General features: G+C 59.2%; 407 protein-coding genes, 3 tRNA genes, 3 rRNA genes and 6 pseudogenes (2 of these 419 only partly in view). 228 read left to right on the forward strand and 191 right to left on the reverse strand.

Going from position 1 to position 452,290, the window contains the following annotated elements:
• From ACV8MC_RS14545 to csrA, 3 genes are all read left to right on the forward strand, one after another.
• On the forward strand, positions 1-156 hold the end of the coding sequence (locus ACV8MC_RS14545) for an SDR family oxidoreductase (RefSeq protein WP_122880400.1). It extends 660 nt beyond the left edge of the window; the window shows 156 of its 816 coding nt (coding positions 661-816); its start codon lies off the left edge, out of view; the stop codon is at positions 154-156.
• 64 nt (positions 157-220) lie between these two features.
• Positions 221-553, forward strand: a complete 333-nt coding sequence (locus tag ACV8MC_RS14550) for a YnfA family protein (protein WP_016770946.1) — start codon at positions 221-223, stop codon at positions 551-553.
• A gap of 133 nt (positions 554-686) precedes the next feature.
• Positions 687-872, forward strand: a complete 186-nt coding sequence (gene csrA / locus ACV8MC_RS14555) for a carbon storage regulator CsrA (protein WP_024013891.1) — start codon at positions 687-689, stop codon at positions 870-872.
• A 5-nt stretch (positions 873-877) separates the two neighbouring features.
• On the opposite strand, the gene ACV8MC_RS14560 is transcribed toward csrA, so the two are convergent.
• The 4 genes from ACV8MC_RS14560 to ACV8MC_RS14575 all read right to left on the reverse strand — a co-directional run bounded on the left by ACV8MC_RS14560 (position 878) and on the right by ACV8MC_RS14575 (position 6,152).
• Positions 878-1,105, reverse strand: a complete 228-nt coding sequence (locus ACV8MC_RS14560) for a YheU family protein (RefSeq protein ID WP_003172962.1) — start codon at positions 1,103-1,105, stop codon at positions 878-880.
• A 166-nt stretch (positions 1,106-1,271) separates the two neighbouring features.
• Positions 1,272-2,462, reverse strand: a complete 1,191-nt coding sequence (locus tag ACV8MC_RS14565; protein WP_024013890.1) for an osmoprotectant NAGGN system M42 family peptidase — start codon at positions 2,460-2,462, stop codon at positions 1,272-1,274.
• Positions 2,463-2,627: 165 nt separating this feature from the next.
• Positions 2,628-4,376, reverse strand: coding sequence for an N-acetylglutaminylglutamine synthetase (gene ngg, locus ACV8MC_RS14570; protein ID WP_457262388.1), 1,749 nt, complete (start codon positions 4,374-4,376; stop codon positions 2,628-2,630).
• A 3-nt stretch (positions 4,377-4,379) separates the two neighbouring features.
• Entirely contained in the window at positions 4,380-6,152 is a 1,773-nt protein-coding gene (locus ACV8MC_RS14575) for an N-acetylglutaminylglutamine amidotransferase (protein ID WP_353187731.1), read from the reverse strand.
• A gap of 364 nt (positions 6,153-6,516) precedes the next feature.
• Between ACV8MC_RS14575 and ACV8MC_RS14580 the strand changes: the two genes are divergently transcribed.
• The gene (locus ACV8MC_RS14580; protein ID WP_457262390.1) at positions 6,517-11,343 is read left to right on the forward strand and encodes an NEL-type E3 ubiquitin ligase domain-containing protein; all 4,827 of its coding nucleotides are present in this window, start codon (positions 6,517-6,519) and stop codon (positions 11,341-11,343) included.
• Positions 11,344-11,346: 3 nt separating this feature from the next.
• Here ACV8MC_RS14580 and mnmC read toward each other — a convergent pair whose 3' ends face one another.
• Complete coding sequence (gene mnmC, locus ACV8MC_RS14585) at positions 11,347-13,326, reverse strand: bifunctional tRNA (5-methylaminomethyl-2-thiouridine)(34)-methyltransferase MnmD/FAD-dependent 5-carboxymethylaminomethyl-2-thiouridine(34) oxidoreductase MnmC (RefSeq protein WP_457262392.1); 1,980 nt, start codon at positions 13,324-13,326, stop codon at positions 11,347-11,349.
• Positions 13,327-13,553: 227 nt separating this feature from the next.
• On the opposite strand from mnmC, the gene pap reads away from it, so the two are divergent.
• Positions 13,554-15,068 (forward strand): polyphosphate:AMP phosphotransferase, encoded by a 1,515-nt coding sequence (gene pap / locus ACV8MC_RS14590; RefSeq protein WP_457262394.1) that lies wholly within the window; start codon positions 13,554-13,556, stop codon positions 15,066-15,068.
• A gap of 103 nt (positions 15,069-15,171) precedes the next feature.
• Positions 15,172-16,356: a thiolase family protein gene (locus tag ACV8MC_RS14595; protein ID WP_457262396.1), complete on the forward strand. Its 1,185-nt coding sequence runs from the start codon at positions 15,172-15,174 to the stop codon at positions 16,354-16,356.
• 103 nt (positions 16,357-16,459) lie between these two features.
• On the opposite strand, the gene ACV8MC_RS14600 is transcribed toward ACV8MC_RS14595, so the two are convergent.
• On the reverse strand, positions 16,460-16,651 hold the full coding sequence (locus tag ACV8MC_RS14600) for a DUF6316 family protein (protein ID WP_130902159.1): 192 nt from the start codon (positions 16,649-16,651) through the stop codon (positions 16,460-16,462).
• 210 nt (positions 16,652-16,861) lie between these two features.
• Between ACV8MC_RS14600 and ACV8MC_RS14605 the strand changes: the two genes are divergently transcribed.
• A complete protein-coding gene (locus tag ACV8MC_RS14605; RefSeq protein WP_252878678.1) occupies positions 16,862-17,821 on the forward strand; it encodes a DMT family transporter in 960 nt (319 codons plus the stop codon).
• A 108-nt stretch (positions 17,822-17,929) separates the two neighbouring features.
• Here the strand turns inward: ACV8MC_RS14605 and ACV8MC_RS14610 are convergent, their stop codons facing one another.
• Positions 17,930-19,324, reverse strand: coding sequence for a class II fumarate hydratase (locus ACV8MC_RS14610; RefSeq protein WP_256809736.1), 1,395 nt, complete (start codon positions 19,322-19,324; stop codon positions 17,930-17,932).
• Between the two features lie 191 nt (positions 19,325-19,515).
• Here ACV8MC_RS14610 and ACV8MC_RS14615 point away from each other — a divergent pair, with 191 nt between their 5' ends.
• From ACV8MC_RS14615 to ACV8MC_RS14645, 7 genes are all read left to right on the forward strand, one after another.
• Positions 19,516-20,031, forward strand: coding sequence for a DUF2059 domain-containing protein (locus ACV8MC_RS14615; protein ID WP_016770936.1), 516 nt, complete (start codon positions 19,516-19,518; stop codon positions 20,029-20,031).
• A 12-nt stretch (positions 20,032-20,043) separates the two neighbouring features.
• Positions 20,044-20,343 carry a BolA family protein gene (locus ACV8MC_RS14620; RefSeq protein WP_016770935.1) on the forward strand — a complete coding sequence of 100 codons (300 nt, stop codon included), beginning with the start codon at positions 20,044-20,046 and terminating at the stop codon, positions 20,341-20,343.
• A 152-nt stretch (positions 20,344-20,495) separates the two neighbouring features.
• A complete protein-coding gene (trhO, locus tag ACV8MC_RS14625; protein ID WP_041478261.1) occupies positions 20,496-21,437 on the forward strand; it encodes an oxygen-dependent tRNA uridine(34) hydroxylase TrhO in 942 nt (313 codons plus the stop codon).
• A gap of 35 nt (positions 21,438-21,472) precedes the next feature.
• Positions 21,473-22,075: a DsbA family protein gene (locus tag ACV8MC_RS14630; protein WP_178372427.1), complete on the forward strand. Its 603-nt coding sequence runs from the start codon at positions 21,473-21,475 to the stop codon at positions 22,073-22,075.
• The gene (locus ACV8MC_RS14635; RefSeq protein ID WP_457262400.1) at positions 22,068-23,885 is read left to right on the forward strand and encodes an ABC transporter ATP-binding protein; all 1,818 of its coding nucleotides are present in this window, start codon (positions 22,068-22,070) and stop codon (positions 23,883-23,885) included. The genes ACV8MC_RS14630 and ACV8MC_RS14635 overlap by 8 nt, the downstream gene beginning before the upstream one ends.
• A 137-nt stretch (positions 23,886-24,022) precedes the next feature.
• The gene (locus tag ACV8MC_RS14640; protein ID WP_457262402.1) at positions 24,023-26,482 is read left to right on the forward strand and encodes an EAL domain-containing protein; all 2,460 of its coding nucleotides are present in this window, start codon (positions 24,023-24,025) and stop codon (positions 26,480-26,482) included.
• A 79-nt stretch (positions 26,483-26,561) separates the two neighbouring features.
• A complete protein-coding gene (locus ACV8MC_RS14645) occupies positions 26,562-27,323 on the forward strand; it encodes a TenA family transcriptional regulator (RefSeq protein WP_406226932.1) in 762 nt (253 codons plus the stop codon).
• A gap of 102 nt (positions 27,324-27,425) precedes the next feature.
• Here the strand turns inward: ACV8MC_RS14645 and ACV8MC_RS14650 are convergent, their stop codons facing one another.
• On the reverse strand, positions 27,426-28,352 hold the full coding sequence (locus ACV8MC_RS14650; RefSeq protein ID WP_151552915.1) for a GGDEF domain-containing protein: 927 nt from the start codon (positions 28,350-28,352) through the stop codon (positions 27,426-27,428).
• A gap of 157 nt (positions 28,353-28,509) precedes the next feature.
• On the opposite strand from ACV8MC_RS14650, the gene ACV8MC_RS14655 reads away from it, so the two are divergent.
• Positions 28,510-28,728, forward strand: a complete 219-nt coding sequence (locus tag ACV8MC_RS14655; RefSeq protein ID WP_143498035.1) for a hypothetical protein — start codon at positions 28,510-28,512, stop codon at positions 28,726-28,728.
• Here ACV8MC_RS14655 and ACV8MC_RS14660 read toward each other — a convergent pair.
• From ACV8MC_RS14660 to ACV8MC_RS14675, 4 genes are all read right to left on the reverse strand, one after another.
• Positions 28,715-29,455 (reverse strand): YciK family oxidoreductase, encoded by a 741-nt coding sequence (locus ACV8MC_RS14660; protein ID WP_024013876.1) that lies wholly within the window; start codon positions 29,453-29,455, stop codon positions 28,715-28,717. The genes ACV8MC_RS14655 and ACV8MC_RS14660 overlap by 14 nt on opposite strands.
• Before the next feature lie 182 nt (positions 29,456-29,637).
• Positions 29,638-30,309, reverse strand: coding sequence for an N-acetylmuramic acid 6-phosphate phosphatase MupP (mupP, locus tag ACV8MC_RS14665; protein WP_041478269.1), 672 nt, complete (start codon positions 30,307-30,309; stop codon positions 29,638-29,640).
• A gap of 4 nt (positions 30,310-30,313) precedes the next feature.
• Positions 30,314-31,012, reverse strand: coding sequence for a bifunctional 2-polyprenyl-6-hydroxyphenol methylase/3-demethylubiquinol 3-O-methyltransferase UbiG (gene ubiG, locus ACV8MC_RS14670; protein ID WP_024013875.1), 699 nt, complete (start codon positions 31,010-31,012; stop codon positions 30,314-30,316).
• 58 nt (positions 31,013-31,070) lie between these two features.
• Positions 31,071-32,405 (reverse strand): TRZ/ATZ family hydrolase, encoded by a 1,335-nt coding sequence (locus tag ACV8MC_RS14675; protein WP_095182244.1) that lies wholly within the window; start codon positions 32,403-32,405, stop codon positions 31,071-31,073.
• Positions 32,406-32,513: 108 nt separating this feature from the next.
• On the opposite strand from ACV8MC_RS14675, the gene mtnA reads away from it, so the two are divergent.
• Positions 32,514-33,590, forward strand: coding sequence for an S-methyl-5-thioribose-1-phosphate isomerase (mtnA, locus tag ACV8MC_RS14680; protein ID WP_236168428.1), 1,077 nt, complete (start codon positions 32,514-32,516; stop codon positions 33,588-33,590).
• 113 nt (positions 33,591-33,703) lie between these two features.
• On the opposite strand, the gene ACV8MC_RS14685 is transcribed toward mtnA, so the two are convergent.
• The 7 genes from ACV8MC_RS14685 to ACV8MC_RS14715 are packed head-to-tail and all read right to left on the reverse strand — an operon-like array spanning position 33,704 to position 41,778.
• Positions 33,704-34,105 carry a GtrA family protein gene (locus tag ACV8MC_RS14685; RefSeq protein WP_224787285.1) on the reverse strand — a complete coding sequence of 134 codons (402 nt, stop codon included), beginning with the start codon at positions 34,103-34,105 and terminating at the stop codon, positions 33,704-33,706.
• Positions 34,102-35,388, reverse strand: coding sequence for an NAD(P)/FAD-dependent oxidoreductase (locus tag ACV8MC_RS14690; RefSeq protein WP_150637697.1), 1,287 nt, complete (start codon positions 35,386-35,388; stop codon positions 34,102-34,104). Before ACV8MC_RS14690 ends, ACV8MC_RS14685 begins: the two co-directional genes overlap by 4 nt.
• A 2-nt stretch (positions 35,389-35,390) precedes the next feature.
• Positions 35,391-36,341 carry an NAD-dependent epimerase/dehydratase family protein gene (locus tag ACV8MC_RS14695; protein ID WP_150637699.1) on the reverse strand — a complete coding sequence of 317 codons (951 nt, stop codon included), beginning with the start codon at positions 36,339-36,341 and terminating at the stop codon, positions 35,391-35,393.
• Positions 36,338-38,269 carry a phospholipid carrier-dependent glycosyltransferase gene (locus ACV8MC_RS14700; RefSeq protein ID WP_150637701.1) on the reverse strand — a complete coding sequence of 644 codons (1,932 nt, stop codon included), beginning with the start codon at positions 38,267-38,269 and terminating at the stop codon, positions 36,338-36,340. Before ACV8MC_RS14700 ends, ACV8MC_RS14695 begins: the two co-directional genes overlap by 4 nt.
• 34 nt (positions 38,270-38,303) lie before the next feature.
• Positions 38,304-39,044, reverse strand: a complete 741-nt coding sequence (locus ACV8MC_RS14705) for an SDR family oxidoreductase (RefSeq protein ID WP_150637703.1) — start codon at positions 39,042-39,044, stop codon at positions 38,304-38,306.
• On the reverse strand, positions 39,041-40,351 hold the full coding sequence (locus ACV8MC_RS14710; RefSeq protein WP_150637705.1) for an FAD-binding oxidoreductase: 1,311 nt from the start codon (positions 40,349-40,351) through the stop codon (positions 39,041-39,043). The genes ACV8MC_RS14705 and ACV8MC_RS14710 overlap by 4 nt, the downstream gene beginning before the upstream one ends.
• Positions 40,348-41,778: a UbiA family prenyltransferase gene (locus ACV8MC_RS14715; protein WP_150637706.1), complete on the reverse strand. Its 1,431-nt coding sequence runs from the start codon at positions 41,776-41,778 to the stop codon at positions 40,348-40,350. Before ACV8MC_RS14715 ends, ACV8MC_RS14710 begins: the two co-directional genes overlap by 4 nt.
• A gap of 533 nt (positions 41,779-42,311) precedes the next feature.
• Here ACV8MC_RS14715 and gyrA point away from each other — a divergent pair.
• The 21 genes from gyrA to ACV8MC_RS14820 all read left to right on the forward strand — a co-directional run bounded on the left by gyrA (position 42,312) and on the right by ACV8MC_RS14820 (position 71,868).
• On the forward strand, positions 42,312-44,966 hold the full coding sequence (gene gyrA, locus ACV8MC_RS14720; RefSeq protein WP_130910404.1) for a DNA gyrase subunit A: 2,655 nt from the start codon (positions 42,312-42,314) through the stop codon (positions 44,964-44,966).
• A gap of 231 nt (positions 44,967-45,197) precedes the next feature.
• The gene (gene serC, locus ACV8MC_RS14725) at positions 45,198-46,283 is read left to right on the forward strand and encodes a 3-phosphoserine/phosphohydroxythreonine transaminase (protein ID WP_039760041.1); all 1,086 of its coding nucleotides are present in this window, start codon (positions 45,198-45,200) and stop codon (positions 46,281-46,283) included.
• Positions 46,283-47,377: a prephenate dehydratase gene (gene pheA, locus ACV8MC_RS14730; protein ID WP_016770924.1), complete on the forward strand. Its 1,095-nt coding sequence runs from the start codon at positions 46,283-46,285 to the stop codon at positions 47,375-47,377. Before serC ends, pheA begins: the two co-directional genes overlap by 1 nt.
• A gap of 13 nt (positions 47,378-47,390) precedes the next feature.
• Complete coding sequence (gene hisC, locus ACV8MC_RS14735) at positions 47,391-48,503, forward strand: histidinol-phosphate transaminase (RefSeq protein ID WP_056788348.1); 1,113 nt, start codon at positions 47,391-47,393, stop codon at positions 48,501-48,503.
• A 28-nt stretch (positions 48,504-48,531) separates the two neighbouring features.
• On the forward strand, positions 48,532-50,739 hold the full coding sequence (locus tag ACV8MC_RS14740) for a bifunctional prephenate dehydrogenase/3-phosphoshikimate 1-carboxyvinyltransferase (RefSeq protein ID WP_423664164.1): 2,208 nt from the start codon (positions 48,532-48,534) through the stop codon (positions 50,737-50,739).
• Entirely contained in the window at positions 50,736-51,425 is a 690-nt protein-coding gene (gene cmk, locus ACV8MC_RS14745) for a (d)CMP kinase (protein ID WP_056788351.1), read from the forward strand. The genes ACV8MC_RS14740 and cmk overlap by 4 nt, the downstream gene beginning before the upstream one ends.
• A gap of 119 nt (positions 51,426-51,544) precedes the next feature.
• A complete protein-coding gene (gene rpsA, locus ACV8MC_RS14750) occupies positions 51,545-53,230 on the forward strand; it encodes a 30S ribosomal protein S1 (RefSeq protein ID WP_016770920.1) in 1,686 nt (561 codons plus the stop codon).
• A gap of 192 nt (positions 53,231-53,422) precedes the next feature.
• A complete protein-coding gene (locus tag ACV8MC_RS14755) occupies positions 53,423-53,701 on the forward strand; it encodes a hypothetical protein (RefSeq protein WP_236168429.1) in 279 nt (92 codons plus the stop codon).
• A gap of 153 nt (positions 53,702-53,854) precedes the next feature.
• Positions 53,855-54,151, forward strand: coding sequence for an integration host factor subunit beta (gene ihfB / locus ACV8MC_RS14760; protein WP_007950920.1), 297 nt, complete (start codon positions 53,855-53,857; stop codon positions 54,149-54,151).
• 30 nt (positions 54,152-54,181) lie between these two features.
• Positions 54,182-54,421, forward strand: a complete 240-nt coding sequence (locus ACV8MC_RS14765) for a LapA family protein (protein ID WP_150742548.1) — start codon at positions 54,182-54,184, stop codon at positions 54,419-54,421.
• Between the two features lie 223 nt (positions 54,422-54,644).
• Entirely contained in the window at positions 54,645-55,721 is a 1,077-nt protein-coding gene (gene rfbB, locus ACV8MC_RS14770) for a dTDP-glucose 4,6-dehydratase (RefSeq protein WP_150742547.1), read from the forward strand.
• Positions 55,718-56,611, forward strand: a complete 894-nt coding sequence (rfbD, locus tag ACV8MC_RS14775) for a dTDP-4-dehydrorhamnose reductase (RefSeq protein WP_457262409.1) — start codon at positions 55,718-55,720, stop codon at positions 56,609-56,611. The genes rfbB and rfbD overlap by 4 nt, the downstream gene beginning before the upstream one ends.
• Complete coding sequence (rfbA, locus tag ACV8MC_RS14780) at positions 56,608-57,498, forward strand: glucose-1-phosphate thymidylyltransferase RfbA (protein ID WP_457262410.1); 891 nt, start codon at positions 56,608-56,610, stop codon at positions 57,496-57,498. Before rfbD ends, rfbA begins: the two co-directional genes overlap by 4 nt.
• Before the next feature lie 57 nt (positions 57,499-57,555).
• Positions 57,556-58,479 (forward strand): glycosyltransferase, encoded by a 924-nt coding sequence (locus ACV8MC_RS14785; RefSeq protein ID WP_457262411.1) that lies wholly within the window; start codon positions 57,556-57,558, stop codon positions 58,477-58,479.
• On the forward strand, positions 58,476-59,438 hold the full coding sequence (locus ACV8MC_RS14790; RefSeq protein ID WP_457262412.1) for an NAD-dependent epimerase/dehydratase family protein: 963 nt from the start codon (positions 58,476-58,478) through the stop codon (positions 59,436-59,438). Before ACV8MC_RS14785 ends, ACV8MC_RS14790 begins: the two co-directional genes overlap by 4 nt.
• Positions 59,435-60,454: an MraY family glycosyltransferase gene (locus ACV8MC_RS14795; RefSeq protein WP_457262413.1), complete on the forward strand. Its 1,020-nt coding sequence runs from the start codon at positions 59,435-59,437 to the stop codon at positions 60,452-60,454. Before ACV8MC_RS14790 ends, ACV8MC_RS14795 begins: the two co-directional genes overlap by 4 nt.
• A gap of 447 nt (positions 60,455-60,901) precedes the next feature.
• Positions 60,902-62,644, forward strand: coding sequence for a glycosyltransferase family 2 protein (locus ACV8MC_RS14800; RefSeq protein ID WP_457262414.1), 1,743 nt, complete (start codon positions 60,902-60,904; stop codon positions 62,642-62,644).
• A gap of 774 nt (positions 62,645-63,418) precedes the next feature.
• Positions 63,419-64,237, forward strand: a complete 819-nt coding sequence (locus ACV8MC_RS14805; protein ID WP_457262415.1) for an ABC transporter permease — start codon at positions 63,419-63,421, stop codon at positions 64,235-64,237.
• Positions 64,227-65,600, forward strand: coding sequence for an ABC transporter ATP-binding protein (locus ACV8MC_RS14810; protein WP_457262417.1), 1,374 nt, complete (start codon positions 64,227-64,229; stop codon positions 65,598-65,600). The genes ACV8MC_RS14805 and ACV8MC_RS14810 overlap by 11 nt, the downstream gene beginning before the upstream one ends.
• Before the next feature lie 144 nt (positions 65,601-65,744).
• Complete coding sequence (locus tag ACV8MC_RS14815) at positions 65,745-70,670, forward strand: glycoside hydrolase family 99-like domain-containing protein (protein WP_457262419.1); 4,926 nt, start codon at positions 65,745-65,747, stop codon at positions 70,668-70,670.
• Between the two features lie 214 nt (positions 70,671-70,884).
• On the forward strand, positions 70,885-71,868 hold the full coding sequence (locus ACV8MC_RS14820; protein WP_457262421.1) for an NAD-dependent epimerase/dehydratase family protein: 984 nt from the start codon (positions 70,885-70,887) through the stop codon (positions 71,866-71,868).
• 68 nt (positions 71,869-71,936) lie between these two features.
• On the opposite strand, the gene ACV8MC_RS14825 is transcribed toward ACV8MC_RS14820, so the two are convergent.
• The 3 genes from ACV8MC_RS14825 to cysC form a co-directional block, all read right to left on the reverse strand.
• The gene (locus ACV8MC_RS14825) at positions 71,937-72,698 is read right to left on the reverse strand and encodes an SGNH/GDSL hydrolase family protein (RefSeq protein WP_457262422.1); all 762 of its coding nucleotides are present in this window, start codon (positions 72,696-72,698) and stop codon (positions 71,937-71,939) included.
• Positions 72,699-72,832: 134 nt separating this feature from the next.
• Positions 72,833-74,212: an FAD/NAD(P)-binding protein gene (locus tag ACV8MC_RS14830; protein ID WP_457262424.1), complete on the reverse strand. Its 1,380-nt coding sequence runs from the start codon at positions 74,210-74,212 to the stop codon at positions 72,833-72,835.
• Positions 74,212-74,802: an adenylyl-sulfate kinase gene (gene cysC / locus ACV8MC_RS14835; RefSeq protein ID WP_150637731.1), complete on the reverse strand. Its 591-nt coding sequence runs from the start codon at positions 74,800-74,802 to the stop codon at positions 74,212-74,214. Before cysC ends, ACV8MC_RS14830 begins: the two co-directional genes overlap by 1 nt.
• 351 nt (positions 74,803-75,153) lie before the next feature.
• On the opposite strand from cysC, the gene ACV8MC_RS14840 reads away from it, so the two are divergent.
• The 3 genes from ACV8MC_RS14840 to fabF all read left to right on the forward strand — a co-directional run bounded on the left by ACV8MC_RS14840 (position 75,154) and on the right by fabF (position 79,073).
• Positions 75,154-77,148, forward strand: a complete 1,995-nt coding sequence (locus ACV8MC_RS14840; protein WP_457262425.1) for a polysaccharide biosynthesis protein — start codon at positions 75,154-75,156, stop codon at positions 77,146-77,148.
• A gap of 110 nt (positions 77,149-77,258) precedes the next feature.
• Entirely contained in the window at positions 77,259-77,594 is a 336-nt protein-coding gene (locus tag ACV8MC_RS14845) for a ComEA family DNA-binding protein (RefSeq protein ID WP_457262427.1), read from the forward strand.
• A 204-nt stretch (positions 77,595-77,798) separates the two neighbouring features.
• Positions 77,799-79,073 (forward strand): beta-ketoacyl-ACP synthase II, encoded by a 1,275-nt coding sequence (gene fabF / locus ACV8MC_RS14850; protein WP_457262428.1) that lies wholly within the window; start codon positions 77,799-77,801, stop codon positions 79,071-79,073.
• Here fabF and ACV8MC_RS14855 read toward each other — a convergent pair.
• The 3 genes from ACV8MC_RS14855 to eat form a co-directional block, all read right to left on the reverse strand.
• On the reverse strand, positions 79,070-79,627 hold the full coding sequence (locus ACV8MC_RS14855; RefSeq protein WP_041478311.1) for a TetR/AcrR family transcriptional regulator: 558 nt from the start codon (positions 79,625-79,627) through the stop codon (positions 79,070-79,072). The genes fabF and ACV8MC_RS14855 overlap by 4 nt on opposite strands.
• A 137-nt stretch (positions 79,628-79,764) precedes the next feature.
• Positions 79,765-79,932, reverse strand: coding sequence for a DUF2897 family protein (locus tag ACV8MC_RS14860; protein WP_016770901.1), 168 nt, complete (start codon positions 79,930-79,932; stop codon positions 79,765-79,767).
• 129 nt (positions 79,933-80,061) lie between these two features.
• Positions 80,062-81,426, reverse strand: a complete 1,365-nt coding sequence (eat, locus tag ACV8MC_RS14865) for an ethanolamine permease (RefSeq protein WP_016770900.1) — start codon at positions 81,424-81,426, stop codon at positions 80,062-80,064.
• A gap of 398 nt (positions 81,427-81,824) precedes the next feature.
• On the opposite strand from eat, the gene kdpF reads away from it, so the two are divergent.
• The 6 genes from kdpF (at position 81,825) to ACV8MC_RS14895 (ending at position 90,004) form a co-directional block, all read left to right on the forward strand.
• Positions 81,825-81,914, forward strand: a complete 90-nt coding sequence (gene kdpF, locus ACV8MC_RS14870; RefSeq protein WP_007899818.1) for a K(+)-transporting ATPase subunit F — start codon at positions 81,825-81,827, stop codon at positions 81,912-81,914.
• Between the two features lie 8 nt (positions 81,915-81,922).
• The gene (kdpA, locus tag ACV8MC_RS14875; RefSeq protein WP_016770899.1) at positions 81,923-83,617 is read left to right on the forward strand and encodes a potassium-transporting ATPase subunit KdpA; all 1,695 of its coding nucleotides are present in this window, start codon (positions 81,923-81,925) and stop codon (positions 83,615-83,617) included.
• Between the two features lie 10 nt (positions 83,618-83,627).
• Complete coding sequence (gene kdpB / locus ACV8MC_RS14880) at positions 83,628-85,685, forward strand: potassium-transporting ATPase subunit KdpB (protein WP_252878661.1); 2,058 nt, start codon at positions 83,628-83,630, stop codon at positions 85,683-85,685.
• Between the two features lie 229 nt (positions 85,686-85,914).
• The gene (gene kdpC / locus ACV8MC_RS14885; protein WP_150742524.1) at positions 85,915-86,460 is read left to right on the forward strand and encodes a potassium-transporting ATPase subunit KdpC; all 546 of its coding nucleotides are present in this window, start codon (positions 85,915-85,917) and stop codon (positions 86,458-86,460) included.
• Positions 86,461-86,605: 145 nt separating this feature from the next.
• Positions 86,606-89,257, forward strand: coding sequence for a DUF4118 domain-containing protein (locus tag ACV8MC_RS14890; RefSeq protein ID WP_406226916.1), 2,652 nt, complete (start codon positions 86,606-86,608; stop codon positions 89,255-89,257).
• A 48-nt stretch (positions 89,258-89,305) separates the two neighbouring features.
• Positions 89,306-90,004, forward strand: a complete 699-nt coding sequence (locus tag ACV8MC_RS14895) for a response regulator (protein ID WP_457262432.1) — start codon at positions 89,306-89,308, stop codon at positions 90,002-90,004.
• A gap of 148 nt (positions 90,005-90,152) precedes the next feature.
• On the opposite strand, the gene ACV8MC_RS14900 is transcribed toward ACV8MC_RS14895, so the two are convergent.
• Positions 90,153-91,190 carry a patatin-like phospholipase family protein gene (locus ACV8MC_RS14900; protein ID WP_076563739.1) on the reverse strand — a complete coding sequence of 346 codons (1,038 nt, stop codon included), beginning with the start codon at positions 91,188-91,190 and terminating at the stop codon, positions 90,153-90,155.
• A 214-nt stretch (positions 91,191-91,404) separates the two neighbouring features.
• Between ACV8MC_RS14900 and ACV8MC_RS14905 the strand changes: the two genes are divergently transcribed.
• From ACV8MC_RS14905 to ACV8MC_RS14915, 3 genes are all read left to right on the forward strand, one after another.
• A complete protein-coding gene (locus ACV8MC_RS14905) occupies positions 91,405-91,683 on the forward strand; it encodes a hypothetical protein (RefSeq protein WP_016770894.1) in 279 nt (92 codons plus the stop codon).
• A gap of 103 nt (positions 91,684-91,786) precedes the next feature.
• Positions 91,787-92,548, forward strand: coding sequence for a CHAD domain-containing protein (locus tag ACV8MC_RS14910; RefSeq protein WP_457262434.1), 762 nt, complete (start codon positions 91,787-91,789; stop codon positions 92,546-92,548).
• A gap of 237 nt (positions 92,549-92,785) precedes the next feature.
• Complete coding sequence (locus ACV8MC_RS14915) at positions 92,786-93,580, forward strand: acyl-CoA thioesterase (protein ID WP_457262436.1); 795 nt, start codon at positions 92,786-92,788, stop codon at positions 93,578-93,580.
• Between the two features lies 1 nt (position 93,581).
• Here ACV8MC_RS14915 and ACV8MC_RS14920 read toward each other — a convergent pair whose 3' ends face one another.
• From ACV8MC_RS14920 to ACV8MC_RS14930, 3 genes are all read right to left on the reverse strand, one after another.
• The gene (locus ACV8MC_RS14920) at positions 93,582-93,947 is read right to left on the reverse strand and encodes a terminase (RefSeq protein ID WP_457262438.1); all 366 of its coding nucleotides are present in this window, start codon (positions 93,945-93,947) and stop codon (positions 93,582-93,584) included.
• A 203-nt stretch (positions 93,948-94,150) separates the two neighbouring features.
• The gene (locus ACV8MC_RS14925; RefSeq protein ID WP_457262440.1) at positions 94,151-95,632 is read right to left on the reverse strand and encodes a methyl-accepting chemotaxis protein; all 1,482 of its coding nucleotides are present in this window, start codon (positions 95,630-95,632) and stop codon (positions 94,151-94,153) included.
• Between the two features lie 207 nt (positions 95,633-95,839).
• The gene (locus tag ACV8MC_RS14930; protein ID WP_457262442.1) at positions 95,840-96,646 is read right to left on the reverse strand and encodes a TatD family hydrolase; all 807 of its coding nucleotides are present in this window, start codon (positions 96,644-96,646) and stop codon (positions 95,840-95,842) included.
• A 234-nt stretch (positions 96,647-96,880) separates the two neighbouring features.
• On the opposite strand from ACV8MC_RS14930, the gene ACV8MC_RS14935 reads away from it, so the two are divergent.
• From ACV8MC_RS14935 to ACV8MC_RS14945, 3 genes are all read left to right on the forward strand, one after another.
• Positions 96,881-98,302 (forward strand): transglycosylase SLT domain-containing protein, encoded by a 1,422-nt coding sequence (locus ACV8MC_RS14935; protein ID WP_457262443.1) that lies wholly within the window; start codon positions 96,881-96,883, stop codon positions 98,300-98,302.
• A gap of 113 nt (positions 98,303-98,415) precedes the next feature.
• Positions 98,416-98,850 (forward strand): DoxX family protein, encoded by a 435-nt coding sequence (locus ACV8MC_RS14940; RefSeq protein ID WP_016770887.1) that lies wholly within the window; start codon positions 98,416-98,418, stop codon positions 98,848-98,850.
• Between the two features lie 248 nt (positions 98,851-99,098).
• Positions 99,099-99,407: a hypothetical protein gene (locus tag ACV8MC_RS14945; protein WP_041478394.1), complete on the forward strand. Its 309-nt coding sequence runs from the start codon at positions 99,099-99,101 to the stop codon at positions 99,405-99,407.
• 6 nt (positions 99,408-99,413) lie between these two features.
• Here the strand turns inward: ACV8MC_RS14945 and greB are convergent, their stop codons facing one another.
• From greB to ACV8MC_RS14960, 3 genes are read right to left on the reverse strand one after another with little or no spacing between them, the layout of a single operon-like run.
• Positions 99,414-99,911, reverse strand: coding sequence for a transcription elongation factor GreB (greB, locus tag ACV8MC_RS14950; RefSeq protein ID WP_071173132.1), 498 nt, complete (start codon positions 99,909-99,911; stop codon positions 99,414-99,416).
• A 34-nt stretch (positions 99,912-99,945) separates the two neighbouring features.
• On the reverse strand, positions 99,946-102,450 hold the full coding sequence (locus ACV8MC_RS14955) for an ABC transporter permease (RefSeq protein WP_457262446.1): 2,505 nt from the start codon (positions 102,448-102,450) through the stop codon (positions 99,946-99,948).
• Complete coding sequence (locus ACV8MC_RS14960) at positions 102,450-103,133, reverse strand: ABC transporter ATP-binding protein (RefSeq protein WP_016770883.1); 684 nt, start codon at positions 103,131-103,133, stop codon at positions 102,450-102,452. Before ACV8MC_RS14960 ends, ACV8MC_RS14955 begins: the two co-directional genes overlap by 1 nt.
• Before the next feature lie 10 nt (positions 103,134-103,143).
• Here ACV8MC_RS14960 and ACV8MC_RS14965 point away from each other — a divergent pair, with 10 nt between their 5' ends.
• The 3 genes from ACV8MC_RS14965 (at position 103,144) to ACV8MC_RS14975 (ending at position 105,284) form a co-directional block, all read left to right on the forward strand.
• Positions 103,144-103,749 carry an arylesterase gene (locus tag ACV8MC_RS14965; RefSeq protein WP_161984070.1) on the forward strand — a complete coding sequence of 202 codons (606 nt, stop codon included), beginning with the start codon at positions 103,144-103,146 and terminating at the stop codon, positions 103,747-103,749.
• A gap of 57 nt (positions 103,750-103,806) precedes the next feature.
• Positions 103,807-104,100: a hypothetical protein gene (locus ACV8MC_RS14970; protein ID WP_016770881.1), complete on the forward strand. Its 294-nt coding sequence runs from the start codon at positions 103,807-103,809 to the stop codon at positions 104,098-104,100.
• A 212-nt stretch (positions 104,101-104,312) separates the two neighbouring features.
• A complete protein-coding gene (locus ACV8MC_RS14975; RefSeq protein WP_024013783.1) occupies positions 104,313-105,284 on the forward strand; it encodes a L,D-transpeptidase family protein in 972 nt (323 codons plus the stop codon).
• A 125-nt stretch (positions 105,285-105,409) separates the two neighbouring features.
• Here the strand turns inward: ACV8MC_RS14975 and oprI are convergent, their stop codons facing one another.
• Positions 105,410-105,661, reverse strand: coding sequence for an outer membrane lipoprotei OprI (gene oprI / locus ACV8MC_RS14980; protein ID WP_003183784.1), 252 nt, complete (start codon positions 105,659-105,661; stop codon positions 105,410-105,412).
• 639 nt (positions 105,662-106,300) lie between these two features.
• Between oprI and ACV8MC_RS14985 the strand changes: the two genes are divergently transcribed.
• Positions 106,301-106,582, forward strand: coding sequence for a GNAT family N-acetyltransferase (locus tag ACV8MC_RS14985; protein WP_016770879.1), 282 nt, complete (start codon positions 106,301-106,303; stop codon positions 106,580-106,582).
• 60 nt (positions 106,583-106,642) lie between these two features.
• Here the strand turns inward: ACV8MC_RS14985 and ACV8MC_RS14990 are convergent, their stop codons facing one another.
• Together ACV8MC_RS14990 and ACV8MC_RS14995 are read right to left on the reverse strand one after the other, a co-directional pair.
• Entirely contained in the window at positions 106,643-107,719 is a 1,077-nt protein-coding gene (locus tag ACV8MC_RS14990; protein WP_016770878.1) for a 3-deoxy-7-phosphoheptulonate synthase, read from the reverse strand.
• A gap of 129 nt (positions 107,720-107,848) precedes the next feature.
• On the reverse strand, positions 107,849-108,292 hold the full coding sequence (locus tag ACV8MC_RS14995) for a PilZ domain-containing protein (protein ID WP_056788469.1): 444 nt from the start codon (positions 108,290-108,292) through the stop codon (positions 107,849-107,851).
• On the opposite strand from ACV8MC_RS14995, the gene ACV8MC_RS15000 reads away from it, so the two are divergent.
• From ACV8MC_RS15000 to cysB, 5 genes are all read left to right on the forward strand, one after another.
• Positions 108,291-108,677 (forward strand): thioredoxin family protein, encoded by a 387-nt coding sequence (locus ACV8MC_RS15000; RefSeq protein WP_041478405.1) that lies wholly within the window; start codon positions 108,291-108,293, stop codon positions 108,675-108,677. The genes ACV8MC_RS14995 and ACV8MC_RS15000 overlap by 2 nt on opposite strands.
• Entirely contained in the window at positions 108,674-109,630 is a 957-nt protein-coding gene (locus tag ACV8MC_RS15005) for a putative 2-dehydropantoate 2-reductase (RefSeq protein WP_073472429.1), read from the forward strand. The genes ACV8MC_RS15000 and ACV8MC_RS15005 overlap by 4 nt, the downstream gene beginning before the upstream one ends.
• 22 nt (positions 109,631-109,652) lie before the next feature.
• Positions 109,653-110,558 carry a 5'-nucleotidase gene (locus ACV8MC_RS15010; RefSeq protein WP_348969942.1) on the forward strand — a complete coding sequence of 302 codons (906 nt, stop codon included), beginning with the start codon at positions 109,653-109,655 and terminating at the stop codon, positions 110,556-110,558.
• A gap of 97 nt (positions 110,559-110,655) precedes the next feature.
• Positions 110,656-111,159 carry a universal stress protein gene (locus ACV8MC_RS15015; protein WP_041478409.1) on the forward strand — a complete coding sequence of 168 codons (504 nt, stop codon included), beginning with the start codon at positions 110,656-110,658 and terminating at the stop codon, positions 111,157-111,159.
• A gap of 113 nt (positions 111,160-111,272) precedes the next feature.
• Positions 111,273-112,247 (forward strand): HTH-type transcriptional regulator CysB, encoded by a 975-nt coding sequence (gene cysB / locus ACV8MC_RS15020; protein ID WP_016770873.1) that lies wholly within the window; start codon positions 111,273-111,275, stop codon positions 112,245-112,247.
• A gap of 9 nt (positions 112,248-112,256) precedes the next feature.
• Here the strand turns inward: cysB and ACV8MC_RS15025 are convergent, their stop codons facing one another.
• Complete coding sequence (locus ACV8MC_RS15025; RefSeq protein ID WP_024013776.1) at positions 112,257-112,739, reverse strand: GreA/GreB family elongation factor; 483 nt, start codon at positions 112,737-112,739, stop codon at positions 112,257-112,259.
• 2 nt (positions 112,740-112,741) lie between these two features.
• The gene (locus ACV8MC_RS15030) at positions 112,742-113,155 is read right to left on the reverse strand and encodes a hypothetical protein (protein WP_457262450.1); all 414 of its coding nucleotides are present in this window, start codon (positions 113,153-113,155) and stop codon (positions 112,742-112,744) included.
• Positions 113,156-113,280: 125 nt separating this feature from the next.
• Between ACV8MC_RS15030 and earP the strand changes: the two genes are divergently transcribed.
• Positions 113,281-114,423 carry an elongation factor P maturation arginine rhamnosyltransferase EarP gene (gene earP / locus ACV8MC_RS15035; RefSeq protein WP_457262452.1) on the forward strand — a complete coding sequence of 381 codons (1,143 nt, stop codon included), beginning with the start codon at positions 113,281-113,283 and terminating at the stop codon, positions 114,421-114,423.
• 48 nt (positions 114,424-114,471) lie between these two features.
• Positions 114,472-115,041, forward strand: coding sequence for an elongation factor P (locus tag ACV8MC_RS15040; RefSeq protein WP_003226785.1), 570 nt, complete (start codon positions 114,472-114,474; stop codon positions 115,039-115,041).
• Between the two features lie 184 nt (positions 115,042-115,225).
• On the opposite strand, the gene ACV8MC_RS15045 is transcribed toward ACV8MC_RS15040, so the two are convergent.
• From ACV8MC_RS15045 to ACV8MC_RS15060, 4 genes are all read right to left on the reverse strand, one after another.
• Positions 115,226-116,236 carry an alpha/beta hydrolase gene (locus ACV8MC_RS15045; RefSeq protein WP_252878650.1) on the reverse strand — a complete coding sequence of 337 codons (1,011 nt, stop codon included), beginning with the start codon at positions 116,234-116,236 and terminating at the stop codon, positions 115,226-115,228.
• 36 nt (positions 116,237-116,272) lie between these two features.
• Positions 116,273-116,692 (reverse strand): organic hydroperoxide resistance protein, encoded by a 420-nt coding sequence (locus tag ACV8MC_RS15050; protein ID WP_007940002.1) that lies wholly within the window; start codon positions 116,690-116,692, stop codon positions 116,273-116,275.
• Between the two features lie 341 nt (positions 116,693-117,033).
• Positions 117,034-117,489: a MarR family winged helix-turn-helix transcriptional regulator gene (locus ACV8MC_RS15055; protein ID WP_129997308.1), complete on the reverse strand. Its 456-nt coding sequence runs from the start codon at positions 117,487-117,489 to the stop codon at positions 117,034-117,036.
• A 75-nt stretch (positions 117,490-117,564) separates the two neighbouring features.
• Positions 117,565-118,521 (reverse strand): LysR substrate-binding domain-containing protein, encoded by a 957-nt coding sequence (locus ACV8MC_RS15060; RefSeq protein WP_016770867.1) that lies wholly within the window; start codon positions 118,519-118,521, stop codon positions 117,565-117,567.
• Positions 118,522-118,632: 111 nt separating this feature from the next.
• On the opposite strand from ACV8MC_RS15060, the gene ACV8MC_RS15065 reads away from it, so the two are divergent.
• On the forward strand, positions 118,633-119,379 hold the full coding sequence (locus ACV8MC_RS15065; RefSeq protein ID WP_374046287.1) for a sulfite exporter TauE/SafE family protein: 747 nt from the start codon (positions 118,633-118,635) through the stop codon (positions 119,377-119,379).
• On the opposite strand, the gene ACV8MC_RS15070 is transcribed toward ACV8MC_RS15065, so the two are convergent.
• Complete coding sequence (locus ACV8MC_RS15070) at positions 119,369-120,223, reverse strand: LysR substrate-binding domain-containing protein (protein WP_174823892.1); 855 nt, start codon at positions 120,221-120,223, stop codon at positions 119,369-119,371. The genes ACV8MC_RS15065 and ACV8MC_RS15070 overlap by 11 nt on opposite strands.
• Positions 120,224-120,320: 97 nt before the next feature.
• On the opposite strand from ACV8MC_RS15070, the gene ACV8MC_RS15075 reads away from it, so the two are divergent.
• Both ACV8MC_RS15075 and ACV8MC_RS15080 read left to right on the forward strand, forming a co-directional pair.
• Positions 120,321-120,542: a DUF1127 domain-containing protein gene (locus tag ACV8MC_RS15075; RefSeq protein ID WP_016770864.1), complete on the forward strand. Its 222-nt coding sequence runs from the start codon at positions 120,321-120,323 to the stop codon at positions 120,540-120,542.
• 64 nt (positions 120,543-120,606) lie between these two features.
• The gene (locus ACV8MC_RS15080) at positions 120,607-121,833 is read left to right on the forward strand and encodes a winged helix-turn-helix domain-containing protein (RefSeq protein WP_457262456.1); all 1,227 of its coding nucleotides are present in this window, start codon (positions 120,607-120,609) and stop codon (positions 121,831-121,833) included.
• 89 nt (positions 121,834-121,922) lie between these two features.
• Here ACV8MC_RS15080 and ACV8MC_RS15085 read toward each other — a convergent pair whose 3' ends face one another.
• Positions 121,923-123,269, reverse strand: coding sequence for a class II 3-deoxy-7-phosphoheptulonate synthase (locus ACV8MC_RS15085; RefSeq protein ID WP_457262459.1), 1,347 nt, complete (start codon positions 123,267-123,269; stop codon positions 121,923-121,925).
• A 151-nt stretch (positions 123,270-123,420) separates the two neighbouring features.
• Here ACV8MC_RS15085 and ACV8MC_RS15090 point away from each other — a divergent pair, with 151 nt between their 5' ends.
• The gene (locus ACV8MC_RS15090) at positions 123,421-124,176 is read left to right on the forward strand and encodes a spermidine synthase (protein WP_056788491.1); all 756 of its coding nucleotides are present in this window, start codon (positions 123,421-123,423) and stop codon (positions 124,174-124,176) included.
• 109 nt (positions 124,177-124,285) lie between these two features.
• On the opposite strand, the gene ACV8MC_RS15095 is transcribed toward ACV8MC_RS15090, so the two are convergent.
• Positions 124,286-125,077 carry a crotonase/enoyl-CoA hydratase family protein gene (locus tag ACV8MC_RS15095; protein WP_056788494.1) on the reverse strand — a complete coding sequence of 264 codons (792 nt, stop codon included), beginning with the start codon at positions 125,075-125,077 and terminating at the stop codon, positions 124,286-124,288.
• A gap of 419 nt (positions 125,078-125,496) precedes the next feature.
• On the opposite strand from ACV8MC_RS15095, the gene ACV8MC_RS15100 reads away from it, so the two are divergent.
• Positions 125,497-127,170: a DEAD/DEAH box helicase gene (locus ACV8MC_RS15100; RefSeq protein ID WP_016770859.1), complete on the forward strand. Its 1,674-nt coding sequence runs from the start codon at positions 125,497-125,499 to the stop codon at positions 127,168-127,170.
• 106 nt (positions 127,171-127,276) lie between these two features.
• Here ACV8MC_RS15100 and ACV8MC_RS15105 read toward each other — a convergent pair whose 3' ends face one another.
• On the reverse strand, positions 127,277-128,044 hold the full coding sequence (locus ACV8MC_RS15105; protein ID WP_457262463.1) for a DODA-type extradiol aromatic ring-opening family dioxygenase: 768 nt from the start codon (positions 128,042-128,044) through the stop codon (positions 127,277-127,279).
• Positions 128,045-128,147: 103 nt separating this feature from the next.
• On the opposite strand from ACV8MC_RS15105, the gene ACV8MC_RS15110 reads away from it, so the two are divergent.
• Positions 128,148-128,801, forward strand: coding sequence for a thiopurine S-methyltransferase (locus ACV8MC_RS15110; protein WP_457262464.1), 654 nt, complete (start codon positions 128,148-128,150; stop codon positions 128,799-128,801).
• A gap of 175 nt (positions 128,802-128,976) precedes the next feature.
• On the opposite strand, the gene htpX is transcribed toward ACV8MC_RS15110, so the two are convergent.
• Positions 128,977-129,864: a protease HtpX gene (gene htpX, locus ACV8MC_RS15115; RefSeq protein WP_007908619.1), complete on the reverse strand. Its 888-nt coding sequence runs from the start codon at positions 129,862-129,864 to the stop codon at positions 128,977-128,979.
• 303 nt (positions 129,865-130,167) lie between these two features.
• Positions 130,168-131,379, reverse strand: a complete 1,212-nt coding sequence (locus tag ACV8MC_RS15120; protein ID WP_016770856.1) for a pyridoxal phosphate-dependent aminotransferase — start codon at positions 131,377-131,379, stop codon at positions 130,168-130,170.
• Positions 131,380-131,603: 224 nt separating this feature from the next.
• On the opposite strand from ACV8MC_RS15120, the gene msrB reads away from it, so the two are divergent.
• From msrB to ACV8MC_RS15135, 3 genes are all read left to right on the forward strand, one after another.
• The gene (gene msrB / locus ACV8MC_RS15125) at positions 131,604-131,999 is read left to right on the forward strand and encodes a peptide-methionine (R)-S-oxide reductase MsrB (protein WP_457262466.1); all 396 of its coding nucleotides are present in this window, start codon (positions 131,604-131,606) and stop codon (positions 131,997-131,999) included.
• Between the two features lie 104 nt (positions 132,000-132,103).
• Complete coding sequence (locus ACV8MC_RS15130; RefSeq protein ID WP_016770854.1) at positions 132,104-132,589, forward strand: glutathione peroxidase; 486 nt, start codon at positions 132,104-132,106, stop codon at positions 132,587-132,589.
• A complete protein-coding gene (locus tag ACV8MC_RS15135; RefSeq protein ID WP_095182197.1) occupies positions 132,586-133,044 on the forward strand; it encodes a MarR family winged helix-turn-helix transcriptional regulator in 459 nt (152 codons plus the stop codon). Before ACV8MC_RS15130 ends, ACV8MC_RS15135 begins: the two co-directional genes overlap by 4 nt.
• Here ACV8MC_RS15135 and ACV8MC_RS15140 read toward each other — a convergent pair.
• Complete coding sequence (locus tag ACV8MC_RS15140) at positions 133,028-135,349, reverse strand: response regulator (protein WP_457262469.1); 2,322 nt, start codon at positions 135,347-135,349, stop codon at positions 133,028-133,030. The two genes, ACV8MC_RS15135 and ACV8MC_RS15140, sit on opposite strands and share 17 nt — an antisense overlap.
• Before the next feature lie 165 nt (positions 135,350-135,514).
• On the opposite strand from ACV8MC_RS15140, the gene ACV8MC_RS15145 reads away from it, so the two are divergent.
• Positions 135,515-136,405, forward strand: a complete 891-nt coding sequence (locus ACV8MC_RS15145) for an ATP-binding protein (RefSeq protein WP_150742507.1) — start codon at positions 135,515-135,517, stop codon at positions 136,403-136,405.
• The gene (locus ACV8MC_RS15150) at positions 136,402-136,884 is read left to right on the forward strand and encodes a GAF domain-containing protein (protein ID WP_016770850.1); all 483 of its coding nucleotides are present in this window, start codon (positions 136,402-136,404) and stop codon (positions 136,882-136,884) included. The genes ACV8MC_RS15145 and ACV8MC_RS15150 overlap by 4 nt, the downstream gene beginning before the upstream one ends.
• Here the strand turns inward: ACV8MC_RS15150 and ACV8MC_RS15155 are convergent, their stop codons facing one another.
• From ACV8MC_RS15155 to ACV8MC_RS15190, 8 genes are all read right to left on the reverse strand, one after another.
• Positions 136,885-139,830 (reverse strand): HD domain-containing phosphohydrolase, encoded by a 2,946-nt coding sequence (locus ACV8MC_RS15155; protein WP_457262471.1) that lies wholly within the window; start codon positions 139,828-139,830, stop codon positions 136,885-136,887. It abuts the gene before it with no gap.
• A gap of 49 nt (positions 139,831-139,879) precedes the next feature.
• Positions 139,880-143,524 (reverse strand): transporter substrate-binding domain-containing protein, encoded by a 3,645-nt coding sequence (locus tag ACV8MC_RS15160; RefSeq protein ID WP_457262473.1) that lies wholly within the window; start codon positions 143,522-143,524, stop codon positions 139,880-139,882.
• Between the two features lie 8 nt (positions 143,525-143,532).
• Positions 143,533-144,159, reverse strand: a complete 627-nt coding sequence (locus tag ACV8MC_RS15165; protein ID WP_041478434.1) for a response regulator transcription factor — start codon at positions 144,157-144,159, stop codon at positions 143,533-143,535.
• Between the two features lie 380 nt (positions 144,160-144,539).
• Entirely contained in the window at positions 144,540-145,868 is a 1,329-nt protein-coding gene (locus ACV8MC_RS15170) for a deoxyguanosinetriphosphate triphosphohydrolase (RefSeq protein WP_016770846.1), read from the reverse strand.
• A gap of 69 nt (positions 145,869-145,937) precedes the next feature.
• On the reverse strand, positions 145,938-147,101 hold the full coding sequence (locus tag ACV8MC_RS15175) for an EAL domain-containing protein (RefSeq protein WP_041478435.1): 1,164 nt from the start codon (positions 147,099-147,101) through the stop codon (positions 145,938-145,940).
• Between the two features lie 121 nt (positions 147,102-147,222).
• Positions 147,223-147,561: a hypothetical protein gene (locus tag ACV8MC_RS15180; protein WP_016770844.1), complete on the reverse strand. Its 339-nt coding sequence runs from the start codon at positions 147,559-147,561 to the stop codon at positions 147,223-147,225.
• On the reverse strand, positions 147,558-147,944 hold the full coding sequence (locus ACV8MC_RS15185; RefSeq protein ID WP_008079909.1) for a phage holin family protein: 387 nt from the start codon (positions 147,942-147,944) through the stop codon (positions 147,558-147,560). The genes ACV8MC_RS15180 and ACV8MC_RS15185 overlap by 4 nt, the downstream gene beginning before the upstream one ends.
• A gap of 2 nt (positions 147,945-147,946) precedes the next feature.
• On the reverse strand, positions 147,947-148,261 hold the full coding sequence (locus ACV8MC_RS15190) for a DUF883 family protein (RefSeq protein ID WP_016770842.1): 315 nt from the start codon (positions 148,259-148,261) through the stop codon (positions 147,947-147,949).
• A 300-nt stretch (positions 148,262-148,561) separates the two neighbouring features.
• Here ACV8MC_RS15190 and ACV8MC_RS15195 point away from each other — a divergent pair, with 300 nt between their 5' ends.
• Entirely contained in the window at positions 148,562-149,770 is a 1,209-nt protein-coding gene (locus ACV8MC_RS15195; protein ID WP_457262477.1) for an ammonium transporter, read from the forward strand.
• Here the strand turns inward: ACV8MC_RS15195 and ACV8MC_RS15200 are convergent.
• Positions 149,767-151,479, reverse strand: a complete 1,713-nt coding sequence (locus ACV8MC_RS15200; protein WP_457262479.1) for a cation:proton antiporter — start codon at positions 151,477-151,479, stop codon at positions 149,767-149,769. The two genes, ACV8MC_RS15195 and ACV8MC_RS15200, sit on opposite strands and share 4 nt — an antisense overlap.
• 198 nt (positions 151,480-151,677) lie before the next feature.
• Between ACV8MC_RS15200 and ACV8MC_RS15205 the strand changes: the two genes are divergently transcribed.
• The 3 genes from ACV8MC_RS15205 to ACV8MC_RS15215 all read left to right on the forward strand — a co-directional run bounded on the left by ACV8MC_RS15205 (position 151,678) and on the right by ACV8MC_RS15215 (position 153,306).
• Entirely contained in the window at positions 151,678-151,914 is a 237-nt protein-coding gene (locus ACV8MC_RS15205) for a glutaredoxin family protein (protein ID WP_016770838.1), read from the forward strand.
• A gap of 113 nt (positions 151,915-152,027) precedes the next feature.
• Positions 152,028-152,345 (forward strand): hypothetical protein, encoded by a 318-nt coding sequence (locus tag ACV8MC_RS15210; protein ID WP_016770837.1) that lies wholly within the window; start codon positions 152,028-152,030, stop codon positions 152,343-152,345.
• A gap of 70 nt (positions 152,346-152,415) precedes the next feature.
• Positions 152,416-153,306 carry a pseudouridine synthase gene (locus ACV8MC_RS15215; protein WP_056788516.1) on the forward strand — a complete coding sequence of 297 codons (891 nt, stop codon included), beginning with the start codon at positions 152,416-152,418 and terminating at the stop codon, positions 153,304-153,306.
• Between the two features lie 82 nt (positions 153,307-153,388).
• Here ACV8MC_RS15215 and ACV8MC_RS15220 read toward each other — a convergent pair whose 3' ends face one another.
• Both ACV8MC_RS15220 and mobA read right to left on the reverse strand, forming a co-directional pair.
• On the reverse strand, positions 153,389-153,610 hold the full coding sequence (locus ACV8MC_RS15220) for a YgdI/YgdR family lipoprotein (protein ID WP_016770600.1): 222 nt from the start codon (positions 153,608-153,610) through the stop codon (positions 153,389-153,391).
• A 78-nt stretch (positions 153,611-153,688) separates the two neighbouring features.
• On the reverse strand, positions 153,689-154,291 hold the full coding sequence (mobA, locus tag ACV8MC_RS15225; RefSeq protein WP_457262483.1) for a molybdenum cofactor guanylyltransferase MobA: 603 nt from the start codon (positions 154,289-154,291) through the stop codon (positions 153,689-153,691).
• An 81-nt stretch (positions 154,292-154,372) separates the two neighbouring features.
• Here mobA and moaB point away from each other — a divergent pair, with 81 nt between their 5' ends.
• Both moaB and ACV8MC_RS15235 read left to right on the forward strand, forming a co-directional pair.
• The gene (moaB, locus tag ACV8MC_RS15230; protein WP_016770598.1) at positions 154,373-154,912 is read left to right on the forward strand and encodes a molybdenum cofactor biosynthesis protein B; all 540 of its coding nucleotides are present in this window, start codon (positions 154,373-154,375) and stop codon (positions 154,910-154,912) included.
• The gene (locus ACV8MC_RS15235; protein ID WP_457262484.1) at positions 154,896-156,122 is read left to right on the forward strand and encodes a molybdopterin molybdotransferase MoeA; all 1,227 of its coding nucleotides are present in this window, start codon (positions 154,896-154,898) and stop codon (positions 156,120-156,122) included. Before moaB ends, ACV8MC_RS15235 begins: the two co-directional genes overlap by 17 nt.
• Positions 156,123-156,181: 59 nt before the next feature.
• Here the strand turns inward: ACV8MC_RS15235 and ACV8MC_RS15240 are convergent, their stop codons facing one another.
• On the reverse strand, positions 156,182-156,490 hold the full coding sequence (locus ACV8MC_RS15240) for a hypothetical protein (RefSeq protein ID WP_172834003.1): 309 nt from the start codon (positions 156,488-156,490) through the stop codon (positions 156,182-156,184).
• Between the two features lie 314 nt (positions 156,491-156,804).
• Between ACV8MC_RS15240 and yegS the strand changes: the two genes are divergently transcribed.
• Entirely contained in the window at positions 156,805-157,722 is a 918-nt protein-coding gene (yegS, locus tag ACV8MC_RS15245) for a lipid kinase YegS (RefSeq protein ID WP_041478444.1), read from the forward strand.
• Here yegS and ACV8MC_RS15250 read toward each other — a convergent pair.
• The 3 genes from ACV8MC_RS15250 to ACV8MC_RS15260 form a co-directional block, all read right to left on the reverse strand.
• Positions 157,706-158,365: a response regulator gene (locus ACV8MC_RS15250; RefSeq protein ID WP_041478445.1), complete on the reverse strand. Its 660-nt coding sequence runs from the start codon at positions 158,363-158,365 to the stop codon at positions 157,706-157,708. The genes yegS and ACV8MC_RS15250 overlap by 17 nt on opposite strands.
• Complete coding sequence (locus tag ACV8MC_RS15255; protein WP_024013690.1) at positions 158,362-159,255, reverse strand: sensor histidine kinase; 894 nt, start codon at positions 159,253-159,255, stop codon at positions 158,362-158,364. Before ACV8MC_RS15255 ends, ACV8MC_RS15250 begins: the two co-directional genes overlap by 4 nt.
• Positions 159,256-159,718: 463 nt before the next feature.
• Entirely contained in the window at positions 159,719-160,189 is a 471-nt protein-coding gene (locus ACV8MC_RS15260; RefSeq protein WP_056788632.1) for a hypothetical protein, read from the reverse strand.
• Positions 160,190-160,643: 454 nt separating this feature from the next.
• Between ACV8MC_RS15260 and ACV8MC_RS15265 the strand changes: the two genes are divergently transcribed.
• On the forward strand, positions 160,644-161,579 hold the full coding sequence (locus ACV8MC_RS15265; RefSeq protein WP_016770829.1) for a chemotaxis protein CheV: 936 nt from the start codon (positions 160,644-160,646) through the stop codon (positions 161,577-161,579).
• Positions 161,580-161,769: 190 nt separating this feature from the next.
• On the forward strand, positions 161,770-162,576 hold the full coding sequence (locus ACV8MC_RS15270) for an MOSC domain-containing protein (RefSeq protein WP_310217441.1): 807 nt from the start codon (positions 161,770-161,772) through the stop codon (positions 162,574-162,576).
• A gap of 72 nt (positions 162,577-162,648) precedes the next feature.
• On the opposite strand, the gene ppnP is transcribed toward ACV8MC_RS15270, so the two are convergent.
• From ppnP to ACV8MC_RS15320, 10 genes and pseudogenes are all read right to left on the reverse strand, one after another.
• Complete coding sequence (gene ppnP, locus ACV8MC_RS15275) at positions 162,649-162,933, reverse strand: pyrimidine/purine nucleoside phosphorylase (RefSeq protein WP_024013687.1); 285 nt, start codon at positions 162,931-162,933, stop codon at positions 162,649-162,651.
• 71 nt (positions 162,934-163,004) lie between these two features.
• Entirely contained in the window at positions 163,005-163,547 is a 543-nt protein-coding gene (locus ACV8MC_RS15280; protein WP_150637787.1) for an exonuclease domain-containing protein, read from the reverse strand.
• Positions 163,548-163,617: 70 nt separating this feature from the next.
• Complete coding sequence (locus ACV8MC_RS15285; protein WP_457265563.1) at positions 163,618-163,809, reverse strand: biotin/lipoyl-containing protein; 192 nt, start codon at positions 163,807-163,809, stop codon at positions 163,618-163,620.
• Between the two features lie 117 nt (positions 163,810-163,926).
• Positions 163,927-164,082 (reverse strand): annotated as a pseudogene (locus ACV8MC_RS15290) (hypothetical protein); the annotation flags it as partial.
• Positions 164,064-165,579 (reverse strand): annotated as a pseudogene (locus ACV8MC_RS15295) (acetyl-CoA carboxylase biotin carboxylase subunit); the annotation flags it as partial. The pseudogenes ACV8MC_RS15295 and ACV8MC_RS15290, both read right to left, overlap by 19 nt.
• A 292-nt stretch (positions 165,580-165,871) precedes the next feature.
• Positions 165,872-166,669, reverse strand: a complete 798-nt coding sequence (locus ACV8MC_RS15300; RefSeq protein WP_457262488.1) for an enoyl-CoA hydratase/isomerase family protein — start codon at positions 166,667-166,669, stop codon at positions 165,872-165,874.
• Entirely contained in the window at positions 166,666-167,823 is a 1,158-nt protein-coding gene (gene atuD, locus ACV8MC_RS15305; protein ID WP_056788533.1) for a citronellyl-CoA dehydrogenase, read from the reverse strand. Before atuD ends, ACV8MC_RS15300 begins: the two co-directional genes overlap by 4 nt.
• Positions 167,824-167,853: 30 nt before the next feature.
• The gene (gene atuC, locus ACV8MC_RS15310; RefSeq protein WP_457262490.1) at positions 167,854-169,470 is read right to left on the reverse strand and encodes a geranyl-CoA carboxylase subunit beta; all 1,617 of its coding nucleotides are present in this window, start codon (positions 169,468-169,470) and stop codon (positions 167,854-167,856) included.
• Between the two features lie 3 nt (positions 169,471-169,473).
• Entirely contained in the window at positions 169,474-170,343 is an 870-nt protein-coding gene (locus ACV8MC_RS15315; protein WP_252884620.1) for an SDR family oxidoreductase, read from the reverse strand.
• A gap of 12 nt (positions 170,344-170,355) precedes the next feature.
• The gene (locus ACV8MC_RS15320) at positions 170,356-172,140 is read right to left on the reverse strand and encodes an acyclic terpene utilization AtuA family protein (RefSeq protein ID WP_457262493.1); all 1,785 of its coding nucleotides are present in this window, start codon (positions 172,138-172,140) and stop codon (positions 170,356-170,358) included.
• 184 nt (positions 172,141-172,324) lie between these two features.
• Between ACV8MC_RS15320 and ACV8MC_RS15325 the strand changes: the two genes are divergently transcribed.
• The 3 genes from ACV8MC_RS15325 to ACV8MC_RS15335 all read left to right on the forward strand — a co-directional run bounded on the left by ACV8MC_RS15325 (position 172,325) and on the right by ACV8MC_RS15335 (position 174,939).
• A complete protein-coding gene (locus ACV8MC_RS15325; RefSeq protein WP_041478455.1) occupies positions 172,325-172,948 on the forward strand; it encodes a TetR/AcrR family transcriptional regulator in 624 nt (207 codons plus the stop codon).
• 94 nt (positions 172,949-173,042) lie between these two features.
• On the forward strand, positions 173,043-173,840 hold the full coding sequence (locus ACV8MC_RS15330; protein ID WP_041478456.1) for a substrate-binding periplasmic protein: 798 nt from the start codon (positions 173,043-173,045) through the stop codon (positions 173,838-173,840).
• Positions 173,841-173,925: 85 nt separating this feature from the next.
• Entirely contained in the window at positions 173,926-174,939 is a 1,014-nt protein-coding gene (locus ACV8MC_RS15335) for a GNAT family N-acetyltransferase (protein ID WP_353187497.1), read from the forward strand.
• Positions 174,940-175,075: 136 nt separating this feature from the next.
• Here ACV8MC_RS15335 and ACV8MC_RS15340 read toward each other — a convergent pair whose 3' ends face one another.
• On the reverse strand, positions 175,076-175,630 hold the full coding sequence (locus ACV8MC_RS15340) for an RNA polymerase factor sigma-70 (RefSeq protein ID WP_008088195.1): 555 nt from the start codon (positions 175,628-175,630) through the stop codon (positions 175,076-175,078).
• Between the two features lie 370 nt (positions 175,631-176,000).
• Between ACV8MC_RS15340 and ACV8MC_RS15345 the strand changes: the two genes are divergently transcribed.
• The 3 genes from ACV8MC_RS15345 to ACV8MC_RS15355 all read left to right on the forward strand — a co-directional run bounded on the left by ACV8MC_RS15345 (position 176,001) and on the right by ACV8MC_RS15355 (position 191,186).
• Positions 176,001-188,999, forward strand: coding sequence for a non-ribosomal peptide synthetase (locus ACV8MC_RS15345; RefSeq protein WP_457262494.1), 12,999 nt, complete (start codon positions 176,001-176,003; stop codon positions 188,997-188,999).
• Positions 189,000-189,191: 192 nt separating this feature from the next.
• On the forward strand, positions 189,192-190,004 hold the full coding sequence (locus tag ACV8MC_RS15350) for an alpha/beta fold hydrolase (RefSeq protein WP_457262496.1): 813 nt from the start codon (positions 189,192-189,194) through the stop codon (positions 190,002-190,004).
• 153 nt (positions 190,005-190,157) lie between these two features.
• On the forward strand, positions 190,158-191,186 hold the full coding sequence (locus tag ACV8MC_RS15355; protein WP_457262498.1) for a ParB/Srx family N-terminal domain-containing protein: 1,029 nt from the start codon (positions 190,158-190,160) through the stop codon (positions 191,184-191,186).
• Positions 191,187-191,216: 30 nt separating this feature from the next.
• Here the strand turns inward: ACV8MC_RS15355 and dsbG are convergent, their stop codons facing one another.
• Genes dsbG through dsbD form a run of 3 tightly spaced genes read right to left on the reverse strand, consistent with a single transcriptional unit; the run spans position 191,217 to position 194,577 of the window.
• Positions 191,217-191,987 (reverse strand): thiol:disulfide interchange protein DsbG, encoded by a 771-nt coding sequence (dsbG, locus tag ACV8MC_RS15360; protein WP_095182173.1) that lies wholly within the window; start codon positions 191,985-191,987, stop codon positions 191,217-191,219.
• Positions 191,963-192,844: a prolipoprotein diacylglyceryl transferase family protein gene (locus ACV8MC_RS15365; protein ID WP_457262500.1), complete on the reverse strand. Its 882-nt coding sequence runs from the start codon at positions 192,842-192,844 to the stop codon at positions 191,963-191,965. Before ACV8MC_RS15365 ends, dsbG begins: the two co-directional genes overlap by 25 nt.
• Positions 192,844-194,577 carry a protein-disulfide reductase DsbD gene (gene dsbD / locus ACV8MC_RS15370; RefSeq protein WP_457262502.1) on the reverse strand — a complete coding sequence of 578 codons (1,734 nt, stop codon included), beginning with the start codon at positions 194,575-194,577 and terminating at the stop codon, positions 192,844-192,846. The genes ACV8MC_RS15365 and dsbD overlap by 1 nt, the downstream gene beginning before the upstream one ends.
• Positions 194,578-194,732: 155 nt before the next feature.
• Here dsbD and ACV8MC_RS15375 point away from each other — a divergent pair, with 155 nt between their 5' ends.
• Complete coding sequence (locus tag ACV8MC_RS15375; RefSeq protein WP_039759813.1) at positions 194,733-195,413, forward strand: response regulator; 681 nt, start codon at positions 194,733-194,735, stop codon at positions 195,411-195,413.
• Positions 195,413-196,735 (forward strand): ATP-binding protein, encoded by a 1,323-nt coding sequence (locus ACV8MC_RS15380; protein ID WP_423521560.1) that lies wholly within the window; start codon positions 195,413-195,415, stop codon positions 196,733-196,735. Before ACV8MC_RS15375 ends, ACV8MC_RS15380 begins: the two co-directional genes overlap by 1 nt.
• Positions 196,736-196,751: 16 nt before the next feature.
• On the opposite strand, the pseudogene ACV8MC_RS15385 reads toward ACV8MC_RS15380, so the two are convergent.
• A pseudogene (locus ACV8MC_RS15385) lies at positions 196,752-196,841 on the reverse strand (metal ABC transporter ATP-binding protein); the annotation flags it as partial.
• A gap of 110 nt (positions 196,842-196,951) precedes the next feature.
• Here ACV8MC_RS15385 and ACV8MC_RS15390 point away from each other — a divergent pair.
• The 3 genes from ACV8MC_RS15390 (at position 196,952) to ACV8MC_RS15400 (ending at position 199,299) form a co-directional block, all read left to right on the forward strand.
• Positions 196,952-197,437, forward strand: a complete 486-nt coding sequence (locus ACV8MC_RS15390; protein ID WP_150638849.1) for a GNAT family N-acetyltransferase — start codon at positions 196,952-196,954, stop codon at positions 197,435-197,437.
• A gap of 141 nt (positions 197,438-197,578) precedes the next feature.
• Positions 197,579-198,991, forward strand: a complete 1,413-nt coding sequence (locus ACV8MC_RS15395) for an aspartate aminotransferase family protein (protein WP_252876671.1) — start codon at positions 197,579-197,581, stop codon at positions 198,989-198,991.
• Between the two features lie 83 nt (positions 198,992-199,074).
• Positions 199,075-199,299 carry an MbtH family protein gene (locus ACV8MC_RS15400; protein WP_457262505.1) on the forward strand — a complete coding sequence of 75 codons (225 nt, stop codon included), beginning with the start codon at positions 199,075-199,077 and terminating at the stop codon, positions 199,297-199,299.
• A 176-nt stretch (positions 199,300-199,475) separates the two neighbouring features.
• Here ACV8MC_RS15400 and ACV8MC_RS15405 read toward each other — a convergent pair whose 3' ends face one another.
• The 10 genes from ACV8MC_RS15405 to soxR form a co-directional block, all read right to left on the reverse strand.
• The gene (locus tag ACV8MC_RS15405) at positions 199,476-200,381 is read right to left on the reverse strand and encodes a metal ABC transporter substrate-binding protein (protein ID WP_457262507.1); all 906 of its coding nucleotides are present in this window, start codon (positions 200,379-200,381) and stop codon (positions 199,476-199,478) included.
• A complete protein-coding gene (locus ACV8MC_RS15410; RefSeq protein ID WP_007917717.1) occupies positions 200,382-201,281 on the reverse strand; it encodes a metal ABC transporter permease in 900 nt (299 codons plus the stop codon).
• A complete protein-coding gene (locus tag ACV8MC_RS15415) occupies positions 201,281-202,132 on the reverse strand; it encodes a metal ABC transporter ATP-binding protein (RefSeq protein ID WP_457262509.1) in 852 nt (283 codons plus the stop codon). The genes ACV8MC_RS15410 and ACV8MC_RS15415 overlap by 1 nt, the downstream gene beginning before the upstream one ends.
• Positions 202,129-203,058 carry a metal ABC transporter substrate-binding protein gene (locus tag ACV8MC_RS15420; RefSeq protein ID WP_056788579.1) on the reverse strand — a complete coding sequence of 310 codons (930 nt, stop codon included), beginning with the start codon at positions 203,056-203,058 and terminating at the stop codon, positions 202,129-202,131. Before ACV8MC_RS15420 ends, ACV8MC_RS15415 begins: the two co-directional genes overlap by 4 nt.
• A gap of 35 nt (positions 203,059-203,093) precedes the next feature.
• Positions 203,094-203,669 carry a DUF6162 family protein gene (locus ACV8MC_RS15425; protein WP_150638857.1) on the reverse strand — a complete coding sequence of 192 codons (576 nt, stop codon included), beginning with the start codon at positions 203,667-203,669 and terminating at the stop codon, positions 203,094-203,096.
• Positions 203,666-204,004: a hypothetical protein gene (locus ACV8MC_RS15430; protein WP_101155631.1), complete on the reverse strand. Its 339-nt coding sequence runs from the start codon at positions 204,002-204,004 to the stop codon at positions 203,666-203,668. The genes ACV8MC_RS15425 and ACV8MC_RS15430 overlap by 4 nt, the downstream gene beginning before the upstream one ends.
• Positions 204,001-204,543, reverse strand: coding sequence for a hypothetical protein (locus ACV8MC_RS15435; protein WP_016770801.1), 543 nt, complete (start codon positions 204,541-204,543; stop codon positions 204,001-204,003). The genes ACV8MC_RS15430 and ACV8MC_RS15435 overlap by 4 nt, the downstream gene beginning before the upstream one ends.
• A complete protein-coding gene (locus ACV8MC_RS15440; protein WP_016770800.1) occupies positions 204,540-205,739 on the reverse strand; it encodes a PepSY-associated TM helix domain-containing protein in 1,200 nt (399 codons plus the stop codon). Before ACV8MC_RS15440 ends, ACV8MC_RS15435 begins: the two co-directional genes overlap by 4 nt.
• 215 nt (positions 205,740-205,954) lie before the next feature.
• Positions 205,955-206,413 (reverse strand): VOC family protein, encoded by a 459-nt coding sequence (locus ACV8MC_RS15445; RefSeq protein WP_056788589.1) that lies wholly within the window; start codon positions 206,411-206,413, stop codon positions 205,955-205,957.
• A 112-nt stretch (positions 206,414-206,525) separates the two neighbouring features.
• Positions 206,526-206,978, reverse strand: coding sequence for a redox-sensitive transcriptional activator SoxR (gene soxR / locus ACV8MC_RS15450; RefSeq protein ID WP_150638863.1), 453 nt, complete (start codon positions 206,976-206,978; stop codon positions 206,526-206,528).
• 93 nt (positions 206,979-207,071) lie between these two features.
• Between soxR and ACV8MC_RS15455 the strand changes: the two genes are divergently transcribed.
• From ACV8MC_RS15455 to ACV8MC_RS15475, 5 genes are all read left to right on the forward strand, one after another.
• Positions 207,072-207,434 (forward strand): antibiotic biosynthesis monooxygenase, encoded by a 363-nt coding sequence (locus tag ACV8MC_RS15455; protein WP_150638864.1) that lies wholly within the window; start codon positions 207,072-207,074, stop codon positions 207,432-207,434.
• 101 nt (positions 207,435-207,535) lie between these two features.
• Positions 207,536-207,805, forward strand: coding sequence for a hypothetical protein (locus ACV8MC_RS15460; protein WP_073472521.1), 270 nt, complete (start codon positions 207,536-207,538; stop codon positions 207,803-207,805).
• 101 nt (positions 207,806-207,906) lie between these two features.
• Complete coding sequence (locus ACV8MC_RS15465; protein WP_150638866.1) at positions 207,907-208,521, forward strand: LysE family translocator; 615 nt, start codon at positions 207,907-207,909, stop codon at positions 208,519-208,521.
• A 205-nt stretch (positions 208,522-208,726) separates the two neighbouring features.
• A complete protein-coding gene (locus ACV8MC_RS15470; RefSeq protein WP_457262513.1) occupies positions 208,727-209,893 on the forward strand; it encodes an aminotransferase class V-fold PLP-dependent enzyme in 1,167 nt (388 codons plus the stop codon).
• A gap of 68 nt (positions 209,894-209,961) precedes the next feature.
• A complete protein-coding gene (locus tag ACV8MC_RS15475) occupies positions 209,962-211,770 on the forward strand; it encodes an aminopeptidase P family protein (protein WP_457262514.1) in 1,809 nt (602 codons plus the stop codon).
• A 44-nt stretch (positions 211,771-211,814) separates the two neighbouring features.
• Here the strand turns inward: ACV8MC_RS15475 and ACV8MC_RS15480 are convergent, their stop codons facing one another.
• Together ACV8MC_RS15480 and ACV8MC_RS15485 are read right to left on the reverse strand one after the other, a co-directional pair.
• Positions 211,815-212,411 carry a 2-hydroxychromene-2-carboxylate isomerase gene (locus ACV8MC_RS15480; protein WP_056788602.1) on the reverse strand — a complete coding sequence of 199 codons (597 nt, stop codon included), beginning with the start codon at positions 212,409-212,411 and terminating at the stop codon, positions 211,815-211,817.
• A gap of 41 nt (positions 212,412-212,452) precedes the next feature.
• The gene (locus tag ACV8MC_RS15485) at positions 212,453-213,181 is read right to left on the reverse strand and encodes an SDR family oxidoreductase (protein WP_056788605.1); all 729 of its coding nucleotides are present in this window, start codon (positions 213,179-213,181) and stop codon (positions 212,453-212,455) included.
• Positions 213,182-213,273: 92 nt separating this feature from the next.
• Here ACV8MC_RS15485 and ACV8MC_RS15490 point away from each other — a divergent pair, with 92 nt between their 5' ends.
• Positions 213,274-213,843 carry a TetR/AcrR family transcriptional regulator gene (locus tag ACV8MC_RS15490; RefSeq protein WP_457262516.1) on the forward strand — a complete coding sequence of 190 codons (570 nt, stop codon included), beginning with the start codon at positions 213,274-213,276 and terminating at the stop codon, positions 213,841-213,843.
• Here the strand turns inward: ACV8MC_RS15490 and ACV8MC_RS15495 are convergent, their stop codons facing one another.
• Positions 213,844-214,125, reverse strand: a complete 282-nt coding sequence (locus ACV8MC_RS15495) for a hypothetical protein (protein WP_056788609.1) — start codon at positions 214,123-214,125, stop codon at positions 213,844-213,846.
• A gap of 167 nt (positions 214,126-214,292) precedes the next feature.
• Complete coding sequence (gene rhtA / locus ACV8MC_RS15500; protein ID WP_252886574.1) at positions 214,293-215,180, reverse strand: threonine/homoserine exporter RhtA; 888 nt, start codon at positions 215,178-215,180, stop codon at positions 214,293-214,295.
• A 667-nt stretch (positions 215,181-215,847) separates the two neighbouring features.
• Between rhtA and ACV8MC_RS15505 the strand changes: the two genes are divergently transcribed.
• The 6 genes from ACV8MC_RS15505 to mrdA all read left to right on the forward strand — a co-directional run bounded on the left by ACV8MC_RS15505 (position 215,848) and on the right by mrdA (position 223,156).
• Positions 215,848-217,384, forward strand: a 16S ribosomal RNA gene (locus ACV8MC_RS15505).
• A 123-nt stretch (positions 217,385-217,507) separates the two neighbouring features.
• Positions 217,508-217,584: transfer RNA gene (locus ACV8MC_RS15510), tRNA-Ile, on the forward strand.
• 10 nt (positions 217,585-217,594) lie between these two features.
• Positions 217,595-217,670: transfer RNA gene (locus ACV8MC_RS15515), tRNA-Ala, on the forward strand.
• Between the two features lie 238 nt (positions 217,671-217,908).
• Positions 217,909-220,802 (forward strand): 23S ribosomal RNA (locus ACV8MC_RS15520).
• A gap of 154 nt (positions 220,803-220,956) precedes the next feature.
• Positions 220,957-221,072, forward strand: a 5S ribosomal RNA gene (gene rrf, locus ACV8MC_RS15525).
• Together the 16S, 23S and 5S rRNA genes with 2 tRNA genes alongside form the textbook arrangement of a ribosomal RNA operon.
• A gap of 191 nt (positions 221,073-221,263) precedes the next feature.
• Positions 221,264-223,156 carry a penicillin-binding protein 2 gene (gene mrdA / locus ACV8MC_RS15530; protein ID WP_457262518.1) on the forward strand — a complete coding sequence of 631 codons (1,893 nt, stop codon included), beginning with the start codon at positions 221,264-221,266 and terminating at the stop codon, positions 223,154-223,156.
• 44 nt (positions 223,157-223,200) lie between these two features.
• On the opposite strand, the gene ACV8MC_RS15535 is transcribed toward mrdA, so the two are convergent.
• Both ACV8MC_RS15535 and ACV8MC_RS15540 read right to left on the reverse strand, forming a co-directional pair.
• Positions 223,201-223,605 (reverse strand): lysozyme inhibitor LprI family protein, encoded by a 405-nt coding sequence (locus ACV8MC_RS15535; protein WP_056791550.1) that lies wholly within the window; start codon positions 223,603-223,605, stop codon positions 223,201-223,203.
• Between the two features lie 40 nt (positions 223,606-223,645).
• Positions 223,646-224,560, reverse strand: a complete 915-nt coding sequence (locus tag ACV8MC_RS15540) for an ADP-ribosylglycohydrolase family protein (RefSeq protein WP_258706999.1) — start codon at positions 224,558-224,560, stop codon at positions 223,646-223,648.
• A 176-nt stretch (positions 224,561-224,736) separates the two neighbouring features.
• Here ACV8MC_RS15540 and ACV8MC_RS15545 point away from each other — a divergent pair, with 176 nt between their 5' ends.
• The gene (locus ACV8MC_RS15545; protein WP_016775506.1) at positions 224,737-225,225 is read left to right on the forward strand and encodes an SRPBCC family protein; all 489 of its coding nucleotides are present in this window, start codon (positions 224,737-224,739) and stop codon (positions 225,223-225,225) included.
• Positions 225,226-225,539: 314 nt separating this feature from the next.
• On the opposite strand, the gene acnA is transcribed toward ACV8MC_RS15545, so the two are convergent.
• Complete coding sequence (gene acnA / locus ACV8MC_RS15550) at positions 225,540-228,281, reverse strand: aconitate hydratase AcnA (protein ID WP_095182352.1); 2,742 nt, start codon at positions 228,279-228,281, stop codon at positions 225,540-225,542.
• A 222-nt stretch (positions 228,282-228,503) separates the two neighbouring features.
• Between acnA and rlmM the strand changes: the two genes are divergently transcribed.
• Complete coding sequence (gene rlmM / locus ACV8MC_RS15555; protein ID WP_041477361.1) at positions 228,504-229,577, forward strand: 23S rRNA (cytidine(2498)-2'-O)-methyltransferase RlmM; 1,074 nt, start codon at positions 228,504-228,506, stop codon at positions 229,575-229,577.
• Positions 229,578-229,739: 162 nt separating this feature from the next.
• Positions 229,740-229,988, forward strand: a complete 249-nt coding sequence (tusA, locus tag ACV8MC_RS15560; protein WP_016775503.1) for a sulfurtransferase TusA — start codon at positions 229,740-229,742, stop codon at positions 229,986-229,988.
• Between the two features lie 48 nt (positions 229,989-230,036).
• Here the strand turns inward: tusA and ACV8MC_RS15565 are convergent, their stop codons facing one another.
• Positions 230,037-231,446: an MATE family efflux transporter gene (locus ACV8MC_RS15565; protein ID WP_095182443.1), complete on the reverse strand. Its 1,410-nt coding sequence runs from the start codon at positions 231,444-231,446 to the stop codon at positions 230,037-230,039.
• A gap of 160 nt (positions 231,447-231,606) precedes the next feature.
• On the opposite strand from ACV8MC_RS15565, the gene pdxB reads away from it, so the two are divergent.
• Positions 231,607-232,749 (forward strand): 4-phosphoerythronate dehydrogenase PdxB, encoded by a 1,143-nt coding sequence (gene pdxB / locus ACV8MC_RS15570; protein WP_423665202.1) that lies wholly within the window; start codon positions 231,607-231,609, stop codon positions 232,747-232,749.
• A gap of 167 nt (positions 232,750-232,916) precedes the next feature.
• Here pdxB and ACV8MC_RS15575 read toward each other — a convergent pair whose 3' ends face one another.
• Positions 232,917-233,096 carry a PA1571 family protein gene (locus ACV8MC_RS15575; protein ID WP_024013646.1) on the reverse strand — a complete coding sequence of 60 codons (180 nt, stop codon included), beginning with the start codon at positions 233,094-233,096 and terminating at the stop codon, positions 232,917-232,919.
• Between the two features lie 258 nt (positions 233,097-233,354).
• Here ACV8MC_RS15575 and ACV8MC_RS15580 point away from each other — a divergent pair, with 258 nt between their 5' ends.
• On the forward strand, positions 233,355-235,136 hold the full coding sequence (locus ACV8MC_RS15580; RefSeq protein ID WP_191636942.1) for an ABC transporter transmembrane domain-containing protein: 1,782 nt from the start codon (positions 233,355-233,357) through the stop codon (positions 235,134-235,136).
• Positions 235,137-235,218: 82 nt separating this feature from the next.
• Here the strand turns inward: ACV8MC_RS15580 and ACV8MC_RS15585 are convergent, their stop codons facing one another.
• Positions 235,219-237,147 (reverse strand): transglycosylase SLT domain-containing protein, encoded by a 1,929-nt coding sequence (locus ACV8MC_RS15585; protein WP_095182358.1) that lies wholly within the window; start codon positions 237,145-237,147, stop codon positions 235,219-235,221.
• Between the two features lie 214 nt (positions 237,148-237,361).
• Here ACV8MC_RS15585 and ACV8MC_RS15590 point away from each other — a divergent pair, with 214 nt between their 5' ends.
• A complete protein-coding gene (locus tag ACV8MC_RS15590; RefSeq protein ID WP_039760799.1) occupies positions 237,362-239,284 on the forward strand; it encodes an ATP-binding cassette domain-containing protein in 1,923 nt (640 codons plus the stop codon).
• A gap of 192 nt (positions 239,285-239,476) precedes the next feature.
• On the opposite strand, the gene ACV8MC_RS15595 is transcribed toward ACV8MC_RS15590, so the two are convergent.
• On the reverse strand, positions 239,477-239,914 hold the full coding sequence (locus ACV8MC_RS15595; RefSeq protein WP_016775498.1) for a universal stress protein: 438 nt from the start codon (positions 239,912-239,914) through the stop codon (positions 239,477-239,479).
• 103 nt (positions 239,915-240,017) lie between these two features.
• On the opposite strand from ACV8MC_RS15595, the gene ACV8MC_RS15600 reads away from it, so the two are divergent.
• The 7 genes from ACV8MC_RS15600 (at position 240,018) to ACV8MC_RS15630 (ending at position 248,422) form a co-directional block, all read left to right on the forward strand.
• Positions 240,018-240,455, forward strand: a complete 438-nt coding sequence (locus ACV8MC_RS15600; RefSeq protein ID WP_457262523.1) for a hypothetical protein — start codon at positions 240,018-240,020, stop codon at positions 240,453-240,455.
• Between the two features lie 527 nt (positions 240,456-240,982).
• The gene (gene fadB, locus ACV8MC_RS15605; RefSeq protein WP_024013640.1) at positions 240,983-243,130 is read left to right on the forward strand and encodes a fatty acid oxidation complex subunit alpha FadB; all 2,148 of its coding nucleotides are present in this window, start codon (positions 240,983-240,985) and stop codon (positions 243,128-243,130) included.
• A 29-nt stretch (positions 243,131-243,159) separates the two neighbouring features.
• Entirely contained in the window at positions 243,160-244,335 is a 1,176-nt protein-coding gene (gene fadA / locus ACV8MC_RS15610; RefSeq protein WP_016775495.1) for an acetyl-CoA C-acyltransferase FadA, read from the forward strand.
• Positions 244,336-244,428: 93 nt separating this feature from the next.
• The gene (locus ACV8MC_RS15615) at positions 244,429-244,665 is read left to right on the forward strand and encodes a DUF1653 domain-containing protein (RefSeq protein WP_133340511.1); all 237 of its coding nucleotides are present in this window, start codon (positions 244,429-244,431) and stop codon (positions 244,663-244,665) included.
• Positions 244,666-244,779: 114 nt separating this feature from the next.
• Positions 244,780-247,413, forward strand: a complete 2,634-nt coding sequence (gene topA, locus ACV8MC_RS15620) for a type I DNA topoisomerase (RefSeq protein WP_457262525.1) — start codon at positions 244,780-244,782, stop codon at positions 247,411-247,413.
• Positions 247,414-247,557: 144 nt separating this feature from the next.
• Positions 247,558-248,082 carry a DUF6586 family protein gene (locus ACV8MC_RS15625; RefSeq protein WP_041477347.1) on the forward strand — a complete coding sequence of 175 codons (525 nt, stop codon included), beginning with the start codon at positions 247,558-247,560 and terminating at the stop codon, positions 248,080-248,082.
• A 106-nt stretch (positions 248,083-248,188) separates the two neighbouring features.
• A complete protein-coding gene (locus tag ACV8MC_RS15630; RefSeq protein WP_003226592.1) occupies positions 248,189-248,422 on the forward strand; it encodes a hypothetical protein in 234 nt (77 codons plus the stop codon).
• Between the two features lie 97 nt (positions 248,423-248,519).
• Here ACV8MC_RS15630 and sulA read toward each other — a convergent pair whose 3' ends face one another.
• Complete coding sequence (gene sulA / locus ACV8MC_RS15635) at positions 248,520-248,993, reverse strand: SOS-induced cell division inhibitor SulA (protein WP_041477346.1); 474 nt, start codon at positions 248,991-248,993, stop codon at positions 248,520-248,522.
• A 10-nt stretch (positions 248,994-249,003) separates the two neighbouring features.
• On the reverse strand, positions 249,004-249,612 hold the full coding sequence (gene lexA, locus ACV8MC_RS15640) for a transcriptional repressor LexA (protein ID WP_016775490.1): 609 nt from the start codon (positions 249,610-249,612) through the stop codon (positions 249,004-249,006).
• A 229-nt stretch (positions 249,613-249,841) separates the two neighbouring features.
• Between lexA and ACV8MC_RS15645 the strand changes: the two genes are divergently transcribed.
• The 4 genes from ACV8MC_RS15645 to ACV8MC_RS15660 all read left to right on the forward strand — a co-directional run bounded on the left by ACV8MC_RS15645 (position 249,842) and on the right by ACV8MC_RS15660 (position 255,772).
• Entirely contained in the window at positions 249,842-250,549 is a 708-nt protein-coding gene (locus tag ACV8MC_RS15645) for a TetR/AcrR family transcriptional regulator (RefSeq protein ID WP_056791523.1), read from the forward strand.
• Between the two features lie 170 nt (positions 250,550-250,719).
• Positions 250,720-251,718 (forward strand): beta-N-acetylhexosaminidase, encoded by a 999-nt coding sequence (gene nagZ / locus ACV8MC_RS15650; protein WP_177434164.1) that lies wholly within the window; start codon positions 250,720-250,722, stop codon positions 251,716-251,718.
• 13 nt (positions 251,719-251,731) lie between these two features.
• Positions 251,732-252,469, forward strand: coding sequence for an S-methyl-5'-thioinosine phosphorylase (locus tag ACV8MC_RS15655; protein ID WP_252886569.1), 738 nt, complete (start codon positions 251,732-251,734; stop codon positions 252,467-252,469).
• A 9-nt stretch (positions 252,470-252,478) separates the two neighbouring features.
• On the forward strand, positions 252,479-255,772 hold the full coding sequence (locus tag ACV8MC_RS15660) for a DEAD/DEAH box helicase (RefSeq protein WP_457262528.1): 3,294 nt from the start codon (positions 252,479-252,481) through the stop codon (positions 255,770-255,772).
• Between the two features lie 148 nt (positions 255,773-255,920).
• On the opposite strand, the gene ACV8MC_RS15665 is transcribed toward ACV8MC_RS15660, so the two are convergent.
• From ACV8MC_RS15665 to mfd, 3 genes are read right to left on the reverse strand one after another with little or no spacing between them, the layout of a single operon-like run.
• Entirely contained in the window at positions 255,921-258,611 is a 2,691-nt protein-coding gene (locus ACV8MC_RS15665; protein WP_122703556.1) for a DEAD/DEAH box helicase, read from the reverse strand.
• 11 nt (positions 258,612-258,622) lie between these two features.
• A complete protein-coding gene (locus ACV8MC_RS15670) occupies positions 258,623-259,189 on the reverse strand; it encodes a CsiV family protein (protein ID WP_457262530.1) in 567 nt (188 codons plus the stop codon).
• 10 nt (positions 259,190-259,199) lie between these two features.
• A complete protein-coding gene (mfd, locus tag ACV8MC_RS15675) occupies positions 259,200-262,649 on the reverse strand; it encodes a transcription-repair coupling factor (protein WP_150634827.1) in 3,450 nt (1,149 codons plus the stop codon).
• A gap of 354 nt (positions 262,650-263,003) precedes the next feature.
• Here mfd and ACV8MC_RS15680 point away from each other — a divergent pair, with 354 nt between their 5' ends.
• Positions 263,004-264,467: a glyceraldehyde-3-phosphate dehydrogenase gene (locus ACV8MC_RS15680; RefSeq protein ID WP_016775482.1), complete on the forward strand. Its 1,464-nt coding sequence runs from the start codon at positions 263,004-263,006 to the stop codon at positions 264,465-264,467.
• 107 nt (positions 264,468-264,574) lie between these two features.
• On the opposite strand, the gene tcuC is transcribed toward ACV8MC_RS15680, so the two are convergent.
• Entirely contained in the window at positions 264,575-265,876 is a 1,302-nt protein-coding gene (gene tcuC / locus ACV8MC_RS15685) for an MFS transporter (protein ID WP_024013631.1), read from the reverse strand.
• Between the two features lie 75 nt (positions 265,877-265,951).
• On the opposite strand from tcuC, the gene ACV8MC_RS15690 reads away from it, so the two are divergent.
• Positions 265,952-266,998, forward strand: coding sequence for an FAD:protein FMN transferase (locus ACV8MC_RS15690; RefSeq protein WP_457262533.1), 1,047 nt, complete (start codon positions 265,952-265,954; stop codon positions 266,996-266,998).
• Positions 266,999-267,200: 202 nt separating this feature from the next.
• Positions 267,201-268,595, forward strand: coding sequence for a Si-specific NAD(P)(+) transhydrogenase (sthA, locus tag ACV8MC_RS15695; RefSeq protein WP_016775479.1), 1,395 nt, complete (start codon positions 267,201-267,203; stop codon positions 268,593-268,595).
• Between the two features lie 42 nt (positions 268,596-268,637).
• Here the strand turns inward: sthA and ACV8MC_RS15700 are convergent, their stop codons facing one another.
• Entirely contained in the window at positions 268,638-269,360 is a 723-nt protein-coding gene (locus ACV8MC_RS15700; RefSeq protein WP_457262535.1) for a glycerophosphodiester phosphodiesterase, read from the reverse strand.
• A gap of 14 nt (positions 269,361-269,374) precedes the next feature.
• Positions 269,375-269,956 (reverse strand): PilZ domain-containing protein, encoded by a 582-nt coding sequence (locus tag ACV8MC_RS15705; RefSeq protein WP_016775478.1) that lies wholly within the window; start codon positions 269,954-269,956, stop codon positions 269,375-269,377.
• A 94-nt stretch (positions 269,957-270,050) separates the two neighbouring features.
• On the opposite strand from ACV8MC_RS15705, the gene ACV8MC_RS15710 reads away from it, so the two are divergent.
• The 3 genes from ACV8MC_RS15710 (at position 270,051) to ACV8MC_RS15720 (ending at position 273,300) form a co-directional block, all read left to right on the forward strand.
• Positions 270,051-271,301 carry a lipoprotein-releasing ABC transporter permease subunit gene (locus ACV8MC_RS15710; protein WP_024013629.1) on the forward strand — a complete coding sequence of 417 codons (1,251 nt, stop codon included), beginning with the start codon at positions 270,051-270,053 and terminating at the stop codon, positions 271,299-271,301.
• Positions 271,294-271,992, forward strand: coding sequence for a lipoprotein-releasing ABC transporter ATP-binding protein LolD (gene lolD, locus ACV8MC_RS15715; RefSeq protein WP_024013628.1), 699 nt, complete (start codon positions 271,294-271,296; stop codon positions 271,990-271,992). The genes ACV8MC_RS15710 and lolD overlap by 8 nt, the downstream gene beginning before the upstream one ends.
• Before the next feature lie 63 nt (positions 271,993-272,055).
• The gene (locus ACV8MC_RS15720; protein WP_024013627.1) at positions 272,056-273,300 is read left to right on the forward strand and encodes a lipoprotein-releasing ABC transporter permease subunit; all 1,245 of its coding nucleotides are present in this window, start codon (positions 272,056-272,058) and stop codon (positions 273,298-273,300) included.
• 119 nt (positions 273,301-273,419) lie between these two features.
• Here ACV8MC_RS15720 and ACV8MC_RS15725 read toward each other — a convergent pair whose 3' ends face one another.
• Positions 273,420-274,766 (reverse strand): heavy metal sensor histidine kinase, encoded by a 1,347-nt coding sequence (locus ACV8MC_RS15725; protein ID WP_353188870.1) that lies wholly within the window; start codon positions 274,764-274,766, stop codon positions 273,420-273,422.
• The gene (locus ACV8MC_RS15730; RefSeq protein ID WP_353188871.1) at positions 274,766-275,446 is read right to left on the reverse strand and encodes a heavy metal response regulator transcription factor; all 681 of its coding nucleotides are present in this window, start codon (positions 275,444-275,446) and stop codon (positions 274,766-274,768) included. The genes ACV8MC_RS15725 and ACV8MC_RS15730 overlap by 1 nt, the downstream gene beginning before the upstream one ends.
• 166 nt (positions 275,447-275,612) lie before the next feature.
• Between ACV8MC_RS15730 and copI the strand changes: the two genes are divergently transcribed.
• Both copI and queF read left to right on the forward strand, forming a co-directional pair.
• The gene (gene copI / locus ACV8MC_RS15735; RefSeq protein ID WP_256810619.1) at positions 275,613-276,146 is read left to right on the forward strand and encodes a copper-resistant cuproprotein CopI; all 534 of its coding nucleotides are present in this window, start codon (positions 275,613-275,615) and stop codon (positions 276,144-276,146) included.
• 61 nt (positions 276,147-276,207) lie between these two features.
• Entirely contained in the window at positions 276,208-277,038 is an 831-nt protein-coding gene (gene queF, locus ACV8MC_RS15740) for an NADPH-dependent 7-cyano-7-deazaguanine reductase QueF (protein WP_457262539.1), read from the forward strand.
• 187 nt (positions 277,039-277,225) lie between these two features.
• Here queF and ACV8MC_RS15745 read toward each other — a convergent pair whose 3' ends face one another.
• Positions 277,226-277,489, reverse strand: coding sequence for a DUF4404 family protein (locus ACV8MC_RS15745; protein WP_150741251.1), 264 nt, complete (start codon positions 277,487-277,489; stop codon positions 277,226-277,228).
• Positions 277,490-277,597: 108 nt separating this feature from the next.
• Positions 277,598-278,218, reverse strand: a complete 621-nt coding sequence (locus ACV8MC_RS15750; protein WP_457262541.1) for an HAD family phosphatase — start codon at positions 278,216-278,218, stop codon at positions 277,598-277,600.
• A 199-nt stretch (positions 278,219-278,417) separates the two neighbouring features.
• Between ACV8MC_RS15750 and ACV8MC_RS15755 the strand changes: the two genes are divergently transcribed.
• From ACV8MC_RS15755 to rssC, 3 genes are all read left to right on the forward strand, one after another.
• A complete protein-coding gene (locus tag ACV8MC_RS15755) occupies positions 278,418-279,107 on the forward strand; it encodes an MlaA family lipoprotein (protein ID WP_016775470.1) in 690 nt (229 codons plus the stop codon).
• 345 nt (positions 279,108-279,452) lie between these two features.
• Positions 279,453-280,634, forward strand: coding sequence for a two-component system response regulator RssB (gene rssB, locus ACV8MC_RS15760; protein WP_041477317.1), 1,182 nt, complete (start codon positions 279,453-279,455; stop codon positions 280,632-280,634).
• Entirely contained in the window at positions 280,634-281,116 is a 483-nt protein-coding gene (rssC, locus tag ACV8MC_RS15765) for an anti-sigma factor antagonist RssC (RefSeq protein WP_003226553.1), read from the forward strand. Before rssB ends, rssC begins: the two co-directional genes overlap by 1 nt.
• A 214-nt stretch (positions 281,117-281,330) precedes the next feature.
• Here the strand turns inward: rssC and tal are convergent, their stop codons facing one another.
• Both tal and ACV8MC_RS15775 read right to left on the reverse strand, forming a co-directional pair.
• A complete protein-coding gene (tal, locus tag ACV8MC_RS15770; RefSeq protein WP_016775468.1) occupies positions 281,331-282,257 on the reverse strand; it encodes a transaldolase in 927 nt (308 codons plus the stop codon).
• 202 nt (positions 282,258-282,459) lie between these two features.
• Positions 282,460-283,416 (reverse strand): glycosyl hydrolase family 5, encoded by a 957-nt coding sequence (locus ACV8MC_RS15775; protein WP_457262544.1) that lies wholly within the window; start codon positions 283,414-283,416, stop codon positions 282,460-282,462.
• A 289-nt stretch (positions 283,417-283,705) separates the two neighbouring features.
• Here ACV8MC_RS15775 and ACV8MC_RS15780 point away from each other — a divergent pair, with 289 nt between their 5' ends.
• The 8 genes from ACV8MC_RS15780 (at position 283,706) to ACV8MC_RS15815 (ending at position 293,286) form a co-directional block, all read left to right on the forward strand.
• A complete protein-coding gene (locus ACV8MC_RS15780; RefSeq protein ID WP_073471426.1) occupies positions 283,706-284,146 on the forward strand; it encodes a low molecular weight protein-tyrosine-phosphatase in 441 nt (146 codons plus the stop codon).
• Positions 284,147-284,185: 39 nt separating this feature from the next.
• A complete protein-coding gene (locus ACV8MC_RS15785) occupies positions 284,186-286,408 on the forward strand; it encodes a polysaccharide biosynthesis tyrosine autokinase (protein WP_457262546.1) in 2,223 nt (740 codons plus the stop codon).
• A gap of 40 nt (positions 286,409-286,448) precedes the next feature.
• Positions 286,449-287,531, forward strand: coding sequence for a glycosyltransferase (locus ACV8MC_RS15790; protein WP_150741246.1), 1,083 nt, complete (start codon positions 286,449-286,451; stop codon positions 287,529-287,531).
• A 15-nt stretch (positions 287,532-287,546) separates the two neighbouring features.
• Positions 287,547-288,659, forward strand: coding sequence for a polysaccharide pyruvyl transferase family protein (locus ACV8MC_RS15795; RefSeq protein ID WP_041477306.1), 1,113 nt, complete (start codon positions 287,547-287,549; stop codon positions 288,657-288,659).
• Complete coding sequence (locus ACV8MC_RS15800) at positions 288,656-289,888, forward strand: phosphoribosylaminoimidazole carboxylase (protein ID WP_457262549.1); 1,233 nt, start codon at positions 288,656-288,658, stop codon at positions 289,886-289,888. Before ACV8MC_RS15795 ends, ACV8MC_RS15800 begins: the two co-directional genes overlap by 4 nt.
• The gene (locus tag ACV8MC_RS15805; protein WP_016775461.1) at positions 289,879-290,982 is read left to right on the forward strand and encodes a hypothetical protein; all 1,104 of its coding nucleotides are present in this window, start codon (positions 289,879-289,881) and stop codon (positions 290,980-290,982) included. Before ACV8MC_RS15800 ends, ACV8MC_RS15805 begins: the two co-directional genes overlap by 10 nt.
• A gap of 12 nt (positions 290,983-290,994) precedes the next feature.
• Entirely contained in the window at positions 290,995-292,041 is a 1,047-nt protein-coding gene (locus ACV8MC_RS15810; protein ID WP_457262551.1) for an acyltransferase family protein, read from the forward strand.
• Positions 292,042-292,146: 105 nt separating this feature from the next.
• Complete coding sequence (locus tag ACV8MC_RS15815) at positions 292,147-293,286, forward strand: SGNH/GDSL hydrolase family protein (RefSeq protein ID WP_252884587.1); 1,140 nt, start codon at positions 292,147-292,149, stop codon at positions 293,284-293,286.
• A 99-nt stretch (positions 293,287-293,385) separates the two neighbouring features.
• Here ACV8MC_RS15815 and ACV8MC_RS15820 read toward each other — a convergent pair whose 3' ends face one another.
• Positions 293,386-293,799, reverse strand: coding sequence for a mannose-1-phosphate guanylyltransferase (locus ACV8MC_RS15820; protein WP_016770593.1), 414 nt, complete (start codon positions 293,797-293,799; stop codon positions 293,386-293,388).
• Between the two features lie 32 nt (positions 293,800-293,831).
• Positions 293,832-294,665, reverse strand: coding sequence for a UTP--glucose-1-phosphate uridylyltransferase GalU (galU, locus tag ACV8MC_RS15825; RefSeq protein ID WP_041477294.1), 834 nt, complete (start codon positions 294,663-294,665; stop codon positions 293,832-293,834).
• Positions 294,666-295,052: 387 nt separating this feature from the next.
• Here galU and galE point away from each other — a divergent pair, with 387 nt between their 5' ends.
• The 6 genes from galE (at position 295,053) to ACV8MC_RS15855 (ending at position 301,254) form a co-directional block, all read left to right on the forward strand.
• Positions 295,053-296,069: a UDP-glucose 4-epimerase GalE gene (galE, locus tag ACV8MC_RS15830; RefSeq protein WP_252876644.1), complete on the forward strand. Its 1,017-nt coding sequence runs from the start codon at positions 295,053-295,055 to the stop codon at positions 296,067-296,069.
• A 230-nt stretch (positions 296,070-296,299) separates the two neighbouring features.
• A complete protein-coding gene (locus ACV8MC_RS15835) occupies positions 296,300-296,536 on the forward strand; it encodes a hypothetical protein (RefSeq protein WP_016775457.1) in 237 nt (78 codons plus the stop codon).
• A gap of 91 nt (positions 296,537-296,627) precedes the next feature.
• Complete coding sequence (locus ACV8MC_RS15840) at positions 296,628-297,743, forward strand: polysaccharide biosynthesis/export family protein (RefSeq protein ID WP_177180896.1); 1,116 nt, start codon at positions 296,628-296,630, stop codon at positions 297,741-297,743.
• A gap of 12 nt (positions 297,744-297,755) precedes the next feature.
• Positions 297,756-298,421 carry a YjbF family lipoprotein gene (locus tag ACV8MC_RS15845; protein WP_252882399.1) on the forward strand — a complete coding sequence of 222 codons (666 nt, stop codon included), beginning with the start codon at positions 297,756-297,758 and terminating at the stop codon, positions 298,419-298,421.
• A complete protein-coding gene (locus ACV8MC_RS15850; protein WP_095182396.1) occupies positions 298,418-299,179 on the forward strand; it encodes a capsule biosynthesis GfcC family protein in 762 nt (253 codons plus the stop codon). Before ACV8MC_RS15845 ends, ACV8MC_RS15850 begins: the two co-directional genes overlap by 4 nt.
• Entirely contained in the window at positions 299,176-301,254 is a 2,079-nt protein-coding gene (locus tag ACV8MC_RS15855) for a YjbH domain-containing protein (protein ID WP_457262555.1), read from the forward strand. The genes ACV8MC_RS15850 and ACV8MC_RS15855 overlap by 4 nt, the downstream gene beginning before the upstream one ends.
• Before the next feature lie 323 nt (positions 301,255-301,577).
• On the opposite strand, the gene ACV8MC_RS15860 is transcribed toward ACV8MC_RS15855, so the two are convergent.
• The 3 genes from ACV8MC_RS15860 to ACV8MC_RS15870 form a co-directional block, all read right to left on the reverse strand.
• Positions 301,578-302,972, reverse strand: a complete 1,395-nt coding sequence (locus ACV8MC_RS15860) for an undecaprenyl-phosphate glucose phosphotransferase (protein ID WP_252867993.1) — start codon at positions 302,970-302,972, stop codon at positions 301,578-301,580.
• A gap of 390 nt (positions 302,973-303,362) precedes the next feature.
• Positions 303,363-304,022 (reverse strand): winged helix-turn-helix domain-containing protein, encoded by a 660-nt coding sequence (locus tag ACV8MC_RS15865; protein ID WP_041477289.1) that lies wholly within the window; start codon positions 304,020-304,022, stop codon positions 303,363-303,365.
• Between the two features lie 277 nt (positions 304,023-304,299).
• Positions 304,300-305,040, reverse strand: coding sequence for a winged helix-turn-helix domain-containing protein (locus ACV8MC_RS15870; RefSeq protein ID WP_095182403.1), 741 nt, complete (start codon positions 305,038-305,040; stop codon positions 304,300-304,302).
• Positions 305,041-305,528: 488 nt separating this feature from the next.
• On the opposite strand from ACV8MC_RS15870, the gene ACV8MC_RS15875 reads away from it, so the two are divergent.
• Positions 305,529-306,362, forward strand: a complete 834-nt coding sequence (locus ACV8MC_RS15875) for an undecaprenyl-diphosphate phosphatase (RefSeq protein ID WP_016775449.1) — start codon at positions 305,529-305,531, stop codon at positions 306,360-306,362.
• Here the strand turns inward: ACV8MC_RS15875 and ACV8MC_RS15880 are convergent, their stop codons facing one another.
• On the reverse strand, positions 306,363-306,734 hold the full coding sequence (locus tag ACV8MC_RS15880) for a DUF2388 domain-containing protein (RefSeq protein ID WP_457262558.1): 372 nt from the start codon (positions 306,732-306,734) through the stop codon (positions 306,363-306,365).
• Between the two features lie 75 nt (positions 306,735-306,809).
• A complete protein-coding gene (dusA, locus tag ACV8MC_RS15885) occupies positions 306,810-307,820 on the reverse strand; it encodes a tRNA dihydrouridine(20/20a) synthase DusA (protein ID WP_457262560.1) in 1,011 nt (336 codons plus the stop codon).
• A gap of 102 nt (positions 307,821-307,922) precedes the next feature.
• Between dusA and ACV8MC_RS15890 the strand changes: the two genes are divergently transcribed.
• Positions 307,923-309,047, forward strand: a complete 1,125-nt coding sequence (locus tag ACV8MC_RS15890) for a site-specific integrase (protein ID WP_201193149.1) — start codon at positions 307,923-307,925, stop codon at positions 309,045-309,047.
• A gap of 1 nt (position 309,048) precedes the next feature.
• Here the strand turns inward: ACV8MC_RS15890 and ACV8MC_RS15895 are convergent, their stop codons facing one another.
• The 9 genes from ACV8MC_RS15895 to ACV8MC_RS15935 form a co-directional block, all read right to left on the reverse strand.
• Positions 309,049-309,324 carry a pyocin activator PrtN family protein gene (locus ACV8MC_RS15895; RefSeq protein WP_134827544.1) on the reverse strand — a complete coding sequence of 92 codons (276 nt, stop codon included), beginning with the start codon at positions 309,322-309,324 and terminating at the stop codon, positions 309,049-309,051.
• Between the two features lie 6 nt (positions 309,325-309,330).
• Positions 309,331-310,092: a DNA cytosine methyltransferase gene (locus ACV8MC_RS15900; protein ID WP_457262563.1), complete on the reverse strand. Its 762-nt coding sequence runs from the start codon at positions 310,090-310,092 to the stop codon at positions 309,331-309,333.
• Positions 310,089-310,556 carry a hypothetical protein gene (locus tag ACV8MC_RS15905; protein WP_332769001.1) on the reverse strand — a complete coding sequence of 156 codons (468 nt, stop codon included), beginning with the start codon at positions 310,554-310,556 and terminating at the stop codon, positions 310,089-310,091. Before ACV8MC_RS15905 ends, ACV8MC_RS15900 begins: the two co-directional genes overlap by 4 nt.
• Entirely contained in the window at positions 310,553-310,933 is a 381-nt protein-coding gene (locus ACV8MC_RS15910) for a pyocin activator PrtN family protein (RefSeq protein WP_457262565.1), read from the reverse strand. Before ACV8MC_RS15910 ends, ACV8MC_RS15905 begins: the two co-directional genes overlap by 4 nt.
• Complete coding sequence (locus ACV8MC_RS15915) at positions 310,926-311,066, reverse strand: hypothetical protein (protein WP_457262567.1); 141 nt, start codon at positions 311,064-311,066, stop codon at positions 310,926-310,928. Before ACV8MC_RS15915 ends, ACV8MC_RS15910 begins: the two co-directional genes overlap by 8 nt.
• Positions 311,067-311,091: 25 nt before the next feature.
• Complete coding sequence (locus ACV8MC_RS15920; RefSeq protein WP_332769005.1) at positions 311,092-311,373, reverse strand: phage antirepressor KilAC domain-containing protein; 282 nt, start codon at positions 311,371-311,373, stop codon at positions 311,092-311,094.
• A 10-nt stretch (positions 311,374-311,383) separates the two neighbouring features.
• Entirely contained in the window at positions 311,384-311,974 is a 591-nt protein-coding gene (locus ACV8MC_RS15925; protein WP_457262569.1) for a hypothetical protein, read from the reverse strand.
• Positions 311,971-312,150, reverse strand: a complete 180-nt coding sequence (locus ACV8MC_RS15930; protein ID WP_457262571.1) for a hypothetical protein — start codon at positions 312,148-312,150, stop codon at positions 311,971-311,973. Before ACV8MC_RS15930 ends, ACV8MC_RS15925 begins: the two co-directional genes overlap by 4 nt.
• A gap of 77 nt (positions 312,151-312,227) precedes the next feature.
• Positions 312,228-312,977, reverse strand: a complete 750-nt coding sequence (locus ACV8MC_RS15935; protein WP_223027012.1) for an XRE family transcriptional regulator — start codon at positions 312,975-312,977, stop codon at positions 312,228-312,230.
• A 100-nt stretch (positions 312,978-313,077) separates the two neighbouring features.
• Between ACV8MC_RS15935 and ACV8MC_RS15940 the strand changes: the two genes are divergently transcribed.
• From ACV8MC_RS15940 to ACV8MC_RS15970, 7 genes are all read left to right on the forward strand, one after another.
• Entirely contained in the window at positions 313,078-313,302 is a 225-nt protein-coding gene (locus tag ACV8MC_RS15940; protein WP_159245523.1) for a helix-turn-helix transcriptional regulator, read from the forward strand.
• Between the two features lie 319 nt (positions 313,303-313,621).
• Entirely contained in the window at positions 313,622-314,140 is a 519-nt protein-coding gene (locus tag ACV8MC_RS15945; RefSeq protein ID WP_009049401.1) for a phage regulatory CII family protein, read from the forward strand.
• Positions 314,133-314,357 carry a TraR/DksA family transcriptional regulator gene (locus ACV8MC_RS15950; RefSeq protein ID WP_457262573.1) on the forward strand — a complete coding sequence of 75 codons (225 nt, stop codon included), beginning with the start codon at positions 314,133-314,135 and terminating at the stop codon, positions 314,355-314,357. The genes ACV8MC_RS15945 and ACV8MC_RS15950 overlap by 8 nt, the downstream gene beginning before the upstream one ends.
• Entirely contained in the window at positions 314,347-316,566 is a 2,220-nt protein-coding gene (locus ACV8MC_RS15955; protein WP_457262575.1) for a VapE domain-containing protein, read from the forward strand. The genes ACV8MC_RS15950 and ACV8MC_RS15955 overlap by 11 nt, the downstream gene beginning before the upstream one ends.
• Complete coding sequence (locus tag ACV8MC_RS15960; RefSeq protein ID WP_103366964.1) at positions 316,559-316,918, forward strand: PA0613 family protein; 360 nt, start codon at positions 316,559-316,561, stop codon at positions 316,916-316,918. Before ACV8MC_RS15955 ends, ACV8MC_RS15960 begins: the two co-directional genes overlap by 8 nt.
• A 527-nt stretch (positions 316,919-317,445) precedes the next feature.
• Positions 317,446-317,778, forward strand: a complete 333-nt coding sequence (locus ACV8MC_RS15965) for a phage holin family protein (RefSeq protein WP_093099977.1) — start codon at positions 317,446-317,448, stop codon at positions 317,776-317,778.
• A gap of 330 nt (positions 317,779-318,108) precedes the next feature.
• A complete protein-coding gene (locus ACV8MC_RS15970; RefSeq protein ID WP_150368116.1) occupies positions 318,109-318,711 on the forward strand; it encodes a terminase small subunit in 603 nt (200 codons plus the stop codon).
• A 191-nt stretch (positions 318,712-318,902) separates the two neighbouring features.
• Here the strand turns inward: ACV8MC_RS15970 and ACV8MC_RS15975 are convergent, their stop codons facing one another.
• From ACV8MC_RS15975 to ACV8MC_RS15990, 4 genes are all read right to left on the reverse strand, one after another.
• Positions 318,903-319,295 carry a RidA family protein gene (locus tag ACV8MC_RS15975; protein ID WP_122704611.1) on the reverse strand — a complete coding sequence of 131 codons (393 nt, stop codon included), beginning with the start codon at positions 319,293-319,295 and terminating at the stop codon, positions 318,903-318,905.
• A gap of 232 nt (positions 319,296-319,527) precedes the next feature.
• The gene (locus tag ACV8MC_RS15980) at positions 319,528-320,181 is read right to left on the reverse strand and encodes a hypothetical protein (RefSeq protein WP_110599395.1); all 654 of its coding nucleotides are present in this window, start codon (positions 320,179-320,181) and stop codon (positions 319,528-319,530) included.
• 46 nt (positions 320,182-320,227) lie between these two features.
• Positions 320,228-320,560 carry a chorismate mutase gene (locus ACV8MC_RS15985; RefSeq protein ID WP_042609810.1) on the reverse strand — a complete coding sequence of 111 codons (333 nt, stop codon included), beginning with the start codon at positions 320,558-320,560 and terminating at the stop codon, positions 320,228-320,230.
• A 34-nt stretch (positions 320,561-320,594) separates the two neighbouring features.
• Positions 320,595-321,446, reverse strand: a complete 852-nt coding sequence (locus ACV8MC_RS15990; RefSeq protein WP_042609811.1) for an NAD(P)-dependent oxidoreductase — start codon at positions 321,444-321,446, stop codon at positions 320,595-320,597.
• A 118-nt stretch (positions 321,447-321,564) separates the two neighbouring features.
• Here ACV8MC_RS15990 and ACV8MC_RS15995 point away from each other — a divergent pair, with 118 nt between their 5' ends.
• Entirely contained in the window at positions 321,565-322,425 is an 861-nt protein-coding gene (locus ACV8MC_RS15995) for a LysR family transcriptional regulator (RefSeq protein ID WP_122704478.1), read from the forward strand.
• Position 322,426: 1 nt separating this feature from the next.
• Here the strand turns inward: ACV8MC_RS15995 and ACV8MC_RS16000 are convergent, their stop codons facing one another.
• Positions 322,427-323,839 carry an MFS transporter gene (locus ACV8MC_RS16000; RefSeq protein WP_241669482.1) on the reverse strand — a complete coding sequence of 471 codons (1,413 nt, stop codon included), beginning with the start codon at positions 323,837-323,839 and terminating at the stop codon, positions 322,427-322,429.
• 267 nt (positions 323,840-324,106) lie between these two features.
• Here ACV8MC_RS16000 and ACV8MC_RS16005 point away from each other — a divergent pair, with 267 nt between their 5' ends.
• Together ACV8MC_RS16005 and ACV8MC_RS16010 are read left to right on the forward strand one after the other, a co-directional pair.
• Positions 324,107-324,865, forward strand: coding sequence for an SDR family oxidoreductase (locus ACV8MC_RS16005; protein WP_457262578.1), 759 nt, complete (start codon positions 324,107-324,109; stop codon positions 324,863-324,865).
• 78 nt (positions 324,866-324,943) lie between these two features.
• Positions 324,944-325,450: a nuclear transport factor 2 family protein gene (locus ACV8MC_RS16010; RefSeq protein WP_042609814.1), complete on the forward strand. Its 507-nt coding sequence runs from the start codon at positions 324,944-324,946 to the stop codon at positions 325,448-325,450.
• Here the strand turns inward: ACV8MC_RS16010 and ACV8MC_RS16015 are convergent.
• Positions 325,422-326,810, reverse strand: coding sequence for a heavy metal sensor histidine kinase (locus tag ACV8MC_RS16015; protein WP_039760264.1), 1,389 nt, complete (start codon positions 326,808-326,810; stop codon positions 325,422-325,424). The genes ACV8MC_RS16010 and ACV8MC_RS16015 overlap by 29 nt on opposite strands.
• Positions 326,783-327,478 (reverse strand): heavy metal response regulator transcription factor, encoded by a 696-nt coding sequence (locus ACV8MC_RS16020; protein ID WP_039760267.1) that lies wholly within the window; start codon positions 327,476-327,478, stop codon positions 326,783-326,785. Before ACV8MC_RS16020 ends, ACV8MC_RS16015 begins: the two co-directional genes overlap by 28 nt.
• 215 nt (positions 327,479-327,693) lie before the next feature.
• Here ACV8MC_RS16020 and ACV8MC_RS16025 point away from each other — a divergent pair, with 215 nt between their 5' ends.
• The 3 genes from ACV8MC_RS16025 (at position 327,694) to ACV8MC_RS16035 (ending at position 329,761) form a co-directional block, all read left to right on the forward strand.
• Positions 327,694-328,302 carry a hypothetical protein gene (locus ACV8MC_RS16025; protein WP_042609816.1) on the forward strand — a complete coding sequence of 203 codons (609 nt, stop codon included), beginning with the start codon at positions 327,694-327,696 and terminating at the stop codon, positions 328,300-328,302.
• Positions 328,303-328,436: 134 nt separating this feature from the next.
• Positions 328,437-328,994 carry a cytochrome b/b6 domain-containing protein gene (locus ACV8MC_RS16030; protein ID WP_431078550.1) on the forward strand — a complete coding sequence of 186 codons (558 nt, stop codon included), beginning with the start codon at positions 328,437-328,439 and terminating at the stop codon, positions 328,992-328,994.
• Positions 328,991-329,761: a molybdopterin-dependent oxidoreductase gene (locus ACV8MC_RS16035; protein WP_457262582.1), complete on the forward strand. Its 771-nt coding sequence runs from the start codon at positions 328,991-328,993 to the stop codon at positions 329,759-329,761. Before ACV8MC_RS16030 ends, ACV8MC_RS16035 begins: the two co-directional genes overlap by 4 nt.
• A gap of 919 nt (positions 329,762-330,680) precedes the next feature.
• Here the strand turns inward: ACV8MC_RS16035 and ACV8MC_RS16040 are convergent.
• Positions 330,681-331,073, reverse strand: coding sequence for a helix-turn-helix domain-containing protein (locus tag ACV8MC_RS16040; protein ID WP_042609818.1), 393 nt, complete (start codon positions 331,071-331,073; stop codon positions 330,681-330,683).
• Between the two features lie 215 nt (positions 331,074-331,288).
• On the opposite strand from ACV8MC_RS16040, the gene ACV8MC_RS16045 reads away from it, so the two are divergent.
• A complete protein-coding gene (locus ACV8MC_RS16045) occupies positions 331,289-331,750 on the forward strand; it encodes a RidA family protein (RefSeq protein WP_457262584.1) in 462 nt (153 codons plus the stop codon).
• Here the strand turns inward: ACV8MC_RS16045 and ACV8MC_RS16050 are convergent.
• Entirely contained in the window at positions 331,747-332,754 is a 1,008-nt protein-coding gene (locus tag ACV8MC_RS16050) for a LysR family transcriptional regulator (RefSeq protein ID WP_080902523.1), read from the reverse strand. The genes ACV8MC_RS16045 and ACV8MC_RS16050 overlap by 4 nt on opposite strands.
• A 526-nt stretch (positions 332,755-333,280) precedes the next feature.
• Positions 333,281-334,024, reverse strand: coding sequence for an SDR family NAD(P)-dependent oxidoreductase (locus tag ACV8MC_RS16055; RefSeq protein ID WP_122506018.1), 744 nt, complete (start codon positions 334,022-334,024; stop codon positions 333,281-333,283).
• 619 nt (positions 334,025-334,643) lie between these two features.
• Between ACV8MC_RS16055 and ACV8MC_RS16060 the strand changes: the two genes are divergently transcribed.
• Complete coding sequence (locus ACV8MC_RS16060; protein WP_122506017.1) at positions 334,644-335,123, forward strand: carboxymuconolactone decarboxylase family protein; 480 nt, start codon at positions 334,644-334,646, stop codon at positions 335,121-335,123.
• Here ACV8MC_RS16060 and pdxR read toward each other — a convergent pair.
• Complete coding sequence (pdxR, locus tag ACV8MC_RS16065; RefSeq protein ID WP_122506016.1) at positions 335,116-336,552, reverse strand: MocR-like pyridoxine biosynthesis transcription factor PdxR; 1,437 nt, start codon at positions 336,550-336,552, stop codon at positions 335,116-335,118. The genes ACV8MC_RS16060 and pdxR overlap by 8 nt on opposite strands.
• Before the next feature lie 89 nt (positions 336,553-336,641).
• On the opposite strand from pdxR, the gene ACV8MC_RS16070 reads away from it, so the two are divergent.
• From ACV8MC_RS16070 to ACV8MC_RS16090, 5 genes and pseudogenes are all read left to right on the forward strand, one after another.
• On the forward strand, positions 336,642-337,124 hold the full coding sequence (locus ACV8MC_RS16070) for a GNAT family N-acetyltransferase (protein ID WP_042609823.1): 483 nt from the start codon (positions 336,642-336,644) through the stop codon (positions 337,122-337,124).
• A gap of 28 nt (positions 337,125-337,152) precedes the next feature.
• Positions 337,153-337,827, forward strand: a complete 675-nt coding sequence (locus ACV8MC_RS16075; RefSeq protein ID WP_042609824.1) for an FMN-dependent NADH-azoreductase — start codon at positions 337,153-337,155, stop codon at positions 337,825-337,827.
• A 152-nt stretch (positions 337,828-337,979) separates the two neighbouring features.
• Entirely contained in the window at positions 337,980-338,147 is a 168-nt protein-coding gene (locus tag ACV8MC_RS16080; RefSeq protein ID WP_457262587.1) for a hypothetical protein, read from the forward strand.
• Between the two features lie 11 nt (positions 338,148-338,158).
• Positions 338,159-338,332, forward strand: a pseudogene (locus ACV8MC_RS16085) (DUF2625 family protein); the annotation flags it as partial.
• Between the two features lie 1,139 nt (positions 338,333-339,471).
• Complete coding sequence (locus tag ACV8MC_RS16090; RefSeq protein ID WP_042609825.1) at positions 339,472-340,392, forward strand: LysR substrate-binding domain-containing protein; 921 nt, start codon at positions 339,472-339,474, stop codon at positions 340,390-340,392.
• On the opposite strand, the gene ACV8MC_RS16095 is transcribed toward ACV8MC_RS16090, so the two are convergent.
• Both ACV8MC_RS16095 and ACV8MC_RS16100 read right to left on the reverse strand, forming a co-directional pair.
• Positions 340,313-340,906 (reverse strand): DinB family protein, encoded by a 594-nt coding sequence (locus ACV8MC_RS16095; RefSeq protein ID WP_064361695.1) that lies wholly within the window; start codon positions 340,904-340,906, stop codon positions 340,313-340,315. The genes ACV8MC_RS16090 and ACV8MC_RS16095 overlap by 80 nt on opposite strands.
• Before the next feature lie 485 nt (positions 340,907-341,391).
• Positions 341,392-341,502: transfer RNA gene (locus ACV8MC_RS16100), tRNA-OTHER, on the reverse strand.
• Between the two features lie 299 nt (positions 341,503-341,801).
• Between ACV8MC_RS16100 and ACV8MC_RS16105 the strand changes: the two genes are divergently transcribed.
• From ACV8MC_RS16105 to ACV8MC_RS16120, 4 genes are all read left to right on the forward strand, one after another.
• Positions 341,802-342,959 (forward strand): hypothetical protein, encoded by a 1,158-nt coding sequence (locus tag ACV8MC_RS16105; protein WP_457262589.1) that lies wholly within the window; start codon positions 341,802-341,804, stop codon positions 342,957-342,959.
• Between the two features lie 226 nt (positions 342,960-343,185).
• Complete coding sequence (locus ACV8MC_RS16110) at positions 343,186-344,079, forward strand: hypothetical protein (RefSeq protein ID WP_457262591.1); 894 nt, start codon at positions 343,186-343,188, stop codon at positions 344,077-344,079.
• Between the two features lie 476 nt (positions 344,080-344,555).
• Positions 344,556-345,662 (forward strand): AAA family ATPase, encoded by a 1,107-nt coding sequence (locus ACV8MC_RS16115; RefSeq protein WP_457262593.1) that lies wholly within the window; start codon positions 344,556-344,558, stop codon positions 345,660-345,662.
• Positions 345,663-346,424 (forward strand): DUF4435 domain-containing protein, encoded by a 762-nt coding sequence (locus ACV8MC_RS16120; protein WP_457262595.1) that lies wholly within the window; start codon positions 345,663-345,665, stop codon positions 346,422-346,424.
• 259 nt (positions 346,425-346,683) lie between these two features.
• Here the strand turns inward: ACV8MC_RS16120 and ACV8MC_RS16125 are convergent, their stop codons facing one another.
• On the reverse strand, positions 346,684-346,902 hold the full coding sequence (locus tag ACV8MC_RS16125) for a hypothetical protein (RefSeq protein ID WP_457262597.1): 219 nt from the start codon (positions 346,900-346,902) through the stop codon (positions 346,684-346,686).
• Positions 346,903-347,847: 945 nt separating this feature from the next.
• On the opposite strand from ACV8MC_RS16125, the gene ACV8MC_RS16130 reads away from it, so the two are divergent.
• The 4 genes and pseudogenes from ACV8MC_RS16130 to rimA all read left to right on the forward strand — a co-directional run bounded on the left by ACV8MC_RS16130 (position 347,848) and on the right by rimA (position 351,550).
• On the forward strand, positions 347,848-348,210 hold the full coding sequence (locus ACV8MC_RS16130; RefSeq protein WP_016775441.1) for a DUF6124 family protein: 363 nt from the start codon (positions 347,848-347,850) through the stop codon (positions 348,208-348,210).
• A gap of 454 nt (positions 348,211-348,664) precedes the next feature.
• Positions 348,665-349,693 (forward strand): annotated as a pseudogene (locus ACV8MC_RS16135) (methyl-accepting chemotaxis protein); the annotation flags it as partial.
• Between the two features lie 201 nt (positions 349,694-349,894).
• On the forward strand, positions 349,895-350,599 hold the full coding sequence (locus ACV8MC_RS16140) for a methyl-accepting chemotaxis protein (protein ID WP_370593522.1): 705 nt from the start codon (positions 349,895-349,897) through the stop codon (positions 350,597-350,599).
• A gap of 141 nt (positions 350,600-350,740) precedes the next feature.
• A complete protein-coding gene (gene rimA / locus ACV8MC_RS16145; protein WP_457262599.1) occupies positions 350,741-351,550 on the forward strand; it encodes a S6 modification regulatory phosphodiesterase RimA in 810 nt (269 codons plus the stop codon).
• A 58-nt stretch (positions 351,551-351,608) separates the two neighbouring features.
• Here rimA and ACV8MC_RS16150 read toward each other — a convergent pair whose 3' ends face one another.
• The 5 genes from ACV8MC_RS16150 to ACV8MC_RS16170 form a co-directional block, all read right to left on the reverse strand.
• The gene (locus tag ACV8MC_RS16150; protein ID WP_076563632.1) at positions 351,609-352,028 is read right to left on the reverse strand and encodes a DUF6691 family protein; all 420 of its coding nucleotides are present in this window, start codon (positions 352,026-352,028) and stop codon (positions 351,609-351,611) included.
• Positions 352,029-352,030: 2 nt separating this feature from the next.
• Positions 352,031-352,465, reverse strand: coding sequence for a YeeE/YedE family protein (locus ACV8MC_RS16155; protein ID WP_457262601.1), 435 nt, complete (start codon positions 352,463-352,465; stop codon positions 352,031-352,033).
• A gap of 177 nt (positions 352,466-352,642) precedes the next feature.
• Positions 352,643-353,428 (reverse strand): transporter substrate-binding domain-containing protein, encoded by a 786-nt coding sequence (locus ACV8MC_RS16160; RefSeq protein WP_457262603.1) that lies wholly within the window; start codon positions 353,426-353,428, stop codon positions 352,643-352,645.
• A 34-nt stretch (positions 353,429-353,462) separates the two neighbouring features.
• Positions 353,463-354,731 (reverse strand): hypothetical protein, encoded by a 1,269-nt coding sequence (locus ACV8MC_RS16165; RefSeq protein WP_252867941.1) that lies wholly within the window; start codon positions 354,729-354,731, stop codon positions 353,463-353,465.
• 108 nt (positions 354,732-354,839) lie between these two features.
• Positions 354,840-355,310 carry a hypothetical protein gene (locus ACV8MC_RS16170; RefSeq protein WP_252867940.1) on the reverse strand — a complete coding sequence of 157 codons (471 nt, stop codon included), beginning with the start codon at positions 355,308-355,310 and terminating at the stop codon, positions 354,840-354,842.
• 164 nt (positions 355,311-355,474) lie between these two features.
• Between ACV8MC_RS16170 and ACV8MC_RS16175 the strand changes: the two genes are divergently transcribed.
• The gene (locus tag ACV8MC_RS16175) at positions 355,475-356,143 is read left to right on the forward strand and encodes a ribonuclease T2 family protein (protein WP_150634854.1); all 669 of its coding nucleotides are present in this window, start codon (positions 355,475-355,477) and stop codon (positions 356,141-356,143) included.
• Between the two features lie 177 nt (positions 356,144-356,320).
• Here the strand turns inward: ACV8MC_RS16175 and ACV8MC_RS16180 are convergent, their stop codons facing one another.
• Positions 356,321-357,178 carry a LysR family transcriptional regulator gene (locus ACV8MC_RS16180; protein WP_457262605.1) on the reverse strand — a complete coding sequence of 286 codons (858 nt, stop codon included), beginning with the start codon at positions 357,176-357,178 and terminating at the stop codon, positions 356,321-356,323.
• Positions 357,179-357,287: 109 nt separating this feature from the next.
• Between ACV8MC_RS16180 and ACV8MC_RS16185 the strand changes: the two genes are divergently transcribed.
• The 3 genes from ACV8MC_RS16185 to ACV8MC_RS16195 all read left to right on the forward strand — a co-directional run bounded on the left by ACV8MC_RS16185 (position 357,288) and on the right by ACV8MC_RS16195 (position 360,523).
• Positions 357,288-357,995 (forward strand): haloacid dehalogenase type II, encoded by a 708-nt coding sequence (locus ACV8MC_RS16185; protein WP_457262607.1) that lies wholly within the window; start codon positions 357,288-357,290, stop codon positions 357,993-357,995.
• An 11-nt stretch (positions 357,996-358,006) separates the two neighbouring features.
• Positions 358,007-358,780, forward strand: a complete 774-nt coding sequence (locus tag ACV8MC_RS16190; RefSeq protein ID WP_457262609.1) for an aldolase — start codon at positions 358,007-358,009, stop codon at positions 358,778-358,780.
• A gap of 174 nt (positions 358,781-358,954) precedes the next feature.
• Complete coding sequence (locus ACV8MC_RS16195) at positions 358,955-360,523, forward strand: sensor domain-containing diguanylate cyclase (RefSeq protein WP_457262610.1); 1,569 nt, start codon at positions 358,955-358,957, stop codon at positions 360,521-360,523.
• Positions 360,524-360,682: 159 nt separating this feature from the next.
• Here the strand turns inward: ACV8MC_RS16195 and ACV8MC_RS16200 are convergent, their stop codons facing one another.
• Positions 360,683-361,018: a hypothetical protein gene (locus tag ACV8MC_RS16200; protein ID WP_457262612.1), complete on the reverse strand. Its 336-nt coding sequence runs from the start codon at positions 361,016-361,018 to the stop codon at positions 360,683-360,685.
• Positions 361,019-361,207: 189 nt separating this feature from the next.
• Between ACV8MC_RS16200 and ACV8MC_RS16205 the strand changes: the two genes are divergently transcribed.
• The 4 genes from ACV8MC_RS16205 (at position 361,208) to ACV8MC_RS16220 (ending at position 365,989) form a co-directional block, all read left to right on the forward strand.
• Entirely contained in the window at positions 361,208-361,648 is a 441-nt protein-coding gene (locus ACV8MC_RS16205; protein WP_024013585.1) for a carboxymuconolactone decarboxylase family protein, read from the forward strand.
• Positions 361,649-361,900: 252 nt separating this feature from the next.
• The gene (locus ACV8MC_RS16210; RefSeq protein WP_252878582.1) at positions 361,901-362,392 is read left to right on the forward strand and encodes a sigma-70 family RNA polymerase sigma factor; all 492 of its coding nucleotides are present in this window, start codon (positions 361,901-361,903) and stop codon (positions 362,390-362,392) included.
• 88 nt (positions 362,393-362,480) lie between these two features.
• Positions 362,481-363,464 (forward strand): FecR family protein, encoded by a 984-nt coding sequence (locus ACV8MC_RS16215; protein ID WP_457262614.1) that lies wholly within the window; start codon positions 362,481-362,483, stop codon positions 363,462-363,464.
• Between the two features lie 98 nt (positions 363,465-363,562).
• Positions 363,563-365,989: a TonB-dependent siderophore receptor gene (locus tag ACV8MC_RS16220; protein WP_457262616.1), complete on the forward strand. Its 2,427-nt coding sequence runs from the start codon at positions 363,563-363,565 to the stop codon at positions 365,987-365,989.
• Positions 365,990-366,074: 85 nt separating this feature from the next.
• Here ACV8MC_RS16220 and ACV8MC_RS16225 read toward each other — a convergent pair whose 3' ends face one another.
• On the reverse strand, positions 366,075-367,226 hold the full coding sequence (locus ACV8MC_RS16225; RefSeq protein WP_150634866.1) for an MFS transporter: 1,152 nt from the start codon (positions 367,224-367,226) through the stop codon (positions 366,075-366,077).
• 244 nt (positions 367,227-367,470) lie between these two features.
• Here ACV8MC_RS16225 and ACV8MC_RS16230 point away from each other — a divergent pair, with 244 nt between their 5' ends.
• Positions 367,471-368,451 carry a diaminopimelate epimerase gene (locus ACV8MC_RS16230; RefSeq protein WP_457262618.1) on the forward strand — a complete coding sequence of 327 codons (981 nt, stop codon included), beginning with the start codon at positions 367,471-367,473 and terminating at the stop codon, positions 368,449-368,451.
• A gap of 153 nt (positions 368,452-368,604) precedes the next feature.
• On the opposite strand, the gene codA is transcribed toward ACV8MC_RS16230, so the two are convergent.
• The 4 genes from codA to ACV8MC_RS16250 form a co-directional block, all read right to left on the reverse strand.
• A complete protein-coding gene (gene codA, locus ACV8MC_RS16235) occupies positions 368,605-369,840 on the reverse strand; it encodes a cytosine deaminase (protein ID WP_457262620.1) in 1,236 nt (411 codons plus the stop codon).
• Positions 369,841-369,854: 14 nt separating this feature from the next.
• Complete coding sequence (codB, locus tag ACV8MC_RS16240) at positions 369,855-371,126, reverse strand: cytosine permease (protein WP_457262622.1); 1,272 nt, start codon at positions 371,124-371,126, stop codon at positions 369,855-369,857.
• Between the two features lie 305 nt (positions 371,127-371,431).
• Positions 371,432-371,788, reverse strand: coding sequence for a 6-carboxytetrahydropterin synthase QueD (gene queD, locus ACV8MC_RS16245; RefSeq protein ID WP_007915588.1), 357 nt, complete (start codon positions 371,786-371,788; stop codon positions 371,432-371,434).
• Between the two features lie 85 nt (positions 371,789-371,873).
• The gene (locus tag ACV8MC_RS16250; protein WP_457262623.1) at positions 371,874-372,953 is read right to left on the reverse strand and encodes a patatin-like phospholipase family protein; all 1,080 of its coding nucleotides are present in this window, start codon (positions 372,951-372,953) and stop codon (positions 371,874-371,876) included.
• Between the two features lie 291 nt (positions 372,954-373,244).
• Here ACV8MC_RS16250 and ACV8MC_RS16255 point away from each other — a divergent pair, with 291 nt between their 5' ends.
• The 4 genes from ACV8MC_RS16255 to ACV8MC_RS16270 are packed head-to-tail and all read left to right on the forward strand — an operon-like array spanning position 373,245 to position 375,846.
• The gene (locus ACV8MC_RS16255) at positions 373,245-373,553 is read left to right on the forward strand and encodes a PepSY domain-containing protein (protein WP_016775414.1); all 309 of its coding nucleotides are present in this window, start codon (positions 373,245-373,247) and stop codon (positions 373,551-373,553) included.
• Positions 373,553-373,864 carry a PepSY domain-containing protein gene (locus tag ACV8MC_RS16260; RefSeq protein WP_016775413.1) on the forward strand — a complete coding sequence of 104 codons (312 nt, stop codon included), beginning with the start codon at positions 373,553-373,555 and terminating at the stop codon, positions 373,862-373,864. The genes ACV8MC_RS16255 and ACV8MC_RS16260 overlap by 1 nt, the downstream gene beginning before the upstream one ends.
• A 3-nt stretch (positions 373,865-373,867) precedes the next feature.
• Positions 373,868-374,536 (forward strand): response regulator transcription factor, encoded by a 669-nt coding sequence (locus ACV8MC_RS16265; protein ID WP_016775412.1) that lies wholly within the window; start codon positions 373,868-373,870, stop codon positions 374,534-374,536.
• The gene (locus tag ACV8MC_RS16270) at positions 374,533-375,846 is read left to right on the forward strand and encodes a sensor histidine kinase (protein WP_056791379.1); all 1,314 of its coding nucleotides are present in this window, start codon (positions 374,533-374,535) and stop codon (positions 375,844-375,846) included. Before ACV8MC_RS16265 ends, ACV8MC_RS16270 begins: the two co-directional genes overlap by 4 nt.
• Positions 375,847-376,050: 204 nt before the next feature.
• Here the strand turns inward: ACV8MC_RS16270 and ACV8MC_RS16275 are convergent, their stop codons facing one another.
• Both ACV8MC_RS16275 and ACV8MC_RS16280 read right to left on the reverse strand, forming a co-directional pair.
• Positions 376,051-376,806 (reverse strand): methyl-accepting chemotaxis protein, encoded by a 756-nt coding sequence (locus ACV8MC_RS16275; RefSeq protein ID WP_370593523.1) that lies wholly within the window; start codon positions 376,804-376,806, stop codon positions 376,051-376,053.
• 150 nt (positions 376,807-376,956) lie between these two features.
• A pseudogene (locus ACV8MC_RS16280) lies at positions 376,957-378,660 on the reverse strand (PDC sensor domain-containing protein); the annotation flags it as partial.
• Here ACV8MC_RS16280 and ACV8MC_RS16285 point away from each other — a divergent pair.
• Both ACV8MC_RS16285 and ACV8MC_RS16290 read left to right on the forward strand, forming a co-directional pair.
• The gene (locus tag ACV8MC_RS16285; RefSeq protein WP_206421852.1) at positions 378,601-379,917 is read left to right on the forward strand and encodes a Na+/H+ antiporter family protein; all 1,317 of its coding nucleotides are present in this window, start codon (positions 378,601-378,603) and stop codon (positions 379,915-379,917) included. The pseudogene ACV8MC_RS16280 and the gene ACV8MC_RS16285 overlap by 60 nt on opposite strands.
• Positions 379,918-380,119: 202 nt before the next feature.
• Positions 380,120-381,802, forward strand: coding sequence for a methyl-accepting chemotaxis protein (locus ACV8MC_RS16290; protein ID WP_016775408.1), 1,683 nt, complete (start codon positions 380,120-380,122; stop codon positions 381,800-381,802).
• Between the two features lie 201 nt (positions 381,803-382,003).
• Here ACV8MC_RS16290 and ACV8MC_RS16295 read toward each other — a convergent pair whose 3' ends face one another.
• On the reverse strand, positions 382,004-382,939 hold the full coding sequence (locus ACV8MC_RS16295) for a LysR family transcriptional regulator (protein WP_095182150.1): 936 nt from the start codon (positions 382,937-382,939) through the stop codon (positions 382,004-382,006).
• A gap of 113 nt (positions 382,940-383,052) precedes the next feature.
• On the opposite strand from ACV8MC_RS16295, the gene ACV8MC_RS16300 reads away from it, so the two are divergent.
• The 3 genes from ACV8MC_RS16300 to ACV8MC_RS16310 all read left to right on the forward strand — a co-directional run bounded on the left by ACV8MC_RS16300 (position 383,053) and on the right by ACV8MC_RS16310 (position 384,680).
• On the forward strand, positions 383,053-383,538 hold the full coding sequence (locus ACV8MC_RS16300; protein WP_457262626.1) for a DMT family transporter: 486 nt from the start codon (positions 383,053-383,055) through the stop codon (positions 383,536-383,538).
• A gap of 3 nt (positions 383,539-383,541) precedes the next feature.
• A complete protein-coding gene (locus ACV8MC_RS16305; RefSeq protein ID WP_041477232.1) occupies positions 383,542-383,994 on the forward strand; it encodes a DMT family transporter in 453 nt (150 codons plus the stop codon).
• Positions 383,995-384,512: 518 nt separating this feature from the next.
• Positions 384,513-384,680, forward strand: coding sequence for a metallothionein (locus tag ACV8MC_RS16310; RefSeq protein WP_016775405.1), 168 nt, complete (start codon positions 384,513-384,515; stop codon positions 384,678-384,680).
• 22 nt (positions 384,681-384,702) lie between these two features.
• On the opposite strand, the gene ACV8MC_RS16315 is transcribed toward ACV8MC_RS16310, so the two are convergent.
• Both ACV8MC_RS16315 and ACV8MC_RS16320 read right to left on the reverse strand, forming a co-directional pair.
• On the reverse strand, positions 384,703-384,975 hold the full coding sequence (locus tag ACV8MC_RS16315; RefSeq protein ID WP_457262629.1) for a hypothetical protein: 273 nt from the start codon (positions 384,973-384,975) through the stop codon (positions 384,703-384,705).
• A gap of 49 nt (positions 384,976-385,024) precedes the next feature.
• A complete protein-coding gene (locus ACV8MC_RS16320) occupies positions 385,025-385,252 on the reverse strand; it encodes a DUF6555 family protein (RefSeq protein WP_016775403.1) in 228 nt (75 codons plus the stop codon).
• A gap of 146 nt (positions 385,253-385,398) precedes the next feature.
• Here ACV8MC_RS16320 and ACV8MC_RS16325 point away from each other — a divergent pair, with 146 nt between their 5' ends.
• From ACV8MC_RS16325 to mnmH, 10 genes are all read left to right on the forward strand, one after another.
• The gene (locus tag ACV8MC_RS16325) at positions 385,399-386,166 is read left to right on the forward strand and encodes an AraC family transcriptional regulator (RefSeq protein ID WP_150634876.1); all 768 of its coding nucleotides are present in this window, start codon (positions 385,399-385,401) and stop codon (positions 386,164-386,166) included.
• Positions 386,167-386,377: 211 nt separating this feature from the next.
• A complete protein-coding gene (locus ACV8MC_RS16330) occupies positions 386,378-386,551 on the forward strand; it encodes a DUF1427 family protein (RefSeq protein WP_073471384.1) in 174 nt (57 codons plus the stop codon).
• A 31-nt stretch (positions 386,552-386,582) separates the two neighbouring features.
• Positions 386,583-387,539, forward strand: a complete 957-nt coding sequence (locus ACV8MC_RS16335) for a quinone oxidoreductase family protein (protein WP_150634877.1) — start codon at positions 386,583-386,585, stop codon at positions 387,537-387,539.
• A 269-nt stretch (positions 387,540-387,808) separates the two neighbouring features.
• The gene (tssI, locus tag ACV8MC_RS16340) at positions 387,809-389,812 is read left to right on the forward strand and encodes a type VI secretion system tip protein TssI/VgrG (RefSeq protein ID WP_457262632.1); all 2,004 of its coding nucleotides are present in this window, start codon (positions 387,809-387,811) and stop codon (positions 389,810-389,812) included.
• Entirely contained in the window at positions 389,809-390,675 is an 867-nt protein-coding gene (locus ACV8MC_RS16345) for a DUF4123 domain-containing protein (RefSeq protein ID WP_150634879.1), read from the forward strand. The genes tssI and ACV8MC_RS16345 overlap by 4 nt, the downstream gene beginning before the upstream one ends.
• A complete protein-coding gene (locus tag ACV8MC_RS16350) occupies positions 390,672-394,256 on the forward strand; it encodes a toxin VasX (protein ID WP_457262634.1) in 3,585 nt (1,194 codons plus the stop codon). Before ACV8MC_RS16345 ends, ACV8MC_RS16350 begins: the two co-directional genes overlap by 4 nt.
• Positions 394,246-395,358, forward strand: coding sequence for a hypothetical protein (locus tag ACV8MC_RS16355; protein WP_457262636.1), 1,113 nt, complete (start codon positions 394,246-394,248; stop codon positions 395,356-395,358). The genes ACV8MC_RS16350 and ACV8MC_RS16355 overlap by 11 nt, the downstream gene beginning before the upstream one ends.
• A 231-nt stretch (positions 395,359-395,589) precedes the next feature.
• Positions 395,590-396,699, forward strand: coding sequence for a hypothetical protein (locus ACV8MC_RS16360; RefSeq protein ID WP_457262638.1), 1,110 nt, complete (start codon positions 395,590-395,592; stop codon positions 396,697-396,699).
• Between the two features lie 172 nt (positions 396,700-396,871).
• Positions 396,872-397,906 carry a selenide, water dikinase SelD gene (selD, locus tag ACV8MC_RS16365; protein WP_076563594.1) on the forward strand — a complete coding sequence of 345 codons (1,035 nt, stop codon included), beginning with the start codon at positions 396,872-396,874 and terminating at the stop codon, positions 397,904-397,906.
• Entirely contained in the window at positions 397,906-399,012 is a 1,107-nt protein-coding gene (mnmH, locus tag ACV8MC_RS16370; RefSeq protein ID WP_236169570.1) for a tRNA 2-selenouridine(34) synthase MnmH, read from the forward strand. Before selD ends, mnmH begins: the two co-directional genes overlap by 1 nt.
• Before the next feature lie 109 nt (positions 399,013-399,121).
• On the opposite strand, the gene ACV8MC_RS16375 is transcribed toward mnmH, so the two are convergent.
• Positions 399,122-399,796 (reverse strand): hypothetical protein, encoded by a 675-nt coding sequence (locus tag ACV8MC_RS16375; RefSeq protein WP_024013504.1) that lies wholly within the window; start codon positions 399,794-399,796, stop codon positions 399,122-399,124.
• Positions 399,797-400,079: 283 nt separating this feature from the next.
• Here ACV8MC_RS16375 and ACV8MC_RS16380 point away from each other — a divergent pair, with 283 nt between their 5' ends.
• A complete protein-coding gene (locus ACV8MC_RS16380) occupies positions 400,080-400,778 on the forward strand; it encodes a glutathione binding-like protein (RefSeq protein WP_236169571.1) in 699 nt (232 codons plus the stop codon).
• Between the two features lie 251 nt (positions 400,779-401,029).
• Positions 401,030-402,004 (forward strand): porphobilinogen synthase, encoded by a 975-nt coding sequence (hemB, locus tag ACV8MC_RS16385; protein WP_016775388.1) that lies wholly within the window; start codon positions 401,030-401,032, stop codon positions 402,002-402,004.
• A gap of 96 nt (positions 402,005-402,100) precedes the next feature.
• Here the strand turns inward: hemB and ACV8MC_RS16390 are convergent, their stop codons facing one another.
• The 3 genes from ACV8MC_RS16390 to ACV8MC_RS16400 all read right to left on the reverse strand — a co-directional run bounded on the left by ACV8MC_RS16390 (position 402,101) and on the right by ACV8MC_RS16400 (position 406,600).
• Complete coding sequence (locus ACV8MC_RS16390) at positions 402,101-402,544, reverse strand: hypothetical protein (protein ID WP_252867917.1); 444 nt, start codon at positions 402,542-402,544, stop codon at positions 402,101-402,103.
• Between the two features lie 122 nt (positions 402,545-402,666).
• Positions 402,667-404,193, reverse strand: a complete 1,527-nt coding sequence (locus tag ACV8MC_RS16395) for an FAD-dependent oxidoreductase (protein ID WP_252867916.1) — start codon at positions 404,191-404,193, stop codon at positions 402,667-402,669.
• 202 nt (positions 404,194-404,395) lie between these two features.
• Positions 404,396-406,600 (reverse strand): TonB-dependent receptor, encoded by a 2,205-nt coding sequence (locus ACV8MC_RS16400; RefSeq protein WP_457262642.1) that lies wholly within the window; start codon positions 406,598-406,600, stop codon positions 404,396-404,398.
• A 268-nt stretch (positions 406,601-406,868) separates the two neighbouring features.
• On the opposite strand from ACV8MC_RS16400, the gene ACV8MC_RS16405 reads away from it, so the two are divergent.
• Positions 406,869-407,951, forward strand: a complete 1,083-nt coding sequence (locus ACV8MC_RS16405; RefSeq protein WP_315435410.1) for a DUF1615 domain-containing protein — start codon at positions 406,869-406,871, stop codon at positions 407,949-407,951.
• 70 nt (positions 407,952-408,021) lie between these two features.
• Here the strand turns inward: ACV8MC_RS16405 and ACV8MC_RS16410 are convergent, their stop codons facing one another.
• The 12 genes from ACV8MC_RS16410 to ACV8MC_RS16465 all read right to left on the reverse strand — a co-directional run bounded on the left by ACV8MC_RS16410 (position 408,022) and on the right by ACV8MC_RS16465 (position 421,420).
• Positions 408,022-408,501, reverse strand: coding sequence for a hypothetical protein (locus tag ACV8MC_RS16410; protein WP_024013496.1), 480 nt, complete (start codon positions 408,499-408,501; stop codon positions 408,022-408,024).
• 132 nt (positions 408,502-408,633) lie between these two features.
• Positions 408,634-409,326, reverse strand: coding sequence for an anti-sigma factor (locus tag ACV8MC_RS16415; RefSeq protein WP_150741205.1), 693 nt, complete (start codon positions 409,324-409,326; stop codon positions 408,634-408,636).
• On the reverse strand, positions 409,323-409,850 hold the full coding sequence (locus ACV8MC_RS16420) for a sigma-70 family RNA polymerase sigma factor (RefSeq protein WP_457262645.1): 528 nt from the start codon (positions 409,848-409,850) through the stop codon (positions 409,323-409,325). Before ACV8MC_RS16420 ends, ACV8MC_RS16415 begins: the two co-directional genes overlap by 4 nt.
• A gap of 161 nt (positions 409,851-410,011) precedes the next feature.
• Positions 410,012-410,533: a DUF3455 domain-containing protein gene (locus ACV8MC_RS16425; RefSeq protein WP_056788662.1), complete on the reverse strand. Its 522-nt coding sequence runs from the start codon at positions 410,531-410,533 to the stop codon at positions 410,012-410,014.
• A gap of 170 nt (positions 410,534-410,703) precedes the next feature.
• Positions 410,704-412,338, reverse strand: coding sequence for an ABC transporter ATP-binding protein (locus ACV8MC_RS16430; protein WP_457262647.1), 1,635 nt, complete (start codon positions 412,336-412,338; stop codon positions 410,704-410,706).
• 1 nt (position 412,339) lies between these two features.
• Positions 412,340-413,362, reverse strand: a complete 1,023-nt coding sequence (locus tag ACV8MC_RS16435) for an ABC transporter permease (RefSeq protein ID WP_457262649.1) — start codon at positions 413,360-413,362, stop codon at positions 412,340-412,342.
• A complete protein-coding gene (locus tag ACV8MC_RS16440) occupies positions 413,362-414,426 on the reverse strand; it encodes a microcin C ABC transporter permease YejB (RefSeq protein ID WP_056788670.1) in 1,065 nt (354 codons plus the stop codon). The genes ACV8MC_RS16435 and ACV8MC_RS16440 overlap by 1 nt, the downstream gene beginning before the upstream one ends.
• Position 414,427: 1 nt before the next feature.
• Positions 414,428-416,293, reverse strand: coding sequence for an extracellular solute-binding protein (locus ACV8MC_RS16445; protein ID WP_457262651.1), 1,866 nt, complete (start codon positions 416,291-416,293; stop codon positions 414,428-414,430).
• 225 nt (positions 416,294-416,518) lie between these two features.
• On the reverse strand, positions 416,519-419,230 hold the full coding sequence (locus ACV8MC_RS16450) for a TonB-dependent receptor (RefSeq protein WP_457262653.1): 2,712 nt from the start codon (positions 419,228-419,230) through the stop codon (positions 416,519-416,521).
• A gap of 211 nt (positions 419,231-419,441) precedes the next feature.
• Positions 419,442-419,843 carry an ExbD/TolR family protein gene (locus ACV8MC_RS16455; protein ID WP_095182129.1) on the reverse strand — a complete coding sequence of 134 codons (402 nt, stop codon included), beginning with the start codon at positions 419,841-419,843 and terminating at the stop codon, positions 419,442-419,444.
• A complete protein-coding gene (locus ACV8MC_RS16460) occupies positions 419,843-420,550 on the reverse strand; it encodes a MotA/TolQ/ExbB proton channel family protein (protein ID WP_041477200.1) in 708 nt (235 codons plus the stop codon). Before ACV8MC_RS16460 ends, ACV8MC_RS16455 begins: the two co-directional genes overlap by 1 nt.
• 45 nt (positions 420,551-420,595) lie before the next feature.
• Positions 420,596-421,420, reverse strand: a complete 825-nt coding sequence (locus tag ACV8MC_RS16465; protein WP_353188410.1) for a TonB family protein — start codon at positions 421,418-421,420, stop codon at positions 420,596-420,598.
• A 1,072-nt stretch (positions 421,421-422,492) separates the two neighbouring features.
• On the opposite strand from ACV8MC_RS16465, the gene ACV8MC_RS16470 reads away from it, so the two are divergent.
• Entirely contained in the window at positions 422,493-423,116 is a 624-nt protein-coding gene (locus tag ACV8MC_RS16470; protein ID WP_125918118.1) for a glutathione S-transferase N-terminal domain-containing protein, read from the forward strand.
• 177 nt (positions 423,117-423,293) lie between these two features.
• On the opposite strand, the gene ACV8MC_RS16475 is transcribed toward ACV8MC_RS16470, so the two are convergent.
• Positions 423,294-423,734 (reverse strand): CBS domain-containing protein, encoded by a 441-nt coding sequence (locus ACV8MC_RS16475; protein ID WP_041477195.1) that lies wholly within the window; start codon positions 423,732-423,734, stop codon positions 423,294-423,296.
• 22 nt (positions 423,735-423,756) lie between these two features.
• Between ACV8MC_RS16475 and ACV8MC_RS16480 the strand changes: the two genes are divergently transcribed.
• Together ACV8MC_RS16480 and ACV8MC_RS16485 are read left to right on the forward strand one after the other, a co-directional pair.
• Positions 423,757-424,050: a hypothetical protein gene (locus tag ACV8MC_RS16480; protein WP_457262657.1), complete on the forward strand. Its 294-nt coding sequence runs from the start codon at positions 423,757-423,759 to the stop codon at positions 424,048-424,050.
• A 61-nt stretch (positions 424,051-424,111) separates the two neighbouring features.
• Positions 424,112-426,472, forward strand: a complete 2,361-nt coding sequence (locus ACV8MC_RS16485; RefSeq protein WP_457262659.1) for a DNA polymerase II — start codon at positions 424,112-424,114, stop codon at positions 426,470-426,472.
• On the opposite strand, the gene ACV8MC_RS16490 is transcribed toward ACV8MC_RS16485, so the two are convergent.
• The 3 genes from ACV8MC_RS16490 to ACV8MC_RS16500 form a co-directional block, all read right to left on the reverse strand.
• Positions 426,437-426,907, reverse strand: coding sequence for a DUF1810 domain-containing protein (locus ACV8MC_RS16490; protein ID WP_457262660.1), 471 nt, complete (start codon positions 426,905-426,907; stop codon positions 426,437-426,439). The two genes, ACV8MC_RS16485 and ACV8MC_RS16490, sit on opposite strands and share 36 nt — an antisense overlap.
• A 24-nt stretch (positions 426,908-426,931) precedes the next feature.
• Entirely contained in the window at positions 426,932-427,753 is an 822-nt protein-coding gene (locus ACV8MC_RS16495) for an aldo/keto reductase (RefSeq protein WP_256809067.1), read from the reverse strand.
• 249 nt (positions 427,754-428,002) lie between these two features.
• Positions 428,003-429,151: an aldose epimerase family protein gene (locus ACV8MC_RS16500; RefSeq protein WP_056788705.1), complete on the reverse strand. Its 1,149-nt coding sequence runs from the start codon at positions 429,149-429,151 to the stop codon at positions 428,003-428,005.
• Between the two features lie 276 nt (positions 429,152-429,427).
• Between ACV8MC_RS16500 and ACV8MC_RS16505 the strand changes: the two genes are divergently transcribed.
• The 3 genes from ACV8MC_RS16505 (at position 429,428) to ACV8MC_RS16515 (ending at position 431,948) form a co-directional block, all read left to right on the forward strand.
• Positions 429,428-430,177, forward strand: coding sequence for a hypothetical protein (locus tag ACV8MC_RS16505; RefSeq protein ID WP_056788708.1), 750 nt, complete (start codon positions 429,428-429,430; stop codon positions 430,175-430,177).
• Positions 430,178-430,412: 235 nt separating this feature from the next.
• Positions 430,413-431,198: a sulfite exporter TauE/SafE family protein gene (locus tag ACV8MC_RS16510; RefSeq protein ID WP_041477188.1), complete on the forward strand. Its 786-nt coding sequence runs from the start codon at positions 430,413-430,415 to the stop codon at positions 431,196-431,198.
• 186 nt (positions 431,199-431,384) lie between these two features.
• Complete coding sequence (locus ACV8MC_RS16515; protein ID WP_016775365.1) at positions 431,385-431,948, forward strand: DUF4174 domain-containing protein; 564 nt, start codon at positions 431,385-431,387, stop codon at positions 431,946-431,948.
• Between the two features lie 282 nt (positions 431,949-432,230).
• On the opposite strand, the gene ampC is transcribed toward ACV8MC_RS16515, so the two are convergent.
• Entirely contained in the window at positions 432,231-433,397 is a 1,167-nt protein-coding gene (gene ampC, locus ACV8MC_RS16520; RefSeq protein ID WP_457262663.1) for a class C beta-lactamase, read from the reverse strand.
• Between the two features lie 160 nt (positions 433,398-433,557).
• Here ampC and ACV8MC_RS16525 point away from each other — a divergent pair, with 160 nt between their 5' ends.
• On the forward strand, positions 433,558-434,430 hold the full coding sequence (locus tag ACV8MC_RS16525) for a LysR family transcriptional regulator (protein ID WP_056788727.1): 873 nt from the start codon (positions 433,558-433,560) through the stop codon (positions 434,428-434,430).
• Between the two features lie 129 nt (positions 434,431-434,559).
• Here the strand turns inward: ACV8MC_RS16525 and gudD are convergent, their stop codons facing one another.
• Both gudD and ACV8MC_RS16535 read right to left on the reverse strand, forming a co-directional pair.
• Positions 434,560-435,903 carry a glucarate dehydratase gene (gene gudD / locus ACV8MC_RS16530; RefSeq protein ID WP_457262664.1) on the reverse strand — a complete coding sequence of 448 codons (1,344 nt, stop codon included), beginning with the start codon at positions 435,901-435,903 and terminating at the stop codon, positions 434,560-434,562.
• Between the two features lie 25 nt (positions 435,904-435,928).
• Complete coding sequence (locus ACV8MC_RS16535; protein ID WP_016775359.1) at positions 435,929-437,275, reverse strand: MFS transporter; 1,347 nt, start codon at positions 437,273-437,275, stop codon at positions 435,929-435,931.
• 353 nt (positions 437,276-437,628) lie between these two features.
• Here ACV8MC_RS16535 and ACV8MC_RS16540 point away from each other — a divergent pair, with 353 nt between their 5' ends.
• Both ACV8MC_RS16540 and ACV8MC_RS16545 read left to right on the forward strand, forming a co-directional pair.
• On the forward strand, positions 437,629-438,342 hold the full coding sequence (locus tag ACV8MC_RS16540; protein ID WP_016775357.1) for a FadR/GntR family transcriptional regulator: 714 nt from the start codon (positions 437,629-437,631) through the stop codon (positions 438,340-438,342).
• Between the two features lie 91 nt (positions 438,343-438,433).
• On the forward strand, positions 438,434-438,664 hold the full coding sequence (locus ACV8MC_RS16545; protein WP_457262666.1) for a hypothetical protein: 231 nt from the start codon (positions 438,434-438,436) through the stop codon (positions 438,662-438,664).
• 167 nt (positions 438,665-438,831) lie between these two features.
• Here ACV8MC_RS16545 and trhP read toward each other — a convergent pair whose 3' ends face one another.
• On the reverse strand, positions 438,832-440,160 hold the full coding sequence (gene trhP, locus ACV8MC_RS16550) for a prephenate-dependent tRNA uridine(34) hydroxylase TrhP (RefSeq protein ID WP_457262667.1): 1,329 nt from the start codon (positions 440,158-440,160) through the stop codon (positions 438,832-438,834).
• Between the two features lie 156 nt (positions 440,161-440,316).
• On the opposite strand from trhP, the gene ACV8MC_RS16555 reads away from it, so the two are divergent.
• Entirely contained in the window at positions 440,317-441,378 is a 1,062-nt protein-coding gene (locus tag ACV8MC_RS16555) for an AI-2E family transporter (protein ID WP_076563570.1), read from the forward strand.
• Here the strand turns inward: ACV8MC_RS16555 and ACV8MC_RS16560 are convergent.
• The 3 genes from ACV8MC_RS16560 to ACV8MC_RS16570 form a co-directional block, all read right to left on the reverse strand.
• The gene (locus tag ACV8MC_RS16560; protein WP_041477171.1) at positions 441,375-441,557 is read right to left on the reverse strand and encodes a hypothetical protein; all 183 of its coding nucleotides are present in this window, start codon (positions 441,555-441,557) and stop codon (positions 441,375-441,377) included. The two genes, ACV8MC_RS16555 and ACV8MC_RS16560, sit on opposite strands and share 4 nt — an antisense overlap.
• Positions 441,558-441,660: 103 nt before the next feature.
• Positions 441,661-441,855, reverse strand: a complete 195-nt coding sequence (locus tag ACV8MC_RS16565) for a hypothetical protein (RefSeq protein WP_016770691.1) — start codon at positions 441,853-441,855, stop codon at positions 441,661-441,663.
• A 230-nt stretch (positions 441,856-442,085) separates the two neighbouring features.
• Positions 442,086-442,466 carry a hypothetical protein gene (locus ACV8MC_RS16570; RefSeq protein ID WP_024013471.1) on the reverse strand — a complete coding sequence of 127 codons (381 nt, stop codon included), beginning with the start codon at positions 442,464-442,466 and terminating at the stop codon, positions 442,086-442,088.
• Positions 442,467-442,709: 243 nt separating this feature from the next.
• On the opposite strand from ACV8MC_RS16570, the gene ACV8MC_RS16575 reads away from it, so the two are divergent.
• On the forward strand, positions 442,710-443,528 hold the full coding sequence (locus tag ACV8MC_RS16575) for a shikimate 5-dehydrogenase (RefSeq protein WP_041477169.1): 819 nt from the start codon (positions 442,710-442,712) through the stop codon (positions 443,526-443,528).
• Positions 443,529-443,715: 187 nt separating this feature from the next.
• Complete coding sequence (locus tag ACV8MC_RS16580) at positions 443,716-444,234, forward strand: cupin domain-containing protein (protein WP_095182115.1); 519 nt, start codon at positions 443,716-443,718, stop codon at positions 444,232-444,234.
• A 132-nt stretch (positions 444,235-444,366) separates the two neighbouring features.
• Here the strand turns inward: ACV8MC_RS16580 and ACV8MC_RS16585 are convergent, their stop codons facing one another.
• Positions 444,367-445,011: a YceH family protein gene (locus tag ACV8MC_RS16585; protein WP_041477166.1), complete on the reverse strand. Its 645-nt coding sequence runs from the start codon at positions 445,009-445,011 to the stop codon at positions 444,367-444,369.
• A gap of 125 nt (positions 445,012-445,136) precedes the next feature.
• Between ACV8MC_RS16585 and ACV8MC_RS16590 the strand changes: the two genes are divergently transcribed.
• Positions 445,137-445,646 carry a DUF1993 domain-containing protein gene (locus ACV8MC_RS16590; protein WP_041477165.1) on the forward strand — a complete coding sequence of 170 codons (510 nt, stop codon included), beginning with the start codon at positions 445,137-445,139 and terminating at the stop codon, positions 445,644-445,646.
• 158 nt (positions 445,647-445,804) lie between these two features.
• On the opposite strand, the gene sstT is transcribed toward ACV8MC_RS16590, so the two are convergent.
• Positions 445,805-447,037, reverse strand: a complete 1,233-nt coding sequence (gene sstT / locus ACV8MC_RS16595) for a serine/threonine transporter SstT (protein WP_236169589.1) — start codon at positions 447,035-447,037, stop codon at positions 445,805-445,807.
• Between the two features lie 307 nt (positions 447,038-447,344).
• Here sstT and ACV8MC_RS16600 point away from each other — a divergent pair, with 307 nt between their 5' ends.
• On the forward strand, positions 447,345-448,502 hold the full coding sequence (locus tag ACV8MC_RS16600; RefSeq protein WP_024013467.1) for an MFS transporter: 1,158 nt from the start codon (positions 447,345-447,347) through the stop codon (positions 448,500-448,502).
• On the opposite strand, the gene nhaR is transcribed toward ACV8MC_RS16600, so the two are convergent.
• Positions 448,497-449,396 (reverse strand): transcriptional activator NhaR, encoded by a 900-nt coding sequence (gene nhaR, locus ACV8MC_RS16605; RefSeq protein WP_016775345.1) that lies wholly within the window; start codon positions 449,394-449,396, stop codon positions 448,497-448,499. The genes ACV8MC_RS16600 and nhaR overlap by 6 nt on opposite strands.
• A 133-nt stretch (positions 449,397-449,529) precedes the next feature.
• On the opposite strand from nhaR, the gene ACV8MC_RS16610 reads away from it, so the two are divergent.
• Both ACV8MC_RS16610 and ACV8MC_RS16615 read left to right on the forward strand, forming a co-directional pair.
• On the forward strand, positions 449,530-449,772 hold the full coding sequence (locus tag ACV8MC_RS16610; protein WP_024013465.1) for a hypothetical protein: 243 nt from the start codon (positions 449,530-449,532) through the stop codon (positions 449,770-449,772).
• 29 nt (positions 449,773-449,801) lie between these two features.
• Positions 449,802-450,551: a TerC family protein gene (locus ACV8MC_RS16615; RefSeq protein WP_056788748.1), complete on the forward strand. Its 750-nt coding sequence runs from the start codon at positions 449,802-449,804 to the stop codon at positions 450,549-450,551.
• A gap of 261 nt (positions 450,552-450,812) precedes the next feature.
• Here the strand turns inward: ACV8MC_RS16615 and ACV8MC_RS16620 are convergent, their stop codons facing one another.
• Positions 450,813-450,977, reverse strand: coding sequence for a hypothetical protein (locus ACV8MC_RS16620; protein ID WP_164488349.1), 165 nt, complete (start codon positions 450,975-450,977; stop codon positions 450,813-450,815).
• A gap of 234 nt (positions 450,978-451,211) precedes the next feature.
• Here ACV8MC_RS16620 and ACV8MC_RS16625 point away from each other — a divergent pair, with 234 nt between their 5' ends.
• From ACV8MC_RS16625 to ACV8MC_RS16635, 3 genes are all read left to right on the forward strand, one after another.
• On the forward strand, positions 451,212-451,883 hold the full coding sequence (locus ACV8MC_RS16625; protein WP_315435391.1) for a peptidase C39 family protein: 672 nt from the start codon (positions 451,212-451,214) through the stop codon (positions 451,881-451,883).
• Between the two features lie 90 nt (positions 451,884-451,973).
• Entirely contained in the window at positions 451,974-452,180 is a 207-nt protein-coding gene (locus tag ACV8MC_RS16630) for a DUF6021 family protein (protein ID WP_056788754.1), read from the forward strand.
• 12 nt (positions 452,181-452,192) lie between these two features.
• Positions 452,193-452,290: the 5' portion of a hypothetical protein gene (locus ACV8MC_RS16635; RefSeq protein WP_252876592.1), read on the forward strand. Its footprint extends 109 nt past the window's final position; only the first 98 of its 207 coding nucleotides appear in the window; it begins with the start codon at positions 452,193-452,195; the stop codon falls past the right edge of the window.

The following is a 452,290-nucleotide window of genomic DNA, read 5'->3' on the forward strand; positions in this document are numbered from 1 at the left end:
TATCAGCAAGTCGCCGCCGGTGAGTTCATGATCCTGCCCCACGAACAAGGGCGCATGGCCTGGGCAATCAAGCAAAAGAATCCGCAACTGCTCTACAACGAAATGACTTCCATGGCCGAGAAAATGCGCGCCAAGGCCAAACAAAACAACGCTTGATCTTGTTCGATGCCCGTCGCGTCGTTAGGGTGGCCGCCAATGGTCACCCTGTCGAGATGCGCTCATGCTCAATTACTTGTGGTTCTTCCTGGCGGCGCTGTTTGAAATCGCCGGCTGTTTTGCCTTCTACATGTGGCTGCGCCAGGGCAAGAGTGCGTTGTGGGTGATTCCCGCGTTGCTCAGCCTGACCCTGTTCGCGCTGTTGCTGACCCGTGTTGAAGCGGCCTACGCCGGGCGCGCCTATGCGGCGTATGGCGGGATCTACATCGTTGCTTCGATTGGCTGGCTGGCGGTGGTCGAGCGGGTGCGTCCGCTGGGCTCGGACTGGATTGGCATGGCGCTGTGCGTGGTCGGTGCCAGCATCATTCTGTTCGGGCCGCGCTTTTCCGCTGCCTGAGGCGTTTGTGCGAAGCGTCTGACAGCTGCGGGCGTGGGCAGCTGTAGGGCAAGACTGATTTGCTCGTCGTGGATTGTGAAGACGCTATAAGCCGCGCATCTTCAGGGTTTGCCAGTCCTGAAGGATGAATCCCATGCTTGTACTCAGCCGTGTGGTCGGTGAGTTGATTTCAATCGGAGACGACATCACCCTGCGTGTTCTGTCGGTCAACGGCTCCAGCGTGCGCTTCGGCGTCGAAGCGCCGAAAAAGGTCCATGTACACCGCGCCGAGGTCTATGACCGGATCAAGCGCAAGGAGGCCGCGGCGAAGGCTGGCTGACGGTTTCAGTCGAACAGATGCTTGGGTACGTCGTGCTTGAGCATCAGCTGGCACTGCTCGCTTTCCGGGTCGAACACGATCAATGCCTGGCCTTTGGTCAGTGCCTGACGCACGCGCAGGACGCGGGTTTCCAGCGGGGTGTCATCGCCGTTGTCGGTACCGTCGCGGGTGACGAAATCCTCAATCAGGCGGGTGAGGGTGTCGACTTCAAGCGCGTCGTGGGGAATGAGCATGGGCACCTCGGTCAAATCAATGTCGGGATGCTACGGGGATTGGGTTTTGTCTGCCAGTTCTGTATCGGTCTTGCCGGCCTATTTGCGAGCAGGCTCGCTCCCACCTTTGAAATGCGATCCCTGTGGGAGCGAGCCTGCTCGCGAAAGCGGTTATCTCACCGAAGGCTCAACTGTCAGAACGCTGCCCCACCAGACTGTCCACCGGCGGCACGCGGGTTTCGCTTTCCATCTGCGTGTCATGCTCAATCTGATGGCTGAAGCGATCCAGTGAAGCATTGGCCGGCGCCGCATCGCTGGCAAAGACCGGCGGGCTGAGAATGTACGCGCCGAGCAAACGGCTGAGCGCCGCCAGACTGTCGATGTGCGTGCGCTCGTAGCCGTGCGTGGCATCGCAGCCGAAAGCGAGCAGGGCAGTACGAATGTCGTGGCCGGCGGTGACCGCCGAGTGCGCATCGCTGAAGTAATAGCGGAACATGTCACGGCGCACCGGCAATTCGTGTTCATCGGCAAGACGCAACAGATGCCGCGACAGGTGATAGTCATACGGCCCGCCGGAGTCCTGCATCGCCACGCTCACCGCGTGTTCGCTTGAATGCTGGCCGGGGGCGACCGGTGCAATGTCGATGCCGACAAATTCGCTGACGTCCCACGGCAATGCCGCCGCTGCACCGCTGCCGGTTTCCTCGGTGATGGTGAACAGTGGATGGCAATCGATGTTCAGTTCCTGGCCACTGTCGACAATCGCCTTGAGCGCGGCGAGCAGCGCTGCGACGCCGGCCTTGTCGTCGAGGTGGCGGGCGCTGATATGGCCGCTTTCGGTGAACTCCGGCAGCGGATCGAAGGCCACCACGTCGCCGACATGAATGCCCAGCGACTCGCAATCGGCCTTGGTCGTGCAGTAGGCGTCCAGACGCAGCTCGACATGGTCCCAACTGATCGGCATTTCATCGACCTGGGTGTTGAAGGCGTGCCCGGACGCCATCAGCGGCAACACGCTGCCGCGAATCACCCCGGTGTCGGTAAACAGGCTGACCCGGCTACCCTCGGCAAAGCGGCTCGACCAGCAGCCGACCGGGGCGAGGGTCAGGCGACCGTTGTCTTTCACCGCACGCACAGCAGCGCCGATGGTGTCCAGGTGCGCAGACACCGCGCGGTCAGGGCTGCTCTTTTTGCCCTTCAACGTCGCGCGGATGGTCCCGCGCCGGGTCATTTCGAACGGAATGCCCAGCTCTTCGAGACGCTCGGCGACATAGCGCACGATGGTGTCGGTGAAACCGGTAGGGCTGGGAATGGCGAGCATTTCCAGCAGGACTTTTTGCAGGTAAGCCAGATCCGGTTCAGGGATTTGTGTGGTCATGGTCATGGAAACTCCTGATGGGTTGAGCACATCGATGGTTTCGATGAGGAAAATTGGTGGTGACGTTCAGGGCCTCTTCGCGAGCAGGCTCGCTCCCACATTTGGAATGCATTCCCCTGTGGGAGCGAGCCTGCTCGCGAAGGCGTCAGCCGGAACAACGATGGTTCAAGAGACAGCCGGCTGACTATGCGGAAACAACAGATCGACAAAGCGCTCCGCCGTCGGCTGCGGTTCGTGGTTGGCCAGGCCGGCGCGTTCGTTGGCTTCGATGAACACGTACTCGGGCTGATCCGCCGCCGGCACCATCAGATCGAGCCCGACCATCGGAATGTCCAGCGCACGCGCCGCACGCACTGCCGCGTCGATCAGGGTCGGATGAAGAATGTCGGTCACGTCTTCCAGCGTACCGCCGGTGTGCAGATTGGCCGTGCGCCGCACGAACAGATGCTCGCCGGCCGGCAGGATGCTGCTGTAGTCGTAACCGGCCGCATGCAGCGTGCGTTGGGTTTCGTGATCCAGCGGGATCTTGCTTTCGCCACTGGTGGCGGCTTGCCGGCGGCGGCTCTGCGCTTCGATCAGCGCACCGATCGAATGCTGACCATCGCCAACCACTTCCGCCGGACGGCGAATCGCCGCCGCAACCACTTCAAAGCCGATCACCACGATGCGCAGATCAAGGCCTTCGTGGAAGCTTTCCAGCAGCACGCGACTGTCAAACTGCTTGGCGGTTTCGATGGCCTTCTGCACTTCTTCGATGGTGCGCAGATCCACCGCGACGCCGTGGCCCTGTTCGCCATCGAGAGGCTTGACCACCACCCGTTGGTACTCATCGAGGAAGGCCAGGTTGTCGTCGGCGTTGCCCGCCAGTTGCTGCGCGGGCAGTTTCAGACCTGCGCCTTTCAGCACCTTGTGGGTCAGGCTTTTGTCCTGGCACAAGGTCATGCTGATCGCACTGGTCAGGTCGCTCAGCGACTCGCGGCAACGCACGCGACGGCCGCCGTGGCTGAGGGTGAACAGCCCGGCGTCGGCGTCATCCACTTGCACGTCGATACCGCGCCGATGGGCTTCTTCGACGATGATCCGCGCGTAAGGATTGAAATTCGCCTCCGGGCCCGGGCCGAGAAACAGCGGCTGGTTGATGCCGTTCTTGCGCTTGATAGCGAACGTCGGCAGGTTGCGGAAACCCAGTTTGGCGTAAAGGTTTTTTGCCTGACGGTTATCGTGCAGCACCGACAGATCCAGATAAGCCAGACCACGACTCATGAAGTGCTCGACCAGATGCCGCACCAGCACTTCGCCGACGCCGGGGCGCGAGCAATGCGGGTCGACCGCCAGGCACCACAGGCTGCTGCCGTGTTCCGGGTCGTTGAAGGCTTTTTCATGATTGAGACCCATGACACTGCCGATCACCGCGCCGCTGTCCTCGTCTTCCGCCAGCCAGTACACCGGGCCGCCCTGATGATGCGGGGTGAGCAACTCCTGATCGATCGGCAACATGCCGCGCGCCTGGTACAAACGGTTGATACCCTGCCAGTCGGTTTCGCTCTGCGCGCGACGAATGCGGAAGCCGCGAAACACCCGCGTGGCCTGCCGGTAATCGCTGAACCACAAACGCAGGGTGTCGGACGGATCGAGAAACAGCTGCGTCGGCTCGAGGCCGAGAATCTGCTGCGGTGCGGCGACGTACAGGGCGATGTCGCGCTCGCCGGGCTGCTCGTTGAGCAGCTCCTGCGCCAGTGACGCCGGGTCGGGAAAGGTGTGCCCGATCAGCAGCCGGCCCCAGCCGCAATGAACGGCAATCGGGGCGCTGGCAGGCTCGCTACCGTCTTCGGCCAGGCGCGCCTGCAAACGTTCATACGAGGGAGCCTGACCACGCAACAGGCGTTGGTTGATGGACGTGGCATGGGGTTTCATCAATCAGATTCCTTGTTCACTGAGCCACAGGTTCAGGGCCGCCAGTTGCCACAGTTTCGAACCGCGCAACGGGGTCAGTTGGCCTTGCGGATCAGTCAAAAGCTTGTCGAGCACGGTCGGGTTGAACAGGCCGCGATCCTGGCTCGGATCCAGCAGCAGTTCGCGCACCCAGTTGAGCGTGTCGCCCTGCAAGTGCTTGAGACCCGGCACCGGGAAATAGCCTTTCTTGCGGTCGATCACTTCGCTTGGAATAACCCGGCGCGCAGCTTCTTTCAGCACTTGCTTGCCGCCATCGGGCAGCTTGAATTGACCTGGTACACGAGCCGATAGCTCGACCAGTCGATAGTCGAGGAACGGCGTGCGCGCTTCCAGGCCCCAGGCCATGGTCATGTTATCGACGCGTTTGACCGGGTCATCGACCAGCATCACCGTGCTGTCCAGGCGCAGCGCCTTGTCCACGGCAGCATCGGCGCCGGGCTGGGCAAAGTGCTGTTTGACGAAATCACCGGCCGCATCGTGGTCGACCAGCCATTTCGGCTGCACAGTCGCTGCGTAGTCGTCGTAGCTGCGATCGAAGAACGCATCGCGGTAGGCCGCGTATGGGTCCGCCGCGCCGTCGACCTGCGGATACCAGTGGTAACCGGCAAACAGTTCGTCTGCGCCTTGGCCGCTTTGCACCACTTTGCAGTGCTTGGCCACTTCACGGGACAACAGATAAAAAGCGATGCAGTCATGGCTGACCATCGGTTCGCTCATCGCCCGGAAGGCGGCGGGCAGTTGCTCGATGATTTCTTTCTCGTCGATGCGCAACTGATGGTGGCGCGTGCCGTAGTGCTTGGCGATCAGGTCCGAGTACTGGAACTCATCGCCGCGCTCGCCGCCGGCATCCTGGAAACCGATGGAGAAGGTCGACAGATTCTCTACACCGACTTCGCGCAACAGGCCGACGAGCATGCTCGAGTCGACACCGCCGGACAGCAACACACCGACATCCACCGCCGCACGCTGACGAATCGCCACCGCTTCGCGGGTGCTGTCGAGGACGCGATCGACCCAGTCTTCGAGGTTGAGGTTTTTCTCGTCCTCATGCGGGCCGTAGGGCAGGGTCCACCAGGTTTTCTGCTCGGTGCGGCCATCAGCTTCAACGCGCATCCAGGTGGCGGGCGGCAGTTTTTCGATACCGGCCAGCAAGGTGCGCGGCGCGGGTACGACCGCGTGGAAATTCAGATAGTGATTGAGCGCCACCGGATCGAGGATCGGGTTGATGTCGCCGCCCTTGAGCAGCGCCGGCAGTGCTGAGGCAAAACGCAAGCGTTGGCCAGTGCGCGACAGGTACAACGGCTTTACGCCGAGACGGTCACGAGCGATGAACAGGCGCTGGGCATCACGCTCCCAGATAGCGAAAGCAAACATGCCATTGAGCTTCGGCAGCAGCGCCTCGCCCCAGGCGTGATAACCCTTGAGCAGCACTTCGGTGTCGCCACCCGAATAGAAGGCATAACCGAGTGCTTCGAGCTCTGCGCGCAATTCCGGGAAGTTGTAGATCGCACCGTTGAACGCCAGGGACAGGCCCAGTTGGCTGTCGATCATCGGCTGCGCAGAGCCGTCCGACAGGTCCATGATTTTCAGGCGTCGATGACCCAGGGCAATCGGCCCTTGGGCATGGAAGCCCCACGCGTCAGGGCCGCGAGGGGCCAGGTGATGGGTGATTCTCTCGATCGCTGCAAGGTCTGCAGGTTGTTGATCAAAACGTAACTCGCCAGCTAATCCGCACATAAAGTCCTTACCGGTTTTTCCGTTGGGGAAGGTCAAGCCGTACCGCGCGAAAAGTGCGGGTACTCAGAAACTGACCTGTCTCGGTAGGTGGAGTTTTAGATCGATAAGTTATAAGCCAGCCTGGCTGCCTTCTGCCGCAACGCTATCAGCGCGGATCGAGGATCGAGATTTGCCCACTTACCGTTACGCTTTTTTTGCATAAGCGCACAAGCGCGTGGACGTTCCGTGCGGGGTGGTGCAGGGCTATTTTTTCCATGCAAAAAAGCGTTTGGTCTACCTGGGTTTTGCGCAGCAATTTGAACTGTTATTGGCTGCCCGGCAGCGCTAGGGTCGAGTGTTCGAACCGCAATAAAGGACTATTGCCATGCCCACCCAAGACAAGACAAATCCACAGATTCAGGCCTCGGTCCTGAGCACCTTGTACGCCGCGACCGGTGACCTCGATACCGCTGAAAGCCTGGAAAAAAACCTGCCGGCGCATCTGCTCACGGCTTCTGCGGCCACGCTGAACAAGCTGGACGAAATCAATCGTGAACTGCACACCCTGCAAGTCAAAGTCGACAAGGATCTGACCCGGCTCAATCCCTTGCACAGCTTCTGCATCAGCGAACTCAACGCGGCGCTGAGCGAGAAATGGCCAGCGGTCTATGACGTGAGCGAGGATCTGCTCAGCCTGCCCGGCGTCGATTGTGGCTGCGATGTGAAGGCGACGGTTCAGGCCGATGTCGGCTTGGTCAGACACGCGACGCAAAGCCTGTTGCAGGCAGCCATGCAAAACTTCACCGCAGACGAGGAGCAGGCCGACGGTTTCCCCGCCGGCAGCCTGGTGCGCGTCAAGAGCGTGCCCGCTGGCGTGAAGGATCTGACGCCGGCAGCGTTCGCAGCGTTGTGCCGCAAGCTGGATCTGGGCAAGAAATACCAGGAGCATCTGCAGCAAGTGTTCGGTCTGCGTGAGGACTGCGGCAAAGTCGTGGCGACCAGTGCCATGACCCGCAATATCGCCGCATTGAAGCAATCGCTGCTGGAGCTGGACGCTCATCTTGCGGAGCTCAAGGGCGATATCACCGCAGCTGGTTTGCGCATGCTGCAGGATCTGATGCTGGCCGAAGGCGTCGCTTCGGCGCAGCACCTGCGCTACGGCAAAGACCCGATGATCATGCAGGGCATCAGAATTCTCGACAGCTGCGTTTGGGGCGTGGTGGTATTTTCCAAACGCTCCGTGGAACAACATCCTGAGGACGGATGCATGGTGTATATGCCCGGCGAGCCCGAGCGCGCCGTGTATGAGTACCCGAGTTTCAATGCGTTCAAGCGCTACCTCGCGCAACAACTCAAGAGCACGGAATATCAGGGGTATTTCGCCGGCAGCCTCGATGAAGATGACAAGGCTGACTTCTTCAAGGCGTTGGCTGAGAAACCCGATCTGGGCGTCGTCGAACAATGGCCGATCAATGTGGCGCTTTTTGATTTCATGGTGCAAAGCCATGTCGGCAAGTTGCAGATCGACGCGCGCAAACTGGCGGTGCCAACCGCTGATATCGATGAAGAGATCCGACAGAAACGCCTGTTGGATTTCGTTCAGCGCGGGGTGACCGTGGCGTCGGTGGCGGGGCTGTTCGTGCCGGTCCTGGGGCAATTGATGATGGGCGTCGCGGTCGGGCAATTGCTCAGTGAAGTGTATGACGGCGTCGCGGACTGGCGCCGCGGTGATCATCAGGAAGCACTGTCACATCTGCTCAGTGTGGTAGAGAACATCGCATTGATGGGCGTTTTCGCCGGCGGTCAGAAGGTGCTGGGAACTGTGGGCAAAAAACTGCTGCGCACGCATCCGGAGTTCTTCGCGCAGTTCACCGCGATACTCGATCGGGCCGGCAAGCCACGCCTGTGGAAGTCCGATTTGAGCCCGTACGAGCATGCTTTGCCGGCCGGATTCACCATCGGTGCCGGTTCAAAGGAGTTCTACCAGATCGGCAACAAGACCATCGCCCGCTTTGAGCACCGCCTGTTGGCTGGCAACTTTGATATCGACACTCAGCACTGGCGCCTGGAACACCCCGCACGCGCGCAAGCCTATGCTCCGGAACTGATCCGCCACGTCGAGGGCGGCTGGCGGTTCCCCGCTGAACAGCCCGAAGAATGGGGCAGCAGCGCCTATACGCTCAAGCGCATCGATCCGCAGTTGAGCGAATTTGCCGACAGCGACCTGGACATCCTTCGCCGGCTGAGCAACACCTCGCAGCAGACCTTGCTGGAGACCTTCAACGACAATCTGAGCCTGCCGGTACGCCTGCGCGATACCGTCGAGCGCGTGCGCATCGAGCGCCAGCTGCGTGAGTTGACCACGGAACTGGAAAACGGCGAGATCCACTCCGAGCAACCTCTTGAAGAACAGATGCACGCCTTGACGCAACTGCCGGGCTGGCCGACTGACCGATACCTTGAGGTCATCGGTCATGAAGGAGACGTCGAAACCACTTATCCTGCAAACAGCACGCTCGACGAAACCCTGGGAGTGCCGGTCACCCAAGGCCAGTTGGCACTCGGGCGCTTGCTGCAAACCGTCATCGATGGCCTCTACGAGCATGAAGTCGAGGCCTTGCTCGGCGGCAAAGTCGCGAAAAGCACGCAAGCCACCGGGCTGGCAAGAAAACTGGGTGCTGCGCTCAAATCCGATTACCGCGCGGCGTTCGAGCGGATGTACAAGCGCTATGACCACAGTGACGCGCAGGATCTGGGTAAATTACGCCAGGTCTTCGCCGACATTCCGGCGCGCCATGGTCAAAGGCTGATCGACCGCGCTTCGACTGTCGAGCGCCTGCACTTGCGCTCGACCGGGAGCGCGCCCTTGCGGTTGGGACAGCGGGCTCGGGCCGGCATTGCCGAGGTCCGGCTTGACCGGGCTTTGAGCGGGTTGCACTGGTCGTGGCTGGCCAATGCCGACACCGACAGGCTGGCCATGAAATTACTGCCGCGCCTGAGCGGCTGGAACGCGCAGCTGCGTCTGCAAGTACGCGACAAGGCCTTGACCGGACCGATACTCGAAGACATCGGCGATGGGTCGGCGACCTCGGAAAATACCGGCTATCTGGTGAAGTCCACGCAGGGCTATGAGGCGTTTGGCGGCGACAAAAAATCCTTGGGCAAGGTGGCATCCGGCCCCGACGCTTTGTACATGGCCATCCTCAAGGCATTGCCGCCACGTCAGCGGACCGCACTCGGGTTTGCCGATGCCGGACAGCTCAGTACGCAACAGTTACGCAAAAAGCTGCTCAACGTTGCCCTCGACGAACGCGAGGTCACTGCGCGGGCATTGCGCGGCGGCAGTACGGAATCACTTCCCGTCGAGCCGGCCTGTGTGCAAGGCGATCAGGTCCCCGCGACAGCTCATTCACGCACACTGCTGCGCAAAGCGCGCAGGCTTTATCCGCGTCTGAGCGAGCCGCAGCTCAGTCAATTGCTCGATGCACTGGGCGATGATCCGTTGAGCCGTGCGACCCGGATCAAAGCCCTGCGTCAGGATCTGCAAACCCTGCGTGACGCTCTGTTTGTCTGGAGTGAAGATGCCGCCGCCCTGCAAGCCATTGGGGGCGATCTGGCTGAAGCGCGGCACAGTCGGAAAATGGCCGCCGAGCTGATCGAAGAAGCGTTTCGACGCTTTCATTGGGCCACCAACGAAGAGGGAAAAAACCTCTGTACCCTTGACCTTGACGGCATGCGCATCGGTAAAGTGCCGACGTTACCGTCGTCGGTGAGCTTCGACCATGTCGAGCAATTGTCGATGCGGAACATGGCGCTGGGGGATGATGTGGCGTACTTCCTCAAGTCCTTCAAACAGCTCGACTCGCTGGAACTGGGCAGCAACGCGATCACCCGGCTACCTGAAATGTTGTCGCACATGCCGCGTCTGCAACGGCTGAGCCTGGCAAACAATCAGCTCAAGCTCACCGAGCAGACCCTGGCGAAGCTGAACAGGCTGAGCACTTTACGCTACCTGAATCTGGACAAGAATCCGTTGGGTGCCACCCCTGATTTCAGCCGAATGTCGCAACTGCGTCGCTTGTCGCTGAACGATACCGGCATCACCGAACTGCCAGAAGGCCTCGACCATTCTGCGCACATTGAACTGATGGATCTGACCGCCAACAGCATCACGGAGCTGCCCGAGTGGTTATTCGAGAAATCACGACGTTTCACCGGCGCACTCAAGCTTGGGCTGAACCCCTTTTCGGAAACGGCCAAAACGCATCTGGAGAACTATCGCGATAATTTCGGCGTTGGGATGGACTATGTCGCCGATGACATCGCACGGCTGAACGAGCAAACGGCGCGCTCGCTCTGGTTGACGAAGGTCAGTGGCGAAGAGTGGGCAGAGCAGTCGCGCATCTGGGCGGCATTGCGCAGCGAGCGGACGGCCGATGGCTTGTTCACTTTGCTGGCGCAACTGGGCGATACCGCAGACGGCAAACAGGGCAGCGCTGACATGCAGCGACGCGTCTGGGCGGTACTGAAGGCGGCGGAAGCTGACGAGCCGCTGGGCCGTCAACTGCTCGACATCGCGGCCGATCCGCTGCACTGCACCGATAACGCGGCGCTGGTTTTCAGTCGCCTTGAAGTCGCAGTGGAAGTCGAGCGGGTGAGCAGGGCTGCAAGCGGGAGCAGGGGTACTGCCAAGGCGTTGTTGGAACTGGGCCGCAGCCTGTTCAGGCTGGACAGGCTGGAAGAAATCGCCCGGGAGCATTCGCTCCGGGCGCCAAAGGTCGATGCGCTGGAAATGAACCTCGCTTACCGCATCGGTCTCACCGATGCGCTGGGACTGCGCGGTCAACCGAAAGATATGCTGTTCAGTGCCCAGAGTGGCGTGACGGCCGCTGATCTTGAGGTCGCAAAAAATCGCGTCTTCACCGCTGAACTCTCCCCGCAATGGCTGGAATACATGCAGGGGCGAACGTTCTGGCGTGACTATCTGCGACGCATATTTGTCCGCAAGTTTGCGCTGATCGATGACCTGTACGACCCGCAAATGAGCGCACTGTTCGACAAGAAGGACACGCTGCCCTCTGGCGATTATTTGAGTCAGAACCAGGCACTCAAGCTTGAAAAGGACCAGGCTGAAGACGTGCTGTTCAAGAGCCTGACGGAAGACGCGATACGGCTGATGGATCTGGGCATCTGCGAAATGCCCGATACGTGAAATTCACTTGCCGCGAATCAACTGCCGTAAGGCGAAACGATTGGGATGGCAGGCTTCGGCCACACTGCGTGGCAATGGCAGCGGCTCGTTGTCCAGCCACGCGGCAAGCAGCTCGCCGGACAGCGGCGCGGTGATCAGCCCGCGAGAACCGTGGCCGCTGTTGACGTACAGACCATCGAGCCACGGGCAGGCGAGGTCCGGCACTTGCCGGGCGTCTTTGCTCAACGCTGCGTAGGTCTGATTGAAGGTTTGCAGATCAGCGAGCGGGCCGACAATCGGCAGGTAATCGGGGCTGGTGCAGCGGAAAGCTGCCCGGCCCTCAAGGTTCGCAAGTGGCTGCTCGCTGATGTTGAGGCGTGTCAGCAGGTCGCTGGAAATTTCTTCGAGCATCGCCAGATTGCCTTGGTGCTCGGCAGTCGTGGGCGTCAGATCGTCATTGTTGAAGTCGAAACTGGCGCCCAAGGTGTGCTCGCCCAGACGCGCCGGGGCGACGTAGCCCTCGGCGCACACCACGGTGGCCAGCGCATGACTCTCTGCGTTTTCAGGCAGGCGCGTGATCTGCCCGCGAATGCGCTTGAGCGGCAATTCGGCGCTCTGGGCAAAACGTTTGATTTCGGCGGCTCCGGCCAGGATCACCACCGGCGCACTGGCGAGCAAACGTTCGCCGTCGAAGGCTTGCCACAGGTCTGCGACTTTGCGCAGTTCCAAAGCTTCGTGATGGCTGAGCAACTCAATGTTGGTGTGGGTCGCCTGGGCCTGACACAGCGCCGGCGGATGCACCCAGCCGCCTTCGGGGTAGAACAAGCCGCCGTGGGCCACGCCGACACCGGCGCGAGCCTGGGCTTCAGGTTGCTCCAGCCACTGCAAGAGATCTTCAGGAAACGCCGCCGCCAGTTGCGCGAGGCGCTCGGCTTCCTTGGCGTTGAACGCCAGTTGCAGCACGCCGCAGTCATCCCAGTCGCTGCCGCGTTGCAGGCTTTCCAGCAGGCGCCGGGTGTAACCGAAGCCGCTGACGATCAACTGCGACAACGCCGTGCCATGGGCGGACAGCTTGAGATAGAGCACGCCTTGCGGGTTGCCCGAGGCTTCTTGCGCGACGGCCGCGTGACGCTCCAGCAGACTCACCTGCCAGCCGCGCGCCGCCAGGCTCGACGCTGTCGCGCAGCCAGCCAGGCCGGCGCCGATCACGATCGCCCGGCGTTCACCGCATAACGGAGCAGGGCGGGCGAACCAGGGTTTCGCCGGTAGCGGCGCCGCCACCTCGGCGGGCCAGCCGAGAAACTCGCCACGCAGGATTTCCCATTTGTGGCCGATGCCCGGCGTGCGCTTCATCTTGAACCCGGCAGCATTGAGCAGACGGCGGACCCAACCGGTGCTGGTGAAAGTGCTGATGGTCGAGCCCGGCGCAGCCAGCCGCGCCAGTTCGACGAACAGTTCAGCAGTCCACATGTCCGGATTTTTCGCCGGGGCGAAACCGTCGAGAAACCACGCGTCGATCTGTGCATCGAGTTGCGGCAGTTGCTCCAGCGCATCGCCGATCAGCAAGGTCAGCGTCACGCGGCCGTTGGCCAGAGTGATGCGTTGAAAGCCTTGATGAATCGCCACGTAATGCCTGAGCAACTGATCCGCCAACGGCATGAGTTCTGGCCACAGTGCCAAGGCTCGGCGCAGATCCGCAGGCGCCAGCGGGTACTTCTCGACGCTGACAAAATGCAAGCGCGCGCCGGCCACCGCGTGCTGTTCGAACAACTGCCAGGCGCAGAGAAAATTCAACCCGGTGCCGAAACCGGTTTCGCCAATCACCAGACGTCCATCCGCCGGCAGCGCAGCGAAACGCTCGGCCAGACGGTTCTGTTCGAGAAACACGTAACGGGTTTCCTCCAGCCCCGACTGATCGGAAAAATACACGTCATCGAACACCCGCGAACGTGGGCGTCCCTGGTCGTCCCAGTCGAGTTGGGCGTGGGGCATTTCGGCTTTCATGGCAGGCTCGGCAAACACAAGGCGGCCATTCTAGCCGATCGCGCGCGAGCTGCCTGATCCAGCACAAGACGGGATTTGGGCGTGTCAGGGAAAATTTCAAAAGATCGCAGCCTTCGGCAGCTCCTACAGGGAAACGCATTGCAAATGTAGGAGCTGCCGAAGGCTGCGATCTGTTCAGGTGCTGTAATCATCCGCTAGTCTTGCTGAACCCTGGAAGGAGCCGTCCCATGTTTGAATCCGCTGAAATCGGTCACGCCATCGACAAAGACACTTACGAGGCGGCCGTCCCTGCGCTGCGTGAAGCCTTGCTGGAAGCGCAGTTCGAGTTGCAGCAGCAGAAGCGCTTTCCGGTGATCATCCTGATCAACGGCATCGAAGGGGCGGGCAAGGGCGAGACGGTCAAACTGCTCAATGAATGGATGGACCCGCGCCTGATCGAAGTGCGCACCTTCGACCAGCAGACCGATGAAGAACTCGCGCGGCCACCGGCTTGGCGCTACTGGCGGATGCTGCCGGCCAAGGGGCGGATGGGTGTTTTCTTCGGCAACTGGTACAGCCAGATGCTCCAGGGTCGGGTGCACGGACTGTTCAAGGATCCGCGTCTGGACCAGGCCATCGCCGGCGCAGAGCGTCTGGAAAAGATGCTCTGCGATGAAGGCGCGTTGATCTTCAAGTTCTGGTTTCACCTGTCCAAGAAGCAGATGAAAGCGCGGCTCAAATCACTGGCCGACGATCCGCTGCACAGTTGGCGCATCAGTCCGCTGGACTGGCAGCAATCGCAGACCTACGACAAGTTCGTCAAATACGGCGAGCGGGTGCTGCGCCGCACCAGCCGCGATTACGCGCCGTGGCATGTCATCGAAGGCGTCGATGCCAATTACCGCAGCCTGGCGGTGGGCAAGATTCTCCTCGAAGGTCTGCAAAACGCGCTCAAGCGTGCCGACGTCAATCCTCACGAAGTCAGTGCCGCGCCGCTGGGTACGCCGGTCGATCAGTTGAACCTGCTCGACAGCCTCGACCTGACGCAGCGTCTGGACAAGAAAGACTATGAAGAACAACTGATCACCGAGCAGGCGCGCCTGTCCGGGCTGATGCGCGACAAACGAATGCGTCGCCATGCGCTGATCGCGGTGTTCGAGGGTAACGACGCGGCGGGCAAGGGCGGGGCGATTCGCCGCGTGGCAGCGGCGCTCGATCCGCGTCAGTACAGCATCGTCCCGATTGCCGCACCGACCGAAGAAGAGCGCGCACAACCGTATCTGTGGCGGTTCTGGCGACACCTCCCGGCGCGGGGCAAATTCACCGTGTTCGACCGCTCCTGGTACGGACGGGTGCTGGTCGAGCGGATCGAGGGCTTCTGCACCCCGGCCGACTGGCTGCGCGCCTACGGCGAAATCAATGACTTCGAAGAGCAACTGGCCGATGCCGGCGTCATCGTGGTCAAGTTCTGGCTGGCGATCGACAAGGACACGCAGATGGAGCGCTTTCAGGAGCGCGAGGAGATTTCCTTCAAGCGTTTCAAGATCACCGAGGACGACTGGCGCAATCGGGAAAAGTGGGACGACTATCGCCGGGCGGTCGGCGACATGGTCGATCGCACCAGCACCGAGATCGCGCCATGGACGCTGATCGAAGCCAACGATAAACGCTGGGCACGGGTGAAAGTATTGCGCACGATCAACCGCGCGCTGGAAGACGCGTTCGAGAAATCCGACAAGAAGGCCAAAAAGCACAAGGACTGAAGCGATGGCCGCGCATACGCCGGGTGAATGATCCTCGCGGTCGGCAAGAAGGTGGACTTATGCTCAAGTCCACTTTCAACCGACAACAACAATGAGGTATGCCATGCGTGAAGTGGTGATCGTCGACAGCGTGCGGACCGGCCTGGCCAAATCCTTTCGCGGCAAGTTCAACCAGACCCGCCCCGATGACATGGCGGCCCACTGCGTCAATGCGCTGCTGACCCGCAACGATATCGACCCGGCCAGCGTCGAGGACTGCATCGTCGGCGCCGGCTCCAACGAGGGCGCGCAGGGCTACAACATCGGCCGCAACGTCGCGGTACTGTCGCGCCTGGGCACCGGCACTGCCGGCATGACCCTCAACCGTTTCTGCTCGTCGGGTTTGCAGGCGATCGCGATTGCCGCCAACCAGATCGCCTCCGGTTGCAGCGACATCATCGTCGCCGGCGGCGTCGAGTCGATCAGCCTGACCCTGAAGAGCGTCAACACCGATCACCTGATCAACCCGCTGCTCAAGCAACAGACTCCCGGCATCTACTACACCATGGGCCAGACCGCCGAAGTGGTGGCACGACGTTATGGTGTCAGTCGTGAGGCGCAGGATCGCTATGCGCTGCAAAGCCAGATCCGTACCGCTCAGGCCCAGGCTGCCGGTCTGTTCGACGATGAAATCGTGCCGATGGCGGTGAAATATCGGGTCGAGGACAAGAACAGCGGTGAAGTGCAGATTGTCGACGGCGTCGTCGAGCGCGACGACTGCAACCGCCCGGACACCACCTACGAAAGCCTTGCCGGACTGAAACCGGTGTTCGCCGACGACGGTTCGGTGACGGCGGGCAATTCCTCGCAGCTGTCCGACGGTGCCTCGATGACACTGGTGATGAGTCTGGACAAAGCGCTGGAGCTGGGGCTCAAGCCGAAGGCGTTTTTCCGTGGCTTTACCGTCGCCGGTTGCGAGCCGGACGAAATGGGCATCGGCCCGGTGTTCTCGGTGCCGAAACTGCTCAAGGCGAAGGGCTTGAAGGTAGCGGATATCGACCTGTGGGAATTGAACGAGGCGTTTGCTTCGCAGTGCCTGTACAGCCGCGACCGGCTGGAGATCGACAACGACAAATACAACGTCAATGGCGGCTCGATTTCCATCGGCCACCCGTTCGGCATGACCGGCTCGCGCCAGGTAGGGCATCTGATCCGGGAATTGCAGCGGCGCAATCTGCGCTACGGCATCGTCACCATGTGCGTGGGTGGCGGGATGGGGGCGAGTGGGTTGTTTGAGGCGGTGCGCTAAAGGATTGGTTGCCCGTTCAGGCCCCTTCGCGAGCAGGCTCGCTCCCACAGGTGATCGCATTCCCCTGTGGGAGCGAGCCTGCTCGCGAAGGCAGCGCCACGGTTCAGCGGCTGGAATCCCGCCGCTGCATCCGCGCTATATAAGCCTGAATCTCCCGCTCGATCACCTGACCGTCAAACGGCCCCTCAAGGGTATTTTCCCGGGTGCTGAAATACAGCTCGCCATTGACCCGGCACACGCGGTCGCTGCGAAAACGGGTGGCGGGGGCGCTGTCCTCGGCGCGCATGGCGTACATGTCGGTCTCCCTGATCAATGCGTTGAAAAGTCTGCAATCAGCTTATGCCTGAAGCACTTGGCGCGCCTGCCCGGCCGATCAACGGCGGCGCGCCGGTTTACTGCTGCGACCTGCACAGTTTCATTCGCGGCCTGGCGGCAACTGTCCCTGTGTTGTGCGCAGCCGGACGCCTAGAATGAGTGTCCTTGTCAGCAGGCTTCTGAGGTTCGCATGCACATTTCATCGGGGCGCTGGGTGTACGGACTGTTCCTGGCGCTGCTGACCGCGTTTCTGTGGGGCATCCTGCCGATCAAGCTCAAACAGGTGTTGCTGGTGATGGACCCGGTCACGGTGACCTGGTTTCGTCTGATGGTTTCCGGCGGCTGCCTTTTCATTTATCTGGCTTCGGTCAAGCGCCTGCCAAGTCGCAAGGTGCTCGGGCCGAAGGGCGGCTGGCTGGTGCTGATGGCGGTACTGGGGCTGGTCGGCAATTACGTGCTGTACCTGATGGGCCTCAACCTGCTCAGCCCCGGCACCGCGCAATTGGTGGTGCAAATGGGTCCGATCATGCTGCTGATCGCCAGTCTGTTCGTGTTCAAGGAGCGCTTCAGCATTGGCCAGGGCATCGGCTTGCTGGTGTTGCTGATCGGCTTCGGCCTGTTCTTCAATCAGCGCCTGGCCGAGCTGCTGACTTCGCTGTCCGATTACACCGCCGGCGTGTTGTTGGTGCTACTGGCGTCGACGGTGTGGACCTTTTATGCGCTGGGCCAGAAGCAATTGCTCACGGTGTGGAATTCGTTGCAGGTGATGATGGTGATCTACCTGTTCTGCGCGCTGTTGCTGACGCCGTGGGTACATCCGCTGGAAGCGCTCAACCTGAGCCCGTGGCAGGGCTGGCTGTTGCTGGCGTGCTGCATGAACACCTTGATCGCTTACGGCGCATTCGCCGAAGCGCTGGCGCACTGGGAAGCCTCGCGAGTCAGTGCGACGCTGGCGATCACGCCGCTGGTGACATTTGTTGCGGTGGCGATTGCGGCGCGGATCTGGCCGGACTACGTGCATGCCGAGCAGATCAATGCGCTGGGCTATGGCGGGGCGGTGCTGGTGGTGCTGGGTTCGGCGCTGGTGGCGTTGGGGCCATCGTTGATTGCCGGGCTCAGGGCGCGGCGGGCCAGGGTTGTGCCTGGCTGACGATCGGCGGCGCCTGAATTCGCGAGCAGGCTCGCTCCCACTTTGCAATGCAATTTTCCTGTGGGAGCGAGCCTGCTCGCGAAGACGGACTTTCAGGCGCTACATGACTCAGCCCTTGGCGCCAGCCTCGATCATGTTCTCCGGGCGCACCCAGGCATCGAACTCTTCATCAGTGAGATAACCCAGCTGCAACGCAGCCTCACGCAAAGTCAGCCCTTCGCTGTAAGCCTTCTTGGCGATCTCCGCCGACTTGTCATAACCGATGTGCGGGTTCAGCGCAGTCACCAGCATCAGCCCACGTTCCAGATGCTTGGCCATGACCTGCGCATCCGGCTCGAGCCCGGCGATGCAGTGCTGCTGGAAGTTGCTGCAGCCATCACCAAGCAAACGGATCGATTGCAGCAGGTTGTGGATGATCACCGGTTTGAACACGTTCAGCTGCAAGTGCCCCTGACTGGCGGCAAAACCGATCGCCACGTCATTGCCGAGCACCTGGCAGGCGAGCATCGACAGCGCTTCGCACTGGGTCGGGTTGACCTTGCCGGGCATGATCGAACTGCCCGGTTCGTTGGCCGGCAGCTTCACTTCAGCAAAACCTGCGCGAGGACCTGAGCCCAGCAGACGCAAGTCGTTGGCGATTTTCATCAAGGCCACGGCGAGGGTTTTCAGTGCGCCGGACAGGGTCACCAGCGGCTCATGGCCGGCCAGTGCAGCGAACTTGTTCGGCGCGGTGACGAACGGCAGACCGGACAGTGCTGCGAGTTCAGCGGCAATCGCCTCACCGAAGCCGTGCGGCGAATTCAGCCCGGTGCCGACCGCAGTGCCGCCCTGCGCCAGTTCGCAGACCGCCGGCAGCGCGGCGCGGATGGCGCGCTCGGCATAATCCAGTTGCGCGATGAAGCCGGACAATTCCTGACCGAAGGTGATCGGCGTCGCGTCCATCATGTGCGTGCGCCCGGTCTTCACCAGTTTCATGTGCCGTGCCGCCAGTTCAGCGAGGCCGCCGGACAGCTCGGCAATCGCCGGCAGCAGTTGTTCCTGCACCGCTTTGGCGGTGGCGATGCTCATGGCGGTGGGGAAGCAGTCGTTGGAACTTTGCGAGCGATTGACGTGATCGTTCGGGTGCACCGGCGACTTGCCGCCGCGCGGGTTGCCGGCCAGTTCGTTGGCGCGACCGGCGATCACTTCGTTGACGTTCATGTTGCTCTGGGTACCGCTGCCGGTCTGCCAGACCACCAGCGGGAACTGCTCGTCATGCTCGCCGGCGAGCACTTCATCGGCGGCCTGTTCGATCAGGCGAGCGATGTCGGCGGGCAGGTCGCCGTTGCGGTCGTTGACCCGTGCGGCGGCTTTCTTGATCAGCGCCAGGGCGTGCAGCACCGGTAGCGGCATGCGTTCCTGACCGATTGCGAAGTTGATCAGCGAGCGTTGCGTCTGAGCACCCCAGTAAGCGTCGTCCGGGACCTCGATCTGGCCCAGGCTGTCGGTTTCGATACGGCTCATCGTGCACACTCCTGTTGGTCTGTTGGCGCAATTTAGGCCGGCATCGGCCCGGGTGGTTCCATCGGCTCGATTGTTGACCGCAAAACCCCGCCAATCAAGCGCGGCAAGGGCCGGGGGTTGAGCCATAGCGATTGTTAGGCGCAGAATGGTCGCCCTTGGGGTTCGACCTCGCTTTGCTTAAAGGAAACTCGATGACTCGTCTTCGCGCCATCTGTACCGCGGTTGCACTGGTTTGCGCCAGCGGCCAGGTGCTTGCCGATACCGCCAGCCACAACGCCAGTGCCGAAGCTTTCCTGACGCTGGCTCACGCTGACAAGCTGGGTACCCCGGTGTACATGCAAGTGCAGCAAATGTTCGCCCAGCGCTTTGAACAGACCAAAGCCCCTGAGTCGAAGAAAGCCGTGCTCGAAACCTACCAGGCCAAGGCCAACGCCGCGCTGGACCAGGCCATCGGCTGGAACAAGCTCAAGCCCGACATGGTCAAGCTCTACACCAGCAACTTCAGCGAATCCGAGCTGAAAGATCTGGTTGCCTTCTACCAGTCGCCACTGGGCAAGAAAGTCCTGGAAAAAATGCCGCAGCTGACCCAGCAGTCGGCGCAGATGACCCAGGGCAAACTGGAAAGCGCGGTGCCAGTGGTCAACAAGCTGCTCGACGACATGACCAAAGAGCTGACCCCGGCCGCGGCGCCAGCCAAGAAGAAGTAAGCGGAGTTCGTGATGACCATGCAACAACGCATCGAATCGACGCTGGCTCTGTTACAGCCTGAGCACCTGCAAGTGCTGGACGAAAGCCACATGCACAGTCGCGGGTCACAGACCCACTACAAGGCGGTGGTGGTCAGCGCGCAGTTCGAAGGCCTGAACCGGGTCAAGCGCCACCAGAAAGTCTACGGCACGCTCGGCGAGCTGATGGGCGAGTTCCATGCGTTGGCGCTGCACACCTACACCCCGCAGGAATGGGCAGAGATCGACGGCGCTCCGGCGTCGCCGACCTGTGCCGGCGGTAGCAAACATTAAGATCAAAAGATCGCAGCCTTCGGCAGCTCCTACAGGGCACAGCCGCAGGCGGTGATGTTTTTTGCTAGAATCCGCAACGCGCCGCTTAGCCGGCGCGTTTTTTATTGAATCCGGTTCACCCTTTGCGAGGGTAGCCACCTGGAGAAATACCCATGACACAACCGATTGTCGTGGCGGCACTGTATAAGTTCGTCACCCTCGAAGATTACGTTGACCTGCGCGAGCCACTGCTGCAAGCGATGGTCGACAACGGCATCAAAGGCACTCTGCTGATCGCCGAAGAAGGCATCAACGGTACGGTTTCCGGCAGCCGCGAAGGCATTGACGGTCTGCTCGCCTGGCTCAAGAACGATCCGCGCATGGTCGACATTGACCACAAGGAATCGTACTGCGACGAACAGCCGTTCTATCGCACCAAGGTCAAGCTGAAGAAAGAGATCGTCACCCTCGGTGTCGAAGGCGTTGACCCGAACAAAAAGGTCGGCACTTACGTCGAGCCGCAAGACTGGAACGCGCTGATCAGCGACCCGGAAGTGCTGCTGATCGACACGCGCAACGACTACGAAGTGTCGATCGGTACCTTCGAAGGCGCCATCGATCCGAAAACCACCAGTTTTCGCGAGTTTCCCGACTACATCAAAGAACACTTCGACCCGGCCGTGCACAAGAAGGTCGCGATGTTCTGCACCGGCGGCATTCGCTGCGAGAAAGCCTCGAGCTACATGCTCGGCGAAGGCTTCGAAGAGGTCTACCACCTCAAGGGCGGCATCCTGAAGTACCTCGAAGAGGTGCCGCAGGAAGAAACCAAATGGCGCGGCGACTGCTTCGTCTTCGACAACCGCGTCACCGTGCGTCACGACCTGACGGAAGGCGACTACGATCAATGTCATGCCTGCCGCACGCCGGTCAGCGTTGAAGATCGCGCCTCCGAGCACTACGTCGCCGGCATCAGTTGCCCGCATTGCTGGGACAAGCTCAGCGAGAAAACCCGGCGCAGCGCCATCGATCGGCAAAAGCAGATCGAACTGGCCAAGGCACGCAATCAGCCGCACCCGATCGGCTACAACTATAAGCAAGCATCTTCCGAGGCTTAATCATGTCTGCGCGCCTGCTCTATGTGATGGATCCGATGTGTTCATGGTGCTGGGGGTTTGCTCCGGTGGCCAAGGCACTGGTCGAGCAGGCGCAGGCAGCCGGGGTCGAGCTGCATCTGGTGGTCGGCGGTCTGCGCACCGGCAGCGGTTCGGCGCTGGAGCCGACCACGCGGCGCTACATTCTCGAGCACTGGCAAGCGGTCACCGAGGCCACCGGCCAGCCGTTCAAGTTCGACGGCGCGTTGCCTGACGGTTTTGTCTACGACACCGAGCCTGCCTGTCGCGCCATTGTCACCGCGCGCAGTCTGGCGCCGGATTGCGCGTGGACATTGGTCGGGCTGATCCAGCAGGCGTTTTACGCCGAAGGTCGCGATGTCACCCAGGCCAGCGTGCTGGTCGAGTTGGCGGAGCAGGCCGGTGTGCCGCGTATCGAATTCGCGGCGTTGTTCGATCATGCCGATCAGCACAGGGCGACCCAAGCCGACTTCACCTGGGTGCAGGACTTGGGCATCGCCGGTTTTCCGACCCTGCTGGCCGAGCGCAACGGGCAACTGGCGCTGCTGACCAACGGCTATCAACCGCTCAGCGAGCTGTCGCCGTTGCTCGGCCGCTGGCTGGAGCGCGCGGCCTGTGTCTGACCGCGCCGATGACACGCCAGCCGTAGAGCGTGTCGACCGGCTGAGCTGGGCTGAAGTCCGGCGTCTGGCACTGCATCACAAGAAATCCCTGTGGATCGCCAACGGCGTGGCCGTGCTGGCGACGCTGTGCAGCGTGCCGATCCCGTTGCTGCTGCCGTTGCTGGTCGACGAAGTGCTGCTCGGCCACGGCGATGCCGCACTGAAAGTCATGAATCATTTTCTGCCGAGCATGTGGCAGCAGGCGGCGGGTTATATCGGCCTGATGTTGGTGGTGACCCTGACCTTGCGTTGCAGCGCCCTGTGTTTTGGCGTGTTGCAATCGCGGCTGTTCGCGCGCCTGGCCAAGGACATCGTCTACCGCATTCGCGTACGCCTGATCGAGCGGCTCAAGCGCATTTCCCTCGGCGAATACGAAAGCCTCGGCAGCGGCACAGTAACCACGCATTTGGTCACCGATCTGGATACCCTCGACAAATTCGTCGGCGAAACCCTCAGCCGCTTCCTCGTCGCCATGCTGACCCTGGTCGGCACCGCCAGCATCCTCATGTGGATGCACTGGAAGCTGGCGCTGCTGATTCTGCTGTTCAACCCGTTGGTGATCTATGCTACGGTGCAGTTGGGCAAACGCGTCAAGCATCTGAAGAAGCTGGAAAACGACAGCACCTCGCGTTTCACCCAGGCCCTGAGCGAAACCCTCGATGCGATTCAGGAAGTGCGCGCGGGCAATCGTCAGGGCTATTTCCTCGGGCGCCTCGGTGTGCGCGCGCAGGAAGTACGCAACTACGCAGTCAACTCGCAGTGGAAAACCGACGCCTCGAACCGCGCCAGTGGTTTGCTGTTCCAGTTCGGCATCGACATCTTCCGCGCGGCGGCGATGCTCACCGTGCTGTTTTCCGACCTGTCGATCGGGCAGATGCTCGCGGTGTTCAGCTACCTGTGGTTCATGATCGGCCCGGTCGAACAACTGCTCAATCTGCAATACGCCTACTACGCGGCGGGCGGTGCGCTGACGCGGATCAATGAACTGCTGGCGCGTGCCGACGAGCCGCAGTATCCCGGCGGCGTCGATCCGTTCAAGGGGCGCGACACCGTCGGCATCGAGGTGCAAGGCCTGAGCTTCGGTTACGGCGACGAGCTGGTTCTGGATCAGATGAACCTGTCGATCCTGCCCGGCGAAAAAGTCGCGATTGTCGGGGCGAGCGGCGGCGGCAAAAGTACCTTGGTGCAGTTGCTGCTGGGCCTGTACACGCCAGCGGCCGGGACCATCCGCTTTGGCGGGTCGACCCAGCAGGAGATCGGTCTGGAGACGGTGCGCGAGAACGTCGCGGTGGTGCTGCAGCATCCGGCGCTGTTCAACGACAGCGTGCGCGCCAACCTGACCATGGGCCGCATGCGCAGCGACGAAGCCTGCTGGCAGGCGCTGGAAATCGCGCAAATGGCCGCAACCATCCGCGCGCTGCCCGCTGGCCTCGACAGCATCGTCGGTCGTTCCGGCGTGCGCTTGTCCGGCGGCCAGCGCCAGCGTCTGGCGATTGCACGGATGATTCTCGCCGAGCCGAAAGTGGTGATTCTCGACGAAGCCACCTCGGCCCTCGACGCTGCCACCGAGTACAACCTGCACCAGGCGCTGGCGAAGTTTCTCCATGGCCGCACCACGCTGATCATTGCCCATCGCCTGTCGGCGGTGAAGCAGGCCGACCGCGTACTGGTGTTCGACGGCGGGCAGATCGCCGAGGACGGCGACCATCGCCAACTGATCGCCGACGGCGGTCTGTACGCCAAGCTCTACGGCAACTTGCAACAGCACTGATCGAAACCCTTGCCGACCTGTCAGAGGTTCTGCGCGCGGTGTAACGCCGCGCCTTGCCTTGAACGAGAACCCCACCTAGTCTCGTCATAGCGAATTCGCCCGGAAGGCGAGCGGGCAGTGCTCATGCAAGGAATCTCATGAAGCAAAAGCAGACTCTGGGAACACCACGGTTGTTGGGTATCGTCTGGCCCTTTATTGCTGTCGTGGTGTTCCAGGCATTACTGGGGGGCGTGAGCCTTTACGTGCTTTCGGCCGTGCGAGGCTACGTCGCTGGCGAAAGCCTGTGGTCCAAGGGCCAGAAAGACGCCATCTATTACCTCAACCTCTACGCCGACAGCCGCGACGAGGCGATCTACCGCAAATACCTGACGGCGATCGCCGTTCCCCAGGGCGGGCACCAATTGCGCCTGGCACTGGATCGTCAGCCGCCTGATCTGCAAGCGGCGCGCGAAGGCATTCTCAAGGGCGGTAATCATCCGGACGATGTCTCCAGCGTCATCTGGCTGTACCTCAATTTTCGCCACTACAGTTATCTGGAAACCGCGATCGATCGCTGGACGATTGGCGATGCCTATCTCGACCGATTGCACGAAGTCGCGCAGGAGATGCACCAGGGCATTGCGCAGAACCAGGCCAGCCCGGGCGATGTGCAGCGCTGGAAGTTACAGATCTTCGCCATCAACGATGCAGTCACCCCAGCCGCCAGAGCCTTCAGCGATGCCTTGGGCGAAGGCTCGCGGGTGATCATGCGCCTGCTGTTGTTCACCAACCTGGCCACCGCGCTGGGGCTGATCGCGCTGGCGCTGTGGCGCACGCACAAACTGCTCAGGCAACGCCATGAATTCGCCCAGGCGCTGCAACTGGAGAAGGATCGCGCGCACATCACCTTGCAATCGATTGGCGATGGCGTGATCACCACCGACGTCAACGGCGCGATCGATTACATGAACCCCGCCGCCGAGGCCATGACGCACTGGAAGGCCGAGCAGGCGGCGGGGCTGCCGTTGTCGGCGCTGTTCAACCTGCTCGACGATAACGCCCAGACCGAAGGGCTGACGTTGATCGAGCACATTCTCAGCGGCCAGCTCAGCGGCGGCAGCGAACATTCCAAGCTGATCCAGCGGCTGGACGGCAGCACCCTGTCGGTGACCCTGGTCGGCGCGCCGATCCGCAATGCCGGCAACGTCAGCGGTACGGTGCTGGTGCTGCACGACATGACTCAGGAGCGGCAGTACATCGCCAATCTGTCCTGGCAGGCGACCCACGATGCGCTGACCGGGCTGGCCAACCGCCGCGAATTCGAATATCGCCTCGAACAGGCCTTGCACAACCTGACACGCCAGCCCGGCCGGCATGCACTGATGTTCCTCGATCTGGACCAGTTCAAACTGGTCAACGACACCTGTGGTCATGCGGCGGGCGATGAGTTGCTGCGGCATATCTGCACGCTGCTGCAATCAGACCTGCGCGAGGGCGATACCCTGGCGCGACTGGGCGGCGACGAATTCGGGATTTTGCTTGAGAACTGCCCGCCTGACATCGCCGAGAAGATTGCCGAAAACCTGCGTCAGACCGTGCAGAATCTGCATTTTGTCTGGAAAGGACGGCCGTTCCTGACCACCGTCAGTATTGGCCTGGTACATGTCGCGCAGAATCCGACCACCCTGGAAGCCTCCCTGCGTGCGGCGGACATGGCTTGCTACATGGCCAAGGAAAAGGGCCGCAACCGCGTGCAGGTCTATCATGCGGACGACTCCGAACTGTCCATGCGCTTCGGTGAAATGGCTTGGGTGCAAAGGCTGCACATGGCGCTCGAAGAAAACCGCTTCTGCCTTTATGCCCAGCAGATCGCGCCGCTCAAGCCGCAACCCGGCCAGGCCGGACACATCGAAATTCTCCTGCGCCTGCATGATGAATCCGGACGAATGATTTTGCCTGACAGCTTTATTCCGGCGGCGGAGCGTTATGGTTTGATGACCCAGTTAGATCGCTGGGTAGTTCAAAACGTTTTCAAGGTTATTGCCCAGTGTATTGAACAGGAACATGAACTTCCTTTGGCAATGTGTGCGATTAATCTGTCAGGCATTACTATAGGAGATGACGCGTTTTTGCACTTCCTGCGGGAACAGTTTGTTAACTACGCTATACCGCCTGAAATGATTTGTTTTGAAATTACCGAAACCAGTGCAATTGCAAATCTTGGCAGTGCAATTCGTTTTATCAATGAACTCAAAGGCTTAGGTTGTCACTTTTCTCTGGATGACTTTTGTGCCGGAATGTCTTCATTCGCTTACTTGAAACATTTGCCTGTAGACTTCCTGAAGATCGACGGGAGTTTCGTAAAGGATATGCTGGACGACCCGATTAATCGGGCAATGGTCGAAGTGATCAATCACATCGGTCATGTTATGGGTAAGCAGACAATTGCCGAGTTTGTTGAAACTAACCAGATCGAACAGGCGTTGCTTGAAATAGGTGTGGATTACGCTCAGGGGTATGTCATCGAGCGTCCGCAGTTGTTTACCTGTGACAGTTTGCAAAGTCGTCCTGCCAGACCGCAGCCGTTGTTGTTCAAAGCGCCTGGCACGTTCCGTTGAAGTCTCTCGCCGATCCTTGCCATCACAACTCAAAAGGAGCCGAACAGTGATCGACACATTCAACCGAACCGGACCCCTCATGGAAGCTGCAAGTTATCCTGCCTGGGCGCAACAGCTCATCAAGGATTGCAGCGAGAGCAAGCGCCGGGTTGTCGAACATGAACTTTATCAGCGCATGCGTGACAACAGACTCAGCGCGAAAACCATGCGCCAGTACCTCATCGGCGGCTGGCCGGTGGTCGAGCAGTTTGCCTTGTACATGGCGCAGAACCTCACCAAGACCCGCTTTGCCCGCCATCCCGGCGAAGACATGGCGCGGCGCTGGCTGATGCGCAACATCCGCGTCGAACTCAATCACGCCGACTACTGGATGCACTGGAGTCGCGCCCATGGCGTCAGTCTCGAAGATCTCCAGGCCCAGCAAGTGCCGCCGGAGCTGCATGCTCTGAGTCACTGGTGCTGGCACACCAGCTCGGCGGATTCGCTGATCGTGGCGATTGCCGCGACCAACTATGCGATCGAAGGGGCGACCGGGGAGTGGTCAGCGGTGGTCTGCTCGACCGGGGTCTACGCCGCGGCGTTTCCGGAAGAAGATCGCAAGCGCGCGATGAAGTGGTTGAAGATGCATGCCCAGTACGACGATGCCCATCCGTGGGAAGCGCTGGAAATCATCTGCACCCTGGCCGGCATGAACCCGAGCAAGGCTTTGCAGGCGGAATTGCGGCAGGCGATCTGCAAGAGTTATGACTACATGTACCTGTTTCTGGAGCGGTGCATGCAGCTGGAGACTTCGGAGCGCTTGCTGGTCAACCGCGAGCGCAGGACCGTAGCCGAAAGCTGATTGAACTGTGGGAGCGAGCCTGCTCGCGAAAGCGGTGGGTCATGCAACGAATCGTTGTCTGACACTCCCTCTTCGCGAGCAGGCTCGCTCCCACAATGATTTTTAGCCGGCCATCGCCAGCCGGTTCCGCCCCTCGCGCTTTGCGACATATAACGCACTGTCGGCCCGGCGCAGCAAGCTGTCTGCCGACTCGCCCGGCAACAACGTCGAGCATCCCAGGCTCACGGTGATCTCGATCAACTGGCCATCGGCAAAGTATTCCTCCGACTGCGTCGCCTGGCGCAAACGCTCGCCAACCATCGCCGCCGCTTCGCGACCGGTGTTGGACAGCAGGATCAGAAACTCCTCGCCGCCATAACGGAACACCATGTCGACGTTGCGCAGTTGCGCCTTGATCGACGCGGCAATGGCTCTGAGCACGTCATCACCGGCGCCATGCCCGTGGTCATCATTGACCCGTTTGAAGTGGTCGATATCGAGCATCAGTACCGACAGCGGCTGCGCATGGCGGCGCGACATGTCGATCTCGCGCTGCAAGGTCTGCTCCATGGCTACCCGGTTGCCAGCACCGGTCAACGGGTCGCGCAAGGCACTTTGCGTCGCGGCGCGATAGAGCAGGGCGTTGCGCATCGGGTACAGCAGACAGGACAGTAGCGACTCGAGGTCGCCCTGTTCCTTGTCGTTGAAACGCTGATTGCGGCGGAAGACCAGTTCGCCCATGTGCTCGCCTTCGTGGCTCAGGATGTAGCTGACCGAGTGGTGGCCGCGTGTGCCGAACTCCAGGCGCAAGTCACTGGCCTGATGCACATAGCTCAGGGCGTCCAGCGGCACCAGGCGTTGAATTTCGCGAAAGAACAGGCCAAGGATGCGCTGTGGCTCAAGGCTGGTTTGCAGTTGCAGGCTCATTTGCTGACGCAGTTGCGCCAGGCTGGTCGGGCGCTCGATCAGCGCCGGTAGTTGACCGAAGCCCAGGCGCTGCAATTTGGCACTGTCAAAGTCAATTGCATGGGTCTGGGAAGGAGATTTCATATGGCGTGAGCCCCTAAGCAGTAAGTCTGTCTTACAGGCTGGGTGAGAGCGGCTATGGGCTGCGCGTCGTACTGATCCATCAGTCCCGTAGGACGTTTGGCGTAAGTTTAGTCTGCCGCAAGACGATCAGTCAGCTATCGAAATCGGCGTTTGCCCCATGGCCATCACACGGCATGTTTTGAGGGAATTTAGAGCGAAAGGCGTGCCATTCGGTTCGATTTTATTTAAAGCTTTTCGAATCAATGACTTGCTGGCGAATGCCAAGCAGCCGCGCTGGGTTATTGGTGGCTTTGTGACGGTTATGAGCGACAATGGCTTGCCGCGACAGCATTCTGCCGCGGCAACAAATGCGACGTATGGCGTTATTGGGCGTTGAACGCCTGGCCATTAACGCCTGCGCTGTCGGGGCCCATCAGGTACAGATAGACCGGCATGATCTCTTCCGGTGTCGGGTTGTTCAGCGGATTTTCCCCCGGATACGCCTGCGCGCGCATGCTGGTGCGCGTGCCGCCCGGGTTGATGCTGTTGGAGCGTACCGGCGCAACGCCTTCCACTTCATCGGCCAGGGTTTGCATCAGGCCCTCGGTGGCAAATTTCGACACACCGTAAGCGCCCCAGTACGCGCGACCCTTGCGCCCGACGCTGCTCGAGGTGAACACCACCGAAGCATCTTGCGAGAGCTTGAGCAGCGGCAGCAGGGTGCTGGTCAGCATGAACATCGCGTTGACGTTGACCTGCATGACCCGCATGAAGTTTTCGCCGGACAGTTGCTCGATCGGCGTGCGCGGGCCAATGATCGAAGCGTTGTGCAGCAGGCCGTCGAGGTGGCCGAACTCGGTTTCGATCATCGCCGCCAGCTCATCGTACTGATGGGGCAGGGCGGTCTCGAGGTTGAACGGGATCACCGCTGGTTGCGGGTGGCCCGCTGCTTCGATTTCGTCGTAGACCTCGGTCAGATTGGCTTCGGTCTTGCCCAGCAGCAGCACGGTGGCACCGTGGGCGGCATAGGTTTTCGCCGCAGCCGCACCAATGCCACGGCCGGCACCGGTGACCAGAATGACCCGATCCTTGAGCAATTCAGGGCGAGCGGTGTAATCAAACATAAAAACCTCATAGTCCATTTCATGAAGACCTGCTTCACCCAGTGGCGAGGGGATTTATCCCCGTTCGGCGGCGAAGCCGTCGCAAAACCTGTGTGTCACATCGCCTGGATAAAAGCGGGGGCCGCTTCGCAGCCCGGCGGGGATAAATCCCCTCGCCACACAGGGAATTTGCAACAGTCAGGTCAGCAACTGCACAGCGCGCTATCGAGCACCTTGCGCAACTCCAGCGGGTGATCTACCACCACGTCCGCGCCCCAGTGCCGTGGGTTGTCGTCCGGGTGGATATAGCCGTAAGTCACCGCAGCGGTTTTGGTGCCGGCATCGCGGCCCGATTCGATATCGCGCAGATCATCGCCGATAAACAGCACGGTCGACGGATCCAGATCAAGCATCTTGCAGGCGAGGATCAGCGGCTCCGGATCCGGCTTGCTGTTCTTCACATGATCCGGGCAGATCAGCAGCGCCGAACGCTCGGCCAGCCCCAGGCGCTGCATGATCGGCTCGGCGAAACGCAACGGTTTGTTGGTGACCACGCCCCAGATCAGGTTGGCCTTTTCGATGTCAGCGAGCAGTTCGCCCATGCCGTCGAACAGCTTGCTGTGCACTGCGCAGCCGACCAGATAGCGCTCGAGAAACTCCAGACGCAGCTCCTCAAAGCCCGGCGATTCCGGATCCATCGAGAACGTCACCGCGACCATGGCCTTGGCGCCGCCGGAAATTTCGTCGCGGATGTGCTTGTCGTTGATCGGCGGCAGACCGCGATCGGCGCGCATCGCCTGGCAGATGGCGATGAAGTCCGGCGCGGTGTCGAGCAGGGTGCCGTCCATGTCGAAAAGTACCGCTCTGATGGCCATCGGCTTATTCCTCGCGCAGGGTCTGGATCATGTAGTTGACGTCAACGTCGTTGGCCAGCTTGTAGTGCTTGGTCAGCGGGTTGTAGGTCAGGCCGATGATGTCCTTGACGGTCAGGCCAGCCATGCGGCTCCACGCGCCGAGCTCGGAGGGGCGGATGAATTTCTTGAAGTCGTGGGTGCCGCGCGGCAGCAGCTTCATGATGTATTCGGCGCCGATGATCGCGAACAGATACGCCTTCGGGTTGCGGTTGATGGTCGAGAAGAACACCTGGCCGCCCGGCTTGACCATGCGGAAACAGGCGCGGATTACCGACGATGGATCCGGCACGTGCTCGAGCATTTCCAGGCAGGTGACCACGTCGAACTGCTCGGGCATTTCGTCGGCGAGGGCTTCGGCGGTGATCTGCCGGTATTCGACGCTGACCCCGGATTCCAGCTGATGCAGTTGCGCGACCGCCAGCGGCGCTTCGCCCATGTCGATGCCCATCACGGTGGCGCCGCGCTGAGCCATGGCTTCGCTGAGGATGCCGCCGCCGCAACCGACGTCGAGGACTTTCTTGCCGGCCAGATTGACTCGTTCGTCGATCCAGTTGACCCGCAGCGGGTTGATGTCGTGCAGCGGCTTGAATTCGCTTTCACGGTCCCACCAGCGATGGGCAAGGGCCTCGAATTTGGCGATTTCGGCGTGGTCGACGTTGCTCATGTTCAATTCCTCGAAAAACCTGAAAAGGGCTGTAGCCGCGGATATTGCGCCGCGGTGTTTACGATTCGGTGTGGCCGCTGATGCGCTGGCCCCAGTGGCGGGCGGTCTCGCCCAGCTGTTGTTCGTCCATGCGGGTCAGGCGCCGGTCGTCGAGCAGTTGCTTGCCGGCAACCCACAGGTGCTTCACGCAATCACGCCCGGTGGCATAAATCAGCTGCGACACCGGGTCATACACCGGTTGCTGCGCCAGACCGGACAGGTCGAAGGCGACGATGTCTGCGGCTTTGCCGATCTCCAGCGAGCCGACCTGCGCCTCGATCCCCAGCGCACGGGCGCCATTGAGAGTGGCCATGCGCAAGGCGCGATGAGCGTCCAGCGCCGTGGCAGAACCGGCCACGGCTTTGGCCAGGAGGGCGGCGGTGCGGGTTTCGCCGAGCAGGTCCAGATCATTGTTGCTCGCCGCGCCATCGGTGCCGACGGCAACGTTCACCCCAGCCTGCCACAAACGTTCGACCGGGCAGAAGCCGCTGGCCAGTTTGAGGTTGGATTCCGGGCAGTGGATCACGCTGCTGTTGCTTTCTACCAGCAGCGCGAAGTCTTCATCGCTGATCTGGGTCATGTGCACCGCCTGGAAGCGCGGGCCGAGCAGGCCAAGGCGACCCAGGCGCGCCAGTGGCCGTTCGCCGGTCTGCTCGACGGCCTGCTGCACTTCGAATGCGGTTTCATGCACATGCATATGGATCGAGGCGTCCAGCTCCTCGGCGATCACCCTGATTTTCTCCAGGTTCTCATCACCGACGGTGTAGGGTGCGTGAGGGCCGAAAGTAATCTTGATGCGTTCGTGATGCTTGAGATCCCCGAACAATTCGACGCCCTGACGAATGGCTTCGTCGGCACTGCTGGCGCCGGGGATCGGGAAATCGAGGATCGGAATGGCGATCTGCGCGCGGATACCGCTGTTGTGTACGCGCTCGCTGGCGACTTTCGGGAAGAAATACATGTCAGAGAAGCAGGTGATGCCGCCCTTGATCTGCTCGGCGATGGCCAGATCGGTGCCGTCGCGGACGAAATCCTCATCGACCCATTTGCCTTCGGCCGGCCAGATGTGGTTTTCCAGCCAGGTCATCAGCGGCAGATCGTCAGCCAGGCCACGGAACAGTGTCATCGCCGCGTGGCCGTGGGCATTGATCAGTCCCGGCGCCAACAGAACATCCGGCAGTTCACGGATTTCTGTCGCGTTACACTTCAACGCTTCGGCGCGCGGGCCGATAAACACGATGCAACCGTCACGGATGCCCAGGCCGTGCTCCTTGAGCACCACGCCTGCGGGTTCGACGGGGACCAGCCAGGTCGGCAGCAATAACAGGTCGAGCGCAATGGCAGGTTTCGGCATCGAGGGTCGGTTCCAGTGCTTTTGTAAAGGATGGCGAAGTATACCCGAGCGTCTTCGCGGGGGGATCGCTATAATCGGCGGCTTTTGTTCATGAGTGCGGGGTGTGGGATGCGCGATCGACTGTTGGCTGCGGAGAAAGTGAAGGCCATCGATTGGCGTGATGGCGCGCTGCACCTGCTGGATCAGCGTATTTTGCCGTTCGAGGAAAACTGGATCGCCTACACCAGCGCCGCCGGCGTGGCCGAAGCGATTCGCTCGATGGTCGTGCGGGGCGCGCCGGCTATTGGCATCAGTGCGGCCTATGGCATCGTCCTCGCGGCGCGGGCGCGGATTGCCGAGGGCGGCGACTGGTACACGGCACTGGAAGAGGATTTCGCGCTGTTGGCAGATTCGCGTCCGACCGCGGTCAATCTGTTCTGGGCGCTGGGCCGCATGCACGATCGCCTGGATCGCCTGAAAAGCAACGCCGATCCGCTGGCGGCGCTGGAAGCCGAAGCTATCGCCATTCATGAAAGCGACCGCGAGGCCAACCTGACCATGGCGCAGCTTGGCGTCGATCTGATTCGCAAGCATCAGGGCAACGCTCAAGCCATCCTGACCCACTGCAACACCGGCGCGCTGGCCACCGGTGGGTTCGGAACTGCGCTGGGAGTGATCCGCGCGGCTTATATAGAAGGCATGGTCGAACGCGTCTATGCCGACGAGACCCGGCCGTGGCTGCAGGGCTCGCGGCTGACCGCGTGGGAATTGGCCAACGAAGGCATCCCGGTGACCCTGAATGCCGACTCCGCCGCCGCGCACATCATGAAAACCAAAGGCGTGACCTGGGTGATCGTCGGCGCTGACCGCATCACCGCCAATGGCGACGTGGCGAACAAGATCGGCACCTATCAACTGGCGGTCAACGCCATGCACCACGGCGTGCGCTTCATGGTGGTGGCGCCGAGTTCGACCATCGACATGAACCTCGCCAGCGGCGATGACATCCCGATCGAAGAGCGTGATGGCGCCGAACTGCTTGAAGTTGGCGGTAAACGCGTCGGTGCCGATGTTGAAGCGTTCAACCCGGTGTTTGATGTCACCCCGGCGGATCTGATCGACGCGATCGTCACCGAGAAAGGCATCGTCGAACGCCCGGACACCGCGAAAATGGCCCAGCTGATGTGCCGCAAGCGTTTGCATTGAAAGGATGGAAGAAAACCTGGTCATGACAGTACGGGCTTCGGATCGCAGCCAGTACTGTCATGAATAGGGAGGTGCAGACGCGTCGGCTGACATTTTTTGCAGCCGTCAGCGCATTACTTGAACGACCAGCGTTTATGTCCCAAATAGCTGGTAAACACTGGAACTATGATGCCGACCGCATGAGCGATCTCGTTGGCAAAAAGTGTGATTCCCATCGCGGGAAGTAAATAGTGTGCAAGCCCCAGGCTGATCAACCAGGTTTGTGCCACCGCGACGAGATTCACCAGTATGAAAAAAAACGCCGATCGGTGCGTTGATTGGCTACTGTCGCGGAACACAAAAAGCCTGGCCAGTACAAACGCCGTAATCATCCCGGTGATGTAAGCCAGAATGACAGCTGTCGAAAAGTCGAACCAAAGGCTGTAGAGCAGTCTGGAGCAAAAGTTGACGGCGGCAGCGGTGCCGCCCGTCACAAGAAACGCCAGGAACTGCCGGCTCATCAGTGTTTCTTTCACTCTGCAGCATCCTTGGCCATTTTTCGCCCGAAATCGATACTTTCAGAGATGCCTCGATCTTCAGGGTAGTAATAAGACGTGTCCGCGACCCATAGACCCGTTACCGGTAACTGTACCGGTGGCAACCGATCGAGATAGCCAGGATCACAGATGGGTTGGGCGTAACGGTAGCGGCTGGCATAAATATCAATGAAGTCATCATCGGTCAGTGCCGGATTGATTTTCTTTAGATATCGACGAACTTTATCCAGGAACACTTCGTTAGGTTCCTGAAATTTTGGATGCTCGCCCGGTACGTAGAAAGGCACATAGACAATGTGTTCTTCCATCGGACGTAAGTTGCTGTATTCGACCAGCCCTGGAATATCCATTTCAGGGTCATTGGTGTTTAGCCAGAAGTTCTCTGTCAATGCCTTGCGCAATTTTACAATGACACACACTACCGCGATATTTTTCAGCGCCTTGAAACGCTGCAATATCTCGTCAGGCAGATCGGGCATGACTTTTGGCACGTAAGGTAGCGGAATGGTGCTGATGACTTTGTCGAATGGCTCGACCATGCCCTCAACCTCGACGCCTTTTACCGCGCCATTTTCGATCACTACTCGAGTGACTGGGGCTTTCAAGCGGATTTCACCACCGTGTTGGCGAATATCCTGTGCCAGCGCATTCAGCAGTGTTTCCGATCCGCCCTCCAGATAGCCCAGTTTCTCCTTGAAAAGGCTGTACCGGGATCTGCCAATGCGGCGAATGCGGCTCCAGATCCAAGCCGCGGAGAGGTTGCCAGTGTGGTCATAGAACTTATAGTCGAACAGGCGACGCCAAAGCACTTCCCACGCTTCGTTACCCACCCAGCGCTTGATCCAGCCAGTCGCTTCAACATTGTCCAGCGGCTTCCAGTCGTTGCGCTTGGTTGACAGAAACGCATGCAGACCGTAACGGAATTTGGCTGTCAGGCTCAGTCCTTTGAACTTCAGCAGCGCGATTGGGTTGCCCCAGGCCTGAAGTCGGTTCTGATACCAGTAGCCCATTTTGGTTTCGGTCCAGCGCATTTCCCCAGCCAGGCCCAGTTCGTCCAGAACTTTAAGAAAGGCGTGGTCGGAAATGCAGTGGAAGTGATAGTAGCGCTCAATACTCAGGCCCGAAAAATCGAAGGGCGCGGTCATCCCGCCTACACGGTCATCGGCTTCGAAAATGACGGGTGTATGGCCATCGCGTGCCAACTGATAGGCCACGGCCAATCCCATTGGGCCTGCACCAAGAACGGCAATTCGTTGCGCCATGCTTAAAACTCCAAAACAACTTTGCTGTACTTCGGATCATTGAAGGTTTCGTTCACGGCCGCAGCGAATGGGGTATAGGGCACGTTAAACGTACCGGGCCAATCGTTGACTTCGAACTCGTCTTTCGCGCTGAGAGATGCCAGCTGCTGTGTGGTAAACGGTGGGTTTTTGTCAAACAGGCTCCACGTCCAGATAAGGCCGTAAAAAATGCTGTAAGGTATTTTCGCAATAATGGTTTTAGCGTGTGTGGCGCGCTTTATTTCACGGATGATATCGATGTAATCAATTTTCTCATGGCCAGAGATATTGAATATTCCGTCATGAACTCGCTGTTCGATGCAACTGATGATGACATTGCAGAAGTCACCCACATACAGGGGCTGGCGCATATAACGGCCGTGGCCCGGGATCGGAAATACCGGAACCTTTTTCATGAAGCGGGACAGCCAGCCCAGATGCTTGCGGTCAAACCAGCCAAACATCAGCGTCGGCCGAAGTATCGGGCACGCAATGCCGCTGGCCAGAACCATTTGTTCCTGGTCTTTCTTTGTATTGGTATAAAAATCATCAGCCACGGATTCAACGACCGAGGAGCTGATATGTACCAGGTACGGGATGCTGTTGGTCTTGATCGCGTCAAGGATCAGGCGTGTTGCGTCCACATTATTGTGGACGAAGTCGCTGTAGTCGTTGCCGCCGATCTGTGCTTGCAGCATGACCACTACATCTGCCCCGATAAAATACTCTTGCCAGTCTCCTGGCGTGGAAAGGTCGGCAAGTACCGTGGTGATTTCCGGCTGTACCTGTTTGAGGATTTCCAGGTTCTTGACATGTTTGTCGATGACCACGATATTTTCGTAGCCCTTCGCTTTCAGGCGTGCGACCAGGTTTTGCCCAACGAGGCCAGCGCCGCCCGGAAGGATGATCCGCTCTTTGAGATTAATACTGGTCATTTTTTATTAACCTGAAGTTCTTTGCTGAATTGGCAAACCTGCATTTGTTGATCCACGACTCGTTCGACACCAACGGTATATTTTCCGGACAAGGTCGAGGTGTCGATGATTCTTCCAAAACCCGCATTGACTATGTCTCGGCGGTTGAACAAGTCGCCCACACCGTAGTAGTAGGATTGCACCGCGTTGTAGTACTTCACGGCTCCATTCGCGTCGGTCAGCGTTATGTAGACCTGCGACGGGATTGTATTCTGCGAACCATCAATCGTTGTCCAGCCTTTGAACTGAACAGTGTCAGGCGTCTTGCTCGTCGTATCGCCTACATAGTCCAGATTACCTTGGCAGTCTGTCTTTACCTTCGGCAAATCAAGGCCGATGGTTTTCTCGGGGAAGGCGACAATGCAGTTCCAGACTTCAGCAGCTTTCCATTGAGTGCCGTTGTGCTTCCAGTCAACCAGTTGGCGCACGGTGGGTACCGGCGCTTCGGGACAGGAGGAAATCGCGCCCAGAGGCAGGCCGCCCAGATAGGCTTCTGGCGTATTGATGACTTTGTTCAGGTTGCGGAACCGATCCGGTACGGTGAAGGATTTATGTTCGGCATAGTAGGCGATCGAGGAACTCCAGTCATTGCCATACACCACAAGCCCTTCGTCATGAGACATGTTCCTTTTAAGCGCCTCACCCAGCATCAGATCCCGAGAGTTGCCGATGTTGAGATCTTCATGAACCTTATTGAAATAGTCATTGGCGAAGGCGCCGTAGTTGTTCAGTACCAAGGCGAGGAAAACAATTGCCGAGATCACTGTCCGGCGTGCTCCCTCCAGACCCTCGGCAACGGCGACTGCCAGAGCGAATATGAGGAAAATGACATTGGCGGACTGGTAGTAGGTGTGCACAAGGTGGAGATTGGTGAAGATAAACAGAGGCAATATGCCCAGTGCACAGGCTGCAACGATAATGAATTTCAGCTTATTGCTTTTCGACAGAAGCAAAGCGCCCAGGATGATTGCAATGCCGAATATGCCCGACAGGTTACCCTTGATAATTCTCGACCAGATGACATCAGAGTAGAGCGGCATGGAGAGGCGCTGTGTCAGTGTTCCCCAGTTCCACGCAGACAGGCTTTGAGAGGTAATGCTCATCCCGAATTCATTTTTGGATTTAATGATATCGGTGTAGAACGTCCAACCGTAGCCAATGACAATCGGCAGCGCGAACAGGGTGACCGCCCAGATAATATTTTTGACGGAAATTGCGCCGATGATGCTCTTGTTTCTGTCAATTTCGTAAAACAGGAAGACGAAGGCAAGCACCGCGAGCACCGGCAAACCGGTTGTCGCTTTCTGAAGAATGGCCAGCGAAATGCAGACGAAAAAGCCTGCTGCCGCCCATTTTCCTTTTGCGTTGAGGAAGTCCAGAAAGTACTTGATCGCAAGAACGGCAAAGAACAGCGCCATTGTCTCGATCATGAATGTTCTGCCCCAGAACAGATAGATGGGGCTGGAAAAAAGCAGGCCAACAAATAGATAGAAGCTGCTTCGGCTCAGCTTGAGCGATTTGCAAATTTCGTTGACGGGGTAGAGACAAAGGACCAGGAAGGCAAAAGAAACCAGTCTTCCGGTTTTGCCAAGATCACTGTCAAGCAGCTGAGAAATAAACGCAACGATCGCTTGGTAGAGCGGGAATTCGAAAGGGATCGACCAGGGTGCACCGGAAACCGGAGTTTCATAGGCAAGTTTGTAGCCTTCCTGAATAAACCAGAAAGAGGTCAAGGCTGTTTGTGTTTGTCTGAAGCCAAAGAGCTCAATCAGCGGTTGTCCGGCGTAATTCAGGGCTATGTAAAATGCATAGACTAGCGTTGCCAGGCTGATTAACTGTATGCCGCGTATTGACGATAAATATTGACTTGAAAGTTTATAAAACTTCAAGGTGTCACCCCATTTCGAAAAAAATTAACTGAATTCAGAGATTTATTCTTTTGAACACAAAACTTGGAATCGAGCGAATGATCAGCATGATCAGCGCCCAGAAACCAGGTGCATAAAGCACATCTTTTTTCCGATCTATGCCGTCTGCAATTCTCTTTGCAACTTGGTCAGGTTGGGCTACCAGTGCCTTCGGCAGTTTTAAGCCTTGTGTCATTGGCGTATCGACGAAGCCGGGTTTGATGGTGATCACGTGAACACCGACTTTGAACATGCGGGCGCGCAATCCTTCGCAGAATGTCGAGACGGCAGCCTTGGCAGCGCCATACAGATAATTGGAGGGGCGGCCGCGATCACCGGCTACTGAAGAAATCACCGCGAGAGTACCGCAGCGCTGCGTTTCAAACTGGTTCGACAGCAATGTCAGTAATGCAATGACGGATGTTCCGTTATTGATGAACTCATGGAGCGCTACTGCAGGGTCTTGCTCGCATTGCTGCTGATCGGGGAGGGTGCCGTGTGCGATCAAGGCAACATCGATCTGGCGCATGGCGTCAATGCAGTGTTCAAGCATCGCGGCATGGGTACCTGTGTCAGTAGCGTCCATGGTGTGCAAAGCCGTCGCTTTGGCCCCTCGGCTCTCAAGGTCGGCGGCGGTTTGTTGAAGTTTTTCAAGGTTTCTGCCGACCAGAAAAAACTCACTACCTTCCGCGGCCCAGCGGCGTGCGCATGCCGTAGCGATCGCTGAGGTTGCGCCAATGATCAAAACTCGTTTCATTCAGTTACCCTTTTCCAAAAGCGGGAATTCATAGACGGGTCACGCAAGGCTTCAACCTGCTCCCACTCAGGGTAAGCGGTGCGGAAATCGCTACCGCTCATATGTGCATCCTTGGCTGGATAGATCCGGCCTCCGGCCTCTCTGACAATGACGTCCAGACGTGCGAAGAGCTTTTCCAGGCTTGCTGATTGCGGGAAATCCAGCGCAAGAGAGGCGCCAGGTAACGGAAAAGAGAGGAGACCGGGTGAATTGCATTCGCCGCAGCGTTTGAGCACAGCCAGAAAAGAACCGTTACCGGAGTCCGCAATGGTCTTGAGTAGCTGAGCCATGGCGATTTGAGCGTTGGCGTCGGGAATGACGCATTGAAATTGCTGAAACCCGGCGTTGCCGTAAATTCGGTTCCAGTGCAGCACTCTGTCGAGCGGATAGAAGAAGGGCTCATACTCGCTACGAATGCGGGTTCGCTTGACCGGGCTCTTGCGCCAGTAAGCTTCGTTGAAACCGCGCAAAGACAGATTATTGATAAGGGAAACCGGTGGCGTCAGCGGGACCGTCAGTTTGTTCCGCTTGTTCAGGGTCAATGAGCCATAAGGCGCATGGTCGCCGACGATGAAAATACCTCGTCCAAGTTGCTCTCCCTTGGCGAGGCAGTCGATCCAGGCAACGCTGTATTCATGCTGGTGGTCCAACTGACTGGAAAGCTCGAAGAACTCACTAAGATTGTTGAAACGTACAAGGGTGCTGTCGATCTGACTCGACTGGATTGGAATCAGCTGTATCTGCGCCCAGCTCACTACCCCGGTGAGGCCCAGGCCGCCAATCGTGGCACGAAACAGTGCTTGGTTTTGTGTCGGGCTGCAGATGAGCGTTTCGTTTTTATGCAGCAGGCCAAACTCCGTGACGTGATTGCCAAAGGTGCCGCGTACGTGGTGATTCTTGCCATGCACGTCGTTGGCTATCGCGCCTCCCAGTGTCACGAATTGCGTGCCGGGCGTCACCGCGAGGAACCAGCCGTTAGGGATGGATATCTCAAGGATTTGCGCGAGTGTTACGCCGGCTTCAGCCGTGATCCTGCCGTTTTGCCAGTCCACCTCAATGAAGCGATCAAGTGCACGAATATTCAGCACATGGCCACTGGCGGCCAGGCAGCTGTCTCCATAGCTGCGTCCGTTGCCGAACGGGAGTGTGCTGCCGTGGGTGCGGCTGACACTTTCTATCAGTGCGGGCAGATCCATTCGCCAGTTGGCGCTATGTCCCGATTGAGGCAGGCGGGGGTATCGCCCCCAGGATAAGAGGTCGGTATTCACGCGGCCACCCAGAACACCAGGCCCATCAAGAGGCCCGCAACGATGCTGGTGCGGTCAGACACGGCGAACATGACAGGGTCATCATGCATTTTTCCACGATGCGTCAGCATCCATATCCGGGAAATCCAGAACAATAGAATCGGGCAGGCAAGCCAGATGATCTGCGGGTGTGAATACAGGCGAGTGGTGGCGGGGTCGTGAATGTACATTGCCAATACCATTACAGCCAGATAGCCGGAAGCGGCTCCCAGAGAGGAAATCATTTCAAGGTCGTCAGGATAATACCCTCGGCCTCGGGTTTTTTCCGTGCGGCCACTGTGCTTGGCTTCACGCAGTTCGGCATAGCGTTTGACCAATGCCAGGCTCAGGAACATGAACATCGAGAACGCAAGAATCCAGAATGTGAGCTCCAGGTTCAATGCGCAGGCACCCGCAATGATCCGAATGGTGTAAAGCAATGCGAGCGAAATGACATCCACGACCATTTTGCGCTTCATGGAAAGCGAGTAGGCCAGCGTCAATATGTAGTATCCGATCAGGGTTGCTGTGAACTCCCAGGGCAAAAGGACCGCAGAGCCGATGAAGGCGATTCCCAATAACGAAGGAAAGGCCAGCAGTCCTACGCGTATGCTCAATTTTCCGGATGCAAAGGGCCGGTTCCGTTTGGATTTATGATGGCGGTCATCATTGAGATCCAGGAGGTCGTTCAGCAGATAGACGCTGGATGCGCAAAGGCCGAAGAACAGGAAGGCCAGTAGACCTTGCAGGACGAACGGAATGTTGGTCAGTAGGTGCGCAGTCAGCAGCGGCACGAAGATAAGTATGTTCTTCATCCACTGGTGAAGGCGCAGGGCTTTTATCCAGTCCTTGGGTCTGGTGGTGTTGGAGCGAATGATTTCCTCAACATTCCCCTGAGCCGCTGCGCGTTTCTCGACGCCGCGCTCCGGATTGACGACATAAGCTTTACGCGCGCTGGCCCAGACGACGATGTCATCCAGAGAGTTGCCGATGTAATCGAATCCTTCATTTCCATACTGCTCAACCAGCACGTCACGTTTGAGATGTGACGAGAGATTAAGACTGCCATTGGTCGCCACTACCTTATCGAAAATTTGCAAGTGGTCGGCGACTCTGTTCGCCAGGCTGATATGACTTGCAGTCGCCAAAACGATGCTGCGACCGCTCGCGCGCGCCTGTTCGATCAGCGTTATTACGGCAGGGTCATACGGCAATACCGTAACGTCAACGTGGCTGTCCTTGGCAAGGCCTTCCTTGAGCGAGGCTTTGCCTTTCAATAACCAGATGAATGGTTTCAACAGTTGGAGAGGGTTGCTTCTTAGAAAAGCAATGCCTGTCTCAAGCAAGAGGTCCGAACGAAGGAGAGTGCCGTCTAGGTCTACGACGAGCGGGGGGGCATTGGATGTCACGAAAGCTTATCCCTAAGAAATAAAACTACGCTTCTTTGCCATATGGCGAGTCGGCCGATTGGGCTCGCTAGAGCATTTCAGTCAGACACTTATTGCGATGCGTATAATCGAGCTGCGCATTTGAGCAAAAAAAGACTTCACCGTCACACTTTTTATGGCGCTACAAGAGCCACTCAAAATTCATTTTTGCTTATCTGAAGTCATCTCGGCGCTGAAAACGGAGCGGACGGGCGTTTTTCGAGAGGTAAAAAATGTCTTTGGATCACTGAAAACGGCGCAGAAGGCGTTCTGAGGCGATTTTGTGTCAGATTAATGGTTTCGGCAGGCTCTGGAGGGATAGGTGCGTGGCGGCCTTTGTGATAACATCCGGCGTTTTCCGAGGCGGCTCCAGGGAGCTGTCTTTACTGCGCAAATCCGCGATCCAATGTTGATTTGTCGTAAGTCGGCGCATGGCACTCGGCCCGCCCCGACGAGCTTCGTTGCTCCCACATGGATATGACGAAGTTTCACCAGAAAAAGGAATCAAGCTTCTCATGGGCGAACTGGCCAAAGAAATCCTCCCGGTCAATATCGAAGACGAGCTGAAACAGTCCTACCTCGACTACGCAATGAGCGTGATCGTCGGCCGTGCACTGCCGGATGCGCGCGATGGCCTCAAGCCCGTGCACCGTCGCGTACTGTTCGCGATGAGCGAGCTGGGCAACGACTACAACAAGCCGTACAAGAAATCTGCCCGTGTCGTCGGCGACGTGATCGGTAAGTATCACCCGCACGGTGACACTGCCGTATACGACACCATCGTTCGTATGGCCCAGCCTTTCTCCCTGCGCTACCTGCTGGTCGACGGCCAGGGCAACTTCGGTTCGGTCGACGGCGACAACGCTGCGGCCATGCGATACACCGAAGTGCGCATGACCAAGCTGGCGCACGAGCTGCTGGCTGACCTGCACAAGGAAACCGTGGACTGGGTGCCGAACTACGACGGCACCGAACTGATCCCGGCGGTCATGCCGACCCGTGTACCGAACCTGCTGGTCAACGGTTCCAGCGGTATCGCTGTGGGCATGGCGACCAACATTCCGCCGCATAACCTCGGTGAAGTCATCGACGGTTGCCTGGCCCTCATCGACAACCCTGAGCTGACCGTCGATGAGCTGATGCAATACATTCCCGGTCCGGACTTCCCGACGGCCGCGATCATCAACGGTCGTGCCGGCATCATCGAAGCCTACCGCACCGGTCGCGGGCGCATTTACATGCGTGCCCGCTCGATCATCGAAGACATCGACAAGGTCGGTGGCCGTCAGCAGATCGTCATCACCGAGCTGCCTTACCAGCTGAACAAGGCGCGTCTTATCGAGAAGATCGCCGAGCTGGTCAAAGAGAAGAAGCTCGAGGGCATCACCGAGCTGCGCGACGAGTCCGACAAGGACGGTATGCGTGTCGTGATCGAACTGCGTCGCGGCGAAGTGCCGGAGGTGATCCTCAACAACCTCTACGCCCAGACCCAGCTGCAATCGGTATTCGGCATCAACATCGTCGCGCTGATCGACGGCCGCCCACGCATCCTCAACCTCAAGGATCTGCTGGAAGCCTTCGTCCGTCACCGTCGCGAAGTGGTTACCCGTCGTACCGTGTTCGAACTGCGCAAGGCGCGCGAGCGCGGGCACATTCTCGAAGGCCAGGCCGTTGCGCTGTCGAACATCGACCCGGTGATCGCCCTGATCAAGGCTTCGCCAACGCCGTCGGAAGCCAAGGAAGCGCTGATCAGCACGCCTTGGGAATCTTCCGCCGTGGTGGCGATGGTTGAACGCGCCGGTGCCGATTCGTGCCGTCCGGAAAATCTCGATCCGCAATACGGCCTGCGCGAAGGCAAGTACTTCCTCTCGCCAGAACAGGCGCAAGCGATCCTCGAACTGCGCCTGCACCGTCTGACCGGTCTGGAGCACGAGAAGCTGCTGGCCGAGTACCAGGAGATCCTCAACCAGATCGGCGAGCTGATCCGCATCCTCAACAGCGCTGTGCGCCTGATGGAAGTGATCCGCGAAGAACTGGAAGTGATCCGCGCCGAATACGGCGATGTGCGCCGCACCGAAATTCTCGATGCCCGTCTCGACCTGACCCTGGGTGACATGATCCCGGAAGAAGAGCGCGTCGTGACCATCTCTCACGGTGGCTACGCCAAGACCCAGCCGCTGGCTGCGTACCAGGCTCAGCGTCGTGGCGGCAAAGGCAAGTCGGCCACCGGCGTCAAGGACGAGGACTACATCGCTCACCTGCTGGTTGCCAACAGCCACACCACGCTGCTGCTGTTCTCCAGCAAGGGCAAGGTGTACTGGCTCAAGACCTACGAGATTCCGGAAGCATCCCGCGCGGCCCGTGGTCGTCCGCTCGTCAACCTGCTGCCGCTGGATGATGGTGAATACATCACCACCATGCTGCCGGTCGAGGAATACACCGAAGGTCACTACATCTTCATGGCCACCGCCAACGGCACCGTGAAGAAGACCCCGCTGGAATCCTTCAGCCGTCAGCGCAGCGTCGGTCTGATCGCGCTGGAGCTGGACGAAGGCGACGTGCTGATCTCTGCGGCCATCACCGATGGCGAGCGCGAAGTGATGCTGTTCTCCGACGGCGGCAAGGTCACCCGTTTCAAAGAGTCCGACGTGCGTGCCATGGGCCGTACCGCTCGCGGCGTACGCGGCATGCGTCTGCCGGAAGGGCAGAAGCTGATTTCCATGCTGATCCCGGAAGAAGGCAGCCAGATCCTCACCGCGTCCGAGCGTGGTTATGGCAAGCGCACCGCGATCACCGAGTTCCCTGAGTACAAGCGTGGCGGCCAAGGCGTGATCGCCATGGTCAGCAACGAGCGTAACGGCCGTCTGGTCGGCGCAGTTCAGGTGCTCGACGGCGAAGAAATCATGCTGATCTCCGATCAGGGCACCCTGGTGCGTACCCGTGTCGACGAAGTGTCGAGCCTGGGTCGTAACACTCAGGGCGTGACGCTGATCAAGCTGGCCAAGGATGAAACCCTGGTCGGGCTGGAGCGGGTTCAGGAGCCTTCGGAAATCGAAGGCGAAGAGCTCGAAGGAGAAGAGGGCGAGGAAATCGCAGGCACCGTCGGTATCGACGAGGCCGCAGACGACCAGCAACTCGACGCCGCAGCAGACGAAGAACCGCAGGAATAAGCGGACAAACGAGGGGGCGGATGAGAATTCGCCCCCTTGTTATTTGTCCGGTATGAATTTTCGACATCATGGAGATCCCCTGTGGGAGCGAGCCTGCTCGCGAAAGCAGGCGCTGCGGTACCTCTGAAGCACCGCGGTGATGCATTCGCGAGCAGGCTCGCTCCCACAGGGCCATGTTGATCGGTAGTGTGATTTATTGCGTGATACCACCAAATCAGAGCGAGATTGGATGTGAGCAAGCGAGCCTATAACTTCTGCGCCGGTCCGGCGGCGCTGCCTGAAGCTGTCCTGCAGCGCGCCCAGGGTGAACTCCTTGATTGGCACGGCAAGGGTCTGTCGGTCATGGAAATGAGCCATCGCAGCGATGAGTTCGTGTCCATTGCCACCCAGGCCGAGCAGGATCTGCGTGACCTGCTGAATATCCCGTCGAACTACAAAGTGCTGTTTCTGCAGGGCGGCGCCAGCCAGCAGTTCGCGCAGATCCCGCTGAACCTGTTGCCTGAAGGCGGCTCGGCCGACTACATCGACACCGGTATCTGGTCGCAGAAAGCCATCGAAGAAGCCTCGCGCTATGGCCACGTCAACGTTGCTGCCACTGCCAAGCCTTACGACTATTTCGCCATCCCCGGCCAGAACGAGTGGAACCTGTCGAAAGACGCCGCTTACGTTCACTACGCGCCGAACGAAACCATCGGCGGCCTGGAATTCCAGTGGATCCCGCAAACCGGTGACGTGCCGCTGGTCGCCGACATGTCTTCCGACATCCTCTCGCGCCCGGTCGATATTTCGCGATTCGGCATGATCTACGCCGGCGCGCAGAAGAACATCGGCCCGAGCGGCATCGTCGTCAACATCATTCGCGAAGACTTGCTCGGCAAGGCCCGCTCGCTGTGCCCGACTATGCTCAACTACAAGGTCGCGGCCGATAACGGCTCGATGTACAACACCCCGCCGACCCTAGCCTGGTACTTGTCCGGCCTGGTATTCCAGTGGCTGAAAGAGCAGGGCGGCGTCGAAGCGATCGCCAGGCTCAACGACGTCAAGCAGCGCACTCTGTACGACTTCATCGACGCCAGCGGTCTCTACAGCAACCCGATCAACAAGTCGGATCGCTCGTGGATGAACGTACCGTTCCGTCTGGCTGATGATCGTCTGGACAAGCCGTTCCTCGCCGGTGCCGACGAGCGCGGCCTGCTCAATCTCAAGGGCCACCGCTCGGTGGGCGGCATGCGCGCCTCCATCTACAACGCCGTCGACATCACCGCGGTCAACGCGCTGGTGGCGTACATGGCGGAATTCGAGAAGGAACACGGCTGATGTCCGAGCAAGAACTCAAGGCACTGCGCGTTCGCATCGACGCTCTGGACACCAAAGTCCTCGAGCTGATCAGTGAGCGTGCGCGTTGCGCCCAGGAAGTCGCCCGCGTGAAGATGGCCTCGCTGGCCGAAGGCGAAGTGCCGGTGTTCTATCGTCCCGAGCGCGAAGCTCAGGTGCTCAAGCGCGTGATGGAGCGCAACCAGGGGCCACTGGGCAACGAAGAGATGGCGCGGTTGTTCCGCGAAATCATGTCGTCGTGCCTGGCGCTGGAGCAGCCACTGAAAGTGGCTTACCTCGGTCCTGAGGGCACTTTCACCCAAGCGGCAGCGATGAAACACTTCGGCCACGCGGTGATCAGCAAGCCGATGGCGGCGATCGACGAAGTGTTCCGTGAAGTCGCCGCCGGTGCGGTGAATTTCGGCGTGGTGCCGGTGGAAAACTCCACCGAAGGCGCGGTCAATCACACGCTGGACAGCTTCCTCGAGCACGACATGGTGATCTGTGGCGAAGTCGAGTTGCGCATCCACCATCATCTGCTGGTCGGCGAAAATACCAAGACCGACAGTATCAGCCGCATCTACTCCCACGCGCAGTCGCTGGCTCAGTGCCGCAAGTGGCTGGACGCGCATTACCCGAATGTCGAACGCGTCGCGGTGTCGAGCAACGCCGAGGCTGCCAAACGGGTCAAGGGCGAGTGGAACTCGGCGGCGATTGCCGGCGACATGGCGGCCGGTCTGTATGGCCTGACCCGTCTGGCCGAGAAGATCGAAGATCGCCCTGACAACTCGACGCGCTTCCTGATGATCGGTAACCAGGAAGTGCCGCCTACCGGCGACGACAAGACCTCGATCATCGTGTCGATGAGCAACAAGCCCGGCGCGCTCCACGAGCTGCTGGTGCCGTTCCATGACAACGGGATCGACCTGACCCGGATCGAGACCCGTCCGTCGCGCAGCGGCAAATGGACCTACGTGTTCTTCATCGACTTCGTCGGCCACCACCGTGATCCGTTGATCAAAGGTGTGCTGGAAAAGATCAGTCAGGAAGCAGTAGCACTCAAAGTGCTGGGTTCCTACCCGAAAGCAGTTCTCTAAGGGGCGGTAGCAAATGAGTGGCAACTTCCTCGCTCTGGCACAGCCGGGCGTGCAACAACTTTCGCCGTACGTTCCGGGCAAGCCTGTGGACGAACTGGCGCGCGAGCTGGATCTGGATCCGGCAAAAATCGTCAAACTGGCGAGCAACGAAAACCCATTGGGCGCCAGCCCGAAGGCATTGGCGGCGATCCGCGAAGAGCTGGCCGAGCTGACCCGCTACCCGGACGGTAATGGTTTCGCCCTGAAGTCGCTGCTCGCCGAACAGTGCCGCGTCGAGCTGAATCAGGTCACGCTGGGCAATGGCTCCAACGACATTCTTGAGCTGGTTGCGCGTGCCTATCTAGCGCCGGGCCTGAATGCGGTGTTCAGTGAGCACGCCTTCGCGGTGTATCCGATCGCTACCCAAGCTGTCGGTGCGCAGGCCAAAGTCGTTCCAGCCAAAGACTGGGGCCATGACCTGCCGGCGATGCTTGCGGCCATCGATGCCAACACTCGCGTGGTGTTCATCGCCAACCCGAACAACCCGACCGGCACCTGGTTCGGCGCCGAAGCGCTGGACGAATTCCTGCAGGACGTTCCCGAGCATGTGCTGGTAGTCCTCGACGAGGCTTACATCGAGTACGCCGAAGGCAGTGATTTGCCGGACGGTCTCGACTTCCTCGCGGCGTACCCGAACCTGCTGGTGTCGCGCACCTTCTCCAAGGCCTATGGTCTGGCCGCGCTGCGCGTCGGTTATGGCTTGTCGACGCCTGTGGTGGCAGACGTGCTGAACCGCGTTCGCCAGCCGTTCAATGTCAACAGCCTCGCGTTGGCGGCGGCGTGTGCGGCGCTGAAGGACGAGGAATATCTGGCGCAAAGCCGTCAGCTCAACGAAGCCGGCATGCAGCAGTTGCAGGCGGGTTTCCGTGAGCTGGGACTGAGCTGGATCGAGTCCAAAGGCAACTTCATCTGTGTCGATCTCGGCCAGGTCGCGGCGCCGATTTTCCAGGGCTTGCTGCGCGAAGGCGTGATCGTGCGTCCGGTGGCCAATTACGGCATGCCGAACCACCTGCGGGTGACCATCGGTCTGCCGGCCGAAAACAGCCGTTTCCTCGAGGCGCTGCGCAAGGTTCTGGCTCGTGGTTGATGTCACTGCGCTGCAACCTGCTGCACCTATGATCGGTCGCCTTGTGGTGGTCGGTCTGGGGTTGATCGGTGGTTCGTTTGCCAAGGGTCTGCGTGAAAGCGGCCTGTGCCGTGAGGTGGTTGGTGTTGATCTCGACCCGCAATCGCGCAAGCTCGCGGTCGAATTGGGTGTGGTTGATCGCTGCGAAGACGATTTGGCGGCGGCTTGCGTCGGTGCCGATGTGATTCAGCTGGCGGTGCCGATTCTGGCCATGGAAAAGCTGCTCGCGCGTCTGGCTGTCATGGATCTGGGGCAGGCGATTCTTACGGATGTCGGCAGCGCCAAAGGCAACGTGGTGCGCGCGGCGACCGAGGCGTTCGGCGGCATGCCGGCGCGCTTCGTCCCCGGGCACCCGATTGCCGGTTCCGAGCAGAGCGGGGTGGAAGCCTCGAATGCCGAGCTGTTCCGCCGGCACAAGGTGATCCTGACGCCGCTCGAGCAGACCGATCCTGCCGCGCTGGCGCTGGTCGATCGTCTCTGGCGCGAACTGGGCGCCGATGTCGAGCACATGCAGGTCGAGCGTCACGACGAAGTGCTGGCCGCGACCAGTCATCTGCCGCATCTGCTGGCTTTCGGTTTGGTCGATTCGTTGGCCAAGCGCAATGAAAATCTGGAGATCTTCCGTTACGCTGCCGGTGGTTTTCGCGATTTCACAAGAATCGCCGGAAGCGACCCGGTGATGTGGCACGACATCTTCCTCGCCAACCGCGAGGCTGTCCTGCGCACACTCGATACATTTCGCAGCGACCTCGACGCCTTGCGCGACGCGGTCGATGCAGGGGATGGGCACCAATTGTTGGGCGTTTTCACGCGCGCCCGGGTTGCCCGCGAGCATTTCAGTAAAATCCTGGCCCGCAGGGCCTATGTGGACGCTATGAATTCCAACGATCTGATCTTCCTGGCTCAACCTGGTGGCCGCCTGTCCGGTCGGATTCGCGTACCGGGCGACAAATCGATTTCCCACCGTTCGATCATGCTCGGCTCGCTGGCCGAAGGCGTCACCGAAGTCGAAGGCTTCCTTGAGGGCGAAGACGCCCTGGCGACCTTGCAGGCGTTTCGCGACATGGGCGTGGTCATCGAAGGCCCGCACCACGGCCGCGTTACCATCCACGGTGTCGGCCTGCACGGCCTGAAACCTGCGCCGGGCCCAATCTATCTGGGCAACTCTGGCACCTCGATGCGTCTGCTCTCTGGCCTGCTGGCGGCGCAGAACTTCGACAGCACCTTGACCGGCGACGCTTCGCTGTCCAAGCGTCCGATGAATCGCGTGGCTAATCCTTTGCGAGAAATGGGCGCCGTGATCGAAACCGCTGCCGAAGGTCGTCCACCGATGACCATTCGCGGTGGCCATAAGCTCAAGGGCCTGACCTACACCATGCCGATGGCCAGTGCTCAGGTGAAATCCTGCCTGCTGCTTGCCGGTCTCTATGCTGAAGGCAAGACCACGGTGACCGAGCCAGCACCGACCCGCGATCACACCGAACGCATGCTGCGTGGCTTCGGCTACCCGGTCAGCGTCGACGGCGCCACGGCTTCGGTCGAGTCCGGCGGCAAGCTCACCGCGACTCACATCGAAGTGCCGGGCGATATCTCGTCGTCGGCGTTCTTCCTGGTCGCAGCCTCAATCGCCGAGGGCTCCGAGCTGGTGCTCGAGCACGTCGGCATCAACCCGACCCGTACTGGTGTGATCGATATCCTGCGTCTGATGGGTGCCGATATCACTCTGGAAAACCAGCGTGAAGTGGGCGGCGAGCCAGTGGCTGACTTGCGCGTGCGGGCAGCTAAACTCAAAGGTATCGAGATTCCGGAGGAACTGGTGCCGCTGGCCATCGACGAATTCCCGGTCCTGTTCATCGCTGCTGCATGCGCCGAAGGGCGGACCGTGCTGACCGGCGCCGAAGAGCTGCGAGTCAAGGAATCCGACCGGATTCAGGTCATGGCGGACGGCTTGCTGGCGCTGGGCGTCAAGTGCGAACCGACCCCGGACGGCATCATCATCGACGGCGGCCAGATCGGCGGCGGTGAAGTGCACGGTCACGGCGACCACCGTATCGCCATGGCCTTCAGCGTTGCCTCGTTGCGCGCTACCGCACCGATCCGCATCCATGATTGCGCCAACGTCGCGACCTCGTTCCCCAACTTCCTCGCGCTGTGCGGGCAAGTCGGCATTCGTGTGGCACAAGAGGCTCAGTCGTGAAAAACATTGCACCGGTCATCACCATCGATGGGCCAAGCGGCTCCGGCAAAGGCACGGTCGCCGGGATTCTGGCCAAGCGTCTGGGCTGGAACCTGCTGGATTCCGGTGCGCTTTATCGCTTGCTCGCGTTTGCTGCGCATAACCATGGCGTCGACCTGACCAATGAAGAGCTGCTGAAGACATTGGCCGCTCATCTGGATGTGCAGTTCATCGCCGCGACAGAAGGTCAGCTGCAGCGGATCATTCTCGAAGGCGACGAAGTCAGCGATGTCATTCGCACCGAAAGCGTCGGTTCCGGGGCCTCGCAAGTGGCTGCGCTGCCCGCCGTACGCGAGGCGCTGCTGCAGCGCCAGCGTGCGTTTCAGGAAGCGCCGGGTCTGGTGGCGGACGGTCGCGACATGGGCACGGTGGTATTTCCGGGTGCACCGCTGAAGATTTTCCTCACCGCCAGTGCCGAGGAGCGGGCGCGCCGTCGATATTTGCAGTTGAAGGGCAAAGTCGAGGGTGTTAGTCTGTCGAGTCTGCTAGATGAGATCCGTGCACGCGATGAGCGTGACACCCAGCGCGCAGTAGCCCCGCTCAAGCCGGCGGCCGACGCGATTCAGCTGGATTCAACGGAGCTTTCCATCGATCAGGTGCTTGAACGCATCATGAGCGAGATCGCCATTCGCGATATCGCCGGGTGACCAAGAAGGTCGCAGGGGACCAGTCATAGTCCTGCGGTGCTTCTTTTAAATGAAACTAACCCACACCGTCTGGGGTGTGGAGATGGGCGTTTACTTCGCCCTCATCTACAGGAATTAAAATGAGCGAAAGCTTTGCGGAACTCTTTGAAGAAAGCCTGAAAACCCTGAACCTTCAGGCAGGCTCCATCATCACCGGTGTTATCGTTGATATCGATTACCAGGCTCGCTGGGTAACCGTTCACGCTGGTCTGAAGTCTGAAGCACTCATCCCGCTTGAGCAGTTCTACAACGATGCTGGCGAACTGAACATCAACGTTGGTGATGAAGTTCACGTTGCTCTGGATTCGGTTGAAGACGGCTTTGGCGAAACCAAGCTGTCCCGTGAAAAAGCCAAGCGCGCTGAATGCTGGATCGTTCTGGAAGCAGCCTTCGCAGCCGAGGAAGTGGTCAAGGGCGTTATCAACGGTAAGGTTAAAGGCGGCTTCACTGTCGACGTTAACGGCATCCGTGCGTTCCTGCCAGGTTCCCTGGTTGACGTCCGTCCAGTGCGCGACACCACGCACCTGGAAGGCAAAGAGCTGGAATTCAAGGTCATCAAGCTGGACCAGAAGCGCAACAACGTTGTCGTTTCCCGTCGCAGCGTCCTCGAAGCCGAGAACTCCGCCGAGCGTGAAGCTCTGCTGGAATCCCTGCAGGAAGGCCAGCAAGTCAAAGGTATCGTCAAAAACCTCACCGATTACGGCGCATTCGTCGATCTGGGTGGCGTGGACGGCCTGCTGCACATCACCGACATGGCCTGGAAGCGCATCAAGCATCCTTCCGAGATCGTCAATGTTGGTGACGAGATTGACGTCAAGGTTCTGAAATACGATCGCGAACGCAACCGTGTTTCCCTGGGCCTGAAGCAACTGGGCGAAGATCCATGGGTTGCTATCAAAGCCCGTTACCCAGAAGGCACTCGCGTAACTGCTCGTGTTACCAACCTGACCGACTACGGCTGCTTCGCTGAGCTGGAAGAAGGCGTTGAAGGTCTGGTGCACGTTTCGGAAATGGACTGGACCAACAAGAACATCCACCCTTCGAAAGTCGTACAAGTCGGCGACGAAGTGGAAGTCATGGTTCTGGACATCGACGAAGAGCGTCGTCGTATCTCCTTGGGCATCAAGCAGTGCAAGTCGAACCCATGGGAAGACTTCTCTGGCCAGTTCAACAAGGGCGACAAGATCTCCGGCACCATCAAGTCGATCACCGATTTCGGTATCTTCATTGGTCTGGACGGCGGCATCGACGGTCTGGTTCACCTGTCCGACATCTCCTGGAACGAAGTGGGCGAAGAAGCCGTACGTCGTTTCAAGAAGGGCGACGAGCTGGACACCGTCATCCTGTCGGTTGACCCAGAGCGCGAGCGCATCTCCCTGGGCATCAAGCAACTGGAAAGCGATCCGTTCTCCGAGTACGTCTCGGTTAACGACAAGGGCGCTATCGTGACCGGTACCGTGAAAGAAGTTGACGCCAAAGGCGCCATCATCGTTCTGGCCGACGACATCGAAGCTACCCTGAAAGCCTCCGAAATCAGCCGTGACCGCGTTGAAGACGCGCGCAACGTTCTGAAAGAAGGCCAGGAAGTTGAAGCCAAGATCATCAGCGTTGATCGCAAGAGCCGCGTAATCCAGCTCTCGATCAAGTCGAAAGACGACGCTGAAGAGAAAGAAGCCATCCAGAGCCTGAAAGCAGCTCCGGAAGGCGAAGCAGCTGACACCACTATGGCGGCACTGCTGCGTCAAGCAATGGCCAAACAGAACTGAGTTCTGCTTGATCATTAAAAAGGGCGACTTCGGTCGCCCTTTTTTGTGCCTGCAATTTGGTCTTTGTACGTGCGTGCATGAAACCATTGGCTTCCCCTGCGGGTCTGTTTCTTTAATCGGATCAATCGCCTATTCGCGACTAAGCTTGATCTTGAGTATTAGTCGTCAGGCTTGCCTGGCATAAGGAAGTGGATGAACAAGTTATTTGTTGTTGCGGTGGTCTTGGCGCTGGCAGGTTGCACCACCAGCGCGAAAACCCATGCGGTGCGCGGCGTCAGTGGTATCGAGGTCGATTGCTCAGGGTTGGGTTCCGGTTGGGAAAGGTGCCAGAAGCGTGCAGCGAAGGAGTGCAAAGGTAAGGGCTACAAGGTCATCACCCGCTCTGATGATGCGAAAGATGAAGATGAATACCCGTTTGGCTTCAATCCCGCAGGCTTTGTAACCCGGACCATGCTGGTGATGTGTCGTTAGGTGAGCAGCGATCCGACTCGCCACTGGAGTGCCCTGAAAATGGGCGTTTTGACCCCGGGAAAGATATGTCAATCCCTGGGCTGTTCAAATTCTTCCGGGCATGCTAAAACCTTTCAAGCGCTGATCTAGCTGCTTGAAAAAGAAGGGAAAAATATGACGAAGTCGGAGTTGATCGAACGAATTGTCACCCATCAAGGGCTACTCTCATCCAAGGATGTGGAGCTGGCCATCAAGACCATGCTTGAACAAATGTCTCAGTGCCTCGCCACCGGTGATCGTATCGAGATCCGTGGATTTGGCAGCTTCTCCCTGCACTATCGCGCACCGCGCGTCGGTCGCAATCCCAAAACCGGCCAGTCGGTAAGTCTGGACGGTAAATTCGTTCCGCATTTCAAGCCGGGCAAGGAGTTGCGTGACCGCGTGAACGAAGAAGAGGAGGAGGGCGCTTGATTTTCGCTATTCAAATTCGAGGGCGCGTGAATGCGTAATCTGAAACGCATACTGCTTGGCGTTTTTCTTCTGCTGATGGTTCTGGTGGTTCTGGCGTTTGTGCTTGAAAACCAACAGTCAGTCTCGCTTTTGTTTTTCGGCTTTTCAGGCCCGCAGCTGCCGGTGTCGGTTGTCGCGGTTTTGGCATTGCTGGTCGGTATGCTCATCGGTCCGGTATTGGGCTGGTTTCTGGGCCGCGCGTCCAGAGCCGCACGCAAGGGGCTGGTCTGAAAGCGACAGGCGCACGGCATCTGTCGAAATTGCGCCTCAGCCTGTCTTTATCCATTAGTAAAACCATCATTAAGCTGTAAAATGCGTCCCTTGTTCGATCGTGCCTTAATGCATGTCGATTCAGACTGACTCTGACGGATGCCAATTGAAAGTGGCCTCTGCATTCATGGATTAGACCGCGCTCGCTGGCAGCGCTGTCCGCAGCTCAAGGGTATCGTTTCGCGTGAAAATTCTAGTTACCGGCGGTGCCGGCTTTATCGGCTCGGCAGTCATCCGTCACATCATCTCCAACACTTCCGATACGGTGGTTAACGTCGATAAGCTGACATACGCCGGCAATCTGGAGTCCCTGGCAGAGGTCAGCCAGAATTCGCGTTACGCCTTCGAGCGCGTCGATATCTGCGATCGTGACCAGATCGACCGTGTCCTGCGTGAACACCAACCCGATGCAGTCATGCACCTGGCCGCAGAATCTCACGTTGACCGCTCGATCTCCGGCCCGTCCGAGTTCATTCAGACCAATATCATCGGGACCTACACCTTGCTCGAAGCTGCGCGCCACTACTGGGCTGCGCTGGAAGACACGCGCAAAGCCAACTTCCGCTTCCACCATATTTCGACTGACGAAGTTTACGGAGACCTGGAAGGTCCGGAAGACCTGTTCACCGAAACCACGCCTTACCAGCCAAGCTCGCCTTACTCGGCCAGCAAGGCAAGCTCCGACCACTTGGTTCGTGCCTGGGCCCGCACTTATGGCCTGCCGACACTGGTTACCAACTGCTCGAACAACTACGGCCCATGCCACTTCCCTGAAAAGTTGATCCCGCTGATCATTCTCAACGCGCTGGAAGGCAAGCCACTGCCGGTGTACGGCAAAGGCAATCAGGTTCGTGATTGGCTGTACGTCGAAGATCACGCACGCGCGCTGTACAAAGTCGTCACCGAGGGCGTAATCGGAGAGACCTACAACATCGGTGGCCATAACGAAAAACAAAACATCGAAGTGGTGCATACCTTGTGTGCGTTGCTTGATGAATTGCGTCCTGATTCTGCCCATCGTCCTCACGCCAGCCTGATTACTTATGTTCAGGATCGCCCTGGTCATGACGTGCGTTATGCAATCGACGCGAGCAAGATCCAGCGTGAGCTGGGCTGGACTCCGGAAGAGACTTTCGAAACCGGTATCCGCAAAACGGTTGAGTGGTATCTGAACAACACCGAGTGGGTAGAGCACGTGAAGAGCGGCAGCTACCAGCAGTGGATTGATCAGAACTACGCCGATCGTTCGAACAAAGCATGAGAATTCTTCTGCTCGGTAAGAATGGTCAAGTGGGCTGGGAGTTGCAGCGCTCCCTGGCTCCGCTAGGTGAACTGGTCGCTCTTGATCGGCATCTTGTTGATGGCCTCAGCGGTGATCTGTCGAATCTTGAATCCTTGCGTGCAACGATTCGTCAGATAAAGCCCGACGTTATTGTTAATGCCGCTGCCTATACGGCGGTCGACAAAGCTGAGTCGGAAACCGAGTTGGCATATCGCGTAAACGGCCTTGCGAGTGGCGTGATGGCGGAAGAAGCCGCATCGCTGGGCGCGTGGCTTGTTCACTACTCAACGGATTATGTTTTCAGTGGCCAAGGCGTCATGCCATGGCAGGAGACAGACCCTGTCGCGCCGGTGAATCATTATGGCGCCAGCAAGCTCGCCGGCGAGCAGGCGATTATCGCATCGGGTTGCAACCATCTGATCTTCCGCACCAGTTGGGTATACGGTGCTCGCGGCAATAACTTCGCCAAGACCATGCTGCGCTTGGCCAAAGATCGCGAAACGTTGAGCGTGATTGCAGATCAGATCGGTGCGCCGACCGGGGCTGATCTGATTGCAGACGTAACGGCGTTGGCTATCCAGCAGGTTACCAAGCGTCCAGAGTTAGCTGGCCTTTATCACTTGGTTGCTGCGGGCGAAGTGTCGTGGCATGGCTATGCCAGGCACGTCATTGAATTCGCAAAAGGTTTGGGCGAGGAGTTGGCCGTGACGACGGTTAATCCGATCGAAACAACGGCCTACCCAACACCTGCGCGTCGCCCTCTGAACTCACGCTTGAGTACTCAGAAGCTGCGCAACAATTTTTCTCTACACTTGCCGGATTGGCAAAGTGGTGTAACCCGAATGCTTAGGGAAGTTCTGAACAAATGACCACGACAAATCGTAAAGGCATCATCCTCGCCGGTGGCTCGGGCACGCGCCTGCATCCGCTGACTCTTGGTGTGTCCAAGCAGATGCTGCCGATCTACGACAAGCCGATGATTTTCTATCCGCTGTCGGTATTGATGCTGGCGGGTATGCGCGAGATCTTGATTATCTCTACGCCTGAAGACCTTCCATGTTTCCGCAAATTGCTGGGGGATGGTAGCCTCTATGGCATCAAGTTGACGTATGCCGAGCAACCAAGCCCGGACGGGCTCGCTCAAGCGTTTATCATCGGTGAGGAGTTCATTGGCGAGGATCCTTGCTGCCTGATTTTGGGCGACAATATCTTCTACGGTCAGCACTTTTCGGACAATCTGCGTTCGGCAAGTTCTCAGCAGCAAGGTGCAACCGTATTCGGTTACCACGTGTCCGATCCAGAGCGTTTCGGCGTTGTAGAGTTTGACGCTTCCGGGCGCGCCTTGAGTATCGAAGAAAAACCACTCAAGCCGAAGTCTAACTATGCAGTCACTGGCCTGTATTTTTATGACAATGACGTTGTAGATATAGCCAAAAATATTAAGCCTTCGGATCGCGGTGAGTTGGAAATCACTGATGTAAACCGCGCCTATCTGGAGCGCAAGACCCTGAGCGTCGAGATGCTGGGGCGTGGATTTGCATGGCTCGATACGGGTACTCATGACTCGTTACTGGAAGCAAGTCACTTCGTGCACACGATCGAACAGCGCCAAGGACTGAAGGTGGCTTGCCTCGAGGAAATTGCCTTTCACAACGGCTGGATCTCCACAGAGCAATTAGCCCGTCAGGCTGATGCGCTGAAAAAGACTGGCTATGGTCAGTATCTGCAGAAGCTGCTGGATGCACCTTCTCATTAAAAGGTGTTCTTCGCCTTTTTCGGCGGCAACGCTCGAACAGCTTTTAATAGGATCGGTATGCCAGTGAAACATCCCAAGGTTGCAGTTTTGCTGGCTGCCTTTAACGGTATGCAATGGATTGAGGAGCAGATGGCCTCGATTCTTGAACAGTCCGGGGTCGATGTGCAGGTGTTCGTCAGTATTGACCCTTCAACCGACGGCACTGAGGCTTGGTGCGCTCAGTATGGTCTTGTTCACCCCCGTGTAATCGTCTTGCCGCCAGCCGGTAGCTTTGGCGGTGCTTCGCGTAATTTTTTCAGGTTGATCCGTGACGTAGATTTTGACGGCTACGATTTGATCGCCTTTGCAGATCAAGATGATATTTGGGATAACAATAAGCTCCGCCGAGCGCACGAAAAGCTCAACGAATTGAAGGTGGATGGTTATTCGAGCAATGTTGTTGCGTTCTGGGAGGGTGGGAAAACTCATCTGATTGACAAGGCGCAGCCTCAAGTTGCCTGGGATTTTCTGTTCGAGGCCGCGGGGCCAGGTTGTACTTACGTCCTCAATCATCGACTGGCCACGAATCTAAAAGCGGCGGTATGTCTTCATTGGCAAGCATTGCAGGGCGTCAGTCTACATGACTGGTACTGCTATGCATTTGCTAGAAGCAATGGCTTTCGTTGGTTTACTGATCCCGTCCCTGCCATGCGATATCGTCAGCACGAGCGCAATCAGGTTGGTGCAAACATCGGCATCAATTCGCTCGCGTTACGCTATAAAACGATTCATGACGGTTGGTGGTTTTCCCAGGTACAACTAATCGCCGAGCTGGTGGGTAAGTACGCCGATCCCTTTGTTCAGTCATGGTTTTGCTTGCGGCGCAGGCAGTTGCTTAGGCTCTCTCTAAGTGCTTGGCGTTGTCGGCGGCGCGTTCGTGACAAGATATTTTTTTTCCTTATCTGCTGGACAACGGCGATCGTCAGGAAAAAAGTTAAATGAATTCACCGAACGTTTTAGTCACAGGGGCTTCGGGTTTCGTTGGTGAGGGGGTAGTGATGCGCCTGCTACTCGATCGCAAGTTTACCCCCATTGCCGCCGTTCGCCGTGCCTCGCGTTTATCGGGGCTTTGTCGAGTATTGAACTGTCCGTTAGGCGGGCATTCGCAGCTGCCGGCCCTGGACGGAATTCAAGTTGTAATCCATTGCGCAGCTCGCGTTCATGTTATGAACGAGGTCGTGCAGGATGCATTGGCCGAGTTTCGAAAAGTAAATGTGGAGGGCACCGTTGCTTTGGCGCTCAAAGCAGCTGCGGCAGGTGTCAAGCGCTTCATATTTATCAGTTCGATAAAGGTGAACGGTGAGCGTACCGTGAGTGGGGCTCCTTTCAAGTACGACGATGCTCCGGCTCCTCATGATCCGTACGCGCATTCCAAGCATGAGGCGGAGCAGCGCTTGCGAGAAATCAGTCTGGATACCGGTATGGAGCTGGTGATTGTACGTCCGCCGCTGGTATACGGTCCCGGGGTGAAAGCCAACTTCTTGAGCATGATGAGCTGGTTGGACAAGGGTTTTCCGCTGCCATTGGGGGGGGTAGCCAATAGCCGCAGCTTGGTTTCGCTAGGTAATCTGGTGGATTTGATTGTCCATTGCGTTGATCATCCCGCTGCCCCGGGTAATACTTTTCTAGTCAGTGATGGTGTGACTATTTCGACGACCCAGTTGCTGGAAGTGATAAAAAAGTCGCTTGATCGCCCAACATTGTTGATTCCTGTCCCGATCTGGATGCTGAAGGGTTTGCTGATATTGCTCGGCAAGAATCTCATAGCTCAGCGCCTTTTTGATTCTCTCGAAGTTGATATTGCCAGAACCCGCTCGGTTCTCGGATGGTCGCCTCCAGTGAGTGTGGATCGTGCAATTCTTCAGACGGTCAGGCACTACCTGGATGCTCAAATAAAATGATGTTTTGTGTGCTGTTGCTTTCAGTATTCGTGGTTTCGCTCTTGCTGACATATGTCTTGCGACGCTATGCCTTGGCCAATAGCCTGATCGATGTTCCAAACTCACGAAGTTCTCACACTCTGCCCACCCCGCGAGGTGGGGGCGTCGCAATAGTTGTTTCCTTTCTGGTGATGCTGCCCGTGTCGTATTACACGCAGTTGATTGACTTCCCCGCGATGGCCGGATTGTCTGGAGCCGGCGCTTTGGTCGCGATTTTGGGGTTCGCTGATGATCATGGGCATGTTGCGGCCAAATGGCGGCTTCTCGGACATTTCCTGGCAGCTGGCTGGGCCTTGTATTGGTTAGGCTCGGGAGTGCAGATATCACTGCTCGGTTGGTTGCTCGATTGGAAGTGGTTTACCAGTTTGTTCTTTTCTATCTATCTCGTCTGGATGCTCAACCTGTACAACTTCATGGACGGAATTGATGGGTTGGCAAGTGTAGAGGCTATCACTGTCTGCTTGTCCGCTTGTCTCGTCTACTGGGTGAGTGGGCACCTAGAGTTGGCGTGGTTGCCTTTGTTGTTGGCCGGTGCTGTCTGGGGTTTTCTATGTTGGAATTTTCCTCCCGCCAGGATTTTTATGGGGGACGCTGGCAGTGGCTTTCTTGGCTTGATTATTGGGCTGCTGACGATAATCGCGTGTGCTAAGGCCCCGGAATTACTCTGGTGCTGGCTGATTTTGTTGGGGGTGTTCATTGTGGATGCTACATGGACACTCGCGCAGCGCCTGCTTCGTGGGGATAAAATTTACGAGGCGCACCGAAGCCACGCTTATCAATATGCCTCTCGTCACTATGGAAGCCACAAGATAGTCGTCTATGGCGTATTGGCGATCAATCTGCTTTGGCTAGCGCCGCTTGCTATCTTGACTGCAATCGGTGTGCTTCCTGGTGTCGTGGCGCTTCTCGTTGCTTATATTCCACTGGTGTTCATTGCAAAAAAATACAACGCCGGCATGTTGGAAGTTCCAGGATAACCGAGCGACTCCTCCGTTTTGGGTAGGGGACCAATCCTCAAGGAGGTAAACCGGGCCAGTCCTGTCTGGAAAGTAATCGATGACAGTCGTATATTTGCCGGTTATGTTGAAAGATAACGCATTGGATGCTGATTGAGCGCTCTTGAATAAATGATATTATTCAAACTGATGGACGGTTTTTACGCAGGATCAAAGACTCGAAGTTTCGCAGTCAAGCGGTATACAGTTCAAAATATTCAAAATTGAAAAGTCGTTTTATAGGATAAATTGCTCGGTATGAGGTCTTCGAAAAAATCGTTTGTCAGCTGCTTCCTGACAGGGTCGCGCCAGTTACTCTCGAACCCAAAAGCGGCCCTTCGGCCGCTATATCAGAAATTTCCTTTTTTGGCGAGTCTTCGAGTGCGAGTCGGGCTATTTTCGAGCAGGGTTCGTTCGTGTCTTTTTGCTGTGATTGATTCCAAGAACAATTTAGAGGCACTCCAGGCATTAGCGGAGCGTCGTTTTTCGTATGCCTTACCTCGCTTATGTAGTGGCGAGCAACCGGCTGTCGATATATCAATCGTTACCTACAACAGCGGAAAATGGGTTGACGGTTTCTTCGAGTCTTTGAAAGCGCAAAACTATCCTTGTGAAAAGCTGAATCTGTTTTTTGTAGATAACGGATCTTCGGATAATACGGTTGCTCAACTTGAAGGTTGGAAGACCCGTTGTGCCGACCTCTTTGGATGCTTCAGCATTACACGGGGAGAAAATATAGGGTTTGGCGCCGGACATGATCGAGCCATTTCCCTGGGGGCGGCGGATTATTTTCTGGTGAGCAATATCGATATTCAGTTTTCGGTGGATGCGCTAGAAAAAGTTGTCGGCATGGCTTTAGCGTCAGGGCAGGACGATGTAGCGTCCTGGGAGATGAGGCAGGCGCCTTTTGAACACCCAAAATATTACGATCCGGTAACGCTCGAAACCAACTGGTCCTCACATGCTTGTATATTGATTCGTCGTGCTGCTTATGTTCAGGTAGGAGGGTATGAGCGTCAGATATTTATGTACGGGGAGGATGTCGAATTATCCTATCGGTTCCGGTCCTACGGGTACCGACTTAAATATTGTCCTGGTGCGATGGTTTATCACTACACCTATGAGCACGAGAATCAGATAAAGCCGCTTCAATTTACCGGCAGCACTTTGGCGAATGCTTACCTGCGGCTGCGTTACGGCAATTTTATCGACAAGGTGGGTGGTATTGCATTGCAGTTTTTGTTGCTGCTCAGGCCGCAGGTATATCCGGGATCCCGTCGAGATGTAGTGGGCAGTGTCTTCCGTTTGATAAAAAAAACACCTTGTTTCCTGGCGGGAAAAGGACTGCAAAAGAATGTCAGCTTTCCCTTTCGGGGATTTGACTACGAAATGATCAGGGAAGGGGCTTTTTGGAATGTTGGCGAAACTTTTGTCGTGCAGCCGTTAGTCACTATTGTCACGCGCACTTATCAGAAGAGAGATGAATTTTTGAGGCAGTCGATCATGTCGGTGCTCAATCAGACGTATCCTCATATTGAGCTGATTGTAGTTGAAGATGGAGGAGTGACAATGAAGTCGCTTGTCGAAAATACTCCGTTTTCTGAAGGGCGCAATGTGCGTTTTTTTGGGTTGGAAAAAGTAGGGCGCTCGGTAACCGGAAACTATGGTCTGGAAATGGCGTCAGGCAAATACTGCATTTTTTTGGATGATGATGATCTGCTGTTTGCTGATCATGTGGAAGTTTTAGTTGCGGCTCTGCTACGGAATGAGGAAGCGGTGGCGGCCTATTCGCTGGCTATGGAAGTTGGTACGGTCAATGACAATGGCGGGCGTTATGTAGAGCTTAGTTATGAAACGCCTGATTCGTTTAAGCAGCCATTTGATTATGAGGTGCTACTGGATCATAACTATATTCCGATTCAATCTATTATGTTTGAGCGTGAGTTGTATTTGAAGCGGGGTGGCTTCGAAACAGATATGAGCAACCTTGAGGACTGGAATCTCTGGTTGCGTTATGCTTACAGGAATAAATTTTTCTATGTTCCAAAGACCACCTCGTTGTTCCGAACTCCTGCACAGTCGGACGTGAGGGTTGCTCGCCACAAGCAGCTTCATGATGCCTATCTTGTCGCCAAGAGTCGCGCACTGAAGTCTTGCGAACGTTACCAGTGATTTTCTAGATTGGTTAGTCTTGGTGTCCAGGAGAAGCTGCCTTTTCAGGCAGCTTTTCTATTTTTGCGAATGGCTAGGCGCTCACGATTTAAATTTTTTGACTGGGTGCCGATAGGGTTTGGTCTTCTTGTGTTATGGCGCAGACGCTTGTGGTTTACCTATGAGATTCCCTCGCTTTGGGCGATAAACAATCGGGTAAAATTTGCGCGTTTCTTCGGGCCATGTGTCTACATCCGGCAGACGTATTGCCAAGGGAAAACCCGTGTTTCTATGTCGTATTGAGTGATATCATCCGACAAAATATTGACCTCCATGATCATGGGCCAGTTGTCTGATTTTCAGTCGTCGGATTTGTCACGCAGGGCTGCAGGGCAAGGGGCTCAAACCATGCCATCGCTCCGACATGCTGCCTGGAAAGGTATAGCCGGTTTTTATTCCGGCCACGGTTGTCACCGCCCCGCTGTCATGCGGTTTTGAGGAAGGAACAGTTTTGCCACGCCCTCTTTTCTGTGCGACTAACGGTACTCCTGAAGTCAGTTGGTCTAATTTGCGGCGCAGCAGTGGATCGGACTGTTTTTCCCAAGGAATCGTTTTCTCTCATGAATGGAATCCCCTGATTATGTGCAGCTACACGCCGACGTACCTCGAACCGTACGCAGAGGAACGCGGTATTTTCCATCGAAGCTTCTGCTTTTTCTCCTCGGGTATGACCCCCACGCTCGCCGCTCGGTATGCGTGCCGACCTGCATTTTTTTTTGCTGAGGTTTTTGCTTGATGCGCCAGTTCTCTGCCAACCCATTGGAAATGTTCGTCAGTCTCTGGCGAAACGCTGCTCTGATCAAAGCGTCGACAATTCGGGAGGTGCTCGGCAGGTACCGCGGTTCTGCGATGGGGTTGCTTTGGTCGTTTTTTAATCCGTTGCTGATGCTCGCGGTTTATACTTTTGTATTCAGTGCCGTGCTTCGTGCCCGGTGGAGTGTGGACAGCGACTCGAAGACCGAATTTGCCCTCATCCTGTTTGCGGGGTTGATCATTTTCAACCTTTTTTCCGAGTGTATTAACCGCGCTCCTGGCCTGATTCTTGGCAAGGTCAATTTCGTGAAAAAAGTTGTTTATCCGCTTGAGATCCTTCCGGTGGTGGTGTTGGGTTCAGCGTTGTTTCATGCCGGCATCAGTCTCGGTGTATGGTTCATAGCCTACGGGATATTTTTCGGCATGCCACATGCAACGGCTTTTTACCTGCCGCTGATCGTCATCCCTTTCATAATGTTCATCATGGGCGTCAGTTGGGCCTTGGCTTCGCTGGGCGTTTACCTGCGCGACGTGTCTCAATTCATAGGTATTTTGACAACTGTTCTGATGTTCCTGAGTCCGATTTTCTATCCAGCGACTGCGCTTCCCGAGGCGTACCGCCATCTGCTGTACCTTAATCCGCTGACGCCAGCGATCGAGATGACCCGGGATGTCTTGTTCTGGGGAAAATTGCCGAATTTTGAAATATTGGGAATCTATTGGATCGCCACTACTTGCATTGCCTGGTTGGGTTTTGCCTGGTTCCAGAAAACACGTAAAGGATTTGCTGATGTCCTCTGAAGTCGCGATTAAGGTTGAGAACCTGAGCAAGTGCTACGAAATCTACGATCAGCCGCGTGATCGGCTCAAGCAATTTATTGTGCCTCGCCTACAGGCCACGGCACGTATGCAACCTAGTCGGTTCTACCGAGAGTTTTGGGCACTGCGTGATGTTTCCTTCGAAGTGAAGAGAGGCGAAACGGTCGGAATAATCGGTTGTAATGGCAGCGGTAAGTCCACTCTTCTGCAGATGATTTGTGGAACGCTGAACCCTACGACCGGCACCGTGAAAACCCATGGGCGCATCGCTGCTTTGCTTGAGTTGGGGTCGGGTTTCGATCCCGAGTTCACTGGACGCGACAACGTTTACATGAATGCCGCAGTCCTTGGGCTGGCGCGGGAAGAGACCGATCAACGTTTCGATGAAATCGCGGCTTTCGCGGACATCGGTGAATTTATCGAGCAGCCTGTCAAAAGTTACTCAAGCGGTATGGTGGTGCGATTGGCATTTGCCGTCCAAGCAATGATTGATCCGGACATCTTTATTGTTGATGAAGCGCTTGCCGTTGGCGACGAAAAGTTTCAGCGTAAATGCTTTGCACGAATGGAAGAGCTGAAAAGCCAGGGCACCTCCATCTTGTTCGTGTCGCACTCGGCTTCGAGCATTATTGAACTGTGTGATAGAACCTTGCTACTCGACCATGGCACCCGGCTTATGTACGGTGCGGCACCTCAAGCGGTAAGGGCCTACCAAAAGCTTATTTACGCTCCACAGGCGGAATACAAAAGGCTGGTTGAAGCCTACCTCGAAGCGGATAAAACTGGAGAAAACGTTGATCTCCAGAAAACCACCCAGAAACCTCGTGTTGTCTCCGTGGATGTGTCGGAGGATTCGTTTGATTCGGGACTGGTGCCTGAAACCACTGCAATCTATCCCACTCAAGGGGCCGAGATTACGTCGTTCTCGATACTTGATACCGATGGACGTCAGGTGAATGTTCTGCAGGCTGGCAGCACTTATCATATTCAGGTAGCCGGCCATTTCAGCGAAAGTTTTGACGCAACGTTCTGGGGCATCCATATACGTAACGTTTCTGGCGCTGTTGTAACAGGTCAGCGTTTTCCTGAGGATGGTTCCTATTTTGAACCTGTGAGTGCGGGAAGTGACTTTAATATAAAGTTTTCTTTTCATATGAGCTTGCTGCCGGGCGTTTACTTTGTAGGTGGCGGTGTCTGGTCAAATCAGGAACCAAGCTGCGCTCATCGAATCATGGATGCGATCATGTTTCGAGTTGTATCCGAGGACAAACTGAACTCATTCGGTTATGTGGATTTGATGGCGAGCTTACCTCAAGCGGAAGTTGGTCGGAAAGCTACGATTTAGCGGTTGACTGTCGGCTAAAGGAACTAGCCGACCGCTCGACGCAACGCGACGAGTCAAAGGCGACGTTGTTGACTTGTGTAATGGAATAATGGACTCGGAAGTTTGATGCTGCGCTGCAGCATATTCATAAGGTTTATGACGTAAATGTTAAATATCAGTGAATGGCCACCAAGTGACGAAGCCGCAGTGTTCAACTATCTCCGCTGGAGTGGCTATCGTTCGGAGCAGCACAAGCTCTTGTACGTGAGCACACCAAAAGTCGCGTGTACATCCCTTAAATGGTGGTTTGCATCGTTGGTAGGCTGCTCGAAAGCGCTTAACGAGATCACTGATAGTGCAGAAAGCAACCCGGATCAAATCGTGCATGAGATGCACAGGGTCGCACCCACTGTCACGGGACTTGCTCCAGAGGCATTACATGAAGCCCTGACCTCGGGCTCGTATTTCCGATTTGCTGTGGTTAGAAACCCGTACAAGCGAATATTTTCGGCGTGGCAGTCAAAATTGCTGTTGCAGGAACCACAACAGGTTGGGCCCTATCTTCAGCGAGATTTTTATCATCAGCCGTTGAATGATGCGAACGATATCTCCTTGGCGTTCGAGGGATTTCTTGAGCACCTTGCCAGTCAGGAAGCGCCAACATTCTGGGATCAACACTGGACTCCTCAAGTCATGTTGTTGCGCCCTGATCTGATCAACTATAGCGTGCTGGCCAAAATTGAAGAGTCATCCCGGCTCAGTAAGGCATTGTCCGAGCACCTCGGTGAGTTCCTTCCTGACCCTTTTGCCGAGCGTCGCGCAAACGAAAGTCTGATTCCTTACCTTCCTGAGTTCGTCACAGAGCGCAGTGCCAGTCTGATCCGGAGTTTGTATGCTGAGGATTTTGCGGTATTGGGTTATGACACCGAGCCACCTAAAGCCAAGGAATCATTTACCCACGATGAGCTCATGCTTGCTTTGCGCGCGATCAAGCTGATCAGGGGACGCCACAAATCCCTCGGAGAGCGCACTGCGCGAATTGTCACCCTGGGTCAGACAGTTGGCATGCTCGAGGGAAAAGTCGGGTCGCTGAATGCTTCGTTAGTCGAGGGTGCCACACAAATTACCGAACTTCGTCTTCTTGCGGGCAAGCGTGAAGCCGAAATTGCGGACCTCACGCGTCAGATCGATATTCTGAAGGCTCAGGTTGATGGGGGCGAGGAGAAGATTTCCAGCCTGCAACAGCAAAGGGATTCTGAAGTTGCTGCGGTAAGGCAAGAACTGCAAAAAATTCATAACTCGCACTCTTGGCGTGTGACTTCGCCGTTGCGTAGAGCCAGTGTGCTGGCTCGCCGGACAATCCGCAGGCTGAGCAATACGTCCTTGGGTAAAGCTATCGAAGTCCTGAGAAAACGGCGCTCTCCCGCAGGTGAATCCTCGATTGAACTACTGAATGCCAGTGAGCTTTTCGATGAGAGTTACTACCTTTCCAAGAATCCCGATGTAAAAGATCAGGGTGTTGATCCACTCATGCACTATTTGATCGATGGATGGAAGGAAGGGCGCAACCCCTCTGCGTTATTCAATACCGACAAATACCTGCGTGATTATCCAGACGTTGCCGCTGCGGCTGTCAATCCATTGGTTCACTACCTTAAAAGCGGTAGTTTGGAAGGACGGTCTATTGCTGGTCACGCACGCACCTGGACGCGAAAAAAACGTGTAGAGGTGGAGGCCATACCTCGCGTTTTCAAACAGGTTGCTCCGGACGTTATCGCAGAGCAAGTTGAAGTTATTAAGAATTCTGGGTTGTTTGATGCTGATTACTATCTGGCAATGTATCCAGAGTTAAAGAATATTGGTCTGGACCCTGTTCGACATTATTGTAGCTTTGGCTGGTTCGAAGGGAAAAATCCTTCCGATGACTTCGATACTGTCGGTTATCTTGAGATGTACAAGGATATCGCCGCCGCCAATATAAATCCGTTTTGGCATTACGTTGTTTCAGGTGCCTCGGAACAACGGATCGCGGTGCCGGGAGCGATGATCCGTTATGAAGATGATATAAATTTTGGTCGTGCTAAAAACAGCATAAAACTTTTTGCTCTTTATGTTTTGCCGCAGTGGGATAAGTTTCGCGAGGCGCGTGCCGCCTCCAAAGGCGGGGCTCAGTTACTGCCGAATGACTATCTTGGATTTTATGATCCACTGGATAGCCAAGTTTTGGCCAAGCAGGTGGGACTGGCCAAAGCCCATGGATTGTACGGTTTTTGTTTCGAGTGGAATAGCAGCGAAGGCATTGAAGATAAGCGCCAGCCAGTAGACGTTTTTCTTGATCATAAAAACATTCAATTTCAGTTTTGCGTGAAAATTTCAGAGCAAGAAAAAAACGTGCCGGCACGTTTGCGTGAGGCTGTTCGCGATCGGCGATATCTGCGTATTGATGGACGTCCTGTCGTTGTAATCGAGTGCTCGGGACGCAACAGTTTTGATGTGATCAATGAGCTACACGATCAACTCGTCCAACGTGACATTGATGTGTATCTGATCGTTCAGTCGACACAGATTAATGAAACGGTGTGGAGCGAAAAGCTCTCATCGCTATGTGACGGCGTTCTGGAACTGCCAGTAGAGCCTGTTCCAGGTGAGATTGGCACTTTTGCTCCACAGCGTAAGAATGGTATATCCGCTGTTCCTTATTCGGTAATTGTGGCCAATGGCATTACACGAGCGGAAAACGCTCAATCACATTCGTTTCCGGTTTTTAACGGTATTACTTTGGCCAGAGATGAATCTGCATATGATGCAAATTCACCGCTGGTTTATACTCGATTTTTAGCGCGCGAGTATCGTCGTTGGCTGGATGCGACAATAAAAAGTGCTAAAAATACACACTCCGAAGATCGGCAGTTGGTGTTCGTAAATGCTTGGAATGACTGGAGTCGTGGACTGTTTCTAGAACCTGACAAAATTGCAGGTTTTGGTCGCGTTAACGAGACGAGTCGTGCGTTGTTGGACATCAAGTCAGCGACGTTGATGCCGAAAGTTTCGGTTGTTGTGCCAAATTACAATCATGAACGTTTTCTGCGTAAACGTTTGGATAGTATTTATGGCCAAACGTACAAGAATTTTGAAGTTATCTTGATGGATGACTGCTCGTCTGATCAAAGTCGCTCGATATTGAATGAGTATGCACAGCGGTTCCCGGACGTAACCGTCACATTGTTCAACGAGAACAATTCTGGTGGCGTGTTCAGGCAATGGGCGAAGGGTATCAAGGCAGCAACGGGGGATCTTGTCTGGCTTGCCGAGAGCGATGATTACTGTGACGAAAACTTTCTTCAGGCTCTTGTTCGCTGCTTCGATGATGAAGCCGTCATGCTCGCTTATGCACGCTGCGAATTCGTCACCAGTGATGAAGTCGTCCAAGAGGGCGAGTTCCACAAGTATGTCAGTGACCTGGAATGCGCAGAGAAATGGACAGAATCGTACGTAGACACCGCTCACAGTGAAGTGCGTTATGCATTGGGGATTAAAAATACGATTCCTAACGCTAGCGGTGTCGTTTTCAAGCGGCCGATAGATTTACCGTTGCTTGATGATGAGGCCTGGCTCTCCATGCGAGTAGCGGGTGACTGGGTTTTTTACCTTCATCTCATTCGCGGAGGCAAAGTTGCTTACTCGGTCGAGGGGACGAATTTTTTCCGCCGTTACGTCGGCAGTGCTGCAGAGCTTACCTATAAGCGAGAAGTCTTTTATCGAGAACTCGGGATGGCAAGCCAGACAGTACAGGCTCTGTACAACGTCCCCCTTTCGGTTCTTGAAATGTGTGAAGAGAGTAGCCAGCGACTTTACGATATTAATGTTGGGAACTCACAACAAGAGTTCTACGCGTGGTATGGGCGCGATGCTATCTCTGAGGCTCGCGCCAATCGCACTCCGAACATCATGGTTTCAACGATTGGCTTTTACCCGGGTGGTGCGGAAATCTTGCCAATCCGCCTAGCTAACGAATTCAAGCGCCAAGGTTTTTCGGTGCTTCTGCTGAGTGCCGGACTTACAGCGCGAGAGGACGGCGTTCGCCGTATGCTACGTGCGGATGTTCCGCTCGTCGAAACGAACGACCTTCATGAGGTGAAGTCGCTTATTCACGAGTTCGGTATAGAAGCCTTGAACAGCCATCAATGGCATACCCAGAAGTATCCAATAAGTCTTCCTGGCGTATTTTCGGAGTTGGGTTCTCACGTTGCTTCCTTGCACGGAATGATCGAGCACGGTGAAGCCTTCGCTGTAACTCATGAACAGCTCAAGGCGGCAAATAGTGAGGTGACTACGTGGGTTTATACAGCTGAAAAGAATATCGTTCCTTTCGCTAATCTTTCTATCTGTGAGAAAGACCCTGAACGTTTCGTCAAAGTACCTAATGGCTTGCAGCCCCCAGCCGTGGTAGCTATCGAACGTGAGCAGTTGGGCATTGCGCAGGACGCTTTTGTACTTTGCTGTGTGAGCCGGGCAATACCTGACAAGGGCTGGGATGAGACCATACAGGCAGTAGCTTTGGCGCGTAACCTTTCGGGAGTCGACATACGTTTGTTGCTGGTCGGTAATGGACCTGTATACGACGAATATTGCCGTGTTGGGGCTCCTGATTTCGTCTGCTTGACGGGATTCAGTGATAACTCGGTCGGACATTATGCCGCGGCGGACATGGGGATTATGCTCACCAAGTTCAAGTCCGAGAGCTTCCCTCTGACAATTGTTGACTGCCTTTTCGCGGGCAAGCCATATATCGCATCCGATGTTGGCGATATTCGAAACATGCTGACGATAGGCGATCAGATGGCCGGTGAGGTAATCGTACTTGAAGACTGGGAGATCCCTATTGAGCATACTGCGAAAGTAATCGCCGATTTTGCCAGCAAAAAAGCAAGGTATAACAAGGTGCTGGGGTTAGTGAAAGAGGTCTCCAGTCGCTACCGAATCGACGCAGTTGCAGGACAATACATTCGTTTGTTCGAACGTGACATCAAAGCCCGCCGGGAAGAGCGAGCTGGCGACGAGTCTGCTTTGGTATCGCCGCCCGCCGTGTAGGCGGCGATTAAGGGCTTGCCTTAGTAATGAAGGAGGTTCCACAGTTTGAGCTGGTCAGGCTGTGGGGCGCTTCGCGTCGTCTCATAGGCTCCTTTTGTGCTACATGGCCTGTCACTGCCCCTTTTTTCGCAAAGCTTTGAAACAGCTGATTAGCGTAGGGCTACGTCAACTGCTCATCCGACAGCAAATCAAGCCTTTGAAGCATTGGAGATTAATGTTGAAAATATCCGAGAACACCTCCACCTCGAGAGCAATGCGGTCGGTGGTATTGGGCGGTCGCGGCTTCATCGGTACCCATCTGGTCGAGGCATTGCTCGATCAAGGGCATACTGTGCGCTGCTTTGATCGCCCTAACGTCGTAGCGTTAGGAGATTCACACACCACCGATACACGTTTTGAGTTGTATGAGGGTGACTTCACCAGCGAGGCTGATATAAGCGAAGCGCTACGAGACTGCGACATTTGTTATCATTTGGTATCGACTACGCTGCCTAAATCATCGAACGCAGATCCGGTTTTTGATATCGAAAGCAATCTGGTTGGAACCATTCGCTTGCTGAATCTTGCCGTCGAGGCCGGTATCAAGAAGATTGTTTTCGTGTCATCGGGAGGAACCGTTTATGGGGATCCCGTTCAGGTACCTATCTCTGAAACGCATCCTACAGATCCGGCTTGTTCGTACGGAATTGCGAAGCTGGCAATCGAGAAATACATGGCCCTTTTTCATCGCCTGCATGGTCTTGATTACACCGTCTTGCGATTGGCAAATCCATATGGAGAAGGGCAGCGGACACATTCAAATCAGGGGGCTGTTGCGGTTTTTCTCGGTAAAGTATTGCGTGGTGAGCCTATTGAGATCTGGGGCGACGGGTCGGTGGTTCGTGACTACATCCACGTAGCGGATGTTGTTCAAGCGTTGCTAGCGTCTATTGAGCGCTCAACGGATGAACACGTGTTCAATATCGGCTCCGGACATGGACACAGTTTGAATGAGTTGCTGGATGCGATTGAAAAAATCACGGGACGTGTAGCTGATCGGCAGTACCAGGCTGCACGAGGGTTTGATGTGCCTGTGAGTGTTTTGTGTATCGAGCGAGCGAAGCGTTCGCTGGGATGGGCGCCCGCCGTCAGCTTCGAGCAGGGACTCAAGCAGTTTGTAGCATGGTTGGAGGAGAATCCTTCCTCGCGAATTGCTTGACAGTCGGACGTCGATTCGCGGTGGAGCCAGACAGTCGATTCAACCCGTTGTGGAGTCAACGGGTTGTTTTATTTCCAGCGCAAAAATATTCGCAACAGATTGCTGATGGCAGAAATTTTTTCAGTGTTGTTGCCGGCGGGTGTGGCAGATTTAGTGCATTGCGGTTCGCGGTGCTTATCTTGCAGGAGTAATGGCTTTAATAAGGGTTCGATCATCTTCGCATGCGCTGTCGGATCATAGTGATGATCGCTGGGATCGGGGTTGCGGAGGGATTCTTTCAGACAACCCGTCTCATCAGTGGAAAGCGTGTCGAAATTCAGGTGGTTTATGCCTTCTTCAAGACAGAAGGCTTCCATCATTGAGTTGAATCTGATCGTCAACCGGGTTCTTTGAGACAGGGAGGCAGTTACTTCCTTTCTCAAGTTGGCAACATCGCCCCATTGCATATCGTCGCGGATAGTGGGGAGCGGAGTGCTGATACAGATTACCTGATTTGTTTTAGCAATCTGCTGCAAAAAGTTCTGGTAGTTACCAACGGCCTTCTCAAGCATTCGCTCCACCGAGCTACCATGCTTTTGTGCTCGGTACCAGATTACAAAGCCGGTATCGACTTCTCCCAGCATCACTATGACTGTTTTCGCGGTAGTCGTTTGCAGCGCAGCAAGGTATTGCGGCATGGCTTGAGTAACGGCATTAGGATTCTGCAATCCGGATACAGTTGCACCGCCCACTGATGTCACTTCGAATACATGGTCGGGAAATAGATCTCTCATGTGTTCTGAGCTGAATACCAAAGCGTGAGAGTCGCCGAGCACAAGTACAGAGTTCATTGTCTGGATGGATCCTGATGGGGGTTTCTTTGAGATCACCCGATAGCGGCTAGCTGTCGCGGATGACTCGAACCAGGGAGGCCAGCATGTGGCATGCAGGATGCGATGTGTTGGCGCTCCCTGGGTCCGTTTACTCAAGGCCGGAATTTTCCGGATACGCTTCTGGCGAGCGAGCTGGCATGTATACGCAATTCGGGGACGGCTGTGGCTTCCCAGAGCCCGGCTTTGAGCATTGGGCCGACGTAACTCAGCCATGAGAGTGCTTTCCCGTCTTTGCACTGCACGCAGAGGCTGTCGTCGACTAGCAAACCCAAACCAAGATCGTCGACAGCAATCAGCCCGTCTCTTATCAATTGTTGAATCAGAGGCTCGTCAATCATGCCTGGATCGGAATTAGGTCCCGTACAGTTGATGATGCGATCAATCTGCAATTGCTCCGTATCACGATGACCGCGCCGCTGCAGAGTAATCAGCGTTTTTCCATCGAATGTTTCCATCGAGCGGATACGCCCGGCTAACGGTATGATTTTTTTCTGTTTCACTGCATCTGCGAAGAACTCATGCGTTTGCGGCGCTACACGATGGCGATGAACATCCCAATAGGGTTGCAGATGACGGAGAAACCTCTTGCGCTCAGTCGTCGGCAGGCGAGCCCACAGACGGGAAGTGATCGGGCGTATCGCAGCAACAACATCGCGCCAATTCAGTCCGAGCGTTTTGCCCGCTTCTACTTGCGATTTGAGGACGCGCAGGTAACTCAATACGGTGGGGGCAGCATTCAGCATTTCATCACGACAGGGTATTGGTGCCTGCAATCCGCCCTTGTTTGCCCTGTGGGACAGTGGCAACAATCCTCGCCGCGACAGCAAATATATCCGACTGCCGTCGTTCACCTTTCCAAGGCTGGAAATGACGTCCAGAGCCGTGAGGCCGCTTCCGATCAGGAGCACCGATTCACCTTGTTGTTCCATGGCGCTGACTGATCCGCTCCAAGGATTTGCGATGTAGTGCGGTGACTCCACCAGGCTTGCCAGCGCAGCGGGCGTGCGCGGAGGGAAATGGCCAAAAGCCAGAATCACGTGATCGGCAAGGATTCTCTCACCCGAAGACAATTCAATCTGCGCTCCTTGATCTTGCGGTTTGAGCGATACCACTTCCGCACAGATACGTACTACATCGGTAGGGCGCCCGAAGTCTTTTTCTGCATCTTCCAGGAGTGAAGCAAGATAGTCGCCGTACAACTTTCTGGATACGAACGAACTGGAGGTTGTATCAGGTGCCCGGACCTGGCAGTAGCGCAGAAACGAGTCGGGATCATCGACAAGGGCGCTCATATTGCCTGCAGGAACATTCAGCAAGTGTTTTGAACTGCTGGTGCCATAAGCAAGACCCCGCGCAACTGCGCCAGATCGATTGATGATGATCAGTCGGGTGTCTTCGGCGGCAGAGCGCAGAAATTCGATGGCGGCCACAGTGCCACTGAATCCGGCACCGATAATAACTAGAGTTTTCATTAGCGTGATGGCTTGTTGATGAAGTCGATAATACGCCGGGCGGCAGTTTGCAGATCATCTTCCAGTGTGTTGATTACTATCTGCGGATCTTCCGGTGGCTCATAGGCCGAGTCGATGCCCGTGAAGTTGGCAATCAGTCCCTGACGGGCTTTCTTGTACAGGCCTTTCGGATCCCTGCGTTCACATTCATTGAGGGGAGTATCGATGAATACCTCAATGAAGTTTTCTGCGCCGATGACTTCGCGGGCCAACGCGCGGTCACGTTTGAACGGAGAGATGAATGCGGTGATAACGATCAATCCTGCATCAATGAAAAGCTTGGCGACTTCGGAAATGCGTCGTATGTTTTCGATGCGATCCTTGTCGCTGAATCCCAGATCATGGCAAAGACCCAATCGGACATTGTCACCGTCGAGGAGGTAGGTATGACGGTCTTCATTGCAAAGCGCCAGCTCCAAGGCATTGGCAATGGACGACTTACCCGCTCCGCTGAGTCCTGTGAGCCAAATGACAGTAGGTCGCTGATTTTTAATGAGGCTGCGGCGCTCTGCGTTCACTGCGGTTGTGTGAGCTACAAGATTTTCGGACATGTTTTCTCATTAAGCACTGAAAATTGGAAAATGATGTAGGCTTGATGGACGGAGATGCCTGCACGAGCGGTGCGGCCTCCGGTTCCGTGCTTTCATGATCTTTGCCGTGTGTTGATGAAGTGGATCGGCAGGCGAAGGGGGTTCGCAAATCTGAGAGCGCTTTACATTTTCGGTAATGGTGGATTGTAGCTATGCACCCGGCAAATTGCTCGTGCAGAATCGGCCGGAGTCGGTCGATCCAGTGCTAGGGTTGACATGGCGCAATCAACTATTCAGATGATCATTCAAATATTGGGAGTAGAATGCCAGCCTCGACTGCTTAAGGAGGGAGCTGCGTGCTCCGATGGGTGAATGGATAAGGTGCGGACGGTCTTGTTGGGGTTGCCTCGCAAACAAAAACGTTTGTTGCAGGTGCTTACCGATGTCGTATTGGTTTGGGTCGCTTTATGGCTGTCTTTCATTGTACGTCTGGGCGTCGATGATATGTATAACCCGATCAATGCTCATATATGGCTCTTCGCATGTGCGCCAGTTATTGCGATCCCGTTTTTTATACGCTTTGGCATGTACCGCGCTGTCATGCGCTACTTTGGCAACGACGCGCTTATCGCGATCGTCAAGGCGGTCAGTCTTTCCTCATTGATTCTGGCTGTAGTTGTGTTCTGGTACAGCAATCATGAATCTGTTGTTCCTCGTTCGATCGTTTTCAACTATTGGTGGTTGAGCATGGTCATCATCGGTGGCCTGCGTTTGTGTCTGCGACAGTATTTCATGGGCGATTGGTTCACGGCTGCGCAACACGTACCATTTGCAAGTCGTAATGATGGCTTGATAAAAGTTGCCATTTATGGGGCGGGGGTTGCGGGTAATCAGCTTGTAGCAGCGCTTCGCATGGGGCGGGTCATGCGCCCGGTCGCATTTATTGACGATGATCCCGGAATTTCTGATCGGTCGATTTCCGGACTTCAGGTCTATAAACCCAAACACATACAACAAATGATTGATGTGACCGGGGCACAAGAGATTCTTCTAGCTTTGCCATCATCTACCCGCGCACGACGTCGGGAAATTCTGAATGTTCTCGAAGGGTTTCCCCTGCATGTTCGCAGTGTGCCCAATTTCACCGATCTTGCCAGCGGTCGCGTCAAGGTTGAGGATATTCAGGAAGTCGATATTGCTGACTTGCTGGGACGCGATTCAGTTCCCGCGCAACCCGACCTGCTCGCTCGCTGCATTCACGGCAAAACCGTCATGGTCACCGGCGCCGGGGGATCGATTGGTTCGGAGTTATGTCGGCAGATCTTTGCGTTACGGCCTACGATTTTGATTTTGTTCGAGCACAGTGAGTTCAATCTCTACAATATTCTGTCAGAACTGGAGCAGCGGGTCTGTCGGCAGTCGGTCTCTATCAGATTGTTACCGATCCTCGGTTCAATTCGTCATCAAGAAAAGTTGTTGGATGTCATGAAAACATGGAAAGTCGAGACGGTTTACCATGCGGCGGCCTATAAGCATGTACCTATGGTTGAGCACAATATTGCCGAAGGTGTGCTGAACAATGTGATCGGAACGCTCAACACAGCCCAGGCAGCTTTGCAGTCTGGTGTATCGAACTTTGTGCTGATCTCTACGGACAAGGCCGTTCGCCCGACCAATGTAATGGGCAGCACTAAACGTCTAGCCGAGTTAACTTTGCAGGCTTTGAGCCGTGAGATTGCGCCTGTGCTGTTCGGAGACAAGTCCAATGTTTCCCGCGTCAACAAAACTCGTTTCACAATGGTGCGGTTCGGCAATGTGCTAGGTTCCTCCGGCTCTGTGATTCCGTTGTTCCACAGCCAGATCAAATCGGGCGGACCGCTGACGGTCACGCATCCCAAGATCACCCGCTACTTCATGACCATCCCCGAAGCTGCGCAACTGGTCATCCAGGCCGGTTCTATGGGGCAGGGCGGGGATGTCTTCGTTTTGGATATGGGTGAGCCGGTAAAAATCGTCGAGCTGGCGGAAAAAATGATCCACCTGTCCGGCTTAAGCATCCGTTCCGAGCGCAATCCTCAAGGCGACATCTCCATCGAGTTCACCGGTTTGCGTCCAGGCGAGAAGCTGTACGAGGAGTTGCTGATCGGTGACAACGTAGCAGCTACGTCGCATCCCATGATCATGAGCGCCAATGAGGATCATCTTCCTTGGGAGGTCCTGAAAGCCCGATTGAACGAACTGCTCAAAGCCGTTGAAGCCGACGACTACACCCGCGTCCGCCAGCTCCTGCGCGAAACCGTCTCCGGCTACACCCCCGATGGCGAAATCGTTGACTGGATCTACCAGCAACGTCGCCTCGAGCCTTGATTGTTTCACATCCTGTAACGCTCGCATTTTTGACTTCCCTCCATCATGACCTACGTTTGGAGAGCAGCTTGGGAAAAGCTGCTTTCTAAAACGATGATGGAGCGTCACTTATGCGTACCGGTTATTTCTACTCGCTGATCTTTGCTTTCCTCACCAGCGCCTCGATCGCTGCGATTGCTGCCCCTGTAGCGCCCACCGAGACAACAAAGGCGCCGTTGCTGATGGATGCAGCTGCTCCTTCTCAGACTGCCAAGGTCGATCTCAACGGCGCGGATGCGGCGACGTTGCAGAAGGAGTTGGCGGGTGTGGGTGAGGCCAAGGCACAGGCGATTGTTGCGTATCGTGATACAAACGGGCCGTTCGCGTCGGTGGATGAATTGCTGGAAGTGAAGGGGATTGGCAAGGCGATTCTGGATCGCAATCGTGAAAAGCTGGAAGTGAACTAAGCTGACAGTTCAACGCCGAGAGGCCGGTCCTTGACCGGCCTTTTTATTGGGTGATGATCGGGTGGATGCCTGAACGCTGAAAATTACGGGTATCATATTGCGCCTTGATTATGCCTATAATAATTTCGCTCGGGACTGATTCAGCAGTCGAATCGCCGCACACCGATGCACGTCGAATTTTGAATTGATAGGGGTAACCACGGTATGAACCAACGTCGAGTCGTCGTCACGGGCATGGGCCTGGTTTCACCCTTGGGCAGTGATGTTGAAATTGTCTGGCAGCGTTTGCTGGCCGGTCGTTCCGGGTTGCGCAACTTGCCGGATGCGGTTGTGGCTGATCTGCCGACCCGGGTCGGCGGCACTGTGCCGACGGTGGAGGAGGATGCCGAGGCCGGGTTTGATCCGGATCGTGCGACGCCGCCCAAGGAACAGAAGAAGATGGATCGCTTCATCATGTTTGCCATGGAAGCGGCGCGGCAGGCGCTGGAGCAGGCCGGCTGGCATCCGGCGGACGCTGAAAGCCAGGAGCGCACTGCAACAATCATCGGCTCGGGTGTCGGTGGTTTCGGTGCGATTGCCGATGCGGTGCGTACCACTGACAGCCGTGGTCCTCGGCGTTTGTCGCCGTTCACCATTCCATCGTTTTTGGTCAATCTCGCGGCGGGTCATGTCTCGATCCAGCATGGCCTCAAAGGGCCGTTGGGCGCTCCGGTTACCGCATGTGCCGCCGGGGTTCAGGCGATCGGCGATGCAGCGCGGTTGATCAGGGCGGGGGAGGCGGACATCGCTGTATGTGGCGGTGCGGAGGCGTCGATCGATCGCGTCAGTCTCGCCGGTTTCGCGGCGGCGCGGGCGTTGTCCAGCGGCTACAACGACACCCCGGAAAAAGCTTCGCGTCCCTTCGACAGTGGGCGCGATGGTTTCGTGATGGGCGAGGGCGCCGGTCTATTGGTCATCGAGTCGCTGGAGCATGCGCTCGCACGGGGTGCGAAGCCGTTGGCCGAACTGGTTGGCTACGGCACCACGGCCGATGCCTACCATCTGACCGCCGGGCCGGAAGACGGCAGTGGCGCTCGCCGGGCGATGCAATTGGCACTGGCTCAGGGCGGTGTAACGCCGGAGCAGGTGCAGCATCTCAACGCACATGCGACGTCGACGCCGGTCGGTGACCTGGGCGAGTTGGCGGCGATCAAGGCGTTGTTTGGCACGCAGAACAAGATCGCCGTGACTTCGACCAAATCCGCTACCGGTCATTTGCTCGGCGCGGCGGGTGGGCTGGAGGCGATTTTCACGCTGCTGGCGATTCGTGATCAGGTGGTGCCACCAACGCTCAACTTCGAAAACCCGGATCCGGCGAGCGAAGGGGTGGACATCGTGCATGGCGAGGCGCGCTCCATGTCGATCGAATATGCCTTGTCCAACGGCTTCGGTTTTGGCGGGGTCAATGCGAGCGTGTTGTTCAAACGCTGGGAAGGTTAATCGCTCGATTGCTTGAGATGCTCGCGGGTGACGTCGAGGATGCGCTGAGCGAAGTCGGCATCCGCGACGCTGCGTGACAGCAGCAGGGCACCGGCCAGGGTGGCCATGATGACAATGCTGCGATCGGCGCTGTTCTCGCCTTCGAGCGTGCCTTGAATTTGTTCGAGGCGAGCATTGAGAACTTCGTCGCTGGTGGGGCTTGGCTGGCCACGCAGGCCCAGCTCCGAGGAAATGGTCAGCAGCGGGCAGCCTTCGTCGGGCGAGGTCTGATGCCACTCTGACAGGTAGGTGTCGATGAACACTTGCAGAGGGTTTTCCTGCGCGAAGATTTCTTCGCACAGGCCCGCGACTTGCTCGCCGGCCTCTTGCAGGGCTTTTTCGACCAGCTCTTCCTTGGATTTGAAGTGCGAGTAGAAACCGCCATGGGTCAAGCCCAGGGCTTTCATCAAAGGCTGCAGGCCGGTGCCGCCGATACCGTCCTTGCGAAATCGGGCGGAAGCCTCCTTGATGATGCGTTGATGGGTCTGGGCTTTGTGATCTGGCGAGTAACGCATGTGGAGCTCTCCGCGACGATGCTGCCATCTTAACCACGGAAGATTAAATGGTGACTGTACTTCTAAAATCTAAACAGCCTGCGGGTACGTCCGATTGTGCTGAAAAAACCAACCCCGCCATTGCGGCGGGGTTGGTATCAGCGGTCTTGTGCATCCTTGGCATCCGCTTCGGCATTGCGCTGTGCGACGCGCTTGCGTTCTTCATCGGTCAGTTCGACCTTGTTGGCGGTGTCGCGCAACATCATCAATCCGCCGACAATCGAGCCGATCGCAACGACCAGAATCAACCAGGCATACCAGGGCATAACGGCTCTCCTTAATGGCAGCTCGACGGGCGAGGACTTCGCCGTGCAATGCTGCATACCACCTTTGAGCGAAACGACTTCGCGGTGGTTCCATTCTAGGCCGCTTATGCCCGGCACACCCGAATCGTGTTACAGACCGGTCAACATCGCATCCGCCGGCGCATCGGCGCGCAGTTGTCCAGTCAGCATGAAGTAGCAGAACCCCACCGCCATGAAGCCGAGGAAAATCAGCCCGATCAGCGTGTTGAACCACGCCATCGCCACCAGGCACACCACCGCCAGCACCAGCGCGATCAGCGGAACCAGCGGATAGCACGGCGCGCGGAAAGTACGCTCCAGATTCGGTTCCGATTTACGCAGTTTGAACAGGCTGAGCATGCTCATGATGTACATCACGATGGCGCCGAACACGGCCATGGTGATCATCGCGGCGGTGAGTGTCATGCCGCCGAGGTTGATCAGTCCGTCGCTGTAGATCGCCGCGATGCCGATAAGGCCGCCAGCGATGATTGCGCGGTGCGGGGTCTGGAAGCGCGACAGTTTTGCCAATGAGGCGGGCAGGTAACCGGCGCGGGCGAGGGCGAAGAATTGCCGCGAATAACCAAGGATGATGCCGTGGAAACTGGCGACCAGGCCGAACAGGCCGATCCAGACCAGCATGTGCAGCCAGCCGGAGTTGTCGCCGACCACGGTTTTCATCGCCTGCGGCAGTGGGTCGTTGATGTTGGACAAGGTGCGCCAGTCGCCGACGCCGCCAGCGAAGAACATCACGCCCATTGCCAGCAGCACCAGCGTCAGGATGCCGCTTATGTAGGCTTTTGGGATCGTGCGTTTCGGGTCCTTGGCTTCCTCGGCGGCCATGGCGGCGCCTTCGATGGCGAGGAAGAACCAGATTGCAAATGGAATTGCCGCGAACATCCCGGCAATTGCCGGCGCGCCGAAGACGTCGGAACCGGCCCAACCATTCAGCGCGAAGTTGCTGAAGCTGAACGCCGGCGCGACCACGCCCATGAACACCAGCAACTCAGCCACCGCCAGCACGCAGACGATCAGCTCGAACGTCGCGGCCAGTTTCACCCCGAGAATGTTCAGGCCCATGAACACGATGTACGCCCCGACCGCCGCGTGTTTCGGGTCGAGTGCCGGAAATTGCACATTGAGATACGCGCCAATCGCCAAGGCAATCGCTGGCGGGGCGAAGACGAATTCGATCAGTGTGGCCAGTCCGGCGATCAATCCGCCTTTTTCGCCAAACGCGCGGCGGCTGTAGGCAAACGGCCCGCCGGCATGGGGAATCGCGGTGGTCAGTTCGGTGAAACTGAAGATGAAGCAGGTGTACATGGTCGCGACCATGAATGAGGTCACCAGAAAACCCAGCGTACCGGCCACGCCCCAGCCGTAACTCCAGCCGAAATATTCCCCGGAAATCACCAGCCCCACGGCAATACCCCACAGGTGCAACGTGCCCAGCGTGGGTTTGAGTTGTGTGTTCATGCGCTTGCTCCCGCAATGGTTGGAAAGCTCAAGGGAGGGCGTGTGCAGTGGGCGTGCCACTATCGTGAAACAAGTCGTAATGAGTTCAAAGCTGTCGCAGGGGGGATGTCCGGGTGGGGATAGCTGCTTTTTGTGCGCCAGTTGGGTGCGATGTTGTCGGTGATGCCGTCTTCGCGAGCAGGCTCGCTCCCACATTTTGAAATGCGTTGCCCCGGTGGGAGCGAGCCTGCTCGCGAAGGCGCAGCCCAAACACCACGAAACTCAGCCGTAAAGCCCGCATAAACCCACTCTTTACGCTTTCTTTATGACCCACGCCGGGCCTCGCTCTCGTTCCTTTACAGCCTCCTTCCCGACAATCGCTGCACACACGGCAATACGCCGTTACACGGAGATCTTCCATGAGCGTTCTGGACGGGGTGTCACTGCTGTTGGCAGTGGGGCTGTTCATTTATCTGTTGGTTGCGCTGTTGCGCGCGGACCGGAACTAGGAGCGGCTATGCACAGTTATGACTATTGGCTGATCCTCGGGTTTTTTGCGCTGGTCCTGCTGCCGGCGCCGTTCCTTGGGCGCTTCTATTACAAGGTGATGGAGGGCCAGCGCACCTGGCTGACGCCGATTCTCGGCCCGGTCGAGCGCGGTTGCTATCGTCTTGCCGGGGTCGATGCGCAGGCGGAGCAGAGCTGGCAGAAGTACACGCTGGCGCTGCTGGCGTTCAACCTTGCCGGTTTCCTGCTGCTGTTTGCGATTCTGCTGTTCCAGGATCACCTGCCGCTGAACCCGCAAAATCTGCCAGGCCAGGAATGGACCCAGGCGTTCAACACTGCGGTCAGTTTCATGACCAATACCAACTGGCAGTCCTACAGCGGCGAAGCGACCCTCAGCTACCTGAGCCAGATGGTCGGTCTCACCGTGCAGAACTTCGTCAGCGCCGCTACCGGCCTCGCCGTGCTGGTCGCGCTGTGCCGTGGCATCGGCCGTAAATCAGCGCAGACCCTCGGCAACTTCTGGGTCGACATGACCCGCGCCACCCTCTATGGCCTGCTGCCGCTGTGCCTGCTGCTGGCGCTGTATCTGGTCTGGCAGGGCGTACCGCAAACTTTCGCTCAGTATGTAAATGCCGTGACGCTGCAGGGTGTTGATCAGGTAATTCCGCTCGGCCCGGCGGCCAGCCAGATTGCGATCAAGCAGCTGGGCACCAACGGTGGCGGTTTCTTCGGGGTCAACTCGGCGCATCCGTTCGAGAACCCGACCGCGTGGAGCAACCTGTTCGAAGTCGCCTCGATCATTCTGATCCCGGTGGCGCTGGTGTTCACCTTCGGCCACTACGTCAAGGACCTGCGTCAGAGCCGCGCGATCATCGCCTGCATGCTGGCGTTGTTCCTGATCGGCGGTGCGACGTCGTTGTGGGCCGAGTATCAGCCGAATCCGACCCTGAACAATGCCGCCGTCGAGCAGACCGCGCCGCTGGAAGGCAAGGAAGCGCGCTTCGGTACTACCGCGACGGTGCTGTGGTCGGTGACTACCACGGCGGCGTCGAACGGCTCGGTGAACGGCATGCACGATAGCCTCAACCCGCTGAGCGGCATGGTCGCGCTGGTCAACATGATGGTCGGCGAAGTGATCTTCGGCGGTGTCGGTGCCGGGCTCTACGGCATGTTGCTCAACGTGCTGATCGCGGTGTTCCTCGCCGGTCTGATGATCGGTCGTACGCCGGAATACCTCGGCAAGAAACTCCAGGCCCGCGAAGTGCAATTGCTGGTAGTGACGCTGCTGGTGATGCCGGTCGGCGTGCTGGTGCTCGGCGCGATTGCCGCCACGGTTCCCAGCGCTGCGGCAACCATCAGCAACCCCGGCCCGCATGGCTTCAGTCAGTTGCTCTACGCCTACACCTCGGCGAGCGCCAACAACGGCTCGGCGTTCGGTGGCCTGGGCGCGAACACGCCGTTCCACAACCTGATGCTCGGCCTGGGCATGTTGATCGGCCGCTTCGGCTACATCCTGCCGGTGCTGGCACTGGCCGGTAGCCTGGCGATGAAGAAAAGCGCACCGGTCGGCCAGAACAGCTTTCCGACTCACGGCCCGCTGTTCGTGACCCTGTTGACCGTGACCATTTTGCTGGTGGGCGGCCTGACGTTCTTGCCGACGCTGGCGCTCGGTCCTGTCGCCGAACATTTAAGTATGGGCTTCTAAGGAATCCATCATGAATATGCCTGCAATCAAACCCGCCGCCGTCAAGGCGCCGGAACAAGCCAAAACCGCGATCTCGGCCCTGTGGCGTCCGGCGCTGGTGCAAGCCTTCGTCAAGCTCGACCCTCGGCAATTGGCGCGTTCGCCAGTGATGCTGGTGGTCGAACTGACGGCGATTTTCACCACCGTGCTGTGCTTCATTCCGGACGCTGATGTGCCGACCTTTGTCGCCGCACAAATCGCCCTGTGGCTGTGGTTCACCGTGCTGTTCGCCAACTTTGCCGAGGCCCTGGCCGAAGGTCGTGGCAAGGCCCGCGCCGACAGCCTCAAGGCCGGCAGCGAAGGCCTCAGCGCCCGTTGCCGCCAAGCCGATGGCAGCTTCAAGATCGTGCCTGCTGCCAACCTGCGCAAGGGCGATGTGGTGCGTGTCGAGGCTGGGGAAATGATCCCCGGTGACGGCGAAGTCATCGAAGGTATTGCGGCGGTCAACGAAGCGGCGATTACCGGTGAATCGGCGCCGGTGATCCGCGAGTCCGGCGGCGACCGTTCCGCCGTCACCGGCAACACGCGGCTGGTGTCCGACTGGCTGCTGGTGAAGATCACCACCAACCCTGGTGAATCGACCCTCGACCGCATGATCGCCCTGGTCGAAGGCGCCAAGCGTCAGAAGACCCCGAACGAAGTCGCGTTGGATATCCTGCTGATCGGCCTGACCCTGATCTTTCTGCTGGTGGTCGTCACCCTGCAACCATTCGCGCATTTCGCCAACGGCAGCCTGCCGCTGGTATTCCTCGTGGCGTTATTGGTCACGCTGATCCCGACCACCATCGGCGGTCTGCTGTCGGCCATCGGTATCGCCGGGATGGATCGACTGGTGCGCCTGAATGTGATCGCCAAATCCGGTCGCGCGGTGGAGGCGGCGGGTGACGTGCACGTGCTGTTGCTCGACAAGACCGGCACCATCACCTTCGGCAACCGTCGTTGCAGCGCGGTGTACGCCGCGCCGGGTGTGAGCGGCCGTGAGCTGGCCGAAGGCGCGTTGTTTGCTTCGCTGGCCGACGAAACCGCTGAAGGCAAGTCGATCGTCGAGTTCCTTCGTGGTCTGCATCCACAACCTGAGCCGGCCCCGGAAACCCTGACCGCCGTGCCGTTCAGCGCGGAAACCCGCTTGTCTGGCGTCGATTATCAGGGCCGCGTGTATCGCAAAGGGGCGGTGGATTCGCTGCTGGCGTTTCTCGGTCAGCAGCGCACCGATCTGGCCCCGGCGCTGGCGCGGGAAATCGACAAGATCGCCCAAAGTGGCGGCACGCCGTTGCTGGTCTGCGCTGACGGCAAATTGCTTGGCGCGATCCATCTCAAGGACGTGGTCAAGCCAGGCATCCGTGAGCGTTTTGCCGAGTTGCGCAAACTGGGAATTCGCACGGTGATGGTCACCGGCGACAACCCGCTGACCGCAGCAGCGATCGCAGCTGAAGCGGGCGTCGATGATGTGCTCGCCGAAGCCACGCCGGAGAAGAAACTCGCGCGCATTCGTCACGAGCAGAACGACGGTCGCCTGGTCGCCATGTGCGGCGACGGCGCGAACGATGCCCCGGCCCTGGCCCAGGCAGACGTCGGCATGGCGATGAACGATGGCACACAAGCAGCACGCGAAGCGGCGAACATGGTCGATCTCGATAGCGACCCGACCAAGCTGCTCGACGTGGTGCAGATCGGCAAGGAATTGCTGGTGACCCGTGGCGCGCTGACGACCTTTTCCATCGCCAACGACATCGCCAAATACTTCGCGATTCTGCCGGCGCTGTTCGCCTCGATTTACCCGCAGCTGGGCGTGCTGAACATCATGCATCTGAGCAGTCCGCAGAGCGCGATTCTCTCGGCCATCGTGTTCAACGCTTTGATCATCGTTGTGCTGATTCCACTGGCATTGCGTGGCGTGCGTGTGCAAGCAGCGAGTGCGGCGGCGTTGCTGCGGCGCAATCTGCTGATCTATGGCGTCGGCGGGATTGTCGTGCCGTTCGTGGGGATCAAGGTGATCGACATGCTGCTTACGGCGTTGCATCTGGTGTAAGGCTGAAAAGAGCCCCTCACCCTAACCCTCTCCCGGGGGGAGAGGGGACTGACCGAGGTGTTTGTGCGAGGTTCGCCGACCTGAAATTCCGAGCCTAACTCGGGTTTTGAACAGCGCAAGGATCGGCTCCCTTTCCCCCTCGCCCCCTTGGGGGAGAGGGCTGGAGTGAGGGGGGAAAATCTCCCTGACACCCCGCAAAAGTTTGCCCAACGAATTCGAGGATTTTGAAATGTCCACAATGATACGCCCGGCCCTGACCCTGTTGGCGCTGATGACCCTGATCACCGGCGTCGCCTATCCACTCGCGGTCACCGGCATCGCCCAGGTCGCTTTCCCGGCTCAGGCCAATGGCAGCCTGATCCACGACGCCGACGGCAAAGTCCGCGGCTCGGCGCTGATTGCGCAGGATTTCAGCGGCGACAACTGGTTCCACCCGCGCCCGTCCGCCGGGGCTTTTGCCACGGTCGCCAGCGGCGCCAGCAACCTCGCGCCGAGCAATCCGGCCCTGGCGACCCGCGTAATCGAAGACGCGCAAAAACAACAAGTCGCTGGGCAGGGGCCGGTGCCATTGGCCTTGCTGACCACCTCCGCCAGCGGCCTCGATCCGCACTTGCCACCGGCGGCAATTGCCTATCAACTGGCGCGTGTCGCAGCAGCGCGCAATCTGCCGGTGTCGACCGTGCAGCAATTGCTCGATAAGCACATCGAACAGCCGCTGGTTGGGCCGCCGGTGGTGAATGTGCTGGAGCTGAATCTGGCACTGCAAAACCTGTAATTCAGTTGATACCGATCGTTCCCACGCTCTGCGTGGGAATGCATCAATAGACGCTCTGCGTCTGCTTTTATGGGACGCAGAGCGTCCCGGACTGCATTCCCACGCAGAGCGTGGGAACGATCATTCGTAAGAGAGAACATCAAGCATGAGCGACTCCGGCCGCGCCGACGCACTGTTAGCAGACCTGCCCCGCGATGGCCGTGGCCGGCTCAAGGTTTTCCTCGGCGCGGCGCCCGGGGTCGGCAAGACCTACGCCATGCTCCAGGCTGCCCACACGCAACTGCGCCAGGGCGTGAAGGTCCTCGCCGGCGTGGTCGAAACCCATGGCCGCGCCGAAACCGAAGCCTTGCTCGGTGGCCTGCCGCAGCAGCCGTTGGTGCGCAGCGAATACCGTGGCGTGCTGCTTGAGGAAATGGACCTCGACGGCATTCTCGCCGCCAAGCCGAAGCTTGTGCTGGTCGATGAACTGGCCCACAGCAACGCCCCCGGCAGTCGTCACGCCAAGCGCTGGCAAGACATTCAGGAACTGCTCGCCGCCGGCATCGACGTGTACACCACGGTCAACGTCCAGCACCTGGAAAGCCTCAACGATCAGGTGCGCGGCATCACCGGCGTACAGGTGCGCGAAACCCTGCCGGACTGGGTCCTGCAGGAAGCCTTCGAGCTGCTGCTGATCGACCTGCCGCCGCGTGAATTGCTCGAGCGTCTGCGCGAAGGCAAGGTCTACGTGCCGGAACAGGCCCGCGCTGCGATCGACGCGTTTTTCACCCAGACCAACCTTACCGCCCTGCGTGAACTGGCGATGCAGACCGCCGCCGCGCAGGTCGACAACGATCTCGCCCAAGGCTATCGCCAACTCGGGCAGGCCGCGCCGGCGGTGCGCGGGCGTTTGCTGGTCGGTATCGATGGCGATGCGCAGGCCGAACGGCTGGTGCGTCACGCCAGCCGCGTCGCCCAGCGCCGACATCTGCCGTGGAGTCTGGTACATGTCGACAACGGCAGTGCGCGGGATGAGCAATCACGGTTGCGCCTGCAAAGCGCCCAGCAACTGGCCGAACGCCTCGGTGGCGAAGTGGTGCTGTTGCGGGCCGGCGAAGTGGCGAAAACCCTGATTCAACACGCCGCCGAACGCCGCGCCAGTCTGTTGCTGGTCGGCCAGTCGCGGCCACGTCTGCGCCGTCGACTGTTCGGCGGTGGTCTGGCGGCGCGCCTGTTGCGTCAGGCGCACGGTCTGGAAATCAACGTGCTCGACAGTGACCACGAGCAGCGCCAACCGCGCCCGCGCAATTCAGTCACGCTGGTGTGGTTCGACTACGCGCTGGCGCTGGTCGCGACGTTGTTGGCCACGGCCCTGGCCTGGGCGGTGTCGAGTGTGTTGCCGCTGCCGAACATCTCGCTGGTTTTTCTCGCGGCGGTGTTGCTGGTGGCGGTGCGCAGTAGCCTCGGCCCGGCGCTGGCCTGTGCGGCGCTGTCGTTTCTGACCTACGATTTTCTGTTCATTCCACCGAATTTCTCCTTCAGCATTCAGCGCGAAGAAGACGTGCTGACGCTGCTGTTCTTCCTGTTGATGGCGGCGCTCACCGGCAACCTCGCGGCGCGTCAGCGGCGGCAGTTGCAGGCCTTGCGCGATACGCAGGAAGAGACCAGCGAACTGCTCGACCTGTCGCGCAAACTCACCGCCGCGACGGATCGCCAAGCCGTGATCAGCGCTGCCGCGCAACACCTCGAAGGCTGGAGCGATGTGCAATTGTGCTTGCTCAACCGCGACGGCCAGGGCGGCTGGAAAGTCGAAACCGGCGGGCCGCTGCAATTCACCGAGGCCGAACGCGCCGCCGCCGATTGGGCCTGGCAACACGATCAACCGGCGGGCAAGGGCACCGGCACCTTGCCGCTGGGGCGTTGGTGGTGGTGGCCGTTGTCGGTCGAGGACGGGCCGCTGGCGTTGCTTGGTGTTTGCGCCAAGGAAGGCCAGAGCTTGAGCGGTCAGCGCCGGCGCTTGCTCACTGCGCTAAGTCAGCCGCTGGCGCAAGCCTTGGCTCGTGCGCAATTGGCCGATGACCTCGAAGCGGCGCGTCTGCACGGCGAAACCGAACAATTGCGCAGCGCCTTGCTGGCCTCGGTGTCCCACGATTTGCGCACGCCGCTGACGGCCATGCGCGGCAGCATCGACAGCCTGTTGGCCCTCGGCGAAGCGATCCCGCTGGAGGATCGCCGCGAGCTGCTCGAAGGCACCCGCGATGAGGCCGAACGCCTCGACCGCTACATCCAGAACCTGCTCGACATGACCCGCCTCGGCCACGGCGCCCTGAAGCTGGCGCGGGACTGGGTATCGCCGGCCGATATCGTCGGCAGTTCGCTCAATCGCCTGCGCGCCGTGCTGGCGCCGCTGCAGGTCAGCACCGAGGTGCCGGCCGAGTTGCCACTGCTGTACGTGCACGCGGCGTTGATCGAGCAGGCGCTGGTCAATGTGCTGGAGAACGCCGCGCGCTTTTCCCCCAGCCACGGTCGCCTGCAACTGCGCGCGGGTGCCGATGAGCAGGAAATTTTCTTTGCGGTCAGCGATGAAGGCCCGGGGATTCCCGAAGAGGATCGAGCGAAGATTTTCGACATGTTCTACACCGCCGCGCGCGGTGATCGCGGCGGGCAGGGCACGGGGTTGGGACTGGCGATCTGTCAGGGCATGGTCGGCGCGCACGGCGGGCGTATTTCCGTGGCTGACGGCATCGACGGGCGCGGCACCTGCATCACCTTGCACCTGCCGTTGCAGGCACAACCGGGGATGGACGGTGAAGCTTGAAGTCGACTGCGCTACTCTCTTGCCAATCTATTGTGTTGATGTGAATTCATGAGCCAGACCGCGACCATTTTGGTCATCGACGACGAACCGCAGATCCGCAAATTCCTGCGCATCAGCCTCGCTTCACAAGGCTATAAAGTGCTCGAAGCCGGCACCGGCGCTGAAGGCCTGGCACAAGCCGCGCTGAGCAAACCGGACCTGGTGGTGCTCGACCTCGGCCTGCCGGACATGGACGGTCAGCAGGTCCTGCGCGAACTGCGCGAGTGGGCGACCACGCCAGTGCTGGTGTTGTCTGTGCGCGCCAGTGAAGGGCAAAAGGTCGAAGCGCTGGATGGCGGCGCCAATGACTATGTGACCAAACCGTTCGGCATCCAGGAATTTCTCGCCAGGATCCGCGCGTTGTTGCGCCAGGCACCGGCGGGGGAGGCGCAGCCAGCGGCGCTGAGTTTCGGCCCGTTGACCGTGGATCTGGCCTATCGGCGCGTGCTGCTCGATGGCGCCGAAGTCGCCCTGACCCGCAAGGAATACGCGGTGCTCGCGCAACTGGCGCGGCATCCGGGGCGGGTGATCACCCAGCAGCAGTTGCTCAAGGATATCTGGGGGCCGACGCACACCGAGGACAGTCATTATCTGCGCATCGTGGTCGGGCACCTGCGGCAGAAACTGGCGGATGACCCGACCCGGCCGCGGTTTATTGTGACTGAGGCGGGGGTTGGGTATCGGTTGTTGAGTGCTGATGGGTTGTAGTTTTGTGTTGTATGGTCGGGCGCCATCGCGGGCAAGCCCGCTCCCACAGTGAGCTATGTATCACCCAGATTTCATTTCCCCCGAGAACCCTGTGGGAGCGGGCTTGCCCGCGATGAGGCCGGAACATTCACCCACAGCCTTCAGGTAATCAACCCTGCTCCTGCTCATACCGATCCAGCGTATCACTGGCAATCTGTCTGCCCAGCGCGATCAACTCCGGCGCCTTGTAGAACTCGAAAAACCGGCATACCCGCTTCGGCACGTTGATCAGGATGTCCGGCGGATACCCGGCAATCTTGTACTGCGCCAGTGAGGTCTGCATCACCTCGAAACTCTGGTTGATCAAATCCAGCAGCGACGCCGGCCCGACGTTATCGATGATGAACGAGCCGGTAGCGGATTTCGGCGCGCCTTCGCGTTCCGGGGCGGCGGCCGGTTGTTGGCTTTCCGGTTCGACGCCTTCGAGCCACGGATTGATCTCCGCCGCCTCGGCGCGCAACGCTTCCTGTTCCAGCTTCAACAATTGCTCGGCCTGTTTACGCCGGAACGGCAACTTCGAACCCATGGATTTGATCAGACTGTCGAAGCGCGAACGGAACGCCGCTGGCCGCTCGATCACCGGCAATTTGTACTGGCGCTGATTGGTGGCGTTGAGGTTGACCGCGATGATCAGATCGCAGTGGCTCGATACCACCGGAACGATCGGCAACGGATTGAGAATGCCGCCGTCGACCAGCATGCGGTTGCCCTGCATCACCGGGGTAAACAGGCTGGGAATCGCCGCCGAGGCGCGCATGGCCTGGTGCAGGCAGCCTTCCTGAAACCAGATTTCCTGCTGATTGGTCAGGTCGGCGGCGACGGCGGTGTAGGGGATGCGCAGGTCTTCGATGTTGATCTCGCCGACGATCTTGCGAATCTGCCCGAAGACCTTTTCGCCGCGAATCGCGCCGAGACGGAAACTCACATCGACCAGACGCAGCACGTCGAGGTAATCAAGGCTTTCGATCCAGCGCCGGTACTCATCCAGTTTGCCGGCGGCATAGATCCCGCCGACCACCGCGCCCATCGAACAACCGGCAATGCAGGCGATGTCGTAGCCGCGTCTTTCAATTTCTTCGATAACGCCGATATGGGCATAGCCCCGGGCGCCACCGGAGCCCAGCACCAGTGCGACACGCTTTTTCATCAAACTTCCTCCCGACAAGCCTGCACAATGCACGCATCGGCCAAGCGGCTCAATCGCCAAGGTCGTTGCGTGAAGCAGTGACGTCGTTTTTCGTTCGCGGCGCACGCTTGCGCGCTATGCTCTGCGCCACGTGGTTTGACCGGCCAGCGAGGCACTTTTTCGCCGCTTGACCGTCTTACCTGCACGACTGTTGACCTACCTTGAGGTGTGAGTGATGAAAGCCTGGATCTGTGTACCGTTGATGGCTCTGGTTCTGGCCGGTTGCGCCGGCAAAACCGCGTACCGCGACAGCTGCGGCAGCCAACTCGACGCGGCCTGGCACGAACTGGACCTGGCCAAGGCTGAAGGCTTCGCCGGCACCGTCAGCTATTCCAAAGCGCTGTCGCTGCTGACCGCCGCCAAGACCCAGCAACAATTCGAAGGCTTCGAAGGCTGCAGCAAAAAAGCCGAAAAAGCCCGCTTCTACATTCGCGAGTCCCGCGCAGGACGTTAACAGCCGCTGCAAGTTTCTAGCTGCCAGCCACAAGCTTTGAAGCAAACGCATTCAGCTTGAAGCTTGTAGCTAGAAACTTGCAGCTGCCTACGGAGTAGACCCCATGATCGATCGCTTGGTGGCTCATGTGTTGAGCCTGGATGTGCGGCTGTTGGCATGTCAGGCGCGCTTGACTGCGCGCACTGATCCCGAGGCGTTGCATGATTTGCGCACTACGGTGCGGCGCTTGCGCAGTCTGTTGCGGCCGTTGCGCGGCTTGCCGGGTGTCGAGCAACTGGAGGCGGCGGCTTCGGCGGTGGGCGATCTGACCACACCGTGGCGTGATCGCGAAGTGCTCGCGGCGTATCTGCTCGAGCATGATCAACCCGAGGCTGCGCAGCGGCGTCTGGCGCAAATGGCCGAAGCGTATCCGGCGCTGGCGGCGAGTGCTGAATTGGCTTCGTTGCTGATGATTCTCGACGCATTTCCACGGTTTCTGCGCGCGTCCGAGCGTCAGGGCTTGCTCAAGGATCTGGGTAAACGCATTGAAAAACGCCTGGGCAAACAATGGCAGAAGCTCGACGCGGCGCTGCACGATCCCGCCCATGACCGCCATCGTCTGCGCCTGCTGATCAAACGCGTGCGCTATGGCATCGAAGCCTACCCCGAACTGGATCGCTTGCCGAAACCGGCTTACAAACGCCTGAAATCGGCGCAAGGCGCATTGGGCGACTGGCACGATTGCTGGCAATGGCTGGCGCGTGCCGAGCAGGAGGCTGATCTGCAACCGTGTGTGGCGACTTGGCAGGCGGGGTTGATCAAGGCAGAGCTGAAGGCCGATCAAGTGCTGGAAAAGCTCAGCGCGACTTGTTTCAAACGTTCCTGAGGATGACTCCGTTTTCCTTGTGGGAGCGAGCCTGCTCGCGAAGAGGCCGTGTCAGTCGCAATCGTTGTCGACTGATCGACCGCTTTCGCGAGCAGGCTCGCTCCCACAAGGTGATTTGTCGCTTGAAGGAATCGGGCCAAGGCCTATCTGTCAGCCCATTTGACCGGAATAGGCGCTGCGCCGCCGCCCGGGGCTGGGTAAGATCCGCGCATTCCTTTGTCGTTTTCCGAGGTTGCCATGCGCTTTTGCGATCTGCTCGATGCTGTCCGCCAACAACCTGAAGTAATCATCCCCGCTGAATGGGGGCAGGGCCGTGCCAGTTTTGGCGGATTGGTGGCCGCGCTGCAATTTGAAGCCATGCGCGCCAGGGTGCCGACGGAGCGCCCGGTGCGTTCGCTGGCGATTACCTTTGTCGGCCCGGTCGAGCCGGAAGTGCCGGTGAGTTTCGAAGTTGACGTGCTGCGTGAAGGCAAAGCCGTCAGCCAGGTGTTGGGCCGCGCCATGCAAAATGGCCAAGTGGTGACGATCATTCAGGGCAGCTTCGGCGCCTCGCGGCCGTCGGCGGTCGCCGTCGAAGCCTACCCTGCGCCGACCATGAAACACTGGGACGAATGCCAGGAGCTGCCCTACATCAAAGGCGTTACCCCGGAATTCATGCGCCATCTGGCGATGCGCTGGAGCGTCGGCGGCATTCCGTTCTCCGGCACGGCGTCGCGCTTGATGGGCGGCTGGGTGCGGTTGCGTGGGGATGTCAAAGAGGAGCCGGTCAACGAGGCGCATCTGCTGGCGCTGGTGGATGCCTGGCCTCCGGCGCTGTTGCCGTATCTGAAGAAACCGACACCGGGTAGTACGCTGACCTGGACCATCGAATTCGTGCAGCCGTTACATGACTTGAGCACGCTGGATTGGTGCCAATACCTGGCCGACATCGAATACGCGGCCGACGGTTACGGCCATGTCGCCGCGAAGTTGTGGAGCGCGAAAGGGGAGTTGATTGCCATGAGTCGGCAGACCGTGACGATCTTCGCCTGACTCAATGCCGACGGTGGCGCTCACGCCAGGCGCGCCGCCAGCCACCGCTGAGAAAGAACCGGGGGAAGGTCAGAAACTGCTCGACCAGCAAACGTGACACGGCATCTTTGCGATCACTGAACGGCTCGGAGGCTTGCGCCTCCAGGCCGTGACCGTGGCGCTGCAGACCCAGCGCCGCGACGATACCGATCACGCCGATGGCGACGCTGGCCAGGCTCAGACTGAACACTCCCGACACGATCAACAGAAACGCCACGATGAACAACGGCACGGCAATCAAGTGCAGGACCAGATTAGTCGGATGCTGATGGTTGCCCGGGTAAGCGCGCCATTGCCACGCGGGAAGGTTGGGGTGACGTTTGCCCATGTTTGCTACTCCTCGATCCATGTTGAACTTCATGGTTGAAGAATAGGCCCGGGCGCGGAGGGCGGCGAATCAAGGTTGGCTATTGAAGTGATAGCCGTCATCGCAGGATTCGATGTAGATGCCTCTGACGCCTTCGCGAGCAGGCTCGCTCCCACATTGATTCAATGGTGCATGTGGGAGCGAGCCTGCTCGCGAAAGCGGACTCACAATTTCAACTGACCTATCGCCTTGTTCAGCGCCCCGGCCAGCGTCGCCAGCTCATTACTGGTCGTCGCCGAATCCACCGTCTGCTGCACGGTATTTTCAGTCACGTCACGAATACTCACCACCGCCCGGTTCATCTCCTCGGCAACCTGACTCTGCTGTTCCGCTGCCACGGCAATCTGCGTGTTGCTTTCGCGCATCTGCGCCACCGCCCCGGTGATTTCCGCCAGCGCCGCGCCAGCCTCCTGCGCTTGCTGCACGCAGTCGTCGGCCTTGTACGAACTCTCCTGCATGAAATCCACCGCATCGCGGGTGCCGGCCTGCAACGCGGCGATCATGCCGGTGATCTCGTCAGTCGACGCCTGCACGCGCTTGGCGAGATTGCGCACTTCATCGGCGACCACGGCAAAGCCGCGACCCATCTCCCCGGCGCGGGCCGCTTCGATCGCCGCATTCAGCGCGAGCAGATTGGTCTGTTCGGCGATGCTGTGAATCACGCTGACCACGCCGTTGATCTTCTGGCCGTCCTCGGCCAGGCGTTGAATCATTTCTGCCGTCTGCTGCACGCCGCTGGACAGCCCGGCAATCGACTGCTGCACCCGCGCCACCACCTGCTGACCGCTGCCGGCGAGGCCATCGGCGGTTTTCGACAGATCGCGGGTGGCGCCGGCGTGTTGCGCGATGTGATAAACGGTGGCGGTCATTTCGTTGATCGCGGTGGCAGCCTGGTCGGTTTCGCTCTGCTGGCCGAGCATGCCCTGGCGCACATCATTCATGCTCAAGGCCAGCCGCGCAGCACCGTCATCCAGTTGTCGCGCGGTGCTGGCAACGGTGCTCACGACGCGTTGATAACCGGCCTGCATGGCGTTGAAGGCATTGGCCATCTGCCCGACTTCGTCCTTGCCCACCAGCGGCACACGAGCAGAAAGATCGCCGGTTTTTTCAACGTGCAGCATCACGTCTTTCAACGTGTTGAGCTGGCTGAGCAGAAAGCGGATCAGCAGTTGCGAAGCACCGAGCATCGCCAGCATCAGGACGAAGACCGCCGATGCATAGTTGGCGAAACGCTCGCTGAACACCTGGTTCAGGCTCGGGGCGTAGGCGATGACCGCCACTTGTTCGCCGTCGGCACGGCTGAACACTTCGGCGCCCATCAATGGGTCGTCACCGAACAGCGGCATCTCATTGATGGCGTTCCAGCCGTTGCTGCCGCTGATTTCCAGTAGCGGTTGATCGTTGAGACGCGGCACTTCACCGCGCTTGAAGGTCAGCACTTGAGCGGACTTGGGCAACGGTTGCCCGAGCGGCCAGGCCTTGAGCAATTGCGCCTGCGCCTGCGCGGATATCTGCGCGGCGTGGCTGCGTGCCTGTTGTTCGAGATGTACGGCGTACAAAACCAGCAGCAGGGTGGTGACAAAGGCGACCGCGTTGACCGCCCAGAATTTGTATTTCAGCGAGATGTTGCTAAGCCAGGCACCCATGGAGGTCTTCTCTGATAGCGGAAACAGTTTTGGCAAGGTGCCATTATTGTGCCGCTATGCAGATTCGGGAGTTTTGATATGAATCAACAGATGCCGAGATCTATTGTGGGAGCGAGCCTGCTCGCGAAAGCGCTGCGTCATTCAGCCCATTTGTAGCTGATCCACCGCCTTCGCGAGCAGGCTCGCTCCCACAGGGGACGTGTGCAGTCAGGGGAGAATGGGGAGTTTAAAAAACGCCCGGGCACACGCGGTGGTATGTGCGGCCAGCGCTTCCTCTGTCTCGCCGCGATGCATCGCCACCTCGCGCAACACTTCGGTCAGATACGCCGGTTCGTTGCGACCGTTTTTCGGTTTCGGCCGCAACGTGCGCGGCAGCAGATATGGCGCATCGCTTTCCAGCATCAGCCGCCCCGGCTTGATCTCTTTGACCAATGGATGCAGATGCGTGCCCCGGCGTTCGTCGCAGATCCAGCCGGTGATGCCGATGTGCAGATCCAGATCGAGGTAGCTGAACAGGGCTTTCTGCTCGCCAGTGAAGCAATGCACCACCGCCGCCGGCAGTTGATCGCGGAAGTCCTTGAGGATCTCCAGCAGGCGCTGACTGGCATCGCGCTCGTGCAGGAACACCGGCAATTGCAGCTCGACGGCCAGCGCCAGATGTTCTTCCAGGACCTTTTCCTGTTGCGCGCGCGGGGAGAAGTCGCGGTTGAAATCCAGCCCGCATTCGCCCACCGCGACGACATTGGATTCGTTCAGCAAACTGCGCAGGCGACGAGCACTGTCAGCGTTCCAGTCGCTGGCCGAATGGGGGTGAATACCGGCGGTGGCGAACAGCCGTTGGCCGCTTTCATCCAGTTGCTGGCACAGTTCCAGCGCCTGCTCGCTACCCTCGACGCTGGTGCCGGTCAGCACCAATTGGCAAACGCCTGCGGCATAAGCGCGGTCGAGCACAGCCTGGTGTTTGTCGGCGAAACTGGGGTTGGTCAGGTTGACGCCGATATCGATGAGTTGCATGGTGCTACCTCGGGCCGAAGGTCGGAAAGCATATCAGAGCTGTAGATTTATAAGAAAAGCTAAGAACTACAAAGACTTATGGCTGTCTGTTGAGGCCGCGGGGGACTCCGGGGTGGCGACAATGCCATCACTGTGCCAGTCTCACGCACTTTATCAGCGCGCAAAGCGCTCTGTTTTCTTCGGTGATGTCGTCTCTTTTGCGACGAATCGCCCCGTATTCTTTTCGGAGAGTGGATGCATCGTCCCTCGGTTCTGCTGCTGTTGTGTGCTGCGCTGCTGCTGCCGATGACGGCGGTCGCGCGCCTGCCCGGGCCGCTGCAAGCCGTGCCGGCGAGCAAGGTTCGCGACCTCTCGGAAATCCGCAGCAGCCGCGTGTTGCGGGTGTTGGTCAATCAGAGCCGCAACAGCTCCGGCGAGGTCGAGGGCCAGGCCATCGGTGTCGAGTACCACCGATTGCGCGCGTTCGAGCAATACCTCAATGGCCATGCTCGCGACGGCCAGGAAGTCACCCTCAAGATCATTCCCAAAGCCAAGGATCAATTGCTCGGCGCCTTGCAGCGCGGCGAAGGCGATATGGTCGCGCCCGGTGAATTGCTCGATCTGCCTTCTGGCTACGCGGTCGCCAGCAGTGAGCCAATTGCCAGCAACGTGCCGCTGGTGCTGGTCGGGATCAAGGGCCAGCGCCGTTACACCAAGGTCGAGCAACTGTCCGGCAAGACCCTGGCCTTGCCCACCGGTAGTGCGGCGGGGGAGGTGGTCAGTCAGCTCAACCAGAAACTGGCGCTGCACAAACTGGCGCCGATCAATATCGAGTGGGTCGATCCGACGCTGGCGGTCGAAGATGTGCTGGAGATGGTCCAGGGCGGGATTTTCCACCTGACCATTGTCGAGCAACCGATTGCCGAGCGTTGGGGCAAGATCCTGCCGAAGCTGCGTCTCGATCGGCAGCTGAGCCTCGGCGAGCCGGGCGAAGAACATTGGTTTGTGCGTCGCGATGCGTCGATGTTGCGCGCGAGCATCGATCGCTTCCTCACCGGTTACAAGAGACCGTCGGACGAAGACGCCGCTTTCCTGCGCATCTATCGACGCCTGTATCAGGTGCACAATCCGCTGGCCAAGGCCGATCGCCAGCGTCTGGAAAAACTCCGTCCGACCCTGCAAAAGCACGCCGATGCGCAGAACATGGACTGGCTTAACCTGGCGGCGCTGGCGTTCAAGGAATCGCGTCTGCAGCCCAACGCTCGCAGCGGCAGCGGTCCGACCGGGCTGATGCAGATCACCCCGTCCGCCGCGCAGCGGGTCGGCGTGAGCAATATCCAGAATCTCGATGCGAATGTGCAGGCCGGCGCCAAGTACCTGGCGATGATCCGCCGCAAGTTCTTCAACAGCCCGAAACTCAACGAGCGTGAGCGCATGGCCTTCACCCTCGCCGCTTACAATATCGGCCCCGAGCGCGTCCAGGGCATGCGCGCCGAAGCCCGCCGCCGTGGCCTCAATCCCAACCAGTGGTTCTTCCAGGTCGAGCGCATTGCCATGGAGCAGGTGGGGATGGGCGCCGTCAGCTATGTTAATAGCGTGAACAAGTATTACCTGGCATTCGACCGGGAGCGAGAGTCGCTCGAGCCCCGGCAGCAGAAAGTGGTTACACGGAAATAATCTAACAATTCGATTGTTATGGCGAAATTTTTGCGCTTTAAACATGAAATAAACTGATTAATATAGCGACCAACCCAAACACACAAACACTTCTGCACAACAAGGAATGCACCATGAGCTCTCTGATCAACAAGGTTCTGTTCACCCGCGCCGGTTACGGCCTGACTGTCCTGCGCATTGCTGTCGGCGTGATCTTCGCCGCCCACGGTTCGCAGAAACTCTTTGGTCTGTTCGGTGGTTACGGCCTGGCCGGCACTGCGCAATGGATGGAAAGCATTGGCCTGACCCCCGGCTACCTGATGGCCTCGCTGGCTGGCGGTACCGAGTTCTTCGCCGGTCTGGCGCTGATCATCGGCCTGCTGGCACGCCCGGCGGCACTTGGTCTGGCGTTCCTCTCGCTGGTTGCGATCTTCTCCGTGCACATCGGCAACGGTTTGTTCATGGCCAACAACGGTTACGAGTTCGCCCTGGCTCTGTTGGCCGGCAGTATCGCGGTACTGATCGAAGGTGCCGGCAAGCTCTCGGCGGATCGTGCCATCGCCGGTTGAAGGCTCTGGCTCAAGGCAAAGGCCCGCATTGCGCGGGCCTTTTTTGTTGCTGGCGATTCTTGACACTGATCGGTCACGTTCTCTAGGATGTTGCCCATGCGCCGATTTAAACAGCTACTTGCGGGGCGCCAGGTGACTTCTACAGTTACCGTCAGAAGCCGGAACAGGGCTTCGAAATACCGCTAAAGCGCTGGTTCGGTGTTGCCTCTCACCTGCCATGCAGACTTTTGAGGCAGAGACACGACACGATGAACGCACTACGCCCTCCAGCACGTCCCGCGCCGATCACGGCACATGTCACCCAGCGCAACCCGAAAATCCTTCTTGGCGGCAAACACCAGCCGACGCTGTTGCGTTATCTCGATGGCTGGCCACGTCGCAGCGGCGGTCCTGCCGCGTTCCTGATCCAGTTTGTCGATGACGGCGAGTCGCTGGCGCGTTTCGCTACGGACAGCTTCGATCTGGCGGTGATTCAAGCGCCGAGCGCAGAAGATGCGCCGGAGATGATCAAGCAACTGACCCGCGTAGCGCGGCAGGGCCTGATCACTCGGCGCTGATCAGTCTTACGGGTATTCAATCGCAACGATATAAACGAACTGCTCGCCGGTCGGCGTTTGCACCCGCACTTCCGCGTCGAGTGCCTTGCCGATCAGCGCGCGGGCCAGCGGCGAGTCGATGCTGATCAAACCCTGTTTGAGGTCCAGTTCATCGGGGCCGACAATGCGGTAGCGCGACTGCTTGCCGTCCTCGTCTTCGATGGTCACCCAGGCGCCGAAATAGACTTTGTTCGGGTCGCTGGGTTTTTCGCTGACCACCTTGAGCGCTTCCAGGCGTTTGGTGAGAAAACGCACGCGACTGTCGATTTCCCGCAGCATCTTCTTGCCGTAGGTGTACTCGGCGTTTTCCGAACGATCACCTTGCGCCGCCGCTTCACTCACCGCCTGGGTGACCTGCGGGCGACGCACATGCCACAACTCATGGAATTCGGCGCGCATCCGCGCTTCACCCTCGGGGGTGATCAGCGCGGTGCCGGCGGTGCGGGGAGGGCGATAACGGCTCATGGCGACTTCTTGTGATTAAGACCGCGTGAGTCTATCAACCCTCGCGCAACACTGTCAGCGGGCTGGCGTTCAGCGCCCGGCGAGTGCCGAACACACCGGCGCCACCAATCAGCGCGGCGCCAATCAACGGCAGCACCAGCAGCCATGGATGCGGATGCCATGGCAGATCAAAAGCGAAGCGGTACAGCACCAGACTGACCACCTCCGAACCGATCGCCGCGAGCAGACCGCTGACCGCACCCAACAAACCGAATTCGATACGCCGCGCCTTGATCAGCAACTGCCGCTCGGCGCCCAGCGCGCGTAACAGCGCACCCTGGCGGATACGTTCATCCAGCGTCGCTTGCAGGCCGGAGAACAGCACCGCCATCCCCGCAGCCAGAACAAACAACAACACATATTCCACTGCCAGGGTGACCTGGGCGAGGATGCTGCGCAGCTGTTCGAGCAAGGCCTCGACCTGCAGGATGGTCACCGCCGGAAAGGCCCGCGACAACTCGACAATCTGCTGATCATGCCCCGGAGCCAGATAGAAACTGGTCAGGTAAGTCGCCGGCAGATCCTTCAAGGTACCGGGCTGGAAGATCATGAAGAAGTTCGGCTGGAAGTTGTCCCAGTTGATTTCGCGCAGGCTGGTGACCTTCGCTTCGCGATTGACCCCGCCGACACTGAACACCATGTGATCGCCGAGTTTGAGTTTCAGGCTTTCGGCAACCTTGCCTTCCACCGAGACCCCCGGCACGTCGTCGGACGGCTGACCGCTCCACCACGAGCCGGCGGTGAGCTTGTTGCCGGCCGGCAGATCCGCCGCCCAGGTCAGGCTCAGGTCACGCTGAATGGCGCGGTCACCGGCGGACTCCTTGCTGACGATTTGCTGCACCGCCTCGCCATTGATGCTGATCAACCGACCCGGCACCACCGGATACAACGGCGCCGCTTGCGCCGACACCTTGATCAGGTGATCGGCGAAAGCCTGTTTGTCCGCCGGGAGGATATTCAGCGCGAAGTAGTTCGGCGCATTTTTCGGTAGCTGGTTCTGCCAGGTGTCGAGCAGTTCGCCGCGCAGCAGTGCGATCAGCGCCATCGACAACAGGATCAGACCGAACGCCAGCGACTGCCCGGCCGCCGCCAATGGATGCCGCAACAACTGGCCAAGGCCCAGACGCCATGGCAACGAGGCGCGGGCCAGCATGCGGCGCAGGCTTTGCAGCAGCAACAACAGCAGGCCGCCCAGCACCAGCGCGGCGACTACGCCACCGCCAAGCAGGGCGAAGGTCAGCAGCAGGTCGAGGCTCAGACGCCACATGATCAGGCCCAGCGCACCCAGCGCCGCGCCGTAGACCATCCATGTGCTCGAGGGGATCGGCAGCATGTCGCGGCGCAACACCCGCAGCGGCGGCACGCGACCCAGTGCAGCCAAAGGCGGCAAGGCGAAACCCGCCAGCGCCACCAGCCCGGTGCCAATCCCGGCCATCGCCGGAAACAGCCCACCCGGTGGCACGTCACTTGGCAGCAAATCATGCAGCAACGCGAACAGCCCCAGTTGCGCCAGCCAGCCGAGCAGGGCGCCACTGATGGCGGCAATCAGGCCGAGCACGGTCAGTTGCAGGCTGAACAGCACCATGGTTTCCCGGCGCGACAAGCCGAGGCAGCGCAGCAAGGCACTGGCGTCGAAACGCCGACTGGCGAAACGATTGGCCGACAGCGCCACGGCCACGCCAGCCAACAACACCGCGACCAGACTGGCCATATTCAGGTAGCGCTCGGCCTTGCCCAGCGCACCACCAATCTGCCGGTTGCCGTCGCGGGCATCCTGGATTCGCTGATTGGCAGCGAGGCCTGGTTTGATCAATTCACGATAGGTTTCCAGCGTCTGCGGTTCGCCGCGCCACAGTTCGCGATAACTCACCCGGCTGCCGGGTTGCACCACGCCGGTGGCGGTGAGGTCGTCAAGATTGATCAGTACCCGTGGCGTCAGGCTGTAGAAGTTGCCGGCGCGATCCGGCTCATAGGTCAGCACGCGGGTCAGCTTGAGCGTCTTCATGCCGACGTCAATGCTGTCGCCGATCTTCAGATCCAGCGCGGTCAACAGGCGCGCCTCGACCCAGGCTTCACCAGGTTGCGGTTCGCCGCCGACTTCTTCCTGGGCAAAGGGTGCGGGCGCGCTCTTCAGCTCGCCACGCAATGGATAGGCACGGTCGACGGCTTTGATGCTGGATAACTGAATGCCGTTGTCGGTGGCAATGACGCTGGAAAACTCCACCACTTGTGCATGATTGAGGCGCAGTTCGGTGCCGCTGCGGATTTGCTCCTCGCGGGCCGGCGAGCTGCCTTCAAGGACCAGGTCGGCGCCAAGAAACTCGGTAGCGCGCAGCATCATCGCGCCATTGAGGCGGGCGCCGAAATAGCCGATCGCGGTGCTCGCCGCGACGGCCACCACCAACGCAAAGAACAACACGCGCAACTCACCGGCGCGGGCATCGCGCATGAGCTGGCGCAGGGCAAGGCTGAACAGACGCAACAGCGGCAGACGTGCCATCAAGGCTCCAGAGGGGCGACCAGCAGCCCGGCTTCAAGACGGATCAGGCGCCGGCAGCGATGAGCCAGGCGTTCGTCGTGGGTCACCAGCACCAGGGTGGTGCCGCGTTCCTTGTTCAATTCGAACAGCAAGTCGCTGATGCGCTCGCCGGTGTGGCTGTCGAGGTTGCCGGTCGGCTCGTCGGCGAACAGCACGTCCGGTTCGGCAGCGAAGGCGCGGGCGATGGCCACGCGCTGCTGTTCACCGCCGGAGAGCTGGCGCGGCGAGTGGGTCAGGCGCTGGCCGAGGCCGACGCGCTGAAGCAATTGCGTGGCGCGCTCGCGGGCATCTTTGCGGCCGTCGAGTTCGAGCGGCAGCATGACGTTTTCCAGTGCATTGAGACTGTCGAGCAACTGAAATGACTGGAAGACAAACCCGACGTGCTCGGCGCGGATTCGCGCGCGCTGGTCTTCGTCGAGATTGCTCAGGCCCTGGCCGGCGAGAGTGACTTCGCCGCTGCTGGGCAGGTCGAGTCCGGCGAGCAGGCCGAGGAGGGTGGATTTGCCGGAACCGGACGCGCCGACGATGGCCAGGCTGTCGCCCTTGTTCAGTTCTAGGCTGAGTTCGTGCAGGATAGTCAGTTCACCTTCCGCGCTAGGGACCACTTTGCTGAGGTTCTTCGCGGTGAGAATGCTTGCGCCCATGGAGAATCCGATGCGTGTATGGTTTTTGAGTGCTGGCCTGGCCTTGATGTGCATGGCCCAGAACGCAGCGGCGGGTACTGTCCTGATCGTTGGCGATAGTATCAGCGCCGGTTTCGGCCTGGATACCCGTCTGGGGTGGGTGTCGCTGCTCGAGCAGCGCCTCAAACAAGAGGGTTTCGACGATAAAGTGGTCAACGCCTCGATCAGTGGCGACACCAGTGCCGGAGGCCAGGCGCGGCTGCCGGCGCTGCTTGCAGAGCATAAGCCGGAGTTGGTGATCCTCGAGCTGGGTGGCAATGACGGCCTGCGCGGGATGCCGCCAACGCAATTGCAACAAAATCTTGCCTCGATGATCGACAGCTCGCGGCAGAGCGGCGCGAAAGTGCTGCTGCTCGGCATGCAGTTGCCACCCAATTATGGCAAGCGCTACACCGATTCGTTCGCCGAGGTTTACGGCAAGCTCGCCGAAGAGAAAAACATCCCGTTGGTGCCGTTTTTTCTCGAAGGTGTCGGTGGTCATCCGGACCTGATGCAAGCCGACGGTCTGCACCCGGCTGCCGGGGCTCAGGGCAAGTTGCTGGAAAATGTCTGGCCGACGCTAAAACCGCTGTTATGAGGCTTTTCTACAGGCAGGCTTTCGGCTAATGTGGCGCCCCCTAATTTGGAGCCCCCGATGCCGCGTCCTGCCTGGTCCCTGTTTGCCTACCAACTGATCGAGCCTGACGAGCAGCTGGATCTGTTCGCCTGCCAGGAAGTGCGGGTGCATCTGGTGACGCGTCAGCTGGAACTCGGTGGCTCGGCTGATCGCACGCTGTGCGGCACTCTGCTGCCGGCGCAACCGCGCTGGTCGAATGTTGATCGCCGGGTGTTCCAGGATCAGCGCCTGTGCTCGCTGTGCCGGGCGATTCTCGAATCGCAGAAGCGCGGCACCTCGCCGATCTGGCCTGAGCTGCGTTTCGAACTCTGAGCGCTGAAGATCAAAGTGTGGGAGCGAGCCTGCTCGCGAAGGGGTTTTATCAATCGACATTTATGGTCGCTGACACACTGCTTTCGCGAGCAGGCTCGCTCCCACCTTGAACGCACCCTGTCGCCAATAGCGGTGCTACCTCCCCGAATCCCCAAGCCGCGGTGTACAATCGCGCTCTTATACCCTTGATGATCATGCGAAGGATTTTCCGGATGTTGCCGCGCTTTCCTGCCGTCACCCGCTGCCTGTCACTTGCCGCCCTGTGTGTGGCCGGCCCCGTTGCTGCATTGGAGCTTCCCCTGCCACCACCCGGCGAAGACATCGTCGGCCAGGTGCAGGTGATCAAAGCCAAGTACGAAGACACCTTCGCCGATCTGGGTACCACCTACGATCTGGGTTATTCGGAAATGGTTGCGGCCAACCCGGGCATCGATGCCTGGCTGCCGGGCGCCGGTACCGAGATCGTCCTGCCGACGCGCTTCATCCTGCCACCGGGCCCGCGGGAAGGCATCGTCATCAACCTCGCCGAATACCGCCTCTATTACTATCCGAAAGGCCGTGACGTGGTGTACACCTTCCCGCTGGGTATCGGCCGTGAAGGCTGGGGCTCGCCGATCGCGCACACCTCGATCATCGCCAAGACACCGAACCCGACGTGGACGCCTCCGGCTTCGATCAAGGCCGAACACGCCGCTGACGGTGATCCGCTGCCCAATGTGGTGCCGGCCGGTCCTGATAACCCGCTGGGGCCGTTCAAGTTCACCCTCGGCACGCCGGGCTACCTGATCCACGGTTCGAACAAGAAGTTCGGTATCGGCATGCGCACCAGCCACGGCTGCTTCCGCATGTTCAACAACAACGTGCTGGAAATGGCCGGCATGGTCCCGGTCGGCACCTCGGTGCGCATCATCAACGACCCGTACAAGTTCGGTCGCAGTGGCGGCAAGGTCTATCTGGAAGCGCACACGCCGCTCGACGACAAGGGCAATCCGTCGGTAGTCGACAAGCACACCGCGGTGATCAACGCGATGCTCAAGCGTGAAGACATCACCAGCAACCTGCGCATGAACTGGGATGTGGTGCGTGATGTGGTTGCGGCCGAAGACGGCCTGCCGGTAGAGATCGCCGTGCCGAATACCTCGGCGCCAATGGTGAGCAGTGCACCGATCGACCTGCAGCAATAAGAGCTGATCGAAACCCGCCGATGCGAGCAGCGTCGGCGGGTTTTTTATTGCCCGGGGAAAAGCACCGGGCACAAAAAAGCCGACCCGGAAAACCGGATCGGCTCGATAACAATCCCGAGGGATTATTACTTGCGGCTAGCTTTTTCCAGCATGCGCAGAGCACGCTCGTTAGCTTCGTCAGCAGTCTGTTGTGCTTTTTGAGCAGCAGCCAGAGCTTCATCAGCTTTACGGTAAGCTTCGTCTGCACGAGCCTGGGAGCGAGCAGCTGCGTCTTCAGTAGCGGTCAGACGTGCTTCGGTTTCTTTCGATGCGCTGCTGCAACCGGTAGCCAGAACTGCGGCCAGAGCCAGAGCAGAGAATTTCAGAACGTTGTTCATCGTGTTCCCCTTCAAGGACTTTCAAATTAAGTGGCTGTCTCCTCACGATTGAGGAAATAGCCGGCGTACATACTACCCATTACTTGTAGTAAGTAAACTGACGTAGCGCAAGAAGCAAAAAAAATTGTAGGCGTTGATTCTTTTTCGAGCAACTTTTAACTGCGCTGTATAAAAAATATCCAGCTGCAAGCCCCGGCGTGAGCGACTCAAACGGGAAAAGTTCCCGCGCTCGCGCGCTGTTTTTGCGACTACGGCTAAAGTCTTTCTAAATGAATTCGTCCACACTTTTGTTCAGGTTCTGCGAAGCGCTTCGCGTATCTTTGTTGATGTACAGGTGACTTTAAAAAAGGTCGCACGTCTTAAGTCTCAACATTCCGGCAATGTTCAGGCAAACGGCACGCAAAGATTGTCTTGCGGCCGAACCTGCGAGCATCGATGCCAATGCACGCAAACCATCCGATGACGAGCGTACCTTGAGCATTTTCGCCATTGGTGCCTACTATTCAGCAGGTGTCAGATTGCGCGAGATCGGTGTGGCTCTTCTCAGTGTCCATCAGGCACGGGGTGGCGTAGATGTTCCTTCGCCGGAAAAACATCGGTAAGGTAGGGGTCACAATTCAAGACCCGCGAGGAGTAGTGATGAGCGAGGCGTTGTCCATCCACCATGACCAGGCTGGTCATCAATTCGAGACCACTGTGGACGGTCATCGTGCTTACCTGACCTACATGGATCTGGGCAAGCAGACCCTGGATATCTACCGCACCTTCGTGCCCAATGCCCTGCGCGGCCGTGGCATTGCCGCAGCGCTGACCGAACGCGCGCTGCAATACGCCGAAGAAATGGGCTACACGGTGATCCCGTCATGCTCGTACGTCGAGCGCTACATGGAACGCCATCAGCGCCGCGCCGCGAAGATCTGAATCGCACACACAAAAACGCCGGACAATGTCCGGCGTTTTTTTATGCGCGTAAAACGCAGCTTACGTGCGCTGGCGCTTCGGCAATACGTCCTTGAGCTTGGCGTGCATGCTACGCAAGGTGTTTTCGGTAGCAGACCAATCGATGCAGGCATCGGTGATCGACACGCCGTATTGCAGGTCGGCGAGGTCTTTCGGGATTGCCTGGCAGCCCCAGTTCAAATGGCTCTCAACCATCAGGCCGATGATCGACTGGTTGCCTTCGAGGATCTGGTTGGCGACGTTTTCCATCACCAGCGGTTGCAGGGCCGGGTCCTTGTTGGAGTTGGCGTGGCTGCAATCGACCATGATGTTCGGTTTGATCTTCGCCTTGTTCAGCGCCTGCTCGCAGAGCGCAACGCTGACCGAATCATAGTTCGGCTTGCCATTACCGCCACGCAGCACCACGTGACCGTAGGCGTTGCCTTTGGTGGTGACGATCGACACGCCACCTTCCTGGTTGATGCCGAGGAAACGGTGCGGGCTGGACACCGACTGCAAGGCGTTGATCGCCACGGTCAGGCCGCCGTCGGTGCCGTTCTTGAAGCCGACGGCCGAGGACAGGCCGGAAGCCATTTCGCGGTGAGTCTGCGATTCGGTGGTACGCGCGCCGATGGCCGACCAGCTGATCAGATCCTGCAGATACTGCGGGGAGATCGGGTCGAGGGCTTCGGTCGCGGTCGGCAGGCCTTTCTCGGCCAGGTCGAGCAGCAACTGACGACCGATGTGCAGACCGTCCTGGATCTTGAACGAGTCGTCCAGATACGGATCGTTGATCAGACCTTTCCAGCCGACGGTGGTACGCGGCTTCTCGAAATACACACGCATGACCAGATACAGGGTGTCGGAGACTTCCTCGGCGAGCACCTTGAGGCGATCGGCGTATTCGTGGGCCGCCTTGATGTCGTGAATCGAGCACGGGCCGATCACGACGAACAGACGGTGGTCGGTGCCATCGAGAATGTTGCGAATGACTTCGCGGCCCTTGGTGACGGTGCGCAGGGCGGCGTCGCTCAGGGGGATATCACGCTTGAGCTGATCGGGAGTGATCAGGGTCTCGTTAGAGGCGACGTTTAGGTCGTTGATCGGTAAATCAGCCATCGTTTACTCGTCAGGTCACGGGTGCCGGCCGCCAGCGATCCCCGCGCGGCGGAGCACAGCAGATTTAGCGCGTCGGGGGAGCCGAACCTTAGCGCGTCGGAGGCGGCTCGACAATGGGCAAACCGTGCTTTAGTCCAGCGCTGGCTGCGCGAAAGCCTTGCGCAAGTTGTCGTGGGAGAACTCTTCGGCGTGCTCCTCGACCCATTGCAGGGCCAGCGCCTGACTATCCTGCAGGTCGTCGTGGCTGTCCTGCATGCGCGAATAGCGTTCGATCTGACACACCTGCTCACCCATTCGCGCGCTGAACAGGGTCTGTTCGTCAGTGAAGGCGATGCCCACCAGATAGCCTTTTTTACGGCGCAGACACCAGGCCACGTAGCCCGGGCAACAGAAGTCGGCATTCAGCGTCGGCATGCGTACTTGCAGTGCAGTGCCGTGGCGCCAGGCGCGGTGGTAATTGCAAGCGATGCCGCCGAGGCTGATAGTGTGCAGCTGTTGTCTGGAAATGCATTCAGGCTTGAGTAACGTCAATTCAACCGGCACTTCGTCCGGATGAGGAATGAAACGTCCCATGAGCACAGACTCCCTGTGTCGGCCATCTGACATTGTTTCCCCCAGTATAGTGGTCGAATCCGAGCTGACCGACTTCGACGCCGACCAGCGGCTGCTGGCGATGCGCGGGGTTTCTCTGGTGATCTTCACCAGCGTCGGCTGCGCCAGTTGTCGTTATGCCCGCGAGGTGTTGCCGGGATTGCCGCTGGCTATCGATCGGCTGTGCTGGATTGACGCCGGCGACAATGGCGGGCTGGTCGAGCGTTATCAGGTGTTTCATTTGCCGGCGCTGTTTGTGGTGCGCGACGGCGAGTTCTTTGGCGCAGTGCACACACGTCTGACGGTTGATCAACTCAACCAGGCGGTGGCGCAATCGCTGAGTCGAATTGCAGAGGAGTTGCCATGAGCGAGACAGTCAGCAAACCGGTGGTGGGGATTATCGGCACCGGTGCAATCGGCGGGTTCTACGGGGTGATGCTGGCGCGTGCCGGTTTCGACGTGCACTTTTTGTTGCGCAGCGAATTCTCGGCGGTGGCTGAGCGCGGTTTGCAGATCAACAGTGCGGTGCACGGGCCGTTGACGCTGCATCCGGCCAATGCCTATTCCGCTGCCGAAGACATGCCACCCTGTGACTGGCTGCTGGTCGGCACCAAGACCACCAGCAACGCCGGGCTGGCCCCGGCGATCATTCAGGCCGCCAAGCCTGACGCCAAGGTGCTGTTGCTGCAGAACGGTCTGGATGTCGAAGACAGCCTGCGGCCACTGTTGCCGGATTCACTGCATCTGCTCGGTGGTCTGTGCCTGATCTGCGTGCACCGCGAGGGGCCGGGGCAGATTACCCATCAGGCCCTTGGCGCGGTGAATGTCGGTTATCACAGCGGCTCGGCCATTGATGAAGTAGCGCGCATGGCGATCGTCGAGGAGGGCGCCGGGCTGTTCCGCGCCGCCGGCATCGACTCGCAGGCGATGGCCAACCTGCATCAGGCGCGCTGGCAGAAGCTGGTGTGGAATATTCCCTATAACGGACTCTCAGTACTACTCGGCGCGGGAACGCAAGCGCTGATGGCCGATGCCGACAGCCGCCTGTCGATTCAGGCGTTAATGGCCGAAGTGGTGCTGGGCGCCAAGGCCTGTGGATACGAGATCCCGCCCGGCTATGCCGAGTACCTGTTCACCATGACCGAGAAAATGCCCGATTACTGGCCGAGCATGTACCACGACTTTGCACACAAACGCCCGCTGGAGCTGGAGGCGATTTACGCTCGGCCACTGGCGGCGGCGAACGCGGCGGGCTGCGAGTTGCCGCGCATCGAGGCGTTGTATCGCCATTTGGGTTTTATCGACCGACGCAATACCTGAGTCGGTTGTTCTGGGGGAAGGCATGGCCAATAACATCGATGACAAACTGGTGCTGGCGATTTCCTCGCGCGCCTTGTTCGACCTGAGCGAAAGCCACAAGGTCTACCTGTCGAGCGGCGTCGAAGCCTATCGGCAATATCAGATCGAGCACGAAGACGAAATCCTCGCGCCGGGCGATGCGTTCCCGCTGGTGGAAAAACTCCTGAGCCTGAACAGCCGCCTCGGTCGCGCGCGGGTCGAGGTGATTCTGGTTTCCCGTAACAGCGCCGACACCGGGCTGCGCGTGTTCAATTCGATTCATCATTACGGCCTGGCGATTTCTCGTGCGGCGTTCGTCGGTGGGCGCAGTCCGTACCCTTATCTGAAAGCGTTTGGCTGCGACCTGTTTCTCTCGACTCACGCCGAAGACGTGCGTGCCGCGCTGGACGCCGGGTTCGCCGCCGCCACGATTCTGTCCGGTGGCGCGAGCCGTGCGGCCAGTGATGAATTGCGTATCGCCTTCGACGGTGACGCGGTGATCTTCTCGGACGAGTCCGAGCGCGTTTATCAGTCCGGCGGCCTGGAAGCGTTTCAGGCCAAGGAACGCGAATCGGCACGCGAGCCTTTGCGCGGTGGGCCGTTCAAGGGCTTTCTGGCAGCGCTCAATCTGTTGCAGCGCGAGTTTCCCGATGACGATTGCCCGATCCGCACGGCGCTGGTGACCGCGCGTTCGGCGCCGGCCCATGAGCGGGTGATTCGCACCTTGCGGGAATGGGATATCCGTCTCGATGAGTCGCTGTTTCTCGGTGGCCTGACCAAATCGGCGTTCCTCGAAGCCTTCGCCGCTGACGTGTTCTTCGATGACCAGACCGGTCATTGCGAGCTGGCTCGCGAAGTGGTCGCCACCGGCCACGTGCCCCATGGCATCAGCAACGAACAGTCGATCTAGAGCCTTTTCATTCAGGACGTTGCGTCGCACGTCGTACTCGCCAAGGCACTGCTAAGCTGAATCAATCTCCGCCATCGTTGGCTCGCGAGGAGGTCCCATGATTCGCTCAATGCTGTATGCCACCGACCTCGGTCTGTACGCACCGTTCGTGATGCAGCATGCCCTGGCCTTGGCGCGCACCTTCAATGCCGATCTGTATGTAGTGCACGCGGTGGAACCCATGGGCCTGTTTGCCGAGTCAGTGCTGCAAAGCTATCTCGACGAACAGGCATTGAACGAATTCCATAGTCAGGGTCTGAAAACAGTCATTGCCAATATCGAACAACGGGTGCTCGACAGCTTTCGTGAAGAACTGGGGGACGACGGCGAACAGGATCTGCAGCGCATACGCGCGGTGCGCGTGCTGCAGGGTGATCCGTCGCAGGTGATTCTCGACCAGGTGCACAAGCTCTCGGTCGATCTGCTGATCGTCGGCAGTCACAGCCATGGCGTCGGCGCGGAAACGCCGTTGGGGCGCACGGCGGCGCGGGTTCTGCAGTTGGCCAAGGTGCCGGTCTATCTGGTGCCGCTGATGGAGCGCCGGCGGCGGGACGATCGTTGAAGCAGGAATAATGGCGTTTTGATAAAAAAGTTCTAGATTTATTCTTCGAACCATTAATATAGTTATATACCGTCGCTGATGCCCGTGGCGTCTACCTGCTTTGAGGGATTGATATGAAGCTTCAACAACTGCGCTACATCTGGGAAGTGGCGCACCACGACCTCAACGTTTCCGCTACCGCTCAAAGCCTGTACACCTCGCAACCGGGCATCAGTAAGCAGATCCGCCTGCTGGAAGACGAGCTGGGCGTCGAAGTCTTCGCCCGCAGCGGCAAGCACCTGACCCGCGTCACCCCGGCCGGCGAGCGCATCATCACCACCGCCGGCGAGATTCTGCGCAAAGTCGAAAGCATCAAGCAGATTGCCCAGGAATTCTCCAACGAGAAAAAGGGCACCCTGTCGATCGCCACCACCCACACCCAGGCGCGTTATGCGCTGCCGCCGGTGATCAGCAATTTCATCAAGCAATACCCGGACGTGGCCCTGCACATGCATCAGGGCTCGCCGATGCAGATCGCCGAGATGGCCGCTGACGGCACCGTCGATTTCGCCATTGCCACTGAAGCGCTGGAGCTGTTCGGTGATCTGGTGATGATGCCGTGCTATCGCTGGAACCGCTGCGTGGTCGTACCCCACGGCCACCCGCTGACCAAGCTGCCGAAGCTGACCCTTGAAGCGCTGGCCGAATATCCGATTGTTACTTACGTGTTCGGTTTCACCGGCCGTTCCAAGCTCGATGAAGCCTTCAGCCATCGTGGCCTGACGCCGAAAGTGGTGTTCACCGCTGCTGACGCCGACGTGATCAAAACCTACGTGCGTCTGGGGCTGGGCGTAGGCATCGTGGCTAAAATGGCCGTCGATACCAAACTCGATAACGACCTGGTAGTGCTGGATGCCAGCGAGCTGTTCGAATCGAGCATCACCAAGATCGGTTTCCGTCGCGGCACTTTCCTGCGTGGCTTCATGTGCGACTTCATCGAGAAATTCGCCCCGCACCTGACCCGCGAAGTCATGGCCAAGGCCATTCAGTGCCACAACAAGCAAGAGCTGGAAGAACTGTTCGACGGCGTCGAACTGCCCGTTCACTAAGCACCCGCTTCAGAGCACCTCGGTGACAGCAAATTGTTGCCGGGTGCCCGCCACCAGAATCTCCACCTCATCGCCCGCGAACTTGCCCAGCAGACTTTTGCCCAGCGGCGAGCGTGGGGTGATGACGGTGATCGGCTGACCCACCACGTCGACTTTCAGCCCCGCCGCATCCGGCGCCAGAAACAGCCATTGCTCGCGACCCTTTTCGTCCTCCAGACCGAGCAGGGCGCCGACTTCGATGCCGCGATTTTCATCGTAGGCACGCAAGGTCAGGTTCTGGCACAGCGCCAGGGACTGACGGATTTCCTCAACCCGCTTCGCCTGACCCGCCGCCAGATACGACGCCTCCAGCCCCAGCGTGTCGTATTTGTTTTCGGCGATGTTTTCTTCGTGGGTCGCGGTTTCGTAGGCGGTTTGCGCGGCGCGTTCGGCGATGTCGAGGTCGATGCGCAGCTTGTCGAGAATCAATTGGTGGACGCTGTGTTTGTTCATGATCAATCGCAGAATTGCAAAACGTTGGCGCGGCTCTTTTCCGTCGGCGCGGTCTGGTCCTGCTGCAGCCAGAACTGGCATTTCGGGTTCGACGCATTGCGCGAATTGGCGCGCGCCTGATCCAGTCGGGCCTGCTGTTCATTCTTGCGCAGGTTTTCTTCGTACTGTTGGAACAGCGGCGTTGGCGGCGGTGCGACGTCCGGCTGGGGCTCGACGGCAACTGGCGGATTGGCCAATTGCTGCACCGCTTGAGCCACCGGGGCCAATTGCTCGGCAAAGATGAAGCGCGAAAACAGCCAGCAGGTCAGCGCAATCGCCAGGAACCCCAGCCACAGGCCCAGCGCAATGCTGCCGGTCAGATGCAGCGCGCTAAGCTGAACAGGCAAGGGACGACGCGGATTCGGACGGTAGGGCATGGCGGCCTCCTGGCGGATGGTTGCGGGCAAGTGGCGATTGTCGCACGAAGATTAATCGCCGTCGGCTCTTCTGCGCGAGCGCATTTATGCGGAGAATCGAGGTCTTTTGCCAACGGGAGAACGGCATGCCTGAAGCGAAACCCCGCTGGGACATTTTCTGCACCGTGGTCGATAACTTCGGTGACATCGGCGTGACCTGGCGCCTGGCCCGGCAACTGGTGGCCGAACATGCCTTGCCGGTGCGCCTGTGGGTGGATGATCTGCGCGCGTTCGAGCGCCTCTGTCCTGAGATCGATGTCGATGTTGTGCAGCAATGGCAGCAGGGCGTCGAGGTGCGTCAGTGGCCGAGCGAATGGCTGCACGCCGAGGCAGCCGACGTAGTCATCGCCGCCTTCGCCTGTCAGTTGCCCACTGATTACATGGACAGTATGGCTGCGCGTGAAACGCCGCCGCTGTGGCTCAACCTCGATTATCTCAGCGCCGAAGACTGGGTCACCGGCTGCCATGGCTTGCCGTCGGTGAAATACAAATCGGTGCAGAAGTTCTTCTTCTTTCCGGGCTTCAAGCCGGGCACCGGTGGCCTGCTGCGCGAATGCGGACTGCTCGAACAGCGTCGGCAGTTTCAGCAGGATCGGCCGGCCCAGCGACATTTCCTGCAAGCCTTGGGTATCGATCCTGCTCCGGACGCGCAACTGATCTCGCTGTTTGCTTATGAAAACCCCGGGTTGGCCAGTTGGCTGGATGTGCTGGCGGCCGATGCACGGCCGACTCACCTGCTGGTGCCGGAAGGGCGGATTCTCGGCGATGTGGCGCGCTGGCTGGGCGTGGAAACCTTGATGGTCGGTGCGATTCATGTGCGCGAGTCCCTGACCATGCAAGTTCTGCCGTTCGTCCGTCAGGATCAATACGACCATCTGCTCTGGTGCTGCGATTTCAACGCGGTGCGCGGTGAAGATTCATTCGTGCGCGCGCAATGGGCGGGGCGGCCGATGCTCTGGCACATCTATCAGCAGGACGATGACATCCATCTGGACAAGCTCGACGCTTTCCTCGCGCTCTACACTCACGGCCTTTCGCCCGCTGCGGCGCAGGCGATGAACGGTCTGTGGCGAGCGTGGAGCGCCGGGCAACCGATCGGTGAGCACTGGCTGGCGGCGCGAAATCATTGGCCGGAACTCGAGAAAAACGCCGAGGCATGGTGTCTGGAACAGGCCTTGCAAGCGGATCTTGCCACGGCGCTGGTACAGTTTTATGTAAATTGGATATGATACGCGGCCTAGATTTTTGTAAATCCCATCCAAATTCGGATATTCGCAATGAAAACTGGTAAAGAACTCAAACCCGGTACCGTGATCCGTATCGACAACGATCCTTGGCTGGTTCAGAAAGCTGAATTCACCAAGTCGGGCCGTAACAGCGCGATCATGAAGACCAAGCTGAAGAACCTGCTGACCGGTTACAAGACCGAAACCGTTTACGGTGCGGACGACAAACTGGACGACGTGATCCTGGATCGTAAAGAAGCCACCCTGTCGTTCATCAGCGGTGACACTTACACGTTCATGGACACCACTGACTACACCATGTACGAGCTGAACGCCGAAGACATCGAAAGCGTTCTGCCTTTCGTTGAAGAAGGCATGACCGACGTTTGCGAAGCCGTGTTCTTCGAAGAGCGTCTGGTTTCCGTAGAGCTGCCGACCACCATCGTGCGTCAGGTTGACTACACCGAAGGCTCCGCTCGCGGTGACACTTCCGGCAAGGTGATGAAGCCTGCCAAACTGAAGAACGGTACCGAGCTGTCGGTTGCCGACTTCATCGAAATCGGCGACATGATCGAGATCGATACCCGCGAAGGCGGTTCCTACAAAGGCCGTGCGAAATAAGCACTGCTTTTTGCGGAAAGAAAAAACCCGACCATTGAGTCGGGTTTTTTTGTGCCTGCGCTTTGAGTTTCACACCTGTCCCATGTGGGAGCGAGCCTGCTCGCGAATGCGGTGTGTCATTCAATGAAGCGCTGTCTGACGGGACGCTTTCGCGAGCAGGCTCGCTCCCACAATGGGACTGTGGTTACTTCAAGTGTTGCTTCAGTTCTTCAGACGCCTGCAACATCGCCGAGCGCACCGCCGGTACCTGGCTGACCACGTTGAGCAAACCGTAATCGTGAATCATGCCGTTGTAGCGCACCGACGTTACCGAAACTCCGGCTTCATCGAGTTTGCGCGCATAGGCTTCACCTTCATCGCGCAGCACGTCGGCGCTGGCAGTCTGCACCAGTGCAGGTGGCAGACCTTTGAGCTGCGCGGTGGTGGCGCGCAGCGGTGAAGCGTAGATCTCGTTGCGCTGTTTGGCGTCGGTGGTGTAGTTGTCCCAGAACCACTTCATCATGTTGCGGGTGAGGAAGTGTCCTTCGGCGTACTGGTTGTACGAACCGGTGTCGAAGTTGGCATCGGTCACCGGCCACAGCAGTACCTGGAATTTGATCGCCGGGGTGCCCTTGTCCTTGGCCATCAGCGCAACCACTGCGGCCATGTTGCCGCCGACGCTGTTGCCGGCCACGGCCAGGCGCTTGCCGTCGACATTGATCTCTTTACCGTGTTCCGCCACCCATTTGGTCGCAGCGTAGGCCTGGTTGATCGCCACCGGGTAATGCGCTTCCGGCGAAGGGGTGTAATTGACGAACACCGCCGCCGCACCCGAACCGACCACGAGATCGCGCACCAGACGTTCGTGAGTCGGGAAGTCCCCCAGCACCCAGCCGCCGCCGTGGAAGAACATGAACACCGGCAGCTCACCCTTGACCCCGGCCGGCCGGACGATGGTCAGGCTCAGCGGTTGACCATCGACCTGGATGGTCTTCTCGCTGACATCGGCTTTGGGTAGCGTCAACTTGACCCCGGACTGCGCGCCGACCAGCACGGCGCGGGCATCCTTGGGCGACAGCTGCTCGATCGGCTTGCCGCTGCCTGAGTTCAGCGCATCGAGAAATGCCTGGGTGTTGTGTTCGACATCACCGGCGAAAGCGCTGTGTACCGACAGGGCGAGAAGGGTGCCGGTCAAGACTTTGCTGAAAGTGTTCATGTTCAATTTCCTTGTTCGGGCCGGAGACTTGAGTGATTACACGGTTACGTGCAGACGCACATCGACGTTGCCACGGGTGGCGTTGGAGTACGGGCAGACTTGGTGAGCGGCGTCGACCAGCGACTGCGCATCGGCTTGTTCCAGGCCCGGCAGGCTGATGTGCAAATCGATGTCCAGACCGAAACCGCCAGGGATCTGGCCGATGCCGACATGGGCGGTGATCGACGCGTCGTCGGGAATCTTGCGCTTGGTCTGGCTGGCGACGAATTTCAGTGCGCCGATGAAGCAGGCCGAGTAACCGGCAGCAAACAGTTGCTCAGGGTTGGTCGCCGCACCGCCAGCACCGCCAAGTTCTTTCGGAGTGGCCAGTTTGACGTCCAGTACGTTGTCGCTGGAGATCGCACGACCGTCACGGCCGCCAGTGGAAGTTGCGATTGCGGTGTAGAGAGTTTGCATGGTGTGAGCCTCATGGGTTGTGGTTTTGTGCGCTAATTGTTTGCGCGCTAAGTAGGTGTGAAGAGAATGTATAGCGCTAATGTTTAGTGCGCAATATAAATTTTCGAAAAGGAGCGCGTTTTGCTTGAGGGCGACCGATGGAAGGGGAATGTAAGGCTTGATCTAGAGCGCTTGGCGAGGAAATTTAGGCGTGGAAAATATTTTTTGTTGGCGTTGAAAATTAGTGTGGGAGCGGGCTTGCCCGCGAAGACGGAGTGTCAGTCAAAATGATGTCGGCTGACAGGTCGCCATCGCGGGCAAGCCCGCTCCCACAGGGCCAGTGTTGTGCTCGGAAATGAGGATCAGGTCAGGCTGTCTTGCAGATGTCCGCGCAGCGCTTGCAGCTCGGCCTGCAATTTCTGCAGACGTTCAAGGGTGAAGCCACTGGCGCCGAGAATGCACTGTGGCACGGTCTGCGCCTTGTCGCGCAAGGCGCGGCCCGCTGCGGTCAGTTCGACAATCACCACCCGCTCATCTTCGCGACTGCGGGTGCGGCTGAGCAGGCCTTCGGCTTCCAGGCGTTTGAGCAATGGCGTCAGCGATCCCGGATCGGTCAGCAGGCGTGCGCTGATTTCTCCGACAGTCAGACCGTCCTTCTCCCACAGCACCATCATCGCCAGATATTGCGGATAGGTCAGGCCCAGCGCCTGCAACAGCGGCTTGTAGACCTTGGTCATCATCAGCGAGGTCGAGTGCAGGGCGAAGCACGCCTGATTGTCGAGCAGCAGGTCGTCGCAATTGTCGCGTTCGGAAGTCATGTCAAAGCCTTGATCGTTGATCGTTTTTTAATCTAGCGCTCGAATCTTTAAGGCGCCAGATAAATATGTCCGGCGTCAGTGCCGGGCGAATTGCCGTTGCAACGCCAGATCCCACGGCGGCACCGGACTGAAGCGGGTTTTCAGATATTCCAGCAATAACCGACTGCGCGAATGGACCTGCTGTTCCATGCGCAGCGCGTAAATGCCGGTGGACTCCGGCGGCGGCAGGCCATTTTCGCAGAACAGTGGCACCAGTTCGCCACGCAGCAGGTATTCGCTGGCCAGCCAGGTCGGCAAGTGTGCGACGCCCAGACCCGCCGCCGCGCCACACGCCAGAGCTTCGGCATTGTTGGCGCTCAGACGTACGCGCGATGGCCGGTGCAATTGCATTTGCCCGTCCACTTCGAATTTCCAGGCAAACGGCGGCGCAAGGCCTTCCCAGTCGAGCCCGTCGTGTTCACTCAACTGCGCCGGATGCTCGGGCACACCACGCTGCTTGAGATAGTCAGGGCTGGCACAGGCGACGCGGACCATGCTCGCCAATGGCGTGGCGACCAGGCGCGAGTCAGCCAACTGGCCGGTACGCAGCACCAGATCGACCTTGCCCAGGCTGCTGCCGGCCATGTCGCTGAAGCTGTCGATCAGGTGCATCTGCACATCCAGTCCCGGATACAGCAGGAGAAAATCGGCAATCACCGGCGCCAGATGCCGGCGCCCGAAGGCTGCTGGCGCATCGATGCGGATCAGGCCTTCCGGTGCGCTGCTCAACGACACCGCTTCGGCACGCGCCAGTTGCAACTCGGCGATGATCCGTCGCGCCCGCTCAGCAAAGGCCAGGCCGGCCGAAGTCGGCAGCACGGCGTGGGTGCTGCGCACGAACAGCTGACTGCCGACGGCACTTTCCAGACTGTCGATGCGCCGCGCCACGGCGGATGGGGTCAGCGGATGGCGGCGCGAAGCGGCAGAAAAGCTGCCACTTTCCAGCACATCGAGAAACAAGCCGAGCTGATCGGTCAATTGGTTGGGATTCATGGAAACCACGCTTGTGCAAAATCGGCATAGCCATTGTGCGTTGCTATGCGTTTCCCCGCTAGGCGCGAGTGCGTAGCATTGGCCGCCTGTCGTTAGAGGATTACCGTTGTGATGGATTTTCTGTTGTACCTGCTGTTCGGCGCTGCTCTTGGCACATTGGGCGGGATCTTTGGCATTGGCGGTGGCTTGATTGCGATCCCGTTGCTTGGCGTGTGGTTTGGGCTTGATCAGCAGATCGCCCAAGGCACGGCGCTGGTGATGGTGGTACCGAACGTGATGCTGGCGCTGTGGCGTTATCACCAGCGCAATCGCATCGAATTGCGCCATGCGCTGCCGCTGGCGGTGATGGGTTTCTGCTTTGCCTGGCTCGGCTCGATCTGGGCGGTGGGCATCGACGCGCAGACCATGCGCATCGGCTTTGTTGCCTTTCTGGTGGCGCTGTCGGCCTACAATCTATTGAAAATGTTCGGCCCACGACCAGCGCCGACTGCCGAGATGCGCCATTCGTGGCCGTGGCTGGGCGTGCTCGGCGCCGCCTCGGGGACCATGGGCGGCTTGTTCGGCGTCGGCGGCGCGGTGGTGGCCACACCAGTGTTGACCAGCCTGTTCGGCACCAGCCAAGTGGTTGCTCAGGGCTTGTCGCTGGCGCTGGCCCTGCCGAGCACTGGTGTAACCCTGGTGACCTACGCCGTGCACCATGAAGTCGACTGGATGATCGGTCTGCCTCTGGCGGTCGGTGGTCTGCTCAGCATCAGTTGGGGCGTGAAAGTTGCCCACGCCATGCCGGAAAAAATTCTGCGTGGGCTGTTTTGCGGCTTCCTCGTGCTGTGTGCGGTGATGCTCGCGTTTAAAGTTTGAAGCCCTCGACAATGTGCTCGGCCAGGCACTCGGTGATCGGCGACGGGTTGTTAAGATTGCGGATCAGCATGATGCTCGCCTCGGGCAGCAGCGGCAGGTCTTCGGCGGCGCCAAGGATGCGCATGTCCGGGGTGATCAGGCTTTCCAGTTGCGCGGTGATCGCCAGCCCCGCGCTGACGACCGCCATCAGCGCCGACAGGCTGCTGCTGTTGTAGGCGATGCGGTAATCGCGGCCCATCGCGTCCAGCGCATTGCACGCCCACAGGCGGCAGAAACAATCACTGTTGAACATCGCCAGGGGCAGCGGCGTCTGTTCGTGGGCGCTGAAGTTCTGCGCCTCGGCCCAGACAAAGCGCTCCTTGCGCAGCAACTGGCCAATCTCGTTGCCCGGCTCACGGGTGACGATCGACAAGTCCAGATCAGTGCGCTGCAACAGTTGTTTGGTCGATTCGCAATGCACTTCGATCTGGATCAGCGGATAGAACTGCGCGAACCGCGAGAGGATTCCCGGCAGAAAACGCATCACGTAATCATCCGGCGTACCGATGCGCACGGTGCCGACCATGTGCGGCTCGCGCAGGGTGTTGAACACCTCACTGTGCAGTTTGAGGATGCGCCGTGCATAACCGAGCAGCACCTGGCCTTCGGCCGTCAAGCGCACCTGGCGCCCATCACGCTCGAACAGCTGGCGCTGCAACACGTCTTCTTCCAAGCGTTTCATCTGCATGCTCACCGCCGACTGGGTGCGGTTGACCATCTCGCCAGCACGGGTGAAACCGCCCTGATCGGCAATCGCGACAAAGGTGCGCAGGACATCGGTATCGATACTGGGGTAGGCGGACAATTGATGAATCTCCGTGATGCATGCCATCAGAAACATTCGTTGGATTGATCTTAGCGCCGGCGCGAGACTTGAGCCATCCACAAAAGGAGGCAAGACGATGAAAGGTCAAAGAGAGTATGCAAGCCAAGAACAGCTGTCCGGCCACGGCCATATCGTGTCCGATCTGCTGCACAAATTCAGCCGCTGGTATGAGCTGCATCGTGAACGGGAAATGCTCGCCGGGCTCAGCGACGAAGCGCTGAAGGACATCGGCATCAGCCGCGCCGATGTGGAGCATGAAACCGTGCGGCCGTTCTGGGACGACCCGATGCATAAATGATGAGGCTATCGCTACACAAACCCCTTTCAGGTGAGGTAGGTTGCGAGCAGACATGGAGGAATAAATGCCCGCGACAGTGTCCTTTTCCCTCAAACAGGCACGACGTCTGGCGCTGGCTGCCCAAGGGTTCAACGGGCGTCAGCCGCCGAACGTCAGTGCCAGTCATCTGAACCGGCTGATCGAACGGCTGGGCCTGCTGCAAATCGATTCCGTCAATGCCGTGGTGCGCTCGCACTACCTGCCGCTGTTTTCCCGTCTCGGTTGCTATCCATCTGACTTGCTCGACCAGGCTGCCTGGAGTTCGGGCCGTCGGCGCACGCTGTTCGAATACTGGGGCCATGAAGCGTCGTTGCTGCCGCTGTCGATGTACCCGTTGCTGGGCTGGCGCATGCAACGGGCCAAGCGTGGCGAAGACATCTATCAGCAATTGGCGAGGTTTGGTCGCGAACAACAGGAAACCATTCGCCGCGTGCTGACTGCGGTTGAGGAGGGGGGCGCGCTGGGGGCCGGCAGTCTGTCGACCCGCGAAGACAAGGCCGGGCCATGGTGGGACTGGAGTGCCGAGAAACATGCGCTGGAATGGTTGTTCGCCGCCGGTGAAGTCACAGTGGCGGGGCGACGCGGTTTCGAGCGCTTGTACGATTTGCCCGAGCGAGTGATTCCGGCAGCGATTCTGCAGCAGCCCCAACCGGGTGAGGCCGAGGCGCAACGCAGTTTACTGTTGCATGCGGCGCAAGCGTTGGGCGTTGGTACGGAAAGAGACCTGCGTGATTACTTTCGCCTGAGCCCTGCGGATGCGCGGCCGCGTCTGGCTGAACTGGTTGAGGCGGGGCAATTGCAGATGTGCGAAGTCGCCGACTGGCGGCAGATCGCCTATTGCCTGCCGGAGCCCAAAGTGCCGCGCAAGGTCATTGCCAGTGCGCTGCTGTCGCCGTTCGACTCGCTGATCTGGGAGCGCAGCCGCACCGAGCGCCTGTTTGATTTCCGCTATCGCCTGGAAATCTACACACCGCAGCCCAAGCGCGTGTATGGCTATTACGTGCTGCCGTTTTTGCACAACGAGCGGATCGCCGCGCGGGTTGATCTGCGTGCCGAACGGGCGGCAGGGCAGTTGGCGGTGCATGCGGTGCATGAGGAAGAATCGGGACTGGACGAGGAGGGCATGCTGGCGCTGGCGCTGAATTTGCGGCGGATGGCGGGTTGGTTGGGGCTTGAGCGGGTGCAGTTGAATTGTCAGCGCGAGAGTGCGGGCCGGTTGCGGGGAGCATTGGCGCAGATGGAGGGGGCCTGAGCTGGCGCCTTCGCGAGCAGGCTCGCTCCCACAGGGAAACGCATTGCAAATGTGGGAGCGAGCCTGCTCGCGAAGGGAGGCGACGCGGTCTAACGGCGGACTTGCTTCAGGGTCTCGGCAATCAAAAACGCCAATTCCAGCGACTGATCGGCATTCATCCGTGGATCGCAGTGGGTGTGATAACGGTCGGACAAGCCATCCTCGGTAATCGGTCGGGCGCCGCCGATGCACTCGGTGACATTCTGCCCGGTCATCTCGATGTGAATGCCGCCGGCATAACTGCCTTCCGCTTCGTGCACCTGGAAAAACTGCTTCACCTCGCCAAGGATCTGCGCGAAGTCACGGGTCTTGTAGCCGCTGCTGGCCTTGATGGTGTTGCCGTGCATCGGGTCGGAGCTCCACAGCACTTGCTTGCCTTCGCGCTGGACCGCGCGGATCAGTGCCGGCAGATGATCGCCGACCTTGTTCGCACCCATCCGCGCGATCAGGTTCAAGCGGCCCGGATCGTTGTCCGGGTTGAGCACGTCAATCAGGTGGATCAGGTCATCAGGGTTCATGCTCGGGCCGACCTTGACGCCGATCGGGTTGTTCACCCCGCGCAGGAATTCAACGTGCGCGCCGTCGAGCTGGCGCGTGCGGTCGCCGATCCACAGCATGTGCGCCGAGCAATCGTAGTAATCGTTGGTCAGGCTGTCGCGGCGCACGAAGGCTTCTTCGTAGTTCAGCAGCAAGGCTTCGTGGGCGGTGAAGAAACTGGTTTCGCGCAGTTGCGGCGAGCTGTCCATGCCGCAGGCGCGCATGAACGCGAGGGTTTCATCGATGCGGTCGGCGAGATGGCTGTACTTCTCGGCCAGCGCCGAGTTGGCGATGAAATCCAGGTTCCACTTGTGCACTTGGTGCAGGTCGGCAAAACCGCCCTGAGCGAAAGCGCGCAACAGGTTCAAGGTCGCTGTGGACTGATGATAGGACTGCAGCAAACGCTCTGGATCCGGCACGCGGCTCTTTTCGTCGAAGCCGATGCCGTTGACGATGTCGCCGCGATAGGCCGGCAGGGTCACGCCGCCGATGGTTTCGTCGTTGGCCGAACGCGGCTTGGCGAACTGACCCGCCATGCGCCCGACCTTGACCACTGGGCAACCGGCAGCGAAGGTCATGACGATCGCCATCTGCAGCAACACTTTAAAGGTGTCGCGAATCTTCGCTGCGGAGAATTCAGCGAAGCTTTCCGCGCAATCGCCGCCCTGCAACAGAAACGCGCGACCCTGGGTAACTTCGGCGAACTGCCGGCGCAGCTCGCGCGCTTCGCCGGCGAACACCAGCGGCGGATAGCTGGCCAGGGTTTGCTCGACCTGGCGCAGGTGCGCGGCGTCGGGGTATTGCGGTTGTTGCTGGATCGGCAGGGCGCGCCAGCTGTCAGGGCTCCACGGTTGGCTCATCACGGTCTCGAAGTTCGTACGCAGGGAAACGCCATGTTAGCAGCAATTAGTGCGTGACCTGCTCCCGCCCCATCGCCGACAATCGCCGCTTTGCCACGGCGCCACAGCGGTGCCATCGCGTCACCGCGCCCGGTGACCATCAGGAGACGAAATGACTGAGGAGCGCGTCGAGCATCTGCTCGCCGAAGTACAGGATGAGTTCGGCGTGATTCGCGTGCTGGAAGTGGCCGATTACCGCTTTCTCGAGTTCGGCGATGCGATCGAGCAGAGCTGCGTGTTCACTGCCGACCCGAGCTGGCTGGAGTACGACTACACCCGCGCGATGCTGATCGGCGCGCTGTGCCACGAGCAGCCGGAGAGCGCGCTGTTTCTCGGTTTGGGTGCGGGCACACTGACCCAGGCTTGCCTGAAGTTTCTGCCGCTCGAAGACGTCGAGGCCATCGAACTGCGCCCGGACGTGCCGCGCCTGGCCATCGAATATCTTGGCCTGGATGATGATCCGCGTTTGTACATCCGCGTCGGCGATGCGCTGGAATTGCTGCCGACTGCCGAGCCGGCGGATCTGATTTTCGTCGACCTCTATACCGATGTCGGTCCCGGTGTCGGGCATCTGGCCTGGAGTTTTCTCGGCGATTGTCAGAAGCGCCTGAATCCGGGCGGCTGGCTGGTGATCAACCAGTGGGCCACCGACGATGGCAAACCACTGGGCGCGGCATTGTTGCGCGGCCTCTATCACCGGCATTACTGGGAGTTGCCGGTGAAGGAGGGCAACGTGATTCTGATTATCCCGGCGGATCTCGATCAGGCGCTGGACATGCAGGCGCTGACCCAGCGGGCCGAAGCGCTGGCGCCGCAGTTGGGGTACTCGTTGCAGTCGTTGATCAACGCGATTCGCCCGGCGACCTGAGCCGGCAGTACCGCCCCCTTCGCGAGCAGGCTCGCTCCCACATTTGAAATGCGTTCGACCTGTGGGAGCGAGCCTGCTCGCGAAAAGGCCCTGACAGGCAGCAGATTCTTCACACCCCTTTGAAAATCCCTGGCCGCCGCTCCACCAGCGATCTCACCCCCTCCCGGGCATCTTCAGTGGCGAGCAACTTCTTCACCAGCGCCGGTAACGCCTGCGCCGCCGCTGTCTCACCCTCATAACGCGCCTGTCGCGCTGACATCAAGGTCGCCTGCACGCCCAGCGGCGCCTGCCGGGCAATCCGTTCGGCCAGCTCGATCGCGCGGGGCAGCAAGTCTTCACTGGCCATCACTTCCTGGACCAAGCCCAGATGCAACGCATCGTGTGCATCAAACTCGTCGCCGGTGAGCAACCAGCGCATCGCATTGCCCCAGCCGGCAATCTGCTGGAAACGCAAAGTCGCCCCGCCAAACGGAAAGATCCCACGCTGCACTTCCATCTGCGCGAAGCGGGTATTGCTCGCGCACAGATTGATGTCCGCCGCCAGCATCAGCTCGATGCCGATAGTCAGGCAGTAACCCTGCGCGGCGACGATTACCGGCTTGCTCACCCGTGGCCCGACGAAAACGCCCCAGGGATCGCACCCGCCTGTCGGAACCTGCCAGCCTTCGGCCAGAGCCGCGCTGGCATTGACCAGATCAAGCCCGGCGGTGAAGTGCTCGCCGTGGCCGAACACCACGGCGACCCGCGCTTCGCGGTCGGCTTCGAACTCGCCGTAGGCCAGGCTCAGGTCGTTGAGCAGGTCGATATCGAAAGCGTTGCGCTTGGCCGCCCGATCGAGGCCGATCAAGTGCACATGACCACGACGTTCTCGGCTGACGCGGCCGGCGCAGGGCTGATTCATGGCTAAATCCTCAAGCGGGAAGGGCGGATGCGCGGCGCTTTGCCGCAGGTCGGTGAACCGTTTAAGCGTCATCGCCCGCAGGGCCGGGCCTTTGCAAAATAGACCGTTGCGCGATTATCCGCAAAACCCCGTTACACGGCGGTGACACACGGATAAGGGCCACAAAAAAAGCTCCCTTTTCGGGCGAAATCCGGTATAGTGCGCGCCGGCCTTTAACCGGGCCGCGTTTAGGTAGCGCATTTCCCGAAGTCAGCTTCGGCTGCACGTCCGCATTGCGGGCTCTTCCTTGACGATTCATCTTCATTCATTCGTTTTCGCAAATCCCCGCCGACAAAGCTGCCAGGGCGACTCTTGAGTCTCAACACGGCATGCGCAGCTTTGGAGCATGGGTCTTTGCGGATGCACTTAGAGGCAGACCCATGACCCAGGAAACCGGCGGATTCGCCGCTTTTAATCTCAACCCGAATATTCTTGCAGCCGTCGCAGCGACTGGCTACGAAGAGCCTTCGGCGATTCAGCAGCAATCGATCCCGATCATCATGGCCGGCCAGGACATGATTGGCCAGGCGCAAACCGGTACCGGTAAAACCGCCGCGTTCGCACTGCCTATCCTGCACCGCATCGATCCTGCCAAGCGCGAACCGCAAGCCCTGATCCTGGCGCCAACCCGAGAGTTGGCGCTGCAAGTAGCAACCGCTTTTGAAACCTACGCCAAGCAAATGCCAGGCGTCACCGTCGTGGCTGTCTACGGCGGCGCGCCGATGGGCCCGCAACTCAAGGCAATCCGTAATGGCGCACAGATTGTTGTCGCTACTCCGGGTCGTCTGTGCGACCACCTGCGTCGCGACGAGAAAGTCCTGTCGACTGTGAACCATCTGGTTCTCGACGAAGCTGACGAAATGTTGAAGCTGGGCTTCATGGATGACCTGGAAGTCATCTTCAAGGCTCTGCCATCGACCCGCCAGACCGTGCTGTTCTCGGCGACCCTGCCGCAGTCGATCCGCGCCATTGCCGAACGCCACCTGCGCGATCCGCAACACGTCAAGATCCAGACCAAGACCCAGACCGTTACCGCGATCGAACAGGCTCACCTGTTGGTTCACGCTGACCAGAAAACCTCGGCCGTACTCAGCCTGCTGGAAGTCGAAGACTTCGACGCCCTGATCATGTTCGTGCGCACCAAGCAAGCGACCCTGGACCTGGCCAGCGCCCTCGACGCCAAAGGCTACAAAGCCGCCGCGTTGAACGGTGACATCGCCCAGAACCAGCGTGAGCGCGTGATCGACTCGCTCAAGGATGGTCGTCTGGACATCGTTGTCGCGACCGACGTTGCTGCCCGTGGTCTGGACGTTCCGCGCATCACTCACGTGTTCAACGTTGACATGCCGTACGATCCGGAGTCCTACGTGCACCGTATCGGCCGTACCGGCCGTGCCGGTCGCGAAGGTCGTGCACTGCTGCTGGTGACTCCACGTGAGCGCCGCATGCTGCAAGTGATCGAGCGCGTAACCGGTCAGAAAGTTGCCGAAGTACGCCTGCCAGACGCTCAAGCCGTTCTCGATGCACGCATCAAGAAACTGACCAACAGCCTGTCGCCGCTGGTTGCTGATGCCGAATCGACTCACGGTGAGCTGCTCGACCGCCTGACCGCCGACATCGGTTGCACCCCGCGTGCTCTGGCTGCTGCGCTGCTGCGCAAAGCCACCAATGGTCAAGCGCTGAACCTGGCCGCAATAGAGAAGGAACGTCCACTGGTGCCGAACAACGCGCCGCGTGGCGACCGTCCTGAGCGTTCCGGTGATCGTCCTGATCGTGGTGACCGCGAGCGTCGCGCGCCAATGCCTTTGGGCGAAGGCCGTGCTCGTTGCCGTACCGCGCTGGGTGCGCGTGACGGTATCGCTGCGAAAAACCTGCTGGGCGCCATCCTCAACGAAGGCGGTCTGGCCCGTGAAGCGATCGGTCGCATCCAGGTGCGTGACAGCTTCAGCCTCGTCGAGCTGCCGGAAGAAGGTCTGGAAAAACTCCTGACCAAACTGAAGGATACTCGCGTGGCCGGTAAGCAGCTCAAGCTGCGTCGCTACCGCGAAGATTGATCCGCCCTTGGGCTGATTGATCGAACATAAAAAATCCCCGACTGGTTCGGGGATTTTTTTTGCCTGTTCTTTGGCTACTGTGGGAGCGAGCCTGCTCGCGAAGGCCTCAACCGAAGCGATAAATATCCATACCCAGCGCCCCCATCGTGAAACCCTGATGCGCCACGCTGAAAATCCCGCCCGCAGCGCGAGCAAAGTACAGCGGCAACAAATGCTCATCACTCGGGTGACTGCGCACGGCATTCGGCGCCTGCTGGCGATAATCATGCAGCGCCGTTTCATCGTCGGCCGCCAGCTTGTCGATCATCCAGTCACGAAAATCCCGCGCCCACGGTTCAACGCTTTCCGGGCCGGCATGCCAGTCCAGCTCCCGGAGGTTGTGGGTGATGCTGCCGGAGCCGAGCAACAGAATGCCGTGTTCGCGCAGGCTCGCCAGTGCACGGCCAACTCGCGTCTGCAATGCCGGTCCGCCGCGACTCGGCAACGAAACCTGCACCACCGGAATATCGGCCTGCGGATACATCAACGACAGCGGCACCCAGACACCATGATCGAACGGTCGTTGCGGATCGAGCCGCGTCGGCAGGTCATTGGCGTTCAGCAGTTGAGCCACCTCGGCGGCCAGCTGCGCATTGCCCGGTGCCGGGTACTGCACTTCAAACAGCGCACGGGGGAAACCGCCGAAGTCGTGCCAGGTTTCCGGGTGCGGGTGGCTGCTGACCAGCAGTTCCTGGCTTTCCCAGTGCGCCGAGACGATGACAATGGCTTTGGGGCGCGGCAGTTCGGCGGCCAGTCGCGCCAGTGCCGGGCCGCTGGCACCGGGCTCCAGCGCCAGCATCGGTGAACCGTGGGAGATAAACAGGCTGGGCAACATGGACGGGCTCCTGAGCGCTAAGATGAACCATCTTCAGTCAGATCATTGATCTGAATCCAATATAAGTTTCTGCGGTTTTTCATCGGTTTTTCGGGAGTGATCCATGCAGCCTGAGTTTTGGTACAAGAAATGGGATTCGAACCAGATCGGCTTTCATCAGCCCGAGGCCAACCCGTATTTGCAGCGCTATTGGCCGGAGCTGGCGATTGCACCGTCGGCGCGTGTGCTGGTGCCGCTGTGCGGGAAGAGTCTGGATCTGCTCTGGCTTGCCGGGCAGGGACATCAGGTGCTTGGAGTGGAGCTAGCGGAAAAGGCTGTCGAGGAGTTTTTCAGCGATCATCAATTGCAGCCGCAGATCAGCGAGAAGGGCGCATTCAAGGTTTATCGCAGTGATGCCATCGAACTGTGGTGCGGGGATTTTTTCGCGCTGACGGCAGAGGATGTTGCCGGTTGCACGGCGCTGTACGACCGCGCCGCGCTGATTGCCTTGCCGGACGCGATGCGCCAGCGCTATGCGGCGCATCTGCAGCACTTGCTGGCGCCGGAGATAAAAGGGCTGGTGATTACCCTGGATTACGATCAGTCGCAGATTCCCGGGCCGCCGTTTGCGGTGAATGATGATGAGGTGCAGCGGTTGCTCGGCCAGGGTTGGCAGCTGGAGAGACTGGAAGAGCGAGATATTCTGGCTGAGAGCCCCAAGTTTCAGCAGGGCGGGGTTAAGTGGTTGGTGGAGCGGGTTTATCGGGTTTCTGCCTGATGGTTTTCTGTTAGCAGCTCCGGCGTCTTCGCGAGCAGGCTCGCTCCCACAGGGGAATGCGTTTCAAAGGTGGGAGCGAGCCTGCTCGCGAATGGGACTTTGCTGACAACGCATGATCTGAAGATACAAAAAAAGGCCCGCATCGCTGCGGGCCTTCTTTTTCACTTCGGTCAAATCAACCGCGACGACGCAGTGCGTCAATACGCTCTTCCAGCGGCGGGTGGCTCATGAACATGCGGGCGAAGCCCTGTTTGATGCCACCGTTGATGCCGAAGGCGTTCAGGGTGTCGGGCATGTGCACCGGCAGGCCCTGTTCGGCACGCAGACGTTGCAGAGCGCCAATCATCGCGCTGGTACCGGCCAGGCGGGCGCCGGCTTCGTCGGCACGGAATTCGCGCTTGCGCGAGAACCACATGACGATTGCGCTGGCGAGGATGCCCAGCACCAGTTCGGCGAAGATGGTCGCCACGTAGTAGGCGATGCCCTGACCTTCTTCGTTCTTGAAGATGACCTTGTCGACGAAGTTGCCGATGATCCGCGCGAAGAACATCACAAAGGTGTTCACCACGCCCTGGATCAGCGCCAACGTGACCATGTCGCCGTTGGCGACGTGACCGATTTCGTGGGCCAGTACGGCTTTCACTTCATCGGGCGAGAATCGCTCGAGCAGGCCCTGGCTGACCGCGACCAGCGCGTCGTTCTTGTTCCAGCCGGTAGCGAAAGCATTCGCTTCGTAGGCCGGGAAAATCCCGACTTCAGGCATCTTGATCCCGGCTTCGCGGGACAATTGCTCGACCGTTTGCAACAGCCATTGCTCATGACGAGTGCGTGGCTGGCTGATGATTTGCGTACCGGTGCTCATCTTCGCCATCCACTTGGAGATGAACAGCGAGAACAGCGAGCCGGCGAAACCAAAGACCGCACAGAAGACCAGCAGCTGACTGAGGTCGAGGTCGACCCCGTTGGCCGCCATGAACCCGTTGAAGCCGAACAGGCTCAGGGTGATGCTGGCTATCAGCACGACCGCCAGGTTAGTGGCCAAAAACAGCAGGATGCGCATCATGGTTGTAGAACTCTCCTCAAGCTAAAGATGTAGCGTACTGCGGGGTATATAAGGTGCGGCACCGGGCTATTCAACCGAGTGACTATTTCAAACTGTGTCCTACAGCGGTTTCTTGAGGAAAAAGAAAATTCCCACCCTCGATTCCGACACGGATGACACAGCCTTTCGCCCCGCCGCCATTAGGTCAGACACGTCTGTACGGCTCGCATCGCAAGTGTAGAAGGGCTGCAAAGGCGCGGAACAAAGATGTGTTGCTGAATCAGACAGTGCGCAACAGCCAATCCGTTGCGCACTCCAGGCCGGTTACTGGCGGTAGGACTTGAGGAAGTTGCCGATGCGGCCGATGGCCATTTCCAGATCATCGACGCGGGGCAGGGTGACCACACGGAAGTGATCCGGCCACGGCCAGTTGAATGCCGTGCCCTGGACCACCAGCAGTTTTTCGGAAAGCAGCAGGTCGAGAACGAATTTTTCGTCGTTGTGGATCGGGCAGACCTTCGGGTCGATTTTCGGGAACGCGTACAACGCGCCCATTGGCTTCACGCAGCTGACGCCGGGAATATCGTTGAGCAACTCCCAAGTGCGATTGCGCTGCTCCAGCAGGCGACCCTGCGGCAGCACCAGATCGTTGATGCTCTGGTAGCCGCCCAGCGCGGTCTGGATTGCGTGCTGGCTCGGCACGTTGGCGCACAGGCGCATGTTGGCCAGCATGTCGATGCCTTCTATGTAGCTCTGCGCGTTGTGTTTCGGCCCGGAGATGGCGATCCAGCCGGAGCGGAAACCGGCCACGCGGTAGGATTTCGACAGGCCGTTGAACGTCAGGCAGAGCAGATCCGGCGCCAGCGAGGCAGTGCAGATATGCACGGCGTCGTCATAAAGAATCTTGTCGTAGATCTCGTCCGAGAACACCACCAGGTTGTGCGCGCGGGCGATTTCCAGCATGCCCAGCAACACTTCCTTCGAGTACACCGCACCGGTCGGGTTGTTCGGGTTGATGATCACCATGGCCTTGGTGTTCGGGGTGATCTTGGCCTTGATGTCGGCCAGATCCGGAAACCAGTCGGCGCCTTCGTCGCACAGATAATGCACGGCGTTACCGCCAGCGAGGCTGACGGCAGCGGTCCACAGCGGATAGTCCGGGGCTGGCACCAGCACTTCGTCGCCATTATTGAGCAGCGCCTGCAGCGACATCACGATCAGCTCGGAAACGCCGTTGCCCAAGTAGATGTCTTCGATGCCGACACCTTCAACCTGCTTCTGCTGGTAGTACTGCATCACCGCCTTGCGCGCGCTGAACAGGCCTTTGGAGTCGCTGTAACCTTGCGCGGTCGGCAGGTTGCGGATCACGTCCTGGAGGATTTCGTCCGGCGCTTCGAAACCAAACGGCGCCGGGTTGCCGATGTTCAGCTTGAGGATGCGCTGGCCTTCCTCTTCCAGTCGTTTGGCGTGCTTGAGCACCGGGCCGCGAATGTCGTAGCAGACGTTGGCGAGCTTGTTCGATTTGCTGAACTGCATGGCGATGTGATCCCGAAAATGAACGATCCAGGCGGCAAAAGGACAACCGTACTGGGATTGCTGCGTCTTCGCACAGGCGGACGTCTGGCGCTTTAGCGCTCAGAATCCGTTTGAATGCGCCCGGTCTGGCTGCCAGACTGGCGCGTGACGAGGCGCAATCATACGTGCCGCCCGATCCGTGGAAAAGGTACAGATCGGGCTTTTTCAGCCGCTGAGGTGTGATGATGGAAAAGTTGCAGAAAACCCTGGAAGAATGGCGTGCCATGCTCGACCCCGAGCAGTACAACGTCTGCCGTATGAGTGACACCGAGCGCCCGTTCTCGGGCAAATACAACAACACCAAAACCGACGGTGTCTACCACTGTGTCTGCTGCAACGAGCCGCTGTTCGATTCCAAGACCAAATTCGACTCCGGCTGCGGCTGGCCGAGCTTTTACGCGCCGATCGGCGATAGCGCGATGGCTGAGATCCGCGACACCAGCCACGGCATGGTCCGCACCGAAGTGAAATGCGCGCGCTGCGATGCGCACTTGGGCCACGTGTTCCCGGATGGTCCGCCACCGACTGGCCTGCGTTATTGCATCAACTCGGTGTGCCTGAATCTCGAGCCCCGGGAATAACCGAAAAAGGCGACATCGTGTCGCCTTTTTATCGGTCAACTAGATTGCACACAATTAAATTGCTCGTTATGTTTGCGCCTTCCTCACCATTGCGGAGCCGACCCATGAGTGACAACCTGCTGAATATCCCGTGCACCACCATCAAGGGTGAGCAAAAGACCTTGGCCGATTTCGCCGGCAAAGCCGTGCTGGTGGTCAATACCGCGAGCAAGTGTGGCTTCACTCCGCAATACAAGGGCCTTGAAGAACTCTGGCAGACCTACAAGGACCAGGGGCTGGTGGTGTTGGGTTTCCCCTGCAACCAGTTCGGCAAACAGGAGCCGGGCAATGAGGGCGCCATCAGTGAATTCTGCGAACTGAATTTCGGCGTCAGCTTCCCGCTGTTCAAGAAGATCGACGTCAACGGCGCCGATGCTCACCCGCTGTTCGTGCAGTTGAAGAAGCGCGCCCCGGGCCTGCTCGGCTCGCAGGGCATCAAGTGGAATTTCACCAAGTTCCTGATCGGCAAGGATGGCCAGTTGGTCAAGCGTTTCGCCCCGACGACCAAGCCGCAGGACCTGAGCGGCGAGATCGAAGCTTTGCTGAAATGAGCCTGGCGGTTGATTCGCTGAAGCTCGACAGCCAGTTGTGCTTCAAGCTGTACGCGGCCTCGCGGGCGGTGATTCGCGCCTACAAGCCGATGCTCGATCAGTTGGGCCTGACCTACCCGCAGTACCTGGCGATGCTGGTGCTGTGGGAATGGCAGGATGCTGCGCCGGAGCAACCGACGGTCAAGGCCTTGGGCGAACGCTTGGCCCTGGACTCGGGGACGTTGACGCCTTTGCTCAAACGTCTGGAGCAGAGCGATCTAGTCCAGCGTCGGCGCTCGGCGCGGGATGAACGCGAGATGCACCTGAGCCTGACGCCTGCCGGAACAGCACTGCGCGAGCAGGTCGGGCCACTCAAGGCGCGCCTGCTCTGCGACAGTGGCGTAGATCTCGACCGGCTCAATGATTTGCGCGCCGGCCTCGATCATTTGCTCGGGCAGATCAAAGGGCTTTCGTAGTCGGCATCCACTGATCAAGCAGCGCGGCGAGTTCTTCGCGGCGAAACGGTTTGGCCAGATAGTCGCTCATGCCGGCCGCGCGGCAACGTTCGCGTTCCTCGGACATGGCATTGGCGGTCAGCGCCACAATCGGCAGATTCGGCCAGCGCCCGCTCTGGCGAATCTGCCGACTGGCTTCATAGCCATCCATCACCGGCATGTTGCAGTCCATCAGCACCATATCGAAATCCGCAAACTCCAGCTGATCCAGCGCCTCGGCACCATGGCCGGCCACCACTACATCGCAGCCAAGCTTGCCGAGCATGCCTTTGGCGACCAGTTGATTGACCGGGTTGTCCTCGACCAGCAGCACCTTGCCCCGGCGCGCGGACGGCAAGGCATCCGCTTGTGCTTCGCTGAGTGTGGCGGCGTCCGGTTGCAGAATCCGTCGCAGATGCTGGTACAGCGCGTTGCGCGCCAGCGGCCGGGCTTGCTGCTGCAAGGGCGCGAGGGCGGCGGCTTCTTCGCTGGGCAGAAAACTGCCGTAAGCAGTCACCAGCAGAATCGGCGCGGTGATGCTAGGGCGCAGACCAAACAGGCATTCCGGGCAATCGGTGATCAGCACATCCGGATTCAGGCCCAGCAGCGAATCATCAATAGTGCGCTGCGTGTATTCCAGGCCCCACACCGGCAACAGGCTTTTCAGCAATTCCGCCAAGCCACTGCTGGCAGCGGTGATGGCGAGAACCTTGCCGCGTAACGGTATCGGCGGCAGCGCGCGGGTGTGAGAGGGCAGTGGCAGTTCGGCGCAGAACTGGCTGCCGAAGCCGCTTTCGGAGCTGATGGTCAGCCGACCCTGCATCGCCTCGCACAGGTTGTACGTCAGCGCGAGCCCCAGCCCGGTGCCGCCGTACTGACGGGTGATACCGGCGCCGGCCTGGGTGAACGGCTGGAAGATTTTCACCTGCGCTTCCTGGGCGATGCCTATGCCGGTGTCGCAGACTTCGATGCGCACGCCACCCTTGTACGCCGACAGACGCACATCGACCCGACCGAAGCGGGTGAATTTCAGCGCGTTAGACAGCAGGTTGCTGACGATCTGCCGCACCCGGGTCGGGTCGCCCAGCACCAGCGCCGGGAAGTGCGGCTCGATCAGACAGGTCAGCTCGACGCTTGGCGCGGCGTTCTGCGAGAGCAGGTTGGCGGTGTCTTCGATCAGCGAACCGAGGTCGAAGGGGATGTTTTCCAGCTCCAGTTGCCCGGCGTCGAATTTCGACAGGTCAAGAATATCGTTGAGCAGTTCCACCAGCACCTTGCCCGAGTCGTGGGCGATCGACAGTTGTTGCTGCTGTTCGGCGTTGAGCGGGCCGTCCAGTGACAGCGCGATCATCCCCAGCAGACCATTGAGTGGTGTACGGATTTCATGGCTCATGTTGGCCAGAAACGCCGAACGCGCTTCGGCCATGTCCAGTGCAGTACGGCGTGCCACTTCCAGTTCTTCGTTGGATTGACTGAGGCGGGCGTTGATTGCCTTGAGTTCGGCGGTGCGCGCCGAGACGATGTCTTCCAGTTGCGCGAGGTATTCGGTCAGGCGGTTTTCCGCGGTGCGCCGTTGCTGGATTTCGGTGGCGATGTTTTCGAACTGCTGATTGGCGACCTTGACCAGCACGCCGATCTCATCGTTGCCGTGGCCGGCCGGGCACTCTAGCGTGGTCGGCTCGGCGCTGCGCGGGTCGCGGCCGCTGAGTTCACGGATGACCCGCACCAACGGCTTGGTCAGCATCACGTAGAACAGCGCCAGGAGGATCCCGGTCAGCAGCAGGCTGCGGGCAAAACCGTTGAGCAGGGTGACTTCCGCGCGGCGCAGGAAGCGGCTGCCGAAGGCATAAGTGTCGACTTCAAGCTTGAGAACGCCGAGGGATTCGTTGGGCAAGTGGTCGAGATACAGACGATCTTCGAAATGACGCTTGGCGCCGAACAGGAAGTCGCTGATCAGCCGATAGCTGCTCTGCAGTTCCGGGCGTTTGACGCTGGCCAGCACGGTCTCGTTGTTGTCGATCAGTTGCGCGGCGATGATCGCCGGCGAGCGCAGCAGGCCGAGGGTGAGCTCCTGCGCCAGTTCGGCGTCGATGTTATAGGCGATGCGCGAGGCCGGATTGTGGCTGATTTCCAGCAGTGCGAGGATTTCCCGGTTGATGGAAGCGTCTTCGCTGGCATAATCGATGCCGATCTGCAGCAGACTGAGCAGGGTGCCCAGAATGAACCCGACCAGCACGGTAAGCCTGGCTTGCTTGTAAGACAGCCGGTGGGTGAATTTGATATCCATGGGTTGTTGAACCACTTCCGTTTCCCTTCGCTGCTCAAGCATAGTCGATCATGCAGGGATACCGAGGTTCCCGAATCGCCTTGTAACAAGGCTTGCTGAGGCGATTTTATCTGTGTGTCGTCGCTGGATCGTCATCATCACTGTGAAAGTGCCCGAGGAGAAGACGTGGATTCCCGATTGAATGCTTTTCTTGAACGCGCCGAGTCGGTTCTGGCGCGAATCGAACCACTGTTGCCGGCACCGCGCCCCGTCATTGACTGGAACAGTTGCCTGGCAGCGCGCTGGCAGCGTGACGGTCGCAGCGGTTACCTGTTGCCGCTGGAAGTCAGCCTCGACATGCGTCTGTCCGACCTGATCGGCGTCGACCGGCAGTTGGAGCAGTTGGGGCGCAACACACAACAATTTCTTGATGGCATGCCGGCCAACCACGCCTTGCTCTGGGGTTCACGCGGTACCGGCAAGTCTTCGCTGGTGCGTGCGTTGCTGGCCGAGCACGCCGGTGCCGGCCTGCGTCTGATCGAGATCGAACGCGATCACTTGGCTGACCTGCCACGCGTGGTCGAGCAAGTCGCCAAATTGCCGCAACGTTTCGTACTGTTCTGCGATGACCTGTCGTTCGAATCCGGCGAAGGCGACTACCGCGTGCTGAAAAGCGTGCTCGACGGTTCGCTCGAGCAGGCCCCCGACAATGTCTTGTTGTACGCCACTTCCAACCGCCGCCACCTGGTGCCGGAAAAGGAAAGCGACAACGAAAACTGGAAGCGCGTCGACGGCGAACTGCACCCGAGCGAAGCGGTGGAAGACAAGATCGCCCTGTCCGACCGTTTCGGTCTGTGGCTGTCGTTCTACCCGTTTACCCAGGAACATTTTCTCGACGTCGTCGAGCACTGGATCGGCCAGTTGGCCGCCAAGGCCGGCCTGAGCTGGCAGCGCGACGAAGCACTGGACATCCTCGCCGTGCGCTGGGCCACCGGCCGCGGTAATCGCAACGGACGTTGCGCGTATCAATTCGCCCGTTACTGGGTGGGACTGAAATTGCTGGAGCACAAGGCATGATTGATTTGCAACAAAGCGGCCAGGGCCTCGAAGGCTACGGTATGTTGGCCGCGCAACTGGAATCGCTACTGGCGGACGAGCGCGATTTCATCGCCAATGCCGCGCAGTTTTCCGCATTCCTGTTCAACCAGCTCGATGATTTGAATTGGGCCGGTTTCTACCTCAATCGTAACGAAGAGCTGGTGCTCGGCCCGTTTCAGGGCCAGATCGCTTGCGTGCGCATCCCGTTCGGGCGCGGTGTTTGCGGCGCCGCTGCTGCCAGTCTGCAAACCCAGCGCGTCGAGGATGTACATGCCTTCCCGGGCCACATTGCCTGCGACAGCGCTTCCAACAGCGAACTGGTAGTGCCTTTGGTCAAGGACGGTCGCCTGATCGGCGTGCTCGACCTCGACAGCCCGAAGCTGGCGCGTTTCGGCGCCGAAGATCAGGCCGGCATCGAACAACTGGCGGCGATTTTCCTGCGCCTGACCGACTGCTGATCAACCGCCGAGGCCAGCCTTGTGCAACAGGCTGGCCGTATCCACGCTGTCGATTTGCGCGGGATCAAGAAACCGCGTCGCGTACTGCATGTACACCCCTTCGTTGATGAACAGGCCGAACAGCGGCGCATCGATGTGCGCTTCACGGCACATGGTCGCCATGATCCCCAGCGCCTCGCTCAGCGACTTGGCTTTCTTGTAAGGGCGATCGGCGGCGGTCAGCGCTTCGAAAATATCGGCAATCGCCATCATCCTCGCCGGCAGGCTCATCTCCTCGCGTTTCAGCCGTTTCGGATACCCGGTGCCGTCCATTTTTTCATGATGGCCGCCGGCGATCTCGGCAATGCTGTCCAGGTGACCGGGGAAGGGCAGGTGGCTGAGCATCATGATCGTCTGCACCATGTGATGGTTGATGATGTAGCGCTCTTCACGGGTCAGCGTGCCGCGGGCGATCTTCAGGTTGTACAACTCGCCGCGGTTGTACTTGTACGCGGGCACATCGAGTTTGAAGCCCCAGGGGTTGTCCTCGGGGATCAGCTCGTTCTTGTCACGTTCGATCAGATGCTCGGGTTTGTCGGCGAGCAGTGTTTCACTGACGGGCAGCGTCGCCGCCGGTGTTTTTGCCTGGCGGCGGTTTTCTTCCCATGACACACCGAGGCGATCATCGAGGGTGCGCAGCCATCTGCGTTGCGCCACTCGCTCGAGGCGTTGCAGGTCGGCCTCGGCCATGGCCTCGCCACCGAGATTGCAGCGGGCGACAAAGGCGAAGTCGTCATCGAGCGTCAGCAACTCACTATCACGGGCGCGGGCCAGCGCCGCTTCGTCTGCACCGTTCGCCAGCGTCTGCCAGTAGTTGATCCACACGTCACGCTTGAGCACCTCGAAGCGGGTGCGGATTTCGTGGATGCGGTCGTTGATGGTCTCGAGCTTGGTGGCTTTGTCGACCACGTATTCCGGCGTCGTGACCTTGCCGCAATCGTGCAACCACGCGGCGATGTGCAACGCCTCCCATTCATCCTCGCTCGGTTGGTAAGCGCTGAACGCCGGGTCCTGGCTTGCCGCAGCAGCCTGGGCGAGCATCAACGTCAGTTCCGGCACCCGCTGGCAATGGCCGCCGGTGTAGGGGCTCTTGGCGTCGATCGCGCTGGCCAGCAGTTGGATGAAGGCGTCGAGCAGTTGTTTCTGCCGCGCTTGCAGACGCTGACTTTCGATGCTCACCGCCGCCGCGCCGGACACCGCCTGCAAGAAGGCAATTCGGTCAGGCCGCAGCTTTTCCAGATCACTCGGCTCACCACTGTCATTGACCAGCAGAATCAGCAGGCCGATGGTTTCATCGTGCTGGTTGTGCAGGCGGATGCCGATCAGGTGAATGCGCGGTGATTCCATGGCCAGGAGGATTTTCTGCAAGTCGCCGGCCTGATCGAAGCCCAGATGGCTGACGGTATTGTTGGCGCTGGCCAGTTGTTCGAACCACGCCGGCCCGGTGTTTTTATGCAACTCACGTCCCTGAATGTCGAACGCCTCCAGCTTCTGCGGCACGCCATCAATCACCAGTCCATAAGGTTCCATGCGCGCGCCGTCGGCTTCGCGCAGGTAGATCAGACCGGCCTGGGCCTGAGCAATCTGTACGGTTTCGAACAGCACACGTTCGAGCAGCGGGGCAAAACGGGTTTCGGCGCACAGGCTGTCGGTGATGCGGAAGAAACTGCCCAGGGTTTCTTTCATCCGCGCCATCGACAGGCTTAATTGATCGACTTCCAGTACGGGCGAGCGGCGCGCCAGCGGAGAACTGAAGTCGAAGCTGCGGATCGCGTCGGCTTCCTTGACCAAGGCATGCAGCGGCTTGACCAGAATCCGCGAAATCACCCAGCCCAATGGCAGGCACAGCAACAGGATGGCCAGGGTGATCAGCGCGCCTTGCCAGCGCATCCGGAACGCATCCACCAGTAATTCGTCTTCCGGCACCAGTAGCGCCAGTTGCAGACCTTTCGGCCCGCCTTCCTCGATGCCGGTGCGTGCGACGATCCATTGCCGGTCGTTTACTTGCAGACGCTTGCCGATATTGTCGGAGCTGAGCAGCGCGTTCAGCTCAGGGCTGAGATCTGCCGCTCTGGCCAGCCGCGCAGTGCGGTCATCGACGATCAGGCGATGGCTGTCGGGGTAGGCCACGGCGTTGCCGTCGGTGTCGTACAACGCGATCTCTGTCGAAGGCGTGACCCGGTGCTTGCCCAGGGCGGTCGACAGCGAAGCGAGGGTCAGGTCGGCGCCGATCACCGCGTTCTCGCCGCTGCGCCGGGCCAGCGTGGTGCCGACATTGTGGGTCGAGAAAAATACATAGGGCTCGGTGGTGATTTGCCCGGCCTGTTGCAGGGCGTCGCTGAACCAGGTCCGGCTGCGCGGATCGTACGGCTCTTGGGGATGCTCGCGGCGGTTGATCGGTGTCAGGGCCTGATCAAAGAACAATGATTGCGAGCGTACGGCGCCTTGTGGAGCATGCTCGATGCTCCAGACTTGATAGGCCGCCGCTTCCGGCGCCTGAAGCTGTGCCTTCAGAGCCGGAGTACGCAGCGCGCGCACCATGAAGAAATCGCCATTGGCGTAACCCAGATACAGCGACGCCAGCGCCGGGTTGTCGGTGAGCGACTGGCTGAAGGGTTTGAGCAACGGCAGGCGTTGTTCCAGATCACTAGCCTGGGCTGCCGGGGTATCCGCCAGCAGGCTTAACAGGTTGCGGATCGGCTGATAGGTTGCCTGCAGATCGAGGCGTACATCCTGCTCGATGCGGTCAAACAGCTTTTCGCTGCTCGACAGGATGATCTGCGTGGTCTGGTGGTAATTGAACAGGCCCAGCACCACGCCGGTGAGCAATAAAAGAAAGGTGAACATGACGCTGATGTGCACGTGCAGCGGCAACCGGCGTTGCTCGGGGCGCAGTGGGCTGTGCATTGCAGGCTCTCCATGAATGTTTAACTCACTGCTCAGCGTCCAAGCATAGTTAAGACTCGCTCACTGTGCCTTGATCGGCCAGGGACAATTGCTGTTGCAGGGCCTGCGCCAGTTCGAGCATCGCTTGGCTGGTTGCCGCCCAGCGACGGGCAATCTCCTGTGACGCGAGCGCTTGCTGGCAGGCGTCCTCGAGCTCATCGCAACATTCGATCAACCGCGAGGCCTGCGCGATGCGTGCTGCGCCCTTGATCTTGTGCGCAACCACTGCCAGCGCTTCGCGATCATCCTCGGGCGACAGCCTCAGCAGTTCTTCGCGGTCGAGACGGCTGCTCTTGAGCAGTTCCACCAGCATGCGCCGGGTTTGCCCGGGGTTGTTGCCGGTCAGCAGGCTCAGACTTTGCAGGTCGAACACCGAGGCCGGTGAAGCCGGCGTGATGCCGTCGATCCATTGTCCGAGCAAGGTCAGACTCAACGGTTTGAACAGGCAGTCGTCCATGCCGGCGAGCTTGCAGCGCTGGACTTCTTCGGGCTGGGCATTGGCGGTGAAACCCAGCACGGTGCACGGCGGGCGGTGGTTTTGCAGTTCAAGCTGGCGAATCCCACGGGTCATGTCATAGCCGTTCATCAAGGGCATGTTGCAGTCGACGATCACCAGATCGAAATGATCGGCCTTCCACCGTTCGAGGCCGCTGCAGCCATCTTCGGCAATGCTGAAGCGATGACCGAGAAACTCCAATTGCTGACACATGAGCAAACGGTTGGCCGGATGATCGTCGACAACCAGGACATGTAACGGCGTTGTCGCAGGCTTGATCAACGGTTCGCTTTTCGGCGGATTCGCCTTCGCCGGCAGGCTGTCCAGCGGCAGCGATATGCAAACCTGAGTGCCGATGCCGGGCTGGCTGCTCAACTGCAGTTGTCCGCCCATCATTTCGCAAAGATTGCGACTGATGACCAGCCCAAGGCCGGCACCGTTTTTTGCCTGCCGACAGCCGTTGTCCGCCTGCGAGAACGGCTCGAACAAGCGCTGTTGATCTTCGGCGCTGATGCCTGAGCCGCTGTCCTGCACGGTCAGCTGCATCAATGTTCGCCCAGCAGCGTCTGCCGGGATCAGGTCGAGGGTGATCCGCACGTGGCCGCTTTCGGTGAACTTGATGGCATTGCTGACCAGGTTGGACAGCACTTGCTTGAAGCGCAGCGGATCCAGGTGCACATCCACAGCCGGGTTCGGCGGGTTGAAGACGACTTGCAAGGCAAGGTTTTTCTGCCGCGCTAGGCCGTCGAAGATGCGCGCAACGGAGGTCACCGTGTCGACCAGATTGATCCACTCCGGGGACAGGCTCAGGCGCCCGGATTCGATACGGGCAATGTCGAGAATATCGCCGATCAGCCCGAGCAGATCCTTGGCCGAATGGTAGGCCGTGTCGATCGAAGCGCGATCGGGGTGTTGCGGATCGATGCGTCGCAGGGTCAGTTCGAGCATGCCGATCACGGCGTTCATCGGTGTACGGATCTCGTGGCTCATAGTTGCCAGGAAGGTACTTTTGGCCCGGTTCGCCTCGTCTGCCTGTTCTTTGGCCGCACGCAGTTTTTCAAACAATTGGCGGCGTTCACTGATATCGATCCAGCCGCCAATGATGCCCTGGACGGCACCGCTGGAGTCGCGGTAGGGAAGTATCCAGTGGTAAATCGTCAGGCGGCGGCTGCCGATGTGCAGAGGCCGGTCGAGTATCAAGGGAATGCCTTCGGCAATGACTCTCTGGTAATCGGCCTGGAACGCCTCGGCCTCGAACGCATTGCTCAGGGTGCCTTGCACGACGCCTTTGCCGATGATGTCCTCGCGTCTGGCGTTGAACGCTTCGAGATAACTGTCGTTGCAACTTTGCAGCAGACCCTGGCGATCTCGCACGTAGATCGGGTGTGGTGTGCCGTTGACCAGCGAGCGCATGAACTCCAGTTGATCGTTCAGCGCGCGTTCGGCAGCCTGACGTTGCTTGATCTGGTGGCGCATGTAGGCGTTCCACGTCAACAACAGCAGCAGGATCAGGCCGGCGGCTGCGACTACTTGGTAGAACAGGCGCTGGTAGTTTTGCCAGATGTTCTGTGATGCCGTGGAGTAACCGCGCCAGCGGCCATTGATTACGCCGAGCTCCTCGGGAGCGATGCTCAGCAGCGCCTTGTTGATGATCGAGGCCAGTTCGGTGTTGTCACGGGCGGTCGCCAGCGAGAAGGCTGCCTGACTGGTGCCGATCGTGGTGGTGATTTGCAATGGCCGATCGAATATGCGCGATGAGATGAAATAGTTGGCGATCACCAGCGAGTTCACCGCGCCGTCGACGTGATTGTCGGCCAGCATCGATACGGCGCTGAACGTGTCGGGCGTTTCGATCAGTTCGATACCCGGAAAATTCTCATGCAAGTAGGCGACCAGCGGGTTGCCCTGGGCGATCGCCAGCCGCTTGCCTTTGAGTTGGGCCAGGTTGGTCGGGCTGTCGGCGCTTTTGCGGGTCAGCAGCACGTAGGAATTTTCCAGATAGGGACGACTGAAACTCAGGTTTTTTTCACGTTCGGCGCTGGGCAGCAGGGCGGCAATAAGATCGGCCTTGTGATTGTCGATCTGCCTGATCATTTCCGCATCGTTACGGCTGCGCTGAATCTCGAAACGCAGGCCGGTACGCAAGCGAATCAGTTCGAGCAGGTCGGCACTGATGCCGCGGAAATTGCCGGCGCTGTCGAAGAAGGTCAACGGTGCGTACGCTTCATTGACCACTACGCTGACGACGGGATGCTGCTTGAGCCAGTTCTCCTCACGATCCGTCAGCTGGAGTTTACTGTCGGTGAGCAGCAGGTCGCTGCCGGCGCTCCAGCGTTTGGCGATGTCATCGCGCTGGCTGCGCGGGATCGCTGCGAGCACTGTGTCGATGATGCCCAGCAACTGCGGATTGCTGCGCCGCACGGCGAAGCTGAAGCCATGGGCTTCCTGCTTGCCGAAGTTGGCCATGCGGACGTTGTTGAGATAGCCCTTGTTGATCATGTAATGGGTGGAGAGGGTGTCGCCGAGAAACACATCGGCCTGGTCGAAGGCCACCGCGTTGATTGCGTTCTGATAGGACGGATAGCAGGTGATCAGCGCTTTGGGATACAGCGCCTTGATCTCCGGCAGCGGCAAATAGTGATACACCATGCTCAGGCGCAGGCCGGCGAGGCCTTCGGTTAGCGAGCGGGTTTCATCTTCGCGGGTCACCAGTACCGGCTGATCGACCGCGTAAGGTGTGGAGAGCGCGAGGTTGGCATTGCCTGCTTCGTAGCCGTTGGCTGTGCCAAGCAGGTCGATCTGGCCATCGATCAAGGCGCGAATTGCAGCCTCGCGCGAGGGAAAGCGTTGCACGCGAATCGGCAAGCCGGTGGCCTGACCGAGAATCCCTGCGTAATCGGCGGTCAGTCCCTCGTAGTCCTGGCCACTGACGGTCATGTCGAATGGCGGGTAATCAGGTGCGGAGGTACCCAGTTTCAGTTCGCTGCGAGTCTGTAGCCATTGCCGTTGTGACGATTGCAGGACAATCCCGACAGCCTCGGTTGCCGAGCGGCTGAGCAACGCATAGTCGGGTGAGGGGCTTGGCGAGGCGAAGGCATTGGCGCTCAGATACAGAACGGCGCTCAAGGTGATCAGGTAGTCCTTCAGACGGCTGGGCATGTGGGGTCTCACACGAGTGCGTTGCGTTTGGCCATCTCGATAAGTTCTACAAGGGATCTGGCTTTGAGTTTTTGCATCAGACGCTTTTTATAAGTGCTGACGGTCTTGTTGCTCAGAAACATGCCCTTGGCAATTTCCTTGTTGGTGCGTCCTTGTGCAAATAACTGCAATACCATCAGCTCGCGATCATTAACGGATTTGAATAGTTCAAGTTCTGCATATCGAGTGTCATCGCTGCGCACCGGATTAAGTGCCTGACTGGGGAAGTAGTTGTAACCGGAAAGTACCGCTTTGATTGCGCTGACCAATTCGCTCAAGTCTTCCTGCTTGCAGACATATCCCGATGCACCGGATTGCATGCAGCGGATACCGAACAGCGTAGGACACTGCGCCGTCAGAATCAGAATCTTGAAATTGGAACCCATGGTGTTGAAGCGGGCCAGTACTTCGAGGCCGTCCAGCTTGGGAATGCTGATATCGAGAATGACCAGGTCGGGCATGCATTCACGGACCATCTGCATGGCATCGACACCGTTATCGGTCTCACCGACGACCTTGTAGCCTTCATGTTCCAGGAGCATTCGCACGGCGAGGCGGATGACCGGATGATCGTCCACAATAAAAACGGAGTTCATAAATAGAGTCCCATGCAAGCATGAATAAAGCGCGCACCTTAGCTCAGATGCATGAGCACTCGCATGGACTGGTAGTGTCGCGACTACGTTATCGGATTAATCCTACGCGTAATGAAGAAATGGACTACGTTGAAATTAGGATTGGCGTAAGGAAGCACGAGAGTTCAATTCGCCGAAGATGGAAATTATCCGAGAGACAATATTGATCTCCAATTATTTACTGGTGTTTAAAGCTGTGTTTAACAAGTGCGGTTCGTTTTGTTTGGTTGCCTGGGTCAGCGCGATCCAGTCTTACCAGTTTAAAGAACGCGTATAACGTTCGTGGCGATAACTCACCGGGCATCAGCCGGCCAGACCAATGGCCGGCTGATGCGGGACGATCAATGACTTGAGCGGCCGGTCATTTCCAGTGCCATGTCACTGGCGTAACTGTCGGTCATGCCGGCGATGAAATCGATCATGCGCAGAAACGAACTGTGCAGCGAACCTTGAGGGTCCGGCGCATTGTTGCCGAGCAAATCGAGAATACGCCGGCTCTTGAACGACGGCGTGCGGCCGTTGTGCTGCTCCAGCGCGGCACCGCAGAACGAATTGAGCAGAATCTCCAGCGTGGTATACGCGCCGATCTCATGCAGCGTCTTGCGCTTGTCCTGGAAGATCTTCTTGCGCGCGATGTCCTTGGCGTTCAACACGCAGCGCTTTGCCGGCCCGTGCATGTGTTCGACCAGATCGCCGTGCAGTGTGCCGGCGAGCAGGGCATCCTGCTGTTCGACAAATGCTCGCGCTGCCGCGTTGGTCAGGTGCTCGATGGCCTTGCCGCGCAGGATCGCCAGTTTGCGCCGCCGGGAATCCTGCGGGCCGAGCTGGCGATAGGTTTCCGGCAAATCGTCGCCGACCAGACCGAGCAGCAGTGACTCGACTTCGGCGTATTCGAGCAGCTCCATTTCCAGACCGTCTTCGAGATCGATCAGCGCATAGCAGATGTCATCGGCAGCCTCCATCAAGTACACCAATGGATGGCGTGCCCAGCGCTGGTCTTCGATTTGCGGCAGGCCGAGCTTGTGAGCGATCTGTTCGAGCAGCGGCAGTTCGCTCTGGTAGCAGCCGAATTTGTGTTTCTTGTAGCCGAGGGAGTCGGCGTGGCGCGCGGTCCACGGATACTTCAGATAGGTGCCCAGCGTCGCGTAGGTCAGACGCGTGCCGCCATCGAACTGGTGATATTCCAGCTGCGTCAGCACGCGAAAGCCTTGAGCATTGCCCTCGAAATTGAGGAAGTCACCACGCTCGGCTTCGCTCATGCCATCGAGCCAGCCGCGCCCAGCGGCTTGTTGAAACCAGTGGCGAATCGCGTCTTCGCCGGAATGGCCGAATGGCGGATTGCCGATGTCATGGGCCAGGCAAGCCGATTGCACGACCATGCCGAGGTCGGCCGGGTCGCACCAGTCTGGCAGCGCGCTGCGCAAGGTTTCACCGACACGCATGCCCAGCGAACGGCCGACACAACTGACTTCCAGCGAGTGAGTCAGACGCGTGTGAATGTGATCGTTGCTGGTGACCGGGTGCACTTGGGTCTTGCGCCCGAGGCGGCGGAAGGCCCCGGAGAAAATGATGCGGTCATGGTCTTTGTGAAAAGGGCTGCGGCCGAGTTCTTGCGGGCTGTGCAGCGGCTTGCCGAGGCGTTCGCGGTTGAGCAGGGTTGGCCAATCCAAGGCTGAATCTCTCCGTCTGGTGACTGATCGCCCTAGCTTCCCGGTTCGGCTGCGCGCCTGCAAGCGGAACTACAGGCCTGCTGCGTCGATATCGATCAACAGCAAGCGTTCACCGTTATCGAAAAACTGCCCCGCAGTCAGGCAATACTGGTTGCTGGTGGCATCGCGATAGGTGTTCGACAGGGTCAGGCGGCGTTCTTCCCAGCCTTCGGCCAGCAGATGATAGAAATACGGTCGCCACGACCAGTTGTGCCCCAGATAGCGGTCATCGGCAAACCAGCCGTCATGGCGCCATTCGAGGTTGGGAGTCAGTTGCGTGCCGTGGCGGTCGCACTGATAAAAGCGCAGCAGCCAGGGAAACGCCTGCAATTGCGGCAACGCACTGAGCGGGGCGCGGGCCTGCGCCCATTGCTGCAGAATCGCCATCAGTTCGCTGAGCTGCTGACGCATTTGCATCAGCCGCCCGCGCTCGCTGAGTTTCTGCTTCACGTAGCGTTGCCGCAATTGCGCGAAATGCGCGACGAAGGCATCGGTAGCGAAGAATTCTTCTTGTGCTCGGGCGAAGAGAAATCCCTGCACATAGCGCGAGCCGCACTCCAGCGCGAAATTCAGCTGCGCTTCGGTTTCGACGCCTTCGGCGATGATCCAGCAGCCGGTTTTCTCGGCCATCTGGGCGAGAGCCTTGACCACATCGCTGCTCGGTCCGCCGAGGGCTGCAGCCTGAAACAGGCGCATATCGAGCTTGAGAATGTCCGGTTGCAGGGCCAGGACCCGATCCAGCTGCGAATAGCCTGCGCCGAAATCATCAATGGCGATTCTCGCCCCTGCGTCACGGTAGCGCCCGACCACGTGGGCCAGGCGTTCGCTGTTACCACCCAGTTCGGTGATTTCAAATACGATGCGCTGCGGATCAACCTCGTGTCGCGCCAGTTGTTTGAGACTTGGCAGCGCTTGATCGGCGCGCAGGCGGCTGATCCAGCGTGGCGACATGTTCAGACTGAGAAACCACTCGGCCGGCGCTTCATGCAGGCGGCTGAGGGCGTGATCACGGATTTGCCGGTCGAGACGGCGCAAGGCAGTGGCCGGCGTGCGCGGATCGGCGAACAACGGTCCTACCGAGGTCAGTTGACCATCGCTCTGACGCAGGCGACCCAATGCTTCGACGCCTGCAATGCGGCCGGTGGCGGTATCGATGAAAGGCTGAAAACAGGCGAGCGGTTGCCCGTCGATCACGGCAAGTCCTTAATCTTGTTTTTGGTTTGGCCGCGCTTGCCGGATGGGCACGCGGGATGAAATCTCCCGATAAGGAGATTCATCCCGGCGCTATTTGCAAGAATGTAGCCAGATGGGCGATTCAGCGTTTGCCTGAGCTGTGCATGACCAGTCTGATCAGCGGCCCAAGCGTCGTGCCCAGACGCAGCAGTCGCGTCAAACCGCCACCACTGCTGCGTTTCGAGCCTTTGCCGGTGAGGAAACCCAGCAGCGTCACCGCCGCCACGCCCCACAACGGCGCATGCTTGATGCCGAAACCATCCTGCACGTTCTGCTTCATGCCACGCATGCGCTGCAACGGTTGCAGCACTTGCGCGGTTTCGTGGCGGATTTCCTGACGGTGCATTTCCATGCGCAGGCGGATCAGCGCCTTGCGCATTTCCCGGCGGGAGCTGTTGTGCGGAAGTTCAGGCAGGCTCATGGCAGCAGACGCTCCCGGTCGTTGGCCAGCTCTTCGAGCGTGCCGTGGAAAGGCGAGGACTCATCGAAAATCGCCGCTTTGAGGCGCAGACCGCAGAAGATCGACGCCAGCGTGTAAAACACGCACAGGCCGATGATCGCCGCCAGGCGGTAGGTGTCCCAGAAGATGATCATCACCAGCGTCGACAGACCTACCAGCAACAGCAGGGCAAAAACCAGCGCCAGGCCGGCGAACAGCAGCAGGCTGACAGTGCGTGATTTCTGCTCCTGCAGTTCGATGCCGAACAGTTCGACATGACTGTGCAGCAGGCCCAGAACGGCAGCGCCGAGGCGACGCGTGGAAGAGGCGGTGCCCGCAGTCGGGCCGGATTCACCGATCGACATGATCAGCGCCGAGTTGCCAGCAGGCCGATCAGAAAACCGACGCCGGCAGCGATGCCCACCGACTGCCATGGGTTGGCCGACACATAGTCTTCAGTAGCGGTTACGGCCGCCTGACCGCGCTCACGCAGGGTGTCTTCGGTCACCTTCAGGGTTTCCCGGGCACGCAGCAGGCTGTCATGAATCTGGGCACGCAGCTCATCGGCCTGATCACCCGCGAGGGTCTTGGTGTGTTCGAGCAAGCGTTCGGTGTCGGCGACCAGAGTCTGGAAGTCGTTCATCAGGATTTCTTGAGCAGTCTTTGCCTTGATGCTGGCCATGGGTGGATCTCCGTAGGTGGCTTTGAAGCGTTCGAGTATGAGCCTTGCGCGAAGGTTCAGTGCAAATGCCTGGTACAACTTTTGCTGTGTCGTGGTGCGCCGCTCGGCGTATGTGCGCTGTTGCCGGGCGTAAGAGCAGAAAACTCTAATTCATTTGCTCGCGGTTCGTGATCAGACATCGATATATGCGCCAAATCAGTTCATCAACCCTGCCGTTGGATATTTGATGAGTCGTAATTTGGTGCATGAAATGCACACATGAACCGCTTTGGTGCCTTTTAGCCTTGGGTCTGCCTCCTCATGGAAAATCTGCAAAGCGCTGTGGACACGCTGGTTCACAGCTCCAACACGTTGTTCATTCTGATCGGTGCGGTGATGGTACTGGCGATGCACGCCGGTTTCGCCTTTCTGGAGGTCGGCACGGTCCGGCAGAAGAACCAGGTCAACGCGCTGGCGAAAATCCTCAGCGACTTCGCCGTCTCGACCCTGGCCTATTTCTTTATAGGCTATTGGATCTCCTATGGCGTCACCTTCATGCAACCGGCGGCGGTGCTCACGGCTGACCATGGCTATGGACTGGTGAAGTTTTTCTTTCTGCTGACCTTCGCTGCCGCGATCCCGGCGATCATTTCCGGCGGCATTGCCGAACGCGCGCGGTTTGTCCCGCAGTTGTGCGCGACGGCGCTGATCGTGGCGTTTATCTATCCGTTCTTCGAAGGGCTGATCTGGAACGGCAACTTCGGTTTGCAAGGCTGGCTGGCGGCGCAGTTTGGCGCGGCATTCCATGATTTCGCCGGCTCGGTGGTGGTGCATGCCGTGGGCGGTTGGCTGGCGTTGGCCGCTGTTCTGCTGCTCGGCCCGCGCAATGGTCGCTATCGCGATGGACGCCTGGTCGCGTTCGCGCCGTCGAGCATTCCGTTTCTCGCACTGGGCTCGTGGATCCTGATTGTCGGCTGGTTCGGCTTCAACGTGATGAGCGCGCAGACGCTGCAAGGCGTCAGTGGCCTGGTCGCGGTCAACTCGCTGATGGCCATGGTCGGCGGTACCGTCGCGGCGTTGATCGTTGGGCGCAATGACCCGGGCTTTCTGCACAACGGCCCGCTGGCCGGGCTGGTGGCGATTTGCGCCGGCTCCGACCTGATGCATCCTGTCGGAGCACTGGTGACCGGCGCGATCGCCGGAGCCTTGTTTGTCTGGTGCTTTATCGCTGCGCAAGTCAAATGGCGCATCGATGATGTCTTGGGTGTCTGGCCGTTGCATGGTTTGTGTGGCGTGTGGGGTGGGATTGCCTGCGGCATCTTCGGTCAGTCTGCGCTGGGTGGCCTGGGCGGCGTCAGCCTGATCAGCCAGTTGATCGGCACCGCGCTTGGCGTCGCGGTGGCGCTGGTCGGCGGCTTCGTCGTCTACGGCGCGATCAAGGCATTGCATGGGCTGCGCCTGAGTCAGGAACAAGAGTATTACGGCGCCGACCTGTCGCTGCACAAGATCGGCGCGGTGAGTCAGGACTAGATTTCCTCATCATTGGCTCCGGGATAGAAACCGTGGAGCAGGCGATAGCGATCGATACGCACTTGATCGACCTTCTCCTGCACTTTGTGCGCGGGCAGGCCAAGCATGATCAGCGCGTGTGAAGCGAGCATCAGGCTTGACTCCAGAAGCTCCGGCACCACCTCGGTGGCGCCGGCGGCTCTGAGTTCCGCCGATTGGCTGTCGTCACGGGTGCGTACCAGAATCGGCACCTGTCGGTTGAGTCGCCGGGCTTCGCGCAGAATGCGCAACGCCGCGTCACTTTGATCCACGGCAATCACCAGCAGCCTGGCGCGCAACAGGCCAACCGCAGTAAGCAGATCGCCACGCGCCGAGTCGCCGTAATGCACGTCGCTTTCCGCGGATGCGGCTTCCTGCACCCGCACCGGATCGTTGTCCAGCGCAACATAGGCTTGCCCCGCATTGCCCATGAAGCGGCCGATGGACTGGCCGACGCGACCGTAGCCGCAGATCACCACGTGCTGGTCGAGGTCGGCGTTGAGCGCGCTGATCTGTTCGATCTGCGCTTCCTGATTGGGCTTGCGGTGCAGCACGGCGGCGATGCGCGGCGCCGCACGCAACAGCAGTGGCGTGAGCAGCATCGAACAGAACGTCGCCGCGAGCAGCAGCGCCCCCGGCTCGGCCGGCAACAGGCTGTTCTGCTGCATCTGCGCCATCAAGGCAAAACAGAACTCCCCGCCCTGGGCCAGGGCCAGACCGCTGCGCCACGCGGTTTCGCTGTCACTGCCGCGCCACTTCACCAGCAGCGCGACCACGATGCCCTTGATCAGCATCAGGCCAAGCGTCAGGCCGATGATCAACAGGCTGTGACTGACGAACAGTTGCAGGTCGATGAGCATGCCGATGCTGACGAAGAACACGCCGAGCAGAATGTCGCGAAAGGGCCGGATGTCAGCTTCGATCTGGTGCCGGTAATGGCTTTCCCCGAGCAACATGCCGGCAAGGAAAGCGCCGAGTGCAGGCGACAGCCCCAGCAAGTGCGTGAGCCAGGCAGTCAGCAGCACGATCACCAGCGCCAGAAGAACGAACAGCTCCGCCGAACGCGAGGCCGCCACTTCATGAAACAGCCGTGGCAATAACCCGCGACTGGCGAGCAGCAGGCCGAAGAACAGCACCAAGGTTTTGCCCAGGGTCAACGGCAAGGCCCAATACCAGGCCTGCTCGCTGGTGCCGGCGAAGACCGGAACCAGTGTCAGCAGCAATACCGCGACAACGTCCTGAAACAGCAACACGCCGACCGCGTTCTGGCCGTGGCTGCTGAACACTTCACCAAGACTGCCCAGCTCCTTGGTCACGATCGCCGTGGATGACAGCGATAATCCGGCACCGAGCAACAGCGCCGGCATCAGCGGCATGCCCAGGCCCATCAACAGGGTGCCGAGCAGCGCTGCGCTGATCAGCACTTGCTGACTGCCGAGGCGAAACACCACCTGACGCAGCGCAATCATCTTCGACAGGGAGAACTCCAGGCCTAGCGAAAACAGCAGAAACACCACGCCCAGCTCGGCGACATCCGGCAGATGTTCGCTCTCGTTGACCCAGTCGAATGCGTTCGGCCCGACCAGTAATCCCACGCACAGGTAACCCAGCACCGGCGGCAGTCGCAGGCGCCGGAACAGGGCAATCACCACCAGGGATGAGGCGAGGATGATCAACAGATTTGCAAACACGGGACACTCCGCTGTCAGGGCGTTGGCCTCTGAAGCGTAGAGGCAAAAAGTCCGCGAGGATGACGCATTTGCAATTTGCGCTGAATGATTTGCGTCAGGATTTTGCGCCGGGAGCGCTGGGTCCTTTGGGCGGCGCCGGGTCGACGAGGGTTTAGTGGCGTCCTAGAATGGGCTCACTTGTTTTCCGGTAATGCCGTCATGCCTCCTGAATGTCAGCTGTTCGGCACCCTCGGGTGTCATCTGTGTGAAGTCGCCGAAGCCGAACTGATGCCCTTCGTCGAGCATGGTCTGCTGGTTGAACTGGTGGACATTGCCGAAGACGAATCGTGGTTCGAAAAATACAGCTTGCGCATCCCGGTACTGCGGCGCGTTGACACTGGCGCGGAGCTGGATTGGCCGTTCAGTGGCGATGAAATCGCGGCGTTTTTACGATGATGGGGTTTACTACCGTTCTTCCGCTGGTCGCAGCGATACATCCTTGCGTTGGCGCTCGCTGACTTCTTCGGTTACTGTATGTCCATACAGCAATCGAGTCAGAGGGATGAACCGTGGTCAATGTCGAACAGTTGAAGAGCAGCGTTAACCGGATGTCGGTCGACGTGGTGCGCGAGGCCGTCCTCGAATTGCGCCTGGACGGGCTGGTCACGGAAGGCAAGACGCCGTTCAACAAGCTGCATTTCAACACCTGCTTTGCCGAAATCGAAGCCCTGTTTCAACGCGCCGGGTATCACAAGCAACTGGATGTGGTCGGTTATCAGGGCCTGCTGTATGCCTTGTACGATCCGGGTCGCTGGGAGGCGGTCGATGTCTTGCGCTGGCTGAAGGAGTTCACCGAAGCGGCGGCCCTCAAGTCGATTCCGGCCTGATGAAACTGCGCTAGGTGGCTTTGCCTCACTGTTGGATAATGCCGGCCTGCATTGAGGATTTCTGTTTCGTATGACCAGCCCCGTATTTTCCGCTGCGCACAATCAGGCCAGCACCTTGTATTTGCCGCCCGGTCCCTGGCTGACGGTACTCGATTGCCTGTGCGAGCACTTCAGCGCTATCGGCCGCGAACAATGGCTCGACCGGATTGCTCGCGGGCGGGTGCTGGATGCGCAGGGCCAGCCGATTGCGCTGGACTTGCCGTACAGGGAAGGTCTGCGCATTCACTACTTTCGCGAAGTGCCGGACGAGAAGCCGATCCCGGTGCTCGAGTCGATTCTCTACGCTGACGAACATCTGGTAGTGGCCGACAAACCTCATTTTCTGCCAGTAACCCCGGCCGGGGAATATGTCGAACAAACCCTGCTACGCCGGCTGATCCGTCGGCTGGACAATCCGCATCTGGTGCCGCTGCACCGCATCGACCGGCACACGGCAGGTCTGGTGATCTTCTCGGCCAACCCGCAAACCCGCTCGGCCTATCAGTCGTTGTTCCCGACGCGGCAGATCGACAAGCGCTATGAAGCGATCGCCCCGGCGCTGCCCGAGTTGAATTTCCCTTTGGTGCACAAGAGCCGGTTGGTCGATGGCGAGCCGTTTTTCCGCATGCAAGAAGGGCCTGGCGCCAGCAATACCGAAACGGCGGTCGAGGTGCGTGAGAAAAATGGTGATCTGTGGCGCTATGGCCTGTATCCCGTGACGGGCAAGAAGCATCAGTTGCGGGTGCACATGACGGCGCTGGGAGCGAGTATTTGCAACGACCCGTTTTATCCGACGGTGTTGAAAGATGTCGAGGACGACTACGCCAACCCGTTGAAGCTGCTTGCGCAAGGCCTGCGCTTCATTGACCCGGTGACCGGGGAATTGCGGGAGTTCGAGAGTCGAATCACCTTGCAGTGGTAATGCTGAAACTGCTTTCCGAGCGCCCATGAAAAAGCCCGCATGACAATGCGGGCTTTTCTGTATCCGGTAACGACGCGGAGCCTTACAGCTCTTTAACGGTACGAACCTGATCCTTGTTGATGCGGGTCTCTTTGCCGTCCAGCTGCTGGAACTCGTAGAAGCCCGAATCATCATCGTATTTCGGGGTGTCGACGGCCTGGATTTCGCGACCGTCATTCAAGGTGATCACTGTCGGCGAGGAGCAACCGGCGAGGGTTGCCAGGCCCAGTGCGAGCATGAAAGTGGCGAGGGTCCGTTGAGTCATGAGTGTGTCTCCGAATGGGAAATCTTCTGGTTACTGAGCTTGAGACGTAAACAAGGCGTGAGAGTTCCTTGGATAGTGTCAGTCTGACACAGTGTTGTGCAGATGTAACAATTCGGGGGTGTTGAGGTTGGCCAGTCGCGGTTCGTTGTCAGGGCATTGCAATGCGACGGCGCCGAGACTGCGCATCACCCGGCCCGGGCTGCGCTCGCCTGCATTCCAGGCTGCTTCGAACGCTGGCAACAGCGCCACCGGAATCACGCACAACAGCGGTTCCCAGTGCTCGCCGTGGCGCAGCATTAAAGGTTTTTCACGTTGCAGATCGGCAGTGGTCAGCATGGCTTCCAGCAACGCCGTGTCGATTCGCGGCACATCGCATGGCAACACCAGCAAATGCGCATGGCGCGCCGCTTTCAGTCCAGCACGAATACCGGCCAGCGGCCCGGGGAAATCGCCTTCATCATCCATTACCAACTTATCGGCAAACCCGGCATAACGCTCGCGATTGCGGTTGCACGAGATGATCAGATCGTCGGTCAGCGGCCGTACCTTGCGCTGCAGATGCGCGATCAACGGCTCGCCCAGCCACTCGATGAGGCCCTTGTCCTGACCGCCCATGCGTTGACCGCGTCCACCGGCCAGAAGCAGGACGGAGCAGGGTGGCAACGGCTTGTTCGAGGGCATGACGACTCTCCAGAGGGGCGGCGGAAAAATGAGCCGCTGTGATATAACACCGGGCTGTTTCCCCTACAACTGGAAGAGCCTATGAAAGCCAAGGCTGATGTACCTTTCGTGCCGCTCAATATTGCGGTGCTGACTGTCAGCGACACCCGAACCCTGGAAACCGATACCTCCGGCCAGGTCTTCGTCGATCGCTTGATCGCGGCCGGTCACGCGCTGGCCGAGCGTGTTTTGCTTAAAGATGATCTCTACAAAATTCGCGCGCAAGTCGCCAATTGGATTGCCGACGATGTGGTCCAGGTTGTGCTGATCACCGGCGGCACTGGCTTTACCGGGCGTGACAGCACACCGGAAGCGGTGGCATGCCTGCTCGACAAACAGGTCGACGGATTCGGCGAATTGTTCCGCCAGATCTCCGTAGCCGATATCGGCACTTCGACCGTGCAGTCCCGGGCCTTGGCAGGCTTGGCCAACGGCACGCTGGTGTGCTGCCTGCCGGGTTCGACCAATGCGGTGCGCACTGGCTGGGATGGCATCCTCGCTGAGCAACTGGACGCCCGTCATCGTCCGTGCAACTTCGTCACCCATCTGAAGCAGGCGGCGCCTTGTGAATCCCGTGGGTAAGCCGGGCAAGACCGGCAGTTTGCTGCCTGTCGAAACGGCGCTCGAGCGTTTGCTGGCCATGGCCGATGCGTCGCGCATTGTCGAGCGCGAGCACTTGCCGCTGGCTCAGGTCGAAGGGCGGGTGCTGGCTGAAGATCTGATCTCGACACTGGATCTGCCGCCGTGGCCGAACAGCGCCATGGACGGCTACGCCTTGAACCTGGCGGATTGGCAGGGCGAGCCGCTGCCAGTCAGCCAAAAAGTTTTTGCCGGGCAGTCTCCGCAGCCGTTGGAACCAGGCAGCTGCGCACGCATCTTTACCGGGGCACCGCTGCCGGCGGGCGCTGACTGTGTCGAGATGCAGGAAAACGCCGAAGTTCAGGCCGACGGCCGAGTGCGCTTCCTCGAGCCTTTGAAAGCCGGGCAGAACATTCGTCCGCAAGGGCAGGAAACCACGGTCGGCGAATTGGTACTGCAAGCTGGAGCCCGGCTCGGACCGATTGAGCAAGGCCTGGCTGCTTCGCTTGGCTGTGCCGGGGTTAACGTCGTGCGCAAGCCGCGGGTGGCGGTTCTGTCCACTGGGGACGAACTGGTTGAACCCGGTCAGGCATTGGGGCCGGGCCAGATCTACAACAGCAATCGCGTACTTCTGTGCAGCTGGCTGCAGCGTCTGGGCTGCGAAGTCATCGATGGCGGAATTCTTCCGGACGATCTACCCGCGACGCGGGCGCGGCTGGGCGAGCTGCAAAATGTCGATCTGATTCTGTCTACTGGCGGTGTCTCGGTCGGTGAAGCAGATTTTCTCGGCATTGCCTTGCGAGAGGAAGGCGAACTGGCCTTGTGGAAGCTGGCCATCAAGCCTGGAAAACCGTTGACGTTCGGCCATTTCCGCAACGTGCCGGTGATTGGCCTGCCCGGCAATCCCGCCTCTACGCTGGTGACGTTCGCCTTGCTGACGCGGCCCTATTTATTGCGACGCCTGGGTGTGCAAGATGTCGAGCCGCTCAAGTTTGCAGTGCCAGCAGGCTTTGTCTGGCCGGTGGCCGGCAACCGTCGTGAATATCTGCGCGGGCGCTTGGAACAGGGGCGGGCGATCATTTACCGCAACCAGAGTTCGGGTGTGCTGCGTAGCGCGGCGTGGGCCGACGGATTGGTGGAAGTCCGAGAAGGCCGCACGCTGAGCGAGGGTGATGCAGTGAGCTTCATTCCCCTCAGTGACCTTCTGGGGTAGAGCATCTCGCCCATGCACGCGTCGGCTGATACGCACGGCGCGTGCAACGAATGATTCGGTCAGTTGCTGATCAATGTCACCAACTGGTCGAATCGGCTGTTGGCCACCCAGCCCAGCAGACCGAGGATGACAGCGGTGGCACCCGCCGAATACGCCAGACGGTGTTTGATCGTCCGGACATCATTGAGCACTTCGTCCATATCGCGGCGCATGTATTTGAAGTGAGTCTCCAGCTCGCTGACTCGGGGTTCCATATCAAACTCTCCAGGGGTCTTGGCGCTGTTACAGAAGTCTGGTTTCTTGCTGGCACGACTTTCGGCGAGAGCGGCGACCGGGCTCACCGGTGCCTTGGTTTCATGGTTGTGCATGGAAGTTCTCGCCGATCGTATCAACTGCACGCTTGCTGGTTTTGCCATTGCTCGATTCATGGAAATAAATCGGGGGGTATCCGTTCATTACCGGCACATCCTTGTGTTAATGGGTTGAAGGTTGATGCTGCTGGCACACGGTGACCCAATGGTCGGACGGGGTCAATTAAGCCGATTCCTCTTGTTTCGTAAGAAAAAATACCGCTGTGTAGGACGCCAGCAGTTGGACGAAGAATTAATTGCCGCTCGGTGGCTTTTTTAAGGCGCACAGTGGTCAAGATGTTTCAATCGATTTCAATTCTTGGAGTGACGTTATGAGTGAACGCCGGGCACTGCTGATCTTGCATGGCAAACAGGCACTCAACGAGGATGTCCGCGCTGCCGTCGAAGCCAAGCGTGAGCAAGGCTGGGAACTGGCTGTGCGAGTGACCTGGGAGGCCGGCGACGCCCAGCGTCTGGTCGAGGAAGCGTTGGCGGCCGGCTACAGCAAAATCATCGCCGGTGGCGGTGATGGCACGTTGCGCGATATTGCCGAGGCGCTGGCTCAGCATCCGCAAAAAGCCAGTCTTGTGTTGCTGCCGCTGGGAACCGCCAACGATTTCTCCCGCGCCGCCGGTATTTCCCTGGAGCCTGCCGAAGCCCTTGAGCTACTGGATGTTCAGCCCTCGGATATCGATCTGGGCGAAGTGGGCGGGCAGATTTTCCTCAACATGGCGACCGGCGGATTCGGCAGCCAGGTGACCGCCAATACTTCGGAAGATCTGAAAAAGGTCTTGGGCGGCGCCGCGTATCTGTTTACCGGCCTGACCCGGTTCAGCGAACTGCATGCCGCTTACGGCGAGTTGCAAGGCCCGGATTTCCATTGGCAGGGTGAGCTGCTGGCGCTGGGTATCGGTAACGGTCGGCAGGCGGGTGGCGGCCATGTGCTGTGCCCGGAGGCACAGGTCGATGATGGTTTGCTGGACATCAGTATCCTGCCGGCACCGCAAGAACTGGTCGGCACGCTGAAGAATCTGCTGAGCGAGGGCTTCGGCCTCGACAACATGTTCGTGCGGGCGCGATTGCCGTGGGTCGAGATCAAGGTCGCCGAAGGGCTGAGCATCAATCTCGACGGCGAGCCACTGGAAGGTGACAGTCTGCGTTTTGTTGCGAAACCCGCAGCGTTGCAGGTGCACTTGCCAAAGGACTCGCCGCTATTGAGTCAACTGACGCCAGTCAGTCATCAAGACTGATGATCTGCTCGCGCACGGCGAACAGCACCAGGCCCGCCACGTCATAGATCTGCAGGCGCTTCATGATCTGTGCGCGGTGGGTTTCCACGGTCTTGACGCTCAAGCCCAGGCCGTTGGCGATTTCCCGGGTCGATTTGCCGCGCACGATCAGGCGAAGGATTTCCAGCTGGCGCGCGGTCAGATTGTGCGAATCGGCGATGTCCGGCTGGCTTTTCTGGTTGCGGGTCAGTGCCTGATTGATCACGGTGTGAGCGATGGCCGGGCTGAGATAGCGTTCGTTGTTGCGCAGGGCTTCCAGCGCGTGCTCGAGCTCGGTGGCCGTGGTGTCCTTGAGCAGGTAGCCATGGGCACCGGACTCCAGCGCCTGCATGATCAGCGCCGGGTCGGTGTGCATCGACAGGATCAGCACTTTGCTCTGCGGGCGCACGCGCTTGAGGCGTTGCAGCGCTTCCAGGCCACCGGTTTCCCGCATCGAGATGTCCAGCAATACGATGTCGGGGCTCAGTTGCTCGACCATTTCGAGCAATTGCGAACCATCACTGGCTTCGCCGATTACCGCGTAACCGGGAATATCCAGAACCAGAGCACGCACGCCGGCTCTGATCAGCGAGTGGTCATCCACCAGAAGTAAGTTACAAGTCAACGCATAACCTTATTCGTACTGGCCCGTTCGAGCGCTCGCGGCGCCCACGGGAAAAGTGCTTCGATTCGAGTGCCTTTGCCCGGCTCGCTGATAACGCTCAATGTGCCGCCCAACTGTTCGATGCGCTCGGCCATTCCGGCCATGCCGCGTTGACCTTCTCTGGCCGGGTCGGCCGCCGGGGCAAAACCCAGGCCGTCATCGCTGATCAACAGCGTCAGACCTTGCGGCAATCGCTGTACCCGAATCAACAGGTTTTTTGCCTGTGCGTGGCGCAGGATGTTGGTCACGGCTTCCTGGGCAATGCGAAACGCCGCGACGGCCATTTCCTCGGGGATGCCGTTGAGCCGTTGCTGGCAATCGAGACTCCAGTTGACCGGCGTGTTGGCCAGTGTCTTGAGCAAGTGCGCACGCAGGCTGGCTTCGAGGCCCAGACTGGTCAATTGACGTGGATTGAGAATCGCCGAGACGTCACGCACCTTTGTCAGGGTTTCATCCAGTGTGTCGCAGAGCACCTTGCATTGTTCCTGCAGATCCTCCGGCAGGCGGCGTTTGAGCCAGTCACTTTGCAGTTTGGCGGCGGTGAGCAACTGGCCGATATCGTCGTGCAATTCCCGGCTGAGGCGATGGCGCTCGTTTTCCTGAACTTGCAACAGTCGATCAGCCAGCTCTTGTGGTTGAAACTTGATCGATTTGCGCGACAAGCGATATTGCACCCAGACGCACGCGGTGGCGGCGATGTCGAGCGCCAGCAATCCCAAAGGAAGGCGTGCGGAAACAACATACGCCAGCAGACTACCCAAGGTCGCCAGAACACACAGAACAAGTGTGAAGCGCCGGGCGTTTTCCCGAGAAGGTGGCCATGTAATGAGTGACTTGAGACTGGCGTACATAACGGATGGAGCCAATGGATGTTCGCTGCGGGCAGACCGACCGGTGACTGGCGGATCTCTGTGTGGAAATACTGTCATTTATGTTATTGATTCAAACCGCATTCATTAAGCGATCATTGACCGGCAATAACATCGAAAAGGTAACACTGAAGTCAGTATGCCATTAACCGGCAGGCAACTAACCGGCGGCATAATACCACTTAACATACCGTTGGTCGCGGTTGCTATATATGTCTATTCAGTCAGGAAATATCGGATCGTGGACGCAAGTTCCATATTGGAAAAAGCTGGAGTTGTTGTATTTGGGCCACTTCGATTTGCCTGGAAGTGTCGCTGGTTGCACACAGGGAAAACCCTGATGGCGGCACCTGGAAATTAACCGTTGGTCGGGCTGATTATTTGCCCCGGATTGTCGCTTTCAGGCACGAAGTATTCATTTACGACAATATCGCGACTTACCGGCTCAAGCCTGGCGCGCGGTAAAGGATGAAGAGAGCAAACGTTTGCTCACCATCTTGGGCTCGAACGAGGTTTGGCCCATTTGTGCCGCGAAGGCCTCGAGCAGATCAGTCTGTTCGCTTTTATCCAGGGTCAGCTGCCCGGTCCTGGGATCGACCAGCTCGAGCTGCCACGCCATCAAGGTCAGGCAGTCACGTAACGCATCGAGGGCCTGCTCGTGCAGATCTACGTGATCCTGCTGCAAATTGAGCAGGCTGTAGATGTGCAGGGAAAACTCGGAGATCGCTTCCAGCGCCAGTGCTTCGGCCCGGCCGGCCAGCTTCAGCAGAGTGCCGAGCATGCAGTCGATGGCATCCTTGTCATTGCTGATCAGTTGCAGATGGCTCAGGCATTCTTCGGACTTGGCGAGAAGCGTTTCGGCCTCGACCAGAAATTCGGGGAAGCGTTGCGCCCAGTCTTTACGGTCGATTGGCATGTTCATCTCCACCACGTCGTGTTGGTTGACGGATGGCCGTGTGTGGCGACGATCGTGAATCGTCGGCAGATCGCGCCCGGCGGTGCAGGTGCACGGACCGAAGGGTTCCAGAGGGTGGGTTGCCACTGAATTGCGATCGCACACAATAGCCTGACTCCGTTCATGCAATGAGAATGGCGTCACAGTAATGGCTATTGGAAATGGCGAATATCAGGTTGGGCCTGATTGATCCTAGGGGAATCCCTTAGGCGCGGGAACCTAACGTGCAAACCGAGGTCGCGCCGCAATGAATCTAGCAGATGAAATCACGATTGCCAGTAAAGCATGATGTCAGTGTGACATCAATGGCCATTTATGGCATTTTTAGCGGCGCGCTTTACAGCAATCAAGATTAGCTGAATGCAGCCGATAAACCCCCATAGTGAATTCATCAGAACAAGCCCAGGAGTCATTGATGGCCGGCATTCTCGACACGGTAGACCAACGCACGCAACTGGTGGGTGAGAATCGCCTGGAAATCCTCATGTTTCGCCTGGCCGGACGCCAGCTGTTCGCGATCAACGTGTTCAAGGTTCAGGAAGTGCTGCAACTGCCCAAGCTGACCCTGATGCCGCAGCGTCATCCCTTCGTCTGCGGCGTGGTCAATCTGCGTGGGCAGACATTGCCGGTGATCGACCTGTCGCAGGCAATCGGTATGCGCCCACTGGTGCCGGGCCCGAACAGCACGATCATCGTCACCGAATACAACCGTTCGGTGCAGGCCTTCCTCGTCGGCGGTGTCGACCGCATCGTCAACATGAACTGGGAAGCCATTCTGCCGCCGCCGACCAGTGCCGGCCGCCAGCATTATCTGACCGCGATCAGCAAGGTCGACGATCAACTGGTGGAGATCATCGACGTCGAGAAAGTCCTCGCTGAAATCGTCCCGTACAACGCCAAGGTCTCGCGGGAGAAACTCGACGATCCGGTACTCGAGCGCGCCCGTGGCCGCGAAGTGTTGCTGGTGGATGATTCCAACGTAGCGCTTTCGCAATTGCGCGACACCCTCGGCCAGCTCGGGGTGAAAATGCACATCGCCAGCGACGGTTTGAAAGCCTTGAACATGCTCAAGGCCTGGGCCGATACCGGCGTGCACATGACCGATAAACTGCTGATGATCTTCACCGATGCGGAAATGCCGGAAATGGACGGCTATCGCCTGACCACGGAGATCCGCAACGACCCTCGCCTGCGTGGCTTGTACGTCGTGTTGCACACCTCGCTGTCCGGCAGTTTCAACGACTCGATGGTGAAGAAGGTCGGTTGCGACAACTTCCTCTCCAAATTCCAGCCGGACAAATTGGTTGATGTGGTGCGCCAGCGTCTGATGCTCGACGCCGTGCCGGCCTGAAACACGCACATCTTGCTTCCTGTGGGAGCGAGCCTGCTCGCGAAAGCGCAGGGTCGGACACATTGATGGTGAATGTGCCGGCCTCTTCGCGAGCAGGCTCGCTCCCACAGAAGTGTATTTACATTAATGACGGCTTTGATTCGGTATTGAAGCTCGTATAGGGTGGCGTTTTTCCATCAGGAAGCTGGCCATGCTGCGTCTGAGCGCGCTTTATCGTTACCCGTTGAAATCCGGCAAGGGCGAAATCCTGCAAAGCATTGAGCTGGACAAGCTCGGGCTGGCGGGCGACCGACGCTGGATGCTGGTGGACGAGGCCAGCGGGCGCTTTCTGACCCAGCGTGCCGAAGCGAAGATGAGTCAGCTGTCGGCGTTATGGAATGCCGGCGGCGGTCTGACCCTCAGCGCTCCCGAGCAGGGTGCTATCGAAGTCGCGCTGCCCGCTGCCGACGCCGAGCTGCGCGGTGTGACGATCTGGCGTGACACCCTGCGTGTGCCGGACGCCGGTGATCAAGCCGCGCGTTTTGTCAGTGACTTCCTCGGCAAGCCGACACGTCTGGTGCAGATGCCACTCGAGCGGGCGCGCACCACGCAGTCGGGTTTCGGCAAGGATGACGATCAAGTGGCGTTCGCCGACGGTTATCCATTGCTGCTGATTGGCGAAGCCTCGCGGCTGGCACTCTCGGAAACGGTAGGGCGAGAGCTGGAGATGCTGCGCTTTCGCCCGAATCTGGTCATCGAAGGCAGCGCGCCTTACGCCGAGGACAACTGGAGACGTATTCGCATCGGCGATATCGAATTCCGCGTGGTCAAGCCGTGCGCGCGTTGCATCATGACCACTGTCGACCCGCAAACCGGTGAGCGTAGCGCCGATCGCGAGCCGTTCGCGACGTTACAGAAACATCGCTCAACCGCCGATGGCGCGATGTTCGGGCAGAATCTGGTCAACGACGGTAACGGCCGCCTGGAAGTCGGCATGCCGGTGGAAATCCTCGAATAGGTTGTCGCTGAAACGAAAAATGCCCGGGTCTTTTGGACGCGGGCATTTTTTTGCGCAGTAAAACCGGCGGGATCAGCCGCGGTATTCGCACAGGTAAGCGGTATCCACTTCGACTTTCAGTTGGAACTTGCTGTTGGCCGGGACGTTGAACTGGCTGCCGGCGGCGAAGGTTTCCCAGTCGCTGCTGTCTGGCAGTTTTACGCTCAGCGCGCCGGAAACCACATGCATGATCTCGCGCTGGCTGGTGCCGAATTCGTATTCGCCCGGGGCCATGACGCCAATGGTCGCCGGACCTTCAGCGGTGCCAAAGGCGATCGACTTGACGGTGCCGTCGAAGTACTCGTTGACTTTAAACATGGGCGGATTCCTCGAAAAGGGCTTAAAAGGGGGCGGCCAATATGCACAAGGCTTTTCGCGCCGTCACGCGTCTAAAGCGGCAGGACCAGCGGCAATAACCGCGCGGTATTGCGGGCATCTTCCAGCGCGCGATGTTGTTGGCCGTTGAACTGCATGCCCGCCAGTTGCAACGCGCCGTTGAGCCCCAGCGGTCGTTCCAGGCGGCGGGCCTTGGCGAAGCGCTGTTTGAGGTTCATGTGCGGGACTTTGCTCAGGCCGCTGTCGATGTTCAGGCGCTGCCACTCCTGGAGCAACTGCTGGCGATCGTAACCGCCCCAACTGGCCCAGCCTTCAAGGCGAGCCTGATGCTGCGCAAGCCAGCGCTCAAAGGCTGGCCAGACGTCGCTCAGCGGTTGCGCCGAATCGATATTGGCCTGGCTGATGTGTGTCAGCTCCCGACAGAACGGCGTCAGCAATGGCCGGCGGGTCGGTTTGACGAAGCGCTGGAAGTGATCCTGCTCGCGCCCGGCGCGGTCGACCAGGGTCGCACCGATCTCGATAATTTCCATTTCCGTGACCGGCCAGCCACCCTCGTCTGTGGTGGCTTCCAGATCTATGACCAGCCAATGGGGCATCGCAGGGTTCCTGATTTCCGCGTTCTGATTTATCAGAGCGTAGTCAAACCCCGCGCTTGTGCCCGGGCGACTACTCGACCTGCAACAGAACCTGACGATTTTTTACCTGATCGCCAACCTTCACTTGCACCCGTTTGAGCACGCCATCGATGCCGGCCTTCAACGGATGCTCCATTTTCATTGCCTCCAGTACCACCAGCAATTGACCCTTGCTGACCGTACTGCCCTCGCTGACCAGCACATAGACAATGGCACCGTCCATCGGGGCTTTCAGGGTGCCGGAGGCGACGCTGGTCTGACTGTCGATCGGCGCATGAGTTCGATCCTCCAGGCGCAGGCTGCCCGGATGGGTGAACAGCCACAGCTGCCGATCGTGCAGACGATAGGCGTGGCGCTGGCGCAGACCGTCGACTTCGATGGTGATCGATTGCGCGGCGTGCTCAATGATTTTCACCGCCACAGTGCTTTCGCCAGCCTGCACGACCAACTCGCCGGATTTGCGCGCCAGCACCGACAGCGTCCAGTCCTGCTCGTCACTGCCGAGTCGATAGTGCAACGGCACGCTCGCGTTATTGCGCCAGCCGTTCAGCGGGGCGCGATGGGGCAGGGCGCTGGCCTGATAGAACAACACCACAGCAATCGCCAGTTGCTCCGTCGTCGGCACATAAGTGTTGAGGCTGGCATGGCTGGAAAAATGGTGCTGGATGAAAGCGGTGCTGAAATCGCCGCTGATGAACTGCGGATGTTGCAGCAGGCCTTCGAGCAAGCGTTGATTGCTTTGAACGCCAAGCAGCACCGAGTCCTGCACCGCACGCAACAGCTTGCGCCGCGCCTCTTCGCGGGTTGCACCGTGGGCGATCAGTTTGCCCAGCATCGGATCGTAGAACGGGCTGACCGACTGACCTTCAAGCAGACCGTGATCGATCCGTGCACCGTGGCCCGACGCCGGTTGCCATGCGGCAATTCGGCCGGTTTGCGGGAGAAAATCCGCAGCGGGATCTTCAGCGTAGAGGCGCACTTCCATGGCGTGACCGTCGAGACGGATCTGCTCCTGGGTCAGCGGCAGCGGCTGGCCCTCGGCAACCAGCAACTGCCACGCGACCAGATCGAGGCCGGTGATCAATTCCGTCACTGGATGTTCGACCTGCAGACGGGTGTTCATTTCCAGAAAGTAGAATTGCCCGCGCGCGTCGAGCAGGAACTCCACGGTGCCGGCGCCGACGTAATCCACCGCGCGCCCGGCCTTGAGTGCTGCTTCGCCCATGGCCTGGCGCAGCTCGGCGGTCATCACCGGGCACGGCGCTTCTTCGATGACTTTCTGATGGCGGCGCTGGATCGAGCAATCGCGTTCGCCGAGATAGACCAGATGCCCGTGCTGGTCGCCGAACAGTTGCACTTCGACGTGGCGCGGGTCGATCAAGGCCTGCTCGAGAATCAACTCGTCGCTACCGAAACCGTTCATTGCTTCGGACCGCGCGGTACGCAGTTGCGCCGCCAGTTCGCTGGCCTCGTGCACCAGACGCATGCCGCGTCCGCCGCCACCGGCGCTGGCCTTGATCATCAGCGGATAACCGATCCGCGCGGCTTCGGCCAATAGGGTCGCGTCGTCCTGCGCTGCGCCTTGATAGCCGGCAATGCATGGAACCCCGGCCTCAAGCATGGCAATTTTCGACAGGCGTTTGCTGCCCATCAGTTCGATGGCTTTGACGCTGGGGCCGATGAAAATCAGCCCGGCTTCGGCGCAGGCGCGGGCGAAATCGGCGTTTTCCGAGAGGAAGCCGTAGCCGGGGTGAATTGCATCGGCGCCGCTGCGTCGGGCGGCGTCGATGATCGCCGCGATGTTTAGGTAAGACTGCTGCACCGGCGCCGGGCCGATGTGCACGGCCTGATCGGCCATTTGCACGTGTAGCGCATCGGCGTCGGCGTCGCTGAACACGGCGACGGTGCGATAGCCCAGCGCCTGGACCGTGCGCTGGATGCGGCAGGCGATTTCACCGCGATTGGCGATCAGGATTTTGTGGAGGGTAGGCATGGTGGGGTTCCTGAAATGATAGCGGTGAATGGGATGGCCTCTTCGCGAGCAGGCTCGCTCCCACATTTGGAACGCATTTCAACCGCGAATTCGGGCGCTCCTGAGTTTTGGGCGGCGAAGGTGCGGGCCTCTTCGCGAGCAGGCTCGCTCCCACATTTGGAGCGCATTTCAACTGCGAACTCGGGGGCTCCTGAGTTTTGGGCGGCGAAGGTGCGGGCCTCTTCGCGAGCAGGCTCGCTCCCACATTTGGAATGCATTTCGACCTGTGGGAGCGAGCCTGCTCGCGAAGCTTTTAGCTGACCCACCGAGGGTTACGTTTCTGCATAAATGCCATGGTCCCCTCGATTCCCTCGTCTCCAGTCACCGCCGCGCTGAACCACTGCGCCGCCTCATCGAGCAATTCACTCGAAGGCTGTCCGGCACTCGCCAGCAACAATTTTTTCGTCATCGCATTCGCTTCCGGTGCGCAGCGCACCACCTGTTGCAACACCTCATCCAGTCGCTCGGCCAACGCCTGCGCATCCTGTTCAACGAAATGCACCAAGCCCAGACGCTGTGCCTCAGCGCCATCGAAACGCGCCGCCGTCAGCGCGAGTCGGCGGGTTTCGGTCAGACCGATCCGTTGCACTACAAACGGTGCGATTTGCGCCGGGATCAGGCCAAGGCTGGTTTCCGGCAAGCCGAACTGCGCCTTGTGATCGCTGATCGCAATATCGCTGACGCAAGCCAGGCCGAAGCCGCCGCCGAGCACGGCGCCTTGCAGCACAGTGATCAGCACTTGCGGCGCATGTTGGGCTTGTTCCAGCAGCGCGCCAAACGCCCGGTTCAACTCACGGTAAGCGTCCGCGCCCTGAGCCCGGGCATTGGCCATGTCCTTGATGTCGCCACCGGCGCAGAAATGCCCGCCGGCACCGCTGAGCACCAAGGCCCGCACTGTGCGGTCATCACGCACCGCCGCCAGCACCGCGCGCAGTTCGGCGACCATCTGCAGGCTCATCGCATTGCGGCTGTCCGGGCGGTTGAGGGTGATGTGCAGTACGCCACCATGCAGTTCCAGCAACAGCGTCTGGCAATCGGGCAGGCTGCTCATTTCTTTTTCCCCGGCAGGATGCCCATCAGTTTGCAGATGATCCCCAGCATGATTTCGTCGGCGCCGCCGCCAATCGATACCAGACGCACATCGCGATAAGCACGGGCCACCGGGTTGTCCCACATGAAGCCCATGCCGCCCCAATATTGCAGGCAGCTGTCGCTGACTTCACGGCCGAGGCGTCCGGCCTTGAGCTTGGCCATCGATGCCAGGCGCGTGACGTCCTGGCCTTTGATGTATTGCTCGGTGGCCTGATAGACCAGGGCGCGCAGGCATTCGATTTCGGTCTGCAATTCGGCGAGGCGGAAGTGGATCACCTGGTTATCGATCAGCGCGTTGCCGAAGGTCTTGCGCTCCTTGCAGTACTCGATGGTGCTGTCGATGCAATATTCCAGGCCCTTGATCATGTTCGCCGCGCCGAACAGACGTTCTTCCTGAAACTGCAGCATCTGCATCATGAACCCCGCGCCTTCATGGCCGATGCGGTTGCGCTGGGGCACGCGCACGTTGTCGAAGAACACCTGCGCGGTTTCCGAGCTGCGCATGCCGAGCTTGTCCAGGTGCGAACTGAGGCTGATTCCCGGGGTGTTCATCGGCACCATGATCAGCGACTTGTTGATGTGCGGCTTGTCGTCCGAGGTGTTGGCCAGCAGGCAGATGAAATCGGCGCTCGGCGAGTTGGTGATCCACATCTTGCTGCCGTTGATCACGTAGTCATCGCCGTCCTTGCGTGCCGTGGTTTTCAGCCCGGCGACATCGGAGCCGGCGCCGACCTCGGAAACGCCGATGCAACCGACCTGTTCGCCGGTGATGGCCGGCCGGAGGAACTCTTCGCGCAGTTCATCGGAGCCGAAGCGCGCCAGCGCCGGGGTGCACATATCGGTCTGCACGCCGATCGACATCGGAATCCCGCCGCAATGAATGGTGCCGAACTCTTCGGCGGCGACGATCGAATAGCTGTAGTCGAGGCCCATGCCGCCGAATTTTTCCGGCTTGGAAATGCCCAGCAGGCCCAGCTCACCGGCCTTGCGGAATATCTCATGAATGGGAAAGCGCCCGGCCTTTTCCCATTCTTCGACGTGCGGGTTGATCTCGTGCGTGACGAACTGGCGGACGGTGCGGCGCAGGGCTTCGTGTTCCGGGGTGAAGATCATTGTTGTTGTTCTCCGTAGGATCCGTGGCGGTCAGAAGCGGCTGACGCCGAAGCTGTTGGGTTGCAGCGTACGCCTGTCGGCTTCGTGGCATATATCCAGCAAGTAGCCAAGCAGGGTGCGGGTGTCGCGCGGGTCGATCAGGCCGTCGTCCCACAGGTTGGCGCTGCCGTACAGTGCGGTGGACTGGCTGTCGAGTTTCTGCGCGGTCATCTGTTCGAGCATGTCGAGCATTTTCGGATCGGGCTCGATGCCGTCCTTGAGCTGTTTGGCCTCAGTGACGATGCGCAAGACCTTGCCGGCCTGTGCGCCGCCCATCACTGCCGTGCGGCTGTTAGGCCAGGCGAAGATGAAGCGCGGATCGAGCCCGCGCCCGCACATGGCGTAGTTGCCGGCGCCGTAGGAACCGCCGACGACGATGGTCAGTTTAGGCACCCGTGCGTTGGCCACCGCTTGAATCAGTTTCGAGCCGTGCTTGATCACCCCTTGCTGTTCCGATTCGGTGCCGACCATGAACCCCGTCGTGTTGTGGAAAAACAGTAGCGGCGTCTGGCTCTGGTCGCACAACTGGATGAACTGCGCCGCCTTGCTCGCACCTTGCGGGGTGATCGGGCCGTTGTTGCCGATGAAGCCGCAGGCGCGGCCCTGGATTTTCAACTGGCCGCAAAGGGTTTGCTGATCGAACTCGCCTTTGAACTCGAGAAAGTCCGACTCATCGGCAATCCGCGCGATGATTTCGCGCACGTCGTAGGGCTTTTTTGCATCGTCCGGGATCAGCCCGAGCAGTTCGTCGATGGGGTAGAGCGGTTCTTTGAATTGCGGCTCCGGCAGCCACGGCAACTGCTCGTTCCATGGCAGCATGCGCATGATGTCGCGGACCTGGCGTATGCCGTCAGCGTCGTTTTCGGCGAGATATTCGGCAGTGCCGGCGACCTGCGCGTGCATTTCGGCGCCACCGAGTTCTTCATCGCTGGCCACTTCGCCGGTCGCCGCTTTGAGCAATGGCGGGCCGGCGAGGAACAGCTTGGCCTTGCCGCGCACCACCACCACGTAGTCCGACAATCCCGGTTGATAGGCGCCGCCCGCCGTGGCCGAGCCGTGTACCACGGTGATCTGCGGCATACCCATTGCTGACATGCGCGCCTGATTGGCGAAACTGCGCGCGCCTTCGACAAAAATCTCCGCCGCGTAGTTGAGATTGGCACCGCCGCTTTCGGCGAGGGTGATCATCGGCAGTTTGTTTTCCCGAGCAATCTGTTGCAGGCGCAGGGATTTTTTCAGGCCGCTCGGCGAGATCGTGCCACCCTTGATCGCGCTGTTGTTGGCGACCACCATCGCGCGAATGCCGCAGACATAACCGATGCCGGCAATCAGCCCGCCACCGGCCGAACTGCCGTCCTTGTCGTCGTGCAACTTGTAGCCGGCGAGGCTGGCCAGTTCGAGAAACGGCGCGCCGGGGTCGAGCAACAGGTTCAAGCGCTCGCGGGGCAACAGTTGCCCGCGTTTGCTGAATTTGTCTTTGGCTTCGGCGGCCTTGTTCAACAGGTTCTGTTCAAGCTGCTGCACCTGCTCGATGGCGGCGAGCATGGCCGCGCGGTTGCGCGCGAACGCTTCGCTGTGCGGATCGAGTTGCGACTGAATCTGCGCCATGGCTTATTCCTTGTCCTTGAGCACGTCAGGTAGATAGGCGCGGTGGAAACCATTGAACGATTCGCTGTGGCTGGCCTTGTGCAGCGGCCAGGCGCGACTGCCGAGGCTGGCGGCGCCGTCGATTTTCACTGTGGTGCCACTGATGAATGCCGCTGCCGGGCTGAGCAGAAACACGATCGCCGCACTGACTTCCGATTCGGTGCCGATACGCTTGAGCGGCACATGCTCGCGCAGGGTCGGAATCACCGCTTTGAATGCGCCTTCGTAAGTGTCCATGCCGCTGGACGCAATCCAGCCCGGCGCCACCGCGTTGACCCGGACCCCGGCGTAACCCCACTCGAACGCGGCAGTCTTGGTGAAGTTGTCCATGCCCGAACGCGCCGCGCCAGAGTGGCCCATGCCGGGCATGCCGCCCCACATGTCAGCGAGCATGTTGACGATGCTGCCGCCATGTTTGCTCATCGACTGGTTGAACACTTCGCGGGCCATCAGAAAGCCGCCGACCAGATTGGTCCGCAGCACCGTTTCAAAGCCCTTCTGATTGATCGAAGCCAAGGGCGACGGGTATTGGCCGCCGGCGTTGTTGACCAGGCCGTGGATCGGCCCGTGTTCGGCGATCAGCTCTTTGACCAGTTGCTTGACCGCTTCTTCATCGCGGATATCGCAGGCCTTCCAGTGCGCGCGGCCACCGTCCTCGGTGATTTCGGCGGCGACTTTTTCCAGCTTTTCCGGCTTGCGCCCGACCAGCAGCACATTGGCGCCGAGGGCCGCCAGTTCATGGGCGGTGCAGCGACCGATGCCGCTGCCGCCACCGGTGACAATCAGGTTCTGGCCGCTGAACAGATCGGCGCGGAAAATCGACGCGTAAGCCATGCACACCATCCTCTAGTCGAGCTGTTCGGCGATGCTCTGCGGCACCGGGATCTGGATTTCCAATAGTTGCTGGGCGAAGGCTTTGCCTTGCGGGTCGATGCGCAGACTGGCGACACCGCCACCGCCGAGGGCGTTTTCCAAAAGAAAGTTGAGGCTGTGGGTGCCGGGCAGATACCAGCGTTCGACACGCCCGAGAAGCGGATCGAGGACGTGCCGCATCCAGTCGACCACCACCGAGGTGGTCAGCGCTTCGGCGATCCACGGCAGGTAATCGGGATGGCGCGGCATCACGCCGATGTTGCTGTGGTTGCCCTTGTCGCCGGAGCGCGCCACCGCCAGTTTCACCAACGGCACACTGGCATCGGCGCGGCCCTGGGGTCTGGGCGGCTGATGGGCGATCGGCAAATTTGCACTGTCCAGAGCCACCGGGTCGGGCAGGGCGCACGGATGACGTTCGCCTGCGATGTCGACTTGCAGGGTGCAGGCGCTTTTATCGACGAGGAAAGAGAACAGACGGATGAGGGGGTATACGGTCGGACGACCGCCGACGATGCCGGTCAAGCCCGGCGCCATGCCGGTCGCGGCCTGGGCGATCTCTCTGGAAAACAGTACCAGTGCGCGTTTGTCAGGATGGCGCACGGCGATTTTGATCACCACTTCACGGCTGTCGCGGCGCTGGCCGTGGGGGCCGTAGGTGGCTTCGCTGCCGAGCAGTTCGACATGGGTTTCGCTGTACGGCGCCCAGCCGCGCAGGCTGAACATCTCGGCGGTCTTGTCGATGATTGCCTGACTGACCCGCCGCGCCTTGTCCACTGCGTCGATGCCGGCCATCAGGCAACTGGCGGTGCAGCGAAAACCGTCCGGGTACGTGGCGCTGACCTTGTATTTGTCGGTGGGCGGCAGGCCTTTGGCCCCGTGCACGTGCACGACGTTTTTGCCTTGTTGCTGAAGTTTGACCTGAGTGAAATCGCAGATCACGTCGGGTAACAGATAGGCCTGCGGATCGCCGATTTCGTAGAGCATCTGCTCGCCGACCGTCAACGGCGTGACCAGTCCGCCGGAGCCTTCGGGTTTGCTGACGAGGAACTGGCCATCGGCGCTGACCTCGACGATCGGAAAACCGATGTGCTCGTAATCCGGTACCTCGCGCCAGTCGGTGAAATTACCGCCCGTGCACTGCGCGCCGCATTCGATGATGTGCCCGGCCAGCGCGGCTTGGGCGAGTTTGTCGTAGTCATGCCACGACCAGCCGAATTCGTGAACCAGCGCCGCACTGACCACGGCGCTGTCGACCACCCGGCCGGTAATGACGATGTCGGCGCCCAGGCGCAAAGCTTCGACAATCCCCGGCGCGCCGAGGTAGGCGTTGGTCGACACGCACATACGCGGAAGTGGCGCGCCGCTGAACATTCCGCGGATGTCGGCGGGGTGTTTGAGTTGTCCTTGCAGGTCATCGCCGAGCAACACGGCAATCTTCAGCTGGACCCCAGCTTGGTCGCAGGCCGCTTGCAGGGCCGCCGCGCAAGCCTGCGGATTGACCCCGCCGGCATTGCTGATCACGCGGATTTTCTGTTCGGCCAGTTGCGTCAGCAGCGGCGCCAGCACTTCGATGAAATCGCTGGCGAACCCGGCCTGTGGGTCTTTCAGGCGCGCACCAGCCATCAGCGACATGGTGATCTCGGCCAGATAATCGAACACCAGATAATCCAGGTTACCGCCCGTCACCAACTGGGCGGCAGCGGTGGAAGTGTCGCCCCAAAAGGCACTGGCGCAGCCGATACGCACGGTGGTTGGCATTTCTATCTCCGACTCAGGGACCTGCGACAGAAGTGTCTGGAGGCTACCAAGCAAGCGCTTGGTTTGTAAACAGGCGAAACATTCTTCTGCCCAAGCGCTTGCTTGGTGCCCGCGCGCGGCTTAAATTGCGCGCAACCCTGCGGTTACAGGGGGCAACACACTGATCGACTGTAGGAGAGAACGGGTGGACGAGCAAAAAGCCCTGCGGGTCATGCGCGAACTGGTCGACCAAGGCCAGTTGACCGACCCGGACAGCGCCCGCGGCAAATTGCTGCAAGTGGCGGCTCACCTGTTTCGCAACAAAGGCTATGAGCGCACCACAGTGCGTGATCTGGCCAGTGCTGTGGGCATTCAGTCGGGAAGCATTTTTCATCACTTCAAAAGCAAGGATGAAATTCTCCGCGCGGTGATGGAGGAAACCATCCGCTACAACACCGCGTTGATGCGCGCAGCCTTGGCCGAGGCGAGCGATGTGCGCGAAAGGGTGCTGGCACTGATTCGTTGCGAGTTGCAGTCGATCATGGGCGGCAGTGGCGAGGCGATGGCCGTGCTCGTGTACGAATGGCGCTCATTGTCCGAGGACGGTCAGGCTAAAGTCCTCGCTTTGCGTGATGTTTATGAAGACATCTGGTTGCAGGTTCTGGGCGAGGCCAAGGACGCCGGCTTTATTCGCGGCGACGTTTTTATTACCCGACGTTTCCTTACCGGCGCACTGTCCTGGACCACCACCTGGTTCCGTGCCGGCGGCAGTTTGAGCCTCGATCAACTCGCCGATGAAGCGTTGATTCTGGTCCTCGAAGCGCGTTGAACGGTTGTCGGACCGGCCGGGAAACTGGCTAAGTCGGCGAAACCGCCTAGCTTGAATGCATTGATCGCTATTTTTTTTCGGGGAGTGGGGTGTTTTGAAGTCTTCGCCAATTCGGACAGCCGCCGGGCTGCTGCTCGCTGCGCTGGCTGCGTTATGGGTATTGCCCGCTCAGTCAGCGCAATTGGTCCGGGTCGGCGCCGCGCATTTCCCGCCTTATACGATTCGCCCGGAAAACGGCGCCGACACCGGCCTGTTGCCGCAATTGGTCGAGGCGCTGAACCGCTCGCAGAGCGACTATCAATTTGTCCTGGTGCCGACGTCGATCCCGCGCCGCTTCGGTGATTTCAAGCAAGGCCGCATCGATATGGCGATCTTCGAGAACCCCGAGTGGGGCTGGAAGGACATTCCCCACGACGACGTCGACATGGGCCTGGAAGACGCCGAGATTTTTGTCGCGCAACGCGAAGACGGCCGCCAGCAAAACTACTTCTCGAGCCTGTCGGGCAAACGTCTGGCGCTGTTCAGCGGTTATCACTACGAATTCGCCGACTTCAACGCCGACCCGAAATATCTCGCGAAAAACTACAACGCGACGCTGACCTATTCCCACGACAGCAACCTGCTGATGGTCCTGCGCGGGCGCGCCGACATTGCCCTGGTCACCCGTTCCTATCTGTTCGATTACCTGCTGCGCAACGAGAAGGTCCGCGATGAGCTGTTGGCGTCGCAGCGTACCGATCAGATCTATCATCATTACGCGATTCTGCGGCCAAGCGCTCCTATCACCGGCGAAGCCTTCGGCAACCTGTTGCAGCGTTTGCGCGACAACGGCGAATTGCTGAGAATTTTCGAGCCCTACAGGATTGCCGTGATGCCGGCGCCTCATCACTGAAGCGCTAATTGCCTCTCGCGCTTAAATTTCCCCTCCCGGCTCACGTCACTTCGTTGAACTGTCGACGATTACGTGAGCCCGACCCATGTCCAATCTGAATGACCTGACTGCCCTGGCTCTGCCCTCGGGCAGTCGATTGATCGCTGATGCTACCGAGAGCCGACTGAGCCTGAGCCTGGACGGGCAACCGTTGATTCGGCTGCGCCTGGACCGCGAGGCCAATGGCCCGATCCAGCTCGACGAGCGTTTCGCTCTGCCGCCCGGCCACGCCTTGTGGGCAGCCTGTTATTGGCTGTTCGCCCGTGACCCGGCGTGTCAGCAGTTGATCTGGCAACTCGATCAGCCACCGACCGAAGCCTTGCGCAGTGGTTTGCTGATCAACACCGCAGTCGCCGGCGAATATCGCTGCGAGCGCACGCTGTTCTGGCAACTGCCGCAGCCGTGGCTGGGCACGTCACTGACCGGCAGCTATCCGCAGCAAATGGTCATCAGCCAGGGCAAGCGCCATCCGCTGCGACCGGTGAAGCCGCGCGGTGAAGTCTATCGGCGTTTCGATGCACGTCTCGGCGCGTGGATTTCCTTGCGAACGCTGGAAATCGAGGAAGATCTGTCGCGCTTCAATCGCTGGCAGAACAGCCCGCGCGTGGCGAGTTTCTGGCAGGAGGAGGGCAGCCTTGAGCAGCATCGCGAATACCTCGGCAAGCTCGAGGCCGATCCGCACACGCTGACGCTGATTGGCTGTTTCGATGACCAGCCTTTCGCTTACTTCGAAGCCTACTGGGCCAAGGAAGATCGCATCGCGCCGTTCTACGATGCCGGCGATTACGACCGTGGCATTCACATGCTGGTCGGCGAGGAAAGTCATCGCGGCCCGCACAAAGTGGCGAGCTGGTTATCGGCGCTGGTGCATTACCTGTTTCTCGATGATCCACGCACCCAGCGCGTGGTCGCCGAGCCACGTGCCGACAACGCGAAGATGATCGGGCATATGCACAACCAATGCTTTCACTGCGAGAAGGAATTCGATTTTCCGCACAAGCGCGCGGCGCTGATGATTCTGGGGCGGGAGCGGTTTTTTGATCGGTGCCGGTTGGCCTGATGTGTTCGGCCTCGGAATTTCGTTGGGTCTGAGGCCGCTTTCGCGAGCAGGCTCGCTCCCACACTGGGTTTGTGTCGTTGATCAAACCCTGTGGGAGCGAGCCTGCTCGCGAATGGCTTGACGCAGAATCCGGATCCTAACGACGACCCGCAATCACCGCATCCCGCCGACTGCCCGAGACCTTGCGGCAGTGCACCAAAGCATCACGAATCATGAAGTTGACCAGGGTGGGCGATACGCCCAGTTCCTTGGCGATGTCTTTCTGCGGCACGCCGTGCAGACGGTACATCTCGAAGGCATAGCGGGTGCGGCTGGGCAGCTCGGTCAGCGCATCGGCGATGTGTTCCAGAGTCGAGAAGTTGATGTGCGAAGTTTCCGGCGAAGCGCCCTGAATCACCACGTTCAAGCCTTCCTCTTCCGGGCCTGAGTATTTCTGTTCGAGCGCCTGCTTGCGGTAGTGATCGATGGCGAGGTTGCGCACGATCTGGAACAGGTAGCTCAGCTGAGCCTTGATCGACGACGTGATCGGCGGGGCCGATTGCAGTCGGAAAAACGCATCCTGAACCACGTCTTCGGCACGAGACCTGCAACCGGTAATACGGGCTGCAATCTTGACCAGAATCAGTCGATTGTCGACGAATGCCTGAAGTAGCGGTGAATCGCACCTGCTTGTGGATACTTGTTCCGTCATGGAAATCACCTTGCTGCCAATAGGTTAGTGGGAGGGCCTCGGGGGACGGCGCCGTCCTACACATCGAGCGACAAATTATGTTGAATGATAATGATTGTCAAATGAGAAAGAGAAGTAGTGCTGTAAGTCGATGTGTTTTGCGAACTGCGACACGCCGCCGCACCCTGGCCCCGCTGGACGTCGTGCCTGCCGACTAATTATTTCCCCACTCCATCCGTTCTCATTGGTGAATGGCCCGGGTGCAGATCCCCGGCCTCAGCGCATTCCGATGCCTTGCGCGGTCGGCACAGACCGCGCCCCGCACGCCTCTCGACAGGTGTGACGCAGCCACCCGATTCCACTTGCAAGCCGAATTCAGGCAGGAAACCTCATGACCGACGCGTTCGAACTCCCCAGCACCCTGGTCCAAGCCCTCAAGCGTCGCGCAGCCCTGACGCCGGACCGACTGGCCTTGCGTTTTCTCGCCGAAAACCCGGAGCAGACCGTGGTGCTCAGCTATCGCGAACTGGATCAACGCGCGCGCACCATCGCCGCTGCGTTGCAGGCTCAGGCTGGATTCGGTGAGCGTGCGGTACTGCTGTTTCCCAGCGGCGCAGATTACGTCGCGGCGTTTTTCGGCTGCCTGTATGCCGGTGTGATTGCGGTACCGGCCTATCCGCCGGAATCCGCGCGTCGTCATCATCAGGAGCGATTGCTGTCGATCATCGCCGACGCCGAGCCCAAGCTGCTGTTGACCAGCGCCGATCTGCGCGATGCCTTGCAACAAATCGACGGCGCGCCGCCGCTGCTGTGTGTCGATACCCTCGACAGCGCACTGGCCGAAAGCTGGATTGAACCGAGCCTGCCGCCCGAACACATCGCCTTTTTGCAATACACCTCCGGCTCCACCGCGCTGCCCAAGGGCGTGCAAGTCAGCCACGGCAATCTGGTCGCCAATGAACTGCTGATCCGTCGCGGCTTCGGCATCGACGTCAACCCGGACGATGTCATCGTCAGCTGGTTGCCGCTGTATCACGACATGGGTTTGATCGGCGGTCTGCTGCAACCGATTTTCAGCGGCGTACCGTGCATTCTGATGTCGCCGGCGTACTTCCTCGGCCGGCCGTTGCGCTGGCTGGAAGCGATTGCCGAATACGGCGGCACCATCAGCGGCGGCCCGGATTTCGCCTACCGTTTGTGCAGTGAGCGGGTCAGCGAGTCGGCCCTTGAGCGCCTCGATCTCAGTCGATGGCGCGTGGCCTATTCTGGCTCCGAGCCGATTCGCCTCGACACCCTTGAACGCTTCGCGGAAAAGTTCGCTGCTTGCGGTTTCAGCGAAAACAGCTTCATGGCTTCGTACGGTCTGGCCGAGGCGACCCTGTTTGTCGCCGGCACGCCGCGCGGCACCGGCATCCCGGCGCTGCGCGTGGACGATCAGGCGCTGGCGCAAAACCGCGCCGAGCCGGGCGACGGCAGCGCGATCATGAGCTGCGGCATCAGTCAGCCTGAGCACGCGGTGCTGATTGTCGATCCCAACACGCTCGAGGAACTGACCGACAATGCCGTCGGTGAAGTCTGGGCCGCCGGCCCGAGCATCGCCCACGGTTACTGGCGCAACCCCGAAGCCAGCGCCAAGACTTTTGTCCAGCACGTCGGGCGCACCTGGTTGCGCACCGGCGACCTGGGTTTTATCCGTGACGGCGAACTGTTCGTGACCGGGCGCCTGAAAGACATGCTCATCGTCCGTGGCCATAACCTGTATCCGCAGGACATCGAGCAGACTGTCGAGCGCGAAGTCGAAGTGGTGCGCAAGGGTCGGGTGGCGGCGTTCGCGGTCAATCACAACGGCGAAGAGGGCATCGGCGTCGCTGCGGAAATCAGCCGCAGCGTGCAGAAAATCCTTGCGCCAGATGCGCTGATCAAAGCCATTCGCCAAGCCGTGGCCGAGGCGTATCAGGAGGCGCCAAGCGTGGTGGTGCTGCTCAATCCGGGCGCGTTGCCGAAAACCTCCAGTGGCAAACTGCAGCGCTCGGCGTGCCGCAATCGTCTGGCTGATGGCAGTCTCGACAGTTACGCGCTGTTCCCTTCGATTAAAGCGGCAACGGAAAACGCGACCAGCAGCACTTCGGACCTTGAAGTGTTGATCGGGCAAATCTGGGCCGAGCAACTCAACGTCAAGCAGGTCAGTGGCGACGACCATTTCTTTCTGCTCGGCGGCAACTCGATCGCCGCCACGCAAGTGGTTGCGCGGGTTCGCGAAGCACTCGATGTGGAGCTGAGCCTGCGCCTGCTGTTCGAAGCGCCAACCTTGTCCGCCTTCGCCGCCGCCGTGGCGCAGCAGCAACAGACTGGCGGCAGCGCCCAAGGTGCAATCAGCACGTTGCCGCGCAGTGAGCCGATGCCGCAGTCGCTGGCACAAAATCGTCTGTGGATCACTTGGCAACTCGATCCACAGAGCAGCGCCTACAACATTCCCGGCGGCCTGCGCTTGCGTGGCGAACTCGACGAAGACGCCGTGCGCAAAAGCTTCCAGCAACTGATCGAACGCCATGAATCCTTGCGCACACGTTTCTTCGAGCGCGACGGCGTGGCATTGCAGCAAGTGCTTGCCGCTGCCGAATTCAATCTGCAACTGATCGACATCAGCGACCTGCCAATGGCCGAGCGTGAAGCCCGCGCCGAGCAGATTCGCGAATACGAGGCGCGCACTCGGTTCGATCTGGAAAAAGGCCCGTTGCTGGCGGTGACACTGGTGCGTCTCGATGCCGAAGAACATCAACTGCTGGTGACCCTGCACCACATCATCGCTGACGGCTGGTCGCTGAATATCCTGCTCGACGAATTCTCGCGTCTCTACGCGGCGGCAACCCAAGGGACGCCGGCGACACTGGCAGCGCTGCCCACGCAATACGCCGATTACGGCAACTGGCAGCGGCAATGGCTGGCGCAAGGCGAGGGCGAGCGGCAACTGGCGTACTGGCAAGCGCAACTGGGCGAGGAACATCCGCCACTGGAACTGGCCACCGATCACCCGCGCTCGGCCAGACACAACCACAGCGCCGCGCGCCACAGCGTGCGCTTGAGTACCGAACTCAGCGAGGCGATCCGCCAGACTGCGCAGGCCCACCAGGCCACGCCGTTCATGCTTCTGCTCGCTGCCTTGCAAAGTTTGCTGCACCGCTACAGTGGTCAGCGCGACATTCGCATCGGCGTGCCCAACGCCAACCGTCCGCGCCTGGACACCCAAAGCCTGATCGGCTTTTTCATCAATACCCAGGTGTTGCGTGCGCAGATCGATTCACGCCTGACATTTGCCGAGTTGCTGAACCAGACGCGCCAGGCCGCACTCGGCGCCCAGGCCCATCAGGATCTGCCCTTCGAACAACTGCTCGAAGCGTTCCCGCAGGCCCGCGAACAGGGACTGTTCCAGGTCATGTTCAACCATCAGCAGCGCGACCTCAGTGCGCTCAAGCGCCTGCCGGGTCTGCTCGCCGAAGAGCTGCCGTGGCACAGTCGCGAAGCCAAGTTCGATCTGCAGTTGCACAGCGAAGAGGATCGCAACGGTCGCCTGAGCCTGTCGTTCGACTACGCCAGCGAACTGTTCGACGCCGCGACCATCGAGCGCCTGGCCGAGCATTTCCACAATCTGCTCAGCGAAGTCTGCGAACGGCCGCAGCAGGCCATCGGCGATCTGCGCTTGATAACGGTCAACGAGCAGAATCAGCAGAAAGACTGGAGCGTCGCTCCGTGCACCCCGGCGCAACAATGGCTGCCGGAACTGCTCGAGCAACAACTGCGCAAAAGCCCGCAACGCACCGCACTGCTGTGGGACGGCGGTACTATGGATTTCGCCGAGCTGCACGCGCAAGCCAACCGGCTCGCCCATTACCTGCGCGACAAGGGCGTCGGCCCTGACGTGTGCGTGGCCATTGCCGCCGAGCGATCGCCGCAACTGCTGATCGGCCTGCTGGCGATCATCAAGGCTGGCGGCGCCTATGTGCCGCTTGATCCGGATTATCCGGCCGAACGACTTGCATACATGCTCCGCGACAGCGGCGTCGAACTGCTCCTGACCCAGACGCAATTGCTCGAGCGTTTGCCGGCCAGCGATGGCGTCAGCGTGATCGCCATGGATGCGCTGCACCTGGATAAATGGCCGAGCCAGGCACCGGGACTGCGAGTGCACGGCGACAACCTCGCCTACGTGATTTACACCTCGGGTTCCACCGGGCAACCGAAAGGCGTCGGTAACACCCACGCCGCGCTGGCCGAGCGCCTGCAATGGATGCAGGACACGTACCGCCTCGACGAAACCGACGTGCTGATGCAAAAAGCGCCGATCAGTTTCGACGTCTCGGTGTGGGAATGCTTCTGGCCGCTGATCACCGGCGCGCGGCTGTTGCTTGCCGCGCCCGGCGAGCACCGCGACCCGCATCGCATCGCGCAACTGGTCCAGCAATACGGCGTGACCACGCTGCACTTCGTGCCGCCGCTGCTGGCGCTGTTCATCGACGAGCCGCTGAGTGCCGAGTGCACCAGCCTGCGCCGGCTGTTTTCCGGCGGTGAAGCCTTGCCCGCCGAGCTGCGCAACCGGGTACTGGCGCAACTGCCGGCGGTGCAATTGCACAACCGTTACGGGCCGACTGAAACCGCGATCAACGTCACCCATTGGCACTGCACAACTGCCGATGGCGAGCGCTCGCCGATTGGCCGGCCGTTGGGCAATGTGGTCTGCCGCATCCTTGATGCCGATCTCAATCCAGTGCCGGCGGGCGTGCCGGGCGAGCTATGCATCAGCGGTATTGGTCTGGCTCGCGGTTACCTGGGTCGTCCAGCGTTGACCGCCGAGCGTTTTGTCGTCGATCCACTGGGCGAGCAGGGCGCCCGTTTGTACCGCACCGGCGACCGTGCGCGCTGGTCCTCGGATGGCGTGATCGAATATCTCGGCCGTCTCGATCAGCAGGTCAAGCTGCGCGGCTTTCGCGTCGAACCTGAAGAAATCCAGGCGCGACTGCTGGCGCAAAATGGCGTCGCCCAGGCCGTGGTGCTGGTGCGCGAAACCGCTGCCGGCGCGCAACTGATCGGCTACTTCACGGCGACCGATGCGCAGGAAAATGCCGATGAGCAAATTATTGGGCTGAAAGCTGCCCTCGCTGCCGAGCTGCCGGAATACATGGTGCCCGCACAATTGCTGCGCCTTGATACGATGCCGCTGAGTCCCAGCGGCAAACTCGACCGCCGCGCCTTGCCCGAGCCGCAATGGCAGGTGCGTGAACACGTCGAACCGGTCAGCGAACTGGAGCAACAAATCGCCGCGATCTGGCGCGAAGTGCTGGGTCTGAAGCAGATCGGCCTGCGCGATGATTTCTTCGCCCTCGGCGGTCACTCGCTACTGGCCACGCAAATCATTTCGCGCACACGTCAGGCCTGTGACGTCGAACTGCCGCTGCGCACATTGTTCGAGCACAGCGAACTGGGCGATTACGCCGAACAGATTCGCCTGATCCAGGTCAGCGGCCGCACCAACCCACAGCTGCCAATCGGCACAGTCGACCGCAGCCAAGCGGTGCCGTTGTCCTATTCGCAGCAGCGCATGTGGTTCCTCTGGCAGATGGAACCGGACAGCCCGGCGTACAACGTCGGGGGCATGGCGCGCTTGCGCGGCGTGCTGCACGTCGAGCATTTCGAGGCGGCGTTGCAGGCGCTGATCCTGCGCCACGAAACCCTGCGCACAACGTTCCCAAGTGTCGACGGCATTGCCCGCCAACAGGTGCATGCCGAGACCGGCGTGCGCATGGGCTGGAAAGATTTCTCCAGCCTGCCGGCAGAAGTCCGGGAGCTACAAGTCCAGCAACTGGCCGATGCAGAAGCGCACCAGCCGTTCGATCTGGAAACCGGTCCGCTGCTGCGCGCCTGTCTGGTCAAGACCGCCGAGCACGAGCATTACTTCGTCCTGACCTTGCACCACATCGTCACCGAAGGCTGGGCGATGGACATCTTTGCCCGTGAACTCAGCGCGCTGTATGAAGCGTTCGTCGATGAGCGCGCCTCGCCGCTTGAGCCGCTGCCGGTGCAATACCTCGACTACAGCGTCTGGCAGCGCAACTGGCTGGAGTCCGGCGAGCGCCAGCGCCAGCTCGATTACTGGACCGCGCAGCTCGGTCGCGAACATCCGCTCCTCGAACTGCCCGGCGACCGTCCGCGTCCACCAGTACAGAGCCATCAGGGCGAGCTGTTCCGTTTCGATCTGAGTGACGATCTCGCCGCGCGGGTGCGGGCATTCAATGCACAAAACGGTCTGACGTTGTTCATGACCATGACCGCCGCGCTCGCCACATTGCTGTACCGCTACAGCGGCCAGACCGACCTGCGCATCGGCGCGCCGGTGGCCAACCGCATTCGCCCGGAAAGCGAAGGGCTGATCGGGGCGTTCCTCAACACCCAGGTGCTGCGTTGCCAGCTCGACGGGCAGATGTCGGTCGGCGAACTGTTCGAGCAGGTGCGCCACACCGTGATCGAAGGCCAGTCCCATCAGGATCTGCCGTTCGATCATCTGGTCGAAGCCTTGCAGCCGCCACGCAGCGCGGCGTACAACCCGCTGTTCCAGGTGATGTGCAACGTGCAGCGCTGGGAATTCCAGCAGAGCCGCACGCTCGCTGGGATGACGGTCGAGTACCTGGCCAACGATGCGCGGGCGACCAAGTTCGATCTCAATCTGGAAGTCACCGACCTCGACCATCGCCTCGGCTGCTGCCTGACTTACAGCACCGATCTGTTCGACGAACCGACCATCGCGCGCATGGCCAGGCATTGGCGCAACCTGCTTGAAGCGTTGATCGCTGATCCGCAGCAACGGCTCAGTGAACTGCCGCTGCTCGACAACACCGAGCAACAGCAGCTGCTCGACAGCCTCGGCATCGAGCCGGGCGAGCATCGTCTCGATCAGTGCATCCATCATCTGTTCGCCGAACAGGCACTGGCGCGCAAAGACGCACCAGCACTGACTTTCGCCGGGCAGACCCTGAGCTACGCCGAGCTCGATGCCCGTGCCAATCGTCTGGCCTGGGCGCTGCGGGAACGCGGGGTCGGCCCGCAAGTGCGGGTCGGTCTGGCGCTGGAGCGTTCGCTGGAAATGGTCATCGGCCTGCTGGCGATTCTCAAGTCGGGCGGCGCCTATGTGCCGCTGGATCCGGAATACCCGCTCGATCGTTTGCACTACATGATCGAAGACAGCCGTATCGGCCTGCTGCTCAGCGATCGCGCGATGTTCCAGGCGCTGGGCGAGCTACCGCCAGACGTGGCGCGCTGGTGTCTGGAAGATGACAGAGCCGGGTTGGCCGACTACCCGGCCAGCGAGTTGCCGTTTATCAGCCTGCCGCAACATCAGGCTTATCTGATTTACACCTCCGGCTCGACCGGCAAACCGAAAGGCGTGGTGGTCTCCCACGGTGAAATCGCCATGCACTGCCAGGCCGTGATCGAACGCTTCGGCATGCGCCCGGACGACTGTGAACTGCATTTCTATTCGATCAACTTCGACGCTGCCACCGAACGTCTACTGGTGCCGCTGCTCAGCGGTGCGCAGGTGGTGTTGCGGGCGCAGGGCCAGTGGGACGCGGAAGAAATCTGCGGCTTGATTCGCACGCATCGAATCAACGTCCTCGGTTTCACGCCGAGCTACGGCAGCCAGTTGGCGCAGTTCCTTGCCACGCAGAATGATGTCCTGCCGGTGCGCATGATCATCACCGGCGGTGAAGCGCTGACCGGCGAGCATCTGCAGCGCATTCGCGCGGCATTCCAACCGGCGCAGTTTTTCAATGCTTACGGCCCGACCGAAACCGTGGTCATGCCGCTGGCCAGTCTGGCGCCGCAGGTGCTGGAAGAGGGCGCCGGCAGTGTGCCGATCGGCAGCGTGATCGGCGCACGGGTCGCCTACATTCTCGATGCCGATCTGGCCTTGGTGCCGCAAGGCGCGACCGGTGAATTGTTTGTCGGCGGCGCCGGTCTGGCTCAGGCCTATCACGACCGTCCGGGCATCAGCGCCGAGCGTTTCGTCGCTGACCCATTTGCCGCTGATGGCGGACGCATGTACCGCACCGGCGACCTGGTGCGCCAGCGTGCCGATGGTCTGGTCGAGTATCTGGGCCGGATCGACCATCAAGTAAAAATCCGTGGTTTCCGCATCGAACTGGGCGAAATCGAAACGCGTCTGCTCGATCACCCTTCGATCCGCGAAGCAGTGGTGCTGGCGCTGGATGCGCCGAGTGGCAAGCAGTTGGTGGGTTACCTCGTTACGGAGGTCGCCGGACACGGCGAAGCGCAACAGGCTGAACTGCGCGAAGCGCTCAAGTCGCACCTCAAGGCGCAACTGCCGGATTACATGGTGCCGACTCACCTGCTGCTGCTGGCGAGCATGCCGCTGACCGCCAACGGCAAACTCGACCGTCGCGCCTTGCCGGCGCCGGATCTGGAGCTCAATCGTCAGGACTATGTCGCGCCAAGCAACGAGCTGGAACAGACCCTCGCGCAGATCTGGTGCGATGTGCTTAACGTCAGGCAGGTCGGCCTCAACGACAACTTCTTCGAACTCGGCGGCGACTCGATTCTGTCGATTCAGGTGGTCAGCCGCGCGCGTCAGCAGGGCATTCATTTCAGTCCGCGCGACCTGTTCCAGCACCAGACCGTACAGACGCTCGCCGCCGTTGCCAGTCGCACCCAGCAAGTGACTGCCGAGCAAGGTTTGGTGGTCGGCGAGTCGCGTCTGACGCCGATTCAGCACTGGTTCTTCGATACGGACATTCCCCAGCGTCAGCACTGGAATCAGGCGCTGTTGCTGGAACCGACTGTGCGCCTTGAGCCGCAACGATTGCAGCAAGCCTTGCTGGCAGTGATCGAACAGCACGATGCGCTGCGTCTGCGTTTCACTGAAACCGATGATGCATGGCAAGCGACGCATCAAGCGCTGACGAATGAGGATGTGCTCTGGCAAGTCAGCGTCGATTCGCTGGATCAGTGCGAAGCCCTGTTCGCCGACGCGCAACGCAGTCTGCATCTGCACAACGGCCCGTTACTGCGCGCGGTGCTGGTCGATGTTGCGGATGTTCAGCAACGCCTGTTCATCGCCATCCACCACTTGGTCGTCGACGGCGTTTCCTGGCGCGTGTTGCTGGATGATCTGCAAACCGCCTATCGCCAACTCGACGCTGCGCAGCCGCTGAAACTGCCGGCGAAAACCAGCGCCTTCAAGGACTGGGCCGCGCGTTTGCAGGCTTATGCCGGCAGCGAATCCCTGCGTGAAGAACTCGGTTGGTGGCAAGCGCAACTGGCCGGGCCAAGCGCTGATCTGCCTTGCGAAAACCCGCAGGGCGGCAGGCAGAATCGCCATGCGCAAACCGTCAGCGTACGCCTCGATGCCGAGCGCACCCGGCAGTTGCTGCAACAGGCACCGAGCGCTTATCGCACTCAGGTCAACGACCTGCTGCTGACCGCGCTGGCCCGTGTGCTGTGCCGCTGGAGCGGCCAGCCCTCGGCACTGATTCAACTGGAAGGACACGGTCGCGAAACCTTGTTCGACGAGATCGATCTGACCCGCACCGTCGGTTGGTTCACCAGCGCTTATCCGCTGCGCCTGACCCCGCACAACATCGAAGAGGCCGCCGGGCAGGGCGCTTCGATCAAGGCGATCAAGGAACAACTGCGCGCCGTTCCGCATAAAGGTCTCGGTTATGGCGTGTTGCGTTATCTGGCCGATGACGGCTGCCGCCAGAGCATGGCCGCGCTGCCACAGGCGCCGATCACCTTTAACTACCTCGGCCAGTTCGACCAGAGCTTCGGCGCCGATGCGCTGTTCCGTCCGCTGGATGAAGCGGTCGGTGCCGCCCACGATCCGCAGGCGCCGTTGCCCAACGAGGTGAGTGTCGACAGTCAGATTTACGGTGGTGAATTGCTGCTGCGCTGGACCTTCAGTGATGAGCGTTACGAGGCGCAAACCATTAACGATCTGGCCGCCGCCTACCTCGGTGAGTTGCAAAGCCTGATCGCCCACTGTCTGCAAGACGAGGCCGGCGGCCTGACACCGTCGGACTTCCCGCTGGCGAAACTGACTCAGGCACAACTCGATGCCTTGCCGGTGCCGGCCGCGCACATCGAAGATGTCTACCCGCTGACGCCGATGCAGGAAGGCATGTTGCTGCACACCCTGCTCGAGCCGGGTACCGGCCTGTACTACATGCAGGATCGTTACCGCATCAACAGCGAGCTCGATCCCGAGCGTTTCGCCCAGGCCTGGCAAGCGGTGATCGCCCGTCATGAAGCACTGCGCGCGTCGTTCTGCTGGAACGTCGGCGAAGACATGCTGCAAGTGATTCACACCCCGGGTCGCACGCCGATCGAGTATCTGGACTGGAGCGCCATCGCCGAATCCGAGCAGGAACCGAAGCTGCAAGCGCTGCTGAAAAGCGAGCGCGAAGCCGGGTTCGATCTGCTCAATCAGGCGCCGTTTCACCTGCGCCTGATCAAGGTCGGCGCGGCGCGTTACTGGTTCATGATGAGCAACCACCACATTCTCATCGACGCCTGGTGCCGTTCGCTGCTGATGAACGATTTCTTCGAAATCTACAGCGCCCTCGGTGAAGGACGCGAAGCGCAGTTGAGCGTGCCGCCGCGTTATCGCGATTACATCGGCTGGCTGCAACGCCAGAGCCTGGCCGAGGCGCGGCAGTGGTGGCAGCAGAACCTGCAAGGGTTCGAGCGCACCACGCCGATTCCGAGCGACCGTCCGTTCCTGCGCGAACACGCCGGTGAAAGCGGCGGCATGATCGTCGGCGACCGTTACACCCGCCTGAATGTCGAGGACGGTGCACGGCTGCGGGAGCTGGCGCAGGCACATCAACTGACCGTCAACACCTTCGCCCAGGCTGCGTGGGCTCTGGTTTTGCGGCGTCTGAGCGGTGATCGCGATGTGCTCTTCGGCGTCACCGTGGCCGGGCGGCCGGTGGACATGCCGGAAATGCAGCGCACCGTCGGCCTTTTCATCAACAGCATCGCCCTGCGGGTGAAGATGCCTGCGGACGATCAGCGCAGCAGCGTGCGCCAGTGGCTCAGCGCTTTGCTCGACAGCAACATGCAACTGCGCGAGTACGAATACCTACCGCTGGTGAATATCCAGGAACAGAGCGAATTGCCTAAAGGCCAGCCGCTGTTCGACAGCCTCTTCGTCTTCGAAAACGCCCCGGTGGAAGTCTCGGTGCTTGATCGTGCACAGAGCCTGAATGCGACCTCGGATTCAGGCCGCACCCACACCAACTTCCCGTTGACGGCGGTGTGTTACCCGGGCGATGACCTTGGCTTGCACCTGTCCTATGACCAGCGTTACTTCGACGAGGCGACGGTCGAGCGCATGCTCAGTGAGTTCAAGCGCTTGCTGCTGGCACTGGTCGACGGCTTCCATGGCGACATGGCCGATTTGCCGCTGCTGGGCGACGAAGAACGCGATTTCCTGCTGCACGGTTGCAACCAGAGCGGCCACGACTATCCGCTGGAGCAAAGCTATGTGGCGCTGTTCGAAGCGCAGGTCGCGGCGCATCCGCAGCGCATCGCCGCCAGTTGCCTCGACGAGCAATTGAGCTACGCCGAGCTGAACCACAACGCCAACCGCCTCGGCCATGCCCTGGTCGCTGCCGGTGTGCGCATGGACCAACCGGTGGCGCTGCTGGCCGAGCGTAATCTCGACCTGCTCGGCATGATCATCGGCAGCTTCAAGGCCGGCGCTGGTTATCTGCCGCTGGATCCGGGCCTGCCGAGCCAGCGTCTGAGCCGCATCATCGAGCTGAGCCGCACGCCGTTGCTGGTGTGCAGCGCCGCTTGCCTTGAGCAGGCGCAGACCTTGCTCGAAGAGTTTGGCTGTTCGAATCGTCCGCGCCTGCTGGTGTGGGAAGAGGTGCAGGCATCGGTGGCAGCGACGCACAATCTCGGCATCCACAGTGGCCCGGACAATCTTGCCTATGTGATCTACACCTCGGGTTCGACCGGGCTGCCTAAAGGCGTGATGGTCGAGCAGCGCGGCATGCTCAACAACCAGTTGAGCAAACGTCCGTACCTCGACTTGAGCGAGGCCGATGTGATTGCGCAGACCGCCTCGCAAAGCTTCGACATTTCCGTCTGGCAGTTCCTAGCCGCGCCATTGTTCGGCGCGCGGGTCGACATCGTGCCGAACGCGATTGCCCACGATCCGCAAGGTCTGCTGGCGCATGTGCAGGCGCAGGGCATCACCGTGCTGGAGAGTGTGCCGTCGCTGATTCAGGGCATGCTCGGCTCCGAGCGTCTGAGCCTCGACGGCTTGCGCTGGATGCTGCCGACCGGTGAAGCGATGCCGCCGGAACTGGCCCATCAATGGCTGCTGCGTTACCCGGATATTGGTCTGGTCAATGCTTACGGCCCAGCGGAATGCTCGGATGACGTGGCGTTCTTCCGTGTCGACATGGCCTCGACGCGCGGCAGTTACTTGCCGATCGGCACGCCGACCGACAATAACTTGCTGTACCTGGTCGATGGCGCGCTGGATCTGGTGCCTTTGGGCGCGGTGGGTGAGTTATGTGTTGCCGGGACCGGCGTCGGTCGCGGTTACGTCAGCGATCCGCTGCGCACCGCGCCGGTGTTTGTGCCGAACCCGTTCGGCGCGCCGGGCGAGCGCTTGTACCGCACCGGTGACCTGGCGCGGCGCCGCGCGGACGGCGTGCTGGAATACGTCGGCCGCGTCGATCATCAGGTGAAGATTCGCGGCTACCGCATCGAACTCGGTGAAATCGAAGCGCGCCTGCATGAACAACCGGAAGTGCGTGACGCTGCGGTTGGTGTGCAGGAGGGCGTCAACGGCAAGCATCTGGTCGGTTATCTGGTCGCGGCCGATGCAGCGCTCAATCCGGGCGAACGCCTGGAGCGGATCAAGCAGCGCCTGCGCGCCGAACTCCCCGAATACATGGTGCCGCTGCACTGGCTATGGCTGGAGCAGATGCCGCTCAATGCCAACGGCAAACTCGACCGCAAAGCCTTGCCGGCCTTGGAGATCGGTCAGTTGCAGAGCGAGGATTATCTGGCCCCGCGCAACGAGCTGGAGCAGACCCTGGCTGATATCTGGGCTGAGGTGCTGAAAGTGGAAAAGGTCGGCGTGCGCGACAACTTCTTCGAACTGGGCGGGCATTCCTTGCTGGCTACGCAAATTGCATCGCGGGTACAAAAAGCCCTGCAACGCAACGTGCCGCTGCGCGCGATGTTCGAGTGCAGCACGGTGGAGGAACTCGCCGAATACATCGATGGACTGGCGGCCAGTGACATTACAGAGGAGAAGGTCGATCGGTTGAATGATCTGATGGCGGAGCTGGAGGGGTTGTAGTTCTCTAGTGTCTGTACTGGCCCCATCGCGAGCAGGCTCGCTCCCACACAGGATCTGTGGTGTTTACAAAACCCCTGTGGGAGCGAGCCTGCTCGCGAATGGCGTCTGTACATTGCCGTACATTTCCATCCTTGACGATCACCAACCGGCAGCTCAGTCTGCCGGTTCTGTTTTTTCTCGCGGAGGTGGTCGATGCCCTTTTTCACGGTTGACGGACAAGCACTGCACTACATTGATCAAGGCACCGGCCCCGCCGTGTTGCTGGCCGGCAGTTACCTTTGGGACCAAGCGATGTGGGCGCCGCAGATCGCCGCGCTGACCCCGCATTATCGCGTCATCGCCCTGGATCTGTGGGGCCATGGCGATTCCGGCAAGTTACCTGAAGGCACCACATCGCTGGACGACATCGCCCGACAGGCGCAGGCCTTGCTCGATCACCTGGACATCGACCGCGTCACCCTCGTCGGGCTTTCGGTCGGCGGCATGTGGGGCACGCGCCTGGCACTGTCCGCACCGCAACGTCTCAACGGTCTGGTGCTGATGGACACCTACGTCGGTGTCGAGCCGGAACCGACGCGCCAGTATTACTTCTCGTTGTTCAAGCAGATCGAAGACAGCGGCACCATCTCCGAACAATTGCTCGACGTCGTTGTGCCAATCTTCTTCCGCCCGGGCATCGACCCGCAGTCGGCGCTGTATCAGGACTTTCGCGCGAAATTGAAGGGCTATTCGCCCGAGCGTCTGCGCGAAAGCATCGTGCCGATGGGGCGCATCACGTTTGGCCGCAACGACCTGTTGCCACGGCTGGGCGAGCTGAACCCGGCGACGACGCTGGTGCTGTGCGGTGACCAGGACAAACCCCGGCCACCCTCGGAAGCCCGGGAAATGGCTGAGTTGATTGGTTGCCCGTGTGTGCTGGTGCCGGAGGCGGGGCATATCTCCAATCTGGAGAATCCCGGGTTTGTCACTGAGGCGCTGCTGGCGTTTCTCCGCGAGCGCAACTGACACACCGAGTGAGCTTCATTCGCGAGCAGGCTCGCTCCCACAGTTAATCGCATTCCATTGTGGGAGCGAGCCTGCTCGCGAAGGGGCCTCTCAGGTCACCATGCAATCACGAGTGTGAAACTCATCTATAAAAGCATTTGATAAGGGAATGACGTGCAACAGTTCTGGTGGCGTGACCTCAGGGATCTTGAGGACAAGTGGGTTGGGTTGAGTATTGAGGTCAACCGACCGAAATCAAGCAAACCGCCGCTTCATCTGCAAAGTGGTAACAACGGGCGGATGAAGTTGATGCTCAATGAAAGCCCACTCTTCTGGGCGACCATTGCCACCTCATATTACGGTGCTTGGCTGGTTCGCAATCCGCGGCCCGTTCAACTGGAATCGCCATCCGTGCCCCCCATCGTTTCGGCTGACGTTCAGGAGCACTTTGAATTACCCGTCCAAGAGCGCTTCCCGCGCTGGTGTCGCTATTTCATCAACCAGTTGATGAACAATCAGGCGGACTTTCTCTATCCCGGCCACTGGGTGGCGCGCCCTTTATTGCCAGCAGTTAGCCGATACAAACCCGTTGCCGGTCCGGATGGCTGGTATTTTTCCACCCCGGCCGAGGCGTCCAGCCATCTGCCCAACTGGTACGCGCGCGGGGAGGGCATTCTCGACAACGTGCAACCGCACACCGTGCATTGGCTTGATTGGGATCTGGGGCACTTGATCGGGCTGCACACGGTGGACCCTTTGGCAGGTCGCCTCAAATGGTGGCGCAAAAAAGCCAGGGAGGGCAGCTTGCCGCCGATCCTGCTCTGGTATGTGGGCGGACTGTGTTCTTACGTGATCATCGATGGACATTACAGACTGCAGGCCGCGCTCGATGAAGGTGTCAAACCTGATTTCATTGTCCTGAGCTCGACCAAAGCCCAGCAAGTCAAACCATGCGAAGCAACGCAACAGCGCGTGTTCGGTTCGTTGATGTTGCAGAACGCGAGACATCCCAAGTTCAACGTTCACACATTCAATCAGGCGCTGATCAATACGTTTGACGACCGTCCCTGGCATTGGGCAGGGACGCACGCTTGGGCCGGTATTCCTTCAGACCAAGCGTGGTGCGCTGAGGTGACAAGCTTTCTCACGGAACAGGGAAACACCGAGCACTTGCAGGACATTATCGAGCGGTGTGAGTACTGATAGACCCGCACCGGTCAGTGGTTGTGAAGACTATTTCGGCCCGAGAATCTTCACCAGCTTGTCCGGCGATGGCGCGCCTTGCTGTTGTTGCAACTCGCCTTTGTCGTCCATGTAGAAAATCGCCGGGGTGGCCTGCAGTTCGAGGTCTTCCATCAACTGCATGTTCGCCGCGAGTCTGGTTTGCACGGCGACCGGGATGTCTTTCAACGCCTTGAGGGCGCTGCCCTTACCGGCGCTCTCATGATCTTGCAGGGCTTTGGCCGGGTCTTTCGCCGCCAGCAGCGCGGCTGATTTGCCCGGGCTGTCTTCGCGAATGATGCCGACCATGATGTGGCGCAGCTGCACTTTGCCGGCCTTGACCCATGGTCGCGCCTGTTCCCAGAACATGTTGCAGTACGGGCAGTTCGGATCGCTGAACAGGTACACCGTGCGCGGTGCATCCTTGTTGCCGTCCTGAATCCAGTTGCTCGCCTCGAACTTGGCCCAGACTTCCTTGGACATCGGTGCGTAAACCAGTTTCTGCAGCGGCTCGCTGCTCAGGTCCTTGCCGTCGGCGTCGTACAGATTACCCACCACGACGTGCTTGCCGTCCGGGGTCAGGTACAGCGCCATGCCGCGATTCTGGTATTGCGCGGCGTACCCGCGCAGGCCATCAGGGGCGTCGAACTGGCCGACGATTTTCGCGCCCTTGGCTTCGATTTTTTTGATCGCTGCGGGTAGTTCTTCAGCGGCCTGCACCGACGGCAAGTGCAGCAGGGCAGTGCCCAGGGTCAGCGTCAGCAGGTGGCGGAGGCGGGGCATGGCAGTTTCCTTGCAGAGTTGGCCGGGGCAACGGCCTGATTCGGGCTTGAAGGTGAAGTGTCGAAGGTTTCCAGGGCGCGGGCGAGGCTGGCGTTCGACAGTTCGCCGAGGTGACTGGTCAGCAGGCGACCGTCCGGGCTATAGAACAGCGTAGTCGGTAGCGCCATGGAGCCCACGGCCTGACCGAGACGGCCGCTGCGGTCGAACAGCACGTTGTTCAGGCTCAGGCCCTGGGTTTCCAGGAACGTCGCCACGCTTTGCATGCTTTCGGCCTGATTGACGAACAGAAACGTCAGATCCGGGCGCTGTTGCTGGGCGTTTTCCAGCACCGGCATTTCTCGCCGGCATGGCGGGCACCAGGTCGCCCACAGGTTGATCACCAGCGGGCCGCCCTGATAGTCGCGGAGCTTGATCTTTTCCCCGGCGGCGTTGCGCAGGGCAATATCCGGCAGCCGGGTGCCCTGTTCGTAGATATTCAGCGACAGGGTGGCAAGCAGCCAGAACGCCACGCCACTGACCACGCCGAAACCCAGCGGGCGACGCAAAGCGGGCCGGCGCCAGCCGCGATACAACGCCGCCAGCAACAGCACGATCACTCCGGGCCAAGCGAGGAAACCGCCGTCGCGCAGATCGATGATCTGCCACGGGTCATTGCGATAGTGCGACCAGTACAGCGCGACAAACGCAATGCGCGCCGCAAGCATGCCCAGCAAAAACAGGCTGAACAGCGCTGACTCGGGGTTCTCGCCGCCGCGCTTGGCCACTCGCCAGCCGACAAACGTCGCCAGTGCCAGAGCACTGATCAGCAGCAGGTGATTGAGCGCGATGGCGAAAGTGCCGAGGGTGAACGTCAGCATCAGTTGGCGTCTCTGGTGGTGGACCAGCGTTGCAGGAAGGTCTCGGCATCGACCTCGCCGGTGATGCGCTGGCTGCGGCGTTCTTCACCGTCGGCGCCGATCCAGATGAACGTCGGCGGCCCCGGCACTTTATAACGGCTGAGCAGCTCGCGGCTCGCAGCGTTGTCGGCGGTCACGTCCAGACGCAGCAGGCGCACATCGTTCAGGGCCTGCATGACTTTGGCCTCACCGAACACCTTCTTCTCCATGACCTTGCACGACACACACCAGTCGGCGTAGTAATCGAGCAGTACCCACTGACCCTGGGCCTTGGCCGCGTCGAGTTCGCGTTGCAGGGCGGCAGGTTCCTTGATCGTGGTGAAGGAATCGTGACCCGTCGGCGCCGCGCTGGCGACAGGGCCGGCGCTGTAGATCTGCAATGGCTGATACGGATCATCACTGCCGCCCGCCGCACCGATCACCAACAAGCTGCCCCACAAACCGAGCAACAGGGACAGCGCGCCAAACATCTGTGCGACGCGGCCAAAACCTTCGGATTGTTTCCAAGCGCTGTAAGCGGCGATCAACAGCAGAGCGCCACCCAGGCCCAGCCACAACGACGGATCCAGCACCGGGCGCAGCATCAACAATGCAGTGGCAAGAAAGAGGAAGCCGAATATGCCCTTGAGCAGATTCATCCACGCGCCGGGCTTGGGCAGGAATCGGTTGCCCACGGTGACCAGCAGCAACAGCGGCACACCAATGCCGATGCCCAGTGCAAACAGAATCAGACCGCCGTGCAAAGCGTTACCGCTCTGCGCGATGTACAGCAGCGCGCCGGCCAGTGGCGCGGTCATGCACGGCCCGACCAACAGACCGGACAATGCGCCCAGCACCCCGGCGCCGATCAGGCTGCCGCCGCTGCGGCTGCGCGACGCATGTTCCAGGCGATCACGCAGGGCCACCGGCAGTTGCAGCTCGAAGAAGCCGAACATCGGTAACGCCAGTATCACGAAAATCGCCGCAAACGCACCGAGCAACCACGGATTCTGTAACCACGCCTGCAAGTTCGCACCGAGCAGCGCAGCAATCACGCCCATCGCCGCATACACCAGTGCCATGCAGATCACGTAGCTGCTGGCCAAGGCAAACCCGCGCCGTGGTGTGGCGCCACTGCCGACGATCATCCCGGCGAGAATCGGCAGCATCGGCAGCGAACACGGGGTAAACGCCAACAGCAGGCCAAGTCCGAAAAACACCAGCAGACTCCAGCCCAGCGCCCGTTGTTGCAGACTGCTGGCCAAAGCCTGATCCGGGGCTTCAGCGCCTGTTGTTGCTGCGGCTTTGCCACCCAGATCGATCACCCTGGTTTGCGGTGGATAACACAGACCGGCATCGGCGCAGCCCTGATAACTGACCTTGATCTGACCGCTGGCCGCTGCCGGGATTTTCACTTCCAGCCCTTGGCGGTACACCGGCTGCTCGCCGAAGAACTCATCGCTGTGGGATTCGCCTTCAGGCAACACCGGCTGCAGATCGGCGGCCAGTCCATCGAATTTCAGGCGTTTCTGATACAGGTAGTAGCCGTCGGTGATCTGCCAGAACAGCTGGGTTTCGCCTGAATCCAGACGCTCGGAAGTCAACACGAACGCTTGGTCGACCGGCAAGAAGTCCGGTTTCGTATCGAAAGGATTGTTTCCAGCCTGGGCCAGGCCCGAGATCAGTAACGCAAACAAAACAAAAAAATGACGCATGGAGAAGCCTTGTCCCTGTGCAAGTGAGGTGCACAATGGGCAGCGGCGATTAACCGATGATTAACCGCCATGCCCTTGTCGCAGTGACGTTGGGCGCCATAATGTCAGCTTAATCGGCCAACTGCCTAATCCGCTTTTTTCCTGTGGGATTCACCATGCACGTACTGGTTTGCGAAGACGACGAGCTGATTGCCAGCGGCATCGTTGCCGGGCTCACGGCTCAGGGTCTGACCGTCGAGCACGTCAACACCGCGTCCAAGGCGCGGGCGATGCTCAAGGTCGCCGAATTCGATGTGATGGTGCTCGATCTCGGCCTGCCGGACGAAGATGGCCTCAAGTTGCTGCAACAGTTGCGGCAGAGCGGCCTGGAAATTCCGGTTCTCATCCTAACTGCCCGTGACTCGGTGACCGATCGTGTCGATGGTCTGCAGGCCGGCGCCGACGACTATCTGCTCAAGCCTTTCGACCTGCGCGAACTGTTCGCTCGCCTGCAAACCCTGTTGCGCCGGGTGGCCGGGCGCAGTGTCAATCTGATTGAGCACGGCGCGCTGACCTACGACCCGAGCAGCCGCGAAACCCGTCTGGCCGGGCAACCGGTGGACTTGTCGCGCCGTGAGCAGTCGCTGTTGCAGGCGCTGCTGCACAATCGCGGCCGGGTGCTGTCCACCGAGCAACTGAAGGACAGCGTCTACGGCTTCAACGACGAACTGGAAAGCAACGCGCTGAACGTGCATATCCATCATCTGCGCAGCAAGCTTGGCAAAGGCATCGTCGAAACCGTGCGTGGTCTGGGCTATCGCCTCGGCCCCGCCGATGGCGCAGAGCAAGGCAAGTGATGAGTCTGCGCCTGCGCCTGAGCCTGACGCTCGGCGCCGCCTTCGCGCTGATCTGGGCGCTGGCGGCGGCGTGGATGCTCAGCGATCTGCGCAATCAGATGATGTTTTCCCTCGACCAGCGCCTGGTTGCCTCGGCGCGAATGGTCGCCGGCTTGCTCGAGCAATTGCCGACGTTGCCGAGCAAGGGCGAGGGCACCCATTTCAGCGCCGAACAGCTGAATATTCCCGGCGGCATGGCCTGTCAGGTCAGCTCATTGCGCGGCGAGATTCTCGCGCGAAGCCACAACAACCCCGAGCAAGCGCTGGAAGCGGAAAAAATGGGCTTCCACGATCAGATGATCGACGGCGCACCGTGGCGCAGTTTCACCCTGGCCCGGGGCGATGTGCGCATCACTACGGCGGATCGGCAGATCGAGCGCGAAGCCTTGAACATGTCGATTCTGCTCGCTGCTTCGGTGCCGGTCGGTGTGGCCTTGCTGGGTTGCCTGTGCCTGCTGTGGCTGGGCATCGGTCAGGGCCTGGCGCCGCTCAATCGTCTGCGCGAGGCGCTGATGCGGCGCAATGCCGACTCTCTTGAACCATTGCAGTTGCAGGCGTTTCCCAGCGAACTGAAGCCGCTGCTGGAAACTCAGAATCAGTTGTTTCAACGCATCGGCAAGACCATCGAACGTGAACGTCGTCTGACCGGCGACGCCGCGCATGAACTGCGCAGTCCGCTGACGGCGATCAAGACCCACCTGCAAGTGGCGCGCATGACCGACGGCAGCGCCCGCGATCAGTCGCTCGCGCGCGCCGAGGAGGGCGCCGATCGCTTGCATCGCACCCTTGAGCAATTGCTGTTACTGGCGCGGGTCGAAGGCAGTCTGTCGTTTGATGACGGCTCGCAATGCAGCGCCGAGCAAGTGGCCAGACTGGCGATCCAGGACGCCACCGGCGGTGAGCGGCTGCGGATCAAGCTGCACGTGCCGGACGACCTGCCCACCGCGCCGCTGCAAATGCCTGCGGTGCTGGCGATTGCTGCATTGCGCAACCTGCTCGACAACGCCCTGCGCCACACGTCTGAAGATTGTGCGGTCGAGGTTAGCCTGGAGAGCATCGGCAATCGTGTGCGTTTTGTCGTGCGCGACCATGGCCCGGGCATTGCGCCAGATGATTTGCAGCATCTGACCCAACGCTTCTGGCGCAACGGGCAGAGCACCGGCTGCGGGCTGGGTCTGGCGATTGTCCAGGCGATCGTCCAGCGCTGTGACTGCGCCCTGCATTTCGACAGCCGCCCGGACGGCTTGCGGGTCGAACTGACCATGCCGTTGCAAGCCCTCTGATCTCACCTCAGATCCCCTGTGGGAGCGAGCCTGCTCGCGAATGCGGTAAGTCATTCAACATCGACGTTGACTGGCCTGACGCTCTCGCGAGCAGGCTCGCTCCCACAAATGATCACGTTCTTCCACATCAAATGTAACTTCTCGGCGTTCGCTATCCGTCAGGGTTGGGGCTAAGGTCAACCCAGCTTTGACTCAAAGGATTGAGGGAACTGCGCCATGGAAGCACCCGTCTGCGTTCGTTCGGCCACTCTGGCCGACACCGGCATCATCAACCGTATTGTCGAGCGCTCGATCCGTATCGGATGTGCTCTCGATCACCGCAACCATCCACTTCTGGTCAGCGACTGGCTCAACCGCTCCTCTGCCGATTTCATCAGTAGCCGGCTCGCCGACCCACACTTTTATCTCTGTATCGCTTCGTTCGAAGACAAACCGGTCGGTGTCGGCATGGCCCGGGTCAGTGGCGAAATCCTGCTGTGTTACGTCCAGCCGGAATCCTTTCGCCGCGGCGTCGGCCGGGCGCTGATGCACAATCTCGAGGGCTGGTTGCGCATTCGTGGTGTGCAGCATGTTCACCTCAACAGCACCCGCACCGCCGAGGCGTTCTATCGGCACCTGGGTTACCAACAGGCAGCGCCACCCGGCCTCTCCACCGGCTTGCAAACCGTGCCGCTGCACAAACCTTTGTCCTCACTGCCGTGACAACTCGATCAAGGGTGTAAATCCGTACCGCTCTGAAGCGTTTCCAGAACAGGAAAACCTGCAAGTGCGCCCCGCGACCGGAACGCGCACCTGTTGGTGTGCTGTTTTGGTCACTATCCATACGAATTGAGGGGTCGAAAGATGTCAGTCGCCACCAGCCTTATCGAAGCGTCGTCGGCCCGGGTCGCCTCGGCGCCAGCGGAGACGTTGTACGAATTCCACGAATCACCGTTACTGGCGCGCCAGAGTCGTCAGGAGTCCAACGCGCGCAGCTATCCACGCCGCATTCCGCTGGCGCTCAAGCGTGCCAAGGGCCTGTATGTCGAGGATGTCGAAGGGCGTACCTTCATCGACTGCCTGGCTGGGGCCGGCACGTTGGCGCTGGGGCACAACCACCCGGTAGTGATCGAGGCGATCCAGCAGGTGCTGGCCGATGAGTTGCCGCTGCACACCCTCGACCTGACCACGCCGGTCAAGGATCAATTCGTCCAGGACCTGTTCGGACTGCTGCCCACGGAGTTGGCGGCACAGGCGAAAATCCAGTTCTGCGGCCCGACCGGCACCGACGCCGTGGAAGCAGCATTGAAACTGGTGCGCACGGCCACTGGCCGCAGCACCGTGCTGTCATTTTCCGGCGGTTATCACGGCATGAGTCAGGGTGCGTTGAGCCTGATGGGCAGCCTGGGGCCGAAAAAACCACTGGGTGCCTTGCTCAGCAATGGCGTGCAGTTCATGCCGTTCCCCTACGACTACCGTTGCCCGTTCGGCCTCGGCGGCGCGGCGGGCGTCAACGCCAATCTGAGCTACCTGGAAAACCTGCTCAACGATCCCGAGGCTGGCGTGCAATTGCCGGCGGCGGTGATCGTCGAAGCGGTGCAGGGCGAGGGCGGGGTGATTCCGGCCGATATCGAGTGGTTGCGTGGCTTGCGCCGAATTACCGAAAGGGCCGGGGTGGCGCTGATCGTTGATGAGATCCAGAGCGGGTTCGCCCGCACCGGCAAGATGTTTGCCTTTGAACATGCGGGCATCGTTCCGGATGTGGTGGTGTTGTCCAAAGCCATCGGTGGCAGCCTGCCCTTGGCGGTGGTGGTGTACCGCGACTGGCTCGACACTTGGCAACCGGGCGCCCATGCCGGCACGTTCCGTGGCAATCAGATGGCCATGGCCGCCGGTTCAGCGGTGATGCGTTATCTGGTAGAGCACAAGGTCTGTGAACACGCCGCTGCCATGGGTGATCGGCTCAGCGAACATCTGCACATCCTGCAACGCGACTTCCCGCAACTGGGCGATATCCGTGGTCGAGGCCTGATGCTCGGCGTCGAACTGGTCGACCCGAACGGCGCGCCCGACGCGCTCGGTCATCCGCCGGCATTCGCGCGTCTGGCGCCGCTGGTCCAGCGTGAATGCCTCAAGCGTGGCCTGATTCTGGAACTGGGCGGCCGCCATGGCGCGGTCGTGCGCTTCCTGCCGCCGCTGGTGATCAGCGCAGCGGAAATCGATCGGGTGGCCGAGATCTTCGGATGCGCATTGGCCGCTGCCACCGCCGCGCTGTAAATTTTTCCGCGCGGCGAACGTTCTTTCTACATACCCCGGCTGCATCCGTTGTGCAGCCGACCTTACAACGATGGAGAACCAGCATGACGTCAGTATTCGACCGCGAGGACATCCTCTTTCAGGTCGTGGTCAACCACGAAGAGCAATACTCGATCTGGCCCGATTACAAAGCTGTGCCGCAAGGCTGGCGTACCGTGGGCAAGAGCGGCCTGAAAAAGGAATGCCTGGACTACATCGAAGAAGTCTGGACCGACATGCGTCCGTTGAGCCTGCGTCAGAAGATGGATGCGCAAGTCGCGGCGCAATAAGCGACCGGGCATAAAAAACCCGCTGGACCAGTGAGGGTCAGCGGGTTTTTTCATGTCTGGAGAGTGACGTTGTGGGTGCGGGCCTCTTCGCGAGCAGGCTCGCTCCCACAGGGGATCGCATTTCAACTGTGGGAGCGAGCCTGCTCGCGAAGAACGATTACGCGGACTTACTGAAACTACGCTCCGCTCAACCCCTTGAGCAACAAATCCACATTCCCCTCCAGCTCCGCCAGCGGATCCGCCGCGTCGGTACTCAACACCACCAGACGGCTGCCGGATTCAGCAATCGCCGCTTTCACCGGCTCCGCTGGCTGGCGATGGTGCAGCACCACCGCCACGTCATTGTCCTTGAGCGTCGCTGTCAGCTTCTTTAATTCATCTGGCGTCCACTCGGCATCAGGCCGTGCGTCCTGTCCAGCCAGTTCAAGGTTGAGGCTGCCAATCAGATAGCCGAAGTGATCGCTCAAGCTCATCACACTCAGGTTGTCCGCCTCGGCCAGGCGCGCTTCGGTGTCTGCGCTGAGTTTCAGCAGACGCTGTTTCAACGCCGCCAGGTTGGCTTCGATCGCAGGCTTGGCGCTCGGCGCCAGGCGCACGAGGTCCGCGGCCATCACATCGGCCATGCGCCCCATATTGTTGCTCGCCAGCCATGGCTGACTGTTCAGGCCATCAACCAGCAGGCCCGGTTGCACGGCAATGCCGGGCAGCGCGCCGTCGACCGGGCGCGCTGCGTCGACTTCGACGATACGAATATTGCTGCGCCGGGCGATCGGGTACAGCGGGTCATCGGCCCACAATGAGCGCAGACCGATCACCGCGTCCGCGTCGGTGGCCAGTTTGCTCAGCGCCGGAGCGCCACGGCCGGTGAAATACGCAGTCTGACGGCTACCCGGAAGGTTGGCCGGCGCCGCGCGTTCGAGGTTGACGTCGGTGCCCTTGAGCAATGCTTCGCCCAATCCATAGGTGATCGGTAACGAGGCCAGGACGCGCAGGGTTTTCGCAGTTTCAGCCGCCAGCAGCGGGGTGCAGACCACGCCACACAGGGCCATGGCCAGAGTCAGGTTACGCAATGAAAAAGCCATTTATCCAAGGTTCCCTTTCAGGCTGGGGACGACGCCGCGCGCGATGGCGGCGAGGGCGAAAGCGATGCCGGCGACCAGAATGATCGCGGCGCCGGACGGGATCGGCAGGTCGAAGACGATCGGCGCGAGAATCCCGCACAGCGTACTGACGGTAGCGATCAGCACCGAACACCAGAAAAAACCTTTGAGCGACTGGCTAAGCAAGCGCGCCGCTGCCGCCGGAATCACCAGCAAGGCACCGACCAGAATCGCGCCAATCACCTTCACTGCCGCGACGGTGATCAAGGTCACCAGAATCACGAACAGGTAATCCAGGGTCTTGACCGCTACGCCACGCACCGCCGCCAGTTGCGGATTGAAACTGGCGAGCATGATGCGGTTGTACAGCGGCAGGGCGAGGGCCATGACCAGCGAACCGACGATGGCCAGCACCGCCAGATCATTGCCGTTGACGGTCAGTACCGAACCGAACAGCACGTTTTCCAGAATGTGCACGTTGATCTTGCCGGCGAGAATCAGCAGCAGGCTCGCGCCCAGTGCCAGCGACACCGAGAGAAACACGCCGATCAGCGTATCCGGTGCCAGCCCGGTGCGGTTGCGCAGGTAATTGAGCAGGATGCCGAACAGCAGGCAGTAGCCGAACAGGCTGCCGTACGGGCCGGTGTAGGGTTCGCCGAGCAGAATACCGATGGCGACACCGGTCAACGCGGCATGGCCGACTGCTTCGGAAAAGAATGCAAAGCGCTTGACCACCACCAGCGTGCCGAGCCCGCCCAGCACCGGGCCGATCAGCAGGCCGGCGAGCAGGGCGTTGACGACAAAGCCGTAGGCCAGCGCTTCCGGCAGATAACCGGAAGACGCCCAGCCCTGGACCATCAAACGAAAGGCTTCGTAACTCATCAGACCGCGCTCCGTGGATGGGTGGAAAACAGCGTCAGCAGACGTTCCGGGGTCAGCGCCAGTTGCGGTGTGGCGTCGAACAGCACCCGGCGGTTGAGGCCGGTAACCCGATCGGCCAGCCGACCCACCGCTTCCAGATCATGCTCGATCCACAGCACGGTGATGCCCGCCGCGCGCCAGTCAGTCAGCAGACGTTCGAACACCTGAATCCCGGCCTCATCGAGGGCCGACATCGGCTCGTCGAGCACCAGCAATTGCGGTGCCGGGATCAAGCCCTGCGCGAGCAGTACCCGCTGCCGCTCACCACCGGACAGCGCGCCCATGCGCCGCTTGCGCTTGTCCTGCATGCCGACGCGCTCCAGTGCCTCGCCGATGGCACCGGCGTAGTGTTTGCTCAAACCGAGAAAGGCCGGACGGCGTTGACACATGGCGGCCATGAAATCGTCGACGGTCATCGGCAAGCCGCGATCGAACTCCAGCGCCTGCGGAACGTAACCAATGGTGCCGGGCTCGCCGTGCCAGTGCAGGCTGAGCCGGCCCTGATGCGGCATCTGCCCGAGCAGGGTCTTGATCAGCGAACTCTTGCCACCACCATTGGGGCCGACCAGCGCATGCACGCTGCCGGGCTGCACCTGGAAAGTGACCTTGTCGAGAATCGTCGTGCGCCCCAAGGTCAGGCTGATATCCGCAAACTCCAGCGCCGGCCCGGTTATCCCCTGTGGGAGCGAGCCTGCTCGCGAATGCGGTGTGTCATTCAACGAAGATGTTGCCTGATCCGGCGCCTTCGCGAGCAGGCTCGCTCCCACCGGGTTATTGGTGTTGTCAGGGATCAGGGTTTCTTTCGACGTCATGCCCCCGACTCCTGAATCGCCCGAACTACGGTGTTGAGGTTGCCGGTCATTTCCTTTTCGTACTTGTCGGCGGTGTATTCGCCGTAGGAAATGTGCGACAGCGGGTACAGCTTCACCCCGGATTCACGCTGGATGGTGTCGACGTAGCTGGATGGGAAATCCATCTCCGAGAAGATCACTTTGACGTCGAGTTCACGCAACTGGTCGATGGTCTTTTTCAGCTGACTCGGGCTTGGCTCGATGCCGTGGGCGGGCTCGACCACGGCCGTCACTTCCAGACCGAATTCACGCAACAGATAGTCGTAAGCCGCGTGCACCGTGGCCACGCGCAGTTCGGCGTTGGGTGCCTGGGTCAGTTTGGCCAAAGCGTCAGCGCGCATCTGCCGCAGGCGTTTGCCATAGGCACGCGCGTTCTGGGTGTAGGTCTTGGCGTTGTCCGGATCGATCTTGCCCAGCTCGCGGGCGATGTTGTTGACCTGGGCGATGGAGGCGCTTATCGACAGGAACGTGTGCGGATTGACCACTTTGCCAGCGCCGCGCGCAGCGACACCGGTGGCCGCCAGCAACGGCACATTCTCGTTGGCTTCGATGGTTTTGACATTGGGCGTTTCGCTGGCGGCGATCATCCGGTCGGCGAAGTCGTCATGGCCGACGCCATTGAGCACGATCACGTCCAGCCCGCTGATGCGCTTGATGTCTTCAGCTCGAGGCTCGTAGGCGTGCGGATTGAAGCCGGCAGGAATCAGCGGCACCACTTCGGCCTTGTCGCCGACGATGTTGGCGACGTAGCTGTAATACGGATGCAGAGTGATGCCTATGCGCAGGCGTTTGCCTTGCTCGGCGCTGGCCAGTGGGCTCAACAGGCAGGCGCACAGGCCAAGCAGAAACAGGCGTAACAATGGACGGCGAGGAGATGAAATGGACATGGGCAAGCAGTCTTCTCTCGGATAAAGGCGAGGAATCAATGGCGATGTTCGCGGGTAACCCCGGCATCGAATTGCGCGACGATCTGTTTCCAGCCAGCGGCGGACAGCGCCGCGTCGGACAGATCCTCCGCAGGCGCGAGGTCGGCGCTGCGGTTCAGCCAGATGTCCGGCGCCGCGTTGGCGTCAGTGCCGACACGCATCAGAAACGAACCGGCGACATCAGGCGTCGCACTCCGACCGAAATAGGCACGATCGGCGAATATCTGCCATGCGTGACCGCCACGGCTGACCGAACTGGCATCCTGCGCGAACGGCGCGAAACCTTCTTCGGCCAGCACCTGTGGCGTCGGCAGGGCTTGTTGCTCTTCGCGCAGTAGACGGATTTCGTCGAGGGTCACGCGCAGGTCGGCATAGATGCCTTGCTCAGCGGCGCTGAGATCGCGGCGGGCGTCGTACTGGTTGCTCGCGACCGGCTCCGGTTCATGGGAAACCCCGCGCCACGCCACCACCGAGCCGGCGACCGCGAGGATCAGCAGGCACAACAGCAACACGTTGAGGGTTTCATGGCCGGCGCCGGCCGGGCGTACCACTTGCGTCGTCGGGCTACTCATGGGGCTTCGATATCCGCCTGGTCGATTTCCACAACGTGGCCTGGGCCGGCATCGAACAGCACATAGAACTCACTGCCGGGCTTCTTGAACGTCAGCGTCGAGTCATCACCCAATTTGCCCGGCACCAGAATGGTTTCGTCGTAGCCGATCACGTCGAGGGTCACCCCCGGCGCACCGCTGCCGTCGGAGAAACCGCCGGTGCATTTGATCTGTTCGGCATCGATGGCTTTGCATTCGCACATCGGGTTGTGCGCCAGGGCGCTGGCGCTGAAACCGGCGCTCAGCAGCAGCGCGGCGCTGGCGAGCAAACGGGTGTGAAGGGGTGAGCGAGTCATGGTTTGGCTCCTTGTTTGTTCAGCCACGCAACCGTGGCGGGGGAGGCTTGGCTCAGGGGAATCGCGGCCTGGTGCATGCTGCCGTCCCAGCCTTCCATGGTGATCCACAGCTCGGCGTCAGGTTTGGTCTTTGCCGGGATCGGCATTTGCGTGCCCATGCGATAAGGCGTACCGAAGAAGATCGTGCCAGCGGCGCGCAGACTGCGCGGCTTGCCGATGCGCAGGTAAGTAGCCTTGACCTGTTCGACGCAGGTATCACAAACGGCGGCAGTGAAATCCTTCATATAGCCGGCCGGACCGCTCAGGTGCGGTGCCTCGTCGCGCAGTTCGGCTAGGCGCAGGCTCCACGGGCCGACCTGAACCGTGCCTATTTCCCGTTGGCCCAGGCCACTGTCGCCGCGAAACAGCGAGGCATCGGCAAAGTATTTCGGCATGAAGCCCAGCGGGATCAGCAACAGCAGGACATTGATGTGGAAACGCCACTTGTGCCAGAAACGCGACAGGCGCGAGGGCGGTGTGACCGAGATGGCTTTGTTCACAGGCTCGCCTCCGAAGGTTCACGGCGCAGCGCCGGTTGGGCGGTGACGCGGTTTTTCTTGTCCTCGCGTTTCAGCGCATTGGCGGTGGCCAACGCGGTGCGCTTGGTCCAGATCAGCAGGCCGCTGAGGATCATCATGCTCAGCAACAGACCGAAGAAGAACCAGATCAATTTGATCCAGATGCCGCCGAAGTCGCCGGTGTGCAGCGGGCGCATGGATTCGGTGACGAATTCCAGCGAGGACCGATCGGACAGCAACCGTGAGGAGGCCATTTCGCCGTTGTACGGGTTGAGAGTCGCGGTCTGATACATCAGCGGATACCAGCCACGGCCGCTGACGCTCATGTGCGAGTAGGCATTGCCCGGCAGGTTGACGTAGCTGGCTTCCAGCCCCGGAATCTTCTGCTGGGCGATTTCGATGGCGCGGTCCAGGCTGATGCGCGGCGGCGGGGTGCCGGCGGCCGAGATCGGCACACTTTCGCGGGACATCGCCGGAATGATCGGTTCGCTGGAAATGGAAATCTGGTTATCGAACAGGATCGCCTTGATCAGGAACCAGATGCCGGTGATGGAAATCACCGCGATGAACCAGATCGACCAGATGCCGCACAGGCGATGAAAGTCGCCCCAGAAAATCCGCGCGCCGTGGCGCACGCGCAGTGTCGGGCGCAGGAAACCTTTCCAGAAGCGCTTGTACACCACCAGCCCGGTAATCAGCGACACCAGCATCGGCACGCCGAGCAGCGACACCAGATACCAGCCCCAGCTGTAGCCATTGGTGAACGGCACCAGCCACCAGCCATGCAGGGCGCGGGTGAACGCTTTGAAATCAAAGGCCGGCGCGGTGCCCTGGATGACCCCGGTGTACGGATTGACATAGACCGTCAACGAGCGCCCGTCGGGGTAGCTGACTTCGACGTCGAGGGCAAAGTGCGACTCGTCCGGGCGATTGATGCTCTGCACCAGGGTTTGCGGCTCGGCCTGTTTGATCGCGGCGAGAATCTGGTCGTAGCTAAGTCGCGGCGCATCGTCCGACGGTTGACTGGCGCGCATTTGCGGGTTGGCCAGCCAGACAATCTCCTGGCTGACCACCGCCAGCGTGCCGGTGACACAGACGATCAGCACAAAGAACCAGATCGGCAACGCCAGCCAGCTATGCACCAGGAACCACAGTTTGGAACGGGATTTCTTCGACATGATTGCGCGTCTTGATTGCGGTGGAAGGGGCCGGGCTACGGGCTTCGCAGCACGGAACTCCCCGGGGAGGCCGTTCGTGGCTTTTGCCTACGCGAACGGCCTGCATTCCTATAAGACGGATGAGCGAAGAAAATCCCGAAAGCGGATATGAAAGTAAATGTTTCGCAATTACATCGGCAGTGTATTTCTGCCGGTTGATCCGAGGTAAAAAACCCTCAACCTTGGTTAAACATCTCCATCGCCCGCTGGCGAATCTGCTCTTCGCTCAGATCCTCTTTGTGCGTGGCGAGAAACCACAGATGGCCGAACGGATCTCTGAGCGTGCCGCTGCGATCACCATAAAACTGGTCTTTGACCTCGGAGACGCTTTGCGCCCCGGCATCCAGCGCTTGTTGAAAGGACTGGTCGACATCGGTGACATACAGGTGCAAGCCGATCGACACCGCCTGCTGCGGATTGCTCAACGGCCCCTGATCACAAGGGGTGCCAAGCATGATCGCGCTGTCGCCGATGCGCAGTTCGGCGTGGCCGATATTGCCGTCGGGCATGGTCAGGCGCATGACTTCGCTGGCGTTGAAGGCTTTTTTGTAGAACTCGATGGCCTCGGCAGCCTGTTGGATGCCGAGATACGGGGTAATGCTGTGATACCCCTCGGGAATGGGTTTGACGCTCATGACGTTCTCCCTGTTTTTGTTTTCAACAGATGTGGTTACACCGGACTTACCCGTAGCAATCACTATAGAACCGTCCTTACTGCACAGATTTTCCGCCGACGAGCAGCAATCATCATTCATCGCGAAAGTGCGGGCCTGGGCCTCGGTCACCGAGCATGTCGCCTTTATTGCGTAACGGACACGCTTCCATGGACAGACAGCCGCAGCCGATGCACCCGGTGAGCTGATCGCGCATCAGCGTCAATTGCCTGATTCGTTCGTCGAGCTCGCGCTGCCATTGTTCAGACAGCATTTTCCAGTCCGCCGCCGATGGCGCGCGATCCTGCGGCAGGATCTTCAGCGCTTCGCCGATTTCCGCCAGCGGTATTCCCAGCCGTTGCGCGACTTTGATCAACGCCACCCGGCGCAGGACGGCGCGCGGATAGCGGCGCTGATTGCCGGCATTGCGCTCACTCTTGATCAAACCTTTGGCTTCATAAAAGTGCAGCGCCGTGACCGCGACGCCACTGCGCGCCGAGACCTCCCCAACGGTGAGAGGCTTGTGCACCTGGTCTTTGCTGATCATGCTGAAAATACCCTTGACCTTGACTTAACTAGAGGTTTTACCCTGCAGCTCTTCGGGTCGCAAGGCTCGCTTCAAGATGAGTGGGGGCTTTCCATGAGCAATCGCAGCTTTACCCAATTGATCGAATTCGAAATCGAACCCCGCCAGCAAGCGGCGCTGGTCTCGGCACTGGCGACGCAGACCGAGGGGCTGGCCCAGCGTTACGACGGGTTTCTCAGCGCCAGCGTGCAAGCCAGCGACGACGGCCGCCGCGTGCTGAGTTTTTTGCAGTGGCAAAGTCGCGAAGCGGGGGAGGCGGCATTTCGCAGTTTCGAAAGCGGCGAGCAGGATTTCTGGCAGTTGATCCGTACGCATCGGGCGAAAACCGTGACCTTCAACTCGTTCCAGGTGCACAGCAGCATTGCCCGCAGCCACGACGATGCGCTGCACTGCCGTCTGCCGGTCAGCCAGTATTAGTGCCAACCTGATAGCCACTATTGAGAGCGTTGATTTCTGCGCGAGCGTGCCCGGGCGTAGCCTTTCTCCATCGACCCCACATTGCTCGCCAGGACGCTCCCATGAACCGTTTACTGACTGTTTCGCTGATGCTCGCTGTTTCCGTACTCGCCGGTTGTGCCGGCCATGTTTCTCCCGAGCTGCGCCCTTATACCGCTGAGGAATCCCGCGAACTGGCGCTGGAAGCGCTGAACCGCAGCGGCTTGTCGTTCGACGAATACCACGCGAAAAAAGCCCGATTGCTCGGTCAGCCGCAGAAGACTTTCGGCTTCGATCAGCAGGGTGAGATGAGCGCCGAACGTGCCATACAGCTGCACGGTCGTCCGAGCTGAAAGCAAACTGTACTGCTTGAAGTTTTCCCTAACTGTCCGTGGGTTTGCCGGGCGGTGTGGGATAGGGTCAACAGCTGAATGACCCTGGATGGACTGCCTCGATGAACCTCTCGCTTGATCTGCTGTTGGCCTTTGCCCTGTTTGCCCTTGTCACCTCGATCACACCGGGGCCGAACAACACCATGTTGCTGGCTTCCGGAGTGAATTTCGGTTTCAACCGCACCATTCCGCACATGCTCGGCATCAGCTGCGGCTTCTTTCTATTGGTGGTAGCGGTGGGCTTTGGCCTTGGCGCGGTGTTTCAGGCCTACCCGATTCTGTATACGGTGCTGCGGTATGTCGGCGCGGCGTATTTGTTGTATCTGGCGTGGAAAATCGCCCACTCCGGCCCGGTCGGCGACAGTGTCGACGGCGAGGCGAAACCGATCAGTTATCTGGGCGCCGCGGCGTTCCAGTGGGTCAATCCCAAGGCGTGGATCATGGCAATCGGTGCCATCAGCACGTACACGCCGATGCAGGGTTATTTCTATAACGTCGTGATCATCGCGGCGGTGTTCGCCGTCATCAATCTGCCCAGTGTCGGCCTGTGGGCGGCGTGCGGCACGCTGTTGCGCAATGTGCTGAAAGATCCGCGCTGGTTGCGCGTGTTCAATTGGGGCATGGCAGCGCTGTTGGTGATCTCGTTGTATCCGTTACTTCTGGAAAGCTTTCACTGACGCAGTGCTTCAAACGCCGGCCCGATGCCTGTTAAGCTCGGTTTCAGGAGCGTTCCTACGCACTTTTAAATGAAGCCCTACTTCTTTAACGGCATCCGATCAGGTATTGATGACGCTCTCGAACCCATGCACAGCTCACGAGGCTGTGCATTGTCGTTTGCAGACACGAGCCTCCTGATCCCGGAACACGCTCTGCGAGTCCTTTATGAACACACGTCCGTTGTATTTCGATTACGCCGCCACCACCCCGGTGGACGAGCGGGTCATCCAGGTGATGATCGAGTGTCTGGGTTTTCACGGTAACTTCGGTAACCCGGCGTCCAGCTCCCACGCTTTCGGCCAGCAGGCCCGGCAGACGGTCGAGCAGGCACGTCGGCAAGTAGCCGATCTGGTCGGCGCGCAGCCTGAGCAGATTGTCTGGACCTCCGGTGCCACCGAGTCCAACAACCTCGCCCTCAAAGGCGTCTCCCAGGCCCGTGGCATTTCCGGCGGGCACATCATTACCAGTCAGATCGAACACAAGGCCATTCTCGACACCGCGCGGCAATTGCAGGACTCAGGCATTGCCGTGACCTATCTGGTACCGGACGACCAAGGCTTGATCACGCCGCAAGCGGTCAGCGAAGCGATGCGTGACGACACCTTTCTGGTCTCGCTGATGCTGGTCAACAACGAGTTGGGCACGGTCAACGATGTCGAGGCAATTGGCGAGCTGGTGCGCGGTCGGCAGGCCCTGTTTCATGTCGATGCTGCGCAAGGCGCCGGCAAAGTCGCGATCGACCTGAGCCGCTGGCCGGTGGATCTGATGTCGTTTTCCGCACACAAACTCTACGGCCCCAAGGGCATCGGCGCTTTGTATGTCGGCCCGCAGGCGCAGCAACGCTTGCAGGCGCAGATTCACGGTGGTGGTCATGAAGGTGGCCTGCGCTCCGGAACCTTGGCGACTCATCAGATTGCCGGGATGGGCGCTGCTTTCGCTTTGGCCGCCGACGCATTCGATGAAGAGAAAGAGTCCATCATCGCTTTGCGCGAACGCTTGCTCGAACAGCTTTTGAAGTTGCCCGGCGTGCGCCTCAATGGCAGTGAATCGCAACGAATCCCGCACACCTTAAGCCTGACCTTCAGCGAGGGCGAGTTCAACAGCGCCGCGTTGAACCATTCGATCGCGTTTTCCGCGACGTCGGCGTGTAATTCCGCGAGCAACGCACCGTCCCACGTGCTGCTCGCGCTCGGGCACGATGCGCGGCTGGCGGGGCGCACCATTCGCTTGAGCCTCGGGCGGTTTACCAAAGTCGAGGATGTCGACAAGGCCGTTGACCTGATCACAACCGCCTGCGCCAGTGCTCCGGCATTCTGGGCGACAGGGCTCTAAACAGCAGACGCTTTCCATGGCCGCGAAGGCTACGAACAATAACGATGACGCGATTAGCAGGAGACATGATGAGTTCCCACACCTTGACCGAAGGATCGGTGCCTCAGCGCCTGGCGCATACCCGTGAACTGATGCGCCGCGAAGGCATCCATGCGCTGCTGGTGCCGTCCGCCGACCCGCATCTTTCGGAATACCTGCCGGGTTACTGGCAGGGCCGGCAATGGCTGTCGGGTTTCCACGGTTCGGTCGGTACGCTGATCGTCACCGCTGATTTCGCCGGTGTGTGGGCCGACAGTCGTTACTGGGAACAGGCGACGAAAGAGCTCAACGGCAGCGGCATCGAACTGGTCAAACTGCAACCGGGGCAGCCGAGCCCGCTGGACTGGCTGGCCGAACAAACCCCTGAGGGCGGCGTGGTTGCGGTCGACGGCGCGGTAATGGCAGTGGCGTCGGCGCGTACGCTGAGCAGCAAACTCGAAGCACGCGGCGCTCGCCTGCGCACCGATATCGACCTGTTGCAGGAAGTCTGGCGTGATCGCCCGAGCCTGCCGAACGCGCCGATCTATCAGCATCTGCCGCCGCAAGCGACCGTCAGCCGTGGCGAGAAACTGGCGAAATTGCGCGAAACCTTGCAAGAACGTGGTGCCGACTGGCACTTCATCGCCACCCTGGATGACATCGCCTGGCTGTTCAACCTGCGTGGCGGTGATGTTTCGTTCAATCCGGTGTTTGTTTCGTTCGCCTTGATCAATCAGCAACAGGCCACGCTGTTCGTGGCGCTGAGCAAGGTCGATGCCGATCTGCGTGCCGTGCTCGAACAGGATGGCGTAACGCTACGTGATTACAGCGAAGTGGCCGATGCGTTGCGGTCTGTGCCGGGTGGCGCCAGCCTTCTGGTCGATCCGGCGCGAGTGACCACGGGGTTGCTGGATAACCTCGACAGTGGCGTGAAACTGGTCGAGGGCCTCAACCCGACTACGTTGGCCAAATCGCAGAAAAGCGAAGCCGACGCTCAACACATCCGTAAAGCGATGGAGCAGGATGGCGCAGCGTTGTGCGAATTCTTTGCCTGGCTGGAATCGGCGTGGGGACGCGAGCGCATCACCGAACTGACCATCGACGAGAAACTTACCGCTGCCCGTGAACGTCGTCCCGATTACGTTTCGCTGAGCTTCAACACGATTGCCGCGTTCAACGCCAATGGCGCGATGCCGCACTATCACGCTACCGAAGAAGAGCATGCGGTGATCGAGGGTGATGGTCTGTTGCTCATCGATTCCGGTGGCCAATACCTCGGCGGTACCACTGACATCACGCGGATGGTCCCGGTGGGCACGCCGACGCAAGAGCAGAAACAGGATTGCACGCGCGTGCTGAAAGGCGTGATTGCCTTGTCGCGGGCACGTTTCCCGAAAGGCATTCTGTCGCCGCTGCTCGACGCCATCGCTCGTGCGCCGATCTGGGCTGACAACGTCGACTACGGTCACGGCACTGGTCATGGCGTGGGCTATTTCCTCAACGTTCACGAAGGTCCGCAAGTGATCGCTTATCAGGCGGCACCGGCGCCACAAACGGCAATGCAGCCGGGGATGATCACCTCGATCGAACCCGGCACTTATCGCCCGGGCCGCTGGGGCGTGCGCATCGAAAACCTGGCGATGAACCGTGAGGCCGGCAGCAGCGAATTCGGCGACTTCCTCAAGTTTGAAACCCTGACGCTGTGCCCGATCGATACCCGCTGCCTGATTGCTGACCTGCTGACCCACGAAGAAAAGCAGTGGCTGAACGACTACCACCGCGAAGTGCGTGAGCGACTTAGTCCATTGCTGGATGGCGCGGCGTTGAGCTGGTTGAACGAGCGCACTGTGGCCATTTGATCGATTTACCCAAGGCACCGCTCGCGATGCCTTGGGGCTTGGCTTCAGTCCTGGCGCAATGCCTCTTCCACGAAGTCGAGTCGATCCTGACCGAAGAACAACTGATCGCCGATAAACATGCTGGGGGCACCGAAAACGCCGCGCTTGATGGCGGCTTCGGTGTTTTCCTTGAGTGCGGCTTTTACTGATTCGTCGTTGGTCAGCGCGATTATCTCTTGGGGGTCGAAGCCGTTTTCAGTCAGCACGGCAGCAATGGTTTGCGGATCGTTGAGGTTACGACCTTCTACCCAAAGCGCCCTGAACAGGCAATCGACGAATTCGGCGAAACGCTGCGGCTGGCGCATCTGCATGCCAGTGACGGCACGCATCAATATCAGTGTGTTGATTGGAAAGTGCGGATTGAATCTGAGCTGTACGCCGTAGCGTTTGGCGAAGCGATCGAGGTCCTGAAACATGTAGCGGCCCTTGGCCGGAATCATTGCCGGCGAAGCGTTGCCGGTGGCTTTGAACACGCCACCCAACAGCATCGGGATGTAGATCAGTTCGCTCTGGGTATCGGCGCAGATTTTCGCTAGCTGAGTGTGCGCCAGATAGGTGGCGGGGCTGCCGAGGTCGAAATAGAATTCCACAGTTTTCGTCATGATCAAATTGCTCTCTTATTGTTGTAATGAGGGGGGAGGGCTTACCAGCGTTCGTTCCAAGGACGCAGGTCCAGCTCAAAAGTCCAGGCATCCCGTGGCTGACTGTGCAGAAACCAATAGTTTTCGGCGATGTGCTCTGGATCGAGAATGCCGTCCTGATCCTTGGTCGCGTATTTCTCGGGAAAGCTGTTGCGGATGAAGTCGGTATCGATCGCACCATCAACCACGACGTGGGCGACATGAATGTTCATCGGCCCCAACTCTCTCGCCATGCTTTGCGCGAGTGCGCGGATGCCATGTTTGGCTCCAGCGAAAGCGGCAAATCCAGAAGCACCGCGCAGCCCGGCCGTGGCACCAGTGAACAGAATCGTACCGCGCTGCCGAGTGACCATGCGCTTGGCCACTTCACGGGCATTGAGAAAACCGGAGAAGCAGGCCATCTCCCAGATCTTGAAATATTTGCGCGCGGTTTCTTCGAGAATGCTGCAGGGCACGTTGGCGCCGATGTTGAAAACAAAGGCTTCGATCGGGCCGACGCGGGTTTCGATGTCTTCGATCAAGGCGATGACGTCTTCTTCCTTGCGCGCATCGCAGGCAAAACCATGGGCCTCACCGCCCTCAGCGATGATTGCGTCAACCAGTGGCTGCAGCTTGTCGGCGCTGCGACGGGTTACGCAGGCAATGAACCCTTCACTGGCAAAGCGCTTGGCGATGGCCCCACCCGTGGCATCGCCGGCACCGACAACCAACACGACCTTGTTGTTATTCATGGATGAATCCCTTTTGGTTAACGATCGTTTAGTTAACGAACGTTATGCTAGGATCCGGGCAGCGTCAAGGCGATCTATTTTCAGGAGAGGACATGCGTTATTCGGCCGGACACAAATCGGAAACCCGCGAACGATTGCTGCAAAGCAGCGCGCTGTCGGCGAAGAAATCGGGGTTTTCCACGGTGGGCGTGGATGGCCTGATGAAAGCCATCGGTTTGAGTGGCGCCGCGTTCTACAGCCACTTTTCATCCAAGGATGCGTTGTTCGCTGCCATCGTCGAGCGAGAGTTGAGTGAAAGTCTTGAGCGCCTTGGTGGCCAGGGCGGTGCAGATAGGCAGCGGCTGGAGCGTTGTCTGAAGAAGTACCTGAGCATGGCCCACGTCGAGCAACCAGAGTCCGGTTGCGCGCTGCCGACATTGGGCGCAGAGGTTGCCCGTGCCGATATGCAGGTGCGTGAGCAGGCTGAACAGTGGATCTGCCGTCTTCAGCAGGGCTGGGCTGCGATACTGGAAAGCGAGAGTCTGGCCTGGTCGGTGCTGTCTCAATGTGTGGGTGCGTTGGTGGTCGCGCGAATGCTGGCAACACCGGACGTGCAGCGAACGGTGTTGCGCTCGAGTCATGAGCAAATCACTCGTCAGCTCGCTTTGCCACGAGCCGAGTAGTTATTTGCAGATGACGATCATGCTGCGGCTGGTATAACCGGCGGGGTTCAGGCCGAACGGATAATCGCCAGGTTCCTCGACGGCATCCCCGGATTTGGCGATCACCTTGTAACCCTTGGGAGCGCAGGAGTTGGCTGCGCTGCTGTAGCACTTGTCCCATGAGGATGAAAGACCGGAACAGTTGATGTGCAGTCCCTTCTTGCCGCGTTTGACCTGGGTTTCCGAGGTCGCTGCGCAACTCGCGATCGCCAGCAGGGCGATCATTAGCAAAATTCGTTTCATTACCATCCTTAATAGCGGCCGCGAGTCTGGTGCTCGGGTCTGCCTGTATTCGCTCGCGTTTGCAGCGTGGTGCCGTCCTTTGCGAAAAAATCCATGCCTGGCGATGGGTTACGCAGCTAAACATGGCCTAAATGAGCGCCAATTACCAGAGCCACTTTCGCTACGCTTCAGTCAGCCGCGACAGCAGGCTTTGCTCCGCTACCCATGGTCATGGTTGCGCCCACTGAAGCCAGAATAATGCACAGGATGGCCAGCCATTGTGACAATGAAAGGTATTCTTGGAGAAAAAGCAGACCTGATAGTGCTCCAAAGGCCGGTTCGATACTCATGAGCGTGCCGAAGGTGCGCGCGGGCATACGCGTCAGCGCGACCATCTCCAGGGTATAGGGCAGGGCGGTGGACAGAATGGCGACGCCGATAGCGATCGGAATCAGTGATGGTGTAAGCAGCGCAGCGCCGGCATGAACGATTCCGATCGGCGCCACGAACAGCGCGGCGATCATTACGCCGAGGGCTGCCGTCGTCACCCCGTTGTCGGCGCCGGCCTTTTGCCCGAACAAAATGTACAGCGCCCAGCAAACCCCGGCGCCGAGCGCATAGCCCGCTCCGACCAGATCAATGCCGGCAGTGGTAGCGCCGGTGGGTATCAATAGAAGCAAACCGACTGCAGCGAGCGCGATCCAGACGAAATCGATGGCGCGGCGGGAGGCATATATAGCTACCGCCAATGGGCCGGTGAATTCCAGCGCAACGGCGATGCCCAGCGGCACTGTGCGCAGCGACATATAAAAGAGGAAGTTCATTCCTCCCAGTGCCATTCCGTAGACGATCACGGTACGAAGAGACTTGGCGGTCAGCTTTGCACGCCATGGGCGCAGTATCAGCAGCATGATCAAGCTGGCAAAGATCAGGCGCAGCGTGGTTGTTCCTTGTGCGCCGATAATGGGGAACATGCTTTTGGCCAGAGAAGCGCCCGACTGGATGGACGCCATGGCTATCATGAGCAGGCAAACCGGAAACAATGTGGAAGCAAGGGAGCGAGGTTGATCATTCATTGCGCGGCAGCATCCAAGGCAAAAACACAGTATTGTTGTGGTAGTGGGCAATATACTGCGCATTGGATGGGGTCGCGTCTATATATAGAAAGCGTTTTTGCTGATTTGAAAGAAAAGCGAAATTAACGGTTGACGGCAGATTCCAGAGGTCTATAATTCGCCCCACTTCCGGCGCAGTCGAAACGGAAAACTCCTTGAGATTCAGAGAGTTACGCAGTTTTCGACAGCGGCTTGCTTCAGGTCATCGAAGCTTGGAAGGAGTTGAAAGGGCAGTGATGTGTAGCTCTTTTAACGGTTCGATCTTCTCGGTCGAAAGCGGAGAAAAAGAGGTGTTGACAGCAGCGATTAACGCTGTAGAATTCGCCTCCCGCTAACGAGAGATCGGAAGCGCAAGTGGTTGAAGTTGTTGAAGAATTCTTCGAAAACTTCTGAAAATAATCACTTGACAGCAAATGAGGCTGCTGTAGAATGCGCGCCTCGGTTGAGACGAAAGATCTTAACCAACCGCTCTTTAACAACTGAATCAAGCAATTCGTGTGGGTGCTTGTGCAGTCAGACTGATAGTCAACAAGATTATCAGCATCACAAGTTACTCCGCGAGAAATCAAAGATGTAACCAACGATTGCTGAGCCAAGTTTAGGGTTTCTTAAAAACCCAAAGATGTTTGAACTGAAGAGTTTGATCATGGCTCAGATTGAACGCTGGCGGCAGGCCTAACACATGCAAGTCGAGCGGATGAGAGGAGCTTGCTCCTGGATTCAGCGGCGGACGGGTGAGTAATGCCTAGGAATCTGCCTGGTAGTGGGGGACAACGTTTCGAAAGGAACGCTAATACCGCATACGTCCTACGGGAGAAAGCAGGGGACCTTCGGGCCTTGCGCTATCAGATGAGCCTAGGTCGGATTAGCTAGTTGGTGAGGTAATGGCTCACCAAGGCGACGATCCGTAACTGGTCTGAGAGGATGATCAGTCACACTGGAACTGAGACACGGTCCAGACTCCTACGGGAGGCAGCAGTGGGGAATATTGGACAATGGGCGAAAGCCTGATCCAGCCATGCCGCGTGTGTGAAGAAGGTCTTCGGATTGTAAAGCACTTTAAGTTGGGAGGAAGGGTTGTAGATTAATACTCTGCAATTTTGACGTTACCGACAGAATAAGCACCGGCTAACTCTGTGCCAGCAGCCGCGGTAATACAGAGGGTGCAAGCGTTAATCGGAATTACTGGGCGTAAAGCGCGCGTAGGTGGTTTGTTAAGTTGGATGTGAAATCCCCGGGCTCAACCTGGGAACTGCATCCAAAACTGGCAAGCTAGAGTATGGTAGAGGGTGGTGGAATTTCCTGTGTAGCGGTGAAATGCGTAGATATAGGAAGGAACACCAGTGGCGAAGGCGACCACCTGGACTGATACTGACACTGAGGTGCGAAAGCGTGGGGAGCAAACAGGATTAGATACCCTGGTAGTCCACGCCGTAAACGATGTCAACTAGCCGTTGGGAGCCTTGAGCTCTTAGTGGCGCAGCTAACGCATTAAGTTGACCGCCTGGGGAGTACGGCCGCAAGGTTAAAACTCAAATGAATTGACGGGGGCCCGCACAAGCGGTGGAGCATGTGGTTTAATTCGAAGCAACGCGAAGAACCTTACCAGGCCTTGACATCCAATGAACTTTCCAGAGATGGATTGGTGCCTTCGGGAACATTGAGACAGGTGCTGCATGGCTGTCGTCAGCTCGTGTCGTGAGATGTTGGGTTAAGTCCCGTAACGAGCGCAACCCTTGTCCTTAGTTACCAGCACGTAATGGTGGGCACTCTAAGGAGACTGCCGGTGACAAACCGGAGGAAGGTGGGGATGACGTCAAGTCATCATGGCCCTTACGGCCTGGGCTACACACGTGCTACAATGGTCGGTACAAAGGGTTGCCAAGCCGCGAGGTGGAGCTAATCCCATAAAACCGATCGTAGTCCGGATCGCAGTCTGCAACTCGACTGCGTGAAGTCGGAATCGCTAGTAATCGCGAATCAGAATGTCGCGGTGAATACGTTCCCGGGCCTTGTACACACCGCCCGTCACACCATGGGAGTGGGTTGCACCAGAAGTAGCTAGTCTAACCTTCGGGGGGACGGTTACCACGGTGTGATTCATGACTGGGGTGAAGTCGTAACAAGGTAGCCGTAGGGGAACCTGCGGCTGGATCACCTCCTTAATCGACGACATCAGCTGCTGCATGAGCTCCCACACGAATTGCTTGATTCATTGAAGAAGACGATAGAAGCAGCTTTAAGCTCCAAGCTGATAGCTCTGAGCTAACAGTTACAAGCTCGAAATTGGGTCTGTAGCTCAGTTGGTTAGAGCGCACCCCTGATAAGGGTGAGGTCGGCAGTTCGAATCTGCCCAGACCCACCAATTTTGTTATGGGGCCATAGCTCAGCTGGGAGAGCGCCTGCCTTGCACGCAGGAGGTCAGCGGTTCGATCCCGCTTGGCTCCACCATAAACTGCTTCGAAGTTTGAGAGTTTAGAAATGAATATTCGAGCTGAATATTGATTTCTAGTCTTTTGATTAGATCGTTCTTTAAAAATTTGGGTATGTGATAGAAAGATAGACTGAACGTTACTTTCACTGGTAACGGATCAGGCTAAGGTAAAATTTGTGAGTTCTCTTAGTTGAGAAATTCGAATTTTCGGCGAATGTCGTCTTCACAGTATAACCAGATTGCTTGGGGTTATATGGTCAAGTGAAGAAGCGCATACGGTGGATGCCTTGGCAGTCAGAGGCGATGAAAGACGTGGTAGCCTGCGAAAAGCTTCGGGGAGTCGGCAAACAGACTTTGATCCGGAGATGTCTGAATGGGGGAACCCAGCCATCATAAGATGGTTATCTTGTACTGAATACATAGGTGCAAGAGGCGAACCAGGGGAACTGAAACATCTAAGTACCCTGAGGAAAAGAAATCAACCGAGATTCCCTTAGTAGTGGCGAGCGAACGGGGACTAGCCCTTAAGTGGCTTTGAGATTAGCGGAACGCTCTGGAAAGTGCGGCCATAGTGGGTGATAGCCCTGTACGCGAAAATCTCTTGGTCATGAAATCGAGTAGGACGGAGCACGAGAAACTTTGTCTGAATATGGGGGGACCATCCTCCAAGGCTAAATACTACTGACTGACCGATAGTGAACTAGTACCGTGAGGGAAAGGCGAAAAGAACCCCGGAGAGGGGAGTGAAATAGATCCTGAAACCGTATGCGTACAAGCAGTGGGAGCAGACTTTGTTCTGTGACTGCGTACCTTTTGTATAATGGGTCAGCGACTTATTTTCAGTGGCGAGCTTAACCGAATAGGGGAGGCGTAGCGAAAGCGAGTCTTAATAGGGCGTCTAGTCGCTGGGAATAGACCCGAAACCGGGCGATCTATCCATGGGCAGGTTGAAGGTTAGGTAACACTGACTGGAGGACCGAACCGACTACCGTTGAAAAGTTAGCGGATGACCTGTGGATCGGAGTGAAAGGCTAATCAAGCTCGGAGATAGCTGGTTCTCCTCGAAAGCTATTTAGGTAGCGCCTCATGTATCACTGTAGGGGGTAGAGCACTGTTTCGGCTAGGGGGTCATCCCGACTTACCAAACCGATGCAAACTCCGAATACCTACAAGTGCCGAGCATGGGAGACACACGGCGGGTGCTAACGTCCGTCGTGAAAAGGGAAACAACCCAGACCGTCAGCTAAGGTCCCAAAGTTATGGTTAAGTGGGAAACGATGTGGGAAGGCTTAGACAGCTAGGAGGTTGGCTTAGAAGCAGCCACCCTTTAAAGAAAGCGTAATAGCTCACTAGTCGAGTCGGCCTGCGCGGAAGATGTAACGGGGCTCAAACCATACACCGAAGCTACGGGTATCACCTTCGGGTGATGCGGTAGAGGAGCGTTCTGTAAGCCTGTGAAGGTGAGTTGAGAAGCTTGCTGGAGGTATCAGAAGTGCGAATGCTGACATGAGTAACGACAATGGGTGTGAAAAACACCCACGCCGAAAGACCAAGGTTTCCTGCGCAACGTTAATCGACGCAGGGTTAGTCGGTCCCTAAGGCGAGGCTGAAAAGCGTAGTCGATGGAAAACAGGTTAATATTCCTGTACTTCTGGTTATTGCGATGGAGGGACGGAGAAGGCTAGGCCAGCTTGGCGTTGGTTGTCCAAGTTTAAGGTGGTAGGCTGAGATCTTAGGTAAATCCGGGATCTTAAGGCCGAGAGCTGATGACGAGTTACCCTTTGGGTGACGAAGTGGTTGATGCCATGCTTCCAAGAAAAGCTTCTAAGCTTCAGATAACCAGGAACCGTACCCCAAACCGACACAGGTGGTTGGGTAGAGAATACCAAGGCGCTTGAGAGAACTCGGGTGAAGGAACTAGGCAAAATGGCACCGTAACTTCGGGAGAAGGTGCGCCGGTGAGGGTGAAGGACTTGCTCCGTAAGCTCATGCCGGTCGAAGATACCAGGCCGCTGCGACTGTTTATTAAAAACACAGCACTCTGCAAACACGAAAGTGGACGTATAGGGTGTGACGCCTGCCCGGTGCCGGAAGGTTAATTGATGGGGTTAGCTAACGCGAAGCTCTTGATCGAAGCCCCGGTAAACGGCGGCCGTAACTATAACGGTCCTAAGGTAGCGAAATTCCTTGTCGGGTAAGTTCCGACCTGCACGAATGGCGTAACGATGGCGGCGCTGTCTCCACCCGAGACTCAGTGAAATTGAAATCGCTGTGAAGATGCAGTGTATCCGCGGCTAGACGGAAAGACCCCGTGAACCTTTACTATAGCTTTGCACTGGACTTTGAATTTGCTTGTGTAGGATAGGTGGGAGGCTTTGAAGCGTGGACGCCAGTTCGCGTGGAGCCATCCTTGAAATACCACCCTGGCAACTTTGAGGTTCTAACTCAGGTCCGTTATCCGGATCGAGGACAGTGTATGGTGGGTAGTTTGACTGGGGCGGTCTCCTCCTAAAGAGTAACGGAGGAGTACGAAGGTGCGCTCAGACCGGTCGGAAATCGGTCGTAGAGTATAAAGGCAAAAGCGCGCTTGACTGCGAGACAGACACGTCGAGCAGGTACGAAAGTAGGTCTTAGTGATCCGGTGGTTCTGTATGGAAGGGCCATCGCTCAACGGATAAAAGGTACTCCGGGGATAACAGGCTGATACCGCCCAAGAGTTCATATCGACGGCGGTGTTTGGCACCTCGATGTCGGCTCATCACATCCTGGGGCTGAAGCCGGTCCCAAGGGTATGGCTGTTCGCCATTTAAAGTGGTACGCGAGCTGGGTTTAGAACGTCGTGAGACAGTTCGGTCCCTATCTGCCGTGGACGTTTGAGATTTGAGAGGGGCTGCTCCTAGTACGAGAGGACCGGAGTGGACGAACCTCTGGTGTTCCGGTTGTCACGCCAGTGGCATTGCCGGGTAGCTATGTTCGGGAAAGATAACCGCTGAAAGCATCTAAGCGGGAAACTTGCCTCAAGATGAGATCTCACTGGAACCTTGAGTTCCCTGAAGGGCCGTCGAAGACTACGACGTTGATAGGTTGGGTGTGTAAGCGCTGTGAGGCGTTGAGCTAACCAATACTAATTGCCCGTGAGGCTTGACCATATAACACCCAAGCAATTTGCTGACCTGAAAAGGCACCAGATTGCGGTGTGTGAAGACGAAACGAACCGAAAGTTCGAAATTCACAAACACCTAGCTGTCACATACCCAATTTGCTGAAGCGAGGCCATCTGGTCACGAGTCAGTACCCGAATTTCTTGACGACCATAGAGCGTTGGAACCACCTGATCCCATCCCGAACTCAGCAGTGAAACGATGCATCGCCGATGGTAGTGTGGGGTTTCCCCATGTGAGAGTAGGTCATCGTCAAGATTAAATTCCGAAACCCCAATTGCGAAAGCAGTTGGGGTTTTGTTTTGCCTGCGAGAAAGTTTTTAGCCTGCCACCGGGGAAATTCATCCTGAAGTGGATGGCGAGTTTTGGTATGGTGCAGCTCGTTTTTTAACGGACTGATGTCCTGCCCACGGATCGGCACTCATTTACGTCTAAGAGTTGCTGTAGAAATGCCTGAACCAATCCCGATCAAGGACCATGAAAAAGAGACGAGGCTGGTCAACAAACGCTTGATTGCCTGTGCTCTGTTCGTGTTCGCCATCAGCTGCGCTTTGGTGGTGCGCCTGTACATTCTCCAGGTCGTGGAATTCGATTACCACTCGACCATCTCCGAAAACAACCGTGTCCATGTCCTGCCGATACCGCCGACGCGGGGATTGATCTACGACCGCAACGGCGTATTGCTCGCCGACAACCGTCCCAGCTACAACCTGACCATCACCCGTGAGCGTGCAACCGACGTCAATCAAGAATTGGACGAAGTCATCAACTTGCTGCACTTGCCTGCTGAAGACCGCGCGGTATTCGACAAGGCGATGAAGCAATCACGGCATCCATTCACACCGGTCACACTGTTTTATGAGCTGACGGAAGAGCAGATCGCCGTCCTGGCGGTTAACGAATTTCGCCTGCCGGGGATTGATGTCGAACCGCAGTTTGTCCGGCACTATCCTCTCGGCGCACATTTCGCTCATTCGATCGGTTATGTCGGTCGGATCAATGAAAAAGAATCGAAAACCCTCGACTCCGTGGAATACCGAGGTACGCAGTCCATTGGTAAAACCGGTATCGAGCGTTTCTATGAGGCGCAGTTACACGGCCATGTCGGTTACGAAGAAGTCGAGACCAATGCTCAAGGCCGCGTGCTGCGGGTGCTCAAACATACCGATCCGGTGCCAGGTAAAAACATCGTCCTCAGTCTTGACGTCAAACTGCAGGAAGCCGCCGAAGCCGCTTTGGGCGACCGTCGTGGTTCAGTGGTAGCTCTCGATCCGTCCACTGGAGAAGTGCTGGCGATGGTCAGCAATCCGAGTTTCGATCCGAATCTGTTCGTCACCGGGATCAGTTCGAAGGAATATTCAGCGCTGCGGGATTCCATTGATCGGCCATTGTTCAACCGCGTGTTGCGTGGTCTGTACGCCCCGGGCTCGACGATCAAGCCGGAAGTCGCCATCGCAGGGCTGGACGCAGGCGTCGTAACTCCGCAGACCCGCGTATTCGATCCCGGCTATTACCAACTACCGGACTTCGATCACAAGTATCGCAACTGGAACCACAGCGGTGATGGCTGGGTGGACATGGACGCGGCGATCATGCGTTCCAACGACACCTACTTCTATGATCTGGCGCACAAGCTTGGCATCGATCGTCTGCACGACTACATGGCGATGTTCGGCCTTGGTGAAAAAGTCTCGCTGGACATGTTTGAAGAGTCCCCCGGTCTGATGCCGTCGCAGGCGTGGAAACGCGCTACACGGCGACAGGCCTGGTATCCCGGCGAGACGGTTATTCTCGGCATCGGCCAGGGATACATGCAGGTCACACCGCTGCAATTGGCCCAGGCCACTGCCCTGATCGCCAATAAGGGGATATGGAACCGGCCGCACTTGGCCAAGTCGGTCGACGGTGTAGCACCGGTCGACGAGCATCCAATGCCCAATATCCTGCTCAAGGACCCGCGCGATTGGGAACAGGTCAACCACGGTATGCAGATGGTCATGCACGATGCTCGAGGTATTGCCCGAGCGGCCGCTGCGGGGGCGCAATATCGCATCGCCGGCAAGAGTGGTACGGCGCAGGTGGTGGCGATCAAGCAGGGTGAGCGTTACAACCGCGAGAAAACCCTCGAGCGCCACCGTGACAACGCCCTGTTTGTAGGATTCGCACCGGCCGAACATCCGAAGATCGCCATCTCGGTAATGATCGAGAACGGCGAGGCGGGTGGTCGTGTTGCCGGTCCAGTCGTGCGGCAGATCATGGACGCCTGGTTACTCGATCAGGATGGCCGCCTTAAACCTCAATACGCTGCGCCGAGCAAAGCACCGGGCGATCCTCACGTCTGAGGCGTAACGGTTCACAGCACAGGCTCCGTAAGCGGAGCCTGTGATTAGGCACCCGGTACCGGGCAGCTCATATCACCTTCCTCACATTTCAAATACTGCTTGAGGGTTTCTACTCTGGCCTTGGTTACGTCTGTAAGACAACTACTGTAAACCAATGGATACACACTCCCGCCTGCCACCCCAGAAGCCGAAAACTTGCACTCGGCATCCCGAAAGCTGACCCACGCCCGCTGCGCGTTGACCAGCAGCTTCTTTCCGTCCGGGTTGTCCTTCAGGCGTCCGGTGATCTGCTGATAGAGCGTATTCAGTTCCTTGTCTGCCGCTTTGAAGGCTTGCCCCGCGCATTGATTCATCGTCGCCTGATCGCTGGCGTTGGCGCAATCAACGGCGGCATGGGCGAAAGGGGCAAACAAAAAGGGCGCAGAGGCCAGAAGCAGACGCACTGACATAAGGTTCTCGCTGTATCGAGTGGAAAGAGTGTATCGAGTGTTATGTACGTAGCCGGGAGGCCTCAAGCAAGCGATCCGCAGTGGCGGTGATTTCCTCGCCTTCATGCAACTGCTCCAGCCAGTGCTCGGGAATTGCCCGAGCGCCGTAGTAAGTACCGGCCAACTGACCCACGATAGCAGCTGTGGTATCCGCATCATCACCGAGATTGGCTGCTTTTAGTATCGCGTCAGCGTACGTTTGCGTGTGATGGAAGCACCACAAAGCGGCTTCCAATGATTGCACGCTATAGCCGCTGCCCTTGATTTCGTTTTCTTTTTTGCCGAGATACTCACCCCGCGCGATCGCAACCACCTTGGGTTGGGAATACTCTGCAAGTAGCGATTGGCGCAGTTGCGTTTTGTCGGCTCCCTCAAGCGCTCGTGCGATCAGATCAGCCAGCAATTGGCAGCACTCGATTGCCTCCGGCGCCGCATGGGTTGTGCGCGAACTGTCGGCGGCGTGGATCTGGATCTGTCTAGCGTCGGGAAAATAAAACAGTACGACAGGAGCCAATCGCATCAGCGACCCGTTGCCAGCAGTCAATGGATCAGTCGACCCCACGAAAGGCTTCCCGGTTCGCTGAAACTGTTCCAGCGCCTGGCTAACGGTCATGCCGATGTCGAAACATTCCCCGGTGGAGCTCAGGTATCCCCATTTCCACCAATTGAGATAGCGGCCCATCTGATCAGCCGCGTCGAAACCGTTTTTGCGCAGCAGGCTCTCGGCCAGGCAGAGTGCCATTGAGGTGTCATCGGTCCATTGCCCGGGCTTGAGCTGGAACGGGCCACCGCCGACCATGTCGCTCAGCGGCTGGAATGATCCTCGCGGCTGGAACTCAACTGTTGTGCCGACCGCATCGCCGCAAGCCAGGCCGAGGAGGGCGCCGCGATACCGATCGGCAAGAGAGGGCTGCATGATTCGTCCTTGTTTCTGCGGATTCGCTGGAAAGATAACAGGTCAGGCGGCGCCGATCACAGAGCGCAAACTACCGCAGGATGTGTCCGCTCGAATCGATGCCTGCAGCGCCTGGATACAACTTCGCATTGGACATGTGGTCATACAAGCCTAGTGTTCAGAACAGGAGGTGACGTATGAAACCAGTACCTAACAGTTTCGAACGCAAGATCACGCTCAAGGCGTCGCGTTCCCATGTCTGGCGCGCATTGGTCGATGCAGAGGCGTTCGGCCAGTGGTTTGGCGTGGCACTTGAGGGCCGGCGCTTCATTGCCGGTGAGTGGACGCAGGGCCAGGTCACGTACCCCGGTTATGAACACGTATTGTGGAATGTGCTGATCGAGCGGGTCGAGCCGCAGCAGTTGTTTTCTTTCCGCTGGCACCCGTATGCGGTCAACCCGAAGATCGACTACTCGCAAGAGCCGACCACGCTGGTCAAGTTCGAATTGCAGGACTTCGAGGACGGCACTCTACTCAAGGTCTCGGAGTCCGGCTTCGCGCACATCCCTGATATCCGTCAGAAAGAGGCGTATTACATGGACAGTCGCGGCTGGGAGGAGCAGTTGAGCAGGCTTGAACAGTTTCTCGCCGAAAGCGCCAGGGCTCGTGAAAGCGGCGGTGCCTGACAGGTCTAAGGGTTTTCGGCAGTGTTTGTATGGCGAATGTCTTACACGCATTGGTAGCTTTTACGACTATTGCTGATTGGATCCACTGGGTAATCTACACACATCAACTGAGACACAGGGAGTGTTTCAGGATCATGGACGATCGACCATCGCAAGGATCGCTGCCGACAGGGAGTCGATAATGGTCTTGGGAAAAACCCGCTTCGGCGGGTTTTTTTTCGCCTGAATGTAGGAGCCGCCGAAGGCTGCGATCTTTTGATCCTGCTTTTAAAAGCCAGGTCAAAAAGATCACAGCCTGCGCGAATGTCATCCCGTCACGAAGCAATCAACTGCCGCAACACATAATGCAGGATCCCCCCGGATTTGAAGTACTCGACCTCATTCAGCGTATCAATGCGGCACAAGACTTCGATTCTCTCCTGACGCCCATCCTCCCGAGTGATAACCAGCGGCAGGTTCATCCGCGGCCTCAGCTCGACGCCGGTCAATCCCAGAATCTCGAACGTCTCTTTGCCGGTCAGATTGAGACTCTTGCGATTCTGATCAAGCTTGAACTGCAACGGCAGCACACCCATGCCGACCAGATTAGAGCGGTGAATACGTTCGAAGCTCTCCGCAATCACCGCTTTGACGCCCAGCAGATTGGTGCCTTTCGCCGCCCAGTCACGGCTCGACCCGGTGCCGTACTCCTGACCGGCAATCACCACCAACGGCGTACCCGACGCCTGATATTTCATCGCTGCGTCATAGATCGCCATTTTTTCCCCGGTGGGAATGTAAAGTGTGTTGCCACCTTCCTCGCCACCCAGCATCTCGTTGCGAATACGGATGTTGGCAAACGTACCGCGCATCATCACTTCATGATTGCCGCGACGGGAACCGTAGGAGTTGAAGTCGCGCGGCTCCACGCCTTTTTCCTGCAGGTATCGCCCGGCCGGGCTGTCGATCTTGATGTTGCCGGCGGGGGAGATGTGGTCGGTGGTCACTGAATCGCCGAGCAAGGCCAAGACCCGCGCGCCTTTGACGTCTTTGACTTCCGGCAGAGGGCCGGAAATGTCGTCGAAGAAAGGTGGATGCTGAATGTAGGTCGAATCGTCCTGCCACACGTAAGTCGCCGCTTGCGGCACCTCGATGGCCTGCCATTGCTCATCACCGGCAAACACTTCGGCGTATTCCTTGTGGAACATCGCCGTGTTGACCTGATTCACCGCTTCGGCGATTTCCCGGCTGCTCGGCCAGATATCGCGCAGGTATACCGGATTGCCCTGCTGATCCTCACCCAGCGGTTCGCTGCTGATGTCGGTGCGCACGCTGCCAGCCAGTGCGTAGGCGACGACCAGCGGAGGCGAGGCCAGCCAGTTGGTTTTCACCAGTGGGTGCACGCGGCCTTCGAAATTGCGGTTGCCGGACAGGACTGATGCGACGGTCAGATCGGCCTTTTGAATGGCTTTCTCGATCGGCTCCGGCAGTGGCCCGGAGTTGCCGATGCAGGTGGTGCAGCCGTAACCGACCAACGAAAAACCGAGCTGATCAAGGTACTGAGTCAGCCCGGCAGCCTTGTAATAGTCGGTGACGACTTTCGAACCGGGGGCCAGTGAGCTTTTGACCCAGGGCTTGCGCGTCAGACCTTTCTCGACGGCTTTCTTCGCCAGCAACCCGGCCGCCATCATCACGCTCGGGTTGGAAGTGTTGGTGCAGGAGGTAATCGCGGCGATGACCACTGCACCGTTTTTCAGGCGATAGGTCTTGCCCTCGTATTCGTAGTCCGCTTCGCCCACCAGATCGGCGTTGCCCACTGCTACGCCGCCGCCACCCTCGCTTTCCAGGCGTCCTTCTTCCTTGCTGGTGGGTTTGAATTGCAGGTCGATGAAATCACTGAAGGCCTGCGCGACGTTCGGCAGCGAGACGCGATCCTGCGGACGTTTCGGTCCGGCCAGGCTGGCCTCGACGCTGCCCATGTCCAAAGCCAGGCTGTCGGTGAACACCGGCTCCTGACCCGGCAGACGCCACAGGCCTTGAGCCTTGGTGTAGGCCTCGACCAGTTTCACCACTTCCGGCGGCCGGCCGGACAGGCGCAGGTATTCCAGCGTGACATCGTCGACCGGGAAGAAGCCGCACGTCGCACCGTATTCCGGGGCCATGTTGGCGATGGTTGCGCGGTCGGCCAGTGGCAGATCGGCGAGACCATCGCCATAGAACTCGACGAATTTGCCGACTACGCCTTTCTTGCGCAGCATCTGCGTTACGGTCAGCACCAGATCGGTGGCGGTGATGCCTTCCTTGAGTTTGCCGGTGAGTTTGAAGCCGATCACTTCCGGAATCAGCATCGATACCGGTTGCCCAAGCATCGCCGCTTCCGCTTCGATCCCGCCAACGCCCCAGCCGAGCACGCCGAGACCGTTGATCATGGTGGTGTGGGAGTCGGTGCCGACCAGCGTGTCGGGGAAGGCGTAGGTGCGGCCATCCTCGTCTTTGGTCCAAACGGTGCGGCCGAGATATTCGAGGTTGACCTGGTGGCAGATGCCGGTACCCGGCGGGACCACGCTGAAGTTATCGAACGCACTCTGGCCCCAGCGCAGGAAGGCATAGCGCTCGCCGTTGCGTTGCATTTCGATGTCGACGTTCTGTTCAAACGCACTGGCGCTGCCAAACTTGTCGACCATCACCGAGTGGTCGATCACCAGATCCACCGGCGACAACGGATTTATGCGTTGCGGGTCGCCACCAGCCTTGGCCATCGCCGCGCGCATTGCGGCGAGATCGACGACGGCGGGGACACCAGTAAAATCCTGCATCAATACCCGGGCGGGACGGTATTGGATTTCGCGATCGGAGCGGCGCTCCTTGAGCCAGGCGGCGATGGCTTTGAGGTCAGCGCCGGTGACGGTTTTTTCGTCTTCCCAGCGCAGCAGATTTTCCAGCAGGACCTTCAACGACATCGGCAGCTTGTCGAGGTCGCCCAGGCTTTTGGCGGCTTCCGGCAGGCTGAAATAATGGTAGGTCGTGGCATCGATTTGTAGGGTTTTCAGTGACTTCAGACTATCGAGGGACGGCATTACGATCACTCCTTTGAGTCCGCACGGCTACGGACTGAGGGGACGGGCAGAGCATTAAACCTAGCCCTGTTTTGAGTAGCTGGCTAATAACTGGACTCTATCGGCGCAACCAAGGTTCCGACTTCAGCTATCATGCGCCGGTTTTCGTGACAGGCATTGCGGCAACGCAAGGCTTGAGCATCGCGCAACGGTCGAATGATCGACCGTTGCCCAGGAGTAAGAATGAACACCCTATTCATGCATTGCCGGCCCGGCTTCGAAGGCGAAGTCTGTTCGGAGATTTCCGATCTCGCCGCCCGTCTCAATGTCGCCGGTTACGCCAAAGCCAAAACCGCCACGGCCTGCGCCGAGTTTGTCTGCACTGAAGCCGACGGCGCCGAACGCCTGATGCGCGGTCAGCGTTTCGCCGAATTGATTTTCCCTCGGCAGTGGGCGCGGGGCTTTTTCATTGATCTGCCGGAAAACGATCGCATCAGCGTGATCCTCGCGCACATGGCCGATTTCCCGGTGTTTGGCAGTCTGTGGCTGGAAGTGGTCGATACCAATGACGGCAAGGAACTGTCGAATTTCTGCAAAAAATTCGAAGGCCCGCTGCGCAAGGCGCTGACCGCCGCTGGCAAACTGGTGGAAGACGCCAGCAAGCCGCGATTGTTGCTGACCTTCAAAAGCGGACGCGAAGTGTTCCTCGGCATGGCTGATGCCGGCAATTCGGCAATGTGGCCGATGGGCATTCCACGCCTGAAGTTTCCTCGCGAGGCGCCCAGCCGTTCGACCTTGAAGCTGGAGGAGGCGTGGCACCACTTCATTCCACGTGATCAGTGGGAAGATCGCCTGCACAGCGACATGACCGGCGTTGACCTCGGCGCCGCACCGGGCGGCTGGACCTGGCAACTGGTCAACCGGGGCATGCTGGTGACGGCTATCGACAACGGCCCGATGGCTGAAAGCCTGATGGAAACCGGATTGGTCCAGCATCTGATGGCGGACGGTTTTACCTTCAAGCCGAAGCAGCCGGTGGACTGGATGGTTTGCGACATCGTCGAGAAACCGGCGCGCAACGCGGCGATGCTGGAAGAGTGGATCGGCGAGGGGCATTGCCGCGAGGCGGTGGTCAACCTGAAGCTGCCGATGAAACAGCGTTATGCCGAAGTGAAACGTCTGCTCGAGCGCATTGCCGATGGTTTCAAGGCTCGTGGGATCAAGGTTGATATCGGCTGCAAGCAGCTGTATCACGACCGCGAGGAAGTGACTTGCCATCTGCGCCGGCACGACACCAGGAAAACCAAATCGCGCTGACACAACACTGAACCTGTGGGAGCGAGCCTGCTCGCGAAAGCGGTGGGGCAGCCAGCGATGTGTTCACTGACGGATTGCCCTCGCGAGCAGGCTCGCTCCCACATGGGTTGGACGATATCCCAAGCAATGCGCGACAATGCCGGCCAGTTTCTGGAGTGAACCATGAGTGAAATGATCGATACCCCGGTCGACGGCACCCTCGACGCCACCGGCCTCAATTGCCCGGAACCGGTGATGATGCTGCACCAGCACATCCGCGATCTGGTGCCCGGCGGCTTGCTAAAGGTGATCGCCACCGATCCCTCGACCAAGCGCGATATCCCCAAGTTCTGCGTGTTTCTTGACCATGAGCTGGTCAGCCAGCACGAAGAGGCCGGCACCTATCTGTACTGGATTCGCAAGAAGTCCTGACTCAGGGCAAAAAAAGACCTGCAAATGCAGGTCTTTTTTTATGGGTGATCAACCCGCCGAACGACTGATTCGAATCCGCTTGCGCGCACTGCGTGTCAGACGAATCGACAGCATCAACGCTGCGCAGCTCAAGCCGACAATCAAACCCTGCCACAAACCGCTCGGACCGCGTGGCTCGCCGAGCCAGTCGGTCAGGCCCAACGCGTAACCGACCGGCAGGCCGATGCCCCAGTAGGCGAAGAGAGTCAGGATCATCGTCACCCGGGTGTCCTGATAGCCACGCAGTGCGCCTGCTGCGGTCACCTGGATCGCATCGGAAAACTGGAACAGCGCTGAATAGACAATCAGCATCGCCGCAATGTGAATCACCGTTGGATCAGCGGTATAGATCGCCGCAATCGGCTCGCGCAGCACCAGCATCAGGCTCGCCGACAGGCAGGCGTAGGCCAGCGCCGTGCCCATGCCGACTCCGGCGGCAAAGCGCGCTTCACGCGGTTCTTCGCGCCCAAGCGCCTGACCGACACGCACGGTGACCGCCATGCCCAGCGAATAGGGAATCATGAATACCAGCGAGCTGACGTTCAGCGCGATCTGATGCCCGGCCACCACCGTCGCGCCGAGGCTGCCGATCAGCAGGGCGATCACGGCAAAAATGCTCGACTCGGCAAACACCGCGATGCCGATCGGCAAACCAATCGACAGCAGACGTTTGATCACCGCCCACTGCGGCCAGTCGAAGCGGCTGAACAATTCGCTTGAGCGATAGGCCGGTGCCCAGCGTTCGTACCCGGCCAGGCCCAGCGCCATTACCCACATCACGATCGCCGTGGCCCAGCCGCAGCCGACGCCGCCCATGGCCGGCACGCCGAAGTGGCCGTAGATGAAGATGTAGTTCAGCGGGATGTTCAGCGCCAGACCGCAGAGGCCCAGCACCATGGCCGGGCGGGTGCGGCCGATGCCATCGCTGGTGCAGCGCAGCACGTGATAGAAGGCCACCGCCGGCAAGCCGCTGGCGATGCCGTGCAGATATTGCATGCACGGGCCGATCAGCTCGGGATCGACCTTCATCAGGTGCAGCACCGGCTCGGCGGCGACCAGCATCGAGGTGGCGATCAGTCCGACTACCAATGCCAGCCATAACGCCTGACGCACGATCGGGCCGATCTCGCTGTGCTTGCCGGCGCCGAAACGCTGGGCGACTTTTGGTGTGGTGGCCAGCAGGGTGCCGGTCATCAACAGAAATACCGGAACCCAGATCGAGTTGCCCAGCGCCACTGCCGCCAGGTCCTTGGGGCCGACGCGCCCGGCCATCACCGCATCGACGAAGCCCATGGCCGTGGTCGCCAGTTGCGCGATGATGATCGGCAGGGCCAGGGCGAGCAGGTTTTTCAACTCCAGGCGAATCCGCGCAGGGCGGCTCAGCGAGACGGCGACAGGTTGGTCAGTTACAGGGTTCACAGGCAAAGCGTCCAGAAAGTATTGATGCGCAGAGCGGCGCATTCTACGCCGCTGACGCCTCGGTCAGGAAATATCCTCTGTTGCGTATTTGTAAGCGCAAACCCTGCTGGCTGATCGACGCGTCAGCACCTAAACTGCCGATCCGCCCAAGGAGCCCGCCATGCTGATTGTTGCCGACGAAAATATCCCGCTGCTCGATGCTTTTTTTGCCGGTTTCGGCGACATCCGCCGAGTGCCGGGCCGCTCCATTGACCGCGCGACGGTTGAGCAGGCCGATGTGTTGCTGGTGCGTTCGGTGACCAACGTCAATCGCGCGCTGCTTGCTGGCAGCAAGGTGCGCTTTGTCGGCACCTGCACCATCGGCACCGATCATCTGGATCTCGATTACTTCAACGAGGCCGGGATCTGCTGGTCGAGCGCGCCGGGTTGCAATGCCCGTGGCGTGGTCGATTACGTACTGGGCAGTCTGATGACGCTGGCCGAAATCGAAGGCGCGGATCTGACTCAGCGTACTTACGGTGTCGTCGGCGCCGGTGAAGTGGGGGGGCGCTTGATCAAGGTCCTCAAGGGCCTGGGCTGGAATGTGAAGGTTTGCGACCCGCCACGTCAGGCTGCCGAGGGCGGCGATTATGTCAGCCTTGAGCAGATCATCGAACAGTGCGACGTGATCAGTCTGCATACGCCTTTGACCCGCAGCGGCGACTCTGCAACCTGGCACCTGTTCGATCAACAGCGTTTGCAGCAACTCAAGCAGGGTGCCTGGCTGATCAACGCGGCGCGCGGCCCTGTGGTGGATAACGTTGCGCTACGTGAGGTGCTACTGGAGCGCGAGGACCTGCAAGCGGTGCTCGACGTCTGGGAGAAGGAGCCGGAAGTCGACCCTGCGCTGGCCGAGCTCTGCGTATTGGCCACGCCCCATATTGCCGGTTACAGCCTCGACGGCAAGCAACGCGGGACCGCGCAGATCTATCAGGCCTACTGCGCTTTCATTGGCCAACCTGCAGCTATCGCGCTCAGCGATCTGCTGCCAGCAACCTGGTTGTCGGAAGTTTCCCTGCACGGTGACAGCGATCCGGCATGGGCGCTGGCGATGTTGTGCCGGGGCGTATATGACCCACGCCGCGATGATGCGGATTTCCGTCGCAGTCTGGTGGGGAATGTCGCCGAGCAGCGAGCGGCGTTTGACGTGTTGCGCAAGCAGTATCCGGTGCGCCGCGAGATTGAAGGGCTGAAGGTGCGAATTGAAGGTGATGCGCCGGGGTTGCGGCAGATTGTTGAGGCGCTGGGGGCGGTGGCTGTCTGAATCAGCGCTGGCCTTTTCGCGAGCAGGCTCGCTCCCACAGGGGATCTACAGTGCAGCAAAGTTAAAGGTGGGAGCGAGCTTGCTCGCGAAAGCCACACCACCAATCCCGAATTGCAGATATAAAAAACCCGGCCAATCAGGGCCGGGTCAGGAAGACGGTGGCTACATCACTCTTGTTCGGCAGGTTTGACCAATCGCTTCTCCAGTTCGCGGCACGCGTCCTGGATCATGTCTTCAGTGATCGGTACTTCGCGGCCCTGCTCATCGATAATCGAGCAACCCAGAGACTGGTCGGGTTTGGTGCGGATCACTTCAATCTTGTCTTCGCTGCTGTGTTGCAAGGACATGGCCTGTCTCCTCATCAGGTTGTGTGCCTAAGTTAAAACCGCCACGTGACCAGGCTGTGACAACTCCCTGCGGTCTGTCGGCGGGCGGCATCTCTACTCAAACAGAAATGACCGCTCGTCTCAACCGCAACCTTAGACCAATCGTTTCTAGCATCCGGACATCCCGGGCATATTTAACCTGACTCATTGTGATTTACAGAGTTCCACCCCATCTGAGTCTGTAGGCTGGCCCGATCCATCTGCGCAGACGTGAACTCCATGATCTCCATGCTTTCTTCCCGACATCGGCGCGCCCTGCGCCTGACCAGTCATTTTCTCCTGCCGTACCGCTGGCATGCCTTCGGCGCACTGCTCGCGCTGATCGTCACCGCCGGCATCACCTTGTCGATGGGGCAGGGCATCAAGTTGTTGGTAGACCAGGGTTTCATGACCCGTTCGCCGCATCTGCTGAATCAGTCGATCGGGATTTTCATGTTGCTGGTGCTCGGACTGGCGCTGGGCACCTTTGCCCGTTTCTATCTGGTGTCGTGGATAGGCGAGCGCGTGGTCGCCGACATTCGCCGCCAAGTGTTCAATCACTTGGTGTATCTGCATCCGGGCTTTTATGAGGACAACCGCAGCTCGGAAATCCAGTCGCGCCTGACCGCTGATACCACGCTGCTGCAATCGGTGATCGGCTCGTCGCTTTCGCTGTTCCTGCGCAATCTGCTGATGGTGATCGGTGGTGTGGTGTTGCTGTTCATCACCAATCCGAAGTTGACCAGCATTGTCGTGATTGCACTGCCGCTGGTAATCGCGCCGATCCTGATTTTCGGCCGCCGCGTGCGCAATCTGTCGCGCCAGAGCCAGGACCGCATCGCCGACATTGGCAGCTATGTGTCGGAAACCCTTGGTCAGATCAAAACCGTGCAGGCCTACAACCATCAAGTGCAGGACGAGCAGCGTTTCGCCTCTACCGTCGAGCAGGCGTTCGAAACCGCGCGTAAGAGGATCTTCCAGAGGGCGTGGTTGATCACGCTAGTGATCGTGCTCGTGCTTGGCGCGGTGGCGGTGATGTTGTGGGTCGGCGGCATGGATGTGATGGCGGGGCGGATTTCGGCTGGGGAACTGGCGGCGTTCGTTTTCTACAGCCTGATTGTCGGCAGTGCGTTCGGCACGCTGAGCGAAGTGATCGGCGAGCTGCAGCGCGCTGCTGGCGCAGCGGAGCGGATCGCAGAATTGCTGCGTTCGGAAAACATCATCCAGCCACCGTTGACCGGACTGGTCACTTTGCCAGCGCGAGTCAAAGGTGAACTTGAGCTGCGCGACGTGCGCTTTTCCTACCCCTCGCGTCCGGAAAGCTACGCAGTTGATGGCTTGAGTCTGACGGTGAGGGCGGGCGAAACCCTGGCATTGGTGGGGCCGTCCGGCGCCGGCAAGTCCACGGTTTACGACTTGTTGCTGCGCTTCTACGATCCACGCGAGGGGCAGATTTTCCTCGATGGCGTGCCGCTGACCAGCCTTGACCCGCTGGATCTGCGCCGCTGTTTCGCCCTGGTCTCGCAAACCCCCGCGTTGTTTTTCGGCAGCGTGGAGGACAACATTCGCTACGGCTGCCCGACGGCCACGCTTGAACAGGTCAAGGAAGCTGCGCGAATTGCCCACGCCCACGACTTTATCGAACAAATGCCGGACGGCTATCAGACTCATCTGGGAGATGGCGGCCTCGGGTTGTCCGGCGGTCAGCGCCAACGTCTGGCCATTGCCCGCGCCTTGCTAGTGGACGCGCCGATCCTGCTCCTTGACGAAGCCACCAGCGCCCTCGACGCACAGAGCGAACATCTGATCCAACAGGCCCTGCCAACGCTGATGGAAAACCGCACCACGCTGGTGATCGCTCACAGGCTGGCCACGGTGAAGAACGCTGACCGGATTGCGGTGATGGATCAAGGCAAGCTGGTAGCGGTGGGGACACATCAGGAGTTGATCGCCAGCAATCCGCTGTACGCACGGCTGGCGGCGTTGCAGTTTAATGATGGTCGATCTGTCACAGCAGACTGAGCAATCGACCAAGTAACCGACCAAAAAAATGCCCGTATCTCACGATACGGGCATTTTTCATGATCCGGCGTCAGCCTGGTGATTACTGATCATCAAAATACCGCTCATGCCAATCCACCAGCGGTTGCGGCGAGTTGAGCTTTTGCCCGTAGATCACCGAGTAGGACAACACGTTCTGCACGTATTGACGGGTTTCGTCGAACGGGATGCTTTCCACCCAGACGTCGAAACTCAGGTGATCAGCGCCGCGCAGCCACTGACGCACGCGGCCTGGCCCGGCGTTGTAAGCGGCGGAGGCGAGCACGCGGTTGCCGTTGAACTGGCTGTGAACCTGGCTGAGGTAAGCGGCGCCGAGCTGAATGTTCTTGTCTGGATTGAGCACCTGCTGCGGCGAAGCCAAGGGGATGCTGAATTTGCGTGCGGTTTCCTTGGCGGTGGCTGGCATCAGTTGCATCAGACCGCTGGCGCCGACGCCGGAGCGCGCGTCGTCCATGAAGGCGCTTTCCTGCCGGGTGATGGCGAACACCCAGCTCGAATGCAGGCCGCGAACCTTGGCTTCACGCACGAGGGTATCGCGGTGAGCCATCGGGAAGCGGATGTCCAGATCGTCCCAGTACTGTGCCTGACTGATGGTGCGAATCGCCGGAAAGTACCATTTCAGGTCGTAGGCCAGTTTGGCCTGGGCGACCATTTCATCGCGGTTGAAATGACGGCTGACGTGATACCACTCGCGACGCCCGTCGACGATCTGCCCGCGTGCATGAAACTCCAGCGCGCGCCGCACGCCGGGGGTGTTACGAACCTTGTTGATCAACGCCTGGCTGAGCACCAGCGGCTTGTTGTTCAGCGAGTAAGGCGACTGTGAACGGTCTGCGGCGAGGAAGCCGTAGAAGTCTCGTTCCCGCGCCAGATTCTTGTACAGGGTCAGCGCTTGCGGGTTTTGTGGCTCGGCCAGTTCCAGACTGCGCGCCTGCCAATAGCGCCAACGGTTGGTGGTGGCCAGGTCTTGCGGCAGACGCTTGGTCAATTCGTAGGCATCGTTCCAGCGTGCCAGACGCAGCAGCAGGCGCAGGCGCCATTCCGAGACGGTGTTGTCGCGCAGCTCCGGATCGTACTTGGTCATCACGTCCAGCGCGCGGCTGTCGAAGCGGCGCGCAAGGGTCAGGCCGATCTCGCGAGCAATCGCGACCTTCTCATCGCGAGAGAAATGCATGCTGCTGGCGTAACCGTCGAGCAAAGCCATGGCCTTGTCCGGATCCTGCCGAGCGAGGCGGCGCAAGCCGAGGCTGACGACGTCTGACATCGGCTCGTCGGCCGGGGTGAAGCGCGACGGCTGGTTGAGCAGTTCGGGTTTCTGCGCCACGTCGACCAGCAAACGCCCGCGCGGGGCTAGGGTGGTCAGGCCGTTGATCAGGCTGTTGGCCAGCGGATAGTTGCGGGCCTGCGCGGCAAGCTTGGTGCGCTCCCAGCGTTTCTGCTCGGTCAGTTGGCCGTCGGCAGCCCAGATGCCGAACAGCGCGTCACAGGCGGCGGGTTGCGATTTGCCGGTCAGCCAGAGTTTTTCTGCGTTCGCATAGCCTTCAGCCTTCTTGTCGTGGCTGATTTGGTATTGCGCGTTGAGGCAGTCGAGCTCAGTGAAATTCAGCTTCGGATCGTAGTACTTGACGAAGGTCGCCCAGTCGCCACGGTCGGCGAGCCAGCGCAACCAGCGCAGTTTCATCCAATTGGCCTGCGGCAGGTCACCGTGTTCGGCGAGGAATTTCTCGATTTCTGCGTTGCTCGCGGTCTTCAGACGCGCGGTCAGTTCGTCGTAGGCCAGATACGGTTCCAGCGGATAATCGGCCAGCGCCTGGCTGTAACGGAAATACGGGCCGGTATCACCCTTGGCCAAGGCGCGCTTGGCTTCATCGTAATACTGGCGTTGGGTGGACAGGTCCACCGCCTGGACGGATTGAGCGGCAGCGGCGGTAAGAAACAAGCAGGACAAAACACTGAAAAGGCGACTGCGCATGAGACATCCGGGCAGAGAAATCATGACAAGTGCCGACATCGATCAGCACTGAATTGTCTGTAGCTTAGCCTTTTGCCAGCAAGCGGCGAAAGCTTTGCGGGCCTCTCAGCACAAGTTCGCAACAATTGTTGTGCAGAGTGCTTCGACAGACAAATTGCCGGCCTGTTGAAGCCCCAAGTCAGGTAGAATGCGCGCCCGGTTTTTGGAGAAGCTCATGACCCTGCTCAAATTCAGCGATGTGTCCCTTGCGTTCGGCGCTATGCCGTTGTTGGACAAGGTGTCCTGGCAGATCGCCCGTGGTGAGCGGGTGTGCATCATCGGCCGCAATGGCACTGGCAAGTCCAGCATGATGAAACTGGTCAAGGGCGACCAGAAGCCCGATGACGGCTCGGTGTGGCGTGCCCCAGGTCTGAAAATCGGCGAATTGCCGCAAGAATTGCCGGTGGCCGACGACCGGACGGTATTCGACGTGGTGGCGGAAGGCCTCGATGGTGTTGGCGCCTTGCTCGCCGAATATCATCACCTGAGCCAGAACATCGTCACCGACGCCGATCTGGACAAGCTGATGCACGTTCAGCACGACCTCGAAGCCCGTGATGGCTGGCGCCTTCAAACGCTGGTCGACAGCACCCTGAGCCGTCTGCAACTGCCGGCCGACAAGACCCTCGCCGAGTTGTCCGGCGGCTGGCGTCGTCGCGTGCTGCTGGCGCAGGCGCTGGTGTCCGAACCGGACCTGCTGCTGCTCGACGAACCAACCAACCACCTGGACATCGGTGCGATTGCCTGGCTCGAAGAAGCGTTGAAAGATTTCCAGGGCGCCGTGCTGTTCATCACGCACGACCGTTCCTTCCTGCAAAACCTCGCCACGCGCATCCTCGAACTGGATCGCGGTGGGCTGATCGACTGGAACGGCGACTACGCCAGTTTCCTCGTGCACAAAGAAGCTGCGCTGGCCGCTGAAGAAACCGCCAACGCGCTGTTCGACAAGCGTCTGGCTCAGGAAGAAGTCTGGATCCGTCAGGGCATCAAGGCCCGCCGCACTCGTAACGAAGGTCGCGTGCGCGCCCTGAAAGCCCTGCGCGTTGAGCGCAGTGAGCGTCGCGAGCGTACCGGCAAGGCCAACATCCAGCTGGAAACCGCCGACAAATCCGGCAAGCAGGTGATGGTCCTCGAGAACGTGAGCTTCGCGCATCCGGGCGGGCCGTTCCTGATCAAGGATTTCTCCATGGTCCTGCAGCGCGGCGACCGTATCGGTCTGCTCGGCGCCAACGGTACCGGCAAGACCACCCTGTTGAAACTGATGCTCAGCGGTCTGCAACCGACCAGCGGTAAAGTGGAAGAGGGCACGCGGATCGACGTGGCGTACTTCGACCAGTTGCGCCATCAGCTGGATCTGGAAAAAACCGTGATCGACAACGTCGCCGAAGGTCGCGACTTCATCGACATCGACGGGCAGAGCCGTCACGTGCTGAGCTATCTCGGCGACTTCCTGTTCAGCCCGCAGCGTGCACGCACGCCGGTCAAGGCGTTGTCGGGTGGTGAACGTGCGCGTCTGTTGCTGGCGAAGCTGTTCAGCAAACCGGCGAACCTGCTGGTGCTCGACGAACCGACCAACGACCTCGATGTGGAAACTCTCGAGCTGCTCGAAGAAGTGCTGCTGACTTTCAACGGCACCGTGCTGATGGTCAGCCACGACCGGGCATTTCTCGACAACGTGGTGACCAGCACCCTGGTCTTCGAAGGTGAAGGCAAGGTTCGTGAATACGTCGGCGGCTATCAGGACTGGATCCGTCAGGGCGGTTCGCCGCGTTTGCTGGGCGTGACTGAAAGCAAGTCGGGCAAGGCTGACCTGAACTCGGCGGTGGTTACCGCTGAGCCGGCTCCGGTGGCTGCGCCTGCGGCGGCTGCTCCGGTTGCCAAGAAGAAACTCAGCTACAAGCTGCAGCGCGAGCTGGAAGCCTTGCCGGGCGACATCGACGCCAAGGAGCAGCAGATCGCCGCGGTTGAAGCGGAAATGGCTGAAGCCGGTTTCTATCAGCGTCCGCCGGCGGAAACGGCCAAGGTGATTGCTTCGCTGGAGCAATTGCAGGCCGAGCTGGATGCGTTGGTGGAGCGTTGGGCCGAGCTGGATGCCTGATTGCTCCTGATGTGAAAAAGCCCGGCGCTCAGTGATGAGCGCCGGGCTTTTCATATGTAGCGCGATCTACAGGCTGGAGCAGGTCAACTGTGAGAGCGAGCCTGCTCGCGAAAGCGGTGTGTCAGGCGGCACTCATATTGAATGTGCCGACGTATTCGCGAGCAGGCCCGCTCCCACAAACTGCAAGACAGATCAGCGTTTGACCAGGTGCACCGCGAGTACATCGCATGGCGCACCGTGCAGCACGTCATTCGCGGTCGAGCCGAGCAGCAGTGCCAGGCCATGGCGGCCATGACTGCCGACCACAATCAGATCGCACGCTTGTTCCTTGGCGAAATGATGGATTTCCTGGCGTGGCTGGCCGTAGGTCAGATGGCAATTGGCGCCTTCGAGCTCGGGGTATTTCGATTTGAGTTTTTCAAGACGCTCCTTGGCCTGATCAAACTGCTGTTGTTGCAGTTGTGACAGGTCCATTGGCACGTCGCCACCGAAGGCCATGGCCATCGGTTCAACGATATGCACCAGCGACAACTTGGCAGCGTTGCTCACCGACAGCTCGCGGGCGCGGTGGATCACAGGGTCGCACTCTTCGGTCAAATCTACGGCGACCAGTATGTGGTGGTAGGGCATGAGGTGCTCCTCCTGAGGGTTCGATATTGGTAAGTATGGCTGGTTTCAAGCGCATTGGTTCGCAAGTGACACAATGGGCTCATCAAAAATCGGGAGTACAGATATGACGGTCTGGCTGGTGGTGTCAATCCTGCTGGTAGTTTTAAGTCCGCTGGCATGGTTGCGCCCATCGCGAACGCAGAGCGGGCGCATGGCCCTGCGCATGGAGGCGCGACGCATCGGCCTGGCCATGCAGCTGGCGCCGCAGGAGTGGCCGCACTGGCTGCTGCCGGAGCCGCCGAATCCCTGCGCCCAGTACCACCGACCCCGGCGTGGCAATCAACCGGCGTGCTGGACGTACTGGCAGAAAACCCCGGGCGTTTGGGTCAATCAATGGCAGGAAGTCTGCGATGACCGGATCCTGCTCGATTATTTCGAAAAATTGCCGGGCAATGTTTTCAAGATCGAAGCGGACAAGCAGATGATCGCCTTGTACTGGGGCGAGAAGGGCGAGGCGACGGTTCTGCAGGATATCGACGCGACCCTGAAAGCACTGGCGTGATGCGCGGACTTTTCTCACTGCAACGGTGTGAAACGTCCGGCAGACGCGCAATAAAAAGCCCGACATGATTCGTCGGGCGGATTGGCCAGGCAGGCCGGTAATCTTTTTTTGCGGCAGGCGCTTTGATCGCCTCGGCAAATTTTCTCGCAGTCCACCCAGCGTAGCCTTCTGAACAGGGCTCGGCGGAAATTAGGGCGACTTTTCTAACTATTGATTCTATGAATGGCTCAACATCGAGACGGGTGTTGCTGCTCATCATGGTGCAGAAATGACCGCAAAGTCGCATTTCAGCCCGAATTTAGGGCGATTGACAATTGTCTGAAATTCCGTGAAGGTGACGTACCCGAATCAAACGGGCGTATGAATTGAGCGTTTGTCTTACAGACTGCTCCTACAGAATCCCGACTATCGCGTTGGCGGGTGTGCCAGGCGGACAGGTGTCAGCATCGACGAACAAAGCGTCCTTCTGAGCCATAAGCCTGCGTCCGACGTGTACTGTTCAGCTTCCATATCGTGGAGATCAGTTGATGATTTACGAAGGTAAAGCCATCACGGTTAAAGCTCTTGAAAGTGGCATCGTCGAATTGAAATTCGACCTCAAGGGTGAGTCCGTCAACAAGTTCAACCGTCTAACCCTGAACGAACTGCGTCAGGCCGTAGACACCATCAAGGCAGATGCTTCGATCAAGGGCGTGATCGTCAGCAGCGGCAAGGACGTGTTCATCGTCGGCGCCGACATCACCGAATTTGTCGACAACTTCAAGCTGCCGGATGCCGAGCTGGTTGCAGGCAATCTCGAAGCCAACAAGATCTTCAGCGATTTCGAAGACCTCAACGTGCCGACCGTCGCGGCCATCAACGGCATCGCCCTCGGTGGCGGTCTGGAAATGTGCCTGGCGGCCGACTATCGCGTCATGTCCACCAAGGCAAAGATCGGTCTGCCGGAAGTCAAACTGGGCATCTACCCAGGCTTCGGCGGTACTGTGCGTCTGCCACGCCTGATCGGTGTCGACAACGCCATCGAGTGGATTGCCGCCGGCAAGGAAAACCGTCCTGAAGACGCCCTGAAAGTCAGCGCCGTCGACGCCGTGGTTGCTCCAGAGAAGCTGCAGGAAGCTGCCCTTGAACTGATCAAGCGCGCCATCTCCGGTGAGTTCGATTACAAAGCCAAGCGTCAGCCGAAACTTGAAAAACTCAAGTTGAACGCCATTGAGCAAATGATGGCTTTCGAAACCGCCAAAGGTTTCGTGGCTGGCCAGGCCGGCCCGAACTACCCGGCGCCGGTTGAAGCGATCAAGACCATCCAGAAAGCCGCGAACTTCGGTCGCGACAAGGCACTGGAAGTGGAAGCTGCAGGCTTCGTCAAACTGGCCAAGACCTCTGCCGCACAGAGCCTGATCGGCCTGTTCCTGAACGATCAGGAGCTGAAGAAAAAGGCCAAGGCGTACGACGAAATCGCCAAAGACGTGAAGCAGGCTGCCGTACTGGGCGCCGGCATCATGGGTGGCGGTATCGCTTATCAGTCGGCCTCCAAAGGCACGCCGATCCTGATGAAGGACATCAACGAGCACGGTATCGAGCAGGGTCTGGCCGAAGCCGCCAAGCTGCTGGTCGGCCGCGTTGACAAGGGTCGCATGACCGCGGCGAAGATGGCTGAAGTGCTCAACGGCATTCGTCCGACCCTGTCCTACGGCGACTTCGGTCACGTCGATCTGGTCGTCGAAGCTGTGGTCGAAAACCCGAAGGTCAAGCAAGCGGTACTGGCTGAAGTCGAAGACAAGGTCAAAGAGGACACCATCCTCGCGTCCAACACCTCGACCATTTCCATCAGCCTGCTGGCCAAGGCCCTCAAGCGTCCGGAAAACTTCGTCGGCATGCACTTCTTCAACCCGGTGCACATGATGCCGCTGGTGGAAGTGATCCGTGGCGAGAAGTCCAGTGAACTGGCGATCGCCACCACCGTTGCCTACGCGAAGAAAATGGGCAAGAACCCGATTGTCGTCAATGACTGCCCGGGCTTTTTGGTCAACCGCGTGCTGTTCCCGTACTTCGGCGGTTTCGCCAAGCTGGTCAGCGCCGGTGTCGACTTCGTTCGCATCGACAAAGTGATGGAAAAATTCGGCTGGCCAATGGGCCCGGCTTACCTGATGGACGTGGTCGGCATCGACACCGGTCACCACGGTCGCGACGTCATGGCTGAAGGTTTCCCGGACCGCATGAAGGATGACCGTCGTTCGGCCATCGACGTGCTGTACGAAGCCAAGCGCCTGGGCCAGAAGAACGGCAAGGGCTTCTACGCCTACGAGGCCGACAAGAAAGGCAAGCAGAAGAAAGTCGCCGATCCGTCGGTACTCGAAGTGCTCAAGCCGATCGTTTACGAGCAGCGCGAAGTCACTGACGAAGACATCATCAACTGGATGATGATCCCGCTGTGCCTGGAAACCGTGCGCTGCCTGGAAGACGGCATCGTTGAAACCGCCGCCGAAGCCGACATGGGTCTGGTTTACGGTATCGGTTTCCCTCCATTCCGTGGCGGTGCGCTGCGCTACATCGATTCGATCGGTGTTGCCGAGTTCGTTGCCCTGGCTGACCAGTACGCTGATTTGGGCGCGCTGTACCACCCGACCGCGAAGCTGCGCGAAATGGCCAAGAACGGCCAGAGCTTCTTCGGTTAAGCGCCCCCAACTAGAGTGAGAGTGAACTTATGAGCTTGAATCCTAGAGACGTCGTGATTGTCGACTTCGGTCGTACTCCGATGGGCCGCTCCAAGGGCGGCATGCACCGCAACACCCGCGCTGAAGACATGTCGGCGCACCTGATCAGCAAACTGCTGGAACGCAACAGCAAGGTCGACCCGGCGGAAGTCGAGGACGTGATCTGGGGCTGCGTCAACCAGACCCTGGAGCAGGGCTGGAACATCGCGCGCATGGCGTCGCTGATGACCCAGATTCCGCACACTTCGGCCGGCCAGACCGTCAGCCGTCTGTGCGGTTCGTCGATGAGCGCGCTGCACACTGCTGCGCAAGCGATCATGACCGGCAACGGTGACGTGTTCGTGGTCGGCGGCGTCGAGCACATGGGCCACGTGAGCATGATGCACGGTGTCGATCCGAACCCGCACATGTCGCTGTATGCGGCGAAAGCCTCGGGCATGATGGGCCTGACCGCGGAAATGCTCGGCAAGATGCACGGCATCACCCGTGAGCAGCAGGATGCCTTTGGCGTGCGTTCCCACCAGTTGGCCCACAAGGCAACCGTGGAAGGCAAGTTCAAGGACGAAATCATCCCGATGCAGGGTTACGACGAGAACGGTTTCCTGAAACTGTACGACTACGACGAAACCATTCGTCCGGAAACCACCCTGGAAAGTCTGGCGGCGCTCAAGCCGGCATTCAATCCGAAGGGCGGCACCGTGACTGCCGGTACTTCGTCGCAGATCACCGATGGTGCTTCGTGCATGATCGTGATGTCGGCGCAGCGTGCACAGGACCTGGGTATCCAGCCTATGGCGGTTATCCGTTCGATGGCAGTGGCGGGTGTGGACCCGGCGATCATGGGCTATGGTCCAGTGCCGGCAACACAAAAAGCCCTGAAGCGCGCAGGCCTTGGCATCAACGATATCGACTTCTTCGAGCTCAACGAAGCTTTCGCCGCACAGGCTCTGCCAGTGCTGAAAGATCTGAAAGTGCTCGACAAGATGAACGAGAAGGTTAACCTGCACGGCGGCGCGATCGCCCTGGGTCACCCGTTCGGTTGCTCCGGTGCACGTATTTCCGGCACCCTGTTGAACGTGATGAAGCAGAATAGCGGCACCTTCGGGGTGGCCACTATGTGCATTGGTCTCGGCCAAGGCATCTCCACCGTCTTCGAACGCGTTTAAGCGTCTCGTCGATGGAAGCCGGGGCCCAGTGCCCCGGTTTTTGTTTTTGGGTTTTTTATTTATTTTTGAAAAGATTTCAGTGAGGGCCGAAGCATGCCGATACAACCTGGGCTCTACCAACATTACAAAGGTCCGCAATACCGTGTATTCAGTGTTGCGCGGCATTCCGAAACCGAAGAAGAAGTGGTCTTTTACCAAGCCCTGTATGGCGATTACGGCTATTGGGTGCGCCCGCTGAGCATGTTCGTCGAGTCAGTCGAGGTTGACGGCGAGCAGGTGCCGCGCTTTGCTTTGGTGCAAGCCGAACCGAGCCTTTTTGACAAGGCATGAGGCGACTGCGCAGACAACCCTGCGCTTGACCTCACCTTGTATCAACTATATATAGCGGTGCCGCGTCAGGCGCCAACCGCCTTTCACTTCTAGAATTCAGGAATTTTCTGATCCATGGGCAAATCGCTGGTCATTGTGGAATCCCCGGCTAAGGCCAAGACCATCAACAAGTATCTGGGTAACCAATACGTGGTGAAGTCGAGTATCGGCCATATCCGAGACCTGCCCACCAGCGGTTCGGCTAGCGCCAGCAAAGAGCCGGCCGCCAAGCGCGGCAAGGCTGCTGCGGGCGAAGGTCCGGTGCTCTCGCCGAAAGAGAAAGCGCGCAAGCAGCTGGTCTCGCGCATGGGCGTCGATCCCGAACACGGCTGGAAAGCCCAGTACGAGATCCTCCCGGGCAAAGAAAAGGTCATCGAAGAGCTGCGCCGGCTCGCCAAGGATGCTGACACCATCTATCTCGCAACCGACTTGGATCGCGAGGGGGAAGCCATTGCCTGGCACCTGCGCGAAGCCATCGGTGGTGACGACAGCCGTTACAAGCGCGTGGTGTTCAACGAAATCACCAAGAAGGCGATCCAGGAAGCCTTCTCCGAGCCGGGCGAGCTGGACATTGATCGTGTCAACGCCCAGCAGGCGCGTCGCTTCCTTGACCGCGTCGTCGGCTACATGGTCTCGCCGCTGCTGTGGGCCAAGATCGCCCGTGGTCTGTCCGCCGGTCGCGTGCAATCGGTTGCGGTGAAGCTGGTAGTCGAGCGTGAGCGTGAAATCCGTGCTTTCAATCCCGAAGAATACTGGGAAGTGCACGCTGATCTCGGCGCCACCAAAGGCTCGACCGTGCGTTTCGAAGTGGCTCGCGAAAAAGGCGAAGCCTTCAAGCCGCTGAACGAAGCCCAGGCCATGGCTGCGCTGGAGAAGCTCAAGTCCTCCAGTTACAGCATCGTCAAGCGCGAAGACAAACCGACCAGCAGCAAGCCGTCGGCGCCGTTCATCACGTCGACCTTGCAGCAGGCTGCGAGCAACCGCCTCGGTTTCGGCGTGAAGAAAACCATGATGATGGCCCAGCGTCTGTACGAAGCCGGCTACATCACTTACATGCGTACCGACTCGACCAATCTCTCGGCCGACGCCGTGGCGATGGCGCGCACCTACATCGAAGACGAATTCGGCAAGAAGTACCTGCCGGAAACGCCGAACGTTTACAGCAGCAAGGAAGGCGCGCAAGAGGCTCACGAAGCGATTCGTCCGTCCGACGCCAATACCACGCCGAGCAAGCTGGCGGGTATGGAGCGCGATGCCGAGCGTCTGTATGAGCTGATCTGGCGCCAGTTCCTAGCCTGCCAGATGCTGCCGGCGCAGTACCTGTCGACCACCGTCAGCGTCGGCGCTGGCGACTTCGAGCTGCGTGCCAAGGGCCGTATCCTCAAGTTCGACGGTTACACCCGGGTGATGCCGCAAATTGCCAAGCCTGGCGATGATGACGTGCTGCCGGACATGGCCCAGGGCGATGTGATGAAGCTGATCAAGCTTGACCCGTCGCAGCATTTCACCAAGCCACCGGCGCGTTATTCCGAAGCCAGTCTGGTCAAGGAGATGGAAAAACGCGGCATCGGTCGTCCTTCGACTTACGCTGCGATCATTTCGACCATTCAGGATCGCGGTTATGTGACCCTGCACAACCGTCGTTTCTACTCGGAAAAGATGGGTGACATCGTCACCGAACGTCTGTCCGAGAGCTTCTCCAATCTCATGGACTACGGCTTCACCGCCGGCATGGAAGAGAACCTCGATGACGTGGCGCAGGGCGAGCGCGACTGGAAAAACGTGCTGGACGAGTTCTATGGCGACTTCAAGAAGAAACTCGAAGTAGCGGAAAACCCGGACAGCGGCATGCGCGCCAACCAGCCGGTCATGACTGACATTCCGTGCACCACTTGCGGTCGTCCGATGCAGATTCGTACCGCATCGACTGGCGTGTTCCTCGGCTGTTCGGGCTACAGCCTGCCGCCGAAAGAGCGCTGCAAGGCCACCGTCAACCTGGTGCCGGGCGATGAAATCGCAGCGGACGACGAGGGCGAATCGGAATCGCTGGTACTGCGTGGCAAGCATCGCTGCCCGATCTGCAGCACGGCGATGGACGCCTACCTGCTGGACGAGAAGCGCAAATTGCATATCTGCGGCAACAACCCGGATTGCGCCGGTTACGAAATTGAAGAAGGCAGCTATCGCATCAAGGGCTATGAAGGTCCGAGCCTGGAATGCGACAAGTGCGGCAGCGAAATGCAGCTCAAGACCGGCCGTTTCGGCAAGTTCTTCGGTTGCACCAACCCTGAGTGCAAGAACACCCGCAAGTTGCTGAAGAGCGGTGACGCGGCGCCGCCGAAGATGGATCCGGTGAAGATGCCTGAGCTGAAATGCGAAAAGGTCAACGACACCTACATCCTGCGCGATGGTGCGTCCGGTCTGTTCCTGGCCGCCAGTCAGTTCCCGAAAAACCGCGAGACTCGCGCTCCGCTGGTGATCGAGATTCTGCCGCACAAGGACGAGATCGATCCGAAGTACCACTTCCTGTGCGAGGCTCCGCAAAAGGATCCTGACGGTCTGCCAGCGGTCATCCGCTACAGCCGCAAGACCAAGGAGCAATACGTACAGACCGAAGTCGACGGCAAGCCGACAGGCTGGAAAGCGTATTACGACGGTGGCAAGTGGACTGTTGAAGACAAGCGCAGCGCAAAGGCCAAGGCTGAGTAAGCGCTAGTCTGAACAGCAAAAAGGCCGCATGAACCCTTCGGGTTTTCATGCGGCCTTTTTGTTTTTTGCTTGCGCTGGCATCGGCTGATCCATGACACTGCCGGGCCTGTGTGAAGCAATTATTTCGTTGTGGAGGCTGCCGTCATGGCCCACGAACTCTATACCCGCACCAACCAGAAGATCTATTTCGCAGGCCTGTCACTCGAAGCTCTGGCTCGTGCTGAAGAAGGGCGGGCGATGAATTCTCTGGCGCTGATCCAGGCCGGGCGTGAGTCGGCGTTGTTCCACCTCTACGGCGCACTGCTGGGCTTGTGTCATGAGATCGCCGGTTTTTATCGTCTGCCGCAGGCCAATTCGCCGAGGGCAGAGGAGTTGTTGAAGCGCGAAGTGCTGGAGTCGATCGCCATTCCGGAGTTGGCCGAAATGGTCGAGCTGGCCGGTAATCCGGAAACCTGGCTGGCGAAACTGCTGGCGGCGCACGCAGCACTGTTTCAGCCACCGAGGGCGCCACGCAAGCCGAAAGGCGACGTGACGCAGCCGCTGATCCAAGCGATTAATCTTGATGAAGAAGAGGCGCCAGAAGAGCTCAGTCGAGACGAGCTGGAGAGCTGGCGGCAGAACCTTAAAGGTCTGGCCCTGCGTTTCCGTGAAGGCTTGAACGAGTGCTGAGGTAGTTTGGCGCAGTGGCAATCTGAAACATGCTGCTGGTCAAGATCCCGAGCGAAGCTCGAATGATGTCTATATAATCGCTGCCTTTCGTGGAGAACAGACTTATATGCCAACGTCCTTTCTAGAAATTGTCGAGTTACCAGACGGCCGAATCGAACTGCGCAGGGCCGAGGACGAAGGTTCTCTGGTGACGCTGGATTTCTCCGAGGATGCCAAGGCGTTCCTGCAAGGCCAGCACGTTGAAATTGCCAAAGCGATGTTGAGCGTCGGCGTGCAGATGGCAGGTCGTATGGTTGAAGGCGAGTTTGATAAGGAAGAGGGGCCGCGGGTTCTTCATTGATCCACGCTTTGGCCTTTTCTCGGTCGCTTGCGCTTCAGATCGGCTTCTCTGTCCCTGGAGAAGCCCTGCGCTTCACACAGCGCGCATTACTCAACAATCAACCCAAACGAATGTTAAGGCTCTGAGCTTCGCCCGTGCGCGCGGCGCTGATCAGTTGTTGCCGTGAATTGGCATTCAACGGGTTTAGCCAGGTCACCACGGTGTGGCTGCGACCCAGTCGCAACGCTTCGCACGCCAGTTGCTGAGCACTCTGCGTGCCACGCGGTTGCAGCAGCAGGATGCGTTCGCGGTTCAGGCCGGCATCGCGCAGCCAGGTTTGCGTCAGGCTGGCGGGTGGGGCGATCAGCGTCAGCCAGCGCGCATCCTGATCCTCGCTCAATTCACGGAGGATCGGCGCTAGCAGGTTCAGGCAGTTCCCGGCCGCACCACGCAGTGATAGCTCACTGAAGGCGTCAGGTTTGGCATTCCAGTCACGCTCGACCACGTCTTTGAGGATCGGCGCAATCGGTTGCGCCAGAAACGCTTCAAATAAAGGCAGTTGTGTTTGCTGAGGTGTGTGTGGGAACTGCATGGAGCCTCCTTTAGCGGCGAATGACGCCGACACTCAAGCCTTCGATCACCAGTTCCTGATCTTTCAGGTCGACTTCGATAGGGGCAAACTCGGGGTTCTCGGCAATCAGCCAGACTTTGCTGCCTTCACGCTTGAAGCGTTTGACCGTCACTTCGTCGCCGATACGCGCAACCACAACCTGGCCGTTACGCGCTTCGCGGGTGGTATGCACTGCCAGCAGGTCGCCGTCGAAGATGCCGATATCCTTCATGCTCATGCCGTGCACACGCAACAGGTAGTCGGCGCGAGGATGGAAGAAGGTCGGGTTGATGTTGCAGGATTCTTCGATGTGCTGCTGGGCGAGGATCGGCGCGCCGGCAGCCACTCGGCCAATGATCGGCAGGGTGGAGTCGTCGGCCTTGGCTTCGAAGCCGGGAATACGAATGCCGCGGGAAGCGCCCGGGGTCATCTCGATCGCGCCCTTGCGGGCCAGGGCCTTGAGATGTTCTTCCGCCGCATTTGGCGATTTGAAACCCAATTCCTGAGCGATTTCCGCACGGGTGGGCGGATAGCCGTTGTCTTCGAGGCAACGTTTGATGAAGGCCAGAATCTCGGCTTGGCGTGGCGTCAGCTTTAGCATATTGATCGCTCTGTCTTTTTATACAGTGACTGGGATTATATACAGTGAAGCGGTCTTGGCAATGGGCGTTTTTTTGCCGCCCGCCGAGCGGTCGCGAAGGGCGCTTATTAATGCTGGCGCCTTGTGTGGTTAAATACCTGACCGACCATTCCCAAAACGAACCGGCAGGCTTGACAAGGCTTAGGCTGAAACGTATGTTTCAAACAAGTGTTTGTCAGGCGGAGTAGCCATGGCCCAGTCGGAAACCGTTGAACGCATTCTTGATGCTGCCGAGCAGTTGTTCGCGGAGAAAGGATTCGCTGAAACCTCATTGCGTTTGATCACCAGCAAGGCTGGCGTCAATCTGGCTGCGGTGAATTATCACTTCGGCTCGAAAAAGGCGCTGATCCAGGCCGTGTTCTCGCGCTTTCTCGGGCCGTTCTGCGTGAGCCTCGATAAAGAGCTGGAGCGCCGTCAGGCCAAGCCTGAGAACAAGCCGACCCTCGAAGAGCTGCTGGAAATCCTCGTCGAGCAAGCGCTCGTCGTGCAGCCTCGCAGCGGTAACGATCTGTCGATCTTCATGCGTTTGCTCGGCCTCGCGTTCAGCCAGAGCCAGGGCCATTTGCGACGTTATCTGGAAGACATGTATGGCAAAGTGTTCCGCCGCTACATGCTGCTGGTCAATGAAGCGGCGCCACGCATTCCACCGATCGAGCTGTTCTGGCGCGTGCACTTCATGCTTGGCGCCGCTGCGTTCAGCATGTCCGGGATCAAGGCCTTGCGCGCGATCGCCGAGACCGATTTCGGCGTCAATACTTCCATCGAACAAGTGATGCGCCTGATGGTGCCGTTCCTCGCTGCCGGCATGCGCGCCGAAACCGGCGTCACCGATACAGCCATGGCCAGCGCGCAATTGCGTCCGCGCAGCAAATCCATACCGGTCGCCGCCAAGGTTTGACCGCGCACGGGTGGGCGCGGCAGCTGGTATCCGCTAAGCTAGCCGGCCATGCCGACTCTCGTACTGAACCCGATCTGCATGAATTCTGCTGACCGTCCGGGCAATGCCCACGGTAGCGAATGCAAGCAGATCGGGTTTTTTGTTTTCAAGGAATCTCTATGACTGCTGGCCTGCAAGGCTCGTTGATGGTGGACGTCGCCGGTACCTGGCTGACGGCTGAAGATCGCCAATTGTTGCGTCAGCCCGAAGTGGGCGGCCTGATCATTTTCGCCCGCAATATCGAGCATCCACGCCAGGTGCGCGAACTGAGCGCCGCGATCCGCGCGATTCGTCCGGATCTGCTGCTGGCGGTGGATCAAGAGGGCGGGCGTGTGCAGCGCTTGCGTCAGGGTTTCGTCCGTCTGCCAGCGATGCGCGCCATCGCCGATAACCCGAATGCAGAGTATCTCGCCGAGCAATGCGGCTGGATCATGGCCACCGAAGTGCTGGCGGTCGGGCTCGATCTGAGTTTCGCCCCGGTGCTGGATCTGGACTATCAGCGCAGCGCCGTGGTGGGCACCCGTTCCTTCGAAGGCGATCCCGAGCGCGCAGCCTTGCTCGCCGGTGCATTCATTCGCGGCATGAACAGCGCCGGCATGGCCGCCACCGGCAAACATTTCCCGGGACACGGCTGGGCCGAAGCCGACTCCCATGTGGCGATTCCGAACGACGAGCGCAGTCTCGACGAAATCCGCGCCAATGATCTGGTGCCCTTCGCCCGTTTGAGCAAGCAGCTGGCCGCCGTCATGCCGGCCCACGTCATCTATCCGCAAGTCGACTCGCAGCCCGCCGGTTTCTCCCGACGCTGGCTGCAGGAGATTCTGCGCGGCGAGTTGCAGTTCGATGGCGTGATCTTCAGCGATGATCTGTCGATGGCCGGCGCCCACGTGGTCGGCGACGCTGCCAGCCGCATCGAAGCCGCGCTGAGTGCCGGTTGCGATATGGGCCTGGTATGCAACGACCGCGCGGCAGCCGAGCTGGCGTTGAGTGCCGCCCAGCGTATGAAGGTCAAGCCTTCCGCGCGCATCGCGAAGATGCGCGGTCAAGCCTTCGCCAGTACCGATTATCGTCAGGACCCGCGTTGGCTCACCGCCCTCGGCGCGCTCAAAGACGCTCAACTGATCGATTAAGGATTTTTTCGTTATGACCGTTTACGCAATCATCGGTGGCACTGGCCTGACTCAGCTCGAAGGCCTGAGCATTCGCCAGTCGCTGGCAGTCGACACCCCTTACGGCGCGCCTTCGGCCGAGGTGCAGATTGGTGAATACGCCGGCAAGGAAGTGCTGTTCCTCGCCCGTCACGGTCACCCGCATCGTTTCCCGCCGCACAAGGTCAACTACCGCGCCAACCTGTGGGCGTTGAAGCAGGCGGGTGCCGAAGCGATCATCGCCGTAAATGCCGTTGGCGGGATCCATCCGGCCATGGGCACCGGGCATTTCTGCGTGCCGCACCAGATCGTCGACTACACCAGTGGGCGCGAGCACACCTATTTCGCCGATGATCTGGAGCACGTCACCCACATCGATTTCAGCTTTCCCTACAGCGAGCCGTTGCGTCAGCAACTGATTGCCGCGATCGCCGCCGAAGGCTGCGAATACAGCGATCAAGGCGTGTATGCCTGCACCCAGGGTCCGCGTCTGGAAACGGTCGCCGAGATCGTGCGACTGGAGCGTGACGGCTGCGACATCGTCGGCATGACCGGCATGCCGGAAGCGGCGCTGGCGCGTGAGCTGGATCTGGATTACGCCTGTCTGGCGCTGGTGGTGAATCCTGCAGCCGGCAAGACCACCGAAGTCATCACCATGGCCGAAATCGAACAGGCCCTGCACGATGGCATGGGCAAGGTGAAATCAACGTTGGCGCGAGTGCTGGCCAGCTAAGGACTGTCCATGAGCATTTTCATCGAACGGCTTAAAGGGCTGACATGGACCCACGCATTCAGTAGCAAGGCGTTGGCCAAGGCCCGCGCTTATGCCGCCGATGACCGGGTAGAGATCCTCGAGATCGATGACAGGAAGATCGAGGCGTTCTGCGTCGGTTCGCAACTTCAGGCCTATGAGCAAAGCATTTATCTGTCCGAAGATCGGCTGGGGTCGGTAAACCTGCGTTGCCTGTGCAGCTGTCCTGTTGCAATCGACTGTAAGCACAGCGCGGCGGTGATCTATCACCTGCTGGGCACGGGTGAGGATGCGTCTGACAATGATGCACAGATCCCGTTGGGGCGAGCGCTCGAGCATTGGCTTTCAACAATTCCCGTGCCGGCCAAGCCCGCTGAAGAAAGTGCGCAAACCGCAGGCACGCGTCTGTTTTACAAGCTCAAACCGACGTCTGCGAACGGCAAGTGGCTGCTTGATATTTTCAAGGTCTATCAGCTCAAGAGCGGCGAGTTACGCGAGGTCAAACCGATGTACTCGCTCGCGGAAATGCTCATGCGCCAGCCGGGCTACCTGTCCGAACTGGATCTGCGCATCGCCCGGCTGTTGGTCGCCATGCATTCCCATCACGCCTATTACAGCGGCTATCCGCTGGAAGGCAGCAGTGGCGCCGAACTGCTGGAAATGCTCCTGCGTACCTCGCGGCTGTTCCTCGACTTCGAAGACCTGCGAGCGCTGACACCGGGGGCGAAACGCGTCGGTCAGTTCTCTTGGGCCGAGCAGGCTGACGGCGGATTCCGCGCGCAATGGAGCAGTGCCGAAGCCGCGCAGGAAACCGTGCTGGCGCTGGAGCCGCTTTATTATCTTGATCGCGAGCAGCGCCAGGTTGGCCCGCTGTTCACTGAGCTGGAAGAAAAGCTCGCCTGCCATTTGACCCTGGCGCCAGACGTTCCGGCGCGTCAGGCCATGCAGTTCAGCCATCGCATGAGCGCGGCGACCCAAATTGCGCCACCGCACAAGCTCACCGAGCGAGTCATCGATGACGTGCTGCCGCAGCCGCAACTGACCCTGGTCAGCGGCCGAGAACGCTCGCGCTGGGAATATGTGCTGGAGCACCGCGCCGCTCTGCTGTTTACCTACAACGGTCATCCGGCGGTGGATCGCAACCCGGAAGTGATGATCCTCAGCGGCAGCGAAACCCAGCGCATTCAGCGTCAACCTGCGCTGGAAAAGAAGCTGCGCCAGAACCTGCAAAAACATGGCTTCAAGAAAGCCACGCGCAAGAGTGCAATGGACCGTCCCGGCGAGATGTTTACCTTGCCGGATGATTCCGCCTGGCTCGGGTTCATGCACGAAGGGCTGGCCACGCTGCGCGCCGCAGATTGGAAAATCGAGATCAGTCCCGGTTTCCATTTCGATGTACAACCGGTTGAGCAGTGGTACGCCGAGGTTGAAGAAGAGGCCGGCCATCAGTGGTTTGATTTGCAGTTGGGCATCGTCGTCAACGGCGAGCGCTACAGCTTGCTGCCGATCCTTCTGCACCTATTACGCACCCAGCCGCGCTTGCTCGACCCGGTCAATCTGGCGCAGCGCAGCGATGATGAAAAACTCCTGATCGAGCTCAAGCCCAGCGGTTTTGGCGACCCGGCGGGCGCCAAAGTCGCATTGCCGCTGAGTCGGGTCAAACCGCTGATGGCGACGCTGGGCGAGCTGTACCTGGGCGGCCATCAGGGTGATGCGCTGCGCTTGACCGCTCCAGACGCCGCGCGTCTGAGTATGCTCGATGGCGTGCCGCTGGACTGGCAGGGCGGCGAACGCCTGCGCACTTTTGCCAAGCGTCTGCAGAATTCCAGTCACGCCCAGGTTGCTGCGCCGGCCGGCCTCAACGCGCAACTGCGTCCGTATCAGCTCGAAGGCTTGAACTGGATGCAGACCCTGCGCGAGCTGGAAGTCGGCGGCATTCTGGGCGATGACATGGGCCTGGGCAAAACCCTGCAGACCCTGGCGCATCTGCTCACGGAAAAACACGCCGGGCGCCTGGACTGTCCGGCACTGGCGGTGATGCCGACCAGCCTGATTCCCAACTGGCTCGACGAGGCCGAGCGCTTCACGCCGCAGTTGAAAGTCCTGGCGCTGCACGGCACCGGGCGGCAGAAGGACTTTGCCAATCTCGCCGAATACGACTTGGTGCTGACCACTTACGCATTGCTGCCCAGGGATCTGGAGATCTTGCAGCCGCAGCCGTGGAGCGTGCTGATTCTCGACGAAGCGCAGAATATCAAGAACCCGCTGAGCAAAGCCGCGCAGGCCGCCCGTGACTTGCAGGCCCGTCAGCGCTTGTGTCTGAGCGGTACGCCACTGGAAAACCACCTCGGCGAGCTGTGGTCGCAGTTCCATTTCCTCATGCCCGGCTGGCTCGGCGACAGCAAATCCTTCAATCGCGATTACCGCACACCCATCGAGAAGCACGGCAATGTCCAGCGCATGCAGCACCTGACCGCGCGCATCAAGCCGTTTTTGCTGCGGCGCAAGAAGGATCAGGTCGCCACCGAGTTGCCGCCGAAAACCGAGATCATCCACTGGGTCGAACTCAGTGATGGTCAGCGCGACGTCTATGAGACGGTGCGTGTGGCGATGGACAAAAAGGTCCGCGACGAAATCGCCCGCAGCGGCGTGGCGCGCAGCCAGATCATCATCCTCGATGCGCTGCTCAAGCTGCGCCAGGTCTGCTGTGATCTGCGCCTGGTCAATATGCCGCTCACGGCGAAGGCGTTGCGTTCCGGCAGCGGCAAGCTGATCAGCCTGATGGAGATGCTTGAAGAATTGCTCGGTGAAGGGCGGCGCATTCTGCTGTTTTCCCAATTCACCTCGATGCTGGCGCTGATCGAGCAGGAGTTGCAGCAACGCGGGCTTGCTTACTCGTTGCTGACCGGCGACACCACCGATCGGCGCACGCCGGTGAGGGATTTCCAGGGCGGCAAGGTGCCGTTGTTCCTGATCAGCCTCAAGGCCGGCGGTACCGGTCTGAACCTGACGGCGGCAGACACGGTGATTCACTTCGATCCTTGGTGGAACCCGGCAGTGGAGAACCAAGCGACCGATCGGGCGTATCGCATCGGCCAGAACAATCCGGTGTTCGTCTACAAGTTGATTGCCAAAGGCACCGTCGAAGAGAAGATCCAGGCGTTGCAGCAGGAGAAAGCGGCGCTGGCCGGGGCGGTGCTTGAGGGTGGCACGACGGGCGGATTCAAACTGGAACAGAGTGATATCGAGGCGTTGTTTGCGCCGTTGCCGGTTTCCAAGGGTTGAGCCCTGAGTGATTGCGCAATATTGGATGACCCCATCGCTGGCAAGCCAGCTCCCACAGGTATCGAGTTGAAACACAATCTTCGGTACAGGTCATAACCCTGTGGGAGCTGGCTTGCCAGCGATAGCTATCTAACCAGCGACGCCGCTTTCAGCGCTTGTCGATCTTGTCCGGCAACGGCGCAAACAGCGCTTCAATATCATCGCTCTGCAACTTCCAGTCCCCGGCCTTGCGCCCATCGAGCACGCCCGCTGCCAGGTCGGACTTTTCCTTCTGCAGGTGCTGAATTTTCTCTTCCACTGTGCCCCGGGCAATCATCTTGTAGACGAACACCGGTTTCTCCTGGCCGATTCGATACGCGCGGTCAGTCGCCTGATTCTCGGTTGCCGGGTTCCACCATGGGTCGTAGTGAATCACCGTGTCGGCTTCGGTCAGGTTCAAACCGACGCCACCGGCCTTCAGGCTGATCAGAAAAATCTGACGCGTGCCGCTCTGGAATTCCTTCACCGGTGTGCGCCGGTCGCGGGTCTGGCCAGTGAGGAGGGCGTAAGCGATCTTGCGTTTTTTCAACTCCTCTTCGATCAATGTCAGCATCGAAGTGAACTGCGAAAACAGCAGAATCCGCCGGCCTTCTTCGAACAGTTCCTCAAGCATTTCCATCAGGCTGTCGAGCTTGCCCGAGGTGCTGCCGCGTGCGGGCAGGGTGGCGTCGTTGACCAGGCGCAGATCGCAGCAGACCTGGCGCAGCTTGAGCAATGCTTCGAGAATGATGATCTGGCTGCGTGCCACGCCTTTGCGAGTGATCTCGTCGCGGACCTTCTTATCCATCGCCAGGCGCATGGTCTCGTACACGTCGCGCTGCGCTTCGTTGAGTTCGACCCAATGGATGATTTCGGTTTTCGGCGGCAGCTCGGTGGCGACCTGCTCTTTGGTGCGGCGCAGCAGAAACGGTTTTATCCGACCGTTGAGGTGCTGCAGTCTGACTTCACTACCGCGCTTTTCGATCGGCACACGGTAATCGGCATTGAAGCTTTTCACGTCGCCAAGCCAGCCCGGCAGCAGGAAGTGGAACAGCGACCAGAGCTCGCCCAAGTGGTTTTCCAGCGGCGTGCCGCTGAGGCACAGGCGCTGGCGCGCGTTCAGCTCGCGGGCGGCCTGGGCGGCTTTGCTGTTGGGGTTCTTGATGTATTGCGCTTCGTCCAGCACCAGAACGTGCAGCGGCTGTTTGGCCAAGCGCTCAAGGTCCTTGGGCAACAGGGCGTAAGTGGTGAGGATCAGGTCGAAGTCGGCCAGATTGTCGAAGTGCTTTTTGCGCGTGGCGCCGTACAGCGCGAGGACTTTCAGCTGCGGGGTGAAGTGCGCCGCCTCGTCTAGCCAGTTCGGAATCAGGCTGGTCGGCATCACCACCATGCACGGACGATCGAGGCGTCCGGCGTTCTTTTCGCTGAGAATATGCGCCAAGGTCTGTAGGGTTTTGCCCAGGCCCATGTCGTCCGCGAGAATGCCGCCGACTTCGAGTTGTCGCAGCGATTGCATCCAGCTCAAACCTTCGAGCTGATACGGGCGCAGCGTTGCATTCAGACCTTGCGGCGCTTCGGCAGTGAAATCGCGGATGTCGCGCAGGCGCTGGGCGAAGGTGCGGATCTGCTCGCCGCCTTCCCATAACAGCGGCAGGCCTTCCAGCGAATTGAGCCGGGTGGCGTCAGCCTTGCTCAGGCGCAGGGTGGTTTCGCCCGGCTCCTGCAAATAGAACTCGCCCAGCGTCATCAATACCGGCTTCAAGCGACCGAGCGGCAGCGCCACTTGCAACGGTCCATGCTCGCTGGTGCGTTGCGGAATGTTGACCAGAATCAGCTCGTCATCGCGACGGCGGGCGAGGCGTTCCGGGTTGAGGATCTCGGTGTGCGAGCGCATCAGATTCAGCAGAATCGGCAGCAGGCTCAGGCGCTCGCCGTTGACGATGATGCCCAGCTCCAGATCGAACCAGTCGCGTTCCGGCGCCTGTTCGACGGTGGCGTACCAGTCGTCGACGGCGGTCAGGTCGAAACCGAATTCCTCATCGATCTGCAACTCCCAGCCCTGGCTGCGCAACTTCGGCAAGTCATTCAGGGTGAAGGTCAGCCAGGCGCTGTCATTGACCATCTCGTAGAGTTCGCCGGCGCTTTCCGGCAGGGCTTTGCTCTGCCTTGTGGCGATGCGGAAACCGAGGATGCGTAACTGTTCGCGGTAGGACTGTTCGACATCCGGGTGGCGTTTTATCCGCAGGGTCTGGGCTTCCTGACGGATCAGGATATCGCTGTGTTTTTGCCCGCTGACGTATTCGTCCAGATAGCTGAACGACAGCGCCGCGCGGTGCTGAATGTAGCGCTGCATCTTGCCGTTGCGCGGCTCGAAGGCGCTGAACTCGACGCTCGCCAGCCACAGGCGCGGCACCGGCTGCACGTTGTCCACCAGCACTTGCGGTGGCGCTTTCGGGCTGCGGTTTTCCAGCACGGCCTGGAGCTTCTCCAGCAGCTCGGCATCTTTAGCGGCGGCGGGGTAATCGAGGGTTTCCTGGATTTTCAGCAGCACCGCCGCGCAGTGTTTGCAGTTGCTGCGCACCGGACAGGTGCAGGTGGCGTCGACCAGCAACAGCGTCGCTTTGGCTGACTCGCGCAGATGGATGGTCTGCCGGTAGACACTGCCGCCAGAACCTTCGCAACTGGCGGTGATGGTCGCATCGCCGACCTGGGCGATGCGCACTCGATTCTCCAAAGCGTAGCGGCGGCCGCGCTCCAGACTCTGTTCTTTGAATCGGCTGACCCACGACGGGGCCAGCGGTTTGCTCAGGGGCGGCGGCATAAGGACTTCGATCAGTCCGGCACGACTTCAGGCGCTTCGCGAGGCGCTGGCGCGGTCAGGGAAGTGATCTTGATCAGCAGGGCCAGGTGGCCGTTGTCGAGGTAATTGAGCTGGCCGTTCTTGGTGTGGCTGTCCTGACGCAGGCGCTCACTGGCAGTGACCAGGCCATTGGCGTCGATCTGATTGACCCAGAAATCGGCGGTCACGTCGGTGAAGCGGCCGAGTTTCATTTCCAGCGTGCCCTCGATGGGGAACTGGCCGAACTGTTCCTGACCTTCGCTCACTGCGACTTTCGCCGGCGCTTCGCCGAGGTTCTGCTGCCAGGCTTTGTGCATCAGCACGGTGTACTCGCCGCTGGCGGTGAGTTTGCTCACTACATCATTCAGCGCTGGGGTGCGCTGGCTGTCGCTGCCCAGACGCTGGGCGCCAGCGGCCCAGTCTTCCGGGGCGGCGCGGCTGACGATTGCGGGTACGGCATTCTGGCGCACCAGGATCATTTCGACCTGATACGTGTCATCGGCAAACGCCGTCGGTGCTGCAAGTGCAAGCAACAAAGTCAGGGAGCGGAACAGGCGCATCGGGCGTCCTTCAAGCGGATTTCGGGATGAGACGCTCAAACAGCGCCTCGACAGTATTGAAACGTTCTTCCGGGCGCTCCATCGGCACCTGGAATTTAAACATCGTCGCGCCTTCGAACTTGTAGCGCTTGGGCTGCGTCTGGATCAGCTTGATCAGGGTCATCGGGTCAACCGGCGTCTGCGCTTCGAACTCGATGCGCCCGCCTTGCGGCCCGCCGTCGACTTTCTTGATGCCGAGCTTTTCCGCCTGCAATTTCAGCGCGGTGATCCGCACCAGGTTCTTGGTCGGCTCCGGCAACAGGCCGAAGCGGTCGATCATCTCCACCTGCAGGTCCTTGAGGCCTTCCTCATCGGTGGCCGAGGCGATGCGTTTATACAGAATCAGCCGCGCATGCACATCCGGCAGATAATCTTCCGGAATCAGCGCCGGCACCCGCAGATTGACTTCCGGGCCGCCGCCAAGCGGTTGATCGAGGTTCGGCTGCTCGCCCTTGCGGATCGACTTCACCGCGCGTTCGAGCATTTCCATGTACAGGGTGAAACCGACGGCCTGAATCTGCCCGCTCTGACCGTCGCCGAGCAGTTCGCCGGCGCCACGGATTTCCAGGTCGTTGGTGGCCAGGACGAAACCGGCGCCGAGGTCCTGGGTATTGGCGATCGCTTCCAGACGTTTTTCCGCGTCCGAAGTGATTTGCTGGCGTGGCGGTGTCAGCAGGTAGGCGTAAGCCTGGTGGTGACTGCGACCGACACGACCACGCAACTGGTGCAGCTGGGCCAGACCGAACTTGTCGGCGCGCTCGATGATGATGGTGTTGGCGCTCGGCACGTCGATGCCGGTCTCGATGATGGTCGAGGCGATCAGCACGTTGAAGCGCTTGTGGTAGAAGTCGCTCATCACCTGTTCGAGTTCACGTTCGCGCATCTGCCCGTGGCCGATACCGATGCGCGCTTCCGGCACCAGTTCGGCGAGGTCGGCGGCGCATTTTTCGATGGTCTTCACATCGTTGTGCAGGTAGTAAACCTGACCGCCACGCAGCAGTTCACGCAGCAGGGCCTCTTTGACCGTGCTCTTGTTCTGTTCCATGACGAAGGTGCGCACCGACAGGCGCCGCGCTGGTGGCGTGGCGATGATCGACAGGTCGCGCATGCCCGACACCGCCATGTTCAGCGTGCGCGGAATCGGAGTCGCGGTCAGGGTCAGAATGTCGACCTCGCTGCGCAGTGCCTTGAGCTGTTCTTTCTGGCGTACGCCAAAGCGGTGTTCTTCGTCGATGATCACCAGCCCGAGGTTTTTGATCTTCACATCATCGGACAGCAGCTTGTGCGTGCCGATGACGATGTCGATCTTGCCTTCCGCCAGATCGGCGATCGCCGCGTTGACTTCCTTGGCCGATTTGAAGCGACTCATCACTTCCACGGTCACCGGCCAGTCAGCGAAGCGGTCGCGGAAACTGTTGTAGTGCTGCTGGGCGAGCAGGGTGGTCGGCACCAGAATCGCCACCTGACGACCGCCGTGCACGGCAATGAACGCGGCGCGCATGGCCACTTCGGTCTTGCCGAAGCCGACGTCGCCGCAGACCAGGCGATCCATCGGTTTCGGCGCGAGCATGTCTTCGCGCACGGCCTCGATGGTGGCTTGCTGATCGGGTGTTTCCTCGAACGGGAAACCGGCGCTGAAGGTGGCGTAGTCGGCCTTCGGGTCGGCGAAGGCGTAACCTTCACGGGCGGCGCGACGGGCGTAAATGTCGAGCAATTCGGCGGCGACGTCACGCACCTGCTCGGCGGCCTTGCGCTTGGCTTTCTGCCAGGTTTCCGAGCCGAGGCGGTGCAGCGGCGCGAGCGAATCGTCGCTGCCGGTGTAGCGCGCGATCAGATGCAGGTTGGCCACCGGCACGTAGAGCTTGGCGTTCTCGGCGTATTCGAGGGTAAGGAATTCGGCGGCCTGATTGTCGATTTCCAGAATCGTCAGGCCCAGGTAGCGGCCGACGCCGTGATCGATATGCACCACCGGCGCGCCTTCGCGCAGTTCGGTGAGGTTCTTGATCACCGCATCGTTGCTGACGTCGCTGCGCTTTTCGCGGCGACGACGTTGCATGACCCGTTGGCCGAACAGCGGACTTTCCGCCACCAGCGCCAGCGCCGGGTCGTCGAGCACCAGACCCTCGTCGAGTGGGGCGATGGTGATCGCCAGACGATCCTTGCTGGCAACGAAGTCCGGCCAGCTGTCGACGGTTTTCGGCCGCAACTTCAGGCGTTCCAACAGTTCCAGCAGGACTTCGCGACGCCCCGCCGATTCAGCGGTGAACAGCACGCGACCGGGGAATTCTTCGAGGAAACCGGCCAGCGCCGCCAGCGGTTGCGTGGCCTTGGCCTCGATGGCCAGATCCGGCAGCGCATGGGCCGGGAAGCGTTCACGGCCGACGCCGCTTTCAACGTCCTGTTGACTGGCAACGACCCGTGGCCAGTTCTTCAGGCGCGCAAAGCAGTCTTCCACTGGCAGGAACAGTTCGGCCGGTGGCAATAAAGGACGCGATGGATCGACGCGGCGTTCTTCGTAACGGTTGCGCACGTCGTTCCAGAAGTTTTCCGCCGCCTGCTCGATGCCCGGCAGCGAGAACACCTGAGTGTCCTGGGGCAGGTAATCGAACAGCGTCGAAGTTTCGTCGAAGAACAGCGGCAGGTAGTACTCGATGCCGGCCGGGGTGATACCGCTGCTCAAATCCTGAAAGATCGGGCAGCGGCGGAAGTCGACGTCGAAGCGCTCGCGAAAGCGCGCCTTGAAGCGGGTGACTGCGTCTTTCTGCAACGGGAATTCGCGGGCCGGCAGCAGCTTGACCGACTCGACCTTGTCGATTGAACGCTGGGTTTCCGGATCGAAGGTGCGCAGGGTTTCGATTTCGTCGTCGAACAGGTCGATGCGATACGGCAGTTTGCTGCCCATCGGGAACAGGTCGATCAGCGCGCCGCGTACGGTGAACTCGCCGTGCTCGTACACCGTGTCGACATAGCGATAGCCGCTGGCTTCGAGCCGCGCGCGCATCTGTTCGACGTCGAGCTTCTGGCCGATATCCAGCACCAGGCTGCTGCCGAGGAGGAATTTGGTCGGCGCCAAGCGATGCAGGGCGGTGGTGATCGGTACCACCAGCACGCCGTGGGCCAGTTCCGGCAGGCGGTAAAGGCTGGCGATGCGCTGGGAGATGATGTCCTGGTGCGGCGAGAACAGGTCGTAGGGCAGGGTTTCCCAGTCGGGGAAATGCAGTACGGGCAAATCCGGGGCGAAGAAACTCAGCTCCTGTTCCAGCCGTTCGGCGCTTTGGCTGTCGGCGGTCAGCAGCAGGGTAAAGCGCTTGGCAGCGCTGGCAGCCTCGGCAATCGCCAGGCTGAGGGCGGCACCGGGCAGATTGCCCCAGTGCTGTTTACCTGCTTCGGCAGGGAGTAACGGTAGACGCAGAACAGGCACGGAAGGTTGAGCTCCAGGCGTTGCGACAAAGTCGGTAATTGTAGCGGCCTCCGGTGCCGCCTGTCAGTTGCAGACTGCGTCTATCTTCATGGTTTGGACGAAATGTAGTGGTAACCATAAAAACGAGCACTTTTTTCATGGTTATGTAGTGCCGAAACCGGGTGGTGTTACGGAGGGTTACAGACATCGTCTAACAGTCGTCGAAAAATTGACTGCGCTGAAAGCCCCGGTTTTACTGGGCTGGAGAAAGGCGTAAATTTTTTGAACGGGATTTTGTTACCGATTGCGCGACAAGCGCGCATTGCTGAAAGGGCTTGTCGGCGGCATAATGTAGCCCCTTTTTTCTGCCCCTACATGTGGAAGGTTACCGTGACTCAGAAGCCCGACCAGTGTCTTGGTGAATGGATCGACCGTGAAGCACTCGCAGAAGCGATGATTCCGCTTATCGGTCAGCTCTACCGCAATAACAACGTGGTTAGCTCGATCTATGGCCGCAGCCTGATCAACCAGTCTGTCATCGCGATTCTCAAAGCTCACCGCTTTGCTCGCCACCGTTCTTCCGACGACAGCGAACTCTCCGTCCACGAAACATTCCCACTGCTCAAGGCCATGAGCGAGCTCAAGCTCGGCGCGGCGTCGGTGGATCTGGGCAAGCTGGCGTTCAAATTCCGTAACGAAGGCAACGGCCGCAGCGCCGAGCAGTTCGTGCGTGAAGAGATGGCTGACGTGGTTGGCCAGCAGAACGCTTCGGCCCGCAAAGGCACCGACGTTGTTCTTTACGGCTTCGGTCGTATCGGCCGTCTGCTGGCGCGCATCCTGATCGAGAAAACCGGTGGTGGCGACGGCCTGCGTCTGCGCGCCATCGTCGTGCGCAAAGGCGCCGAGAACGACCTGACCAAACGCGCCAGCCTGCTGCGTCGCGATTCGGTACACGGTTCGTTCAACGGCACCATTACCATCGACGAAGAAAACAACACCATCACCGCCAACGGTAACCTGATCCAGGTGATCTACGCGAAGAACCCGACCGAGGTGGATTACACCCAGTACGGCATCAAAGACGCGCTGCTGGTGGACAACACCGGTGTATGGCGTGACGCCGATGGCCTGGGTCAGCACCTGGCCTGCCCAGGTATTGATCGCGTTGTTCTGACCGCGCCTGGCAAGGGCAAGCTGAAGAACATCGTTCACGGCATCAACCACGGTGAAATCACCGCTGACGACAAGATTGTCTCGGCTGCTTCCTGCACCACCAACGCCATCGTGCCGGTGCTCAAAGCGGTCAACGACAAGTTCGGCATCATCAACGGTCACGTCGAAACCGTTCACTCGTACACCAACGACCAGAACCTGATCGACAACTTCCACAAGGGCGATCGCCGTGGCCGCAGCGCCGCGCTGAACATGGTGATCACCGAGACCGGCGCCGCTACCGCTGCTGCCAAGGCTCTGCCTGAACTGGCCGGCAAGCTGACCGGTAACGCGATTCGTGTTCCGACGCCAAACGTGTCGATGGCCATTCTCAACCTCAACCTTGAGAAAGCCGCCACCCGCGAAGAGATGAACGAGTACCTGCGCTACATGGCGCTGCACTCCGAGCTGCACAAGCAGATCGACTTCGTCAATTCGCAGGAAGTGGTGTCGACTGACTTCGTTGGCTCGCGTCACGCCGGTGTAGTCGACGCTGAAGCGACCATCGTGCAGGACAACCGCGTCGTTCTGTACGTCTGGTACGACAACGAGTTCGGCTACAGCTGCCAGGTGGTTCGTGTGATGGAAGACATGGCTGATGTGAATCCGCCAGCGTTCCCGCGCTAAGCCTCAGGCTTGAATGAAAACGCCCCGGCATTTTGTCGGGGCGTTTTTGTTTGTGGAGTGATCGTTCCCACGCAGAGCGTGGGAACGATCGCGCTGGCGGGTGCGATCTAACTGGCGCCGCCAACCACAGCAGCCTGCGCCGTGCGCAACTCATGCCGGTTGCCACGGAACAACACCAACGTCGCAATCAAGCCCAACACCGCCGCGCCACTTAGCCAGATGCCCGGTGCTGCCTTGTTGTCCAGCACATGAATCAGATAGGTGCACGCTGCCGGAGTAAATCCGCCGAACGTCGCCGTTGCCAAACTGTAGGCCAGGGAAAACCCGGTCGTGCGCACTTCCACCGGCATGATCTCGGTCAGCGCCACCACCATCGCGCCGTTGTACGAGCCGTACAGGAACGACAGCCACAATTCGACAATCAGCAAATGGCTGAAGCTCGGATTCGCCACCAGCCACGACAGCGCCGGATACGCCGTGAGGATCGCCAGAATCGTCGCTGCCAGCAGCAAGGGTTTTCGGCCGATCTTGTCGGATACCGCGCCCATCACCGGTAGCCAGAAGAAATTCGACAAGCCGATGCACACCGTCACCAGCAAGGCGTCGAGGTCCGACAGGTGCAGTTCGGCCTTGCCGAACGTCGGGGTGTAAGCGGTGATCAGGTAGAACGACACCGTGGTCATCACCACCAGCGCCATGCCGGCAATGACGATGCCGAAGTTCTGCCCGATCGAGCGGACGATTTCGCCGAGGGTAGGGCGGTGGGTGCGCGCCTGGAATTCCGGAGTTTCTTCCAGCGAGCGACGGATGAAAAAAATCACCGGCACGATCATGCAGCCAATCAGAAACGGTACGCGCCAGCCCCATTCGCCCATCTGCTCAGGGCTCAGCCAGTGGTTGAGACCGACACCGAGCAGACCGGCGAAGACTACCGCAGCCTGTTGGCTGGCCGACTGCCAACTGACGAAAAAGCCTTTACGCCCCGGCGTTGAAATTTCCGCCAGATACACCGACACGCCGCCCAGTTCCACGCCCGCCGAGAAGCCTTGCAGCAAACGGCCGAACAACACCAGCAGCGGCGCGGCGACACCGAGCGTCGCGTAGCCGGGTACGCAGGCAATCAGCACTGTACCGGCGGCCATCATCGCCAAAGTGATGATCAGCCCTTTGCGCCGTCCGTGACGGTCGATATAGGCACCGAGGAAAATCGCCCCGAGCGGGCGCATCAGGAAGCCGGCGCCGAAGGTCGCCAGCGACAGCATCAGCGAAGCGAAGGCGCTGTCGGTGGGGAAGAAGGTCTTGGCGATGGCCGTGGCATAGAAGCCGTAGACCATGAAGTCGAACATTTCGAGGAAGTTGCCGCTGACAACGCGAAAGATCGCTTTGCCTTTGCCCGTGGTGGAGGACATGGGAGGTACTCACTGTTCAATTTTGTATAAAGGCGTTGCAGCCATGGGGAAGCGAGCGGGCGCTTGTAGTTCATAATGGCCGCCGTGGTTTTGCGGGGAGATGAAGAATTGTTAACTGGACGCTGGTGGGGGCTTGTGGTCTTGGCGGCGGCTTTGGTCGGCTGCGGCAACGGCGATTCCCTGGAACAGGTCGGTGGCTCGACCATGGGCAGCACCTGGTCGGTCAAGTATGTGCGCCACGCCGGGGTCGCCGATCCTGCGCAAGTGCGCGGTGAAGTGGAGCGCATCCTCGGCGACGTCGATCAACAGCTGTCGACTTACCGAAGTGACTCCGCCATCCAGCGTTTCAACGCCTTGCCCGCCGATAGCTGCCAAGCCATGCCGGCAGCAGTGCTCGAATTGGTCCGCATCGGCGAACAGCTTTCAACGCAAAGCGAAGGCTCCTACGACCTGACCGTGGAGCCGCTGCTGGACCTCTGGGGATTCGGCCCGCAAGGACGCGGAGAAAAGATCCCTGATGCGGCCGCTGTGGCCGAGGTCATGCAGCGGGTCGGCCATCAGCACCTGCGCATCGATGGCGAGCGGTTGTGCAAGGACGCCGCCGTCGAAGTCGACTTCAACAGCATTGCCGCCGGTTACGCCGTGGATATCATTGCTGCCAGATTGCAGGCCATGGGCATCGACAATTACCTGGTCGAAGCCACGGGCGAACTCAAAGCCCGCGGCAAGAAACCGGATGGTTCAGCGTGGCGTATCGCTCTCGAAGAGCCTCGCGATGACCAGCAAGTGGCCGAGCGGATTATCGATGTCGATGGCTACGGCGTGTCCACCTCCGGTGACTACCGCCATTATTTTCTGCAGGACGGTCGGCGTTATTCCCACACCTTCGATGCACGTAGCGGGCGACCGGTCCTACACGACCTGGCGTCAGTCACGGTGATTCATCCTTCAGCGTTGATGGCCGATGGACTATCGACGCTGTTGCTGATTCTCGGGCCGGAAAGGGCGCGGGACTATGCCCAAAAACATGACATTGCTGCATTCTTTGTCTTGCGTGCCGATACAGGTTTCGTCACCCGCAGCAGTCAGGCATTTGCGCAGCTTGTCGGTGAAAAAAACTGACTGAAGACAAGACGAAAGCTGGCGTTGTAGTGCAGGCAAAAGTAGCCTACGACGCGACCAAGGGTTAATGTGCGCGGCGTTGACGCTTCTATAGACTGTGTCCGGGTTTCTCTACTGGCCCCCAATTGTTCCTTCGCGCCGCCGTTCGGCGTGATTTAGCCGCCGGTGCTGCTGGCACCGCGGCCTGTTCTGAGGAGTACGCATGGCTGTCTACAACTACGACGTGGTGGTACTGGGTTCCGGCCCGGCGGGAGAAGGCGCGGCAATGAACGCCGCCAAAGCGGGGCGCAAGGTCGCGATGGTCGACAGCCGTCGCCAGGTCGGCGGCAACTGCACCCACCTCGGCACCATCCCGTCCAAGGCACTGCGTCACTCGGTGCGGCAGATCATGCAGTTCAACACCAACCCGATGTTCCGCGCGATCGGCGAGCCACGCTGGTTTTCCTTCCCGGACGTGTTGAAAAGCGCCGAAAAAGTCATTTCCAAACAAGTCGCATCGCGCACCGGCTACTACGCCCGTAACCGCGTCGACGTGTTCTTCGGTACCGGCAGCTTCGCCGACGAGCAAACCATCGAAGTGGTCTGCGGCAACGGCGTGGTCGAGAAGCTGGTGGCCAAGCACATCATCATCGCCACCGGTTCGCGCCCGTATCGCCCGGCGGACATCGATTTCCACCACCCGCGCATCTACGATAGCGACACCATCCTCAGCCTCGGTCACACCCCGCGCAAACTGATCGTTTACGGCGCTGGTGTGATCGGTTGCGAATACGCATCGATCTTCAGTGGTCTGGGTGTGCTGGTCGAACTGGTCGACAACCGTGGCCAGTTGCTGAGCTTCCTCGACTCGGAAATTTCCCAGGCGCTGAGCTACCACTTCAGCAACAACAACATCACCGTGCGCCACAACGAAGAGTACGACCGCGTCGAAGGCGTGGACAACGGCGTGATCCTGCACCTGAAATCCGGCAAGAAGATCAAGGCCGACGCCTTGCTCTGGTGCAACGGCCGTACCGGCAACACCGACACGCTGGGTCTGGAAAACATCGGGGTCAAGGTCAACAGCCGTGGCCAGATCGAAGTCGACCAGAACTACCGCACCTGCGTGGAAAACATCTACGGCGCCGGTGACGTGATCGGCTGGCCAAGCCTGGCCAGTGCCGCCCACGACCAGGGTCGTTCCGCCGCTGGCAGCATCGTCGACAATGGCAGCTGGCGCTTCGTCAATGACGTGCCGACCGGCATCTACACCATTCCGGAGATCAGCTCGATCGGCAAGAACGAGCAGGAGCTGACCCAAGCCAAAGTGCCGTACGAAGTCGGCAAGGCGTTCTTCAAGAGCATGGCGCGGGCGCAGATTGCCGGTGAGCCGCAGGGCATGCTGAAGATCCTCTTCCACCGCGAAACGCTGGAAGTGCTCGGCGTGCACTGCTTCGGTTATCAGGCGTCGGAGATCGTTCACATCGGTCAGGCGATCATGAACCAGCCGGGCGAGCTGAACACCCTGAAGTATTTCGTCAACACCACGTTCAACTACCCGACCATGGCCGAAGCCTATCGGGTCGCAGCGTACGACGGCCTCAACCGGCTTTTTTGACGGGCTCCGGCCGGTGGCCTGAGCCGGCCGGGGAGACCGATTTCAGCAATTCTCAAGGGTGGCAGTGGCCAAACCGGGAAAGTCTGTAATCAGGCTGTCAACGCCGAAGTCGGCGAGTCTGCGCATCAGTGCAGGCTCGTTGACGGTCCACACCGACACATGCAGGCCCTGACGCTGCGCCTTCTGCAGGCGTTCCGGCGTACACAGCGTCCAGTTCAACGCGAGAATTTCGCAACCGTAGCTGGCCGCCACCTTCAACGGATCGAGCCAGGCGTATTCGGCCACCAGGCCACGGGATACGTCCGGTACCAGGTCCAGCGCTGCCTTCAAGACTTCCCGTGAACTCGAGGTGATCGTCACCTTGTCGAGCAGGCCATGCCGTTGAGCCATTTCCCGAATCGCCAGCACGGTAGTCGCCGCGCGGGTGCGTGAAGCGCTTTTGACTTCCAGCTGCCAGTGCTCGAAATCACATTGCTCGAACAACTCTTCCAGCGTCGGAATCGGGCACGGCTTGATCCAGCCCGGGCCGCCCTTGCGTGCGTCGTAGGTCACCAGTTCGGAGGCGGTGTGCTCGACGACTTTGCCGCGACGGTCGGTGGTGCGCTTGAGCGTCGGGTCATGGATGACCATCAGCTCGCCGTCCTTGGACAGGTGCAGATCCAGTTCGCAGCGGCGCACGCCGTGCTTGAGGCATTCCTGAAAGCTGCTCAGGGTGTTTTCCGGTGCTTCGCCCTTGGCGCCGCGGTGGCCGTAGATGAGGGTCACGGTGCTTCCTTAAGTTAAATGCCAGATTCGTTCTGTTCGCGGGCCAGACGGCGTTCCTGAGCCTGCTTCTGCAAGATGTAGCGCGCGAGCAATTGGCGTTGGGCATCGGTCGGGCGCTCGAACTCGGTGCCGACGTCATAGCCATCGCCCTTGGGATCGCAATGGGTGACCCGGGCACGCAGCAGCAGGCCAAGCGCCTGCGGCATCAGTACCAGTTTCACCGACAGGTGTGCGCCGGTGGCAATCGGGGTCGGGTACTGAAAGTCGATCCCGCCCTCGGAGATGATCACCGGCTGCGGCTCGCCGATGTGGCCGAGCACGGTCAGGGCGATCACCTGGCTGAGCAGGTCGATGCGTTTGTTCTGCGATTTGAGGAAGGCAGCGATGGCGCGGTCGCGCTCGCTGATCTGTCGCAGCAGGTGCTGCGACTCGAATTCGCTCAGGTGCAGTTCGCTGAGCAAGTTGAAGAGTGGGGAAGCATCCTGCAACACTTCCTGGCCTGCGGCTTCGGGAGCGGACAGGGGCCGAATTTCCAGTGCGATCGTGTCCTCGATACGGTAGTATTCGCGGCGATCTTCTTCATCTAATGTCGACATGGCGAACCCATGGTAGCGGCGGTGGTCTGAGTGTAAAGCTGGTTTTCGACCCCCGCCACAAGGACGTTCCTTTTCCCTCCGAACAAGCCCCGACATGTTCAGACCTCTCTTCGTATTTATCGGCACGCGTTATACCCGTGCAAAGCGTCGCAATCATTTTGTGTCATTCATTTCCCTGACTTCGATGATCGGGCTCGCCCTTGGCGTGGTCGTGATGATCGTCGTGCTGTCGGTGATGAACGGCTTCGACCATGAGATGCGCACCCGCGTGCTGGGCATGGTGCCCCACGCCACTCTCGAGACCGGCGAGCCGATCAATGACTGGCAGAGCCTGGCCGACAAGGTCAAGCAGAACCGGCAGGTGACGGCGGTGGCGCCGTTCACCCAGATGCAGGGCCTGCTGACCAACAACGGCCAGGTTTCCAAAGTGTTGCTCAATGCCATTGATCCTGCGCTCGAGCGCAATGTGTCGATCATCGACAACTTCATGAAGCAGGGCAAACTCGACGACCTGACACCGGGCAGCTTCGGCATCGTCATCGGCGACAAGGCCGCGACCAAGCTCGGCGTCGGCATTGGCGACAAGGTTACTTTTGTCGCACCGGAGGTAAGCGTGACCCCGGCCGGGATGTTCCCGCGCATGAAGCGCTTCACCGTGGTCGGGATTTTCCATGTCGGCGCCGGTGAGCTCGACGGCTACCTCGGCGTGACCAATCTGCAGGATTTGGCGAAAATGCACCGCTGGAAAGCCGATCAGGTGCAGGGCCTGCGGCTGAAGTTCGACGACCTGTTCCAGGCCCCGCGCGAGGCGTGGAACATCGCCCAGCAGCTCGGCGAAGATCGTTACTACGCCCGCGACTGGACCCGCACCCACGGCAACCTGTATCAAGCGATCCGCATGGAAAAAGCCATGATCGGGCTGCTGTTGCTGCTGATCGTCGCCGTCGCCGCGTTCAACATCATTTCCACGCTGGTGATGGTGGTGAACGACAAGAAGGGCGACATCGCCATTCTGCGCACCCTCGGCGCCACTCCGGGCACGATCATGCGCACGTTCATGGTTCAGGGCACGGTGATCGGCGTGGTCGGCACGGCCATCGGCGCGGTGGTCGGGATCCTCGCGGCACTGAATGTCAGTGCGGCCATTTCGGCGCTTGAAGGGCTGATCGGCCACAAGTTCCTTAATGCTGACGTGTATTTCATTGATTATCTTCCTTCGCAGGTACAGAGCCAGGACGTCGTCATGGTCTGCGCCGCTGCGTTGGTCCTGAGTTTCCTCGCCACCCTGTATCCCGCCTGGCGTGCCGCGCGCACCCAGCCGGCGGAGGCGTTACGTTATGAGTGAATCGGGCATGAGTGAACAAGCAATTCTGAGCTGCCGTAACCTGGGCAAGTCCTACGAGGAGGGTCCTGAGTCGGTACAAGTGCTGGCCGGCCTGCAACTGGAGTTGCACCCGGGCGAGCGTGTGGCGATCGTGGGTAAATCCGGTTCCGGCAAAAGTACCTTGCTCAACCTGCTCGGCGGCCTCGATACGCCGAGCAAGGGCAGCGTCTGGCTCGACGGTGAAGAACTGTCGGCGTTGAGCGAGAAGAAGCGGGGCCTGCTGCGCAATCGCGCGCTTGGTTTCGTGTACCAGTTTCACCACTTGCTGCCGGAATTCACCGCGCTGGAAAACGTCTGCATGCCGCTGTTGATCGGCAAGACCGCCATCCCGGAGGCGCGTCAGCGTGCCACGGCATTGCTGGAGCGAGTCGGTCTCGGCCATCGTCTGGAACACAAACCGGCGGAACTCTCCGGCGGCGAACGTCAGCGCGTGGCCATTGCCCGTGCACTGGTGAACAACCCGGGGCTGGTGATGCTCGATGAGCCAACCGGCAACCTTGACCTGCATACCGCCGAAGGCATTCAGGACCTGATGCTGGAGCTCAGCACTTCGATGCGCACAGCGTTCCTGGTGGTGACGCACGACATGAACCTGGCTCGCCAGATGGACCGCGTCCTGCAGTTGCAGGAAGGTTGCCTGACCCCCATCTGACTGGCTGAAACCCGGCGCCCGTAACGGTGCCGGGTCTTTTATTTCTATACGGTGCCCCAGCGAATGTTCAGACCGTTATCGATCTTTATCGGCACGCGCTATACCCGCGCCAAGCGCCGCAATCGCTTTGTTTCGTTCATTTCGATGACCTCGATGATCGGCCTCGCCCTCGGCGTGCTGGCGATGATCGTGGTGCTGTCGGTGATGAACGGCTTTCAGCGCGAAATGAGCTCGCGCATCCTCGGCATGGTGCCCCATGCGACCATCGTTGGCGTCAAGCCGATCGATGACTGGCAGCCAGTGGCCGCCGCTGCGATGAAAAATCCCGAAGTGACGGCCGCCGTGCCGTTCACAGAAATGGAAGGTATGCTTTCCTACAAGGGTTCGATGCAGCCGATCCAGATCAGCGGCGTTGATCCGGCCCAGGAAGGCAAGGTGTCGATCGTTGCCCAGCACATCGTCCAGGGTCGCCTCGATGCCTTGAAGCCGGGCGAATTCGGTGTGGTGATCGGTGAAATCACCGCGCGGCGTTTCCGCCTCAATGTCGGCGACAAGATCACTCTGATCGTCCCGGAAGTCAGCACCGCGCCGGGCGGTATCACCCCGCGCATGCAGCGCCTGAATGTGGTTGGCGTGTTCAAGGTCGGCGCCGAGCTGGACGGCTCGATGGGCCTGATTCACGTCGCCGACGCCGCGACCATGCAGCACTGGCAGCCAAATCAGGTGCAGAGCGTGCGTCTGGCGGTCAAGGATCTGTACGCGGCGCCGAAAGTGTCTGCGGACATTGCCGGTGGCCTCGGCGCCGACTTCAAGGCTGACGACTGGACTCACACCCAGGGCAGCCTGTTCAGCGCGATGAAGATGGAAAAAACCATGATCGGCCTGCTGTTGCTGATGATCGTCGCGGTGGCGGCGTTCAACATCATTGCGACGCTGATCATGGTGGTGAACGACAAGGGCGCCGACATCGCGATCCTTCGCACGATCGGTGCCACGCCCCGGCAGATCATGGCGATCTTCATGGTGCAGGGCACGGTGATCGGTATTGTCGGCACCATCATTGGCGGCGTGCTGGGCGTTATCGCCGCGCTTAACGTCAGTGAATTGGTCGGCTGGGTCGAGCGTGTGACCGGGCAGCACATCTTCAGTTCGGATGTGTATTTCGTCAGCAACCTGCCCTCGGAACTGCAGGGTGGGGATGTGCTGTTGATCTGCTCGGCGGGTTTCATCCTGAGCTTCCTGGCGACGGTGTATCCGGCGTGGCGGGCGGCGAAGATCGAACCGGCGCATGCCTTGAGATATTCGTAAGCGACTCCATGCTCGTTCCCACGCTCTGCGTGGGAATGCCTCAACGGACGCTCTGCGTTCGGCTCTTGAAGGGACGCGGAGCGTCCCGGGCTGCATTCCCACGCAGAGTGTGGGAACGATCAGGTCCGAGGCAACTCGATCACAAACCGCGTCCAACCCGCTTCAGATTCGCAATGAATCTGCCCGCCATGGGCACGCACGATCGACTGGGTAATTGCCAAGCCCAACCCCGCATGTTCACTGCTGCCTTCCTGCCGTGCAGGGTCCGCCCGATAGAACCGGTCAAACAAACGTGGCAGCGCGTGCGCTGAAATCCCTTGGCCACTATTCTCGACGCAAACGCGCACAGCTTTCGCCTCGTCGACGATGCTCAAGCGAACGTACCCCTCGGCCGGGGTAAACCGCAGCGCGTTATCCAGCAGGTTCGACAAGGCCCGGCGCAACATGCCGCGATCACCTTCGATTTGCGCCTCACCTTCACGGCTCAAACTCACGCCGGCGTCTTCCGCCAATGGCGCAAAAAACTCCAGCAACATGTCAGCTTCATCCGCCAGTTCCAGCGGTTCGCGCTTGGGCGTCAGCAAACCGTGATCTGCCTTGGCCAGATAGAGCATGTCGTTGACCAGTTGCGCCATCCATTGCAGTTCTTCGAGGTTGCTGTGCAGCGCTTCGCGGTAATCCTCCAGTGCCCGAGGGCGGGTGAGGGTGACCTGGGTGTGGGTCAGCAGATTCGACAACGGTGTGCGCAGTTCATGGGCGATGTCGGCGGAGAACGCCGAGAGGCGCTGAAACGAGTCGTCGAGGCGTGCGAGCATGGCGTTGAAGCTGTAGGCCATTTCTGCAAGCTCTGGTGGCATCTTCTCTTCAGGCAGTCGGGCATTCAGCGATTGCGCAGAAATCCCACGGGCCACCGCGCTCATCCGCCGCAACGGGCGCAGACCGCTGCGCGCGGCCCAGGCCCCGAGCACGGCAGTAGCCAGCGCCGACAGGCCGACGGTCAGCCAGATCAGATGCTGCATGCGCGTAAGAAAATGCTGGTGATGGGTGATGTCCAGCAGCAGCGTCAGTTGCGGCGAATCCGCTGTGTCTGGGTAGAGCGGGGCGCGCAGCACGCGGTAATCGGTGCCGTCATGGCTGATGGTCGACAGGCCTGTTTGCAGCGGCAGATTCTTCGGAATCTGCACCGAGCTGTCATACCAGTGCTGACCGTCGCCACTGGTAATGCGCAACGACAGATCGGCCTGACGGCTGAGTTCATCGGCCAGCCGCGCCTCGCGCTGGGCAGGTTGGAGATCCTGCAAGGCGCGGCGCAGGCCGATCAGTTTCGTCTCCAGTTGTTGCTGATCGAGTTCGATGAAGTGCGCCTCGCTGGCGCGGTCGAACAGCACCCCGGCGAACAGCGAGACCACCGCAGTGCAGGCGGCAAACAACAGGGCCAGGCGCGTGCTCAAGGACCAACGACGCATCACAGCGAACGCTCTTCGAGCACGTAACCCATGCCGCGCACGGTGTGGATCAACTTGTCGGGGAAGTCATCGTCGATCTTCAGGCGCAAGCGGCGGATCGCCACTTCGATGACGTTGGTGTCGCTGTCGAAATTCATGTCCCAAACCTGCGAGGCGATCAGCGATTTGGGCAGGACTTCACCCTGACGGCGCAGGAGCATTTCCAGCAGGGCGAACTCCTTAGCGGTCAGGTCGATGCGCTGGCCGCTGCGTTCGACCCGGCGGCGGATCAGATCCAGGCGCAGATCGGCCAGTTGCAGGCTGGTTTCCTGGGCGATTGCGCTGCCGCGCCGCAACAGGCTGCGCACCCGCGCGAGCAGCTCGGAAAAGGCGAATGGCTTGACCAGATAATCGTCGGCGCCCAGTTCGAGGCCGTGAACCCTGTCCTCTACGGCGTCTTTGGCGGTAAGAAACAGTACCGGCGTGTCGAGACCAGCGCTGCGCACCGCTTGCAGAATCTGCCAGCCACTGCGCCCGGGCAGCATTACATCGAGGATCAACAGCGCGTAGTCACCGCTCAAGGCCAGTTGCTGGCCGCTGATGCCATCGGCCACCAGCTCGGTATTGAATCCGGCCTCGGTCAGGCCCTGACGCAGGTATTGGCCGGTTTTCGCTTGGTCTTCGACGATCAACAGTTTCATGGGCGACTCGGGCTGCTTCGGGATGAAAAAGGGCGAGGGCGTTATACCGTGAGATCCGGCGATAAGCGCCAAGCTGACAAAGTTGTAATCTGCCTGTCAGGTCGATGCCAGCACTGGGTGGTTAGAGTTTCCCACAGGCTGAACCTTGTCTTGTTGGAGTACGACCATGTTTTTGCGCACCTCGCTGAAAATAGCCACCTGTCTGCTGGCATTGAGTTCGCCAGCCTGGGCGGCACCCGCGCACACCTTCGCCTTCGGCCAGCCGGCAGCGGCGAGCCAGGCTACGCGCAGTATCGAAATCGTCATGGGCGACATGAACTTCGACCCGAAAGCCATACAGGTCAAGGCCGGTGAGACGGTTCGCTTTGTACTGGTGAATAAAGGCCAGTTGCTGCATGAATTCAACCTCGGTGATGCGGCGATGCATGCCAGTCACCAGCAGGAAATGTTGCAGATGCAGCAAAGCGGCATGCTTACGCCTACCGGCATGAAAGAAATGTCCCACGACATGGCGGGCATGAATCACGCGGCGATGGGCCACGGCATGCAGCATGACGACCCCAACAGCGTGCTGGTCGAGCCGGGCAAAACCGCCGAGTTGACCTGGACCTTCAGCAAGGCCACGGTGCTCGAGTTTGCCTGCAATATCCCCGGGCATTATCAGGCGGGCATGGTCGGCAAACTGACAGTCAGTCAGTAAGCACTCAAAGGCGCGGGCAAAGGCTGGTAGAATCCGCTGATTCTTCAGTCAGGTTTCCGCCATGCATCCCGCAGCCGAACATTCGCCGCTGGGCAAATCCAGCGAATACATCGCCACGTACACGCCGTCCCTGCTGTTCCCGATTCCGCGCACCGCGAAATGGGCCGAGCTGGGCCTGACCGCCGAAACCCTGCCGTATACAGGTGTGGATTTCTGGAACTGCTTCGAGCTGTCGTGGCTGCTGCCCTCGGGCAAACCGGTGGTGGCGATCGCTGAATTCAGCATCCCGGCGGACTCGCCGAACATCATCGAATCGAAGTCGTTCAAGCTCTACCTCAACTCGCTGAACCAGACGCCGTTCGCCGACGTTGCCATATTGCAAGCGACGCTGGTCAAGGATCTGTCCGCCGCTGCCGGTAAACCTGTGGGCGTTCGGGTTCGCAGTCTGAAGGACGTCGAAGCCGAAGGCGTGGTGGCGTTGCCGGGCGTGTGCATCGACGATCTGGATATCAGCGTGAGCAACTATGAGCATCCGCGTCCGGAGCTGCTGCGTTGCGACAATTCGCGCGTGGTCGAGGAGAGCGTGCACAGCCACCTGCTCAAATCCAACTGCCCGGTGACCAGCCAGCCTGACTGGGGCAGCGTCGTGGTGGAATATCGCGGCGCGGCGCTGGATCACGCCAGCCTGCTGGAGTACATCGTCAGCTTCCGCCAGCATTCGGACTTCCATGAGCAATGCGTTGAGCGGATTTTCCTCGATCTGCAGCGGTTGTTGAAACCTGAAAAGCTCACCGTGTTTGCACGTTACGTTCGCCGGGGTGGGCTGGATATCAATCCGTATCGCAGTACCGAAAGCGTACAACTGCCGAATCATCGGCTCGTACGTCAATAAAGATCCTGAATGTGCGACATCCAATGTGGAAGCGAGCCTGCTCGCGAATGCGGTGTGTCATTCAACGATGATGTCGACTGACACGACGCCTTCGCGAGCAGGCTCGCTCCCACAAGGGCTTGCATGCACATTTTGCAAATGAAAAAGCCCTGCCATCGCTGGCAGGGCTTTTTTGTGCGGCGGGGCGTCAGATGCCCATGCTGCCCAGCGCGTTGACGATGTTGCGCAGGGTGCCGGCGATCGCCGGGTGTTCGACTTCGAAGCGCTCCACTGCCAGGTTCACGCCATCGGCGATGCTTGCGTTCTGGGTGGCAGTTTCCAGCTGGATCTCCGATTCGATCTGCGCCATCAGCGCATGCAGATCTTCACGCTCTGCTTCCGACAGCGGTGGATTGTGTTTCAGCTGCTCGCGCAGTGTATCGAGCTGTTTTTGCAGTTCTTGGGCGGGCATGGTGGTTTCCTTTTATCAATAGGCACTGGCATTGACCGCAGCCACGCGCCAAAGGTCTATGGCTGACCTTTAGATTAATCCACTCTCGGTAAACCTGCATGACGCCGGTCAGGGCTTTTCGCCTTTGGCGCGGCGCAAGCTGATATCGGCGAGGCAGGCGTCCAGTTCGCCGAGATGATCGATCACCGAATGCACGCCCAGGCCGAACAACTGCACGGTTGCCTTGCCGCGCAACTTTTCGCGTTCCTTTTGCGAGAGCGCCTGCCATTCGCTTGGGTTAAGGCCGCACAGCGAGCCACAGGACGCCAGGCCAATCGTCCATAACCCGGCATTCAGACCGGCCTGTAACAGGCGCGGCTCACCACTGACCAGCACGCAACCGTCGAGGCGGTCGATGTTCAAACTCATCAACGCCTGCCAGCACGCGTTGGGCGCTGGCCACGGATTCATTGTTGCTGAATGTTGCGTCGGTTTGATCCAGTCCGGCAGCGACGCGGCCAGTGGCTGAGCGAGGGCAGGGGGCAATTCGTCGAGCCACGCGCAGGGAATTCCCTGGCGCTGCAAACTTTTCAGGCTATCGAGTGCGCCGGGTGTAGTTTTGGCATGTTCCGGCTGGGCGTTGAGCTCTTGCGCGGCGCGGGCACCGAAATCCACCAGGCAACCGCTCAGGCCGAACAGCACGGCAGTCAGGCCGGGCGCGGCGACGGGCAAGGTTTCGGCGTGAGTCATGGCAACGTCCCTGAAATAACGCTCAAGACTAGGGCGCTGGGGTGACAGTTGCATGACAGCCGAGTGAAAGCCTGTGTAGGAAACTTCCTGCATATCCTTGCAGCGGCGCACTGCCCAAATCGCCGTTTACGCTTATACTAGCGGCCTTAATGCCCGGGCCGAGAGGACCGCGCCAGTATCGAATCCTAGGAGTTTTTCTATGCGCTGGAGCCCTTCGCTCACTCAGCTAAGTGTATGTGCCAGCCTGTTGCTGGCGCCGTTCGCCACCCAGGCGGCCACCGAAGAAGACCCTTGGGAAAGCGTCAACCGGCCGATTTTCCAGTTCAACGACTTCGTTGACACCTACGCGCTGAAGCCATTGGCCCAGGGTTATGAGTTCATCACCCCGCAGTTCGTCGAAGACGGCATTCACAACATGTTCCGCAACGTCGGTGACGTGACCAACCTGGCGAACAACATTCTCCAGGCCAAACCGGCTGCGGCGGGCGTTGATACCGCCCGACTGATTTTCAACACCACCTTCGGTCTGCTCGGCTTCTTTGATGTCGGCACCAAGATGGGCTTGAACCGCAGCGACGAAGACTTCGGTCAGACCCTCGGTTACTGGGGCGTGGGCAGCGGCCCATACGTGATGCTGCCGCTGATGGGGCCGAGCACCCTGCGTGACGCACCGTCGAAATATGTCGACAGCTTCACCGGCGCGTACCGCTACATCGACCACGTGCCGACGCGTAACTCGATCTTCGGCCTGAACATCGTCGACACCCGCGCCAGCCTGCTGTCGAGCGAGAAGCTGATCAGCGGCGACAAATACACCTTCATCCGCAACGCTTACCTGCAGAACCGCGAGTTCAAGGTGAAGGACGGTCAGGTTGAAGACGATTTCTGATTTTGACCGGTGATGAAAAAGGCGGCCCTCGGGTCGCCTTTTTTGTCCGCGCCAGAGTGTCGCCTGCGACTGCCGCTACCTTCCATCGGGTTACCGTTGGAGCGGTTCTTATAACTCCCGGTGATTTGACAAACAAAGTCGTCAAGCGACAATCGGCGCATGCTTGAAACGCTCTGCGGATGGGAGTACCGTCTGCGCCTTAGAAGGGCACCTCTGTTTAAAACCGCGCGCCAGGCGAATGCTTGAAAGCGCTGCAACAGAGAGGCTAGAAAGCGAATCCAGTAGTCTGCGCAGGGCCGTTGCCCCGCTCACTACGCCAACCTAATTCTGGCGCCGTTTGCCCACATGCCAAAAACCAGTGCCACGCTGCTGATAATCGATGATGACGAGGTAGTGCGCGCGAGCCTCGCGGCCTATCTGGAAGACAGTGGTTTCAGCGTCCTGCAGGCCGGCAACGGTCAACAGGGTCTTCAGGTATTCGAGCAAGACGAGCCCGATCTGGTCATCTGCGATCTGCGCATGCCGCAGATGGGCGGTCTCGAACTGATCCGTCAGGTTACCGAGCGCTCACCGGAGACGCCGGTGATCGTGGTCTCGGGTGCCGGGGTGATGAACGACGCAGTCGAGGCCCTGCGCCTTGGTGCGGCGGATTACCTGATCAAGCCTCTCGAAGATCTGGCTGTGCTCGAGCACTCCGTGCGCCGGGCCCTGGATCGTGCGCGGCTGCTGCTGGAAAACCAGCGCTACAGCGAGAAGCTGGAAAAGGCCAACCGCGAGCTCGAAGCCAGCCTGAACCTGCTCCAGGAAGACCAGAACGCCGGTCGCCAGGTGCAGATGAACATGCTGCCGGAAAGCCCGTGGAGCATCGACGAATTCAACTTTGCCCACCAGATCATCCCGTCGCTGTACCTGTCGGGTGATTTTGTCGACTATTTCCGCGTTGACGAGCGCCGGGTCGCGTTTTATCTGGCGGATGTTTCCGGGCATGGTGCGTCATCAGCCTTCGTCACCGTGCTGTTGAAGTTCATGACCACGCGTTTGCTCTTCGAGTCAAAACGCAGCGGTACCTTGCCGGAGTTCAAACCTTCGGAAGTGCTCGGTCATATCAACCGGGGGCTGATCAGTTGTAAGCTGGGTAAACACGTCACAATGGTCGGTGGAGTCATCGACGAGGAGACCGGTTTGTTGACCTATAGCATCGGCGGCCATCTGCCTTTGCCTGTGTTGTACACGCCTGACAGTGTTCGTTATCTCGAAGGCCGTGGTCTGCCGGTGGGGCTTTTCAACGAAGCCACCTACGAAGACCACGTGCTTGAGCTGCCGCCGACGTTCAGCCTGACGCTGATGTCTGATGGCATTCTGGACCTTTTGCCGGAAGCAACGCTCAAAGAAAAAGAGGCTGCTTTGCCCGAACGGGTGAAGTCGGCGGGCGGCAGCCTGGATGGTCTGCGGCAAGTGTTTGGTTTGGCCACGCTAGGGGAGATGCCGGATGATATCGCCCTGTTGGTGTTGAGCAGGAATCTTTAATGAGTACCGGTAGAATCCAGTTCGCCGAGCAGGACGGCACCTTCGTCCTGAAGTTCGTCGGTGAAGTTCGCCTGACCCTGTGTTCGGCGTTGGATGCGACTATTGAGAAAATCTTCACCGCGCTGAATTTCAACGCGATCGTGATCGATTTGACCGAAACCCGCAGCATCGACAGCACCACCCTGGGCCTGCTGGCCAAACTGTCGATCCTGTCGCGGCAGAAGGTCGGCCTGTTGCCGACGGTTGTCACCACCCACGAAGACATTACTCGGCTTTTGCAGTCGATGGGCTTCGAGCAGGTGTTCAACATCGTCAACCACCCGGTGCCGTGCCCGGAGTGCCTGGACGACCTGCCGGATCAGGACCAGTCCGAAGAAGTGGTGCGAATCAAGGTGCTGGAAGCGCACAAGATTCTCATGGGCCTGAACGATTCCAATCGTGAAGCGTTTCATGATCTGGTCAATGCCCTGGAAAGACACTGACCTCATGAATTGATGGTGTCTGGGCTGGCCTCATCGCGGGCAAGCCCGCTCCCACAATGATCGCGTGAAACCTCAAACTTAGGTTCTCCACATACCCTGTGGGAGCGGGCTTGCCCGCGATGGCGTCGGGTCGGTCGATACATTTATCAGTGCAGGCAAATGAAAAAGGGCGAACCCTCACAGGTTCGCCCTTTTTGCGTTCTACAGACTCAAATCACAGCTTGGCCTGCAGCAATGCTTCCAGTTTTTCCTGGTCGCGGGCGAACTGACGGATGCCTTCAGCCAGTTTCTCGGTGGCCATCGCGTCTTCGTTGGACAACCAGCGGAATTGCGCTTCGTTGAGGCTCAGGCGTGCTTCACCGGCATTGCCCGGCGCCAGTTTGCGTTCCAGCTTGCCGGTATCGGCGGCCAGCTTCTCCAGCAGTTCCGGGCTGATGGTCAGGCGATCGCAGCCAGCCAGTTGCTCGATCTGGTTGATGTTACGGAAGCTCGCGCCCATGACCACGGTCTTGTAGTCGTTGGCCTTGTAGTAGTTGTAGATGCGCGTCACCGACTGCACGCCCGGATCATCAGCGCCGGTGTAGTCGTTGCCGTTGGCCTTCTTGTACCAGTCGTAGATACGGCCCACGAACGGCGAAATCAGGAACACCCCGGCGTCGGCGCAGGCGGCGGCCTGGGCGAAGGAGAACAGCAGCGTCAGGTTGGTCTGGATGCCTTCCTTCTCGAGGATCTCGGCGGCGCGGATGCCTTCCCAGGTCGAGGCGATCTTGATCAGCACGCGGTCGCGGCCGACGCCGGCCTTGTCGTACAGCTCGATCAGGCGATGCGCACGCTTGAGGATCGCATCCTGGTCGAAGGACAGGCGCGCATCCACTTCGGTGGAGATGCGGCCCGGAACCACGTTGAGAATTTCCTTGCCCACTGCGACGCCGAAACGGTCGCTGGCCAGGCCTACATCGCCCTTGCAGTCGCGAACGCAATCGTTCAGCAGTTCGGCGTAACCGTGAATCGCCGAAGCCTTGAGCAGCAGGGAAGGGTTGGTGGTGGCATCGGTCGGTTTGACTCGGGCGATCGCTTCGAAGTCGCCGGTGTCGGCAACCACGGTGGTGAACTGTTTGAGTTGTTCCAGCTTGGAAGTCATGGGCGTGCTCTATCCTATGGGTCTGAAGACATTACCCGAGCGCTGACGGGCACTCAAGGGTGCATTCGTGGATCGATGGCCCCTGCGGCAACAACCTGAAAACGATTGTTTGAAAGGCGGGGCGCGGTGTCGCTGAATACGATGCCAAAACAGCCCACAGGTTCAAAGCAACCGACCTGTGAACAGGCCGGTCGCCCAACGCCTACTCAGCGTTCAACACACCTTCCACGGACAACCGCGCCGGTTTTGGCTGGCCGTCAGAGGTCAGAAAGCCGAAGTTCTTCTCGCGATCGTTGCTGCCGGAATCACTGTTCCGCCATTCATAGATAGAGGTCAGGGGAATATTGAGGCGTTTAACGTCGGTAATAAACGCGTTGATCTTGGTTGCTTGCCCCTCAGGACCGCCGTTGGAGGCGAGGGCCGACACCCCCCATTCACTGATGACCCCCGGCAGATTGAAGTTCTGCTGGATGAAGGTCTGCGCGTTGCTGATCTGCGTGGCGGTCATGCCGTAAGGGTGGTAGGACACGGCGTTCAAGCATTTGGGGTACTCGCTGACGATACTTTTCAGCGCCACCGTCGACGCCGAGCCCGCGCTTGGCGGCCGGGCGAAGCCGAAACCGACCCGTGGTGTCGTCTGTGGCTGAGCTTCGAAGGCCTTGCACATGCCGGCCATGAACGGCACGAACGTTGTATCGAAATTGCGCGTCGGCCAATAGGTTTCCAGGTCCGGTTCGTTCCATATTTCGATCGCCACCAATTGCGAGCTCCAGGATTTTTCCAGCCCGGTCACGGTGTTGGCGAACTTACCGCCGGCGGCGTTCAGCTCCTCCGGCGAAGTGGCCGGCAGTGCCTTGATCGCGCGCACCGTCAGCAGCACCGGCAGGCCGGCGGAAGCGGCGGCGGCGAAGGCATCGCTGACCTGTTTCTGATAAGTCTTGGCGGTGAGGCTGTCGCTCCACACACCGAAGCGCACAAAGCTGAAGCCTGCCGCTTTGATCTGCGCGGCATCGGCGGCGGTGAAACTCTGGATTTTCACCTGCACGCCGATGGTTTTTGCTGGAAGGTTGGGGAACAGCTCACTGGCGTGAACCTGGCTGGTGGCACCGAACGCCATCAGGGCGAGGGCGGCGAGTTTATTGCGCTGTGCTGTTTTCATGTCTGCTCTCCTGAAGAGAATGACAACTACGAATATTTATCCCGTTACTCAATTTCCGATAACGGTGATGGCACTAAGTGCGCGAATGTTATTTTTTGTCAGGAAAACAGCAACTGAAAATCACAGTTATTTTTAGTCCGCTAATTGTGGTTGGGGCGGCTTAAAACGCTGTGGTACTTAATGTTCCTGTACTAACAGGGCGAAGCTATTTCTGAGTGCAGGAAAGTCGTGAGGGTTCATTAACTTTCACGGCATGTTGGCTGTTTGATATTACACAGGAAAGCAAGACTTGTTCAAAAAGATCCTCGTTGTCTGCGTGGGCAATATATGCCGAAGTCCGACGGCTGAACTGCTGCTGCGCAACGCGCTGGGCCAGTCCGCCATCACCGTGTCCTCAGCCGGCCTGTCCGCCCGCGTGGGCGAGGGCGTGGAAGCCTCGGCGCGGCAGGTTCTCGAAGAACACGGGCACTGTGCCGAGGCCTTCAAGGCGCGGCAACTGACTTCGGACATCGTCAATGACTCGGACCTGATCCTGGTCATGGAAAAAGCCCACGTCAATCAAGTGCTGAAGATTGCCTCGCACGCCCGAGGCAAAGTGTTTCTGCTCGGCAAGTGGCAGAGCGAGCGCGAAATACATGATCCGTATCGTCAAGGCAAAGCCGCGTTTATTCATGCCCACGCATTGATCGAAGATGCTGTTAGTTCATGGGCGAAGCGTCTCGGGCATTGATGAATATTCTTCAGAACAGCAAATGGTAAGAACAGACTTATGCAGTTACCGTCCGTAATCGGCACCCGCGACAATGATCAAGACAGTATTGATCTGCTCGGCATCTTCGGCAGCCTGATCGACCAGAAGTGGCTGATCGGCGCGCTGACGGGCGCCTTCATGGTAACCGGCGTCGCCTATGCGGTTCTGGCAACGCCGGTGTACCTGGCGAACGCGCTGGTGCAGGTCGAACCGAAAAAGAACGACATGCTCGGTTTCTCCGACCTTAACAGCATGCTCGGCGGGCAATCGCCGTCGGTGACCGAAATCGGCATCATCAAATCCCGCGCGGTGATCGGCAAAACCGTTGACGACCTGCGCCTGGATATCGACGTCACGCCCAACACGTTCCCGTTAATCGGCGGCTTTCTTTCGCGGCGTTATCGCGGAGACAGCGAGACCAGCGTCGCGCCGCCGCGTTTCGGCTTGAACAGTTATGCCTGGGGCGGCGGACGTCTGGAATTCAATCGGCTGCAATTGCCGAAAGACCTGCTCGGCAAGAAACTCACCCTGATCGCCGGCGAGCAGCAGCGTTTTCAGCTGTTCGATGAAAACGACAATCTGCTCGCCGAAGGCGTGGCCGGCGAAGCGTTTGCCAACGATGGCGTGGAAGGGCAGATCGCGCACTTTTCGGCCAACCCCGGCACGCGCTTTCAGGTGGTGCGCAATCCTCGGATTGTGACCATTCAGGGCTATCAGGACGCGCTGGATATCTCCGAACAAGGCAAGGAGTCGGGGATCATTCGTCTGGCGCTGGCCAGCTCCGACGCGGCCGAGGCGGTGAAGATCCTCAACAAGATCGCCTCGCTCTACGTCGAGCAAAACGTACGGCGCACTTCGGCGGAGGCCGCGCAGAGCCTGGCGTTTCTGCAGAGCCAGTTGCCCCAGGTCAAGCGTGATCTGGCCAAGGCCAGCGACGCTTTGAATGCCTACCAGACCCACGGCAAGACGGTGAACATTTCGCTGGAAACCCAGTCGGTGCTGGGCCAGTCGGTGGCGCTGGAAACGCGCATCTCCGAGCTGAAAATGCAGCAGGCCGAGCTCGATCGCAAGTTCACCAAACAGCACCCGGCCTATCGCGCCTTGATGACGCAGATCGGCGAATTGACCCAGCAGCAGAAATCCCTCGAAGGCAAGGTTCAGGACTTGCCGGCCACCCAGCAGGAATTGCTCAACCTGACCCGCGACGTCGAGGTGGCTTCGCAGATCTACACGCAGTTGCTGAACAAATCCCAAGAACTGGACATCGTCCGCGCCGGGGCCGTCGGCAACGTGCGCCTGATCGACACCGCCGATGTCGACCTGACCAATCCGATCAAACCGAAGAAACCACTGATCGTGCTGATCGCGACATTGCTCGGCGCGTTTGTCGGCGTGGCGCTGGTGCTGCTGCGCAAATCCCTCAGCCGTGGCCTTGAAGGCCCGGAAGGCATCGAGCAGTTGGGCCTGCCGGTTTACGCGTCGATTCCCTACAGCGCCTTGCAGGAGGAAGAGGACAACAAAAAGGGCCGCGCCCGCGATGGCGTCGACAAGCCGGCGTATCTGCTGGCGCTGCGCAACCCGACTGATCTGTCGATCGAATCGATCCGCAGCCTGCGCACCTGCCTGCACTTTGCCGGGCTCGATTCGACCAACAACCGCATCATGATTTCCGGGCCGAGCCCGCAGGTCGGCAAGACCTTCGTCTCGTCCAACCTTGCGGCGGTCATGGCCCTGAGCGGCCAGCGCGTGGTGCTGATCGATGCCGACATGCGCAAAGGGCACCTGCACAAAACCCTCAACACGCCGATCAGCAACGGTCTGTCCGACCTGCTGGTCAAGCGCTGCACCCTTGAGCAGGCGATCAACAAAGTCGAAGTCGACAACCTGCATTTCATCAGCCGGGGGCAGGTGCCGCCCAATCCTTCCGAGCTGCTGATGCACGCCAACTTCCGCGAACTGCTGGCAGAACTCAGCGAGCGCTACGACCTGGTGATCATCGACACGCCGCCGCTTCTGGCGGTGACGGATGCCGCCATCGTCGGTCGCGAGGCTGGCATCAGCCTGATCGTCACCCGCTTCGGGGTGAACCCGGCCAAGGAGATTGAACTGACCATTCGCCGCTTCGCCCAGAACGGCATCGAGTTGAAAGGCGCGGTGTTCAACGGCGTCGAGAAGCGTGCGGCCAGCTATTACGGCGGCACTGGCTATTACAACTACGAATACGCGTCCGACAAATCCTGATGGTTGCCGATTGTTCTTTCCTGTTTGAAGTGGGTGAGTTGTGAAAAAAATACTGCACGTGGCAGAGACGATCAAAGGTGGCGTGGCGACGGTGATCCGCACGATCTCGGCATCCCCAGAAGACGACGCAGCGAATTATCAACTGGTCTATCTGGTGCCCGAGGATCAGGCCAAGGAGCTGCACGGCATCGCCCCGCAGCAGGTGCGCACCTTTCCACGCAGTGGCCGCAACGTGCCGTCGCTGCTGCGTTTCGCCTGGCGTCTGAGCCAGGTGCTGCTCAAGGAAAACCCCGACGTGGTGCATTTGCACAGCACCTTTTCCGGGGTGATCGGCCGTGTGGTGTGTGTGCTGTTGCGACCATGGCGCAAGCCGAAAATCGTCTACTGCCCGCATGCGTTTTCGTTCCTGATGGAAAGCTCGCCGACCAAGCAGAAGGTCTACGCGTGGATCGAGCGCGTGCTGCAGAAAGTCACCGACGTGATCATCTGCGTCAGCCAGTACGAGCTGGATAAAGCCGCGCGTTTCGGTATCGAGCGCAAGCGCATGAAGCTGATCTACAACGGCATTCATCACAAGGATGACGCGCCAAAAACCGCTGGCGCCGAGCCGATTCATCTGCTGTTCGTCGGGCGCCTGGATTACCAGAAAGGCTTCGACGTGCTGCTCAAGGCCTACGCCAAGGTCAACCGCAACGACCTGAAACTCACCGTGGTCGGCAGTGCGGTCAACGAAGATTCGGTCGAGTGCCCGCCGATGGATTCTGTCGAGTATCTGCCGTGGGTGACCCCGAGTGAAGTGCAGGCGCTGTATCAGAAAGCCGATGCGCTGATCGTGCCGAGTCGCTGGGAAGGCTTTGCCATGGTGCCGCTGGAAGGCATGGCCATGGGGCTGCCGGTGATTGCCAGCAACTGCACTTCACTGCCGGAACTGGTCACCAATGAAGTGTCCGGCTACGTCTTCCCCTCCGGCGATCACCAGGCGCTGGCCGACGTTTTGACGATCATCCAGAAGCCGCGCCTGCTCGACCTCGGCAACGAAGGCCGGAGCATTGTCCGCGAACGTTTCAGCGCCGCGTTGATGATCCGCCAGACCTACGACCTGTATCACGCTCCCACTTATTAAGTAGAACTCAAGCTTATGAACGTAACGATTTTGCATGGCTACAGTGCGTCCAACTCCGGTGACGGTCTGCTCGTCGATCTGGCCATTGCTCTGGTGCAGCGTAACTTCGGTGACGACACCGCGATCAGTGTCGTGGCGTCCGACCCCGAGTCGTTCAACTACTTGCCGCACCCGCGTTTCGATGCGCCGGTGATGGCGGCCAAGGGTCTGGGGCGGGTCAAGCAAGCGGTGTTTCTCAATCAGTCCTACGCCGGGCTCGCCGATCTGCTGAAGAAAACCGATCTGATCGTCGGTGTCGGCGGCGGTTACATGCGTTCGAAAAGCGCCTTCGAGCACATCAAGCTGAAGCTCGGCCATGCCAAGCAATTGGAAACCGCGATCCTCAGCAAGGTGCCTTCGGTGTACCTGCCGCAGAGCATCGGCCCGTTCCACGGCGAGAGCAGCAAGATCGTCGAACACTACGCCAGCGCCGATGCGGTGTTCGTGCGTGACAACCGTTCCTCGGCGATTTTTGACGCTTGCGAAAACGTCTACCGCGCGCCGGATCTGGCCGTGCAGTCGCTGGCGAGCAAGATTCTTCAGCAACCGAAATTCACCCGCTGCGCCGCCTCGCCGGCGACCGTCTGCGTGGTGTTGCGCAAGCCGCCGGAGTGGAGCAAAGAGAAGAAGGTCGCTTACGTGGCCAATCTGAAACTGCTGCTGCAGCGTCTGAAGAACAAAAGCAAAGTGGTCTGCGCGGTACAGAGCGCGGTGCGTGGCAACGATGACGGCGCGTTCTACCGCGAGCTGGGCATCAACGAAGACCTGCTGTCGCTGAAGGCAACCATCGCCAAATACCAACCCGACCTGGTGATCTCGGTGCGTCTGCACGGCGCCATCGAATCGCTGCTCTCCGGCGTGCCGGCGTATCACATCAGCTACGAGCGCAAAGGCTTTGGCGCCTATCAGGACATGGGCGTCGAGGACTGGGTGATCAACGGCGGCGACATCGACGTCGACACCATCATCAACACCGTTTACGCGCCCAATGCCTTGGCGGATTTCGGCAAGCGCCTGACTGACACTTGCCGCGAAATCGAAGCGAAAACCGTGGCCATGGACGAAATCATCAAGGGTGTCGTTCGATGATATTTCGGCTGTTGCTTCGCGGCGGAGCCTTGGGCGCGAAGTTCTTGCTGGTGTTGGCCATCACCCATTACCTCGGTTACGAGGCGCTGGGTTTTTACGGTGTGGTGGTCGCGGCTTCGCTGATCGCTTCGAAGTTCTACAGCGTCGGCTTCAGTTCCGAGATCAACCGTTTGATCAGCGTCGGCGGCAGCTCGCGGCGGGTGGTCGACAAGGTTCTGCTGCTGTATCTGGCGGTCGGGCTGTTGTTGTCGGTACTGACGGTGCTGGTCTATTCGCTGTTCCAGTCGGTGGAAGCGACCGCCACGCTGATCCTGTGCGTGACGCTGGTGTTGCTCACCGAGCACCTGTCGTTCGAAATCAATTCCTTCGTGTTTTCTGCGCAGAAAGCCACCGCCGGCGCCTTGCTGTTCTTCGTCAAGACCGGCCTGTGGGCGGTGTTGGCGGTAGGCGGCATGGTGCTCGGCTGGGTCGCGGGCATCGCCAGTGTGTTGTGGCTGTGGGTCGCCGCCAACGTGCTGGTGATCATTGCGGGTTACCTGATCGTGGTGAACGTGCACAAGGGCCGCGAAGCAGCGACGCTGGACACCGCGACGGTGTGGAAGGCCGGGTTGCCGTTCTATCTTGGGACCGGTCTGATCGCCCTGAGTCAGTACGCCGAGCGCTTTCTGATCATCGACCTGGAGCCCTACGCCAGCCTCGGTAAATATGTGTACGCGTGGTCGGCGGCGAACACTTTGCAGGCGTTGTCGTATGCGGTGGTGGCGGTGGTCGGCATTCCGGTGTTGGCCAAACGGTTTCAGGCCGATCAGCAGGCGTTCACGGTCAGGCAACTGTTCGTCAACAAATGGGTGATGCGCTCGCTGGTGGTTTCCGCCGTTGTGGCCGTGGCGATCTATGTGTTTTTCAATGTGCTGCTCGATTATGTCGCCAGCAGCGTGCCGCGCCCGGATAAGGCGCTCCTCGCGGTGCTGATCTTTTCCTTCGCCTTGCGGGCGATTGGCGACATCGTCTGGGGCGGTTTGATTGCTTCGAAAAACAGCCAAGTGTCGCTGGCCAGCGCGGCGCTCTGTCTGCTGATTTCGGTGCCGGTCAGCTATGTGCTGATCAAACACTATTCGATCTATGGCGCGGCGTGGGGCAATGTTTTCGCCATCGTCGTGCAGCTCAGTGTGATTGCAGTGTTGACCCGTGTCAGCGGCGCGAAAAAGGCTGCGCTGTCATGGGCCTGAAACTGCCGCGCATCGAGTTTCGTGGGCGCAAATTTGATTCGTCGATTTCCTTTCTGATCCTGTTCACCGGGCTGTTCCTGTCAGTGGCGATGCCGTTGCTGGTGCCGCGTGATCCGGGGCCGGATGCGATGACCTTGTGGTCGTCGTATGCGCGTGCCGACAACTGCAATTTCTGGAACCCGTTCTCGCCGGATCGCTCGTCCTACGAGTGTTCGGCGTTCCTGCTGCGGCCCACCGGGATCAATCTGACCAATGCCTGGGCCTACGGCATGTTCTGCAATTTCTTCCTCACCGCAATTCCGGTGGTGGTGTTTCGGCGCATGCCGTTGACCATTTTCGGCACCCTGTGCCTGTGGGGCATCGTGCGCTCGTTTTTCCTCGAGAACCTGACCAAGGAAATCATCGTGTCGGTGGCGGTGTTGAGCATTCTGCTCAGCGCATTGACGCGTAAATATCGCGGTGGTTTTTTCCTCTCGGCGGTGATTTACGGTGTGCTGATCCGGCCGTACTGGATTCTGTTTTCGCTGTCGTGGGTCGGCGTCTGCGTGATGAAAAAGTACGTCTCGCGCTTCACCTTCTTTCTGATGCTGTTTCTGTTTTATCTGGCGGTGGCCATGGCCATTCAGCTGGCGCTGGGCTTTCCGGTGTCATCGATCCGCGCGAGCAACAACGAGCTGCGCACGGCGGGCGAGGAGGGCTCGAAGTCGCTCATCGTGTCGTGGCTCAGCGGCAGTGACTTCGTCTCCCAGGCGCTGGATTCGATGATCATTTTCTTCCGCCTGTCGTTTCCGGTTGAGCTGATTCTGCTGTCCGGGCCGGGGCAGGTGATCTTCGTTGCGCTGATGATCATGACCGCGCTGCTACTGTTCAAAGTCATCACTTCGACCGACTACAAGGGCGCGCCGATCCAGACCAAACCCAAGGAACTGATCGCGATTCCGCTGGCGTTTCTGTTGGTGCAAGGCTTGTTCGAGCCGGACTTCGGCTCCTTCGCCCGACACTTCTCGATGGTCGTGCCGGTGTTGTTCGTCGGCCTGGGCTTGATGCTGCGCGCGAACAAACCGGTGCAGGTCGAATCAAGAATTCTCACTTAACGCAGGTGCTCTATGTCGAGCAAGAAAAAATCCCTGGAGATCGAAACCCTGCGCGGCCTGGCGTGCCTGCTGCTGGTGCTCTATCACGTCATCGGCCCGCTGGGCGGCGGCTTGAAGATCGACATCGGCTCGCCGTTCCGGGTCATCGCCGACTCGATGGTGTATGTGCGCATGCCGCTGTTCACCTTTATCTCCGGCTACATCTATTCGATCTACAAGATTCGCGGCAATGACTTTTCCGCCTTCTTCGCTGGCAAGGTGCGGCGGCTGATCGTGCCGCTGTTCTGCGTCGGCGTGCCGTTCTCGGTGCTGCAAGCGGTGGGGCCGGGGGTGAACAAGGACGTCGGCGTGATCGATGCGTTGTTGTCGTTCTGGGTACCGATCAACCACTTCTGGTTCCTGCAGGCGGTGTTCAGCATTTTCATCTTCGTCGGCCTGCTGGAGTGGCGCGGCCTGCTGCGTTCGGCGACGCGGCTGTATGGCTTGTTTGCGTTTGCGGCGGTGTTGTTCCTGCTGCCGCCGTTGCCGCTGGATGCTTTCGGTATCAACGGTGCGATTTACCTGCTGCCGTTTTTTGTTGCGGGGATGATCGGTCAGGAAAATGTCGATGTTTTGAAGCAGCGTTTCAAAGTGATCGGGCCGCTGCTGTTTGTGCTGATTTCACTGACGCTGCTGTACGTCGCGGCGATTGATCGTGAGCTGATTGTCGATCGCCGCAGTGTGATTGGTTTGACGGTAGGGTGCGTGTCTTGTATCGCATTGCTGTCGAGTGACATGCGCTCGAAAGCGCTGACCTGGCTCGGCGGATATTCCTATGCGATTTTCCTTTTTCATGTTTTGTTCGCGGCGACCTCGCGGTTTGTCCTCGGGCGCCTCGGCGTGAAGGATGAGAGCTTGCTGGTGCTGGGTGGTCTGAGTTGTGGATTGCTCGGGCCGGTGCTGTTGGCGATGGTGTTCAGTCGGTTCAATTTCACTTCGGTGTTGTTCCTTGGCGAGCGTGCGGCGAAGAGGAAAGCACCGGTGATTGTCGCTCCGGTGGTGCAGACGCAGAACAGCTGAAAGCTTCGCGAGCAGGCTCGCTCCCACAGAGGTTGTGTGGATTGCGTCTTTTGTGGGAGCGAGCCTGCTCGCGAAGGGGCCATCCCGGACAAAGGAAAATATTCAATGATGCCAGTAGACGCCCCTCAACCAGTCGCCACCTCGGCCATCACGATAGACGATGCCCGCCAGCGCTTTGCGCAGTGGCGCGACGGCAAGACCGGCAAGACCGGCAAGGTGCTGGCGGTTTCGGTGATCGGCGACAGCTACACCGCCGGGCAGGATTTCTACCTGAACAAACTGGTGCAGCGAGTGGCCGCCGAGGTGGGTTTTGCCGGCCCCGGTTACGTCGGTTTCAACCACGGCGCGGCGCTGGGCGGCACGCACTTCAAATACACCCGCAGCAGCGACAAATACTTCGGCGGCGGCTGGAAGGTTTCCGACCTGGGCCAGGCCAGCCCGGACAGTCGCACGATCAGCGGCAAGCCGGGTGCCTGGTTGCAAGTCGATGCCAGCCCTTCGCCGCGCATCGATACCACGGTCACTCAGGCGAAACTGTTGTATCTGGGCAATGGCGAGTCCGATGAGTTGCGCTATCGCTGGTCGCCCGCCCAAGACTGGCAACCGTTGAAACTCGCAGGCTCAGGTGTTCAGGAAGTCGCGCTAGCGGGCGCTCCATCAGCCGCAGACTGGTCATTCAGACTGGAAGTGGTGAAGGGCGCGCCGACACTGTTCGGCCTGTGGCTGGGTAACCATCAGCAGGGCGTGCGAGTGTCGAAACTGGCGGCCTCCGGCGCGGCATCGGCGGATTTCTATCACGCCGATCCGCAGTGGCAGACGCAATGGAAAGCTGTGGTGTCGAAGATTCCGGCCGACGTGTACCTGATCATGCTCGGCGGCAACGATCAGGGCTTCGGCGTCAAACCTGCGCAGTATCTGCAAAACGTTCAGGGCTTGGTGAGCATGCTGCGCGAGATTCAGCCAGCGGCGAGCATCAACCTGATCATGCGTCAGGACACTACGCGCTCCAGCGCTTATCCGATGTCGGCCTACGCGCAGGTGCTCGAACCGTGGGCGCGTGAGCAGCAGCTCGGTTTTGCCAACCTGCAATGCGCGTTCGGCCCCGACGTCAAACGCTACGCCAGCGCGATGATCGGCCCGGACAGGATTCATCCGTTGCCGGCCACGGGCGGGAAGGTGATTGCCGATTATTTTTATGGCTGGATAACTGGTCCGAGTACCGGTTGCGACGACTCGCCACCATGATCGTTCCCACGCGGAGCGTGGGAACGATCAATGCTGACTGTGCCGCCGCTTTCGCGAGCAGGCTCGCTCCCACAATGGATCGGCGTGAAGCCCGGGTGATCAGGCGTCGTGCTTGAAGGCGTCGATGAGCCCCAGCAGTTCGTCAAGCTTGCGCGGCATCAACCGCGCATCACAACGGGTTTCAACATTAATGATGATCGCCGGGTCGTTGCAGCAGATGCGCACGCGAAAGCGCCAGTCGCTGAAGATCACTTTCAGGCCATCGCGGTCATCCATTTCCAGCGCCTGTTCGCCATACAACGCCTTCAGGTGCGCGAGCAGCGGATAGGGATCACGCAGCGGCCGGCGAATATCGCCGGACGCAGGAAACACGCCGATCCGCTCCACCAGCAGAATCGTGCCCAGCCAGGTTTCGTTGGCGCTGGGCAGCGGTTGATGGCGCGACAACCAGCTCATCACCCCGAGGTTGCCCACCTCACGTTCAATCTCTGTCGAATGTTGTGCAATGTTCATGGTTGCCTGCCTGTGGGGAGAGAAAAGCCGTCTCAGCGGCCCTTGAGGTACACGTTGTCGTAGCAGAAATTGGTCGCCTGCAAGTAACCCTCGGCATCGCCGCAATCGAAGCGCAGGCCTTTGAATTTGTAGGCCAGCACGCAGCCGTTCTGCGCCTGTTTCATCAGTGCGTCGGTGATCTGGATTTCGCCGCCCTTGCCCGGTTCAGTGTCGGCAATCAGGTCGAAGATGTCCGGGGTGAGGATGTAGCGCCCGATGATCGCCAGGTTCGACGGCGCGTCCTGCGGCGCCGGTTTTTCCACCATGTTGTTGACCCGGTAGATGCCCTCGGAAATCAGCTCACCGGCAATCACGCCGTACTTGTGAGTCTGGTCGGCGGGGACTTCCTGGATGGCGACGATCGAGCAGCGGAATTTCCTGTACAGCTGGATCATCTGCGACAGCACGCCGTCGCCTTCGAGGTTCAGGCACAGGTCGTCAGCCAGCACCACGGCAAACGGCTCGTCGCCAATCAATGGGCGGCCGCTGAGGATCGCATGCCCAAGGCCTTTCATTTCCACCTGACGGGTGTAGGAGAAGGTGCAGGTGTCGATCAGCTCGCGGGTGCCGGCGAGGAATTTCTCTTTCTCGGTGCCACGGATCTGGTGCTCGAGTTCGTAGCTGATGTCGAAGTGGTCTTCCAGCGCGCGCTTGCCCCGGCCGGTGACGATGGCCATGTGTTGCAGGCCAGCGTCCCGTGCTTCTTCAACGGCGTATTCGATCAACGGCTTGTTGACGATCGGCAGCATCTCTTTCGGCATGGCTTTGGTCGCCGGCAAGAAACGCGTGCCGTAGCCGGCAGCGGGGAACAAACATTTACGAATCATAAAAGTATCCTGGACAGTCATGGAACACAGGCGACGGTTGCGCACCAGAAAGTGGCGGCAAGTTTCAATGATTATTGAAGGCTTACTTTAATACCCGAGTCAGGTTGTTGCTGGCAATTAGTTGCGCTGTTAAAAAGCGCTAATGTTATGAGATGTCGACTACTTGGTTATAAGTTATTTTTAGTCGGTATCTGTCGATAGTGATAAGTATCCAGGGAGTGCTAATAAGTACCCGTCAAACAGTTTGACCGGCAAAAATAATTATTGCCAGTGGTTGAACTAAATTTGTTTGAGGTTGTTGTCGCCCTGTTTGTGTGAATTGCTCCGCATATCCACCAGGCATGGCTTGACACGCTACCGGGTATTTATTCAATGACGGACCGCGCTATGAAGATTCTGGTAACGGGTGGTGCCGGCTATATCGGCTCGCATACCACACTTGCATTGCTTGAAGCAGGTTATGAAGTTGTCGTTCTGGATAATCTTTGTAACAGCAGCGACGCAGCACTTCACGCCGTTGAGGCCATTTGCGGCAAAAGTGCATGGATGATTCGCGGCGACGTCTGCGATCGCGCGTTGCTGGATCGTATTTTCCGCGAGCATCAGATCGACGCCGTGCTGCATTTCGCCGGGCTCAAAGCCGTGGGCGAAAGTGTGCGCAAGCCGCTCGAATACTACGAAACCAACGTCGGCGGCAGCATCACCCTGTGTCAGGCGATGGCAGCGGCGGGGGTGTTCCGGCTGGTGTTCAGTTCCTCGGCGACGGTGTACGGCGAGCCCGAGGAAATGCCGATTCGCGAGGATTTTCCGACGGGCAATCCGACCAATCCCTACGGCCAGTCCAAGCTGATCGTCGAGAACGTGCTGCGCGACCTGAGCCTCGCCGAGCCGCGCTGGAGTATCGCGCTGCTGCGCTATTTCAATCCGATCGGCGCCCACGCCAGCGGGCACATGGGCGAAGACCCCAACGGCATCCCGAACAATCTGGTGCCGTATATCAGCCAGGTCGCGGTCGGCAGTCTGCGCGAACTGTCGATTTTCGGTAACGATTACCCGACCGCCGATGGCACCGGCGTGCGCGATTACATTCATGTCGTCGATCTGGCGGATGGGCATTTGAAAGCGTTGCAGTCGATCAGCGAGCGCACCGGCATCCACACCTGGAACCTCGGCACCGGCGATGGCTACAGCGTGCTGCAAGTGCTGCATGCCTTCGAACAGGCCTGCGGGCGGCCGGTGCCGTACCGGATGATGCCGCGCCGCGCCGGTGATATCGCCGAGAGTTTTGCCGATGCTTCGAAAGCGGCGAAAGAACTCGGCTGGAAAGCCACGCGCAACTTGCAGGACATGGTTGCCGACACTTGGCGCTGGCAGTCGAATCATCCCAATGGTTATTCAGGGTGATGGCCATTTAGTCCGATGTTAGTTTCAGTCAGGTTGTTAGATAACGTCGGGAAATTACACTGGCAATGCCTTTTGCAAGTCCGTAGATATAAACCTGCCGTTCGACTTTAGCAGTTGCACAGGACTGTGAAAGAACAACGGATCTTGTTCGCGCTCTTTGCGGACTTGAAAGCTACCAGCTCTGACACAGATCTGTTTTTTAACAGTTCGAATGTTAGAAAGGAGTTGTTATGAAAAAAGTGATGGCAGTTGCCCTGTTGACGATGTTGAGCAACTGGGCTGCCGCCGCTGAAGCGCCGTTGACAGCGGTAACCAATGTAGGTGGCAGTGTGGCGGCTTCGCAAGCGCCCGCGGCCAGTACTGCAATGGTTGCCAGTGCTGTAGCGGCGTCCAACAGCGGTGGCAGTGCCAACGGCGGTACCACCGGTACGACGGGTACCACCGGTACAACCGGCACGCATAACTAACAGGAACATTTGTTAGTGCAGTACAGAGTCGCCCGACGCAAGTCGGGTGACTTTGTTTTTTGGATTCGCCCTTGAATAGCGTAGTGCCATTATGACTCGTAGTGTTTATCTTTTAATGTTGGCAAGTCTCGCTTTGCAAGGTTGCATGTTTTCCCCCGGCCAGTACCTGAGCACCAGCGATATCACCCGCCAGGGTGCCAGCGAAAGCAGTCGGGTCGAGCTGATTCCGATCACCCCGAAGCTGATCGCCATGAACCGCGCCACGCAAAAGCGTGAGTCACTGCCGGCGGAGCTGCTGGTGACGCCGGCGGAATATCGCATCGGCAACAATGACGTGCTGTACATCACCGTCTGGGATCACCCGGAGCTGACTGCCCCCTCCGGCGCGCAACAACAGATCGATGCCAACGGCCGACTGGTGCGCTCTGATGGCACGCTGTATTACCCGTTCATCAAGGAAGTCCAGGCCGCCGGCCGGACCATCCAGCAACTACGAGCGGACATCGAACAACGCCTGTCGGCATTCATCGCCGAGCCGCAGGTCGACGTTGCAGTATTGCGCTTCGCCAGTCAGAAAGTCGTGGTCACCGGCGCCGTGACGAAGGCCGGCCCGCAAGCGATTTCGACCAATCCGTTGAGCGTGGTCGAGGCTCTCGGTTCCGCTGGCATCGACACCAATAACGCCGACTTGTCGGGCCTGCTGCTGACGCGCAACGGGCGGGTCTATCCGCTCAATCTCGACACGCTCAATCAGCAGGATTCCGAACTGCAGAACGTCTACCTCAAGGGCGGCGATCAGCTGTATCTGCCGTACAACGACAACAAGCGCATCTACGTCATGGGCGAGGTCAACCAGCCGCGCGCGCTGAGCTTCAAGACTGCGACCATGAATCTTTCCGACGTGCTCGGTTCGGTCGGTGGCCTGAGTCAGACCAGTTCCAATGGCAACGCGGTGTACGTGATTCGCGGCGTGGAAAATCTCGACGTCGAGCCGGCGAAGATCTATCAGCTCGAGGCCGAATCACCGACCGCCATGGCACTGGCTTCGCACTTCCAGGTGCGGCCACAGGATGTGGTCTACGTCGGCCCGGCCAACGTTACGCGCTGGAACCGTTTCATCAGCCAGTTGGTGCCGTCGGCGTCGATTGTCGGCACCGGGGCTTCGGCAGCGAAGAACTGGAGCGAATACAGCAACAACAGCAAATAAGGCCGCCCGACTGTGAACCTATTGAAAGTGGGCGTCTGCCTGATGGCGGCCTCGTTGCTGTGCGGCTGCAATCCTCTGATGAGCGCGTCGCTGAACAACCTCAAGGCCGCCGTCGTCGGCCCCGACGAGGTTGACGTTTCGGCGGCCGAAGTCGCCGGGGTCAACTATCCGCAACTGAAACTGACTACGCCGTCCGGCTCAGGCGTGCTGGCGCTGGTGCGCGAGCGCGAAGACCTGCAATTCTGGGTCGCCTCCGGCAAGCAGGTGTTGCTGCTGCGCGATGGCCTCGCCGTGCGCAGTATCGGCCTCGGTCTGCAAGGCGACCTGGATGGCACGCGGCTGGCCGATGACTCGCCGTTCAAGCACGGTCTGCATCACGTCGCCGACGGTTTCACCACACGGCGCTGGATCGATCTGTACAAGGGCCAGGAAGTAGGCGTGATCGTCAACAGCCGCTTTTCGCGCCGTTCCACCGAGACCCTGGAGATTCTCGACAAGGCTTACTCGGTGCTGCGCGTCGATGAACAGATTGACGCGCCAGCCATCGGCCTCAGTGCGACCAACCGTTACTGGGTCGACCCGCGAGACGGTTTCATTCTGCAAAGCGAGCAACAACTGACCTCGCAACTGCGCGTGAAGCTGGTTCAGCTGACGCCTGATCGCAGGCATCTGCCGTGAAGCGCTCAAGCATTTTGGCAGCGGGCCTTTTGCTGATCGCTGGGGCGAGTCAGGCCGCCGTTACTGTGTCCGGCGACGTCGCCAATCCCGGTCCGATCGCATTGCCGCCGGGTGGACGCCTGTTCGATGTGATCAGCGAAGCCGTGCCCAATGCCGAAGGCTATTGGCTGGCGGGCGGCTTGTTGCGCCAGTCGCTGGTCGAGGAACAGACACGGCTCAAGGTTGGTGTGCTGTTCGATCTCGAGGTGCTGCAGCGCATGGCGACCCTGTTTGATCGGCCAAGCCGCGCGGCACTGGCACAGCGCGTTGCTGAAGAAGTCCGGCAAATGCCAGTGACCGGACGGCAGATCGCTGACCTCGATCCGGTGGCGGTGGAAGTCGGCTTCGCGCGCAACATTCGCCTGGATGACGGCGATCGGCTGATCTATCCGAAACGGGTTGATGAAGTGCAGGTGTTGGGCGCGGTCACCGAGCCGTGCCACCTGCCGTACCAGCCATTGCAGGAGGCCCGCGAGTATCTCGAAGGCTGCTCGATTCTCGACGATGCCGAGGCCGATTACCTGTGGTTGATCCAGCCCAACGGCGTGTCGCGGCGCGTCGGCATCGCGCACTGGAATCGCGAGTCCGGGCAGTTTCCGGTGGCCGGCAGCAGGATTCTGGTGCCGATAAAAAATGATGATCTTGATCCGCCTCTTCCTGAATTGAATCAGCAGTTGGCCGAATTCATTGCCACGCAGCTGGCCGAGGTGGTTCGTTGAAGTTACGTTTTGCAGCTGTGTTGTTATTGCCCTGCGGTCTGGCCCACGCCGAGCCGCGCATCACCCAGAATGACTTCGGAGGCACCGGTCTGTTGCAGACGCCGACGGCGCGCATGGCTCCGGCGGGGGAGTTGAGCGTCAATGCCAACCGCACCGACCCGTACAGCCGCTACAGCGTGTCGTTGCAACCGCTGGACTGGCTAGAAGGTTCGTTTCGCTACACCGCGATCACCAACCGGCCCTACGGCTCGGAGGCCCTCAGCGGCAGCCAAAGCTACAAGGACAAGGCGGTCGACGCCAAAGTGCGCCTGTGGCAGGAAAGCCACTGGGCGCCGGAAGTGGCGCTGGGCTTTCGAGATATCGGTGGTACCGGTTTGTTCTCCAGCGAATTCTTCGTCGCCAACAAGCGCTTCGACAATTTCGACTTCAGCGCGGGCATTGCCTGGGGCTACATCGGTAATCGCGGCGACTTCGACAACCCGCTGGGCTACGTCAGCAGCCGCTTCGATACGCGCCCGGCGCTGGAAGGCACCGGCGACGTCAACTCCGGCTCGTACTTTCGCGGCAAGCCTTCACTGTTCGGTGGCGTGAGCTACCAGACGCCGTGGGATCGGCTGAGTCTGAAGCTGGAATTCGAAGGCAACGACTACAAGAACGAGCCGAAGGACAACGAGATCAAACAGGACTCGCCGATCAACCTTGGCGCGGTGTTCAAGGTGACCGATTCGATTGATCTGAGCGCTGCCTGGGAACGGGGCAATACGGCGATGTTCGGCGTGACCTTTCACACCAATTTCGTCAGCCGCAAGGCGCCGGCCAAGACCTACGATCCGACCCCCGAACCGCTGCCGGCGAAGGCGCCGACGACCTCGATGGAACAGGTCAACTGGGCCGATGTGTCGCGGCGTTTGCAGCAGAACGCCGGGTACAAGGTCGAGCGCATCAGCCAGCGCGATTCCGAACTGATCGTCTATGGCGAGCAGCAGCGTTATTTCCATTCGTCCAAAGCCGTTGGCCGCGCGAGCCGGATTCTCGACAACAGCGTCAACGACGACATCGACTGGTTCACCGTGGTCAACAAGCGCTACGACTTGCCGCTGGAAGAAACCAGCCTGCCGCGCCAGACCTTCCGCGAAGTGATCAACAACGAAGAACCGTTGGAGGCGCTGCACCGCACCACCGAAATCAACCCGGCGATGCCGCACAACGAGACAACCCTCTACACCGAAGCGCCGCAGCATTTCAGCTATGGCGTGGGTCTGGGCTTCAAGCAGAACGTCGGCGGCCCGGATGGTTTGCTCTATCAATTCAGTGCTGATGCGGACGCGGAATATCGCTTCAACCGCAACACCTGGTGGAGCGGTTTGCTCAGCGCCAACCTGGTCAACAACTTCGACAAATTCGTCTACGACGCGCCGAGCGGATTGCCCCGCGTGCGCACGGATTTGCGCCAGTACCTGACCACCTCAAACACGACCATGCCGTTGTTTCAGCTCAGCCATGCCGAGCAGTTGGATAAAGACCTGTACGGCATGGTGTACGGCGGCTATCTGGAATCGATGTTTGCCGGCGTCGGCGCGGAAGTGTTGTTCCGCCCGACCGGCGAGCGCTGGTCGCTGGGTGCGGATCTGAACTGGGTGCGCCAGCGTGATTTCGATCAGGGCTTTGCCTTGCGCGATTACTCGGTGGTGACCGGGCATATCACCGGCTATACCGACCTGCCATTCGATACGCTGGCGGCGGTCAGTGTCGGTCGTTATCTGGCCGGGGATTGGGGCACGACCGTGGATATCTCGCGTGAGTTCTTCAATGGCGTGCGCGTCGGTGCCTGGGCAACCATCACCACGGCCAGCAGCGCGGAATATGGCGAAGGTAGTTTCGACAAGGGCCTGTACCTGTCGATCCCGTTCGACGAGATGATGAGCATGTCGACCATGCGCCGCGCCAACCTGGTCTGGGCGCCACTGACCCGAGATGGCGGCGCCAGACTGAGCCGCAGCTATCAACTGCACTCGATGACGGATAGCCGGGAAGGGGACATGTTCTATCGCAACTTCGAGAAGATTACCGAGTAGGCGCTGGTCTGTGGGAGCGAGCCTGCTCGCGAATGGTCCGGCACATCCAATATCTCCAGTGCCTGACACACCGCTTTCGCGAGCAGGCTCGCTCCCACAGTTGATCGGCGTCACGCCACACATCCAGGTCATCACCCGAATCCCTGTGGGAGCGAGCCTGCTCGCGATAGCTTCGTGTCAGCCGACATCGTCATTGACTGACCCACCGCCATCGCGAGCAGGCTCACTCCTACAAGGTTTGTGCCGGTAGTCGATACTGGTTACCAAAATCCCGCCCACAAAAAAGGGGACTTTCGTCCCCTTGTGATCTGCAGCGCTGAACCTCAGTAAATATCCTTCGACAACAACGTAAACGGCGTCTTCACGAGGATCTTCAGATCCAGCCACAACGACCAGCTGTTGATGTACTGCAGGTCGATCTCGACACGCTTTTGCATCTTGTCGATGGTGTCGGTCTCACCCCGGCAGCCGCTGATCTGTGCCAGGCCAGTGATGCCCGGTTTGATTCGGTGACGCGCCATGTAAGCGAGGATCTTGCCCGAGTAGTAATTGTTGTGCGCCACCGCATGCGGCCGTGGCCCCACCAGCGCCATGTGCCCCTGCAACACGTTGAACAACTGCGGCAACTCATCCAGCGAAGTACGGCGGATAAAACGACCTACTGCGGTGATGCGCGAGTCATTACGGCTGGCCTGTTTCACTTCACGGTCATCGTGAACACGCATCGAGCGAAATTTCCACACCTTGATCACCTTGCCGTTCCAGCCATGGCGGTCCTGCTTGAAAAACACCGGGCCGGGCGAGTTGATTTTCACTGCCAGAGCGATGATCAACAGCAGCGGACTGAGCGCAATGATCGCCAGGAACGCGACGGTTTTCTCAACCAGACTCTTGCTCAGAGCAGCGGTCGGGCGGCTGGTCAGCGGGCTTTCGTTCAGGTAAATCGCCGGCAGGCCGTCCACGACTTTCACCGAGTGGTTGAGCAGGGTCAGGCTGTTCAAGTCCGGCACCCACACCACATCGACGTTGGCCCCGAGCAAATCGACATACATCGCTTCGATCTTCGCGGCTTCGCACAGGGGCAGGGTGATGTACAAACGACGGATGTCGTGGGCTTCGATCAGCTCAAGCAACTCGTCCTGAGCACCAACGACACGCGGTGCATCGGAGCCGAGAGCGGGCTTGTCTCCGTTGCTGACCAGCCCGATCAGCGGCAGGTTTTCCAGTTGGCTGAGTTTCTTCGCCAGGCCCAGCGCCAGTTCGCCAGTGCCGACAATCAGCGTCCGGTGTTCGCTTTTACGCGAACGCTGGTAGAACTTGGAAAACGCATGCAGCGGCGCGTAGAGGAACGCCTGACCGAGGAAGCCGTACACCGCCCAGCTCAGAATCACCTGACGGGAAAACAGCTCATCGGCCTGGCAGACAAAGGCGATGCACGCCAGCGCGGCCATGGTTATCGACCAACCCATGAACAGGCGGCCGAGGCCGGTCAGGTAGTTGTCGCGTTTGCGGTAAACACCCGTGAATGTGTAAGCGGGCACCGAGGCCAGGACGGCGAGGGTGGCGCACATTCGGTAGTAGAACGCGACGGTGCCGGTGTGCTGTTCAGCGAGGATGAACAGCAGCGTCACAACGAAAGCCTGTGCCAGCGCCCATTGGCCCCAAAAGGTCAGTCCCTTGAGGCCCGTGCTTCGATTAATACTGAGAGAAAGATCCATACGATATCCCCAAAAGACGTCCATTCAGGTTTCAACAGTTGAAAGCCGAGTTGTTATGCAGACTTATTGTTTTTGTTTTAGCGAGTGTCTTGAGGTAACAACATCGAGAGCCGAACTGTCGTCAGCCAATAGACTAAGTTATTGCCGGGAATGGTGTCTGACGAGTTCTAACAAGATGGCACAGTGCCAACTTTTTAATAATTAAATAGATGGCTGTTAGAAAAGGTCGTAGAGCGGGGGATGAAAAGGCGAGGGGGTATTTGTTACTGTTGCGGGGTGGAGGCAGGGAAGCTTTTATTGAATCAGGGAGGGAAAACCAGACAGAGTGCTCTTCTTGTTGTTGTAGTCGCACTTTATATCTGTTTGTCTCGGTTTTAGTGGCGCCGGTGATTACGCTACGACTTCCTGGATCAGGCAATATCCGCGATTTCTTACGGCACGGAACAATCGCTCGCCATTACTCGCACTCTTGAACTTGTCCTGCAACCGGCTCAGGCACATTTCCAGGCCACGGTATTGTTCCGGTTCCCGGCCAATACTGATGATCAGGTCATCACGACTGACCACACGCTCTTCATGGCTCAGCATTTTCCTCACCAGCGCGGTTTCCAGGCCAGTGAGGCTGATCGCAACATTGTCCTTGAGCAGCACGCCTTGTTCATCGTCAAGATGCCAGGTATCGCTGCAAGGCTCAGTGCTCTCGCTGACATTGGAGATATGAGCGCGTTCTGCACTGCGGGTCGGGAAGCTTTGAAACGGATTGTCTGTTTGCGCGGCTCGCCATTCATTTTCAAGAGTGGCCAGTATGCGTTGAGTATCATGTTCGATACTGCGCGCAACATTCTTTCGGCTGAGGCTTGGGTAACTGAACTCCATGACCATCGGGGCGGAAGAGGGCGAAGCAACACCTTCAACAAACATTTGTGCCTGCGACGTGCCAAACGAATTGAAACGCTCACTGGACAAGATGCTTTCCAGTTCACGTTGCGACGTTGTGCTGTGCGTCACAACAACAAAATATTTTCTGGGGAGGGTTGTACTCGTTTCCATGTCTCTCTCCTAAATACACACCAAAATTGGCTAAAAGATAAATCGGCAGGCGAGCAATGACTTCCTCGGAAGTAATCGTAGGCAGGGTTCTGGCCGAAAATGGCCATCGATAAATTCCACTCGATCTGCTGCTATGTTATGGAGTTTTATTGTTATGTGGCGTGATGCCGTGCTCATTCAAGTGCTTGAGTTTTAATAAGTATGAGGCGCAATTGGAACGATATGGCTGCATCAGACGATCCTTCGTACGTATGCAAAAGGGAAGACTGCCCGAGACTCAGGCAGTCGATATCAGGCCCCGCATCAGGCGATAGCCGTAGCCGCGGATGCTCTGAATCGCGTTTGTACCATACATGTCCTTGATTTTTCCACGCAAGCGACTGATTGATTTTTCCAGTGCCCGAGGATCGTAGAAATTGCTGTTGAGGCCCATGATGCTGGCGATTTCATCATGACTCAGAATGTGATTGCCGGTGTGCGCAAAGGCCTCGAGGATCTTCATCTCGGCGAAAGAGATATCGAGTTTGCGCCGACTGTCCATCAGGCAGATTCGCGTCGGATCAAGCGTGAGATTGATATCTCGTTGCCAGTCTTCGCTGTTGAAGAACTCCGCGAGCAAGTCTTCGCTGTCATCGCTCAATGTGTTGAGCTTGATACAGGCATCCGCCCCGGCGAGGAAATATTTGATCTTGTTGACGGCACCGCGGCCGGTGACAATTGCGCAAATAAGTGGCTTCAAGTTGTCATCGCGCAGGTTCTGCACCAGGGCCAGATTTTCTTCGATAGCTTGTGGATTATCGATGATGACGAAAATGGCGCGGTAGGAACCGATGTAACCGTGCTGCTTATATGAACTAGTGAAAGCACCTGTTTCCAGAGTCATATCGGGCTGCACGTGCTTTGCGATCAGCGATCTCAAATGATCAGCCACACCCAGTGTACGACCCAGCGCAAGAACACCGGATTCATCATTTGTCGGGCGCGGACTTCTCGTCGCCAAGTTCCCTGAGAGCATCATGCGTTGACTCGAATTAGGTGCTGACATCGGGATGTTAAAGCACCGGTTCTTATCTGTGACTGACAATTGGTAACATTTGCGCGGATTTTAGACGTGTCTCCCGAGATTTCTAACAATAACTAAGCTTTTCAAGCTTTTAGTTGATTTTCTCGGGGTTGTGAACTAGCGCGTAGATGATGGCTATATGCAATGGTGCCACTATTTTGAGCTTGTGGCGATGGCTTTGTCTATGTCCTTTTGCCACTGATTGGCCATGTCAACAATGTGAGGTTGATCACACTTCATATCTGAACTGAAATATTTGTTGTAATAGATGTAAATTTTTTCCGTTTAGTTCGTCGGCCGACGATTACTAACAGCTCTTGAGTCTAACTCTGCATAAACCCTATTCTTCCGGATCGGCGAATCGCTGTATGCATTACTTCAGATACTCAACCCCTGAGTGTTATTGACTGGTCGCTCACCCTGAGTGCTCTGACGGAGGATTAATGGATTTCTGGACCCTTTTCCAGGTGTTGATATTAGGCGCGGTAGAAGGCTTGACCGAGTTCTTGCCCATTTCAAGTACCGGCCACCAGATTATTGTCGCCGACCTGCTCGAGTTTGGCGGCGAACGCGCGATGGCGTTCAACATCATTATTCAACTGGGGGCCATTCTTGCTGTGGTCTGGGAATTTCGTCCGAAGATCTTCGAAATCGTCAAAGGCCTGCCCACCGAGCGCAACGCGCAACGTTTCACCCTTAATCTGCTGATCGCGTTTTTCCCTGCCGTTATCCTCGGCGTGTTATTCGCCGACGCGATTCATGAATACCTGTTCAACCCGATCACCGTTGCGGTGGCCTTGGTTGTTGGCGGCATCGTCATGTTGTGGGCCGAACAGCGCAGCCATGTAGTCAGCGTCGAACATGTCGACGACATGCGCTGGTCCCACGCGTTGAAGGTCGGTTTCGTACAATGCCTGGCGATGATTCCCGGCACCTCGCGTTCCGGCTCGACCATCATCGGCGGGCTGCTCTTCGGCCTTTCGCGCAAAGCCGCCACCGAGTTCTCGTTCTTCCTCGCCATGCCGACCATGGTTGGTGCCGCCGTTTATTCCGGCTACAAATACCGCGACCTGTTCCAACCCAACGACCTGCCAGTCTTCGCCCTCGGCTTCGTCACCGCGTTCATCTTCGCCATGATCGCCGTGCGTGGCCTGCTGAAATTTATCGCTAACCACAGCTATGCCGCGTTCGCCTGGTACCGGATCGGTTTTGGTTTGTTGATTCTGGCAACCTGGCTGTTTGGTTGGGTCAACTGGACCGCCGCAGCGGCCGCCTGATCACTGCGCGCTGATCAACGCCGCCACGGCAAGATCGTTTAACGTCGAATCCGACGACTCCTGACGAAAGCGCTGCAAGGCCGAGGTGAAATATGCGGCCTGCAGCATGCCGTCGCTGGCCAGATAGAGTCGCGCGTCTTCTTGCTCCTCGGCAGAGTAAACACGCTTGTGACTGTCGGTCGTTTCCTGGCTAGACGAAATAGGTGCGAGGATCAAAGACACCAAAGTGAAGCCGGAAAACTGCGTCACCTCCCACGGCGTATCGGTATGGCCCATGCAAAAGCCATCGCAGTGCGCATAAACGTTGGAGGTGAAGCTGAACAAAGCGAGGAGGGTGAAACGCTTGAAACCTGAACAAGTAAACGCGGGCATAAACGAAAGACATCCTGTCAGTACATCAAAACACCGGGCAACGCTCATGCGTCGCCCGCACGCTCAATCCATCAATCAACGACCTTCAAGCAACTCAGCCGCCTGATCCAGCAACGCCAGCGGATCCTTGGCCTTGTGAATATCCACCGACAACAACTGACGGAATTTCCGCGCCCCGGGGAAACCGGTGCCCAGGCCCAGCACATGCCGAGTGATGTGATGCATCGCCCCACCGGCCAGCAGATGTTCGGCGATATACGGCCGCAATTGCGCCAGCGCCTCAGCCCGACTGATCACCGGCGCGGTACTGCCGAACAGTTGCTGATCCACCTCCGCCAGTAAATACGGATTGTGATAAGCCTCACGCCCGAGCATCACGCCGTCGAACGTCTGCAGATGCTCATGGCAGGCCTCCATGGTCTTGATCCCGCCATTCAGCACAATCTCCAGCTCCGGAAAATCCGCCTTCAACTGCGCCGCCACGTCATAGCGCAGCGGCGGAATGTCACGATTCTCCTTCGGCGACAACCCCTCCAGAATCGCAATCCGCGCATGCACGGTAAAACTCGTGCAGCCAGCATCCCGCACCGTACCGACGAAATCACACAGCTCGGCATAACTGTCGCGCCCATTGATGCCGATGCGGTGCTTCACCGTCACCGGAATTGACACCGCATCACGCATCGCCTTCACACAATCCGCCACCAACTGCGGATGCCCCATCAGGCACGCGCCGATCATGTTGTTTTGCACACGATCACTCGGGCAGCCGACGTTCAGGTTCACCTCGTCGTAACCGTGCTCCTGAGCCATGCGCGCGCAGGCGGCGAGATCGAGCGGAACACTACCACCGAGCTGCAACGCCAGCGGGTGCTCGGCTTCGTTGTGACGCAGGAAACGTTCGTGATCGCCGTTGAGCAGCGCGCCGGTGGTGACCATTTCGGTGTAGAGCAGGGCGTGCTTGGACAGGATGCGCAGGAAGTACCGGCAGTGGCGGTCCGTCCAATCCATCATGGGCGCAACGGAGAACCGCCGAGACAGCGCAGGGCTTGAGTTTACTGGGCTGGAGTGGGTATTTGGTACCATTTGGCTCTACGTATTTATAGCGTGTTTTTAGGCGTTTTCAGGCGTTTTTCCGATGTCGCTGGTACAATGTACCAATCACTTTCGGAATTGTACCAGTCGACTATGGCAACGATCAGAGCACGAAAACGCACCGATGGCTCAGTCAGTTACACGGCACAGATACGCCTGTTTCGCGATGGAGCGCAAGTCTACCAAGAGAGCCAGACCTTCGCCCGGAAACAGGCGGCACAAGCGTGGGTGCGGCGACGTGAGGCAGAGCTAGATCAGCCTGGTGCGATCGAGCGGGCGAACCGCAAGGGCGTCACCGTACAGGACATGATCAAGCAGTATCTGGATGAAATGGAGAAAGTCCGGCCGTTGGGTAAAACCAAGGAAGCCACTCTAAATGCTATCGCGGCGACGGAGTTTGGCCAAACCGTTGATTCGGCTATCAACAGTCAGCGCTTGGTGGATTTTGCACTCTGGCGAATGAGTAAAGAGGGCGGCGGCGTCCAGCCGCAAACGGCTGGTAACGATCTGGCGCACCTTGGGGCTGTCCTTTCGATTGCACGTCCCGCTTGGGGGTATGAGGTAGACCCTCACGCGATGCCGGACGCTCGGAAGGTGTTAAGGAAGCTCGGCTACAACATGAAGAGCCGGGAGCGCGATCGCCGTCCAGCCAAAGACGAGCTAGATAAACTTTTGGAGCACTTCGTCAGTATGCAGCAGCGTCGACCGAGTTCGATCAACATGCTGAAGGTGATTGGCTTCGCGATTTTTTCCACCCGTCGGCAGGATGAGATAAGTCGAATTGTGTGGGACGACGTCGATGAGTCGAATCAGCGGGTGCTGGTGAGAGATATGAAAAACCCTGGGCAGAAAATTGGCAATGATGTTTGGTGCCACCTACCCGACGAAGCCTGGAGAATTCTGCAAAGCATGCCAAAAGAGCGTGCGGAAATTTTCCCCTACAACTCTTCGTCGATCTCTACGGCTTGGGCGAAGGCGTGCAAGTTTCTGGAGATTGAAGATCTTCACTTCCACGATCTGAGACACGACGGAGTTAGTCGGTTGTTTGAGATGGATTGGGATATCCCGCGGGTGGCCAGCGTTTCCGGGCACCGTGACTGGAACTCGTTGCGTAGGTATACCCATCTTCGCGGGAAGGGGGATCACTATGCCGAATGGCCATGGTTGGAGAGGATCATTCAAGCGCCCGTGAAGCTGGGCGCTTGGGGTAAGCAGTGAATTAGCTGGCTCGGCGAATTCCGTTGAGCTGGTTGCATTCCTTTACCGCAGCCTCTCGCTGCGAATCTAAGTAAGCTGCTAGGTCTGTGATATGTACACCTTTCGCACTTTTCTGGCTGGATTCAAGCCTAGTGATGGGGATTCGAATTTGACCGGCCATTACTTTGCGTTGAAACATATCAGTAGTTAGATGTGTGAAATAGTCTTTGCACACTTGATTGAGTGGAATGATTGTCAGCCCGTTGTATTGGGCCATGAGCAGAAATAAAGTTTTCATGCGGCCTCACACATTTTCAATTCCTGAGAATTGTTCGAATGCTCTTGCTGCCACGAGTGGAACTTGTCCGTTGCCAATGGCTTTAAGCCGGTCCACCCGATGGGCCACCCCATCAGCCACTCGGCCCATTCCGGGTTCAGATGACCACCATCCAGTGCCATCACGGCGTGATCCAGACGATCGTTCGAGCGGTCGGCCCCGGATCGGCGAGTTAGTGCGGCAGGGGAGGATCCCTTTGCCATGCTCGCCACCGGTGTTGGCCACCGTCTGACGGGTGTCTTCTGCGATGAGCCAGATCCGGTCCCGCTGGTGAGGTGCGCCGAGGTCAGCCGCTCCGATAACACCCCATCGCGCGTCATACCCCATTTCGGCAAGGTCACCGAGCACCACGGCAAGTCCTCTTCCCACAAGCAGTGGTGAGTTCTCCAGTTCGACGTAGCGCGGTCGTACCTCATCGATAATTCGTGCCATCTGCCTCCACAGTCCGGAGCGGGAGCCGGCGATACCCAGGCCGTTGCCTGCAACCGAGATGTCTTGGCAAGGAAATCCTCCCGAAACCACGTCAACAAGGTCTCGCCAAGGGCGTCCGTCAAAACTGCACACGTCAGACCAAATCGGGAAAGGCGGGAGCAGTCCATCGGTTTGTCGTTGCGCCAGAATCTGTGCGGCGTAGGCATCACGCTCAACGGCGCAGACGGTGCGCCAGCCGAGGAGGTGGCCGCCGAGTATTCCGCCACCAGCGCCTGCGAAAAGAGCCAGCTCATTCACGCAGCCTCCACAGTTACTTTCTCGGCGCTGGCGAGTGGTTTTCCGGCCAGGCTGTCTTCGATTTCTGGCTGCGGTTGCGCAGTCATTGCAAGCACCTGTTCGCGCAGGGACCAAGCATCACGCTCCAGTTTCTTGCCAGTACGAAAGGCGCTGAAGGTTTCAGCGGCGATCCGCAGCAGCTCGCCGATAGCGATTAGCGTCTGGTGCTCGGCCGGGCCGAACAGCGGACCTGCTTCAAGTCGTTTGCAGGTGTGTGCCAGACGCGTGTGATCGGCCCGGATGAACTGCAGGGAGGCTTGAAGCTCGCGGATGGTGTTGGCGCTAGCGGCGCGCTGGATGTCTTCACCCTCGCGCAGACCTGTCTCCAGACCATCACTGCGGCCCATGATGTAACCGCCCCAAAGCAACAGGGCGGCCAGAACTATCAGGATGACGAGTGCACCGATTTGTATTGGGGTCATCATGTGGTGTGCTCCTGGGATTGTCGTTGGCCGGTGGTGACGGCCGTCAGTGATGTGGGGGCAACACGGCATTGGCCGTCCTGCTGCCGCTGCATGTCTTCATCAGCCTTGTAGGCGCGGATGTCGATCAGCGAGGCGACGTGGCGGATGTGCGCGTACTTCAGCGCCTTGCGGCTGGTGTCCAGCGTGGTGATGGGAAGCTGGATCCGGCCGCTGTTGATCTCCGTCACGAACGACTGCTCGTTGAGATTGCGAAAGTACTGCTCGCGGACTTTTTCCAGCGGGATCAGGACATCACCGAAGATGCGATACAGCAGTTCGACGGTGGCCGATTCGGGCGCCGGATGCAGGCGAAGCGGATTCTGTGCAGCGTTACTCATGGCCTTGGCGAGCCTCCTTGCGTTGTTGTCGTGCCGGGTGGTTCCAGGCGTTCAGGCAGTGGCGTCTGGTCAGCTCGCGCAGATGTTCGGGCACATCGAGGAGCGCGGCGTTACGCTCCTCGCGTGTGCGCATGGCAACGATCTGGCGGGCGTACTCCCTAGGCCACGTCACGGCGATCTGCCGGGATGGCAGGAAGATCGATGTCCAACTGCTCGGCCAGCCAACGGACACCGGCCTGCTTCACCCGAGTCGACTGGCTGTACTGCATTCCGTGTTTCTCGTCATACCAGGGACTGTCCTTGACCCGCAGGTACTCTCTGTCGCGCTTCGGGTCCGCCGGCAGGTTTCCCTTGAGCAAACCTTTTTCCCGCATGAGAGCGATCAGTTTGGGGCGAGTGAGGCCGAGTTGTGTGGCTGCTTGGGCGAGGGTGCGTTCCATGTCGTCCTCCTCATGTCGCGTGCGCAGCAGGAGTGGCCGCTGCAGCAAGGTGGTTGATGGACTCAATGAGCCTTGCGTAGATCTCGGCATCGGGGTCGTACAGGGTGAAGCAGCGCGTATGCGGACTCTTGTTGCCGATGCTCAAGATGGCGGTGACGCCGCGGCGTGTATGAGTGCGATGCAGCGCCACATGCAGGGGAAGTTCAAAACCCATGTCGAGGCTCAGCACGCCGCCGGTGTGTACCAGTTCGAACACGCGCTGCTTGTCCTGGACGTCAAAACGGCCGTATTGACGATCGGCATGCGGGAGATGCACCAGGTCGCTGGAGTTGCTCGCGTCTAACGGACCGTTGGCAATCTCTTCAATAAAGTCGGCCAGTTTGAGGTGCATCTTCTTGTCGTTCTGCAGGGTCAGCGTGTGGCGTTCGCTGCCCAGCTCCACGACAAAAGTGCTTTCCACTGCGCCGCGCTCAACCTTGAGACGGAATGCCAGGCATTCACGCTTCGGTGCTGTGCGCAGGACGTGGTTGAAGGTCTCGGTCAGGTTGACTTGGGCGTTTAGCAACTGCAGGGTGCGGTTGTCGATTTTGTACTTGGTCATGCCGCGTGCCCTCCACCGTTTGGATCGATAGGAGAGGGCTGGGAGGACTTGGCAACAAGCTTGGGTTTGCTGTTATGAATGACGACCAGACAGCCCGTGGCGAGCTGCAGCTGTTCGATCAGTTTGCGATTGGTGACGCATGCCGGATGGACATGCAAGGTTGCGGTGGTACGCATTGGTATTGCCTCGCTCTGTGGTAAAGAGTGAGGCAAATATCACGCAATGTGCTAGTTTGTGTCAACACATAATGTGATTAAGGTGGCGCGGCACTGTGTAGAAAGCGTGATGACTTCAATATTCCGCCTACGAGATGGATTTCCTCCACCTCTTGTTCTGCAATGTGAAGAGTTTCGTAATCGGTATTGACGCTATCCAACCGGTACATTCCGTCTCGGAGATAAATAAACTCTTTGATCATCGCTTTGCCGGAGGACGTTCGAACTATGACCTCGTCACCGCTACTGAAGCGTTTGTTCGGCTCTATAAGAACGAACTCGCCATTTTTTATGCGGGGCATCAGGCTATCGCCCATGACTCTTATGCCATAGGCATCTGGGTCATCGCTATGTATGTTTAGGTAGCCTTCACCTTGCCCTGGTGGCGGTTCTACCGTGTCAAAGAAGCCCTGATTCCCAAGCTGCGCGTTTGATAGCACAGGCACCTTTCCATCCTTAGCCCAGCCTACAAGGCTGCTAACAGGTTGGTCTTTGTCTTTCGATCTTCCGTAGTCCCTCACAAGACGGTCTTCAGACCGAATCCGACCTTGAATGGCGTCTGAGTACGACTCAACGTCGGAACGATTTTTTCCTGCTACCAAGTCTGGAAAAGATACTCCCAGGGCTGTCGCTATCTTTTGCAAGTCGTGGAGATTGGGCTGACGAGCCCCTTTCTCGTAATTGCCTATCCGAGACTGGGATTCCCAACCGCAAGCGAAAGCAAGGGCTTGTTGGCTCATGCCCTTGGCTTTGCGGTATTGCTTAATACGTTCGCCGAGTGTGTTCATGTGCTTTTTTTACCACGCTCTGAAATTAATTATCATCACTTTGCGTGTTGAAATATCTGCGAATCGTGATTAAGATGGCTCCGGCTAATTGGAGGGCATCATGAATCTGATCGCTGAACATCGAGAGAAAGCTGGAATCAAGCAAAAGGAACTCGTTGTAGCTCTTGGATGGACTCAGGCACGTATAAGCAATTACGAAGCAGGACGTCGAATCGCAGGGCTTACGGAGTGCAGAGCCATAGTCAGAGCGCTCAATAAGTTAGGAGCGCCGTGCAGTCTTGATGACGTATTTCCTCCGGAAATGGAAGAGTCCCAAGTCGCATAGAAAAAAGGCGACCCAAGGGTCGCCCAGTTTCTCCCGATAGCATCACCACACTGCTATCGGGTCGCGATGTCAGAAGGCGAGCACACCACATGCCGCCGACTTTCATCGCGTTTCCAAGGCTCGGAAGCCTTGGTGTTGCTGCCGTTCTTACCACAGAGCTGGCAGCTGTTGCGCCAGGGGTGAACAACGGATTGTTCGCCCCGGCACGGTGCCGGTGTTGGTCTTACGAACCTAGCCGGCTTTGGGCCTCTCCAGACCACGCGGCAAATGTATCACCAACTTCTGTCGCGCGGCACTGGCAACTTTTAGGATTAATGCCATGAGCCGTATCGCTCTGAGTTCTCTGGAACGGGCGCAGCGGGAAATCCTGCCGCTCGATTTAGCGCTGTACCACGCCGCTCGCGATTACCCGGGCGGCGCTGCTGCCATCGCTGCCACGACCGGTCGTAACCCGACCACTCTGCAGCACAAGTTGTCGCCAACCCATCCGAGCCACTCCATCAACATTCAGGAATTCGGCGAGATCCTCGAACTGACCAAGGACCGCCGCATTCTCGATGCGGTGCATGCGCTGGTTGGTGACACGATCTGGCAGGAGCTGGCCGATACCTACACCAACGACATGCCCGAGACCCTGACCACGGGTATCGCCGAATACTTCCGCCAGGTCGCTGATCTGGCCGAGACCTGGGCCAAGAGCATCGGCGACGGTGTGGTGACTGATCAGGAACTGGCAGCGATTCGCCTGCAGGTGTTCCGGGGCATTCAAGGGCTGCTGGGTTTGTTCAACCGCGCCACCTACGTCAACCAGACGACGCGAGGTGCCGACCGTGGCTGACATCGCCGATTTCGCCAACGATCTGGTGCAGGAACGCATCGATCAGGCCATGGCGGCGCGCAGCGCTGCCAAAGCCGAAAGCGCTGCTCATTCCTTGCTGTTCTGTGAAGTCTGTGACGATCCGATTCCGGAAGCCCGTCGCCTGGCCTCACCGGGTTGCTCGCAGTGCATCAGCTGCCAATCCCTCTCTGAGCGGGGGATTCAGCATGCTCGATGAGGTATTGGGCCAATTCGCCGATTACGGTCTGGAGCCAGCGCAACCGCTGGTGTTCGGCAAGTTGACCCGCTGCAAGACTTCGCAGGACAAGGGCAAAGAAAAGAACGGCTGGTACGTGGTGCACGAGCAGCGCACGGAGAAGGGCGACACCCTGATCTTTGGGGCCTTCGGTGACTGGCGTTCGGGCGAGACACAGAAGATCAAGGTCAAGGCCGGTCGCATGTCCCCCGAAGAGCGTGAAGTGATGCGCGCCCGCCAGGAAGAAGCCAAACGCCGCGCCGCCGAAATCGCGAGTAACGCTGCGCGGCGGGCCGCGAAAAGGGCGCTGGGTTTGTTCGAGCGCATGCCGACCACCGGCCGCAGCGAATACCTGGACCGCAAGCAGATCGTTGGTATCAAGGTGCGTTACGCGCCGCGCACCGGTGCGGTACTGGTCCCGATGAACAATGCTCGTGATCAGATCATGGGCCTGCAGGTGATCTTCCCGAACAAGCAGGAAGACACCGGCCGCGACAAATCCTACTGGCCTTACGGCATGGCGAAGGAGGGCACCTTTCACCTGCTCGGTCCGCATCCGGTACCGGGCGAACCAGTGCTGGTCTGTGAGGGTTACGCCACCGGCGCCAGCCTGCACATGGCGACGTCGCTCGCTGTGGCGGTGGCATTCGATGCGGGCAACCTGTTGGCCGTGTGCAAGGTCATGCGCGAGCGCTTCGCCGGTTGCCCGCTGATCATCTGCCGCGATGACGACTGGAAGACCACAAAGCCCAACGGTGATGTGTGGAACCCGGGTGAGGAGAAAGCGAGCAACGCCGCCCTGATCGTCGGAGCACAGGTGGTCTCGCCGATCTTCTCGATTGAGCGTCACGACAAGTGGACCGACTTCAACGACCTGCACGTCGCCGAAGGCCTCGACGCGGTTCGCCGACAAGTGCTAGCAGTAGTCCGTCCACCGGCGGCCGGTGGTTGGAAGGATCAACTCGCTCGCAGCGAGAGCGGCGCCTTGATCGCGCACATGCAGAACGTCGAATTGATCCTGGCTAACGACGAACGCTGGGCCGGGGTGATCAGCTACTGCGCCTTCAGCTCGAAGATCGTCAAACTGCGTGCTGCACCTTATGGCGGTGGTACCGGCGAGTGGGCCGACATCGACGACGTGCGCGTGATGAAGTGGCTCGCGCAGCAGTACAACCTGCGCGTGAAGTCCTCGCACGTGATCGAGGCTGTCAGCGTCGTGGCCCACGACCATGCGTTTCATCCGGTGCGCGAGTACCTGAAAAAACTCGAATGGGATCGCGTGCCGCGCCTCGAGCGGTGGCTGACGGACGTCATGGGCGTGAAGGCAACCGACTACACGTCCAAGGTCGGAAAACGCTGGATGATTTCGGCTGTGGCGCGAGTGATGAAGCCCGGCTGCAAGGCTGACTCGGTGATGATCCTCGAAGGCGTACAAGGCGCCGGTAAGTCGACCGCGATGAGCGTGCTTGGCGGTGAGTGGTTCATGGACACGCCGTTTGCCCTTGGCGACAAGGACGGCTTCCAGGCGATTCGCGGTAAGTGGATTGTCGAGCTCGGCGAGCTGGACAGCTTCAACAAGGCCGAGAGCACCAAGGCCAAGCAGTTCTTCTCGGCGTCGACCGACACCTACCGCGAAAGCTATGGCCGTAGAACGCTGGACGTGCCACGCCAGTGTGTCTTCGTCGGTACCACCAACCAGGACGAGTACCTCAAGGACGCCACCGGCAACCGCCGCTATTGGCCGGTGGCCTGTACCAAGGTCGACGTGGCGTTGCTGCGCGAGATCCGCGACCAGCTGTGGGCCGAAGCGATGTTCTGCTTTGAGGCCGGCGACCTCTGGTGGGTAACACGAGAGGAAGCGCCGATGTTCAGCGAGGAACAGGACGAACGCTTTGTGGTGGACGAATGGGAAACGCCCATCCTGACCTGGCTCGAAGAGTCGCAGATTGGCGAGACCACCACCGGCAGTGAGGTGATGAGTCAAGCGCTCAAGCTCGATCCCGGTCATTGGGGCAAACCCGAGCAGATGCGCGTTGGTGCGATTCTGCATCGACTGGGCTGGAGACGGTTCCGTTTGGGCGCCTTTAGCAAGAGCGGCCAGCGGCCCTGGGCGTACAAGAAACCGGAGGGTTGGGGCAGGGCACCTGCGCTGGAACAACCTGAGCTCGAGGAGCCGTGCTTCGATGATTAAAGCGATCGATATGGCTCTCAAACAATGGGCGCAGGAGCTGCACAGCGATGAGGTCGCCGCCGGTTACTCAGGCGGCAACATGGTCGCGATGATGATGGAGAGCGGTGGTCAACTGGTGCGCGGCAGGCGCGGAAGCAGGGTGCCGCTGGAAGCTTCGCTGGACATTGAGCGCATCGTGAAGAAACGCCTCGATCCTGAGTTGATGTCGGTGGTCCAGGTGCATTACTTCCAGCCTGATGCGCCTTTGACTGCGCGTCTGGCTGAGAGTGGCTGCACACGCAACCTCTACTACCAGCGCTTGCATGACGCTCACATCGTGGTTGAGCACTTCCTCTTGGGGGAGGCGGCTTGATCGTGGGCATTACTCTGGCTCACGCCGTCCCACTGGCCTGCCTCCGTCCCACTGCTTTTTGCGGTGGTGGGACGGGCGCAGGCCCCGTCGTTGTTGGGCTGTCCCACCGTCCCACCTTTTTCATGCCTCCCGCCCGTGTATGCGTAGCGGGCATCAATGCGCGTGTTCACGCGCACGCGTTTTTTTAAATATTCTCTATACACGAGAAAAGAGAGATAAAAGTAGGACGGTGGGGCAAAGCCCCAATCTACGGGTCTTTCAGACGTCCCACCTTGTTTTAGAGAGGTGGGACGCATGGGACGCCAGAAAAGCAAAAGACAGCCGGGATAGATATTCACCGACATTCGCCAGCCGTTCACCGAGCGTCACCCACACATTCACCGGATGGCATTAAAACGGTCTTGCTGCCACCAGAATCGACCTGTAAAAAGGGGCCATCTTCGATGGGTGCGACCGCAAAGCGCGGCAGGCCACCCACCACTTGACCCGGCCATTGCGCCGGGTCTTTTTGTTTAAGGGGCAGGGCAATGACGAACGAGCAACAGGCACTGGCAGAGATGCCAATCTGGATGGTGATTGCCCTGTCATTGGTTGGAGGCGTGTCCGGCGAGATGTGGCGTGCTGACAAGGATGGGGCGCGAGGCTGGGCGTTACTGCGGCGCCTCGCACTTCGGTCCGGCGCCTGCATCGTTTGCGGCGTGTCAGCGATGATGTTGCTGTTCGGTGCGGGCCTGTCGATCTGGACAGCGGGCGCGCTCGGTTGCCTGACCGCGATGGCCGGCGCCGATGTCGCAATCGGCTTGTACGAACGCTGGGTTGCTAAGCGGCTGGACCTGAGCGAGGCCGAGCCGAAGGCATGAGCCGGGCAGGCCGGGTGAGGCGCCGATTTTTCCGGGTCCTCCCTGAGGGCCGCCCCCTACACGGGTTATCGAACTCGCGGAATCTCTCTAGCTGAAACCTTCGCAGGGATGTCCGTCTTTCCAAGGGAATGGGGGCAGGGCATGGCACTCGGATGCCGGCTCGACCGACCGGACTGGGCACAAAACCGCCGGGGACCCTGGGGACTTTCAAAGGACACGGGGTCGGAAACCCGCGGGATCGTGTTAGTGGGAGACCCGCCAGCTTACTGAAATTTCAATCCACTGAAATCTTGAAAGGATTCATTGAAAAGCCGCTGAAAAGGAGGGCTTATGAGCACAGCTACGTACCTGTCGAAGAGCGCCTTTGCTGCGCACATCGGACGGTCGCCGAGTTACATCACCTGGCTGAAGGAAAACGGTCGACTGGTCCTGTCTCCCAATGGCAAGCAGGTCGACGTTCTGGCCACCGAAGCATTGATCCGCGATACCGCTGACCCGAGCAAGGCTTCCGTCGCTGCTCGCCACCAACAGGAGCGGCTTCAACGTGATGTGTACAGCCACGTCGCTGCAAAATCCGAGTCGACTAACATGGCTGCGCCCCCGCCCGTTGATCTCGCGCAAGGGCAGTCCCCGGACTTTCAGAAAGCGCGTGCACATCGCGAGCACTACTTGGCGCGGATGGCTGAGATGGAGTTTCGCAAGGCGCAGGGGGAGCTGGTGGAAATCAGCTTTGTGCAGAAAGCCGCTTTTGAAACGGCGCGATCGCTTAATCATTCGCTAATGAGCCTGTCGCCGCAATTGGCGCCAAAACTCGCCGCGCTGTCGGATCCGTGGGAGGTGGAGAGGCAGCTAACGGCTGCGCTGCGCCAACGACTTAACGAAGCGGCACAAGTGTCAAGCGATGACTTTGGATTTGCGTTGAGCGAGTGCTAAGGATATCCGCTGATAGGCATTTTTCTGCTCGCATCGGAATTGATTGGCGCCTGCTTCCAGTCAGTATTAGCCGTCGGCGTAAAGTGTTATCACGCGCCTACCAATGCAGCAGGCGAGTGTAATTTTGAATCTACCACCGCATGCGTAGTCACCCATTTTAAGATCTGGATATGCAGGTGCTTGTCAGAAGGTTATCGCTCTACTGCGACGCACTTGATCTCCACGAGAAGGCCAGGTCGAGCTAATTCACTGACACCAATGCAGGTCCATGCACAAGTGCTTCTCGGAAAGACTTTATCCTTTACGCGTCTGAAAATTGGCATGTGACGGTGCATGTTGACGTGGTAAGTTGTCATTTCTACGACATCTTCAAATTTACAGCCACCTGCCTCCAAGACGATCCGGAGATTGTCCCATGCAGCTAAAAACTGCTGCTCAGGTTCTTCAATGACGGATAATTCCGGCGTCCTGCCTACCTGACCCGCGCAGTAGAGAGTTTTTCCTACCTTTACTGCTGGTGCATAACCCGCGCGCTCGTAGATCAATCTCATGCCATCTGGAACAATGATCTGACGGTCAGTCATGATTGCGGAGCCCCAAGTTAGAACGGTTACGAAAGCTAACTCAGGGGCCAGAGCCGCGTCCACTCAGTTCACTTCTCATCTATTAATCAACCCTACAGGTGCTTTTAGCCGCTGCTGAGTCTTTTTGAACTCATTACCTAATGTGGCTACCTCGATCGATGCAAAAGGCGCGAGCCGGTAGCGTTACTGATCAGAAGCATTTCGATGGTTGGTTCGCTGCTAGGCTGGCTCGTCAGTTCGTGTCGTCATCACCTTGAAATATATCTGCGTAAAGTCGCGCGACTGTAGGGGTAAGGTTATGACCGGCAGGAATGAGAAAGTCGGCGTGTGGTGCGAGCCGTTTTACGTAGATGACTTCGTAAACCCTGCGCACGATTCCAGGTGCTGTTTCTTCCCGGTCCAAGCCAGGCATTATCCCTACCGCTTTGTAACCGGCTTGCTCCAGTGCTTGTTGCATATACGGCGTGCGGGTTGTTGCCATGCCATAGATCAGCCCCGCGCCCATGAACGTGCCGATTTTTTCTCCCAGGTCCTGGGCCGCAACGGCCAGTCTGGCTTGTCTGTGCGGTTTGGCTACCGCGCCGACCCGCCCGAAAATAACGTCAGCACCGTCAATTTTTTCCCACGTGGCGATAGCGACAATCTCATCGTTCTGGCGGACGACGGTAGCGAATATGCCTCGATCCGGATCGTCTTCGAGCACCACGTTGTCTGCGTAGAACTGCTGGTCCAGAAACGGGCTTGCCAACCCCACCGAAATGGAGGGAAACCATGTCCGGAAAAAATCTGTCGCGACATTGATCTCCTCACGTTTCAGGTAATCCCAACTGTAGCCATAGGGTAAATCGGTGAAGCTGCGAATTTGCTCGATCGTTGGCCATTTCATGCGGTTCTGCTCGTTTGTCTGATTGCTTCGATAAGTGGCGCCGGGGTCAGGCCCGAGGGTCAGGGTTATTGGCGGGTGCCGGGGCATGCCTGGCGGCGATCTGCCTGTGGCGCTCGACCACTTCGCCAATGACCAACTGCATCAGCCTCTGCACGATGGCCGTATCCAGCTCGGCCTCCTGAGCAAGTGCTGCCAGACGCTGGTATTGCTGCTGCTCTCTGGCCTCGTCTACCGCAGGCAACTGATATCGGGCCTTGAGCAATCCGACCTCATCGGTACAGCGAAACCGTTCCGCGAGCAGGTGGATGAGGGCGGCGTCGATATTGTCGATGGTTTTCCTGAATGTTGAGAGTTGACGCGCGATGTCGGAGTTTTCCATGAATGACCTCGTGACAGGTGTTCGAAAGAGCTTCTCAATGATTCGTCTGCTGAGCAAAAACCGACCAGTCCTTGTCGCCATCTCCCCTGGCTACCGCCGACGTCATTTTCAATCGCACGGCATCCGCCGCTGGCAACTCCAGCCCCTTGAGACGACCCGCATCGATCGCCAGATTCATATCCTTGAGGCCAAGCGACAGTTTGAATCCCGGTTCAAAATTGCTGCTGACGATGTTCTGCCCATAACGTTGATAACTGGGGCAGGCGAACAGGGTCTGGGTCATGAGCTTGATGAAAATCGAAGGGCTCAGTCCGTGGCGTTGAACGAGTCCGCTGGCTTCGCCCAGCGACTGGATGGCTTGGGTGATCATCATGTTGCCGGCGATTTTCGCGATACAGGCCTGTTCAGGTTGGTCGCCCAGATACCAGGTTTTTTTCCCGAGCAGGTCGAACAGCGGTTGGACGGTCGAGACAGCGGCCTGCGATCCGGCCGCCAGGATATTCAACTCGCCCTTGGCCGCCACGGCGGGCACGCCGAAGACCGGCGCCGCGATCAATGGCATGCCGACGGCTTCATGTTCGCGCTGCAACTCCAACATCAGCGAAGGCGACAAGGTCGACATCACGACATGCACGCAAGCTTTGTCTGCAGTTTCCAGAACAGCGCTGGAGAGCAGCACTTGCCTGACGGCGGCATCATCGGCCAGAAGAGTGATGACTACCTCTTGCTGGAACGCCGAGGCCGGCGTTTCGATAACGCTGATGCCTTCGAGATCCTTGATCGCCGCCTGACTGCGGTTCCATGCCGAGACGTGATGGCCAGCGCGGACGAGCAGTGGAATGATGGCTCTGCCCATGCATCCCACTCCGATAAAACCAATCTTCATTTGCAGTCTCCGGTTGGTATTCGACGACGGTGAATGCAGACAAGTATGTCGGGCACGGGATTGCTACGGCACTGCCATTGCTGCACTCTCACTGTTCATTTTTGTACGGGGGCGGAGCATGGACTGGAGTGATGTGCGGGTCTTTCTCGCGATTGCCCGCAGCGGGTCATTAGGGGCTGCCGCCAAGCTGTTGGGGGTCAGCCATCCGACCGTGGGGCGGCGCTTGCAGGTGCTGGAACAGTTCAGTGGCCAACCCGTTTTCCTGCGTACCAACCAAGGTCTCGTGTTGACCGACAGCGGCGAGAAGCTCCTCAGCCTCGCGCAGGAAATGGAGCAAAGTGCGTTGGCCATCGAAAGGCGCCTCGCGGGGGACAGCGCACAGCCCGAAGGTGTGCTGCGCATTTCCTGCGCTGACTGGTTCGCCTGTTATGTGCTGGCCCCGGTGCTGAGTGAACTGGGCCGGCGTTATCCATTGATCGTGCCCGAGGTCATTGCCGGGCATCGATTGTTTGATCTGGCTCGCCGCGACGCCGACATCGCGTTTCGAATCGTTCCGTTCACCGAACCCGATATCGTGCACCGCAAGCTGATCTCCCTGACTTACGGGTTATACGCAGCCGTTGGATCTGCTGACCCTGAGCCACAGGGCGCCGGGCTGGGTCTGATCACCATGAGTGTTGCCCAGTCTCATTATCCCGATGTGCAGTGGCTGCAGCAGCGTTACCCTCTGGCGCGTACCGTGTTTACCAGTAGCAGCCGCACAGTCCAGGCGCAAATGTGTGCGCAGGGGCAGGGCGTCGCGGTATTGCCCCGCGCTTTGGGCGACCAGTTGACGGCGCTGCGTCTGATCGATTCAGATGAACCGCCACCAGGCCGCGACATTTGGATGGGCTACCACCAGGACATGCGCCAGATGGACAGTCTGCGCGCGCTTGCCGACCTGGCCTCCGTCATGATTGGCACTCAGGCAGGCGGTTGATTCACTCTGCCGGCTGCATGGCCGCCGTTTGCAGCTCTGCAGCAGATTGGCGCGCCAGACTCAGACTCAGTCCTGCGCCTACCACCAGACACGCAGCGATGCACAGTATGGCGACGGTGAAGGCGTGGGTGATGGCCGCCGCGTCCGTGTCCTTCCCCAGAAGCGTGTAAAAAATGCCACCGATGATCGCTACGCTCAGTGCCGTGCTGATTTGCAGTGTGGAACTGGTGATGCCCGCAATCATGCCGGAATACGCCGGTGCCACGCGTCCAGTGATCATGCGCATCAATGTCGGAAGGGCCAGTCCTTGTCCGAAACCGATCAGAAAGAGAATCACGGCAAGGGACAGCGCAGAGGGCGTGACGGCGGTTGGCGTGTGCGCCACGAGCCAGGCCAATAGCACGAACCCCAGCACTTCGAGTGCCATTCCGAAGGGATTCACATAAGACCCCAGCAAACGCCGGAATAGATGGGTGGCGAGCGGCCCCAGCAAGAAACCAGCGCCGAATGGCAGAAAGACCAGACCTGCACTGAGCGGGCTCGTATGCAGCGCTCCCTGTAAATAGATGGAAAACAGCAGGAAGAACACGCCGATCGCGTAAAAAGTCAGCGCCACCAGCAATGCCCGGCCCAGCCCGGGCGCACGCAGTGCAGCAGGGTTCAGCAACGGCGCGCCTTGCGCTTGATACAAGCGGGCTTCGTAGCGCCAGAACAGCCAGGCCAGCAGTGGCACCGCCGCCAGCGACAGCCAGGCCCACCACGGCCAGCCCGCTTCACGTCCCTCGATCAGTGGAACGATCAGCGCCGCAAGCGTCACCATCGACAACAGCGTTCCACCCAGATCCAGCTTGCTGGTCTGGGGTGCGCGGGTTTCCTTGACCACGGGGATGGCGATCAGAATGACCAGCAACGCAATCGGTAGATTCACCAGAAATATCGACCGCCAGCCCAGGTTCATCAGGTTGAGCGAGATCAGAATCCCGCCAAGTGCCTGGCCGACTACCGACGCCAAACCAAACACCGCACCGTACAGGCTCAACGCCAAGGGTTTTTCCGACTCAGGGAATATCGCCTGCACTGAAGCGAGTGCCTGCGGCGCCATGACAGCGGCCGTCACGCCTTGCAGCGAGCGTCCGGCGATCAACACCCAGGGTGACTCGGCGACACCGCAGATCAGTGAGGCGACGGCAAAGCCAATCAGGCCAACGAAGAACATTCTCATGCGGCCAAAGATGTCGCCAAGCCTTCCGCCGGTGATCAGTGTCACGGCATACAGCGCCGCGTAAGAAGAGATGATCAACTGTTCGGCAGAGGAGGCCGTGCCCAGCGATTGCTGAATCGAAGGCAGCGCTACGTTCACGATGAAGAAATCCAGCGGCGGCAAGAATGCACCGACCAACAGGATGGCGAACATCAGCCAGCGCCGCTGTTCCGGAAGGGCTACTATTTTCTCAGGCATAAGGTCTCCTTTCTGAAACCCTTCGGCTCCAGAATATTTTCGATTGCGAGTCATGCTTTGAATAAGCTGACTTCAATCTAAACGATCAAACCCTGGCTGACGCCTCACATAAATGAACGGCCAATGTTCATTTATGGCAGTGCCGCTGCGCCCCTGCCTCCTCGCAAAATGGCCGCACTGTGGTTCCAGTCGAGCCACACAACCGAAATCGAGGAGTCAGTTATGTCAGGTAAATTCGCTGATCAGGTCGCAGTCGTCACCGGCGCGTCCACCGGGATCGGATTTGCGATTGCACAGGGTTTGATTGCCGAGGGCGCCAGGCGCGTTTACATCACCGGGCGTTCTGCAGCCACGCTGGAGGCTGCGGTGGCCAAGCTTGGCGACAGGGCGGTCGCGGTCATTTCCGATGTCGCGCGCCAGGTTGATCTGGACGAGCTCAAGGCGACGATTGAGGCGCACGGCGATCAACTGGACTCAGTGTTTGCCAATGCGGGTATTTGTGAAAAGAACCCGCTGGGCGAGACCACCGAGGCCGTCTATTTCAACATGTTCGACATCAACGTAAAGGGAGTCTTTTTTACTGTACAGACGTTGATGCCATTGTTGAAAAATGGCGCTTCGATCGTGCTGACGGCCTCTATCTGTTCCAGCAATGGCATGGAAGGACTGAGCCTCTACAACGCCTCCAAAGCCGCGGTACGTTCCTTTGCCAGGACGTGGGCCAACGAACTCAAAGGTCGCAAGATCAGAGCGAATGTCCTGAGCCCTGGCTTCACCCGCACACCGCTGATGGATAACGGCTTGAAGATGAGCGAAACCGACGTCGCCGCGCTGCGTCAGCACGTCGAGCAGATCACGCCATTGGGGTACATGGCCGAGCCTGAGGAAATCGCCTCGTCGGCGCTGTTTCTTGCGTCTGCCGATGCGAAATATGTCAACGGTGTGGAGTTGATGGTCGACGGCGGCCTGTCGCAGATCTGACCACGTGCTCAACCTAGCGCAGCCCTCGCGCAGGGCTGCCTTCCTCGCTTATGCGCAGCCCCTGCAGGAAACCTCATCATGAACAATGAACAACTGACAGCCCGACTGGACGCCCTGGAAAGTCGCGCCGCCATCGAGTCGCTGATCAGCGCCTACGCCAATGCTTTCGACCGCATCGACGCCTCGCTTCTTAGCTCAATCTGGCACGAAGAGTCGACACTGGATCTACCGGGTTTTGGCCAGGCTGGAAACCGTGACGAAATCCTGGCGATGGCGCAAAACAGCTGGCGCCAGATGCCCCATATGCACCACTGGATGGCCAACCCGCTGATTGAAATCGAGGGTGACAGCGCAGTGGGCACGGTAGCTGCGGATTGCCTGTTTCATGACATTGAAAAAGGCCCGGTGCAAGTCAGCGGTCTTTACCACGACAGGTTTGAACGTCGGGACGGAAAGTGGGCGTTCCTGTCACGTCGTTTTGAAATGCATTTCCTGACGCCGTTAAAAGATTGGGTACCCGCAGCGGGCGAAGAACAGTTTGCACCGTTCGAGCAGCTCAAGGGAACGACAGCGAAAAACGAATAGTCCCGGCCCTTGGCTGTTCGACACCCACGTGGCCGTCATGCAGTTGCATGATGGCCACGACAATGGCGAGGCCAAGCCCGTAGGAGTCGGAATTCTGGTGCCGAGACGCATCGCCACGGTAAAAGCGGTCGAAGAGTTTGCCCAGGGTTTCGTCGCCCAGCACCGGCCCTTGGTTCTCCACCTCAATCCGGGCACCTCCGTGGGTTTCCAATACCCGTATCAGAATCTCGGTGCCCTCGTAAGCGTAGCGAACAGCGTTCGCCACCAGGTTGCTCAACGCTCTGCGCAGCAGCAAGGGGTCAGCGAGCACGATACCATCGCCCGTTATTTGGAAGCTCATTCGCCGCTCTTCAGCCAAACCCTCAAAATACTCAGCGATGCGCTGTGATTCGTCATGCAGCGACAGTTGCTGGCGCTCCACTACGGCTTGCGCTTCATCGGCGCGCGCCAGAAATAGAATGCTTTCGACGATGCGCGAGATCCGTTCGAGTTCTTCAAGGTTCGAAGCGATCAGCGCCTGATATTCGTCCTCGCTACGGCGTTGGCGAAGGGCAACCTGACAATGTCCCATCAACGACCCGACCGGCGTGCGGATTTCATGGGCAAGGTCGGCGGAAAATTGCGTCAGTCGCTGATAACCCTGAGCAAGACGATCAAGCATCGCGTTATAGGCGTCACTCAGCTGTTGCAATTCAACCGGCGTATCGGCGCTGTCCATACGGCTGTGCAGACGCTCAGGCGTTATGGCTGCGGCATGGGCGGCCATTTTGCGCAGCGGACGCAGCCCGCGACGCAATAACAGATAACCCAGCAACGCGGTTGCCAGAAAGGCAAGGGCCACGGCCAGGTAGATGCGCTCGCGATACGCTGCAAGCATCGCCATTTCCTTGCCCATAAGGTGGGCGGCCGTCAATCGGACTACACGGCCACCCGACGTCGTGACTACGGAGGCGGCGCGCAGCCTTGTTCCCGAGTCGGTCACGCCGCTGCGCAGATCACTGACGCTCAGCTTTGTGTCCTGGCCGATCACCGGCAGTTCAGGCAACGTGACGTTGAGTGGATTGACCTGGATGACCGGTGGCTGCCCCGGCTCTTCAATGATGAAGATGTCGTCTTCGCTGTCGAGCATGTTCTTGAAAATCTGCGGGCTGTCGCGCAGCTTTTCGATGGCGAGTTCGTAATGCAGGAGCTTGCGAAAATGCTCCAGACGGCCCATCACCGCGTGATCGCTGTAGACCAATACCGAGGCCTTCATCGTCTGATACAGATAGAAGCCCGCGCCGGCCACGGCCAGCATCGCGACCATGGCAAACGCCACGGTCGATCGCAGCGTCAGCGAGGGTTGGCGTCGGGACCGCATGGCCTCACCTCGCAGACATAGCCGATACCGCGAATGGTATGGATCAGCTTGATCGGGTAGGGCTGGTCGACCTTGTTGCGCAGGCGCTTGACAGCGACGTCCACCACGTTGGTATCGCTGTCGAAATTCATGTCCCAGACTTCCGAAGCGATTTGTGTCCTGGACAACACATCGCCGGCTCGACGGAGAAACAGATGGAGCAGGGCGAACTCCTTGTTGGTCAGCACGATCACCTGTTGTTGGCGGGTCACGCGGCGCCGGACCAGATCCAGTTCGAGATCGGCAAGGTGGAAATGGTCGGCTTCGCGCACGACACCGCGGCGCAGAATAGTGCGGATGCGCAACAGCAGTTCGGTAAACGAAAAAGGTTTGATCAGGTAATCATCGGCGCCCAGTTCCAGACCGCGAATGCGGTCTTGCAACTGGTCGCGCGCGGTAAGGAACAGCACGGGTACGTCTTGTCTGGCGCGCAACAGCTCGATGATCTGAAACCCGTCAATCCCGGGCAACATCACGTCCAGCACGATCAGGTCATAGGTCGTATGCAAGGCCATGTGCAGGCCGTCAGCGCCATGCTGGGTCCAGTCGACGTTGTAACCGGACTCACCGAGCCCCTTTTTCAGGTACTCACCTGTTTTGGTGTCATCTTCGATCAGCAGGATATGCATCGTCAGGCGCGCTCGGGTTTCTTCATGACGGGGTTAAGTCCGCGACATCGGTATCTCGGCTGTGCAGTGTAACGGGATGAGCGGGCGCAGTCGGTTACATTTCTGTCATACATGGTCAGGGTTGGCGAATGACAAAAATGTCATTCGACGGTCATCGTGACGTCCCGGTCTGCGGTCGAGGATGGCGACACATCAACCCATGAGGAATCGTCGCCATGCAACTCAAAAACGCCCTGTCTACCACGTTCGGTTTGGTGATGCTCAGCGCTGCCGTCATTGCCACCGCCGCCGACATGCCGGTCATCAAACCACTGCGCGGTACGGTGGAAAGCGTCAGCAACAACACGCTGACCTTCACTGTCCGCTCTGGCGCCCAGCAGACGATCGGACTGACTGACAAGACCGGTATCAGCCGGGTATCGAAGGCCAATATCGACTCGATCAAATCCGACAGCTTCATCGGCTCGGCGGCCATCCCGCAGGCCAACGGAACCTTGAAGGCGCTTGAGGTCACGGTATTCGACGCCAGGCTCAAGGGCAGCGGCGAAGGTCATTACGGTTGGCAGAACGCAGACGGCAGCACTGGCACCATGACCAACGGCACCGTTGGCAAACTGTCCAAAACCGACGGCCGCACGTTGACCGTCAACTACCAGGGCGGCGAGAAACAAATCGTCGTGCCGGATGACGTGCCTATCGCCTACGTCGAGCCAGGCAAAGCCGATGAGCTGGTCAAAGGAACGAAAATCGTCGTGTTCCCCGCTGCAGATGGCACCGCACGCGGCATTGCAGTCGGCAAGGATGGCTTCCAGCCACCGATGTAATCATCTGAGAAAGCTTGAGCGTTGCCGTCTGGCAACGCTCCGCTACACGGAAGGCTTGCAAGGGGAACCACGTGAGACAGAAGAAACTGCATCCCTGGCCGGTTCGCCTCACCCATTGGCTCAATGCGGCCTGCATGGTCTGCATGTTCATGAGCGGTTGGGCTATCTACAACGCCTCGCCACTGTTCAGTTTCAGGTTTCCGGTGTCATTGACCGTGGGCGGTTGGCTGGGCGGGGCACTTGCCTGGCATTTTGCGTTCATGTGGCTGCTGCTGATCAACGGCGCAATCTATGTGCTGTACGGGTTGGCCAGTCGTCATTTCAAACGTGAGCTGCTGCCCATCGGCATTGCCGCATTGAAGCATGATCTGACCGATGCCTTGCGCTTTCGGCTGGTGCATGAAAAGGGTGTCTATAACGCAGTACAGCGCCTGATGTACTGGATCGTGCTGGCGGCAGGTGTACTGATCGTGATCTCGGGTGTAGCGATCTGGAAACCGGTTCAACTTCAAGAGCTGGTCGCGTTACTGGGCAGCTATGACGTTGCTCGTTACGTACATTTTGCGGCCATGGCGATGATTGCAGCGTTTGTAGTGATTCACCTGGTCTTGGTGATTCTGGTACCAAAAACCCTGGTGCCAATGATCACGGGTGGAGTGCGGACGCCTAATAACGAGAAAAATGGGTCATGACTGAATTTAAAATAACAACGCGTCAGCGCGTCAGGATTGAACCTGCGCAACAGCTTGAACTGGAAAACATTCAGCGCCGGCATTTTCTTCGGGCCGGCCTGACGGTTGGCGCGATGTCGATGCTGACCGGTTGCAACCTGCAGGAAGGCGATCAGGTCGACAAAGTGCTTTGGGCCATGTCGCGTTGGAACGACCGGGTCCAGGCGTGGCTGTTCAGTGGACGGAAACTGGCGCCGACCTTCGCCCGCGCGCAGATCACCAAGCCGTTTCCGTTCAACGCTTTCTATGGTCAGGACGATATCCCTGAAGTAGACCTGACCAGTTACTCGCTCGCCGTCTCCGGCCGGATCAGGGACAAGGCGCCGTGGACACTCGAAAGCTTGCGCAAGCTGCCGCAACGCAGCGATATCACTCGGCTGATCTGTGTTGAGGGCTGGAGCGCGATCGGTCAATGGGGAGGTGTACCGCTGAAAACCTTCCTGGAACACATCGGCGCCGACACCACAGCGAAATTTGTCGGTTTCAAATGTGCCGATCGTTACTACTCCAGTCTGGACATGCCGACTGCCTTGCACCCGCAGACGCTGTTGGCACTGGATTACGCTGACGTGGCGCTGCCGCCCGAGTACGGCTATCCGCTGAGGGTTCGGGTCCCCACCAAACTGGGATTCAAAAACCCCAAGCATGTTGTCGAGATTTTCGTCAGCAACGACAACCCGGGCGGGTATTGGGAAGACCAGGGCTACAACTGGTTCAGCGGGATCTGATGAAGCAAAGAACGGAACTGTCACGCCAGGAACACTGGCGAGATTCATGACACCAAGCGTGATATGAGGCATGCCGATGACCGGTATTTCTGCAGTACCGCCAGCACCATCCGACTGGCCAACATCAGAACCCAGGATGCGGGCAACGAGTGATGGAGCAGATTTCCAATCTCTCTTGCAGGCTCAGTCCAGGCCACCTTTACAACAGTCAGATAAAGCTCGCACTCGGATGCTCTTTGATAATCTTGCCGCATGTACCTTCAATGGCGAAAAAAGGGCTATCTGCTCTGATGTTATCGGCACAGGGGGACTGAATGCGTTCGCCATTGCAGTGGCTCTTTCGCCGCTAACCGTCACCTGGGTACCGACCGAGATTGTTCGAGCGCCACTGCGTTCGCCTGGGATACGGACTTTTCGCCGTCGCAATCCCTCTTCAGCCGAGAGCTCCTTCCTCAACCGGTCAAGCTCGGAGGATAGGGGTTATGATTAGACGTGTCTCGAGAGCTTGCTCGCCGTAGGCCAGTATTATTAAGGGAGAAGCACATACCGCCAATTCTCACCTGTAGCGTTGAATGGTCTTTCGTTCGCCTAAAATAGAAAGCCCGATGGCTTCTCTATCGTGGGTGGTGTTATGAGGCAGCGTCGACTTACAGCCTATTTTTCTACCCCGCTGTCATCCCCCGTTTATTCTGAGCATCAGAGAGTTATAGCCCTCCATCAGGGCTACTTTTGGCCGAAGGTAGTCGTTCGTGAACGGCTGCTTTCGGCCAAAAGCAGACGCTCGCACTCGACCGTTAACGGCCACTAGCGGGCGATGATTGTGTGTTTACCGTAATGCGACCGAGGCGCCGTTCCCATGCGTCGCCTCCTAGGGTTAAGCCTCCAGGTACGACTTAGCTCCGCTATCCAGCTCATCAAGTCACAGCGCAGGCGATTGATTGTTCTGTTTCCAAGCCCGCGGAGTTACACCTTCGGTTCGCACGAATGTTCGACAGAAGTGTGACTGGTCAGAGAAGCCACACTCCAGTGCAATGTCCGCAATTAGCAATCTCGACGTCTGAAGTAGCTGCTTGCCCCTCAAAATCCGCTGCTCTCGCATCCATTCTTTGGGTGAGACGAGAGTGCTTCTTTTAAACTGACGGGTGAAATGGCTGCGCGATAGCGCACACGCTTGTGAGATAGCTGCCACGGAGATACCTGCGTCCAAGTTATCGAGCATCACCTGCTTGGCGCGCTGGATCTGCCAAGGTTTCAAATGTCCGGTTTGTTTAGTCAAATCCTTAAGTGAGGACGCGCATGTTTCCTTTTTCATCCTGATTCCTTTTTCCCAGTAGCCGGTTGATTAGCTCAATCCAGCGGTCAGTCGATTGGGAAAAATTTAACGGAAGTCGCGTCGAGATGGGGGCGCATTTTTGCGCTGCTGGAGGCGCAAAATTGCGCATTTTCAATAGTGTTTCCAGTGCTAGCCTCTGCTTCCCGACAACTCGAATCGACGTCATTCGATCCGTCATCTGCAAGGAGAAAGCAATGGCTGCTTCACAACCGCACGGCAAAAACACCGCTTACTGGGGAGTCTCATGGGAGGAGGGCTACGGCTACCCCCAGGCCAGAAAAGTTAGAAACGAGATCTATATCTCGGGTCAGTTCAACCACGATGAGGCGGGTAATCTCGTTGCTCCCGCGCCCCTGAATAGCGAGGGCAAACCGAGCGATTTCTCATCGATAGGAGAGCAGATGCGCGTCTCCTACGACAACATCGCCAAGTTGCTCGCGCTCTATGGAGCAACCCTTAATGATGTCGTCGAAGAAACGCTCTACGTCTTGGATATGGACGCGGCATTCGCCGTGGTAGGTGATGTGCGCAAAGCCGCATATCGCACTGAGCGGCCCCAGTGCGCGAGCAATATCATCGGTGTATCCAGGTTGGCTCAACGTTCACAGCTGATTGAAATTGTCTGCAAGGCTGTCATCGGATCTAGCGCCGACTAAGAGACGCTCCCGGTTTCGCCCTGCGCAACCGGGAGATTCAGCTGCCCTTCGATCAAAGGCTTTTGATGCGCTACGGCTGCTGCACAAAAAGTCATGAATGCTTTGACTCTCCATGACTTTCGAATGTCCTGATGCGTAAGCAGCCAGAGCTCGTCCTGTAGCTCGCGCACAACTGGCCCTACGCGTGTTAACCCAGGCGTAATGTCACCCAGCATGCACGGAAGAAACCCATAACCAAGTCCTGCCGCAATGGCGACGCTCGCGGCCGCGACTGAGTCCGTACGATAAGAAATACAGTCGGCGCTGACTCTGTCTTCGACGTAGCTTTTGGCCTTCAGTCCACATAATCCTGCGGAATAGGACACCCACGGTTGGCCTTCTGCGAACGGGGCACTAGTCGCTTGTTTTATGCTGCCATAAGGCGCCCATGCGATCGAAGCGAGCTTGCGCCCGACTAGACTTTCGGCAGGTTTTTTGGTCGCTCTCACCGCTACGTCAGATTCATCGCGAGCCAGACTTAACGTCTCGTTGCCAACCAGAACCTCGATGGCAATTCCTTCATTAAGTGCCTTGAAGTCGGCGATGATCGGCGTGAGAAAATACAGCAGCAGCGAGTCGCTGGTAGTGATCCTAAGCTTTCCAAGCAGCCCTTGACCTGCCCGAGAAACCCGACGTGTAACGCTGACGATATCAAGCTCGACGCGTTCGGCGAGCGCTCTTAATTCAATACCTTCGGGCGTCAGCATGTACCCAGAGCGGCGGTGGTCAAATAAAGCGACCCCAAGTGTCTTTTCCACTTGAGCCACACGACGCGATACGGTGGATACATTAATCCCCAACCTCTTTGCAGTCGTTGCTCTATTACCGCATTCGCTTAGCGTTTTGATGATTCGCAAGTCGTCCCAAGAAAGCTGACTTACAGCATCGCTTAAATTCTGGGTGACGCCGATTGGTACGGGCGGATTGATTGAAGCTTTTTTTGATGTTGGTTTCACGCCAAGCATCCCAAACTAAGGTTGCTCATCATACGAAATGGCTGGAGGCGAACCAAGGAGTCAAGTGCACAAGCGGACTCGACCCGAGCAACCGGCCAGGATGTTCGGGTTAGATAGGGTGGCGTCAGTCGTTCGGGCGAGTATTAAGCCTTTACCATTTCCCCTGACCAACTTAGTCGTGCAGCTTTAATCACTTCATTCTAATCAGTCGAACGTCCGCTTTTGGCCGGAAGCAGACGCTTATGAATGACCGCTTTCGGCCAAAAGCGGACATAAATGAGGCATGCATATAGCAAAGGTGGTCACCGCTGCGGGCTTGCCCATGTGGGTCTTTCGTTCAAGGCGTGCTGGGCGTGTCGGCACCGGCCAGCTGAGGATTCATAGATACAAGGTGGGCAACCATGGGGGGAATGTACTTAATCAAGGGCCCGAGTTGATCACGTCAATTAGAGGTAAAGTTAGCGCAGAAAATAGAGGCCGAGAGCACGATCCGCACCGGATAGGTGTCTCCTCGACCTCAATGCGTTTCTAACGCCTACCGCAAGGTATACCCCCCATCTACCACAACATCTTGGCCGTAAATGCCACGTGCTCGCTCTGATAGAAGGAACAGAATCACATCTGCCACCGCTTCCGGCTCAAGGAACTTACCCTCTAGTAAGCGCTGGTTGACCGTTTCCGCGACTGAGGACAACGTCGCATTATCCAACCCTAATGATCGCCAGATCGGCGTAGCTGTTGGCCCTGGCGATACGACGTTCACTCTAACTCCGGCCTCAGCCTGTTCGACGGCTAAGGTTCGAGCATGCGCTGTCAGTGCTGTTTTCGACGCAATGTAGCCAGCCAAGCCTGGGAAGGCCAAAGCGGAAAGAAAAGTCCCCACAAATACAACCGAAGCGGGTCTCGCCAATTGGGCTCGCAAAGCTGAAAGCGTGTTAAGCGCACCTGCTCCGTTGATGGCCCAATTTCGCTCGAATCCCTCACTCGCCAAGCTGTCTTCAAATACAGCGACTCCTGCATTCGGTACTAGAAAATCTACAGGCCCGATTCTGGAGACGCAGTGTGCAAGCTTCTCAAGATCCGAACTTACCGTAACATCGCCACTGACAATATGGAGGCGATCACCATAAACGTCTTTGAGTGCAGCCAGGCCGCCCCGGCCACGGGACATCGCCACTACCGTCGCTTCATAGCTTAGTAATCGTTGAACGACTGCCAGTCCGATGCCTGAACTTGCTCCGGTTACCACAGCGACACGATTGTCGAACTCACTTTTCATGTTTCAGCTCCTTGGGTATTAAACCATTTACCCATCACTGACACATTTCATGCCAACCTCAAACGTCATGAAAATCAGGGTGCTGAAGCTATACCGAGTCAATTTGACCATTATTCGTTTTTGTCGAAATGACGACAAATAGGTTTTTTTGACACGCACCAATGGCTGTGTTCTCAAGTGCGTTATAGGACTGAAAATCCGGTCGCATCGAATTTCTTTGAGAGGAAAATGCCACTCCACTCTTCGTAAACACGCCCGAGTTGCTCTGCGAACTGCGGATTGACCGCCCACCGCCCCACTCTCTTGCGATCTGTTTCGGCGTTGTCGACCGGCGAGAGGAATCAGTCTTCACAAAGGCGCTGCACCTGTTATCCACCCCAGAACTATCGCGCATCGCAACTCAGTTGCCGCTTACTGTGCCAGTTTATACACCGGCTTTGGGTGGCCTTCCGCCGGGTTCACGGACAACCGGCTTGGCAACATCGGCGAACGGCGAACGGCAAATCGCGAATCAGAACTGTATGGCTTAGTTGAAAGGTCTTTTCTTGGCCCTGTCTGGCTAGACCACGCGTGGCTACTGTGGGCTCCAACAACCCTAAACCCGCTGCGAGTGACCGCCATGAACAACCGTCTTGATTACTTCAAACAGTCGCCTCAGGCTTCCAATAAGCTGGTGGAGCTGACGATGCAACTGAGTAAGAAGCCGCTACTGGCTGACCTGGCCCACCTCATAATGCTGCGGGCGTCTCAATTGAATGGCTGCGCGTTCTGCGTGGATATGCACGTGAAGGAAGCCAAGATCCATGGCGAGCGCGAATTGCGCCTCCATCACATTGCGGTCTGGCGTGAATCGCAACTGTTCTCGCCAATAGAGCGCGCGGCGCTCGCCTGGACAGAAGCCCTGACCCAACTGCCATCCCATGGTGTACCTGAAAGCCTCTACGCGGATGTGCGTGAGCAGTTTTCCGAACAGGATCTGTCGGATTTGTCGTTCCTGATTGTCGCCATCAACGGTTGGAATCGCCTCAATGTGGCCTTTCAGGCAGTCCCTGGTTCGTCGGATGAGGTGTTCGGCCTGACCAAAGCCAACCTCAACTGAGCGCACGGTTTATAAACGCGCCAAGCTGCTCGCCCTGAGCAGCGCAGGCGCAGTTGGTGAAGCTCAGCAGCAGCCCAGATTGACGCCGCGACGAAACACTCCATCGCGACAAGGGTTGCACGGCGATGCCTTTGGCCAGCAGTTGCTCAGTCAGGGCAGTGTCGACTACTCCCTCCGGCAAACGGAGTACCAGGTGCATCCCTCCTGGCGAGCGCTCCACCAGCAGTCCATTGGGTAAACTCCGCTCCAACGCTTCAATAGTCAAAGCGCGTCGTTCGCTGTAGAGCCTTCGCATGCGCTGAATGTGCCGAGTGAAATGCCCCTCGACAATGAACTCTGCAACCAGCGCTTGAGTAATCGCTGGCGAGCCTGCGGAGAATAACGCCCGACTTACACGCTCAAACGCTGCCACTTGCCCCTGAGGCACCACTAGGTAGGCAAGGCGGATACCGGGGAAAAGCACCTTGCTGAAAGTTCCGGCGTACAGCACGCGCCCGTTGCGATCCAAGCTCGCCAACGCCGGCAAGGGGCGACTGACATAGCGATACTCGCCGTCGTAATCATCCTCGACAACCCAGGCATCGCTCCGGGCCACCCAATCGAGTAACAACTGTCTCCGAGGCAAAGACAGCGCCATACACAATGGGCTTTGATGCCCCGGCGTCACCATGACGACCTGTGCAGCCTGATGCCTGGCAATGGCCTGCTCCACATCCATACCTTCGGCATCAACTGGCACTGCCTCAAGCTCAATACCGAATTGACGAAGCACTTGGCGCGTGGTTGGGTAGCCAGGATCTTCGACCCAGGCTCGCTCCCCTGCGCGCAGTAAAGTATGTGCGATCAGCGACAGGCTACTGCGCCAGCCGCTGGTGATAAATACCTGATGGGCGCCGCAATCGATACCTCGAGACACCTGCAGATATGAAGCTATGGCGCTGCGTAAGGCAGGCAGGCCGTGCGGCGGCGGATAGTCCAGATCGCCTGAACGCATGCCTCGCAGATAACGGGCACCCAAGCGCGCCCAGATCTTGCGTGGGAACTCATCCATTGCAGGCACTCCCATCTGAAACGGCAAAAGTTGCGGTGGACGCCATAGTGCGTCTGGGGAGTTTTCAATCACCTCGCTGCTGACGGATAAAGCGGGTGCAGACAGTAGCGGCCTCTGCAATTCGGGATTGACCACGGTGCCCTTCTGCCCCAGGGCCAAGAGGTAGCCCTCGCTCGTGAGCAGCGAATAGGCCAGCTCGATGGTGCCACGAGCAACGCCGAGATCCTTGGCGAGAGCTCGCACCGAAGGCAATCGGTCACCAGGGGAAAGCGTGCCAGCGGCGATGGCGGCGAGTACTCGGTCATATAACTGACGGTACAGAGGCGAGCCGGGTTGCCCATCCAAGGAGGCGAAAGGGTGCGAACAGGAAGTCATCATGGCCTAGTTCATATCTCACTTCTTGGTTCAATAAATTGAGGCAATGTTAGTTCAAGATTTGACCATCACAACCCACTAAGGCCTCTCCCATGACGTTCAATCTTCAAGACTACGTGCCCAGCGTGCTCGACTTGGCCGACACTGCCCTGCGTCCTCTAGACAGCCGCCATGACTTGAAAATCGCTTTCCCGGTAATGCAGCAATTGCGCCCCCACCTAACAAGCGAGGCCGATTTTATGAGTCGTATCGAACGAATGCGAGCCGGCGGCTATCGCCTGGTTGGAGCCTTCGAGTCATCGGCTCTCGTGGCGCTTGCAGGTTACCGCCTTCAGGAGAATCTGATTTATGGCCCATTCTTGTATGTCGATGACCTCATCACCGATGAAGCCCAGCGCGGCGGCCAGTGGGGCTCCCGGTTATTGCGAGCTCTGGAACGACTGGCTCGTGCCAGCGGTTGTGCTCGCCTTGTGCTTGACACGGGTTTGGCCAACGCGCGCGCCCAACGCTTCTACTTCCGCGAAGGCCTTTATACCGGCGCGCTGCGTTTTCAAAAACAGTTCGATACCCCATGACCGCATCACCCGTACAGGAGGCAATATCATGAACCCGTCTCAGAAGCCCCTCGCTCCTTTGCGAATCCTTCGCCTGATTGCCAGTCCCAACGGTAATGCATCTGAAAGCTTGAAACTGTCTGAGCGGATTCTGCACGCTCTGACAGTACGCGCTGGCATACGCGGGATTGAACTGACGGATATAGACCTGAACACGTTATCGCCAGTCGATGCGACTTATGCCCATGCCTTGGCCCATCCGAGCGAAATAGCTACCGAGGATCAGAAAGGTACATTGAGTCGCTCCGACCAAATGATCATCCTGTTGAATGCCTGCGATGTGCTGCTTATCGCTACTCCCATGCACAACTACAGCGTGCCCTCGCCGCTCAAGGCCTGGATTGACCACGTCGTACGCGTCGGAAAAACTTTCCTCAGCACATCAAAAGGTAAGGTTGGAACGTTATTGGATCGCCCCGTCTACGTTGCCGTAGCCACCGGCGGCTACATTAGCGGTGAGAGGGCACGGCAACCCGACTTTCTTCGTCCCTACCTATCCGCAGTGCTGAAAACCATCGGTCTCAATCAGGTGCATTACTTCACCGTTGAAGGCACAGCAAAAGGGACGGACGCGCTAAAAACGGCGCAGAAAATAGGGTACGACGATGTGCATACGTTCTTTCATGAGGAAATCGAAACTAGGACTCATGAAACAGTTGCCTGAAGCCGGTGCCCCAGACGGCCGAAGTACAAAGGTCGGCAGCGATGCCTGAAGCTGAGCCTAGCTTTTTGATTTTCGGGAGAGCTGTTCGCCCGGGTCGGCAGCCATGGGCCGCATGTCCCCCTCTTAATACCGCCTACAGAGAGGAATTGATCATGAGTCGCCTCAGTTGGTTTCAAACTTCACATGGTGCAGCCAAGTCGCTTGAAGTTAATGACCCCGCCATGATCTACATACGGGAGATGCTGGAGCATGCCGACCGCCCCTACGACTTGCTTCCACCTCACCTCAAAACACCAGCGTTCTTCTACAGCTACAGGTAACAACCAAGTCTACTTTGGGGGCTATAGCATTTGAGACTGGCGGGATACTGATTGATCGGGGCCTGGCGGGATGGAGCGAGGGACGGGCGTAAGGGCAGCTGCTGGTGGCAGATGACGAAGCAGGTGGATGCTTTTCCATCAACGGCGGCGGCTTGGGTGATGATGTGGGAGCGGTGTACTACTAGGCGCCCGATATTCTGCAGTGGGAGCCATTGGGCATCGATTATACCGCCTTCTTGGAATGAGCTGTGAGCAATCGTACGGCGGCCTACTAAGAGGGCCTACGTTGGTAATCCTGGCGCAACGACATTCAGTGAGTGGGCGGAGATCAATGCGTGTCTTTCTACCCATTCCTATGGACACGAGGGGCTGAGTGGCAATAAGCGCGCAGGTTGTCAGCATGGCTGAATAGTATGATTTGAATTGCACATTAGCCGGCCAGTTGTACGCCCCGCCATCACTCCTAATTAAATTAAGCAGGCCGGCAGCGAGTCAAAGTGCGCTGGTTACGCACAGACATTTCAAAGTTGAAGCATTCACTGGACTCTTACTGAGACACTGACCACCTGCTTACGTCAGACTGACACTCCGGATAGTACGTTTGAACAATACAACACCGAGCCTTCGTTCGAGGTTTCTCTCTACCTAGCTTACAGCAGGGGGAGCCCCCCCCAATGGTGGGATGCCCAAGTGCAGCTGCGCTGCTTTGCTACCTCTAAGAATTTAACCAAGACCATCAAGCTGATCTTGGCGCATAAGTCCTCCGACCTTTTGTAATTTTGTTGGCAGCAATTGTTACGAAATTGCTCTACCTGCCTAGGAACACCGCAACGCAGATCATGGGTTGATTAGTACAAAGATCCACTCGGGAGAGAAGGCGGACAAGCGAGGAAAAGGACCACTGTATTTCGTTTTTATCAATAAAGTCGCGAGCACTGGTCTAACACAGACTGCCCCTCGGATTTTGCTGCAAAATTGAAACAAAAAATTTTGGTTCGCGGGCACGGGAATCGCACTTAGCTCGTTTTGCTGATGACTTCAGCCTGTCATTAGATGCGAAGGTTAAAGAGCGACAAGAAGTGGCGTGCCGCTTTGCACATCGGACATAGCTTGGAGGGGAGAGCTCTCTGAGTCCTAATGCTTCGCTAAGGGAAATACGTGACGTACTCCCCACGCCAATTTGAGCTACACGCACCCGATCCATTTCCGGTCAAATGTAAAGAGATTGAATAAGGCGTATTCAAAGTCTAGTTGCAGCAGAAACACGGTGTTCTGCCGCGTAGCTGCTTTACTTGAAAATTATGCTGCCTGCGAGGGCCTAGGAATGAATCGAAACGACTTGCGTCGCGTGGACATGAATCTTCTGGTTATTTTCGAAACCTTAATGTTCGAAAGGAACTTGACTCGGGCTGGGGAGAAACTGTTCTTAGGCCAACCCGCCGTCAGTGCCGCTTTAGCGCGGTTGCGCGACTTGTTCGACGATCCCTTGCTAGTACGCAACGGTCGTACCTTAGAGCCGACCCAGCGAGCGCTGGCAATTCTTAAAGAGTTGCAACCAGCCATGGACACCATCTCCGGAGCTGTCAGCCGAGCTAAGGATTTTGACCCATCCACCAGCCGGGACGTATTCCGAATCGGCCTTTCCGACGATGCCGAATTCGGCCTATTTCCACCATTGATCAATCAACTTCGCGAAGAGGCGCAAAAGGTTATCGTAGTGGTACGGCGGGTTAACTTTCTGCTGATGTCGACCATGCTTGCCTCCGGAGAGATTTCCGTCGGAGTCAGTTACACCACCGAGTTGCCGGCCAACGCCAAGCGCAAGAAGCTGCGGGATCTGCGCGTCAAGATACTGCGCGGCGATAATCGTCCTGGCCCCCTGACCTTGGATGAGTATTGCGAACGACCTCACGCCCTGGTGTCGTTTTCCGGGGATTTGACCGGTGCCATCGATACCGACCTGGCACGCATCGGCCGCTCGCGGCGAGTGATGCTGGCGGTACCCCAGTTCTCAGGACTGCGTGCCTTATTAGCGGGCACGGAAATGCTAGCCGCAGTGCCGGACTACGCGGCGTGCGCGCTGATCGATGGCAGCAGCCAGTTGCGTGCTGATGACCCGCCCTTTGACATCGTGCCGTCGGAGTTGTCGATGGTCTGGAGCGGGGTCAACGATAACGATCCGGCAGAGCGTTGGTTGCGCTCATTAATTGCCCAACACATGGCGACCCCTCTGCCGGTGTATTGAGCGAATTGAAATTTGGATCGGTCTCGCGCAGGAATATCGGCATGTCTGTCATTGGCGGAATGGCCGGAATGTCGAAATACATCTGGATAACCCACCCACGGTGATAGCTGGCGTGGTTGACCACATGCATCAGCATTGCTCCGGCACTCATGGTGCCGCGTTCCCCAGACACAAACGTGAACTCGACGAGTCTATCCAGCGATGCCTCGCTCTGCCGGGCGCTCCAGTCGCTGTACCAGTGATCGATCTCCTTTTGTGCCAAGCGCAAATCAGCGAGTTCGGGATGCAGCAGATCATGTGAAGTTTCGAAGCCGTGCCCCCGGCCTTCGAGGTGAGCCTGCCAAATGCAGTCCACGACGTAAATGTGATTCAAAGTGCCGATTACGTTTTTGAACACCGACACTCGCTCTTTGCTGACTTCGCCAGGAGGCAGTGCGGCCAGGCTGTCAAAGAGGCGCTGATCGGCCCAGCATTTGTAATCGGCAAGCATGCGGGCTGTGCGTACGTTGATCATGAGATTTCCCCAATTTAAATGGGCGTAATGCCAAGCATAGCCCTCACAACGAGCGGCATCGAAGACGCTGATTATCGGTCGGCAAGCGCCAGGGAGCCAATTGGGCTAGGAGACTCGAAGCCGGAAAGCGTAAAGGCGCTGCCTGCCCCCCTCAGTCTTTGCTGATCAGGGAGCCTACCAGAGTTATACGACGAAGCTGGATCAGTTGTGGAGGGTGAGCGCCAGGTAGCGGCGACGAGATGGGCCTCTGCCGCCTGAAAAACGAGCCGTCTTGAACGGCTGCTTATGGCCGAAAGCGGTCTACTGAGCATTCAATGCTGCCGTCGCGCTGTGCTTAGTTTTGTTGAGCACTTAACGGTGTCAGAAGGGTAGGGTTGCGGAAATGCCCGAAAAGATGCGGAAACGATCCGTAGACAGAGGAGCCAATTTCCTGAATGCCAGAAACGACAAGGCCCTGCATAATCAGGGCTTTGTCGTACATAAGATGGCGGAGGCGATGGGATTCGAACTCATGGACCTGTTACAGTCGACGGTTTTCAAGACCGTACAATGATCTGATCTTATGATTGACCGGCTCCTTTTGGGAAATTGCTTCCAACCGTAACCGAGCGACTTCGGCGAGAAACGGACGGCGATGAGCCTACCCATCTGGCCGCTAGCGAACGTTCAGGAACGACCGCTTCCGGCCAGAAGCGGGCATCGGCAAGCGACCTCTGTCGGCCAGAAGCTGACGGTTATTGAAGCACTCCAGCGATCCATTCTCAGTCCTGAACCTGTGCGTTCTTGTGCCAACAATTAACCATCGGCCCTATGCAACCCTTTAATCTCTCTTATGGCCTTCTGCCGGCTACAGTCTTGTGCTAAAAGTTACCAACCACCTGCAGGGAGGCATAACATGGTAACCGAGAGCTCAATTGATGATGCCGCTAAAGCAGACGGCGAATCAGCGGAATCAGCACGTACGAGGCGCACTCGCCCCTATCCAGCATCGTCGTTCGAGGATGCCTTGTCGTTAGGCGAAGCGATCATGCAATACGCTGCGGGTGAGAAAGTGCGCCGCCTGACGCTTATGCAACATATGAATAAGTCGCCGGGTAGCGGTGCGACAAAGATGATGATTACCAACTCAAACAAGTATGGAATCACATCGGGCGGTTACTCAGCCGAGCATTTAGAGCTGACAGAAAAGGGTAGGATCGTAGTAAACCCAGCGCGCCCAGAGCGCGAACGTCGTAAAGCTGCATTCGAGTTAGCTGTTGCAGGCGTAGCACCATTTTCATTACTTTACGATCATTACAAAGAAAAGCGGCTTCCTGATCGTGAAGTTATAAAGGACTTCCTTCGAGATTCGAGCATCGAAGTACCCGACCTAGATGAGTGTGTAGATACCTTTATTGTTAATGTAAAAGGCCTTGATCTACTTAGAACGCTTGGAGGCGCAGAGACGCTAATATCTATAGATCAGGTTATTGATGAAGTTGCCGAAAAAACGTCTGACGTCTCTTTTTCAAAGATGGTAAATTCTCCGCAAGTACCTGGCGGATTAAACCAAAAGGAGGACTCTGTAGAGTGGTCTAAAATTTGCTTTTATATCACGCCTATAGGTTCAGAAGAGAGTATTGAGCGGAAGCATGCTGATTTGTTTATGTCGTCGTTGGTCCAACCCGCATTAGAAGAGCTTGGGCTGACCGTGGTTCGTGCTGACCATATTGGTGACCCGGGTATGATCACCACTCAGGTACTAGAGTATCTCAAGAGATCTAAGCTTGCGATTGCAGATCTTTCATATTTAAATCCTAATGTCTTTTATGAGGTGGCACTGCGACATGCACTTAGGCTGCCGGTAGTACAAATCATTAGAAAAAGTGACCGCCTTCCTTTTGATGTAAACCAATCCCGGACCTTGGTCTTTGATACAACCGATATATACTCTTTAATCCCAAAGCTTCAAACATATCGAGCAGAGATTGCGAATCAAGCAAGGAAGGCTATTGATGATCCTGAAAGCGTTGGCAATCCTATCAGTATATTTTATCCAGACTTCTATAAATAGGGTGCGTCTAGAAAAAATTCAAACTTATAAGTTGTAAGATATTACGCATAGATTAGCGTGCTTGATATATAAAAAGTAAGCGTCTCAGAGGTGCTCAGAAAGATTGATGCATTTTCATTTCGCGCATTGATTTGAGCTTGAGGGGCTAATGTAGCTTGCGAAGCGGGTTGCTAAGTGCTGACGTTCTGGAAAAATTCGGCTCTCGGCTCTCCTTGAGGGGGTGTTAATGAAACTGACAAAAATAACAATCGCAGTTGGTATAGGCGTGCTTTTAATATTCGGCTCCTATGGATCCCTCGTTCTCTATAAGACATGGCCAATAACTGAATACTCAATTGCAAAAGCTGGAACTTTCGGTGATAGTTTTGGTGCGGTAACTTCTCTGTTTTCCGGTTTGGCTTTTGCAGGGATTATTCTAACCATATTGTTGCAAAGGAAAGAGCTAACAGAATCGAGAGAGATTTTCAGAATTCAAAGGTTCGAGGGTTCGTTTTATCGTTTGCTGGAGCTTTGCAGAAGGAATCTGGAAGACGTGAGAGTTGTAGATTTTGAAGGTAAAACTCACGAAGGTATTGGCGCACTTTATTACTATAGCAAAAGATTTACAGACTCAATGAAGCGGCATAGTAGCTTTCTACAGGTCGACCATGGTCGAGTCGTGTACGAGTATCATTTGTTCGTAGAAATTCAAAAGCATATTGTTCGACAAGCTCGTTATCTTGGTACGCTTCAAAATATTCTGGAATTAATCGAGCGAGATCTTCCAACCGATCAAGAAAGAAAGCCTTATTGGGACATAGTTTCCAGTCAAATAACCTTTGGTGAAGCTAGATATATTTTTTATTGCTGCCTGGTATCAAAGAAAGACGACCAACTTCGACCTTTAATGGAACGATCTGGCTTGATAGTAAGGCTCATAAGCAGTTCGAATATAAGTAGCACGCTTCGTGAGTCGTACAAACGAGCTCATGGAGTCGAATTTATAAAGTCGCCCGTTAAACTGGTACTTCCTTACTCGCTTAAGAAGCTTAAAGAGCATACTAAGCTCGCAAAAGTTTCTTTGCGGGCGGCTGCAAATGCTAAGGCAACTAAAAAGGCTGAGCCAGCCCGAATTCAATAGAGTTTAATCGCACGTGCGATGAGTCGAAAAGCTTGATTTGGCCTCTAGCTTTGAACTGAGAATGGCGGGTAAGGGCCGAATAAAGACACCCAATAGGGATATTCCCGGAATGATTGCAAGAGCTTGGTTAAGCTATCTTTAGGACGTATTGGATACCGGAATAGGCCTCAGCATGCAACGCAATCTTCGTGTAAATACAGAATTTAATGGCTTGAAAGCGCTCCAAAGGAGCCAGGCAGGGGGGCTCAATCCATTTATTTAGGCTTTCGATGACGATTTTCGTTTCATGGCTGTCGCTGTGAACAGTCACAGCTATCCCAAAACAGCCTTGCTTAAAATGCATCTCATGGATATCTAGCGACAGCTCACGGCTTGGTGTAGGCTAAGGGGAATATGTCAATTAGACATCATTCCCTTTCGAAAGTACGATCAAAGATTAGTTAACATTCGGATTTAACGACTTAAAGGAGAAAGTCTTGAAACTTATATCAATCCACGTCTCGGGTCTTTATGGGACTCAAGAAAATATAAATTATGAATTTAATAGTGATCTGAATATCTTGACCGGGCGCAATGGTTCTGGAAAGACAACTATTTTAAAGCTTGCTTGGTTTATTATGAGTGGAAATGTCAGTCTCGCCCTCAGGGAGATTGAGTTTCGCACTTGCACTTTAATAACTGATGAATATACGTGCAGGATTGCTAGGGCGTCTAACTCTAATTATTCTATTAATATTGAGCATAACGGCGTTAATTATTTATATGATAGCGCTGAAGACGAAAGTGAGCATTATCCATGGGTTGAGTCGTCCGCAACTAAAGCAACTTCAATATTAGCATCCATTGGTAGCTCAATTTTCTTCCCCACATTCAGGAGAATCGAAGGCGGCTTTTCTATGACGACGGGTCAAAGCTCTGGCTCTAGAACAGGGCTCAGAGGTGACAACGAAATTGATGAAACTCTATCCTCGCTGTCTCGGAAGCTTACACAGAAAGAGCATGTTTTTATTTCGGCAATTTCTACTCAAGATGTGACCAGTCTTCTCCTGCGCCGTTACGCTGAGTTTTCTGAAAAGGTCAGTAGCTTCCAGGCTCTTATTTCAAAGAGTGTGATTGAGAAGATACGCCAATACGAAAAAACTCAAAGTGTACGACAAGACGCTGACTCCCTGCTATCGGAAACAAGAGCTGAAATTGAAAAAATTGAAGAGTTTCGATCTGAAACACTCAAGCCGCTTGATGCAATTCGCAAATTGGTTGAAAAGCTTTTCAAGCATTCAGGCATTAGTTTTGGGAAGAGGTTGAACTTCGGCGACGCAGCCGACGCGGTGTCTAGTGACACTCTATCTGCTGGAGAAAAGCAAATGCTCAGTTTTATTTGCTATAATGCCTTCCATAAAAACAGTGTAATATTGATTGATGAGCCTGAGCTTAGTTTGCACGTTGACTGGCAAAGGCAGCTCTACCCAATTCTAAAATCTCAAAATTCCGGTAACCAATTCATTTTCGCGACACACTCTCCATTTATTTATGGGAAATATCCTGATAAAGAAGTTCAATTGGGCAGCGATAGGGGCGAATGAATGTCTTCTGAAAAGCCTCGCCCAACTGTAAACGAGATATTTGAGCTGTTAAAGCGCAGCTATATACCGACCGTATTAGTAGAAGGGAAGAATGATATAATTTTCTACAGAAAAGTAGAGGAAGATCTTCAAGATTACGGTGTAGATATGCTTCCAGCAGGAAACAAAGGTGCTGTTCTCGAACTCTACGAAAAAATTAAGAACGAACCAACCCCTGCACCAGTCGTGTTTGTAGTCGACAACGATCTATGGGTGCATGGTCATTTTGACGGTGATCAAAGGCCGGACGGTGTAATCACCACTCGCGGTTATTCCATTGAGAATGATATGTATGAGGACGGAGAATTAGAAATCCTTCTCAATAGAGATGAGCGCGACCACTTTACTGGTTCCCTTAGCAAATTTGTAAACTGGTACGCTCTGGCTGTATATAGAAAAATCAATGGTGGCGCTTCTACTTTTCGGACGCATCCGGGAAAGATACTTGATGACAATATTTACTACGACTCAGAAATAATCTTAGCGAAGGGTGAGCAATACCCTGATGCTTTTAAAAAGTCTATTCTTGAAAAGTACAGTTCTGTGCTACGAGGTAAGTCGTTATTCGCGCTGCTACTTCGTCAGTTATCTGCAAAGCGTAGAGAGGTTAAGTTTGGCGCGATGCAATTGATGGAGCTAGGTGCCGCAAGAAAGGGCGCTAACTATCAAAGGCTATCATTGGAAATCAGAGCTGCGCTTGATAAGTCTTTCGCTCAGAAATAGTCCCATCCCGCTGAGTAATTTCCCGAAGTAAAAGTACCCAGGCCTGTGAGAACGGATTGGTTACTTACTTTCAAAGGTAATGTCCGGGGTTGATTTTGGTTGATAGTTTGAGTTCGCTATCTGTCCGATAACGGTTCCTTGCAGATGTCCGCTTCTGGTCAGTTGCTGCCGGATACAACTGGCAGCTATTGGCCGAAAGCTGACGACCACGACTGACCGCTTTTGGTCGAATAGAACGACCGCTGCCTGCTAGGCATTCCTAGGACTGCCGTATACGCATAATTGCATCTTTAATCGCTTTTGCATTTGTGTCTAAGGTTTCCATAGCCATCACAGCGTTATCTGCAACTACCTGCACGCCATTAGCCGAAAGCCACACGGCTACCTCCTCTATTGCAGCCGCCAACGCATGCTGGTTGTGCAGTAGCAATGTCAAGGCATCTGCCGTTGCGATATTGGAGGCTGAGTGATCTGACATGAAAATCGTCCTTGAGCGATGGGTTTGAAAAGCCTAGTACATGCTGCGGAGTTGCATTGGCTTAAACACTTGTGCAACAGACATCTTTAGCGCACCACACAATGGTGGGACAGCTCATATCAGATCTCGCGGAACAACGGCAAGAGAGCGTTCATTGCACCAGCATTTCTATCCCCGTTTTTGACAGTATCAGTAGTGCCCAGATCGTAGCCGAAAACGCTTGCTTTAAAACTGCTACAGAGAAGGGAAGAAATCGCGGAGTCTTCGAGAAAGGGCACCTGGCTGGTACGATGCTGGTACAGGGGTTTTTAAAGCGGTCTTTTGGCCTTTATTAAATGGGGCAGGGACCGACGATGGGTCCGATCCATCATCGGGGCGACGGAGAAGCGGCGGGAGAGTGTGACGGGTTGTAGGGACATGTGAGGAATCTGGATCAAGAAGGCGAAGGCGCAAGAGTTTATCAGGTCTGCGAACAGGCAAAGGCTTGCGAGGCGCTGTTTGTGGTTTGAACTGGGCTCCGACGCGCTCGGCCTGATGGGAGGAAGTGTATTTCTGCCTGTTTTCTGTCCTTCAGTATGCGTTTAAACGATTGCGCAGGCGCTTGTTTAAATCTGACTGGTGAAAGTTATCCGAAGCCTACCTTGTCTTGCGCCTCCCCCTACACCTAAGACAGAATCCGCCGGCTTGTGCGTCTAGCCTGCGGGTTTTATCGTCTCCGGGTCACTGAAAACAGTGGTCGGGTTTGGTAGCCCGTTCCGTCAGAAGCACAAGACTACTGTCTTGCGATGACGTTTCTCGTCTTCGTTTTATGGTGGTCATGCGCGGGGCGTCTTCGGATGCGCCGGGGTTCCTGACGACCGGTCTACCAACCTGCGTATGGCCTCCACCCTTCGTTTGGTAGCGAGAGTGATGGCTCCTTTTCGTTAATCCGTCAGGAGTTACACCATGTTCAAACCAACACCCAACCCGCCAGAAACCGACCCCGCATCCCCCTACGAATCCGCCAATTCCAAAAAACTCCACGAAGCCGCCGAGCGCGCGCTTGATCACTATCTCCTTCCCGCCAGCCTAATCAGGGCCAGCACCGATGCGCCCGAACGCATGTACCTCGCCAATCCGAAGTACGACATGGAATCCCTGTTGGCCAATGCCTGCGAAACCCTGGGTTCTGCCTCCGAAATGCTCAACAACTTTGCCGCGACGCTGGATAACTCGCGCCGCAAATCTGCGCTAGGCATTGCGCAGGTGGTGATGTTGGCGGAGTTGGCGGTGAATCAGGCGTTGGATAAGGTTGAAATCAAGCCGTAAACCCGTGTCCCTCTGTGGCATGCGGCACGCCGTTGCTGCAGAGGGGCGGGGTTCTGCATTGACATTTTCATCGTCTTTTCACGCCGATAGCGATGTGCCACAAATCATGATGGCAATGCGTCATCACGCCACTCAAAAAGTTCAACGTTTATACAAAAATATAAAGTTGTACAAGTTTTCGCAAAATTAATAGCATCCCTCCAGACACCTTTGCTGAAACGATAAATCCAGCGTGCAAATGCTCTGTTGCGACGTGCTGGGTTTGTCTACCGGTGCTCGCGTCGGGTCCCTTTTCGACGCTTCAACAGCATAGGCATATGCATTCCCGGGACCGCTGGAGCGTCCCGTACTACGCCCTGGATGACGACCCCCGAATGTCTGGACGGTGACTGTGGTTACCGGAGATCAATTTTTTTGTGCCTGGCGTTTCGCGTCAGGACGTTTGAGGCTGAATATGGCAGTAGCATCGAATTTCCTCGGTGACATCAAAGTTTCCCGCAAGCTGGGAACCGGCTTCGGCATTCTTCTGCTGGCCGTTTTGGCGGTTGCCTTCATTGGCTATAACAGCAACAGCGTGCTGGTTGATCGCTTGAGTACCACGCGTCTGATCGGCACGTTGAATGACGCTACGCAAAATATGCGTCTGTCCGAGAAACAGTACGAAGCCGCCGCTGACGCAGCGTTCGCCGAGTCCTATAACGCGCAGTTGAATGTGTTGCAGGGCCTTGTGGGCAAGGCGCTGGACACCTTGACCCGCGCTGAAAACCAGCAAGCCTTGAAGGCTTTGCAAGCCACGATTGTTGCCTACGACCAGAAGGTCAAACGGCTGATCGCTGCCGATCAGTCGACCACGGATGCGCTGAAACCGCTGACGGCGCTGTCGGACAAGTACGCGCAAACTTTTGCCGGCATGCTTGAAGGCACCACGACCAGTGCCTTGGCGTCTGCCGATGGTGAACGCGTTCGGGAGCTGCGCACGGTGGCCGATTTGCGCAATGGCATGACCACGTTTCGCCTGATGTTGCGTCGTTACATCGCGGTGCCCAATGACGTGAACAAAAAACTGCTGATGGAAACCATCGATACCTTCTTGAGTGATATCACCAAGGCGCGCACCAGCCTGCCGACGGCGCTGTCGAGCCAACTGGAAGAAGCCCACGCCGGCATGCGGCGTTATCGCGAAGTACTGGTGGAAGTGGCCGGGCTGTTTGAGCAGAAGCAGAACATGCGCGAGCAGGTCGACCAGGAAAGCAAGGCGATGGACAAGATCATGAGTGGCCTGATGGACACCCAGCAGCGCCTTGCACATGAGGATCAGCATTCGGCTTTTATTCAGATGGCGGTATTGACTGCGTTGGCGCTGGTGATCGGGCTGTTGGCTTCGGTGGTCATCTCGCGCCAGATCACTGCGCCGCTAGCGCTGACGGTTGATCTGGCACGACGGATTGCCAAAGGCGACCTGACGGTACAGGCCAGGTCTGCGCGCAAAGATGAGTTGGGCGATCTGCAAAATGCGATGCAGGAGATGGCGCAGAACCTGAACACGCTGGTGCAAGGTATCGGCAATGGCGTCACGCAGATTTCCACCTCTGCGGAAAAGCTCTCGGCCATGAGCGAGCAGACCAGCGCGGGTGTGCGTCAGCAAAAGAGCGAGGTCGATCAGGTCGCCACGGCGATGCACGAAATGGCTTCGACGGTGCAGGAAGTTGCGCGTAACACCACCGATGCCTCAGCTGCCGCGACCCTCGCCGATCAGCAGGCGCGCCATGGCAGCACGGTGGTGAAGCAGGCGACGGTGCAGATCAGCGAACTTGCCATGGCCATTGAAGAGTTGGGCGGTGCGATGAATGTGCTGACTCAGGACAGCGAGCAGATCGGCAAAGTCATCGATGTGATCAAAGCCGTCGCCGAGCAGACCAATCTGCTCGCGTTGAACGCCGCTATCGAAGCCGCGCGGGCGGGTGAGCAGGGTCGTGGTTTTGCTGTGGTGGCAGACGAAGTGCGCTCGCTGGCGCAGCGCACGCAGGACTCGACCAAGGAAATCGAAGCGCTGATCGTTACCCTGCAACAAGGCACGCAAGCGGCCGCGACGCTGATGACCTCAAGCCGCGAACGCACCCTCGATACGGTGGTACTGGCGCAGAAGGCCGAATTGGCGATTACCGAGATCAATCAGTCCATCGGTACGATCCAGGAGATGAGTCTGCAGATCTCGGCCGCCGCCGAGCAGCAAAGTGCCGTGGCCGACGAAATCAACCGCAGCATTGTCAGTGTGCGTGATGTGGCTGACCAGTCGGCTGTCGCCAGCGAAGAAAGTGCGGCGGCGACGATCGAATTGGCGTCCCTGGGGCAGGACCTGCAGCGAATGACCGCGCATTTCCGCACCTGATCTTTTCAACTTGGCGCACGCGGTGCCTTCAACTATTCAGGCGCCGCAGGGCTACAGTTATTGCCTTGTTTGCAGATAACTAAGGCCAGCAGCTGTTTTATTTATCGCCATGGAAGGTTGCACGCCGTCATCAGGTGGTTCATGACCGACTTTCCAAAATCATTCGCGTCTCCCGGTGGCTGCCAGGGCTGTAGGAACAAAGGTGTGCCAGAGATGGATTTCGCCTTCGCTTTCCAGCCCATTGTGGATCTGCGCGATCAAACGACGTTTGCCCATGAAGCGTTGGTTCGCGGCGTGAACGGCGAAGGCGCCTTGTCTGTCCTCGAGCAGGTGGACGATCAGAACCGTTACCGATTCGATCAACTGTGTCGAGTGCGGGCGATTTCCACGGCGGCTGACTTGGGCATGACGCAGTACCTGTCGATCAACTTTCTGCCGAATGCCGTTTACCGGCCGGAGATGTGTATTCGCAGCACGCTGGAGGCGGCGCGCACATACGGCTTTCCGCTGGAGCGGCTGATCTTCGAGGCTGTGGAAGGCGAGCACGTTGAAAGCAACAAACACTTGATGAATATCTTGCGTGAGTATCGTGAGTTTGGTTTCAAGACGGCCATCGACGACTTTGGCGCAGGCTATTCCGGCCTTAACTTGTTGGCGGATTTTCAGCCAGACCTGATCAAGCTGGATATGGCGCTGATCCGCAATATTCACCGTGACCGCGTACGCCAGACCATCGTGCGCAACGTAGTGAACATGTGTAGAGAGTTGGGCGTGGAAGTGATCGCCGAGGGCATAGAAGATGCCGAGGAAAGAGACTTTCTCGCCGATTGCGGCATTTATCTGATGCAGGGCTACTGGTTCGCCAGGCCCTCGTTCAAATCGTTGGCGCAGATCTCGACGAGTGCGTGGCTGGGGAGATCATCCAATCCGCGCTCTTCTGCAAAACATTGACAGCCACCAACAATGGCTGCCGTGGGTGCCATGCGCCTGAATGTCGGTCGTTCTGCGGTCACGGGTTGCGTCGGGTTTCCAGCAGCGTAAATAGCCCCATGCCTGCCAGCATCGCCAATACGAAAACAATTGCCTGCCAGTGGCCCGTCAACAGGATGGTCACTGCCGGGCCGGGGCAGATGCCGGCTATCCCCCAACCGACCCCGAACAGCAGGCTGCCACCAACCAGACGTCGGTCCAGCTCTTTTCGGGCGGGTAGTTGCATGGGGTTGCCCAGTACGGATTTGCGTTGCCGGCGTGCCCAGGTCAGCGGGCCGATAGCGATGGCAATGGCGCCCACCATGACCAATGCCAGCGAGGGATCCCAGGCCCCGGCCACGTCGAGGAACGCCAGGACTTTCGTCGGATTGGCCATGCCCGCCAGAAGTAATCCGACGCCGAACAGCAGGCCGGCCAGGAATGCATTGAGTTTGAGCACGTTCAGACTCCCGTCAGATGGCGCAGGACAAATACGGTGCAGAACCCGCTGAGCATAAAGCAGGCAGTGGCGAGCATCGAACGTGGCGAAAGGCGCGATATGCCGCAAACGCCATGGCCGCTGGTACAACCTGAGCCGTAGCGTGTGCCAAGCCCTACGAATAACCCTGCGAGAATCAGCCCTGACCAGCCGCTCTGGAACTCGACCGGCGGTAACGCCTTGAACAATCCCCACAGCAGTGGCGCCGCCAACAGGCCAAGGATGAACAGCGCCTTCTCGCTGGCGCCTTCACGGTGGCGCTGCAGCAGGCTGCCGATCAGGCCGCTGATGCCGGCAATACGTCCATTGCCGACCACGAACAGACTCGCGGCCAGACCGATCAGCGCGCCGCCGGCGAGGGAAGACCAAGGCGTGAAATTGAGCCAGTCGACATTCATGGGACGCCTCAAGCGCAGTAGCGGTGGATGTGCGGTATGCATCGCGGCGGAAGCGAACGTGTCGCTGTGATTTCAGTGTAGCAACCGTGTGCTGTTTGAATAACGGCTGCCATTTTTTCCAACGCGTGCATTGAGCGAACCGTTCCCTCAATGCGCGCGTCGGCCGGGTTCCGTGGCTTACTGCGGCACCCCAATCCACTCACTCAACGTCTGCTGATACTTGCCAGTGACCTTGCTCAAATGCAGCCACTGATCGACATACAGTTTCCAACTGATGTCATCGCGCGGCAGCAGATAAGCCTTCTCGCCGTATTGCATGTATTGATGCGGATTCACCGCGCACAAACCGGGTTTGAGTTTCTGCTGATACAGCGCTTCCGAGGCGTCGGTGATCATCACGTCGGCCTTGTTGTCGAGCAGTTGCTGGAAGATCGTCACGTTGTCGTGCAGGGCCAGTTGCGCCTTGGGCAGGAAGGCGTGGACGAAGGCTTCGTTGGTGCCGCCGGCAGGTTCCACCAAGCGCACGTTGGGCTGGTTGATCTGGTCGATGGTCTGGTATTTGGACTGGTCGGCGCAGCGCACCAGCGGGATTTTGCCGTCGGTATCGAGGGTGTTGCTGAAGTAGGCTTTTTTCTGCCGTTCCAATGTGACCGAGATGCCCCCCATGCCAATGTCGCATTTGCCGGCCTGCATGTCGGGCATCAGGTTTTTCCAGGTGGTCTGCACCCATTGCACCTTGACGCCGAGGCTGTCGGCCAGGGAGCGGGCCATGCTGATGTCGATGCCTTCGAAGTCGCCGTCGCTACGCTTGAAGGTGTAGGGCTTGTAGTCGCCGGTGGTGCAGACGCGCAACTGGCCTTGTTGCTGAATGCTGTCGAGGTGGGAAGTGCCTGGAGCGGCGTGAGCGCTGGCGGCCAGGGTCAGCAGGCCGCAGAGGATCATCGTGCTTTTTGGAGTTGTCATGAAATCCGTCTTGTTCAAGGGGCGGTGGGCCAGTCTAGTGAATGGTTCTTTCACGTGTCATCCCAATGGTTCTCAATCGAGGAGTTTCTACACGTGCAGAGTCTTGTGGTGGTGAAGTGATCGGTGTCAAAACTGCTGAATGAACTGTCTCCCAATTGAGCAAATGTTCCGCCCTTTGTTGCCATGTAAGTCCGCGAGTCATCGCGGGCCGCAACGGTTTTCGCGTTACCTTGCTGTGACGGGTTGCTATACAGAAAGGGGTATAGCGAGGCAATTCGTACAAATTCAGATAGCGCAGGTCGCTACTGCATAAAAGCAGAATGTCTCCGAATGAAAACAGTGGAAACGCGGTAACTTCGACCTTTTTCTTTTCGTTGAGCCGAGTCCGCCATTGCCGGTTGTCCACGTCTCCAAGACTGATCTCCGCGTCGAGAATAAAGCGTGCCGGACCTTGCTGACGTATCGCCAGATTCCCGGCCGCAGCGTATGTAATGGTTGGCATGGCGCCGGGCGACAGGAGCAGAAACGCAGCGAAGAGCACCAATGCCGCCACGGCTCCATACGCGATGCGCGCAAGGAAGTGACCTTTACTGATGTAAAAGATGAAAACGGGAACCAGACTCAGGATGAGTGTGCCGAGAGAAAACAGGCCAATAATTGTCACGGCTTTAGCGTTGTCTTCCCCAACGTAGGTAGAGAGGATCAGCAACGTTGGCAGTGAAGCAAACAAAACTGCGAGCCCTATGACACCCCCCACAAACAAGCGAAAGCCATTTTTCTTCCACCTGTTCAAGTGCATTGTGTCTTCATCGACAATGGCTCGAAATTGTCTGAAAAAGAACAATGCAAAGTAGGCGGTCAGTGTGAGGAAAAAGATCATTCCTACTGAAATTCCGGCACTGAAAGTGTTCGGGTAGATAAACAACAAAATAATGAACACACAGAAACCGATGCACAGGGGAAGCAGCAACCAAGCGGCGACTCGACTGTGCTTTTCCGGCACTTTGTCAAACATTGATACGGTGACGCCATAGAACCAGGCGCTGGCAAAAAGTACACCCAGGTAGCCGACCATGATCAAAACGATCAACAGCAACCAGAGCGCCAATGCAGCTTTCGCATCGATGGCTGCTAGAAACAAATCTGTGCGGCCAATTGCGCGCGTGTAAATGTACAAGCCGAGAATAGCCATGCCTGCACCCAGGAAACCTAGCGTAACGGTGATTTGACTCCAGTAATCAAGGACGTGTTTGAAGTTGCGTTTGAAGAAAAGCGAGAAGGTCGGGGCGGTTGAAGCATCCATGTAATCAGAGATTCCATTCATTGGTTGTGAGTCTAAAAAGCGGCCGGCCTTCGTCGGAAGGCAGGCCATATCAGCGGGGCGGGAATCGCAGTCACGAAAAGCGAGGAGCTAAAGTCCCAACCCCTCCTGGACCACTTGCAGCAGATTATTTTCGGTCAAGGCAATGGCATCCAGCTCCTGCCCGGTTTCAACCGTCTGCAACCACCAGTGACTTTCGTGGTGTTCATCGACAGTGCGCAGCAGATAGGTATTCCTGTCTTCCAGAGTAATCTGCACGCGCCCGGCGCCATCCTCGGTAAACCGCGCAATCGGATCGAACGTAAGGCTGTGATGATTAGCCTCGATCACCAACTGGTCGATCGCGTAATCATGGCTTTCGCCATCCGGCGAACTTTCGCAAACGTGCGTAGGATTTCGCCGAATCTTCAGTCCTACTTCGGTGACTGGTTGCAGCCAGCCCTCAATGCGGTGGTACAAGTCGTACACCTGAGCAGGCCAGCAATCGATTTCCAGCGCCGCATCAGCCTGGGTGTGCCGTGTCTGCTTGAGTCTGGCGGCGAGTTCGTCTGCTTTACTCATGTCGGTTCCCTTGTTGGATGTCTGCCTGTTCAGCGTAGACCTTTGCACGGCGCAGGGCCTTGCCTTGCGTCATGCGCTTGCAATACAAGCGTGTCGAAATCAGCACTGGCCAGGTCTGGCCAACAACGAAAACCACGGACGCAGGCGTCCCAAGGAACGGGTTAATGAAAAAGCTGTTTACAATTCTGGCGCTGATCGCGCTGACGGCCGGTAGCATCGGCACGAGTTCGGCGCGTCAGCCGGCATCGATGAAAGCGCAGGCCGAATCGGTGGCGGGGGTGTTCGACTACTACCTGCTGGCGCTGTCCTGGTCACCGACTTTTTGTCTGACGCACAAGGACGATGCGCAGTGCACCGGCAAGGGTTATGGTTTTGTCCTGCACGGTTTGTGGCCGCAATACGCCAAGGGCGGTTGGCCGCAATCCTGCCCGCCGCTGACCAGGCTATCGGCGGCAGAAACCAGCAAGGGCCTGACGATGTATCCGACGAAAAAACTCCTTGATCACGAATGGTCCAAGCACGGTACCTGCAGCGGTCTTGGCGCAATGGGTTATCTGGACAAGTCCGATCAGGCCCTCGGCGCGGTGAAGATTCCGCAGGCGTTACAGCCGTTCGGCTCGACGTCGTACTACTTCGAAGCGCAAGAGATTGTCGATCTGTTTCGCAAGGCCAATCCGGGTATTCCCGAGGATGGAATTGCGGTGATTTGCAGCGGCCCGCAGCTGTCGGAAGTGCGGGTGTGCATGGACAAGGATCTGCAGTTCGGCGCGTGTGGCAAAGGGGTGAAGACGCAGTGTCGGGCGGGGGATATTCGGGTGCCGCCGGTACGGTGAGCCATCCGTAATGAGCCAGGAAAAACAGGCGCTCCCGTGAGCGCCTGTTTTTTTGGTCTGAGGATTTTGAAATGTGAATATGAATACGAACCACGCTACTACTCAAACACCATGAACATCCCCACCGCCGACCTGCTCCGCGAAATCAACAAACCCGAATAAGGATCCCCGGGGGGTTCAGGCAAATCCCCCCGCATCCACCCCCAATTCTCCACGCAAAAACTCCACCAGCCCCCGCTGCAAGCCGCTCAACACTCCCTCGCGGCTGACCAGCGCCAGTTCTGTCGGCGCCAACTCCGGCAGATCCCTACACACCTCGTGCTCTGGCAATACCGCCGAAACCGGCAGCACCGAAACCCCCAACCCGGACGCCACTGCGGCTTGAATTCCGGTCAGGCTGTGGCTGCCGAACGCCACTCGCCACGGTCGCTGCGCCACATCGAGCAGGCGAATCGCCCGCTGTCGGTACAGACAGCCCTGCGGAAACAGTGCCAGCGGCAGCACACCGCTGGAGGTGTCGAATTCGGTGCCTTTGACCCATACCAGTCGTTCCGGCCAGGTAGCCCATGCCGGGCCGCTGTCGGGTTCGCGTTTGATCAGGGCAATGTCGATGTCGCCGGCGTCGAGGCGTTGGCGCAGGTCGAGGCTCATGCCGCTGATGATTTCCAGGCGCGCCTGCGGATGGTTGCGGGTGAAGCCGGCGAGGATAAGGGCCATGCGCCGGGCGTCGAAGTCTTCCGGCATGCCGATGCGCAGCACTTCCAGGTCGACGTCACTGGCCAGCGCTTGCGTGGCTTCGGCGGACAGCGCCAGCAACCGGCGCGCATAGTGGATCAGCAGTTCGCCGTGCTCAGTGAGAGCGACGTTCACTCCGGTGCGGTCGCGCAGGAGTAGCGGGTGGCCGACCAGATCCTCGAGTTTGCGCACCTGCTGGCTGACCGTCGATTGCGTGCGGTGCACACGCTCGGCAGCACGGGTGAAGCTGCCTTCATCGACCACGCAGACAAAGGTTTTCAGCAATTCCAGATCCAGCATGGCGGTATTCCTGATAGTTGTTTTGCGAATGAGGGTTGAGTGTTTATTTAATTTCACACTATCACCGCACGCTCATAAGCTGAAGTCCTCACTGTGGAGGAATCGACCGATGACCTTAAACAACACGCCGCGCCCGCACTGGCTGACCTTCGATTGCTACGGCACGCTGATTCAGTGGGATGAAGGCCTGAAAGCCGTGGTCGAAAAAATGCTCAGCGACAAGGGCGAGCACGCCGTCGACGCCACTAAGTTGATCGAAGTCTACGACCGTCACGAGCACCGTCTTGAACAAACGCCGCCGCACCGTTCCTTTCGCGAACTCAGCACACTCGGCCTGCAACTGGCGCTGGCAGAACTGGGCTCGCCGAGCCAGTCCGAGGACAGTCAACGCCTGGCGGCGGCCATCCCCAACATGCCGCCATTTGCCGAAGTGGTCGACACCCTCGCGCAACTCAAAGCCATGGGCTTCAAGCTGTGCATTGTCTCCAACACCGACGACGAGATCATTGCCGGCAACGTTGCGCAGCTCGGCGGCCATATCGACCGGGTGATCACCGCGCAACAGGCTGGTGCCTACAAACCGGCGCCGCGTCTGTTCGACTACGCTCATGAGCAATTGGGCGTGACCCGGGATGAAGTGGTGCACATCTGCGCCAGCCCCATGCTCGATCACACGGCGGCGCGGGACATGGGTTTTCGTTGCGTGTGGATCGATCGCGGCACGGGTCGTCAGTTGTTGCCGGACTATCGCCCCGACGCGATCCTGTCCAGCCTCGATCAAGTGCTGCCGCTGTTCAAATCCCTCGGCTGGACCTAAGGAGGATTGCCATGGCTCATATCTTGAGCGGCACTGGCAAAGCCAGACCAACCGCGACGCTGAACCTGGAAACCGAAGAGATCATCACCGCCCGCAACGAACTCGCTGCGTGCTTTCAACTGGCCGCATTGCATGGTCTGGAGGAGGGCATCTGCAATCACTTTTCGGCGATGCTGCCGGGGCATGATGATCTGTTTCTGGTCAATCCATACGGCTACGCTTTTTCGGAAGTGACCGCGCAGAATCTGCTGGTCTGTGACTTCGCCGGCAACGTGGTCGATGGCGAAGGCGAGCCCGAGGCGACCGCGTTCTACATCCACGCGCGCCTGCACAAACAACTGCCACGGGTAAAAGTCGCGTTCCACACGCACATGCCGCACGCCACCGCGTTGTGCCTGTTGCAAGGCCCGCCGCTGCTGTGGCTGGGGCAGACTGCGCTGAAGTTTTACGGGCGCACAGCGGTGGACGAGGATTACAACGGCCTCGCGCTGGACGCATCTGAAGGCGACCGCATCGCCAGCGTTATGGGCGATGCCGACATTCTCTTTCTGAAAAACCACGGTGTGATTGTCGCTGCGCCGAGCATTGCCGAAGCCTGGGACGATCTGTATTACCTGGAGCGCGCCGCGCAGGTGCAACTGCTGGCGATGGCAACCCAACGTGAATTGAAACCGGTGCCTCATGCGATTGCGCAGCGCGCCTATGAACAAATGCGTGAAGGCGATGCGCAAAGTGCCCGCGCGCACCTGACCAGCGCGATGCGGCGGCTGGCCCTGCACAACTGATTAACCGTAAAGAAGCAATCGTAAATAAATCGACGAAAAGCGATCATCCAAACTCGCGACGCGCCGATAACTGGGCGGGAGGCGGGCGTTTGCCCGGTACATCCCGGTGGGCTACGCTCACACATACAAGGGTTTCGGGCTCGCGCCCCTGTCGTACCTGCCCAGGACATGCTTTTGCCAATCCCCAATCACGATCCGCATCAAGCCCCCGGCACGCTCAAGCGCCTGCCGCTACGCAAAGCGGCGGTGCTGTTTATCGTTGCGGTGAGCCTGTGCCTGTGCGGTCTGCTGTACCTGCAACTGGAGCAGTCGCGGCGTCAGGATCTGGCGGTGGCGAAAATGGCTTCGGGCAACCTGACCCGGGCCATGGCGCAGCAGGCCGAAGACACTGTGCGTGCAGCGGATCTGGTGATGACCAGCCTGGTCGACTGGATTCAGGACGATGGTTACGGGGCGTCGCAGCGCCCTCGGTTGCAGCGGATCTTTGCCCGCCGCGCGCAGCAACTGGATCAGTTGCATGGCATCTTTCTCTTCGATCGCGAAGGGCAGTGGGTCATTACTTCGTTCGCCGATCTGCCTCGTGGCAATGGCGTGGCCGATCGCGAATATTTCAAGTTCCATCAGCAGAATGCTTCGACGGTTGCGCACATCGGCCCGGCGATTCGCAGCCGCGAAAACGGCGAGTGGATCATTCCGATTTCCAGACGCGTCAACGACCAGCTCGGCAACTTTCAGGGCGTGCTGATGGCGGGCATCCGCATGTCCTACTTCGATCAGTTCTTCAAAAGCTTCAGCCTCGATGACAGCGGCATCATGTTTCTGGCGCTGACCGACGGCACCTTGCTGGCGCGACGGCCCTTTGATGAGTCGTTGATCAACACCTCGGTGGCCCACGGCGAGATCTATCAAACCCTGCTGCCGAACGCTAACGCTGGCACCGCGATGCTCAACTCCGTGGTCGACGGCGTGACCCGCTTGTATGGCTATCGACAGCTCGCCTCGTATCCGCTGGTGGTCTCTGCTGCGACGTCTCAAGACACGATTCTGCAGGGCTGGTATGACCGCGCCTTCCAGTCCAGCGTAATTGTCGCGCTGGTGATCCTCGGGGTTGGCCTGTTCGGCTGGGTGTTCATTCATCAAGTGCGCGATGGCGAACGTATCGAGAAAAACCTGCGCAAGGCGCAACTGGCGCTGGAGCAGATCGCCACCCACGACAGCCTGACCGGGTTGGCCAATCGACGCTTGTTCGAGCGCTCGCTGGACATCGAATTTGCCCGGGGCGCGCGCCAGGTCAGCCCGGTCAGCCTGATCATGCTCGATATCGATTTCTTCAAGCGCTACAACGACGCTTACGGCCATGTCGCCGGCGATCAATGCCTGGCGCAGGTGGCGCAAGTGGTGAAGGCCTGCTGCCAGCGCAAGTCGGATCTGGCGGTGCGTTACGGTGGTGAAGAGTTCGCTGTGCTGTTGCCGGATACGGACATCAACGGTGCGCTGGCGATAGCCGGGCAGATTCGCCGCAGCGTGATCGACAAGCACATCATCCACAGTGGGTCGCCGACCGGTTATCTCACGGTGAGTCTGGGCTGTTATTCATTTATTCCGAACGGCAACGACAGCCCGCAAGTGTTTATCCAGCGCGCGGATGCGGCGTTGTATGAGGCGAAAAATGCCGGGCGCAATCGCGCGGCGGTGTTTACAGCTGAAGAGGGTTTTGCCGAGTTGATGCGGTCGGATCGCTGATTCTTTCAGTCAACAGAAATAAAAAGTGGGAGCGAGCCTGCTCGCGAATCGGTGTGTCAGCTTGCATCAAGGTTGGCTGACAGACCGCTTTCGCGAGCAGGCTCGCTCCCACATTGGGTCCTGATGTAAGCAGGACTATCTGGGATGGCTCTTGTTCGTTCAGCTGCCCGTGCCACCGCCCGCACCACCCGTGCCGCCGCCGGCCGAACCGGTGCCACCGCCCGCGCCGGAACCCGAGCCACTGGCGCCGCCATTGGTGCCCGTTCCAGTGTCCATGCCCGAGCCAGTACCAGTGCCGGTGCCGTTATTGGTTCCGCCAGAACCGCTGCCACCCGATGGCGAGCCCGGGGTGTTGTCTGGCGGCATGGTCGAGCTGCTGGCGCCGCCGGACTTGGTGCCCGTCGCATCGGTGCTGTCATTGGCAGCGAAGCTGGCGGCGGACGCCGTGGCGAGCAGGCCGGCCAACAATAACGAAGTGAATTTGCGCGTCATCATGGTACGTCTCCTGATAAAGGGGATTACCTGATATTGGTCTTGCGCACTGAAACCTTGGTGCCCGTCGAGTGACGAGCGGTCAGTCGCCGCGCCAAGTGGCCTACCGTTCTTCTGCAATATTGGCTATTTGCCGAACCACCCCCGGGGACTAACGTAGCCACACATTCAATCGCTACCCCGGAGCCCACCATGCAATCTCGTGCCGATTTCTACACCGCTTCCCCCGATGCCATGAAAGCGATGATGGCGCTGGAAAATGCCGTCTCGAAACTGTCGCTGGAAAAGAGCCTGCTCGAACTGGTCAAGCTGCGCTCTTCACAGATCAACGGCTGCGCATTCTGCATCGACATGCACACCGCCGACGCGATCAAGGACGGCGAAACCCCACGCCGCCTGTTCGCCGTGACAGCATGGCGGGAAGCGCCGTTCTTCAGCGAGCGTGAACGTGCCGCACTGCTGTGGACCGAGTCGCTGACGCAACTGAGCCTGACCCACGCGCCGGACGAAGACTATGAAGTCGTCGCTGCGCAGTTTTCGCCGAAGGAACTGGTTGACCTGACGGTGGCGATCAACACCATCAACGGCTGGAATCGCCTGGCAGTGGGCTTCCGCAAACTGCCGCAGGCCTGAGACATTCACGCTTTTACCTTGTGGGAGCGAGCCTGCTCGCGAAGGCGACGTGTCAGTCACCATCATCGTTGCTGACATACCGCATTCGCGAGCAGGCTCGCTCCCACAGGGTCCTATTCAATGCCCATCGGAGCTCGGCGTCGTCGGTGCTTGCACCTTGCGCATCAAGAACACCATCACAGCGTGCATTGCTTTGTATTAATACGACGCATTACTATTCACGCCCCTTTCTCACCACGCCGCCCATCCCCCATGCGCTCCCGCAGATCCGGCTTTTTCGAGCATTACGAAGAGTTGATCGGCACCTGGACTCGTCGCCTGCGCAATCGCGCGCAGGCCGAGGATCTGGCGCACGACACCTTTGTGCGGGTGCTCGAGGCGGATTCGGCGGCGGTGCAGCAGCCGCGTGCGTATTTGCACCAGACCGCACGCAATATCGCCGTTGATGGTTATCGGCGTGAGGACCGGCGGGGCGTCATGGAGGCGGAGGCGGTCGAGGACAGTGCGTCGTCGGCGGGCGATCCGGAGCATTACATGCACGCGATCCAGTTGGCCGATTCCATCGAACGCGCGCTCACCGAGCTGCCGCTCAACTGCCGCAAGATCTTTGTCTGGCAGAAGATCGAAGGCCTGACGCAGGCAGAAATCGCCGAACGCCTGGGGCTGTCCAAGAACATGGTCGAAAAGTATATGATCCGCACCCTGCGCCATCTGCGTGAGCGGCTGGATGGCTTGCAGTCATGATGACGAGTGACGTCGAAAAGATCGCAGCCTTCGGCAGCTCCTACAGGGGGGCGTGCCTGGTCTCAACCTCAGCCGGACAGAATATTCCATGATGGAGACGAGAGATTGCGCCTGTGGGCAAGCGGCGGTGCGTGACGAGGCGGCGGCATGGTTCGTGCGTTTGCAGGAACCGAATGTCAGCGTCGAGCAACGGCAGCGCTTCGAGGCCTGGCTGAACGAGCATCCGCAGCACCGTGCAGAATTCCGCCTGCTCCAGGACTTGTGGGCGGCTGCTGATCTGCTGCCGACGTCGCGTCTGCAGGCGCTTGCCGAAACTCCGCCAGCTCGCCGCCAACGTCGGCCGATGCTGCGTTATGCCGTCGCCGCGAGTGTTCTGGCCGTGGCGCTGGGGCTTGGCCTGTTCAGCGGGCTGAATCATCCGGGCGGTTACCGCGCTGAATTCGCCACGGCGCCGGGCGAGCGCAAGCATGTGGCGTTGCCGGACGGTTCTGTAATCGATCTGAACAGTCGCAGCCGCTTGCAGGTGCGTTATGAGCAGGATCGACGGGTTATCGAATTGAGCGCGGGCGAGGCGATGTTCAGCGTTGAACACGACGCCTCGCGTCCGTTTATTGTCGAAGCCGGCAGCGGCAGGGTCACGGTCACCGGTACGCGTTTCGATGTGCGCCGCGATGCCACGCAAACCCGCGTGGCGGTGGAGCAGGGCACGGTGAAGGTGCAGGGAAGTGCTGCCCCGGACAACCAATTCATCAACCTCACCGCAGGCCTCGGCACGGCGGTCGATGGCCAAGGCAAAGTCCTGCCGGCCTACGCGGTCAACCCGGCGCAGCTGACCGCCTGGCGTAACGGCAAACTGGTGTTCAACAACGCCAGCCTCGGCGAAGTAGCGGCGGAAGTATCGCGCTATCGCGACAAACCGCTGACCGTATCCCAGCCGAACGTGGCCAGCCTGCGCCTGACCAGCGTGTTCAAATCCGACGACACCGACGCCTTGCTCAAAGCCTTGCCGAGCATCCTGCCGGTGACGGTGCGCACCCTTGCCGATGGCAGTCAGGAAATAATTTCCAGATAGCATTCAGGTTTTTTCCCCGTTCATCGTCTTCCTGTTCAACTGCAACTGGTTTGCATTAACAGCCGCACACTCTTGCGATCCACAGGACTCCGTACGACGTGAACATCACCACAACCCACAATAAAAAATCCCCTTGGTTGCCACTGGCTCTCGCGCTGGCAGTCAGCGCCGCGATGCCGTTGGCGTTTGCCGCTGAAGCCATTCATATCCGCGCGCAACCGCTAGGCCAAGCCTTGAGCGAACTGGGCCAGCAAACCTCGCTGCAGGTGTTTTTCAGCCCTGAGCTGGTGGCCGGCAAACAAGCTCCGGCGGTGGACGGCGACCTCGCGCCAGAGCAGGCGCTGCGGCAGTTGCTGCAGGGCAGCGGCCTCGATTATCAGATCAATGAAGGCTCGGTGACGCTCGCCCCGGCCGCCACTTCCGCAGCCAGCAACGGCCCGCTGGAACTGGGTGTGACCGACATCAAAGTGGTCGGCGACTGGCTCGGTGACGCCGACGCGGCGGTGGTGCAGAACCACCCCGGCGCACGCACGGTGATTCGCCGCGAAGCGATGGTCGAGCAGGGCGCGATGAACGTCAGCGACGTGCTCAAACGCGTGCCTGGCGTGCAGGTGCAGGACTCCAATGGCACTGGCGGCAGCGACATTTCCCTCAACGTCGGCGTGCGCGGTCTGACTTCGCGCCTGTCGCCACGCTCGACTGTTTTGATCGATGGCGTGCCAGCGGCGTTCGCGCCTTACGGCCAGCCGCAACTGTCGATGGCGCCGATTTCCTCGGGCAACCTCGACAGCATCGACGTCGTGCGTGGCGCCGGTTCCGTGCGCTACGGGCCGCAAAACGTCGGCGGCGTGATCAACTTCGTGACCCGCGCGATTCCGGAGAAAACCACCGGCGAAATCGGCACCACCCTGGAAACCACGCAGTACGGCGGCTGGAAACACATCGACACCGCATTTCTTGGCGGCACCGCCGACAACGGCATGGGCGTCGCGCTGCTGTACTCCGGCGTCAACGGTCACGGTTATCGCGAGCGCAACAACGGCAATGACATCGACGACGTGCTGCTCAAGACGCATTGGGCGCCGACCGATAAGGACGATTTCAGCCTCAACTTCCACTACTACGACGCCAGTGCCGACATGCCGGGTGGCCTGACTCAGCGTCAGTACGATGACAAACCGTACGAGTCGGTGCGTGACTACGACCAGTTCACAGGCCGGCGCAAAGACGTGTCGTTCAAGTGGATCCGCCAGATCGACGAGCGCACCCAGGCAGAAATTCTCACCTATTACACCGACAGCTTTCGCGGCAGTACCATCGCCGCGCGCGATCAGCGCACCCTTAGCTCATACCCGCGTTCCTATTACACCCTGGGCATCGAGCCGCGCGTGTCGCGGGTGTTCGATGTCGGCCCGACCACTCAGGAAGTCAGCGTCGGTTATCGCTATCTGAAAGAGGCCATGCACGAAGAGTCGAGTCGTCTGGCGCTGGTCAACAATCAGCCAGTGGTCACGCCGACTTCCGACGGCCATGTATTCCAAGATCGCACCGGTGGCACCGAGGCCAATTCGGTGTATGTCGACAACAAGATCGACGTCGGCAACTGGACCATCACCCCGGGCATTCGCTTCGAACACATCAGCACCGATTGGCACGACCGCGCCGTGCTCGACACCGCTGGCCGGCCGGTCCAGGAGAAAAACCGCAGCATCGAAAGCAATGAGCCGCTGCCGGCGCTGAGCGTGATGTATCACCTGTCCGATGCCTGGAAGCTGTTCGCTAATTACGAAACCTCGTTCGGCAGCCTGCAGTATTTCCAGCTCGGCCAGGGCGGTTCGGGTGACAGCACCGCCAACGGTCTGGAGCCGGAAAAGGCCAAGACCTACGAGGTCGGCACGCGCTACAACGATGATGTCTGGGGCGGCGAGGTGACGCTGTTCTACATCGACTTCGATGACGAACTGCAATACATCAGCAACGATGTCGGCTGGACCAACCTCGGCGCGACCAAGCACCAGGGCATTGAAGCGTCGGTGCATTACGACATGGCCGCACTCGACTCGCGCCTCGATGGCCTGACCGCCAACGCCGGTTTCACCTACACCCGCGCCACTTATGAAGGCGAGATCCCCGGCTTCAAGGGCCGCGATCTGCCGTTCTATTCGCGGCAGGTTGCGACAGTCGGTTTGCGTTACGACATCAATCGCTGGACGTACAACATCGATGGCTTCGCCCAATCGAAACAGCGTTCGCCGGGCACCGGTGTGAATGCGGATGGCAGCTTCAACGGCAACTACATCACCGAAGGCACGGCGGACGGGCAGTACGGCGACATCCCGGGTTACGTGACCTGGAACGTGCGCGGCGGTTATGACTTTGGTCCGCAGGTGTCGAACCTCAAGCTTGGTGCCGGGGTGAAGAACGTCTTCGACAAGCAGTACTTCACCCGCTCCAGCGACAACAACTCGGGGATGTATGTCGGCGCACCGCGCACGTTCTTCGTGCAGGCCAGCGTCGGCTTCTGATAGAGCGCGGTGCCTTCTTCGCGAGCAGGCTCGCTCCCACATGGACCACTGAAACCCTGTGGGAGCGAGCCTGCTCGCGAAGCTTTCAGACCTTGAGGACTTTGCCGCCGATCGCCACAGCCACCAGCAACACTGCCATCAATCCAAAGGCAAAACTCAGGCTGCTGGCGTGGGCGACAAAACCGATCACTGCCGGCCCGGCAAGAATCCCTGCATAACCCAGCGTGGTAATTGCCGGTACCGCGATGCTTTCCGGCATCACCGTTTGTTTGCCCACCGCCGTGTACAGCACCGGCACGATGTTCGAGCAACCGGCGCCGACCAGCGCATAACCGAGCAGCGCCGCTTGCCAGCTCGGCGCGAAGGTGGCGAGAAACAGTCCCGCCGCCGCCAACAGACCGCCGAACAGAATGATCCGCGTAGCCCCCAGCTTGCGCACTATGCGATCACCAAGCAGACGGCCGACGGTCATGGTCAGGGCAAACGCTGCGTAACCCATTCCCGCATAAGCCGTGTCGATCCCGCGTTCCTGAGCGAGGAACACTGCGCTCCAGTCCAGCGCCGCGCCTTCGGTAAGGAAAACGATGAAGCACATGCCGCCGATAAACAGCACGATGCCATGGGGAATGGCGAACGCCGGGCCGGAGCTTTCGCTGCCGTAGGGCAACATGTGCGGCACGCACTTGAGCAAGGCGCCGATCAGCAAAACCACTACCACCAGCATCGCCGCCAGCGGTGTCAGGCCGAGGCCGAGCAGGGCGCTGACACCCGCCGCACCGACGATGCCGCCGAGGCTGAACAGGCCGTGGAACCCCGACATCATGTGCTTGCCGCTGGCGCGTTCAACGATCACTGCTTGCAGGTTCACCGTCGAATCCACCGTGCCGAGACCGGCGCCGAACATGAACAGCGTGGCGATCAGCGCCGGGATCGACGACACCGTCGCCAGCAACGGCAGTGCCGCGCAGATCAACAAGGTGCCGGCGGTGGCCACACGTCGGCAGCCAAAACGTGTGGCCAGAATCCCCGCCAGCGGCATCGCCAGAATCGAGCCGACACCCAGGCACAGCAGCAGTAATCCCAGCGTGCCCTCATCCAGCCCGGCCCGCGCCTTGGCATACGGCACCAGCGGCGCCCAGGCGGCGATGCCGAGGCCAGCGATGAAAAAAGCGACGCGGGTGGACATCTGTTGCAGGCGTCCGGGGACGAACGTGTCTTGGGGGTTGAGGCTGGTCATATCGATCCTTGGCAAAAAAACAACTGCATCCCGAGTGACATTCTGACGGCGTTGAGGTTCGATCTCAGGCCTTTCGGGGCATAACGGTGAACATCCTACCCTGTGGGAGCGAGCCTGCTCGCGAAAGCGGTGGGTCAAATATGGAATTGTCGACTGACGCACCGCCTTCGCGAGCAGGCTCGCTCCCACACTGAGTTGCGGTTTACAGTCGGATTTTCGCCAGCATGGAATACGGGAACAAGGCATGACGAGCTTCTACGACGCACGCGGCAATATCTACGCTGTGGTCTCACCCCAAGCCTTGCGCGAGGCCGGAATCGCGTTGCCGACAAGCGCCGACGCCTGCGCCGCATCTCGGCAGCACTGGAGCGAAGCCGCTATCGCCCTGTGCTGCGATTGGCCGGAAGGCCAGCGTCCGGCCAACGGCAAACCCCACCGCAGTGACGGCCTGCTGATCGGCCCGTTTCAGGCATCTGCGCCGTTCGATGTGCTGATCGTCAACACCGACGGCAGTCTCGCCGAGCGCAGCGGTAACGGCCTGACGATTTTTTCTCAGGCATTGACCGAGCAAGGCTTGATGCCGGAGCAGGGCGCAGTGTTGCGCGTTCATCATGACAAGGGCGAAGCGCTGGATACGGCGGTGACACCAGCCGAAGTCGAAGGCGTGCGCGGTTTCTGGCTCGACCTCGGTCAGCCCGGATTCGGCCCGCAAGCCGTCGGGGCGCGGGCAGTCGAGAGCGTTCAAATCAATAATCGCGACGTCAGCCATGTCCAGCCCCTGGCGCAACTCGATCCCACTTGGACCCACAGCCAATTCGTCCGCATCGGCAATCCGCACTGTGTAACGCTGCTCAGCGATGCAAGCGCTTTGCCGAGCAACGAACAGATGCGTGAACCCACCCTGAACCAACGGCTTACAGCAATCGCCTATGCCATGCCCACCGGTGCCGGTAATCCCTGCCCGGCGGGCGTCAATCTGCAATGGGCCGCGCTGGCGTCGCCGCAGCAAGTCCTCGCCCGGGTATTCGAGCGTGGCGAAGGACCAACCGCGTCATCCGGCACCAGCGCCAGTGCGGTCGCGTGTGCCGCGTGGCGGGTGGGTTGGGTCGAGGCGGGAAAAGTGCGGGTGGTCATGCCGGGTGGCACCGCACCGGTTTTGCTTGAGGTTTCGGAAGGGGAATTGCTGCGCGTCAGATTGTTTGGCACGGCGCGGTTGATGGATTGATTCGGCCGACGCTATCGCTGGGATCTACTGTGGGAGCGAGCCTGCTCGCGAAGAGGTCGGCACATCCAACATCGAGGTGCCTGGCATGGCGCTTTCGCGAGCAGGCTCGCTCCCACAGGTTTTGCTCTCGGCCCATCAGGTTCAGCGTACTTCTCAGTTGAACTCCACCACCGGCATCTGCCGCTTCATCAACACCTTGCCGCCGCGAATCGAATACAGCGGCAGGCCTTGGCTGCGGATCACTTCATAGTCGCTGTCCGCCGAGAGAATCAGCAAGTTCGCCGGGCGGCCCTGTTCCAGTCCGTAACGCTCGCCCAGGTGCATGGCTTTGGCGCTGTTGTCGGTGACCAGATCCAGCGCGCTTTGCAGGTTGCGATAACCGAGCATGTGGCAGATGTGCAAACCCGCTTCAAGCACGCGCAGGATGTTGCCGTTACCCAGCGGATACCACGGGTCGACGATCGAGTCCTGACCGAAACACACGTTCATGCCGGCTTCGAGCAGTTCGTTGACGCGGGTCACGCCCCGGCGTTTCGGGAAGTTGTCGAAACGTCCTTGCAGGTGAATGCTTTCGGTCGGGCAGGAAACAAAGCTGATGCCGGAATGGCCGAGCAGGCGGAACAGTTTGGCGCAGTAGGCATTGTCATAAGAACCCATCGCCGTGGTGTGGCTGGCGGTGACGCGGGCGCCCATGTCGCGGCTGCGTGCTTCTTCGGCAAGCACTTCGAGGAAACGTGAATGCGGATCGTCAGTCTCGTCGCAGTGCACGTCGACCAGGCAGCCGGTACGCTCGGCCAGGTCCATGAGGAACTTCACCGAGCTGACGCCCTGATCGCGGGTGTACTCGAAATGCGGAATGCCGCCGACCACGTCAGCGCCCATGCGGATCGCCTCTTCCATCAGCTCGCGCCCGTTGCGGAACGACTCGATGCCTTCCTGCGGGAACGCGACGATCTGCAGGTCAATCAGCTGACGGCTTTCCTCACGCACTTCGAGCATGGCTTTGAGCGCGGTGAGTTGCGGGTCGGTGACGTCGACGTGGGTGCGCACGTGCTGAATGCCGTGGGCGGCCAGGGCCTGAATGGTCTTCTTGGCGCGGGTCTTGGTGTCTTCTTCGGTGATGGTGACTTTGCGCTCGCCCCAGCATTCAATGCCTTCGAACAGCGTGCCGCTCATGTTCCAGCGCGGCTCGCCGGCGGTGAGGGTGGCGTCGAGGTGGATGTGCGGCTCGACGAAGGGCGGCACCACCAGATTGCCGCCGGCATCGAGGTCATCCGCGCCGAGGGTCGGCGCTTCGGTCTGACGGGCGATGCTGTGGATCAGGCCGTCTTCGAGGTGCAATTCGTGCAGGCCTTCCTGATTGCGCAGGCGGGCGTTGATGATGTGCATCAGGCAAATCCTTTTTATAGGTCTTGTAGTGGTGCGCTGACGCGACGGGCGCCGAGCACACCGGTGACGATGACATACGTTAGCGCGGCAGCGGCAATGCCTACCAGCGGCGCGACCCAGGGCGAGCTGAACGCAGCGACGGTTCCGACCCCGTAGGCCCCGAGGCCCGGCCAGTTGAACGCTGGCAACCGTGCGTCGGCCAGACGCGGATAGTGCCCGCGCCAGCGGTAGAAGAAGTCAGCCATGATCACCCCGCCAATCGGCGGAATCACCGTGCCGAGCAGGATGAGATACGGCACCAGCATGTCGTACATGCCCAGCAGGGCGAGCAGAGTGCCGATCACCGCGCCACCGAGGGTCACGGTCTTGCGCCGCCCGGTCCGCAGCAGGTTGCAGCCGGCCACGGCGAAGTTGTAGATGGTGTTGTCCTGCGTACTCCAGATGTTCAGCAACAGCATGGCCATCGCGGCCATGGCGAAGCCCTGCAACAGCAGCACTTCAACCACATCCGGCTGTTGATAGACGATCGCGCCGTACGCGCCGATCAGCACCATCAGGCCGTTGCCGATGAAAAAACCGATCAGGCTGGCCAGCACCGCGACTTTTGCCGAGCGGGAAAATCGCGTCCAGTTGGTGGCTTGCGTTGCGCCGCTGACGAAGGTGCCGAACACCAGGGTGATCGCTGTCGACCAGTCCAGCGAACCGGTCGGCACCACGCTGAGCAACCCCTCGAAACCGCCAACCTTCACGGTCGCTGCCCACATCGACAGCATCAGCAGCAACATCATCGTCGGCACCGCGATGTACGAGAGAATCTCCAGTCCGCGATAACCGATGTACGCCGTAGCGCAGAAACCCAGACCAAACAGCACCATCAGGACCAGCACGGTGCTTTCATCGAGATTGAAATACTTGCCGATCACCACCGCCGCCGTCGCCGTGCCCCACGCGTACCAGCCAATCTGGGTGAAGCCGAGAATCAGATCGCTGAGCTTGCTGCCGACTTCGCCAAAACAGAAGCGGCCCATCAGTACCGAATTGAGGCCGCTCTTGAAGGCGATGTAACCCAGCCCTGCGGCGTAAAGGCCCAGCAGCAGATTGCCAACAATGATCACCGCCATCATCTCGGCGAAACCGAACGCGACCCCGAGCTTGCCGCCGGCAAACATGGTCGCAGTGAAAAACGTGAAGCCCAGTAACACCATCGCCGTCGAGGCCAGGCCTTTGCGCGCGTGCATGGGGACTTCACTGAGCGGGTAATCGTTGCCGGAGGCGTTCTGCGTCATGGGGCAGTCCTTGCAGGAAGGGGAAGACGCAGAAGGGTTGCAGCGGTCGTGCCAAGCGGCGCAAGTGAACGAATGTGTAGACGCGACTGGGATTTTCAGCGCGAAAGCAGTGCACTGAATGCACCAGGAGCCCAATGTGGGAGCGAGCCTGTTATGTGCATGGCAGATGATTCAAACCTGGCGCCGGACTCTTGTGGGAGCGAGCCTGCTCGCGAATACGGAGTGTCAGTCACCGAATAAATTGACTGGAACGGCGCTTTCGCGAGCAGGCTCGCTCCCACAGGGGCGGGGGAGATGTGTGGTGCTTATTCGCCGCGATAGATGCAGCCGCTGGTGCACGTCTCATGAATGCGGATCGCGCTGAGTTCCGGCAGCAATGGCTTCATCTCATTCCAGATGAATTTGGCCAGCACTTCGCTGGTCGGGTTTTCCAGGCCAGGAATGTCGTTCAGGTAGTTGTGGTCGAGGCGTTCGTAGAGCGGCTTGAAAATCGCTTTGATCTCGGAGAAATCGCGAATCCAGCCAGTGTGCGGATCGAGGTCGCCGCTCAGGTGCAGCGCGACCTTGAATGAGTGGCCGTGCAGGCGGCCGCACTTGTGGCCGTCCGGGACGTGCGGCAGGCGGTGGGCGGATTCGAAAGTAAACTCTTTGAAGATTTCCACGGTATTTTCGGCTCTGTTCAGATGGCGTTCGCCGCAGCGATTCGGGCAGGCGGCGAGTTTATCAGCTTGTCTTTGGCCGTGCTGACTAAAGGGTCAGCAAGCGCTCGGCGAGGCGACCGTTGGCCGTCAGCTCGAGGAATTCGTCACCCAGTCGACGGCTCTCGTCCATCGCCGTGTGCCAGTATTTCTGCCGGCTCGGCGCATCGCCCATAAAGCGTTTGAAGTCGTTGCGATCGGGCAGTTTGCCGTAGGGCAGGCGCGCCAGATATTCCTTCGATGGCGCGACCAGCAGCACATCCTGCAGACGCTGTACCGAAGCGCGGCGCCATGGCAGCGTCTTGTCGAACCAGCCGGGAATCACCCGATCGGTGAAGTGCGGATAGAGCACGATGCCGTCGCCGCTGTAGGGCAGGTCGAGGTGGTAGTCGAGCAAACCGCCATCGCGGAACGTACCCGCGCCGGCGCCGGGCAGGTCGCGCACGCCTTCCATGACCATCGGAATCGACCCGGAAGCGAGCAGGGCCTGGCGCAGGTTGCCGGTATTGAGGGCAACGAAACGTGAAGGGAAATCGGTCAAGGCATCAAGCGGCGGCGCCAGGCGTGGATCGTGGATGATCAGCCGTTCGAAGTGCCGCGACAGCCGTGTACGACCGCGCAGGTTGTCGGCGATCACCGAACCCAGCGCCAGACCGAGGCGCCCGCGATGGTCCTCGGCGAGGCGGCCCTGGCTTTTCACCACCATGATGTTCAAGCGGTAATCGGCGTTCTCGAGGATGCTCGCATCGCGGCCGTCGAGCAGGTCATTGAGCATGCGCTGCGAGCTCTGGCTGATCTCGGCCATGGTCACGCCTTTGTTGAAATGCTGCTCGGCGTACAGCTCACCGAGGCGGCGAATGCCTTCGACGGCGTCCGGCAGGCAGGCGCTGGCGAAACGCCAGGAACCCACCGAGGCGCCGATCAGCGAACGCTCACGCGGCGCACCCGGCAGCCACTCGCCGAACAACGCCAGATCCAGCCCCTGAATCCCCAGCGCCTTCGGCCCACCGGCCGCACCGGGCAGGGTGCCGACGTCAGCGGCGTGCAAACCCTGCGCACGAATCCGCGCCATGGCCCGTGGGCCGGCCTTGAGGGTGAGGGCGGGAAACTTGATGTGGATGGCGGTCATACCGGTCTCGATCGTTAGCAAGCTGGCGATTATAAGCACATGTTGCAGGCCCATGTAGGAGTGAGCCTGTCCCACAAACGGGGCAGACGCAAAACCAGTGTGGGAGCGAGCCTGCTCGCGAAAGCGGCGGGTCAGAAACATCGCTGCAGCTGACACTCCGTCTTCGCGAGCAGGCTCGCTCCCACAGGGAATCTTGCCAACAGTGGGGCACAATGATGGCCATTCAGTTTCAGTTAAGTTGACCTCGCTATGGTGCCCACCGTAAGCAACATATAAGAATTCGGAGACACCATGAAAACCCTGACTGCCCTGACCACTGCCTCGATCCTCGGCCTTGGCGCCAACACTGCGCTGGCGCGCGATCTCGGACCTGACGAAGCGCTTCGTTTGCGCGACGCTGGTACTATCGTCTCCTTCGAGAAGCTCAACGCCATCGCCCTGGAAAAACACCCCGGTTCGGAAATCACCGAAACCGAGCTGGAGGAAGAGTACGGCAAGTTCATTTACCAGATCGAACTGCGCGACCCGAAAGGGCTGAAGTGGGATCTGGAGTTGAACGCGGTCGATGGTGAAGTGCTCAGGGATCATCAGGATACGTAATGAAGCTGAATAGTCGCGCCACCCGCCTGACGGCGCTGGCGCTGGTGTTGTTGTGCAGTACGGCCATGGCTCGCGACCTCGATCAGGACGAGGCGCTGGCCCTGCGTCGCGATGGTGTGATCCTGCCGCTGGAGCAAGTGCTGCAGCAGGCCATGGATCGCTACCCCGGCGCCAAACTGCTGGAAGTCGAGCTGGAAGAAAAACACGACGTGTACATTTACGAAGTCGAATTGCTGACGGTCGAAGGCGTGGCGCGCGAGCTGCACCTGAAGGCCGATACCGGCGAGTTAGTCAAAGACAAGGAAGATTGATCGATGCGTTTGCTTCTGGTGGAAGACCATGTACCACTGGCCGACGAATTGCTCGCCGGCCTGCAGCGCCAAGGCTACGCGGTGGATTGGCTAGCCGATGGTCGTGACGCGGTGTATCAGGGCAGCAGCGAGCCCTATGACCTGATCATCCTCGACCTCGGCCTGCCCGGCGTGCCGGGGCTGGACGTGCTGGCGCAGTGGCGCGCCGCCGGTCTGGCGATTCCGGTGCTGATCCTCACCGCGCGCGACTCCTGGGCCGAGCGCATCGAAGGGCTGAAGGCCGGCGCTGACGATTACCTGACCAAACCGTTCCACCCGGAAGAACTGTACCTGCGCATTCAATCGCTGCTGCGCCGCTCCAAGGGCCAGGCCAACCAGCCGACCCTGCAAGCCGCCGGCCTGCATCTGGACGAAGGCCGCCAGTGCGTGGTTCGCGACGGCGCCGACATCCAGCTGACCGCCGCTGAATTCCGCCTGCTGCGCTATTTCATGCTGCACCCCGAGCAGATCCTCTCGAAAAGCCACCTCGCCGAACACCTCTACGACGGTGAGACCGAGCGTGACTCCAACGTCCTCGAAGTCCACGTCAATCACCTGCGGCGCAAGCTCGGCAAAAGCGTGATCGAAACCCGTCGCGGTCAGGGATACCTGTTCGGCGGACAAGCTTCATGAGATCAATCCAGCGCCGTTTGAGCCTGGGTCTGATCAGCGTGATGGTGGTGGTCGGTCTGGTGCTGGCGCAAACCAGCCTGTGGTTGTTCGAAGTCGGTTTGCAGCGCTACCTCGAAGCCGGCCTGCGCAACGACAGCGAAAGCCTGCTGGTAGCGCTGGTGCGCGGCCCGCAAGGTTTGCAGCTGGATGAGCGGCATCTGTCGCCGGCCTATCAGCGGCCGTTTTCCGGGCACTACTTTCGCATCGATTTCTCCGACAGCCACTGGCGTTCGCGCTCGCTGTGGGATCAGGAACTGCCGCTGCTGCAACACCCGGGGCTGCACAGCAATCTGCAACTTGGCCCGGACGGGCAACGCTTGTTGATATTGCGCTCGGACTATCGACGCCTGGGTCAATCGATCTCGATCAGCGTCGCCCAGGATTACACGCCGGTCAGCGACAGCTTCCAGCGCATGCGCCAGATCGGCCTCGGTCTGGGGCTGGCGGCGTTGCTGCTGATCCTGTTCCTGCAACGCCTGACCGTACGCCGCGCCCTTAAACCGCTGGAACGCGCGCGCGAGCAGATCGCTCAGTTGCAGCAGGGCCAGCGCTCGCAACTCGACGATCAGGTGCCGGTGGAGCTGGAACCGCTGGTGGCGCAGATCAACCATTTGCTCGCCCACACCGAAGACAGCCTCAAGCGCTCGCGCAATGCCTTGGGCAACCTCGGCCACGCGCTGAAAACCCCGTTGGCGGTGCTGCTCAGCCTGGCCTCCAGCGACAAGCTCGATGACCATCCCGAGCTGCGCAGGATCCTCAAGGAACAACTGGAGCAGGTGCAGCAGCGCCTCAATCGCGAACTCAATCGCGCGCGGTTGTCGGGGGATGCGCTGCCCGGCGCGTTGTTTGATTGCGATGCCGAGCTGCCAGGGTTGCTGGCGACCTTGAACATGATTCACGGCGAGCATCTGGCCTTGAGCTACGTCGCACCGCCGGGTTTGCAACTGCCGTGGGACCGCGAGGACTTGCTCGAACTGCTCGGTAACCTGCTCGACAACGCCTGCAAATGGGCCGATGCCGAGGTGCGCTTGAGTGTGATCGAAAGGTCTGACGGCTTTGCCCTGAGCGTGGAAGATGATGGGCCAGGGATTCCCGAAGAGCAGCGCACTCAGGTGTTCAGCCGTGGCACGCGGCTGGATGAGCAGACCCACGGGCATGGGCTCGGCCTTGGGATCGTGCGGGATATTGTCGAAACGTGGGGTGGCTTGCTGGTGTTGGGCGAAAGCGAGTGGGGCGGGTTGAAAGTGGTGATTGAACTGCCTCGGCGGTGAGCCCTTGAAAAGCCCCTCACCCTAACCCTCTCCCAGAGGGAGAGGGGACTGATTGTGTTGTTCTTGAGAGATGCACCCACTTGAAATCCGAGTCGAACTCAGGACTTGAATGGCATGAAGATCGGCTCCCTTTCCCCCTCGCCCCCCTTGGGGGGAGAGGGCTGGGGTGAGGGGGGATTGCAACTGACACCCCGCACTTGTGCATCAAACGCGAAACTGATCCATCAACCGCTGTTGCTGATTCGCCAGGCTGTTGAGCGACTGGCTCACGCGAGCCGATTCATTGGCCTGCCCGGACAGCGACTCGGTCACATCGCGAATCGTCGCCACGTTGTTGTTGATCTCCTCAGCCACTGCGCTCTGCTCTTCGGCGGCACTGGCGATTTGCAGGTTCATGTCGCTGATCACCGTCACCGCATCGCCGATCTGCCGCAACGCCGTGACAGCCTGACCCACCTGCTCAACGCTGCCCTGGGCCTGACGATGGCTGTTGCCCATCGCACCGACCACTTCCTGCGTGCCATTCTGCAATTGCTCGATGACCTGGCGGGTTTCCTCCACCGACTCCTGAGTGCGGCGCGCGAGGTTGCGCACTTCATCGGCGACCACGGCAAAACCGCGTCCGGCTTCACCGGCGCGGGCGGCTTCGATGGCGGCGTTGAGTGCGAGCAGGTTGGTCTGCTCGGCGATGGCGCGGATGGTTTCCAGCACCGTGCCGATTTTCTCGCTGTTGGCGGCCAGGCCCTCGACCTGAACCATCGCTGCGCTCATGTCGGCGGCGAGGGTGTCGATGCTCGCGGTGGTGTGGTCGATCACGGTCAGACCCTGGCGGGTGGCGCGGTCGGCGTCCTTGGCGGCTTCGGCGGCCTGGGCGGCACTGCGTGCAACGTCCTGGGCGGTGGCGCTCATTTCGTGGGAAGCGGTGGCGACCTGATCGACCTGACGGTATTGCTGCTCCATGCCAGCGCTGGTCTGGGTGGCGATGGCTGAGGACTGGTCGGCAGTGTTGCGCGCGTCCTGCACCGAGCGCTTCACCTCGGCAATGATCGGCTGCAACTTGTCGAGGAACTTGTTGAACCAACCGGCCAACTGGCCGAGCTCGTCCTGCTTGTCGTAGGCCAGACGCCGGGTCAGGTCGCCTTCGCCGCTGGCGATGTCTTCAAGCATGTGCGCCACACCGAGGATCGGCTTGGTCACGCTGCGCGCCATCAGCCACACCAGCAGCAGACCGATCAGGGCGGCGAACAGGCCGAGGCTCAGTTCGATCAGCGTGCCTGAGGTATTGCTCGCATCCAGTTGCTGCTTGAGCGCTTCGGCACGGCTGACCAGGACTTGCTCCGGCACATCGAGCAACACGCCCCACGCCGGCCCATCGGGAATCGGCTGGAACGGCGACAGCACTTTCAACTGGCCGTTGCTGTGCAGGCTGCTCACGCCAGTGCTTGAGGCGAGCAAGCGCAGCAACTCACTGCCGCTGGCCTGATCCACCGCATCCAGACGCTGGCTGAGTTTGCCGGCATCCGGGCTGTAACCGGCGAGCAGGCCGGCGGGGCTGACGATACTGATGGCGGTCTGACCGTCATACAGCTTGCGACTGGCGTTCTGGCTGATCGCTTGCAGGCTGTTGAGGTTGATGTCAACCGACAGCGAGGCGATGACTTTGCCGTTGACCTGCAGCGGGAAGACGATGCTGGTCATCAGCACTTTCTGGCCATCGATGACATAGAAGTACGGCTCGATCACGCAGGGTTTGAGCGTGGTGCGCGGGCAGGTGAACCAGGCATTCGCAGCCTGACCGCTGGGGCCGGTGCTGGTGTCGCTCATGTCGCTTTCCGGCAGCGCCATCGAAGTGACTTTGCCCGGGGTCGGCTGCGACCAGTACAGGGCAAAACGGCCCTTGTCGTTGCTGCCCAGTTCAGCCTGATCGGCGAACAGTTCGTCCTTGCCGTCCAGCGCATTGGCTTCGAACACCAGCGACAGGCCGAGCAGGTCCGGGTTGGCTTGCAGCGCGGATTTGACCTGACGGGTCATGTCCTCGCGCAGATCGAAGGCATCGAGAAAGCGCTTCTCGGCCTGCTCACGCAAAAACAGCACCTGCCGCGAGAAACCGTGGCCGTACTGATAGGCGTCCATGAATTGCTGACGAATGCCGGCGGCCTGCACTTCACCTTGCGATTCGATCCGCGCCTGCGCCGATTCGGTGAGCATCTCCATGCTCGAGGCCTTGACCAGCGCCGAGCTGTGTTCCATGCGATACAGCGAAAGACCGACCAACAGGGTCACGATACCGGCCAGGCAGAGGCCGGCGAGCAGGGTGATTTTCCACTGGATGGAAAGTTGTCTGAGCGACATGGAAAACATCCTTATCCGATAAATATCTGAGACTTTGCACTGTAGCGGCCGCGTTTCGGCTTTCTTTATGCCGTGAGCGCAATATGACCGATTGCCGCATGCGGGGCCTGTGGTCCTGTGGTCCGGTAGTCCTGTAGTCCTGTGGCGAGGGGATTTATCCCCGTTCGGCTGCGAGGCAGTCGTGAGACCTGCGTATAGGGTTGTTTTGAAGTTTGCCGGGGGCGGCTTCGCCACCCAACGGGGATAAATCCCCTCGCCACAGGGCTTTGACAGCGCCGCCACTCTGCGGCACAGTGCGCGCCCTCTAATAAGACCCTTCATACAAATCCGCCGGCCAGCGCCGGGCGGACTCATCCTGTCTGGCGGTGTGTTTTCACCCGCAGTGTTTTTTGAGGTAGTGAAATGAATGCAGTCATAGCAGCCGTCGGCGTCATGCTGATCCTCAGCCTGTCGCGCGTGCATGTGGTGATCGCGCTGATCGTCGGGGCGCTGGTCGGCGGCCTGACCGGCGGTCTGGGCATCGACGCAACACTCAAGGCGTTCAACAGCGGCCTGGGCGGCGGCGCGACGGTGGCGTTGTCCTACGCCTTGCTCGGCGCGTTCGCCGTGGCGATTGCCAAATCCGGTCTGGCCCATGCGCTGGCCGACAAGGCCCTGGCCATGGTGGATCGGCAGCACGCAACCGGCGGCGGTAACGTCAAATGGCTGCTGATCGGCCTGCTGTGGGTGGTGGCGATTGCCTCGCAGAACATCCTGCCGATCCATATCGCGTTCATTCCGCTGCTGGTGCCGCCACTTCTATATGTACTGACCAAGCTGCAACTCGATCGCCGTCTGATCGCCTGCGTCATGACCTTTGGCCTGATCACCCCGTACATGTTTCTGCCGGTGGGTTTCGGCAACATCTTCCTTAACGAAATACTGCTGGCCAACGTCGCCCGCAGCGGCGTCGACATCAGCGGCATCAATGTCACCCACGCCATGGGCATTCCGGCGCTGGGCATGGTTTTCGGCCTGGCGATGGCGTTTATCAGCTATCGCAAGAAGCGCGTGTATGACCTGGCGAAGATCGAACAGGTCGAGCAGACGGCGGTGCACTACAACCCGCTGAGCCTGATGATTGCCGGTGTGGCCATCGCTTCGGCATTCGTGGTGCAGTTGCTGTTGGACTCGATGATTATCGGCGCACTGGTCGGCTTCCTGATTTTCTCGGTGTCGGGCATCGTCAAATGGCGCGAGACCGATGACCTGTTCACCGAAGGCATGAAGATGATGGCGATGATCGGCTTCATCATGATCGCCGCCTCAGGCTTTGCCGAAGTGATGAAGGCCACCGGGCAGGTGCAGACGCTGGTCGAATCGTCGGCGGCCTGGATCAATCACAGCAAAGGCGTCGGGGCTTTGTTGATGCTGCTGGTGGGCTTGCTGGTGACCATGGGCATCGGTTCGTCGTTTTCCACCGTGCCGATTCTCGCAGCGATTTTCGTGCCGTTGTGCGTGCAACTGGGCTTCAGCCCGATCGCCATCGTCTGCATCGTTGGCACTGCCGGTGCGCTGGGCGATGCCGGTTCACCGGCCTCGGACTCGACCCTCGGCCCGACCTCCGGCCTGAACATCGACGGCCAGCATCACCACATCTGGGACACCGTCGTGCCGACCTTCCTGCACTACAACCTGCCGCTGCTGGTGTTTGGCTGGATCGCGGCGATGGTTCTCTAAAAAATCCACAATTGCCCCATGTGGGAGCGAGCCTGCTCGCGAAGGCGTCGTGTCAGTCGACACACAGGTTGCTGAGCCAACGCTTTCGCGAGCAGGCTCGCTCCCACAGGGGGGGCGGCGATGTTTCAAGACTCAACTTTTGCCCCGGCGTGCCGTTAAAGCCTTTAACCACGCCAACAAAATCAAAAGAGTGAGTCCCCCGATGCGCCTGAGTCTCAAGGCTAAAGTCCTGTCCCTTGCCGTTCTGCCGGTGCTGCTCTTTGCGCTGGTCATCAGCGTGACCACGCTGTTCATCCTCCAGGAACAGGCGCGCAAGGAGGTCGAACAGACCCGCGAGCGGCTGCTCAGCGACGCCAAGGCCACCCTGCAAAGTTACGTCGCCGTGGCCATGACCACGATCAAACCGCTGTACGACGCCGCCGCACCGGGCGATGACGCGGCGCGGGCGCAAGCGATCAAATTGCTCTCGGGCATCCGCTACGGCAAGGATGGCTACTTCTTCGGCTACGACTCCGAGACCGTGCGTCTGTTCAAGGCCAACGACCCCGACGGCGTGGGCAAAAGCTTCAAGGACAACCGCGATCCGAACGGCGTCTACGTCAACCTCGGCCTGGTCAAAGTGGCCAAGGACGGCACCCACTATCTGCAATACAGCTCACCGCTGCCGGGTAACGCCAAGGTGCTGGTGCCGAAACTCGGCTACACCGAATACCTGCCGAAGTGGGACATGGCGGTCGGTACCTCGGTCAACCTCGACGGCATCGAAGCGCAAGTGGCGCAGGTCGAGGCGCAAGTGCAGGAGCGCGTGCAAGGCGTGGTGCTGAGCATCGTCGGCGTTGCGGTGCTGGTGCTGTTGGTGATCGCGGCGGCGGGGATGCTGCTGGCCAACACCATTCTGCGCCCGCTGACCCTGATGAAAGCCAACCTCGATGATATCGCGGCGGGCGAGGGCGACCTGACCCGGCGCCTGAACATCACCAGTCAGGACGAACTCGGCGAACTGGCCGGCTCGTTCAATCGTTTCGTCGACAAGATCCACGGCCTGGTGCGGCAGATCACCGAGATGACCACGCAACTGACCGGTCTGGTCACCCAGGTCTCGGAACAGGCGCAGCGTTCCGATCAGGCCATGGAGCGTCAGCGCCACGAAACCGATCAGGTCGCCACGGCGATCAACGAAATGTCCGCCGCCGCCCAGGAAGTCGCCAAGAGCGCACAGAACGCCGCCGTCGCCGCTCAGCAGACCGACGAAGAAGGCCAGAGCGCCAAGCGCGTGGTCGCGGGCAGCATCAAACAGATTCATGCGCTGGTCGACGACATCCGCAACAGCGGCGTGTCGCTGGACAGCCTGCAGCAGGACGTCAGTTCGATCGTCGGCGTGCTTGGGGTGATCCGTTCGATTGCCGAGCAGACCAACCTGCTGGCGCTCAACGCCGCGATCGAAGCGGCGCGCGCCGGTGAGGCCGGGCGCGGGTTTGCGGTGGTTGCGGACGAAGTACGCGCGCTGGCCAGCCGCACGCAGATCAGCACCCAGGAAATCCAGGGCATGATCGACCGCTTGCAGGCCGGCACGCAGCAGGCGGTCGAAGCGATGCGCCGTTCCAGCGAGGCCGGCGACGGCACTTCGCAGCAAGCCAATCAGGCTGGCGCATCGCTGGACGCCATGGCGCAGTTGATCGCGACGATCAACTCGATGAACGCGCAGATCGCCAGCGCAGCGGAAGAGCAGACGGCGGTGGCCGAAGAGATCAACCGCAGCGTGCATCAGATTGCGGTGGCGGTGGACAGCGTCGCCGATGAAACGCAACTGGGCGCGCAAACGTCGCGCAGTCTGGCGGAGCTCGGGCAGCGGTTGGGCAAGCTGGTCGGGCAGTTCCGTATCTGATGGCCTGAAAAGCCCCTCACCCTAGCCCTCTCCCATAGGGAGAGGGAACCGATTGGGGAATATTGGGGGATTACGCCGACCTGAAAGTCCTGCTTTGAATCCATAGTCGACGCGGTTTTTCAGGTCGATGCAGTAGGTGGGACACCTCGGTCGGTTCCCTCTCCCTCAGGGAGAGGGCTAGGGTGAGGGGGCTCTTGATCTTCAGGCTCTGTCCCAATAAGGAATCTCGCCAAAGCACTCGACAAAAAAATCAATCACCGTCCTCACCTTCACCGACAACCGCCGACTCCCCGGCCACAGCACCGCGATCTGCTGCGGTTCCAGGCTGTTCGACACCTGATACTCCCTCAGCACCGGCACCAGCGTGCCTTCGCGCACCGCTTCGCCAATCAGCCACGACGGAAACATCACCAGCCCGAGGCCTTGCTGAGCGGCCTGGGTCAGGGTGTCGGCGTGGTTGCCGGTGATCGGGCCTCTGACCGTGTATGGCGTCCAGTCCTCGCCGTCGCGGCGGAAAAACCAGCGCTGCTGACCGGCCGCGCCTTTGTAGGCCAGGCACTGATGTTGCGCGAGTTCGTCCGGGTGCTGCGGCGTGCCGTGGCGTTTGAGGTAGGCCGGGCTGGCGGCGACCTGAAAACGGTGCGGCGCCACAATGCGTGCCTGCATGCTCGAATCGTGCAGCGCGCCGATGCGAAACAGCAGGTCGGCGCCTTCCTGTAGCGGGTCGACGTAATGGTCGGTTTGCTGGATATCCAGTTGCAGCTTCGGATAGCGCGCGCAGAGCTCGCCCAGCCAGGGCGTCAGATGGCGTTGGCCAAACACCACTGGCGCGTTGATGCGCACCAGTCCGGTGGGTTCGCTTTGCTGTTCCTGCAACGCCTGTTCGGCCTCTTCCAATTGCACCAGCAGTAACCGCGCATGGTGGCCGAGCGTGCGCCCGGCTTCGGTCGGGGTGACGGCGCGGGTGTGGCGGTAGAGCAATTGCTGGTTCAGCGCCTGTTCCATCAACTGGATCTGCCGCGAAATCGAGGAGGGCGCGACCCCTTCGCGGCGGGCGACTTCGGAAAAACTGCCGTGGTCGAGGACCGCCACAAACAGCCTTAACGCTTTGAATCCGAGTTCGTTGAGCCCGTGCATGCCGTGTCTCGCTGTGCGTGTTGCGCAAAAGTGTTGTCCGGATGCTCCCATTTATCGCACAGCGGCGCCAGCCGATAATCCGCGCCATTGTTTTTGAGCGTGGAAGGTTATGTATGCAGACGTTGGATGAAGGGGTGGTTGCTGCACCGGTGAAAAAATCGGTGTTGCGTCTGCTGTTGCTGCCGCTGGTGATTCTCGCTGGCATGGGCTTGTCGGTAGAAGCCGGATTGCTCGGGCCGCTGGGTGAGCAGGTCGGGCATTTGTGGGCGACGTTGAGCATCTTCGGCGTGGGTTCGGCGATCCTGTTTTTGCTCTTGCTGTTCGCCGGCCCACAGAAAGGTCCGGCGCTGACCGAGTTGCCGCGCTGGCAGTTGATCGGCGGGTTTCTCGGGCCGATCTACGTGGTGGTGCTGACGCTGGCGACGCCGCATATCGGCATTGCCATGACGATGATCGCGATTTTGTCCGGTCAGGTCGGCAAGAGTGTGCTGATCGACCATTTCGGCTGGTTCGGCGCGACGCGCAAGAAGGTCAACGGCGAGCGCTGGCTGGCGTTGGGCTTGATTGTGGTGGCTTTGGTTCTGATTGCGCGGGGGTGAGTGATGGGTCTGGTGATTTTGTTGGTGGTGGTGGTATTGGCCGGTGCGGTGTTGAGTGTGCAGGCCGCGATCAATGGGCGTCTGGGTGAAACGGTGGGGGTGCTGCGTAGCAGTCTGCTGACCTTTGCGGTGGGCGCGGTGGTGACCGGGTTGTTGATTCTGTTTTTCGAGCCGGCGCAGGCGGTGAGTCTGCTTGAGGTGCCGAAGTGGCAGTTGACCGGGGCGCTGTTTGGTGTGGTGTACATGATGGTGATGGTTGGCGCGGTGCCGGTGGTCGGAACGGCTGTGGCGACGGTGGCGGTGATTGTCGGGCAGTTGGGGATGGGGATGTTGATCGACAATTTTGGCTGGTTGGGGAATCCGGCGATCGGCTTGTCTCCGAGTCGGATGTTGGCGATGGTGTGTCTGGCGGTGGCTTTGGTGTTTATGTATCGGAGTTCGCGGCAGGCGCAGTGATTTTATTTGTTTGACTGTGTACATATCCGTTGCTGCGGGTGTTGCTGATTACGGTTCCGCTTTTACAGCGGGTCACTTTTTCAGACGCCAAAAAGTAACCAAAAGGCTTGGCCCCGGCGTTCGGCCCGCTCGCTGGGGCTCGGGGTTCCTTCGCTGCGGGACCGATCCTGGCGCAGCGGCTCCGGTTTGCTTCGCTGCACCTACACTCGCTGTGTTTGGCTGCGCCAAACGGTCGCTGCGCTCCCACGCCCGGATCAATCCCTTCGCTCAGCCTGCCGATGGGGCCGGCACGGCAAGATCAAGGGCGGTACGCGAGCTTGCGCTCATTGTGTGTAGGAGCTGCCGAAGGCTGCGATCTTTTGCTTTTGCTGTTCTGTTGGAGCGAGCCTGCTCGCGAAAGCCATCTCTGCGTCGCCCAATCTCTCATCAATGACCCAGCCTGCAACACCACCTTCTACACTGTCCCTTACGGCTTACCACTCAAGCCTCAGACAACCACTACGCAAGGAGTCTGTCCCATGTCCGATAAAAAATGCGACTGCCCGGGCTGCAACTGCACGATCAAAGAAGGCGAACATTCCTACGCTGTACACGGTAAACACTATTGCTGCGAGGCTTGCGCTCATCACCACAAACACGGTGAAGAATGTGCGATGAAGGGCTGCGGTTGCGCTCATCCGAAATAAGCGCGGCAAAAAAAAGTGGAGCCTAATCAGGCTCCACTTCCATTTTCAGACTGTCGTCTTCCTGTCGTTCAAAGTGCCTCACCGTGCCTTGCAGTGTTCGCCCTTCGACCTTGACCACCACAACCTTGGCTTGGTGGAGGTCTTCCGGTACCGGTGCCTGGACGCACAAGGTGAAGCGGTAAGGGTCATCCGCGACCGTTTCCAGTGCGACTGCGCAATTCACCGTTTTGGTGATCTGGCCGAAGACGGTGGTCAGGCCGTAGTCCAGTCGGGCCGTGTGATAAGTGTCGGTCATCGGTCGATTCCCCCTGTCGATTGCCAAGCCTGCGGTGGAGGCGGTGGGGTCAGTTGGTCTGGCGCCAGGTGACGTTTTCCAGGCCGAATTTTTCTGCCATCGGTTTGCTGGTTTTTTGCACTTTCTCGCGGCCGAAGCGCGGGATGCGACCCACGCCCGCGTCGCAGCTTGCCCAATGCCAGGCTTCGGCGTTGTCCATTTTGTCCGAGCGGATAATGAACGACTTGGGGGTGCCATGCAGTGTGTAGTCGATGACGTAAAGTTTTGCGTTGTTCATAAAGCCCGAATTCCTCCCTGTGGTATTAAACGGATCGCGCTGTGCCGGGAAAATTCATTCGGATTGTCCGACGGTATCTATCGTTGGCGAGTGCGCGGCGTGCTGGTTACCATGGCGGCTTCGCCAACCCCCTGTGAACGCTCGCCATGGCCCTCGCCGCGCCCCCTGATCTGACCGACACCGATGTGCCCGTGCAACCGCTGGCGCGGACCTATCCGCGTGGTTTGTTCATCGAGCCGCACGAGCATGTCTGGGGGCAGTTGCTGTATGCGATGAGCGGGGTGATGTGGGTCGAAACCCCGCACGAAGCGCTGGTGGTGCCGCCGCAGCGGGCGGTGTGGTTGCCGCCGGGGGTGCCGCACGGGATTCGGGTGGTGTCGGATTTGCAGATGCGCAATATCTACCTGCGCCCGGCGCTGGCGGCGACGCTGGATGCGACGGTGCAGGTGATCGAAGTCGGTGGTCTGCTGCGCGAGTTGATCGTCGGACTGGTGGCGCAGGGCGATGACGGCGAGGCTGAGTATTACGATGCACTGGTCGGGCTGGCATTGCTGGAACTGCGCCGGGCCAGGCGTTCGCAGTTGAAGATTCCACTGCCGGACGAGTCCGACCGGCGTCTGATGAATCTGTGTCAGGCGGTGATGGCCGCGCCGTCGCTGGAGATCCCGTTCGAGCAGCATGCGCAGAACGCCGGGGCCAGCGTGCGCACCCTGGCGCGGTTGTTCAAGGACAGCCTCGGCATGGGCTTCGCCGAATGGCGACGGCAGGTGCAGTTGGCGACGGCGGTGGCAGCATTGATTCAGGGCGTGGCGGTGAGCGTCATTGCTCGCGAACTGGGTTATTCACCGAGCAGTTTCAGCGACATGTTTCGCCGGGAGCTTGGCGTAGCGCCTTCGCAATTCTCGGCAACTTGAACAGATCCATGTGGGAGCGAGCCTGCTCGCGAAAGCTTTGCACCAGGCAATGAAGTGCTGACTGGAAGACCGCATTCGCGAGCAGGCTCGCTCCCACACGGTTCTATGGCGGCTGCAGAAGGTTTGTCCGAAATTCAGAAGTCCTTGGCCGATACCGCTCCGCCCGTTTCCCTAGACTCTGCCCATCACTTATCGCGGCGGAGTTCCTTTCATGAACTACCTCATTTCTCTGGCCATCGGCCTGGGCGTCGGCCTGCTCTACGGCGCGCTCGATTTCCGTTCTCCCGCCCCACCGGCCATCGCGCTGGTCGGTCTGCTTGGCATGTTGGCCGGTGAGCAGTTGTGGCCGCTGGGCCGGCAACTGGTCGCTGGCTGGTTGTCCTGAATTTCCCTTTTTCTTTTCGGTGGATGTGCCCATGAAAGCGTTGCAATTCGATCAGACCGGCGACCTGTCTTCCCTGCGCTTCGTCGACGTTCCGACCCCGGTGCCCGGCGCCGATGAAGTGCTGGTGCAGATCAAGGCTGCCGGCCTCAACCCCAGCGATGTGAAAAACGTCCTCGGGCGTTTTCCCTACACCACACTGCCACGGGTTCCGGGGCGGGATTTTGCCGGGGTGGTGGTCGAGGGGCCGCAAGCGTTGATCGGTCAGGAAGTCTGGGGTACCGGGCGCGAGCTGGGCTTCTTCGCCGACGGCGCACATGCGCAATTCGTCAAATTGCCGGCCCGTGGCGTGGCGCACAAACCGGCGCATTTGAGTTTCGCTCAGGCGGCCAGCCTTGGCGTGCCGTACACCACGGCGTGGGATGCGCTGGAACGCAGCCTGGTCAGCGCCGACACGCGCTTGCTGGTGATCGGCGGCGGGGCAGTGGCAACCGCGGCTTTGGCCCTGGCAAAAGTGCGCGGCGCGCAATTGCTGGCGGCGGCGCGCCGGCCCGAGCAGGTCGCGGATCTGCAGCAGCAGGGCTATCAGACGATTCAACTGGATAAGCCAGAAGACCTCGGTTCCCAGGTCAACGCGGTGTATCGCGGCGGCGCCGATGTGATCTTCGACACCACCGGTTTCTGGCTGCCCGCCTCGGTGGCGGCACTGGCGACCTTCGGCCGCATCGCCATCATCGCCGCACCGGTCGACGGCCATGTGCAATTGCCGGCGCTGGCGCTGTATCGCAAGGGCGGCTCGGTGGTCGGGATCAACTCGTTGTTGTACGGCGTCGAGGCGTGCGCGGCGATGCTCGAGCAGTTCGGGCGCTTCTTCGATGAGGATCGCTTGCCGCTGCCGCAGGGCCTGATGCAAGTGCCGCTGGCTGAAGGGCCGGCGCGCTATGAAGAGGTCAATCAGGGCGGTGGCGACAAGATCATTTTGCTGCCCTGACTCACGCAAATCCCTGTGGGAGCGAGCCTGCTCGCGATGACGGTGGATCAGTTAAACAGTCGGCGACTGACACACCGTTTTTCGCGAGCAGGCTCGCTCTCACAGGGAATACATAGGATCCGGGATCATTTCCGTAGGATCCCGGCCGCTTCTCTGTGGGCCACGTCCTTTTCGCTCGCAGGCCGGCAAAACAGGGAAAGGTCTGACTTCACCCATTGCAGTGCACCGTTGCACAGTCTCGTCTTTCAATCAGACACAGGGACAGGTGGATGCGCATCGCTGGCAGGCCCGTTGTTTTCACTCTCGAGATAGAAGGCGTTGCCCACGATCTTCAAGTGTTCGGCTTTCGCACCCGGGAAGTGCTCAACCAGACCTATGAACTGGATCTCGAGCTGGTCAGCGAGCGCCCCGATGTGGATCTCGAAGGCTTGCTGCATCGGCCGGCCTTTCTCTGTTTCGGTGCCGACGGTAGCGGCATGCACGGGCTGGTCTATCGGGTCGGTCAAGGTAATTGCGGTGTTCGGCTGAGCCGTTACCAGATCACCCTGGCGCCACATCTTGCCTACCTCGCGCATCGGCGCAACCAGCGGATTTTTCAGAACCTGAGCGTGCCGCAGATCATCGCCAATGTGCTGGGCGATCACGGCATGCAGGCCGATGCCTGGCATTTTCAGCTCAGCGCCGAGTACCCGGCGCGGGTGTATTGCGTGCAATACCAGGAATCCGATCTGCACTTCATCCAGAGGCTGTGCGAAGAGGAGGGCTTGCACTTTCACTTCCGTCACCGCCGTGAGGCGCACCTGTTGGTGTTCGGCGACGATCAAACGGCGTTCCTCAAACACGACGTGACGACGCGCTATTTGCAGGGCAACGGCCTGGTTGCCGATGCGCCGGTTATCGACCAGTTCACTGTGCGCCTGGAGCCACGCTCCAACCTCGTCGAGCGCCGCGACTATCACTTCGAAAAGCCCGCAGTGCAGTTGGACGCCAAGGTCAGTGCAGCGCGGGTTCCGCTGCTGGAAGATTATGAGTTTCCCGGGCAGTTCACCCATCGCGAGCGCGGCAAGCACCTCAGCCAGCGTGCGCTGGAGCGCCATGGTGCCGACTATCGTCTGGCTAACGGACGTAGCAATCAGGCGCTGATGCGCGGTGGCAGTTTCATGACCATGGCGGATTACTCGCGCGCCGACTGCAACGATTTATGGTTGCTGACCGAGGTCGAGCACATCGGCAAACAGCCGCAAGTGCTCGAGGAAGCGTTCACCGAGCAGGCTGACGCAGATGGTTTCAGTCAGGGCTATCGCAACCATTTCGTCGCGACGCCGTGGGACGTGGTGTTTCGCCCGCAGCTCAGGCATGTCAAACCGCGCGTCAGCGGCAGTCAGTTGGCAGTGGTGACCGGCCCGCCCGGCGAAGAAATCTACAGCGATGCCTACGGCCGCGTGAAAGTGCAAATGCTCTGGGATCGCGACGGCCAGCGTGATGAACAGTCAAGTTGCTGGCTGCGCGTGGCCACTGCCTGGGCGCATGACCGCTACGGCAGCGTGCAGATTCCTCGCGTCGGTATGGAAGTGCTGGTGGGGTTCACCGATGGCGATCCGGACAAACCGCATGTGCTCGCCTGCCTGCCCAACGCCGAAACCCCGGTGCCACTGGACCTGCCGGCGCAACAGACGCGTAGCATCTGGCGCAGCCAGAGCAGTCCCGGTGGCGGTGGTTACAACGAACTGCGCATCGAGGACCGGCAAGGCGCGGAAGAAATCTCCATCAGGGCGCAGCGCGACTTGGTGCAGCACGTGCTCAACGACTTGCGTGTGCAGATCGACAACCTGCACAGCCAAGTGATTGGCGGCGTCTCCAGCCTTGAGTTGCGCGACGAGGAACATCACCTGACCCACGGCAATCGCCTGACTGAACTCAAGCAGGACGATCATCTGTGGGTGCAGGGCGAGCAGCATGTGCGGGTCGCCAGCCAGCGCGTCAGTGCCGCGCAGCAGCTGCATTTCGGCGCGGGCGAGCAGGTGGTTTTCAACAGCGGCCTGCAGATCACTCTGGCTGCTGGCGGGCATTGGCTGACGGTCGGCGCCGCCGGCATTTTCAGCAGTGTGCCGGTGGTGCAGGGCGGGGCGCCGACGGTGTGTCTGCCAGCGGAACCCTTGCTGCCGGGGGCCGCGCCGTTGCTCAAGGCGACGTTCGATGCCGTGCAGCAACGGCATGCGCTGCTGACCACGCGGACCTCGCGTTGCCTGATTTGCGAGGCGGCCCAGGCATGAGCCTTTTGACGGATTGGCCTGAAGGTTTGCCGTGGGCTGAGCAGCAGGCGTTTGTGCTGCTCGACGGTGCGACGATCGCGGATTTGCCGGCGCAACTGCGAAGGCTCGACCCCGCCGCCAACGCTTTTGCGCTGTACGACCAGCCACCGTTTTCGGCCCTGCGTGACGTCTCGCCGCTGCTGGTGGCGCTCGCTGACGCCGACGATCCGGTGGCGCGGTTTTATCGCCAGTACGCCCAACAGGAATGGGGCGTGCTGTTGTTCAGCGCCGCGCCGGCGCATGAAATCGTCGCGCACTTGCGTCAGTTGCTGATCGTCGAGTTGCCGGTCGGCTCGCCGGTGTTGTTGCGGCTGGCGGATGCCGCCGTGGCGCAGGCGCTGTTTGCCAGCGGCGATGCGAGTCTGTTCGGGCCGCTGGGGTGCGTGGTCACGGCGGATGGCGCGCGGGGAGTCTGGCACTGTCAGCGACCTCGGCACGGGCAGGGTGGGGCGCTGGTGGCGCCGTATCGGTTGAGTGCGGAGCAGGATGCCGCGCTGGATCGGGTGGATCGGCGGCGAGTGTTGCTCGACATCGATACCCACCTGCTCAAGCACTTTCCTGACTTTCATGTCGGGGACACGGCAGTTGAACGTTGGCAATTGCTGGAACGCATCCACGCCCATGCCAGCGAGCTTGCCTTGAGCAGCCCGTCCGAGATTCTGCTGTACGCCAACGTGGTGGCATGGCTGGACGATGCAGCGTGCAGTCGGCATCCGCAGATCCATCAGCTGATGCACACACCTTCGCTGCAATCCCCCGGCGAGCGCGTTGCGATTGCCGCTGCAATAGCCTTTCGATGGGCCTCTGAGAGACATCAATCATGAACCACCCCGCCAACCTCGATGCGTTAGCCGCCTCGAAAGCACCTATTGGTGCACCCGCCGCCTGCCCCTTGCGCAACACCCACGTGCAACTATTGCCCCTCGCGTACGGCCTGGTGGAAAAACCCTTCGACCCCAGCACCGAAATCACGCTGCCGTACACCCTGACCACGCGCCCCATGGGCATCCGCCGCCTGCGCGATGGCTGGCTGTACATCGTCGACAGCCTCAGCGGTGAGCTCTACGAATACCGCGTGCTCGACGGCGTCATCAGCGCATTGCTGCATCGCGGCAAAAGCGTCAGCGAGGAGCAGCGCAGCGCCATCGAAGAACGTCCGGCTTTGATCTTCTCGCGTAAAAGCACCCTCTACGTGACCTTCGCCGACGTGCAGTTGAGCGCGGCGAAGTGCCGACAGGTGCTGGACAGCGCGGAGGAGCGCGAGCACTTCCTGCAGGCGGTCGATCTCGGCCCGGTGCATTGTCTGATCGGCGGCGAGCATCTGCTCACCGTGGCCCAGGCCAAACAGTGGCTGGCGGAAGTGGCCTGCACCGCGAAACCGCTGGCCGAGGCGGACGCGACGCGGATGCCGGCGGTGCAGGTCAGCGACGCGCCGGAGCACGAGCGTGAGCCCTATCTGTGGGAAAACCCACGGCGTTTTCGCGAGGCGCATATCGGCGAATTTCTTGGCCGGGTGCGCGGACCTTATCAGGACGACACGCTGTTTCTGTTGGTCAACGACGACCTCGGGGTGATGCGTGATCTGGCTAATTATCAGGACCTGGTGGTCGGCTGGATCGAGCAGTGGAGCAACACCGACAACAACGAGCGCGACTATCTGCTGGCCAGTTACATCGAGTCGCTGAGCCAGCTCGGCGCTCAGGATTTCGACACCCTGGCCAAGGCCAGCGACGATCCGCGCGCCCAGGCATTGTTCGCTGAACTGGAGCAATTGCCCGAGCCGGATCGGGAAAATACCCGGCAGGCGCTGCTCGAGTATTTGAACAAAGGTGGTGAGGTTGTCCCGACCGATACCCAGGCTCGACCTGAACTGCAGCAACAGCGCGAAAAGGCACTGGACGAGTCACTGGCGCTGAACCGTTTCGACGGCGTCGCCCCGGATTTCACCGCACATGCTCGCGTCACCGCCGAGGCGGACCGACGCTTTTATACCCGCGAATATTTTGTTGAAGTCGCCCCGGCCGACTTCGTCGAGCGTCACCTGAGCACACTGGTTGACCTCGGCAAAGATCAGAGCCGGCGCATGAAAGACGTGCTCGACGGCCCGTTGCTCAGCGGCAAACGCGGCATCAACGACCTGATCGACCGCCCGGCCATGGACGAGGTGCTGAACAATCATCGCGACAACCTCGGACGCTGGAATCGCCTGCTCGAACGCATCACCGCCGACCGCGCGCAATTGCTGTGCGCCGGGCGTTTCCATCGCTCGGCTTGGTATTTCGACGGCCAAGCGCAGATCGATCAGGCGCTCGCCAGCGAATACGCCTGCCTCAAGGACATCGGCCGCAGCGACGCGGCCAACGAACAAATGCTCGATTACCTCGAACAACACCCGCAACTGACCCGCCCGTTGTTCTACACCTTGTCGCTGCGTTTGCAGACCGAACAGGCCGGGCAATATTCAACGCTGTTCAACGCCGGCATGGCGATGTTCAACAACCTGCCGGACTGGCTGGCCAAATTGCAGAGCATCGAGCAGCCGCAGCTGCCCGCGCTGGATGATCTGCCGGCACACAGCCGCGTCCTCGCCGATGCCGTGCAGGACACCTACAGCCCGGCGCTGAACCTCGGCCTGAGCCGGGCGCTGGAAGGCTTTGATCTTGCCGGCGAGAAAATCCCCGACCTCGACGAACTGTTCCAGCGCTTGCCCAAGGCCCTGCGCCTGCGCGTCTTCGACGCCGCGCGAACCAGCGGCGTGACCTTCACCGTATCCACCCCGGCGGAACAAGCGGCGCTGCAAGCCACGATCAAGGAAGTGCTGCGCGAACGCGACTACCTGAAAACCCTCAACCGCGAACGCAACCAGCTCACCCACAACAAAAACCGCCAGGGCCACAAAACCGCCCGGGCGGTGGAATTGCAGCAGGAAATCGTCCGCGTGCGCACGCAACTGGCCTTGTTCGAAGGCCGCCTTGCGGCAGCGCTAAGCCCGATTGACGAACTGCCGGATCGCTCGGCACGGCTGTATGGCGCCACCCCGGCGAAAGCGGGATTGACGGTGGTGTTTCCGCCGGCGCAGCAAGGGGAATTGCGAGGATTGCTGGAGAACATTCGCGCGGGAGTGGCGGGAGTTTCGAAGGCGAGCCTGGTGCGGACGGAGGGGATGGGGTTGGTGGTGGTGTTAGTGCAGGTGGTGAATTTGGCAGCAGTTTTCCATGAGTTGCGTAGGCAAACAGCGAATAAAAGGGTGTGGGGGCCTTTCGCCAATGCGCTCGCTGCTACGGGGGCTGCTGGATTCACTGCAGGGCAAAGCCTCGCCAATACTGCGTTGCAGGCTCGCAGCGACGCGCTGATTGCCAGGGTTCAGCACGAGGCATTGCAAAGCGTACACATACAAATGGGCAAGTTGCACATCGGACTGGGCTTTCTTACCTACGGTCTGGGGTTGGTAACCTCAGCAGTCAATCTCGCAAAACAACTCGAAAATTGGCAACAGTCAATTCGCAGTGGTAATCCGTCGGCACAGAGGGCCGCCGCGCTCGCAGTTTTAGGCGCAAATGGAATGACGTCGGCTAATGCCTATGGTCTGGGACAAACTTTGTCTGCAAGCTACAAGGTACTCACTGCATCAAACAACGCTGCGAGAACAGCTGCATGGGCCGCCGCCGGAACCCGTCTCTCTACAGTCTTTTTCCGGTTTAATCTTGCCGGCGCGTTGTTCACCTTGCTTGAGTTGAGCGGGGCCTGGCTGTTCAACCGCTACAACATCAGTGCTCATGACAAATGGTTACGGATCACACCATGGGGTAGAGATGCCGAGATGCGTGGCGATCATACACTTCACGACTATCAAAGTTATTTAGCCTTTCTGATCAACGCTCCCTATGTTCAGATCGGTTCGAATCAGGACGTGTCATGGTTGAGAAAACTGTTGCTCACACCCAAACCCGGCGATATCCATCTAGTCATACCCAGCCTGACACTAAGTGAATTGCTGCCACCCTTTGGCGGGAAATCCAAGCATCGTTTAGGTATAGGAGCGCATCGTATTTCCGTTCCGCTGCATAGCCGAGGAGTGCCACGGGAAGAGCGAGAAGTTATCAGCGACGAGATTTTAGCCAGTCTAAGTATCGCTAAGTCTGATCCCGATGGATTAGTGCTGTGTCTTAAGTATCCAGTCAATCTCGATTCTGAATACACGCCCGCGAAAGAAACCCTTGAGTTGGCAGTTTGCATTGAGTCAACGAATGAAAAAGGTGAGGGGATATCGCGAACTCGTGTCATTCACCTTGATCCACGGGGAAAGGGCCACTTTCCGGTGGTAGGAGCCAAGCAAATAAAAACGAAACCACCAATACTGCTGGTCGAAGTCCAGTTTCTTGAGCGGGTTGACCATGCAGATTAAACCCCACAAGCCGATTAACACGACGATCTGTGAGCAAGCCAGAAAAGCTGGAAGCATCGAACCATTTTCGAGTGGAAAAATCACTTATCTCGCACCACTTCCATTACCAACTTCCATCCCCCCTTATGGGCCTCATATAGGCGAACTCAGTCAGGTCTACATGGATCTTGGCACAGGCTCTCCACAGATATTTTCTTGGCAGATGACCTTGGGCGGTCCTTTCAGTCTTGCTTTCTGGTTCGTCTGTCTGACACCTGTGGCAGGAGGCATTCTTGGGCTGGCATCCGGAGACGGGTGGGAAAGTTGGACCTACGTACAAGAGATTTTTCGAGAGTCCAAAATACTTGGCTTAGAGGTTTTATTTCTCACTCTAACAATCAGTCTAGGCGTCTGGCACCACCACCACAAAAAACGCCTCTACCTCATCCCAACCCGCTTCAACCGCCAACGCCGCGAAGTCTGCTTCATGCCCGAAGGGGCGTCCGAACCAGTCTTCGTTCCATGGGAATCGCTCAGCGCGTGGATCATCGAAGCCAAGGGCGTCACCCAGTTCGGCGTCCATCGCCAATACGGCATGGGCATCGGTTTTCATCACGGCGAAACCCTGACCAGCCTCGAATTCCAATGCGCCGGCCTGCAGCTCGCGATCAGCCATTGGGAGGCGATTCGCGGTTACATGGAGTACGAAGTCAACGACCTCAAATCGATTCAGGACCTGCAAGACCTTCAAGGCCCAGACGACCCACCCCACGAAGGCCTGCACACTTTTCGTAACGCCCGCGCGCGGATGCACCAGCAGATCCGTGAAGGCCGGCGCTCGCGGCTTTCGGGGTTCTTCTGGTACCTGTATCACGTCATGACTTTATGGACGATTCCCAACCGTTTGGTCGAATGGGAAGTGCGCCGACTCGAAAGAATCGGCAAGCAGGCGCTGCCGGAAGTCATGCGTGCCTGGTCCGAGCCGCTGCCGAAAGAGCAATGGGCCAAGCCCAGTGAAGAGCTGTTGCGACTGAGTGAACAAGTGCGGCGGATGCACAAGCGCCAGCCGCACCGGCCGATTACGCAGATTTTTGCTGAGGTTTGCAGGCGGGTTGTGGACTGATGCAGAGCAGTTTTGTGACCAGAGGGAGGGAGGTTTTTTGCCTGTTTGAGCGCCTTCGCGAGCAGGCTCGCTCCCACAGGGGACCGCGCTGGCTGCGGATGTTTCGGTTGATCTTGGCCGAGGTGGGAGACCCTCGGGGTGGTGGCCATTTTTCAGTTGTTGCTGCCGGGTCGGTCAAGGAAAACCCTCCGGTACTGCTGGTAGAAACTCAATACCTCGAATGGGCTGACCATGCTGAATAATCACAATGAGCCTCTTGTTGATGCGCAATTTGAGGTGATTAGAAGAGCGGGTGATGTAGAGCCGTTTCCAAGCGGAAAGATCACCTATCTCGCACCGTTGCCACTGCCCACACCGATGCCCCCTTATGGCCCACATATCGGTGAGCTCAACGATGTTTACATGGACTTCGGATTAGGCCAGCCGCAAGTTTTCATGTGGCAAATGACGTTGGGAGGGCCATTTGCTACGTCGTTCTCGGTGCTTTTTTTATTCCCAGTTATTACTGGGTTTTTGGGGATTATTTTCGGCTATGGTCAAGAAGCCATATGGGCGTCAATGCTTGCCATCTTCGAAGAGGCTTGCGAGAACACTGTATTTACCGGGCCTTTTACGCTGTTCATCGGCCTAGGCGTCTGGCACCACTTCCATAAAAAACGCCTCTCCCTCATTCCAACCCGCTTCAACCGCCAACGCCGCGAAGTCTGCTTCATGCCCGAAGGCGCCATCGAGCCGGTCTTTGTCCCGTGGGAATCGCTGTCCGCGTGGATCATCGAAGCCAAAGGCACCACCCAATTCGGCATCCATCGTCAATATGGCATGGGCATCGGTTTTCATCACGGCGATACCCTCACCAGCCTTGAATTCCAATGCGCCGGCCTGGAGCTCGCGATCAGCCATTGGGAAGCGATTCGCGGTTACATGGAGTACGAAGTCAACGACCTCAAATCAATTCAGGATTTGCAGGATCTGCAAGGCCCGGACGACCCGCCCCACGAAGGCCTGCACACTTTCCGCAATGCCCGCGCGCGGATGCATCAGCAGATCCGTGAAGGCCACCGCTCGCGGCTGTCGGGATTTTTTTGGTACCTGTATCACGTCATGACTTTATGGACGATTCCCAATCGTCTGGTCGAATGGGAAGTGCGTCGGCTGGAAAGAATCGGCAAGCAGGCGCTGCCGGAAGTCATGCGTGCCTGGTCCGAGCCGCTGCCGAAGGAGCAATGGGCCAAGCCCAGTGAAGAGTTGTTGCGGCTGAGCGAACAAGTGCGGCGGATGCACAAGCGCCAGCCGCATCGGCCGATTACGCAGATTTTTGCTGAGGTTTGCAGGCGGGGCTGACTGGGCGGTGCAGGCAGGTTCGATTGCCTTCGCGAGCGGGCTCGCTCCCACAGGAGACCACGCTACAAATGTGGGAGCGAGCCCGCTCGCGAAGGGGCCGCTCGGTCAGCACAAAAATCTGCGCTCTCGCGCTCTGCTAGAATCCGCCCCATTCATTACCAGAGACTCTCCCATGAGCGAGCCGATTCGTCTGACCCAATACAGCCATGGCGCCGGTTGTGGCTGCAAGATTTCCCCGCAGGTGCTGGAAGTGATCCTCGCCGGCAGCGGCGCACAGAACCTTGATCCAAAACTCTGGGTCGGCAACGCATCGCGCGATGACGCGGCGGTGTATGAGATCGATGCCGAGCGTGGTGTGGTGTCGACCACCGATTTTTTCATGCCGATTGTCGATGACCCGTTCGACTTCGGCCGTATCGCCGCGACCAATGCGATCAGCGACATCTACGCGATGGGTGGCGATCCGTTGATGGCGATTGCAATTCTCGGCTGGCCGGTGAATGTGCTGGCGCCGGAAGTGGCGCGGGAAGTGATTCGTGGCGGTCGCTCGGTGTGCGACGCGGCGGGCATTCCGTTGGCGGGGGGGCATTCGATCGATGCGCCGGAGCCGATCTTCGGCCTCGCCGTCACCGGCCTCGTGGAAAAGCGCCACATGAAACGCAACGACACCGCTACCGCCGGTTGCCTGTTGTACCTGACCAAACCGTTGGGCATCGGCATCCTCACCACCGCCGAAAAGAAGGGCAAGTTGCGCGCCGCCGACGTCGGTGTCGCCCGCGACTGGATGTGCACCCTGAACAAGCCTGGCAGCCGCTTCGGCAAACTCGCCGGCGTTACGGCGATGACCGACGTCACCGGTTTCGGCCTGCTCGGGCACTTGGTGGAAATGGCCGACGGCAGCCAGTTGACCGCGCGCATCGCCTATGACCGCGTGCCGCGTCTGGACAGCGTCGAGTACTACCTCGATCAGGGCTGCGTGCCGGGCGGTACGCTGCGCAACTTCGACAGCTATTCGAGCAAGGTTGGCCGCGTGCAGGAGTTGCACAAACGCGTGCTGTGCGATCCGCAGACCAGCGGTGGTCTGCTGATTGCGGTCACGCCTGAAGGTAATGCCGAGTTCCTCGGCGTCGCCGCCGAACTGGGCCTGAGCCTTGCGCCGATCGGCGAACTGGTTGAGCGACAGACGAACGCGGTCGAGGTGATTTGATGCTCCGCGACTGCACCGACTACCGCGATATTTTCCTCAACGACCGGCCAATGATGGATGTCCGCGCGCCGGTTGAATTTTCCCACGGCGCGTTCCCGGGTGTGATCAATCTGCCGCTGATGAACGACCGTGAGCGCGAACAGGTCGGCACCTGTTACAAACAGCACGGGCAGCAAGCCGCGATTGCACTGGGTGAGCGGCTGGTGTCGGCCGAGGTTCGGGAGGCACGCATTCAGGGCTGGGTCGAATTCGCCCGTAACCACCCCGACGGCTATCTCTATTGTTTCCGCGGTGGCCTGCGTTCACAGATCGTCCAGCAATGGATCAAGGACGAGGGTGGCATCGATTACCCGCGTGTGGGCGGTGGCTACAAGGCCATGCGCACGTTCCTCCTGGAAACCGTCGATCAGGCTGTGGCCGAATGCGATCTGGTTCTGCTCGGTGGCATGACCGGTACTGGCAAGACCGAAGTGCTGGTGCAGTTGAGCAATGGTCTGGATCTTGAAGGCCATGCCAATCACCGCGGTTCGAGTTTCGGCAAGCGCGCCACCGGGCAACCGGGCAACATCGATTTCGAAAATCGCCTGGCTGTCGATGTGCTGAAAAAGCGCGCCCGCGGGATCGGGCAATTTGTCCTGGAAGATGAGAGTCGGGTGGTCGGCAGCTGTGCCTTGCCGTTGCCGCTGTACCGGGGCATGCAAGCGGCACCGCTGGTCTGGCTTGAAGACAGCCTCGAGAATCGGGTAGAGCGAATCCTGCAGGATTACGTGATTGACCTGCACGCCGAGTTCGTCGCCTTGCATGGCGAGCAGGTGGGTTTCGCCCTATATGCCGAGCGATTGATTGCCAGCCTGAACAATATTCAGCGTCGCCTGGGTGGCGAGCGCTATCAACGACTGTACGGTCAGATGGAGGCGGCACTGGCCGAACAGGCCCTTAGCGGTTCGGTCGAGCTGTTTCGCGATTGGACAAGCGTGTTGCTGCGCGAGTACTACGACCCGATGTATGTATTCCAGCGCGAGAAGAAGGGCGGGCGGATCGAGTTTGCCGGGGAGCGTCAGGCGGTGATCGAGTATTTGCGCGAGCGGGTGAGCCAGAAGGCTTGAGGTGCAAGCAACTGGCCTCTTCGCGAGCAGGCTCGCTCCCACAGTTGAAATGCGTTCCCCTGTGGGAGCGAGCCTGCTCGCGAAGACGCAAGATCGGGCGATACAAAACTCAGGTCGGGCAAGTGTCCTTGCCGTTATCCAGCCCCTGTTTGTAGACATGGCTCTGCAAACTGGCCTTGCCGTTGTGCCACTTCAGGGTCAGCACATACAGCGAGTCGAAGTCATCGCCGGCCCAGTCATCGGTGATCTTCTGCCGCTCGCCCACTGCGTTGCCAGCGACCTTATTGATCAGATCCGGCAGATAACCGTGGGACCAGGCGGTGTAGATCGTCGAGTTGTGATACTTCTCGTCCAGCAGCTCGCGGGCCAGATCGCTGGTGTCGTTGGCGGAGAACTCGATGTTCACCGGCAGGCCGAGCTTGATCGCGGCCGGGCTGATGGTCATCAGCGGACGAATGTAGCTGTAGGAATTGTCCAGCTCGCCTTCCTCGACGTTGCGTGTCGGGTTGGCGGCGAATACGTAATCGGCCTTGCCGAATTTTTCCGGCAGCAGCGTCGACAGGTCGATGGCGCGGTTCAGGCCCTGGCAGTTGAGCTGGCCGAGGCCGCCTTCGGGCTTTTCCGCGTGGCGCAGGAACACCAGCGTCTGTGTGCCGTCCGCCGGTTGGGCGCGGCTTTCGCTGGATTCGAGGGACAGAAAAAGCGCGCTGACTGCCAGCAGGGAGGGCAGGGCCACGTACGCGCGATGTTTGAAACGTTTGGCGAAACTCATCAGGTTCGTCATCAATTCGAGGGTTCTTCAGCAAAATCGGTTAAGGCTGACAAACCTTTGCACCGCGGGCTCCCAGCACCGGGTGTTTCCCTGTCATAAACAGCTTCCTCTGCGAGAAAGGCATAACTCAGAGTCCTGTAATGCCCGTTTGGTTCGATCCGGGCCAGTGCGCAGCACTCTAACGGCAACCTTTGCGGGCATGCAGGCAGGTTAGCGACAGGATGTTACGGTTCGTGTAGGCGCAGCGGCAGGCCTACTTTATGATCGGTTTTCAATTTGTGACTGGATGCTTCCAATGACCGATCTGTCTGCATTCCCGATTACTCAGAAATGGCCGGCGCAGTACCCGGACTGGATTCAGCTCTACTCCCTGCCGACCCCCAACGGCGTCAAAGTGTCGATCATGCTCGAAGAGATCGGCCTGCCGTACGAGCCGCACCGCGTCGGTTTCGACACCAACGACCAGACCTCGGCGGAATTTCTCTCGCTGAACCCGAACAACAAGATCCCGGCGATCCTCGACCCGCATGGCCCGGAAGATAAACCCCTGCCGTTGTTCGAATCCGGCGCGATCCTGATTTATCTGGCCGACAAGAGCGGCCAGTTGCTCGCTCAGGAAGGCGCGCTGCGCTACGAGACCATCCAATGGCTGATGTGGCAGATGGGCGGCATCGGCCCGATGTTCGGCCAGCTCGGTTTCTTCAACAAATTCGCCGGCAAGGATTACGAGGACAAGCGTCCCCGCGATCGGTATGTCGAGGAGAGCAAACGCCTGCTGAATGTGCTCAACACTCGCCTCGAAGGCCGCGACTGGATCATGGGCGAGCGCTACACCATCGCCGACATCGCCACGTTCCCGTGGGTGCGCAATCTGCTCGGATTTTACGAGGCGGGGGATCTGGTCGGGATTGAGAGTTTCCCCAATGTCACACGGGTGCTGGAGCGGTTTCTCGCTCGCCCGGCGGTCATTCGTGGCCTGACCATCCCGTCCTGACCCGACACAGTCGCCTCTGTGGGAGCGAGCCTGCTCGCGAAAGCGTCGTATCAGACACCATTTTCGTGTCTGACCCAGCGCATTCGCGAGCAGGCTCGCTCCCACAGGGGCAAATGCGCGATCAGCAGCAGGATTATTACAAGCCCGGTAACGCTCTCTTGATTGATCCAGGTTTGTCCCGCACCCGCCGCAAGGCATAAGCTTCGCCCCCTACGACTTTCGTCTCATCCGCTGTTTTCAGGAAAGGCCCCATGTCCAGTCAGTTCCCCGAAGCACGTCCCCGCCGTCTGCGCCGCAATGCGAGCCTGCGCAGTCTGTTCCAGGAAACCGAGTTCAGTCTGAACGATCTGGTGCTGCCAATCTTCGTCGAGGAAGACATCGACGACTTCGTGCCGATCACCAGCATGCCCGGCGTGCAGCGCATCCCCGAGCGTAAACTGGCCAGTGAAATCGAGCGCTACGCCCGCGCCGGCATCAAGTCGGTGATGACCTTTGGCGTGTCCCATCATCTCGATGCCAACGGCAGTGACACCTGGCGCGAAGACGGTCTGGTGTCGCGCATGTCGCGCATTGCCAAGGACGCCGTGCCGGAAATGATCGTGATGTCCGACACTTGTTTTTGCGAGTACACCGATCACGGCCATTGCGGCGTGATGCACAACCACGAGGTCGACAATGACCAGACCCTGATCAACCTCGGCAAGCAAGCCGTAGCGGCCGCCCGCGCCGGGGCTGACGTGATTGCGCCGTCGGCGGCGATGGACGGCCAGGTGCGCGCGATTCGACAGGCGCTCGACGCTGCCGGCTTCACGCAGATTCCGATCATGGCCTACTCGACCAAATTCGCTTCGGCACTCTACGGCCCGTTCCGCGAGGCCGGCGGCAGCGCGCTCAAGGGCGATCGCAAAAGCTATCAGATGAACCCGATGAACCGCCGCGAAGCCCTGCGCGAATCGCTGCTCGATGAGCAGGAAGGTGCCGATGCGCTGATGGTCAAACCGGCCGGTGCTTACCTCGACATCATCCGCGACATCCGCCAGGCCTCGAACCTGCCACTGGCGGCGTATCAGGTCAGCGGCGAGTACGCGATGATCAAGTTCGGCGCCCAGGCTGGGGCGATCGATGAGGATCGCGTGGTCCGCGAAAGCCTTGGCGCAATCAAGCGTGCGGGGGCGGATCTGATCTTCACTTACTTTGCGATGGATCTGGCGTTGGCGGGGATCTGAGAAAGGAATCGCAACTTGCAGCATTGCCTGTATGGAATGGTTGCTCCTTGTAGGCAGAGGCGTCAGGTTGCGATCGTCTCCATGATTCGATTTTTATCAGAAAAGAGCTTTGCTGAGTTTGACACCTAGCGACGCAGTGACATACAGCGTTGAAGCACCAGTTTTGTGTTCGACTGGATCGAAATCAGCTTTGATTACTCCACTGAAACGAGTTTTATTTTCAGAAATCGTTAGATGCAAGATTGATTGATTGGGCGATGCGTACGTCCAACCTGCATGATTTGCAAAGTAGAATGCGGCGTACTGGTAGTAGGTCGAAGGTATTTCATATGTTCCATCTTCCAGATCGCTGAAAATTTGAAATATAAAAGACCTGTCGTTGGCCTCCGTTCTCCCTCGGAACTCATATTTTACCCGCTGGGTTGAACGCAACTCGATCAAAGCAGCATTTAAAGGTTGGTGGTCGGCGACTTCGAACAGTGCGTTTAATGTTCCAGTGACCTCTATGTCTTGCACTTGTTCTGCGGTGGACAGTTCCATCTTGATTGCTCCTTGAAAACGGTGAGCAATGATTAGAGGTGGCGCTGCGCAATGCGTCCACTGTCAGAGTTGACAGGTGTTCAGGTCTTTCCGACGAATGGCTGGCCAACAAAGTGTGAAGGTCACTGAAAAGGCCGGATGCCGTGATCGAGGAAGTAGCGTTCGATCACCTTCGGATCGGCGCTGCTATCGGCAATCGCCACATAGGTATCCGGCCGCAGCAGGTAAAACCCGTTGCGCCCCAACCCCGCCGTTTTGAACGCCGGGCGCCAGTCGAAGACGTGCAGCGGCAAGTGGTGTTCGGCGCACCAGGCGATCATCTCGTCGCTGGTGTCGCCGTACACATGCACCTGCCAGCATGGCTGCCGTAGCGGTTCGAAATTATCCCCTTCGCCATCATGCGCCCACGGCAAGCGGTCGCCGCCGTGCACGTGGCCGGCTTCACCCTGGCTCAGTGGCATGCCGCGATAGTTGAGGGTGACTTGCGAGACCGTGCGAAACAGGAATTCGCGGCTGGCTTCGAACCCGGCCATTTTCGGCAGCAGAAACGGCGCCACACGCATCCGTAGCAGATCGGCCATGCGACCCTGCGCGGTGACGAAACTGAAGACCTTGTCGGTGGTGGAGACCAGTCGGCGAGCGAAGGCGATGCGCTCGGTTTCGTAGGTGTCGAGCAGTTTCGGTTCGGCACCACCGCTGAGCACGGCGGCGAGCTTCCAGGCCAGATTGATTGCATCGCCAATGCCCGTGTTCATGCCCTGGCCACCGGCCGGACTGTGTACATGGGCGGCATCGCCGAGCAGAAACGCCCGGCCGTTGCGAAAGTGCTCGGCCACGCGGTGATGCACGCGGTAGGTGGAGAACCAGTGCACGTCTTCGATATGCACTTTCAGGTGTTCGATGGCGCGGCTGCTGACGTCGGCAAATTGCAGGGTTTCGGCACGCTCGGCGCGTTCGTCACGCACCGTGCCGATCAGTCGCGCGCGGCCTTCGCCGGCCAGTGGAAACACCGCGAGAAAATCCGCTTGGTCCAGGTCCAGATGCAACTCGCCATTGAGCGCCGGGCCGCTGGCCGTGATATCGGCGACGTAGAAAATCTGCTGATAGGTGCCGCCGGGGAAGTCGGTGTCGAGGGCTTTGCGCACCACCGAACGGGCGCCGTCGCAACCGGCCAGATAGCAGGCCTGACAGACTTCCTGCCGGCCATCGGGCAGGCGCAGGTGGGCGGTGAGGGTGTCGCCGGTTTCCTCGAAGCTGTCCAGTGCGGTATTGCGCTCCACACTGACGCCGTAATCTTCGAGGCGCTCGAGCAACAGCCGTTCGTGCTCGTCCTGCGGGAAAATCTCGACAAACGCGTAGGGCGTCAGGCCTTCGCCGATGCGTTTGAGTGGCAGGTGCGCGACCGGTTTGCCGTTGACCCAGAAATTCGCCGCAGCGACCTGATGGCCGCGACGCACGATGGTGTCGGCGAGGTCGAGTTGGCGATACAGCTCAAGGGTGCGTGCCTGCACGGCCAGAGCGCGGGAAGTGGTGCCTGGCGCCGAGGTCTTGTCGATGATGCGCACGCGCACGCCGAGTTTGCTCAGCCACAGCGCCAGGACCAGACCGGTCGGGCCGGCGCCGATGATCAGCACGTCGCTGCGGTTCATGGGGCTGTCCTCCTGTGGCTGTGCAGCAAGTATGGATCAGGTCGCCAGTTCCGGCCTCTTCGCGAGCAGGCTCGCTCCCACAGGGGACGCATTCCAGTGTGGGAGCGAGCCTGCTCGCGAAGCGTCCGGTCAAGCACCACAAAAACCAGAAAGGCCCCGCAACCGTTAAGCTGCGGGGCCTTTTTTTACGACGCAATGACGCTTAGAAGTCGATCGTCCCCGACAACTTCGCCACTCGCGGTTCGCCCTGGGTCAGGTAGCCGCCCTGAGCCGATTCCCAGTACTTCTTGTTCGCCAGGTTCTCAACACCGAACCGCACGGTCACATCCTTCTCCGACACCTTGAACGCATAACGCGCGCCTGCATCGAAGCGGTTCCACGTCGGCAGGCTGAGGTTGTTTGCTGCGTCGGCGTATTGTCCGCCGGTGCGCAGCATCCGCGCGTTCAGCGCAACGCCTTGCAGGCCTGGCACGTCCCAGTCCACGCCAGCGTTGAACTGGAAGGTCGGTACGCCGATGGCGTGGTTACCGTCGTTGGCGCCATTGAGGGTGTTTTTCAGTTCGGTGTCCATCAGGGTCAGGCCACTGATCAGGCGCAGGCCGTCGATCGGCTCGCCGAACACGTTCATCTCCACGCCTTTGTTGATCTGTTCGCCTTCACGGACGTAGGTGCAAGTGGTCGGACTGTTGATTTCGCAGTAGCCATCGCTTGGCTGTTCGATGCGGTAAACACCGAGGCTCGCACCGTAGGTGCCCATGTCGACTTTCACGCCCAGTTCGGTCTGCTTGGAGCGTTTCGGTGCGTAGACTTCGTTGCCGTTGGTGACACGGAAACCGCCGGAGCTGGTCGGCGAAGTCGGCCCTTGGGCCAGGCCTTCGATATGGTTAGCGTAGAACGACACATGCTCCCACGGCTTGAACACGATGCCGTACACCGGCGTGGTGATCGATTCGTCGTAGCTCGACGAACGCGGGCCGCTGCCGTAGCTGGCGTAGCTGTAACCCTGCACCACCAGTTGCTGACGACGCAGACCGGCGGTGACCAGCAGGCGATCGTCGAAGAACCCGAGGGTGTCGGAAATCGCCACGCTGCGGTTGAAGGTCTTGCCGACGATGCCCGGATCGTTGAGATCGCCGCCAGAGAAGTTGCCGACCGGTGCCGGCGGGGTGATCGGGTGATAGATGTTGTTGGAGTAACGGGTCAGGTCGAAGTCATAAGCGCTGCGCTGCTCGGCCCAGATCCCGGTCAGGCCGAAATTCAGCTTGTGGCTGACCGGGCCGGTGTTGAATTTACCGTTGAGGCCGGCCATCACGCTGGTGTTGTCCTCATCGTGGGGGACGAACGAGCCGGTGGTGAACGAGGCGCCGCTGTTGCCGACCAGCGTGGTCGAGTTATAGCGCCCGACTTCACGGGTGTGCTTGGCGCCACCGGCGGCGTAAGCGGTCCAGTTGTCGTTGAGGTCGTACTCGGCGCGGAGCATGCCGAAGGTGTCTTCGATGTCGGTGTAGCCCCATTTCGGCGCGTAGTTGGTGTCCGCCGATGGCGCGTCCGGGATGTGCGTGGCGGTGCCGAGGTTGACCGAGCTGCGGCCACCGTTAACGCGTTCCTTCTGATAGGCAAAGTCACCGGAAACCCGCAGCGCGTCGCCGCGATAATCCAGGCCGATGGCGAACAGTTTCGAGCGCTGGTTCTCGTGATCGATGCCGGTGTCGCCCTCGCGTTGCGACAGGTTGACCCGCGCGCCGAAGCGGTTGTCTTCACCGAAACGCTGGCCGATATCGAAGTGATGACCGATGCGGCCTTCGCTGTTGATGTCGGTGGTGTAACGGCGCAGCGGCACGTCGCCGGCACGCTTGGGTTGCAGGTTGACGCCGCCGCCGATGCCGGAGCCGGTCGGGGTCACGCCGTTGATGAAAGCGTTGGGGCCTTTGAACACTTCCACGCGCTCCAGCGCATCGGTGGAAATGATCTGCCGGGGCAATACGCCGTACAGGCCATTATAGGAAATATCATCGCCATTGAGCGGCAGGCCGCGAATCATGAAGACCTGCGCCTGGTTGGAGAAGCCCGAGGCCTGGCGCACGGAAGAATCGTTGAGCAGCACGTCGGCGACGTTTTCCGCCTGCTGATCCTGGATCAATTGCTCGGTGTAGGACGCTGCGCTGAACGGCACGTCCATCATGTCCTGATTGCCGAGCACGCCCAACTGGCCGCCGCGCGCAACCTGACCGCCAGCGTAGACCGGGGGCAGGGCGTTGGGTGTCGGGGCTTGGGCATTGACGTTGACGTCGTCGAGCATCAGCGCTTTGCTGTTGTCTTCAGCGGCGTGGGCGGTAACGGTCAGGGAGCACAGCAGGGCAAGCAAAGTCGGGCGAAATGGAGCGCCGAGTCGAGCTGAAGCGGGCATGTCAGATCCTGGAGGCGAGCGGCCAAAGAAAAATAGGGGCGGCGCGGAACTCCTTGCGCTAATGCGACTCCAGGCGCGAATGATAGGGTTTCGCAGTAACGTTTTGCAATCAGTTTGTCATCAGCGTGTAGGAGCTGCCGAAGGCTGCGATCTTTTGATTTTGATCTTGATCTGATCTGCAAAAAGCAAGATCAAAAGATCGCAGCCTGCGGCAGCTCCTACGGGGGTTGTGTATGGTGTTGTGGCTAATTTGATTGGATGGAGCAACATGCGATTACTCATTACTCTCGGCGCGGTGCTACTGCTCGCCGGTTGCGCCAGCCAGCGCAGCAACGAACCGGCGCCGCGTCCGCCGGCCGAAGTGAAGGCGGAAATTGTTCGCCTGTTGCCGGCAAAAACTGCCGACCGTCAGGGTTGGGCCACGGACATCTACGCCGCGTTCGCCGCGCAAGGCATCAACACCACCACGCAGAATCTGTGTTCGGTACTGGCTGTGGCCGAGCAGGAATCCACTTTCCAGGCCGACCCGACGGTGCCCGGCCTGGGCAAGATCGCCCGCGACGAAATCGACCGCCGCGCCGCCAAGGTGCACATCCCCAGCCTGTTGGTCAGCGGCGCTCTGCAAGTGCGCTCGCCCAACGGCAAGACCTACAGCGAGCGTCTGAATGCGGCGCGCAGTGAAAAGGAACTGAGCGCGATTTTCGACGACTTCATCGGCATGGTGCCGATGGGCCGCACGCTGTTCGGCGGCTTCAACCCGGTTCATACCGGCGGGCCGATGCAGGTCAGCATCGAATTCGCCGAGGAGCATGCCAAGGATTACCCGTACCCGGTGGACGGCACGATTCGTCGTGAAGTGTTCAGCCGGCGCGGCGGCATGTATTTCGGCATCGCCCATTTGCTCGGTTACCCGGTGAATTACCGCGAGCCGTTGTATCGTTTCGCCGATTTCAACGCCGGCTGGTACGCCAGTCGCAATGCCGCGTTTCAGAATGCGGTCAGCCGCGCGTCCGGCATCCCCCTGACCCTGGACGGCGACCTGATTCGCTACGACTCGATCATGCCCGGCAGTACCGAACTGGCGGTGCGCACCCTCGGCAAGTCGCTGGGCATGCGCAACCCGACGATTCGCGATCAACTGGAGAAGGGCAAAACCCTGGAATTCGAAGAGACCAGACTCTATCAGCGCGTGTTCGAACTGGCGGAGCGGGCCGAAGGCAAGGCGTTACCGCGCGCGGTATTGCCGGGGATTGTGCTGCAGAGTCCGAAGATCACTCGCAAACTCACCACAGCCTGGTTCGCCAAACGCGTGGACGAGCGTTACAAGCGCTGCATGGCCAAGGCCGGATAAAACACGCAGACATAAAAAACCCGGCTGCGGGAGCCGGGTTTCTCTGCGGTGTTACGCTTGCAGTGATGCATCAGGCAACACGGCGTTCGATCAGACGATCCGAACCACCTTCAGCAACGCGGCGTTCGATCAGACGATCCGAACCACCTTCAGCAACACGGCGTTCGATCAGACGATCCGAACCACCTTCAGCAACACGGCGTTCGATCAGACGATCCGAACCACCTTCGGCAACGCGGCGTTCGATCAGACGATCGGAACCACCTTCGGCAACGCGGCGTTCGATCAGACGATCGGAACCACCTTCGGCAACGCGGCGTTCGATCAGACGATCCGAACCACCTTCGGCAACGCGGCGTTCAATCAGACGATCCGAACCACCTTCGGCAACGCGGCGTTCGATCAGACGATCCGAACCGCCTTCAGCCAGACGGCTTTCGATCAGTTTGTCCGAGCCGCCTTCGGCGATCATGGTGTGCGCCGGGGTGGCGGCGAAAGCGTTAACTGCGAAAACCGAGAAAGCGATGCTGAGAAGAGTCTGGCGTTTCATGATGGTGTGCTCCGGGGTGTTGTTGGTTGGTATGGAGCTGATGTTACGCCCGGAATTTTTTATGAGAACTTCATTGCCGTGATGGTGAACATCGACGTCGATGATGGTTGCGGACAACCGCGTAGCAGAGCCTCAGAGCACCTTCACCGCACGCCCGATCGCCTGAATCGGCCCGGTCGGTTTGCCGATCGGTGAGCCATTGGCGCCTTCCAGGGTCAGCTCAAACAGCTGGTTCGGTTGCAGCGGCGGCAACTTGTCCAGCGGCACCGACAACGCTTGCCCCGGTTTGACCAAGCCCAATGACACCGGCCCCGACCAGCCGTCAGCCTTGGTCCAGAACTCCAGCGCCTTGTCCGCCGGCACCTCGACCACCCCTAGCGGAATCAACTGGATCTCCCGCGCATTGCTCGCCTGAATCACCCAACCCGGCGCCTTGTCCTGCGGCGCCACCAGCACGACCAGATAACTCGGTTTCGGCGCAGTCTGGGTCAGTAGCATCGCGCCCAGAATCAGCGTCGCAGCCAGGCCCGCCGCACTCAGGCCACGCCACAGTGGCAGCAGATTCCACCACGAGGTCAGCGGCTTCTTCACCGTAAGCCGTTCGAGACTGCGCTCGATGCGTGGCCACAGCTGCGCCGAGGGTTGCTGAGGTTCGGCCAGATCGGTCAGCTCCAGCAGACGTCGCTCCCATGCGTCGACTGCCGCGCGCAACTCAGGATCGTTCGGCAGGCGCCGTTGCACCTCGATGCGCTGTTCGAAGGACAAGGTGCCGAGCACGTATTCGCCGGCCAGTTCATCCCGTTCCTGCGCTGATTCGCCGGTCATCCCATGCACTCCCGCAAAGCATTGAGGCTGCGCTTGATCCACGCTTTGACCGTGCCCAGCGGCGTGTCGAGGCGCGCGGAAATCTGCGCGTGGCTATAACCGTCGACGTAGGCATGGAGGATGCAGCTGCGCCGCTGCGGTTCCAGTTGTTCGAGGCAGCGATGAATGCGCGCCGAGTGAACATCGACCGCCTCATCAGACGCCGCTGTCTCATGTTCTTCGCTGAACGGCGTTTCCCGACTTTGCTTGCGCAACTGATTCAAGGCCAGGTGCCGGGTCACGCTGAACATCCAGCCCCGCGCCGAGCCGCGCGCCGGGTCGAACCCGGCCGCGCCGTGCCAGATCTTGATGAATGCCTCATGCACAATGTCCTCCGCCAGCGCCGTATCGCGCACCAGCCGCTTGGCCACACCGAGCAGGCGCGGGCCTTCCTGCACATACAAATCGCGCAAAGCCGCGCGCTCGCCCCGGGCACAGGCGGCGAGGCGGGCTTCGTAATCGAAAACGGATTCGGGTAAAAGCATGGGGTGCAATCTAGCTCACATTTCCCAAACATCCAGAGGCATGGTTCCCTGTGGGAGCGAGCTTGCTCGCGAATGCGGTGGGTCAGAAAGTAATAAGGCGACTGACACTCCGTCTTCGCGAGCAGGCTCGCTCCCACAGGATTGTGCACTGCTTCCGAATATCAGTTCGCCGCCCAGAAAATATAATCCGCCTGGTACTTCACCACTTCCTGCTTGCCCTTGTTCGCCATGTTGCACTCACTGCCCGGCGCGACGCCGCCCTTGAGCGCGACACGCTGGATATAGCTGACCCCGGTCATCGCGCCTTTGCCCTCGGCCGGATTGGCCTTGACCAGTTGATAGGGCAGGTTCCCCGGGCTCGACGGTGCCACGGCGAGTTGTGTGCCGGTGACTTTCGAACCGTCCTTGGCTTGCCAGGTCGCTGGCGGGCCGAAATAGGTGCCGACCTGTTTGCCGCTGCGATCATTGAGCACCGCTTTCGGGCCGACAAAGGTCCACTCGGTCTGCCCGGCCATATTGGGTTTGTCGCGGCATTCGTAGGTGATCTCGCCAACCCCGGTGGTTTCCAGGGCAATCTTGTGCCCGTCCGGCACCTTGATCGCGTCGGGATAACTGCTCTGGGCGAAGGTGGTCGCGGTGAAGGCGAGCAAACCGGTGAAGCCAATCAGCTGGGTGATGTTCATCCGATGATTCTCCGAAAAGGGTAGGGCGCTGACAGCACCAGAGTGGGCTGTTACAGGGACTACCCGTGGCGGAGGCGATTGGATGCAGTGCCGGAAAAATAAATTTCAAACACCACCTATCAAACCTGTGGGAGCGAGCCTGCTCGCGAAAGCGTCGGGCCAGCCAGCACTTATGTGACTGATGCACCGCATTCGCGAGCAGGCTCGCTCCCACAGGGTTCTTCATCAGGCTTCAGGCCGGAGGCTTTCAGGAGTTCCTGGGTATACGGATGTTGCGGCGCAGCGAAAATCTCCCGCGACGACCCTTGTTCAACCACCTTGCCATCCTTGATCACCATCAAGTCATGCGCCAGCGCATGTACCACCGCCAGATCATGGCTGATGAACAGATAGGTCAGCCCATGCCTGATCTGCAACTGGCGCAACAATTCCACCACTTGCTTCTGCACCGTGCGATCCAGCGCCGACGTCGGTTCGTCGAGCAGGATCAGCGCCGGTTCCAGCACCAGTGCGCGGGCGATGGAGATGCGCTGGCGCTGGCCGCCGGAAAACTCGTGGGGGTAACGATGGCGGCTTTGCGGGTCGAGGCCGACTTCCTCGAGCACGCGAATCACCGCTGCCTCGCGCTCGGCCTCGCTGCCGATGCCGTGGGTCAGCAAGCCTTCGGCGATGATCTGCTGCACCGACATGCGCGGGCTGAGGCTGCCGAACGGGTCCTGAAACACCACCTGAATCTGCCGGCGCAACGGGCGCATCAGACGCTGATTGAGCAGGCTCAACTGCTTGTTGCCGAATCGGATATTGCCCTCTGATTCGACCAGGCGCAGGATCGCCTGGCCCAGCGTCGACTTGCCCGAACCCGACTCGCCGACAATCCCCAGGGTCTTGCCGCGTTGCAGGGTGAAACTGACGCCGTCCACCGCTTTGATGTAATCCTGCTGACGGCTGAAGAGTTTTTTCGGCAGGGCAAACCACACCTTCAAATCATCGACTTCCAGCAGGTTGTGCTCGTACTCACTGGGCACTGGCGCGCCGCTCGGTTCAGCTTCGATCAACAACCGGCTATAGGGGTGTTGCGGCGCTTGGAACAGCGTCTCGCAATCGGCCTGTTCAACGATCTCGCCCTGACGCATTACGCACACGCGCTGAGCGATCCGGCGTACCAGATTGAGGTCGTGGCTGATCAGCAACAGCGACATGCCGAGGCGCTGCTGCAACTCGATCAGCAGCTCAAGAATCTTCTGCTGTACGGTCACGTCCAGCGCCGTGGTCGGTTCATCGGCAATCAACAGTTCCGGCTCGTTGGCCAGCGCCATGGCGATCATTACCCGTTGCCGCTGACCACCGGAAAGCTGATGCGGATAGGCTTTGAGTCGCTGCAACGGCTGGCGAATACCCACCAGCTCGAGCAGCTCCAGCGTCCGCGCGCGGGCGGCGCGGCCTTTGAGGCCCTTGTGGATTTCCAACACTTCGCTGATCTGTTTTTCCACCGTGTGCAACGGGTTCAGCGAGGTCATCGGCTCCTGGAAAATCATCGCAATGCGATTGCCGCGCAAACCACGCATCTGCTGTTCGCTGGCGTGCAGCAAATCCACGCCGTTGTAGCGAATCGCGCCGCTGCTGCTGACGTTCTTGCCCGGCAACAAACGCAGAATCGAATGCGCCGTCACCGACTTGCCCGAGCCGGACTCGCCGACCAGCGCCAGACACTCGCCACGGCGAATATCGAGGCTCACACCGTGCACCACTTCTTGCCCGGCGAAGGCCACCCGCAGGTCGCGAATTTCAATCAGGTTGTCTTGCATGTCAGCTCCTCGGATCAAAGGCATCTCGGCACGCTTCACCGATGAAAACCAACAAAGACAAGATCAACGCCAGGGCAAAAAACGCCGTCAGCCCCAGCCACGGTGCCTGCAGATTGCGTTTGGCCTGGCCGATCAGTTCACCCAGCGATGCGGTGCCGGCGGGCATGCCGAAGCCGAGGAAATCCAGCGCGGTCAGGGTGGCGATGGCGCCGGTGAGAATGAACGGCAGGTAGGTGAGGGTGGAAGTCATGGCGTTGGGCAGAATGTGCCGGCGCATCAGTTCGCTGTCGGTCAGGCCCAGCGCGCGCGCGGCTTTCACGTATTCGAGATTGCGCCCCCGCAGGAACTCGGCGCGCACCACGTCGACCAGCGCCAGCCAGGAAAACAGCGCCATGATCCCCAGCAGCCACCAGAAACTCGGCGAGACGAAGCCGGACAGAATGATCAGCAGATACAGCACCGGCAGCCCCGACCAGATTTCCAGTACGCGCTGCCCGAGCAAGTCGACCCAGCCGCCGTAATAACCCTGTAAAGCCCCGGCGAGAATGCCGATCAACGCGCTGATGGCGGTGAGGATCAGCGCGAACAGAATCGAGATCCGCGTGCCGAAAATCACCCGCGCCAGAACATCGCGAGCCTGATCATCGGTGCCCAGCCAATTGCTTGATGACGGCGGGCTGGGCGCCGGTTCGGTGAGGTCGTAGTTGACCGTGTCGTAACTGAACGGGATCGGCGGAAACAACATCCAGCCGCCCTGACCCTCGATCAGTTTGTGCACATAGCTGCTGGCGTAATCCGGCTGGAACGGCAACTCGCCGCCGAAATCGGTTTCCAGATAATCGCTGAAGATCGGAAAGTAGAAGGCGTCGTGGTAGCGGATCACCAGCGGCTTGTCATTGGCGATCAGCTCGCCACCGAGGCAGATCAGGCACAGGCCGATAAACAGCCACAGCGACCAGCGCCCACGGCGGTTGGCCTTGAATTGCGCGACGCGGCGCTGGCCCAGAGGCGACAGTGTGAACATCAGGCAGTCCTCGCCGAAAAATCGATGCGCGGGTCGAGCAGGGTGTAGCAGAGGTCGCCGATCAGCTTGATCAGCAGGCCGAACAGGGTGAACAGAAACAGCGCGCCGAACACCACCGGATAGTCACGCGACACCGCCGCTTCGTAGCTCATGCGCCCGAGGCCGTCGAGGTTGAAGATGGTTTCGATCAGCAGGGAACCGGCGAAAAACACTTCGATCAGTGCCGACGGCACGCCGGCCACCACCAGCAGCATGGCGTTGCGAAACACGTGGCCGTACAGCACGCGCCGCTCGGTCAGGCCCTTGGCTCGTGCGGTGATCACGTACTGCCGGCTGATCTCGTTGAGAAAGCTGTTCTTGGTCAGGATCGTCAGCGTGGCGAAGCCGCCGATCACCAGCGCCGTGACCGGCAGTACGAGGTGCCAGAGGTAGTCGCCGACCTTGCCCAATGTGCTGAGGCTGTCGAAGTTGTCCGACACCAATCCCTGCACCGGAAACCAGTTGACGTAGCTGCCCCCGGCGAACACCACGATCAACAGAATGGCGAAGAGAAACGCTGGCATGGCATAGCCAACGATGATCGCGGTGCTGCTCCAGACATCGAAGGCGCTGCCGTTCCTGATCGCCTTGCGAATGCCCAGCGGAATCGAAATCAGGTAGGTGATCAGCGTCGCCCACAAGCCCAGCGACAACGACACCGGCAGCTTCTGCACGATCAGGTCGGTGACCTTGGCGCCGCGAAAGAAGCTGTTGCCCAGATCCAGTTGTGCGTAGTTTTTCAGCAGCAGCCACAGGCGTTCGTGCAGCGGTTTGTCGAAGCCGTAATGGTGTTTGATTTCCTCGATCAGCGCCGGGTCCAGCCCACGGCTGCTGCGCCCGGCACCGCCGACCGCCGCGACTTCGCCGCCACCGCCCATGCTGTGCCCGCCAAAGCCTTGCAGGCGAGCGATGGCTTGTTCCACCGGGCCACCGGGTGCGGCCTGCACGATAAGAAAATTCACCACCAGAATGCACAACAGCGTGGGGATGATCAGCAGCAAACGGCGACTCAGATAACGCAGCATGTCACTGGCCTCCCGCAAGCTGAGCGCTCATTTGCTGAGTCGTCAGCGGCCTGGCCGAGACTTCCCACCAGGTGTTGAGACCTTCGTCATACGAAGGTTGCACGGCGGGTATGCCGAAGCGGTTCTGATACACCGTCGGCGTGCCTTTGGAGTAGTAGTTGGGAATCATGTAGTAACCCCATTGCAGCACCCGGTCGAGGGCGCGGGCGTAATGCACCATGGCTTCGCGGTTGTTGGCCTGGACCAGCCCGTCAATCAGTTGATCGATTGCCGGATCGGCCAGCACCATCGCGTTCGAGCTGCCGACTTGCGTGGCACTTTGCGAGCCGTACAGGCTGTACAACTCGCGGCCCGGGGACACGATCGGATCGCCACTGCGCGGGAAAGCGCAGACGATCATGTCGTAATCGCGGGCGTTGAGACGGTTGATGTATTGCGCCGAATCGATGCGGCGCAGATTGAGCGTGATGCCGATCTGCGCGAGGGTGCGTTTGAACGGCAGCAGCATGCGATCGAAGCCGCCCTGGCCATCGAGAAAGGTGAATTCCAGCGGCTCGCCGGCGGCGTTGACCAGACGATTGTTTTTCGCCGTCCAACCGGCTTCGGCGAGCAGCTTCAGCGCTTGCAGTTGCTTGTCGCGGATGTAGCCGCTGCCATCGGTTTTCGGCGCTTCATAGACCGTGGTGAACACCTCGTCAGGGACCTTGCCGCGCAGCGGTTCGAGGATCTTCAATTCCTCGGCATCGGGCAGGGCGCTGGCGGCCATTTCACTCTTGGGCCAGAAGCTGTTCTGACGCACGTAGAAGCCGCGCATCATCTGTTTGTTGGTCCACTCGAAATCCCAGAGCAGGCTGATCGCCTGACGCACGCGGCGATCCTTGAAGAACGGGTTCTGCAGGTTGAACACGAAGCCCTGAGCAGCGGTGGGTTTGTCCGGAGCGAGGATCGACTGCTGCAAGCGGCCGTCACGCAGTGCCGGGCTGTCATAGCCGACCACGTAACCAGAGGAGGAGAACTCGCGGTTGTAGTCGAACGCGCCGGCCTGCAGCAGTTGGCGAGCGACGTCGGTGTCGCCGTAGAAATTCACCGTCAGGCTGTCGAAGTTGTACATGCCGCGACTGACCGGCAGGTCCTTGCCCCACCAGTCCGGGTCACGCTGGAAACTGATGCTGCGCCCGGCGTCGACCTTGCTCACCCGGTACGGCCCGCTGCCCAGCGGTGGCTCGAAGCCGCCGCCGTTGGCGAAGTCGCGGGTTTTCCACCAGTGCTCGGGCAGCACGCGCAGCGTCGCCAGATCCAGTGCAAGGGTGCGATTGAGGTTGTTCTTGAAGGTGAAACGGACCTGCCGTGGACCTTCGACCAGCACGTCTTGCACGTCGGTATATTGCTGGCGATAACTCAGGCTGCCCTTGGTCATCAGCAGGTTGAAGGTGTAGCGCACGTCTTCGGCGGTGATCGGCGTGCCGTCGGCAAAACGTGCCTTTGGGTTGAGGGTGAAACGCACCCACAAGCCCTCGGGGTCGCGCTCGATCTGCTGCGCGACCAGAGCGTAAACCGTGTAGGGCTCGTCCAGCGAGCGGAACGCCAGCGGCGCGTATACCCAGTCATTGACCTGCACCACCGAAATGCCCTGATCGGCATACGGCGTGATGTAGTTGTACTGACCGATCTCCATCGACGCACGGCTGAGCGAACCGCCCTTGGGAGCTTCGGGGTTAACAAAATCGAAATGCTTGAAGCCGGCCGGATACTTCGGCGCCTCGCCGTACACCGTCAGCGCGTGACTGCCAGCGGCCAGTGCCGAAGTGCCGGAGCATAACAGCGCACTGCCCAAAAGCAGGCCAGCCATGTTGCGCAAGAAACTCATGAAGTCACCCTTGAAATCCCTGAAGGAACCCGGACCCGATGTGAGGCGAGCTTTTGTGGCGAGGGGATTTATCCCCGATCGGCTGCGCAGCAGTCGCAAGATCAATGCATGCGGTACTTCTGATTCTCCGCGTCGGCAGGTCTTGGGGGCGCTTCGCACCCCATCGGGGATAAATCCCCTCACCACAAAGGCTCGCTCCCACAGGGGGATGCGCTTTATCTCGGGTTAGAAGTGGTAAGTCATGCGCGCAAACAATGTCCGGCCCAGCGGGTCGGTGTAGCGCGGGTCATAGCCGCTCTGGAAGTTGTAGGCCTGGTTGGAGAACGGCGGGTTGCGGTCGAACACATTCTTCATCCCGGCATCAACGTCGAGTACCTTGTTGAAGGTGTAACCGGCCGACAGATCCCACACCGAATACGAGGCCACGCGCGAATGAGTGTCGCGGTCATAGTCGTTGTAACCGGTGGTGAAGCGGTTGGTCAGCGCCGCCCGTGCCGCGCCGAAGCTCCAGCTGCCGGTGAGGTTGTGCTTCCAGCGCGCGATCACGCCGTCGCCCTGAAAGTCGCCGACCTTGTCGGTGAACGGGCCTTTGATGGTGCTCTGGAAGTCGTACTCGTCGACATAGGTGCCTTGCAGGCCGAGGCCGAACTGACCGTATGGCGTGTTCGGGAAGCGATAGTCGAGCGACACGTCGACACCATTGGTCTCGACGACGCCGAGGTTGGCGTTGCCGGTGACGATGTAGTTGAGCGTGCCGTCGGCGTTGCGCACGAAGCGGTCCGGATAGGAGCCGGCCTGATCGAACACGGTGGATTCCGGGAACGGCTGGATCTGGTTGGAGATGTGAATCCACCAGAAATCCAGACCCACCGACAGATTGCTGATCGGCTGGTAGACGAAGCCCAACGTCACGTTGCGCGCCTTCTCCGGGGCCAGATCCTCGTTGCCGCCAATCTGGTTGAGGAATTGCTGACCGCAATCGCGCCCGCCGTTACCGCCCGGTTGCACCACACCGCCGGTACACAGCACCGGGTCGTTGTAGTAACCCTGAGTGAACGTGATGCTGCGCGGCGAATACAGCTCGTACAGCGATGGCGCGCGGAAACCTTCGCTGTAGGCACCACGCACCACCAGCTCTTTGATCGGCTGATAACGGAACGAATATTTCGGGTTGGTGGTGCTGCCGAAGTCGCTGTATTTGTCGTGGCGCACAGCGGCGGACAGTTCGAGGCTGTCGAGCACCGGCACGTTGAGTTCGGCATAGGCGGCCTTGACGCTGCGGTCGCCCTCGACGCTGCCGGCCGGGTCGATGCCGAGGCTCTGGATGTCGCCGGCGAACGACTCGAAGTCCTGATGGAATTTCTCCTTGCGGTACTCGCCGCCCAGAGCCAGACCGGACGGACCTGCGCCGAACCAGTCGCCGATTTCACGGCTGACGCGACCATCGAACCCGGCCACGCGACCCACGGCTGTGGAGTAGGCGCCGTGGTACGCGGCGGCATCGATGTACTGCTGGCCGGCAGCGGTCTGCGGGCCGAACGGGTTGAGCAAACCGCTGGCCAGCCCGTCAATCATCGCCTGATCGCTGACATAGCCACTGGTGACGCTGGAGACGATTTTGTTCTGGTTGTACGAGGCGCCGACGTTGTAATCCCAGCCGCCAACCAGACCATCGAAGCTCAGCAGAAAGCGCTGGCTGGTGTTCTGGTCTTTCGATTCACGCGGGCCGGCAGCGGTTTCACGCCAGTTCACATCGACCGGCTGCGTCGGGTCGAGGGCGAAATCGGTGGGCGCCGGGGTGATGCCATTGCCGGGGTAGTAGGGCGACGAAGCGTCAAGGCTCAGACCGGTCAGTGGCGCCGGGCCGACGGCGACGGCGTTGTTGTTGCGCGACCAGAAATATTCAAGGTTGGCGTTGTGATCATCGCCGAGCTTGGCAGTGGTCTTGCCGAAGAACGAGGTCTTCTCGGTCTGTGGCACCAGATCGATGTATTCACGGGTGCTGAAGCGGCACAAGCCGTCGCGGGCGATCAGGTTGGGGCCGTTGCAATTGCTGTTGGCCAACGGGTTGGTGGCGTTGCCGTTCTGGCTGTAGTTGCCGGGGAACGCGGTGCCGGAAGTCTGATCGAGACCGCGACCGGGCGCATAGTCGGTGGCGAAGGAGCGGTCGTTGGCGTCGAGGTTCTGCTGCTTGTTGTAGTTGAACACGCCGAGGACGTTGAAGCGGTCTTCTTCCAGATCGCCGTAGCCCCAACTGGCGCTCATGTCTTTGGTCGCGCCGCCACCGCTGTGGGTCGGCGTTTCGCCGCCCAGGGTCAGGGCGCCATCGGTGAGAGATTTTTTGGTGATGAAGTTGATCACACCGCCGATGGCGTCGGTGCCGTACAGGGCCGAGGCGCCGTCGCGCAGCACTTCCACGCGCTCGATGGCGGCGAACGGGATCATGTTCAGATCCACCGCGCCGCCGGCGGAGTTGGTGCCGGACAAGGCATTGTTGGCCAGGCGTCGACCGTTGAGCAGCACCAGCGTTTTGTTCGCGCCGATGCCGCGCATGTCGGCAAACGACGCACCGCCCGTTGCCGCGCCGACAGAGCCGGCGCTGTTGTTGATCGACTGGCTGCCGGTGATGCGCTGCACCAGTTCGGCGGTGGTGGTCACGCCCTGTTTGCGCAGCTCGTCAGCCTTGAGGATGGTGATCGGCACCGCCGTTTCCGCATCGACCCGGCGAATCGCCGAACCGGTCACTTCGACCCGTTGCAGTTGCGTGGTCGGCGCCGCCACGACAGCAGCTGCCGGCGTGGCACTGTTGTCGTCCTCGGCCGCTTGCACGGTTCCGGCGCCCATCCCCATGGCCACCAGATACAGCGGAACAAAACGGTGGCGAGACATCGTTGCCACCAAAGGTTTGAGCGTGAAGCGTGGAGTGTTCATCAGCATGGTTGTTTCCGATTTTCAGACGTTATCGAATTGGCCTTGTGAGCCGCTCATTGCTCCGCTTCCGGTGATACCGCGCGCGGAAAACCACTTTCTTCAAGCAAGCCGATCCCCTCCGAAGACGCGGGGCGTTTTTTCGGTCGGCCGGGTGCGACGGGATTTCTTTTTTTCAGCGGCGCCGGGCGGGTGTTTCAACACCCATCCGGCACCGCACTCAGTGGGTGGTCATCACCGAAATCTTGCTGATGCCGGAGCGTTCGATCGATGCCATCGCCTTGGCCACCTGGCCGTAATTGACGGCGGCATCGGCCTGCAACTGCACGCGCACGTCGGCGTCCTTGGCCTTGACCTCCTTTAGATTGGCCTCGAGGGATTCCGGGGCCAGTTCGGTCTTGGCCAGATAGAACTTGCCGTTCTGATCGACGCTGACCACCACCGGGTCTTTCTTTTCGGCAGGGGCGACGGCGTCGGTTTTCGGCAGGTTGACCTTGATCGCGTTGGTCATTAGCGGCGCGGTGACAATGAACACCACCAGCAGCACGAGCATCACGTCGACCAGCGGCGTGACGTTCATTTCGCTGAGCACTTCATCGCTGTCTTGAGTGGAAAACGACATCAGCTAGCCTCCCGCACGGCGGTGGTGCTTTTGCTGGCAATGGCCTGGCGGCTGATGGAAAAGGCACTGCGCGAGGCGAGGGCGTCGAAGTCGTGGGCGAAGTCGTCCATGTCCGCTGAGGCCAGTTTCAGCCGACGCAGGAAGAAGTTGTAGATCAGCACCGCCGGCACCGCGACGGCGATGCCCACGCCAGTGGCGATCAGCGCGTGGCCGATAGGCCCGGCGACCGCCTCAAGGCTGGCCGAGCCGGTTTCGCCGATGCTTTGCAGGGCTTCCATGATTCCCCACACGGTGCCGAACAAACCAATGAACGGCGCGGTGCTGCCGATACTGGCGAGGATCGCCTGGCCGTTTTCCAGCGAGCGACGTTCCTTCTGGATCTGCTGGCGCAGGTTGCGTTCCAAGCGATCGGAACGGTTGATGGTGTGCGCCAGTTGCTGCGTGGTACGCGGCGAATCTTCCACCAGCAGGGCTTCGAAACCGCTGCTGGCGATGCGCGCCAGCGAGCCCGGATACTGGCTGGCGTGTTCGGCGGCGGTGAGCAGGTCCGGCGCGCTCCAGAAGGCTTTGGCGAACTGCTTGTTCTGCGCTTTCTGGCGCAGGTACTGGGCCGACTTGACCAGCAGGATCGCCCAACTGACCACGGAAAACAGCACCAGACCCCAGAGCACACCGGGGACAATCATCGAAGACAGTGAATCGTTCATGGCTACACCTCGCTTGCGTTAATCAGTAATGAGTCGGTTGTGCCGTCATTGCGGCAATTTGAAATCGATGGTCTGGGTGGCGAAGCCGTCGATCGGCGTGTCACCGCGCTTGGCCGGAATGAACTTCCAGTTCTTCACCGCCGCGACGGCCGCCTCATCCAGTTGCGGCTTGCCGCTGGACTTGGTCACCGTCACCGCACCGGCACGGCCGTTGGCCAGCACCTGAATGCGCAGCACCACGCTGCCTTCCCAATTGCGGCGCAGCGCCAGCGACGGGTATTCCGGCGGCGGGTTGCCAAGGCTGGCCAGGCCGGAAATCGCTGCCGACTCCTTGACCGGAGCGGGCGCAGCAGGGGGTGCCGGTGGTGCGCTCGGTGTCGTCGGCGCCGCAGGTGCGGCAGGTTGCGCCGGGGCCGGCGGCGCTTTCGGTGGCTCGACTTTCTTCACCGGTTTGGGTTTCTCGACCGGTTTTGGTTTTTCGATTGGCTTGGGCTTCTCCACCGGTTTGGGCGGCGGCTTGACCGCGTCCTCGTCTTCCACCGGCTGCTCGGGTTCCGGCGGCGGTGGAGGCGGGGGCGGCGGTGGTGGTTCCGGTGTCGGTGGGGCCGGAGGCGTCGGGCTGGTCAACTCGACGGTCATTTCCGGAATTTCCGGCGGCGTCGGCAGTGGCTCCGGCCGCGCCTGATGGAAGAACCACCACGCGCCGCCGTGTATCAGCGCCGACACGGCGATCAGCAAGAGCAACTGTGGTTTGTTCAACCCGCCGGGTCGTGACGTGTTGGCTGTAAACGCCGGCCTGCCCGGGGGCGGCGGGACCGGCGCTTGCTGCAACGGCCCCGGCAGGGTTTTGTGCTTTACCGCATCGTTCATTAAAGCTCCCTCGGGTCAGATGAAGGGCAATAAGGTGCCGTCCGAACATATGGCTGATGTTCGAGTGAGTGGGTGCAACTTTCTTCAAGGTGTACGCGAGCCGATAGTTGGACTATCTGTTTAAACGGCCTCGAACAAACTTATTGGTTTAGTAGCATCTATATCGATTGTTCATTATCCATTCCGTGGCTTGTTGTTGTGTGGAGACGTGAGCTGTCTCAGGTTTGTTACAGTTTGCAACAGGTGTGCCAGATGTTGCTGAAACCGGTTGAGCGCATATCTTCGGCATTGCTCATGTCGCATTTATATAAGTTTCAAGTTCGCCCGCTGTTTATTCGGCGCGAAGTGGTCCTCAAGTCCTCGCAGAAGGGCTTTTTCCAGAGCGAGTCAGAGGGAACGCTGTATCACGCCGATCGGCGGGATAGAGCGGCTGCTCGGTGATCAGGCTTAGCACCTATCGGTGCGTAGCGAATCGATTTGGTGCAGGTCAGTCATTCAGCGGTTCACAGGACATGTTCCTTATTTTGATTCTGGAGTATTGGTTAACTGCATCACATTCGGGCGTGCGCTTTTGGTGCAACTTCAATGACGGAAAGTCATTGTTCGAGAATCTTGTTGTTGTGCCTTTTATTAATTGCCGTATTTAAAAAATAAATAACACTCGGCGCCCGGCGATCGCTCGATCGCCAGGCACGCAAAGTGTGCATTGGGTTTCAGGTAATAAAGGAGAAGCGCGCCAGGCTGAATAGGTTCGGCTGAACTTGGGGCTGGATTTGCGAGTAAGTCGGGTATGTCGTACGGCGGAGCATTTGAAGATTCACGGGTGAACTCCTTGTTGCCAGCTCGGACAGGCGAACTTTTGGTTCGCTGTCGCACCTTACAAGAACGCGGATAGCGTTCGATGAATGCTCTTGGTGCGGGATGGGCACCGCCAGCGCTGATTGGCGAAGGTTGATTTCGCAAGTCGGCAGTGCATGGGAAAAGCGTGCCAATCACGACACATTTGCAGAATTTTCTACGTCATGCCAGCCAGCCATCTACCCTGTGCAAAGGCCTTATTGGGGGAACGGACATGTACCAGCTCTACGGGCACAAGAATTCCGGCGCGGCTGCCATCGAGGCGGCACTGGAGTTGTGCCAGATCGCCTATCGCTTCATTGATACCGAAGCCAGCGCCGAGGCCGACGAGGCGCTGGGCAAACTCAATCCGCTGAAACAGATACCGACCCTGCAACTGCCGGACGGCAGCGCCATGACTGAAAGCGCGGCGATCCTGATTCACCTGGGCCTGACGTTTCCCAAATCCGGCCTGCTGCCGAGCAAGGCTGCCGATCGTGATCAGGCGATTCGCGGTCTCGCCTACATCGTCAGCAATTGCTACGCAGCGGTTGGCATCATCGATTACCCCGAGCGCTGGCTGAGCGCGCCTGACGAGAGCGCACGGCAAAACCTGATCGCCGGCACGCGCCAGCGCCTGCACTTCAGTTGGGAGGTGTTTGCCGATCAGTTTTCCGGGGAGCTGTATCTGGATGATGAAACGCCCGGTGCACTGGATGTGCTGGCGGCCGTGGTGAGCCGCTGGGCTGGCAGCCGCGAACACCTGCGCCAGACCCGCCCGGGCTTTTATGCGTGGCTGCAAAGGATCGACCGGCACCCGGTGCTGGCACCGGTGTTTGAGCGGCACTGGCCGGCCTGACAGGCGAGATCGTTCCCACGCTCTGCGTGGGAATGCCTCAACGGACGCTCCGCGTTCGGCTTTAGAGGGACGCGGAGCGTCCCGGGCGCATTCCCACGCAGAGCGTGGGAACGATCATCACTGACCTGGCGCATTCGCGAGCAGGCTCGCTCCCACAAGGGGATCACGGCGGTGGGCTCAGTCGCCGCGAATGTACTGCTCCAGCTGTTTGATCAGCTCGGCCTGTTCGGCAATTGCCTCTTTCACCAGGTCGCCGATCGACAGCAAACCGATCAGTTGCCCGTCCTCGACCACCGGCAGGTGGCGCAGGCGTTTGTCCGACATGATGCCAAGGCAGGTGTCGACGGTTTGTCGGGTATCCACGGTAATCACGTCCTTGACCATGATGTCGCGCACTGGCGTACCGACCGAAGAGCGCCCGTGCAGCACCAGTTTGCGTGCATAGTCACGCTCGCTGATGATGCCGACCACTTTGTCGTCTTCGACCACCAGCAAGGCGCCGACGTTTTTCTCGGCCATCTTCATCAGCGCTTCGAGCACCATGTGATCGGGTTTGATCTGGTGCACTTCCTGATTTTTCTGATCTTTGAGCTTGAGCAGTTGGGCGACGGTCTTCATGGCGGTTACTCAGGTGTTGTCGTTGTTCATCAAGCATCGTAGACGCAGCCGCGCAGAGCAAGGTGGCAAAGCGGCAGTTAGCGTGCAAAAAACGCCATTTGCCGGAAAAAACTTCTTTGTATCGGTAAATGAAGCGTCTGTGGCTAGGGGATTTATCTGTAACAAGGGGGATTATCTTTGGCAGAGGATTTATCTGTGGCGATGGGATTTATCTGTGGTGATGGGATTTATCTGTGGCGAGGGGATTTATCCCCGCTGGCCTGCGCAGCAGGCCCTTTCATTAAAAGCGGGGCCGCTTCGCGGCCAGCGGGGATAAATCCCCTCGCCACAAATGCTGCGTAGAATGGCGTTCTGATTGAAACGTTGAGGTCGCAGTGGTGGATTTACAGCAGGGCTTCGTCCTGACCCGGCATTGGCGCGATACGCCGGCCGGCACCGAAGTCGAGTTCTGGCTGGCAACGGACGCCGGGCCGCGCCGCGTGCGTCTGGCGCATCAGCCGTCGGTCGCGTTTATTCCCGCCGCCCAGCGGGAAGCGGCCGAGCGTCTGCTGCACGATGAAAAGAATGTAGAGCTGCGACCGTTGGCGCTGCTGGATTTCCAGCATCGTCCGGTGCTCGGTCTGTATTGCCAGCAGCACGGCCAGTTGATGCGCCTCGAAACCGCGCTCAACCGCGCCGGCGTCGACGTCTTTGAAGCCGACGTGCGCCCGCCGGAGCGCTATCTGATGGAGCGCTTCATCACCGCGCCGGTGCTGTTTGGCGGCACCCCGGATGCTGACGGCGTACTGATCAACGCCCAACTGAAACCCGACCCTACTTACCGGCCGAAACTGCGCCTGGTCTCACTCGACATCGAAACCACCGAAAACGGCGAACTGTACTCCATCGCTCTGGAAGGCTGTGGCGAGCGCCAGGTGTACATGCTCGGCGCGCCGAACGGCGACGCCAGCATTGTCGATTTCGACCTTGAATACTGCGATTCGCGCACGCTCATTCTGAAGAAGCTCAACGACTGGTTCGCCCGCCACGACCCTGACGCGATCATTGGCTGGAACGTCGTGCAGTTCGATTTGCGCATCCTCCATGAACACGCACGGCGTCTTGGCGTGCCGCTGAAGATCGGTCGTGGCGGCGAAGAAATGCAGTGGCGCGAGCACGGCAGCCGCAATCACTACTTCGCCTCGGCAGCGGGGCGGCTGATCATCGATGGCATCGAGTCGTTGCGTTCGGCGACCTGGAGTTTTCCCTCGTTCAGCCTGGAAAACGTCGCGCAGACCCTGCTCGGCGAAGGCAAGGCGATCAACAACCCATACCAGCGCATGGACGAGATCAACCGCATGTTCGCCGAGGACAAACCGGCGCTGGCCAAATACAACCTCAAGGACTGCGAGCTGGTCACGCGGATCTTCGCCAAGACCGAACTGCTGACGTTTTTGCTTGAACGCGCCAGCGTCACCGGTTTGCCGGCCGACCGCAGCGGCGGTTCGGTCGCCGCGTTCACCCATTTGTACATGCCGTTGATGCACCGCCAGGGCTTCGTTGCACCCAATCTGGGCACCAATCCACCCCAGGCCAGCCCCGGCGGGTTTGTCATGGATTCACGCCCGGGGCTTTACGAATCGGTGTTGGTCCTCGATTACAAAAGCCTTTACCCGTCGATCATCCGCACCTTTCTGATCGACCCGGTGGGCTTGATCGAGGGCCTGCAACACCCGGACGACGCTGACTCGGTACCAGGTTTCCGTGGCGCACGCTTCTCGCGCACCCGCCATTGCCTGCCGTCCATCGTGGAGCGGGTGGCCGAAGGGCGCGAAACCGCCAAGCGCGAACACAACGCGCCGCTGTCCCAAGCGCTGAAGATGATCATGAACGCCTTCTACGGCGTGCTCGGCTCCAGTGGTTGCCGTTTTTTCGATACCCGGCTCGCCTCGTCGATCACTTTGCGCGGCCACGAAATCATGCTGCGCACCCGCCAGTTGATCGAAGAACAGGGCCACGCGGTCATTTACGGCGACACCGATTCAACCTTCGTCTGGCTGCGCAGTCTGCACGGCCAGGAAGAAGCAGCGCAGATCGGCCATGCGCTGGTCAAGCACGTCAACGATTGGTGGCGCGCCCATGTGCGCGAGGAATACGGGCTGGAAAGCGCGCTGGAATTGCAGTTCGAGATTCACTACAAGCGCTTCCTGATGCCGACGATTCGCGGCGCCGAGGAGGGCAGCAAGAAGCGCTACGCCGGCCTGGTCACCCGCGCCGATGGCAGCGAGGAAATGGTCTACAAGGGCCTGGAAACCGTGCGCACCGACTGGTCGCTGCTGGCCCGGCAATTTCAGCAAGAGCTGTATGAGCGGATTTTTCAGCGCAAGCCGTATCAGGATTACGTGCGCGACTACGTGCGCAAGACCCTCGCTGGCGAGTTCGACGATCGGCTGATCTACCGCAAACGCCTGCGCCGCACCCTCGACGATTATGAACGCAACGTGCCGCCGCACGTCCGCGCGGCGCGGCTGGCCGACGAATACAACGCCGAGCACGGGCGGCCACGGCAATATCAGAACGGCGGCTGGATCAGCTACGTCATCACCCTGGCCGGCCCGGAGCCGCTGGAGGTACGCCGCGCCGCCATCGACTACGACCACTACATCACTCGGCAGCTGCAACCGGTGGCGGATGCGATTCTGCCGTTTGTCGACGACGACTTCTCAACCCTGATCGGTGGGCAACTGGGCCTGTTTTGAGTCGAGCAATTGCAGCGTCCATTCATCGAGAATGCCGTGGAAGTACCGCTCCAGTGCCTGATGTAACAGGCTGTCCTCGGCGCTGAACTGGGCGAACAAAGTCATCGAAGAATGAAATTTCAGGTCATCGGGATGGCCGAAAATGTCTGCAATCGAGCGCTGCGGCACATTCAGCACCAGTTGCGTGCAAGTGCGCAGCCGCGCCCCGAGCAGCTCGTGGGCCAGATAGGCTTGGGCTTCCTCGGCTGAACCAATGGCAAAGCGCCGGGCCATCTCGCTGCCGCCCAACCCGGCGAACTGCGGGAAGACGAACCACATCCAGTGGCTGCGCTTGCGGCCCGTCTCGAGTTCACGCTGGACCCGTTCGAACACCGGGTCCTGAGCCTGGACAAAACGTTGCAGGTTGTACGGGTCGTGCAGATCTGTGCTTCTCATGGCGAAGCCCTCGCAGTCGGCAGCTCAGACCATGGCCAGTCGCTGCTTGCGTTGTGGCGCCGGAAACACCTTGTCCAGCGCCGCCAGATCCCCGGCGTCCAGTTGCAACTGCGCCGCCTCGGCATTGAGTTGCACATGCTCCGGGCGCACAGCCTTGGGAATCGCAATCACGCCGTCCTGGCGCAGGAGCCACGCCAGCGAAACCTGCGCCGGGGTGGCGTTGTGACGGCTGGCAATGTCTTGCAGGACCGGCTCGGCGAGCATCGCGCCGCCCTGGCCGATCGGACAGTACGCCATCAACGGCAGGCGCTGATGCTGGCACCACGGCAGCAGATCGAATTCGATGCCGCGCTCCTCAAGGTTGTACAGCACCTGATTGGTGGCGCAGGCCGAGCTGGAGAGTTCTTCGAGGTCGTCGACATCGAAATTCGACACGCCCCAACGGCCGATCTTGCCGTCCTCGCGCAGGCGTTCGAAGGCTTCGACGGTTTCCTCCAGCGGATACTGACCGCGCCAGTGCAGCAGATACAGATCGATGTAGTCGGTACCGAGCCGACGCAAACTGCGCTCGCAGGCTTGCGGGATGCCCTCGCGGCTGGCGTTGTGCGGGTAGACCTTGCTGACCAGAAAGACTTGATCGCGCAGACCGGCGATGGCTTCGCCGACCACCGTTTCGGCACCGCCCTCGGCGTACATCTCGGCGGTGTCGATCAGGGTCATGCCGAGCTCGATGCCCGTGCGCAGCGCCGCCACTTCACGGCTGTGCGCCGAACGATCCTCGCCCATGCGCCAGGTGCCCTGACCAATCACGGGAACCTGTACGCCGGCCAATTCAAGAGTACGCATTCAAACCTCCTGCCTTAAAGAGTCGATATCTTTAGTGGGCAGCAGGATAGAGCAAGGGTTCCCGGAAGGAAGGAGGAGTCAAGGATGAAACCGGTCAATCGTGGCGAGGGGATTTATCCCCGCTGGGCTGCGAAGCAGCCCCGATCCTGCAACTCGCGCTGTATCAGACAGCGTTCTATTGCAGGTTTTTGGGGCTGCTTCGCATCCCAACGGGGATGAATCCCCTCGCCACAGGGGGAGCATGGCAGGTTACTTGGTGGAGAACTTGAGGATCACGCTGTGGGCGTAAGTCTGCCCCGGATCAAGCCGCGTGCTCGGGAAGTCCGGCTGGTTCGGCGAATCCGGGTAGTGCTGGGTCTCGAGGGTGAACGCGCCCCAGTGTGGATAGACCTTGCCGCCCTTGCCCTTGACCGTGCCGTCGAGGAAGTTGCTGGTATAGAACTGCACGCCCGGCTCGCTGGTGAACAGTTGCAGGACGCGTCCGGATTGCGGATCGCTGACTTCGGTGGCGAGCTTGCTGACATCGCCCTTGGTGTCCAGCGCCCAGTTGAAATCGAAGCCGCCCTGTTTCGGCTCGGCGAATTTCAGCTGCGGATGATCAGCCTTGATGTGCGTGCCGATTGCCGTCGGTTTGCTGAAGTCCATCGGCGTGCCGGCGACAGCCGCCAGCTCCCCGGTCGGGATCAGTTTGGCGGTGACCGGCGTGTAATGGCTGGAGTTGATCATGGCGACTTGCTTGAGAATATCGCCATTGCCGGCGCCGGCCAGGTTGAAGTAGCTATGGTTGGTCAGGTTGAGCACGGTCGGCTTGTCGGTGCTGGCCTTGTAGTCGATGCGCAGCTCGTTGTTGTCGGTCAAGCGATAGGTGACTTCGGTGGTCAGATTGCCTGGGAAGCCCATCTCGCCGTCGGCCGACAGGTAGGTCAGGGTTACGCCCACCGAATCCTTGTCCTTGGTCTCTTTGGCCTTCCAGACTTTCTTGTCGAAACCTTCGGGGCCGCCGTGCAGGGCGTTGGATTTGTCGTTCTGCGGCACTTGATAACGCTTGCCGTCGAGTTCGAAAGCACCTTCGGCCAGGCGATTGCCGAAGCGGCCGATGGTCGCGCCGAAGTACGCGGTGCCTTTCTGATAGCCCTGCACATCGTCAAAGCCCAACACGATGTCGTCGAACTTGCCGTGTTTGTCAGCGACTTTCAGCGCTTGCAGGGTCGCGCCGTAGGTGATCACGGTGGCCTGCATGCCGTGGCTGTTGCGCAGGATGTACTGTTCGACAGGCGTGCCGTCATTGGTTTTGCCGAAGGCTTTGTGTTCGGCGGTCAGGCCCGCCGCGTTGGCGGAAAGGGTAGCGATCATCAGGGACAGTCCGAGGCCGGAGAGCAGGTGACGGGATTGAAGCATGGTTTACCTTCCTTTTTGTTGTTGTTTTCGTATTGACCGTAGGAGCTGCCGAAAGCTGCTCCTATATGTCACTAGTCATGCTATTTGAGTCGAGAGAGAAGATTTATAGCGGATTTACCGCTGTTGGCAAATATAAAGTCCGACTAATTGATATGGCGAAAAGCGCCGAAGGTCGGCTCACCGCCCGGGCACTGCACTTTTTCGTAATCGGCGGCTCTATGCATGGCCAGGATGCGGTGACTCCCGCCGCACAGGAATGTGCCTGTCCGAGACTTCATGCCGAGTGTTTTTGCCCTGATCACCGTCGCTCACCGCCGCCCGTGCCTGCTGCTGGCCTGCCTGTTGTCGCTGTTGCTCAGCGGCTGCAGCCACCAGAACGGCAATGGATTTTTCAATCAGATACGTGAAGGGCAGCCGCAGGAATTTCTGCAGACCAGCGTCGACCGCATGGCCACCCTGGCGATGCGCGACAACCTCGACAGCCTTTACCGGCTGATGGGCAAGCTCTACCTGCGCAACCCCGAAGAACTGCGCAAATCCGGTTTCCTCACCGTCAACGCCGCCGTGAAACAGGTGCGTCTCGCTGTCGAGCAACAGCAGCCGTTGCCCGTGCTGGGCGGGCGTAAGGATCTGGCGGCGCTGAGCTATGCGATGAGCCCGGAATTCCTCGGCGACCGCGTCGGCGCCTTCATCTATGCAATCGGCAGCATGCTGGTTACCGCCCACGGCAATCGCACCGAGTTCTACATGACCGACGCGATCAACCCGACGTTCGTGCACAACGCCGCGCGCAACATCGAAAAAGCCATGTGGATTTTGTCGCAACGGCAGAACAAGGAAGGCCAGCCGTTGCTGTTCTCCAACGAAATCTCGGAGGAGGGCAGCAACCTCAGCTTCGCCACCGAATTCAGCAAAATCGTCGCGCGCCTGGACCTGCTCACGCAGATGCTCGATGAGCGCTATCGCAGGATCGGCCTGAATTATGCGCAGAGTCTGTTGTTTCTGAATTTCCTGCCGGTGCAGTGAACCCGGCAGGTTTTCTGTAGCGCCAGGGGCCACTGTGGGAGCGAGCCTGCTCGCGAATGCGTTGCGTCATTCAACTCATCGGTCGGCTGACACCCCCTTCGCGAGCAGGCTCGCTCCCACAGGCATCTGCGGTAAATTCGATATGGCATAACCATAGACCGCATCGATATATGTGGTTATAAGAAAAATCGCTATGCTGCGGGCCAGATTTTCCTGTCGTTTTCTGGACGTTTGAATGGAATTGGCAAATTTCGGCCTGGTGATTGCCGGGCTGGTGGTGGGGTTTATCGTCGGCATGACCGGTGTCGGCGGCGGTTCGTTGATGACGCCGATCCTGCTGTGGTTCGGCATCAACCCGGCGACGGCGGTGGGTACGGACCTGTTGTACGCCGCGATCACCAAATCCAGCGGCGTCCTCGTTCACAAGAAGAACAAGAACATAGACTGGGCGATCACCGGCTGGCTGACCCTCGGCAGTGTGCCAGCCGTGGCCATGACCCTGTGGTTCCTCAGCACCCTGCACACCGCGCCGGACGCGATGAACGCCATTATCAAACAGGCGCTCGGCTTCGTCCTCTTCGCCACCGCCCTGGCGATTTTCTTCAAGAAACGCTTGCTCGAATTTGCCCACAAACGCGCCGGCGGCAACTACAACCCGAGCGGTTCGCGGCTTAACGTGATGACGGTGATCACCGGTCTGATCCTCGGCACCATGGTCGCCCTGACCTCGATCGGCGCCGGCGCACTGGGCACCGTCGCCTTGTTCATCCTCTACCCGCTACTGCCAACCCGCCGCCTGGTCGGCACGGAAATCGCCCACGCCGTACCACTGACCCTCGTCGCCGGCCTCGGCCACGCAAGCATGGGCAACATGGATTGGGGCGTGCTGGGCTTCCTGCTGATGGGCTCGCTGCCAGGCATCTGGCTCGGCAGCCACCTGACCGGACGCATCTCCGACGAAGTCCTGCGCCCGTGCCTGGCGACGATGCTGGTGTTGATTGGTTACAAGTTGGCGTTCTGAGTCAGCCTGGAGAAAACACTTCCTGTGCAGCGGCCGTAGGGAGGTGCCGATGATCGCTTACGTCATGTTGCGCAAAGTTCTCCCTGACCTAAGCTTCTGACAGGGCAATGCCTTTTTGCCAGACACCGCCGGAACAATCGCCACGATGCGCAATCAGTAGTGCGTGGATATCAAAAGGAGATGCGCATGCTCATCAGGTCCCTGACCCTGACCCTCTTGCTGGCAATCGCCGGCCCCCTGTTCGCCGCCGACAGCGATTCACCCCTGGCCGGGGACGTGGGCCGCGCCCGTCCGCTGATCGTGATTGCGCAAAGCACCGTCGACCCGGTCTGGCTGAGCTTGAAAAAGTCACTGGAAGACCCGGCCAACAAAAAGGGCGTCACCGACCGCAACATCAAGGTCTACACCATCCTCAGCATGTCCGGCCAGCTCGACGGCAAGGACATGGGCCAGCAGGACACCATGGCCCTGCTGCGCTCGCTGAAGCTCGGCGCCGGCGCCTATCCAAAAGTGTTCCTGGTGGGCAAGGACGGCGAAACCAAGCTCTCCGCTTCGGGTGACGAAGCCAAGGCATTGAGCCTGGCGAAAATCTTCGAAACCATCGACGCCATGCCCATGGCCGAAAAAGAAGCCGCCGCTGCGGCCGCCGCCGCACAAACACCTGCCGCCACCGAGCCGGAACCGGCCAAAGGCGCAAAGGGCAGCAAACCGGCAAAACCGAGCAAACCGCCGCAGATGCCGGATGATTGATTGCGCGTTGCGTGAGTGAAGCAAAATCCCTGTGGGAGCTGGTAGACCAGCTCCCACATTTTTTTGTGAAGTGCACAGTTAAAATGTGGGAGCGAGCCTGCTCGCGATAGCGGTTTTTCAGGCGCTGAAAGGTGACTGATCGAGCGCATTCGCGAGCAGGCTCGCTCCCACAAGTCATCTTCTGATCGAAAGTTGTTGCAGCCTGCGACACCTCCAACGTTAACCGAGTGAAAACCCGATCCTGTAGGAGCCGCAGAAGGCTCGGGCTGCGATCTTCTGCTCTTAATCCGCCAACGCCGCGAAAACCGTGTGCGCAATCTTCACCCGTTCGGCATTCGGGTAATTCTTGTTGGCAAGAATCACAATGCCCATGTCCCGCGACGGCACAAACGCCACATACGCGCCAAAGCCCCGTGTAGAACCTGTTTTATTGAACAGCACATTGGCCGGCTCAGCTTGCGGTGGGGTCAGCCACTCGACTTTGTGAGGTTCCATAGCCATGGGGGTCGAGTTGCCGTTTTGCAGTTTTTCCAAAGTGATCGGGTAGGCGTAGCGTTCCCAGCCCAGGCCTTGGGTCATGTCGTCGACGCGGTAATAACCAATGTGCGTGTTGGCGATGGCTTGGTGCAGATCAGGCCCAAGGCTGGCCGGTTTCAGTTGTGCCTGGACGTAACGCAGCAGGTCGGCGGCGCTGGTTTTGATGCCGTAGGCCTCGGCGTCAAGGGCGCCGGGGCTGACGCGCACGGGTTGGTCGGCGCTGTCGTAGCCTTGGGCGTAAAGCTTCGACTGCGCTGGCGCCACGCTGAGGAAGGTGTGCTGCAAACCGAGTTTCGGCAGCAGGGTTTGCGTCATTGCCTGGTCGAACGGCTGGCCGAGGCTTTTCGCCGTCAGGTAGCCGAACAGGCCCAGGCTCGGGTTGGAATACAGGCGATGGCTGCCAGCGGGAAATTGCGGTTTCCACTGTTGGTAATAGCCGAGCATCTTGTCGGAAGAATCCGCCTCGGCAGGAAATTGCAGCGGCAGACCGCCAGCACTGTAGGTGCCCAGTTGCAGCACGCTGATGTTGTCGAAGGCGCTGCCCTTGAGCTCCGGCCAGAGCTGGCTGGCCTTGCTCGACAGGTCGAGTTTGCCGGTGGCCTGGGCGTAACCGGCGAGGGTGGCGGTGAAGGTTTTACTCACCGAGCCGACTTCGAACAGGGTGTTTTCACTGACTTTTTGCCCGGTGTCTTTGGCAGCGACTCCGTAATTAAAGTAATGCGCCTGGCCATTCAGCGTGATCGCTACGGTCAGCCCCGGGATGTTGTTTTGCTGCATCACCGGGGTGACGGCTTGGCTGACCAGTGCCTGCAATTGCGCATCCGTCGGCGTTGCGGCATGACAGGCAACGCTGCCGAAGAACAGTGCGAAAGCGCTGTGGGAAAAGACCTTGCTCGGTTTGAAGGAACACATGAGTGAATCACTCTCCATGAGTGTCGTTTGTTGTATCCCGCTACACTGCGGGTGATTTTTTCATCGGGCGGCTGATCAGCGCGGTTAATTTAGGCACTTTGCCGACCTTCGACAAACGATGAAAACTCGCACGAACCCTTAGAAAAATTTGGGACAACCCATGATTCGACCGCAACTGCCGCTCAACGCTCTGCGCGCGTTTGAAGCTTCGGCACGCCACCTGAGCTTCACCCGCGCCGCCGTCGAACTGTGCGTAACGCAGGCAGCGGTCAGCCATCAGGTCAAAAGCCTGGAAGCGCAGCTCAACCTGACCCTGTTCAAACGCCTGCCCCGTGGTCTGATGCTGACCAGTGAAGGCGAAACCTTGCTGCCGGTGCTCAGCACCTCATTCGACCACATTGCGCAGATGCTCGAGCGTCTGGCTGGTGGGCAGTATCGCGACATGTTGACGGTCGGCGCGGTGGGCACGTTTGCCGTGGGCTGGCTGTTGCCGAGGCTGGCGGACTTTCGGGCGAAATATCCGCTGATCGATTTACGCCTGTCGACCCACAACAACCGGGTCGATGTGGCGGCGGAAGGGCTGGATTACGCGATTCGTTTCGGCGCTGGCGCCTGGCATGGCATTGAGGCGACACGCTTGCTCGATGCGCCGTTGTCGGTGTTATGCGTGCCGGAGATTGCCCGGCAACTGCACGCGCCGGCGGACCTGTTGCAGCAGACCTTGCTGCGTTCCTATCGCACTGATGAATGGCCGCAGTGGTTTCAGGCGGCGGGCCTGGCGACCCAGGCTGCGCCACCGCAAAGCATCGTCTTCGACTCTTCACTGGCGATGATGGAAACGGCGTTGCAGGGCGGCGGCGTGGCGTTGGCGCCGCCACTGATGTTCGCCCGGCAACTGGCGGCTGATGCGATTTGCCAGCCGTTCGCGATCGAGATCACCACCGGCAGTTACTGGCTGACGCGGTTGCAGTCGCGAGCGGAAACGGCGGCGATGAACGCGTTCAAGGCGTGGTTACTGCAAGTTTCTGCCTGACACAAACCCCCCCCTTGTGGGAGCGAGCCTGCTCGCGAAAGCGGTGCATCAGCGACAGCACTATCGACTGACCTGACGCCTTCGCGAGCAGGCTCGCTCCCACAATTGAAATCAGCGGCGCCTGCTGGATCACCGCACCAGACACGGCCGTTTGTTATCGAATTTCCACCCCGGAATCAGGAACTGCATCGCCACGCTGTCATCCCGCGCGCCGAGGCCCATGCCTTTGTACAGTTCGTGGGCCTTGGCCACTTGATCCATGTCCAGTTCCACGCCCAGTCCCGGTTTCTGCGGCACTTGCACGCAGCCGTCGACAATTTGCAGCGGTGCCTTGGTCAGACGCTGGCCGTCCTGCCAGATCCAATGGGTGTCGATGGCCGTGATGTCGCCCGGTGCCGCAGCGGCGACATGGGTAAACATCGCCAGAGAGATATCGAAGTGGTTGTTGGAATGCGAACCCCAAGTCAGGCCCCATTCGTGGCACATCTGCGCGACGCGCACCGAACCCTGCATGGTCCAGAAGTGCGGGTCGGCCAGCGGGATGTCCACTGACTGCAACTGAATCGCGTGGCCCATTTCACGCCAATCGGTGGCGATCATGTTGGTCGCGGTTTTCAGCCCGGTGGCGCGGCGGAATTCGGCCATGACTTCGCGCCCGGAATAACCGTTTTCCGCGCCGCAAGGGTCTTCGGCGTAGGCGAGCACTTGGTGCTGATCGCGGCACAGACGAATTGCTTCTTTCAGCGACCAGGCGCCGTTCGGATCGAGGGTGATCCGCGCGTCGGGGAAACGCTCGGCCAGTGCCGTGACCGCTTCGATTTCGGCATCGCCGCTGAGCACGCCGCCCTTGAGTTTGAAATCCTTGAAGCCGTATTTGGCATGCGCCGCCTCCGCCAGACGCACGACCGCTTCGGCGGTCATGGCTTTCTCGTGGCGCACGCGGAACCAGTCGTTGTCGGCGTCCGGTTCGCTGCGGTAGGCGAGATCGGTTTCGTGCTGATCGCCAACGTAAAACAGATAACCGAGCATTTTCACTTCGTCGCGTTGCTGACCTTCACCGAGCAGTGCCGCCACCGGCACGTCCAGATGTTGGCCGAGCAGGTCGAGGAGGGCGGCTTCCAGGCCGGTGACCGCGTGAATGGTGATGCGCAGGTCGAACGTCTGCAGACCACGGCCGCCGGCATCGCGGTCGGCGAAGGTCTGGCGCACTTGGTTGAGGATCTTCTGGTAGGTGCCGATCGGGCTGCCGACCACCAGATTGCGCGCGTCTTCCAGTGTCTGGCGAATGCGCTCGCCACCGGGCACTTCGCCGACGCCGGTATGGCCGGCGTTGTCCTTGAGGATGACGATGTTGCGGGTGAAAAACGGCCCGTGGGCGCCGCTCAGGTTGAGCAGCATGCCGTCGTGACCGGCCACCGGAATGACCTGCATGTCGGTGATGAGCGGAGCTTTGGCGGTGTCATGAACAGTCATTGTTGTTTTCCTTGTCGAGACGAAGTCAGGCGTGTTTCGGCGCGGCGTCGGCCACGGCTTTTTCAGCAGCGGGTTTCGGCGTGGTGCGCGCAGCGAAGACGATGATTGCGGCGATGATCGAGGTCGCGGCCAGACCATAGAGGCCGCCCTGAATCGAGCCGGTGTGTTGTTCGAGCAGGCCGAAGGTGGTTGGCGCGACGAAGCCGCCGAGGTTGCCCACCGAGTTGATCAGCGCGATCACTGCCGCCGCGATGCGTGCATCCAGATAAGCCTGGGGAATCGGCCAAAACAGCGACGAGGCGGATTTGAAACCCAGCGCCGCAAAGCAGATCGCGACGAAGGCAAAGATCGGCCCGCCAGTGGTGGACATGAACATCCCCGCTGCGGCGATCAACAGGGCGGTGGCGACCCAAGCTTGTTGATGTTTCCACTTCGCCGACAGCGAGGCGAAGGCGTACATGCCGACGATCGACAGCAACCATGGAATCGAGTTGAACAGGCCGACCTGCACGTCGCTGAGTTCGCCCATCTTCTTGATGATGCTCGGCAGCCAGAAGGTCGCGGCGTAGATAGTCAGTTGAATGAAGAAGTAGATCAGGCAGAACAGAATGATCTGCCGGTCCTTGAGCAGTTTGCCCAGCGACGGCCGGATCGGCGTCGCCGCTTCGCGGGCCTTTTGCTCGTCGTCGATGGCGCTGACCAGCGCATCCTGTTCGGCGCGGCTCAGCCATTTCGCGTCGTGGGGTTTGGCGTCCAGCCAGAACCAGACGAAGACGCACAGGCACACCGAGAACATCCCCTCGATGAAATACATCCATTGCCAGCCGTGCATGCCCAGCCCATTGATCTGCAGGAGCAGACCGGACAGCGGGCCGGAGATCAGCGAGGCCACGGCAGAGCCGCTGAGGAAGATCGCGATCGCCTTGCCGCGCTCAACGCCTGGCAGCCAACGAGTGAAGTAGTAAATCACCCCGGGAAAGAACCCGGCCTCGGCGACACCGAGCAGGAAACGCAGAATATAGAAGTGGGTTTCGTTCTGGATGAAGGCCATGCAGGCCGCGACTATGCCCCAAGTGAACATGATGCGGGTCAGCCAGATGCGTGCGCCGACTTTCTGCAAAAGCATGTTGGACGGCACTTCGAACAGCGCGTAACCGATGAAGAACAGCCCGGCGCCGAAGCCATAAGCGGCAGCACCAATGCCCAGATCGGTTTCCATGTGGGTGCGGACGAAGCCGATGTTCACCCGGTCAATGTAATTGACGATGAACATGATCACGAAGAGCGGCAGGACGTGGCGTTTGACTTTGGAGATGGCTGAGGCGAGCGTCGGATCGACGCTGTCCTGCATCCCGGAGACGGAGGTTTTCACTGATGTTTCTCCCACTGATTATTTTTATGCGGGTAGGACTGAGTGCTGCGTTGTTGCTAGACATCATACAACTGTAATTTTTTGTCCTACAAGTGGGGAGGGCGATCAAATTCTTCTGATTGTTCGGTTTTTTATGCGAAAACCGGATTATAGCTCGTATTAATTGAACATTTCGCCAGTCGAGCGGAGCGCCTTTTGAGATATGAATGGTGATGCGTGATGGCTGGCTATTGAAAATATTCGACGTAATTGAGTGTTGTCATACAAGTAGATGGCCTATCGACCGCTAAAATCCATCTCAACCGTCATCCCGCAGTGCTACGATCGGCAAGCCCCGATCACCGGAACCGATCATGCAAGAAGACCTCGACGCGCCCGCGCGCAAACGCACGCACAACCTCGCTCATGACTTGGTAGAAAAGCTCACCCAGAGCATCCTGCTCGGGCAACTGTCGCCCGGTGACAAGCTGCCTTCGGAGAACTCCATCGTGCAGGAGCACGGGGTCAGCCGCACGGTGGTACGTGAGGCGATTTCCAAGTTGCAGGCCTCGGGGCTGGTGGAGACGCGCCATGGCATCGGTACTTTCGTCATCGAGCGCGCAGCGGAGCAGGGCCTGCGCCTGAATGTCGACACGGCGCTCGGTGTGCGCAGCATTCTTGAGCTGCGCATGGGCCTGGAAACGCAAGCGGCCGCACTGGCGGCGCAGCGGCGCAGTGAGCAGCAGGTCCAGCAGATGCGTCAGGCGCTGGATGACTATCAACGGCTGCTGGCGAACAACGACAGCTGCGTGGAGGCCGATCGGCGTTTTCATCTGCTGATCGCCGAGGCCACTGGCAACGCTTGTTTCAGCGAGATCATGCAGCACCTGGGCAGTGCGATGATCCCGCGCAATCGCCTGAATGCCGCCGAGCGCGGCGCGGCGGATCTGAGCAAGCTCGGCCACTTGGCCAATCTGGAACACGAGGCGATTCTGAATGCGATCAAGCGCCAGGACGCCGATGCCGCCCGCGCCGCGATGTGGCTGCACCTGACCAACAGTCGCGATCGCTTTATCGCCCAAGGCTGATGCCGCTGGTCTGATCTATCGCACGCCGTCAAAGGTCGCGCTTCCAAACAATACGCCCCGGATAATCCGGGCCAGTATTGTGAGGTGCAGCATGGCTGATGACGCACTTGTTCCCGGTGGCATGGCGCCCACTGAGCAGACCCGCCCCGTATCCGGCACTGACGAGCCGACCCTGAGCGATCACGACGCACCGCCGGGCATGGACCCGGGCCGCGACCCGTTGAGCGATGCCGACCGCCCGGATGACTGGAAGGATCCGCCGGATGACGACGATGTACCGCCGGCGGACGAGCCGACGCCGTTGTCGGATGATTTGCGCTGAGGTCTGGATTATTCATTGAGTGGGCCGGCCTCTTCGCGAGCAGGCTCGCTCCCACAATGGATGTATGTACGACACAGCTCCACTGTGGGAGCGAGCCTGCTCGCGAAGACGGCATCGGCTTCGCAGCAAATTACGGCCATGCTGCGAGTGCCAGACAAGATCGCCAGTCAACCAACACGCAAATCCCGCATCAACAACCCAAAGCGCAAATCCACCGCATCCGGAATCGGCACGTACACCGTATGCCCGTCCCCCGGCGCCACTTCGATCGCTTGGCCGCCGACACTCTGCAATTCATGCAGATCAAAATGGAAATTGCCCTTGGGCGTCATCAGTTCCAGATGATCGCCCACGGCAAAACGATTCTTCACTTTCACTTCGGCCAGGCGATCACGGCGCTCGCCGGTCAGCTCGCCAACGAACTGCTGACGCTCCGACACCGAACTGCCGTGCTGATAATTCTGATATTCGTCGTGCACATGGCGGCGCAGAAAACCTTCGGTGTAGCCGCGCTGGGCCAGCGATTCCAGATCCAGCATCAGGCTGCGATCGAACTCGCGCCCGGCCACGGCATCATCGATCGCGCGGCGATATACCTGGGTGGTGCGTGCGCAGTAGAAATGCGATTTGGTCCGGCCTTCGATTTTCAAGGAGTGCACGCCCATGCGCGTCAGCCGCTCGACATGCTGCACCGCGCGCAGATCCTTGGCGTTCATGATGTAGGTGCCGTGTTCGTCTTCGAACGCCGGCATCAATTCGTCGGGGCGATTGGCTTCCTGGAGCAGGAAGACTTGATCGGTCGGTGCGCCGAGACCCAGCGTCGGCTCGGGTTCAAAGGTCTGGACGATCTCGCCGAGCTGGTTTTCCGTCGCTTCTTGCGCCGTGTACTTCCAGCGGCAGGCGTTGGTGCAGGTGCCCTGATTGGCATCGCGCTTGTTCATGTAACCGGAAAGCAGGCAGCGCCCGGAATAGGCCATGCACAGCGCGCCGTGCACGAACACTTCCAGCTCCATGCCCGGCACCTGCTCGCGGATTTCACCGATTTCTTCGAGCGAGAGTTCGCGCGACAGGATGATCCGGCTCAGCCCCTGTTGCTGCCAGAACTCGACGCTCGCCCAATTCACCGTGTTGGCCTGCACCGACAGGTGAATCGGCATCTGCGGAAAATGCTGGCGCACCAGCATGATCAGGCCCGGATCGGACATGATCAGCGCATCCGGGGCCATCTCGATCACTGGCGCCAGATCTTTGAGAAACGTCTTCAGCTTGGCGTTGTGCGGGGCGATGTTGACCACGACGTAGAAGCGCTTGCCCTGCGCCTGCGCCTCACGGATGCCCAGCGCCAGGTTGGCATGATCGAACTCGTTGTTGCGCACCCGCAGGCTGTAGCGCGGCTGGCCGGCGTAGACCGCATCGGCGCCGTAGGCGAAGGCGTAGCGCATGTTTTTCAGGGTGCCGGCGGGGGCGAGAAGCTCGGGGGCGATGAGAGTCTGCATTTGGATGTCGGTCGCAAAAGCCGCGCAGGGTAGGGCTGCTGTTGCGAGGGTTCATTGATCTGGATCTATGCTCCATGAATAAACATGGCACTCGCGCGCTCGGCGGCTGACTAAGTGGGGCGGGCGTGCGTGACGCCTGACTGACATGGACCGGATATGAACGAAAAGAGTCTGCAATTCAAATCCCTGACAGTGCTGCTGGTGCTGGTCACGGTGGCCTTTATCTGGATTCTGCTGCCGTTCTACGGCGCGGTATTCTGGGCTGTCATCCTCGGCATTCTGTTTGCGCCGGTACAGCGCAGGTTGCAGCAGAAGTTCGGCTGGCAACGCAACGTGACGTCGCTGTGCACCTTGAGCCTGTGCCTGGTGGTCGCGATTCTGCCGGTGATCATCGTCAGCATCCTGCTGGTGCAGGAAGGCGCGACTGTCTACAAGAACATTGAAAGCGGCGAGCTGGACATCGCTGCGTATCTGGCGCAGTTCAAGCACAGCCTGCCGCCTTACTTTCAGCACTTGCTCGACCGCTTTGGCATGGGCGAACTCGACAGCTTGCGCGAGAAGATCGTCAAAGCGGCGATGCAGGGCAGCCAGGTGCTGGCGACTCAGGCGTTCAGTTTCGGCCAGGGCACGTTCGAATTCGTGGTGAGTTTTTTCATCATGCTCTATCTGCTGTTTTTCTTTCTGCGTGACGGCCCCGAGCTGGCGCGCAAGATGCGCACTGCCGTGCCGCTGGAAGAAAACCACAAGCGCCGCCTGCAACTGAAGTTCAACCGCGTGGTGCGCGCGACAGTCAAAGGCAACGTGGTGGTGGCCGTGACCCAAGGCGCGCTGGGCGGGTTGATTTTCTGGTTTCTCGATATTCCCAGCGCATTGCTCTGGGCGGTGCTGATGGCGTTTCTGTCGCTGTTGCCAGCGGTGGGCGCGGGGATTGTCTGGGCGCCGGTGGCGGTGTACTTCCTGCTCAGCGGCATGATCTGGCAGGGCGTGGTGCTGGGCTTGTTCGGCGTATTCGTGATCGGCCTGGTCGACAACGTGCTGCGCCCGATCCTGGTCGGCAAAGATACGAAAATGCCCGATTACCTGATCCTGGTCTCGACCCTTGGCGGCCTCGCGGTCTTCGGCCTCAATGGCTTTGTGATCGGGCCGCTGATTGCCGCATTGTTCCTGTCGAGCTGGGCGCTGTTCGTCGAGACCAAGCCCAAGGTGCAACTGCCTTAAGCATGAAACGTGCTGCTGGCGACCTGTTGCGACAAGGCCTGCGCTGCTGGTAACGAGGTGAGCGGGCCGCTGATCGGCTCGCCATCGCGCACCAGATACCAGCAAGCGAGCAAACCGGATGCACGCAGCGAAGCGGGAACTGCGCTGCCGATGACCGACATGATTTGAACCTGTGCCATGGGAAAACCTCCATCAAACTGATGGGGCTACCTTAGGGATTTGCCGGCACGACGGACAATCAACGCTTTCGATAGTGGTCATTGATGCCAGTGAGGTCTGGCGTCATTCGACCACTTGATCGAGCATGTGCATGACTTCGCGCTCATTGAGCAGGCCCTTGTGCACGAGGTTTTCGGCGAGCAGGGACAGCAGCTTGGCGCAGCGATGGCCTTCCAGGTGCTTGAGCTCGGTGAGCGCGCTGTACACCTTGCTCGAGGTGCACAGACCGACGATGCGGTGCGGGTTTTGTGTGGGCATACAGTCGTCCTTGTTGTTATCGATCTGTTGTTTACGGACGGATTCAGATTGCGGTTCCGTCATGACAAAGCGGTGACCGTTTGATGAAAAAAATCTCTACGGTCGATTCCATCATGCCGACTTTAGCTGCTCAAACTGTTCTCACAGCGACCTTGGCGAGATTTTTTCAGACGTTGGCCGACCAGCGGTCATAAAAAAGCCCCGCTTGAAAACGGGGCTCTGTGTTGCGCTTACCAGCGTGGACCGCCGTAGTAGCCATGCGGGCCGCCGTAGTAGCCGTGGGGCCGACCGTAATAACCACGAGGCGGACCGTAATAGACGGGGGCCGGCTGCACGTAAACCGGTTGCTGCACATACACCGGCGCCGGCTGGTAATAGACCGGCGGTGGCGGTTGCTGCACGTAGACCGGTTGCGGCTGTACATAAACCGGCTGCTGCTGCACGTACACCGGCCGATCCTGGTTGATCAGTGCCGAGCCGATGATGGCCGAGCCGACGATCGCGCCAAACACTGCAGGGCCCTGCCAGCCATGGCCACCACCCGCTTCAGCCTGGCCGGTGACGGCAAGTGCGCCAATCAACAAAGCCATGATGGGAAGTTTACGAATCATGATAAGTCCTCGGTTCTTCGACCCGGCGCCGCGGCCTGAGTCAGGCCCACAGTTGTCGCGGGGATACAGCTAAGACAGCAAATTTGCGAAATTCAGCACAGCCGCTGGGTAAATTTTGTGTAAGGTCTGTACCGGCTTCTTTACCCGGCTACGCGGCGCCACAAACAAGCCCAAATGATGATTCAGAACCCGGTGGGCTGGCCAATCCCGTCCATCCGAAAGTGCGTTTGAAGGAGAAGTTTCATGCAGATGAACCCGAACAAAGACACCCAATTGTGCATGTCCCTGTCCGGGCGGCCGGGGAATTTCGGTCTGCGTTTTCACAACCATTTGTATGAACAGCTGGGCCTGAACTTCTACTACAAGGCGTTCAGCAGCCAGGACCTGACCGGCGCGGTCGGTGGCATCCGGGCACTGGGCATTCGTGGCTGCGGCGTGTCGATGCCGTTCAAGGAAGCCTGCATTGCGCTGGTCGATGAGCTGGATGCGTCGGCGGCGGCGATCCAGTCGATCAACACCATCGTCAACACTGGCGGCCACCTCAAGGCCTACAACACCGATTACATCGCCGTCGCGCAATTGCTGGAGAGCCACGCGGTGCCGAAGGATTCCACCTTCGCCCTGCGCGGCAGCGGCGGCATGGCCAAAGCGGTGGCCAGCGCCCTGCGCGATGGTGGCTACAAGAACGGTTTGATTGTCGCCCGTAACGAGCGGGCCGGGCGCGCCTTGGCGGATTCGCTGGGTTATCGCTGGCAGGCCGATCTGGGTGACGAGCGCCCGCAGATGCTGATCAATGTCACCCCGGTAGGCATGGACGGCGGGCCGGAGGCGGGGCAACTGGCGTTCGAGCCTGAAGTGATCAAAGCGGCTGAGACCGTATTCGACGTGGTGGCGATACCTTCGGAGACGCCGCTGATCGTGCGGGCGCGGGCCGAGGGCAAGCGAGTGATCACCGGGCTGGAAGTGATAGCGATCCAGGCGCTGGAGCAGTTTGTCCTGTACACCGGGGTGCGGCCGAATGAGGCGCAGTTTGCGGCGGCGGTGGATTTTGCGCGTAGCTGATTGATCTTTTAGTGGCTGGGCTGGCCTCTTCGCGAGCAGGCTCGCTCCCACAGGTTGAGCTGGAATGCGATTGAATGTGGGAGCGAGCCTGCTCGCGAAGGCCGCGCTGCGGTTCTGGATCACTATCTATAATCCTCGCCAGCACGCACAGATGTGCCCACCACAAAAACCATAACCGAGGCCGCCCATGCATCCGCCCATCCTCAATCTCAACGAGGTCGAACTCGAAGCCCTTCCCGAAGCCCTGGCCCCTGAAGGCGAAACCGCCGGGCGTTATCAGCAGCGTTTCGCGCGGATCGGCCAGCAACTCGGTGCGCAGAAACTCGGTTATCGCCTCTATGCGCTGCCAGCAGGCATGCGCGGCAGTCCATTCCACAGCCATCGGGTCAATGAGGAGATGTTCTACGTGGTGGCCGGGGAGGGCGAGGTGCGCTTGGGAGGCGAGCGTTTTCCGATCCGCGCCGGTGATGTGATCGCCTGCCCACCGGGCGGACCCGAGAAGGCGCATCAGATCATCAATACCAGCGCGGATGAGCTGCGTTATCTGGCGATCAGCACTCAGCAGCAGCCGGAGATCTGCGAGTATCCGGATTCGAACAAGTATGCGGTGATGGATAATTTCACGGTGGATGCCGAGGGCAAGGCCTCGGGCTTTGTCGCTGTCGCGCGGCAGGTGGATGGGGTGGATTATTGGGATGGGGAGTGATGCGGGCTGCTGAATATCGCGCAGACCCTGTGGGAGCGAGCCTGCTCGCGAAGGCGGCGGGTCATCCAAGATCGTGGTGACTGACACTACGCTTTCGCGAGCAGGCTCGCTCCCACAGAGGTTCTGTTGCGATTATTCGAGGCGGGCCAGGCGTTCTTCCAGTGCGGCGATCCGCGCTTCCAGTTCTTCGATACGCTCCAGGGAAACACCAGCGCTCGAGCGCTCCCCAGGATTTTGCCGCGCCGCCAATATCGCCTCGATATCCGCCGGATCGCCCAAGGCGTGGGTGTAGCGATCCTCACGCTGCCCGGCCTGACGCGGAATCAATACCGCCAGACCGCGTGCGATCAGCCGTTCAAGCTGATGAACCACCTGCTCGGCGTCCTCGAACTCGTGCATGCGTCCGCTGCGGGTCAGCAGTTCGTTGACGGTCTGCGGACCGCGCAGAAACATCAAACCCGTCAGAATCACCTGTGCTGGCACCAGTTCCAGCGCCTTGTCGACCTTGTGCTCCCAGCGGTCGGCGCGGCTGCCCATGACCAGCCGGGTAAACCCACGACCCTCCAGTGCCCGCAGGCTCTGCCCGACCTGGCCCTGATTGAGGTTCATCACCGGCTCGCGACTGGTTTTCTGATTGCAGGCCAGCACCAGCGCGTTGAGGGTCAGCGGATAGGTTTCCGGGCTGGTGGCCTGTTTTTCGATCAGCGCACCGAGAATGCGGATTTCCGTGGCATTTAACCGTGGCTGTTCGGAGGTGGATTCTTGTTCGTTGCTCATCGCGCGTTCCCTCTGCAGTCGAAGCCGCCTAGCCTAATCCTTGCCAAACAAAAGGCAAGCCGTGTGCTCATCAAGCATGGCTATAATCGCCACCACGTATTACCCAGCCATCACATGAGATTGCCATGACCATTTCACTGTACGCCGCATCCGTCCCGGTTTTTCAACAAATGCTCAACGCCCTGAGCGATGTGCTGAAAAAGGCCGAAGCCCACGCCAGCGCGAAAAACATCGACCAGAGCGTTTTCCTGCAAGCGCGTCTGTACCCGGACATGTTCCCACTGGTGCGTCAGGTGCAGATCGCCGTGGATTTCGCCAAAGGCGTGTCGGCGCGTCTGGCCGAAGTCGAACTGCCGAAGTACGACGACACTGAAACTACCTTTGCCGAACTGCAAGCGCTGATCACCAAGGTTCTGGCCTTCATTGGCGAGATCAAGCCAGAGCAGATCGACGGCAAGGAAGGCATCGAAATCGTGACCCGTCCGGGCACGCCGAAAGAGAAGCGCTTCAGTGGTCAGGCGTATCTGCTGACTTATGGCTTGCCGCAGTTCTTCTTCCACGTCACCACCACCTACGCGCTGCTGCGTCATAACGGCGTTGAAGTGGGCAAGCGCGATTACATGGGCGCGTTCTAAACGCCCGGATACGAAAAAGCCCGCCAAGGTTCGCGCCTTGGCGGGCTTTTGTTTTTCTGTGGGAGCGAGCCTGCTCGCGAATGCGGCGTATCAGGCGATATTAATACTGAATGTCTCGCCCCTTTCGCGAGCAGGCTCGCTCCCACAAGGTAAGGCGGTTACGCCGTACGCTGAGCCTTCTCTTCCTCGCCCAGGCAAGCCGCCGCTGTAAATAGCACGTCAGTCGACGAGTTCAGCGCGGTCTCCGCCGAATCCTGCAGCACGCCAATAATGAAGCCCACCGCCACGACCTGCATGGCGATTTCGCTCGGGATGCCGAACAGGCTGCACGCCAGCGGAATCAGCAGCAGCGAACCACCGGCCACACCCGAGGCACCACACGCGCAAATGGCTGCGACGACGCTGAGCAGGATTGCGGTCGGAATGTCCACTGCGATGCCTAAAGTGTGCACCGCCGCCAGGGTCAGCACGGTAATGGTGATCGCCGCACCGGCCATGTTGATGGTCGCGCCGAGCGGGATCGATACCGAGTAGGTGTCTTCGTGCAGGCCCAGGCGCTTGCTCAATTCCAGATTGACCGGAATGTTCGCCGCCGAGCTGCGGGTGAAGAACGCGGTAATGCCGCTTTCACGCAGGCACATCAGGGTCAGCGGGTACGGATTGCGGCGCAGCTTCCAGAACACGATCAGCGGGTTCATCACCAGCGCGACGAACAGCATGCAGCCCAGCAGCACCGCCAGCAGGTGCGCGTAGCCGAGCAGCGCGCCGAAACCGGAGGTGGCCAGTGTCGACGCGACCAGGCCAAAGATGCCCAGCGGCGCGAAGCGAATGACCACGCGGACGATCACGGTGACGCCGTTGGACAAGTCACCGAGCACTTCGCGAGTGGTGTCGCCAGCGTGGCGGATGGCAATGCCCATGCCGATCGCCCAGGCCAGAATGCCGATGAAGTTGGCATTCATCAGCGCGCTGACCGGGTTATCGACGACGCTCAGCAACAGGCTTTGCAGGACTTCGCCGATGCCGCCGGGCGCAGTCACAGCAACGTTTTCCGTCGACAGCACCAGATTCGACGGAAAGCTCATGCTGGCAACCACGGCCACCACCGCAGCGCTGAATGTACCCAGCAGGTAAAGGAACAGGATCGGCCGGATGTGGGTTTCCTGGCCGTGCTTGTGGTTGGCGATCGAGGCCATCACCAGCACGAACACCAGAATCGGCGCCACGGCTTTCAATGCCGAGACAAATACCTTGCCGATGAACGCAGTGGACTTCGCCAGCTCCGGTGCAATCAGGGCCAGGGCAATACCGGCGATCAGACCAATGACGATCTGGCTGACCAGACTCAGGCGTTTCAGGCGTTGCAGTAACGAAGGGGATGAAGCGGTCATAGCGGCATCTCTGTTTTTTATAGGGTGCGAAGCGTGGTGGGCAGTCACGAAACGCCTGTCGAAGTGACATCAACGCCGCCAAACGGCACGTTGAACAGCTGTACGATTTTCAGGGCGCGGACTTTATCACAGCGTAGGCGTGAACCTTCAGGCCTGTGACGATCTGCCACCGGATCGGCCCGGCAGATCGGCAGTTTTGGGCAACTCAGTGCGGACGCAGTCTGTTAAGCTTCGCCATCCTCATTTTCAAGTTCTGCCAGCGGGCCTCCGGGTCATCGCTGGTGTCGTCGTTTTGCTGGAGTTGCGCATGCTGTTGCCTATTCTTCTGTTGTCCGCCGCCGGGTTCACGGTGCTGACCACGGAATTCGTCATTGTCGGCCTGTTGCCGGCGATTGCCCGAGACCTCGAAGTCAGCATCCCGCAAGCCGGGCTGCTGGTGACCTTGTTTGCCTTTACCGTGGCGCTGTTCGGCCCATTCCTGACCGCGTATTTCGCCCGTTTCGAACGGCGCAAACTGTTCATCAGCATTCTGATCATGTTCGGTCTGGCCAATACCGTTGCAGCGTTGGCGCCGAATATCTGGGTGATGGCCATCGCGCGTCTGATTCCGGCGTTGGGTTTGCCGGTGTTCTGGGCCTTGGCCAGTGAGACAGCGGTGGACATCGTCGGCCCGGATTTCGCCGGCCGCGCCATCGCCAAGATCGGCTTCGGTATCGTCTGCGCCACGGTGTTTGGCATTCCGGTCGGCACGCTGATTTCCGACGCGTTCGGCTGGCGCAGCGCATTCGGCATTCTGGCGTTGATCGCATTTGCCAAAGCCTTGCTGCTGTTTGTCTATCTGCCGAAAACCAGTCTGCACCAGCATCAGGTCAGCTTCCGTTCACAATTCAAGATCCTGCGCAGCCCGCTGATGCTCGGCCATATCTTGTTGTCGATTCTGGTGTTCAGCGGCATGTTTACCGCTTACACCTACCTTGCCGACATCCTCGAACGACTCGCCGGTTTCAACGGCACCGTGGTCGGCTGGTGCCTGATGGCGTTTGGCGCAGTCGGGCTGATCGGCAACTCGCTTGGCGGGCGCGCGGTGGATCGGCATCCGCTGGGGGCGTCGGTGTTGTTCTGCGCGTTCATGATCGCCGGTATGGTTTCGCTGGTGCCGAACATTCATTCGCCAGTCGGCCTGGCGGTGGCGATGGGCATTTGGGGCGTGACCCAGGCGGCGCTGTTCCTGGTCAGCCATGTGCGCCTGATGAAAGCCGCGCCGGAAGCGCCGGCCTTCGCCGCGTCGCTGAACATCGCCGGGGCCAATCTCGGCATCGGCTTGGGCGCGATGGTCGGCGGCCGGGTGATCGACAGTGCCGGGCTGGGCTTTCTCGGCTTTGCCGCTGCCGGCTTCATTTTGCTTTCGGTGTTCCTCGCCATGGTGCTGATGACGCTGAAGCCGCGTGAAGTCTGCGCTTCATAACCCGGTAAACAGCTCGCGTCGGGCGCCCTCGGTAATCGCTACGATGCCAGGGTGCTTGACCTTGCGTTCCACCGAAATGGCATAGAACGACTCGCTCACCGCGTCGGTCTGGCCGATCAACTCGACGCCGTACTGGCGCTTCACTTCCTCGGCAATCACGCTCGGGCCAATAAAGATCCCGCTGCCGGATTGGCCGAAGGCCTGCATCAAAGCACTGTCATCGAACTCGCCGACAATCTGCGGCTGGATCTGCTGTTCGGCGAACCAGCGCTGCAAACGGCTGCGCACCACGGTTTCCGCGCCGGGAATCAGCAACGGTGCGCCGTGCAGGCTGCGCGGGAAATCCTGGCCATACTGCGCGGCAAGTTCGGCGGTGGCGAAGAAGCTGATCCCGCACTCACCGAGCTTCTGGCTGTAGCCTTTGATGTCCAGATGCGAAGGCATCGGGCTGTCGGAAATCACCAGATCCAGACGCTGGATGGCCAGATCAGCGAGCAGGCGTTCGAGTTTGTCTTCGCGACAGGTGATGCGCAGCGGCTCGCTCAATTCCATGGTCGGCGCGATCAGGCGATAAACAATGGATTTGGGCACCACATCGGCCACGCCGACGCGAAAGAGGATCTGCTGCTCGTTGGGCTGCGCACGCAGCATCAGCTCCAGCTCGCCGCCCAACTGAAACATCTGCTCGGCGTAGGGCAGGGCCTGGCGCCCGGCTTCCGTGAGCTCCAGCTGTCGGCCAACCCGGCGAAACAATTCCACGCCATAGGTTTGTTCGAGCAGTGAAATCTGTCCGCTGATCGTCTGTGGCGTCAGGTTCAGTTGCTCGCACGCCCGGACGATGCTGCCGGTTTTGGCTACAACCCAGAAGTAATGCAGTTGTCGGTAATTGAGCATAGTGATGGCCACTTCGTGAAAACCGAAGTATAGCCGCTAAAAATACGAATTTTCCTGAAGTGTTCATCTCCCTAGAATGCCCAGCCATCGACGGCCGGTGTGTGCGCCTGTCTGTTCATTCGAAGGAAACCTTATGAAATACACATTTCCCGCAGTGATGTTTGCGTCTTTACTGGTTCTGGCCGGTTGTGATCAGGCGGAAAAAAGCGCCCAGCAACTGATGGGCGCGGCGGCTGAAACCGCCAAACAAGCAATCGACGACACCCATAAAGCCGCCGAGCAAGCGCTCAGTGATGCCACCGGTGGTTTGATCGAGAAAAAAGAAACGCCGGAAAAACAAGCGGAAGAATCCGAATCTTCCTCCAAGACCATCTAAACCGTCTTACACAGAGTCAGGACTGACCCATGGAATATCTGTTAGAACTCGCCGCCAGCCCCACCGCTTGGGTTGCTTTGGCCACACTGGTGGTAATGGAAATCGTGCTCGGCATCGATAACCTGATCTTTATTTCGATCCTGACCAACAAATTGCCCGAACAGCATCGGCAGAAGGCGCGTCGTATCGGTATCGGCATGGCCCTGATTCTGCGTCTGGCCCTGTTGAGCACCATCGCGTTCATCGTGCAGTTGACCGAGCCTGTGATCGAAATCCTTGGCCAGGCGTTCTCCTGGAAGGACATGATCCTGATCGCCGGTGGCCTGTTCCTGGTGTGGAAGGCCACGACCGAGATCCATCACAGCATGGACCCGTCGCCGGAAGACCCGAAGACCGCGACTTCGACCGTAACCCTGGGTTTTGCCGCGGCCATCGGTCAGATCCTGATGCTCGACATGGTGTTCTCGATCGACAGCATCATTACCGCTGTCGGCATGACCGAACACTTGCCGATCATGATCATCGCGGTGGTGGTGTCGGTGCTGGTGATGCTGCTGGCGGCTGATCCGCTGGCCAAGTTCATCAACGACAACCCGACCGTGGTCATGCTGGCGCTGGGCTTCCTGATCATGATCGGCATGACGCTGATCGCCGAAGGCTTCGGCGCCCATGTTCCGAAAGGTTATGTGTACGCGGCCATGGCGTTCTCGGCCGGTATCGAAGTGTTGAACATGCTGTCGCGCCGGGCGAAGCAGAAGAAGGTTGTTCAGCAGGCGTAATCGCTGAGAACACAAAAAACCGCCTGGGCTGTTGAGCTCAGGCGGTTTTTTTTCGCTTTGATGTTGGGGGTGTGGTTTAGAGCTTGCCCCTCATCGGAACGCCGCCCGCCCAGCTCTCTCCCGAGGGAGAGGGGGCCGATTGGGGGGGGCTTTTCAGATCCTGAGTTCGGCTGGATATTTCACGTCGACCTAATTCGGAAGAACAACCCGGTCAGTTCCCTCTCCCTCCGGGAGAGGGCTAGGGTGAGGGGCTCTTGATCTTCAATGCGCAGCAGCGTGCCGCACTGGATGCTTCTCTGTTTTCTCAACCGGCATCGTCTGCACCGGATGATGCCGCCGCGAAATCCGCAGCACGCCCCACAACATGGCAGTCGCCACGGCCAGCCAGCCGGCTATCAACATCACGATGGTCATGGTCAGGCTCATTGGTGCCTCCTCTTCGCCCTGCGTCGGGCGCTCGCTTTTCGCAATTCGCTCTATTTCAGTGACAGTCTAGTCAATGGCGTGTTTCAAGCTATTGACCAAAGGTCGTTAGTGACCAATCAGTTTGCTCTATGCAATCGCCCGCTCTGCGGTTTAAGGCTATACCGCAGGCGGGTGCGGCTCTATGATCGCTGGCGTTGCCGGAACACGATGACCGGCGTCTGGAAGAGAGTGACGATGGTTCAGGTATTTTCTCGAGTGCGTGGAGCGTTGCTTGCCGGCGCTTGCGCGGTGTTGCTGAGCGGATGTGCGGGCAACGTAGCGCCAGAAGTCAAACGCTTGCCGGAGCGAGTTGAACTCAGCGGCACCTTCTATCGTGGCGAAGCCAACCAGAGTGGGCCACAGGTGCTGGCCAGTCTGCTGTCGCAACAAGGCATCGTCATCACCCCGGGCCTTCTGGAAAAACCGCTGCACTTGCCGGGGGCTGAGGACAAGCTGCAGCAGAACATGCAGAACCTAGCGCGGGAATACGGTCTGGTGGTTTATCCGCTCGACAGCAAGCTGCCAGCCTTGCTGACCCAAGTCGCAGCGGGCTATCCGGTCATGGTGCGTTTCAGCGAAGGTTCGGCATTCTGGGCCGAGCCGCGTTACGCGATCCTGTCCGGCTACGACCGCAACAAACAGAAGGTCCTGCTGCGTGCCGGCATGAACCGTCGGCAGTTGATGGACTTCGGCAGCTTTGAATCAGCGCTCGAAAAGGCCGGTGGCTGGGCAATTCTCATTCAGAAACCGTCGCAGATTCCGGCATCTGTCGACCCCTCCCGTTGGCTGAAAGCCGCCGATGAGCTGGCGCAGGCCGGTGAAGAAAACGCTGCGGCGCAGGCGCGTAAGGCCCTCGCGGCGCAATAGACCTCCGTTCGTCATCTGCCGGGCACGACTGCGCCCGGCCAGCCTCTGAAGATTAATGCCCGTGCTTCGCGGGTGAATCAAGGAGGCAACATGGCAGATTCCCAAACCCCGAAAGGCCCACACTCGTCCGAACATTCCTCGGGCGATGATCTGGGCTTCGATCCGGATTCGCCGGACCTCGAGGATCCGCAAGTTGATCCGGTCGGTCCGGCTAAGGCCCCGCAGGATGTCGAGCCCGGTGAAGATCCGAAGAAACCGGCCAAGCCCTATGATCCGTTAGCCGATCTGAAACCTTGATGTGAGGTGCGTATGAGTACCGATTCAAGCTTCGATGACCACAAACCTGACAGCGTACCGACCACGCCGGAGCCGGAGGTTGATCCGGTGCTGGACCCGGACAGCCCGAT

It is taken from the genome of Pseudomonas sp. PK-RTE-24, assembly GCF_054052265.1.

Excerpts from the sequence above, each read along its gene's own strand:
- ACV8MC_RS14550 (WP_016770946.1), top strand. The coding sequence starts at position 221 with ATGCTCAATTACTTGTGGTTCTTCCTGGCGGCGCTGTTTGAAATCGCC.
- csrA (WP_024013891.1), top strand. The coding sequence starts at position 687 with ATGCTTGTACTCAGCCGTGTGGTCGGTGAGTTGATTTCAATCGGAGAC.
- ACV8MC_RS14560 (WP_003172962.1), bottom strand. The coding sequence starts at position 1,105 with ATGCTCATTCCCCACGACGCGCTTGAAGTCGACACCCTCACCCGCCTG.
- ACV8MC_RS14565 (WP_024013890.1), bottom strand. The coding sequence starts at position 2,462 with ATGACCACACAAATCCCTGAACCGGATCTGGCTTACCTGCAAAAAGTC.
- ngg (WP_457262388.1), bottom strand. The coding sequence starts at position 4,376 with ATGAAACCCCATGCCACGTCCATCAACCAACGCCTGTTGCGTGGTCAG.
- ACV8MC_RS14575 (WP_353187731.1), bottom strand. The coding sequence starts at position 6,152 with ATGTGCGGATTAGCTGGCGAGTTACGTTTTGATCAACAACCTGCAGAC.
- ACV8MC_RS14580 (WP_457262390.1), top strand. The coding sequence starts at position 6,517 with ATGCCCACCCAAGACAAGACAAATCCACAGATTCAGGCCTCGGTCCTG.
- mnmC (WP_457262392.1), bottom strand. The coding sequence starts at position 13,326 with ATGAAAGCCGAAATGCCCCACGCCCAACTCGACTGGGACGACCAGGGA.
- pap (WP_457262394.1), top strand. The coding sequence starts at position 13,554 with ATGTTTGAATCCGCTGAAATCGGTCACGCCATCGACAAAGACACTTAC.
- ACV8MC_RS14595 (WP_457262396.1), top strand. The coding sequence starts at position 15,172 with ATGCGTGAAGTGGTGATCGTCGACAGCGTGCGGACCGGCCTGGCCAAA.
- ACV8MC_RS14600 (WP_130902159.1), bottom strand. The coding sequence starts at position 16,651 with ATGTACGCCATGCGCGCCGAGGACAGCGCCCCCGCCACCCGTTTTCGC.
- ACV8MC_RS14605 (WP_252878678.1), top strand. The coding sequence starts at position 16,862 with ATGCACATTTCATCGGGGCGCTGGGTGTACGGACTGTTCCTGGCGCTG.
- ACV8MC_RS14610 (WP_256809736.1), bottom strand. The coding sequence starts at position 19,324 with ATGAGCCGTATCGAAACCGACAGCCTGGGCCAGATCGAGGTCCCGGAC.
- ACV8MC_RS14615 (WP_016770936.1), top strand. The coding sequence starts at position 19,516 with ATGACTCGTCTTCGCGCCATCTGTACCGCGGTTGCACTGGTTTGCGCC.
- ACV8MC_RS14620 (WP_016770935.1), top strand. The coding sequence starts at position 20,044 with ATGACCATGCAACAACGCATCGAATCGACGCTGGCTCTGTTACAGCCT.
- trhO (WP_041478261.1), top strand. The coding sequence starts at position 20,496 with ATGACACAACCGATTGTCGTGGCGGCACTGTATAAGTTCGTCACCCTC.
- ACV8MC_RS14630 (WP_178372427.1), top strand. The coding sequence starts at position 21,473 with ATGTGTTCATGGTGCTGGGGGTTTGCTCCGGTGGCCAAGGCACTGGTC.
- ACV8MC_RS14640 (WP_457262402.1), top strand. The coding sequence starts at position 24,023 with ATGAAGCAAAAGCAGACTCTGGGAACACCACGGTTGTTGGGTATCGTC.
- ACV8MC_RS14645 (WP_406226932.1), top strand. The coding sequence starts at position 26,562 with ATGGAAGCTGCAAGTTATCCTGCCTGGGCGCAACAGCTCATCAAGGAT.
- ACV8MC_RS14650 (WP_151552915.1), bottom strand. The coding sequence starts at position 28,352 with ATGAAATCTCCTTCCCAGACCCATGCAATTGACTTTGACAGTGCCAAA.
- ACV8MC_RS14655 (WP_143498035.1), top strand. The coding sequence starts at position 28,510 with ATGGCCATCACACGGCATGTTTTGAGGGAATTTAGAGCGAAAGGCGTG.
- ACV8MC_RS14660 (WP_024013876.1), bottom strand. The coding sequence starts at position 29,455 with ATGTTTGATTACACCGCTCGCCCTGAATTGCTCAAGGATCGGGTCATT.
- mupP (WP_041478269.1), bottom strand. The coding sequence starts at position 30,309 with ATGGCCATCAGAGCGGTACTTTTCGACATGGACGGCACCCTGCTCGAC.
- ubiG (WP_024013875.1), bottom strand. The coding sequence starts at position 31,012 with ATGAGCAACGTCGACCACGCCGAAATCGCCAAATTCGAGGCCCTTGCC.
- ACV8MC_RS14675 (WP_095182244.1), bottom strand. The coding sequence starts at position 32,405 with ATGCCGAAACCTGCCATTGCGCTCGACCTGTTATTGCTGCCGACCTGG.
- mtnA (WP_236168428.1), top strand. The coding sequence starts at position 32,514 with ATGCGCGATCGACTGTTGGCTGCGGAGAAAGTGAAGGCCATCGATTGG.
- ACV8MC_RS14690 (WP_150637697.1), bottom strand. The coding sequence starts at position 35,388 with ATGGCGCAACGAATTGCCGTTCTTGGTGCAGGCCCAATGGGATTGGCC.
- ACV8MC_RS14695 (WP_150637699.1), bottom strand. The coding sequence starts at position 36,341 with ATGACCAGTATTAATCTCAAAGAGCGGATCATCCTTCCGGGCGGCGCT.
- ACV8MC_RS14705 (WP_150637703.1), bottom strand. The coding sequence starts at position 39,044 with ATGAAACGAGTTTTGATCATTGGCGCAACCTCAGCGATCGCTACGGCA.
- gyrA (WP_130910404.1), top strand. The coding sequence starts at position 42,312 with ATGGGCGAACTGGCCAAAGAAATCCTCCCGGTCAATATCGAAGACGAG.
- pheA (WP_016770924.1), top strand. The coding sequence starts at position 46,283 with ATGTCCGAGCAAGAACTCAAGGCACTGCGCGTTCGCATCGACGCTCTG.
- hisC (WP_056788348.1), top strand. The coding sequence starts at position 47,391 with ATGAGTGGCAACTTCCTCGCTCTGGCACAGCCGGGCGTGCAACAACTT.
- ACV8MC_RS14740 (WP_423664164.1), top strand. The coding sequence starts at position 48,532 with ATGATCGGTCGCCTTGTGGTGGTCGGTCTGGGGTTGATCGGTGGTTCG.
- rpsA (WP_016770920.1), top strand. The coding sequence starts at position 51,545 with ATGAGCGAAAGCTTTGCGGAACTCTTTGAAGAAAGCCTGAAAACCCTG.
- ACV8MC_RS14755 (WP_236168429.1), top strand. The coding sequence starts at position 53,423 with ATGAACAAGTTATTTGTTGTTGCGGTGGTCTTGGCGCTGGCAGGTTGC.
- ihfB (WP_007950920.1), top strand. The coding sequence starts at position 53,855 with ATGACGAAGTCGGAGTTGATCGAACGAATTGTCACCCATCAAGGGCTA.
- ACV8MC_RS14765 (WP_150742548.1), top strand. The coding sequence starts at position 54,182 with ATGCGTAATCTGAAACGCATACTGCTTGGCGTTTTTCTTCTGCTGATG.
- rfbD (WP_457262409.1), top strand. The coding sequence starts at position 55,718 with ATGAGAATTCTTCTGCTCGGTAAGAATGGTCAAGTGGGCTGGGAGTTG.
- rfbA (WP_457262410.1), top strand. The coding sequence starts at position 56,608 with ATGACCACGACAAATCGTAAAGGCATCATCCTCGCCGGTGGCTCGGGC.
- ACV8MC_RS14785 (WP_457262411.1), top strand. The coding sequence starts at position 57,556 with ATGCCAGTGAAACATCCCAAGGTTGCAGTTTTGCTGGCTGCCTTTAAC.
- ACV8MC_RS14790 (WP_457262412.1), top strand. The coding sequence starts at position 58,476 with ATGAATTCACCGAACGTTTTAGTCACAGGGGCTTCGGGTTTCGTTGGT.
- ACV8MC_RS14795 (WP_457262413.1), top strand. The coding sequence starts at position 59,435 with ATGATGTTTTGTGTGCTGTTGCTTTCAGTATTCGTGGTTTCGCTCTTG.
- ACV8MC_RS14805 (WP_457262415.1), top strand. The coding sequence starts at position 63,419 with ATGCGCCAGTTCTCTGCCAACCCATTGGAAATGTTCGTCAGTCTCTGG.
- ACV8MC_RS14810 (WP_457262417.1), top strand. The coding sequence starts at position 64,227 with ATGTCCTCTGAAGTCGCGATTAAGGTTGAGAACCTGAGCAAGTGCTAC.
- ACV8MC_RS14815 (WP_457262419.1), top strand. The coding sequence starts at position 65,745 with ATGTTAAATATCAGTGAATGGCCACCAAGTGACGAAGCCGCAGTGTTC.
- ACV8MC_RS14820 (WP_457262421.1), top strand. The coding sequence starts at position 70,885 with ATGTTGAAAATATCCGAGAACACCTCCACCTCGAGAGCAATGCGGTCG.
- ACV8MC_RS14825 (WP_457262422.1), bottom strand. The coding sequence starts at position 72,698 with ATGAACTCTGTACTTGTGCTCGGCGACTCTCACGCTTTGGTATTCAGC.
- ACV8MC_RS14830 (WP_457262424.1), bottom strand. The coding sequence starts at position 74,212 with ATGAAAACTCTAGTTATTATCGGTGCCGGATTCAGTGGCACTGTGGCC.
- cysC (WP_150637731.1), bottom strand. The coding sequence starts at position 74,802 with ATGTCCGAAAATCTTGTAGCTCACACAACCGCAGTGAACGCAGAGCGC.
- ACV8MC_RS14840 (WP_457262425.1), top strand. The coding sequence starts at position 75,154 with ATGGATAAGGTGCGGACGGTCTTGTTGGGGTTGCCTCGCAAACAAAAA.
- ACV8MC_RS14845 (WP_457262427.1), top strand. The coding sequence starts at position 77,259 with ATGCGTACCGGTTATTTCTACTCGCTGATCTTTGCTTTCCTCACCAGC.
- fabF (WP_457262428.1), top strand. The coding sequence starts at position 77,799 with ATGAACCAACGTCGAGTCGTCGTCACGGGCATGGGCCTGGTTTCACCC.
- ACV8MC_RS14855 (WP_041478311.1), bottom strand. The coding sequence starts at position 79,627 with ATGCGTTACTCGCCAGATCACAAAGCCCAGACCCATCAACGCATCATC.
- ACV8MC_RS14860 (WP_016770901.1), bottom strand. The coding sequence starts at position 79,932 with ATGCCCTGGTATGCCTGGTTGATTCTGGTCGTTGCGATCGGCTCGATT.
- eat (WP_016770900.1), bottom strand. The coding sequence starts at position 81,426 with ATGAACACACAACTCAAACCCACGCTGGGCACGTTGCACCTGTGGGGT.
- kdpF (WP_007899818.1), top strand. The coding sequence starts at position 81,825 with ATGAGCGTTCTGGACGGGGTGTCACTGCTGTTGGCAGTGGGGCTGTTC.
- kdpA (WP_016770899.1), top strand. The coding sequence starts at position 81,923 with ATGCACAGTTATGACTATTGGCTGATCCTCGGGTTTTTTGCGCTGGTC.
- kdpB (WP_252878661.1), top strand. The coding sequence starts at position 83,628 with ATGAATATGCCTGCAATCAAACCCGCCGCCGTCAAGGCGCCGGAACAA.
- kdpC (WP_150742524.1), top strand. The coding sequence starts at position 85,915 with ATGTCCACAATGATACGCCCGGCCCTGACCCTGTTGGCGCTGATGACC.
- ACV8MC_RS14890 (WP_406226916.1), top strand. The coding sequence starts at position 86,606 with ATGAGCGACTCCGGCCGCGCCGACGCACTGTTAGCAGACCTGCCCCGC.
- ACV8MC_RS14895 (WP_457262432.1), top strand. The coding sequence starts at position 89,306 with ATGAGCCAGACCGCGACCATTTTGGTCATCGACGACGAACCGCAGATC.
- ACV8MC_RS14900 (WP_076563739.1), bottom strand. The coding sequence starts at position 91,190 with ATGAAAAAGCGTGTCGCACTGGTGCTGGGCTCCGGTGGCGCCCGGGGC.
- ACV8MC_RS14905 (WP_016770894.1), top strand. The coding sequence starts at position 91,405 with ATGAAAGCCTGGATCTGTGTACCGTTGATGGCTCTGGTTCTGGCCGGT.
- ACV8MC_RS14910 (WP_457262434.1), top strand. The coding sequence starts at position 91,787 with ATGATCGATCGCTTGGTGGCTCATGTGTTGAGCCTGGATGTGCGGCTG.
- ACV8MC_RS14915 (WP_457262436.1), top strand. The coding sequence starts at position 92,786 with ATGCGCTTTTGCGATCTGCTCGATGCTGTCCGCCAACAACCTGAAGTA.
- ACV8MC_RS14920 (WP_457262438.1), bottom strand. The coding sequence starts at position 93,947 with ATGGGCAAACGTCACCCCAACCTTCCCGCGTGGCAATGGCGCGCTTAC.
- ACV8MC_RS14925 (WP_457262440.1), bottom strand. The coding sequence starts at position 95,632 with ATGGGTGCCTGGCTTAGCAACATCTCGCTGAAATACAAATTCTGGGCG.
- ACV8MC_RS14930 (WP_457262442.1), bottom strand. The coding sequence starts at position 96,646 with ATGCAACTCATCGATATCGGCGTCAACCTGACCAACCCCAGTTTCGCC.
- ACV8MC_RS14935 (WP_457262443.1), top strand. The coding sequence starts at position 96,881 with ATGCATCGTCCCTCGGTTCTGCTGCTGTTGTGTGCTGCGCTGCTGCTG.
- ACV8MC_RS14940 (WP_016770887.1), top strand. The coding sequence starts at position 98,416 with ATGAGCTCTCTGATCAACAAGGTTCTGTTCACCCGCGCCGGTTACGGC.
- ACV8MC_RS14945 (WP_041478394.1), top strand. The coding sequence starts at position 99,099 with ATGAACGCACTACGCCCTCCAGCACGTCCCGCGCCGATCACGGCACAT.
- greB (WP_071173132.1), bottom strand. The coding sequence starts at position 99,911 with ATGAGCCGTTATCGCCCTCCCCGCACCGCCGGCACCGCGCTGATCACC.
- ACV8MC_RS14955 (WP_457262446.1), bottom strand. The coding sequence starts at position 102,450 with ATGGCACGTCTGCCGCTGTTGCGTCTGTTCAGCCTTGCCCTGCGCCAG.
- ACV8MC_RS14960 (WP_016770883.1), bottom strand. The coding sequence starts at position 103,133 with ATGGGCGCAAGCATTCTCACCGCGAAGAACCTCAGCAAAGTGGTCCCT.
- ACV8MC_RS14965 (WP_161984070.1), top strand. The coding sequence starts at position 103,144 with ATGCGTGTATGGTTTTTGAGTGCTGGCCTGGCCTTGATGTGCATGGCC.
- ACV8MC_RS14970 (WP_016770881.1), top strand. The coding sequence starts at position 103,807 with ATGCCGCGTCCTGCCTGGTCCCTGTTTGCCTACCAACTGATCGAGCCT.
- ACV8MC_RS14975 (WP_024013783.1), top strand. The coding sequence starts at position 104,313 with ATGTTGCCGCGCTTTCCTGCCGTCACCCGCTGCCTGTCACTTGCCGCC.
- oprI (WP_003183784.1), bottom strand. The coding sequence starts at position 105,661 with ATGAACAACGTTCTGAAATTCTCTGCTCTGGCTCTGGCCGCAGTTCTG.
- ACV8MC_RS14985 (WP_016770879.1), top strand. The coding sequence starts at position 106,301 with ATGAGCGAGGCGTTGTCCATCCACCATGACCAGGCTGGTCATCAATTC.
- ACV8MC_RS14990 (WP_016770878.1), bottom strand. The coding sequence starts at position 107,719 with ATGGCTGATTTACCGATCAACGACCTAAACGTCGCCTCTAACGAGACC.
- ACV8MC_RS15000 (WP_041478405.1), top strand. The coding sequence starts at position 108,291 with ATGAGCACAGACTCCCTGTGTCGGCCATCTGACATTGTTTCCCCCAGT.
- ACV8MC_RS14995 (WP_056788469.1), bottom strand. The coding sequence starts at position 108,292 with ATGGGACGTTTCATTCCTCATCCGGACGAAGTGCCGGTTGAATTGACG.
- ACV8MC_RS15005 (WP_073472429.1), top strand. The coding sequence starts at position 108,674 with ATGAGCGAGACAGTCAGCAAACCGGTGGTGGGGATTATCGGCACCGGT.
- ACV8MC_RS15010 (WP_348969942.1), top strand. The coding sequence starts at position 109,653 with ATGGCCAATAACATCGATGACAAACTGGTGCTGGCGATTTCCTCGCGC.
- ACV8MC_RS15015 (WP_041478409.1), top strand. The coding sequence starts at position 110,656 with ATGATTCGCTCAATGCTGTATGCCACCGACCTCGGTCTGTACGCACCG.
- cysB (WP_016770873.1), top strand. The coding sequence starts at position 111,273 with ATGAAGCTTCAACAACTGCGCTACATCTGGGAAGTGGCGCACCACGAC.
- ACV8MC_RS15025 (WP_024013776.1), bottom strand. The coding sequence starts at position 112,739 with ATGAACAAACACAGCGTCCACCAATTGATTCTCGACAAGCTGCGCATC.
- ACV8MC_RS15030 (WP_457262450.1), bottom strand. The coding sequence starts at position 113,155 with ATGCCCTACCGTCCGAATCCGCGTCGTCCCTTGCCTGTTCAGCTTAGC.
- earP (WP_457262452.1), top strand. The coding sequence starts at position 113,281 with ATGCCTGAAGCGAAACCCCGCTGGGACATTTTCTGCACCGTGGTCGAT.
- ACV8MC_RS15040 (WP_003226785.1), top strand. The coding sequence starts at position 114,472 with ATGAAAACTGGTAAAGAACTCAAACCCGGTACCGTGATCCGTATCGAC.
- ACV8MC_RS15045 (WP_252878650.1), bottom strand. The coding sequence starts at position 116,236 with ATGAACACTTTCAGCAAAGTCTTGACCGGCACCCTTCTCGCCCTGTCG.
- ACV8MC_RS15050 (WP_007940002.1), bottom strand. The coding sequence starts at position 116,692 with ATGCAAACTCTCTACACCGCAATCGCAACTTCCACTGGCGGCCGTGAC.
- ACV8MC_RS15055 (WP_129997308.1), bottom strand. The coding sequence starts at position 117,489 with ATGACTTCCGAACGCGACAATTGCGACGACCTGCTGCTCGACAATCAG.
- ACV8MC_RS15060 (WP_016770867.1), bottom strand. The coding sequence starts at position 118,521 with ATGAATCCCAACCAATTGACCGATCAGCTCGGCTTGTTTCTCGATGTG.
- ACV8MC_RS15065 (WP_374046287.1), top strand. The coding sequence starts at position 118,633 with ATGGATTTTCTGTTGTACCTGCTGTTCGGCGCTGCTCTTGGCACATTG.
- ACV8MC_RS15075 (WP_016770864.1), top strand. The coding sequence starts at position 120,321 with ATGAAAGGTCAAAGAGAGTATGCAAGCCAAGAACAGCTGTCCGGCCAC.
- ACV8MC_RS15080 (WP_457262456.1), top strand. The coding sequence starts at position 120,607 with ATGCCCGCGACAGTGTCCTTTTCCCTCAAACAGGCACGACGTCTGGCG.
- ACV8MC_RS15085 (WP_457262459.1), bottom strand. The coding sequence starts at position 123,269 with ATGAGCCAACCGTGGAGCCCTGACAGCTGGCGCGCCCTGCCGATCCAG.
- ACV8MC_RS15090 (WP_056788491.1), top strand. The coding sequence starts at position 123,421 with ATGACTGAGGAGCGCGTCGAGCATCTGCTCGCCGAAGTACAGGATGAG.
- ACV8MC_RS15095 (WP_056788494.1), bottom strand. The coding sequence starts at position 125,077 with ATGAATCAGCCCTGCGCCGGCCGCGTCAGCCGAGAACGTCGTGGTCAT.
- ACV8MC_RS15100 (WP_016770859.1), top strand. The coding sequence starts at position 125,497 with ATGACCCAGGAAACCGGCGGATTCGCCGCTTTTAATCTCAACCCGAAT.
- ACV8MC_RS15105 (WP_457262463.1), bottom strand. The coding sequence starts at position 128,044 with ATGTTGCCCAGCCTGTTTATCTCCCACGGTTCACCGATGCTGGCGCTG.
- ACV8MC_RS15110 (WP_457262464.1), top strand. The coding sequence starts at position 128,148 with ATGCAGCCTGAGTTTTGGTACAAGAAATGGGATTCGAACCAGATCGGC.
- htpX (WP_007908619.1), bottom strand. The coding sequence starts at position 129,864 with ATGATGCGCATCCTGCTGTTTTTGGCCACTAACCTGGCGGTCGTGCTG.
- ACV8MC_RS15120 (WP_016770856.1), bottom strand. The coding sequence starts at position 131,379 with ATGCAGTTCAGCAAATCGAACAAGCTCGCCAACGTCTGCTACGACATT.
- msrB (WP_457262466.1), top strand. The coding sequence starts at position 131,604 with ATGGAAAAGTTGCAGAAAACCCTGGAAGAATGGCGTGCCATGCTCGAC.
- ACV8MC_RS15130 (WP_016770854.1), top strand. The coding sequence starts at position 132,104 with ATGAGTGACAACCTGCTGAATATCCCGTGCACCACCATCAAGGGTGAG.
- ACV8MC_RS15135 (WP_095182197.1), top strand. The coding sequence starts at position 132,586 with ATGAGCCTGGCGGTTGATTCGCTGAAGCTCGACAGCCAGTTGTGCTTC.
- ACV8MC_RS15140 (WP_457262469.1), bottom strand. The coding sequence starts at position 135,349 with ATGGATATCAAATTCACCCACCGGCTGTCTTACAAGCAAGCCAGGCTT.
- ACV8MC_RS15150 (WP_016770850.1), top strand. The coding sequence starts at position 136,402 with ATGATTGATTTGCAACAAAGCGGCCAGGGCCTCGAAGGCTACGGTATG.
- ACV8MC_RS15155 (WP_457262471.1), bottom strand. The coding sequence starts at position 139,830 with ATGCACAGCCCACTGCGCCCCGAGCAACGCCGGTTGCCGCTGCACGTG.
- ACV8MC_RS15160 (WP_457262473.1), bottom strand. The coding sequence starts at position 143,524 with ATGCCCAGCCGTCTGAAGGACTACCTGATCACCTTGAGCGCCGTTCTG.
- ACV8MC_RS15165 (WP_041478434.1), bottom strand. The coding sequence starts at position 144,159 with ATGAACTCCGTTTTTATTGTGGACGATCATCCGGTCATCCGCCTCGCC.
- ACV8MC_RS15180 (WP_016770844.1), bottom strand. The coding sequence starts at position 147,561 with ATGAGCCTGCCTGAACTTCCGCACAACAGCTCCCGCCGGGAAATGCGC.
- ACV8MC_RS15185 (WP_008079909.1), bottom strand. The coding sequence starts at position 147,944 with ATGTCGATCGGTGAATCCGGCCCGACTGCGGGCACCGCCTCTTCCACG.
- ACV8MC_RS15190 (WP_016770842.1), bottom strand. The coding sequence starts at position 148,261 with ATGGCCAGCATCAAGGCAAAGACTGCTCAAGAAATCCTGATGAACGAC.
- ACV8MC_RS15195 (WP_457262477.1), top strand. The coding sequence starts at position 148,562 with ATGGAAAATCTGCAAAGCGCTGTGGACACGCTGGTTCACAGCTCCAAC.
- ACV8MC_RS15205 (WP_016770838.1), top strand. The coding sequence starts at position 151,678 with ATGCCTCCTGAATGTCAGCTGTTCGGCACCCTCGGGTGTCATCTGTGT.
- ACV8MC_RS15215 (WP_056788516.1), top strand. The coding sequence starts at position 152,416 with ATGACCAGCCCCGTATTTTCCGCTGCGCACAATCAGGCCAGCACCTTG.
- ACV8MC_RS15220 (WP_016770600.1), bottom strand. The coding sequence starts at position 153,610 with ATGACTCAACGGACCCTCGCCACTTTCATGCTCGCACTGGGCCTGGCA.
- mobA (WP_457262483.1), bottom strand. The coding sequence starts at position 154,291 with ATGCCCTCGAACAAGCCGTTGCCACCCTGCTCCGTCCTGCTTCTGGCC.
- moaB (WP_016770598.1), top strand. The coding sequence starts at position 154,373 with ATGAAAGCCAAGGCTGATGTACCTTTCGTGCCGCTCAATATTGCGGTG.
- ACV8MC_RS15240 (WP_172834003.1), bottom strand. The coding sequence starts at position 156,490 with ATGCACAACCATGAAACCAAGGCACCGGTGAGCCCGGTCGCCGCTCTC.
- yegS (WP_041478444.1), top strand. The coding sequence starts at position 156,805 with ATGAGTGAACGCCGGGCACTGCTGATCTTGCATGGCAAACAGGCACTC.
- ACV8MC_RS15255 (WP_024013690.1), bottom strand. The coding sequence starts at position 159,255 with ATGTACGCCAGTCTCAAGTCACTCATTACATGGCCACCTTCTCGGGAA.
- ACV8MC_RS15260 (WP_056788632.1), bottom strand. The coding sequence starts at position 160,189 with ATGCCAATCGACCGTAAAGACTGGGCGCAACGCTTCCCCGAATTTCTG.
- ACV8MC_RS15265 (WP_016770829.1), top strand. The coding sequence starts at position 160,644 with ATGGCCGGCATTCTCGACACGGTAGACCAACGCACGCAACTGGTGGGT.
- ACV8MC_RS15270 (WP_310217441.1), top strand. The coding sequence starts at position 161,770 with ATGCTGCGTCTGAGCGCGCTTTATCGTTACCCGTTGAAATCCGGCAAG.
- ppnP (WP_024013687.1), bottom strand. The coding sequence starts at position 162,933 with ATGTTTAAAGTCAACGAGTACTTCGACGGCACCGTCAAGTCGATCGCC.
- ACV8MC_RS15280 (WP_150637787.1), bottom strand. The coding sequence starts at position 163,547 with ATGCCCCATTGGCTGGTCATAGATCTGGAAGCCACCACAGACGAGGGT.
- ACV8MC_RS15285 (WP_457265563.1), bottom strand. The coding sequence starts at position 163,809 with ATGGACGGTGCCATTGTCTATGTGCTGGTCAGCGAGGGCAGTACGGTC.
- ACV8MC_RS15300 (WP_457262488.1), bottom strand. The coding sequence starts at position 166,669 with ATGAGCAGCCTGCCCGATTGCCAGACGCTGTTGCTGGAACTGCATGGT.
- atuD (WP_056788533.1), bottom strand. The coding sequence starts at position 167,823 with ATGATCTTCACCCCGGAACACGAAGCCCTGCGCCGCACCGTCCGCCAG.
- atuC (WP_457262490.1), bottom strand. The coding sequence starts at position 169,470 with ATGGCGCAGATTCAGTCGCAACTCGATCCGCACAGCGAAGCGTTCGCG.
- ACV8MC_RS15315 (WP_252884620.1), bottom strand. The coding sequence starts at position 170,343 with ATGGCTTACGCGTCGATTTTCCGCGCCGATCTGTTCAGCGGCCAGAAC.
- ACV8MC_RS15320 (WP_457262493.1), bottom strand. The coding sequence starts at position 172,140 with ATGCCAACCACCGTGCGTATCGGCTGCGCCAGTGCCTTTTGGGGCGAC.
- ACV8MC_RS15335 (WP_353187497.1), top strand. The coding sequence starts at position 173,926 with ATGTCCAATCTGAATGACCTGACTGCCCTGGCTCTGCCCTCGGGCAGT.
- ACV8MC_RS15340 (WP_008088195.1), bottom strand. The coding sequence starts at position 175,630 with ATGACGGAACAAGTATCCACAAGCAGGTGCGATTCACCGCTACTTCAG.
- ACV8MC_RS15345 (WP_457262494.1), top strand. The coding sequence starts at position 176,001 with ATGACCGACGCGTTCGAACTCCCCAGCACCCTGGTCCAAGCCCTCAAG.
- ACV8MC_RS15350 (WP_457262496.1), top strand. The coding sequence starts at position 189,192 with ATGCCCTTTTTCACGGTTGACGGACAAGCACTGCACTACATTGATCAA.
- dsbG (WP_095182173.1), bottom strand. The coding sequence starts at position 191,987 with ATGCCCCGCCTCCGCCACCTGCTGACGCTGACCCTGGGCACTGCCCTG.
- ACV8MC_RS15365 (WP_457262500.1), bottom strand. The coding sequence starts at position 192,844 with ATGCTGACGTTCACCCTCGGCACTTTCGCCATCGCGCTCAATCACCTG.
- dsbD (WP_457262502.1), bottom strand. The coding sequence starts at position 194,577 with ATGCGTCATTTTTTTGTTTTGTTTGCGTTACTGATCTCGGGCCTGGCC.
- ACV8MC_RS15375 (WP_039759813.1), top strand. The coding sequence starts at position 194,733 with ATGCACGTACTGGTTTGCGAAGACGACGAGCTGATTGCCAGCGGCATC.
- ACV8MC_RS15380 (WP_423521560.1), top strand. The coding sequence starts at position 195,413 with ATGAGTCTGCGCCTGCGCCTGAGCCTGACGCTCGGCGCCGCCTTCGCG.
- ACV8MC_RS15390 (WP_150638849.1), top strand. The coding sequence starts at position 196,952 with ATGGAAGCACCCGTCTGCGTTCGTTCGGCCACTCTGGCCGACACCGGC.
- ACV8MC_RS15395 (WP_252876671.1), top strand. The coding sequence starts at position 197,579 with ATGTCAGTCGCCACCAGCCTTATCGAAGCGTCGTCGGCCCGGGTCGCC.
- ACV8MC_RS15400 (WP_457262505.1), top strand. The coding sequence starts at position 199,075 with ATGACGTCAGTATTCGACCGCGAGGACATCCTCTTTCAGGTCGTGGTC.
- ACV8MC_RS15405 (WP_457262507.1), bottom strand. The coding sequence starts at position 200,381 with ATGGCTTTTTCATTGCGTAACCTGACTCTGGCCATGGCCCTGTGTGGC.
- ACV8MC_RS15410 (WP_007917717.1), bottom strand. The coding sequence starts at position 201,281 with ATGAGTTACGAAGCCTTTCGTTTGATGGTCCAGGGCTGGGCGTCTTCC.
- ACV8MC_RS15415 (WP_457262509.1), bottom strand. The coding sequence starts at position 202,132 with ATGACGTCGAAAGAAACCCTGATCCCTGACAACACCAATAACCCGGTG.
- ACV8MC_RS15420 (WP_056788579.1), bottom strand. The coding sequence starts at position 203,058 with ATGTCCATTTCATCTCCTCGCCGTCCATTGTTACGCCTGTTTCTGCTT.
- ACV8MC_RS15425 (WP_150638857.1), bottom strand. The coding sequence starts at position 203,669 with ATGAGTAGCCCGACGACGCAAGTGGTACGCCCGGCCGGCGCCGGCCAT.
- ACV8MC_RS15430 (WP_101155631.1), bottom strand. The coding sequence starts at position 204,004 with ATGACTCGCTCACCCCTTCACACCCGTTTGCTCGCCAGCGCCGCGCTG.
- ACV8MC_RS15440 (WP_016770800.1), bottom strand. The coding sequence starts at position 205,739 with ATGTCGAAGAAATCCCGTTCCAAACTGTGGTTCCTGGTGCATAGCTGG.
- ACV8MC_RS15445 (WP_056788589.1), bottom strand. The coding sequence starts at position 206,413 with ATGAGCGTCAAACCCATTCCCGAGGGGTATCACAGCATTACCCCGTAT.
- soxR (WP_150638863.1), bottom strand. The coding sequence starts at position 206,978 with ATGATCAGCAAAGACCAGGTGCACAAGCCTCTCACCGTTGGGGAGGTC.
- ACV8MC_RS15455 (WP_150638864.1), top strand. The coding sequence starts at position 207,072 with ATGAGCAATCGCAGCTTTACCCAATTGATCGAATTCGAAATCGAACCC.
- ACV8MC_RS15460 (WP_073472521.1), top strand. The coding sequence starts at position 207,536 with ATGAACCGTTTACTGACTGTTTCGCTGATGCTCGCTGTTTCCGTACTC.
- ACV8MC_RS15465 (WP_150638866.1), top strand. The coding sequence starts at position 207,907 with ATGAACCTCTCGCTTGATCTGCTGTTGGCCTTTGCCCTGTTTGCCCTT.
- ACV8MC_RS15470 (WP_457262513.1), top strand. The coding sequence starts at position 208,727 with ATGAACACACGTCCGTTGTATTTCGATTACGCCGCCACCACCCCGGTG.
- ACV8MC_RS15475 (WP_457262514.1), top strand. The coding sequence starts at position 209,962 with ATGAGTTCCCACACCTTGACCGAAGGATCGGTGCCTCAGCGCCTGGCG.
- ACV8MC_RS15480 (WP_056788602.1), bottom strand. The coding sequence starts at position 212,411 with ATGACGAAAACTGTGGAATTCTATTTCGACCTCGGCAGCCCCGCCACC.
- ACV8MC_RS15485 (WP_056788605.1), bottom strand. The coding sequence starts at position 213,181 with ATGAATAACAACAAGGTCGTGTTGGTTGTCGGTGCCGGCGATGCCACG.
- ACV8MC_RS15490 (WP_457262516.1), top strand. The coding sequence starts at position 213,274 with ATGCGTTATTCGGCCGGACACAAATCGGAAACCCGCGAACGATTGCTG.
- ACV8MC_RS15495 (WP_056788609.1), bottom strand. The coding sequence starts at position 214,125 with ATGAAACGAATTTTGCTAATGATCGCCCTGCTGGCGATCGCGAGTTGC.
- rhtA (WP_252886574.1), bottom strand. The coding sequence starts at position 215,180 with ATGAATGATCAACCTCGCTCCCTTGCTTCCACATTGTTTCCGGTTTGC.
- mrdA (WP_457262518.1), top strand. The coding sequence starts at position 221,264 with ATGCCTGAACCAATCCCGATCAAGGACCATGAAAAAGAGACGAGGCTG.
- ACV8MC_RS15535 (WP_056791550.1), bottom strand. The coding sequence starts at position 223,605 with ATGTCAGTGCGTCTGCTTCTGGCCTCTGCGCCCTTTTTGTTTGCCCCT.
- ACV8MC_RS15540 (WP_258706999.1), bottom strand. The coding sequence starts at position 224,560 with ATGCAGCCCTCTCTTGCCGATCGGTATCGCGGCGCCCTCCTCGGCCTG.
- ACV8MC_RS15545 (WP_016775506.1), top strand. The coding sequence starts at position 224,737 with ATGAAACCAGTACCTAACAGTTTCGAACGCAAGATCACGCTCAAGGCG.
- acnA (WP_095182352.1), bottom strand. The coding sequence starts at position 228,281 with ATGCCGTCCCTCGATAGTCTGAAGTCACTGAAAACCCTACAAATCGAT.
- rlmM (WP_041477361.1), top strand. The coding sequence starts at position 228,504 with ATGAACACCCTATTCATGCATTGCCGGCCCGGCTTCGAAGGCGAAGTC.
- tusA (WP_016775503.1), top strand. The coding sequence starts at position 229,740 with ATGAGTGAAATGATCGATACCCCGGTCGACGGCACCCTCGACGCCACC.
- pdxB (WP_423665202.1), top strand. The coding sequence starts at position 231,607 with ATGCTGATTGTTGCCGACGAAAATATCCCGCTGCTCGATGCTTTTTTT.
- ACV8MC_RS15575 (WP_024013646.1), bottom strand. The coding sequence starts at position 233,096 with ATGTCCTTGCAACACAGCAGCGAAGACAAGATTGAAGTGATCCGCACC.
- ACV8MC_RS15580 (WP_191636942.1), top strand. The coding sequence starts at position 233,355 with ATGATCTCCATGCTTTCTTCCCGACATCGGCGCGCCCTGCGCCTGACC.
- ACV8MC_RS15585 (WP_095182358.1), bottom strand. The coding sequence starts at position 237,147 with ATGCGCAGTCGCCTTTTCAGTGTTTTGTCCTGCTTGTTTCTTACCGCC.
- ACV8MC_RS15590 (WP_039760799.1), top strand. The coding sequence starts at position 237,362 with ATGACCCTGCTCAAATTCAGCGATGTGTCCCTTGCGTTCGGCGCTATG.
- ACV8MC_RS15595 (WP_016775498.1), bottom strand. The coding sequence starts at position 239,914 with ATGCCCTACCACCACATACTGGTCGCCGTAGATTTGACCGAAGAGTGC.
- ACV8MC_RS15600 (WP_457262523.1), top strand. The coding sequence starts at position 240,018 with ATGACGGTCTGGCTGGTGGTGTCAATCCTGCTGGTAGTTTTAAGTCCG.
- fadB (WP_024013640.1), top strand. The coding sequence starts at position 240,983 with ATGATTTACGAAGGTAAAGCCATCACGGTTAAAGCTCTTGAAAGTGGC.
- fadA (WP_016775495.1), top strand. The coding sequence starts at position 243,160 with ATGAGCTTGAATCCTAGAGACGTCGTGATTGTCGACTTCGGTCGTACT.
- ACV8MC_RS15615 (WP_133340511.1), top strand. The coding sequence starts at position 244,429 with ATGCCGATACAACCTGGGCTCTACCAACATTACAAAGGTCCGCAATAC.
- topA (WP_457262525.1), top strand. The coding sequence starts at position 244,780 with ATGGGCAAATCGCTGGTCATTGTGGAATCCCCGGCTAAGGCCAAGACC.
- ACV8MC_RS15625 (WP_041477347.1), top strand. The coding sequence starts at position 247,558 with ATGGCCCACGAACTCTATACCCGCACCAACCAGAAGATCTATTTCGCA.
- ACV8MC_RS15630 (WP_003226592.1), top strand. The coding sequence starts at position 248,189 with ATGCCAACGTCCTTTCTAGAAATTGTCGAGTTACCAGACGGCCGAATC.
- sulA (WP_041477346.1), bottom strand. The coding sequence starts at position 248,993 with ATGCAGTTCCCACACACACCTCAGCAAACACAACTGCCTTTATTTGAA.
- lexA (WP_016775490.1), bottom strand. The coding sequence starts at position 249,612 with ATGCTAAAGCTGACGCCACGCCAAGCCGAGATTCTGGCCTTCATCAAA.
- ACV8MC_RS15645 (WP_056791523.1), top strand. The coding sequence starts at position 249,842 with ATGGCCCAGTCGGAAACCGTTGAACGCATTCTTGATGCTGCCGAGCAG.
- ACV8MC_RS15655 (WP_252886569.1), top strand. The coding sequence starts at position 251,732 with ATGACCGTTTACGCAATCATCGGTGGCACTGGCCTGACTCAGCTCGAA.
- ACV8MC_RS15660 (WP_457262528.1), top strand. The coding sequence starts at position 252,479 with ATGAGCATTTTCATCGAACGGCTTAAAGGGCTGACATGGACCCACGCA.
- ACV8MC_RS15665 (WP_122703556.1), bottom strand. The coding sequence starts at position 258,611 with ATGCCGCCGCCCCTGAGCAAACCGCTGGCCCCGTCGTGGGTCAGCCGA.
- ACV8MC_RS15670 (WP_457262530.1), bottom strand. The coding sequence starts at position 259,189 with ATGCGCCTGTTCCGCTCCCTGACTTTGTTGCTTGCACTTGCAGCACCG.
- ACV8MC_RS15680 (WP_016775482.1), top strand. The coding sequence starts at position 263,004 with ATGTGGAAGGTTACCGTGACTCAGAAGCCCGACCAGTGTCTTGGTGAA.
- tcuC (WP_024013631.1), bottom strand. The coding sequence starts at position 265,876 with ATGTCCTCCACCACGGGCAAAGGCAAAGCGATCTTTCGCGTTGTCAGC.
- ACV8MC_RS15690 (WP_457262533.1), top strand. The coding sequence starts at position 265,952 with ATGGCCGCCGTGGTTTTGCGGGGAGATGAAGAATTGTTAACTGGACGC.
- sthA (WP_016775479.1), top strand. The coding sequence starts at position 267,201 with ATGGCTGTCTACAACTACGACGTGGTGGTACTGGGTTCCGGCCCGGCG.
- ACV8MC_RS15705 (WP_016775478.1), bottom strand. The coding sequence starts at position 269,956 with ATGTCGACATTAGATGAAGAAGATCGCCGCGAATACTACCGTATCGAG.
- ACV8MC_RS15710 (WP_024013629.1), top strand. The coding sequence starts at position 270,051 with ATGTTCAGACCTCTCTTCGTATTTATCGGCACGCGTTATACCCGTGCA.
- lolD (WP_024013628.1), top strand. The coding sequence starts at position 271,294 with ATGAGTGAATCGGGCATGAGTGAACAAGCAATTCTGAGCTGCCGTAAC.
- ACV8MC_RS15720 (WP_024013627.1), top strand. The coding sequence starts at position 272,056 with ATGTTCAGACCGTTATCGATCTTTATCGGCACGCGCTATACCCGCGCC.
- ACV8MC_RS15725 (WP_353188870.1), bottom strand. The coding sequence starts at position 274,766 with ATGCGTCGTTGGTCCTTGAGCACGCGCCTGGCCCTGTTGTTTGCCGCC.
- ACV8MC_RS15730 (WP_353188871.1), bottom strand. The coding sequence starts at position 275,446 with ATGAAACTGTTGATCGTCGAAGACCAAGCGAAAACCGGCCAATACCTG.
- copI (WP_256810619.1), top strand. The coding sequence starts at position 275,613 with ATGTTTTTGCGCACCTCGCTGAAAATAGCCACCTGTCTGCTGGCATTG.
- queF (WP_457262539.1), top strand. The coding sequence starts at position 276,208 with ATGCATCCCGCAGCCGAACATTCGCCGCTGGGCAAATCCAGCGAATAC.
- ACV8MC_RS15745 (WP_150741251.1), bottom strand. The coding sequence starts at position 277,489 with ATGCCCGCCCAAGAACTGCAAAAACAGCTCGATACACTGCGCGAGCAG.
- ACV8MC_RS15750 (WP_457262541.1), bottom strand. The coding sequence starts at position 278,218 with ATGACTCACGCCGAAACCTTGCCCGTCGCCGCGCCCGGCCTGACTGCC.
- ACV8MC_RS15755 (WP_016775470.1), top strand. The coding sequence starts at position 278,418 with ATGCGCTGGAGCCCTTCGCTCACTCAGCTAAGTGTATGTGCCAGCCTG.
- rssB (WP_041477317.1), top strand. The coding sequence starts at position 279,453 with ATGCCAAAAACCAGTGCCACGCTGCTGATAATCGATGATGACGAGGTA.
- rssC (WP_003226553.1), top strand. The coding sequence starts at position 280,634 with ATGAGTACCGGTAGAATCCAGTTCGCCGAGCAGGACGGCACCTTCGTC.
- tal (WP_016775468.1), bottom strand. The coding sequence starts at position 282,257 with ATGACTTCCAAGCTGGAACAACTCAAACAGTTCACCACCGTGGTTGCC.
- ACV8MC_RS15775 (WP_457262544.1), bottom strand. The coding sequence starts at position 283,416 with ATGAAAACAGCACAGCGCAATAAACTCGCCGCCCTCGCCCTGATGGCG.
- ACV8MC_RS15785 (WP_457262546.1), top strand. The coding sequence starts at position 284,186 with ATGCAGTTACCGTCCGTAATCGGCACCCGCGACAATGATCAAGACAGT.
- ACV8MC_RS15795 (WP_041477306.1), top strand. The coding sequence starts at position 287,547 with ATGAACGTAACGATTTTGCATGGCTACAGTGCGTCCAACTCCGGTGAC.
- ACV8MC_RS15800 (WP_457262549.1), top strand. The coding sequence starts at position 288,656 with ATGATATTTCGGCTGTTGCTTCGCGGCGGAGCCTTGGGCGCGAAGTTC.
- ACV8MC_RS15805 (WP_016775461.1), top strand. The coding sequence starts at position 289,879 with ATGGGCCTGAAACTGCCGCGCATCGAGTTTCGTGGGCGCAAATTTGAT.
- ACV8MC_RS15810 (WP_457262551.1), top strand. The coding sequence starts at position 290,995 with ATGTCGAGCAAGAAAAAATCCCTGGAGATCGAAACCCTGCGCGGCCTG.
- ACV8MC_RS15815 (WP_252884587.1), top strand. The coding sequence starts at position 292,147 with ATGATGCCAGTAGACGCCCCTCAACCAGTCGCCACCTCGGCCATCACG.
- ACV8MC_RS15820 (WP_016770593.1), bottom strand. The coding sequence starts at position 293,799 with ATGAACATTGCACAACATTCGACAGAGATTGAACGTGAGGTGGGCAAC.
- galU (WP_041477294.1), bottom strand. The coding sequence starts at position 294,665 with ATGATTCGTAAATGTTTGTTCCCCGCTGCCGGCTACGGCACGCGTTTC.
- galE (WP_252876644.1), top strand. The coding sequence starts at position 295,053 with ATGAAGATTCTGGTAACGGGTGGTGCCGGCTATATCGGCTCGCATACC.
- ACV8MC_RS15835 (WP_016775457.1), top strand. The coding sequence starts at position 296,300 with ATGAAAAAAGTGATGGCAGTTGCCCTGTTGACGATGTTGAGCAACTGG.
- ACV8MC_RS15840 (WP_177180896.1), top strand. The coding sequence starts at position 296,628 with ATGACTCGTAGTGTTTATCTTTTAATGTTGGCAAGTCTCGCTTTGCAA.
- ACV8MC_RS15860 (WP_252867993.1), bottom strand. The coding sequence starts at position 302,972 with ATGGATCTTTCTCTCAGTATTAATCGAAGCACGGGCCTCAAGGGACTG.
- ACV8MC_RS15865 (WP_041477289.1), bottom strand. The coding sequence starts at position 304,022 with ATGGAAACGAGTACAACCCTCCCCAGAAAATATTTTGTTGTTGTGACG.
- ACV8MC_RS15870 (WP_095182403.1), bottom strand. The coding sequence starts at position 305,040 with ATGATGCTCTCAGGGAACTTGGCGACGAGAAGTCCGCGCCCGACAAAT.
- ACV8MC_RS15875 (WP_016775449.1), top strand. The coding sequence starts at position 305,529 with ATGGATTTCTGGACCCTTTTCCAGGTGTTGATATTAGGCGCGGTAGAA.
- ACV8MC_RS15880 (WP_457262558.1), bottom strand. The coding sequence starts at position 306,734 with ATGCCCGCGTTTACTTGTTCAGGTTTCAAGCGTTTCACCCTCCTCGCT.
- dusA (WP_457262560.1), bottom strand. The coding sequence starts at position 307,820 with ATGGTACCAAATACCCACTCCAGCCCAGTAAACTCAAGCCCTGCGCTG.
- ACV8MC_RS15890 (WP_201193149.1), top strand. The coding sequence starts at position 307,923 with ATGGCAACGATCAGAGCACGAAAACGCACCGATGGCTCAGTCAGTTAC.
- ACV8MC_RS15895 (WP_134827544.1), bottom strand. The coding sequence starts at position 309,324 with ATGAAAACTTTATTTCTGCTCATGGCCCAATACAACGGGCTGACAATC.
- ACV8MC_RS15905 (WP_332769001.1), bottom strand. The coding sequence starts at position 310,556 with ATGATGACCCCAATACAAATCGGTGCACTCGTCATCCTGATAGTTCTG.
- ACV8MC_RS15910 (WP_457262565.1), bottom strand. The coding sequence starts at position 310,933 with ATGAGTAACGCTGCACAGAATCCGCTTCGCCTGCATCCGGCGCCCGAA.
- ACV8MC_RS15915 (WP_457262567.1), bottom strand. The coding sequence starts at position 311,066 with ATGCGCACACGCGAGGAGCGTAACGCCGCGCTCCTCGATGTGCCCGAA.
- ACV8MC_RS15920 (WP_332769005.1), bottom strand. The coding sequence starts at position 311,373 with ATGGAACGCACCCTCGCCCAAGCAGCCACACAACTCGGCCTCACTCGC.
- ACV8MC_RS15925 (WP_457262569.1), bottom strand. The coding sequence starts at position 311,974 with ATGACCAAGTACAAAATCGACAACCGCACCCTGCAGTTGCTAAACGCC.
- ACV8MC_RS15930 (WP_457262571.1), bottom strand. The coding sequence starts at position 312,150 with ATGCGTACCACCGCAACCTTGCATGTCCATCCGGCATGCGTCACCAAT.
- ACV8MC_RS15935 (WP_223027012.1), bottom strand. The coding sequence starts at position 312,977 with ATGAACACACTCGGCGAACGTATTAAGCAATACCGCAAAGCCAAGGGC.
- ACV8MC_RS15940 (WP_159245523.1), top strand. The coding sequence starts at position 313,078 with ATGAATCTGATCGCTGAACATCGAGAGAAAGCTGGAATCAAGCAAAAG.
- ACV8MC_RS15945 (WP_009049401.1), top strand. The coding sequence starts at position 313,622 with ATGAGCCGTATCGCTCTGAGTTCTCTGGAACGGGCGCAGCGGGAAATC.
- ACV8MC_RS15955 (WP_457262575.1), top strand. The coding sequence starts at position 314,347 with ATGCTCGATGAGGTATTGGGCCAATTCGCCGATTACGGTCTGGAGCCA.
- ACV8MC_RS15960 (WP_103366964.1), top strand. The coding sequence starts at position 316,559 with ATGATTAAAGCGATCGATATGGCTCTCAAACAATGGGCGCAGGAGCTG.
- ACV8MC_RS15965 (WP_093099977.1), top strand. The coding sequence starts at position 317,446 with ATGACGAACGAGCAACAGGCACTGGCAGAGATGCCAATCTGGATGGTG.
- ACV8MC_RS15970 (WP_150368116.1), top strand. The coding sequence starts at position 318,109 with ATGAGCACAGCTACGTACCTGTCGAAGAGCGCCTTTGCTGCGCACATC.
- ACV8MC_RS15975 (WP_122704611.1), bottom strand. The coding sequence starts at position 319,295 with ATGACTGACCGTCAGATCATTGTTCCAGATGGCATGAGATTGATCTAC.
- ACV8MC_RS15980 (WP_110599395.1), bottom strand. The coding sequence starts at position 320,181 with ATGAAATGGCCAACGATCGAGCAAATTCGCAGCTTCACCGATTTACCC.
- ACV8MC_RS15985 (WP_042609810.1), bottom strand. The coding sequence starts at position 320,560 with ATGGAAAACTCCGACATCGCGCGTCAACTCTCAACATTCAGGAAAACC.
- ACV8MC_RS15990 (WP_042609811.1), bottom strand. The coding sequence starts at position 321,446 with ATGAAGATTGGTTTTATCGGAGTGGGATGCATGGGCAGAGCCATCATT.
- ACV8MC_RS15995 (WP_122704478.1), top strand. The coding sequence starts at position 321,565 with ATGGACTGGAGTGATGTGCGGGTCTTTCTCGCGATTGCCCGCAGCGGG.
- ACV8MC_RS16000 (WP_241669482.1), bottom strand. The coding sequence starts at position 323,839 with ATGTTCGCCATCCTGTTGGTCGGTGCATTCTTGCCGCCGCTGGATTTC.
- ACV8MC_RS16005 (WP_457262578.1), top strand. The coding sequence starts at position 324,107 with ATGTCAGGTAAATTCGCTGATCAGGTCGCAGTCGTCACCGGCGCGTCC.
- ACV8MC_RS16010 (WP_042609814.1), top strand. The coding sequence starts at position 324,944 with ATGAACAATGAACAACTGACAGCCCGACTGGACGCCCTGGAAAGTCGC.
- ACV8MC_RS16015 (WP_039760264.1), bottom strand. The coding sequence starts at position 326,810 with ATGCGGTCCCGACGCCAACCCTCGCTGACGCTGCGATCGACCGTGGCG.
- ACV8MC_RS16020 (WP_039760267.1), bottom strand. The coding sequence starts at position 327,478 with ATGCATATCCTGCTGATCGAAGATGACACCAAAACAGGTGAGTACCTG.
- ACV8MC_RS16025 (WP_042609816.1), top strand. The coding sequence starts at position 327,694 with ATGCAACTCAAAAACGCCCTGTCTACCACGTTCGGTTTGGTGATGCTC.
- ACV8MC_RS16030 (WP_431078550.1), top strand. The coding sequence starts at position 328,437 with ATGGTCTGCATGTTCATGAGCGGTTGGGCTATCTACAACGCCTCGCCA.
- ACV8MC_RS16035 (WP_457262582.1), top strand. The coding sequence starts at position 328,991 with ATGACTGAATTTAAAATAACAACGCGTCAGCGCGTCAGGATTGAACCT.
- ACV8MC_RS16040 (WP_042609818.1), bottom strand. The coding sequence starts at position 331,073 with ATGAAAAAGGAAACATGCGCGTCCTCACTTAAGGATTTGACTAAACAA.
- ACV8MC_RS16045 (WP_457262584.1), top strand. The coding sequence starts at position 331,289 with ATGGCTGCTTCACAACCGCACGGCAAAAACACCGCTTACTGGGGAGTC.
- ACV8MC_RS16050 (WP_080902523.1), bottom strand. The coding sequence starts at position 332,754 with ATGCTTGGCGTGAAACCAACATCAAAAAAAGCTTCAATCAATCCGCCC.
- ACV8MC_RS16055 (WP_122506018.1), bottom strand. The coding sequence starts at position 334,024 with ATGAAAAGTGAGTTCGACAATCGTGTCGCTGTGGTAACCGGAGCAAGT.
- ACV8MC_RS16060 (WP_122506017.1), top strand. The coding sequence starts at position 334,644 with ATGAACAACCGTCTTGATTACTTCAAACAGTCGCCTCAGGCTTCCAAT.
- pdxR (WP_122506016.1), bottom strand. The coding sequence starts at position 336,552 with ATGATGACTTCCTGTTCGCACCCTTTCGCCTCCTTGGATGGGCAACCC.
- ACV8MC_RS16070 (WP_042609823.1), top strand. The coding sequence starts at position 336,642 with ATGACGTTCAATCTTCAAGACTACGTGCCCAGCGTGCTCGACTTGGCC.
- ACV8MC_RS16075 (WP_042609824.1), top strand. The coding sequence starts at position 337,153 with ATGAACCCGTCTCAGAAGCCCCTCGCTCCTTTGCGAATCCTTCGCCTG.
- ACV8MC_RS16080 (WP_457262587.1), top strand. The coding sequence starts at position 337,980 with ATGAGTCGCCTCAGTTGGTTTCAAACTTCACATGGTGCAGCCAAGTCG.
- ACV8MC_RS16090 (WP_042609825.1), top strand. The coding sequence starts at position 339,472 with ATGAATCGAAACGACTTGCGTCGCGTGGACATGAATCTTCTGGTTATT.
- ACV8MC_RS16095 (WP_064361695.1), bottom strand. The coding sequence starts at position 340,906 with ATGATCAACGTACGCACAGCCCGCATGCTTGCCGATTACAAATGCTGG.
- ACV8MC_RS16105 (WP_457262589.1), top strand. The coding sequence starts at position 341,802 with ATGGTAACCGAGAGCTCAATTGATGATGCCGCTAAAGCAGACGGCGAA.
- ACV8MC_RS16110 (WP_457262591.1), top strand. The coding sequence starts at position 343,186 with ATGAAACTGACAAAAATAACAATCGCAGTTGGTATAGGCGTGCTTTTA.
- ACV8MC_RS16120 (WP_457262595.1), top strand. The coding sequence starts at position 345,663 with ATGTCTTCTGAAAAGCCTCGCCCAACTGTAAACGAGATATTTGAGCTG.
- ACV8MC_RS16125 (WP_457262597.1), bottom strand. The coding sequence starts at position 346,902 with ATGTCAGATCACTCAGCCTCCAATATCGCAACGGCAGATGCCTTGACA.
- ACV8MC_RS16130 (WP_016775441.1), top strand. The coding sequence starts at position 347,848 with ATGTTCAAACCAACACCCAACCCGCCAGAAACCGACCCCGCATCCCCC.
- ACV8MC_RS16140 (WP_370593522.1), top strand. The coding sequence starts at position 349,895 with ATGGCTTCGACGGTGCAGGAAGTTGCGCGTAACACCACCGATGCCTCA.
- rimA (WP_457262599.1), top strand. The coding sequence starts at position 350,741 with ATGACCGACTTTCCAAAATCATTCGCGTCTCCCGGTGGCTGCCAGGGC.
- ACV8MC_RS16155 (WP_457262601.1), bottom strand. The coding sequence starts at position 352,465 with ATGAATGTCGACTGGCTCAATTTCACGCCTTGGTCTTCCCTCGCCGGC.
- ACV8MC_RS16160 (WP_457262603.1), bottom strand. The coding sequence starts at position 353,428 with ATGACAACTCCAAAAAGCACGATGATCCTCTGCGGCCTGCTGACCCTG.
- ACV8MC_RS16165 (WP_252867941.1), bottom strand. The coding sequence starts at position 354,731 with ATGGATGCTTCAACCGCCCCGACCTTCTCGCTTTTCTTCAAACGCAAC.
- ACV8MC_RS16170 (WP_252867940.1), bottom strand. The coding sequence starts at position 355,310 with ATGAGTAAAGCAGACGAACTCGCCGCCAGACTCAAGCAGACACGGCAC.
- ACV8MC_RS16175 (WP_150634854.1), top strand. The coding sequence starts at position 355,475 with ATGAAAAAGCTGTTTACAATTCTGGCGCTGATCGCGCTGACGGCCGGT.
- ACV8MC_RS16180 (WP_457262605.1), bottom strand. The coding sequence starts at position 357,178 with ATGCTGGATCTGGAATTGCTGAAAACCTTTGTCTGCGTGGTCGATGAA.
- ACV8MC_RS16185 (WP_457262607.1), top strand. The coding sequence starts at position 357,288 with ATGACCTTAAACAACACGCCGCGCCCGCACTGGCTGACCTTCGATTGC.
- ACV8MC_RS16190 (WP_457262609.1), top strand. The coding sequence starts at position 358,007 with ATGGCTCATATCTTGAGCGGCACTGGCAAAGCCAGACCAACCGCGACG.
- ACV8MC_RS16200 (WP_457262612.1), bottom strand. The coding sequence starts at position 361,018 with ATGATGACGCGCAAATTCACTTCGTTATTGTTGGCCGGCCTGCTCGCC.
- ACV8MC_RS16205 (WP_024013585.1), top strand. The coding sequence starts at position 361,208 with ATGCAATCTCGTGCCGATTTCTACACCGCTTCCCCCGATGCCATGAAA.
- ACV8MC_RS16210 (WP_252878582.1), top strand. The coding sequence starts at position 361,901 with ATGCGCTCCCGCAGATCCGGCTTTTTCGAGCATTACGAAGAGTTGATC.
- ACV8MC_RS16215 (WP_457262614.1), top strand. The coding sequence starts at position 362,481 with ATGATGGAGACGAGAGATTGCGCCTGTGGGCAAGCGGCGGTGCGTGAC.
- ACV8MC_RS16225 (WP_150634866.1), bottom strand. The coding sequence starts at position 367,226 with ATGACCAGCCTCAACCCCCAAGACACGTTCGTCCCCGGACGCCTGCAA.
- ACV8MC_RS16230 (WP_457262618.1), top strand. The coding sequence starts at position 367,471 with ATGACGAGCTTCTACGACGCACGCGGCAATATCTACGCTGTGGTCTCA.
- codA (WP_457262620.1), bottom strand. The coding sequence starts at position 369,840 with ATGCACATCATCAACGCCCGCCTGCGCAATCAGGAAGGCCTGCACGAA.
- codB (WP_457262622.1), bottom strand. The coding sequence starts at position 371,126 with ATGACGCAGAACGCCTCCGGCAACGATTACCCGCTCAGTGAAGTCCCC.
- ACV8MC_RS16250 (WP_457262623.1), bottom strand. The coding sequence starts at position 372,953 with ATGACCGCCATCCACATCAAGTTTCCCGCCCTCACCCTCAAGGCCGGC.
- ACV8MC_RS16255 (WP_016775414.1), top strand. The coding sequence starts at position 373,245 with ATGAAAACCCTGACTGCCCTGACCACTGCCTCGATCCTCGGCCTTGGC.
- ACV8MC_RS16260 (WP_016775413.1), top strand. The coding sequence starts at position 373,553 with ATGAAGCTGAATAGTCGCGCCACCCGCCTGACGGCGCTGGCGCTGGTG.
- ACV8MC_RS16265 (WP_016775412.1), top strand. The coding sequence starts at position 373,868 with ATGCGTTTGCTTCTGGTGGAAGACCATGTACCACTGGCCGACGAATTG.
- ACV8MC_RS16270 (WP_056791379.1), top strand. The coding sequence starts at position 374,533 with ATGAGATCAATCCAGCGCCGTTTGAGCCTGGGTCTGATCAGCGTGATG.
- ACV8MC_RS16275 (WP_370593523.1), bottom strand. The coding sequence starts at position 376,806 with ATGGAGCAGCAATACCGTCAGGTCGATCAGGTCGCCACCGCTTCCCAC.
- ACV8MC_RS16285 (WP_206421852.1), top strand. The coding sequence starts at position 378,601 with ATGAATGCAGTCATAGCAGCCGTCGGCGTCATGCTGATCCTCAGCCTG.
- ACV8MC_RS16290 (WP_016775408.1), top strand. The coding sequence starts at position 380,120 with ATGCGCCTGAGTCTCAAGGCTAAAGTCCTGTCCCTTGCCGTTCTGCCG.
- ACV8MC_RS16295 (WP_095182150.1), bottom strand. The coding sequence starts at position 382,939 with ATGCACGGGCTCAACGAACTCGGATTCAAAGCGTTAAGGCTGTTTGTG.
- ACV8MC_RS16300 (WP_457262626.1), top strand. The coding sequence starts at position 383,053 with ATGCAGACGTTGGATGAAGGGGTGGTTGCTGCACCGGTGAAAAAATCG.
- ACV8MC_RS16305 (WP_041477232.1), top strand. The coding sequence starts at position 383,542 with ATGGGTCTGGTGATTTTGTTGGTGGTGGTGGTATTGGCCGGTGCGGTG.
- ACV8MC_RS16310 (WP_016775405.1), top strand. The coding sequence starts at position 384,513 with ATGTCCGATAAAAAATGCGACTGCCCGGGCTGCAACTGCACGATCAAA.
- ACV8MC_RS16315 (WP_457262629.1), bottom strand. The coding sequence starts at position 384,975 with ATGACCGACACTTATCACACGGCCCGACTGGACTACGGCCTGACCACC.
- ACV8MC_RS16320 (WP_016775403.1), bottom strand. The coding sequence starts at position 385,252 with ATGAACAACGCAAAACTTTACGTCATCGACTACACACTGCATGGCACC.
- ACV8MC_RS16325 (WP_150634876.1), top strand. The coding sequence starts at position 385,399 with ATGGCCCTCGCCGCGCCCCCTGATCTGACCGACACCGATGTGCCCGTG.
- ACV8MC_RS16330 (WP_073471384.1), top strand. The coding sequence starts at position 386,378 with ATGAACTACCTCATTTCTCTGGCCATCGGCCTGGGCGTCGGCCTGCTC.
- ACV8MC_RS16335 (WP_150634877.1), top strand. The coding sequence starts at position 386,583 with ATGAAAGCGTTGCAATTCGATCAGACCGGCGACCTGTCTTCCCTGCGC.
- tssI (WP_457262632.1), top strand. The coding sequence starts at position 387,809 with ATGCGCATCGCTGGCAGGCCCGTTGTTTTCACTCTCGAGATAGAAGGC.
- ACV8MC_RS16345 (WP_150634879.1), top strand. The coding sequence starts at position 389,809 with ATGAGCCTTTTGACGGATTGGCCTGAAGGTTTGCCGTGGGCTGAGCAG.
- ACV8MC_RS16350 (WP_457262634.1), top strand. The coding sequence starts at position 390,672 with ATGAACCACCCCGCCAACCTCGATGCGTTAGCCGCCTCGAAAGCACCT.
- ACV8MC_RS16355 (WP_457262636.1), top strand. The coding sequence starts at position 394,246 with ATGCAGATTAAACCCCACAAGCCGATTAACACGACGATCTGTGAGCAA.
- ACV8MC_RS16360 (WP_457262638.1), top strand. The coding sequence starts at position 395,590 with ATGCTGAATAATCACAATGAGCCTCTTGTTGATGCGCAATTTGAGGTG.
- selD (WP_076563594.1), top strand. The coding sequence starts at position 396,872 with ATGAGCGAGCCGATTCGTCTGACCCAATACAGCCATGGCGCCGGTTGT.
- mnmH (WP_236169570.1), top strand. The coding sequence starts at position 397,906 with ATGCTCCGCGACTGCACCGACTACCGCGATATTTTCCTCAACGACCGG.
- ACV8MC_RS16375 (WP_024013504.1), bottom strand. The coding sequence starts at position 399,796 with ATGACGAACCTGATGAGTTTCGCCAAACGTTTCAAACATCGCGCGTAC.
- ACV8MC_RS16380 (WP_236169571.1), top strand. The coding sequence starts at position 400,080 with ATGACCGATCTGTCTGCATTCCCGATTACTCAGAAATGGCCGGCGCAG.
- hemB (WP_016775388.1), top strand. The coding sequence starts at position 401,030 with ATGTCCAGTCAGTTCCCCGAAGCACGTCCCCGCCGTCTGCGCCGCAAT.
- ACV8MC_RS16390 (WP_252867917.1), bottom strand. The coding sequence starts at position 402,544 with ATGGAACTGTCCACCGCAGAACAAGTGCAAGACATAGAGGTCACTGGA.
- ACV8MC_RS16395 (WP_252867916.1), bottom strand. The coding sequence starts at position 404,193 with ATGAACCGCAGCGACGTGCTGATCATCGGCGCCGGCCCGACCGGTCTG.
- ACV8MC_RS16400 (WP_457262642.1), bottom strand. The coding sequence starts at position 406,600 with ATGCCCGCTTCAGCTCGACTCGGCGCTCCATTTCGCCCGACTTTGCTT.
- ACV8MC_RS16405 (WP_315435410.1), top strand. The coding sequence starts at position 406,869 with ATGCGATTACTCATTACTCTCGGCGCGGTGCTACTGCTCGCCGGTTGC.
- ACV8MC_RS16410 (WP_024013496.1), bottom strand. The coding sequence starts at position 408,501 with ATGAAACGCCAGACTCTTCTCAGCATCGCTTTCTCGGTTTTCGCAGTT.
- ACV8MC_RS16415 (WP_150741205.1), bottom strand. The coding sequence starts at position 409,326 with ATGACCGGCGAATCAGCGCAGGAACGGGATGAACTGGCCGGCGAATAC.
- ACV8MC_RS16420 (WP_457262645.1), bottom strand. The coding sequence starts at position 409,850 with ATGCTTTTACCCGAATCCGTTTTCGATTACGAAGCCCGCCTCGCCGCC.
- ACV8MC_RS16425 (WP_056788662.1), bottom strand. The coding sequence starts at position 410,533 with ATGAACATCACCCAGCTGATTGGCTTCACCGGTTTGCTCGCCTTCACC.
- ACV8MC_RS16430 (WP_457262647.1), bottom strand. The coding sequence starts at position 412,338 with ATGCAAGACAACCTGATTGAAATTCGCGACCTGCGGGTGGCCTTCGCC.
- ACV8MC_RS16435 (WP_457262649.1), bottom strand. The coding sequence starts at position 413,362 with ATGTTCACACTGTCGCCTCTGGGCCAGCGCCGCGTCGCGCAATTCAAG.
- ACV8MC_RS16440 (WP_056788670.1), bottom strand. The coding sequence starts at position 414,426 with ATGCTGCGTTATCTGAGTCGCCGTTTGCTGCTGATCATCCCCACGCTG.
- ACV8MC_RS16445 (WP_457262651.1), bottom strand. The coding sequence starts at position 416,293 with ATGAGTTTCTTGCGCAACATGGCTGGCCTGCTTTTGGGCAGTGCGCTG.
- ACV8MC_RS16450 (WP_457262653.1), bottom strand. The coding sequence starts at position 419,230 with ATGCTGATGAACACTCCACGCTTCACGCTCAAACCTTTGGTGGCAACG.
- ACV8MC_RS16455 (WP_095182129.1), bottom strand. The coding sequence starts at position 419,843 with ATGTCGTTTTCCACTCAAGACAGCGATGAAGTGCTCAGCGAAATGAAC.
- ACV8MC_RS16460 (WP_041477200.1), bottom strand. The coding sequence starts at position 420,550 with ATGAACGATTCACTGTCTTCGATGATTGTCCCCGGTGTGCTCTGGGGT.
- ACV8MC_RS16465 (WP_353188410.1), bottom strand. The coding sequence starts at position 421,420 with ATGAACGATGCGGTAAAGCACAAAACCCTGCCGGGGCCGTTGCAGCAA.
- ACV8MC_RS16470 (WP_125918118.1), top strand. The coding sequence starts at position 422,493 with ATGTACCAGCTCTACGGGCACAAGAATTCCGGCGCGGCTGCCATCGAG.
- ACV8MC_RS16475 (WP_041477195.1), bottom strand. The coding sequence starts at position 423,734 with ATGAAGACCGTCGCCCAACTGCTCAAGCTCAAAGATCAGAAAAATCAG.
- ACV8MC_RS16490 (WP_457262660.1), bottom strand. The coding sequence starts at position 426,907 with ATGAGAAGCACAGATCTGCACGACCCGTACAACCTGCAACGTTTTGTC.
- ACV8MC_RS16495 (WP_256809067.1), bottom strand. The coding sequence starts at position 427,753 with ATGCGTACTCTTGAATTGGCCGGCGTACAGGTTCCCGTGATTGGTCAG.
- ACV8MC_RS16500 (WP_056788705.1), bottom strand. The coding sequence starts at position 429,151 with ATGCTTCAATCCCGTCACCTGCTCTCCGGCCTCGGACTGTCCCTGATG.
- ACV8MC_RS16505 (WP_056788708.1), top strand. The coding sequence starts at position 429,428 with ATGCCGAGTGTTTTTGCCCTGATCACCGTCGCTCACCGCCGCCCGTGC.
- ACV8MC_RS16510 (WP_041477188.1), top strand. The coding sequence starts at position 430,413 with ATGGAATTGGCAAATTTCGGCCTGGTGATTGCCGGGCTGGTGGTGGGG.
- ACV8MC_RS16515 (WP_016775365.1), top strand. The coding sequence starts at position 431,385 with ATGCTCATCAGGTCCCTGACCCTGACCCTCTTGCTGGCAATCGCCGGC.
- ampC (WP_457262663.1), bottom strand. The coding sequence starts at position 433,397 with ATGTGTTCCTTCAAACCGAGCAAGGTCTTTTCCCACAGCGCTTTCGCA.
- ACV8MC_RS16525 (WP_056788727.1), top strand. The coding sequence starts at position 433,558 with ATGATTCGACCGCAACTGCCGCTCAACGCTCTGCGCGCGTTTGAAGCT.
- gudD (WP_457262664.1), bottom strand. The coding sequence starts at position 435,903 with ATGACTGTTCATGACACCGCCAAAGCTCCGCTCATCACCGACATGCAG.
- ACV8MC_RS16540 (WP_016775357.1), top strand. The coding sequence starts at position 437,629 with ATGCAAGAAGACCTCGACGCGCCCGCGCGCAAACGCACGCACAACCTC.
- ACV8MC_RS16545 (WP_457262666.1), top strand. The coding sequence starts at position 438,434 with ATGGCTGATGACGCACTTGTTCCCGGTGGCATGGCGCCCACTGAGCAG.
- trhP (WP_457262667.1), bottom strand. The coding sequence starts at position 440,160 with ATGCAGACTCTCATCGCCCCCGAGCTTCTCGCCCCCGCCGGCACCCTG.
- ACV8MC_RS16555 (WP_076563570.1), top strand. The coding sequence starts at position 440,317 with ATGAACGAAAAGAGTCTGCAATTCAAATCCCTGACAGTGCTGCTGGTG.
- ACV8MC_RS16560 (WP_041477171.1), bottom strand. The coding sequence starts at position 441,557 with ATGGCACAGGTTCAAATCATGTCGGTCATCGGCAGCGCAGTTCCCGCT.
- ACV8MC_RS16565 (WP_016770691.1), bottom strand. The coding sequence starts at position 441,855 with ATGCCCACACAAAACCCGCACCGCATCGTCGGTCTGTGCACCTCGAGC.
- ACV8MC_RS16570 (WP_024013471.1), bottom strand. The coding sequence starts at position 442,466 with ATGATTCGTAAACTTCCCATCATGGCTTTGTTGATTGGCGCACTTGCC.
- ACV8MC_RS16575 (WP_041477169.1), top strand. The coding sequence starts at position 442,710 with ATGCAGATGAACCCGAACAAAGACACCCAATTGTGCATGTCCCTGTCC.
- ACV8MC_RS16580 (WP_095182115.1), top strand. The coding sequence starts at position 443,716 with ATGCATCCGCCCATCCTCAATCTCAACGAGGTCGAACTCGAAGCCCTT.
- ACV8MC_RS16585 (WP_041477166.1), bottom strand. The coding sequence starts at position 445,011 with ATGAGCAACGAACAAGAATCCACCTCCGAACAGCCACGGTTAAATGCC.
- ACV8MC_RS16590 (WP_041477165.1), top strand. The coding sequence starts at position 445,137 with ATGACCATTTCACTGTACGCCGCATCCGTCCCGGTTTTTCAACAAATG.
- sstT (WP_236169589.1), bottom strand. The coding sequence starts at position 447,037 with ATGACCGCTTCATCCCCTTCGTTACTGCAACGCCTGAAACGCCTGAGT.
- ACV8MC_RS16600 (WP_024013467.1), top strand. The coding sequence starts at position 447,345 with ATGCTGTTGCCTATTCTTCTGTTGTCCGCCGCCGGGTTCACGGTGCTG.
- nhaR (WP_016775345.1), bottom strand. The coding sequence starts at position 449,396 with ATGCTCAATTACCGACAACTGCATTACTTCTGGGTTGTAGCCAAAACC.
- ACV8MC_RS16610 (WP_024013465.1), top strand. The coding sequence starts at position 449,530 with ATGAAATACACATTTCCCGCAGTGATGTTTGCGTCTTTACTGGTTCTG.
- ACV8MC_RS16615 (WP_056788748.1), top strand. The coding sequence starts at position 449,802 with ATGGAATATCTGTTAGAACTCGCCGCCAGCCCCACCGCTTGGGTTGCT.
- ACV8MC_RS16620 (WP_164488349.1), bottom strand. The coding sequence starts at position 450,977 with ATGAGCCTGACCATGACCATCGTGATGTTGATAGCCGGCTGGCTGGCC.
- ACV8MC_RS16625 (WP_315435391.1), top strand. The coding sequence starts at position 451,212 with ATGGTTCAGGTATTTTCTCGAGTGCGTGGAGCGTTGCTTGCCGGCGCT.
- ACV8MC_RS16630 (WP_056788754.1), top strand. The coding sequence starts at position 451,974 with ATGGCAGATTCCCAAACCCCGAAAGGCCCACACTCGTCCGAACATTCC.